Origin of the sequence: Burkholderia sp. R-40 (assembly GCF_049942845.1) — a bacterium.
GTDB lineage: Bacteria > Pseudomonadota > Gammaproteobacteria > Burkholderiales > Burkholderiaceae > Burkholderia > Burkholderia ambifaria.
In genome coordinates this window covers 2,225,852-2,684,279 of record NZ_CP187967.1, presented here as the reverse complement: position 1 = coordinate 2,684,279, position 458,428 = coordinate 2,225,852, and the positions used below count along the sequence as shown (strand labels likewise).

Annotated in this window: 403 protein-coding genes, 16 tRNA genes, 3 rRNA genes and 4 pseudogenes (2 of these 426 cut by a window edge); 243 read left to right on the top strand and 183 right to left on the bottom strand. The window is 66.8% G+C overall.

The genetic code is table 11. The annotated features are described in order from the left end of the window. From ACP26O_RS12420 to ACP26O_RS12410, 3 genes are all read right to left on the bottom strand, one after another. A protein-coding gene (locus ACP26O_RS12420) for a fimbria/pilus outer membrane usher protein (protein ID WP_244099017.1) crosses the window boundary here: on the bottom strand, nt 1–42 show its 5' portion. Its footprint begins 2,205 nt before the window's first position; only the first 42 of its 2,247 coding nucleotides appear in the window; its start codon is at nt 40–42; its stop codon lies beyond the left edge, outside the window. Nucleotides 43–337: 295 nt separating this feature from the next. Next, nucleotides 338–1,051, bottom strand: coding sequence for a fimbrial biogenesis chaperone (locus ACP26O_RS12415; RefSeq protein WP_175665042.1), 714 nt, complete (start codon nt 1,049–1,051; stop codon nt 338–340). A gap of 6 nt (nt 1,052–1,057) precedes the next feature. Beyond that, nucleotides 1,058–1,594 (bottom strand): Csu type fimbrial protein, encoded by a 537-nt coding sequence (locus ACP26O_RS12410; RefSeq protein ID WP_105833058.1) that lies wholly within the window; start codon nt 1,592–1,594, stop codon nt 1,058–1,060. 297 nt (nt 1,595–1,891) lie between these two features. On the opposite strand from ACP26O_RS12410, the gene ACP26O_RS12405 reads away from it, so the two are divergent. Continuing rightward, nucleotides 1,892–2,887 carry a Csu type fimbrial protein gene (locus ACP26O_RS12405; RefSeq protein WP_175665041.1) on the top strand — a complete coding sequence of 332 codons (996 nt, stop codon included), beginning with the start codon at nt 1,892–1,894 and terminating at the stop codon, nt 2,885–2,887. Nucleotides 2,888–2,893: 6 nt separating this feature from the next. Here the strand turns inward: ACP26O_RS12405 and ACP26O_RS12400 are convergent, their stop codons facing one another. Further along, the gene (locus tag ACP26O_RS12400; protein ID WP_011657642.1) at nt 2,894–3,703 is read right to left on the bottom strand and encodes a helix-turn-helix transcriptional regulator; all 810 of its coding nucleotides are present in this window, start codon (nt 3,701–3,703) and stop codon (nt 2,894–2,896) included. Between the two features lie 182 nt (nt 3,704–3,885). Between ACP26O_RS12400 and ACP26O_RS12395 the strand changes: the two genes are divergently transcribed. Continuing rightward, on the top strand, nt 3,886–4,638 hold the full coding sequence (locus ACP26O_RS12395; protein WP_165751854.1) for a class I SAM-dependent methyltransferase: 753 nt from the start codon (nt 3,886–3,888) through the stop codon (nt 4,636–4,638). Nucleotides 4,639–4,775: 137 nt separating this feature from the next. Here the strand turns inward: ACP26O_RS12395 and ppc are convergent, their stop codons facing one another. Then, nucleotides 4,776–7,772, bottom strand: coding sequence for a phosphoenolpyruvate carboxylase (ppc, locus tag ACP26O_RS12390; protein WP_175665040.1), 2,997 nt, complete (start codon nt 7,770–7,772; stop codon nt 4,776–4,778). Between the two features lie 217 nt (nt 7,773–7,989). Between ppc and hemC the strand changes: the two genes are divergently transcribed. From hemC to ACP26O_RS12375, 3 genes are read left to right on the top strand one after another with little or no spacing between them, the layout of a single operon-like run. Further along, nucleotides 7,990–8,976, top strand: a complete 987-nt coding sequence (gene hemC / locus ACP26O_RS12385) for a hydroxymethylbilane synthase (RefSeq protein WP_175665039.1) — start codon at nt 7,990–7,992, stop codon at nt 8,974–8,976. After that, nucleotides 8,976–10,943 carry a fused uroporphyrinogen-III synthase HemD/membrane protein HemX gene (gene hemDX, locus ACP26O_RS12380; protein ID WP_175665038.1) on the top strand — a complete coding sequence of 656 codons (1,968 nt, stop codon included), beginning with the start codon at nt 8,976–8,978 and terminating at the stop codon, nt 10,941–10,943. The genes hemC and hemDX overlap by 1 nt, the downstream gene beginning before the upstream one ends. A gap of 2 nt (nt 10,944–10,945) precedes the next feature. Further along, a complete protein-coding gene (locus ACP26O_RS12375; RefSeq protein ID WP_175665037.1) occupies nt 10,946–12,133 on the top strand; it encodes a heme biosynthesis protein HemY in 1,188 nt (395 codons plus the stop codon). Nucleotides 12,134–12,393: 260 nt separating this feature from the next. Here the strand turns inward: ACP26O_RS12375 and ACP26O_RS12370 are convergent, their stop codons facing one another. The 3 genes from ACP26O_RS12370 to ACP26O_RS12360 all read right to left on the bottom strand — a co-directional run bounded on the left by ACP26O_RS12370 (nt 12,394) and on the right by ACP26O_RS12360 (nt 16,116). Then, nucleotides 12,394–13,698 (bottom strand): MFS transporter, encoded by a 1,305-nt coding sequence (locus ACP26O_RS12370; RefSeq protein ID WP_175665036.1) that lies wholly within the window; start codon nt 13,696–13,698, stop codon nt 12,394–12,396. A 145-nt stretch (nt 13,699–13,843) separates the two neighbouring features. Further along, a complete protein-coding gene (locus tag ACP26O_RS12365) occupies nt 13,844–14,602 on the bottom strand; it encodes an SDR family oxidoreductase (RefSeq protein WP_165751848.1) in 759 nt (252 codons plus the stop codon). Between the two features lie 74 nt (nt 14,603–14,676). Further along, nucleotides 14,677–16,116, bottom strand: coding sequence for an aldehyde dehydrogenase family protein (locus tag ACP26O_RS12360; protein ID WP_175656464.1), 1,440 nt, complete (start codon nt 16,114–16,116; stop codon nt 14,677–14,679). A gap of 207 nt (nt 16,117–16,323) precedes the next feature. Here ACP26O_RS12360 and ppa point away from each other — a divergent pair, with 207 nt between their 5' ends. Beyond that, nucleotides 16,324–16,851, top strand: a complete 528-nt coding sequence (ppa, locus tag ACP26O_RS12355) for an inorganic diphosphatase (protein WP_006753432.1) — start codon at nt 16,324–16,326, stop codon at nt 16,849–16,851. Nucleotides 16,852–16,906: 55 nt separating this feature from the next. On the opposite strand, the gene ACP26O_RS12350 is transcribed toward ppa, so the two are convergent. Beyond that, nucleotides 16,907–17,791 carry a GIY-YIG nuclease family protein gene (locus ACP26O_RS12350; RefSeq protein ID WP_175665035.1) on the bottom strand — a complete coding sequence of 295 codons (885 nt, stop codon included), beginning with the start codon at nt 17,789–17,791 and terminating at the stop codon, nt 16,907–16,909. Nucleotides 17,792–17,840: 49 nt separating this feature from the next. After that, nucleotides 17,841–18,875, bottom strand: a complete 1,035-nt coding sequence (locus ACP26O_RS12345) for a helix-turn-helix transcriptional regulator (protein WP_175665034.1) — start codon at nt 18,873–18,875, stop codon at nt 17,841–17,843. 149 nt (nt 18,876–19,024) lie between these two features. Here ACP26O_RS12345 and ACP26O_RS12340 point away from each other — a divergent pair, with 149 nt between their 5' ends. Next, nucleotides 19,025–21,271, top strand: a complete 2,247-nt coding sequence (locus ACP26O_RS12340; protein WP_175701255.1) for a glycoside hydrolase family 3 C-terminal domain-containing protein — start codon at nt 19,025–19,027, stop codon at nt 21,269–21,271. Between the two features lie 71 nt (nt 21,272–21,342). Here ACP26O_RS12340 and ACP26O_RS12335 read toward each other — a convergent pair whose 3' ends face one another. Beyond that, nucleotides 21,343–22,521, bottom strand: a complete 1,179-nt coding sequence (locus ACP26O_RS12335) for a GNAT family N-acetyltransferase (protein WP_105787510.1) — start codon at nt 22,519–22,521, stop codon at nt 21,343–21,345. A 109-nt stretch (nt 22,522–22,630) separates the two neighbouring features. Here ACP26O_RS12335 and ACP26O_RS12330 point away from each other — a divergent pair, with 109 nt between their 5' ends. Both ACP26O_RS12330 and ACP26O_RS12325 read left to right on the top strand, forming a co-directional pair. Then, the gene (locus tag ACP26O_RS12330) at nt 22,631–24,373 is read left to right on the top strand and encodes an NAD+ synthase (protein WP_175665032.1); all 1,743 of its coding nucleotides are present in this window, start codon (nt 22,631–22,633) and stop codon (nt 24,371–24,373) included. An 83-nt stretch (nt 24,374–24,456) separates the two neighbouring features. Next, nucleotides 24,457–24,795 carry a P-II family nitrogen regulator gene (locus tag ACP26O_RS12325; protein WP_006398637.1) on the top strand — a complete coding sequence of 113 codons (339 nt, stop codon included), beginning with the start codon at nt 24,457–24,459 and terminating at the stop codon, nt 24,793–24,795. Between the two features lie 175 nt (nt 24,796–24,970). Here ACP26O_RS12325 and ACP26O_RS12320 read toward each other — a convergent pair whose 3' ends face one another. Further along, complete coding sequence (locus ACP26O_RS12320; protein WP_043174467.1) at nt 24,971–26,056, bottom strand: porin; 1,086 nt, start codon at nt 26,054–26,056, stop codon at nt 24,971–24,973. A 570-nt stretch (nt 26,057–26,626) separates the two neighbouring features. Next, entirely contained in the window at nt 26,627–27,553 is a 927-nt protein-coding gene (locus ACP26O_RS12315; protein ID WP_175660239.1) for a LysR family transcriptional regulator, read from the bottom strand. Nucleotides 27,554–27,692: 139 nt separating this feature from the next. Between ACP26O_RS12315 and ACP26O_RS12310 the strand changes: the two genes are divergently transcribed. Then, on the top strand, nt 27,693–28,190 hold the full coding sequence (locus tag ACP26O_RS12310) for a GNAT family N-acetyltransferase (RefSeq protein WP_011657625.1): 498 nt from the start codon (nt 27,693–27,695) through the stop codon (nt 28,188–28,190). Nucleotides 28,191–28,245: 55 nt separating this feature from the next. Here ACP26O_RS12310 and ACP26O_RS12305 read toward each other — a convergent pair whose 3' ends face one another. The 4 genes from ACP26O_RS12305 to ACP26O_RS12290 all read right to left on the bottom strand — a co-directional run bounded on the left by ACP26O_RS12305 (nt 28,246) and on the right by ACP26O_RS12290 (nt 31,447). Then, nucleotides 28,246–29,025, bottom strand: coding sequence for an ABC transporter ATP-binding protein (locus ACP26O_RS12305; protein WP_426356242.1), 780 nt, complete (start codon nt 29,023–29,025; stop codon nt 28,246–28,248). Nucleotides 29,026–29,041: 16 nt separating this feature from the next. Then, nucleotides 29,042–29,755: an ABC transporter permease gene (locus ACP26O_RS12300; RefSeq protein ID WP_426356241.1), complete on the bottom strand. Its 714-nt coding sequence runs from the start codon at nt 29,753–29,755 to the stop codon at nt 29,042–29,044. Next, a complete protein-coding gene (locus ACP26O_RS12295; protein ID WP_006755688.1) occupies nt 29,752–30,441 on the bottom strand; it encodes an ABC transporter permease in 690 nt (229 codons plus the stop codon). Before ACP26O_RS12295 ends, ACP26O_RS12300 begins: the two co-directional genes overlap by 4 nt. A 229-nt stretch (nt 30,442–30,670) precedes the next feature. After that, nucleotides 30,671–31,447, bottom strand: a complete 777-nt coding sequence (locus ACP26O_RS12290) for an ABC transporter substrate-binding protein (protein WP_146125729.1) — start codon at nt 31,445–31,447, stop codon at nt 30,671–30,673. Nucleotides 31,448–31,811: 364 nt separating this feature from the next. On the opposite strand from ACP26O_RS12290, the gene ACP26O_RS12285 reads away from it, so the two are divergent. Next, nucleotides 31,812–32,510, top strand: coding sequence for a pirin family protein (locus tag ACP26O_RS12285; protein WP_175665031.1), 699 nt, complete (start codon nt 31,812–31,814; stop codon nt 32,508–32,510). 70 nt (nt 32,511–32,580) lie between these two features. On the opposite strand, the gene ACP26O_RS12280 is transcribed toward ACP26O_RS12285, so the two are convergent. Beyond that, nucleotides 32,581–33,132: a periplasmic heavy metal sensor gene (locus ACP26O_RS12280; protein WP_105833043.1), complete on the bottom strand. Its 552-nt coding sequence runs from the start codon at nt 33,130–33,132 to the stop codon at nt 32,581–32,583. A gap of 222 nt (nt 33,133–33,354) precedes the next feature. Between ACP26O_RS12280 and ACP26O_RS12275 the strand changes: the two genes are divergently transcribed. Beyond that, nucleotides 33,355–34,080, top strand: a complete 726-nt coding sequence (locus tag ACP26O_RS12275) for a response regulator (RefSeq protein WP_012364426.1) — start codon at nt 33,355–33,357, stop codon at nt 34,078–34,080. Further along, nucleotides 34,064–35,380 carry an ATP-binding protein gene (locus ACP26O_RS12270; protein ID WP_175656474.1) on the top strand — a complete coding sequence of 439 codons (1,317 nt, stop codon included), beginning with the start codon at nt 34,064–34,066 and terminating at the stop codon, nt 35,378–35,380. Before ACP26O_RS12275 ends, ACP26O_RS12270 begins: the two co-directional genes overlap by 17 nt. A 34-nt stretch (nt 35,381–35,414) precedes the next feature. Here the strand turns inward: ACP26O_RS12270 and ACP26O_RS12265 are convergent, their stop codons facing one another. Further along, nucleotides 35,415–35,681 (bottom strand): hypothetical protein, encoded by a 267-nt coding sequence (locus ACP26O_RS12265; protein ID WP_011657619.1) that lies wholly within the window; start codon nt 35,679–35,681, stop codon nt 35,415–35,417. 500 nt (nt 35,682–36,181) lie between these two features. Here ACP26O_RS12265 and ACP26O_RS12260 point away from each other — a divergent pair, with 500 nt between their 5' ends. Further along, complete coding sequence (locus tag ACP26O_RS12260) at nt 36,182–37,939, top strand: ABC transporter permease (protein ID WP_011657618.1); 1,758 nt, start codon at nt 36,182–36,184, stop codon at nt 37,937–37,939. Nucleotides 37,940–37,961: 22 nt separating this feature from the next. Beyond that, nucleotides 37,962–39,299: an AAA-associated domain-containing protein gene (locus ACP26O_RS12255; protein WP_006755837.1), complete on the top strand. Its 1,338-nt coding sequence runs from the start codon at nt 37,962–37,964 to the stop codon at nt 39,297–39,299. A gap of 73 nt (nt 39,300–39,372) precedes the next feature. Here ACP26O_RS12255 and ACP26O_RS12250 read toward each other — a convergent pair whose 3' ends face one another. Next, nucleotides 39,373–39,867 carry a hypothetical protein gene (locus tag ACP26O_RS12250; protein WP_011657617.1) on the bottom strand — a complete coding sequence of 165 codons (495 nt, stop codon included), beginning with the start codon at nt 39,865–39,867 and terminating at the stop codon, nt 39,373–39,375. Continuing rightward, the gene (locus tag ACP26O_RS12245) at nt 39,864–40,415 is read right to left on the bottom strand and encodes a hypothetical protein (protein WP_041489845.1); all 552 of its coding nucleotides are present in this window, start codon (nt 40,413–40,415) and stop codon (nt 39,864–39,866) included. The genes ACP26O_RS12250 and ACP26O_RS12245 overlap by 4 nt, the downstream gene beginning before the upstream one ends. A gap of 287 nt (nt 40,416–40,702) precedes the next feature. Here ACP26O_RS12245 and ACP26O_RS12240 point away from each other — a divergent pair, with 287 nt between their 5' ends. From ACP26O_RS12240 to ACP26O_RS12230, 3 genes are all read left to right on the top strand, one after another. Beyond that, complete coding sequence (locus ACP26O_RS12240) at nt 40,703–40,900, top strand: hypothetical protein (protein ID WP_175660235.1); 198 nt, start codon at nt 40,703–40,705, stop codon at nt 40,898–40,900. 150 nt (nt 40,901–41,050) lie between these two features. Further along, nucleotides 41,051–42,472, top strand: a complete 1,422-nt coding sequence (gene otsA, locus ACP26O_RS12235; RefSeq protein WP_175665030.1) for an alpha,alpha-trehalose-phosphate synthase (UDP-forming) — start codon at nt 41,051–41,053, stop codon at nt 42,470–42,472. Next, the gene (locus tag ACP26O_RS12230) at nt 42,465–43,046 is read left to right on the top strand and encodes an AAA family ATPase (protein WP_175665029.1); all 582 of its coding nucleotides are present in this window, start codon (nt 42,465–42,467) and stop codon (nt 43,044–43,046) included. Before otsA ends, ACP26O_RS12230 begins: the two co-directional genes overlap by 8 nt. A 25-nt stretch (nt 43,047–43,071) precedes the next feature. On the opposite strand, the gene ACP26O_RS12225 is transcribed toward ACP26O_RS12230, so the two are convergent. Together ACP26O_RS12225 and ACP26O_RS12220 are read right to left on the bottom strand one after the other, a co-directional pair. Next, nucleotides 43,072–44,439: an MFS transporter gene (locus tag ACP26O_RS12225; RefSeq protein ID WP_175665028.1), complete on the bottom strand. Its 1,368-nt coding sequence runs from the start codon at nt 44,437–44,439 to the stop codon at nt 43,072–43,074. A 194-nt stretch (nt 44,440–44,633) separates the two neighbouring features. Then, nucleotides 44,634–45,014: a DUF5594 family protein gene (locus tag ACP26O_RS12220; RefSeq protein WP_006755286.1), complete on the bottom strand. Its 381-nt coding sequence runs from the start codon at nt 45,012–45,014 to the stop codon at nt 44,634–44,636. A 117-nt stretch (nt 45,015–45,131) separates the two neighbouring features. Here ACP26O_RS12220 and ACP26O_RS12215 point away from each other — a divergent pair, with 117 nt between their 5' ends. Then, nucleotides 45,132–45,533, top strand: coding sequence for a hypothetical protein (locus ACP26O_RS12215; protein WP_012364418.1), 402 nt, complete (start codon nt 45,132–45,134; stop codon nt 45,531–45,533). 214 nt (nt 45,534–45,747) lie between these two features. On the opposite strand, the gene ACP26O_RS12210 is transcribed toward ACP26O_RS12215, so the two are convergent. Next, a complete protein-coding gene (locus ACP26O_RS12210; protein ID WP_011657610.1) occupies nt 45,748–46,080 on the bottom strand; it encodes a hypothetical protein in 333 nt (110 codons plus the stop codon). A 144-nt stretch (nt 46,081–46,224) separates the two neighbouring features. Between ACP26O_RS12210 and eco the strand changes: the two genes are divergently transcribed. Next, nucleotides 46,225–46,725 carry a serine protease inhibitor ecotin gene (eco, locus tag ACP26O_RS12205; protein WP_011657609.1) on the top strand — a complete coding sequence of 167 codons (501 nt, stop codon included), beginning with the start codon at nt 46,225–46,227 and terminating at the stop codon, nt 46,723–46,725. A gap of 78 nt (nt 46,726–46,803) precedes the next feature. Here eco and ACP26O_RS12200 read toward each other — a convergent pair whose 3' ends face one another. Beyond that, entirely contained in the window at nt 46,804–47,418 is a 615-nt protein-coding gene (locus tag ACP26O_RS12200; protein ID WP_165751833.1) for a TetR/AcrR family transcriptional regulator, read from the bottom strand. A gap of 115 nt (nt 47,419–47,533) precedes the next feature. On the opposite strand from ACP26O_RS12200, the gene ACP26O_RS12195 reads away from it, so the two are divergent. Further along, nucleotides 47,534–48,274 carry an SDR family NAD(P)-dependent oxidoreductase gene (locus ACP26O_RS12195; protein WP_175665027.1) on the top strand — a complete coding sequence of 247 codons (741 nt, stop codon included), beginning with the start codon at nt 47,534–47,536 and terminating at the stop codon, nt 48,272–48,274. A gap of 546 nt (nt 48,275–48,820) precedes the next feature. Continuing rightward, nucleotides 48,821–49,945: pseudogene (locus ACP26O_RS12190) on the top strand (right-handed parallel beta-helix repeat-containing protein); the annotation flags it as partial. A 75-nt stretch (nt 49,946–50,020) separates the two neighbouring features. Here the strand turns inward: ACP26O_RS12190 and ACP26O_RS12185 are convergent. Further along, nucleotides 50,021–50,097 (bottom strand) — tRNA-Met (locus tag ACP26O_RS12185). A gap of 605 nt (nt 50,098–50,702) precedes the next feature. On the opposite strand from ACP26O_RS12185, the gene ACP26O_RS12180 reads away from it, so the two are divergent. Then, nucleotides 50,703–51,773 (top strand): beta family protein, encoded by a 1,071-nt coding sequence (locus tag ACP26O_RS12180; protein WP_175665025.1) that lies wholly within the window; start codon nt 50,703–50,705, stop codon nt 51,771–51,773. Here ACP26O_RS12180 and ACP26O_RS12175 read toward each other — a convergent pair. The 4 genes from ACP26O_RS12175 to ACP26O_RS12160 all read right to left on the bottom strand — a co-directional run bounded on the left by ACP26O_RS12175 (nt 51,768) and on the right by ACP26O_RS12160 (nt 53,645). Then, nucleotides 51,768–52,322: a sce7726 family protein gene (locus tag ACP26O_RS12175; RefSeq protein ID WP_175665024.1), complete on the bottom strand. Its 555-nt coding sequence runs from the start codon at nt 52,320–52,322 to the stop codon at nt 51,768–51,770. The genes ACP26O_RS12180 and ACP26O_RS12175 overlap by 6 nt on opposite strands. Before the next feature lie 32 nt (nt 52,323–52,354). Continuing rightward, nucleotides 52,355–52,624 (bottom strand): Arc family DNA-binding protein, encoded by a 270-nt coding sequence (locus tag ACP26O_RS12170; protein ID WP_175665023.1) that lies wholly within the window; start codon nt 52,622–52,624, stop codon nt 52,355–52,357. Between the two features lie 589 nt (nt 52,625–53,213). After that, nucleotides 53,214–53,288, bottom strand: a tRNA-Arg gene (locus ACP26O_RS12165). A 174-nt stretch (nt 53,289–53,462) separates the two neighbouring features. Further along, on the bottom strand, nt 53,463–53,645 hold the full coding sequence (locus tag ACP26O_RS12160) for a rubredoxin (protein WP_041491231.1): 183 nt from the start codon (nt 53,643–53,645) through the stop codon (nt 53,463–53,465). 197 nt (nt 53,646–53,842) lie between these two features. On the opposite strand from ACP26O_RS12160, the gene ACP26O_RS12155 reads away from it, so the two are divergent. The 5 genes from ACP26O_RS12155 (at nt 53,843) to ACP26O_RS12135 (ending at nt 61,764) form a co-directional block, all read left to right on the top strand. Beyond that, complete coding sequence (locus tag ACP26O_RS12155; protein WP_041491385.1) at nt 53,843–54,247, top strand: DUF4399 domain-containing protein; 405 nt, start codon at nt 53,843–53,845, stop codon at nt 54,245–54,247. A gap of 223 nt (nt 54,248–54,470) precedes the next feature. Further along, nucleotides 54,471–56,420, top strand: coding sequence for an ATP-binding cassette domain-containing protein (locus ACP26O_RS12150; RefSeq protein ID WP_425100826.1), 1,950 nt, complete (start codon nt 54,471–54,473; stop codon nt 56,418–56,420). 272 nt (nt 56,421–56,692) lie between these two features. After that, entirely contained in the window at nt 56,693–58,675 is a 1,983-nt protein-coding gene (locus ACP26O_RS12145; RefSeq protein ID WP_105833031.1) for a DNA topoisomerase IV subunit B, read from the top strand. A gap of 61 nt (nt 58,676–58,736) precedes the next feature. Next, nucleotides 58,737–61,058, top strand: a complete 2,322-nt coding sequence (gene parC / locus ACP26O_RS12140; protein WP_175665021.1) for a DNA topoisomerase IV subunit A — start codon at nt 58,737–58,739, stop codon at nt 61,056–61,058. Between the two features lie 247 nt (nt 61,059–61,305). Further along, nucleotides 61,306–61,764 carry a CopD family protein gene (locus ACP26O_RS12135; protein ID WP_012364396.1) on the top strand — a complete coding sequence of 153 codons (459 nt, stop codon included), beginning with the start codon at nt 61,306–61,308 and terminating at the stop codon, nt 61,762–61,764. Nucleotides 61,765–61,819: 55 nt separating this feature from the next. Here the strand turns inward: ACP26O_RS12135 and ACP26O_RS12130 are convergent, their stop codons facing one another. After that, nucleotides 61,820–62,704 (bottom strand): LysR family transcriptional regulator, encoded by an 885-nt coding sequence (locus ACP26O_RS12130; protein WP_175665020.1) that lies wholly within the window; start codon nt 62,702–62,704, stop codon nt 61,820–61,822. Between the two features lie 113 nt (nt 62,705–62,817). Here ACP26O_RS12130 and ACP26O_RS12125 point away from each other — a divergent pair, with 113 nt between their 5' ends. After that, nucleotides 62,818–63,264, top strand: a complete 447-nt coding sequence (locus ACP26O_RS12125) for a multidrug/biocide efflux PACE transporter (protein WP_175660217.1) — start codon at nt 62,818–62,820, stop codon at nt 63,262–63,264. Nucleotides 63,265–63,309: 45 nt separating this feature from the next. Here the strand turns inward: ACP26O_RS12125 and ACP26O_RS12120 are convergent, their stop codons facing one another. The 7 genes from ACP26O_RS12120 to ACP26O_RS12090 all read right to left on the bottom strand — a co-directional run bounded on the left by ACP26O_RS12120 (nt 63,310) and on the right by ACP26O_RS12090 (nt 71,694). Further along, complete coding sequence (locus ACP26O_RS12120; protein ID WP_175665019.1) at nt 63,310–64,518, bottom strand: chromate transporter; 1,209 nt, start codon at nt 64,516–64,518, stop codon at nt 63,310–63,312. A gap of 208 nt (nt 64,519–64,726) precedes the next feature. Then, nucleotides 64,727–67,066, bottom strand: coding sequence for a bifunctional diguanylate cyclase/phosphodiesterase (locus ACP26O_RS12115; protein ID WP_165751821.1), 2,340 nt, complete (start codon nt 67,064–67,066; stop codon nt 64,727–64,729). A gap of 221 nt (nt 67,067–67,287) precedes the next feature. Then, nucleotides 67,288–68,169: a PhzF family phenazine biosynthesis protein gene (locus ACP26O_RS12110; protein ID WP_175665018.1), complete on the bottom strand. Its 882-nt coding sequence runs from the start codon at nt 68,167–68,169 to the stop codon at nt 67,288–67,290. Between the two features lie 22 nt (nt 68,170–68,191). Next, entirely contained in the window at nt 68,192–68,650 is a 459-nt protein-coding gene (locus ACP26O_RS12105) for a RidA family protein (protein WP_006478174.1), read from the bottom strand. A 45-nt stretch (nt 68,651–68,695) separates the two neighbouring features. Then, nucleotides 68,696–69,877 carry a PLP-dependent aminotransferase family protein gene (locus tag ACP26O_RS12100; RefSeq protein ID WP_011657566.1) on the bottom strand — a complete coding sequence of 394 codons (1,182 nt, stop codon included), beginning with the start codon at nt 69,875–69,877 and terminating at the stop codon, nt 68,696–68,698. Nucleotides 69,878–70,028: 151 nt separating this feature from the next. After that, nucleotides 70,029–70,937 carry a DMT family transporter gene (locus tag ACP26O_RS12095; RefSeq protein WP_124626763.1) on the bottom strand — a complete coding sequence of 303 codons (909 nt, stop codon included), beginning with the start codon at nt 70,935–70,937 and terminating at the stop codon, nt 70,029–70,031. A 64-nt stretch (nt 70,938–71,001) separates the two neighbouring features. Continuing rightward, nucleotides 71,002–71,694, bottom strand: a complete 693-nt coding sequence (locus ACP26O_RS12090) for a VOC family protein (RefSeq protein WP_175660214.1) — start codon at nt 71,692–71,694, stop codon at nt 71,002–71,004. Nucleotides 71,695–71,924: 230 nt separating this feature from the next. Between ACP26O_RS12090 and ACP26O_RS12085 the strand changes: the two genes are divergently transcribed. The 4 genes from ACP26O_RS12085 (at nt 71,925) to ACP26O_RS12070 (ending at nt 76,506) form a co-directional block, all read left to right on the top strand. Beyond that, a complete protein-coding gene (locus ACP26O_RS12085) occupies nt 71,925–73,385 on the top strand; it encodes a PLP-dependent aminotransferase family protein (RefSeq protein WP_006752869.1) in 1,461 nt (486 codons plus the stop codon). A gap of 156 nt (nt 73,386–73,541) precedes the next feature. Further along, entirely contained in the window at nt 73,542–75,440 is a 1,899-nt protein-coding gene (gene htpG / locus ACP26O_RS12080) for a molecular chaperone HtpG (protein WP_175665017.1), read from the top strand. 8 nt (nt 75,441–75,448) lie between these two features. Next, entirely contained in the window at nt 75,449–76,030 is a 582-nt protein-coding gene (locus tag ACP26O_RS12075) for a chorismate--pyruvate lyase family protein (protein WP_175665091.1), read from the top strand. Continuing rightward, nucleotides 76,030–76,506, top strand: coding sequence for a DNA-deoxyinosine glycosylase (locus ACP26O_RS12070; protein ID WP_175660212.1), 477 nt, complete (start codon nt 76,030–76,032; stop codon nt 76,504–76,506). The genes ACP26O_RS12075 and ACP26O_RS12070 overlap by 1 nt, the downstream gene beginning before the upstream one ends. A gap of 64 nt (nt 76,507–76,570) precedes the next feature. Here ACP26O_RS12070 and ACP26O_RS12065 read toward each other — a convergent pair whose 3' ends face one another. Then, on the bottom strand, nt 76,571–76,894 hold the full coding sequence (locus tag ACP26O_RS12065; RefSeq protein ID WP_138847374.1) for a helix-turn-helix domain-containing protein: 324 nt from the start codon (nt 76,892–76,894) through the stop codon (nt 76,571–76,573). A 247-nt stretch (nt 76,895–77,141) separates the two neighbouring features. Next, nucleotides 77,142–77,396, bottom strand: coding sequence for a hypothetical protein (locus ACP26O_RS12060; RefSeq protein ID WP_175660211.1), 255 nt, complete (start codon nt 77,394–77,396; stop codon nt 77,142–77,144). Nucleotides 77,397–77,614: 218 nt separating this feature from the next. Between ACP26O_RS12060 and ACP26O_RS12055 the strand changes: the two genes are divergently transcribed. The 3 genes from ACP26O_RS12055 (at nt 77,615) to mctP (ending at nt 80,520) form a co-directional block, all read left to right on the top strand. Continuing rightward, nucleotides 77,615–78,532 (top strand): spermidine synthase, encoded by a 918-nt coding sequence (locus tag ACP26O_RS12055; RefSeq protein WP_105833018.1) that lies wholly within the window; start codon nt 77,615–77,617, stop codon nt 78,530–78,532. A gap of 198 nt (nt 78,533–78,730) precedes the next feature. Beyond that, nucleotides 78,731–78,973, top strand: coding sequence for a DUF3311 domain-containing protein (locus ACP26O_RS12050; protein ID WP_006754439.1), 243 nt, complete (start codon nt 78,731–78,733; stop codon nt 78,971–78,973). Further along, nucleotides 78,970–80,520, top strand: coding sequence for a monocarboxylate uptake permease MctP (gene mctP / locus ACP26O_RS12045; RefSeq protein WP_175665016.1), 1,551 nt, complete (start codon nt 78,970–78,972; stop codon nt 80,518–80,520). Before ACP26O_RS12050 ends, mctP begins: the two co-directional genes overlap by 4 nt. Before the next feature lie 83 nt (nt 80,521–80,603). On the opposite strand, the gene ACP26O_RS12040 is transcribed toward mctP, so the two are convergent. The 5 genes from ACP26O_RS12040 to ACP26O_RS12020 form a co-directional block, all read right to left on the bottom strand. Further along, the gene (locus ACP26O_RS12040; RefSeq protein WP_012364380.1) at nt 80,604–81,059 is read right to left on the bottom strand and encodes a VOC family protein; all 456 of its coding nucleotides are present in this window, start codon (nt 81,057–81,059) and stop codon (nt 80,604–80,606) included. 245 nt (nt 81,060–81,304) lie between these two features. Beyond that, nucleotides 81,305–82,258 carry a transaldolase gene (gene tal, locus ACP26O_RS12035; protein ID WP_175665015.1) on the bottom strand — a complete coding sequence of 318 codons (954 nt, stop codon included), beginning with the start codon at nt 82,256–82,258 and terminating at the stop codon, nt 81,305–81,307. A 172-nt stretch (nt 82,259–82,430) separates the two neighbouring features. Then, entirely contained in the window at nt 82,431–83,642 is a 1,212-nt protein-coding gene (locus ACP26O_RS12030) for a benzoate/H(+) symporter BenE family transporter (RefSeq protein ID WP_175665014.1), read from the bottom strand. A gap of 59 nt (nt 83,643–83,701) precedes the next feature. Then, nucleotides 83,702–84,877 (bottom strand): vWA domain-containing protein, encoded by a 1,176-nt coding sequence (locus tag ACP26O_RS12025; protein ID WP_175665013.1) that lies wholly within the window; start codon nt 84,875–84,877, stop codon nt 83,702–83,704. A 21-nt stretch (nt 84,878–84,898) separates the two neighbouring features. Beyond that, nucleotides 84,899–85,741 (bottom strand): AAA family ATPase, encoded by an 843-nt coding sequence (locus ACP26O_RS12020; protein WP_012364377.1) that lies wholly within the window; start codon nt 85,739–85,741, stop codon nt 84,899–84,901. A gap of 244 nt (nt 85,742–85,985) precedes the next feature. On the opposite strand from ACP26O_RS12020, the gene ACP26O_RS12015 reads away from it, so the two are divergent. Next, nucleotides 85,986–86,345 carry a c-type cytochrome gene (locus ACP26O_RS12015; RefSeq protein ID WP_006754446.1) on the top strand — a complete coding sequence of 120 codons (360 nt, stop codon included), beginning with the start codon at nt 85,986–85,988 and terminating at the stop codon, nt 86,343–86,345. A 40-nt stretch (nt 86,346–86,385) separates the two neighbouring features. Next, a complete protein-coding gene (locus ACP26O_RS12010) occupies nt 86,386–86,745 on the top strand; it encodes a c-type cytochrome (protein ID WP_126228269.1) in 360 nt (119 codons plus the stop codon). Between the two features lie 81 nt (nt 86,746–86,826). On the opposite strand, the gene ACP26O_RS12005 is transcribed toward ACP26O_RS12010, so the two are convergent. Then, the gene (locus tag ACP26O_RS12005; protein ID WP_373421674.1) at nt 86,827–87,294 is read right to left on the bottom strand and encodes a DUF1841 family protein; all 468 of its coding nucleotides are present in this window, start codon (nt 87,292–87,294) and stop codon (nt 86,827–86,829) included. A gap of 266 nt (nt 87,295–87,560) precedes the next feature. On the opposite strand from ACP26O_RS12005, the gene ACP26O_RS12000 reads away from it, so the two are divergent. Next, nucleotides 87,561–88,490: a DMT family transporter gene (locus tag ACP26O_RS12000; RefSeq protein WP_175665012.1), complete on the top strand. Its 930-nt coding sequence runs from the start codon at nt 87,561–87,563 to the stop codon at nt 88,488–88,490. A 77-nt stretch (nt 88,491–88,567) separates the two neighbouring features. On the opposite strand, the gene nth is transcribed toward ACP26O_RS12000, so the two are convergent. Next, entirely contained in the window at nt 88,568–89,212 is a 645-nt protein-coding gene (nth, locus tag ACP26O_RS11995; RefSeq protein ID WP_175656566.1) for an endonuclease III, read from the bottom strand. Then, entirely contained in the window at nt 89,209–90,234 is a 1,026-nt protein-coding gene (gene rsxB, locus ACP26O_RS11990; protein ID WP_175665011.1) for an electron transport complex subunit RsxB, read from the bottom strand. The genes nth and rsxB overlap by 4 nt, the downstream gene beginning before the upstream one ends. 155 nt (nt 90,235–90,389) lie before the next feature. Between rsxB and ACP26O_RS11985 the strand changes: the two genes are divergently transcribed. Beyond that, on the top strand, nt 90,390–91,022 hold the full coding sequence (locus ACP26O_RS11985) for a TetR family transcriptional regulator (RefSeq protein ID WP_011657546.1): 633 nt from the start codon (nt 90,390–90,392) through the stop codon (nt 91,020–91,022). Nucleotides 91,023–91,124: 102 nt separating this feature from the next. Here the strand turns inward: ACP26O_RS11985 and ACP26O_RS11980 are convergent, their stop codons facing one another. Both ACP26O_RS11980 and ACP26O_RS11975 read right to left on the bottom strand, forming a co-directional pair. Beyond that, a complete protein-coding gene (locus ACP26O_RS11980) occupies nt 91,125–92,606 on the bottom strand; it encodes a polyhydroxyalkanoate depolymerase (protein WP_175665010.1) in 1,482 nt (493 codons plus the stop codon). A gap of 211 nt (nt 92,607–92,817) precedes the next feature. Further along, on the bottom strand, nt 92,818–94,653 hold the full coding sequence (locus ACP26O_RS11975) for a glycoside hydrolase family 15 protein (protein WP_011657544.1): 1,836 nt from the start codon (nt 94,651–94,653) through the stop codon (nt 92,818–92,820). 166 nt (nt 94,654–94,819) lie between these two features. On the opposite strand from ACP26O_RS11975, the gene ACP26O_RS11970 reads away from it, so the two are divergent. Then, nucleotides 94,820–96,067, top strand: a complete 1,248-nt coding sequence (locus ACP26O_RS11970) for a lactonase family protein (protein ID WP_175665009.1) — start codon at nt 94,820–94,822, stop codon at nt 96,065–96,067. Nucleotides 96,068–96,167: 100 nt separating this feature from the next. On the opposite strand, the gene ACP26O_RS11965 is transcribed toward ACP26O_RS11970, so the two are convergent. Together ACP26O_RS11965 and ACP26O_RS11960 are read right to left on the bottom strand one after the other, a co-directional pair. Then, on the bottom strand, nt 96,168–101,075 hold the full coding sequence (locus ACP26O_RS11965) for a DNA translocase FtsK (RefSeq protein ID WP_426356240.1): 4,908 nt from the start codon (nt 101,073–101,075) through the stop codon (nt 96,168–96,170). Nucleotides 101,076–101,255: 180 nt separating this feature from the next. Next, nucleotides 101,256–101,801 (bottom strand): META domain-containing protein, encoded by a 546-nt coding sequence (locus tag ACP26O_RS11960; RefSeq protein ID WP_011657541.1) that lies wholly within the window; start codon nt 101,799–101,801, stop codon nt 101,256–101,258. A 224-nt stretch (nt 101,802–102,025) separates the two neighbouring features. Here ACP26O_RS11960 and purT point away from each other — a divergent pair, with 224 nt between their 5' ends. From purT to ACP26O_RS11940, 4 genes are all read left to right on the top strand, one after another. Beyond that, entirely contained in the window at nt 102,026–103,240 is a 1,215-nt protein-coding gene (purT, locus tag ACP26O_RS11955; protein WP_126228264.1) for a formate-dependent phosphoribosylglycinamide formyltransferase, read from the top strand. An 18-nt stretch (nt 103,241–103,258) separates the two neighbouring features. Next, nucleotides 103,259–103,453 (top strand): DUF6726 family protein, encoded by a 195-nt coding sequence (locus ACP26O_RS11950; RefSeq protein WP_175665007.1) that lies wholly within the window; start codon nt 103,259–103,261, stop codon nt 103,451–103,453. Between the two features lie 90 nt (nt 103,454–103,543). Then, entirely contained in the window at nt 103,544–103,927 is a 384-nt protein-coding gene (locus ACP26O_RS11945; RefSeq protein WP_175665006.1) for an MliC family protein, read from the top strand. 444 nt (nt 103,928–104,371) lie between these two features. Next, entirely contained in the window at nt 104,372–105,931 is a 1,560-nt protein-coding gene (locus ACP26O_RS11940) for a DEAD/DEAH box helicase (RefSeq protein WP_175701257.1), read from the top strand. 264 nt (nt 105,932–106,195) lie between these two features. Here ACP26O_RS11940 and gluQRS read toward each other — a convergent pair whose 3' ends face one another. After that, nucleotides 106,196–107,089: a tRNA glutamyl-Q(34) synthetase GluQRS gene (gene gluQRS, locus ACP26O_RS11935; protein ID WP_175665004.1), complete on the bottom strand. Its 894-nt coding sequence runs from the start codon at nt 107,087–107,089 to the stop codon at nt 106,196–106,198. 22 nt (nt 107,090–107,111) lie between these two features. Further along, complete coding sequence (locus tag ACP26O_RS11930) at nt 107,112–107,966, bottom strand: sulfurtransferase (protein ID WP_011657537.1); 855 nt, start codon at nt 107,964–107,966, stop codon at nt 107,112–107,114. A 221-nt stretch (nt 107,967–108,187) separates the two neighbouring features. Between ACP26O_RS11930 and dnaE the strand changes: the two genes are divergently transcribed. The 3 genes from dnaE to ACP26O_RS11915 all read left to right on the top strand — a co-directional run bounded on the left by dnaE (nt 108,188) and on the right by ACP26O_RS11915 (nt 114,678). Continuing rightward, complete coding sequence (dnaE, locus tag ACP26O_RS11925; protein WP_175665003.1) at nt 108,188–111,721, top strand: DNA polymerase III subunit alpha; 3,534 nt, start codon at nt 108,188–108,190, stop codon at nt 111,719–111,721. A 322-nt stretch (nt 111,722–112,043) separates the two neighbouring features. Beyond that, the gene (locus tag ACP26O_RS11920) at nt 112,044–113,138 is read left to right on the top strand and encodes a glycosyltransferase family 9 protein (RefSeq protein ID WP_175665002.1); all 1,095 of its coding nucleotides are present in this window, start codon (nt 112,044–112,046) and stop codon (nt 113,136–113,138) included. Nucleotides 113,139–113,499: 361 nt separating this feature from the next. Further along, nucleotides 113,500–114,678, top strand: coding sequence for a glycosyltransferase family 9 protein (locus tag ACP26O_RS11915; RefSeq protein WP_175660196.1), 1,179 nt, complete (start codon nt 113,500–113,502; stop codon nt 114,676–114,678). A 169-nt stretch (nt 114,679–114,847) separates the two neighbouring features. Here the strand turns inward: ACP26O_RS11915 and ACP26O_RS11910 are convergent, their stop codons facing one another. From ACP26O_RS11910 to ACP26O_RS11900, 3 genes are all read right to left on the bottom strand, one after another. After that, nucleotides 114,848–116,128 carry an O-antigen ligase family protein gene (locus ACP26O_RS11910; RefSeq protein ID WP_165751802.1) on the bottom strand — a complete coding sequence of 427 codons (1,281 nt, stop codon included), beginning with the start codon at nt 116,126–116,128 and terminating at the stop codon, nt 114,848–114,850. Nucleotides 116,129–116,264: 136 nt separating this feature from the next. Continuing rightward, nucleotides 116,265–117,107, bottom strand: a complete 843-nt coding sequence (locus ACP26O_RS11905) for a glycosyltransferase family 2 protein (protein WP_175656579.1) — start codon at nt 117,105–117,107, stop codon at nt 116,265–116,267. 145 nt (nt 117,108–117,252) lie between these two features. Then, a complete protein-coding gene (locus ACP26O_RS11900) occupies nt 117,253–118,005 on the bottom strand; it encodes a glycosyltransferase family 2 protein (protein WP_175665001.1) in 753 nt (250 codons plus the stop codon). 224 nt (nt 118,006–118,229) lie between these two features. Between ACP26O_RS11900 and msbA the strand changes: the two genes are divergently transcribed. Both msbA and ACP26O_RS11890 read left to right on the top strand, forming a co-directional pair. Next, nucleotides 118,230–119,981, top strand: coding sequence for a lipid A export permease/ATP-binding protein MsbA (gene msbA / locus ACP26O_RS11895; protein ID WP_011657530.1), 1,752 nt, complete (start codon nt 118,230–118,232; stop codon nt 119,979–119,981). A gap of 95 nt (nt 119,982–120,076) precedes the next feature. Continuing rightward, the gene (locus ACP26O_RS11890) at nt 120,077–120,457 is read left to right on the top strand and encodes an RcnB family protein (protein WP_006752228.1); all 381 of its coding nucleotides are present in this window, start codon (nt 120,077–120,079) and stop codon (nt 120,455–120,457) included. A gap of 53 nt (nt 120,458–120,510) precedes the next feature. On the opposite strand, the gene ACP26O_RS11885 is transcribed toward ACP26O_RS11890, so the two are convergent. From ACP26O_RS11885 to upp, 14 genes are all read right to left on the bottom strand, one after another. Next, nucleotides 120,511–121,077, bottom strand: a complete 567-nt coding sequence (locus ACP26O_RS11885; RefSeq protein ID WP_011657529.1) for an FUSC family protein — start codon at nt 121,075–121,077, stop codon at nt 120,511–120,513. 24 nt (nt 121,078–121,101) lie between these two features. Next, complete coding sequence (locus tag ACP26O_RS11880; RefSeq protein ID WP_175665000.1) at nt 121,102–122,361, bottom strand: MFS transporter; 1,260 nt, start codon at nt 122,359–122,361, stop codon at nt 121,102–121,104. Further along, entirely contained in the window at nt 122,358–123,326 is a 969-nt protein-coding gene (locus ACP26O_RS11875) for a PRC-barrel domain-containing protein (protein WP_175664999.1), read from the bottom strand. Before ACP26O_RS11875 ends, ACP26O_RS11880 begins: the two co-directional genes overlap by 4 nt. Nucleotides 123,327–123,594: 268 nt before the next feature. Further along, nucleotides 123,595–124,764 (bottom strand): collagen-like triple helix repeat-containing protein, encoded by a 1,170-nt coding sequence (locus tag ACP26O_RS11870; RefSeq protein ID WP_175664998.1) that lies wholly within the window; start codon nt 124,762–124,764, stop codon nt 123,595–123,597. Nucleotides 124,765–125,219: 455 nt separating this feature from the next. After that, the gene (locus ACP26O_RS11865; protein ID WP_006752222.1) at nt 125,220–125,555 is read right to left on the bottom strand and encodes a YggL family protein; all 336 of its coding nucleotides are present in this window, start codon (nt 125,553–125,555) and stop codon (nt 125,220–125,222) included. Nucleotides 125,556–125,676: 121 nt separating this feature from the next. Then, nucleotides 125,677–127,146 (bottom strand): ribonuclease G, encoded by a 1,470-nt coding sequence (gene rng, locus ACP26O_RS11860; RefSeq protein ID WP_011657524.1) that lies wholly within the window; start codon nt 127,144–127,146, stop codon nt 125,677–125,679. Between the two features lie 8 nt (nt 127,147–127,154). After that, nucleotides 127,155–127,787 (bottom strand): Maf family protein, encoded by a 633-nt coding sequence (locus ACP26O_RS11855; protein ID WP_165751798.1) that lies wholly within the window; start codon nt 127,785–127,787, stop codon nt 127,155–127,157. Between the two features lie 50 nt (nt 127,788–127,837). After that, nucleotides 127,838–128,308 (bottom strand): 23S rRNA (pseudouridine(1915)-N(3))-methyltransferase RlmH, encoded by a 471-nt coding sequence (gene rlmH / locus ACP26O_RS11850; RefSeq protein ID WP_175664997.1) that lies wholly within the window; start codon nt 128,306–128,308, stop codon nt 127,838–127,840. A gap of 19 nt (nt 128,309–128,327) precedes the next feature. Beyond that, complete coding sequence (gene rsfS / locus ACP26O_RS11845) at nt 128,328–128,768, bottom strand: ribosome silencing factor (protein WP_006752218.1); 441 nt, start codon at nt 128,766–128,768, stop codon at nt 128,328–128,330. Between the two features lie 4 nt (nt 128,769–128,772). Continuing rightward, nucleotides 128,773–129,531 (bottom strand): nicotinate-nucleotide adenylyltransferase, encoded by a 759-nt coding sequence (locus ACP26O_RS11840; protein ID WP_175664996.1) that lies wholly within the window; start codon nt 129,529–129,531, stop codon nt 128,773–128,775. Next, the gene (gene hemF, locus ACP26O_RS11835; RefSeq protein ID WP_011657520.1) at nt 129,528–130,448 is read right to left on the bottom strand and encodes an oxygen-dependent coproporphyrinogen oxidase; all 921 of its coding nucleotides are present in this window, start codon (nt 130,446–130,448) and stop codon (nt 129,528–129,530) included. The genes ACP26O_RS11840 and hemF overlap by 4 nt, the downstream gene beginning before the upstream one ends. Nucleotides 130,449–130,555: 107 nt before the next feature. Beyond that, the gene (purD, locus tag ACP26O_RS11830; RefSeq protein WP_006752215.1) at nt 130,556–131,836 is read right to left on the bottom strand and encodes a phosphoribosylamine--glycine ligase; all 1,281 of its coding nucleotides are present in this window, start codon (nt 131,834–131,836) and stop codon (nt 130,556–130,558) included. 105 nt (nt 131,837–131,941) lie between these two features. After that, complete coding sequence (locus ACP26O_RS11825; protein ID WP_011657518.1) at nt 131,942–132,670, bottom strand: YebC/PmpR family DNA-binding transcriptional regulator; 729 nt, start codon at nt 132,668–132,670, stop codon at nt 131,942–131,944. A gap of 215 nt (nt 132,671–132,885) precedes the next feature. Next, the gene (gene upp / locus ACP26O_RS11820; RefSeq protein ID WP_006478229.1) at nt 132,886–133,536 is read right to left on the bottom strand and encodes a uracil phosphoribosyltransferase; all 651 of its coding nucleotides are present in this window, start codon (nt 133,534–133,536) and stop codon (nt 132,886–132,888) included. Nucleotides 133,537–133,760: 224 nt separating this feature from the next. On the opposite strand from upp, the gene ACP26O_RS11815 reads away from it, so the two are divergent. The 16 genes from ACP26O_RS11815 (at nt 133,761) to ACP26O_RS11740 (ending at nt 151,076) form a co-directional block, all read left to right on the top strand. Then, nucleotides 133,761–134,540, top strand: coding sequence for an SDR family oxidoreductase (locus ACP26O_RS11815; protein WP_105786948.1), 780 nt, complete (start codon nt 133,761–133,763; stop codon nt 134,538–134,540). A gap of 54 nt (nt 134,541–134,594) precedes the next feature. Further along, complete coding sequence (locus tag ACP26O_RS11810) at nt 134,595–134,987, top strand: methylglyoxal synthase (protein ID WP_006752212.1); 393 nt, start codon at nt 134,595–134,597, stop codon at nt 134,985–134,987. A gap of 181 nt (nt 134,988–135,168) precedes the next feature. Then, on the top strand, nt 135,169–136,143 hold the full coding sequence (locus ACP26O_RS11805; RefSeq protein WP_175664995.1) for a quinone oxidoreductase family protein: 975 nt from the start codon (nt 135,169–135,171) through the stop codon (nt 136,141–136,143). A 308-nt stretch (nt 136,144–136,451) separates the two neighbouring features. After that, a complete protein-coding gene (gene kdpF / locus ACP26O_RS11800; protein ID WP_006752209.1) occupies nt 136,452–136,544 on the top strand; it encodes a K(+)-transporting ATPase subunit F in 93 nt (30 codons plus the stop codon). Further along, nucleotides 136,541–138,346 carry a potassium-transporting ATPase subunit KdpA gene (kdpA, locus tag ACP26O_RS11795; protein ID WP_175660188.1) on the top strand — a complete coding sequence of 602 codons (1,806 nt, stop codon included), beginning with the start codon at nt 136,541–136,543 and terminating at the stop codon, nt 138,344–138,346. Before kdpF ends, kdpA begins: the two co-directional genes overlap by 4 nt. Before the next feature lie 54 nt (nt 138,347–138,400). After that, on the top strand, nt 138,401–140,512 hold the full coding sequence (gene kdpB, locus ACP26O_RS11790) for a potassium-transporting ATPase subunit KdpB (protein WP_105830718.1): 2,112 nt from the start codon (nt 138,401–138,403) through the stop codon (nt 140,510–140,512). Nucleotides 140,513–140,536: 24 nt separating this feature from the next. Then, entirely contained in the window at nt 140,537–141,118 is a 582-nt protein-coding gene (kdpC, locus tag ACP26O_RS11785) for a potassium-transporting ATPase subunit KdpC (protein WP_175664994.1), read from the top strand. 145 nt (nt 141,119–141,263) lie between these two features. Next, nucleotides 141,264–144,101 (top strand): DUF4118 domain-containing protein, encoded by a 2,838-nt coding sequence (locus ACP26O_RS11780; protein ID WP_175664993.1) that lies wholly within the window; start codon nt 141,264–141,266, stop codon nt 144,099–144,101. Next, nucleotides 144,094–144,792, top strand: a complete 699-nt coding sequence (gene kdpE, locus ACP26O_RS11775) for a two-component system response regulator KdpE (RefSeq protein WP_012364338.1) — start codon at nt 144,094–144,096, stop codon at nt 144,790–144,792. Before ACP26O_RS11780 ends, kdpE begins: the two co-directional genes overlap by 8 nt. A 161-nt stretch (nt 144,793–144,953) precedes the next feature. After that, nucleotides 144,954–145,238, top strand: a complete 285-nt coding sequence (locus ACP26O_RS11770; protein ID WP_175664992.1) for a putative hemolysin — start codon at nt 144,954–144,956, stop codon at nt 145,236–145,238. A gap of 161 nt (nt 145,239–145,399) precedes the next feature. Next, the gene (sugE, locus tag ACP26O_RS11765; RefSeq protein ID WP_011657508.1) at nt 145,400–145,720 is read left to right on the top strand and encodes a quaternary ammonium compound efflux SMR transporter SugE; all 321 of its coding nucleotides are present in this window, start codon (nt 145,400–145,402) and stop codon (nt 145,718–145,720) included. Nucleotides 145,721–145,942: 222 nt separating this feature from the next. Beyond that, nucleotides 145,943–146,560, top strand: coding sequence for a DUF4126 domain-containing protein (locus tag ACP26O_RS11760; RefSeq protein WP_012364337.1), 618 nt, complete (start codon nt 145,943–145,945; stop codon nt 146,558–146,560). A 107-nt stretch (nt 146,561–146,667) separates the two neighbouring features. After that, nucleotides 146,668–149,172 (top strand): ABC transporter permease, encoded by a 2,505-nt coding sequence (locus ACP26O_RS11755; protein WP_175665090.1) that lies wholly within the window; start codon nt 146,668–146,670, stop codon nt 149,170–149,172. A 43-nt stretch (nt 149,173–149,215) separates the two neighbouring features. Then, complete coding sequence (locus ACP26O_RS11750) at nt 149,216–149,626, top strand: group II truncated hemoglobin (RefSeq protein WP_105830715.1); 411 nt, start codon at nt 149,216–149,218, stop codon at nt 149,624–149,626. 104 nt (nt 149,627–149,730) lie between these two features. Next, nucleotides 149,731–150,462 carry an alanyl-tRNA editing protein gene (locus ACP26O_RS11745; RefSeq protein WP_175656585.1) on the top strand — a complete coding sequence of 244 codons (732 nt, stop codon included), beginning with the start codon at nt 149,731–149,733 and terminating at the stop codon, nt 150,460–150,462. After that, complete coding sequence (locus ACP26O_RS11740; protein ID WP_011657504.1) at nt 150,459–151,076, top strand: DUF924 family protein; 618 nt, start codon at nt 150,459–150,461, stop codon at nt 151,074–151,076. The genes ACP26O_RS11745 and ACP26O_RS11740 overlap by 4 nt, the downstream gene beginning before the upstream one ends. A gap of 79 nt (nt 151,077–151,155) precedes the next feature. On the opposite strand, the gene ACP26O_RS11735 is transcribed toward ACP26O_RS11740, so the two are convergent. The 11 genes from ACP26O_RS11735 to ACP26O_RS11685 form a co-directional block, all read right to left on the bottom strand. Next, nucleotides 151,156–153,054: an ArnT family glycosyltransferase gene (locus ACP26O_RS11735; protein ID WP_175664991.1), complete on the bottom strand. Its 1,899-nt coding sequence runs from the start codon at nt 153,052–153,054 to the stop codon at nt 151,156–151,158. A 228-nt stretch (nt 153,055–153,282) separates the two neighbouring features. Continuing rightward, nucleotides 153,283–154,044 carry an SDR family oxidoreductase gene (locus ACP26O_RS11730; protein ID WP_175664990.1) on the bottom strand — a complete coding sequence of 254 codons (762 nt, stop codon included), beginning with the start codon at nt 154,042–154,044 and terminating at the stop codon, nt 153,283–153,285. 22 nt (nt 154,045–154,066) lie between these two features. Further along, entirely contained in the window at nt 154,067–154,651 is a 585-nt protein-coding gene (locus tag ACP26O_RS11725) for a TIGR00730 family Rossman fold protein (protein ID WP_011657501.1), read from the bottom strand. Next, nucleotides 154,648–155,403, bottom strand: a complete 756-nt coding sequence (locus ACP26O_RS11720) for a TetR/AcrR family transcriptional regulator (protein WP_011657500.1) — start codon at nt 155,401–155,403, stop codon at nt 154,648–154,650. Before ACP26O_RS11720 ends, ACP26O_RS11725 begins: the two co-directional genes overlap by 4 nt. A 193-nt stretch (nt 155,404–155,596) precedes the next feature. Then, the gene (locus tag ACP26O_RS11715) at nt 155,597–156,133 is read right to left on the bottom strand and encodes a diacylglycerol kinase (RefSeq protein WP_011657499.1); all 537 of its coding nucleotides are present in this window, start codon (nt 156,131–156,133) and stop codon (nt 155,597–155,599) included. Beyond that, nucleotides 156,130–157,164 carry a glycosyltransferase family 4 protein gene (locus ACP26O_RS11710; protein ID WP_126228234.1) on the bottom strand — a complete coding sequence of 345 codons (1,035 nt, stop codon included), beginning with the start codon at nt 157,162–157,164 and terminating at the stop codon, nt 156,130–156,132. Before ACP26O_RS11710 ends, ACP26O_RS11715 begins: the two co-directional genes overlap by 4 nt. Nucleotides 157,165–157,193: 29 nt before the next feature. After that, a complete protein-coding gene (locus ACP26O_RS11705; protein WP_175664989.1) occupies nt 157,194–158,132 on the bottom strand; it encodes a UDP-2,3-diacylglucosamine diphosphatase in 939 nt (312 codons plus the stop codon). Between the two features lie 242 nt (nt 158,133–158,374). Next, the gene (locus ACP26O_RS11700) at nt 158,375–158,884 is read right to left on the bottom strand and encodes an RDD family protein (protein WP_175664988.1); all 510 of its coding nucleotides are present in this window, start codon (nt 158,882–158,884) and stop codon (nt 158,375–158,377) included. A gap of 6 nt (nt 158,885–158,890) precedes the next feature. Continuing rightward, nucleotides 158,891–159,655, bottom strand: coding sequence for a DUF3106 domain-containing protein (locus tag ACP26O_RS11695; RefSeq protein ID WP_105830706.1), 765 nt, complete (start codon nt 159,653–159,655; stop codon nt 158,891–158,893). Between the two features lie 26 nt (nt 159,656–159,681). Next, a complete protein-coding gene (locus tag ACP26O_RS11690) occupies nt 159,682–160,122 on the bottom strand; it encodes a DUF3619 family protein (RefSeq protein ID WP_126228231.1) in 441 nt (146 codons plus the stop codon). After that, the gene (locus ACP26O_RS11685) at nt 160,119–160,682 is read right to left on the bottom strand and encodes an RNA polymerase sigma factor (RefSeq protein ID WP_011657493.1); all 564 of its coding nucleotides are present in this window, start codon (nt 160,680–160,682) and stop codon (nt 160,119–160,121) included. Before ACP26O_RS11685 ends, ACP26O_RS11690 begins: the two co-directional genes overlap by 4 nt. Nucleotides 160,683–161,036: 354 nt before the next feature. Here ACP26O_RS11685 and ACP26O_RS11680 point away from each other — a divergent pair, with 354 nt between their 5' ends. The 6 genes from ACP26O_RS11680 to ACP26O_RS11655 all read left to right on the top strand — a co-directional run bounded on the left by ACP26O_RS11680 (nt 161,037) and on the right by ACP26O_RS11655 (nt 168,038). Continuing rightward, entirely contained in the window at nt 161,037–162,800 is a 1,764-nt protein-coding gene (locus tag ACP26O_RS11680) for an acetolactate synthase 3 catalytic subunit (protein WP_175664987.1), read from the top strand. A 112-nt stretch (nt 162,801–162,912) separates the two neighbouring features. Beyond that, the gene (ilvN, locus tag ACP26O_RS11675; protein WP_006750445.1) at nt 162,913–163,404 is read left to right on the top strand and encodes an acetolactate synthase small subunit; all 492 of its coding nucleotides are present in this window, start codon (nt 162,913–162,915) and stop codon (nt 163,402–163,404) included. A gap of 96 nt (nt 163,405–163,500) precedes the next feature. After that, nucleotides 163,501–164,517: a ketol-acid reductoisomerase gene (ilvC, locus tag ACP26O_RS11670; RefSeq protein WP_006750446.1), complete on the top strand. Its 1,017-nt coding sequence runs from the start codon at nt 163,501–163,503 to the stop codon at nt 164,515–164,517. Nucleotides 164,518–164,644: 127 nt separating this feature from the next. Beyond that, on the top strand, nt 164,645–165,289 hold the full coding sequence (locus ACP26O_RS11665; protein WP_006750447.1) for a phosphatidylserine decarboxylase: 645 nt from the start codon (nt 164,645–164,647) through the stop codon (nt 165,287–165,289). Between the two features lie 15 nt (nt 165,290–165,304). Further along, on the top strand, nt 165,305–166,174 hold the full coding sequence (pssA, locus tag ACP26O_RS11660) for a CDP-diacylglycerol--serine O-phosphatidyltransferase (protein WP_006750448.1): 870 nt from the start codon (nt 165,305–165,307) through the stop codon (nt 166,172–166,174). 319 nt (nt 166,175–166,493) lie between these two features. Further along, nucleotides 166,494–168,038 carry a 2-isopropylmalate synthase gene (locus ACP26O_RS11655; RefSeq protein WP_105830704.1) on the top strand — a complete coding sequence of 515 codons (1,545 nt, stop codon included), beginning with the start codon at nt 166,494–166,496 and terminating at the stop codon, nt 168,036–168,038. A 71-nt stretch (nt 168,039–168,109) separates the two neighbouring features. Here the strand turns inward: ACP26O_RS11655 and ACP26O_RS11650 are convergent, their stop codons facing one another. From ACP26O_RS11650 to ACP26O_RS11640, 3 genes are all read right to left on the bottom strand, one after another. Further along, nucleotides 168,110–169,660, bottom strand: a complete 1,551-nt coding sequence (locus ACP26O_RS11650) for a SulP family inorganic anion transporter (RefSeq protein ID WP_175660178.1) — start codon at nt 169,658–169,660, stop codon at nt 168,110–168,112. 37 nt (nt 169,661–169,697) lie between these two features. Further along, nucleotides 169,698–170,339 carry a carbonic anhydrase gene (locus ACP26O_RS11645; protein WP_175664986.1) on the bottom strand — a complete coding sequence of 214 codons (642 nt, stop codon included), beginning with the start codon at nt 170,337–170,339 and terminating at the stop codon, nt 169,698–169,700. 393 nt (nt 170,340–170,732) lie between these two features. Then, nucleotides 170,733–171,245, bottom strand: a complete 513-nt coding sequence (locus ACP26O_RS11640) for a hypothetical protein (RefSeq protein WP_011657488.1) — start codon at nt 171,243–171,245, stop codon at nt 170,733–170,735. 190 nt (nt 171,246–171,435) lie between these two features. On the opposite strand from ACP26O_RS11640, the gene ACP26O_RS11635 reads away from it, so the two are divergent. From ACP26O_RS11635 to ACP26O_RS11500, 28 genes are all read left to right on the top strand, one after another. Next, nucleotides 171,436–172,695: a branched-chain amino acid ABC transporter substrate-binding protein gene (locus ACP26O_RS11635; protein ID WP_175664985.1), complete on the top strand. Its 1,260-nt coding sequence runs from the start codon at nt 171,436–171,438 to the stop codon at nt 172,693–172,695. Nucleotides 172,696–172,811: 116 nt separating this feature from the next. Continuing rightward, on the top strand, nt 172,812–173,081 hold the full coding sequence (rpsO, locus tag ACP26O_RS11630; protein ID WP_006398792.1) for a 30S ribosomal protein S15: 270 nt from the start codon (nt 172,812–172,814) through the stop codon (nt 173,079–173,081). 291 nt (nt 173,082–173,372) lie between these two features. Then, nucleotides 173,373–175,517: a polyribonucleotide nucleotidyltransferase gene (pnp, locus tag ACP26O_RS11625; RefSeq protein WP_011657486.1), complete on the top strand. Its 2,145-nt coding sequence runs from the start codon at nt 173,373–173,375 to the stop codon at nt 175,515–175,517. Nucleotides 175,518–175,660: 143 nt separating this feature from the next. Further along, nucleotides 175,661–176,680 (top strand): NAD(P)H-quinone oxidoreductase, encoded by a 1,020-nt coding sequence (locus tag ACP26O_RS11620; RefSeq protein WP_011657485.1) that lies wholly within the window; start codon nt 175,661–175,663, stop codon nt 176,678–176,680. Nucleotides 176,681–176,821: 141 nt separating this feature from the next. Then, the gene (tpiA, locus tag ACP26O_RS11615) at nt 176,822–177,577 is read left to right on the top strand and encodes a triose-phosphate isomerase (RefSeq protein WP_011657484.1); all 756 of its coding nucleotides are present in this window, start codon (nt 176,822–176,824) and stop codon (nt 177,575–177,577) included. Nucleotides 177,578–177,649: 72 nt separating this feature from the next. Further along, entirely contained in the window at nt 177,650–178,027 is a 378-nt protein-coding gene (secG, locus tag ACP26O_RS11610) for a preprotein translocase subunit SecG (protein WP_105830698.1), read from the top strand. 110 nt (nt 178,028–178,137) lie between these two features. Continuing rightward, nucleotides 178,138–178,222: transfer RNA gene (locus ACP26O_RS11605), tRNA-Leu, on the top strand. A gap of 154 nt (nt 178,223–178,376) precedes the next feature. Further along, nucleotides 178,377–178,736 (top strand): NADH-quinone oxidoreductase subunit A, encoded by a 360-nt coding sequence (locus tag ACP26O_RS11600; RefSeq protein WP_006398798.1) that lies wholly within the window; start codon nt 178,377–178,379, stop codon nt 178,734–178,736. A 63-nt stretch (nt 178,737–178,799) separates the two neighbouring features. Beyond that, on the top strand, nt 178,800–179,279 hold the full coding sequence (locus tag ACP26O_RS11595; RefSeq protein ID WP_006398799.1) for a NuoB/complex I 20 kDa subunit family protein: 480 nt from the start codon (nt 178,800–178,802) through the stop codon (nt 179,277–179,279). 21 nt (nt 179,280–179,300) lie between these two features. After that, nucleotides 179,301–179,903, top strand: coding sequence for an NADH-quinone oxidoreductase subunit C (locus ACP26O_RS11590; protein ID WP_006750458.1), 603 nt, complete (start codon nt 179,301–179,303; stop codon nt 179,901–179,903). Nucleotides 179,904–179,912: 9 nt separating this feature from the next. Next, nucleotides 179,913–181,166, top strand: coding sequence for an NADH-quinone oxidoreductase subunit D (locus tag ACP26O_RS11585; protein WP_011657482.1), 1,254 nt, complete (start codon nt 179,913–179,915; stop codon nt 181,164–181,166). 168 nt (nt 181,167–181,334) lie between these two features. Further along, nucleotides 181,335–181,820, top strand: coding sequence for an NADH-quinone oxidoreductase subunit NuoE (nuoE, locus tag ACP26O_RS11580; RefSeq protein ID WP_006756903.1), 486 nt, complete (start codon nt 181,335–181,337; stop codon nt 181,818–181,820). Beyond that, nucleotides 181,817–183,127, top strand: a complete 1,311-nt coding sequence (nuoF, locus tag ACP26O_RS11575; protein WP_006756904.1) for an NADH-quinone oxidoreductase subunit NuoF — start codon at nt 181,817–181,819, stop codon at nt 183,125–183,127. The genes nuoE and nuoF overlap by 4 nt, the downstream gene beginning before the upstream one ends. Before the next feature lie 84 nt (nt 183,128–183,211). After that, nucleotides 183,212–185,542 carry an NADH-quinone oxidoreductase subunit NuoG gene (gene nuoG, locus ACP26O_RS11570; RefSeq protein WP_175656594.1) on the top strand — a complete coding sequence of 777 codons (2,331 nt, stop codon included), beginning with the start codon at nt 183,212–183,214 and terminating at the stop codon, nt 185,540–185,542. Beyond that, the gene (gene nuoH, locus ACP26O_RS11565) at nt 185,543–186,610 is read left to right on the top strand and encodes an NADH-quinone oxidoreductase subunit NuoH (RefSeq protein WP_105830696.1); all 1,068 of its coding nucleotides are present in this window, start codon (nt 185,543–185,545) and stop codon (nt 186,608–186,610) included. 15 nt (nt 186,611–186,625) lie between these two features. Further along, the gene (gene nuoI / locus ACP26O_RS11560) at nt 186,626–187,114 is read left to right on the top strand and encodes an NADH-quinone oxidoreductase subunit NuoI (RefSeq protein WP_006398806.1); all 489 of its coding nucleotides are present in this window, start codon (nt 186,626–186,628) and stop codon (nt 187,112–187,114) included. Between the two features lie 114 nt (nt 187,115–187,228). After that, nucleotides 187,229–187,879, top strand: a complete 651-nt coding sequence (locus tag ACP26O_RS11555; protein WP_006750464.1) for an NADH-quinone oxidoreductase subunit J — start codon at nt 187,229–187,231, stop codon at nt 187,877–187,879. A gap of 17 nt (nt 187,880–187,896) precedes the next feature. Continuing rightward, a complete protein-coding gene (gene nuoK, locus ACP26O_RS11550; RefSeq protein WP_004185739.1) occupies nt 187,897–188,202 on the top strand; it encodes an NADH-quinone oxidoreductase subunit NuoK in 306 nt (101 codons plus the stop codon). 17 nt (nt 188,203–188,219) lie between these two features. Then, nucleotides 188,220–190,274: an NADH-quinone oxidoreductase subunit L gene (nuoL, locus tag ACP26O_RS11545; protein WP_175664984.1), complete on the top strand. Its 2,055-nt coding sequence runs from the start codon at nt 188,220–188,222 to the stop codon at nt 190,272–190,274. 18 nt (nt 190,275–190,292) lie between these two features. Next, a complete protein-coding gene (locus ACP26O_RS11540; RefSeq protein ID WP_175660173.1) occupies nt 190,293–191,783 on the top strand; it encodes an NADH-quinone oxidoreductase subunit M in 1,491 nt (496 codons plus the stop codon). 36 nt (nt 191,784–191,819) lie between these two features. Continuing rightward, entirely contained in the window at nt 191,820–193,274 is a 1,455-nt protein-coding gene (gene nuoN, locus ACP26O_RS11535; RefSeq protein WP_175660429.1) for an NADH-quinone oxidoreductase subunit NuoN, read from the top strand. Continuing rightward, nucleotides 193,274–193,570, top strand: a complete 297-nt coding sequence (locus ACP26O_RS11530; RefSeq protein ID WP_006756909.1) for a DUF2818 family protein — start codon at nt 193,274–193,276, stop codon at nt 193,568–193,570. Before nuoN ends, ACP26O_RS11530 begins: the two co-directional genes overlap by 1 nt. A 36-nt stretch (nt 193,571–193,606) precedes the next feature. After that, a complete protein-coding gene (locus ACP26O_RS11525) occupies nt 193,607–194,197 on the top strand; it encodes an NUDIX domain-containing protein (protein WP_012364314.1) in 591 nt (196 codons plus the stop codon). A gap of 137 nt (nt 194,198–194,334) precedes the next feature. Beyond that, entirely contained in the window at nt 194,335–194,757 is a 423-nt protein-coding gene (locus tag ACP26O_RS11520) for a DUF1178 family protein (protein WP_059499251.1), read from the top strand. Between the two features lie 54 nt (nt 194,758–194,811). After that, nucleotides 194,812–196,008, top strand: a complete 1,197-nt coding sequence (locus ACP26O_RS11515) for an acyl-CoA dehydrogenase family protein (protein ID WP_105830693.1) — start codon at nt 194,812–194,814, stop codon at nt 196,006–196,008. 19 nt (nt 196,009–196,027) lie between these two features. Beyond that, the gene (locus ACP26O_RS11510; protein WP_175664983.1) at nt 196,028–197,161 is read left to right on the top strand and encodes an acyl-CoA dehydrogenase family protein; all 1,134 of its coding nucleotides are present in this window, start codon (nt 196,028–196,030) and stop codon (nt 197,159–197,161) included. A gap of 34 nt (nt 197,162–197,195) precedes the next feature. Then, a complete protein-coding gene (locus tag ACP26O_RS11505) occupies nt 197,196–197,657 on the top strand; it encodes a MaoC family dehydratase (protein ID WP_011657473.1) in 462 nt (153 codons plus the stop codon). Further along, entirely contained in the window at nt 197,654–198,130 is a 477-nt protein-coding gene (locus ACP26O_RS11500; protein ID WP_175664982.1) for a MaoC family dehydratase, read from the top strand. The genes ACP26O_RS11505 and ACP26O_RS11500 overlap by 4 nt, the downstream gene beginning before the upstream one ends. Nucleotides 198,131–198,181: 51 nt before the next feature. Here the strand turns inward: ACP26O_RS11500 and ACP26O_RS11495 are convergent, their stop codons facing one another. Both ACP26O_RS11495 and ACP26O_RS11490 read right to left on the bottom strand, forming a co-directional pair. After that, nucleotides 198,182–198,874 (bottom strand): glutathione binding-like protein, encoded by a 693-nt coding sequence (locus ACP26O_RS11495; protein ID WP_175660170.1) that lies wholly within the window; start codon nt 198,872–198,874, stop codon nt 198,182–198,184. 172 nt (nt 198,875–199,046) lie between these two features. Next, entirely contained in the window at nt 199,047–199,838 is a 792-nt protein-coding gene (locus tag ACP26O_RS11490; RefSeq protein ID WP_126228218.1) for an oxepin-CoA hydrolase, alternative type, read from the bottom strand. A gap of 208 nt (nt 199,839–200,046) precedes the next feature. Here ACP26O_RS11490 and ACP26O_RS11485 point away from each other — a divergent pair, with 208 nt between their 5' ends. After that, on the top strand, nt 200,047–200,703 hold the full coding sequence (locus ACP26O_RS11485) for a glutathione S-transferase (protein WP_175664981.1): 657 nt from the start codon (nt 200,047–200,049) through the stop codon (nt 200,701–200,703). 48 nt (nt 200,704–200,751) lie between these two features. Here ACP26O_RS11485 and ACP26O_RS11480 read toward each other — a convergent pair whose 3' ends face one another. Together ACP26O_RS11480 and ACP26O_RS11475 are read right to left on the bottom strand one after the other, a co-directional pair. Beyond that, complete coding sequence (locus tag ACP26O_RS11480) at nt 200,752–201,924, bottom strand: pyridoxal phosphate-dependent aminotransferase (RefSeq protein WP_175664980.1); 1,173 nt, start codon at nt 201,922–201,924, stop codon at nt 200,752–200,754. 31 nt (nt 201,925–201,955) lie between these two features. Next, a complete protein-coding gene (locus ACP26O_RS11475) occupies nt 201,956–202,453 on the bottom strand; it encodes a putative toxin-antitoxin system toxin component, PIN family (RefSeq protein WP_105830687.1) in 498 nt (165 codons plus the stop codon). A 57-nt stretch (nt 202,454–202,510) separates the two neighbouring features. On the opposite strand from ACP26O_RS11475, the gene yaaA reads away from it, so the two are divergent. Continuing rightward, nucleotides 202,511–203,293 carry a peroxide stress protein YaaA gene (yaaA, locus tag ACP26O_RS11470; protein WP_175660166.1) on the top strand — a complete coding sequence of 261 codons (783 nt, stop codon included), beginning with the start codon at nt 202,511–202,513 and terminating at the stop codon, nt 203,291–203,293. Nucleotides 203,294–203,430: 137 nt separating this feature from the next. Continuing rightward, nucleotides 203,431–204,585 (top strand): M14 family metallopeptidase, encoded by a 1,155-nt coding sequence (locus ACP26O_RS11465; RefSeq protein WP_175664978.1) that lies wholly within the window; start codon nt 203,431–203,433, stop codon nt 204,583–204,585. 84 nt (nt 204,586–204,669) lie between these two features. Here the strand turns inward: ACP26O_RS11465 and ACP26O_RS11460 are convergent, their stop codons facing one another. The 4 genes from ACP26O_RS11460 to ACP26O_RS11445 form a co-directional block, all read right to left on the bottom strand. Beyond that, nucleotides 204,670–205,317 (bottom strand): BspC domain-containing protein, encoded by a 648-nt coding sequence (locus tag ACP26O_RS11460; RefSeq protein ID WP_041491223.1) that lies wholly within the window; start codon nt 205,315–205,317, stop codon nt 204,670–204,672. A 136-nt stretch (nt 205,318–205,453) separates the two neighbouring features. Then, entirely contained in the window at nt 205,454–206,128 is a 675-nt protein-coding gene (locus ACP26O_RS11455; RefSeq protein WP_126228213.1) for an energy-coupling factor ABC transporter permease, read from the bottom strand. A 76-nt stretch (nt 206,129–206,204) separates the two neighbouring features. Next, nucleotides 206,205–207,035, bottom strand: a complete 831-nt coding sequence (locus tag ACP26O_RS11450) for a LuxR C-terminal-related transcriptional regulator (protein WP_105830683.1) — start codon at nt 207,033–207,035, stop codon at nt 206,205–206,207. 216 nt (nt 207,036–207,251) lie between these two features. After that, a complete protein-coding gene (locus ACP26O_RS11445) occupies nt 207,252–208,469 on the bottom strand; it encodes a DUF2863 family protein (RefSeq protein ID WP_105830682.1) in 1,218 nt (405 codons plus the stop codon). A gap of 564 nt (nt 208,470–209,033) precedes the next feature. Between ACP26O_RS11445 and ACP26O_RS11440 the strand changes: the two genes are divergently transcribed. The 8 genes from ACP26O_RS11440 to ACP26O_RS11405 all read left to right on the top strand — a co-directional run bounded on the left by ACP26O_RS11440 (nt 209,034) and on the right by ACP26O_RS11405 (nt 215,692). Continuing rightward, a 16S ribosomal RNA gene (locus ACP26O_RS11440) occupies nt 209,034–210,566 on the top strand. A gap of 62 nt (nt 210,567–210,628) precedes the next feature. After that, a tRNA-Ile gene (locus ACP26O_RS11435) sits at nt 210,629–210,705 on the top strand. Between the two features lie 39 nt (nt 210,706–210,744). Beyond that, nucleotides 210,745–210,820, top strand: a tRNA-Ala gene (locus ACP26O_RS11430). Nucleotides 210,821–211,100: 280 nt separating this feature from the next. Beyond that, a 23S ribosomal RNA gene (locus ACP26O_RS11425) occupies nt 211,101–213,982 on the top strand. Between the two features lie 130 nt (nt 213,983–214,112). Further along, a 5S ribosomal RNA gene (rrf, locus tag ACP26O_RS11420) occupies nt 214,113–214,225 on the top strand. The 16S, 23S and 5S rRNA genes sit together here with 2 tRNA genes alongside, the layout of an rRNA operon. A gap of 217 nt (nt 214,226–214,442) precedes the next feature. Further along, entirely contained in the window at nt 214,443–214,847 is a 405-nt protein-coding gene (gene cueR, locus ACP26O_RS11415; RefSeq protein WP_105832843.1) for a Cu(I)-responsive transcriptional regulator, read from the top strand. A 215-nt stretch (nt 214,848–215,062) separates the two neighbouring features. Further along, the gene (locus tag ACP26O_RS11410) at nt 215,063–215,209 is read left to right on the top strand and encodes a DUF3563 family protein (RefSeq protein WP_006478295.1); all 147 of its coding nucleotides are present in this window, start codon (nt 215,063–215,065) and stop codon (nt 215,207–215,209) included. A gap of 114 nt (nt 215,210–215,323) precedes the next feature. Then, a complete protein-coding gene (locus ACP26O_RS11405; protein WP_175656185.1) occupies nt 215,324–215,692 on the top strand; it encodes a hypothetical protein in 369 nt (122 codons plus the stop codon). Nucleotides 215,693–215,707: 15 nt separating this feature from the next. On the opposite strand, the gene ACP26O_RS11400 is transcribed toward ACP26O_RS11405, so the two are convergent. Both ACP26O_RS11400 and ACP26O_RS11395 read right to left on the bottom strand, forming a co-directional pair. Further along, a complete protein-coding gene (locus ACP26O_RS11400; protein ID WP_175666700.1) occupies nt 215,708–216,553 on the bottom strand; it encodes a 23S rRNA (adenine(2030)-N(6))-methyltransferase RlmJ in 846 nt (281 codons plus the stop codon). A 111-nt stretch (nt 216,554–216,664) separates the two neighbouring features. Then, a complete protein-coding gene (locus ACP26O_RS11395) occupies nt 216,665–217,636 on the bottom strand; it encodes a potassium channel beta subunit family protein (RefSeq protein WP_175666701.1) in 972 nt (323 codons plus the stop codon). Nucleotides 217,637–217,800: 164 nt separating this feature from the next. Here ACP26O_RS11395 and ACP26O_RS11390 point away from each other — a divergent pair, with 164 nt between their 5' ends. Further along, nucleotides 217,801–218,589 (top strand): 3-hydroxybutyrate dehydrogenase, encoded by a 789-nt coding sequence (locus ACP26O_RS11390; RefSeq protein ID WP_126228211.1) that lies wholly within the window; start codon nt 217,801–217,803, stop codon nt 218,587–218,589. 148 nt (nt 218,590–218,737) lie between these two features. On the opposite strand, the gene ACP26O_RS11385 is transcribed toward ACP26O_RS11390, so the two are convergent. Further along, nucleotides 218,738–219,937, bottom strand: a complete 1,200-nt coding sequence (locus ACP26O_RS11385) for an amino acid aminotransferase (RefSeq protein ID WP_011657455.1) — start codon at nt 219,935–219,937, stop codon at nt 218,738–218,740. Nucleotides 219,938–220,185: 248 nt separating this feature from the next. On the opposite strand from ACP26O_RS11385, the gene uvrB reads away from it, so the two are divergent. The 5 genes from uvrB to ACP26O_RS11360 all read left to right on the top strand — a co-directional run bounded on the left by uvrB (nt 220,186) and on the right by ACP26O_RS11360 (nt 225,731). Then, complete coding sequence (uvrB, locus tag ACP26O_RS11380) at nt 220,186–222,276, top strand: excinuclease ABC subunit UvrB (RefSeq protein WP_126228210.1); 2,091 nt, start codon at nt 220,186–220,188, stop codon at nt 222,274–222,276. 220 nt (nt 222,277–222,496) lie between these two features. Beyond that, entirely contained in the window at nt 222,497–223,048 is a 552-nt protein-coding gene (locus ACP26O_RS11375) for an iron transporter (RefSeq protein ID WP_006754465.1), read from the top strand. A gap of 55 nt (nt 223,049–223,103) precedes the next feature. Continuing rightward, nucleotides 223,104–223,436: a cupredoxin domain-containing protein gene (locus ACP26O_RS11370; RefSeq protein ID WP_006760846.1), complete on the top strand. Its 333-nt coding sequence runs from the start codon at nt 223,104–223,106 to the stop codon at nt 223,434–223,436. 58 nt (nt 223,437–223,494) lie between these two features. Next, nucleotides 223,495–224,337, top strand: a complete 843-nt coding sequence (locus tag ACP26O_RS11365; RefSeq protein WP_006760847.1) for an FTR1 family iron permease — start codon at nt 223,495–223,497, stop codon at nt 224,335–224,337. Next, complete coding sequence (locus tag ACP26O_RS11360; RefSeq protein WP_175666703.1) at nt 224,334–225,731, top strand: 4Fe-4S binding protein; 1,398 nt, start codon at nt 224,334–224,336, stop codon at nt 225,729–225,731. Before ACP26O_RS11365 ends, ACP26O_RS11360 begins: the two co-directional genes overlap by 4 nt. A gap of 320 nt (nt 225,732–226,051) precedes the next feature. On the opposite strand, the gene hemP is transcribed toward ACP26O_RS11360, so the two are convergent. The 3 genes from hemP to ACP26O_RS11345 form a co-directional block, all read right to left on the bottom strand. Continuing rightward, on the bottom strand, nt 226,052–226,297 hold the full coding sequence (hemP, locus tag ACP26O_RS11355) for a hemin uptake protein HemP (protein WP_006760849.1): 246 nt from the start codon (nt 226,295–226,297) through the stop codon (nt 226,052–226,054). A gap of 138 nt (nt 226,298–226,435) precedes the next feature. Further along, nucleotides 226,436–226,918, bottom strand: coding sequence for an SRPBCC family protein (locus tag ACP26O_RS11350; protein ID WP_138847426.1), 483 nt, complete (start codon nt 226,916–226,918; stop codon nt 226,436–226,438). Nucleotides 226,919–227,016: 98 nt separating this feature from the next. Continuing rightward, nucleotides 227,017–227,889 (bottom strand): pirin family protein, encoded by an 873-nt coding sequence (locus ACP26O_RS11345; RefSeq protein ID WP_175666704.1) that lies wholly within the window; start codon nt 227,887–227,889, stop codon nt 227,017–227,019. Nucleotides 227,890–228,011: 122 nt separating this feature from the next. Here ACP26O_RS11345 and ACP26O_RS11340 point away from each other — a divergent pair, with 122 nt between their 5' ends. After that, the gene (locus ACP26O_RS11340) at nt 228,012–228,989 is read left to right on the top strand and encodes a LysR family transcriptional regulator (protein WP_105832435.1); all 978 of its coding nucleotides are present in this window, start codon (nt 228,012–228,014) and stop codon (nt 228,987–228,989) included. A 365-nt stretch (nt 228,990–229,354) separates the two neighbouring features. Here the strand turns inward: ACP26O_RS11340 and ACP26O_RS11335 are convergent, their stop codons facing one another. The 9 genes from ACP26O_RS11335 to ACP26O_RS11295 form a co-directional block, all read right to left on the bottom strand. Further along, the gene (locus tag ACP26O_RS11335) at nt 229,355–229,783 is read right to left on the bottom strand and encodes an ExbD/TolR family protein (RefSeq protein WP_006754473.1); all 429 of its coding nucleotides are present in this window, start codon (nt 229,781–229,783) and stop codon (nt 229,355–229,357) included. A 13-nt stretch (nt 229,784–229,796) separates the two neighbouring features. Next, complete coding sequence (locus ACP26O_RS11330; protein WP_011657446.1) at nt 229,797–230,528, bottom strand: MotA/TolQ/ExbB proton channel family protein; 732 nt, start codon at nt 230,526–230,528, stop codon at nt 229,797–229,799. Nucleotides 230,529–230,562: 34 nt separating this feature from the next. Next, on the bottom strand, nt 230,563–231,294 hold the full coding sequence (locus ACP26O_RS11325) for an energy transducer TonB (RefSeq protein ID WP_175666705.1): 732 nt from the start codon (nt 231,292–231,294) through the stop codon (nt 230,563–230,565). A gap of 217 nt (nt 231,295–231,511) precedes the next feature. Continuing rightward, nucleotides 231,512–231,748 carry a (2Fe-2S)-binding protein gene (locus ACP26O_RS11320; protein WP_006755389.1) on the bottom strand — a complete coding sequence of 79 codons (237 nt, stop codon included), beginning with the start codon at nt 231,746–231,748 and terminating at the stop codon, nt 231,512–231,514. Between the two features lie 149 nt (nt 231,749–231,897). Continuing rightward, complete coding sequence (murI, locus tag ACP26O_RS11315; RefSeq protein WP_012364284.1) at nt 231,898–232,761, bottom strand: glutamate racemase; 864 nt, start codon at nt 232,759–232,761, stop codon at nt 231,898–231,900. Nucleotides 232,762–232,807: 46 nt separating this feature from the next. Next, entirely contained in the window at nt 232,808–233,284 is a 477-nt protein-coding gene (gene bfr, locus ACP26O_RS11310; RefSeq protein WP_012364283.1) for a bacterioferritin, read from the bottom strand. 193 nt (nt 233,285–233,477) lie between these two features. Then, on the bottom strand, nt 233,478–235,001 hold the full coding sequence (locus ACP26O_RS11305; RefSeq protein WP_011657442.1) for a fumarate hydratase: 1,524 nt from the start codon (nt 234,999–235,001) through the stop codon (nt 233,478–233,480). 34 nt (nt 235,002–235,035) lie between these two features. Further along, on the bottom strand, nt 235,036–235,641 hold the full coding sequence (locus ACP26O_RS11300; protein WP_011657441.1) for a TIGR00645 family protein: 606 nt from the start codon (nt 235,639–235,641) through the stop codon (nt 235,036–235,038). Between the two features lie 115 nt (nt 235,642–235,756). After that, entirely contained in the window at nt 235,757–236,665 is a 909-nt protein-coding gene (locus ACP26O_RS11295; RefSeq protein WP_175666706.1) for a DMT family transporter, read from the bottom strand. A gap of 326 nt (nt 236,666–236,991) precedes the next feature. Between ACP26O_RS11295 and acs the strand changes: the two genes are divergently transcribed. The 3 genes from acs to ACP26O_RS11280 all read left to right on the top strand — a co-directional run bounded on the left by acs (nt 236,992) and on the right by ACP26O_RS11280 (nt 241,423). Beyond that, the gene (gene acs / locus ACP26O_RS11290; RefSeq protein WP_426356239.1) at nt 236,992–238,974 is read left to right on the top strand and encodes an acetate--CoA ligase; all 1,983 of its coding nucleotides are present in this window, start codon (nt 236,992–236,994) and stop codon (nt 238,972–238,974) included. An 85-nt stretch (nt 238,975–239,059) separates the two neighbouring features. Then, nucleotides 239,060–239,404 (top strand): DUF4212 domain-containing protein, encoded by a 345-nt coding sequence (locus ACP26O_RS11285; protein WP_175666680.1) that lies wholly within the window; start codon nt 239,060–239,062, stop codon nt 239,402–239,404. A gap of 3 nt (nt 239,405–239,407) precedes the next feature. Beyond that, entirely contained in the window at nt 239,408–241,423 is a 2,016-nt protein-coding gene (locus ACP26O_RS11280) for a sodium:solute symporter family protein (protein ID WP_175666681.1), read from the top strand. 142 nt (nt 241,424–241,565) lie between these two features. Here ACP26O_RS11280 and ACP26O_RS11275 read toward each other — a convergent pair whose 3' ends face one another. The 11 genes and pseudogenes from ACP26O_RS11275 to ACP26O_RS11225 form a co-directional block, all read right to left on the bottom strand. Continuing rightward, entirely contained in the window at nt 241,566–242,477 is a 912-nt protein-coding gene (locus tag ACP26O_RS11275; RefSeq protein ID WP_175666682.1) for a hypothetical protein, read from the bottom strand. A gap of 53 nt (nt 242,478–242,530) precedes the next feature. After that, nucleotides 242,531–243,183: pseudogene (locus tag ACP26O_RS11270) on the bottom strand (transposase); the annotation flags it as partial. A gap of 153 nt (nt 243,184–243,336) precedes the next feature. Beyond that, a complete protein-coding gene (locus tag ACP26O_RS11265) occupies nt 243,337–243,588 on the bottom strand; it encodes a PAAR domain-containing protein (protein WP_105833509.1) in 252 nt (83 codons plus the stop codon). Between the two features lie 9 nt (nt 243,589–243,597). Then, nucleotides 243,598–243,873, bottom strand: a complete 276-nt coding sequence (locus tag ACP26O_RS11260) for a lysozyme inhibitor LprI family protein (protein ID WP_244099095.1) — start codon at nt 243,871–243,873, stop codon at nt 243,598–243,600. Nucleotides 243,874–244,648: 775 nt separating this feature from the next. After that, nucleotides 244,649–244,918, bottom strand: a complete 270-nt coding sequence (locus ACP26O_RS11255) for a hypothetical protein (protein ID WP_105833507.1) — start codon at nt 244,916–244,918, stop codon at nt 244,649–244,651. 123 nt (nt 244,919–245,041) lie between these two features. Beyond that, the gene (locus tag ACP26O_RS11250) at nt 245,042–245,293 is read right to left on the bottom strand and encodes a PAAR domain-containing protein (RefSeq protein ID WP_105833506.1); all 252 of its coding nucleotides are present in this window, start codon (nt 245,291–245,293) and stop codon (nt 245,042–245,044) included. Then, the gene (locus ACP26O_RS11245; RefSeq protein WP_244099096.1) at nt 245,290–245,865 is read right to left on the bottom strand and encodes a hypothetical protein; all 576 of its coding nucleotides are present in this window, start codon (nt 245,863–245,865) and stop codon (nt 245,290–245,292) included. Before ACP26O_RS11245 ends, ACP26O_RS11250 begins: the two co-directional genes overlap by 4 nt. A gap of 135 nt (nt 245,866–246,000) precedes the next feature. Beyond that, a complete protein-coding gene (locus tag ACP26O_RS11240; RefSeq protein WP_244100359.1) occupies nt 246,001–248,748 on the bottom strand; it encodes an SH3 domain-containing protein in 2,748 nt (915 codons plus the stop codon). 60 nt (nt 248,749–248,808) lie between these two features. Further along, nucleotides 248,809–250,077, bottom strand: coding sequence for a type VI secretion system Vgr family protein (locus ACP26O_RS11235; protein WP_244103707.1), 1,269 nt, complete (start codon nt 250,075–250,077; stop codon nt 248,809–248,811). A 200-nt stretch (nt 250,078–250,277) separates the two neighbouring features. Continuing rightward, nucleotides 250,278–251,288, bottom strand: coding sequence for a phage late control D family protein (locus ACP26O_RS11230; protein ID WP_244099099.1), 1,011 nt, complete (start codon nt 251,286–251,288; stop codon nt 250,278–250,280). An 831-nt stretch (nt 251,289–252,119) separates the two neighbouring features. Further along, nucleotides 252,120–252,210: transfer RNA gene (locus ACP26O_RS11225), tRNA-Ser, on the bottom strand. Nucleotides 252,211–252,434: 224 nt separating this feature from the next. Between ACP26O_RS11225 and ACP26O_RS11220 the strand changes: the two genes are divergently transcribed. Then, entirely contained in the window at nt 252,435–253,055 is a 621-nt protein-coding gene (locus tag ACP26O_RS11220; RefSeq protein WP_175666683.1) for an HAD family hydrolase, read from the top strand. Between the two features lie 40 nt (nt 253,056–253,095). Here the strand turns inward: ACP26O_RS11220 and ACP26O_RS11215 are convergent, their stop codons facing one another. Next, complete coding sequence (locus tag ACP26O_RS11215; RefSeq protein ID WP_175666684.1) at nt 253,096–254,208, bottom strand: fatty acid desaturase; 1,113 nt, start codon at nt 254,206–254,208, stop codon at nt 253,096–253,098. 227 nt (nt 254,209–254,435) lie between these two features. Here ACP26O_RS11215 and ACP26O_RS11210 point away from each other — a divergent pair, with 227 nt between their 5' ends. Next, nucleotides 254,436–255,473, top strand: a complete 1,038-nt coding sequence (locus ACP26O_RS11210; protein ID WP_175666685.1) for an AraC family transcriptional regulator — start codon at nt 254,436–254,438, stop codon at nt 255,471–255,473. An 84-nt stretch (nt 255,474–255,557) separates the two neighbouring features. Here the strand turns inward: ACP26O_RS11210 and ACP26O_RS11205 are convergent, their stop codons facing one another. Together ACP26O_RS11205 and ACP26O_RS11200 are read right to left on the bottom strand one after the other, a co-directional pair. Beyond that, on the bottom strand, nt 255,558–256,607 hold the full coding sequence (locus ACP26O_RS11205) for a lactonase family protein (protein ID WP_175666686.1): 1,050 nt from the start codon (nt 256,605–256,607) through the stop codon (nt 255,558–255,560). After that, nucleotides 256,594–257,955, bottom strand: a complete 1,362-nt coding sequence (locus tag ACP26O_RS11200; RefSeq protein WP_175662643.1) for an MFS transporter — start codon at nt 257,953–257,955, stop codon at nt 256,594–256,596. Before ACP26O_RS11200 ends, ACP26O_RS11205 begins: the two co-directional genes overlap by 14 nt. A gap of 416 nt (nt 257,956–258,371) precedes the next feature. On the opposite strand from ACP26O_RS11200, the gene ACP26O_RS11195 reads away from it, so the two are divergent. The 3 genes from ACP26O_RS11195 (at nt 258,372) to ACP26O_RS11185 (ending at nt 261,578) form a co-directional block, all read left to right on the top strand. Continuing rightward, on the top strand, nt 258,372–258,662 hold the full coding sequence (locus ACP26O_RS11195) for an SDR family NAD(P)-dependent oxidoreductase (RefSeq protein WP_244103706.1): 291 nt from the start codon (nt 258,372–258,374) through the stop codon (nt 258,660–258,662). A gap of 174 nt (nt 258,663–258,836) precedes the next feature. Beyond that, nucleotides 258,837–259,817 carry an acetyltransferase gene (locus tag ACP26O_RS11190; protein ID WP_175666687.1) on the top strand — a complete coding sequence of 327 codons (981 nt, stop codon included), beginning with the start codon at nt 258,837–258,839 and terminating at the stop codon, nt 259,815–259,817. Nucleotides 259,818–260,075: 258 nt separating this feature from the next. Next, nucleotides 260,076–261,578: a cryptochrome/photolyase family protein gene (locus ACP26O_RS11185; RefSeq protein WP_175666688.1), complete on the top strand. Its 1,503-nt coding sequence runs from the start codon at nt 260,076–260,078 to the stop codon at nt 261,576–261,578. Between the two features lie 9 nt (nt 261,579–261,587). On the opposite strand, the gene ACP26O_RS11180 is transcribed toward ACP26O_RS11185, so the two are convergent. The 3 genes from ACP26O_RS11180 to ACP26O_RS11170 form a co-directional block, all read right to left on the bottom strand. Continuing rightward, on the bottom strand, nt 261,588–261,710 hold the full coding sequence (locus ACP26O_RS11180) for a hypothetical protein (protein ID WP_279607351.1): 123 nt from the start codon (nt 261,708–261,710) through the stop codon (nt 261,588–261,590). Beyond that, nucleotides 261,701–262,933, bottom strand: coding sequence for an MFS transporter (locus ACP26O_RS11175; protein WP_175666689.1), 1,233 nt, complete (start codon nt 262,931–262,933; stop codon nt 261,701–261,703). Before ACP26O_RS11175 ends, ACP26O_RS11180 begins: the two co-directional genes overlap by 10 nt. A 331-nt stretch (nt 262,934–263,264) precedes the next feature. Next, nucleotides 263,265–264,206, bottom strand: coding sequence for a LysR substrate-binding domain-containing protein (locus ACP26O_RS11170; protein ID WP_175666690.1), 942 nt, complete (start codon nt 264,204–264,206; stop codon nt 263,265–263,267). Nucleotides 264,207–264,324: 118 nt separating this feature from the next. Between ACP26O_RS11170 and ACP26O_RS11165 the strand changes: the two genes are divergently transcribed. Further along, a complete protein-coding gene (locus ACP26O_RS11165; RefSeq protein ID WP_175666691.1) occupies nt 264,325–265,398 on the top strand; it encodes an alpha/beta hydrolase family protein in 1,074 nt (357 codons plus the stop codon). A gap of 142 nt (nt 265,399–265,540) precedes the next feature. Next, nucleotides 265,541–266,296, top strand: coding sequence for a 4'-phosphopantetheinyl transferase family protein (locus tag ACP26O_RS11160; protein ID WP_175666692.1), 756 nt, complete (start codon nt 265,541–265,543; stop codon nt 266,294–266,296). A gap of 21 nt (nt 266,297–266,317) precedes the next feature. Here the strand turns inward: ACP26O_RS11160 and ACP26O_RS11155 are convergent, their stop codons facing one another. Then, on the bottom strand, nt 266,318–267,238 hold the full coding sequence (locus ACP26O_RS11155) for a glutamate/aspartate ABC transporter substrate-binding protein (protein WP_175666693.1): 921 nt from the start codon (nt 267,236–267,238) through the stop codon (nt 266,318–266,320). A 226-nt stretch (nt 267,239–267,464) separates the two neighbouring features. Between ACP26O_RS11155 and hutH the strand changes: the two genes are divergently transcribed. From hutH to ACP26O_RS11105, 10 genes are all read left to right on the top strand, one after another. Beyond that, entirely contained in the window at nt 267,465–268,988 is a 1,524-nt protein-coding gene (gene hutH / locus ACP26O_RS11150; RefSeq protein ID WP_105833491.1) for a histidine ammonia-lyase, read from the top strand. 4 nt (nt 268,989–268,992) lie between these two features. After that, nucleotides 268,993–269,688: a histidine utilization repressor gene (gene hutC, locus ACP26O_RS11145; RefSeq protein WP_011657419.1), complete on the top strand. Its 696-nt coding sequence runs from the start codon at nt 268,993–268,995 to the stop codon at nt 269,686–269,688. Between the two features lie 38 nt (nt 269,689–269,726). Further along, nucleotides 269,727–271,415 carry a urocanate hydratase gene (gene hutU, locus ACP26O_RS11140; protein WP_175666694.1) on the top strand — a complete coding sequence of 563 codons (1,689 nt, stop codon included), beginning with the start codon at nt 269,727–269,729 and terminating at the stop codon, nt 271,413–271,415. A gap of 2 nt (nt 271,416–271,417) precedes the next feature. Next, a complete protein-coding gene (locus ACP26O_RS11135) occupies nt 271,418–272,068 on the top strand; it encodes a HutD/Ves family protein (RefSeq protein ID WP_175666695.1) in 651 nt (216 codons plus the stop codon). A 4-nt stretch (nt 272,069–272,072) separates the two neighbouring features. Then, the gene (gene hutI / locus ACP26O_RS11130; RefSeq protein ID WP_175666696.1) at nt 272,073–273,296 is read left to right on the top strand and encodes an imidazolonepropionase; all 1,224 of its coding nucleotides are present in this window, start codon (nt 272,073–272,075) and stop codon (nt 273,294–273,296) included. Nucleotides 273,297–273,319: 23 nt separating this feature from the next. Then, nucleotides 273,320–274,696 carry a formimidoylglutamate deiminase gene (locus tag ACP26O_RS11125; RefSeq protein WP_175666697.1) on the top strand — a complete coding sequence of 459 codons (1,377 nt, stop codon included), beginning with the start codon at nt 273,320–273,322 and terminating at the stop codon, nt 274,694–274,696. Between the two features lie 59 nt (nt 274,697–274,755). Continuing rightward, nucleotides 274,756–275,553 carry an N-formylglutamate deformylase gene (gene hutG / locus ACP26O_RS11120; protein ID WP_012364256.1) on the top strand — a complete coding sequence of 266 codons (798 nt, stop codon included), beginning with the start codon at nt 274,756–274,758 and terminating at the stop codon, nt 275,551–275,553. Between the two features lie 729 nt (nt 275,554–276,282). After that, nucleotides 276,283–277,089, top strand: coding sequence for a gamma-glutamyl-gamma-aminobutyrate hydrolase family protein (locus tag ACP26O_RS11115; RefSeq protein WP_175666698.1), 807 nt, complete (start codon nt 276,283–276,285; stop codon nt 277,087–277,089). 12 nt (nt 277,090–277,101) lie between these two features. Beyond that, nucleotides 277,102–278,439, top strand: a complete 1,338-nt coding sequence (locus ACP26O_RS11110; protein ID WP_175666699.1) for a glutamine synthetase family protein — start codon at nt 277,102–277,104, stop codon at nt 278,437–278,439. Between the two features lie 28 nt (nt 278,440–278,467). Beyond that, on the top strand, nt 278,468–279,853 hold the full coding sequence (locus ACP26O_RS11105) for an aspartate aminotransferase family protein (protein WP_175701337.1): 1,386 nt from the start codon (nt 278,468–278,470) through the stop codon (nt 279,851–279,853). 149 nt (nt 279,854–280,002) lie between these two features. Here ACP26O_RS11105 and ACP26O_RS11100 read toward each other — a convergent pair. Together ACP26O_RS11100 and ACP26O_RS11095 are read right to left on the bottom strand one after the other, a co-directional pair. Then, nucleotides 280,003–280,077 (bottom strand) — tRNA-Val (locus ACP26O_RS11100). 82 nt (nt 280,078–280,159) lie between these two features. Continuing rightward, a complete protein-coding gene (locus ACP26O_RS11095; protein ID WP_175664975.1) occupies nt 280,160–280,642 on the bottom strand; it encodes an Lrp/AsnC family transcriptional regulator in 483 nt (160 codons plus the stop codon). 191 nt (nt 280,643–280,833) lie between these two features. Here ACP26O_RS11095 and ACP26O_RS11090 point away from each other — a divergent pair, with 191 nt between their 5' ends. From ACP26O_RS11090 to ACP26O_RS11075, 4 genes are all read left to right on the top strand, one after another. Next, nucleotides 280,834–282,048 (top strand): amino acid aminotransferase, encoded by a 1,215-nt coding sequence (locus tag ACP26O_RS11090; protein WP_175664974.1) that lies wholly within the window; start codon nt 280,834–280,836, stop codon nt 282,046–282,048. Nucleotides 282,049–282,078: 30 nt separating this feature from the next. Then, complete coding sequence (locus tag ACP26O_RS11085; protein WP_175664973.1) at nt 282,079–282,465, top strand: RidA family protein; 387 nt, start codon at nt 282,079–282,081, stop codon at nt 282,463–282,465. Nucleotides 282,466–282,565: 100 nt separating this feature from the next. Further along, a complete protein-coding gene (locus ACP26O_RS11080) occupies nt 282,566–283,627 on the top strand; it encodes a porin (RefSeq protein ID WP_175664972.1) in 1,062 nt (353 codons plus the stop codon). Between the two features lie 90 nt (nt 283,628–283,717). Continuing rightward, complete coding sequence (locus tag ACP26O_RS11075; RefSeq protein WP_175664971.1) at nt 283,718–285,136, top strand: amino acid permease; 1,419 nt, start codon at nt 283,718–283,720, stop codon at nt 285,134–285,136. A gap of 10 nt (nt 285,137–285,146) precedes the next feature. Here ACP26O_RS11075 and ACP26O_RS11070 read toward each other — a convergent pair whose 3' ends face one another. Further along, entirely contained in the window at nt 285,147–286,049 is a 903-nt protein-coding gene (locus ACP26O_RS11070) for a LysR family transcriptional regulator (protein ID WP_165751692.1), read from the bottom strand. A gap of 171 nt (nt 286,050–286,220) precedes the next feature. Here ACP26O_RS11070 and ACP26O_RS11065 point away from each other — a divergent pair, with 171 nt between their 5' ends. The 3 genes from ACP26O_RS11065 to ACP26O_RS11055 all read left to right on the top strand — a co-directional run bounded on the left by ACP26O_RS11065 (nt 286,221) and on the right by ACP26O_RS11055 (nt 290,785). Continuing rightward, nucleotides 286,221–287,975 (top strand): acyl-CoA dehydrogenase family protein, encoded by a 1,755-nt coding sequence (locus ACP26O_RS11065; RefSeq protein ID WP_175664970.1) that lies wholly within the window; start codon nt 286,221–286,223, stop codon nt 287,973–287,975. After that, on the top strand, nt 287,972–289,192 hold the full coding sequence (locus tag ACP26O_RS11060; RefSeq protein ID WP_175664969.1) for a CaiB/BaiF CoA transferase family protein: 1,221 nt from the start codon (nt 287,972–287,974) through the stop codon (nt 289,190–289,192). The genes ACP26O_RS11065 and ACP26O_RS11060 overlap by 4 nt, the downstream gene beginning before the upstream one ends. 168 nt (nt 289,193–289,360) lie before the next feature. Further along, nucleotides 289,361–290,785 carry an MFS transporter gene (locus tag ACP26O_RS11055; RefSeq protein WP_175664968.1) on the top strand — a complete coding sequence of 475 codons (1,425 nt, stop codon included), beginning with the start codon at nt 289,361–289,363 and terminating at the stop codon, nt 290,783–290,785. 143 nt (nt 290,786–290,928) lie between these two features. Here the strand turns inward: ACP26O_RS11055 and ACP26O_RS11050 are convergent, their stop codons facing one another. Together ACP26O_RS11050 and argA are read right to left on the bottom strand one after the other, a co-directional pair. Beyond that, a complete protein-coding gene (locus ACP26O_RS11050) occupies nt 290,929–291,204 on the bottom strand; it encodes an oxidative damage protection protein (RefSeq protein ID WP_006755553.1) in 276 nt (91 codons plus the stop codon). 49 nt (nt 291,205–291,253) lie between these two features. Beyond that, nucleotides 291,254–292,633 (bottom strand): amino-acid N-acetyltransferase, encoded by a 1,380-nt coding sequence (gene argA / locus ACP26O_RS11045; protein ID WP_011657403.1) that lies wholly within the window; start codon nt 292,631–292,633, stop codon nt 291,254–291,256. A 23-nt stretch (nt 292,634–292,656) separates the two neighbouring features. Here argA and hrpA point away from each other — a divergent pair, with 23 nt between their 5' ends. The 5 genes from hrpA (at nt 292,657) to ACP26O_RS11020 (ending at nt 300,774) form a co-directional block, all read left to right on the top strand. Next, complete coding sequence (gene hrpA, locus ACP26O_RS11040) at nt 292,657–296,862, top strand: ATP-dependent RNA helicase HrpA (RefSeq protein WP_175664967.1); 4,206 nt, start codon at nt 292,657–292,659, stop codon at nt 296,860–296,862. Between the two features lie 180 nt (nt 296,863–297,042). Continuing rightward, on the top strand, nt 297,043–298,032 hold the full coding sequence (locus tag ACP26O_RS11035) for a beta-propeller fold lactonase family protein (RefSeq protein WP_012364241.1): 990 nt from the start codon (nt 297,043–297,045) through the stop codon (nt 298,030–298,032). Between the two features lie 16 nt (nt 298,033–298,048). Then, complete coding sequence (locus tag ACP26O_RS11030; protein ID WP_175660461.1) at nt 298,049–299,023, top strand: sterol desaturase family protein; 975 nt, start codon at nt 298,049–298,051, stop codon at nt 299,021–299,023. Between the two features lie 111 nt (nt 299,024–299,134). Further along, entirely contained in the window at nt 299,135–299,962 is an 828-nt protein-coding gene (locus ACP26O_RS11025; protein ID WP_011657400.1) for an EI24 domain-containing protein, read from the top strand. Then, nucleotides 299,959–300,774: a competence/damage-inducible protein A gene (locus tag ACP26O_RS11020; RefSeq protein ID WP_175664966.1), complete on the top strand. Its 816-nt coding sequence runs from the start codon at nt 299,959–299,961 to the stop codon at nt 300,772–300,774. The genes ACP26O_RS11025 and ACP26O_RS11020 overlap by 4 nt, the downstream gene beginning before the upstream one ends. A gap of 127 nt (nt 300,775–300,901) precedes the next feature. Here ACP26O_RS11020 and ACP26O_RS11015 read toward each other — a convergent pair whose 3' ends face one another. Further along, entirely contained in the window at nt 300,902–301,366 is a 465-nt protein-coding gene (locus ACP26O_RS11015) for a rhodanese-like domain-containing protein (RefSeq protein WP_175664965.1), read from the bottom strand. A 410-nt stretch (nt 301,367–301,776) separates the two neighbouring features. Here ACP26O_RS11015 and glnA point away from each other — a divergent pair, with 410 nt between their 5' ends. The 4 genes from glnA to ACP26O_RS10995 all read left to right on the top strand — a co-directional run bounded on the left by glnA (nt 301,777) and on the right by ACP26O_RS10995 (nt 308,271). Further along, complete coding sequence (gene glnA / locus ACP26O_RS11010; RefSeq protein WP_006758924.1) at nt 301,777–303,192, top strand: type I glutamate--ammonia ligase; 1,416 nt, start codon at nt 301,777–301,779, stop codon at nt 303,190–303,192. A 161-nt stretch (nt 303,193–303,353) separates the two neighbouring features. Further along, on the top strand, nt 303,354–304,496 hold the full coding sequence (gene glnL, locus ACP26O_RS11005) for a nitrogen regulation protein NR(II) (RefSeq protein ID WP_164714828.1): 1,143 nt from the start codon (nt 303,354–303,356) through the stop codon (nt 304,494–304,496). A 45-nt stretch (nt 304,497–304,541) separates the two neighbouring features. Continuing rightward, nucleotides 304,542–306,068 carry a nitrogen regulation protein NR(I) gene (gene ntrC / locus ACP26O_RS11000; RefSeq protein ID WP_175664964.1) on the top strand — a complete coding sequence of 509 codons (1,527 nt, stop codon included), beginning with the start codon at nt 304,542–304,544 and terminating at the stop codon, nt 306,066–306,068. 79 nt (nt 306,069–306,147) lie between these two features. Further along, nucleotides 306,148–308,271, top strand: coding sequence for a prolyl oligopeptidase family serine peptidase (locus ACP26O_RS10995; RefSeq protein WP_175664963.1), 2,124 nt, complete (start codon nt 306,148–306,150; stop codon nt 308,269–308,271). A gap of 25 nt (nt 308,272–308,296) precedes the next feature. Here the strand turns inward: ACP26O_RS10995 and xth are convergent, their stop codons facing one another. Further along, nucleotides 308,297–309,073 carry an exodeoxyribonuclease III gene (gene xth / locus ACP26O_RS10990; protein WP_193759171.1) on the bottom strand — a complete coding sequence of 259 codons (777 nt, stop codon included), beginning with the start codon at nt 309,071–309,073 and terminating at the stop codon, nt 308,297–308,299. A gap of 181 nt (nt 309,074–309,254) precedes the next feature. Here xth and ACP26O_RS10985 point away from each other — a divergent pair. Beyond that, nucleotides 309,255–309,331: transfer RNA gene (locus ACP26O_RS10985), tRNA-Met, on the top strand. A gap of 96 nt (nt 309,332–309,427) precedes the next feature. Here ACP26O_RS10985 and ACP26O_RS10980 read toward each other — a convergent pair. Both ACP26O_RS10980 and ACP26O_RS10975 read right to left on the bottom strand, forming a co-directional pair. Continuing rightward, entirely contained in the window at nt 309,428–310,231 is an 804-nt protein-coding gene (locus tag ACP26O_RS10980; RefSeq protein ID WP_175664962.1) for a DUF3472 domain-containing protein, read from the bottom strand. 327 nt (nt 310,232–310,558) lie between these two features. Continuing rightward, nucleotides 310,559–311,251 (bottom strand): aspartate/glutamate racemase family protein, encoded by a 693-nt coding sequence (locus ACP26O_RS10975; protein WP_175664961.1) that lies wholly within the window; start codon nt 311,249–311,251, stop codon nt 310,559–310,561. A gap of 137 nt (nt 311,252–311,388) precedes the next feature. On the opposite strand from ACP26O_RS10975, the gene dinB reads away from it, so the two are divergent. Then, nucleotides 311,389–312,726 (top strand): DNA polymerase IV, encoded by a 1,338-nt coding sequence (dinB, locus tag ACP26O_RS10970; protein WP_175701335.1) that lies wholly within the window; start codon nt 311,389–311,391, stop codon nt 312,724–312,726. A gap of 60 nt (nt 312,727–312,786) precedes the next feature. On the opposite strand, the gene ACP26O_RS10965 is transcribed toward dinB, so the two are convergent. The 4 genes from ACP26O_RS10965 to fixL all read right to left on the bottom strand — a co-directional run bounded on the left by ACP26O_RS10965 (nt 312,787) and on the right by fixL (nt 319,381). After that, on the bottom strand, nt 312,787–314,874 hold the full coding sequence (locus tag ACP26O_RS10965) for a M3 family metallopeptidase (protein ID WP_175664959.1): 2,088 nt from the start codon (nt 314,872–314,874) through the stop codon (nt 312,787–312,789). Nucleotides 314,875–315,129: 255 nt separating this feature from the next. Continuing rightward, nucleotides 315,130–315,987 (bottom strand): bifunctional methylenetetrahydrofolate dehydrogenase/methenyltetrahydrofolate cyclohydrolase FolD, encoded by an 858-nt coding sequence (gene folD, locus ACP26O_RS10960; RefSeq protein ID WP_138847464.1) that lies wholly within the window; start codon nt 315,985–315,987, stop codon nt 315,130–315,132. A gap of 242 nt (nt 315,988–316,229) precedes the next feature. Further along, nucleotides 316,230–316,868 (bottom strand): oxygen response regulator transcription factor FixJ, encoded by a 639-nt coding sequence (gene fixJ, locus ACP26O_RS10955; protein ID WP_006493245.1) that lies wholly within the window; start codon nt 316,866–316,868, stop codon nt 316,230–316,232. Beyond that, entirely contained in the window at nt 316,865–319,381 is a 2,517-nt protein-coding gene (gene fixL, locus ACP26O_RS10950) for an oxygen sensor histidine kinase FixL (protein ID WP_011657389.1), read from the bottom strand. Before fixL ends, fixJ begins: the two co-directional genes overlap by 4 nt. On the opposite strand from fixL, the pseudogene ACP26O_RS10945 reads away from it, so the two are divergent. The 4 genes and pseudogenes from ACP26O_RS10945 to lpdA form a co-directional block, all read left to right on the top strand. Beyond that, nucleotides 319,301–319,518, top strand: a pseudogene (locus ACP26O_RS10945) (hypothetical protein); the annotation flags it as partial. The gene fixL and the pseudogene ACP26O_RS10945 overlap by 81 nt on opposite strands. A gap of 136 nt (nt 319,519–319,654) precedes the next feature. After that, nucleotides 319,655–322,351 carry a pyruvate dehydrogenase (acetyl-transferring), homodimeric type gene (gene aceE / locus ACP26O_RS10940; RefSeq protein WP_175664958.1) on the top strand — a complete coding sequence of 899 codons (2,697 nt, stop codon included), beginning with the start codon at nt 319,655–319,657 and terminating at the stop codon, nt 322,349–322,351. A gap of 70 nt (nt 322,352–322,421) precedes the next feature. Further along, complete coding sequence (gene aceF, locus ACP26O_RS10935) at nt 322,422–324,080, top strand: dihydrolipoyllysine-residue acetyltransferase (protein ID WP_175701334.1); 1,659 nt, start codon at nt 322,422–322,424, stop codon at nt 324,078–324,080. A 270-nt stretch (nt 324,081–324,350) separates the two neighbouring features. Then, a complete protein-coding gene (lpdA, locus tag ACP26O_RS10930) occupies nt 324,351–326,117 on the top strand; it encodes a dihydrolipoyl dehydrogenase (protein ID WP_175664957.1) in 1,767 nt (588 codons plus the stop codon). A gap of 214 nt (nt 326,118–326,331) precedes the next feature. On the opposite strand, the gene ACP26O_RS10925 is transcribed toward lpdA, so the two are convergent. Continuing rightward, complete coding sequence (locus ACP26O_RS10925) at nt 326,332–326,898, bottom strand: phasin family protein (protein ID WP_006755449.1); 567 nt, start codon at nt 326,896–326,898, stop codon at nt 326,332–326,334. A gap of 658 nt (nt 326,899–327,556) precedes the next feature. Here ACP26O_RS10925 and pbpG point away from each other — a divergent pair. Then, on the top strand, nt 327,557–328,711 hold the full coding sequence (pbpG, locus tag ACP26O_RS10920) for a D-alanyl-D-alanine endopeptidase (RefSeq protein WP_011657385.1): 1,155 nt from the start codon (nt 327,557–327,559) through the stop codon (nt 328,709–328,711). Nucleotides 328,712–328,813: 102 nt separating this feature from the next. Here pbpG and ACP26O_RS10915 read toward each other — a convergent pair whose 3' ends face one another. After that, nucleotides 328,814–329,623, bottom strand: a complete 810-nt coding sequence (locus tag ACP26O_RS10915) for an IclR family transcriptional regulator (RefSeq protein WP_011657384.1) — start codon at nt 329,621–329,623, stop codon at nt 328,814–328,816. Nucleotides 329,624–329,805: 182 nt separating this feature from the next. On the opposite strand from ACP26O_RS10915, the gene ACP26O_RS10910 reads away from it, so the two are divergent. The 12 genes from ACP26O_RS10910 (at nt 329,806) to iscX (ending at nt 338,983) form a co-directional block, all read left to right on the top strand. Further along, a complete protein-coding gene (locus ACP26O_RS10910) occupies nt 329,806–330,528 on the top strand; it encodes a (Fe-S)-binding protein (RefSeq protein WP_105834255.1) in 723 nt (240 codons plus the stop codon). 34 nt (nt 330,529–330,562) lie between these two features. Beyond that, the gene (locus tag ACP26O_RS10905) at nt 330,563–331,975 is read left to right on the top strand and encodes a lactate utilization protein B (RefSeq protein ID WP_175664956.1); all 1,413 of its coding nucleotides are present in this window, start codon (nt 330,563–330,565) and stop codon (nt 331,973–331,975) included. 127 nt (nt 331,976–332,102) lie between these two features. After that, nucleotides 332,103–332,330: a hypothetical protein gene (locus tag ACP26O_RS10900; RefSeq protein ID WP_105834253.1), complete on the top strand. Its 228-nt coding sequence runs from the start codon at nt 332,103–332,105 to the stop codon at nt 332,328–332,330. Nucleotides 332,331–332,431: 101 nt separating this feature from the next. Beyond that, nucleotides 332,432–332,914: a low molecular weight protein-tyrosine-phosphatase gene (locus tag ACP26O_RS10895; protein WP_175660476.1), complete on the top strand. Its 483-nt coding sequence runs from the start codon at nt 332,432–332,434 to the stop codon at nt 332,912–332,914. A gap of 117 nt (nt 332,915–333,031) precedes the next feature. Continuing rightward, nucleotides 333,032–333,571, top strand: coding sequence for a Fe-S cluster assembly transcriptional regulator IscR (gene iscR / locus ACP26O_RS10890; protein WP_009691731.1), 540 nt, complete (start codon nt 333,032–333,034; stop codon nt 333,569–333,571). Between the two features lie 63 nt (nt 333,572–333,634). Continuing rightward, on the top strand, nt 333,635–334,858 hold the full coding sequence (locus ACP26O_RS10885; RefSeq protein WP_105834251.1) for an IscS subfamily cysteine desulfurase: 1,224 nt from the start codon (nt 333,635–333,637) through the stop codon (nt 334,856–334,858). A gap of 68 nt (nt 334,859–334,926) precedes the next feature. Next, nucleotides 334,927–335,334 (top strand): Fe-S cluster assembly scaffold IscU, encoded by a 408-nt coding sequence (gene iscU, locus ACP26O_RS10880; protein ID WP_006754131.1) that lies wholly within the window; start codon nt 334,927–334,929, stop codon nt 335,332–335,334. Between the two features lie 62 nt (nt 335,335–335,396). Continuing rightward, complete coding sequence (gene iscA / locus ACP26O_RS10875) at nt 335,397–335,720, top strand: iron-sulfur cluster assembly protein IscA (protein WP_006754132.1); 324 nt, start codon at nt 335,397–335,399, stop codon at nt 335,718–335,720. A gap of 96 nt (nt 335,721–335,816) precedes the next feature. Beyond that, nucleotides 335,817–336,344 (top strand): Fe-S protein assembly co-chaperone HscB, encoded by a 528-nt coding sequence (gene hscB, locus ACP26O_RS10870; RefSeq protein ID WP_043174956.1) that lies wholly within the window; start codon nt 335,817–335,819, stop codon nt 336,342–336,344. Between the two features lie 54 nt (nt 336,345–336,398). Next, nucleotides 336,399–338,267: a Fe-S protein assembly chaperone HscA gene (gene hscA / locus ACP26O_RS10865; protein ID WP_175664955.1), complete on the top strand. Its 1,869-nt coding sequence runs from the start codon at nt 336,399–336,401 to the stop codon at nt 338,265–338,267. 88 nt (nt 338,268–338,355) lie between these two features. Continuing rightward, nucleotides 338,356–338,697 (top strand): ISC system 2Fe-2S type ferredoxin, encoded by a 342-nt coding sequence (fdx, locus tag ACP26O_RS10860; protein WP_006754135.1) that lies wholly within the window; start codon nt 338,356–338,358, stop codon nt 338,695–338,697. 76 nt (nt 338,698–338,773) lie between these two features. Beyond that, nucleotides 338,774–338,983, top strand: coding sequence for a Fe-S cluster assembly protein IscX (gene iscX, locus ACP26O_RS10855; protein ID WP_006754136.1), 210 nt, complete (start codon nt 338,774–338,776; stop codon nt 338,981–338,983). A gap of 134 nt (nt 338,984–339,117) precedes the next feature. On the opposite strand, the gene ACP26O_RS10850 is transcribed toward iscX, so the two are convergent. The 5 genes from ACP26O_RS10850 to ACP26O_RS10830 form a co-directional block, all read right to left on the bottom strand. Then, nucleotides 339,118–339,888 carry a glycine zipper 2TM domain-containing protein gene (locus ACP26O_RS10850; RefSeq protein WP_175664954.1) on the bottom strand — a complete coding sequence of 257 codons (771 nt, stop codon included), beginning with the start codon at nt 339,886–339,888 and terminating at the stop codon, nt 339,118–339,120. 343 nt (nt 339,889–340,231) lie between these two features. Continuing rightward, nucleotides 340,232–341,758: a lysine--tRNA ligase gene (gene lysS / locus ACP26O_RS10845; RefSeq protein ID WP_175664953.1), complete on the bottom strand. Its 1,527-nt coding sequence runs from the start codon at nt 341,756–341,758 to the stop codon at nt 340,232–340,234. Nucleotides 341,759–341,834: 76 nt separating this feature from the next. Next, nucleotides 341,835–342,939, bottom strand: a protein-coding gene (gene prfB, locus ACP26O_RS10840) for a peptide chain release factor 2 (protein WP_098143590.1) whose coding sequence is annotated in 2 segments (ribosomal slippage) — nt 341,835–342,857 and nt 342,859–342,939 — 1,104 coding nt in all. Because the reading frame shifts where the segments join, the coding sequence is not laid out codon by codon here. A gap of 152 nt (nt 342,940–343,091) precedes the next feature. Beyond that, on the bottom strand, nt 343,092–344,789 hold the full coding sequence (gene recJ / locus ACP26O_RS10835) for a single-stranded-DNA-specific exonuclease RecJ (protein WP_175664952.1): 1,698 nt from the start codon (nt 344,787–344,789) through the stop codon (nt 343,092–343,094). A 10-nt stretch (nt 344,790–344,799) separates the two neighbouring features. After that, nucleotides 344,800–345,876 carry a regulator gene (locus ACP26O_RS10830; protein ID WP_175664951.1) on the bottom strand — a complete coding sequence of 359 codons (1,077 nt, stop codon included), beginning with the start codon at nt 345,874–345,876 and terminating at the stop codon, nt 344,800–344,802. A gap of 152 nt (nt 345,877–346,028) precedes the next feature. On the opposite strand from ACP26O_RS10830, the gene ACP26O_RS10825 reads away from it, so the two are divergent. From ACP26O_RS10825 to ftsB, 9 genes are all read left to right on the top strand, one after another. Then, nucleotides 346,029–347,282, top strand: a complete 1,254-nt coding sequence (locus ACP26O_RS10825; protein ID WP_105787636.1) for a lipoprotein-releasing ABC transporter permease subunit — start codon at nt 346,029–346,031, stop codon at nt 347,280–347,282. After that, nucleotides 347,275–348,033, top strand: a complete 759-nt coding sequence (gene lolD, locus ACP26O_RS10820) for a lipoprotein-releasing ABC transporter ATP-binding protein LolD (RefSeq protein ID WP_392840290.1) — start codon at nt 347,275–347,277, stop codon at nt 348,031–348,033. The genes ACP26O_RS10825 and lolD overlap by 8 nt, the downstream gene beginning before the upstream one ends. 65 nt (nt 348,034–348,098) lie before the next feature. Then, entirely contained in the window at nt 348,099–348,887 is a 789-nt protein-coding gene (locus ACP26O_RS10815) for a TatD family hydrolase (RefSeq protein ID WP_175664950.1), read from the top strand. Between the two features lie 57 nt (nt 348,888–348,944). After that, the gene (locus ACP26O_RS10810) at nt 348,945–351,446 is read left to right on the top strand and encodes a DNA internalization-related competence protein ComEC/Rec2 (RefSeq protein ID WP_175664949.1); all 2,502 of its coding nucleotides are present in this window, start codon (nt 348,945–348,947) and stop codon (nt 351,444–351,446) included. A 22-nt stretch (nt 351,447–351,468) separates the two neighbouring features. Then, on the top strand, nt 351,469–352,314 hold the full coding sequence (locus tag ACP26O_RS10805) for an alpha/beta fold hydrolase (RefSeq protein ID WP_011657364.1): 846 nt from the start codon (nt 351,469–351,471) through the stop codon (nt 352,312–352,314). 171 nt (nt 352,315–352,485) lie between these two features. Continuing rightward, nucleotides 352,486–354,144, top strand: a complete 1,659-nt coding sequence (locus tag ACP26O_RS10800; protein WP_011657363.1) for a CTP synthase — start codon at nt 352,486–352,488, stop codon at nt 354,142–354,144. Continuing rightward, the gene (gene kdsA, locus ACP26O_RS10795) at nt 354,141–354,995 is read left to right on the top strand and encodes a 3-deoxy-8-phosphooctulonate synthase (protein ID WP_175664948.1); all 855 of its coding nucleotides are present in this window, start codon (nt 354,141–354,143) and stop codon (nt 354,993–354,995) included. The genes ACP26O_RS10800 and kdsA overlap by 4 nt, the downstream gene beginning before the upstream one ends. Before the next feature lie 106 nt (nt 354,996–355,101). Then, nucleotides 355,102–356,385, top strand: a complete 1,284-nt coding sequence (eno, locus tag ACP26O_RS10790) for a phosphopyruvate hydratase (protein ID WP_006751590.1) — start codon at nt 355,102–355,104, stop codon at nt 356,383–356,385. A gap of 81 nt (nt 356,386–356,466) precedes the next feature. Further along, nucleotides 356,467–356,892 (top strand): cell division protein FtsB, encoded by a 426-nt coding sequence (ftsB, locus tag ACP26O_RS10785; protein WP_006751591.1) that lies wholly within the window; start codon nt 356,467–356,469, stop codon nt 356,890–356,892. 106 nt (nt 356,893–356,998) lie between these two features. Here ftsB and ACP26O_RS10780 read toward each other — a convergent pair whose 3' ends face one another. The 3 genes from ACP26O_RS10780 to ACP26O_RS10770 all read right to left on the bottom strand — a co-directional run bounded on the left by ACP26O_RS10780 (nt 356,999) and on the right by ACP26O_RS10770 (nt 358,993). After that, nucleotides 356,999–357,358 (bottom strand): hypothetical protein, encoded by a 360-nt coding sequence (locus ACP26O_RS10780; RefSeq protein ID WP_175664947.1) that lies wholly within the window; start codon nt 357,356–357,358, stop codon nt 356,999–357,001. A 135-nt stretch (nt 357,359–357,493) separates the two neighbouring features. Continuing rightward, nucleotides 357,494–358,444, bottom strand: a complete 951-nt coding sequence (gene hslO, locus ACP26O_RS10775) for an Hsp33 family molecular chaperone HslO (protein WP_175664946.1) — start codon at nt 358,442–358,444, stop codon at nt 357,494–357,496. A gap of 24 nt (nt 358,445–358,468) precedes the next feature. After that, nucleotides 358,469–358,993 (bottom strand): gamma carbonic anhydrase family protein, encoded by a 525-nt coding sequence (locus tag ACP26O_RS10770; RefSeq protein ID WP_006761906.1) that lies wholly within the window; start codon nt 358,991–358,993, stop codon nt 358,469–358,471. Between the two features lie 154 nt (nt 358,994–359,147). Between ACP26O_RS10770 and ACP26O_RS10765 the strand changes: the two genes are divergently transcribed. The 11 genes from ACP26O_RS10765 to ACP26O_RS10715 all read left to right on the top strand — a co-directional run bounded on the left by ACP26O_RS10765 (nt 359,148) and on the right by ACP26O_RS10715 (nt 368,540). After that, entirely contained in the window at nt 359,148–360,005 is an 858-nt protein-coding gene (locus tag ACP26O_RS10765) for a ferritin-like domain-containing protein (RefSeq protein WP_175664945.1), read from the top strand. Nucleotides 360,006–360,207: 202 nt separating this feature from the next. After that, nucleotides 360,208–361,098, top strand: a complete 891-nt coding sequence (locus ACP26O_RS10760) for an alpha/beta fold hydrolase (protein WP_175664944.1) — start codon at nt 360,208–360,210, stop codon at nt 361,096–361,098. Nucleotides 361,099–361,180: 82 nt separating this feature from the next. Next, nucleotides 361,181–362,011, top strand: coding sequence for a 3',5'-nucleoside bisphosphate phosphatase (locus tag ACP26O_RS10755; protein ID WP_012364203.1), 831 nt, complete (start codon nt 361,181–361,183; stop codon nt 362,009–362,011). A gap of 73 nt (nt 362,012–362,084) precedes the next feature. Then, nucleotides 362,085–362,717, top strand: a complete 633-nt coding sequence (locus ACP26O_RS10750) for an L-threonylcarbamoyladenylate synthase (RefSeq protein WP_006762218.1) — start codon at nt 362,085–362,087, stop codon at nt 362,715–362,717. Nucleotides 362,718–362,766: 49 nt separating this feature from the next. After that, the gene (locus ACP26O_RS10745; protein ID WP_175664943.1) at nt 362,767–363,429 is read left to right on the top strand and encodes a site-2 protease family protein; all 663 of its coding nucleotides are present in this window, start codon (nt 362,767–362,769) and stop codon (nt 363,427–363,429) included. 8 nt (nt 363,430–363,437) lie between these two features. Beyond that, nucleotides 363,438–364,640 (top strand): tryptophan--tRNA ligase, encoded by a 1,203-nt coding sequence (locus ACP26O_RS10740; RefSeq protein WP_011657355.1) that lies wholly within the window; start codon nt 363,438–363,440, stop codon nt 364,638–364,640. 9 nt (nt 364,641–364,649) lie between these two features. Then, nucleotides 364,650–365,252 carry a class I SAM-dependent methyltransferase gene (locus tag ACP26O_RS10735; RefSeq protein ID WP_175664942.1) on the top strand — a complete coding sequence of 201 codons (603 nt, stop codon included), beginning with the start codon at nt 364,650–364,652 and terminating at the stop codon, nt 365,250–365,252. A 46-nt stretch (nt 365,253–365,298) separates the two neighbouring features. Beyond that, nucleotides 365,299–366,204: a 4-hydroxy-tetrahydrodipicolinate synthase gene (dapA, locus tag ACP26O_RS10730; protein ID WP_006751602.1), complete on the top strand. Its 906-nt coding sequence runs from the start codon at nt 365,299–365,301 to the stop codon at nt 366,202–366,204. A gap of 108 nt (nt 366,205–366,312) precedes the next feature. Next, entirely contained in the window at nt 366,313–367,455 is a 1,143-nt protein-coding gene (gene bamC, locus ACP26O_RS10725) for an outer membrane protein assembly factor BamC (RefSeq protein ID WP_006751603.1), read from the top strand. Between the two features lie 4 nt (nt 367,456–367,459). Then, entirely contained in the window at nt 367,460–368,236 is a 777-nt protein-coding gene (locus tag ACP26O_RS10720) for an MBL fold metallo-hydrolase (RefSeq protein ID WP_126228144.1), read from the top strand. 121 nt (nt 368,237–368,357) lie between these two features. Beyond that, nucleotides 368,358–368,540, top strand: coding sequence for a hypothetical protein (locus ACP26O_RS10715; RefSeq protein WP_011657351.1), 183 nt, complete (start codon nt 368,358–368,360; stop codon nt 368,538–368,540). A gap of 20 nt (nt 368,541–368,560) precedes the next feature. Here the strand turns inward: ACP26O_RS10715 and ACP26O_RS10710 are convergent, their stop codons facing one another. Further along, nucleotides 368,561–368,806, bottom strand: coding sequence for a hypothetical protein (locus ACP26O_RS10710; RefSeq protein ID WP_011657350.1), 246 nt, complete (start codon nt 368,804–368,806; stop codon nt 368,561–368,563). 54 nt (nt 368,807–368,860) lie between these two features. Beyond that, entirely contained in the window at nt 368,861–370,081 is a 1,221-nt protein-coding gene (locus ACP26O_RS10705; protein ID WP_175664941.1) for a cupin domain-containing protein, read from the bottom strand. Nucleotides 370,082–370,113: 32 nt separating this feature from the next. Between ACP26O_RS10705 and ACP26O_RS10700 the strand changes: the two genes are divergently transcribed. Continuing rightward, a complete protein-coding gene (locus ACP26O_RS10700; RefSeq protein ID WP_105834238.1) occupies nt 370,114–370,656 on the top strand; it encodes an FKBP-type peptidyl-prolyl cis-trans isomerase in 543 nt (180 codons plus the stop codon). On the opposite strand, the gene ACP26O_RS10695 is transcribed toward ACP26O_RS10700, so the two are convergent. Both ACP26O_RS10695 and mutS read right to left on the bottom strand, forming a co-directional pair. Continuing rightward, nucleotides 370,636–371,892, bottom strand: coding sequence for a hypothetical protein (locus ACP26O_RS10695; protein WP_175664940.1), 1,257 nt, complete (start codon nt 371,890–371,892; stop codon nt 370,636–370,638). The genes ACP26O_RS10700 and ACP26O_RS10695 overlap by 21 nt on opposite strands. After that, nucleotides 371,873–374,530, bottom strand: coding sequence for a DNA mismatch repair protein MutS (mutS, locus tag ACP26O_RS10690; RefSeq protein ID WP_175664939.1), 2,658 nt, complete (start codon nt 374,528–374,530; stop codon nt 371,873–371,875). The genes ACP26O_RS10695 and mutS overlap by 20 nt, the downstream gene beginning before the upstream one ends. 748 nt (nt 374,531–375,278) lie before the next feature. Here mutS and ACP26O_RS10685 point away from each other — a divergent pair. Beyond that, nucleotides 375,279–376,400 (top strand): sensor histidine kinase, encoded by a 1,122-nt coding sequence (locus ACP26O_RS10685; RefSeq protein ID WP_175655503.1) that lies wholly within the window; start codon nt 375,279–375,281, stop codon nt 376,398–376,400. A 71-nt stretch (nt 376,401–376,471) separates the two neighbouring features. Beyond that, the gene (locus ACP26O_RS10680) at nt 376,472–376,873 is read left to right on the top strand and encodes a hypothetical protein (RefSeq protein WP_175664937.1); all 402 of its coding nucleotides are present in this window, start codon (nt 376,472–376,474) and stop codon (nt 376,871–376,873) included. Between the two features lie 379 nt (nt 376,874–377,252). Here the strand turns inward: ACP26O_RS10680 and ACP26O_RS10675 are convergent, their stop codons facing one another. Both ACP26O_RS10675 and ACP26O_RS10670 read right to left on the bottom strand, forming a co-directional pair. Further along, nucleotides 377,253–378,875 (bottom strand): NAD(P)/FAD-dependent oxidoreductase, encoded by a 1,623-nt coding sequence (locus ACP26O_RS10675; protein WP_175664936.1) that lies wholly within the window; start codon nt 378,873–378,875, stop codon nt 377,253–377,255. A 299-nt stretch (nt 378,876–379,174) separates the two neighbouring features. Further along, nucleotides 379,175–379,978 carry an inositol monophosphatase family protein gene (locus ACP26O_RS10670; protein WP_006751612.1) on the bottom strand — a complete coding sequence of 268 codons (804 nt, stop codon included), beginning with the start codon at nt 379,976–379,978 and terminating at the stop codon, nt 379,175–379,177. Between the two features lie 280 nt (nt 379,979–380,258). On the opposite strand from ACP26O_RS10670, the gene ACP26O_RS10665 reads away from it, so the two are divergent. Both ACP26O_RS10665 and cysE read left to right on the top strand, forming a co-directional pair. After that, complete coding sequence (locus ACP26O_RS10665) at nt 380,259–381,080, top strand: RNA methyltransferase (protein ID WP_175664935.1); 822 nt, start codon at nt 380,259–380,261, stop codon at nt 381,078–381,080. Between the two features lie 291 nt (nt 381,081–381,371). Beyond that, on the top strand, nt 381,372–382,145 hold the full coding sequence (gene cysE, locus ACP26O_RS10660) for a serine O-acetyltransferase (RefSeq protein WP_006751614.1): 774 nt from the start codon (nt 381,372–381,374) through the stop codon (nt 382,143–382,145). Between the two features lie 57 nt (nt 382,146–382,202). Here cysE and ACP26O_RS10655 read toward each other — a convergent pair whose 3' ends face one another. The 4 genes from ACP26O_RS10655 to ACP26O_RS10640 form a co-directional block, all read right to left on the bottom strand. Next, nucleotides 382,203–383,003, bottom strand: a complete 801-nt coding sequence (locus tag ACP26O_RS10655; RefSeq protein WP_011657341.1) for a UDP-2,3-diacylglucosamine diphosphatase — start codon at nt 383,001–383,003, stop codon at nt 382,203–382,205. Nucleotides 383,004–383,029: 26 nt separating this feature from the next. Continuing rightward, nucleotides 383,030–383,521, bottom strand: a complete 492-nt coding sequence (locus tag ACP26O_RS10650; RefSeq protein ID WP_006478428.1) for a peptidylprolyl isomerase — start codon at nt 383,519–383,521, stop codon at nt 383,030–383,032. 87 nt (nt 383,522–383,608) lie between these two features. Continuing rightward, nucleotides 383,609–384,184, bottom strand: a complete 576-nt coding sequence (locus ACP26O_RS10645; protein ID WP_006760912.1) for a peptidylprolyl isomerase — start codon at nt 384,182–384,184, stop codon at nt 383,609–383,611. Between the two features lie 39 nt (nt 384,185–384,223). Continuing rightward, entirely contained in the window at nt 384,224–384,946 is a 723-nt protein-coding gene (locus ACP26O_RS10640) for a tetratricopeptide repeat protein (RefSeq protein ID WP_041491212.1), read from the bottom strand. 234 nt (nt 384,947–385,180) lie between these two features. Between ACP26O_RS10640 and cysS the strand changes: the two genes are divergently transcribed. The 4 genes from cysS to tilS all read left to right on the top strand — a co-directional run bounded on the left by cysS (nt 385,181) and on the right by tilS (nt 390,006). Continuing rightward, nucleotides 385,181–386,578: a cysteine--tRNA ligase gene (gene cysS, locus ACP26O_RS10635; protein WP_175664934.1), complete on the top strand. Its 1,398-nt coding sequence runs from the start codon at nt 385,181–385,183 to the stop codon at nt 386,576–386,578. 43 nt (nt 386,579–386,621) lie between these two features. Further along, on the top strand, nt 386,622–387,485 hold the full coding sequence (locus tag ACP26O_RS10630; RefSeq protein ID WP_175664933.1) for a DNA-3-methyladenine glycosylase family protein: 864 nt from the start codon (nt 386,622–386,624) through the stop codon (nt 387,483–387,485). Between the two features lie 99 nt (nt 387,486–387,584). Beyond that, nucleotides 387,585–388,556, top strand: coding sequence for an acetyl-CoA carboxylase carboxyltransferase subunit alpha (locus tag ACP26O_RS10625; RefSeq protein WP_006478433.1), 972 nt, complete (start codon nt 387,585–387,587; stop codon nt 388,554–388,556). A 43-nt stretch (nt 388,557–388,599) separates the two neighbouring features. Next, on the top strand, nt 388,600–390,006 hold the full coding sequence (gene tilS, locus ACP26O_RS10620; protein WP_175664932.1) for a tRNA lysidine(34) synthetase TilS: 1,407 nt from the start codon (nt 388,600–388,602) through the stop codon (nt 390,004–390,006). Between the two features lie 122 nt (nt 390,007–390,128). Here the strand turns inward: tilS and ACP26O_RS10615 are convergent. Further along, nucleotides 390,129–390,366, bottom strand: a pseudogene (locus ACP26O_RS10615) (hypothetical protein); the annotation flags it as partial. On the opposite strand from ACP26O_RS10615, the gene ACP26O_RS10610 reads away from it, so the two are divergent. The 7 genes from ACP26O_RS10610 to cyoD all read left to right on the top strand — a co-directional run bounded on the left by ACP26O_RS10610 (nt 390,349) and on the right by cyoD (nt 398,042). Next, entirely contained in the window at nt 390,349–391,602 is a 1,254-nt protein-coding gene (locus tag ACP26O_RS10610) for an aspartate kinase (protein ID WP_006753708.1), read from the top strand. The pseudogene ACP26O_RS10615 and the gene ACP26O_RS10610 overlap by 18 nt on opposite strands. A 110-nt stretch (nt 391,603–391,712) precedes the next feature. Continuing rightward, a tRNA-Ser gene (locus ACP26O_RS10605) sits at nt 391,713–391,806 on the top strand. Between the two features lie 580 nt (nt 391,807–392,386). Further along, nucleotides 392,387–393,916, top strand: a complete 1,530-nt coding sequence (locus ACP26O_RS10600) for a complex I subunit 4 family protein (RefSeq protein WP_175664931.1) — start codon at nt 392,387–392,389, stop codon at nt 393,914–393,916. Nucleotides 393,917–394,203: 287 nt separating this feature from the next. Next, on the top strand, nt 394,204–395,091 hold the full coding sequence (gene cyoA / locus ACP26O_RS10595) for a ubiquinol oxidase subunit II (RefSeq protein WP_011657333.1): 888 nt from the start codon (nt 394,204–394,206) through the stop codon (nt 395,089–395,091). A 3-nt stretch (nt 395,092–395,094) separates the two neighbouring features. Further along, entirely contained in the window at nt 395,095–397,101 is a 2,007-nt protein-coding gene (gene cyoB, locus ACP26O_RS10590) for a cytochrome o ubiquinol oxidase subunit I (RefSeq protein WP_175664930.1), read from the top strand. Further along, on the top strand, nt 397,101–397,709 hold the full coding sequence (gene cyoC, locus ACP26O_RS10585) for a cytochrome o ubiquinol oxidase subunit III (RefSeq protein WP_059599484.1): 609 nt from the start codon (nt 397,101–397,103) through the stop codon (nt 397,707–397,709). The genes cyoB and cyoC overlap by 1 nt, the downstream gene beginning before the upstream one ends. Continuing rightward, nucleotides 397,710–398,042, top strand: a complete 333-nt coding sequence (cyoD, locus tag ACP26O_RS10580) for a cytochrome o ubiquinol oxidase subunit IV (RefSeq protein ID WP_006759069.1) — start codon at nt 397,710–397,712, stop codon at nt 398,040–398,042. It abuts the gene before it with no gap. Nucleotides 398,043–398,142: 100 nt separating this feature from the next. Here cyoD and ACP26O_RS10575 read toward each other — a convergent pair whose 3' ends face one another. Next, a complete protein-coding gene (locus ACP26O_RS10575; protein ID WP_175660496.1) occupies nt 398,143–398,445 on the bottom strand; it encodes a DUF4148 domain-containing protein in 303 nt (100 codons plus the stop codon). Between the two features lie 216 nt (nt 398,446–398,661). Here ACP26O_RS10575 and ACP26O_RS10570 point away from each other — a divergent pair, with 216 nt between their 5' ends. From ACP26O_RS10570 to ACP26O_RS10560, 3 genes are read left to right on the top strand one after another with little or no spacing between them, the layout of a single operon-like run. Further along, nucleotides 398,662–399,336 carry a response regulator transcription factor gene (locus ACP26O_RS10570; protein ID WP_175701331.1) on the top strand — a complete coding sequence of 225 codons (675 nt, stop codon included), beginning with the start codon at nt 398,662–398,664 and terminating at the stop codon, nt 399,334–399,336. A gap of 11 nt (nt 399,337–399,347) precedes the next feature. Then, nucleotides 399,348–400,739 (top strand): sensor histidine kinase, encoded by a 1,392-nt coding sequence (locus ACP26O_RS10565; protein ID WP_175655512.1) that lies wholly within the window; start codon nt 399,348–399,350, stop codon nt 400,737–400,739. A gap of 19 nt (nt 400,740–400,758) precedes the next feature. Further along, nucleotides 400,759–401,424, top strand: a complete 666-nt coding sequence (locus ACP26O_RS10560; protein ID WP_012364174.1) for a response regulator transcription factor — start codon at nt 400,759–400,761, stop codon at nt 401,422–401,424. An 85-nt stretch (nt 401,425–401,509) separates the two neighbouring features. Here ACP26O_RS10560 and ACP26O_RS10555 read toward each other — a convergent pair whose 3' ends face one another. The 4 genes from ACP26O_RS10555 to ACP26O_RS10540 all read right to left on the bottom strand — a co-directional run bounded on the left by ACP26O_RS10555 (nt 401,510) and on the right by ACP26O_RS10540 (nt 407,669). Next, nucleotides 401,510–401,767 carry a DUF4148 domain-containing protein gene (locus tag ACP26O_RS10555; protein WP_175660498.1) on the bottom strand — a complete coding sequence of 86 codons (258 nt, stop codon included), beginning with the start codon at nt 401,765–401,767 and terminating at the stop codon, nt 401,510–401,512. A 110-nt stretch (nt 401,768–401,877) separates the two neighbouring features. Then, nucleotides 401,878–403,293 (bottom strand): efflux transporter outer membrane subunit, encoded by a 1,416-nt coding sequence (locus ACP26O_RS10550; protein ID WP_175664928.1) that lies wholly within the window; start codon nt 403,291–403,293, stop codon nt 401,878–401,880. Then, a complete protein-coding gene (locus ACP26O_RS10545; RefSeq protein ID WP_175664927.1) occupies nt 403,286–404,461 on the bottom strand; it encodes an efflux RND transporter periplasmic adaptor subunit in 1,176 nt (391 codons plus the stop codon). The genes ACP26O_RS10550 and ACP26O_RS10545 overlap by 8 nt, the downstream gene beginning before the upstream one ends. Beyond that, entirely contained in the window at nt 404,451–407,669 is a 3,219-nt protein-coding gene (locus ACP26O_RS10540) for an efflux RND transporter permease subunit (RefSeq protein ID WP_175664926.1), read from the bottom strand. Before ACP26O_RS10540 ends, ACP26O_RS10545 begins: the two co-directional genes overlap by 11 nt. Nucleotides 407,670–408,015: 346 nt before the next feature. Here ACP26O_RS10540 and ACP26O_RS10535 point away from each other — a divergent pair, with 346 nt between their 5' ends. The 6 genes from ACP26O_RS10535 to ACP26O_RS10510 all read left to right on the top strand — a co-directional run bounded on the left by ACP26O_RS10535 (nt 408,016) and on the right by ACP26O_RS10510 (nt 415,152). Further along, a complete protein-coding gene (locus ACP26O_RS10535; protein WP_011657322.1) occupies nt 408,016–408,396 on the top strand; it encodes a hypothetical protein in 381 nt (126 codons plus the stop codon). Between the two features lie 211 nt (nt 408,397–408,607). Then, a complete protein-coding gene (locus ACP26O_RS10530; protein WP_175664925.1) occupies nt 408,608–410,491 on the top strand; it encodes an extracellular solute-binding protein in 1,884 nt (627 codons plus the stop codon). Nucleotides 410,492–410,543: 52 nt separating this feature from the next. Then, entirely contained in the window at nt 410,544–411,587 is a 1,044-nt protein-coding gene (locus ACP26O_RS10525) for a microcin C ABC transporter permease YejB (protein WP_006760699.1), read from the top strand. 48 nt (nt 411,588–411,635) lie between these two features. Next, nucleotides 411,636–412,733 (top strand): ABC transporter permease, encoded by a 1,098-nt coding sequence (locus ACP26O_RS10520; protein ID WP_011657319.1) that lies wholly within the window; start codon nt 411,636–411,638, stop codon nt 412,731–412,733. After that, a complete protein-coding gene (locus tag ACP26O_RS10515; protein ID WP_175664924.1) occupies nt 412,730–414,352 on the top strand; it encodes an ABC transporter ATP-binding protein in 1,623 nt (540 codons plus the stop codon). The genes ACP26O_RS10520 and ACP26O_RS10515 overlap by 4 nt, the downstream gene beginning before the upstream one ends. Nucleotides 414,353–414,480: 128 nt before the next feature. Further along, nucleotides 414,481–415,152, top strand: a complete 672-nt coding sequence (locus ACP26O_RS10510) for a C40 family peptidase (protein WP_006754535.1) — start codon at nt 414,481–414,483, stop codon at nt 415,150–415,152. A gap of 148 nt (nt 415,153–415,300) precedes the next feature. Here ACP26O_RS10510 and ACP26O_RS10505 read toward each other — a convergent pair whose 3' ends face one another. Next, on the bottom strand, nt 415,301–416,209 hold the full coding sequence (locus ACP26O_RS10505) for a patatin-like phospholipase family protein (RefSeq protein ID WP_175664922.1): 909 nt from the start codon (nt 416,207–416,209) through the stop codon (nt 415,301–415,303). A gap of 280 nt (nt 416,210–416,489) precedes the next feature. On the opposite strand from ACP26O_RS10505, the gene gltX reads away from it, so the two are divergent. The 9 genes from gltX (at nt 416,490) to ACP26O_RS10460 (ending at nt 419,668) form a co-directional block, all read left to right on the top strand. Beyond that, on the top strand, nt 416,490–417,899 hold the full coding sequence (gene gltX, locus ACP26O_RS10500; RefSeq protein WP_175664921.1) for a glutamate--tRNA ligase: 1,410 nt from the start codon (nt 416,490–416,492) through the stop codon (nt 417,897–417,899). A 128-nt stretch (nt 417,900–418,027) separates the two neighbouring features. After that, nucleotides 418,028–418,103 (top strand) — tRNA-Ala (locus tag ACP26O_RS10495). Nucleotides 418,104–418,242: 139 nt separating this feature from the next. Next, nucleotides 418,243–418,318, top strand: a tRNA-Glu gene (locus ACP26O_RS10490). A 79-nt stretch (nt 418,319–418,397) separates the two neighbouring features. Continuing rightward, nucleotides 418,398–418,474 (top strand) — tRNA-Asp (locus ACP26O_RS10485). 63 nt (nt 418,475–418,537) lie between these two features. Then, a tRNA-Glu gene (locus ACP26O_RS10480) sits at nt 418,538–418,613 on the top strand. A gap of 80 nt (nt 418,614–418,693) precedes the next feature. Further along, nucleotides 418,694–418,770 (top strand) — tRNA-Asp (locus ACP26O_RS10475). 64 nt (nt 418,771–418,834) lie between these two features. Continuing rightward, nucleotides 418,835–418,910 (top strand) — tRNA-Glu (locus tag ACP26O_RS10470). 73 nt (nt 418,911–418,983) lie between these two features. Continuing rightward, nucleotides 418,984–419,060 (top strand) — tRNA-Asp (locus ACP26O_RS10465). A gap of 143 nt (nt 419,061–419,203) precedes the next feature. After that, entirely contained in the window at nt 419,204–419,668 is a 465-nt protein-coding gene (locus tag ACP26O_RS10460) for a GNAT family N-acetyltransferase (protein WP_006762691.1), read from the top strand. Between the two features lie 27 nt (nt 419,669–419,695). Here the strand turns inward: ACP26O_RS10460 and ACP26O_RS10455 are convergent, their stop codons facing one another. Then, the gene (locus ACP26O_RS10455; RefSeq protein ID WP_011657315.1) at nt 419,696–420,577 is read right to left on the bottom strand and encodes an AraC family transcriptional regulator; all 882 of its coding nucleotides are present in this window, start codon (nt 420,575–420,577) and stop codon (nt 419,696–419,698) included. Nucleotides 420,578–420,885: 308 nt separating this feature from the next. Here ACP26O_RS10455 and ACP26O_RS10450 point away from each other — a divergent pair, with 308 nt between their 5' ends. Beyond that, the gene (locus ACP26O_RS10450) at nt 420,886–421,299 is read left to right on the top strand and encodes a gamma-glutamylcyclotransferase family protein (RefSeq protein ID WP_175664920.1); all 414 of its coding nucleotides are present in this window, start codon (nt 420,886–420,888) and stop codon (nt 421,297–421,299) included. 129 nt (nt 421,300–421,428) lie between these two features. Here the strand turns inward: ACP26O_RS10450 and aceB are convergent, their stop codons facing one another. Continuing rightward, on the bottom strand, nt 421,429–423,021 hold the full coding sequence (aceB, locus tag ACP26O_RS10445) for a malate synthase A (RefSeq protein ID WP_011657313.1): 1,593 nt from the start codon (nt 423,019–423,021) through the stop codon (nt 421,429–421,431). 67 nt (nt 423,022–423,088) lie between these two features. Beyond that, nucleotides 423,089–423,850, bottom strand: coding sequence for a haloacid dehalogenase type II (locus ACP26O_RS10440; protein ID WP_426356238.1), 762 nt, complete (start codon nt 423,848–423,850; stop codon nt 423,089–423,091). 154 nt (nt 423,851–424,004) lie between these two features. On the opposite strand from ACP26O_RS10440, the gene ACP26O_RS10435 reads away from it, so the two are divergent. Beyond that, complete coding sequence (locus ACP26O_RS10435; protein ID WP_175664919.1) at nt 424,005–424,910, top strand: LysR family transcriptional regulator; 906 nt, start codon at nt 424,005–424,007, stop codon at nt 424,908–424,910. Between the two features lie 159 nt (nt 424,911–425,069). After that, the gene (locus ACP26O_RS10430; RefSeq protein WP_006755353.1) at nt 425,070–425,504 is read left to right on the top strand and encodes a universal stress protein; all 435 of its coding nucleotides are present in this window, start codon (nt 425,070–425,072) and stop codon (nt 425,502–425,504) included. 222 nt (nt 425,505–425,726) lie between these two features. On the opposite strand, the gene aceA is transcribed toward ACP26O_RS10430, so the two are convergent. From aceA to ACP26O_RS10415, 3 genes are all read right to left on the bottom strand, one after another. After that, on the bottom strand, nt 425,727–427,034 hold the full coding sequence (gene aceA, locus ACP26O_RS10425; protein WP_175664918.1) for an isocitrate lyase: 1,308 nt from the start codon (nt 427,032–427,034) through the stop codon (nt 425,727–425,729). Nucleotides 427,035–427,422: 388 nt separating this feature from the next. Further along, nucleotides 427,423–428,961 (bottom strand): DEAD/DEAH box helicase, encoded by a 1,539-nt coding sequence (locus ACP26O_RS10420; RefSeq protein ID WP_175664917.1) that lies wholly within the window; start codon nt 428,959–428,961, stop codon nt 427,423–427,425. 360 nt (nt 428,962–429,321) lie between these two features. Next, a complete protein-coding gene (locus ACP26O_RS10415; RefSeq protein WP_011657309.1) occupies nt 429,322–429,591 on the bottom strand; it encodes an acyl-CoA-binding protein in 270 nt (89 codons plus the stop codon). Nucleotides 429,592–429,738: 147 nt separating this feature from the next. Between ACP26O_RS10415 and tsaB the strand changes: the two genes are divergently transcribed. From tsaB to ACP26O_RS10395, 4 genes are read left to right on the top strand one after another with little or no spacing between them, the layout of a single operon-like run. After that, nucleotides 429,739–430,506 (top strand): tRNA (adenosine(37)-N6)-threonylcarbamoyltransferase complex dimerization subunit type 1 TsaB, encoded by a 768-nt coding sequence (gene tsaB / locus ACP26O_RS10410; RefSeq protein WP_175664916.1) that lies wholly within the window; start codon nt 429,739–429,741, stop codon nt 430,504–430,506. Continuing rightward, nucleotides 430,503–431,003, top strand: a complete 501-nt coding sequence (rimI, locus tag ACP26O_RS10405) for a ribosomal protein S18-alanine N-acetyltransferase (protein WP_175664915.1) — start codon at nt 430,503–430,505, stop codon at nt 431,001–431,003. Before tsaB ends, rimI begins: the two co-directional genes overlap by 4 nt. Then, complete coding sequence (locus ACP26O_RS10400) at nt 430,990–432,045, top strand: uracil-DNA glycosylase (RefSeq protein ID WP_175664914.1); 1,056 nt, start codon at nt 430,990–430,992, stop codon at nt 432,043–432,045. Before rimI ends, ACP26O_RS10400 begins: the two co-directional genes overlap by 14 nt. Continuing rightward, nucleotides 432,042–433,001 carry a DUF1853 family protein gene (locus ACP26O_RS10395; RefSeq protein ID WP_175664913.1) on the top strand — a complete coding sequence of 320 codons (960 nt, stop codon included), beginning with the start codon at nt 432,042–432,044 and terminating at the stop codon, nt 432,999–433,001. The genes ACP26O_RS10400 and ACP26O_RS10395 overlap by 4 nt, the downstream gene beginning before the upstream one ends. An 18-nt stretch (nt 433,002–433,019) precedes the next feature. Here the strand turns inward: ACP26O_RS10395 and thiD are convergent, their stop codons facing one another. Further along, on the bottom strand, nt 433,020–433,829 hold the full coding sequence (thiD, locus tag ACP26O_RS10390; protein ID WP_175701330.1) for a bifunctional hydroxymethylpyrimidine kinase/phosphomethylpyrimidine kinase: 810 nt from the start codon (nt 433,827–433,829) through the stop codon (nt 433,020–433,022). 58 nt (nt 433,830–433,887) lie between these two features. After that, nucleotides 433,888–435,195: a lysophospholipid transporter LplT gene (gene lplT, locus ACP26O_RS10385; protein ID WP_011657303.1), complete on the bottom strand. Its 1,308-nt coding sequence runs from the start codon at nt 435,193–435,195 to the stop codon at nt 433,888–433,890. Between the two features lie 218 nt (nt 435,196–435,413). Here lplT and alr point away from each other — a divergent pair, with 218 nt between their 5' ends. The 3 genes from alr to ACP26O_RS10370 all read left to right on the top strand — a co-directional run bounded on the left by alr (nt 435,414) and on the right by ACP26O_RS10370 (nt 438,285). Then, nucleotides 435,414–436,484: an alanine racemase gene (gene alr / locus ACP26O_RS10380; RefSeq protein WP_105832931.1), complete on the top strand. Its 1,071-nt coding sequence runs from the start codon at nt 435,414–435,416 to the stop codon at nt 436,482–436,484. 11 nt (nt 436,485–436,495) lie between these two features. Continuing rightward, entirely contained in the window at nt 436,496–437,872 is a 1,377-nt protein-coding gene (gene radA / locus ACP26O_RS10375; protein WP_011657301.1) for a DNA repair protein RadA, read from the top strand. Nucleotides 437,873–438,018: 146 nt separating this feature from the next. After that, entirely contained in the window at nt 438,019–438,285 is a 267-nt protein-coding gene (locus ACP26O_RS10370) for a DUF2866 domain-containing protein (RefSeq protein WP_011657300.1), read from the top strand. A 174-nt stretch (nt 438,286–438,459) separates the two neighbouring features. On the opposite strand, the gene ACP26O_RS10365 is transcribed toward ACP26O_RS10370, so the two are convergent. After that, the gene (locus tag ACP26O_RS10365; protein WP_175664911.1) at nt 438,460–440,391 is read right to left on the bottom strand and encodes an ATP-binding cassette domain-containing protein; all 1,932 of its coding nucleotides are present in this window, start codon (nt 440,389–440,391) and stop codon (nt 438,460–438,462) included. A 136-nt stretch (nt 440,392–440,527) separates the two neighbouring features. On the opposite strand from ACP26O_RS10365, the gene ACP26O_RS10360 reads away from it, so the two are divergent. Then, entirely contained in the window at nt 440,528–441,007 is a 480-nt protein-coding gene (locus ACP26O_RS10360) for a glutathione peroxidase (protein WP_175664910.1), read from the top strand. A 120-nt stretch (nt 441,008–441,127) separates the two neighbouring features. Here the strand turns inward: ACP26O_RS10360 and cls are convergent, their stop codons facing one another. The 6 genes from cls to dapC all read right to left on the bottom strand — a co-directional run bounded on the left by cls (nt 441,128) and on the right by dapC (nt 447,290). Next, on the bottom strand, nt 441,128–442,567 hold the full coding sequence (gene cls, locus ACP26O_RS10355) for a cardiolipin synthase (RefSeq protein WP_175655532.1): 1,440 nt from the start codon (nt 442,565–442,567) through the stop codon (nt 441,128–441,130). Nucleotides 442,568–442,681: 114 nt separating this feature from the next. Continuing rightward, on the bottom strand, nt 442,682–443,590 hold the full coding sequence (prmB, locus tag ACP26O_RS10350; protein ID WP_012364144.1) for a 50S ribosomal protein L3 N(5)-glutamine methyltransferase: 909 nt from the start codon (nt 443,588–443,590) through the stop codon (nt 442,682–442,684). Between the two features lie 11 nt (nt 443,591–443,601). After that, nucleotides 443,602–444,741, bottom strand: a complete 1,140-nt coding sequence (gene dapE / locus ACP26O_RS10345) for a succinyl-diaminopimelate desuccinylase (protein WP_105832933.1) — start codon at nt 444,739–444,741, stop codon at nt 443,602–443,604. 90 nt (nt 444,742–444,831) lie between these two features. Further along, the gene (locus ACP26O_RS10340) at nt 444,832–445,200 is read right to left on the bottom strand and encodes an ArsC family reductase (protein WP_006755454.1); all 369 of its coding nucleotides are present in this window, start codon (nt 445,198–445,200) and stop codon (nt 444,832–444,834) included. Continuing rightward, nucleotides 445,200–446,027, bottom strand: coding sequence for a 2,3,4,5-tetrahydropyridine-2,6-dicarboxylate N-succinyltransferase (dapD, locus tag ACP26O_RS10335; protein WP_011657294.1), 828 nt, complete (start codon nt 446,025–446,027; stop codon nt 445,200–445,202). The genes ACP26O_RS10340 and dapD overlap by 1 nt, the downstream gene beginning before the upstream one ends. Nucleotides 446,028–446,072: 45 nt before the next feature. Next, nucleotides 446,073–447,290: a succinyldiaminopimelate transaminase gene (gene dapC, locus ACP26O_RS10330; protein WP_175664909.1), complete on the bottom strand. Its 1,218-nt coding sequence runs from the start codon at nt 447,288–447,290 to the stop codon at nt 446,073–446,075. A 176-nt stretch (nt 447,291–447,466) separates the two neighbouring features. Between dapC and ACP26O_RS10325 the strand changes: the two genes are divergently transcribed. The 5 genes from ACP26O_RS10325 to def all read left to right on the top strand — a co-directional run bounded on the left by ACP26O_RS10325 (nt 447,467) and on the right by def (nt 456,210). Beyond that, entirely contained in the window at nt 447,467–448,408 is a 942-nt protein-coding gene (locus ACP26O_RS10325; RefSeq protein WP_175664908.1) for a DMT family transporter, read from the top strand. A gap of 139 nt (nt 448,409–448,547) precedes the next feature. Next, the gene (gene smc, locus ACP26O_RS10320; protein ID WP_175660520.1) at nt 448,548–452,060 is read left to right on the top strand and encodes a chromosome segregation protein SMC; all 3,513 of its coding nucleotides are present in this window, start codon (nt 448,548–448,550) and stop codon (nt 452,058–452,060) included. 85 nt (nt 452,061–452,145) lie between these two features. Continuing rightward, nucleotides 452,146–453,435, top strand: a complete 1,290-nt coding sequence (locus ACP26O_RS10315; RefSeq protein ID WP_175664907.1) for a cell division protein ZipA C-terminal FtsZ-binding domain-containing protein — start codon at nt 452,146–452,148, stop codon at nt 453,433–453,435. A gap of 169 nt (nt 453,436–453,604) precedes the next feature. Then, nucleotides 453,605–455,680 carry an NAD-dependent DNA ligase LigA gene (ligA, locus tag ACP26O_RS10310; protein WP_175664906.1) on the top strand — a complete coding sequence of 692 codons (2,076 nt, stop codon included), beginning with the start codon at nt 453,605–453,607 and terminating at the stop codon, nt 455,678–455,680. Beyond that, complete coding sequence (gene def, locus ACP26O_RS10305) at nt 455,677–456,210, top strand: peptide deformylase (RefSeq protein WP_011657288.1); 534 nt, start codon at nt 455,677–455,679, stop codon at nt 456,208–456,210. Before ligA ends, def begins: the two co-directional genes overlap by 4 nt. Before the next feature lie 113 nt (nt 456,211–456,323). Here the strand turns inward: def and ACP26O_RS10300 are convergent, their stop codons facing one another. Continuing rightward, nucleotides 456,324–458,393, bottom strand: a complete 2,070-nt coding sequence (locus ACP26O_RS10300; protein ID WP_175664905.1) for a pseudouridine synthase — start codon at nt 458,391–458,393, stop codon at nt 456,324–456,326. Nucleotides 458,394–458,409: 16 nt separating this feature from the next. Continuing rightward, nucleotides 458,410–458,428 carry the 3' end of a [protein-PII] uridylyltransferase gene (locus ACP26O_RS10295; RefSeq protein WP_012364136.1) on the bottom strand. The gene runs 2,558 nt beyond the window's last position, so the window shows 19 of its 2,577 coding nt (coding positions 2,559–2,577); the start codon falls outside the window, past its right edge; it ends in the stop codon at nt 458,410–458,412.

The window sequence follows — 458,428 nt, the reverse complement described above, 5'->3', positions numbered from 1 at the left end:
AAACAGTGCGTCGGATGCGGGCGCGGGCGCCGGCGTGGGCATGGGCGCAGGCACCGGCATTGGCATTGGCACCGGCGCCGGCACGGGCACGGGCACGGGCACAGGCGCCGGCACGGACGCAGGCACGGAAGTAGGCACGGACGCAGGCACGGGCACCAGCGCCGGCGCAGCTGCAACCTGCACCGGCGCCGTTTGCGCGCAGCCGGTGCCTGCATGCAGTGCCAGCGCCAGTGCAAGCACCGCTGCGGCGGGCCGCGCGTATCGTGCGGGGCCGGCAGCGGGGAGGGCCATGCGCGTCGTCGGAACGGGCAACGTCGTGCGATCCTGCCGAGCCGGATCAGGGCGGTGTCAGCCGCGCTTCGACCGGCTGCGCGTTGACGGTCGCCTGGATCCTGACGAATGTCGCCGGGCCCGCATCCAGCTTGAGCGGCCAGCGCCGCGTGCTGCCCGCGAGCGCATAGCCGAGCAGGCCGCGCGTGACGTCGTGCACGGTGCCGCGCGCGTCGATGAGCCGAACCGCGGAAATCTGCGCGCGTCGTCCACCGAGGTTGTCGACCGCAAGCCGTGTGCCCGCGCCGTCACGCTCGACGCGCCAGTCGAGTTTTGGCGACGCCGGCGCGCCATCGGGCTCGACGAATACGGGCACGGAATAGCGCAGCCGGATCGTGACGCCGTTCGCGACCGGCGTGCCGGGCGCGGGCAGTTCATCGATCAGCACGCGATAGCTTTCCTCGGCGGGCGGCGCACCGCGGCCCGTGCGCACGAGCCGGATCAGCTGCTCGGCGTTCGCGCCGATCTGCAGCAGCGGCGGCGACGCGGCGAGCATGTCGGTCGGCGTCATCACGTCGTCGCCGTTTTGCTGCGTCCAGCGATAGGTGCGGACCTGGCCGTAGATCGGCTGTCCGCCGGGATTGCTGAGCGTCATGCTCGCGGCGGCCGCCGACGGCGCCAGCTCGATCGTCACGGGCGTGATCTGCAGCGTGGCGGCGGATGCGGCCGCGCACGCGGACGCGACGCAGAGCGCGGCCAATGCGCGCGGGAACCATGCCATGGCGCGTCAGAAATAGACGGTGGCGGTGACGGAGGCCTGGTAGGTGTCGGGCTTCGGCGTCGCTTGCGCGGGCACCTGGCCGTACACATTCAGCACTTGCGCGGAGCCGGTGCCGGTGCCGCCGACCGTGTCGGTGCCCTGCGTGTTGCCCCAGATCGTCGAGTGGCCCGAGTCCTGGTAGAGCTGATAGCCGACCGTCGTGCTGGTATTGCCGGTCGTCGTGCCGCCCATCAGCCGGCTGGCGACCGTCGAGCCGCTTACCGTGCCGCCGTCGAGTCCGACGTTGTAGGGCGTCGAGTTCGTGCAGGTGACGGAGACCGTGGTCTGCTGGTTGACTGCCGACGCGAGCACGCCGGCCGTGCCGAACGCGAGCGGGTTCGCGGCGATCGTGCAGTTGGCCTGGATCGTGAGCGTGACGGTGAATTGGGCGGTGGCGGTGCCGTTCGAATAGACTGCCGCAATGGCGACGGGCTGCAGCGCGGGTGCGAATGCGACGCTGGCCGCGAGCATGGCCGAAAGAACACGACGTCGGGAATCGTTCATTATGATTGTCTCCTGCCGTTCAAGGGGTCGCCCGGACGCGGAGTGCCTGCCGCGTGGTCTGTTGCCGGTCGCCGTAACCGCTCTGTCGTTGTTGGAAGACTACTCCACGGATTCAGGCGCGCGCAATCGAGAAAACGCCGACCCGGAACGCATGTTTGGGGTTGCGAACCGATTGGCAGCGGCCGATTTGACATGGATCAAGTAACAGTGCGAACGATTGATGCGCAGCCGGATACGATGGGGCGCCGCACGGGCCGGAAGCACGGTCGAGCGGACGAGCATGTTCGGGGGGAACGCATGGCGGATGACGAATTCGACACGGCGCGCCGCTGGATGCGCGCGCTAGCGTGCGTGCTGCTGGCCGCGCTGCTCGGCATGCCGTGGATGCCGGCTCGAGCGGACACGTGTTCCGTGACGCCGCCGGTGCCGAGCTTCGGCTCGGTCAGTCCGATCACGCTGCAGGCTTATACGACGAACAGCACGATGACGGTCAGTTGCACGTGGGACGCACTGAGCGTGAACACCGGCGTGCTCGTTTGCGTGAACCTCGGCGGCACGAGCCCGCGCTACCTGACCAACGGGACGAACCAGATGCAGTACGACCTGTATCAGGACGCAGGCTATTCGCAGCCCTGGGGCGCGGTCAGTGCCGGCACGACGCCGATCTCCGTCTCGTTGACGAAACCTGTGCTCGGCACCACCGCGAGTACCAACGTGACCATCTATGGCCGCATCGCGTCGAACCAGCCGACCGTGCCGACGGTGAACAACGCCAGCACGGACTATACGCAAAGTTTCGCCGGCAACCAGGCCGCCTACAGCTTCAGTTTTTCGCTGCTCGGCGTGCAGCCCACGCCGTGCGTGTCGCAGTCGACGGCCGGCACGATGAGCTTTGCCGCCACCGCCACCGTCATCAACAACTGCATCATCAGCGCGACCGGCGTTGCGTTTCCGCCGGCGGGCGTGCTGACGTCGGCGCTGAGCGCGAGCGGCTCGATCAGTGCGCGCTGCACGAACGGCGATGCCTTCCAGATTGCGTTGAACGGCGGGGTCAGCGGCAGTGTCGTCGCACGCACGATGCAGCGCACGGGCGGCGGCTCGGTCAGCTATCAGCTCTATCAGGACAGCGGCCACACGCAGCCGTGGGGTGATGGCACCGGCGGCACGTCGATGGCGACGGGCACCGGCAGCGGGTTCGCGCAGGCGATCACCGTGTATGGCCGCGTCCCCGCGCAGGCGACGCCGGCGCCCGGCAACTACAGCGACACCATTACCGCGACGATCAGCTTCTGAGTCGCGTCAATCGCGCACCAGCACGACGAGCTTCAGATCCTCGCGGTGCGCGGGTTTCAGCGTGATCTGCTGGTACACGAGCCGGCCGTCGGCCGGATGGTCGAACTCGCGCAGGCCGCCTTCGCGCTCGAACACGTCCTGCGACGCCCAGTACTGCGCGAACGCGTCGCTGCCGGCCATCAGCGCGTCGATCAGCGCGCGGGTCGGCGCGTCGGCGAGGTGGCGGATCGAGTCGGCGCGGAATTCGGCCGCGAGCCGGCGCGCGCGGGTTTCCCAGTCGACGATCAGCGTGCGCGCGGCCGGCGCCATGAACGTGAAGCGCAGCAGGTTGCGGTCGTGCTCGCCGTCGAGCCAGCCCGTGAACAGCGCGGCGGCCGGCGCGTTCCACGCGAGGGCGTTCCATTGCCGGTCGAGCACGTAGGCAGGCGTGGCGATCGCGGCGACGGTCGCCGCGAGCGTCGGCGGCAGGTCGCCGGCCGCGACGTCGGGCTCGGCCGGATCGCGCTGCGCGGCCAGCTCGAACAGGTACGCGCGTTCGGCCTTCGACAACTGCAGCGCGACGGCGATCCGCGCGAGCGCGTCGGCCGACGCCGATACCGGGCGGCCCTGCTCGATCCACGTGTACCAGGTCGGGCTGACGCCGCACAGCTGCGCGACTTCCTCGCGCCGCAGCCCCGGCGTGCGGCGGCGCGGGCCGGGCGGCAGGCCGACGGCCTGCGGCGACAGCCGTTCGCGATGCGCGCGGATGAATTCGCCGAGCGCGCGGGCGGGCGTGGCGTCGAGCGGCGGGGTGGGGGCGGAGGACGGCTGGTTCATGCGGAAAACGGCTGAAACGACAAAAAAGGAGCGGGATGCGCGGCGAAGATCGGGCCTGAAATCAGGCAGGTGTAACAAATACCAGAATAACCGCTTAACTTGTACTGGTACAAGCGCGGCCCTATTGTAGCGATTCGCGCGCTGACAGGCAGCGGGCGCCCCACCCAACGAAGGAGCGAACGATGAAACACCACGACCAGGTCGCCGACGCATTCGGCACGACGGCCGCCGCCTACCTGACGAGCACGGTCCACGCGACGGGCGCCGATCTGCAGGCACTGGCGGATGCCGTGCGCGCGACGCCCGACGGCGCGGTGCTCGATCTCGGCTGCGGCGCGGGCCACGCGAGCTTCGCGGTCGCGCCGCACGTGCGCGACGTGGTCGCCTACGATCTCGCCGCGCCGATGCTCGCGACCGTCGACGCCGCCGCGCGCGAGCGCGGACTCGCGAACATCCGCACGCAGCAGGGGCCGGCCGAGCGGCTGCCGTTCGACGCGGGCACCTTCGACTGGGTGGTCAGCCGGATGAGTGCGCACCACTGGCACGACGTGCGCGCGGCACTCGCCGAGGTGCGTCGTGTGCTGAAGCCGGGCGGCCGCGTGCTGATGATCGACATCGCGGGCAACGACCATCCGCTGCTCGACACGTATCTGCAGGCCGCGGAAGTGCTGCGAGACGCGTCCCACGTGCGCGACTACCGTGCCGACGAATGGCTCGCGATGTTCCGCGGCGCCGGTTTCGATGCACAGGTGCAGAGCCGCTGGCGCCTGCCGATCGATTTCGAGACGTGGGTCGAGCGGATCCGCACGCCGGCCGACAGCGTCGCGGGCATCCGCGCGCTGTGGGCGCATGCGCCCGACGAGGTGCGCGGCTACTACGCGGTGCAGCCGGACGGATCGTTCGAGCACGATGCGTTGCTGATCGACGCGCGATGAATCGGCGGCACGGCGGCCGCGTGGTCGCCATCGTGCCGTAGCGCCGTCCGATGAAAAAAGCCGCGATACGCGTGACGCGCGTATCGCGGCTTTCGTATCGCGATGCCGGCGCGGGGTGGACCCGCGCCGCGCGCGGATCAGCCCGTGTTGCGCAGGCCGGCCGCGATCCCGTTGATGGTCAGGTGAATCCCGCGGCGCAGCCGCGCGTTCGTGTCGCCCGCGCGGTGACGCTTGATCAGCTCGACCTGCAGGTGGTTCAGCGGATCGAGATACGGGAAGCGGTTCTTGATCGAGCGCGCGAGCAGCGGATTGGTTGCAAGGCGGCCTTCGTGCCCGGTGATTTCCGCGAGCGCCTGCGACGTGCGCTCCCATTCCGCGACGATCCGCTCGAACACGTGCTTGCGCAGCTTGCGGTCGGCGACCAGCTGCGCATAGCGCGACGCGACCGCGAGATCGGTCTTCGCGAGCACCATGTCCATGTTCGACAGCAGGTTCGCGAAGAACGGCCAGGTCTTGTTCATCTTCTTGAGCAGCGTCAGGCGCTTCGTGCGTTCGGCCGCGTCCGGTGCGCCGTCGAGGTACGCGCTCACCGCGCTGCCGAAGCCGTACCAGCCCGTCAGCAGCAGCCGGCACTGCCCCCACGAGAAGCCCCACGGAATCGCGCGGAGGTCTTCGATCTTGCGGTTCTTCGGATCCTGCAGCTTGCGCGAGGCCGGGCGGCTGCCGATGTTCAACTCCGCGATCTCGGTGATCGGCGTCGACGAGAAGAAGTAGTCGGTGAAGCCGGGCGTTTCATAGACGAGCGCGCGATACGACGCCATCGCGGCGTCCGACAGCGTCTGCATCGCGGCTTCGAACGCGGGCAGTTGTGCGGGCGCGTTCGACTGCGGCAGCAGCGACGCCTCGAGCGTCGCGGCGACCACCGTCTCGAGGTTGCGCCGGCCGATTTCGGGGTTCGCGAACTTGCTCGCGATCACCTCGCCCTGCTCGGTCAGGCGGATCTGGCCGTTCACGGTACCCGGCGGCTGCGACAGGATCGCCTGGTAGGTCGGGCCGCCCCCGCGGCCGACCGTGCCGCCGCGGCCGTGGAACAGCCGCAGCGTGATCTTGCGTTCGCGGAACACGTCGACGAGCGCGAGTTCGGCGCGATACAGCTCCCAGTTCGACGTCAGGAAGCCGCCATCCTTGTTGCTGTCAGAGTAGCCGAGCATCACCTCCTGCTCGGCGCCCTGGTGCGCGATCAGCGCGTCGATGCCCGGCAGCGCGAAGTATTCGCGCATGATGCGCGCGGCGTCGCGCAGGTCGGGGATCGTCTCGAACAGCGGGATCACCATCAGGCCGTTCTTCGCATGGCTGCCGAGCGGGCCTTCGAGCAGGCCCGTTTCCTTCTGCAGCAGCAGCACCTCGACGAGGTCGCTGACGGTTTCGGTATGCGAGATGATGTAGTTGCGCACCGCGCGCGCGCCGAACTGCGCGCGCACCTCGCGGGCCTTCTCGAACACGCCGAGCTCGCTCTGCGCGAGCGCCGAGTATTCGAGGTACGGCGAGCGCAGCGGGCGCGGATCGGCGAGTGCGGCGAGCAGCACGCGCAGCTTGTCTTCCTCGGCGAGCGCCGCGTAGTCGGCTTCGACGCCGGCACGCGCGAACAGCTCGGCGACCACGGCTTCGTGGATGTCGGAGCTCTGGCGCAGGTCGATGCTCGCGAGATGGAAGCCGAACACTTCGGCCGCGCGCACCAGCGGCGCCAGGCGCGGCGCGGCGAGCGACGCGCCGTGGTGTTCGTCGAGCGAGGCGGTCAGCACCTTCAGGTCGGCAACGAACGCTTCGGAATCCGCATACGGAATCGCGCGCACCGGCGGCGCGCCGCGGCCCGCGCTGCGCACCGGCACCGTGCCTTCGCCAAGGCGCACGCGCGCGCTGGCGGCGAGCCGCGTGTAGATGCCGATCAGCGCACGGCGATACGGTTCGTCGACGCGGTGCGGCGACTGGTCGGGCGAAGCTGCCGCGAGCGCCTTCACCGCGTCGTTCGCGCCGACCAGCAGGTTCGACACCGACAGCTCGGCGCCGAGCTTGTGCACCTGCTCCAGATAATGTTCGAGGATCACCGCGGCCTGGCGGTTGATCGCTTCGTCGAGCGTCGGGCCGGTGACGTTCGGGTTGCCGTCGCGATCGCCGCCGATCCAGCTGCCCATCTGGAAGAACGCGGGCACGCGCGCCGGCAGGCCGTGCTCGGCGAGCGCGGCCTCGATGTCGCCGTACAGCGCGGGCAGCTCGTCGAGGAACGTCGCGCGGTAGTACGACAGCGCGTTCTCGATCTCGTCGCCGACCGTCAGGCGCGAGTCGCGCAGCATGCGGGTCTGCCACAGCGCGGTGACGCGCGCGCGCAGCATCGATTCGTTGTACGAGCGTTCGCGCGCGGTGAGCGGCTGGTCGCGCTCGGCGAGCAGCCGCGCGATGTCGTGCTGCGCGTCGAGGATGCTCTTGCGCTGCACTTCCGTCGGGTGCGCGGTCAGCACCGGCACGATCAGCGCATCGTCGAAGAAGCGCTGCAGCAGGCGCTTCGACGCGTTGCCGGTCGTTTTCAGCTGTTCGAGCGCGTATGCGACGGTGCCGGGCTGCGGCGCGGAGCCGGCCAGCGCGTGGATGCGGCGGCGGCGGTTGTGGTGGCGGTCTTCCGCGATGTTCGCGAGGTGCGAGAAATAGCTGAACGCGCGCACGACGCTCACCGTCTGCTCCGGCGTCAGCTTGCGCAGCTTCCTCTCCAAAGTCTGTGCGGCTTCGCTGTCGTCTTCGCGACGGAACTTCACCGCGGTCTGGCGGATCGTTTCGACGACGTCGAACACGGTGTCGCCTTCCTGTTCGCGCACCACATCGCCGAGCAGGCGGCCGAGGAAGCGGATGTCCTCGAACAGCGGGCCGTCCTTGTCCTCGCGCGTGCGCACGCCGGGCTTCGCCGTGCGGGCGGTCGGGCCGGAAGCCTTGATTGCGCGTTTTGTCCGAGGTATCGGGTCTTTCGGTTTCGTTGCCGTTTTCGCACGGCCGTTCGCGGCGGTGGCGATGGTGCCCGTCTGGGCGTCGGAGGAGGGCAAGGCAGCATTGCGGCGCGTCGTACGCGCCGATCCGGAAGACTTCACGATGGGTTTCCTTGGGAAAGCTCGAGTCAAAAGGGACTGCGGGGACTGCGGAAACTACGGGAACTGCGGTCAAGCAACCAGCTACGTGCGGCACATCCGCGCATCGGTGTCGCCGCCCGCGCCGAAGCGCGGCGGGCGTGGGCTCCGGGCCCGGGCGGGCCGAAGCGTGCGTGCTACCATTGTTCGATCTTCCATCCCGTCCTTCGATGTTCCAGCAATGAATTCCGAGACTATTTCGGCACAAGCCCCTGCGACGCTGACGATTGCTTCGCGCGAGAGCCGCCTGGCGATGTGGCAAGCCGAACATGTGCGTGATGCGCTGCGCAAATTATATCCAGCTTGCGACGTGAAAATCCTCGGGATGACGACCCGTGGCGACCAGATTCTCGATCGTACGCTGTCGAAGGTCGGCGGCAAGGGCCTGTTCGTGAAGGAGCTGGAGAATGCGCTCGCCGACGGTCGCGCCGATCTGGCCGTGCATTCGCTGAAGGACGTGCCGATGGCGCTGCCCGACGGCTTCGCGCTCACCGCGATCATGGAGCGCGAGGATCCGCGCGATGCGTTCGTGTCGAACGACTACGCGTCGCTCGACGCGCTGCCGGCCGGCGCCGTCGTCGGCACGTCGAGCCTGCGCCGCGAGGCGATGCTGCGCGCGCGCTATCCGCACCTCGACGTGCTGCCGCTGCGCGGCAACCTCGACACGCGCCTGGCGAAGCTCGATCGCGGCGACTATGCGGCGATCATTCTCGCGGCCGCCGGCCTGAAGCGCCTCGGCCTCGAAGCGCGAATCCGTACACTGATCGACGTCGAGGACAGCCCGCCCGCCGCCGGTCAGGGCGCGCTCGGCATCGAAATCGCCGCGCACCGCACGGACGTCGCCGCATGGCTCGCGCCGCTGCACGACCCGCAGACCGCGCTCGCGGTCGAGGCCGAGCGGATGGTGTCGCGCGCACTCGGCGGCAGCTGCGAGGTGCCGCTCGCCGCGCACGCGGTGTGGCGCGCCGGCGAGCTGTACCTGACGGGCCGCGTGTCGACGACCGACGGCCAGCGCGTGCTGACGGCCGAGGAGTGCGGCGCGGTCATGACCGTCGCCGATGCGCTCGCGCTCGGCCGCGCGGTGTCCGACGAGCTCGAGGCGCAGGGCGCGCTCGACATCGTCAACGCACTGCTGGCCGCGTCGCAGGCCGGCAAGGGCGACGCCTGATGGCGGGCGGCGCGCGCGCGTTCACCGCCGTCCTGACGCGTCCGGACGGCCAGTCGGCCGGACTCTCGGCCCAGCTGGCCGAGGCCGGCTGCGACGTGCTCGAATTCCCGCTGATCGACATCGCGCCAGTGGACGATCCTGCGCCACTCGACGCCGCGTTCGCGGCGCTCGACCGTTTCGCGCTGGTGATCTTCGTGTCGCCGAACGCGATCGACCGCGCGCTCGCGCAGTACGGCGCGATCTGGCCGAATGCACTGCCGGTCGGCGTCGTCGGCCCGGGCAGCGTCGCGGCGCTCGAGCGCCACGGGATCGCCGCGCCCGCGCATCGCGTGATCGCGCCGCAGGCGCCCGCCGACGGCGGCGTGCCGCATTACGATTCGGAAAACCTGTTCGCGAGCATCGAGGCCGCGTTCGGCGGCGCGCAGGCGCTCGCCGGCAAGCACGTGCTGATCGTGCGCGGCGACGGCGGGCGCGAATGGCTCGCCGAGCGGCTGCGCGAAGCCGGCGCGGACGTCACGCTGGTCGCCGCGTACCGGCGCGTCGTGCCCGAGCCGCGCGTCGGCGCGTGGGAGCGCGTGCATGCGCTGCTCGCCGGCGCGCCGCACGCATGGCTCGTCACGAGCTCGGAAGGGGTGCGCAACCTGCACGAACTCGCGCGCACCCACCTGAACGACGCCGAGATCGAGGCGCTGAAGCATGCGCCGCTCGTGACGCCGCACCCGCGCATCGAGCAGACCGCCCGCGCACTGGGTTTTGATAGGATTACGCTGACCGGCGCGGGCGATGAGCGCATCGTCCGCGCGTTTCGAACGATGGCCGACGAGGCCGTCCAACCGGCGACAGCCGCACCGGTGACTAAACGCATGACAGATACCAACGATTCCAAAAGCGTCGCTTCCCAGCCGGCCGCTGCATCCGCGCCGCCGTCCAGCCCCCCTTATCTCGCGCAATCGCCTGCGCGCCGCGGCAGCAGCGCGGCGCTGTGGTTCGTCGTCGTCGTGCTCGGCTGCGCCGCGGGCGTGGGCGCCTACGCGCTGAACCGCAAGGTCGACCGGCTCGACGCGACGTTCGTCGCGCGCCAGAAGGCGCTCGACGCGCAAACGGCCGAGACGCGCATGAAGACCGAGCAGGCGCTCGCGGGCACGCACCAGGTCGACACGCAGCTCGCGCAGCTCGACGGCAAGCTCGCCGACGCGCAGAGCGCACAGCAGGCGCTGCAGCAGCAGTACCAGGACCTGTCGCGCAACCGCGACGCATGGATGCTGGAAGAAGTCGACCAGATGCTGTCGAGCGCGAGCCAGCAGCTGCAGCTCACCGGTAACACGCAGCTTGCGCTGATCGCGCTGCAGAATGCCGACGCGCGCCTCGCGACGTCGCAGAGCGCGCAGGCCGTCACGGTGCGCAAGGCGCTCGCGCAGGACATCGAGAAGCTGAAGGCCGCACCGTCGGCCGACCTCACGGGCCTCGCGATCAAGCTCGACGACGCGATCGCGAAGATCGACGCGCTGCCGTTGTCGGGCGAGGCGATCGTTCCGCACGCGGCGCCGAAGGCCGCGCCGGCCGATGCCGCGTCGTCGGTCGCGGCCGACACGCCGCGCTGGAAGGTGTGGTGGCATGACTTCTCGGCGGGCCTCGGCGAGCAACTGAAGGGCCTCGTGCAGGTGCGCCGGATCGACAATGCGGACGCGATGCTCGCGTCGCCCGACCAGGGCTACTTCGTGCGCGAGAACGTGAAGCTGCGCCTGCTCACCGCGCGGCTGTCGCTGCTCTCGCGCAACGACACCGCGATGAAGGCCGACCTGCATGCGGCGCAGGCGTCGCTCGGCAAGTATTTCGACCAGGCATCGAAGGACACGCAAACCGTCCAGGATCTGCTCCGGCAGGTCGACGGCGCATCGCTGACGGTCGCGGTGCCGAACCTGAACACGAGTCTGAACGCCGTTCAGCAGTTCAAGAGCCGGGGGTAACGATGACGCTTCGAGGAATCGTCTGGCTCGCGATCCTGTTCGGGATCGCCGCGGCACTCGCCACCGTCGGCCGTTTCGACGCGGGGCAGGTGCTGCTCGTCTATCCGCCGTACCGGATCGACGTGTCGCTGAACCTGTTCGTGATCGGCATCGTCGTGCTGTTCATCGTCGTGTACGCGCTGCTGCGCATCGTGCGCAACATCTGGCGCATGCCGCAGCGGGTCGCCGCGTATCGTGCGCGTTCGCGCAACGAGAAGGCGCAGGCGTCGCTGCGCGATGCTATCGCGAACCTGTATGCGGGCCGCTTCTCGCGCGCGGAGAAGGCCGCGCGCGACGCGCTCGCGGTCGATGCGAACCAGGGCGCCGCGAGTCTCGTCGCGGCCACCGCCGCGCACCGGATGCACGAGTACACGCGCCGCGACGACTGGCTGTCGAAGGTCGACGCGCCCGAATGGCAGGACGCGAGGCTCCTCGCCGCGGCCGACATGCGCGCGGATGCACGCGATGCCGACGGCGCGCTCGCCGCGCTGGCCGACCTGCAGGCGGGCGGCAAGCGCATCCATGCGCAGCAGGTCGCCCTGCGCGCGCAGCAGCAGTTGAAGAACTGGGCCGAGGTGCTGAAGCTCGCGAAGGCGCTCGAGAAGCGCGAGGCGCTGCATCCGGCCGCGGCCGTGCGGCTGCGCCAGCAGGCGGCGGAGAACCTGCTGCGCGAACGCCGGCACGATCCGGACGCGCTGCTCGAGGTGTGGCAGTCGCTGTCGCCGCTCGAGCGTGAGTCGCCGCGCCTCGCCGATCTCGCGGCCGAACTGCTGGTGCCGCTCGAGCGTCGCCCGGAAGCGCGCCGCATCGTCGAGGAAGCGCTCGCGCACAACTGGGATGCGCGGCTGCTGCGCCGCTATCCGGACACGGCCGGCGCCGATGCGCTGCCGCTGATCCAGAAGGCCGAAGGGTGGAAGAAGGAGCACCCGGACGATGCCGACCTGCTGTTCGCGCTCGGCCGTCTCTGCCAACAGCAGCAGCTGTGGGGCAAGGCGCAGTCGTTCCTCGAGGCCGCGCTGAAGCAGGCCGACAACGAGGCGCTGAAAGTGCGTGCGCACCGTGCGCTCGCACGCCTGTTCGAGCATCTCGGCGAAACCGACAAGGCGGCGAAGCACTACCGCGAAAGCGCGCTCGCGATCACCGTGGTCTGACGCGGCGGCGGTCTTCTGCCGCGCGTGAAAATGCCCCGAACGCCGATTGGCCTTCGGGGCATTTTTTATTCGGCGTCGCGTTGCAGGCCGGCCCGGACGCCGTGGTTCACGCGCTTTTGCGGCACGGCGGCCGCGAGCCGGCTGTCGAGCCCGCCGTTGAGCCGGTAGACGTCGTCGTGCGGCGTAGCGGCAGCGGGCGCGACCCGGTCGGCTTCATGCTCGCGTGCGAATGCGAGTGCGACGAGGTCACGCCCACCGCATCACTTGTCGACGAGTCGCTTCGGCACCGACAGCGCGAGCAACCCGCCGAGCACGAGGAACCCGGCGAGCATGTACATGCCCGCGTCGTTGGCGCCCGTCGCCTGCTTGAGCCAGCCCATCAGGTACGGACTCAGGAAACCCGCGAGGTTGCCGATCGAGTTGATCATCGCGATGCCGGCCGCGGCCGCCGCACCGCCGAGGAATGCGGTCGGCAGGCTCCAGAACAGCGGCAGCGTCGTCAGGATGCCCATCGTCGCGAGCGTGAGGCCGAGCATCGCGAGCGCCGTCTGGTGCGCCCAGATCACCGACAACACGAGCCCCAGTGCGCCGAACGCGGCCGGAATCGCCAGGTGCCAGCGTCGTTCGCGTCGCTTGTCCGCGCTGTGCGCGATCAGGATCATCGCGACCACCGCCGCCGCATACGGAATCGCCGACAGCAGGCCGATCATCACCGTGTCGACCACGCCGGTCGCCTTGATGATCGTCGGCAGCCAGAAGCCGACGCCGTACAGGCCCATCACGAACGAGAAGTAGATGAACGCCATCAGCCACACGCGCGGGCTCGACATCACCGCGCCGAGCGGCAGGTCTTCCTTGGTCGCTTCCTCCGCGTCGACGTTGCGCGCGAGCAGCGCCTTTTCCTCGTCGGTGAGCCATTTGGCCTTCGCGATCCGGTCGTCGAGCGCGAAGAACACGAGCACGCCGGCCAGCACCGACGGGATCCCTTCGAGCAGGAACAGCCATTGCCAGCCGTGCCAGCCGCTCACGCCGTTGAACGCCTTCAGGATGAAGCCGGAGATCGGTCCGCCGATCACGCCGGACAGTGCGACGGCGGTCATGAAGAAGGTCGTCATCCGGCCGCGCCGGTGCGCGGGATACCAGTAGGTGAGATACAGGATCACGCCGGGGAAGAAGCCGGCTTCGGCGACGCCGAGCAGGAAGCGCATCACGTAGAACATCGCGGGCGTCGTGACGAACATCGTCAGGATCGAGATCACGCCCCACGTTGCCATGATGCGCGCGATCCAGACACGCGCGCCGACCTTGTGCAGGATGATGTTGCTCGGGACTTCGAACAGGAAGTAGCCGAAGAAGAAGATCCCGGCGCCGAGCCCGTAGACGGTGTCGCTGAGATTCAGGTCGCTCGCCATCTGCAGCTTCGCGAAGCCGACGTTCACGCGGTCGAGATACGCGACCACGTAGCACAGCAGCAGCAGCGGCGTGAGCCGCCACGACACCTTGCGATAGGTTGCTTCCTCGAATGCGCCGGACGAGCCCGGCAGCGACTGCATCGATGTAGCCATGTTGTCTCCTGTCCTTGTTTTGTCATGTGCCGGAGCCGGCGCGTCGGCGCCCGATCCGGTGTCTTGCGAAGCAATGCCGATGCGTGGATGCACCCTGCGCGGATGCGCGCGCCGATGCCGGCGCGGCGCAATCACGGTCGTGCGGCTAGATGCAGCGCCCGCCGTCGACTTCGAGACAGACGCCGGTGATGAACTCGGCTTCGTCGGATGCGAGGTACAGGGCCGCGTTCGCGATGTCCTGCGGCGTCGAGAAGCGGCCGAGCGGAATCGTCGCGAGGAACCGGCGGCGATTCTCCGGCGTGTCCTCGCAGCCCATGAACTCGGTCATCAGGCCCGTCTCGCCGAGCACCGGGTTGATGCAGTTCACGCGGATGCGGTCGGCGCCGAGCTCGGCCGCGAGCGACTTGCTCGCGGTGATCATCGCGCCCTTCGTGCTGTTGTACCAGACGAGGCCCGGGCGCGGCCGCACGCCGGCCGTCGACGCGACGTTCACGAACACGCCGCCGCCCTGCGCGCGGAAATACGGCACCAGGGTCTGGACGCTCCAGAACAGGCTCTTCATGTTGACGGCGTACACGCGATCGAACTCGGCTTCCGTCACGTCGAGCACCGGCTTGTTGCGGTGCGTGGTGCCCGCGTTGTTCACGACGATCTGCACCGAATGGAAATCGTCGAGCGCGGCCTGCAGCAGCGCGCGCCAGTCGGCGTCTTTGGACACGTCGCCCGCGACCGCGATCGCCTTGCCGCCCGCCAGCGCGATCTCGCTCGCGACGCGCTCGGCCGCCGCGCCGTTCAGGTCGTTGACGACGACGTTCGCGCCTTCGCGCGCATAGGTCTTCGCGATGCCCTCGCCGAAGCCCGAGCCGCCGCCGGTGACGATGGCCGTCTTGCCGCTCAACCGCATGGTGTGTCTCCTCTGTTGGATGCGTGCGTGGTGTGTCGGTGCGCGGCCGGTCGTTGCCGGCCGGGTTCAACGGGTCAGCCGTGCCGGATCGCGATCGTCTTCAGTGCGGTGAAGCCATACAGCGCCTCGAAGCCTTTCTCGCGGCCGTGGCCCGAATGGCCGACGCCGCCGAACGGCAGTTCGACGCCGCCGCCCGCACCGTAGTTGTTGATGAACACCTGACCGGCGCGCAGGCGCCGCGCGAGGCGCAGCTGGCGCGCGCCGTCGCGGGTCCAGATGCCTGCGACGAGGCCGTACGGCGTGCCGTTCGCGAGTGCGACCGCTTCTTCCTCGTCGACGAAACGCATCGCCGCGAGCACCGGGCCGAACACTTCCTCCTGCGCGAGCCGGTGCGACGCGGGCACGTCGCGCAGCAGCGCGGGAGCCTGGTAGAAGCCGCTTTCGGGCGCGTCGGCGACGACCTGGCCGTGCCCTGCCATCGGAATGCCGTCGTGCTGCGCGTCGGACAGGAAATCCCACACGCGTTGCTGCTGCTTCGCGTTGATCAGCGGGCCGCAGTCGAGATCCGCGCGGCTCGGGCCGACCCGCAGCGCGTTGAATGCGGTGGCGAGCCGATCGACGAGCGGCTCGTAGACCGCGTGCTCGATCAGCACGCGGCTGCCGGCCGAGCAGGTCTGCCCGCCGTTCTGCACGATCGCCGACACGAGCACGGGCAGCGCCGCTTCGAGATCGGCGTCGGCGAACACGATCTGCGGCGACTTGCCGCCGAGCTCGAGCGTGACGGGCACGTGGTTCTCGGCGGCCATCTGCGTGACCAGCTTGCCGGTCGTGGGCGAGCCCGTAAACGAGATGTGGTCGATGCCCGGGTGGCGCGCGAGCGCGGCGCCCGCTTCATGGCCGTAGCCGGTGACGATGTTGAGCGCACCGGCCGGCAGCCCGGCTTCGGCGGCCAGCTCGGCGACGCGCAGCACCGACAGGCACGCATCCTCGGCCGGCTTCACGACGCACGCGTTGCCGGCCGCGAGCGCCGCGCCGACGCTGCGCCCGAAGATCTGCATCGGGTAGTTCCACGGCACGATGTGGCCGGTGACGCCGTGCGGCTCGCGCACGGTCAGCACCGTATAGCCGGCCTGATAGGGGAGGGTCTCGCCGTGCAGCTTGTCGGCGGCGCCCGCGTAGAACTCGAAATAGCGCACGAGCGCGGCGGCATCGGCACGCGCCTGCTTCAGCGGCTTGCCGGTGTCGCGCGCTTCGATCGTCGCGAGTTCCTCGAGATGGTCGGCGACGCGCGCCGACAGCCGCATCAGCACGCGGCCGCGCTCGGCGGCGCTCGCCGCGCCCCACGGGCCCACGAACGCTTCGCGGGCCGCGGCGACCGCGCGCTCGATGTCGGGTGCGGTGCCGCGCGCGATCGTCGCGAACGGCTGGCCGTCGGAGGGATCGACGACCGGGATTGTCTCCAGCTGCGCGGGCAACGTCCATTCGCCCGCGATGAAGTGCTTCGCTTCTTCCATGCCTGCTCCTCGGGTCCGATGCTTCGCGGCGACGGACGACGTCGCCCGTGGTTCGGTGGCCGGACATCCGGAACGATTATCGCGCCGATCGTCATCCGGACGCCACCGGTCGATTGGCTATAATGGCGCATTCCCTGCGGGGACGCCCGCGGCGGTGCAGCGCCCGCGGCGCCCTGTCCCGAATTCCATCGACCAACAGAGAGCGCTATGAGCTTTAATCATGTTCCGGCCGGCAAGGACCTGCCGCACGATTTCAACGTGATCATCGAGATCCCCGCGCAAAGCGATCCGGTGAAGTACGAGGCGGACAAGGAACTGGGTCTCCTCGTCGTCGACCGCTTCATCGGTACCGGCATGCGTTACCCGGTGAACTACGGCTACATCCCGCAGACGCTGTCGGGCGACGGCGATCCGGTCGACGTGCTGGTGATCACGCCGTTCCCGCTGCTGGCCGGCTCGATCGTGCGTTCGCGCGTGCTCGGCATGCTGCAGATGACCGACGAGTCGGGCGTCGACGCGAAGCTGGTCGCCGTCCCGCACGACAAGGTCTGCCCGATGACGGCGAACCTGAAGTCGATCGACGACGTGCCCGAATACCTGAAGGATCAGATCAAGCACTTCTTCGAGCAGTACAAGGCGCTCGAGAAGGGCAAGTGGGTGAAGGTCGAAGGCTGGGCCGGCATCGACGCCGCGCACAAGGAAATCACCGACGGCGCCGCGAACTACAAGAAGTAAGTCCGTTGGCCGGCTTCGCGCCGGTTCGTTCGGAACGCAAACCGCGCGTGTCTCCTCAGGAGGCCGCGCGGTTTTGTTTTGTGCGCACGGCTTTCCGGCGGGCGGGCGCGGACGCGGACGCCTGCGGGCGTGGGGTAGCCGGTGCCTGCTTCGTGCGTTTCGCGCGGGGCGGGGCAGCGGGTGACGTAGCCGCCTGGGTCGCTTCGGCGGGTCGCGTGGTCGGACGGCGCCGCGTCGGTGGGGAAGCGGCGTCTTCGCGTGCGTTCGCTGCCGGTTTGCCGACGGCGGCCGATGCCGTCCTTTTTGGCGACGCGGCTGGAGGCGGGCCGGCCTTCTTTACCGGCGTACCACGCAACGACGTCTTTTTTGCGGCGGCGTCGCCGTCGGCTTTCGCCCGTTTCGCGTCCGGTGCGGCCGGGTTCGATTGCGTCGACTTCGACGCTTGCTTGCCTTTCGCAGGCTTCGCCGTCTCCAGCGTCTTCACCGCCTTCACCGTCTTCGTGGCCGTTGCAGGCCCGGCGACTGTCCCCGCCTTCGCCTTTTTCCCGGCAACCGGTTCGGTATCAGCCGCGTTGGCCGCATCGTCGAGGTCTTCCGCGCGCCCCTTCTTCGGCCCGCGCGCCATCGCCTTCGGCCCGGCCGCATCGTTGCGCTCGTCGAGCGCAACCACCGCCGGCAACACCGATTCGAGCGTGCGCAAGCCGGCCGCCAACTCGCGCTTTTTCGCGGGCGTGAGCCGCTTCACCCAGTATTCGGCGCGCGACGCGCTGGACCGGTCGGGCAGAGGAAACGCCGCGAGCACCGCGCGCGGCTTGCGCGAGCGTGTATAGCGCGCGCCCTTGCCGGACGCGTGTTCGTCGAAGCGCGCGGCGACATCGGTCGTAATGCCCGTGTAGACGCTGTCGTCCGCGCATTCGATCAGATACAGAAACCAGGGCATGGCAGGGCGGCGGGATGCGAAGCCGCCAGTGTCTCAGAAAAAGCGTGCGTCAACGCCACCGGTCGCCGTGCCCGTCGCGAAAGCGGCTCGGCGCCGCGCCGAGTTCGCGCGTGAAGAAGCGCGTGAATGCGCTCGTCGAACGGAAGCCGACGCGCACGCCGATCTCGCCGATCGGCAACTGCGTATTCAGCAGCAGGTCGCGCGCCTCGCCGAGCCGCGCCTGCGCGACGAGCGCATGGAAACCGACCGCTTCGCGATTGAGCCGCCGGCGCAGCGTCCAGCGCGACATCGCGAAGCGCGTGCACACGTGCTGCATCAGCGTATCGGTCGGCACGTCGGTATCGTCGGAGGTGCGCAGCCAGTCGCGCACGCATTGTTCGACCGACGCGCCGAACGTCGAGCATGCGCGCACGCGCTCGCGCGCGGCATCGGCCGCATGACGCTGGATGCCGGCGAGCGGCGCGTTGTAGCGCTCGAACGGCGTGTCGAAGTGCGCGGAGCGCAGCACGATGCGGTTGTGCGCGGCCTCGAACGCCACCGGTGCGCCGAGCATGTCGCGCAGCGCGGCAACGGGCGCGAACGCGCGGCCGGCGAATTCGGCGTCGTCGATGCACACGTGCGGATCGTACAGGCGCGCAAGCGCCGCGAGGATCGCGAGATTGACGAACGCGCTGCCCGCGTGCCGGCCGTCTCCTTCGTTCACGTATTCGAGCGCGATCGCGTTGCCTCTCTCGTGTGCGAAGACCCAGTCGACGTTGCCGATCAGCTCGCGATAGCGCAGGTAGCCGTGCAGCGCGCCGCGCAGCGTCGCCGCGTTGCACGTGATGCCCGCGAGCTCGGGAAACGGCACGAGCCAGGGCACGACCTGCGGTGGCGGGCGATGCCACGACAGCGGCCAGCCGCTCGTCAGCTGCATCGCGGCCACGTGCCGGTCGCCGGCGATGCGGCGCGTGTCGTCGGCGAGCTCGGCCGGCCCGATGCCGAGCGTCTCGTAAAGCGCGGCGGGATCGATGCCGTTTGTGCGCGCGTCCTCGCACAGCCAGCGGTAGATCCGCACGGATACCGATTTCTGTCTCAACTCCATGTCTGCCCCCTGTCGTCATGCCGTTCGGGTTTGTCCCCGCTGCGAGAGGTCAACGCATGCTCCTGCCGGTCAAGCGTGGTGACCGGTCGATTTTTAGACTCGACGCTGGAGTTTGGCGACCAGTACAACAGATCGATTCTGGAGGATCAATGAAAACTTCGCTGTTCCGGTGTTCGACGATTGCGTCCGCATGTGCGCTCACGATGCTGCTCGCGTCGTGCGGCGGCGACGACGTCCATGCGCCGGCCGACCCCGACGCGGCGGCCGACCAGCGCGCGGCCGCACTCGTCGCGCAACTGACGACCGACGAGAAACTGCAGCTCGTGCACGGTACCGGCATGCCCGCGCTCAACTTCGGCGGCCCGTTTCCGGCCGACGCGCTGAACGGCGCAAGCTACATCCCGGGCGTGCCGCGGCTCGGCATTCCGGCGCTCAGCAGCGCCGATTCGGCGGGCGGCGTGAACGTGAAGAATGCGCGCGTGACCGCGCTGCCCGCGCCGGTCGCGCTCGCGGCGACGTGGGATCCGGCGCTCGCGGGCACCTACGGCACGCGCATCGCGCTCGAATTGCGCGCGCTCGGGTTCGCGGAAGGGCTCGGCGGCGGCGTGAACCTCGCGCGCGAGCCGCGCAACGGCCGCACCTTCGAATACATGGGCGAGGATCCGGTGCTCGCGGGCACGCTGAGCGCCGCGCGCACGCAGGCCACGCAGGCGCAGAAGGTGATCGCGACGATCAAGCATTTCGCGTTCAACGACCAGGAAACCAACCGGATGACGGTCGATTCGGTCGTCGACGAGCGGACCATGCGCGAGGCCGAACTGCTCGCGTTCGAGATCGGCGTGAAGGACGGCCAGCCGGGCAACGTGATGTGCTCGTACAACAAGCTGAACGGCGTGTATGCGTGCGAGAACCCGCATCTGCTGACGACCGTGCTGAAGAACGAGTGGGGCTTCAAGGGCGTCGTGCAGTCGGACTGGGGCGCGACGCATTCGACGGTCGCAGCCGTGCAGGCCGGGCTCGACGAGGAGCAGCCCGGCGCGGCCGACGACGGCAACGCGCCGCTCGGCTCGTACTTCAATTCGAAGCTGCGCGCGGCGCTGCAGGCCGGCAGCGTGTCGGCCGCGCGGCTGAACGACATGGTGCAGCGCAAGCTGCGCACGCTGATCCGCATCGGCGTGATGGACGCGCCGCCGAAGCCGGGCGGCGCGATCGACGAAGCCGCCGGCAATGCCGACGCGCTCGCGATCGCCCGGCAAGCGGCGGTGCTGCTGAAGAACGCGGCCGCGCCGGGCGACACGCAGCCGGTGCTGCCGCTGGCCGCCGGCACGCTCAAGTCGGTCGTCGTGATCGGCGGGCACGCGGATGCGGGCGTGCTGTCGGGCGGCGGCTCGGGTGCGGTGCCGGCGATCGACGGCAACGCGGTGACGTCCTGTCAGCAACCGGCCGACATGCTGTTCGGCGGGTGCGCGACCTGGTACAAGTCCGCGCCGCTCGCGGCGATCCGCGCGAAGGCGCCGAACGCGTCGGTCAGCTATCTCGACGGGACCGACGCGAACGCGGCGGCCACCGCGGCCGCGCAGGCCGATGTCGCGATCGTGTTCGCCACGCAGTGGCAGACCGAAGGCCTCGACCTCGCGAGCCTGTCGCTGCCCGATGCGAAGGCCGACCCGTACAACCAGCAATACGACCAGAACGCGCTGATCGCTGCGGTCGCCGCGAAGGCGAAGCGTGTGATCGTCGTGCTCGAGAACGGCAGCCCCGTGCTGATGCCGTGGCTTGCCAACGTGCACGGCGTGCTCGACGCATGGTATCCGGGCGCACAGGGCGGCCAGGCGATCGCCGACCTGCTGTTCGGCGACGCGAATCCGTCGGGCCGGCTGCCGTTGACGTTCCCGAAGCAGGAGGCCGACCTGCCGCAGCCGACGATCGACCCGTCGAATACGCAGAACGTCTATGCGGAAGGGCTCGCGTACGGCTATCGCTGGTTCGACGCGAAGGCGATCGAGCCGCTGTTTCCGTTCGGCTACGGGCTGTCGTACACGACGTATGCGTTGTCGGCGATGTCGGCGCGGGCGGACGCAGCGGGCAACGTGACGGTCGGCGTGACGGTGACGAACACGGGCACGCGGGCCGGTACGCACACGGTGCAAATCTACGCGGCGCTGCCCGCGTCGCTCGGCGAGCCGCCGAAGCGGCTCGTCGGCTGGACCCGGGTCGCGCTGCAGCCGGGCGAGGCGCGTACGGTCAGTGTCGCGGTGCCGGCGCAGCGCTTCGCGGTGTGGGATGCGAATGCGCACGCATGGCGGATCGGCGCGGGCAGCTACGGGCTGTCGGCGGCCGCGTCGTCGCGTGACCCGCAGGCGCTGTCGCAGACGGTGACGCTCGCCGCGCACTGAGCCGGCTGCGGTCGTGCGGCATGCGGCGAGGCCATGCGCGGCCTCGCCGCATGCCGGTATGCCGGATGACGCTAGCCGGTGCTGCGCCGGAACGGATCGTGTTCGCGAAGTTCGTCGACGTACGCGTGGATATGCTCGGTCTCGCGTGCGAGAAAGTGCGCGACCGCATCGGAGAACGCCGGATGCGCGAGCCAGTGCGCGGAATGCGTGACGGTCGGCAGGAAGCCGCGCGCGAGCTTGTGCTCGCCCTGCGCGCCGCCCTCGAACGTATCGAGCCCGGCCTCGATGCAGAATTCGAGCAGCTGGTAGTACGCCGTTTCGAAATGCAGGCAGGGCACGTGCTCGAGCGCGCCCCAGTAGCGGCCGTACAGCGTGCCGCCGCCGTTCGCGCCGCGCCGGTAGACGGCGAGCGAGCTCGCGATCGGGCGGCCGTCGGCTTCGGCGATCACGAGCAGCAGGTTCTCCGGCATCGTCGCGCCGATCGCGCGGAAGAAGTCGAGATTCAGGTACGGGCTCGAGTAGTGTTCGCGGTAGGTCTGCCGGTAGCAGCGCGAGAAGAAGCGCCAGTCGGCATCGGTGATCCGGTCGCCGGTCAGCCGCCGGAACGTGACACCGGCATCGCGCACCTTGCGCCGTTCGGCGCGGATGTTCTTGCGCTTCTTCTGCTCGAGCGTGCCGAGGAAGTCGTCGAAGTCGCGGTAGCCGTCGTTGAGCCAGTGGAACTGCACGCCTTCGCGCAGCATCATCCCCAGCGATTCGAGCAGCCGCGCTTCGTCGCCGGTCGGGAACAGCACGTGCAGCGACGACACGTCGCTCTGCTCGGCGAACGCGAGCAGCGTGGCCGCGAGCCGGCGGCGTGCGTCGTCGTCGGCCGCGAGCAGGCGCGTGCCCTGCACGGGCGTGAACGGCACTGCGCACAGCAGCTTCGGGTAGTAGGACAGGCCGTTGCGCTGGTACGCGTCGGCCCATGCCCAGTCGAACACGTATTCGCCGTACGAATGCTGCTTCGCGTAGACGGGCGCGGCGGCCGCGAGCCGGCCCGTGCGCGGATCGGTCAGCGTGACGAAGTGCGGCGACCAGCCGGTGTCGTCGACCGCGCAGCGCGCGACGTGCAGCGCGTCGAGGAATTCGTGGCGCAGGAACGGCGTGGGCTGCGCGTCGCGTTCGAGCAGCGCGTTCCATTCGTCGGCCGGCACTTCCGCGGGGGACGACAGGATGCCCGTGCGATAATCGATGCGTTCGTGTTTCAAGCGTGAATCCGTACTGTTGGATGCCGCCGGATGCGTGCCGCGATGGCCCGCGTCCGGGACGTTTTCGTCAGCCGTTCAGGGCGCGCCGCCGGGCTGCGCCGATCCCGTCATGAAGACCCGACTCGCTCTCGCCCAGATCAACGTCACCGTCGGCGATTTCGCCGGCAACGTCGCGCGGATCGTCGCGGCCGCCCGCGCCGCGCACAACGATGGTGCGCAACTGATGGTCGCACCCGAACTCGCGCTGTCCGGCTATCCGCCGGAAGACCTGCTGCTGCGGCCCGCGTTCTACGCGGCGGCCGCTGCCGCGCTCGACACGCTCGCCGACGCGCTGCGTCCGTTCGACGGGCTCGCGGTGCTGGTCGGTCATCCGTTGCGGGGTCCGGGCAGGGGACCGGGCAGCGGTGCGGGCAGCGACCCGGGCGACGATGCACGCGCGCCAGCCGTCGATGGTAATGCAAACCGCCCGATCGAGCGCGGCGTGCCGCCGGCCGATACCTACAACGCGGTGTCGCTGATCGTCGGCGGCGAGATCGCCGGCACCTACCGCAAGCAGGATCTGCCGAACGCCGACGTGTTCGACGAGAAGCGCTATTTCGCGACCGACGCCGAGCCGCTCGTGTTCGAGCTGAACGGCGTCAAGTTCGGCGTGGTCATCTGCGAGGACGCATGGCATGCGTCGGCCGCGCAGATCGCGAAGGCCGCCGGCGCGCAGGTGCTGCTGATCCCGAACGGGTCGCCGTACCACATGAACAAGGACGCGCTGCGCATCGACATCCTGCGCGCGCGCATTCGCGAGACCGGGTTGCCGATGGTGTACGTGAACCTCGTCGGCGGCCAGGACGAGCTCGTGTTCGACGGCGGCTCGTTCGTGCTCGACGCGCAGGGCGCGCTCGTCGCGAAGATGGCGCAGTTCGACGAAGGGCACGCGATCGTCGAATTCGACGGCGCCCACCCGCTGCCCGGCGCGATCGCCCCAGCGCTGCCGGTCGACGCGCAGGTCTATCGCGCGCTCGTGACCGGCGTGCGCGACTACATCGGCAAGAACGGCTTTCCCGGCGTGCTGATCGGGCTGTCGGGCGGCGTCGATTCCGCGCTGGTGCTCGCGGTCGCATGCGACGCGCTCGGCCCCGAGCGCGTGCGCGCGGTGATGATGCCGTCGCGCTACACGGCCGACATCTCGACCACCGACGCGGCGGAGATGGCGCGGCGCGTCGGCGTGCGCTACGACGAGATCGCGATCGCGCCGATGTTCGACGCGTTCCGGGCGGCGCTCGCGGACGAATTCGCGGGCCGCGCGGAGGACGCGACGGAAGAGAACATCCAGGCGCGCATCCGCGGCACGCTGCTGATGGCGCTGTCGAACAAGTTCGGCTCGATCGTGCTGACGACCGGCAACAAGAGCGAGATGGCGGTCGGCTACTGCACGCTGTACGGCGACATGGCCGGCGGCTTCGCGGTGATCAAGGACATCGCGAAAACGCTGGTCTACCGGCTGTGCCGCTATCGCAACGCGAGCGCCGACTACGGGCAGCGCGACGTGATCCCCGAGCGGATCCTCACGCGCGCGCCGTCGGCCGAGTTGCGCGAGAACCAGACGGACCAGGACAGCCTGCCGCCGTACGACGTGCTCGACGCGATCATGCGGATGTACATGGAAGAGGACCGTCCGCTCGCGGAGATCGTCGCGGCCGGTTATGCGGAGGCCGACGTCGCACGCGTGACGCGGCTCATCAAGATCAACGAATACAAGCGCCGCCAGGCGCCGATCGGCATTCGCGTCACGCATCGCGCGTTCGGGCGCGACTGGCGCTATCCGATCACGTCACGCTTTACCGAACGTCTCGACTGAGCGGTGCTGGGCCGTACGCGGCCGGCCGGCTTACAATCGGGATCGCGATTGTGCATCCAAACGAGCATTGAGGGACAACCATCATGAAACGCATCACCGCCATCATCAAGCCGTTCAAGCTGGACGAAGTCCGCGAAGCGCTCGCCGAAGTCGGTCTCACGGGGCTGACCGTGACGGAAGTGAAGGGCTTCGGCCGCCAGAAGGGGCACACCGAGCTGTATCGGGGCGCCGAATACGTCGTCGACTTCCTGCCGAAGATGAAGATCGAGGTGGTCGTCGCGGAAGCGCAGGTCGATCAGGTGATCGACGCGGTGATCGGCGCGGCGCGCACGGGCAAGATCGGCGACGGCAAGATCTTCGTGTCGGACGTCGAGCGCGTGATCCGCATTCGCACCGGCGAAGAGAACGAAGCGGCGGTCTGAGCGCCGCACTCGGCCGATCGGGCCATCCCGCCGATCCGATCGAGCGGGCCGCGGATCGCGCGATTCCGGCCCGCCAATAAAAAACGGTGCGATACCCGGGTGGGTACCGCACCGATACGCGCCTCTCGCAGCAGCGTGGAAAGTGTTGTCGAATCGTTCTCTGGACGGCGCCTGATCAGAACAGGTGCTGGATGCCGGCGTAGACGCCGGTCTGGCTGCCGCCCGGATGCGGGTTGCCCGTCGATACCGCGGTGCCCGCACCGTTCGCGTTCAGGCCGAAGTTGGCCGTCGAGCTGTTGCGCACCGTCGCGACCTGCACGTCGAACAGCGTGCGCTTCGAGATGTTGTACGAGCCGCCGACCGTGTAGATGTTCGCGTTGCCGCCGCCGTGGTTCGCATTCACGTGGTACACGGCTGCGATCAGCGCGGCTGCCGGCGTGGCCTGCCACGTCACGCCGCCCCAGACCTGCTGGGTGCCGGTGATGCCGTTGTTGACGGCCGGGCCGCCGCTGCCGTCCGCGTGCGACGACTGATAAGCCGCTTGCAGCTTGAACTGGCCGAGGAACACGTTCAGGCCCGCGAAGTATTCACGCGAGTAGTTGAACACGTCGGAGAAGCGGCCGTTGCTGTCGCGCGTTTCGTCGTAGATGCCGCGCAACTGGAACAGCGAGTTCGTGTACGTGACCTGCGCACCGGCCGCACGGCCCGGCTGGCCGGCCGTCGTGTTGCCGTTGAAGCTGGTCGAGTTCGAGAACGCGAACTGGCCGTAGAAGTCGAGGCCGTAGAACTGCGGCGACTGGTACGACACGTTGTTGCTGGTCTTGTTCCAGTTGCGGCCGCGCACGAGCGATGCCGACGACCAGCTCGACTGGCCCAGCGGATCGAAGTCCCACACGCCGTTCGCGATCGCGAGTTCGCGACCCAGCAGCAGCGTACCGTAGCGGTCGTTGGAGATGCCGACGGTCGCGAAACGATCCCAGATCGAGCCGCTCGTGCCGAGCCCGCCGTTCATCGTGTTGAACGCGCCTTCGAGGTGGAACAGGACCTTGTTGCCGCCGCCGATGTCCTCGCTGCCCTTCAAGCCCCACAGGCTCGTGCCCCAGTCGCCGCTTTCCGCGCGCACTTGGTGGCCGTTCTGCAGGCCGTTCAGGTACTCAAGGCCGGCATCCAGGCGACCGTACAGCGTGACGCTGCTCTGCGCGTGCGCCGTAACCACCCCAGCAGCCATCAGCGCGGCCGCGACCAAAGCTTTCTTCATCATCTCCTCCATACCCTGTCAAAAAGTCAACCCAGACTGCACGAGATGCCCGGCGCGGCGAGCGTCGGGCAAAAGCGAAAAGCGGGATAACCAGGGAGACCTCGTGCAGGCCGGTAAGCGCGGCACGCGGGCAAGCGGACGGAAAAACCGTTGAGCGGTCCCGCGCGGCCGGGTCGGCTTGCGGGGTCTCCTTGTTGTGTCGTGAAGCTAAACTACATTTCACGAACTTCGTTTTGCTACTTTGGTTACTAATTTAGCAAAAATACAATTTTGTGGCGACCGAAATCGTTGTTTGACTAACACGTGTCGCCAATTTGCCATGCAACAGAGTGCGCGGCGGTCGCGCGGACGCGCGCCGGTTGCCGTAAACCCTTGTCCGGCAAGGAAGACACGGATTCGGCGGCGTGGGGTCAAGGATTGCCACTATTGACGTTGCAGAGGCGCGGGCGTAAGCGTCGGAGCGGCGAAATTGGTAAGTATTTCGTAATAAATTCGGCATGGCCAAACGGCGCCGGGCCGCGTCTGCAACGGCTCTGAAACTGGGGCCTCGACCGCCGGACAAGCGCGCTCGGCTCAACCCTGCGCGGGTCGTGCATCGAGCAATTGCGCGCGGATCCATCGGTGCGCGTCGGTGCGTGCGTGCTTCGCGTGCGAGTAGACCTTCACCGTATAGCGCGGGATCTCGAACGGCGCGGGGAAGATGCGGATCGGCGCCGCGTGGCGCAGCGCTTGCGCGGCGCGGTTCGGCACCGTCATCAGCAGCGTCGATTCCGCGATCGCGAACGGTGCGGCCAGCACACTCGGCAGCTGCACGGCGACCTTCCGTGCGAGGCCGAGCCGGTCGAGCACGTAGTCGACGACGCCGCGCGACTCGTTCCACGGCGTGACGACCACGTGGCGTGCCGCGAGATACTGGTCCAGCGTCAGCCGCCGACGGATGTCCGGATGCGCGGCGCTCGCGATCACCACGTAGTCGTCCGAGAACCAGTCGAAATCCTCGATGCCCGGCGAGTCGGCGGCCGACTCCTCGTGATAGCCGAGCGCGAAATCGATGCGGCCGGCCGCGAGCTCGTCGATCGAAATCTTGCGCTCGGAATGGACGACGCGGATCCGCAGCCGCGGCGCGACCCGCTCGATGCGCGCGAGCAAGGCCGGCAGCACGGCGAACGCCGTGTAGTCGCTTGCGGCGAACACGAACGTGCGGTCGCTTTGCGCGGGATCGAAGCGGCGCGCGCGGGCGAGCCCTTTCGACATCGTGTCGAGCGCGTCGCCGGCCCAGGTGGCGATGTCGTCGGCGCGCACGGTCGGCTGCATCTCGTTGCCGAGCCGCACGAACAGCGCGTCGCCGATCGCGTCGCGCAGCCGCGAGAGCGCGTGACTGAGCGCGGACGGGCTCATCGCCAGTTCGTGCGCGGCCGCCGCCACCGACCGGTGGCGGTACAGCGCGTCGAACGCGAGCAGCAGGTTCAGGTCGAGACGGCGCAGATCGGGATGCATCATGTTCATGTCCGGATGAAGAAACTGCACTTCCTGCAGTTGAGACGGGAACGTAGCATGTGGATCCGACCGCCGCCACGCGCATGTGCGCGGGCGGCGCCGCATTCCGTTTCCCGTCCGGGCCGAAGGAGGGCTCCCCGCCGTGCAAATCGACATCCGCTGTGCCACCGTCGCCGACGTCCCGCAAATCCTGCGCTTCATCACCGAGCTGGCCGTCTACGAGAAGGCGGAGCATGAAGTGGTCGCGACGCCCGCGTCGCTCGAGCGCAGCCTGTTCGGCGAAGGCTCGCCCGCGCGCGCGCTGATCTGCGAGGTCGACGGCGAGCCGGCCGGCTTCGCCGTGTATTTCTTCTCGTATTCGACGTGGCTCGGCCGCCAGGGGCTGTATCTCGAGGATCTGTACGTATCGCCGCGCTTTCGCGGCGCGGGCGCCGGGCTGCGGCTGCTGAAGGCGCTCGCGCGCATCGCCGTGGACACCGGCTGCGGGCGGTTCGAATGGAGCGTGCTCGACTGGAACGAGCCGGCGATCCGCTTCTACGAAAGCGTCGGCGCGGCGCCGCAGAGCGAATGGGTGCGCTACCGGCTCGCGGGCGATGCGCTGCGCGCGTTCGCGGACGGCGCGCCGGTGGACGCCGCGTAAACGCGAAACGGGCGCCGCCCGGCGCCCGCTCGTGTGTCGTACCGCGCAGTGCGCGTTACTTGAGGCTGCCCGACAGGAACCCGCGCAGGCGCTCGCTCTTCGGATTCGCGAACACCTCGGACGGCACGCCTTCTTCCTCGACGCGCCCCTGGTGCAGGAACATCACGTGATTCGACACGTTGCGCGCGAAGCCCATCTCGTGCGTGACGACGATCATCGTGCGGCCTTCCTCGGCGAGCTTCTGCATCACCTTCAGCACTTCGCCGACGAGTTCCGGGTCGAGCGCCGACGTCGGCTCGTCGAACAGCATCACCTCCGGATGCATCGCGAGCGCGCGCGCGATCGCGACGCGCTGCTGCTGGCCGCCCGACAGGTGCGACGGATACTGCTTCTCGACGCGCGGCGCGAGGCCGACCTTCTCGAGATACGTGCGGGCGCGATCCTCGGCTTCCTTCTTCGGGATGCCGAGCACGTTGACGGGCGCTTCCATCACGTTCTCGATCACGTTCATGTGCGACCAGAGATTGAAGTGCTGGAACACCATCGACAGCTTGGTGCGCACGCGTTGCAGCTGCTTCGAATCGGCCGCGCGCAGCGCGCCCGTCTTGTCGGCGGTGGTGCGCACTTCCTCGCCGTCGACGACGATGCGGCCCGCGTTCGGCTGTTCGAGGAAGTTGATACAGCGCAGCATCGTGCTCTTGCCGGAACCGGACGAGCCGATCACGCTGATCACGTCGCCCGAGTTCGCCTTCAGCGACACGCCCTTGAGCACCTCGTTGTCGCCGTACCGCTTGTGCAGATCGTCGACGAAAAGCTTCTGAGTCTGGGAATTCATATAGTCCTGCGAAAACTTACTTGCCTTGCGGGCGCAGATACGCGAGCCAGCGACGCTCGGCCTGGCGGAACAGCCATACGAGCATGAACGAGATCACGAGATAGAGCAGGGCGGCGATGCCGAATGCGTGGAACGACATGTAGGTCGCCGAGTTCACGTCGCGGGCGATTTTCAGGATGTCCGGCACGGTCGCGGTGAACGCGACGGTGGTCGCGTGCAGCATCAGGATCACTTCGTTGCTGTAGAGCGGCAGCGCGCGGCGCAGCGCGGACGGCAGGATCACGCGGCGATACATCGTGAAGGTGGACATCCCGTATGCGCGCGCGGCTTCGATCTCGCCGTACGAGGTCGCCTTGATCGCGCCCGCGAAGATCTCGGTCGTATACGCGCAGGTGTTCAGCATGAACGCGAGCAGCGTGCAGCGCATCCCGTCGCGGAAGAACGAGTCGAGCAGCGGCGTGCCGCGTATGAACTGCAGGCTGTAGAGGCCGGTGTAGCAGAGCAGCAGCTGCACGTAGAGCGGCGTGCCGCGGAACACGTACGTGTAGAGCCACACGGCGCCCGACAGCCACTTCTTCTTCGACACGCGGGCCACGGCGAGCGGCACCGACAGGCAGAAGCCGAGGCCGATCGACACGACGAGCAGCCACAGCGTGATCGCGACGCCGGTGATCCGGAAGCCGTCGGTATAGAGGTAGTTGCGCCAGTATTCTTGGATGAGTTCGATCATAGGTCAGCCTTGCGGACACCGGTCGAGTAGCGCTTTTCGAGCCACATCAGCACGAAGTTCGAGATCGTCGTGATGGCGAGGTAGACCGCACCGGCGATCAGCGTGAAGAAGAAGAACCGCAGCGTGCCCTTGCCGGCGTCCTGCGACGCCTTGACGACGTCCGCGAGGCCGATGATCGACACCAGCGCGGTCGACTTCACGAGCACCTGCCAGTTGTTGCCGATGCCGGGCAGCGCGAAGCGCATCATCTGCGGGAACATGATTCGCGCGAACACCTGCCAGCTGGTCATCCCGTATGCGCTGCCGGCCTCGAGCTGGCCGCGCGGCACCGACAGGAAGGCGCCGCGGAAGGTCTCGGTGAAGTACGCGCCGTAGATGAAGCCGAGCACGAGCACGCCGGCGAGGAACGGGTCGATGTCGATCTGGTCCCAGCCGAGCGCGTCGGTCGCGGAGTTCAGCCAGATCTGCAGGCTGTAGAACAGCAGCAGCATCAGCACGAGGTCGGGTACGCCGCGGATCAGCGTCGTGTAGACGGTGCCGATGCCGTTCGTCACGCGGTTGCGCGACAGTTTCGCGCCCGCGCCGAGCAGGCCCAGCAGGAACGACAACGCGAGCGACAGCACCGCCAGTTTGACGGTTTGCCAGGTGCCTGCGAGGATCAGCGGGCCGTAACCTTGTAGAAACATAGAGTGGTCCCTGGTGTGGTCCCTGAGGGCGCATGCGGTGCGCCGCGAAATACGCGCCCGCCAAGCTGCGCGGAACGCCCCGTGCGTATCATGACCGTCCGCCCCGGCAACGGTGCCGGGCCCGCCCGTCGCGCGAGCGGCGGGCAAGGGGGCGGGCGGCGCGTGGTTGACTGCCTGTACCGCCGGACGCGGGGCCGCCCCCGCATCCGCTTCCCGTCATTGTCGGCGCTCAGCGAGCCGAGTAGACGCTGAACGAGAAATACTTGTGCGACAGCCGGTCGTACGTGCCGTCCTTGTGCATGTCGGCCAGCGCCTTGTTGATCCTGAGCTTCAGGTCCGTGTCTTCCTTGCGCAGGCCGATCGCGGTGCCGTCGCCGATCGTCTTCGGATCCTTCACTTCCGGCCCGGCGAACGCGAAGCCCTTGCCGCGCGGCGTGCGCAGGAAGCCGTAGTCGGCCTGCAGTTCATCCTGCAGCGTCGCGTCGAGGCGGCCCGAGCCGAGATCGGCATAGACCTGGTCCTGGTTCTGGTAAGGAATGACCGTCACGCCCTGCGGTTCCCAGTACGCCTTCGCGTAGGTTTCCTGCGTCGAGCCCTGCTCGACGCCGACGTGCTTGCCCTTGAGCGACGCGACCGTCGGCAGCAGCGGCGAGCCGGCCTTCGCGATCATGCGTGCCGGTGCGTCGTACACCTTGTCGGAGAAGTCGATCTGCTCGCGGCGCTTGTCCGTGACGGTCAGCGACGACACGATGACGTCGTACTTCTTCGCCTTCAGCGCGGGGATGATCCCGTCGAGATCCTGCGCGACCCACACGCACTTCACGTTGATCCGCTTGCAGATTTCCTTGGTGAGATCGACGTCGAAACCGACGATCTCGCCGCTCGGCGCGGTCGACTCGAACGGCGGGTAGCTGGCATCGACACCGATCCGCACGGTCTTCCACTCTTTCGCGAAGGCGCCGCTCGCCACGAGGGCGAGGGCGGCGCACAGGGCGGCCTTCTTCATTTCCATCCTTTTGTCGCTCACTTCCGGGGGGGCGCTCGCGGCCGGTCGGGCCGGGCGCCGCGGCGTATTCTAGACGGCCAAAATTCGTGTTTCGGCGCGCTGGCAACGGCGCTCGCCGGACGGGCGAACGCCAAAAGGGCGGTATTTTACCCGAACGCGATATCCGGAAAACGGCAATCCGGCGCGACCGATCGATTCTTCGAATCGGCTGTTGCGACAATCGTGGTATTCGCAACGAGTATTGCGCCCATTGGATTCGTGAGCGCAACGATGCGGTGCGCGGGCGGCGGATTGTGGCCGGATGGGGGCGCGCCTACAGTACAGGTAAACCCGCAAAAGAATCGCCGCCTGCCGGAGTACCCCCATGTTCCAGATCCGCCGCGCCGCCGACCGTTGCCACACGCGTCAAGGCTGGCTCGAATCGAGCAGCAGCTTCCCGCTCGCCGGCCACGCCGGGGCCACGCATCCGCCGTTCGGCGCGCTGCGCTTGCTGAGCGAGGACCGGATCGCCCCCACGCGCGGCTTCGGAATGCAGCCGCGCCGTGACCTCGAGATCGTCACCTACGTGCTGGACGGCGCGCTCGCGCATCGCGACAGCCTCGGCAATGGCGCGATCGTGCGCGCCGGCGGCATCCAGCGGATGAGCGCCGGCACGGGACTCATGCACAGCGAAACCAATGCGTGGTGCGACCGGCCGCTGCATCTGCTGCAGATCTGGCTGCAGCCGGCCGAGCGGGGCGGACGGCCCGCCTATGCGCAGCGGCGTTTTGCCGACGACGAGAAGCGCGGCCGGCTGCGGCTCGTCGCGTCGCCCGACGGCGACGACGGCGCATTGTCGGTCCGTGCGGACGCGCGGATCTTCGCGGGGTTGATCGACGGCGACGAGGAGACGGCCTTCGGCGTGCCGGCCGGGCGCAGCACGTACGTGCACGTGGCGCGCGGCGACGTGGAGGTCAACGGCCACGCGCTGGCCGAGGGCGACGGCGCGCGGATCGCCGGCGTGGACACGGTCGCGTTCGCCCGTGGCCGGGCGGCCGAGGTGCTGCTGTTCGACGTCGCCTGAAAAGCAACGGGGGACGGGGCGCTGAGCGCCCGCGTCCCCCGCGGTGCCGCCCGGGAGGCGGCCTGCCGGCTTACTGCGCCGGCGCCGACGCGCCCTTGGCCGCGCGGTGCTGCTGCCAGCGTTCCTTCATCGTCTCGTGGCGCTGCTCCATCCGTGCGAACTGCTGCTTGAGCGCCGTGCTGACGGTGGTCTTCTGCTGGTCGTTCAGCCCGTTGTAGAACGCGAGCCACGCGGCCGAGCTCTGCTCGCGCAGTTGCGCATTCTGCTGCTCGGCCTGCTGGCGGGCGGCGTGCATCGCGTTCAGGTCGAGGATCGGCTGATTCTGCTGCGCCTTGAATTGCTCGCGCATCTGCTCGTGGCTCTTGCGCATCGCCTCATGGTTCTGCTTCATCGTGTTGACGGCCGTCTGCCACTGCTGTTCCTGCGACGCGTTGAGCTTCAGCTGGTCGTGCAGCTTCATGATCACGCCGAACGGGCCGCCGTCATGGCCGCCGTGCATCTGATGCATGCCGGGGCCGCCCGGCGGCGGCATGTCGTTGGGTTGAGCCGCATGCGCGGCGCCGAATGCGAGAGCGAGCACGGTGGCGGCCGCGATGGCCACGCGGGAAGTCTTCTTATACATTTCAGAAACTCCTTGTATCAAAGGGTCCGGCGATGCGGGTCGCGGTGATTCGTGTCCGCATCCGGTAAGACGCAGGTTAGCGGCGCGGGTCCCGGCCGGTGTTACGCGGGGTGGCCGGCGGGTTACGGCGCATTACAGTTCCCTTGCGCCGTAACCCGCAGTAACCCTTTCGTCCCTTTGTTTCGTTCTTCGATGCCGCACTCGCGCGGTAAACTTCAAGCCATGACTACCCAGATCCTCATCGTCGACGACGACCAAGAACTCCGAGACCTGCTGCGCGACTATCTCGTGCGCCAGGGGATGGAAGTGTCCGTGCTGCACGACGCGGCGACGCTCGAGAAGCGCCTCGAGCGCGAGCGGCCCGACCTGATCGTGCTGGACCTGATGATGCCGGGCGTGGACGGCCTGACCGCGCTGCGCCAGTTGCGCGCGGCCGGCGACGACATCCCCGTCATCATGCTGACCGCGCGCGCGGACGACGTCGACCGCATCGTCGGGCTCGAACTCGGCGCGGACGACTATCTCGGCAAGCCGTTCAACCCGCGCGAGCTGCTCGCGCGCGTGCAGGCCGTGCTGCGCCGCCGTCGCGCGACGCCGTCGGCGGCGGCGCCCGAGCAGCGCGAGCCGTTCGCGTTCGGCCGCTTCGTGCTCGACTTCCAGGCGCGCACGCTGTCGGTCGACGGCAAGCCGGCGACGCTGTCGAGCAGCGAATTCGCGCTGCTGAAGATCTTCGTGAACCATGCGCTGCGCACGCTCACGCGCGAGCGGCTACTCGAGCTGCTGCACGGGCCCGAGTACGACGGCACCGACCGCGGCATCGACGTCCAGGTATGGCGCCTGCGCCGCATCCTGGAAACGGATCCGTCCGCGCCGCGCTTCATCCAGACGGTCCGCGGGCGCGGCTACGTGTTCGTGCCCGACGGCGAGGCCCATGCGCAAGCCCATTGATTCACTGTTCGGGCGGCTCGCGCTGCTGGTCATCGGCGTGCTGCTCCTGTCGCACTTCGCGTGGTTCTTCGCGATGCGCATCGAGCGCAACCAGATGCAGACGCGCTACGCGGTCGAGGAGGCCGCGTTCCTCGTCGACGCGGTGCGCCAGCACGTCGAGCGCACGCCCGATCAGCCGCTGCCGTCGCGCGTGCGGCTCGTGGCGCCGGACAGTCCCGACGTGCCGAAGGTGGCCGACACGAACCTGCCGGCGCCGCTCAAGCGCTTTCGCGACGACGTGAGCGAGCGGATGCCGCACGGCACCCAGGTCGAGGTCGGCGCGCCCGGTCATCCGCCGGTGCTGTGGGTCAAGGAGCCGACCGACCCTAACTGGATCGTGGTGCCGGTGCAGCCGCTGCGGCCGCCGCGCTCGCTCGACCGGATGCTGCTGTGGCTCGGCACGATCTTCTCGGCCGGGGTGATCGCCGCGCTGTTCGCGGCCTGGCAGCTGCAGCAGCCGCTGCGCTCGCTGGCGCGCGCGGTCGCGCGCTTCGGCCGCGGCCAGCCGGTGCCGCCGCTGCGCGAGCGCGGCCCGCGCGAGCTGCGCCAGCTCACGCGCGGCTTCAACCAGATGGTGGAACAGGTGTCGCAGGCCGACAGCGACCGCGCGGTGATGCTGGCCGGCGTCGCGCACGACCTGCGCACGCCGCTCGCGCGGATGCGCCTGCGCGCCGAAATGATGGACGACGCGCGGCTGCGCGACGGCGTCGTGCGCGATGTCGACTCGATGTCGCACATCGTTGATCAGTTCCTCGCGTTCGCGCACGGCGGGGCGGACCGCAGCGAGCCCGTGCCGGTCGACCAGACCTGCGAGCGGATCGCGCGCAGCTATCGCGCGGTCGCACCGAACGCGCCGCCGGTCCAGACGCGTCTCACGGCCGACGCGGGCTTCCGCCTGCCGACCGCGACGCTCGACCGGATCCTGTCGAACCTGCTGGACAATGCACATGCGTACGGTGCGCCGCCGGTGCTGGTCGAGACGGCGCGCACGCCGACCGGTTATGTGCTGTCGGTCAGCGACAGCGGCGGCGGGATTGCGCCGCGCGACCTGGCGGCGGCGACGCGGCCGTTCGTGCGGCTCGACCCCGCGCGCGGCGGGAACGGCCACAGCGGGCTGGGGCTCGCGATCGTCGAGCGGCTCGTGCTGAGGCTGGGCGGGACGTGCGAGATCGGCAACCGTCCCGAGGGCGGCCTGCGCGTGGCGATGACGTTCCCGTTCGACGCGGTGCCGAAGGACGAACTTCACGCACAGGCTGCGTAAGAAGCGGCGCCTGCCGGGCAGGCGCCGCGCGGCATCATTCGCCGAACAGCGAGCCGAGCGTCTCGGCGGCGTTGCTGTCGATGGTGTTGTAGGTCACGCTCGTGGCCTCGAAGATATAGACGGTCGTATAGCGGCCGAGGCGCTCCAGGATTTCCTCCTGCAGTGATTCGGGCACGACGTTCATGTTCAGGTACCACGCCGTCGACGACAGCCGGGTCTGGAACGACCCGTATTCCTGCATCAGCTCGTAGAACGCCTCGGCGTCCTGATCGCGGCAGACGATCACCAAATTTCCTGCCATTCCCTTCCTCCAGCTGGTCGGTCAATCCCCGGGGCCGCGGGTCGGCACACCCCGGGGGCTAGCCCCGATCATACCTGCTTCGCCGCGATCGTCCGATGACGTCCGGCATGGTTTGCGCCCGTGTGCGGCTGGCGGGTTCCCGGCCGGCCCGGATCACGGCATAATTCGGGGCCTGCACGCCGGCCGCACGACTGCGGCCGGGCTGCACCGCCCCGCGCGCCCGCCGTCCGCCCGCGCGCCGGGCACGATCCACGCACCGCCCACGCGTCGCGCGGCGCCACACTGGCCCCGGACGGTTGTACCTGAAATACAGGTTGGTGTAGTGTCGTGCCGTCGCGGCCGCTCGCCGCGCCGGGGCGCAGCTTGCACGCACGGCGCGTCGCGCCGGCGTGAGATCGTGAATCCATCGAATTACCGCGTCGAATTACCGCGCCCGTGCGCTTTGCCATGAATCAACATCGTCTGCCGGCTTCGTTCGGCCTTACCGGGGAGGGCGCCTGATGGACGTCGGATTCTTCAATCCGAACCGGACCGCCAACGCGTCCGCGTGGCGCGTTCTGCCGAACCGGTGGGACTTCATCGCATTCCCGCTGATCATCTGCCTGATCGCGATGGCGGTCGTCGGCTTTCATGAAACGATGGCGCCGATCGGGACCCTTCAGACCCAGAAGATCTCGCTCGATCCATCGAACCTGCCCGAATACGCGCTGCGCACCACGCTGCGGATGCTCGCCGCGATGGTCGCGTCGCTCGCGTTCACGCTGATCTACGGCACGCTCGCCGCGAAAAGCCGCCGCGCGGGGATGGTGCTGATCCCGATCCTCGACATCCTGCAGTCGGTGCCGGTGCTCGGCTTCATCTCGTTTACGGTCACGTTCTTCCTCGCGCTGTTCCCGAGCCGCGTGCTCGGCGCGGAGCTCGCGGCGATCTTCGCGATCTTCACGAGCCAGGCGTGGAACATGACGTTCAGCTTCTACCAGTCGCTGCGCACGGTCCCGCGCGATCTCGACGAAGTGTCGCGCGGCTTCCACCTGACGTCGTGGCAGCGCTTCTGGAAGCTCGAGGTGCCGTTCTCGATGCCCGGGCTGATCTGGAACATGATGATGTCGATGTCGGGCGGCTGGTTCTTCGTCGTCGCATCGGAGGCGATCACCGTCGGCAACCAGACGATCACGCTGCCGGGCATCGGCGCGTATCTCGCGCAGGCGATCTCGGACAAGAACTTCGGCGCGATCGGCTGGGTCATCCTCACGATGACCGTCGTGATCCTCGCGTACGACCAGTTCCTGTTCCGCCCGCTGATCGCGTGGGCCGACAAGTTCCGGATGGAGAACACCGCGTCGGGCGATGCGCCGCAATCGTGGCTGCTCGACCTCGTGCGCCGCACGCGCCTGATCCATCAACTGCTGGTGCCGGCCGGCTGGTTCTTCGCGAAGGCCGCGCGGATTCCGCTGCGCCTGCCGCTGTCGGGCGCGATGCGCTTCACGCTGCCGAAAGTCGAGAAGAAGGCGTCGCGCACGGTCGACATCGCATGGTCGGGCTTCGTGCTGATCTGCACGGCCTATATCGTGTGGCGCGTCGTCAGCTTCGTCGCGACCGGCGTGACGATGGCCGACGTCGGCCACGTGCTGGTGCTCGGGCTCATCACGCTGCTGCGCGTGGTCGTGCTGATCACGATCGCGTCCGTGATCTGGGTGCCGATCGGCGTGCTGATCGGGCTGCGTCCGCGGCTCGCGGAGAAGCTGCAGCCGCTCGCGCAGTTCCTCGCCGCGTTCCCGGCCAACCTGCTGTTCCCGGTGTTCGTGATCGTGATCGCGCGCTTCCACCTGAACCCCGACATCTGGCTGTCGCCGCTGATCGTGCTCGGTACGCAGTGGTATATCCTGTTCAACGTGATTGCCGGCGCGACGTCCTATCCGAACGACTATCGCGAAGCGGCGACGAACTTCCGGATCCGCGGCTGGCAGTGGTGGCGCCAGGCGATCCTGCCCGGCATCTTCCCGTACTACGTGACCGGCGCGATCACCGCGTCGGGCGGCGCGTGGAACGCGAGCATCGTGTCGGAAGCGGTGCAGTGGGGCACGACCAAGATCGAGGCGCACGGCCTCGGCGCGTATATCGCGCAGACCACCGCCGCCGGCGACTTTCCGAAGATCATCCTGGGCATCGCCGTGATGTCCCTGTTCGTTACCCTGTTCAACCGCCTGCTGTGGCGCCCGCTGTATGCCTTCGCCGAAGCGAAGCTGCGGCTCGACTGAGACCGATTGAGAGCGAAACGCGATGCACAATCCGAATGCTGTAAACGCCCCCGTCCAGACGTCCCAGCCGCCGCGCCTCGGCGAGGAAATCCTGCGTGTCGATCACGTCTGCCGCGGCTTCAACAAGACGCAGGGCGAATTGCTCGTGCTCGACGACGCGAACCTGTCGCTGCGCGAAGGCGAGATCGTCGGGCTGCTCGGCCGTTCAGGGTCGGGCAAGTCGACGCTGCTGCGAATCATCGCCGGGCTGATCGAGCCGACCGGCGGTGAAGTGACGTATCTCGGCAAGCCGCTGCGCGGCCCGGCGGAAGGCGTCGCGATGGTGTTCCAGACCTTCGCGCTGTTCCCGTGGCTGACCGTGTTGCAGAACGTGGAAGCCGGGCTGGAAGCGCTCGGCGTCGGCGCACGCGAGCGGCGCGAACGCGCGCTCGCCGCGATCGACCTGATCGGTCTCGACGGCTTCGAGAACGCGTATCCGCGCGAGTTGTCGGGCGGCATGCGCCAGCGCGTCGGTTTCGCGCGTGCGCTCGTCGTCGATCCGACGATCCTGCTGATGGACGAGCCGTTCTCGGCGCTCGACGTGCTGACGGCCGAAACGCTGCGTACCGACCTGCTGGATCTGTGGACGCAAGGCCGGATGCCGATCAAGTCGGTGCTGATCGTCACGCACAACATCGAGGAAGCGGTGTTCATGTGCGACCGGATCCTCGTGCTGTCGTCGAACCCGGGCCGCGTGATCGCCGAGATCAAGGTGCCGTTCAAGCATCCGCGCAATCGGCTCGACCCGGCCTTCCGCAAGCTGGTCGACGACATCTACGCGAAGATGACCGCGCGCCAGACCGGCGAGGCGACGAAAAAGGGGCTGGAGCTCGGCAGCTGGCTGCCGCAGGTGTCGACCAACCTGATGGCCGGCCTGATCGAGACGCTCGCGATGGCGCCGTACCACGGCCGCGCGGACATGCCGGAAATCGCGCGCACGCTGCATCTGGAAGTGGACGACCTGTTCCCGATCGCCGAAGTGCTGCAGTACCTCGGTTTCGCTGACGTGCGGGAAGGGGACGTGTTCCTGACGCCGCCGGGGCGCGTGTTCGCGGAGTTCGGCACGCAGGAGCGCAAGCTGATGTTCGCGGATCACCTGCTCAAGCACGTGCCGCTCGCCGCGCGCATCAAGAAGGTGCTGAACGAGCGCCCGGGCCATCGCGCGCCGCGCGTGCGCTTCGAGCAGGAGCTGGAGGATTTTCTGTCGGACGGCGCGGCCGAGGAAACGCTCGACGCGGTGATCGACTGGGGCCGTTACGGCGAGATCTTCTCGTACAACGACCAGACCGAAATCTTCAGTCTCGAGGACGTCGAGTCCTGAAGCCAACGGGCCGGGCCGTGCGGCCCGGCATCCGCCTGCGCGGCGCTGGGGTCACGCGCCGCGCATCGCATCGTTACTGCAAATTGCCCCACCGGTCGACGGCCGGTTCGGCCGACGCCCACTTCCAGTGCGTACCTTGCTGGCACGCATTCGCGAAATACCAGTCGGCCTTGTCGCCATCCTTCACCGAGAACGCGAATTCCTTGCACAACGCCAGCGCCGTCGAGTACGCACGCGTGACGCGCACCTCGCCTTCGCCGTTTTCCAGCGGCAGCGTGTTCTTCACCTTCCACGGCTTGACTTCACCGACGGCCAGGCTGCCGGCCGCCTTCGCGATCGCGTCCTGCTGATTCTGATGGAGCTGCTTCATCGTGCGATTGACGGCTTCGTCCGTCGCCGCCTGCACGGCGATGCCGACACCGACGCCCACGGCCGGATTCGCGGTGACGAGGCCCGTCGCCGCGCCGGCCAGTGCGCCGCTGGCCGCGCCGACCGACCCGCAGCCCGACAGCGCGGCGCTGGCCGCGCACAGCGCGCCGATCGTCGCGATACGGATCGCGATGCTCATTGCAGCGCGCCCCAGCGCTCGGTCGCCGGCTCCGCCGACGCCCATTTCCACACCGGACCGTCGCGGCAGATCGTGGCGACGTAGAACGCCGACTGCGCGGCCTTGTCGGCCTTCGCGGGCGTGTCGACCGCGAACACGATTTCCTTGCAGTCGAGCGGACCGACGCTGATCATCCGGCTGACCGTCACGCGGCCCTGTTCGTCGTCCTCGATCGGGAACGAATGGTGGGTCGACCACGGCGCGACGCCGCCGACGTCGAGCGGAGCCGCCGCCTTCGCGATCTGTTCCTGCGTGTAACGGTGTGCAACGCGCTGCGAGTACTGGACGCCTGCCCGCGCGCCGGCCACGGCGCCGAGGCCGATGCCCGTCGCGACGGCGGCGTTGTTGGTGACCTTGGAGGCAATCGCGGCGCCCGCGATACCGGCGCCGGCGGTCGCGCCTTCGCTGTACAGCGAGTTGCAGCCGGACAGCAGCGTGGCCGTCGCGAGCGCGGCCAGCGCGATGCGCGCCGTCATGGCCCGGCGCGGCGGTTCGAAACGTGTGTTCATCCCTGAGTGCAAGTCCTGTCTGGGTGAGCGGCGACGCATGCGCGCCCCCTTGCCGCGTCATTGTTTCGCAATTGTCATAGGAAAACTGCAAAGCTTTGACAAATCGCGGCGGGCGGCACGCGCGCGTACGCGCCGCGTTATTGTCGGACAGACGATTGGAGAGGGGTCGAAACGTTACAAATTGAAGGTAATTGTTACCTTCGCGTGCGAGGAAGCGACCTAGACTGTTTTGTTATGGAATGTTTCTACGACGGCTCCGAGCCGCGCTGCCTATGAGACACCCAGCCATGCGCCGTTCGAAACGATCATCTCCCCGGCCGCCCGATGCGGGCGCTGAGCGTCAGCGTCCGCAGACCGACGCGCCGGCCGCACCGCCTGCCGGCGCGCCCGGCGAGACGCCGGTCGACGGCGATCACAACCAGGGCGGCGCACGCCCGGAAGGGCTCGACTATCAACGCGACCTCGGCCAGGAGCAGGACGCTTGATCCTGTCGCCGTTGCATTCCGCCGCCGCATTTCACTGCGCTCTTTGTTGCATCGCTCACATCTGAATCGCCGCGCGACTGCCTCCGGGTCGTCGCGTCCGCCTTGGCGCGCGCCGCGCGCCAGCCAATCGAATCGAGGAGGGGAAGCCGCATGAGCAGATTGATCGTGGTATCGAACCGTGTCGCCGCCGGCGAGGACACACGCCCGAGTGCAGGGGGGCTCGCGGTTGGCGTGATGGACGCATTGAAGGACACCGGCGGTGTCTGGTTCGGCTGGAACGGCGAGATCGTCGGTACGCCCGACGCTGCACCCGCGATCCAGCGGGACGGCAACGTCACGTATGCGACGGTCGGGCTGACCCGGCGCGACTACGATCAGTACTACCGCGGCTTCTCGAACGCGACGCTGTGGCCGGTGTTCCACTACCGCAGCGATCTCACGCGCTTCGACCGGCAGGAGTACGCGGGCTATCTGCGCGTGAACGCGATGCTGGCGAAGCAGCTCGCCGCGCTGCTGCAGCCAGACGACCTGATCTGGGTGCACGACTATCACCTGCTGCCGTTCGCGCATTGCCTGCGCGAGCTCGGCGTGAAGAACCCGATCGGCTTCTTCCTGCACATTCCGTTTCCGTCGCCCGACATGCTGCGCGTCGTGCCGCCGCACGAGGAGCTCGTGAAGTTCATGTGCGCGTACGACATCGCGGGTTTCCAGACCGATGCCGACAAGCAGGCGTTCACCGACTACATCGAGCGGCGCGGCATCGGCGCGGCGAGCGACGACGGGATGCTGCATGCGCACGGCCGCGTCGTGAAGGTTGCCGCCTATCCGATCGGCGTGCATCCGGATGCGATCGCCGAGGCCGCCGTCCAGTACGGCTCGCGCAAGCCGGTGAAGATGCTGCGCGACGCGCTCGACGGCCGCAAGCTCGTGATGAGCGTCGACCGGCTCGACTATTCGAAGGGGCTCGTCGAGCGCTTCCAGTCGTTCGAGCGGATGCTCGCCAACGCGCCGGGCTGGCAGGGGCGCGTATCGCTCGTGCAGATCGCGCCGCCGACGCGCTCCGACGTGAAGACCTATCAGAACATTCGCGAAACGCTCGAAGGCGAGGCCGGCCGCATCAACGGCCGCTTCTCGCAACTCGACTGGACGCCGATCCAGTACCTGAACCGCAAATACGAGCGCAATCTGCTGATGGCGTTCTTCCGGATGTCGCAGGTCGGCTATGTGACGCCGCTGCGCGACGGGATGAATCTGGTCGCGAAGGAATACGTCGCGTCGCAGGACCCGGCCGATCCGGGCGTGCTCGTGCTGTCGGAGTTCGCCGGCGCGGCGGCCGAGCTGACCGGCGCGCTGCTCGTCAATCCGTACGACCTGTCGCAGATGGCCGACGCGCTCGAGCGCGCGCTGTCGATGCCGCTCGCGGAGCGCCAGGCGCGACATGAAGAGAACCTTGCGCGGCTGCGCGAGAACAACCTGTCGGTCTGGCGCGACACGTTCGTCGCCGACCTGCGCAGCGTCGCGGCGGCCGCGTCGGTCACGCAGCGCGCGGGCCGGCGGGCCGCGCATGTCTGAGCGGGTGGAGGAGGGCAGCGCGGCGGACGAAGCGTCGGCTCGCTTCTTCGTCGTCACGGGCGGCCCGGGCTCGGGCAAGAGCACGTTGCTCGATGCGCTCGAACGCACCGGTTTCACGCGCTCGCACGAGGCCGGGCGCGGCGTGATCCGCGACCAGATGGCGATCGACGGCCCGGCGCTGCCGTGGCGCGACCGGGCAGCGTTCGCCGAGCAGATGCTGAACTGGGAGATGCGTTCGTACCGTCTCGCACACGATGCGCGCGGGCCCGTGTTTTTCGACCGCGGCGTGCCGGACGTGATCGGCTACCTGCGACTGACGGGCCTCGCCGTGCCCGCGCATGCGGAGGCCGCGGCGCGGCGCTTTCGCTATCACCGGCGCGTGTTCATCGCGCCGCCGTGGCCCGAGATCTACACGCAGGACACCGAACGGCGGCAGGATTTCGACGAGGCGGTGCGGACCTACGACGCGATGGTCGACTGCTATACGGCGTACGGGTATCGGCTGATCGAACTGCCGCGGGTAAGCGTGAAGGCGCGCGTGCGCTTCGTGATGGACGCGCTCGACGCCGCATGACGTGCGCACGCGGCGCGCGGCGGCGTCAGGTCGCCGCGTCCGGGCGTGGCGACGTGATGCGCAGCATGCTGACCACCGCGGCGATCGCTGCGAACCCCGTGGCGACATAGAGCGCGATCGTCGGACCGTGGTCGGGCGCGAGCCCGAAAATCAGCGCGACGAGCGCGGCGCCGAGGGTCTGGCCGGTCAGGCGCGCCGTGCTCAGCATCCCGCCCGCGCCGCCGCTGCGCTCGCGCGGCGCCGACGACAGCATCGCGCGATTGTTCGGCGACTGGAACAGCCCGAAGCCCGCGCCGCACAGCGCCATCCGCCACACGATGTCGACGGTGCCCGGGTGCGCGCCGATCGTCGCGAGCGACAGCAGGCCGGCCGCGAACAGCGCGAGCCCGATTCCGCCGAGGATGCCGGCCGAGTAGCGGTCCGACAGCACGCCCGCGAGCGGCGCGGCGAACACGATCACGAGCGGCCACGGCGTCATGTAGAGGCCGGTTTCGACCTGCGAGAAGCCGAGCGAATTCTGCAGCCAGAACGGTAGCGCGACGAATGCAAGCATCTGCGACGTGAACGACGCCATCGACGTATAGATCGACAAAGCGAACATCGGGATGCGCATCAGGTCGACCGGCAGCAGCGGCGCCGGCTGCGACAACTGGCGCTTCACGAAGAAGTAGCCGACGACGAACGCGACGGCCAGCTCCGCCGCGACGTAAGCGTGGCGTTCGCCGTGGCCGAGCCCGTCGACGGCCGTGATCAGCAGCCCGAATACGCAGGCGTTCATCAGCGCGCTCGCGAAATCGTACGGCGCGTCGTGCAGCGGGTTGGCCGGCAGCGCGCGCACGCTGCCGAGTACCGCGGCGATGCCGATCGGCACGTTGACCGCGAACAGCCACGGCCACGACGCAAACGACAGGATCGCCGACGCGACCGTCGGCCCGATCGCCGACGACAGCGCGACCACCATCGCGTTGATCGACAGCCCGCGCCCGAGCATCGACGACGGGTAGATCATCCGCACCAGCGCCGCATTGACGCTCATGATGCCGGCCGCGCCGAACCCCTGGATCACACGCATCACGGCCAGCATCGGCAGCGAGCCGGAGAGCGCGCAGCCGAGCGACGCCGCGGTGAAGAGCGCCAGCCCCGCGATATAGATGCGGCGATAGCCGACGCGCTCGCCGAGCGATGCGAGCGGCAGCAGCGTGATCGTGACCGCGAGCTGATACGCGTTGACGATCCAGATCGATGCGGCATCGGACGCGTGCAGGTCGCGCGCGATCGTCGGCAGCGCGACGTTCGCGATGGCGCCGTCGAGCACGGCGAGCGTGATGCCCAGTGCGACGCAGACGATCGCCCAGTAGCGTTGCGGAAGCGGCAGGCCGGTATCGGCGTTCATGACGGGAGCGAAAGCGGGGTTGACCGCGCGCCCGGACGCCGGTTGTGTGCGCAACCATGCTCGCGGGTGGAGGCGGCGGTGAGTGGCCCGGCCGGCCTGGCGGCGCCGGCGCGGGACCGGTCGAGTGTATCACCGGGCCGCATCGCGCGACGCCGACGCACGCGGGGCCGCCGGCCGCCGGCCGGCGCGCGCATTCAGCCTTCGAAATCGAGGCCGCCGAGCCGCACGAGCGGGTCGGCCTGCGTGCGCGACGCGAGATCGATGTCGCGCGCGCCCTGCCACGCGCCCAGTTTCTTCGGCAGCGCGGCCAGGTAGTGCTCGAAGCGCTGCGGACCGTCCGGCTCCATCAGCCGCTCGATCTCGTCGGTGTCCCAGGTCAGCTCGAGGTTCAGCGGATGCACGAAGCCGCTCACGTGCTCGTGCGGCGCGCTGCGGATCCGCACGCGCGTCGGTTGCCCGTGCCCGCCGTACGGGGCGACGTCGGCCTGGACGTGATCGGCGAAGAAGGCGGCGATCGCCCGCGCAATGCGCGGCGCGAATTCGGTATCGAAACGGCGGGCGGTTTCGGGCTGCATAAACGCGTCTCCTGTGGGCCGAAAATCGTAGCACGGCCGTACCGCGTTTCGGTGTGCGTGATACCCGTAATGGCGCGTTACCACTTGCTGCATCTATTACGACCGCGTGCCGCCACAATGCATCGCATCCAGTACCACTTCGCGTGGGAGTCCATCATGAAAAAAATTGCCGCTGTATGTGTCCTCGCCGGTTCGCTCGCCGTGGCGGGCCCGGCGTCCGCGCATGGCCGCGACGGGGGCGCCGTCATCGGCGCGCTGATCGGCGGCGCGGTGCTCGGCGCGATCGTGACGTCCGCGATGAATCCGCCCGTCGCGTACCAGGCGCCCGTGTATCAGGCACCGGCCTATCAGCCGCCGACGTACTACCAGGCGCCGGCCTACCAGCAGCCGGCTTATCCGAGCTACCAGCAGGCGCAGTACCAGGACGGCGGCCCGAACTATTGCTACGACCGCTATCAGCGCGCGTATGTGTGCGGGGCGCCCGTGTCGGGCGGCTATGCGCAGCCGGCCGGCTGGTGAGCGGGTGCGTGACCGGGCTCGGCGCCGCATGATCGGTGTCGACTGAGAGTTGCCGATACGCAGGATGACAAAAGGAAAGGCCCTCGCATGATGCGAGGGCCTTTGTCATGTCGGGGGAGCCGGTTTCGGCAGCTTTTTTATCCGTCACCCAGCGCCCGTGCGGAACCGTGTGCGGATACAAACGGTTGCAATTGCATCCGCTGGATCGGCTGAATCAGTGGCGATGGCCACCCTCACCGCGCCCGCCGCCGCCTCCGCCTTCGTTCCAGTCGCCGCGGCGTCCGCCGCCGCGTCCCCAGCCGCCATGGTCACCGCGATCGCGATCCCAGCGGCGGTAGTCGCGATGGCCGCGATCCCAGTCGCGCCCGCCACCGCCGCCGCCCCATATATTGACCGTGCCATAGACCGGCGCCGCGCCGTAGGCCGGCCCGTACGCGTAGCCGGGATCGGAATAGTAGGGCTGGCCGTAGCCGTATCCGGCGTCCGGGCCGACGACGCAACCGGCCAGCAGCGTGGCGACGCCGGCGGCAGCAATGAGCTTCAGCATGATGTTCTCCGTGGGTTCTCCTATAAGTACCGCGCGCGGGGATTGCCGGCTGTTTGCAATTGTGTCGTCAAATTACAGCGCCGTAAGGTCTTGCGACGAAAGTGTTAGCATCCGGGGCCTATTTTGTTTATCAGGAGCACATCGATGAAATTCGCGATCCGGGCCGTCCTGGCCGCCTTTTGCGTGACGACCGCCGCCGCCTGCGCGGCCGGGCCCGCATCGGCGCCCGCCGTGCCGGCCGAGTCGATCAAGATGTTCCCGCAGCCGGCGGCCGGCCAGCAGCGCGCGGTGATCGCACTGCCCGCGCTCGAGAACGAAGGCGATGCGCGCGTCGAACTGATGATCGGCAAGACGCTGCAGACCGACTGCAACCAGCAATGGTTCGGCGGCGAGTTGACCGCCGAGGACGTGAAGGGCTGGGGCTATACGTACTATCGGCTGACCGACGTGAAGGGCCCGGCGTCGACGCTGATGGCGTGCCCGGGCCAGGCGCCGCAACAGCGGTTCGTGCAGGTGCGTAGCGACGGCCAACTGCTGCGCTACAACAGCCGCCTGCCGCTCGTCGTGTACGTGCCGGACGGTTTCGACGTGCGCTACCGCGTGTGGCATGCGTCGAAGGACGTGCAGCACGCCGTGACACAGTAAGTACCCGCGCGGCCATGCCGGGCGCTTGTCGCCGGCCGGCCGCGCGCGGTTTTGCGGGTTGCTTTCCGGGGCCCGCCGTTAGCCGGCGCGCGCGCCCGCGAGCGCCGGCCATGCGGCCAGCGCGGCTTGCGCGACCGCTTCCAGATCGCGACGGCTCGCGCCGTCGCGCGCCTGAATCGACATCCCCTGTTGCACCGTCACGTAGTAGCGTGCGATCGCGTCGAGATCCGCGTGCGCGGAGATCTCGCCCGCTGCAACGCCTTCGCCGAGCCGCGCGCGTAATGCGGCGACCGTCTGCTCGCGCATGGCGATCAGCATTTGCCGGACCGTGTCCGATCGCTCGGCCGGATGCAGCGCCGACAAGACGATCAGGCAGCCGGCCGGCTTCGACCGGCGCGTGAACACGCGCGCGGTCTGCATCAGATAGTTCTCGATCGCGTCGTGTGCGCTGCCGGCCTGTTCGACGCCGTCCCAGATCTCACGGCCCTCCGTTTCCCGATAGTGCTCGATCGCTTGCCGGAACAACGCCTCCTTGCTGCCGAACGCCGCGTACAGGCTCGGTGACGCAATGCCCATCGCGGCCGTCAGGTCCGTCATCGACGCACCCTCGTAGCCGAGGCGCCAGAACACCTCCATCGCGCGATCCAGCGCCGCTTCCTTGTCGAAGCTTCTCGGTCGGCCCCGTTCAGCCATGACATTCGTTCCTTCGTCGATATCTGTATCGATCGATAAAATAATTCAATTGACAGCGCCGCGCAACCTGCCACATTCTGTGTCGGTCGTTACATAAATGACCACAGGAGTTTTCATGAGTCGACTTCAAGGCAAGCGTGCACTCGTCACGGGCGGCAGTCGCGGCATCGGTGCGGCCATTGTGAAACGGCTGGCGGCCGACGGTGCGGACGTCGCGATCACTTACGAGAAATCGGCGGAGCGGGCGCGGGCCGTCGTTGCCGACATCGAGGCGCTCGGCCGCCGGGCCGTCGCGATCCAGGCCGACAGCGCCGATCCGGTTGCCGTGCGTGGCGCGGTCGATCATGCCGCGCAGACGCTCGGCGGCCTCGACATCCTCGTCAACAACGCGGGCATCTTCCGTGGCGGTGCGCTGGACGACCTTACGCTCGACGACATCGACGCGACGCTGAACGTGAACGTGCGCGCGGTGATCGTCGCGTCGCAGGCGGCTGCGCGGCATCTCGGAGAGGGCGGGCGCATCGTGTCGACCGGCAGTTGCCTCGCGACGCGCGTTCCCGATGCGGGGATGAGCCTCTATGCGGCGAGCAAGGCCGCGCTGATCGGCTGGACGCAGGGGCTCGCGCGCGATCTCGGTGCGCGCGGCATCACGGTCAATATCGTGCATCCGGGGTCGACCGATACGGACATGAATCCGGCCGACGGTGAGCATGCCGGCGCGCAACGTTCGCGGATGGCGATTCCGCAGTACGGCAAGGCGGAGGACGTCGCGGCACTCGTCGCGTTCGTCGTCGGGCCGGAAGGGCGGTCGATTAACGGTACCGGGTTGACAATCGATGGTGGCGCGAATGCATAAGCGTAGAAGTGCGATTTAATTTGCTCGTGTGCTGCCGGTAATTGCTGCACCGATGCCGCGCGCGATTTCGAGGTCGCGCGCGGCCGAATCAGCACCGACTTTCCCGTGATGGAAGAAGGTTCGGGATTCTATGCAATGTCGGATACGTGTCAGTTGCGTTGAATCACGGAGGATTGCGAACGGTGGCCTCCGCACGGAATTCATTTACAAAGTGCGCTGGCGTACTTACGATGACGCCAATCTGGGCTAGCGGAACATCGTATGCGTACAGTCGATCAAGCGATGCTTGCCGCGCTCTGCCTTTGTCTTGCCGCATGCGGCGGTGGCGATGACAACAATGCGGCGGCATCGCAAACCGTTGCGGGTACATCGACATCGTCCGGCGCGTCTGCCGGCGCCGCATCCGCCGCATCCGGTCCGTCCAGCGCATCGGGCGCATCGACTTCATCGACGGATTCCGGCCGCTCTGGCCCGACCTCAGGGGCGACCGGCGCCACTCCCGGCGCGCCGCTTCAGCCGTCCAGCGGCTCCAAACCGGTTCTCGTCGCCGATGTGACGGTCTCGCCGGCCGCCGACGGCAGCGATCAAGCCGACGCGTTGCAGAAAGCATTCGACAGCCTGCAGGCCGGCCAGCGCCTGGTGATCGCGCCGGGCCGCTACGTCGTCGGGCATTCGCTTGCCGTGAACGTGCCGCAGGCGGTGATCTCCGGATATGGCGCGACGCTCGCCGCCACGAATCCGGCCGACCAGACCATCGTGATGCGCGGCGCCGGTTCGACCCTCGTCGGCGTGACGCTCGCCGGCACCGGCACGACGCGGCTCACGACGCCCGAGTCGACCAAGGTCGAGGTGACGGGCGCGGACGTTCAGGTGCTCGGCGTGACGATCCAAGGAGGCGCGAGCGCGGGGATTTTCGTGTTCGGCGGCAGCGGTATCGCGATCGTGGGCAACACCGTGCGCGCGACGCTGGCCGACGGCATCCATACGACCTACGGGTCGATCAACGTGCTGGTGCAGAACAATACGGTGACGGGCACCGGCGACGATCTGATCGCCGTGGTCAGTTATCTCGGCGACGGCCGGCTCAGCAGCAACGTGCTCATCGACCACAATTCAGTGTCGGGTAACGCGTGGGGGCGCGGCATTACCGTTGTCGGCGGGCAGGGCGTGACGATCTCGAACAATACGGTCGACGGCGTCGAGAAGGCGGCGGGTATCCTGGTCGCGCAGGAAGACAGCTGGAAGACTTATGGGTCGTCGAACGTCGTCATCACCGGCAATACCGTGACCAACATCCAGAACTCGAACGTGAACAATGGCTTGCAGCCGACGCAACAGGGCGCGATCGAGCTGGATACATGGACGGGAACGGTGTCGGGCGTCGCGGTGACGGATAACCGCGTGTCGGGATCCGGCTATGCGGGGTTCCGGGCGTATGGGAACGTGTGTTCGTTCAGCGTGACGGGCAATACGTTTTCGTCGATCGCCGGGTTGCCCGTCGGGCTGTTGACGAACGGGTGCGCGGTGAGCCAGATCGTCGTCGACGCGAATCGGCTCGGGGATGGCAGTGTGCTGGCGCTGCCGGCCGGGGCGTCGTCGACGGGGACGTTTGCCGTGACCGGGGTGAATGCGAGTTTGATGCCGAAGGTCAGGGCGGGGTTGATGCGGTGAGGCTGGGGGCCGGCCGTACTGGTACAACATGCAAATCAAAAAGCCCGCTTGCTTTCGCATAGCGGGCTTCGATGTTGGTTGCGGGGATAGGATTTGAACCTATGACCTTCGGGTTATGAGCCCGACGAGCTGCCAGACTGCTCCACCCCGCGGCGCGAAGTGTACCCCGGACTGTTGCGGTGCGTCAAACGATCAATGATATGGCCCGTCCGGGGCGATCGCGCGTCGCCGATCAGAATGCGCTCGCTTGCATTGCCTGGGTTCTCTCGGATACCCGAGCGTTACCTTGGTTTCGATCAAGTAACCGATCCATGTTTGTTACCCTCCGGCGGTTGGATAACACTTTGGGTAACAGCCGGAACACCTTGTCGAAAAACGCGGCGCGCAGTGCCCGTGCATTCGGAAGGGCGCCGGAAGGACCCGCGGGAAATCGGCAGTTATTTCCACTGGTGGCCGCTGGTGGAAGTCCGCAACAAAAAACCCCGCACAGCCAAGCGTGACGGGGTTCTTGTGGCGAAGCTGGTGAAACTTTGGAGACTCTTTGGTCCCCCTGACAGAATTCATAAAACAATGATGTGCGTGGCTTTGCCGCATTATCGTTAAGAATATGCCCCAAAAATTTCCTAAAGATTATTCGCCATCCGGCGACGGTTGCGGTATGTGGTTTCGGGTCGGATAAAATAGCTACATCAAAAGAATACGCTCAGGGTGAGCGTCGGTAAGTTCCGCCGAATCGGGACATTCGAGGGAAGGCCACATGAACTACGTTGCAGCATTGAGGGTGGGGCAGAACGACATAAAGGCGCTTGTCAATTTGGAGTCGGCTCGACGAGAGCAGGTTGCTCCTTTGCTAAGTATGCGAGGAAATGACGAGCGTCATCTCGATACGTTTGCGAACAACTGGGGCGGTACTTCGTTTTATCTGGACGTTTCGCGTTTTCCAACAGACGCAAATGATCGGTACTTGATCGAGAATGCGCTGAACTCACCGAACAACGCATACGCTACAAAGCGTGCCTTTTATGTAGCAACCAGAGCCAAGAACAACGCACTGGTACCAGTTATCGGTTGGGCCGATGGCGATTCATCCCGCGATGTGGTGCAGTGCGCACTTCAATTGGCAGCGGAGTTTCCGAGGATCGCACTCCGGGTGGAGGTGGGGCGAGATGTAGCTCGGCAATGGCCGACAGCCCAGAACGTACTGAACTCGGTAACAGATCCTTCAGCAGTTGATGTGATCATCGATTTTCGGAAACTTGCCGATATTCCCCTGTTAACTCCTGGGGGATGGCTCGACCGCCTTGTACGAGACATTCATGCCTATCGAGTCGCGCGGGTAGTCATCGTTAGTACGTCGTTTCCTGATGACAAACCTGCTTCCGGCACATCTCGAACTGTTGCGTGTCTCGATCTTACATGGCAGCTGGCGCTTCAGGCGGCTTTGGGAGATCTGCCGCTGATCTACGGTGACTACGCTGCAACAAATCCCACCGGGGTAATGGACTTTATCCCCGGTATGCCAGTTATCCCTTTTGCAAATTACCTGGTCCCTACAGAGTGGTGGCAAATCCGACAGGGAGGCGATAAGGAATTCCATCACTATACGGGGATCGCCGCCGCAATTAGAACAATCCCGGGTTATCACGGAGATGAATTTTGCTGGGCGACTCGCGAAATCGGCCGTATTGCGGCATCAGGGACGAACTACGGCAACAATGGGACGTGGAATGGATTTCGTGTCAACCAACACATTTGCGCAGTTCTGCAGTACCTGGCCTCACGTGGTGAGCCTCCTGTCGGGGCTGAGTCCGATGATGAGGATCTATGAAGCAGCCGCGTAGCGCACTTTGAGCCTGCTGAGTACTTGAGCCTTTAGTACGTCGAGCGGCACCGCCTTGGAAACGCGGTGCCGAGCTTCTCGAATTCGCTCGCGGCGTAGAATTGGTAACCCTTGGCTGGCGCACAGTTCATCCAGTTCTTCTCGCCACAACAGACCACTGAGGTCATACGGGACGACGCACTTGTTCGGGCGTGCTGGGCGCAATACGGCGATCGATGAGTACTCGTCCACGATCAAGATGCCAATCGATGGATGCGACTCCTCTAGGGCGCGAACTGCATGTTTGCGATGGCAGCAAAGCCATACCTCGTCGAATACTCTGAGATACGCTTCCATCTGCTGTGGCCAACGCTTAAACGTGTCTGCCTCGGACTTAACCTCGAACCCGCAAAGTTGTCCGTTTGCGTGAACCAGGTCCGCTCTACAAGTCTTGTCGACAATGCACAGCTCATCGATAAGGACGTCGCCGGGTAGGTGCTGCTTGGCACCCTGTACCCATGAACGTAATAGGTGACGAATCGTCTCTGGTGTTTGCATAGCAGCCGGATTATTACGGCATAGTCAAGAGATCAACGCTGTCGGTCAGGTCGCGGCCGGGTTGACTTTTCGCGTTTGTCCAACGCTTCGACGACCTTCTCCACGATGTGTCTGGCGAACAGATTCAGCATTCGATCATCGATGTGCACGTTCCCGCTTTCATCGTCGCTCAAAAAACTCGCTTCCAGTCGGGCGACCACCTCAGCGGTCAACGATCGTCTTTTTCGCGCTGACGCTGCGTCGAGCCGCTCTTTCAATTCGAGCGGGATGCGGAGGTTGATTTGTGGATCGTCTCGGGCCATGGAGTGATTGTAGTGTAGCGCGGTGCTTGAATTCAATAAAGCACCGTGCTGCATTTGGATCGACGCGATTCAACCAGAGGCGGCTCCGCGCTTCAGGCGACCATGCAAGAAGAACAATTCCTCATCCGCAATCGAGCCTACAGTGTGTGGCATCGGACGCGTTCGATTAGCCGGTTTATCGGCACAGATGAGGCCAAGGCGTTGACGGTGGCTGATCTGAATAGCATGCTTTTTGTCGAGTTCGGTTGCTCCAGCAAGCTACCTCTGGCACTGGCAAAGGCAGCACAAGACATCGAAGGCAACCGGTGTGATCCGGGATCTATTTGGCATCACCTCCAAATACAGCCCCTTGCCGTCTGCCAGGCGGTAGGTTTTCTCGGCCGGCTTGGCCTTGCGGATCTGCATCTCGGTCAGCGGGGTAGCGCGCTTCGGCATGGCGTTGGGGGCGTGGAGGCATGTCCCAAAACGATGTCCCCAAGCTAGGTTGCTTGTACTAGGCAACCTTGGGCAAGGATGGCAGCAAAAGTCCAAGCGACACAAGGCTGCGCGCGACTGTTTGGGCAAACCTAGGAAGTATTGGGAACTAAGATGGTCCCCCCGACAGGAATCGAACCTGTATCTAGCGCTTAGGAGGCGCTTGTTCTATCCATTGAACTACGGGGAGAGCCGGGTCCGCGATATCGCGTGCAGAAAACGCGACCGGGACGGCGATGTGGACAGCGCGCAGAGTATAGCAAACGCGCGGCGCATCGGCGGACGGAATGCGTGCCGATGCGCCGCGCGCGTGCTTAGTGCGTCCGGAAACCGAAAACCGAAAACCGGATACACGAAACCGAAATCAGAAATCCACGACGACGAAATCTTCCTTGCCCACGTCGCACAGCGGGCACCGCCAGTCGGCGGGAATGTCGGCGAAACGGGTGCCGGCGGGGATCCCCTCGTCGGGCAGCCCTTCCGCTTCGTTATAGACCCACCCGCAAATCAGGCAGACCCAGCTCTGGTATTCGATTACATCGCTCATAGGGCGTTCGGGATGAAGAAAGTCGGTCATGCCGTCCGCGGCGCGGCCAACGGACGAAAGGCGCAATAGTACCGTAATTTCGCCGAACACCTGCGCAACGTCCTTTTAAACGTACGCATCGCGAACAACGCCCGACATCGCACGGGCCGGGCACGCAGTGTATGCTTCGTGAGCCTTTCAATCTGAAGGAGGAAACGATGCTCAACAAGAAATGGATCGCAGGTGCGGTATGTGTCGCGGCACTGGCCGTGTCGACGCTCGCGCGTGCCGAGGCGCGCGTGTTTTTCGTCGAGCCGAAGGATGGCGCGACGGTGTCGAGCCCCGTGCACGTGCAGTTCGGCCTCGAAGGGATGGCGCTCAAGCCGGCCGGCGACATGACGCCGGACACGGGCCACCACCACCTGCTGATCGACGGCAAGCCGGTGCCCAAGGGCGACGTGATTCCCGCCTCCGAACATTCGCTGCACTTCGGCAAGGCCCAGACCGAAACCGACGTGAAGCTGCCGCCCGGCAAGCACACGCTGACGCTGCAGCTCGGCGACGGCGCACACCGCTCGTATGGTCCCGAGCTGAGCTCGACGATCACGGTCAACGTGAAGTAATCGCACCTCCCGCGTGCGGGCGCCCGGCCGGGAAGCTACGGCGGGATGCCCGCCGCGCGGCGCCGAAGCGCGCCATGCCGGCGCCGTCCGCCGAGCGCACGCCTTGCATGCAGTCACAGCACGAAAAGCACCACGCACCGGCATAGTCCGTCAGGCCATCCCGGCGCAGGCCTCCGCCACCGGTACAATGGGCGCTTCCGATTTCTCTCTTCGCCGTCTCCCCATGTCGCTTTATTCCATTACCGGCGCGCAACTCGCGTTCGGTCACGTCGCGTTGCTCGATCACGCGGACTTCTCGCTGGAAGCCGGCGAGCGCGTCGGCCTGATCGGCCGCAACGGCGCGGGCAAGTCGTCGCTGCTGAAGATCGTCGCCGGGCTCGCGAAGCCCGATGACGGGCTGATCACGCGCCAGCAGGAGCTCGTGACCGTCTACGTGCCGCAGGAGCCCGAATTCGAACCCGGCGCGACGGTGTTCGAGGCCGTGGCATCGGGGCTCACGCACACGCGCGAAGTGCTCGAAGAATACGATTCGATCGCGCACCGCCTCGCCGACACACCCGAAGGCGCCGAGCACGATGCGCTGCTCGCGCGGATGAACACGCTGCAGTCGTCGCTCGACATGCACGACGCGTGGAACTGGCGCACGCGCGTGTCGATGACGCTCGCGCAGATCGGCCTGACGGACGGCGATGCCAGCGTCGACGCGCTGTCGGGCGGGATGCAGAAGCGCGTCGCGCTGGCGCGCGCGCTGGTGCTGCAACCCGACGTGCTGCTGCTCGACGAGCCGACCAACCACCTCGACTTCGACGGCATCCGCTGGCTGGAAGAATTGCTGGTCTCGCAGCGCGCGGGCCTGCTGTTCATCACCCACGATCGCGCATTCCTCGACCGCGTCGCGACACGCATCGTCGAGCTCGATCGCGGCGGGCTGCTGTCGTATCCGGGCAATTTCTCCGCGTACCAGACGCGCAAGGCGCAGCAGCTCGAAGTCGAGCGCGTGGAAAACGAGAAATTCGACAAGCTGCTCGCGCAGGAAGAAGTGTGGATCCGCAAGGGCGTCGAGGCGCGCCGTACGCGCAGCGTCGGGCGCATCGCGCGGCTCGTGCAGATGCGCAACGAGCGCGCGGAGCGCCGCAATTCGCAGGGCAACGTGAGGCTCGACGTCGCGCAGGGCGAGAAGTCGGGCAAGATCGTCGCGGAGCTGACGGACGTGACGAAGCGCTACGGCGATCGAACGGTGGTCGACACGTTCTCGACGTCGGTCATGCGCGGCGACAAGATCGGTTTCGTCGGCCCGAACGGCGCGGGCAAGACCACGCTGCTCAAGCTGATCCTCGGCGAGCTGAAGCCCGACTCGGGCACGGTGCGCACGGGCACGAATCTGCAGGTCGCGTATTTCGACCAGATGCGCGCGCAGCTCGACCAGGACAAGAGCCTGGCCGATACGATCAGCCCCGGTAGCGAATGGGTCGAGATCGGCGGCGTGCGCAAGCACGTGATGAGCTATCTCGGCGACTTCCTGTTCGCGCCGGAACGCGCGCGCTCGCCGGTGAAGTCGCTGTCGGGCGGCGAGCGCAACCGGCTCCTGCTCGCGCGCCTGTTCGCGCGTCCGGCCAACGTGCTGGTGCTCGACGAGCCGACCAACGACCTCGACATCCCGACGCTCGAACTGCTCGAAGAGCTGCTGGCCGACTATGACGGCACGGTGCTGCTCGTCAGCCACGATCGCGCGTTCCTCGACAACGTCGTGACGTCGGTGATCGCGGCGGAGGGCGACGGCAAGTGGCGCGAATACGTCGGCGGCTTCACCGACTGGCAGATCCAGAGCGAGCGTTCGCAGCAGCTCGCGCAGCAGGAAGCGGCGAAGCGCGCGGTGAAGGAAGCGGCGCCGGTCAAGGAAGACCCGGCGAAAAGCGCGGCCGGCCGCAACGCGCAGCGCACGGTCAAGCTGTCGTTCAACGAGCAACGCGAACTCGATGCGCTGCCGCAGAAGATCGCGGCGCTCGAGGAAGAACAGAAGACGATCAACGCGCAACTCGAGGACGGCGCGATCTTCGCGAAGGATCCGCAGGAAGGCACGCGCCTGACCGAGCGGTTCGCGGCGATCGACGACGAACTGCTCGCCGCGCTCGAGCGGTGGGAAACGCTCGAAGCGAAGCGCAAACCGGTCTGACGCACCACGCGCGGCGCGTCGCTGGCCGGCGCGTCGTACGCCCGCCGTATGGCCGGCCGCGCCGCGCGACGATCTTGCGATGGCGCGCCACGCGGAACCAGTAAAATACCGCGCGTCCCGGGTCGCGCAGCGCATGCCGCGCGCCCGCTTTCGAAGCAGTCCAAGCACAGCGTTGTTTCGATTCGCTTTTTTACGGAACTCAACGTTTTGTCCACGACGTTATCCACACCAGGTGTGGACAACGTCCCGATGAATGACGAAATTCAGCGCCTATGTCAACGAAGAAGCCCAGCGCGGCCTATAGCGAAGCATCGATCAAGGTGCTCAAGGGTCTCGAGCCGGTCAAGCAGCGGCCCGGCATGTACACCCGTACCGAAAATCCGCTGCACATCATTCAGGAAGTCATCGACAACGCGTCCGACGAGGCGCTCGGCGGCTACGGCAAGCAGATCATCGTCACGCTGCACACCGACCAGTCGGTATCAGTCGAGGACGACGGCCGCGGCATCCCGTTCGGCATGCACCCCGAGGAAGGCGTGCCGGTCGTCGAGATCGTGTTCACGCGCCTGCACGCGGGCGGCAAGTTCGACAAGGCCGCCGGCGGCGCGTACACGTTCTCGGGCGGTCTGCACGGCGTCGGCGTGTCGGTGACGAACGCACTCGCGACGCGCCTCGACGTGACGGTCTGGCGCGACGGCAAGATCGCCGAACTCGGCTTCGCCGACGGCGATGTCGTGAAGCCGCTCACGACGCAAGGCGCGGGCCGCGGCGAGAAGAAATCCGGCACGCGCGTGCAGGTATGGCCGAATCCGAAGTACTTCGATTCGCCGAACCTGCCGCTCGGCGAGCTGCAGCGCCTGCTGCGCTCGAAGGCCGTGCTGCTGCCGGGCGTCGAGGTCGTGCTCGTCAACGAGAAGACCGGCGAACGCCAGACCTGGAAATACGAGGACGGCCTGCGCGGCTACCTGCTCGACGAGATGAATGGCAGCGAGCTGCTGATCCCGCTGTTCGAGGGCGAGCGCTTCGCCGATGCGCGTTCGACCGACGAAACCTTCGCCGAAGGCGAGGGCGCGTCGTGGGTCGTCGCATGGAGCGAGGAAGGTTCGCTGGTGCGCGAGTCGTACGTGAACCTGATCCCGACGCCGGCCGGCGGCACGCACGAGTCGGGCCTGCGCGACGGTCTCTACCAGGCGGTGAAAAGCTTCGTCGAACTGCACAACCTGCAGCCGAAGGGCGTGAAGCTGCTCGCGGAAGACGTGTTCGCACGCGTGTCGTTCGTGCTGTCCGCGAAGGTGCTCGACCCGCAGTTTCAAGGGCAGATCAAGGAGCGCCTGAACAGCCGCGACGCGGTGAAGCTCGTGTCGTCGTTCTCGCGGCCGGCGCTCGAGCTGTGGCTGAACCAGCACGTCGAGCACGGCAAGAAGCTCGCCGAACTCGTGATCAAGCAGGCGCAGGCGCGCACGCGCGCGGGCCAGAAGGTCGAGAAGCGCAAGAGCTCGGGCGTCGCGGTGCTGCCCGGCAAGCTGACCGATTGCGAGACGGAAGATATCGCGCGCAACGAACTGTTCCTCGTCGAGGGCGACTCGGCGGGCGGTTCCGCGAAGATGGGCCGCGACAAGGAATACCAGGCGATCCTGCCGCTGCGCGGCAAGGTGCTGAATACGTGGGAAACCGAGCGCGACCGGCTGTTCGCGAACAACGAGGTGCATGACATCTCGGTCGCGATCGGCGTCGATCCGCACAGCCCGGACGAAACCGTCGACCTGTCGAACCTGCGCTACGGCAAGATCTGCATCCTGTCGGACGCGGACGTCGACGGCTCGCACATCCAGGTGCTGCTGCTCACGCTGTTCTTCAAGCACTTCCCGCAGCTGATCGAACGCGGCCACGTGCATGTCGCGCGGCCGCCGCTGTTCCGCGTCGATGCACCCGCGCGCGGCAAGAAGCCCGCGCAGAAGCTCTATGCGCTCGACGAAGGCGAACTCGAGGCGACGCTCGACAAGCTGCGCAAGGACGGCGTGCGTGAAACCCAATGGAGCATCAGCCGCTTCAAGGGTCTCGGCGAAATGAGCGCCGAGCAGCTGTGGGACACCACGATGAACCCCGACACGCGCCGCCTGATGCCGGTGAAGCTCGGCGAGCTCGACTACGAGTCGACCGTCGCGCGGATGACGATGCTGATGGGCAAGGGCGAGGCAGCCGCGCGGCGCGGCTGGCTCGAGGAAAAGGGCAACGACGTCGAAGCGGACATCTAACCCGCGCGGCCGGGCATGACGCCCGGCCCGGCCTCACGCCATTTACGAATACGGAATTCAGATGGACGACAATACTTCCGATCTCTTCGCCGGGTCCGACGCACCGGATGCCGATGCGCTGACGCTCGGCAATTACGCGGAGCAGGCGTACCTGAGCTACGCGGTCAGCGTCGTGAAGAGCCGCGCGCTGCCCGACGTGTGCGACGGCCAGAAGCCGGTGCAGCGCCGGATCCTGTTCGCGATGAACGAAATGGGCCTCGGCCCCGACGCGAAGCCGGTGAAGTCGGCACGCGTGGTCGGCGACGTGCTCGGTAAATACCACCCGCATGGCGACCAGTCTGCATACGACGCGCTCGTGCGTCTCGCGCAGGATTTCTCGCTGCGCTATCCGCTGATCGACGGGCAGGGCAACTTCGGCTCGCGCGACGGCGACGGCGCGGCGGCGATGCGATACACCGAAGCGCGGCTCACGCCGATCTCGAAGCTGCTGCTCGACGAGATCGACCAGGGCACGGTCGACTTCATGCCGAACTACGACGGCTCGTTCGAGGAACCGAAGACGCTGCCGAGCCGCATGCCGTTCGTGCTGCTGAACGGCGCATCGGGCATCGCGGTCGGCCTCGCCACCGAAATCCCGTCGCACAACCTGCGCGAGGTCGCGGCGGCGGCGGTCGCATTGATCCGCAATCCGAAGCTCACGCACGCGGAGCTGATGAACCTGATCCCCGGCCCGGACTTCCCGGGCGGCGGCCAGATCATCTCGAGCGACACCGAGATCGCGGCGGCCTATGAAACCGGCCGCGGCAGCCTGAAGGTGCGCGCGCGCTGGAAGATCGAGGATCTCGCGCGCGGCCAGTGGCAACTCGTTGTCACCGAGCTGCCGCCGAGCACGTCGGGCCAGAAGGTGCTCGAGGAAATCGAGGAGCTGACCAACCCGAAGCTCAAGCTCGGCAAGAAGACGCTCACGCCCGAACAGCTCAACACGAAGAAGGCGATGCTCGACCTGCTCGACGCGGTGCGCGACGAGTCGGGCAAGGAAGCGGCGGTGCGGCTCGTGTTCGAGCCGAAGTCGCGCACGATCGACCAGACGGAATTCGTGAACACGCTGCTCGCGTACACGAGCCTCGAGTCGAACGCGACGCTGAACCTCGTGATGATCGGCGCCGACGGCCGGCCGGGTCAGAAGGGGCTGCTGACGATCCTCGACGAATGGGTGAAGTTCCGCCAGTTGACGATGACGCGCCGGTGCCGCCATCGTCTCGCGAAGGTCGACGACCGCATCCATATCCTCGAAGGGCGGATGATCGTCTTCCTGAACATCGACGAGGTGATTCGCATCATCCGCGAGGCGGACGAGCCGAAGGCCGCGCTGATGAGCGCGTTCGGCCTGACCGACCGCCAGGCGGAAGACATTCTCGAAATCCGGCTGCGCCAGCTCGCGCGGCTCGAGAAGATCAAGATCGAGAAGGAACTCGAGACGCTGCGCGACGAGAAGGCGAAGCTCGAGGAGCTGCTCGCGAACGAAAGCGCGATGAAGCGGCTGATGATCAAGGAAATCGAGACCGACGCGAAGCAGTACGGCGACGATCGCCGCACGCTGATCCAGCAGGAAAAGCGCGCGACGTTCGAGGCGAAGGTCGTCGACGAGCCGGTGACGGTCGTCGTGTCGCAGAAGGGCTGGGTGCGCGCGCTGAAGGGTCACGGGCTCGACCCGGCCGGCTTCACGTTCAAGGCCGGCGACCACCTGTACGCGGCGTTCCAGTGCCGCACGCCCGACCGCCTGATCGCGTGGGGCAGCAGCGGCCGCGTGTACTCGGTCGACGTGTCGGTGCTGCCGGGCGGCCGCGGCGACGGCGTGCCGGTGACGTCGCTGATCGAGCTCGAATCGGGCTCGCACCTGATGCACTACTTCGCGGCGCCGGCTGACCAGCAACTGCTGCTCGCGTCGAGCAACGGGTTCGGCTTCCTCGCGAAGGTCGGCGACATGGTGAGCCGCGTGAAGGCCGGCAAGGCGTTCATGACGATCGATGCGGGCGCGGTGCCGCTCGCGCCGATGCCCGTGCTGCCGAACGCGACGCAGGTCGCGTGCCTGTCGAGCGGCGGCCGGCTGCTGGTGTTCGGGATGGACGAGATGAAGACGCTGTCCGGCGGCGGCCGCGGCGTGATCCTGATGGCGCTCGACGACAAGGAAACGCTCGTGCAGGCGCTCGCGATCGACCCGGCCGGCGTCGTGCTGATCGGCACCGGTCGCGGCGGCAAGGCGCAGGACGAAACGCTGTCGTACGCGGGGCTCGCGCCGCACATCGGCAAGCGCGCACGCAAGGGCCGCGCGCCCGAGACGAAGCTCAAGGTCGTCAACGAGCTGCGTCCGCTGCTCGGCTGACGCCGCATCCGCGCGCCGGTTCGACCGGCATCGCAGGCCGCACCTCCGCTTCGGCGGGCGTGCGGCCTGTTCTTTTTTGGGCGGCGTATTCAGGTAAGCGACAGTGGCGGCGTCACGCGGAATTTGCAAAATAGTGTGAAATGCCGCCCGGGGTCCGAACCGAGCGGCGGGCCGCCGGTCGAACGTCGCTCGAGACCGCGCGTGACGCGGCTATTAGTTGCACCCAACCCCTATCAGGATTGTCGCCATGTCCCACGCTGTTGCCGTCGCGCTGTTTCTTCACCTGCTGGCCGTCGCCGTGTGGGTGGGCGGGATGGTCTTCGCGAATTTCTGCCTGCGCCCGGCGCTGTCCGACCTGACGCCGCAGCTCCGGCTGCCGCTGATCGAAGGCGTGTTCGGCCGCTTCTTCAACTGGGTGTCGGGCTCGGTGATCGTGATCCTGCTGTCCGGCGGGTTCCTGCTGATGGCATTCGGCGGCGCGCACGCGACGTGGACGCTGCATGCGATGGCGGGGCTGGGCGTCGTGATGATGCTGATCTTCGGCCACATCCGCTTCGCGCTGTTCCCGCGTATCCGCCGCGCGGTGCAGGCGCAGAACTGGCCCGATGGTGCGCGCGCGGTGAACGCGGTGCGCCTGCTCGTCATCGTCAATCTCGTGCTCGGCGTCGTGACGATCGGCGCCGCCGTGCTGTCGCGCGGCTTCTGACCTGCGATTTCGCGGCGCCGTTCGGCGCGCGCCGCCGGCGCGGTGCCGCGCGCCGCTACGCGGCCAGCATCGCGTCGAGCAGCCACGCGCCGGCCGGGCCGAGCGGCCGGTTGCGCGACCAGACCGCATCGACCCGCACGCGGCGCGGCCAGCCGCGCGCGCGCAGCTCGCACAGCCGGTCGCGCGCGAAGTGCTCGACCATCCAGCGCGGCAGCTCGGCCCAGCCGAACCCCAGCACCGCCATCTCCAGCAGCATCAGATAGCTCGGCGCGAGCCAGCGCTGCGTGCCGACGACGATCCGGTCGTCGGCGCCGCGATCCTCCGGTTTCACGTAGGTGTTCAGCCGCAGCTCGCGCGCGTCGCGCAGCGCCGCATGCGGCACGTCGGCGTCGCCGTGGGCGGCCAGCGCGTGCGTGCGCCCGACGAACAGGCCGATCTCGGATTCCTCCGCCACCGTCGCCGCGCCGATATCGGGCGGGTAGACGGCGCGCGCGGCCATCAGCCCGAGCTGCGCGCGACCCTGCTGGATCAGGTCGAGCACGTCCTCGTGCTCGGCGATCTGGCATTCGAGCTCGAGCGCCGGAAAGCGCCGCTCGAGCGCCATCAAGGTTTCCTCGTAACGCTTCGACTGGTACGTATCGGACACGACGAGCGTGAGCCGCGCTTCCTCGCCCTGCGCGAGCCGCGCGGCGGTGCGGTCGATCGCCGCGCCGGCTTCCAGCGTGCGCTGCACCTGCGGCAGCAGCGCGCGGCCGGCATCGGTCAGCGTCGGCGTGCGCGTCGAGCGGTCGAACAGCTGCACGCCGAGATCGATCTCGAGGTTCGCGATCGCTTCGGACACCGTCGACTGGCGCTTGCCGAGCTTGCGCGCGGCGGCCGTGAACGAGCCGAGCAGCGCGGCTTCGGCGAAGGCGAGCAGGGCTTCGGGTGCGTGACGCATGTGGCGGATCTCATCGGGTTGTATCGGTAAAACCGATGATATCAAACTGGATTCATACGGTCGTGCCGATCAGAATGCCACATATGATCTGAGCAAACGAATCGGAGGGAAGCATGAAACAGATGAATAAAACGGTGACGGAACGCCTCGTTCACGCGCTGACGTTCGAACTGGTGGCGATCGCGCTATGCGCGCCGATCGGCGCATGGCTGCTCGACATGCCGGTGTCGCACGTCGGCGTGCTGACGGTGATGGTGTCGCTGATCGCGATGGCCTGGAACATGACGTTCAACACGCTGTTCGACCGCTTCGAGCGGCGCGCCGGCCTCACGCGCACGGTTGGGATGCGGGTCGCGCATGCGGTCGCGTTCGAGTTCGGCCTCGTCGCGATGGTGGTGCCGGTCGCCGCGTGGTGGCTGGATGTGAGCCTCGTCGAGGCGCTGCTGCTCGACCTCGGCATCGTGCTGTTCTTCCTGCCTTACACGTTCTGCTTCAACCTCGCATATGACGCGCTGCGTGCGCGCTGGGTCGCACGCCGCGTCGCGGTGCAGGCAGGCTGAGCGGCAAGCGGCGGGGCGGGCGGTGGCGGCAATCGCAGCCGGCCGTCAATGCGCGACGGCCCACAGCCAAGCGCCGCACGCGATCGCGACCGCGCCGTAGACGGCATACACGGGCAGCTTGAAGCGCGCGAAGCACAGCATCGCAAAGGCGCCCGTGAGCCAGTAGACGGGATCGGCCGGTTCGCGATGCAGGATCTTCACGACGGCGACGACCAGAAAGCCCGTCGTCGCCGCGCGCATCAGGTGCATCCCGTGCTCGAAGCGCGAGTGGCGCTTGAGCCGGAACAGATGGTTCTGCGCGAACACGACGAGGCATCCCGACGGAATGAACAGCGCGGCGGTCGCGAGCAGCGCGCCGGTCCAGCCGTCGGTCAGGTAGCCGAGAAACGGCACGACGTTCAGCAGCGGGCCGGGCGACACGGGCGACAGCGCGAACGCGAGCGTGAAGTCGTGGTCGGAGATGCCGGTCGCCGGCGACACGAACAGCGTCTTGAGCACGGGCAGCGCGGAGAAGCCGCCGCCGAACAGCGTCATCCCGGCGCCGGCGAGCCGCGGCCACAGCAGCGTCATCTGGTAGTCGCCGGACAGCGGCAGCGCGAACAGCGCGACGAGGATGGCGAGCAGCACGAGCAGGTTGCGGTCGCGCTTCGATAGCGTGAAGTCGACCGCGTCGTCTTGCGGCGGCCCGGTCAGCCAGCCGGCTGCAAACGCCGCGAAAAGAATCCCGACGAACGCGGCCGGACTATGCGCGAAAGCGAGCAGAATCGTCGAGAGCGCGGCAATCAACTGTTCGAGCCGCGTGCGCGCGAGCGTACGCAATTGCTTGATCCACGTGACGCCGATCAGCGCGGCGAGCACCATCCCGAAGTGATTGATCAGCATCGGCGCGGCGAGCGAGCGCACGATCGGCGTGCGGTAGAAGATCGCGAACAGCGTCATCAGCAGGAAGAACGGCAGCACGCTCGCGATGCCGGCGATCCACGCGCCGATGCGCCCGTGCAGCGTCTGGCCGACCTGCACCGCGACATTGCAGCCGACCGGGCCCGGCACGAGCCACGCGAGGGCGATGAAATCGGCGAACACGTGCGGCTCGATGCGCTGCAACCGGTCGACGTAGTGGCGTTCGAGCTGGGCCATCATCGACAGCCCGCCCCACGACACGGCGGAAATGCCGGCGATGACCTTGAACAAGGTCCATAGGGAGGCCTGTGCCGGTTCGACACGTTCGGCCGCTTCGACTTCGACGGTTGTCATGACTATGCTGTTGGCGCTGGGCCTGGTCTCGCGCTTGAAATCGTGCCGGCGGCCCGCCGACACGGTGGCCCTCCCGATTGTCCGCCGCGCATCGTGACACTGCCATGCGCGAAAACGCTAGTAAATGGACTAAACAATCGGATCGGAAAACGAAACGATCGGTGGTCCGCGCAACCGGTGCCGCGCAGGTGCCGCGCGCGTGGCGGGCTCAGGCGCCCGTGCTGCCGGTCGCGCGGTGGGTGAGGACGTCCGGCCGGGCGCCGCGCACGCCGAAGCGTGCGATCAGCGCCGGAATCGCGTCGGCCGGCACGGGGCGCGAGAACAGGAAGCCCTGCGCCTCGATCTCGCCGAGCGCGGACAGCCACGCGATCTGCTCCTCGGTCTCGGTACCCTCGACGACGACCGTCAGGCCGAGCGAGCGCGCGAGATGCACGATCGACGACACCATCACGCACACGCTGCGATCGTTCGGGATGGCCTGCACGAACGAGCGGTCGACCTTCAGCGTGTCGACGGAGAAGCGGTGCAGGTAGGACAGCGACGAATAGCCGGTGCCGAAATCGTCGAGCGCGATCCGGATGCCGAGCTTCTTCAGCGCGACGATCTTCTCGGACACGAGCTCCGGGTATTCCATCATCGCGGTCTCGGTAATCTCGATCTCGAGCCGGTTCGCGTCGATGCCGGTGTCCTGCAGCGCCTGGGAAATCGTCTCGATCAGGTCGCCGCGCCAGAACTGCACCGGCGAGATGTTGATCGCGAGCGTCAGCGTGTCGTGGCCGTCGTCGCGCCAGCGCGCGATCTGCTCGCACGCGGTGCGGATCACGAAGTCGCCGATCGGCACGATCAGGCCCGTCGATTCGGCGATCGAAATGAATTCGTTCGCGGAGATGATCCCGTGCTCGGGGTGGTCCCAGCGCGCGAGCGCCTCGAAACCAGTGATCGTGCGGTGCGTCAGGTCGATCTTCGGCTGGTAGGCGAGGAACAGCTGCCCTTCGGCGAGCGCGACGCGCAACTGCTGTTCCCAGCGCATCAGGTGGTCCGCGCGGTGCGACAGGTGCGGCGCGTAGAACTGATAGCAGTTCTTGCCGGCGTCCTTCGCGCTGTACATCGCGAGGTCGGCCTTCTTCAGCAGGTCGATCTCGCTTTCGTTCGCGACGCTGTGCAGCGCGATGCCGATGCTGGCGTGCAGCACGAACGAACTGCCGCGCACGTCGAACGGCTCGCCGAACATCCGGATGATCGCCTCCGCGAGCCGCACCGCGCGCCGTTCGATGTCGTCGCCCTTCATCACGACCACGAACTCGTCGCCGCCGATCCGCGCGAGCGAGCCTTCGTCGCCGACCGCATCCGACAGGCGCGACGCGGTCATCTGCAGCACGATGTCGCCGGCGTTGTGGCCGAGCGTGTCGTTGACGGTCTTGAAGTTGTCGAGGTCGATGAACAGCAGGCCGAGCCGCGACAGGCTGGCCGGCATCGACACGTCGTTGCGCAGCCCGCGCAGCGTCGCGTAGCGGTTCGCGAGGCCGGTGAGCAGGTCGTATTCGGCGAGCTGGGTCATCTCGCGCTCGCGCCCCAGCAGCTTGCCGATCAGCCCCGTCGCGACGCTGAAGAACGCGAGCATCGCGAGCGTGATGAAGCTCGTCATCAACAGGTAGACGTTGCGCGTGTGGGAGTAGTCCGCGAATTCCTCGGTCTGCGACAGCCCGACCATCACCGCGAGCGGGTAGCCGTCGAGGTGGCGGTACGACACGATGCGCGTCACGCCGTCGATCGGGTCGATGATCGTGCCCGTCACGCGCTCGGCGATCGGGTACACGCCCGACGCGGAGAACGCACCCGGTGCGTTGCTGACCGAGCCGGTGCGCCGCGCGAGCACGGCGCCCGTGTCGGACACCACGGCGATCACGCCTTCCTTGCCGATCGCCGCGTTGTTGTAGAAATCGTTGGTGAAGTAGCTCGGGTCTTCCGACACCACGACGATGCCCGCGAAGCTGCCGTCCGGGTTGTTCAGGCGCCGCGTCATCTGCAGCGTCCAGTGGCTCGACACGCGGCCGAACACCGGCTTGCTGATGTACAGGCGGTCGTCGTTGTGCGCGAGATGGACCTTGAAGTGTTCGCGATCCGACAGGTTGATCGGCTGCGGATGGATGTCGGCCGTGTTCGCGAACAGGATACCCTTCGCGTTCACGAGCGAGACCTGGATCAGCGTGTCGCTCGGCACGACGCCTTTTTCGACCGCGCTCGCGAGATTGAAGTGCGCGGGCGATTTCTCGAACTCGAACTTGACGAAGCGGGTGATCTGGTCGACCTGGTGGATCGCCTTGACGGTGTGCTGCTCGAGCGCGGACGACAGGATCGCCGCGGATGCCGCCGCTTCCTTGTACGCGCTGTCCTTTTCGACCGACAGTCGCGCGATGATCACCGCCCACAGCAGCGCAAGCGCCAGCATCCCGAGCAACGGGATCGCGAACAGCGCACGCCGGCGCGATTTGCGCGGCGCGCGCAGCGGCCGGGTCGGCGGCGTGTGGTTGGACCGGGCGGAGCTCATTGAAGAAGGGCGGCGTCCTGCTCGCTTGCGCCATCCTCGTGGGGATGGCCGGCTATGGTTGGGGTCGCCCCGGCGTCTGTTCGTTCGCGGGATGCGCAACCATGGACAGACCCGCCGAAGCGACGGATTAGGCCCGATATTACTGGCTGGAACGTTTTTGCGATAGACGGGCAACCTCAGGGCGTCGGCCGGGCCATCGCACGTGGCGAAACGACGAAACGTCAGGCGGGCATCTGGAACGTGCCGTCCACGACCGTCACGACGTTGCCGCCGATCCAGATCGTGCCGTCGTCGTCATAGCGAACGGCAATGCGGCCGTCGCGGCCGATCGCCGTGCCCTGGCGGGCCGTATACGACGTGCCGGGGCGGCGCTGCTGGCGGCTCAGCAGCTCGGCCAGCGCGGCGTTCGCGCTGCCGGTGGCGGGATCCTCGCCGGTGCCGAAACCGTCGCCCGTCATCAGGCAGCGGATTTCGAACGTCGCGGGGCCGTCGTCGGGGTGGGGCGCGTAGGCCGCGAGGCCGTGCGTGCCGTAGCGATGGGTGAGGGCCTCGAGCGCGGCCGGATCGGGCGCGAGGCCGATGCAGGCCTCGACCGACGTGAGCCGCACGACGAGCCACGGCGCGCCGTTGTCGACCGCGCACGGTTCGGCGTCCGGATCGATCGCATTGCTGCGCAACGCGGCCGCCAGCACTGGGTAGTCGGCCCGATCGAGCGGCGTGAACCGTGCCGGCGGTGCGGCAAATGCCCAGCCGTCGGCCTGCTCGCGCAGTTCGACCTGCCCGACGCCGCATTGCTGGATCAGCACGCCCGGCGTGCGCGGTCGCGCGCCGCTTTCCAGGAACGCATGCGCGGTGCCGAGCGTCGGGTGGCCGGCGAACGGCAGTTCGCCGCCCGGCGTGAAGATCCGGACGCGGTAATCGGCCTCCGGTTCGGTCGGCGTGCACACGAACGCCGTTTCCGACAGGTTCGTCCAGCGGGCGATCGCGAGCATGTCGTCGTCGCCGAGCGAATCGGCGTCGAACACGACCGCGAGCGGGTTGCCCTTGAACGGCACCGACGTGAAGACGTCGACCTGCTTGAAACGGACGCCGTGGCTAGTCATCGTGACGATCGCGTGACGTAAGTTACGCGACTTCGGCGATCAGCTCGATCTCGACGCATGCGCCGAGCGGAATCTGCGCGACGCCGAACGCCGAACGCGCATGCTTGCCCGCATCGCCGAACACTTCCGCGATCAGTTCCGACGCACCGTTCGTGACGACGTGCTGTTCGGTGAAGTCGAGCGTCGAGTTGACGAGGCTCATCAGCTTCACGATGCGCGTGACCTTGTTCAGGTCGCCGGTGTGCGCGTGCAGCGTCGCGAGCAGGTCGATCGCGATCGAGCGGGCGGCCGCCTTGCCGTCTTCCGTCTGCAGATCCGCGCCGAGCTTGCCGGCCCAGACCTTGCCGTCCTTTTTCGCGATGTGGCCCGACAGGTAGACCGTGTTGCCGCTTTGCGCGCTCATCACGTAGGCGGCGGCCGGTGCGCCGGCGGTCGGGAGCTCGATGCCGAGCGACTTCAGTTTGTCGTAGACGTTAGCCATGCGTTCGATTCCTCGTAGAGAGTCGTGACAGGAAAAAGCGGGCGATCAGAGGCGCTCGCGCAGCAGCTTGCCGAGCCGCGCGACGCCTTCCTCGATCTTCTCGGGCGGCACCGTCACGAACGACAGGCGCAGCGTGTTCTGTTGGGCATCGTCCGCGAAGAACGGCGCGCCCGGCACGAAGGCGACGTGGTTGTCCACGGCCGTGGCGAGCAGCTTCATGCTGTCGATCTGCGCGGGCAGGTTCACCCAGATGAACATCCCGCCTTCCGGACGGTTCCACGTGACGCCTTCCGGCATGTGGCGTGCCAGCGACGCGAGCATCGCTTCGCATTGCGCGCCGTACAGCTGGCGGATCGTCGGGATGTGCTCGTCGAGGAAGCCGTCCTTGATCACTTCGTGCGCGATGCGCTGCGTGAGCGTCGGCGTGTGCAGGTCGGTGGCCTGCTTGGCCTGCACGAGCTTGAAGTGGAGTTCTTCGGGGGCAATGATGTAGCCGATCCGCAGGCCCGGCGCGAGCACCTTCGAGAACGTGCCGAGGTGCACGATGTGGTCGGGCGCCATCGACAGCATCGTCGGCAGCGGCTCGCCCTGGTAGTTCAGCGCGCCGTACGGGTCGTCTTCCAGCACCGGGAACGGGCTCGACTGCGCGAACGCGGCGAGCGCGCGGCGGCGCTCGACGGGCAGGCGGCGGCCGGTCGGGTTCTGGAAGTTCGGCTGCGCGTACAGCAGGCGCGCGCCTTGGGTTAGTTCGGGCGTGAGGCCTTCGGGCAACAGGCCCTGCTCGTCGGTCGGCACCTGCACGTAGCGCGGCTCGTACAGCGAGAACGATTGCAGCGCGCCGAGGTAGGTCGGGGTTTCGACGAGGATCGGGCTGTTCGGATCGATCAGCGCCTTGCCGAGCAGGTCGAGCGCCTGCTGCGAGCCAGTCGTGATCAGCACCTGCGACACGCGCACGCTGTAGCGCTCGGCGATCCATTCGCGCAGCGGCAGGTAGCCTTCGGTCGCGCTGTACTGGAGTGCGGCGGCCGGCGCGTCGCGCAGCACGCGGTCGGCCGCGGCGCGCATGCGTTCGGCCGGGAACGTCGCCGGAGCCGGCAGGCCGCCTGCGAACGAGATGACCTCGGGGCGTTCCGTGACCTTCAGGATCTCGCGGATCGCAGAGCTCGTCAGCTTGCGGGCGCGTTCGGAAAGCTGCCAGTGCGGCGGATGCAGGTCGGTCGGATTCATAGTCTCCTCGTTCGGATATCGGGTCAGTCAAGAAAGGTCGATCAGGCAGATTGCGTCGACGCGGCCGGGTAGGCATGCGGGAGCGCAAGCGGGCCGTCGCGGCCGGGTGGGCAAAACCGTTCTGGCAAAACAAACATTATGGCGCACCTCATCAACCGGCGCGAGCAGCACGCGGCGCCGTGGCCACGGCCGAGCGCCGGCCGAGCATCACGGTCGCGATCACGGCGGCCGCGAACAGCCAGGTGGACGGCGTTACCGTCTCGCCGAACAGCAGTGCGGAGAAGGCGATCGTGAAGAAAATCTGCAGCAGCTGCACCTGGCCGACGCGCGCGATGCCGCCCATCGCGAGGCCCGCGTACCACGCGAAAAAGCCGATAAATTGCGAAAAAAGGGTCACGTAGCCGAACGCGAGCCACGTGCGCAACGCAAGCGGGGCCGGATGCGCGACGTGCTGCGTCCACGCGAGCCAGCCGACCGGCAGCACGAGGAACGGCGCGGACACGACGAGCGCCCAGCAGATCACCTGCCAGCCGCCGATCTGACGCGCGAGCCGCGCGCCTTCCGCATAGCCGAGCGCGCCGATGCCCACCGCGACGAGCATCAGCGCGTCGCCCGCCTGCACGGTGCCGCCGCCGTCGCGCAGCGCGAACGCGATCACGAGCGCGCTGCCCGCCAGCGCGCTGGCCCAGAACGCCTTCGACGGGCGCTCGTGCGACAGCCACGCCGCGTACAGCGCGACGAACAGCGGCTGCAGGCCGTTGACGACCGCGCCGTGCGACGCGGGCACGGTTTTCATCGCCCACGCGGAGAACACCGGATACGCGATGATCACGCCGGCCGAGACGACGGCTAGGCTTTTCAGCTGCGCGCGGGTCGGCAGCCGTTCGCGGCGCCACCACAGCAGCAGGCCGGCCGGCACCGATGCGGCGAGCGCGCGGCCGAGCCCGTTGAGCAGCGGATTGAGTTCGGAGACGACGATACGCGTCATCGGCAGCGTCAGGCTGAAGATCATCACGCCGATGAGGCCGAGCAGCATGCCCCGGGTTTCGCGCGAATTCATTACTGGGTGTCTCCGTATTGCCGGGTTTGGCTGGGTTCGTGTAATCGAAGGGGCGGCCGCGCGATCAGCGCAGCGTGCGAGCGCCTTGCGGCGTGTCGAATTCCGCGACGAGCGCGGGCGGGCCGTCGCCGGTTTCGACGTCGAGCAGATGGCCGGCGCCGAGCCAGTCGAGCTGCTCGCGAATCGTGTCCGCACGCGGGTGGACGCCCTTGAGCGCCTTCAGCGCGACGCCGTTGTCCGGCAGCGATTCGGACGGATGACGCGGGCTGTCCCACTGGATCAGCGACGGCGCGAGGCCGTCGCCGGCGCCTTGCCACGCGGGGAACGCGCCGTCGTCGGGCACCGTGAGGCCCCAGCTCAGGTCGCCGCGCCGCATCGCGACGACCGGCGCGATGCGCGCCGGGTACTGGCTCTGCCACAGCGCGAGCTGGCGCGGGCGGTCGACGCGCGCGACCCAGTGCGCGAGGAATGGGCCCTGCGCGAGCCGTGCGTGCATCGCCGGATCGTCGAGGCCGAACAGCCGCGCGCGCGGCGGCGTGGTGTCGTCGCCGGTGGCCGGTGCGTCGGGATCGATCGCGATCACTTCGAGGTACAGCCCGCCCCACGCGCCGAACAGCGCGTTATGGGTGCGCATCAGCGGGTGGCGGCCGCCGCCGGCCGGTTCGATGCCGAGCGTGTTAGTGACGTGGCGCACGCCTTCGTCGAGCGTGCGCGCGGCGATCACGAGATGGTCGAGGGTCAGGGAACGGGCTGGCATGAACGTCGGTCGGGAAGCGAAAGTGTCATGGTGGGCGGACGGGGGCGCCACCGGCCGGTGCCCCGGGCCGCGCTGCGCCGCGCCGCGTGCCGGGCGGTGCGGCACCGCGTGCGGCCGGGCCGGAACGGCGGCCGCACGTCGCCATTCGAGGTCAACTGTAATCGTCCGCACCGGCACAGTAACGGTACAATCGGCGCGATAGCCTTCGGTACAGTTGGAGTTGCCCGCCCGTGTCCACCGTCCCTCTCGCCCAGATCCCCGCGCCGCACGATACGGCCACGCTCACGCTCGTCGACCAGCTTGTCCAGTGGGCGCGGCGCCGCATCGACGAGCGCGTGTTCCGGCCCGGCATGCGCATGCCGTCGATCCGCAAGCTCGCGCTCGACAAGAGCGTGTCGCGTTTCACCGTCGTCGAGGCGTACGAGCGGCTCGTCGCGCAGGGGTATCTCGATTCGCGGCGCGGCTCCGGTTTCTACGTGCGCGAGCGCACGGCCGTCGGTCCGCAGCCGGTCGACAACGTGGCGCGCGTGGCGGAGGCCGCGCCCGTGCACAACACGATCGACGTCGTCTGGCTGCTGCGCAACATGCTGCACACCGCCAGCCCGGAAAAAGGGCCGGGTCTCGGCTACCTGCCGGGCCGCTGGCTCGACGGCGAGCTGATCACCGGCTCGCTGCGCGCGCTCGGGCGCCAGTCCGGCGCGCAGATGCTCGGCTTCGGCACGCCGCAGGGCTTTCTGCCGCTGCGCCAGCAATTGCAGACGCGGCTCGCGGAAGTCGAGATCGGCGCGAAGCCCGAGCAGCTCGTGATGGTGTCGGGCATCACGCAGGCGATCGACCTGATCTCGCGCATCTACGTGCAGCCGGGCGACGCGGTGATCGTCGGCGATCCCGCATGGTTCCAGATGTTCGGCCGCTTCGCGTCGCAGGGTGCGCAACTCGTCGGCATGCCGTATACGCCCGACGGCCCCGATCTCGACGCGCTGGAAACGCTCGTGCAGATGTGGCGGCCGAAGATGCTCGTGATCAATTCGGTGCTGCAGAACCCGACCGGCACGTCGCTGTCGGCCGCGCAGGCGTTCCGGATCCTGAAGCTCGCGGAGGCGTACGACTTTCTCGTCGTCGAGGACGACGTGTACGGCGACCTGTGCCCGCCGAGCTACCCGGCGACGCGACTCGCGAGCCTCGATCAGTTGAAGCGCGTGATCTACCTCGGCAGCTATTCGAAGACGCTCGCGGCGAATTTGCGGGTCGGCTATGTCGCCTGCGCGCCGGAGATCGCGAAGGCGATCACCGACCAGAAGATGCTGGTCGGGATGACGACGCCGGAGCTCAACGAGCGCGTGCTCTACAAGATCCTGACCGAAGGGCATTACCGGCGCCACGTCGAGCGCCTGCGCGCGCGGCTCGACGGCGTGCGCGACAAGACCGCGCGGATGCTCGAGCGCACCGGGCTGCGGCTGTTCGCGATGCCGGCGGCCGGGATGTTCCTGTGGGCCGACACGGGTGTCGATTCGGACGCGCTCGCGGCCGCCGCGCACGAGGAAGGATTCCTGCTGACGCCGGGCAGCCTGTTCTCGCCGCAGCAGTCGTCGTCGACGTGGACGCGCTTCAACGTCGCGAACTGCGGCGATCCGGCGCTGCCGGGCTTTCTCGCGCGCTATATCGAGTCGGCGGCACGGCGCGCGTCGTGACGGGGCGGCACGCCGCCCCTTGAAATCCGGCAGCCCGGCCCCAGATACCCGCGCAAACCGCTTGCGCCAGGCGGTCGTCCTTGACGGGCCCACCGGCATCGCGCGCCGGGCGCCCGCGTCACACCATTCAAGTTCAAGTAAGAGGAAACAGCATCCATGGCACACGAAACGATGAGCTTTCAGGCAGAGGTCAAGCAACTCCTCCACCTGATGATTCATTCGCTCTACAGCAACAAGGAAATCTTCCTGCGCGAACTGGTGTCGAACGCGTCCGACGCGGCCGACAAGCTGCGTTTCGAAGGACTCGCGGACAACGCGCTGTACGAGAACGATCCGAACCTGCGCATCCGCATCGGCTTCGACAAGGCCGCCCGCACGATCACGATCGACGACAACGGCATCGGCATGAGCCGCGACGAGGCGATCGCGAACCTCGGCACGATCGCGCGCTCGGGCACCAAGGAATTCTTCACGAAGCTGTCCGGCGACCAGCAGAAGGACGCGGCACTGATCGGCCAGTTCGGCGTCGGCTTCTACTCGGGCTTCATCGTCGCGGACAAGATCACCGTCGAGACGCGCCGCGCCGGCCTGCCGGCGAGCGAAGCCGTGCGCTGGGAAAGCGCGGGTGAGGGCGACTTCACGATCGACGCGATCGAGCGCGCGCAGCGCGGCACGACGATCACGCTGCACCTGCGCGAAGGCGAGGACGAGCTGCTGTCGTCGCACCGCCTGAAGTCGATCATCCAGAAGTATTCCGATCATATCGCGCTGCCGATCCTGATGCAGAAGGAAGAGTGGGATCAGGAAAAGGGCGAGATGGTCCTGAAGGACGAGGACGAGACCGTCAACCAGGCGAGCGCGCTGTGGACGCGTTCGAAGAGCGACATCACCGACGAGCAGTACACGCAGTTCTACCAGCACGTCGCGCACGACCACCAGGATCCGCTCACGTGGACGCACAACCGCGTCGAGGGCCGCAGCGAATACACGCAGCTGCTGTTCGTGCCGGCGCACGCGCCGTTCGATCTGTGGAACCGCGACTACCGCGGCGGCCTGAAGCTGTACGTGAAGCGCGTGTTCATCATGGACGACGCCGAGCAGTTGCTGCCGCAATACCTGCGCTTCGTGAAGGGCGTGGTCGATTCGGCCGACCTGCCGCTGAACGTGTCGCGCGAAATCCTGCAGGAAAGCCGCGACGTGAAGGCGATCCGCGAAGGCGTGACGAAGCGCGCGCTGTCTATGCTCGAGGAACTCGCGAACGCGGAAGAGGATGCCGGCAAGGAGAAGTACAAGACGTTCTGGAGCGCGTTCGGCCAGGTGCTGAAGGAAGGCCTCGGCGAGGATCACGCGAATCGCGAGCGCATCGCGAAGCTGCTGCGCTTTGCATCGACGCACGGCGACACCGACGCCCAGGACGTGTCGCTCGCCGACTACGTGTCGCGCATGAAGCCGGAGCAGAGCAAGATCTACTACGTGACCGCCGATACGTGGCAGGCCGCGAAGAACAGCCCGCATCTGGAAGTGTTCCGCAAGAAGGGCGTCGAGGTGCTGCTGCTGACCGATCGCGTCGACGAATGGATGCTGTCGTTCCTGCATGAATTCGACGGCAAGCCGCTCGCGAGCGTTGCCCGCGGCGATCTCGACCTCGGCGAGCTGAACGACGAGGAAAAGAAGGCGCAGGAGCAGGCGGGCGAGGCGATCAAGCCGGTCGTCGAGAAGATGAAGGAAGCGCTCGGCGACAAGGTGAAGGAAGTGCGCGTCACGTTCCGCCTGACCGATTCGCCGTCGTGCCTCGTCGCGGACGACAACGACATGAGCGGCTACCTGCAGCGGATGCTGAAGGCGGCCGGTCAGAACGCGCCGGCGATGCAGCCGATCCTCGAGATCAACCCGGAGCACGCGCTCGTGAAGCAGTTGAACGCCGAGAGCGCCAGTTTCGGTGACTGGTGCCATCTGCTGTTCGACCAGGCATTGCTGGCCGAAGGCGGGATGCTCGACGATCCGGCGAGCTTCGTGAAGCGAACCAACGCGCTGCTGCTGTCGCGCGCTGCGTGAGCAAGCGGATTCGATTCGACGGCGCACAGGCGGGCTGGCGCGCAACGCCCCGGCCCGGCTGCACGCTCGACCAGCGCGACTGGCTGACGCGCGGCGGTTCGCTGACCGCGCATCTCGCGCGGCTCGGCAGCGTGAGCGTGCGCGTGACGCGCGAGGCCGTCGACTGTCCGTGGTTCGACGAACCTGACGCGCTCGACAGCGCGCCGCGCGCGCCGATGTGGGTGCGCGAGGTGATCCTGTCGGTCGACGGCACGCCGTACGTCGCCGCGCACAGCATCGCGCCGCTCGCGGCCAGCAAGGGTGTATGGCAGGCAATGCGGCGGTTGCGCACGCGGCCGCTCGCGGAGCTGCTGTACAGCGATCCGCAGGTCGAGCGCTCGGCGCTCGTCAGCCGGCGCGTGATCGCCGGTCATCCGCTGTATGCGCTCGCAAGCCATGCGTTGCAGGGGGCGCGGGCGCCGCACGCGTTCGTCGCGCGGCGCTCGGTGTTCCAGCGGCACGGCAAGCCGTTGATGGTCACCGAGTGCATGCTGCCCGCGCTGTGGCGCCATCTCGATGCGCATGGCGACGGGCCGCGCGAGGTCGCGTGATGCTGCAAGGTTTTGCACCGGTCGTCGGGCCGAATACGCACACGATGATTCTCGGCAGTTTTCCGGGCGAGGCGTCGCTCGATGCCGCGCAGTACTACGCGCATCCGCGCAATCAGTTCTGGCGGTTGCTCGGTGCGGTGCTCGGCGAGCCGGGGCTGCACGAGCTTGTGTACGACGCGCGGCTCGAACGCGTGCTTTTGCACGGTATCGGCATCTGGGATGTCCTCGATGCATGCCATCGGCAAGGCAGTCTCGATTCTGCGATCCGGAATGCGAAGCCGAACGACTTTGCGTCGTTGCGCGAGCATGCGCCGTTGCTGAAGAAGGTCTGTTTCAACGGGAAGACGGCGGGGCGCTTTGCCGACGTGATCGGGCAGGCCGGGTATGAAACGCTGGTGCTGCCGTCGTCGAGCCCGGCGAATGCGATGCTGTCGTTCGAGCAGAAGCTGGAGCAGTGGCGGCACATTGCGCGCTGAGCGGCCGAGCGTTGCCGCCGCACTTCACGGCCAGCACTGCAAAGTCGTTGGCGTGGCGTGATCGTCAGGCGGCGAATACGACCTCGATATGCCCTTCGACGTCCGACTGACGATCCGGTCCGACGACAATTTGCACGTCGCGTCCGAGCTTCGCCAGACATTCGAGCATCTTCGTTTCGCTGACGCCGCGAAACTGCCCGCGCAGCATGTTCGACAGTTTCGGCTGCGTCATGCCGAGCAGCCGGGCCGCGTGCTGCTGCGTCCATTTGCGCGCCTTGATGATCTCCGCGATCTTCGCGGCGAGTTGAGCCTTCACTCGCATTTCGTCTGCATCGCGCATGCCCAGGTCAGCGTAGACGTTCGTGCTGCCCTGTTCGATTTCGATCATCGCCTTTCTCCTTTTGCGTGAGCCTCGGCCGCTTTCAGACGTTCGCGGACCAGATCGCCGTCCGGCTTGGGTGTCGCGATGCCGCTCGATGATTTCTTCTGTCCGGATCCGTCGGTGAATTTATCCCTATTTGGGTATATTTTCAAGGTGCGCGCGGGAACACCAAGCGGCCGTTCCATAGAGCGCGGTCGCGGCGTATCGATGGTGGAGAGGGGCGGTTATTCCGGATGCGTATCGCGCCTAGTGATCACTCGTCCTTCCCCCATCTCCACCGGGGCTTTTCTCCCGTGATCCAGCAAACGGCGGTCAGCAGCGCGACCAACGCCACGATGCACGCACCGTATGCGAATGGCGCTCGTTTCGGCGGCAGAAGCCATGCAGTGACGCCAATCCCGATCGCGAACACCAGCAACACGACCCAACCTTGCCACGCGACCGGCAAACCCCATCCCCATCCGTAGCGCTTGGCCGGAAACCAGATCTTTTTGTCGTTCGAGGTCATATGACTCCCTGTCGTCAGTAGTCTTCGCGTTCTCGCGGATGGCGAACTGCAAGGATCGTCACCGTTCGGCACATCCTGCATGCCCGAAGCGCATGCAAGTCGCCCGCATGGCCGGGCGACCCGTCCTGCGCTTGCCTGGCGGCCGCCCCCCTCCCACCAATGCTATCCTCTCGTCCGCTCATCCGGCATCACCCAGCATCACCCTGCGAGATTCAATCATGTCCCGACTCATCAAGCGCGCGTCCGCCGAGGCGCGCGCGTTCAAGCAACGCAAGGCGTCCGCCTACAACGGCTCCGACAAGCTCCAGCCGCCGCGCATGAAGCGCCGCCCGGAAATCGACGAACACGACGACGTGCCCGTGCTCGAAGCGCCGCGCAAGCCGCGCTTCGCGCCCGTCACGTTCTCGGAAGAGCGCGGCGTGCGCTTCCTGCACTTCGGCACCGAATGGGTGCAGGGCGCGATGCGGATCTCGAAGCCGCTGCACATCGAGCTCGAATACGCGCAGCAAATGATGGCGTGGCTGCTGTTCCTCGAAACGCCCGAGCGGATCGTCCAGCTCGGGCTCGGCACCGGCGCGCTGACCAAGTTCTCGCACCGCTTCCTGTCGCACGCGAAGGTCGAAGCCGTCGAACTGAACCCGGCCGTGATCGTCGCGGCCCGCACGATGTTCGCGCTGCCGCCCGACGACGAACGCCTCGTCGTGCACGAAGCCGACGCATGGGACTTCGTCAACGATCCGGCCAACCGCGGCACGACGGGCGCGCTGCAGATCGACCTGTACGACGCGACCGCGCGCGGCCCGGTGCTCGACAGCGTCGCGTTCTACCGCGCGGTGCGCGGCTGCCTCGCCGACGCGGGCATCGCGACGATCAACCTGTTCGGCGACCATCCGAGCTTCGTGCGCAACATGAAGCACCTGAACGCGGCGTTCGACCATCGCGTGATCGCGCTGCCGGAAGTGCACGACGGCAACCGGATCGCGATCGCGTTCTCGGGCCCCGTGCTCGACGTGTCGTTCGCGCAGCTGGAAGCACGCGCGAAGCTGATCGAGGACACGCTGAAGCTGCCCGCGCGCAAGTGGGTGAAAGCTTTGAAAGAAACGACCGGCGCACGCGAATCCTCGTTCGCGATCTGACGCTCGTGCGCCGGCTACATGCCGGTGCAACCCCCCGACTGGGGGCGGATCACCTCGGGTTCGCCCCTGCTTGACCGCGTGCCCGCGGCTCCTATACTGGCGCGAAGCCAGGGGAGCCGCAGCCTACCCGTTTCGCCGCTCCTCCCGGCGCCGTACCCGCTCAACAAGATCGATAACCGGGAAACAAGAGGAGACGTCATGGCTCACGATGCCGACGCCAATCGGGCCGCGAAGCGCTGGCTCTGGCTGCTGGTGCTGCCGCTGATCGCGATGGTCTGGGTACCGTCGTACAGCAAGATCGAACCGCAATGGTTCGGCTTTCCGTTTTTCTACTGGTACCAGCTGCTGTGGGTCTTCATTAGCGCGGTGATTACCGCGTTCGTCTATTTCAAGACCAAGAACGCGTGGAAGGCGAGCGGCCCGCAGGGAGGTGCGCAATGAACCTCGGCGCAACCTTCGTCTTCGTGCTGCTGTTCATCGGCGTCACGATCATCGGTTTCCTGGCCGCGAACTGGCGGCGCGGCGATCTCGCCCATCTCGACGAATGGGGCCTGGGCGGCCGCCGCTTCGGCACGATCGTCACGTGGTTCCTGCTCGGCGGCGACCTCTACACGGCCTATACGTTCGTCGCGGTGCCCGCGCTGGTGTTCGGCGCCGGTGCGATGGGCTTCTTCGCGCTGCCCTATACGATCCTGATCTATCCGTTCGCGTTCGTCGTGTTCCCGAAGCTGTGGAGCATCGCGAAGCGCCACGGCTACGTGACGGCCGCCGACTTCGTGAACGCACGCTACGGCAGCCGGATGCTCGCGCTCGCGATCGCGGTGACGGGCATCCTCGCGACGATGCCGTACATCGCGCTGCAGCTCGTCGGCATCGAAGTCGTGATCGGCGCGCTCGGTTTCGACACGACCGGCTTCGTCGGCGACCTGCCGCTCATCATCGCGTTCGCGATCCTCGCCGCGTACACGTACACGTCGGGGCTGCGCGCGCCCGCGATGATCGCGATCGTGAAGGACGTCCTGATCTACGTCACGATCGCAGCAGCAGTCATCGTGATTCCCGCGAAGCTCGGTGGCTTCGGGCACATCTTCGCGTCGGTTCCGCCGGCCAAGCTGCTGCTGAAGGCGCCCGACGCGATGAGCCTGAACGGCTACAGCGCGTACGCGACACTCGCGATCGGTTCCGCGCTCGCGCTGTTCCTGTATCCGCACTCGGTCACGGCGATCCTGTCGTCGTCGTCGGGCAACTCGATCCGCCGCAACATGGCGATGCTGCCCGCGTACTCGTTCGTGCTCGGCCTGCTCGCGCTGCTCGGCTACATGGCGCTCGCCGCGGGCGTGAAGGACATGCCGCAGTACGCGCCGTACTTCAAGGCGTTCGGCCCGAACTTCGCGGTGCCCGCGCTGTTCCTCGAGTATTTCCCGTCGTGGTTCGTCGGCGTTGCGTTCGCGGCGATCGGCATCGGCGCGCTGGTGCCGGCGGCGATCATGTCGATCGCGGCCGCGAACCTGTACACGCGCAACATCCACCGCGAGTTCGTGAACCGCAACATGACGCACGCGCAGGAGACGCACGTCGCGAAGCTCGTGTCGCTGATCGTGAAGGTCGGCGCGGTTGCGTTCATCCTCGGCTTGCCGCTGACGTATGCGATCCAGCTGCAGCTGCTCGGCGGGATCTGGATCATCCAGACGCTGCCGGCGATCGTGCTCGGCCTCTACACGCGCATGCTCGACCATCGCGGCCTGCTGGCCGGCTGGGCGGCAGGCATCGTGTGCGGCACGTGGATGGCGATCTCGCTGAAGCTGGCCGGATCGATCTTCACGATCCATCTGTTCGGTCTCGCGATTCCCGGCTACGCGGCCGTGTGGTCGCTGATCGTGAACCTGGTGGTGTCGGTGGCGGTGAGCGTGCTGGTGCGCGTGATGGGCATGACGCACGCGGAGGACCGCACGCGGCCGGAGGATTATCTCGACGTCGTCGAGAGCTGATACGGGCGGCGCGGCCGCGCGCCGCGCATCGCGCCGCAACAACGACGCCCGTCACTGCGAAGTGGCGGGCGTTTTCGCTGGCGTCAGCCCTGCGCGCGTTTCGCGAGATCCTCGCGCTGCGACAGATCCTCGACGTTGACCATCCAGTGCACGCCGAAACGATCCTTCGCCATCCCGAAGCCGAGCGCCCAGAACGTCTTGCCGAACGGCATCGTCACTTCGCCGCCGTCGGCGAGCGCATTGAACAGCTTCTGGCCTTCCTCGACCGTCGCCGGGTTCAGCGACAACGAATAACCGGCGTGCGTGCCGCCGCCCGGCTGGCTGCAGTCGCCGTCCGAGCACATGATCATCGAGTCGCCGATCGTGAAGCTCGCATGCATCACCTTGTCGGCCATCTCCGGCGTCATCGGGTAATCGGGATTGGGCGGCGCATCCTTGAAATGCATCTTGAACATCGTCTTCGCGCCGAGCGCCTTTTCGTAGAACTGAAGGGCTTCTTCCGCGCGGCCATAGAACGTCAGGTACGGTTGGACTTGCATCGTTGTCTCCTGTTGACCGGGCTGGCGTGTCGGGGCCGGCCCGGGTACTTCGACGATTGACCGGGAAGAGCGCGTCGGGATGCGGCCGGCGCACTCGTGACGTGGATTGTAGTGCGCGCGCTTGACGATGGAATGAAAAATAAAACGGCCGCGAACACGAGGTTCGCGGCCGTTCGCGGCGCGTGCTGACGGCTGTTGTCAGCGTTGCTGACAGTTCAACTGACAGCAGTGATGCGCGGTGCGGATCAGCGCAGCGAGTCGATCAGCTTTTCGAGCTTCACCGCGTCGGCGGCGAACACGCGGATGCCTTCGGCGAGCTTTTCCGTCGCCATCGCTTCGTCGTTCAGCTGGAAGCGGAACGACGCCTCGTCGATCGCGACGCGCTCGGTCGGCTTGTCGGGCAGCGCGTCCGGCGACAGCTTGCGCTCGACCGTGTCGTTGCTGTCCTGCAGCTTCTGCAGCAAGTCGGGGCTGATCGTCAGCAGGTCGCAGCCCGCGAGCTCGGTGATCTGGCTCGTCGTGCGGAAGCTCGCGCCCATCACTTCGGTGTTGTAGCCGAACGTCTTGTAGTACGTGTAGATGCGGCGCACCGACTGCACGCCCGGATCGTTCGCGCCGCCGTTCTTCGCTTCATCCCAGTCGGCGCCGGCCTGCTTCTTGTACCAGTCGTAGATACGGCCGACGAACGGCGAGATCAGCTGCGCGCCGGCTTCCGCGCTCGCGGCGGCCTGCACGAGCGAGAAAAGCAGGGTCATGTTGCACTTGATCCCTTCCTTCTGCAGCACTTCGGCCGCGCGGATGCCTTCCCACGTCGACGCGAGCTTGATCAGGATGCGCTCGCGGCCGATGCCGGCGTCTTCGTACAGCTTGATGAGTTCGCGACCCTTGTCGATCGAGCGCGGCGTGTCGAACGACAGGCGCGCGTCGACCTCGGTCGACACGCGGCCCGGGATCAGCTTCAGGATCTCGGTGCCGAATGCGATCAGCAGGCGGTCGATGATGAAATCGGCGGATTCGTCGCGGTGATCGCGGACGGTTTTCTCGAGGATCGGCTTGTACGCGTCCTTCTGGACGGCCTTCAGGATCAGCGACGGGTTCGTGGTCGCATCCTGCGGCTTGTATTGCGCAAGCTGCTGGAAATCGCCCGTGTCGGCGACGACGGTCGTGTACTGCTTCAGCTGGTCGAGTGCGGTAGTCATGGCGATTCGGGAGGAGGGCGCGGGGCGCCGGGGTTCTCACGGGCCGCGCGAGCGCGGCGGCGAAGCGAAGCGGCGCCGGGCGCCGCCTCCGATTCATCATTTTAGGCCCGATTCGTGTCGCGCACGTTTTGGCGTGCCGTTTGCAGGGCGGGCCCGCGCGTGGGGCGCGGCGCTACGCGGGGCGCCGCGCGTTCAGGATCACCTGCGTGACGATTCCCGCGACGAGCCCCCAGAACGCCGAGCCGATCGACAGCAGCGTGAGTCCCGACGCGGTGACCATGAACGTGACGAGCGCGGCCTCGCGCTGCTTCACGTCCTGCATCGCGTTCGCGAGCCCGCTCATGATCGAGCCGAACAGCGCGAGCGCGGCGACCGACACGACGAGCGCTTTCGGCAGCGCCGCGAACAGCGCGGCGATCGTCGCGCCGAAGATCCCGGCGATCAGGTAGAACGTGCCGCACCACACGGCGGCCGTGTAGCGCTTCGCGTGGTCCTCGTGCGCTTCGGGGCCGGTGCAGATCGCCGCGGTGATCGCCGCGAGGTTCACGCCGTGCGAGCCGAACGGCGCGAGCAGCAGCGAGGCGAGGCCGGTGGTCGCGATCAGCGGCGACGACGGTGTCGCGTAGCCGTCCGCGCGCAGCACCGCGATGCCCGGCACGTTCTGCGACGCCATCGCGACGACGAACAGCGGAATGCCGATGCTGACGATCGACGCGAGCGAGAACGCGGGCATCGTGAACACGGGCTGCGCGAGCGCGATGTGAAAGCGGCTGAAGTCGAGCAGGCCGAGGCCGCCGGCCACCGCGGTGCCGACGACCAGCGTCGTGACGATCGCGTAGCGCGGCGCGAGCCGCTTGACGATCAGGTACGTGAAGAACATCGCGAGCACGAGCGCGGTCTGGAACTGCGCGGCGCGGAAGATCTCGATGCCGATCTCGAACAGGATGCCCGCGAGCAACGCGGCCGCGATGCCGGCCGGAATGCGCCGCATCAGCGTATCGAACAGCCCGCTCACGCCGACTGCGGTCAGCAGCAGCGCGCACACGACGAACGCGCCGATCGCCTCGGGATACGGCACGCCGGGCAGCGACGCGATCAGCAGCGCGGCGCCGGGCGTCGACCAGGCGACCACGACGGGCGCGCGAAAGCGCAGCGACAGCCCGATCGTCGTCAGCGCCATGCCGATCGACAGCGCCCAGATCCACGACGAGATCTGCGCGTCGCTCAGGTGCGCGGCGCGACCGGCCTGGAACATCAGCACGAGCGAGCTCGTGTAGCCCGTCATCATCGCGACGAAGCCGGCGACGAGCGCGGAGACGGACGTATCGGTGAAAAAGCGGCGGCCGCCGGCGCGCGCTGCGCTCGCGGTGGGCGAAGGATTCATGCTATCTCCGGGGGGGAGGGCCGCTCGGACGCGGCCTTCGTGTCTGCGGGTTGGGTTCGTTACTTGCTGAGCGCGCGCATCGCGGTTTCGAGGCCCGCGAGCGTGAGCGGATACATGCGCTGGCCGAGCAGGTCGCGGATCACCGCGACCGATTGCCGGTATTCCCATAGCCGCTCGGGCTCGGGGTTCAGCCATGCATGGTGGGGGAACTGGTCGGCGAGGCGGCGCAGCCAGACGGCGCCGGCTTCCGCGTTGTTGTATTCGACCGAGCCGCCGGGCTGCAGCACCTCGTACGGGCTCATCGTCGCGTCGCCGACGAAGATCAGCTTGTAGTCGGGCGTGAACTTGTGCAGCACGTCCCACGTCGCGGTGCGCTCCGAATGACGGCGGCGGTTGTTCTTCCACAGGTGGTCGTACACGCAGTTGTGGAAGTAGTAGAACTCCAGGTGCTTGAACTCGGCTTTCGCGGCCGAGAACAGCTCCTCGGTGCGCTTGATGTGGTCGTCCATCGAGCCGCCGACGTCGAGCAGCATCAGCACCTTCACGTTGTTGTGGCGCTCGGGCACCATCCGCAGGTCGAGCCAGCCCGCGTTCGCGGCCGTGCTGCGGATCGTGCCGGGCAGGTCGAGCTCCTCGGCCGCGCCTTCGCGTGCAAAGCGGCGCAGGCGCCGCAGCGCGACCTTGATGTTGCGCGTGCCGATCTCGACCGAATCGTCGTAGTCGCGGTACGCGCGCGCCTCCCATACCTTGACCGCCGTGCGGTTGCCGTTCGACGGGCCGCCGATGCGCATGCCCTCGGGATTGTAGCCGCCGTGCCCGAACGGCGACGTGCCGCCCGTGCCGATCCACTTGTTGCCGCCTTCGTGGCGTTCCTTCTGCTCGTCGAGCAGCTCCTTCAGGCGTTCCATCAGCTTGTCGAGCCCGCCCATCGCGTCGATCTGCGCCTTTTCCTCCGGCGACAGCTCGCGTTCGAGGCGCTTCTCGAGCCAGTCGAGCGGGAGATCGAACGCGTCGGACGGCAATGCGGACACGCCGTGGAAATACGCGCCGAACGCCTGGTCGAACTTGTCGAAGTACTGCTCGTCCTTGACGAGCGTCATGCGCGCGAGGAAGTAGAACGCGTCGATCGACGGCGAGATCAGCCCGGCCTTCAGCGATTCGAGCAGCGTCAGGTATTCCTTCACCGAGACGGGCAGCTTGGCTGCGCGCAGCGCGTAGAAGAAATTGAGCAGCATGGCCGGGCCTTCGCGGGTGGGTTACCGGTTGTGCCGGTTCATGTAGACGAGCCGCTCGAGCAGGCTCAGATCCTGCTCGTTCTTCAGCAGCGCGCCCGCGAGCGGCGGCACGATCTGCTTCGCGTCGACGCCGCGCAGCGCGTCGGCCGGGATGTTCTCGGCGAGCAGCAGCTTCAGCCAGTCGAGCAGCTCGGACGTCGACGGCTTCTTCTTCAGCCCCGAGACGGTGCGCAATTCGAAGAAGCTCTCGAGCGCCGCGCGCAGCAGTTCCTCGCGGATGTTCGGGAAGTGGACCGCGACGATCTTCTGCATCGTCGACGCGTCGGGAAACTGGATGTAGTGGAAGAAGCAGCGGCGCAGGAACGCGTCGGGCAGCTCCTTCTCGTTGTTCGACGTGATGATCACCAGCGGGCGGTGCTTCGCGCGCACGGTCTCGCGCGTCTCGTACACGTGGAATTCCATCCGGTCGAGCTCGCGCAGCAGATCGTTCGGGAATTCGATGTCGGCCTTGTCGATCTCGTCGATCAGCAGCACGCTCGGGCGCTCGGCGTCGAACGCCTGCCACAGCACGCCCTTCACGATGTAGTTCGAGATGTCCTTCACGCGCTCGTCGCCGAGCTGCGAGTCGCGCAGCCGCGATACCGCGTCGTATTCGTACAGGCCCTGCTGCGCTTTGGTCGTCGACTTGATGTGCCACTGCAGCAGCGGCATGTCGAGCGCGGCCGCCACTTCCTCGGCGAGCATCGTCTTGCCGGTGCCGGGCTCGCCCTTGATCAGCAGCGGGCGTTGCAGCGTCAGCGCGGCGTTGACCGCGAGTTTCAGGTCGTCGGTGGCGACGTAGTGCGAGGATCCTTCGAAACGCATGGTGGCGCTCTTCTTAATCGCAAAAAAACCCAGTATAAGTCAGAAGGGCTGTCCAGTCGGGCCGGGGGCGCGTATCGTTGCGGAGCTGCGGCGGGGCGGACCGGGCCGCCTGGTGGACGCGTTCCCCGCCGACGCGGTACAATCTGGCCGTTTTTTTTGGCCTGCGTGGCGATCCGATAAGCAAAACGGCGCGGGCCGTTGCCGCTTCGGCGCCAGTTTCCCCTCAAGCTAGGTTACAAGAGCTATGAACAAATTCGTCGGCAAACACGTCGTTGTCGCGGCGCTCGTGGCGCTCGCGGGCAGCGCGCAGGCGGCCGGTGTGGTCGGCAACCCGAAGGACGGGGCGGGCAAGGCCGCCATGTGCATCGGTTGCCACGGCATCCAGGATTACCGCGCGGCGTACCCGGAGGTCTACCGGGTGCCCGTCCTTGGCGGCCAGAACCAGCAATACCTCGAGAACGCGCTGAAGGCGTACCGCAAGAAGGATCGTCATTTCCCGTCGATGAACGCAATCGCCGGTTCGCTGACGGACCAGGACATCGCGGATCTGGCGGCCTACTACGCCGCCCAGAAGGCCGACACGAAGGACAATCCCTACAAGTAAAGCGCGCGCCGCCGATCTGACCGGCGGGACAGGAGCATTCATGAACAACGCATTCAAGACGGCGGCGGTTGCACTGGTGGCCGGCCTCGCGATCGGTACCGCGCACGCGGCGGACATCGCGAAGGGCAAGGAACTGGTCGAGTCGCACAACTGCGCGGCCTGCCACGGCGCGCAACTGAACAAGCCGATCAACGCCGAGTATCCGCGCCTCGCGGGCCAGCACGCCGATTACCTCGTGTGGTCGATGCGCCAGTACCAGATGGGGCTGACGAACCCGCTGCTCGGTCGCAACAACGCGATCATGCAGGCGCAGGTCCAGAACCTGTCGGTCAGCGACATGAAGGACATCGCGGCCTACATCGAGTCGCTGAAAGAGACCGATCTGGTCTTCAAGAAGTAAGAGAAGTAAGCGCGCCGGGCCTTGCCGGTCCGTGCAGCAGAAATACCCCGCCATGGCGGGGTATTTTTTTGTCCGCGGCGCTCAGTCGCGCGACGCGCGGCGCAGGATGCGCTGCAGGTACGCGTCCGTATCGGGCGGCGTGCCGGTGCGCTGCGCTTCCCAGATCGTCTCGCCGAGACATTCCATGATCATGTGCTGCGCTTCGTGCGTCGAGTCGAGCTTCGCGGCCAGCTTGTCGTGCGCGGCGCGGATGCCGGGCGGCTGGTCGATCGACAGCTGCTCGCTGATCGCGAGGTGCATCGACAGGTGCAGGAACGGGTTCGTGCGGCCTTCCTCGGGCGTGTAGTCGCGCGCGGTGGCGCCGTCGGCGTCCGCCAGGTCGGCGTGGTATTCGGGGTGCTCGACGATCCAGTCGGCTGCCATCGCTTCCAGCGGCGTCAGGATCTCGCCGGCGCGCTGCTTGCGCCAGGTCTCGGTGAAAAAGCGACGGACTTCGTCGCGACTCGGATTGAACATGGTGGGGAAACGTCGTGATTCGGGCGGCGTCATGCCGCGTCGCGCATTGTACGCCGGGTCGGCGTGCGGTGCTGGCGGCGATGGCGGGTAGGCGGGGCGCGCATCGTGGCGGTCCGTGGGTGGCGTGGGCGGCATGGGCGGGCGTAGGCGGCGTACGCGGGAGCCAGCCTGCGCGGCCGCCGCGCCGCGCAACGGGTAAGCGCGGGCTAGGCTGCCGGCTGCCGCGCCGCTACACTCCGACGATTCCCGTCGTCGCGCTTGCCCCGCTCAACCCGCTCAACCCGCTCAACCCGCTCAACATGTCCGCCGCCGCCCGCTCATCGTCCCCCGCGCTGCAGGGCGCACTTTATGTCGCGCTGTCCGCCGCCGCATTCGGCGCGATGGCGATCTTCGGCCGCTATGCGTATGCGGCCGGCGTCGACGTGCTCGGGCTGCTGATCGTGCGTTTCGCGATCGGCGGCGCGATTCTCGCCGCGATCGCCCGGCATCGCCGCGTCGCATGGCCGCGCGGCCGCACGCTGGTGCCGCTCGTGGCGATGGGCGCGCTCGGCTACGTCGGACAGTCGTTCTGCTATTTCAGCGCGCTCCAGCATGCGCAGGCGAGCCTCGTCGCCTTGCTGCTGTACCTGTATCCGGCCTTCGTCACGCTGCTCGCCGCGTGGTGGCTCGGCGAGCGCTTGACGCGCGCGAAGGCGGTCGCGCTCGTGCTCTGTGTCGCGGGCTCCGCGCTGATGGTCGGCGGCGGCCACGGCGAGCCGCTCGGCATCGCGCTCGCGCTGGCCTCCGCGGTGATCTATTCGCTGTACATCGTCGGCGGCACGAAGGCGACGCGCGGCGTCGATCCGCTCGCGACCACCGCGATCATCTGCCTGTCGGCAACCGCGACGCTCGTCGCGATCGCGATCGTGCGGACCGCGGCGTTCGGCGTGCCGCCGCGCTGGCCGGCGACGGCCGTCGGCTGGGCGTCGATGCTCGCGATTGCGCTGGTATCGACGGTCGCCGCGATGCTCGCGTTCTTCGCCGGGCTCGAGCGGCTGGGCGCCGCGCGTACGTCGATGCTGTCGACGCTCGAACCGGTCGTGACGGTCGCGCTCGCGGCGCTGCTGTTCGGCGAGGCGCTGTCGCCGCTGCAGTGGGCCGGCGGCGTCGCGATCCTCGCGGCCGTGCTGGCGCTGGTGCGCGCGGGCGGCGCGGCGGCTGACGACGCAACGGCGACGTCCAACGCATAGCAGGGAAGGAAGGCCGCCGGCGCGGCAATGGGGCCGGCGGGTTGCAACACGCGCGGCCCGTCAGCCGCGGTTCGCGCTCAGTCGTTCGGCGGCGGCGTCTTCGGCCGGAATTCGCACAGCGGCTCGATCGCGCAGTGCCAGCATTCGGGCTTGCGTGCCTTGCACACATAGCGCCCGTGCAGGATCAGCCAGTGATGCGCGTCCTGCAGGAATTCCTTCGGCGTGAACTTCTCGAGCGCGGCCTCGACGGCCCGCACGTCCTTGCCGGGCGCGAGCCCCGTGCGGTTTGCGACGCGGAAGATATGCGTGTCGACCGCGATCGTCGGCTGCCCGAACGCGGTGTTCAGTACGACGTTCGCGGTCTTGCGGCCGACGCCCGGCAGGCTCTCGAGCGCTTCGCGATCGGCCGGCACCTCGCCGTCGTAGCGCTCGAGCAGGATGTTGCACGCGGCGACCACGTTCTTCGCCTTGGTGCGGTACAGGCCGATCGTCTTGATGTAGTCGGCGACGCCTTCTTCACCGAGCGCGACGATTTGTCGCGGGGTGTTCGCGACCGGAAACATCTTGCGCATCGCCTTGTTGACCGACACGTCGGTCGCCTGCGCGGACAGCATCACCGCGATCAGCAACTCGAACGGCGTCGTGTATTCGAGCTCGGTGGTCGGATGCGGATTGAGGCTTTGCAGCGTTTCGTAGATCGCGCGTCGTTTGGTGGCGTTCATGGACGGTTCTTGGGCGGCGCGGACGGGCTGGCCCGGTCGTCGTTGTTGTCTGGATCGTCGTTGTCGCTTTCGTTGCCGTTTTCGTCGCCGGCTGCCGCGGCGTGCTCGTCGCGCTGCGCCTGCTGCTCGGCGAGCCGCTTGCGGCGGGCTTCGGCCGCGTCGATCTGCGCCTGCACGGCCGCGCTCACGCCTTCGGTGTTCCTGGGCCCGGTGCCTTGCTCGGACAGCTCTTCCTTCTTCTTGCGCGCGCGTTCGAGCGCGGCGGCGATGATCGCGCGTTTCTTCGCGTCGGCGTCGTCGGCCGGGGCGGCGCTCGGTGCGTCGGGCTGTTTGCCGGGCTCTGCCGCCTCCGGCGCCGCCTTGGCCGCACCGGCGCTGGCCGCGCGCCGGGCGGCGGCGCGCGCTTCGGCGGCCTCGCGTTCGCGGCGCTGGCGGGCGAGCCGGCGGTCGTGGCGCTCGCGCGCGGCGTCCGCCTGCTGCTGCGACCACGCGTCCCAGCCGGTGCGCTCGCCGGTCACGGGGACCATCGCGATGCAGTCGACCGGGCAGGGCGGCACGCAGAGGTCGCAGCCCGTGCACAGCGATTCGACGATCGTGTGCATCTGTTTCGGTGCGCCGACGATCGCGTCGACCGGGCACGCCTGCATGCACAGCGTGCAGCCGATGCACAGGCTTTCGTCGATGAACGCGACCGCGCGCGGATGCTCGGTGCCGTTGACGGGGTTCAGCGGGATCACGGGCTTGCCGAGCAGGCTCGCGAGGCGCGCGATGCCTTCGGCGCCGCCGGGCGGGCACTGGTTGTAGTTCGCGTCGCCGGCGGCGATCGCGTCGGCGTACGGACGGCAGCCGTTATAGCCGCACTTCGTGCATTGCGTCTGGGGAAGCAGATCTTCGATGCGATCCGCGAGGGTCTTGGAATCAGTCACGGTGACAACGGGCGCTGTGGCGCCGAATGGCTCTCGGCCGCGTGTGGCGCGGCCGGAAAGGTTTGCCAAACCTTGATTATCGCCGATTTCCCGCATTGCGCTGGACGCCGTCTGTGCGCATAATCGAACCGCTTTTTTGCAGGGGCTCAGCAGGAGGGCGGCCGCACGTGGTGCGCCCGTTCCAGGGCGGCCGGCGCCGAGGCGGTGGGGGTGCCGGTCCGGATCACGCGGCTCACATAGCAAAACGCCACATGAATCAGCCAAAAATCAAAAGAGATCCTGAAGGTACGCGCCGTCGCATCCTGATGGCGGCAGCCGAAGAGTTCGCGAGTGGAGGGCTGTTCGGCGCACGCGTCGATCAGATCGCACGCCGGGCCGAAACCAACGAGCGCATGCTCTATTACTACTTCGGCAGCAAGGAGCAGCTGTTTACGGCCGTGCTCGAGCACGCGTTCTCCGCGCTGACCGAGGCGGAGCGCGTGCTGGATCTCGATGGCGTCGCACCCGTCGAAGCCGTCACGCGGCTCGCGCATTTCATCTGGGATTACTACCGCGATCATCCTGAGCTGCTGCGGCTCATCAACAACGAGAACCTGCACGAAGCGCGCTACCTGCACAAGTCGACGCGGATCCGCGAGATGATGTCGCCGATCGTCGCGAAGCTCGGCAACGTGCTGATGCGCGGCCAGAAGGCCGGGCTGTTCCGCGGCGACGTCGATCCGCTGCACTTCTACGTGACGCTGTCGGGGCTCGGCTACTACATCGTGTCGAACCGCTTCACGCTCGCGGCGACGCTCGGGCGCGACTTCAGCGACGCCGACGAACGTGCGGAGATGGTCAGGATGAACACCGAGGTGCTGCTCGCGTATCTGCTGCGACGCTGAGCCGTGCGCCGATGCGCGGCCCGCTCGCGGCCGCCCGCTGCATAAGAAAACGCCGCCGTGCATACCAGCAACGGCGGCGTTTTTGCGTCGGAATGCGGCGTGTCAGGCGGCCTTGCGCGCGCGAAGTGATTTCGCCCGTGTGCTGCCCGCGCTTTTCGCGGCGGGCGCGGCCTTCGCGGCTGCCGTCCTGGCGGGGGCGACCGTCGCGGCCGGTGCCTTCGCGCGCACGCGTTTCGCGACGGTGGCGCGCGTCGTTTCGGGCTGCTTGCTGGACGGCACCGCGGCAAGCGTCGTCGTGACCGGTGCCTCGGCGGGCGTCTTCGCCATGCCGTTCTTCGGTTCCGGCGCATGCTCGCGGATGAAGTCGCGCAGTTGCGGGTAGATGATCGTGCGCCAGCGGCGGCCCGAGAAGATCCCGTAGTGACCGCACTTCTCCGCGGTCAGGCTGCGGCGATCGTCCTGCGGGATGCCCGTGCACAGCTCGTGCGCGACGTGCGTCTGGCCGCTGCCCGAGATGTCGTCGAGCTCACCCTCGATCGTCATCAGCGCGGTGTGCTTGATGTCCTGCGGGCGCACGCGCTCGCCTTCGACATCCCACGTGCCTTCCGCGAGCCGGAATTCCTGGAACACGACGCGGATCGTCTCGAGGTAGTACTCGGCGGCCATGTCGAGCACCGCGTTGTATTCGTCGTAGAACTGGCGGTGCGCTTCGGCGTCTTCCTCGTCGCCGCGCAGCAGGCTCTGATAAAAATCCCAGTGCGATTGCGCGTGGCGTTCCGGGTTCATCGCGACGAAGCCCGTGTGCTGCAGGAAGCCCGGATACACGTGACGGCCTTCGCCCGGATAATTCGCGGGGACCGTGTGGATCACGTTGTTTTCGAACCACGAGGTCGAGTGCTGCGTCGCGAGCGAGTTCACCGAGGTCGGGCTGCGGCGCGCGTCGATCGGGCCGCCCATCATCGTCATCGTGAGCGGGGTGTCCTCGCCGCGGCTCGCCATCAGCGAGATCGCCGCGAGCACCGGCACCGTCGGCTGGCACACGGAGATCACGTGCAGGTTGCGCGCGCCGATGTGACGAATGAATTCCTGGATGTACGCGACGTAGTCGTGCAGGTGGAACGGGCCGACCTCGACCGGCACCATCCGCGCGTCGATCCAGTCGGTGATGTACACCTTGTGATCCTGCAGCAGCGTGCGCACGGTATCGCGCAGCAGCGTCGAATGGTGGCCCGACAGCGGCGCGCAGACCAGCACGACCGGCTCGTCCTTCAGTTGCGTGACGGCGTCGGCGTCGTCCGAATAGCGCTTGAAGCGCAGCAGCCGGCAGAACGGCTTCTCGACGATCGTCTGCTCGACGATCGGGATGTTGTGGCCGTCCTTGACGATCTGGTGCAGGTTGAACTCGGGCTTTTCGTAATCCTTGCCGAGCCGGTACATCAGCTCGTAAGCGGCCGCCATCCGCGTCGCGCCGGGCATCAGCGAGAACGGGCTGGACGGATTGGCGAACGACTTGGAGGCGGCCTGGGCCCAGGCCGTAAGCGGGCTCAACATGGCCCGCTGGAATTCGTGCAGTTGGTAAAGCATGCAGACTACTCCCGCTTGGGGGACGGTGCGCAGGGGCGGTGTGGTGCGTCGCGGCGTGCCGTGTGGGTCAGCGACCGGCCATATTGCAGTGCGGCCGGACAATCGAGTTGATCATATCGGACAACGATGAATGTTGCAATGCAACATTTCCCCGATTTTTCATCAAACTTTTGCGAATTGACGATCTCTGAAGAAGCCGCGCCGCCGCCGTTCAGCGCCCCGTCGCCATGGCCGGGGCCGGGGCCGGCTGGCCTGCCGCGCGCGCCATTGCATCTTCGTGGTGCATGAGGTTCATCGCGGTATGCACCAGCGCTACGTGCGAAAACGCCTGCGGGAAATTGCCGACGAGCCGGCCTTCGACCGGATCGTATTCCTCGGCAAGCAGCCCGAGGTCGTTGGACAGCGCGAGCAGCCGGCTGAACAGCCGGTGCGCGTCGTCGATCCGGCCGAGCAGCGCGTAATTGTCGACCAGCCAGAAGCTGCATGCGAGAAACGTGCCTTCGCCGGGCGGCAGGCCGTCGTCGTATTCGGTCGTGCGGTAGCGCATCACGAGCCCGTCGTGCAGCAATTCCCGCTCGATCGCCTCGACCGTACCGACGATGCGCGGGTCTTCCGGCGGCAAGAAGCCGAGCAGCGGCATCAGCAGCACGCTCGCGTCGAGCTCGTCGCTGCCGTAGCTTTGTGCAAACGACTGTTTGCCTTCATGCCATGCGTTGTCGCATACATCAGCGTGGATCCGGTCGCGCAGCGCGCGCCAGCGGTCGAGCGAGCCGGGCAGCCGGAACATCTCCGCCGACTTGATCGCGCGGTCGAACGCGACCCACGCCATCACCTTCGAGAACGTGAAATGGCGGCGGCCGCCGCGCGTTTCCCAGATGCCTTCATCCGGCTCCTGCCAGATCTTCTCGAGATGATCGAGCAGCGCGCATTGCACGGACCAGACCGTGTCGTCGGCCTGCAGGCCGCCCACGCGCGCGAGATGCAGCGCGGCCATGATCTCGCCGAACACGTCGAGCTGCAGCTGGTTGGCGGCGCCGTTGCCGACGCGCACCGGCTTCGAATCCTGGTAGCCGGGCAGCCAGTCGAGCTCCATTTCCGGCAGCCGGCGCTCGCCGGCGATCCCGTACATGATCTGGATCTGCTCGGGCGAGCCGGCCATCACGCGGCCGAGCCACGTGCGCCACGCGCGCGCCTCGTCGTAGTAGCCGCCGCGCATCAGCGCGAGCAGCGTGATCGTCGCATCGCGCAGCCAGCAGTAGCGATAGTCCCAGTTGCGGTTGCCGCCGATCTTCTCGGGCAGCGACGTGGTGGGCGCCGCGACGATGCCGCCGGTTGGCTCGTACGCGAGCGCCTTCAGCGTGATCAGCGAGCGGCGCACGGCGGCCGCGTAGCGGCCCTGCACCTGGCAGCGCCCCGACCATTCGAGCCAGTAGTTCTCGGTGCGCGCGAGCATCGACAGCGGGTCGCGCGCGGGCGGCAGCCGCAGGTGGGACGCCGCGTAGCCGAGCGAGAACGGGATGCGCTCGTCGGCGCTCACCGTGAATTCGGCGAGCGTGTGCAGGTTCTTGCCGGTGAGTTCGACCGGCGTGCGCAGCACGACCGTATCGGGTCCGGCGATTGCTTTCACCCCGTTCTCGCGTGACAGCTGCGTGACCCACGGGATCGAGAAACCGTAGTCGAAGCGCAACACCAGCTCCATGCGCATCTTCATCGTGCCGTGCCGGCCGACGACGATCCGCACGAGTTCCGACCAGCCGTTGCCGGGCGGCATGAAGTCGATCACGGTCACGGCGCCGTCGGCGCTTTCGTAGTCGGTTTCGAGAATCAGCGTGTCGCCGCGGTAGCGGCGTGACGTGTGCGTGATCGCGGCGTCGGCGGCCGGCGCGAGCAGCCAGCGGCCGTGCTCGGGGGTGCCGACCAGCGCCGCGAAACAGGCGCCCGAATCGAAGCGGGGCCAGCACAGCCAGTCGACGGAGCCTTCTTTCGAAATCAGCGCGGCGGTGTGTCCGTCGCCGACGAGGGCGTAGTCTTCGATCAAGGCGGGCATGGGCAAGCGGTCCTTGGGTTATTCGAGTTCACAATGCAGGCTGCGGCGCCCGGGCTTCACGTGTCGGCGTCGCGCCCCGTATACTCGGCCGGGCGGCGGAGCGCAGGAACGGCCGGCGTTTCGTCCTATCTCAACACTTGAAGCGACTCGATGCAAGGAGGATTCAATGCCCAACCGTTTACGCGAGCATGACGCACGCGCTTCGACACGAGCGTTCCCGCTTAGGCTCGCTCACTGGATGAAAGGTTTCGCGCTCGTGCTTTCCTTGTCCGCGACCTCCAGCTTTGCACAACAATCGCCGGCAGCGGCCGACGGCGCCTTCCACCTGCTCGTCGGCACCTATACGGGGCGCGGCAGCGACGGCATCTATGTGTACCGCTTCGATACGAAAACGGGCAGCGTCGCGCCCGTATCGTCGGCGAAGACGGTAAATCCGTCCTATCTGTTGCCAAGCCGCGACGGTCGCACCGTCTACGCGGTCAACGAACTGCCCGGCGACAACGGACCGGCCACTCAGCGCGGCGGCATCAGCGCGTTCGGCTTCGATCCGAAAACGGGTGCGCTCACATTCATCGACCGCGTGTCGTCGGAAGGGAACGACCCGTGCTATCTCGCGCTGTCGCCGGACGGCAAGTACCTCGTCACGGCGAACTACTCGGTCGCGGCCGATCCGGGCGGCAGCTTCGCGGTGTTCCCGACCCGCGACGGCGGCTCGGTCGGTCCGGCCGTGCTGACCGTGCACCACGAAGGCACGGGGCCCGTGAAGGGCCGCCAGGACGGCGCGCACGTGCACTCGACGGTGTTCTCGCCCGATGGCCGCTACCTGTTCGTGCAGGATCTCGGCGCGGACAAGCTCTACGGCTACCGCTACACGGTGGACGGCAGCCGCGGGCTGATCAGCCCGACCGACACGCGCTACACGCCCGTGAAGACCGGCTCCGGCCCGCGTCACATGGTGTTCGGCGCCGACGGGCGGTTCGCGTACGTGACGAGCGAACTCAACGCTTCGGTCGAGGTGTTCGGCTACCACGACGGCAAGCTGACGCCGGTCCAGACGCTGCCGATGACGGTGCCGGGCTTCAAGGGCAAGGTCGGCGGCGGCGCGATCCATCTGTCTCCGGACGGCCGCTTCCTGTACGTGACCAACCGCGGCGACGTGAACGAGATCGTGATCTACGCGGTGAATCAGGCCGACGGCCGGCTGAAAACTGTCGGCCGCCAGTCGAGCCTCGGCAAGACGCCGCGTGAATTCCTGATCGATCCGACCGGCAAGTGGCTGATCGTCGGCAACCAGGACAGCGACACGTTCTACGTGTTCAGCCGCGATGTCGAAACGGGGCAGCTCGGCGCGAATCCGCAGAAGGTGGCGCTCGGCAGCCCGGTCGACTTCAAGCTGGTGCCGGTGGCGCAGTAAATGCACGAAGGGCGCTGCCGAGGCAGCGCCCTTTCCGTGTCGGGCGGCCGCTTGCGCGGGGCGCCCGGATCGATCGTCGGCGGCCTTCCGGCCGCGATGCTCAGTCGGCCGCGGCCGGCACGAGCACCTCGCGGCTGCCGTTGATGCCCATCGCCGACACGAGTCCGGCCGCTTCCATCTGCTCGACGAGGCGCGCGGCACGGTTGTAGCCGATGCGCAGCTGACGCTGCACCGACGAGATCGACGCACGCCGCGTGCGCACGACGAACGCGACCGCTTCGTCGTACAGCGGATCGGCTTCCGCATCGGGCGCGTCGCCGAACAGGTCCTGCGTCGCACCGTCGGCGGCGGGGCCGTCGAGAATCCCTTCCTCGTACTGCGGCTCGCCGAACTGCTTCAGGTATTCGACGATCCGGTGCACTTCCTCGTCGGCGACGAACGCGCCGTGCACGCGCTGCGGGTAGCCGGTGCCCGGCGGCAGGAACAGCATGTCGCCCTGGCCGAGCAGCGATTCGGCGCCCATCTGGTCGAGGATCGTGCGCGAGTCGATCTTCGACGACACCTGGAACGCGACGCGCGTCGGAATGTTGGCCTTGATGAGGCCGGTGATCACGTCGACGGACGGGCGCTGCGTCGCGAGGATCAGGTGGATGCCGGCCGCGCGCGCCTTTTGCGCGAGACGGGCGATCAGCTCCTCGATCTTCTTGCCGGCGACCATCATCAGGTCGGCCAGCTCGTCGATCACGACGACGATCAGCGGCAGCTTCGACAGCGGCTCTGGATCTTCGGGCGTCAGCGAGAACGGGTTGCCGATCTTCTTTTCCTTCGCTTCCGCGTCGCGGATCTTCTGGTTGAAGCCCGCGAGGTTGCGCACGCCGACGGCCGACATCAGCCGGTAGCGCTTCTCCATTTCGCCGACGCACCAGTTCAGCGCGTTCGCCGCGAGCTTCATGTCCGTGACGACCGGCGCGAGCAGGTGCGGGATGCCTTCGTAGACCGACAGCTCGAGCATCTTCGGGTCGATCATGATCAGCCGCACGTCCTCGGGCGTCGCCTTGTACAGCAGCGACAGGATCATCGCGTTGATCGCGACCGACTTGCCGGAGCCCGTCGTGCCGGCGACCAGCATGTGCGGCGCCTTCGCGAGATCGGTGACGACCGGGTGGCCGGTGATGTCCTTGCCCATCGCGATCGTCAGCTGCGACGTCGAGTGCTGGTACTGGCGCGATTCGAGGATCTCCGACAGGCGGATCATCTGGCGTTTCGCGTTCGGCAGCTCGAGGCCCATGCAGGTCTTGCCGGGAATCGTCTCGACGACGCGGATCGACGTGAGGCCGAGGCCGCGCGACAGGTCCTTCATCAGGCCGACGATCTGGCTGCCGCGCACGCCGAGCGCGGGTTCGATCTCGAAGCGGGTGATCACCGGGCCCGCCGATGCGCCGACCACCGTCACCGGCACCTTGAATTCCTGCAGGCGCTGTTCGATCACCTGGGCCGTCTGCGCGAGATGTTCCTCGGTGATCGGTTCGACGTCGAAGGACGCGGGCTCAAGAAGATCGAGCGTCGGCAGTTCGACATTGAACGACGCGGGCGCGTGGAATTCGAATGCGTTCGGACGCGGCGGGCGTTCGGGTGCGGCGGGCGCGTCGGGGGCCGGGGCGCTCGGTTCTGCGAGTGCAGCGGGTTCGGCTGCAGGCTGCAGGGTGGCCGCGGGAAGCGTTGCGGCCGGGAGCGGCGCGGTCGTGGCGGTCGGGATCGCGGTGCCGGTCGTTGTGGGCGTTGCGCCGGCGCTGGGCATCGCCCAGCTCGATGGCGCGGCAGCAGGAGCCGGCGCGGCGGTGAACGGCTGGGCCTGCGGCGCCGGGGTGGGCGCGATCGGTGGGGTCGGTGGCGCCGCGTCGATGGAGGCGGCGCCCGGAACGGAGACGATCGGCGATGCCGACGCCGACGGGTTCGCGGAAGTCGGGGGCGTGGCCGGTGCCGTCGCGGTGGGAGTTGTTGCGGCGACGGAGGCAAGCGCGCCGCTCGTCGAAACTGGCGTGCCGCCGAATGCGGCGGGCGAAGCGGCCGCGATCGGGCTCGTCGGAGCGAGCGCGCCGGAAGACGATGCCGGGGAGGTGGTAACGGCAGCGGCAGCGGCGGGCGCGGTGCCGCCGGTTGCCGTCTGCGCTGCGGCAGTCGACATGGACGGTTGACCGATCGCCGAAGCGTCAGGCACGCGGCTCGACAGTGCTGCCGAAGGCGTGGCCGACGCGCCAGGCGTTGCGGTAAATGCGCTACCCGACGCGGCTGACGACACGGCGGCAGGCGACACCGGCGTGCTTGGTGCCGGTTGCGAGGCGGCTGCGTTGAAGGACGCGCCGATCGATGCAGGTGCCAAGGAGGCCGTCACGGTCGGCGCCGTCGCAGCAGGTTGCGCGGCGAGCATGCCCGACGCGCCCGTCGCGGAGGTCGCGGGGGGCGCCGAGGTTGCAGAGGTTGCAGAGGTTGCAGAGGTTGCAGAGGTTGCAGAGGGCGCAGAGGTTGCAGACGTCGCAGAGGGCGCGGCCGCTGCGAACGGTGCGGATACCGAAGACGGCGCCGTGGTCGGGCTGGAAGCGCCCACTGCGGACGTCGGGACGGACGCCGCGACCGATGCGGCCGGTTGCGACAGCGAACCGGAGGCCGTGTTCGTCATGCCGGCAAACGAAGGCGTGGCGGCGAGCGGCGTGCTGTTCGACGTGTTCGCCGGTGTCGGCGCTGCGGAACCGGACGTGGTGCCGATGTGCGACGGCGTGCCAGCTACCGGGGCTGTCTGCACGGCAGCGAAGGGTTCAGCGGACAGCGGTTTCGACCACGACGCGGGCGCAGCAGATTCGACGGACGCGGGTTCAGCGCTTGCAAAGGTCGACGCAGAAGACGCAGATGCAGACGCAGGTGTTGCGCGTTGCGCGTCTGCGGGCAACGGCGCGGTTTCGCCAGCGTGCTTTTCCGGAGCCTTCCAGACCGTTCCCGTAACGGTGTCGGCCAGCGTGGTATTCGACGCGGCAAAGGGCGCCGCCGTCGCTGCCGCGACGGGCATTGCGTCGGCGGTCTGACGCGTTGGCGTTGCCGCGATCGACGAAGCGGGGAGGGGAGTGCCCGGCGCGACCTGCTGGACGGGCTTCACGTCGTCCAAGGTTGCGTGTGCGTGTTGTTTCGCGTCGACCGATACGCCGGTATCGGCAGGAGGCGCGGATTGCGGCTGGAAGTGGCCGACGATCCCGGCGGCCATGGCCGTGTCCTTCGCATCGACGGTGCGACTCGTATCGCTTGCCGTCGGTGTAACGGCAGCAGCAGGCGCTTCGACAGCCGCATGTGCCGCCAACGGCTCACGCGTGGCCGACAACGGCGCAGCAATCGGACTCTGCTGTGATTCGCCGAGTCCGGAAACCGGTGAGCTGACGATGTCTTCCCACGGCGCAAAGTCGATCGGCGCATCGAATGCCGGCGCGGCAGGGACATCGACACCGTGCGGATGCTCGCTGTCCGCATGACGCGTCGGCGCGTCGGTCTCGACGGCGGAATCCGACATGGCATATCGCGCGGCGTCACTGAACGTCGAGGTGCCGGTATCAATAACATCAACTGCATCAACAGCAGGCGCGCGCACGGTTGGCTCGGCCGGCATGAACGCATCCAGCACGATCGGTGCGTTATCGTCGTATGCCGACGCAGCTTCGTGCGCATCCGGACGGCCTGCGTCGTGAGGTGCGAACTGACGCGCATCCTGAACGACGCCAGCCGGTACGGCCATCGATGCGGTCGATGCAGCCGATGCCGAGGATGCCGAGGATGCCGAGGATGCCACCGCGGCCGCACTGCCCGCAGCAGCAACCGTGCCGACCACGGTCGCTACGGTCGCTCCGGCGGCCGTCGCCGGCGACGCATCGGTCGGACTCACGCCATCCAGCGCCGCCCACTGCGCGGTGCTGGCTTCGATGGAGCGCAGCGTGTCGTGAACGCTCGGCGCGGGCGTGATCGGCTCCGCGGGCTGCTGCACCCATGCATAGAGCGGCGCGCGTGCCGGCGCCGGTGGCGCGGGGCGGCGGCGCGCAGCATCCTGCGACTGGCCGCCGGCACCGGCGCCGATTCCCGTCACCGGGCGCGCCGGCGTGCGCGGCGGCGGCGCGCCAACCGGACGCGGCGTGACCGCGGTGCGTGGCGCGGCCGGCTGCTTCAGCGCGGCCGTGGCCGGTCGCGCGGCGGTCGGTTGCGGCCGAACGGGCTCGAACCCGGCCGGCAGCGGGGCCGGACTGGGGCGCGGGACTTGTGCGTTCGCGGCGGCGCGCGCGAGGCTGGCGGTGCTGCCGGTCGTCGGGGGCGGCATTGCGCTCGCCGTGCCCGGTGCGGGCGGTGCCGGCATCCGGCTGGCCGGCGTCGGCTTCAGCCAGCCCGACGGCGCGACCGGCTCCGCGAGCGGGCGCGGCGCTGGCTTGCTGCGCGGCTTCGGCCGGGCCTGCGGATCGGGTTTCCACACCGTCGGGCGCGAATACCGGCCGTTCTGCCGCGGCGCCATCGAGTTGACGGTATGGGCGGTCGTCGGCTGCACGAGGTCGTCGTCGCGGTGCAGCGCGCTGCGCGGCAGATCGGCGACGCCGCGCACATCGTCGTCGTCGACGTCGCGCGCGAGCTTGACGCCGAACGACGTGTCGACCCACGCGGCGAACTGCCGCCAGCCGATGCCGGACAGCCACGGCAGGCCCGCGAAGAACAGCACGACCATCGCGACCGGCGTGCCGATCGGGCCGAGCACGTGCGCGAAGCCGTTCGAGAACGCGTGGCCGAGCGCATTCGTGTCGGGGCCCGACAACGGGCTCGTCAGTGCGCAGCTCGCGACGAACACGGCCGCGAAGCCCAGCCACAGGCGAATCGAGCCGCGGCCGGCGAGGCCGCCGCCACCGGGCAGCATCGCCTGAACGAGACGCCAGAACAGAAGGAGGAACCAGACGGCGGAGATGCCGAACCAGCCGAAGACAACCGTGTGCATGCTTTGATGAAACAGGAAGAGGGCGGGGAGCGCGGTGCGCGACCCGCCGAGTTTAACCGGCCGACGAACAGGACTCTAATGCAGCATGAAGGCAGCGGTGCGCTTCCACGCTGCGGGACGGATGCGTCCGGGTTCCGCGCGTGGTGAAGGCGGCCGGCCGGCCCTCGCCCGCGCGCTGCATCAGGGGCTCCGGCGCGTGAAGGTCAGCGTCGCGCCGGCTTCGGTCACGATCTGCAGTTGCTGCGGCTCGCGCATCTGCACGCCGGTCTTTGCGATGTGCGCGAGCGCATCGAGGTACGCGTGCTCGAGCTGGCCGCCGAGCGCGTTCGGGCACGCCATGCGCGTGCCGGCAAGCGGTCCGAAGCTCAGCAGGCCGTTCTTCAGCGCATAGGTGCCCATGTAACGGTTGCAGCCGGAAAAGCCGCTGGCGCGCCGGATGCCCGATTCGGTGGACAGCGCGAGCTTGATCGGCTCGCCGTTGTCGCCGTGCGGAATCGTGCGCGACGTGCCGTCGGCGTTCAGCCAGCTCGTGAGCTCCCAGCTCGTGTCGTCGAGCAGCTGGACGGCGGCCGGGTTGTACGGATCGGGTGCGGGGGCGGCGGAATCGGGGTGGGTCGGCATCGCGCAGGCGGCGAGAAGCGTGGCAAGCGTCAACGCGCAGAGCGGCGCGCGCAACGGGCGAAGCAGACCGGTGCGTGCGCGTGCGGCGGCGGACAAGTGGGACATGAGCCTCGTTCCTCATCGGATTCTGAACAAGGCGTAAGAGTAACGCACCCGCCCCGCACGAGGCGAGCCGACACTTCGCGCATGAAAACGTTCGCATCCCGCCTGAGGGCCGCGCGCGGCGGGGCAGCGGCGCGACGGCGCGACGAAAGCGGCCAAACCGGCGCCGGTGCGCGTGTTAACATCGAAGCCGTTTTCGTCCTCCAACAGAACCAGCGGGAAATCACATGCAGATCGGTCAGCGGCTCGGTACGCCGCTTTCTCCCTCGGCCACGCGCGTCATGCTGCTCGGCGCGGGCGAACTCGGCAAGGAAGTCATCATCGCGTTGCAGCGGCTCGGCGTCGAAGTCGTCGCGGTCGACCGCTACCCGGACGCGCCGGGCCACCAGGTCGCGCATCGTGCGCACGTGATCGACATGACCGACGCCGCCGCACTGCGCGCGGTCGTCGAGGCCGAGCGTCCGCACCTGATCGTGCCGGAGATCGAGGCGATCGCGACCGACGCGCTCGCCGCCATCGAGGCAGCCGGCCTGGCCGAGGTGATCCCCACCGCGCGCGCGACGCAGCTCACGATGAACCGCGAAGGCATCCGCCGGCTCGCGGCCGAGGAGCTCGGGCTCGCGACGTCGCCGTACGCGTTCGCGGATTCGTTCGACGCATTCAGCGCGGCCGTCGCGAAGATCGGCATGCCGTGCGTCGTGAAGCCCGTGATGTCGTCGTCGGGCAAGGGGCAGTCGGTCGTGCGGAGCGAAGCCGACGTGAAGCCCGCGTGGGACTACGCGATGGCGGGCGGCCGCGTGAACCACGGCCGCGTGATCGTCGAAGGCTTCATCGATTTCGAATACGAGATCACGCAGCTGACCGTGCGCGCGATCGACCCGGCGACGCTCGAGACGCGCACCTACTTCTGCGAGCCGGTCGGCCACGTGCAGGTGGCGGGCGACTACGTCGAATCGTGGCAGCCGCAGCCGATGAGCGCGCTCGCGCTGGAAAAGTCGCGCGAAATCGCGCACAAGGTGACCGAGGCGCTCGGCGGGCGCGGATTGTTCGGCGTCGAGCTGTTCGTGCGCGGCGACGACGTCTGGTTCTCCGAGGTGAGCCCGCGGCCGCACGACACCGGCCTCGTCACGCTCGCGTCGCAGCGCCAGTCGGAGTTCGAGCTGCATGCGCGCGCGATTCTCGGGCTGCCGGTCGATCCGACGCTCGGTTCGCCGGCCGCGTCGGCGGTGATCTACGGCGGGCTCGACGAGCGCGGCATCGCGTTCGAGGGCGTGCGCGACGCGCTGGCCGTGCCTGGCGCCGACCTGCGCCTGTTCGGCAAACCGGAAAGCTTTGCGAAGCGGCGCATGGGCGTCGCACTCGCGACCGGCGCGAGCGTCGACGAAGCCCGCGAACGCGCGAAGCGTGCCGCGGCGGCCGTGCGGCCCGTGTCGGCGCGCTGACGAGACGAGGCGCGCGCGATGACATCGACATGGCGGTGGATCGGACGAATCGGCAGGCTGGGCGCCGCGCTGGCGCTGGTCGTCAGTCTCACGGGGTGCGGCGTCGCGGCCGCACCGTGCCGGATCGCATCGGCCGGGCTGAAGATCGTGCCGCTCGTTGGCCATGTCGCGGCCGCGCCGACCGACGCGTGCGCCGACGTCATCGATCCCTGAGCGCCGAACCCTCGTCCCCTCGGGCCATCGCCAACGATAACCGCGCGTTCCGCTAGGGCGCGCTTCCACCCGTCTCGTGAAAGGATCTGCATGATTCGCCAAACCTTCGTCGCGCTCGCGCTGGTCGGCTCCGCCGTCTCCGTCGCGCATGCCGCGCAACTGACCGTCGAGGAAATCGACGCCGATGCGCGCGAGCAGACCATCTATCAGTGCGCGAACGTGAAGCAGCCGGTACGCGTGTCGTACTGGCGCGCGGCCAACGGCCAGAGCTTCGCGCTGGTGCCGGTCAACGGACAGCAGTTGCTGTTCGTCGATACCGTATCGGCGTCGGGCGCGCGCTACCAGGCCGGACGCTATACATGGTGGACGAAGGGCAGGGAAGGGACGCTGCGCGACGAGATCGCCGACCAGAATGCTGCGCCGCTGCTGGGCGACTGCATGCAGGTCGAGAAGAAGAAAAAGAAGAAGGGCTGAGTGCCGCGCGCGATCGGATACGCGATGCGGTTGAACCGATCTCGCTGCGACCGGCTCGCCCGGCTCGGCCGCCCGGGGCGCGTCCTGAACCGGACGGCAGCTCGGGCGGCCCCCGGGCCTCGCCGGCTGCCCACTGATTTTCCCGATCAACACGACCACGATCCGGCCCCGAATGGCAGCCATCGGCCGATCGGGCTAGCCCGATCGACCGCCACATCGCCGCGCCCGGCCTCCCGGCGCACGCCGCGAACCGCCGCCCAGGGCCGTTCACGGTGTTGTCACGGACAGATGGCCGCGCAGTGCTACAATACGGCCCTTTCCGCCGGCATTCGCGCCGAACGGAGTCCGCACGGCCTGTGGTGCCCGTTGTTCGAATCGAACCGGTCCCGAGCGCCAGAGCGGCGCCGCGCGGCGCGCCGCGGCTCCGTCTACTTCCGAATTGTGATGAGCGCAGGCCCGGCGGGCCTGACGCACGATGTCCCCGCCGCGCCTTTTGAGCGAAACGCCACCATGTCCGATTCTGTCGCCAAGCCAGTCGACGCAACCTTCGATCAATTCGGCCTTGCCGCCGATATCCTGAAAGCCATTGCGGAGCAGGGTTATACGACGCCGACGCCGATCCAGGCGCAGGCCATTCCCGTCGTGCTCGCCGGGCGCGACGTCATGGGCGCCGCGCAAACCGGTACCGGCAAGACCGCGAGCTTCTCGCTGCCGATCATCCAGCGGCTGCTGCCGCAGGCCAGCACGAGCGCATCTCCGGCGCGTCACCCGGTGCGCGCGCTGATCCTCACGCCGACCCGCGAGCTCGCCGACCAGGTCGCCGCGAACGTGCACGCGTATGCGAAGCACACGTCGCTGCGCAGCGCGGTCGTGTTCGGCGGCGTCGACATGAATCCGCAGATGGCCGAGCTGCGCCGCGGCGTCGAGATCCTGATCGCGACGCCGGGCCGCCTGCTCGACCACGTGCAGCAAAAGACGGCGAACCTCGGTCAGGTCCAGATCCTCGTGCTCGACGAAGCCGACCGGATGCTCGACATGGGCTTCCTGCCCGACCTGCAGCGCATCCTGAACCTGCTGCCGAAGGAACGCCAGACGCTGCTGTTCTCGGCCACCTTCTCGCCGGAAATCAAGAAGCTCGCATCGACTTACCTGCGCAACCCGCAGACGATCGAGGTCGCGCGCAGCAACTCGACCAACGCGAACGTCACGCAGATCGTCTACGACGTCGCCGAAGGCGACAAGCACGGGGCCGTCGTGCAACTGTTGCGCGATCGCGGGCTCAAGCAGGTGCTCGTGTTCTGCAACAGCAAGATCGGCGCGAGCCGGCTGGCGCGCAATCTCGAGCGCGACGGCGTGGTCGCGTCGGCGATCCACGGCGACAAGTCGCAGCTCGAGCGGATGCAGGCGCTCGACGCGTTCAAGCGCGGCGAGATCGAGGCGCTGGTCGCGACCGACGTGGCCGCGCGCGGTCTCGACATCGCCGAACTGCCGGCCGTGATCAACTTCGACCTGCCGTTCAACGCGGAAGACTACGTGCACCGGATCGGCCGCACGGGCCGCGCGGGCGCGACGGGCGATGCGCTGTCGCTGTGCAGCCCGAACGAGCGCAAGCAGCTGGCCGATATCGAAAAGCTGATCAAGCGTCCGCTCGAGGTGCAGACGCTCGCGCTCGACAAGCCGTCGCGTCATCGTCACGACGAGCGCGGCGGCGAGCGTGCCGGGGAGCGCAGCGGCGAACGCGGTGGTGAACGCGGCGGCCGTCGCGAGCGCGACGAGCATCGCGGTGCGTCGGCGCGTCGTTCAGGTGGGTCCGAGCGTAGCGGCCATCATCGTCGCCACGAGGCGCCGGTCGACGATTTCTTCCTGAAGCCGTACGAACCGTCGGTGCCGGCGACGCAGCCGGACGAGACGCAGTCCGCGCAGCAGCACGAGAAGAAGGGGCCGAAGCGTCAGGTCGCCGCGCTGCTCGGCGGCTTCGGGATGCCGCGCAAGCCGTCGGCGTAAGCGGGCGGTTCAAGAGGTTGGTGCGGCGCGCGAGCGCTGCCCGCTGAAACGGGTACATGCGATGAGCATGTGCCCGTTTTTCATTGGGCGAGTGGATTGCGAGTAGGTCGGTGAGCGGGGGCCATGACGTGCCGCGTGGGGAGGGCGTAGTCCGGGTGACGCTCCGGTGCCTTGTGGTCAGCGCGCGTGCTGCCTCGTGCAACCGGATTCGGCGCTGACGGATGCAGGAACACGGTCGGCACGGACCGGCGTCCCGCGCGCGATTCAATCGGCGCGCTGTCCGAAGCGGCGCGCCCACACGTCGGTCGCGGCCGCGTAGAACGCATCCATCGTATCGCCCGACGGATCGCCATCGACCGCCAGGCCGAGATGCGCGGCGGCGGCCCGCAGCGCCGGCAGCGGATCGTCGCGTTCGAGCGCGATCGCGCCCGTCTGCTTGCTGAGCTTTTCGCCATTCGCGTCGACGACGACGGGTACGTGCAGATAGGTGGGTGTCGGCACGCCGAGACAGCGCTGCAGGTAGATTTGGCGCGCGGTCGAATCGAGCAGGTCGGCGCCCCGCACGACGTGCGTGATGCCCGCGTCGGCATCGTCGACCACGACCGCGAGCTGATACGCCCATTGGCCGTCCGCGCGCTTCAGCACGAAATCGCCGACTTCGGTCGCGAGGTTCTGCGTTTGCGTGTGCTGCCAGAGGTCGTCGAACGTGACGATCGCATCGTCGCCGTCCGGCACGCGCAGCCGCCACGCGCGCGCGGGCTTGCCGTGCAGGCCGGTGCGGCAGGTGCCCGGGTACGCGAGCGTCGTGTGGCGCTCGTGCGCGGCACGCAGCGAATCGGCGATTTCCTTGCGCGTGCAGCCGCACGGATAGACGCGCCCCGCGGCGACGAGCCGTTCGAGCGCGGCCGCATACTCGGCGTCGCGCGTGCTTTGCCACACGGGCGGCTCGTCGGGCGTCATGCCGAAATGCGCGAGCGTCGCGAGGATGTCGTCGGCGGCACCGGGCACCGTGCGCGGGCCATCGATGTCCTCGATGCGCACGAGCCACGCGCCGCCGTGCGCGCGCGCGTCGAGCCAGCTCGCGAGCGCACCGACCAGCGAGCCGAAATGCAGCGGGCCGGTGGGCGACGGCGCGAAGCGGCCGCGATAGCCGTTCATCGGGGCACGGCGCAACGCGCGCTTACGCGGCGCTGGCTGCCTGCGCGCAGGCCGGGCACGACTTGCCGGGCACGTAGCTCGGCGATTGTTGCGCTTCCGGCGTGACGACCGCGCGGCACGCGAAGCACGTGACGTTCTCGGTCGGCTGCAGTTGCGGGTTCAGCGCGGTGCGGTAGTCGAACACGAAGCAGTCGCCGTGATAGTGCGCGCCGCCGACTTCCTCGAAATACTTCAGGATCCCGCCCTCGAGCTGGTACACGTTGTCGATGCCGATTTCCTTCATGTGGATCGCCGCCTTCTCGCAACGGATCCCGCCGGTGCAGAACGACACGACCGTCCGGCCCTCGAGATCGGCGCGGTTCGCGTCGATCACTTCCGGGAACTCGCTGAACTTGTCGATCCGGTAGTCGAGCGCGCCGTCGAACGTGCCGACGTCCACTTCGAACGCATTGCGCGTGTCGAGCATCACGACCGGGCGGCCGGCGTCGTCGTGGCCACGGTCGAGCCACGCCTTCAGCGTGCGTGCATCGACCGACGGCGCGCGGCCGAGCTCGGGCTTGATCGCGGGCTTCTTCATCGTGATGATCTCGCGCTTCAGGCGCACGAGCATCCGGCGGAACGGCTGCGAGTCGGACAGGCTCTCCTTGAACTGCAGCGTCGCGAACTTGCCTTCGAACAGCGGATCGTGGCGGATGTAGTCGATGAACGCGTCGGTCGCTTCGCGCGGGCCGGCGATGAACAGGTTGATGCCTTCCGGCGCGAGCAGGATCGTGCCGCGCAGGCCGAGTTCGTTGCAGCGGGCGGTGACGAGGGGGCGCCATTGCTCGGTCGCGTCGATCGACACGAAGTGGTAGGCGGCGAGGTTGACGATGGTCATGATGGTCCGACGGGAAACGGCCGCGGCCGTGCGGCGGGCGCACGGCGGCCCCGCAAAAAAGGGTGCGAAGCCGGGGCGAAGATTCGAAAACCCGTATTATCCCGCAAACTGCGCATGCGCCGGCACCCGACCGTTCGGCCAGCATCGCGTGCATCGGCCGAACGGCCGGGCGCGGGGATTTTTTGGGCAGCCTGCGCGACGACGCGGCTACAATAACGCCCATGTCAGATCCTCGCTTCGTCCATCTTCGCGTTCACTCCGAATTCTCGATTGCCGACGGCATCGTGCGTCTCGACGACATCGTCAAGGCGGCGGCCGCGGACGGCCAGGGCGCGCTCGCCCTCACCGATCTCGGCAACGCATTCGGCCTCGTCCGTTTCTACCAGGAAGCCCGCGGCAAGGGCATCAAGCCGATCGCCGGCTGCGACGTCTGGATCACCAATCCGGACGATCGCGACAAACCGTCGCGCCTGCTGCTGCTGGTGAAGGACAAGGTCGGCTACCTGAACCTGTGCGAGCTGCTGTCGAAGGCATGGCTCACGAACCAGTACCGCGGCCGTGCGGAGCTCGACGCGAGCTGGCTCGACGGCGAGCTGTCGCAAGGGCTGCTCGCGCTGTCGGGCGCGCAGCAGGGCGATATCGGGCTCGCGTTCGCGGCCGGTAACGAGGAAGCCGCGCGCCGTCATGCCGAGCGCTGGGCGAAGGTGTTCCCGGGCGGCTTCTACATCGAGCTGCAGCGTTACGGCCAGCCGGGCGCCGAGGCGTACATCCAGCAGGCCGCGACGCTTGCCGCGTCGCTCGGTCTGCCGGTCGTCGCGACGCATCCGACGCAGTTCATGACCGACGACGATTTCACCGCGCACGAAGCGCGCGTGTGCATCTCGGAAGGCGACATGCTCGCGAATCCGCGGCGCCAGAAACGCTTCACGACCGATCAGTACTTCCGCACGCAGGACGAGATGGTCGCGCTGTTCGCCGATCTGCCGTCGGCGGTCGCGAACACGGTCGAGATCGCGAAGCGCTGCAACCTGAAGCTCGAGCTCGGCAAGCCGAAGCTGCCGCTGTTCCCGACGCCGGACGGCATGTCGCTCGACGACTACCTGGTCCAGCTGTCGAAGGAGGGGCTCGAGAAGCGCCTCGAACAGCTGTTTCCGGATACGGCCGAGCGTGACGCGCAGCGCGACACGTACTACAAGCGGCTCGAATTCGAGTGCGGGACCATCACGAAGATGGGCTTCCCGGGCTACTTCCTGATCGTTGCCGACTTCATCAACTGGGCGAAGAACAACGGCGTGCCGGTCGGCCCGGGCCGCGGCTCGGGCGCCGGCTCGCTGGTCGCGTACGCGCTCGGCATCACCGATCTGGATCCGCTGCGCTACAACCTGCTGTTCGAGCGATTCCTGAATCCGGAACGCGTGTCGATGCCCGACTTCGACATCGACTTCTGCCAGCACGGCCGCGATCGCGTGATCCAGTACGTGAAGGAAAAATACGGCGCGGACGCCGTGTCGCAGATCGCCACCTTCGGCACGATGGCCGCGAAGGCGGCCGTGCGCGACATCGGCCGCGTGCTCGATCTCGGCTACATGTTCACCGATGGCATCGCGAAGCTGATCCCGTTCAAGCCGGGCAAGCACGTGACGATCGCCGACGCGATGAAGGAAGAGCCGCAACTGCAGGAGCGCTACGACCACGAGGACGAAGTGCACCAGCTGCTCGACCTCGCGCAGCGCGTCGAGGGGCTGACGCGTAACGTCGGGATGCACGCGGGCGGCGTGCTGATCGCACCCGGCAAGCTGACCGATTTCTGCCCGCTGTACACGCAGGGCGACGACGGCGGCGTCGTCAGCCAGTACGACAAGGACGACGTCGAAGCCGTCGGCCTCGTGAAGTTCGACTTTCTGGGTCTCACGACACTGACGATCCTCGACTGGGCCGAGCGCTACATCCGCCGCCTCGATGCGTCGAAGGCCGACTGGTCGCTCGCGCAGGTGCCGCTCGACGATCCCGCGTCGTTCCAGATCCTGAAGAAGGCCAACACGGTCGCCGTGTTCCAGCTGGAAAGCCGCGGGATGCAGGGCATGCTGAAGGATGCGCAGCCCGACCGTTTCGAGGACATCATCGCGCTCGTGTCGTTGTACCGTCCGGGCCCGATGGACCTGATCCCGAGCTTTTGCGCACGCAAGCACGGCCGCGAGAAGGTCGAGTATCCGGATCCGCGCGTCGAACCCGTCCTGAAAGAGACCTACGGCATCATGGTCTATCAGGAGCAGGTGATGCAGATGGCGCAGATCATCGGCGGCTACTCGCTCGGCGGTGCCGACTTGCTGCGTCGCGCGATGGGCAAGAAGAAGCCCGAGGAGATGGTCAAGCATCGCGAGATCTTCGCCGAGGGTGCGGCGAAGAACGGCCTCACGCGCGAGAAGTCCGACGAGATCTTCGACTTGATGGAGAAGTTCGCGGGCTACGGCTTCAACAAGTCGCACGCGGCGGCCTACGCGTTGCTCGCGTATTACACCGCGTGGCTGAAGGCGCACCATCCGGCCGAATTCATGGCGGCCAACATGACGCTCGCGATGGACGACACCGACAAGGTGAAGATCCTGTTCGACGATTGCGTCGTGAACAACCTCGTCGTGCTGCCGCCGGACATCAACCAGTCGCATTACCGCTTCGAGCCGGTCGGCGAAGCCGACGGCAAGCGCTCGCGCACGATCCGCTACGGCCTCGGCGCGGTGAAGGGCAGCGGCCAGAACGCGATCGAGGAAATCCTGCGCGCGCGCGAGGAAAAGCCGTTCACCGACCTGTTCGACTTCTGCGAGCGGATCGACCGGCGCGTCGTCAATCGCCGCACGGTCGAGGCGCTGATCCGCGCCGGTGCATTCGATTCGCTGAACGCGAACCGCGCGCAGATGCTCGCGTCGGTGCCGCTCGCGATGGAAGCGGCCGAGCAGGCCGCGGCGAACGCGATGCAGGCCGGCCTGTTCGACATGGGCGCCGAGTCGCCGCACGCGCATGCGCTCGTCGACGAACCCGCGTGGGACGACAAACGCCGCCTGCAGGAAGAGAAGGGCGCGCTCGGCTTCTACCTGTCCGGCCACCTGTTCGACGCGTATCGCGACGAAGTGCGCCGGTTCGTGAGGCAGAAGATCGGCGATCTGAAGGAGGGGCGCGACAAGCTCGTCGCGGGCATCATCGCGTCGCTGCGCACGCAGATGACCCAGCGCGGCAAGATGCTGATCGCGTTGCTCGACGACGGTTCGGGCCAGTGCGAGATCACGATCTTCAACGAGCAGTTCGAGGCGAACAAGGCGCTGTTCAAGGAAGACGAACTGCTGATCGTGCAAGGGCAGGCGCGCAACGACGCGTTCACCGGCGGTCTGCGCTTCACGGCCGATACGGTGATGGATCTCGAGCGTGCGCGCAGCCGCTACGCGCAGGCGGTGCGGCTCACGATGAACGGCAACGCGGATGCGGCGGCGCTGCGCCGCGTGCTCGAACCGCACGTGTCGAAGGACGATTCGGCGGCCGCGCCCGCATTCGAGGCGCCCGTGCCGCGTGGCGGCGGGCGCGACGGCGGCCGTCGCCCGCAGGCGCCGTTGCCGAACGGGCTCGCGGTGCAGGTTCACTACAGCAACGCGCGCGCGCAGGGCGAAATGCGTCTTGGCGACGCGTGGCGCGTGAAGCCGAGCGACACGCTGCTCGCGGAGCTGCGCGCGACGTTCGACGGCAGCGTCGTCGAAATCACGTACTGAACGCGGCCCGCCGGACGGTCGGTGCTTGCGCGGCCCGTCGCATCGCCTTCGTGCGGTGCGACGGGCCGTTTCCATTTTGGCAGGTGCTTGGGGCTGTCATCAGGACGCTATACAATCCGTCGCGCGCGATGCAGATCCGCCGCCGGCCGTGGTCCGTCCACCGGCTGGCATGCTGCCACGCGCTTGAAAACGGGGGCGGTTGCGCGCCGCACACGATGCGGCGCGGTGCCGTGAGCGACCACGCGAGAAGGCCGGCACGGCACTGGACGTCAGGATGCCGGTCGGTGCGCGACGATAAGAAATCGACAGTTACGCGATAACAATGGCCAACGAGACATCGAAGCGGCGGATCCTCGTGATCCGGATTGATTTCCTGGGCGACATGCTGTGCACGACCGCTTTCCTCGGCGCGCTGAAACGCCGCTGGCCGGACGCGGAACTGCACGTGGTCGCGAACCGCTACAACGCGAGCGCGCTGGACGGCAACCCGGACGTGCATGCGGTCCATACCTATGTGTACAGCCGTCAGTGCGAGCGCAACGACCGCCCCGGACGGATGCGCGCGTTCTTCGACCGGCTGCGGCTCGTGCGCCGGCTGCGCCGCCTGCGGTTCGACCTCGTGGTCGTGCCGAACGGCGGCATGCATCGCAGCAGCATCCAGTTGGCACGGCAGCTCGGCGTGAAGGATTGCCGCTGGCACGATGCCGATTCCGAATTCGACGATCGCAAGCCCGCACACGTCGCGACGCGGCCGATGTGCCATGAAGCGCTGTCGGGATTCCGGCTCGTGCCCGAACTCGGTCGTACCGATCTCGACGGTCTCGCGCTGTCCGTCCATCCGGATCGCGCGCTGCAGGACACCTGGTATCGGCTGCTCGGGGCCCGCACGAAGCCGCGCGTCGGGCTGTTCGTCTCGAACAAGGCGGTGGAGCGGCGCTGGCCGGCCGATCGATGGTGCGATCTCGGCCGGCGGCTCGCGCCGTTCGCCGACGTGATCGTGTTCCGCGATCCCGCGGTGTTGGCCGGCGCCGGCCCCGACGGCGACGCGTGGCGGGATGTGAACGCGCGGCATGTCGCGCCGTCGTCGGTGGCCGAACTAATGGCCGCCGCGAGCCTGCTCGACGCGATCGTGTCGGCCGACAGCGCGCCCGTGCATCTCGCGTCGGCGCTCGGCGTGCCGGTGGCCGCGCTGTTCGAGGACCGTCCCGAGAAATACCGGCGCTGGCATCCGCTCGGCGTGCCGCACATGATCCTGCGGGCCGGCGCGACGGTCGACGCGATCGGCGTCGACGCGGTTGAGCGTGCGGTGCTGCATCTGTTGGAGAAGGCGGGGCAGGCCGACGACGCGACGGGCTGCGTGCTGCCGCATCCGGACGTCACGCTAGTCGTGCCCGAGGTCGGTGCGATCGTTTCGTAGCGCGCCCGGCCGGCGCTGACAAGGGGCAGGCTAGCGGCAGGAAACGGGGAGCAAAGGGCGAGCAAACGGGAGCAAACGGGCGAAACGGGACGCGGTAGTCGCAGGTCCCGCTGCCCGCCGCCCGCCGTTGCCGCGTTGCCAGAAACGGCAGCGCCGGCTACCGGCCGCCGCCGGGACGTGCCGCCCACGCTCGACGCCCGCCACCCGCCGTTACCGCATCGCCAGAAACGGCAGCACCGGCTACCACCCGCCGCCTGAACGTGCCGCCCACACTCGAAGCCCGCCACCCGACGCCACGCCTGCCGCCGCAAAATCCTGTACATTGCGAGCCTTGTCCAGCCTGCTAGACGGAACGATCGTCGTGTCCCTGTTTTCTTCCGCCCGCCCGCCCAGAACCATCCTCGTCGCCGCACCGCGCCGCATCGGCGACGTGCTGCTGACGACGCCCCTCGTGCGTTCGCTGAAGGCGCGCTGGCCCGACGCGCAGATCGACATGCTGGTGTTTCGCGGCACCGAGGGCGTGCTGGAGCACAACCCCGACGTGCGACGCGTGATCGTCGTCGCGCAGCGCGCCGGCTTCCGGGAGCGGCTGCGCGACGCGCTGTCGATGTGGCGCCGCTACGATCTCGCGTGCGCGGCACTGAGCTCCGACCGGCCGCGCTTCTATAGCTGGTTCGCCGGCCGCAAGCGCGTCGGCCTCGTCGATCCGAACCGCGTCACGTGGCTCACGCGGATGATGCTGAACGGCATCGCGATCAATCACCACGAGTCCGCGCATACGGTCGTCAGCACGCTCGCGCTGGCGCCGGTGATCGGCATCGAGCCGGTGTCCGAGGTCGTCGCGCCGGGGATCGGCGACGATCCCGCGCGGCGCGCGCGTTTCGACGCGTGGCTCGCGGAGTCGCCGGCTATCCGCGACGGCAAGCCGCTCGTCGTGCTGCATCCGTATCCGATGTTTCGCTACAAGCAATGGCGGCTCGAAGGCTGGATCGAGATGATCGAATGGCTGCGCGGGCAGGGGTTCGCGATCGCGCTGTCGGGCGGCCCGGCCGATCGCGAGCGCGAGTACGCGGAGCAGGTCGCGGCCGGGGCCGGCGGCGACGTGCTGAACCTGGTGGGCCGCCTCACGTTCGGCGAAAGCGCGGAACTCGTGCGGCGCGCGCGGCTGTTCATCGGGCCCGATACGGGCGCGACGCACGTTGCGGCCGCGACGGGTGTCGACACGATCGCGCTGTTCGGTCCGTCCGACCCGGTGCGCTGGGGGCCATGGCCGCAGCATTGGCCGCCGACCGAAAACCCGTGGGCGCTGCGCGGCTCCGCGCGGCACGGCAACGTATGGCTGCTGCAGGGTGAGGGCGATTGCGTGCCGTGCCGGCAGGAGGGCTGCGAGCGCCATGTGGACAGCCACAGTGACTGCCTCGTCAATCTCGGCACGCAGCGTGTGAAGATGGCGGCGGCCGAGATGCTCGGGCTGAATCCGCCGGACGCCGCCGATGCGGTCATCGACACGTCGCGGCTGCATCGCGCGCGCTCGGACTGACGCGCGAACCCCGGACGTTTCCTGATTTGAAGGGCAGAGCGTGGCACCGCGGCGCCACGCATCGAAGGCTTGCGGCCGCGCATCCGGCAGCGGCGCGCGGCGCCATCATTGAAGACGAGCCGAGGTGAGCGGCAACATGCGCCGCTCGCCAGTCCGCTACCCCCGCGCGTTACGCGCTGCGCCGGATCGCCGACGTCTCGCGCGGCAACGCTTCGCCGCGCTCGGCGCAGCCGAGCAGGATGCCGGCGAGCAGCACCAGCAGGTGGCCTTCGGCGAAATCGAGCAGCAGCGAATTCGCGAGGCTGCCGATCGCGAAGATCGCGAGCCATCCGAGCAGCAGGTGCTGCGAACGCGGGTCGAGCGCGCGGCTGCCGCGCGCGATCTGCACGATCAGGTTCACGAACAGCAGGACCCCGAGCGTGCCGAGCTGCACGGCCATCAGCAGGTATTCGTTATGCGGGTTCGACGTGAGCTGGCCTTCGGCGGCCGTCTTGCCCGCCGTGAGCTTCTCGAACTCGAATTCGAGACCGCCCGCGCCGTAGCCGATCACGGGGCGCATGCGATACAGCTCGAGCCCCTTCTTGTACCACTCGAGACGCAGCCCGGTCGACGTGGCCGCATCGGTCTGCCGATACTGCTGCACTTCCGTCACGACCTTCACGAGGCGGCCGTTGTGCATCGTGCACGCGGCAGCGACCAGCGCGACGCCGGCCAGGACCAGCGTTCCGGCGGCGAGGGTGGCGCGCAGCGCCGACTGGCGGCGCAGCAGCAACACGAAACGCACCGCGACGACGAGGATCAGCAGCAGCGCAATGACCTGCCCGGTGCGCCCTTGCAGCATCACGAACACGTTGATCAACGACCACGCGGCGACGGCGCCATACGCGGCGCGCGACAGCGCGGTGCGGGCCGACAGCGCGAGGTCGGCGGCCTGATAGAACAGCAGCGCGCCGAACATGCCGGCCGCGATGTGGTTCTTGAACACCCACGCGCGCGACAGCGGCAGATCGCTCGCATGCGCGGGCCCGATCGCGGTCAGGCCGAGATAGTTGGTGGTCGACAGCAACAGGATCACGCACAGCGTGCCGAACCACGCGCGCCGCACGATCGGCGCCCAGTTCGAATGGCGGAACGCGAGCACCGCAAACGGCAGCAGCAGCAGCTTGTCGTACTTGCCGATCCAGTTCCACGCCTTCGGGTGCGGCGCGACGGTATAGGTGATGCTCGCGGTGAGCGCCGCGAGGATCAGCAGCGCGGCGAGCGACGCCGGGTCGGTGACGAACGAGCGCAGCTCGCGCCAGAATTCGGGGGAGATCACGAGCGCGGCCGCGAACAGCCCGCAGAACACGTTGGTCAGCGCGGTCGAGACGGGCACCATGCAGAGCGCGATGACGGCGAAGGCGCGGGCGGCGGTCAGGCGCCGCGTGGCGGGAGCGGAAAACGAAAGCATCGGAACCTGTCGAATGGACGAATGCGGCATGCGGGCACCGTGCTGCGCGCCGCGCGCCCCGCGGCGGCAGTGCCCGGGACGAAGCGCGCAGTATACGCGAAGCGGCGCGCGTTTCCGCGAGGTTTCCGGGGTCGGATCAGCTGAATGCGCGCTTGATCCGCGAGCGCAGCAGCGCGCGCTTGAGGCGCCCGTCGACGGCCGGCGTGTCGAGCACGATCCGCGAGCCGGCCGGCTCGCCGCGATGCAGGTAATAGCGGTCGAACGTGGCCTGCGTCATGCCCCATTTGTTGAGGAACTGGCGGCGGCCGTCGTTCTTGACGATCTTGCCGGTGCTCTTCTGCTGGAAGTGATAGACGAGGCTGTCGCCGACGCCGAGGAAGATCCGGCAGCCGGCGTCCCAGAATTTCATCGAGAAGTCGTTGTCGCTGCTCATGCCCGGCGACAGCTCGCTGCTGTAGCCGCCGATGCGGTTCCACCAGTCGCGGTGCACGAGCGTCGGCGGCCAGGTCGAGCCGAGCCAGTCCGCACGCGCGAGCCGCGGCGTGGCCGCGACGAGGCCGGCCGCGTCGAACTGCTCGGCGTCGCGGCCGAAATTACTGACGACGACGCACGGGTTGCGCGTGTCGACCGGCTCGACCATCGTGCCGGACAGCATGAACAGGTCGGTCGGCATCTGCTCGATGCGCCGCACGAGCGCCGCATCCCAGCCGGGGCAGCAGTACATGTCGTCGTTCATGTAGACGACGTAGTCGCGCGTCGCGCGCGCGGCGGCCAGGTTCACCGCGTGGCAGATGCCGATGTTGGTCGGCGACGCGGTGTGCTCGATGCCTTCGCCGCGCACCCAGTCGAGCGTGCCGTCCGAGCCGTCGTTCACGTGCACGATGATCTGGTGGTCGTACGCCGAATGACGGCGCAGGCTGTCGACGACGAGCTTGAGGTACGGCAGGTTGTTCCAGGTCGGGATGATGATGGAGAACATGGCGGTCGGAGTCGGTGGTCGTCGTGTCGGCGGCGCGTGGCGCGGCGCCGCGCTTGGGGCGCGCATCGCATGCGGGCAGCCCGGCATTGTAACGCCGGGCCGGCCGCATGCCGGCGGCGTCGGGGTGGGGCGGGGCGGCCCGCGCTCAGCGGGCCGGCTCGTGGCCGAGCTTCAGGAACCGGTAGTACACCGTTTCCGCGTTGAACACGGCGATCATGAAGCCCGCGCGTCCGTCGAGAAACCCGCGCCGCAGCACGTAGGTCCGCACGAACGCCCATGCGCCGCGCGCGAGCGCCTTGCCGAAGCCGCCGCGCTGGCCGGCCGCGCGGCGCTGGCGCGCGCCGGCCGTCGAATACGCATCGAGCTTGCGCACGACGGTTTCGAAATCCTCGTACGAATAGTGCATCAGCTTGCCCGCCAGCCGCTGCGCGGGCGTGTCGAACACGAGCCGTTCGTGCACCAGGTCGTCGGAGAAGCGTGCGGCGCCACGCCGGAACAGGCGCGGCACCCAGTCCGGATACCAGCCGCTGTGGTGGATCCACTGGCCGCAGAAGCTCGACAGCCGGTCGAGCGCGTAGACTTGCGCGGCCGGCGCGCGGATGGCCGCACGGATCGACTGCGCGAGTTCGGGGCTGACCACCTCGTCGGTGTCGAGCGACAGGATCCAGTCGGTGTCGAGCGCGGCGAGCGCGCGGTTCTTCTGCGGGCCGAAGCCCGGCCAGTCGCGCTCGACGATCACGCGGGCGCCATGTGCACGGGCGATCGCGACGGTATCGTCGGTGCTGCCGCCGTCGATCACGACGACGTCGTCGGCGAAGGCCAGCGCGTCGAGGCACTGCGCGAGCCGCGCGGCCGCGTTGAGGGCGATGAGGGCGACGCCGAGGGTGGGTTCTGCCATGAAATCGTCGAAAAAGGCGGAGAAAACGGTGAGCGGCAGTATACCCGCGCACCGGCCGGCGGCCGCTTCGGCAACGGCCGTGCCGGCGCGGGCGGTACAGCTATAATGTTGGGCCTTTTTCGGCAACCGCCGGACTGGGCGAATCCCGGGCAGCCATGCCCCGGGCGCCGCGTCGCGGCTCAAGAAGGATTGCCTTGGAAACCCAGAACACTCTTCGCAAACCGATGGACGGCACGGGCACGTCGCCGTTCACGGTTCTCAAGCGCCTGTGGCCGTACATCCGGCCGCTGATCGGCATCGTGGTGCTCGCCGTCGTCACGATGGGCGTCGTCGCGGCCACCGAAGCCGGGATTCCGGCGCTGCTCAAGCCGCTGCTCGACCACGGCTTCGGCTCGCACGGCAGCGATCGCGCGAAATGGTACGTGCCGATGGCCGTGATCGGCCTCGCGCTCGTGCGCGGCGTGTCGCAGTACACATCGAATTACCTGCTCAACTACGTATCGAACCGCATCCTGCTGCAGCTGCGGCTCGAAATGTTCCAGCGGATGCTGCACACGGGCGCGTCGTTCTTCCAGCGCGAGACGGCGAGCACGGTGATCAACGCGATCGTGTTCGAGGTCAACCAGATCCTCGCGGTGCTGACCGGCGTGATGGTCACGCTCGTGCGCGACTCGCTGACGGTGATGTTCCTGCTCGGCTACCTGTTCTACCTGAACTGGCGGCTCACGCTGATCGTCGCGGTGATCCTGCCGGGCATCGGCTGGCTCGTCAGCAAGATCAACCGCCGCCTGCGCCGCCTGAACCGCGAGCACCAGACGCTGACCAACGAGCTGTCGTACATCGTCGAGGAGACGGTCGGCGGCTACAAGGTCGTCAAGGTGCACAACGGCGAGACGTACGAGATGGACCGCTTCACGGCGATGAGCAAGCGCCTGCGCGGCTACGCGATGCGCATGACGATCTCGGGCGGCCTCGCGCAGCCGCTGACCCAGTTCCTCGCGTCGATCGCGCTCGCGGTCGTGATCACGATCGCGGTCGTGCAGTCGACCAACGATCAGACGACGGTCGGCGGCTTCGTCGCGTTCGTCACGTCGATGCTGCTGGTGATTTCGCCGCTCAAGCACCTGATCGACGTGAACCAGCCGCTGCAGCGGGGGATGACAGCCGCCGAGCTGATCTTCGGGCTGATCGACGAGCCGGGCGAGCCGCAGGGCGGCGGCCGTGCGCTGCCGCACGCGCGCGGCGAGATCGAATTCCGCGGCGTGTCGTTCGACTACGGCGCATCCGAGCGGCCGACGCTCGACCGCATTTCGTTCAAGGTCGCGCCGGGCGAGATGATCGCGCTCGCGGGGCCGTCGGGCAGCGGCAAGACGACCCTCGTGAACCTGCTGCCGCGCTTCTTCGATCCCACGGGCGGCGCGATCCTGGTGGACGGCGTGCCGGTGGCCGACTACGACCTCCACGCGCTGCGCGGCCAGATGGCGATGGTCAGCCAGGACGTCGTGCTGTTCAACGACACGATCGCCGCGAACGTCGCGTACGGCCAGACGCCCGACCGCGCACGCGTGCAGGCGGCCCTCGAGGCCGCGAACCTGGCCGACGCGGTCGCCGCGATGCCCGACGGGCTCGACACGCTCGTCGGCGGCAACGGGATGCGTCTGTCGGGCGGCCAGCGGCAGCGGCTCGCGATCGCGCGCGCGATCTACAAGGACGCGCCGATCCTGATCCTCGACGAGGCGACTTCCGCGCTCGATTCGGAGTCCGAGCGCCACGTGCAGGCCGCGCTCGAGCGGCTGATGGAAGGGCGCACGACGCTCGTGATCGCGCACCGGTTGTCGACGATCGAGCGTGCGGACCGGATCCTCGTGCTCGAAGCCGGCAAGATCGTCGAAGAGGGCAGCCACGAAGAACTGCTGCGCCACGGCGGGCTGTACGCGCACCTCCACCGGATCCAGTACCAGCAGCAGGCGGCGTGACGCCGGGGCATGCCGCCGGGTCATGCCGGTGTGCTAGTCTTGATCGGCAGGCACCGTTGTTTCCGGTTCGACGTGACAACTCGGAGGGAAGAACAATGAAGAAGATGCACGGGACGATGCTGGCCGCGCTGATCGTGGCGGGTTTCGCGGCACCCGCGGCCATGGCGCAAGGTCATGGCAACGACGACAACCACGGCAATCATGGCATGCACCGCGGGCATGGCCCGAAGCACATGCCGCCCGGCCAGATGCGCCACGAGGACGACGTGCCGCCGCGCTGGGCCGACCAGCCGCATCGCGAGTGGCACAAGGGCGACCGGCTTCCCGGCGAATTCCGCGATCGCCAGTACGTGGTCGAGGACTGGCGCGGCTATCACCTGAGCGCGCCGCCGCGCGGCTATCAGTGGGTCGGCGTGGGCGGCGACTACCTGCTCGTGCAGATCGGTTCGGGCATCGTGCTGCGGGTCGGTCCGTAACGTTTCTTTCCCGATCGTTCATCCGGCTGCCGGGCGCGTTGCCCGGCGCCGCGTCACTTTGCCGCCGCCCGGCGGAACCAGCGTCGCTCGATCAGCGACATCGCCCAGCACACGGCCAGCGCGCACACGGTGCCGAGCGCCACTTCCCCGAGCCGCATCAGCGGAATGTCCCATAGCGGGCCGTTGCCCGGAAACAGCAGCACGATCGTCGCGGTCACGCCGCCGAGCCGCGCGGCGCTGCCGACGTTCAGGCACCAGCAACTGACGATCGTGAGCGCGACCGCGAGCGCATAGGCGACGAGGCGGTCTCCGCCGAGCGCCGCGCCCGCGAAGCCGAGCAGGCCGCCGATCATCGCGCCGATGAACTGGTCGCGCGACAGCGACATCGTGTCCGAGTAGTTGTGCTGCGTGACGGCGATCGCGGTGACCGCCGCCCACACGGCTTGTTCGGTGTGCAGCGCGCGGCCGATCGTGTACGCGAGGCACGCGCCGCACACCGCCTGCAGCGCCATCAGCGCGCCCTGCGTGAGCCGTTCGCCGAAGGTCAGCCCCTTGAACAGATCGAAGATCGACTGCTGGATCTGCTGGCGGGCTTCGTTGAGTGTCCTGATCGTATCCATCGTGTCGTGCCGGGAAGCGGGGCGTCAGTGCGCCTGTTCGGGCGACGCGTCGGCCGGCTCGCCGGCGGTCACGTCGCCGTTGTCGACGCGCGTTTCGGGCATCGCGAGCCACACCAGCAGCGCCGCGAGCGCGCCGGCCGCGGCGAGCCCGAAGAAGCTGGTCGTGTTGCCGAAGTGATCGGCGACATAGCCGGCCACGGCCGTGCTGAGCGTCGCGCCGATCCCGGCCGCAAGTCCGAACAGCCCGATGCACAGGTTGTAGCGGCCCTTGCCGCCCGCGACGTCGGCCGCGATCAGCGGCAGCATCACGCCGAACACGGCCGCGCTGATGCCGTCGAGCATCTGCACCGGCACGAGCAGATACGGGCTGCTCACGCCGGCGAACAGCAGCGCGCGCACCGGCAGCGCGGAGAAGCCGAGCAGCAGGATCGGCCTTCGACCCCAGCGTTGCGACGAGCGGCCGACCCACGGCGACAGCATCGCGACGATCGCCTGCGGCACGATGATGCACGCGGCGATCACGAGCTGCACGTTCTCGCCCATCCCGGCCGTGACTTCGCCGGCCGCGAGGTTGAGCATCGCCGCGTTCGACAGGTGGAACAGCACGACGCACGACGCGAAGATCAGCATCCGGCGATCGCGCAGCAGCTCGAGCAGCGTCTCGCGATGCTCGCCTTCGTCGTCATCGTCGGGTTGCGACGACTGCGGAATCACTTCGTGCGTCGGCTGGATCATCGCGAGCGCGAACAGCGCGGGCAACGCCAGCACCGCGGTCAGCCAGAACACCGCGCGCGCGGAGAAATACTCGCCGGTGAGCCCCATCAGGCCCGCCGCGACCGCGCTGCCGATCGACGCCCAGCGCGCGTTGCGGCCGAGCCGGTCGCCGAGATCGGCGCGGCCGACCAGCGAGAACGAGATCGCGGCCATCGCCGGCACGAGCATGCAGCTCGCGAAGCCGTGGAACACTTCGGCCGCGATCACCGGCACGATCGTCGGGCTCGACGCGAGCAGCACCGCGGACAGGATGATGGCCACGATCGCCCAGGCGGCCGCGCCTTTCTTGTTCTTCAGCGCGTCGACGGCGGCGCCGCCCGGCACCTGGCTGACCATCGCGCTGATCGTGCCGATCGACAGCACCATGCCGATCTCGCCCTGCGTCCACTTGTGCGACGCGAGGTAGGACGCGATGAACGGACCGAACCCGGTTTGAACGTTTGCAACGAAAAAGTTGAGCCAGTCGAGGGACCGCAGACTACGTACGGTGACGGAATGCTTGATCGTCATCGGGTCGCACTCGCAGAGGAAGCCTGCGCCGGTGCCGGGGCAACGGGCGGGTAGATCGCGACGATCGGCTTGTCGGCCGCGTAGGGCGGCGCCGCCTTGATCTGTGCGTCGTTCAGGTCGAGCTGCGGGCGCAGCGCCTTGTCACGCGTGACGAAGCGCAGCGCACCCCAGCTCGCGGCGATCGAACGGCGGTCGGTATTGACGAGGCCGCCGAGGTCGAGCACGACGGCCTGCGGCTGCGCGGCGCGGTCGATCAGCACGTCGACGACGCGGCCGATCTTCGTGCCGTTCGGGCGCTCGACGTCGCTGTCGAGCAGTGGCAACCGCGTGGCGGGCGACGCCGCGGCCGAACCCGACAGCGGCACGGCCTTGGGCCTCGCGGCAGGCGGCAGGTCGCCCGACGGCACGTCGAGCACGATCGGCTCCTGCTTGCCGCCCGGCGTGAAGCGGAACACGTTCCACGGGAAGATGACCTTGCGGTCGCCGATGCCCATGAAGCCCTGCAGGTTGACGATCATCTCGCGCGGCTTGCCGCTCGCATCGATCACCATGTCGACCGCGCGGCCGATCACCTTGCCGTTGCGGCGCGCGACTTCGCTGTCGAGCAGCGCATGGATCTGGGTGCGGTCGAGCGGGCGGGTCGCGACGAGCGGGGGCGGCGGCGGAGGCGGCGGGGCCGGCGGTTCGGCACGTTGCACCGGCTTCGGCCGCGGCACCTCGCGGTGCGGCTTTTTCGGCGCTTCCGGTTCCTCCGGGTGCGTCGGCGCGGGCACGGGCGGCATCGTCAGCGGCTCGCCGGCGGTTTCCCGGACGGGCTCGATGAGCGCCTCGCTGATCGGCGCGGGCGGATTCTGGGTCGGCAGCAAGCTGCAGCCGGACAGCAGCGCGGCGGCGGCGAGCACCAGGAAGACCGTCGAGGACGGGAACGACATTCGGGATGCGGGAAACGGGAGTCCGCCGCTCATTGACACTCACTCCATGGGTCGGGGGCCGGGCCTGCAGGCGCGCGGCTGGCGATGGATGGCGGGTGCGGGCGGCGCACCTCGCGAGGTGAGAGTTTAACGTGTCTTCCTTTCAGGACCGATTTCTGCGCAGGATCGGGCGCGCAATGGCGGGGGAAAGGGTAGCGATCGATTGCCGGGCGGGCGGCATCGGACGCATAAGGGGCCATAACGCACGCGGCGCCCGACCGTCGACGACGGTACGGGCGCCGCAGGGGCTGCCGGCGTGACGTTACTTTTTGACCAGCGTGCCCAGCGTCGTCGTGACCGGGGCGAGCAGGCCGCCGCCGGTATTCGACAGCACGCCGGTGCCGCTGCCGCCCGTCAGGCCGCCGACCGCCGACGTGAGCGTGCCGGCCGGTTTGCTGCCGCCCGTCGTGCCGCCGAGTGCGCCGGTCGACAGGAGCCCCGTCACCGGGGCGAGCGGATTCGTCGCGGCCGCGCCGCCGCCGAGCAGCGCGGTGCCTGCGGTGGCGACCGTGTTGCCGGTCGCGGTCACGACGTTGCCGACGCCGGTCGTGACCGGATTGTTGCCCGTCTTCGCGATCGTCGTGCCGGCGTTCGCGACACCGTTGCCGACGGTCGTGACGAGGTTCGTCAGCGGCGCGCCGAGCGGCGTGCTGGCGGCGGCCGTCTGCGTGAGCGAGCCGACCGTCGTCGTGATCGGCGTGATCGCCGAGCTGGCCGCGCCCGTCACTTGTGCTACCGGGCCGGTCGACAACTGCGTGCCGAGCGTCGCGCCGCCGCCCGCGATCGTGTTGCCGAGCATCGTCACCGCACCGCCGACAGGCGACGTGACGGGCGCAAGCGGCGCCAGTGCGGAACCGCTGGCCCCCAGGCTCGACACGACCCCGCCCGTCGCGGCGACGGCCAGGCCGAGATCCGTGACCACGCCGCCCGTGCTCGCGACCGTCGTGCCGACCGGATTCGACGACGCGCCGAGCTGGCCGAGGCCCGAGCCGAGGCCGGTGCCGAGCGTCGTGACGGCCGCGCCGACATCCTGCACGACCGCGCCGAGCCCCTGCGTGGTGGCGGGGTTCGTGCCGGGCAGCGTTTGGGCCCCGATCGCCGTGCCGACGCCCGAGATGGCGCCGCCGCCGGCCGTGACGATGTTGCTCGACGCCGCGAGCGTCTGGCCGACGCCGTTGGCCGACGAGCCGCTCGCGCCGTTGCCGGTGCTGCCGGTGTTGCCGGTACCGCCGGTCGATGCCGACGTGCCGCTCGTACCGTTGGCGGTACCGCCGGTCGACGCCGTCGTGTCGCCGGACCCCGACCCGGAACCGCCAGTGCCCTTGCTCAGCGAGCCGGAGCCGCCGCACGCGGCCAGCGACATCAGCGCCGCAACGCCTGCCGCGATCATGATCATTCGGAGTCCTGCTTGATGGGTGGTGGGCGCGTTCATGTCTTCCTCGTCTCGATTATGGAAATGGATCAGGCGGCCTTCGTGTGCGCCGGCGTGCGGTCGCTGCGGAAGTGAAGCGGCGCGCGCGTCGTTGTTGTCTCCCTGATTGACCTGTCGCCGTGTCGCGTCTTCGCCTGAGTCGGAATCCGGAGCGCTTGCAGGACGAGTCGTTTGCATTCTTTCGTCTTGCTTGCCGATCGTGCCGGAAATCACCGGATTCGTACGATCAGAGTAGGACCGTCTGCGCGAGCCGTCTTTTAATGATCGTTAAATTGAAGTAAGCGTCCGATTCACTGCCGGAATCGGGCTAATCACGATCGACACGGGGCGCGTCGTGTGATGGGCGAGAGGAGAAGAGAGGAAGGAGAGACGTGCGGGTAAGCGGCGGCGCCGGCCCGGTCCGCCCTGACGGGGGCAGGCGCGGGCGCCGCGTGACGGGTGAAGCAAGCGGCGCGTCAGGCGTCCGGATACCACGCGTCGCTGAATTCGCTGACCTGGACGTCGGTCAGCTCCGGCCGTGCGGCCAGCCATGCACGCACGCTCTCGCGATCGGCGTCGGTCGTCGTGCCGCGCGGCGCGCCGGAGATCACGTAGGCGCCGATCCCTTCGTCGGCGGACGCGACGGTGAGCAGCCCGTTCGCTTCGACGAAATCGATGAACGAATCGATCAGTTGGCCGCGCTCGAGGTCGGACAGCTCGTTGCGGTATTGCGCGGTCGCGTTGAACGCGAGTTCCTGGAATTCGGCGATGTGGAGTTTCTTGCGCTGGCGGCGGTTGTGGCGTTGGCTCATGGTGTGTGATGTACGTGAAAAGAAAAAGGGCGGCGGCGGGCGCTGGCGCGACATGCGCAAGCGGCCCGGGCGGCCGCATCGGGGCGCCGCGCGGCAAAGCCGGCGGCGGGCAGGCAGGAGGTTACATCAGCACGATATCGTACTGCTCCTGGCTCAGGTTCGATTCGACCTGCAGCGACACCGGCTTGCCGATGAAGTCGATCAGCATCGCGAGATGCTGCGACTCCTCGTCGAGGAACAGGTCGATCACCTGCTGCGCGGCGATCACGCGGAATTCGCGCGGATTGAACTGGCGCGACTCGCGCAGGATCTCGCGCAGGATGTCGTAGCACACGGTGCGCGACGTCTTCACCTGGCCCTTGCCCTGGCAGGTCGGGCACGGTTCGCACAGCACGTGCGCGAGCGATTCGCGCGTGCGCTTGCGCGTCATCTCGACGAGCCCGAGCTGCGAGAAGCCGTTGACCGTCACGCGCGTGCGATCGCGCGACAGCGCCTTCTTCAGCTCCGACAGCACCGCGTCGCGATGCTCGGCGTTCTCCATGTCGATGAAGTCGATGATGATGATCCCGCCGAGATTGCGCAGCCGCAATTGCCGCGCGATCGTGTGCGCGGCCTCGAGGTTGGTCTTGAAGATCGTGTCGTCGAAGTTGCGTGCGCCGACGTAGCCGCCGGTGTTCACGTCGATCGTCGTCATCGCCTCGGTCTGGTCGATCATCAGGTAGCCGCCCGACTTCAGGTCGACGCGGCGCGACAGCGCGCGCTGGATCTCCGTCTCGATGTTGTACAGGTCGAACAGCGGCCGCTCGCCGGTGTAGTGATGCAGCTTCGGACTCACGGCCGGCGTGAACTCGTCCGCGAATTCCGCGAGGCGCTGGTACGTCTCGCGCGAATCGACCTGGATACGCGTCGTGTCGTCGTTCGAGAAATCGCGCAGCACGCGCTGCGCGAGGTCGAGATCCTGGTACAGCAGGCTCGTCGCCGGCAGCCGCTGCGCCTGCGCGACGATCGTCGCCCAGGTCTTGCGCAGGTACGTGACGTCGCCGGCCAGCTCCTCGGAGGTCGCATCCTCGGCGATCGTGCGCACGATGTAGCCGCCTTTCTCGTCCGGCGGGATCACGGCGGTCAGGCGCGCGCGCACGGCCTCGCGCTCGGCCTCGCTCTCGATTTTCTGCGAGATGCCGATGTGCGGCTCCTGCGGCAGGTACACGAGCGTGCGGCCCGCGATGCTGACTTGCGTCGACAGTCGCGCGCCCTTCGTGCCGATCGGATCCTTGATCACCTGGACCATCAGCGTCTGGCCTTCGAACACGATCTTCTCGATCGGCTGGTGCGGCGTGCCCGACTGCGGCTCGCCGGCGAGGCGCGGATGCCAGATGTCCGCGACGTGCAGGAACGCCGCGCGCTCCAGGCCGATGTCGATGAACGCCGACTGCATGCCGGGCAGCACGCGCACGACCTTGCCGAGGTAGATGTTGCCGACCCGCCCGCGCGACAGCGTGCGCTCGACGTGAAGCTCCTGCACCGCGCCTTGCTGGACGAGTGCGACCCGTGTTTCCTGGGGCGTGAGGTTGATCAGGATTTCTTCGTTCATGGTGGGATTCAGAAGGCGACGCGCGCGGTGCGGAGCAACGCGGCAGTCTCAAAAAGGGGCAGACCCATGATACCCGAATGGGAACCGTCGATTCGCTCGATGAATTCGGCGGCGCGCCCCTGGATCGCATACGCGCCCGCCTTGCCGAACGGCTCGCCGGTTTCGACGTAGCGCGCAAAGGCATCGCGCGGTGCGGCCGAAAAGCGCACCGACGAGCGCGACAGCGCGGGCGGCAGCAGTTCGCCGTCGGCGCCGATCACGGCAACCGCGGTCAGCACCTCGTGTTCGCGGCCCGCGAGGCGGGTGAGCATCGCGAGCGCGTCGTCGGCATCGGCCGGCTTGCCGAGGATCGCGCCGTCGATCGTCACCGTGGTATCGGCGACGAGCACCGGCGCGGCCGGCTTGCCGCTCGCAACCAGGCGCGCACGCGCGGCTTCGGCCTTCGCGACGGTGACGCGCCGCACGTACGCGTCGGGGGCTTCGCCGGGCAGTTCGGCTTCGAGCGCCTCGGCGTCCTCGTCGGCGCGCGGCAGCAGCAGCTCGAAGCGCACGCCGATCTGCTGCAGCAATTCCTGGCGGCGTGGGCTTTGTGAAGCGAGGTAAAGGAGCGGGAAAAGGGCGGAGGACGTGCTGGACGGCATGGTGTCGTTATCTCGGTGAGCGCGCGCGGCGCGCGTCCGAGGACGGCACGTCATGCGCGATGATAGGGATGATTCTGCGTGATGCTCCACGCCCGGTAAAGCTGTTCGGCAAGCAGCACGCGTACCATCCCGTGCGGCAGCGTCATGCTGGAGATGCGCAGCAGCACGTCGGCGCGCGCTTTCAGTTCCGGATCGAGCCCGTCGGCGCCGCCGATCACGAACGCGACGTCACGGCCGTCCTGCTGCCAGCCGGGCAGTGCCTGCGCGAGCTGCATGGTGGTCCAGTCGCGGCCGCGCTCGTCGAGCGCGACGATGCGCGCGCCCTTCGGCAGCGCGGCCTCGATCTTCTGCCGCTCGGCCGCCATCATGCTGTCCGCGCTGCGGCCACCCGAACGCAGTTCGGGCTTGATCTCGCGCAGCTCGATGCGCAGCTCGGGCGGCATCCGCTTCGTGTATTCGTCGAAGCCGGACGCGATCCAGCCGGGCATCTTGTGGCCGACCGCGAGGATGAAAAGCTTCATCGGGACGACTCGCTGCGACTCAGCGGCGGCGGGCCGCCGTCTTGCGCGCCGGGCGTGCGGGCGCTTCTTCCTCGTCGTCCTCGCCTTCGCTGGCCGTCGCGAAACCGTCCTTGCCGCCGCCGAGCTTCATCCGCACGGGCTTGTCGCCCCAGATTTCCTCGAGGTTGTAATACTGGCGCAGCGCCGGTTGCAGGATGTGCACGACGGCGTCGCCGCAGTCGACCAGCACCCATTCGCCGGTGTCTTCGCCCTCGGAGCTGACGATGTCGCCGCCGGCTTCCTTGACCTTGTCGCGCACGCTCGACGCGAGTGCCTTGGTCTGGCGGTTCGACGTGCCCGACGCGACGATCACGCGGTCGAACAGTTCGGTCAGGTGGCTGGTGTTGAACACCTTGATGTCTTGCGCCTTGATGTCTTCGAGTGCGTCGACGATCACGCGCTGCAGTTTGCGGATATCCATGGAATCAGGAATGGTAGAGACGATGTTGAAGAATATAGGCCCAGACGGCGGCCGGCACATGCTCGGCCGACGCATCGGGCATTTGCGCGTGACGCGCGATGCATTCGCGCAGATGCGCGCGGATGTCGGTTGCGGCGATATCGAACGCCAGCGTCGTGTCGATCAGCAGGTGGCCGGCCGGCGTCGCTTTCAGCACGTCGGCGCCGGCCTGCCGCCGCGCGATTTCCTGCGTGACGGCCGGTGACGCCGCGCCAAGGTCGAAACCCGGGCGCGTCGACGCGCACACGTGCGCGTAGTCGAACAGCTTGCGCCAGTCGCGCCAGGTGTCGAGCCGAACCAGTTGGTCGGCGCCGATCAGCAGCGACAGCGACGCGTCGGGGCCGATCCGCTCGCGCCAGCGCGCGAGCGTCTCGACCGTATAGGTCGGGCCGGCGTGCTCGATCTCGTCGGTTGCGACGGTGACCGTCACGCCGGGCAGGGACAGCGAACCGGCAGCGGCGCGCGTCATCGCGAGCCGATGCTCGGCGGCCGACACGTCGCGCTTCTGGTACGGCTGCCCGGCCGGCAGCAGCGCGAGCTCGGTCAGGCCGAGCACGTCGGCGAACCGGCGCGCGAGCGCGAGGTGACCGTCGTGGATCGGGTCGAACGTGCCGCCCAGCAGGCCGATGCGACGTAACGGCGGGTGCGGCTGCGGGGCGGGGCGGGCGGTGGTGTCCAGAAAAACGTGTCCTGTTCTTGGGGCGGCGGGGCGAGGCGGGCTCACACCCAGTCGCGCGGCACGAGAAACTCGCTCAGGCGCGCTTCCGGCGAGCCCGGCTCGGGCTGCCAGTTGTAGCGCCAGTTCGCGACCGGCGGCATCGACATCAGGATCGATTCGGTCCGGCCGCCGCTTTGCAGGCCGAACAGCGTGCCGCGGTCGAACACGAGGTTGAATTCGACGTAGCGGCCGCGCCGGTAAGCCTGGAAGTCGCGCTCGCGCTCGCCGTACGGCAGCGCGGCACGGCGCTCGACGATCGGCAGGTACGCGTTCAGGAACGCGTCGCCGACGCTTTGCATCATCTCAAACGAGCGTTCGAATCCGGGCTCGGAGAAATCGTCGAAGAAGATCCCGCCGATGCCGCGCGTCTCGTTGCGGTGTTTCAGGAAGAAATATTCGTCGCACCAGGTCTTGAAGCGCGGGTAGAGCTCGGCGCCGAACGGATCGAGCGCGTCCTTGCAGACCTGATGGAAATGCCGCGCGTCGTCCTCGAACGGATAAACCGGTGTCAGATCCATGCCGCCGCCGAACCAGAAGATCGGCGCCTCGCCCGGCTTCGTCGCGATCAGCATCCGCACGTTCATGTGCACGGTGGGGCAGTACGGGTTGCGCGGGTGCAGCACGAGCGACACACCGAGCGCCTCGAAGCCGCGGCCGGCCAGCTGCGGGCGCGCGGCGCTCGCCGACGGCGGCAGCGCGTCGCCCGCGACGTCGGAGAAACCGATTCCCGCGCGCTCGAACACGCGGCCGCCTTCGAGAATCCGCGTACAGCCGCCGCCGCGCAGCCGCTCTTCAGGGCCGCGCTGCCATGCGTCGGTTGCAAGCGGCGTGCCGTCGAGCGCGCCGAGCGCGTCGGCGATGCGAGCTTGCAGGCCCTGGAGGTACGTGCGCACGCGGGGCACGTCGTAGGTGGAATCGGTCATGTCTGGACTGGGTGCCCCCGCGCGAAGCGGGGGCCGTAAAAAAGGCCACTGCCGGGCATTCTATCGAACCCCGGCAGAGGGGCCTGCGCGGGCAGGCGGTCAGTGCGTCACGCGCTCTTGCGGTTCAGTGCACGGAAGCCGATGTCGCGCCGGTACTGCATGCCTTCGAAATTGATCTGGTTGATCGTGTCGTATGCATGCTGCTGCGCTTCGCGCACCGAATCGGCGAGGCCGACCACGCACAGCACGCGGCCGCCCGACGTGACGAGCTTGTCGCCTTCGGCGAGCGTCGTGCCCGCATGGAACGTCACGGCCTGGGCCGTCTCGGCCGGGATCCCGTTGATGCGGTCGCCCTTGCGCGGCGCGTCCGGATAGCCGTGCGCGGCCAGCACGACGCCGAGCGCGGTGCGGCGATCCCAGTCGAGCTCGACCGAATCGAGCGTGCCCGCGATCGCCTGTTCGACGACCTTCGAGAAATCGCTCTTCAGGCGCGCCATGATCGGCTGCGTCTCGGGGTCGCCCATCCGGCAGTTGAACTCGAGCGTGCGCGGATTGCCTTCCTTGTCGATCATCAGGCCCGCATACAGGAAGCCCGTGAAGCGGATGCCGTCCTTCTCCATCCCGCGTACCGTCGGCATGATGATTTCGCGCATCACGCGTGCATGCATCTGCGGCGTGACGATCGGCGCGGGCGAATAGGCGCCCATGCCGCCCGTGTTCGGGCCGCGGTCCTCGTCGAGCAGGCGCTTGTGGTCCTGGCTCGACGCCAGTGCCAGCGCGTGCTTGCCGTCGACCATCACGATGAAGCTCGCTTCCTCGCCATCGAGGAATTCCTCGATCACGACGCGCGCGCCGGCGTCGCCCAGCTTGTTGCCCGACAGCATCATGTCGACCGCGGCATGCGCTTCTTCCAGCGTCATCGCGACGACGACACCCTTGCCGGCCGCGAGGCCGTCGGCCTTCACGACGATCGGCGCACCCTTCGCGTCGATGTACGCGTGCGCGGCGGCGGCGTCGGAGAAGGTTTCGTAGTCGGCGGTCGGAATGCCGTGACGCTTCATGAACGCCTTCGCGAAATCCTTCGAGCTTTCGAGCTGCGCGGCTTCGCGGGTCGGGCCGAACACCTTCAGGCCGCGGGCGCGGAACAGGTTGACGATGCCGGCCGCGAGCGGCGCTTCCGGCCCGACGAGCGTGAACGCGACGCCTTCGCTTTCCGCGAAATCGGCCAGCGCGTCGAGCGACGTGATGTCGACGTTTTTCAGACGCTCGTCTTGCGCCGTGCCGCCATTGCCCGGCGCGACGTAGACCATCTGGACGCGCGGCGATTGCGCGAGCTTCCACGCGAGCGCATGTTCGCGGCCGCCTGAACCGACGACGAGTAGTTTCATGGGATTCCCCGCAGACTAGAAAACAGGGCGGCCGGCACGCTCAGGCGCGCCGGCCGCGAAATCGGTCGAGCCGCCGCCGTGATCGTGTGCACGGCGGCCGGCATCTCATTCCTCGACGATGACGGCGTTCGTATACACCTCCTGCACGTCGTCGAGGTTCTCGAGCGCGTCCAGGAGCTTCTGCATCTTCGCCGCATCGTCGCCGGTGAATTCGACTTCGTTCTGCGGCTTCATCGTCACTTCGGCGAGTTCGGCCTTGAAGCCCGCGGCTTCGAGCGCGTCCTTCACCGCCGAGAACGCCTGCCAGTCGCACAGCACCTCGATCGAGCCGTCGTCGTTCGTGCTGACGTCGTCCGCGCCGGCTTCGAGCGCCGCTTCCATCAGCGCGTCTTCCGACGTGCCGGGCGCGAACAGGAACTGGCCGACGTGATCGAACATGAACGCGACCGAACCGTCGGTGCCCATGTTGCCGCCGAACTTCGAGAACGCGTGGCGGACTTCCGCGACCGTGCGGATGCGGTTGTCGGTCAGCGTGTCGACGATGATGGCCGCGCCGCTGATGCCGTAGCCTTCGTAGCGGATTTCTTCGTAGTTCGCGCCGTCCGCGCCGCCGACGCCGCGGTCGATCGCGCGCTTGACGTTGTCCTTCGGCATGTTCGCGTCGGCCGCCTTGTCGACCGCGAGACGCAGACGCGGGTTCGAGTTCGCGTCACCGCCGCCGAGGCGCGCCGCGACCTGGATTTCCTTGATCAGGCGAGTCCAGATCTTGCCGCGCTTCGCGTCGGCCGCTGCCTTCTTGTGCTTGATGTTGGCCCATTTCGAATGACCAGCCATACCTTTCTCCGTGCCCGGGCGCGCTGCGCGGGCGATTGTGCCAATGTGTCGTTGAATCGGCGGCCGTGTCGGCGGGCGTGATGCCGCGGGCCGCGCGTGTCGAGTAGAACGTGATTTTATCACGCGGCGACCGTCGCTTCGGGGCCGCCGCGCATGGCCGAACGGCCGGTGCGGGCCGTCGCCGCGCCCCGGCCGCTCAGCCCGGCCGCGGCGCGTCAGTTCTTGGTGCCGAACAGGCGGTCGCCCGCGTCGCCCAGGCCCGGCACGATGTACGCGTGCTCGTTCAGGTGCGAGTCGAGCGACGCGACGAACAGCTTCACGTCCGGGTGGGCGTCCTGGAACACCTGCACGCCTTCGGGCGCGGCGACCAGCGCGACGAACATGATGTTCGCGGCCGGCACGTTGCGGCGCTTGAGCACGTCGACCGCGTGCACGGCCGAGTAGCCGGTCGCGACCATCGGGTCGCACAGGATGAAGATGCGGTCTTCGAGGTCCGGCAGGCGCACCAGGTATTCGACCGGGCGGTGATCTTCCGCGCGGTACACGCCGATGTGGCCGACCCGCGCGGACGGGACCAGATCGAGCAGGCCGTCCGACATCCCGATGCCCGCGCGCAGCACGGGCACGATCGCCAGCTTCTTGCCCGCGATCACCGGTGCGTCGACCGCGACGAGCGGGGTTTCGACCCGCTTGGTCGTGATCGGCAGGTTGCGGGTGATCTCGTAGCCCATCAGCAGCGTGATTTCGCGCAGCAGCTCGCGGAACGTGCGCGTCGACGTGTCCTTGTCGCGCATGTGCGTGAGCTTGTGCTGGATCAGCGGGTGATCGGTGATGAAGAGATTCGGGAAACGGCTGTCCTGTTTCATGACGGGGGCGCCTTGACGGCAAAAGGGGATCGGGGGCGGCGGCGGGCGCAAGCCGGCTGCCGCTTATGGCCGCAATTTTACCAAGGCGCGCCGCGCGATCCGGATATTATCGACGTCTCACGACAATCCGCGCGTCGTGCCAGCCCGTTCGCGACCGTTCGCCCGTCCGGCGATGCGGCCGGGGCCGGGCCGCGCCGGCGCGCGTCGCCATAAAGGAATCGACGATGGATCTCGGCATCGCAGGAAAGACCGCCCTCGTGTGCGCGGCGAGCAAGGGCCTCGGGCGCGGCTGCGCGGAAGCGCTGGCCGCCGAGGGCGTGAATCTCGTGATCGTCGCGCGCACGCGCGACACGCTGGAGGAAACCGCCGAGGAGATCCGCGCCGGGGCGAACGTGTCGGTCACCGCCGTCGCGTGCGACATCACGACGCCCGACGGGCGCGCGGCCGCGCTCGCCGCCTGCCCGCAGCCGGACATTCTCGTGAACAATGCGGGCGGCCCGCCGCCCGGCGACTTCCGCGATTTCTCGCACGACGACTGGATCCGCGCGCTCGAGGCGAACATGCTGACGCCGATCGAGCTGATCCGCGCGACCGTCGACGGGATGATCGGGCGCGGCTTCGGCCGGATCGTCAATATCACGAGTTCGGCCGTGAAGGCGCCGATCGACGTGCTCGCGCTGTCGAACGGCGCGCGCTCGGGGCTGACCGGCTTCGTCGCGGGGCTGTCGCGCAAGGTCGCCGGCCAGGGCGTGACCATCAACAACCTGCTGCCGGGGCTGTTCGACACCGACCGGATCGCGACGACGCTCGCCGCGTCGGCGAAGGCGCAGGGCGTGACGGTCGACGAGCTGCGCGCGCGGCGCGCGAAGGAGATCCCGGCCGGGCGCCTTGGCACGCGTGCCGAATTCGGCGCCGCGTGCGCGTTCCTCTGCAGCGTGCATGCCGGCTATATCACCGGGCAGAACTGGCTGCTCGACGGCGGCGCGTATCCGGGCACGTTCTGACGCACGCACCGCCATTCAAAAGACGACAACCATCGAACCACGAAGGAACCGGAGATGAGCAAACCCCGCATCGCATTGATTGCGCACGACGCGAAGAAGGACGACATCGTCGCGCTCACGGGCCAGTTCCGCGAGACGCTCGCGCAATGCCGGCTGGTCGCGACGGGCACGACGGGCGGCCGCATCGCCGCCGCGCACGGGCTCGAGGTCGAGCGCAAGCTGTCGGGGCCGCTCGGCGGCGACCTGCAGATCGGTGCGGAGCTGGCCGACGGCCGCGTCGACATCGTCGTGTTCCTGCGCGACCCGATGACCGCGCAGCCGCACGATCCGGACATCACCGCGCTGGTGCGCGCGTGCGACGTGCACGACGTGCCGGTCGCGACCAACGTCGCGACCGCGCGGATGCTGCTCGACGATCTGGCGCGCAACATGCAGGACGTCTGCTAGCCGCCTGCCGGCCCGATTGCCCCTGCTTGCGTCAGGGCCATGCCCACGCCCGGCGGTTGCGCGCGAGAATCGGGCATCGCGACGCGCAGCTGCCGCCGGCGCCCGTCTGCACGGTGGGCGACGGCCCGCGCGTCGGCGAGCCGAATATCCCCTGACCGATTCAGAAACGAGGAGCGAAACGATGCCGAAAGCAATCCGATACGACCAGCCGGGCGGCCCGGACGTGATGAAGTGGGTCGATGTCGAGGTCGGCGCGCCGAAGGCCGGCGAAGTCCGCATCCGGCAGCAGGCGGTCGGGCTCAATTACATCGACGTGTATTTCCGCACGGGCCTCTATCCGCAGCCGCTGCCCGGCGGTCTCGGGATGGAGGCGGCGGGCGAGGTGACGGCCGTCGGCGACGGCGTGACCGCCTTCAAGGCGGGCGATCGCGTCGCATACGTCGGGCAGCCGCCGGGCGCGTATGCGCAGGAGCGCGTGATGCCGGCCGAGCGGCTCGTGAAGCTGCCGGACGGCATCAGCGATGACGACGCGGCCTCGGTGATGCTGCAGGGGCTGACCGCGCACTACCTGCTGCGCCGCACGTACCCGGTGAAGGCCGGCGACACGATCCTGATCCATGCGGCGGCCGGCGGCGTCGGCCTGCTCGTGTGCCAGTGGGCGAAGGCGCTCGGCGCGACCGTGATCGGGACGGTCGGCTCCGACGAGAAGGCCGCGCTCGCGAAGGCGCACGGCTGCGATCATCCGATCGTCTATACGCGCGAGAACTTCACGCAGCGCGTGAAGGAGATCACGAACGGCGCGGGCGTGCCGGTCGTCTACGATTCGATCGGCAAGGACACCTACATCGGTTCGCTCGACTGCCTCGCGCCGCTCGGCTACTTCGTCAGCTTCGGCAACGCATCGGGCCCGCTGCCGGCGATCGACTCGAAGGAGTTCTCGTCGCGCGGCTCGCTGTTCTTCACGCGGCCGACGCTGTTCTCGTACATCGCGAAGCGCGCCGATCTCGAAGCCGCGGCCGCCGAGCTGTTCGACGTGATCCTGACGGGCAAGGTGAAGACGAGCATCAACCAGCGCTATCCGCTCGCGGAAGTCGGCCGCGCGCATGCCGACCTCGAGGCCCGCAAGACGACCGGCTCGACGATCCTCATTCCCTGACCCTTCCGTCGTGCCGACACCCCGCCGGCACGCGCCCTTGCGGGCGGCGCCGGCCGTCGCCCGTCCTGTCTGCCCTCCCGCCCGCCGTCCTCCGCTGCACGCGTTTACGCGTTTTTTACACCCGCCCGATCACCTTTGACCCGTCCTTTACGCGCGTTCCCATAAGGTTCGAGTCGTCAGATTTCGACGACGGAGAACACAAAAATGGATGGGGTTTTCATCGGTGCACTGGTGCTGTTCACCGCGCTGATCCTCGGTTTGCTTGCCGGTTGCGAGAAGCTCGTGCAATACGGTCGCGGGGGGCGGGCATGACCTGGATGCTTTGGCTGGCGGGCGCGTCGACGGCCCTGCTGTTCGCGTACCTCGTTTTTGCGCTGCTGCGCGCGGAGGACATCGAATGAACGCGAACAACCTGTTGCAGATACTGCTGTTCATCGTCGTGCTGCTCGCGGCGGCCGTACCCGTCGCGCGCTACCTGAGCGGCGTGATGGACGGCAGCTCGCGCGTCGTGCGCGTGTTCGGGCCGCTCGAGCGGGTGCTGTACCGCATCGCCGGCGTCGACGCCGGCACCGAAATGAACTGGAAGCAATACGCGATCGCGACGATCGCGTTCAACGCGCTCGGCGTGCTGTTCCTTTACGGGCTGCTGCGCCTGCAGGGCTTGCTGCCCGGCAACCCGCAGCAGTTCGGCGCGATGACGCCCGACGGTGCGTTCAACACGGCCGTCAGCTTCGTCACCAACACGAACTGGCAGGACTACACGCCCGAGCAGACGGTCGGCTACCTGACGCAGATGCTCGGCCTGACCGTGCAGAACTTCCTGTCCGCGGCGACCGGCATCGTCGTCGTGATCGCGCTGATCCGCGGCTTTGCGCGCCACACCGCGCAGACGATCGGCAACTTCTGGGTCGACCTCACGCGCGTGACGCTGTACGTGCTCGTGCCGATGGCGGCGCTCGTCGCCGCGCTGCTGATGAGCCAGGGCGTGATCCAGAACATGAAGGCGTACCAGGACGTGCCGGTGCTGCAGGCGAGCACGTACGCGGCGCCGAAGCTCGACGCGCAGGGCAGCCCGGTGAAGGACGACAAGGGCAACCCGGTGACGGTGCCGACCCCGCTCGTGAAGCAGACGCTCGCGATGGGCCCGGTCGCGTCGCAGGAAGCGATCAAGATGCTCGGCACCAATGGCGGCGGCTTCTTCAATGCGAACTCCGCCCATCCGTACGAGAACCCGACGCCGTTCGCGAACTTCCTGCAGATCTTCTCGATCCTGATCATCCCGGCCGCGCTGTGCCTGGTGTTCGGCCGCATGATCGGCGACCGCCGGCAGGGCATCGCGGTGCTCGCGGCGATGACGGTCGCGTTCGCGGTCGCGGTCGGCGTCGAGGTGAGCGCCGAGCAGGGCGGCAACCCGACGTTCGCCGCGCTTCACGTCGACCAGTCGGCCGGCGCGCTGCAGCCGGGCGGCAACATGGAAGGCAAGGAAACGCGCTTCGGGATCGCGCAGACCGGCATCTTCACGGTCGCGACGACGGCCGCGTCGTGCGGCGCGGTCGACACGATGCACGATTCGCTGACGCCGCTCGGCGGCCTCGTGCCGATGCTGCTGATGCAGCTCGGCGAGGTGGTCTACGGCGGTGTCGGTTCGGGCCTCTACGGGATGCTCGTGTTCGCGCTGCTCGCGGTGTTCGTCGCCGGCCTGATGATCGGCCGCACGCCCGAATACGTCGGCAAGAAGATCGAGTCGTACGAGATGAAGATGGTGTCGATCGTCGTGCTGCTCACGCCGCTGCTCGTGCTGGTCGGCACGTCGATCGCGGTGCTGGCCGACGCAGGCAAGGCCGGCATCGCAAACCCGGGCCCGCACGGCTTCTCGGAAATCCTGTACGCGTTCAGCTCGGCCGCGAACAACAACGGCAGCGCGTTCGCGGGCCTGACGGTCGGCACGCCTTTCTACAACTGGATGACCGCGATCGCGATGTGGTTCGGCCGTTTCGGCACGATCGTGCCGGTGCTGGCGATCGCCGGCTCGCTCGCCGCGAAGAAGCGCATCGCGGTGACGAGCGGCACGCTGCCGACGCACGGCCCGCTGTTCGTCGTGCTGCTGCTCGGCACCGTGCTGCTGGTGGGCGCGCTGACCTACGTGCCGGCGCTCGCGCTCGGCCCGGGCGTCGAGCATCTGATGATGTGGCTGGGCGCGTAACGCGCGAGCGCATCGCGACACGTTGAAACGACTGAAGAGATTGAAGAGATCGCAATGACTCAACATTCCGCAACACGGTCCATGTTCGATCCGGCGCTGCTGCGTCCGGCGATCGTGGACTCGTTCAAGAAACTCACGCCGCGCACGCAGTTCCGCAACCCGGTGATGTTCTGCGTGTACGTCGGCAGCATCCTGACCACGATCCTGTGGATCGCGGCGCTCGCCGGCCAGGCCGAGGCGCCGGCCGGCTTCATCCTCGCGATCGCGCTGTGGCTGTGGTTCACCGTGCTGTTCGCGAACTTCGCCGAAGCGCTCGCCGAAGGGCGTTCGAAGGCGCAGGCCGCGTCGCTGCGCAGCGCGAAGAAGGATGTGCTGGCGAAGAAGCTGAACGAGCCGCATCCGAAGTCGCCGATCCGCATCACGACCGCGTCCGACCTGCGTCGCGGCGACGTCGTGCTGGTCGAGGCCGGCGACGTGATCCCGGCCGACGGCGAGGTGATCGACGGCGTCGCCTCGGTCGACGAATCGGCGATCACCGGCGAATCCGCACCGGTGATCCGCGAGTCGGGCGGCGACTTCTCGTCGGTGACGGGCGGCACGCGCGTGCTGTCCGACTGGATCGTCGTGACGGTCACCGCGAACCCCGGCGAGGCGTTCCTCGACCGGATGATCGCGATGGTCGAAGGCGCGAAGCGCAAGAAGACGCCGAACGAGGTCGCACTGACGATCCTGCTCGTCGCGCTGACGATCGTGATGCTGCTCGCGACCGCGACGCTTCTGCCGTTCTCGATGTTCTCGGTCGAAGCGATGAAGGCCGGCCACGTGGTGACGATCACCGCGCTCGTCGCGCTGCTGGTGTGCCTGATCCCGACGACGATCGGCGGTCTGCTGTCCGCGATCGGCGTGGCGGGAATGAGCCGGATGATGCAGGCGAACGTGATCGCGACGTCGGGCCGCGCGGTGGAAGCGGCCGGCGACGTCGACGTGCTGCTGCTCGACAAGACCGGCACGATTACGCTGGGCAACCGCCAGGCGTCGATGTTCGTGCCCGCGCCGGGCGTGACCGAGGAAGCGCTGGCCGACGCCGCGCAGCTGTCGTCGCTCGCCGACGAAACGCCGGAAGGGCGCAGCATCGTCGTGCTGGCCAAGGAGCGCTTCAACATCCGCCAGCGCGACATGGCGCAATTGCACGCGACGTTCCTCGGCTTTTCCGCGCAGACGCGCATGAGCGGCGTCGATCTGTTCCCCGAGGGGACGCCCGCCGGCGCGCCCGGTCGCGAGATCCGCAAGGGCGCGGCCGACGCGATTCGCCGCTACGTCGAGACGCACGGCGGCCGCTTCCCGGAAGAAGTGCGCCGCGCGGTCGACGACGTCGCGCGCCGCGGCAGCACGCCGCTCGTCGTGGCCGACCTGCATGACGGCGTGGCGCGCGTGCTCGGCGTGATCGAGCTGAAGGACATCGTGAAGGGCGGCATCAAGGAGCGCTTCGCGGAACTGCGCAAGATGGGCATCAAGACCGTGATGGTGACGGGCGACAACCGGTTGACGGCCGCGGCGATCGCGGCGGAGGCGGGCGTCGACGATTTCCTCGCGGAAGCGACGCCGGAAACCAAGCTCGCGACGATCCGCGAGCACCAGACGGCCGGCCGGCTCGTCGCGATGACGGGCGACGGCACCAACGACGCGCCGGCGCTCGCGCAGGCCGACGTGGCCGTGGCGATGAACACCGGCACGCAGGCGGCGAAGGAAGCCGGCAACATGGTCGACCTCGATTCGAACCCGACGAAGCTGATCGAGATCGTCGAGATCGGCAAGCAGATGCTGATGACGCGCGGCTCGCTGACGACCTTCTCGATCGCGAACGACATCGCGAAGTACTTCGCGATCATCCCGGCCGCGTTCGTGACGACGTACCCGCAGCTGCGCGTGCTCGACATCATGCACCTGAGCTCGCCGGCGTCCGCGATCCTGTCGGCGGTGATCTTCAACGCGCTGATCATCGTCGCGCTGATCCCGCTCGCGCTGAAGGGCGTCCCATACCGGCCGCTCGGCGCCGCGTCGCTGCTGCGCCGCAACCTGCTGGTGTACGGCCTCGGCGGCCTGCTGCTGCCGTTCCCGTTCATCAAGCTGATCGACATGACGCTCGCCGCGCTCGGCTGGGCCTGATGCGCCGTACCTGAAGGAACCATCATGAAAACGTTGATTCGCCCGCTCGTCGTGATCTTTGTCGTACTGACCGTCGTGACGGGGCTCGCTTACCCGGCCGTGATGACCGTGTTCGGCCAGGCCGTGTTCCCGTCGCAGGCGAACGGCAGCCTGATCGAGAAGGACGGCCGTGCAGTCGGCTCCGCGCTGATCGGCCAGCCGTTCGATGCGCCGAAATACTTCTGGGGCCGGCTGTCGGCCACCTCGCCGATGCCGTACAACGCGAGCGGCTCCGGCGGCTCGAACCTCGGCCCGCTGAATCCGTCGCTCGCCGAGCAGGTGAAGGCGCGCATCGCCGCGCTGCGCGACGCGGGCACCGATATGTCGAAGCCCGTGCCGGTCGATCTCGTGACGGCGTCGGCGAGCGGCCTCGATCCGGAAATCACGCCGGCCGCCGCCGCGTACCAGGTCGAGCGCGTCGCGAAGGCGCGCAACCTGAGCGCCGACGCGGTCGCGCAGCTCGTCGCCGCGAACACGGCGGGCCGCCAGTTCGGCGTGCTCGGCGAGCCGCGCGTGAACGTGCTGAAGCTGAACCTCGCGCTCGACGCGGCGCAGGCCGCGCACTGAAAGTGGACGCGGGCTTCCCGGCGCGGCTTGCGGCGCGCCGGGTTCGATTTTTCCGACGGCGCTTGCGCCGTCTTTGCCTTTTGCGGCGATTTGGAACAACAATGCCGATACTCGCGCGCCATCCGGCGCTTCGCCTTCGTCACGCATGAACCGCCCCGATCCCGACCAACTCCTCGACAAGCTGCAGCGCGACGAAGAAAAGCAGCGGCGCGGCCAGCTGAAGATCTTCTTCGGCGCGTCCGCGGGCGTCGGCAAGACCTACGCGATGCTGCAGGCCGCGCGCCAGCGGCTGCAGGACGGCGTCGACGTCGTCGTCGGCATCGTCGAGACCCACGGCCGCGGCGAGACCGCCGCGCTGCTCGACGGCCTCGACGTGCTGCCGCTCGCGCGCATCGAGTATCGCGGCCGCACGCTTGCCGAATTCGATCTCGACGGCGCGCTCGCGCGCGCGCCGCAGCTGATCCTCGTCGACGAGCTCGCGCATTCGAACGTGCAGGGCGCGCGTCACCTGAAGCGCTGGCAGGACGTGTACGAACTGCTCGATGCGGGCATCGACGTGTACACCACCGTCAACGTCCAGCACCTCGAAAGCCTGAACGACGTGGTCGGCGCGATCACCGGCATTCGCGTGTGGGAGACCGTGCCCGACCGCGTGTTCGACGCGGCCGACGAGGTCACGCTGGTCGACCTGCCGGCCGAGGAGCTGCTCGAGCGGATGCGCGACGGCAAGGTGTATCTCGCGCAGCAGGCCGAGCGCGCGGTGCGCAACTTCTTCCGCAAGGGCAACCTGATCGCGCTGCGCGAACTGGCGCTGCGGCGCACGGCCGACCGCGTCGACGCGCAGATGCGCGAGTACCGCGCCGACCGTTCGATCCAGCGCATCTGGCAGGCGCGCGAGCGGTTGCTCGTGTGCGTCGGGCCCGGCCCCGAGGCGCCGACGCTGGTGCGCGCGGCCGCGCGGCTCGCCGCGAGCGTGAGGGCCGACTGGATCGCCGTGTACGTCGAGACGCCGAGGCTGCAGCGGCTGCCCGACGCGCGGCGGCAGCGCACGCTCGATGCGCTGAAGCTCGCGGCCGAGCTCGGCGCGGAGACGGCCACGCTCGCCGGCGACGACGCGGTTGCCGCGCTGATCGGCTATGCGAAGGTGCGCAACGTGTCGAAGATCGTCGCGGGCGGCTCGTCGAAGGTCGGGCTCGTGCGCCGCTTCGCGCGGCCGTTCGGCGAAAAGCTCGCCGAACGCGCGGGCGACGTCGACCTGATGCTGATCCGTGCGTCGGCGAGCGACGAAGTGCGCGCGGTGCCGCTCGACGCGGGCGCACGCGACTGGCGCGATGCGTTTGCGCACCTCGGCACGCGGCGTTCGCCGCTGCAACACTACCTGTACGCCGCCGCGATCTGCGCGGCGATCACCGGTGTCGCGAGCGTCGTGTCCGCACGGCTCGACCTGACGAACCTCGTGATGCTGTACCTGCTCGGCGTCGTGTTCTCGGCCGTGCGGCTCGGGCGCGGCCCGGGCGTGCTGCAGTCGTTCCTGTCGGTCGCGGCGTTCGACTTCTTCTTCGTGCCGCCGCGCATGTCGTTCTCGGTCAGCGACACGCAATATCTGCTGACCTTCTTCGGGATGCTGCTCACGTCGCTCGTGATCAGCCACCTGACGTCGACGCTGACGCGCCAGGCGAGCATCGCGCAGCGCCGCGAGCGCCGGACCGGCGCGATCTACGCGATGGCGCGCGAACTCGGCGCGGCGCTGACGACCGAGCAGATCGTCGAGATCGGCAGCCGCCACGTGGGCGAGGTGTTCCGCGCGCGCGTCGCGTTCCTGCTGCCCGACAGCGCGGACCAGGTGCGGCAGAAGATCGAGGAACCCGACGCGGTCGTCACGCTGACGGGCGCGGATCTCGACTGCGACGTCGGCCAGTGGGTGTACGACCAGCAGAAGCCGGCCGGGCGCGGCACCGACACGCTGCCCGCGACCACCGCGCTGTACCTGCCGCTGAAGGCGCCGATGCGCACGCGCGGCGTGCTCGCGGTGGCGTCGCGCGATCCGCGCGAGCTCGAGGTGCCCGAACAGCTGCGCATGCTCGATGCGTTCGCCGCGCAGATCGCGCTTGCGCTCGAACGCGTGCACTACGTCGAGATCGCGCGCGATGCGCTCGTCAACATGGAGTCCGAGCGGCTGCGCAACTCGCTGCTGTCGGCGATCTCGCACGACCTGCGCACGCCGCTCACGACGATCGTCGGCTTTTCGTCGATGCTCGCGAACGCGCGCGCGGCCGCGCCGCACACGCCGGCGGCCGAACGCTCCGCGCAGCGCGAAGGCGAACTCGTCGACGCGATCCACGACGAGGCGCTGCGGATGACGGGCATCGTCACGAACCTGCTCGACATGGCGCGGCTGCAGGCCGGCAGCGTGCAGCTCAAGCGCGAGTGGTCGCTGCTCGAGGAAACCGTCGGCGCCGCGCTCGCCGCGTGCAAGCGCGTGCTCGCGCAGCATCCCGCGCGCGTGTCGCTGCCGGCCGACCTGCCGCTCCTGCAGATGGACGCGGTGCTGATGGAGCGGCTCTTCACCAACCTGTTCGAGAACGCGGCGAAGTACACGCCGGCCGACACGCCGATCGACATCGGCGCGGAGCGCGTGACCGACGATGGCCACCCGTTCGTGCGCGTGCACGTCGACGATCACGGCCCGGGCTTGCCGAGCGGGATGGAAACGCGCATCTTCGACAAGTTCACGCGCGGCGAGAAAGAATCGGCGACGCCGGGCATCGGGCTCGGCCTCGCGATCTGCCGCGCGATCGTCGAGGCGCACGGCGGTAGAATCGGCGCGCTCAACCGGACCGGGCCCGACGGCCGCGTGACGGGCGCGCGCTTCTGGTTCACGCTGCCGGTCGACACGCCGCCGGCCGTGCCTGCCGTACCCGACGACGACCTCGACGTGCCCGGCGCATCGTCACCCTCCGAGCCCTTGCCAGACCATGAGTGAACCGAGCCTGACCGTCGTCCTGATCGAGGACGAAAAACAGATCCGCCGTTTCGTGCGCGCCGCGCTCGAAGAGGAGGACATCGCCGTGTTCGAGGCGGAGACGGGCAAGCAGGGGCTGATCGACGCGGCGACCCGCAAGCCCGATCTCGTGATCGTCGACCTCGGCCTGCCCGATACCGACGGCCTCGACGTGATCCGCGAGCTGCGCGGCTGGTCGGAAGTGCCGGTGATCGTGCTGTCCGCGCGCACGCAGGAAGACGAGAAGGTCGCCGCGCTCGACGCGGGCGCCGACGACTACCTGACCAAGCCGTTCGGCGTGTCCGAACTGCGCGCTCGGATCCGTGCGCAACTGCGCCGGCGCAACCAGGGCGGCGCGAACGAATCGCCGAAGGTCAGCTTCGGCGGCGTGAGCGTCGATCTCGCGATGCGCCAGGTGTGGCGCGACGGCGAGATCGTGCACCTGACGCCGCTCGAGTACCGGCTCCTCGCGACGCTCGTGCGGCACGCGGGACGCGTGCTCACGCATCGCCAGCTGCTGCGCGACGTATGGGGCCCGTCGCATGTCGAGAGCCACCACTATCTGCGCATCTACATGGCGCACCTGCGCCAGAAACTCGAGCGCGATCCCGCTCAGCCCGAGCACATCGTCACCGAGACGGGCGTCGGCTACCGGCTCGTCGGCGCTGCGTGATTGCGGCGTGATGCCCGCCGCGTGATGCGGCCGGAATGCAAGGCCGCGCGCCGGTGAAGTTGCGTCGGCGCGACATCGTCGCCGCACGCGCCGGCCGCGCACACCGGCCACGCGTTCCCCGCTATGCTGACCGTTACGCGAACGAAACCGAGGAGGGTGCAATGTCCGTCCGTCTGGTCGTCATGTGTGTGCTGGCGCTTGCCGCATCGGGCGCGTTCGCGCAGCCGCTGCCCCCGGGGCAGCAGCCTTCGGCGCCGCAAGCGGCGCTTGCCAATCCCGCGTCGGTCAACTGCGTGAAGCTCGGCGGCCGCCACATGATCCGCAACCTGCCGAGCGGTCAGGTCGGGATGTGCGTGTTCAAGGACGGCCGCGTGTGCGACGAATGGGCGCTGTACCGTGACGACCGCTGCGTCGGCGGCGGCGGCGCCAAGCGCGCGGCGAACTGAACGCGGCGCGGCCGCCGCGGCCGGACCCTGCTCCGGCCCGATTCTCAATGTGGGCATCCTGCATACCTGTAAGCCTCTTGTTATACTCGGCGCCGCCCGGGGACGACCCCGGGTCATTCGATTCAACGGGGACGGCCCCATCCGAGACGGAGTAGGTCGAGATGGCGTGGGTATTGTTGTTGATCGCCGGTTTGCTGGAAGTGGCCTGGGCGGCCGGCATGAAATCGTCAGAGGGTTTCACGAAACTCTGGCCGTCGGTGTTTACGATCGTCACGTCGCTCGCCAGCTTCGGGCTGCTCGCGGTCGCGATGCGCCAGCTGCCGCTCGGCACCGCGTATGCGGTGTGGACGGGGATCGGCGCGGTCGGCGCGTTCATATTCGGGATTGTCATGATGGGCGAGGCGCTGACCGTCGCCCGCGTCGCGAGCGCGTCGCTGATCGTGCTCGGGCTGGTCGGCCTGAAACTGTCGTCGTCCGCCTGATACCGGCCTGCCGGGCGCCGGCCGGCGCCCGCGCCCGGCCGTGACGCAGCGCGGAATTGCGTCGGCCCTCCTGGCAGCCTGTCTATAATGGAACGCATTCGGGCCTGAATGCCGTTGCGCCGTTCGCGGCAGGCGGGGCCGGTCGCCACGCGCCGCGCGGCCGGTCATACCGACTCGATCCGATCAATCGGCAAATCGCACGGCACGTGCAAGGAGAGGGCCATGATCGAAGCCATTTCGCTCGGCGCGGGGCTCGCGTGGGCGAGCGGGCTGCGCCTTTACCTGACGGTTCTGATCGCCGGCGTGCTCGCGCGGGTCGGCTGGCTTCATCTGCCCGATACGCTCGCGGTCCTCACGTCGCCGTGGGTCATCGGCGCCGCCGCCGTGCTCGCCGTCACCGAATTCCTTGCCGACAAGATTCCCGCGTTCGACTCCCTGTGGGACGCCGTGCACACGTTCATCCGCATTCCGGCCGGCGCGGTGCTGGCCGCCGGTGCGCTCGGCCATGCCGACCCGACCGTGCTCGCGGTCGCCGGGCTGGCCGGCGGTTCGCTCGCCGGCGCCGCGCACGTCGCGAAGGCCGGCACGCGCGCGCTGATCAATCTCTCTCCGGAACCGATCTCCAACTGGGTCGCGTCGTCCACCGAGGACGGGCTCGTGTTCGGCGGCCTCGCGCTCGCTTTCTTCGTTCCGCTCGCGTTCCTCGTGCTGCTCGCCGCGTTCATCGCCGCGTCGGCGTGGGCGCTGCCGCGTCTGTGGCGCGGCGTGTCCGGCGGGTTCCGCGGGATGGCGAACCACATGGTGACGCGGCTCAACTCGATCGGGGGCAAGCGCGATTGAAGGCGCCGTCACCCGCCGAGCGGCAGCACGCTGACCCTTCGCCGGCCGGGCGGCCCGGCCATGCCGGCCGCTTCGGCTGGCACGACCTGATCCATCAGGCCGCGCGGATGACCGCGCGCGACTGGCGCGCCGGCGAGCTGACGCTGCTCGTGCTCGCGCTGGTGCTGGCAGTCGCGGCGCTCACGAGCGTCGGTTTTCTCGCCGATCGGCTGCGCCAGGGGCTCGAGCGCGATGCGCGCCAGATGCTCGGCGCCGATTTCGTCGTGCGCGCCGACCATCCCGTCGATCCGTCGTTCGATCGCGAGGCGCGCGCGCTCGGGCTGCGCACCGCGACGACCGCCATCTTCCCGAGCATGATCGCGTCGGCCGCCGGCGGTCACGCGAGCGGCGCGGCACCCGCGCGCCTCGCGGCCGTGAAGGCCGTGTCGCCCGGCTATCCGCTGCGCGGCGCGGTCGAGATCGTGCCGGCCGGCGCGAGCGCCGCGCACAAGGCGACCACGATTCCCGCGCCCGGCACCGTGTGGGCCGATCCCGCGCTGCTCGATGCGTTGCATCTGAAGGCGGGCGACACCGTGCGCGTCGGGCTGCGCACGTTCACGGTCGCCGCGTCGATCTCCCGCGAGCTCGATCGCGGCTTCTCGTTCGTCAATTTCTCGCCGCGGCTGATGATGCGCGCGGACGAACTCGCCGCGACCGGACTCACGGGCTACGGCAGCCGCGTCACGTACCGGCTGTTGATTGCCGGCGACACGCCGGCCGTCGCGCGCTTCGAAGCCTACGCGCACGGGCGCGTCGACGGCGGCAAGCTGCGCGGCGTCGGCCTCGAATCGCTGCAGGAAGGTCAGCCGCAGGTGCGCCAGACGCTCGATCGCGCGCGCCATTTCCTGACGCTCGTCGCGCTGCTGACCGCGCTGCTCGCCGCGGTCGCGATCGCGATGGCCGCGCAGCGCTACATGCGGCGCCATCTGGACGGTTGCGCGACGATGCGCTGCCTCGGCGTGAGCCGGCGCACGCTCGGCGCGTTGTTCGCGCTCGAATTCGCCGGCATCGGCATCGTCGCGGGCATCGCGGGCGCGGTGCTCGGCTACGTCGGCCACTGGGCGCTGCTGGCCGCGCTCGGCGGCCTGATCGAGGTCGCGTTGCCGGCGCCGACCCTCTGGCCCGCGCTCGTCGGGGTCGGCGCCGCACTCGTGCTGCTGCTCGGCTTCGCGCTGCCGCCGCTCGCGCCGCTCACGCGCGTGCCGCCGGTGCGCGTGCTGCGGCGGGATTGGGGCGACGCGTCGCGTATCGCGTGGGCCGCGTATGCGATCGGCGTCGTGCTGTTCGCGGGGCTGCTGATCGTCGCGGCGGGCAACCTGAAGCTCGGGCTGATCGTCGCGGGCGGGTTCGCCGGCGCGCTGGTCGGTTTCTCGCTGATCGCGCGGCTCGTGCTGTACGCGGCGGCGCGCGCGGTGCGCAATGCGCGCGTGGCCGCGGGCATCGGCTGGCGCTACGCGCTCGCGTCGCTGCACCGGCGCGGCACGGCGAGCGCGCTGCAGATCACCGCGCTCGCGCTGGGCCTGATGTGCCTGCTGCTGATCGCGATTACGCGCAACGACCTCGTCGCCGGCTGGCGGCAGTCGACACCGCCCGATGCGCCGAACCAGTTCCTGATCGACATCCAGCCCGACCAGCGCGACGACGTCGCGGCGTGGCTGGCCGCGCACGGCGTGCGCGACGCGGTGCCCGCGCCGATGGTGCGCGGCCGGCTCGTCGCGATCAACGGCAAGCCGGTGAACCCGGACGCGTATCCATCGGACGAGGCGCGCCGGCTCGTCGACCGCGAATTCAACCTGTCGTATACGACCGAGCTCCCGTCCGACAACCGGATCGTCGCGGGCCACTGGTTCGGCCACTCGGCGAGGCCCGAGATCTCGATCGAGGACGGGCTCGCGAAGATCCTGAACGTGAAGCCGGGCGACACGCTGCGCTTCGACGTGACGGGGCTGACGGTCGATGCGCCGATCACCAGCGTGCGCAAGCTCGACTGGGGCTCGTTCCGCGTCAATTTCTTCGTGCTGATGCCGCCGCCGGTGCTGAAGGATTTTCCGGCCGTCTACCTGACGAGCTTCCACCTGCCGGCCGAGCAAGCCGCGCTGCTCGATCCGCTGATCGCGCGCTACCCGAACCTCACCGCGATCGACGTCGCGCCGATCCTCGCGCAGTTGCAGCGGATGATGCTGCAGGTGGTCGGCGCCGTGCAGTTCCTGTTCGGGTTCACGCTCGCGGCGGGCGTGCTCGTGCTGTACACGGCGCTCGCCGGCTCGCGCGACGAGCGTGTGCACGAGGCCGCGCTGCTGCGCGCGCTCGGTGCGTCGCGCGCGCAGGTCAACGCGGTGCAGCGCGCGGAATTCATCGTCGTCGGCGCGCTCGCCGGCGCGCTGGCGTCGGCGGGCGCGATCGCGGTCGGCTGGGTGCTCGCATCGCGCGTGTTCGACTTCCAGCTCGCCGTCGATCCGTGGCTCGTGCCGGCCGGCATCGCGGCCGGTGTCGCATGCGCCGGTGCGGCCGGCTGGCTGAGCCTGCATAATGTGTTGCGGCGCCCCGCGCTGCAGTCGCTGCGCGACGCCTGAGCGTCGCCGGCGGCCCCGAATATCCCGTTTCCGATTATCCGTAATGACCGATGTGAATGATGATGCGCCGTCGCAGCCGACGGCGTTCGAGCTCGTGGGCGGCGAAGGCCGCGTGCGCGAGATGGTGGACCGTTTCTACGACCTGATGGACCTCGAGCCCGAGTTCGCGGAGATTCGCGCGTTGCATCCGGCGTCGCTCGACGGCTCGCGCGACAAGCTGTTCTGGTTCCTGTGCGGCTGGCTCGGCGGCCCCGACCACTACATCAGCCGGTTCGGCCACCCGCGGTTGCGCGCACGGCACCTGCCGTTCCCGATCGCGTCGGTCGAGCGCGACCAGTGGCTGCGCTGCATGGCGTGGGCGATGGAGGACACCGGCTTGCCCGAGCCGCTGCGCGAGCGGCTCATGCATTCGTTCTACGACACGGCCGACTGGATGCGCAACCGGCCCGGTTGATCGACCGGTACGCCACTGTCCGGACGCCGGACGATCTGCGTCTGGGCGCCGCGCCGGTGCGGCGCGACACTGACCGTTTCCCCGATCGATGCGAGGTTCCCCCGATGACGACCCAGGCCCTGTTTCGCGAGGATGCCTATCTGACGCAATGCGACGCCGTCGTCGCGGCCGTCGGCGATGACGGCATCCGGCTCGATCGCACGGTGTTCTATCCGCTCGGCGGCGGGCAGGCCGGCGACACCGGCATGCTGACGCTGCCCGACGGCGGCACGATCGCGATCGCCGACACGCGCAAGGCGAAGTTCGACGGCGCAACGCCCGACGACGCCGTGCACGTGCCCGCGCCGGGCCAGGAAGCACGTGTCGCGGCGCTCGCGCCCGGCGCGCGCGTGGTCGCGGGCATCGACTGGCAGCGCCGCTACCGGCACATGCGGCTGCATACGGCCGCGCACCTGATGTGCGCGGTGCTGCCGTACCCGGTCGACGGCTGCAGCGTGACGGCCGACTACGTGCGGCTCGATTTCGCGACGTCCGACGCGATCGACCGCGCCGACGTCGAGCGCCGTCTCGCGGAGCTGGTCGGCGGCGCGCATGCGGTCACGACCGAATGGATCACCGACGCGGAGATGACCGAGCGGCCCGAGCTCGTGCGCACGATGAGCGTGAAGCCGCCGATGGGGCTGGGCCGCGTGCGGCTGCTGCGCATCGCCGGCGTCGACCTGCAGCCGTGCGGCGGCACGCACGTGCGCAACACGTCGGAAATCGGCGATCTGCGGGTCGCCAAACTTGAAAAGAAGAGCGCGCGCACACGCCGCGTCGTACTGGAGTTTGCATGACGATCGACAACCTGACCGACACCGCCGCGGCGCTCGATCCGCAAGCACGCGAGATTCTCGATTTCTGGTTCGGCGAGCCGGGTTCGGCCGAGTTCGGCCACGCGCGCAAGGTGTGGTTCAACGGCGGCGCCGCGTTCGACGACGTGCTGCGCACACGCTACGGCGCGTTGCTCGACGCCGCATGCGACGGCGCGTGCGATCACTGGGCCGCCACGCCGCTTGGTGCGCTCGCGCTGATCGTGGTCCTCGACCAGTTCTCGCGCAACATTCACCGTGGCACGCCGCGCGCATTCGCCGCCGATTCGAAGGCATTGGCGCTCGCACGGCGCGTCGTCGCGGCCGGATGGGACGCGCAACTGCCGAGCGGCCATCACCGCGCGTTTGCGTACCTGCCGTTCGAACATGACGAGTCGCATGAGAGCCAGCGCGAGGCCGTGCGGCTGTGCGCGGGCATTCGCGACGAAGCCGGGTGCGAGAGCTATCACGACTTCGCGCTGCGCCATGCGGCGGTGGTCGAGCGCTTCGGGCGGTTCCCGCACCGGAACGCGATTCTCGGTCGCGCGTCGACCGACGAAGAGGCGGCCTTCCTGCGCGAGCCCGGTTCGTCGTTTTGACGTGCGCAGCGGTGGCGCGCGGGGCGTGACGCCGGGCCGGGAATCATGACTGCGGCGCCGTTGCGGCGCCGCGTTACCATCACGGCGTGTCGTGTGCTTCAGGCGTGCGCACGTAGACGCGCAGCAGTTCCGCGTTGTCGCCCGGGCGCGCGCCGCTCCAGAACAGTTTCCATTCGCTGCCCGGCGCCGGATCGACGGCCCGCACGCCCTGGACGATCATCCACGTGCAGCGCGTCGTCTTCGCGTCGTCGATCGGCGTGTGCTGGATCCCGGAGAAGTAGTACAGCATCGGCGCTTCCGACTCGCCGAGCCCGTGCAGGCTTGCCATGCAGTCGTCGTCGCGCCATTCGAGCGCGAGATGCGCGTCCAGGTCGTCGAATACCGACCGGTAGCTCTTCGCGACGTCGAGCCACGGCAGCAGCAGCGTATACACGAGGCCCCACGCCACCAGTGCGCCCGCGCCCCACGACAGCGCGCCGCGCCACGGGCCGGTCGTGCGCAGCTTCGGCAGCAGCGACAGCCAGCCGACGGTCAGCACCAGCGCGCCGATCACGAACCCCGGCACGATCGGCATCGTCCAGTCGAGCGGCAGCCAGCGGCCGAGCGGGGCGAGGCTGGCCCGCGATGCGCGCGGATCGGCCATCACCGCCCAGATCACCCACGCGAGCGCGACGGCGCTCCCGAACAGCAGGCGGCTCAGGTAATCCCACGCGAGATGCAGCCCGCGCGGCAGGCGTTCGATCGCCTGCGCGGCGATCAGCGCGAGCGGCGCGAAGAACGGCAGGATGTAGAGCTGGCGTGAGGTCGCGGACACTTGCAGCACCGCGAGGCCGATGCCGGCGAACAGCACGGGCAGCGCGACGCGCGGCGCGTGCCAGTCACGCCATGCGCCGCGCGCCAGCGCGACGATCGCGAGCGGCGCGACCGGGAAGCCGACGAGCAGGAACGCACGCAGGATGAAGAACGGCTTGTCGTTTTCCGCGCCGAGCTCCGGCACCGAGAAGCCGAAGAAGCGGCCGACGTTGTTGTCCCAGAACCAGGTCATGAACAGCGTCTCGGAGCGCAGGAACAGCGCGATCGGCCAGATCAGCGCGAACGGCGCGAACACGAGCGCGGCGACCGCGAGCGAGCGCGCGAACGCGCGCGTGCGGCAGGCCGGGTAGAGCACCAGCGCGCCCATGAGCGTGGCGGCGAACACGAGCGGCACGAACAGCCCCTTCGCCATCAGCGCGATGCCGACGCCCGCGCCGAACATCGGCGCGGCCCAGCGGCCCGACGGCTGCATCGGCAGCGCATGCCGCATCTGCTGCGCGCGCGCGACGTGCTGCATCACGAGCTCGAGCAGGCCGCAGAAGGCCATCGCGGTGCCGGCGAACAGCGCGACGTCCGTCATCATGTCGTGCACGTGCTTGATGACGACGAGCGTGCCCGCGCTCAGCACGACAGGGCCGATCACGCGCAGGTCGAGCCAGCCTTGGGCGCGGCTGGCACTGCGTGCCGCGCGTGCGATGAAGCCGAAGGCAAGCGCGGCGAACAGCGCGCTCGCGAGCCGTGCTGCGTCGTGCAGCGGCATCACCCGCTGCAGCAGCCACGCGAGGCTCGTCGCGACCCACGCGTAGAGCGGCGGCTTTTCCATGAAGGGCAGGCCGGCGTTGGTCGGCACGACGAAGTCGCCCGTCTCGAGCATGTGCTCGATGATGCCGAACGTATAGGTTTCGTCCTGCTTCCACGGATCGTGGCCGAGCACGCCCGGCAGCGTATACGCGCAGACCAGCGCGGCGACCAGCAGCCAAACGCGCCAGCCGAGCCGCAGCACGCGATCGCCGGGGCCCTTCGTCGCGGTGGCGCCTGCCACGGCGGGCGTGCCGGCGGCACTGAGCGTCGCGTTGGGAGCGGGATCGGCGGCTGATCGGGCGTGCGTGGCCGAAGCGGGCACGGAGGACGTGCGTCGCCGGCCGGGTGCTGCGGTTCCGGGCATGGAAAAGATCTCGGTCGGGTCAAGCCGGTCCGGCGACATGGGCCGGAACCAATAAGGGGCGCATCAAGGCGAGAAAGACAGCCGGATGACCGACCGTTTTCAGGCTTGGCGCTAGTAGAGCATGGAAGTGTTACGAATGTTTACTGAAATGGTCACGATATTGTGGAGATTTGTGGTGTCGTGACCAGAAGAATGTTCAGTCGGCGCGTTGGGGCGCCTGCGGGGCGATTATCGTCCGCCGCCGATGTCGAGCAGCGCGCCCGTCGTGTATGACGCCGCGTCGCCGAGCAGCCAGACAATCGCCTCGGCGATCTCCTGCGCTTCGCCCGCACGGCCGAGCGGGGTCTGCGCGCCGAGGCGCGCGGCGCGCCCCGGCTGGCCGCCGCTTGCATGGATTTCGGTCTCGATCAGCCCCGGGCGCACTGCGTTGACGCGCACGCCGTGCGGGCCGAGTTCCTTCGCCAGGCCGATCGTCAGCGAATCGACCGCGCCTTTCGAGCCCGCGTAGTCGACGTATTCGTTCGGTGAACCGAGCCGGGACGCGATCGACGACACGTTGACGATCGCGCCGCCGCGCCCGCCGCGGTCGGTGGACAGCCGGCGCGCGGCTTCGCGTGCGCATAGATAAGCGCCGAGCACGTTGGTGTCGAACATCCGCCGCAGCCGGTCGGCCGGCATGTCGGCGAGCGGCATCGACGGCGCGACGATCCCCGCATTGTTGACGAGCGCGTCGAGGCGGCCGAACGCCGCCGTGACTGCGTCGAACATCGCGATGACGTCCGCCTCGTTCGCGACGTCGCCGGCGACGACGCACGCGCGTGCGCCGGCGTCGCGAACCGCTTGCGCGGTGAGTTCGGCGGCGGCCGCGTCGCGCGCGTAGTTGATGCCGACGTCCCAGCCGCGCTTGGCCGCGAGCACGGCGGTCGCGCGGCCGATGCCGCGGCTCGCGCCGGTGATCAGGACGGCCTTGCGATCGGACAGTGCAGGCATCGCGCGTGGCTCTCCGTAAGCGTTACTTGGCCGCGTCGTCGGACGCCCACTTGTCGCGGACGGGCGGCTGGTAGCGGCGCAGCTGATCGATCAGCGCGACCGGTTCGGCATCGATGCACAGCGCGTCGAAGTAGGTCGGACGCATGAAGCCTTCGTCGACCGTATGACGCAGCAGCGCGATCAGCGGATCGTAGAACGAATCGATGTTGTACAGCGCGACGGGCTTGCGGTGATAGCCGAGCTGCGCCCACGTATAGACCTCGAACAATTCCTCGAGCGTGCCGGCGCCGCCGGGCATCGCGACGAACGCGTCGGCCAGGTCGGCCATCATCTTCTTGCGGTGGTGCATGTCGGGCACGACGTGCAGCTCCGACAGCCCGGTATGACCGACTTCCTTGTCGACGAGCAGCTCGGGGATCACGCCGACCGCACGGCCGCCGGCGGCCATCACCTCATCGGCGATCACGCCCATCAGGCCGACCCGGCCGCCGCCGTAGACGAGCGTCAGGTCCGCATCGACGAGCGCGCGGCCGAACGCGCGCGCGGCGTCCGCATAGACGGGCCGCACGCCGGACGACGAGCCGCAGTAAACGCACACTGCCTTCATTGTTTCGTATCCTTCGCGGCGGGTCTGGCGGTGACCGGGCTGCCGGCGGGGCGCGGCGAACCGTCGCGCGGCGGCAGGTAGTCGGTGAACTGGCGCTTGGGCAGCTTGCCGGAGACGAGATCGTCGAACAGCTGGCGCGAACGGCCACGCAGGTACGGAGCCATCACCGAGATCACGTGCATGCTCACCTGGTGCAGCTCTTCGCGGATCGCGTCCTGATCGTTGTACTTGCGCGGATGCATCACGTATTGATACGACAGCCAGTACGTCGAGATCACGGCCATGTTGGTGGCGATGACTTCGATCTCGGCCGGCGTCGCGACCATTTCGGCGTCCGACACGAGCAGTTCGCACATGTCGTGCGCGAAGCGCACCTTGTGGCTGATGATCTGCTTGAAGTGCGTCTCGAGCGTGCGGTTGCGCGCGAGCAGGTCGTTGAGGTCGCGATACAGGAACCGGTAGGTCCACATGAAGTCGGCCATGTACTGCAGGTACGACCAGGTCTCGTCGATCGTCGGACGGTGATCTTCGGGGAAGCGCAGCCGCCGTTCGATCTGCTGCTCGAACTGCGCGAAGATGCTGTTGATGATGTCGTCCTTGTTGCGGAAATGGTAGTACAGGTTGCCTGGACTGATTTCCATTTCCTCGGCGATCGTCGTGGTCGTGACGTTCGGCTCGCCGATCTCGTTGAAGAGTTTCAACGACAACTCGAGAATCCGTTCGCGGGTGCGGCGGGGAGGTTTCGCTTCCATGTCGTCCGGCCCTGTGTGTGCCGGACTGGCGGGCGCTGCAATCGATGCTGCGAGATTCGTCCGGCGCGGGTTGCTGTTCTAAGTCTAGCGGACGATTATAAACCGCTGTTTCCTGCCAACGGCGCATTTCGTGATCGCCGCGCGTTCCCGCCGCATGGTGCACCGCCGCACGGCGGTGCTGCCGCGGATGCCGCTAGAAGCCCAGCCAGCGCGCGACGACCGGGCCGAGCACGAAGCCCCACGTCGTCACGCACGCGAACAGCGCGACCGTGACCGCCGCGCTGCCGAGGTCCTTCGCGCGCTTCGACAGTTCGTGGCGCTCGAGCGAGATGCGATCGATCGCGGCCTCGACGCTCGAGTTCAGCAGCTCGACGATCAGCACGAGCAGCACCGACGCGATCAGCAGCGCGCGCGACGCGGCCGGGACCGGTGAGAACGCACCGATCGGCAGCATCAGCGCGGCGAGCGTGAGTTCCTGGCGAAATGCGCTCTCCTCGCGGATCGCGACGCGAAACCCGTTCAGCGAATGCTTGAGCGCGTACCACGCGCGCGTGATGCCGCGGTGGCGCTTGTACGGGTTCGGCGGCAGCGGCGCCAGGCGATCGTCGGGGCCGAGCGGTTCGTGCGTGTGCACGTCCGCGTCGGCATGCGGCTCTTCTTCGTCGAACGGATGATGCAGTTGCGCTGTCGCGGCAGCGTCGGGGGTCTTGTCGTTCAGGTCTCGTTTCAAACGGCGGCACCTTCGGCGGGCGAGTACGCGGTCTTCGGCAGCGGCTTCAGATGCGACGCGAACTGCTCGGACGCCGCGCGCCACGAGAAGCGCTCGGCCCACGCGCGGGCAGTGTCGCGTTCGATCTTCAGCGCCTCGAGGCAGGCTTCCTGCAGGTCTTCGTGCATCGCGCCGGCAGCGCCCCCGCCGAGCACGTCGATCGGGCCCGTCACTGGGTAAGCGGCGACCGGCGTGCCGCACGCGAGCGCCTCCAGCAGCACGAGGCCGAACGTGTCGGTGCGACTCGGGAATACGAACACGTCGGCCGCAGCATACACCTTGGCGAGCTCGGCTTGCGACAGTACGCCGAGATAGTTCGCTTCCGGATAGCGCGATTTCAGCTCGGCGAGTGCCGGGCCTTCGCCCGCAACCCACTTCGAGCCGGGCAGGTCGAGACGCAGGAACGCCTCCACATTCTTTTCGATCGCGACGCGGCCCACGTACAGGAAGATCGGCCGCGCGGTGTTGAGCACCTTCGACTCCATCGGCCGGAAGATGTCGAGATCGACGCCGCGCGTCCACAGCACGACGTTCGTGAATCCGAACTTCTCGAGATCCTGCTTCACGACCGGGGTCGGCGCCATCACCGCGAGCGACGGCCCGTGGAACCAGTGCAGGAACTTGTAGGTCGCCGACAGCGGAATGCCGAAGCGCGCCTGCACGTATTCCGGAAAGCGCGTGTGATACGCGGTCGTGTACGGCAGCTTGCGCGAGCGTGCATAGCGTCGCGCGGCGAGGCCGAGCGGGCCTTCGGTCGCGATGTGCAGCGCGTCGGGTGCGAACGCATCGATGCGCGCGCGCAGCTTGCGGTACGGCAGGATCGACAGGCGGATCTCGGGGTAGGTCGGGCAGGGCACCGTGCGGAATTCCAGCGGCGTCAGCATTTCGACCCGGTGGCCGAGCGCGGTGAGTTCGCGGGAGGTGCTCTTGAGCGTGCGCACGACGCCGTTGACCTGCGGTTCCCATGCATCGGTGACGATCATGATCTTCATCGCGGCTGTGTCCTGTAAGTGGAGTTGTGTCAGGCGGTGGCCTTGGCCTTGCGCGACGGGGCTGCGGACGGCGCGGTGCGCATCGCCGTCCAGTAGACGATCTTCAGTTCGCCTTCCATCGTTTCGACGAGCGCGGACAGGCTCTCGACCCAGTCGCCGTCGTTGCAGTACAGCACGCCGTCGATGTCGCGGATCTCGGCCTTGTGGATGTGCCCGCACACGACGCCGTCGCAGCCGCGGCGGCGCGCTTCGTCGGTCATCACGGTCTCGAACTGCGAGATGAAGTTCACCGCGTTCTTCACCTGGTGCTTCAGATACTGCGACAGCGACCAGTACTGGAAGCCGAGCCGGCTGCGGATCCGGTTGAACCAGCGGTTCAGCACGAGGATCAGCGTGTAGAGCGTGTCGCCGAGATATGCGAGCCATTTCGCGTGCTGGATCACGCCGTCGAACAGGTCGCCGTGCACGATCCACAGACGCTTGCCCGCGAGCGTCGTGTGAAACGCTTCGCCGCGCACCTGGATGTCGCCGAACGCGAGGTCGCAGAACTGCCGCGCGCCTTCGTCGTGGTTGCCCGGGATGTACACCACCTGCGTGCCCTTGCGCGCCTTGCGCAGGACCTTCTGCACCACGTCGTTGTGCGCCTGCGGCCAGTACCAGCCCTTCTTCAGCTGCCAGCCGTCGATGATGTCGCCGACGAGGTACAGGTACTCCGAATCGTTGTGGCGCAGGAAGTCGAGCAGGTACGGCGCCTGGCAGCCGCTGGAGCCGAGATGGATGTCGGACAGCCAGATCGTGCGGTAACGATGCGCGGACGGTTCGGGATCGTCGTGCTGCGTCGCGTGCGCGGTCGGCGGCTCGTGCGCCGACAGGACATCGGTCGCGGCCGCGCCGGACACGAAGGCGGTGACGGCGCGGGCGCCGAGCGGTTGACGGAACAGGGAGGTCGCGGACGTTTTCTGGCCCATGCATGACTCGCGCCGATTGACATTACCGGCATTGCGCCATGTGGGCGTGACCATGCCGTGACAGTCACGAGACGTTCTTATTACTGTCGTCGCGGCGTGTTTAGCAGTGAATGGGGTGGGGTTGGGTAATCTGCCGAACCGACGGGCCGGTCGCTATCGGGCAAGCCGCGCGGGGTGGTGCTGTGGGCGGTTTCGACGGGTTTCGTCTGACGGATGCGCGAACCGCGCGGGGCGTCAGTTCGTCAGCGCGGAATCGCGACGACGCGCGTGCGCGCGAGGCGGTCGTGCGGAAACTGGCGATCGGCGTGCAGGCGGGCGGCGCCGGCCCACGCGACGATCCATGCGGCGGCGAGCGCGAGCGTGACGGGTACCGACAGGCCGAGCAGCGGATGCAGCGCGAGCGGCGGCAGGAACCACAGCCAGCCGAGCGCATAGCGAATGAGTGCATGCGCGGCGCTCAGCGGCCGGCCGCTCGACGATTCGAGCCGCAGCCGCCAGGTCTTCATCGGCAGCGTCTGGCCGCCGTGGGTCCAGAACCAGACGAAATACGCGCCGGCGACGAGCGCGATCCACGCGGCGAGGAGGTCGTGATGGACGAGCCCGTTGCGCTGCTGCATCGCGAGACTGAATGCGAGGCCCGCGAAGAACACGACGCCGAACAGCAGCACGGCTTCGTACAGCATCGCCGCGAGGCGCCGCCGCACGGACGGCGCGGCGATGGCCGGGGCCTGGGATGCGGGGGCGCTCGCCACGGTCGTTCAGGAACCCTTGAACATCGACGGCGCGTCGGCCGGCGACACCGGCGTGACGACGGCCGGTGCGGGGGCAGGCGCGGTACCGGACGTGGAGGACGCCGCGGGCGGCAAGCCGGCACTGGCCGAGGCGGGCACCGGCACGGCGGCGACGTTGCTCGCCGGATGGTCGTGCGAATTGACGAGGCGGCGCACATCGCGGTCGGCGACGGTCGGCGGCGCGCTGACGACGCTCGGCCGGCGGCGACGCTCGGTCGCCGCGAGCCGTTGCTTCTGTTCTTCAGGCAATTGCTGGTAGGCCTTCCACGCGCGTTCGCGCGCCTGCGCGGACAGCTCCTTCGCGCTCTGGTAATTCTCGCGTGCGACGCGCCGCTGCTCGGGCGTCATCCGCGCCCATTCGGACATTCGGTCCTGCAGGTGTTTTTGCTCATCCGGCGTCAACTTCGCGAAACGCGACGCGATCTTCAGCCATTTCCGCTTGCGCGCATCGCTGAAGCCGTCCCACTGATCGGCGAACGGCGCGAGCGCCGCATGTTGTGCGGGCGTCAGCCGCGCCCACGACAGCGGGCCGTTGGCGGCCGGCAGCGGCAGGGGCAGCGGGGCGAGTTCGGTGGACAGCGAGGCGGCGGCCGAGGTCGGCGCGGGTGCGCTGCTGGCCGCGGCGGAGACCGTCGCGGGGGGCGGGTTGAATCGGGAGTAGGTGGCGACGTAGGAAACGGCGATCGCGATCACGCATCCGAAAAATACGGCCAGGCCGCGTTTCTGATTCACCCGTGCGATCCCCTCGTTATTGTCTGTTAGCGTGCGTGCGAAAGATACGCGTTGAACCCGTGATCGAGATACGCGTTGAGCGGCAGGTCGTCGCTGAGCATCGCCGCGTCGATGTCGGCGAGCTCGGCGGTGCGCTGCATGTCTTCCCAGTAGGCGATGCCGACGAGCCCCGCCAGCAGCAGCGCGAGCGGCCACGCGCGCAGCAGGCGGCGCGCGAGCGACGCGGACGGGCGGCCGGCCTGCGGATGGCTCGCGGGCGGCATGCCGTATGCGCCGGCCGCACCGGCGAAGGCGGGCACGAACACCGGCGCGCTCGCGGGTTCCGGCTTCTTGCGCGCGAGCGCGGCCCGGCGCGCGACGGCCAGACGGTCGGTGGTCGCGGCAGGCAGCGCCGCGGCACGTTCGTCCAGCGCGCGGCGGACCTTCAGCGCGAATTCGTATTCTCGATTTACGGGAGCGGAGCTCATAGCGTGATTCCTTTGGCCTTGAGCGCGTGTGCCAGGGTATGAGTGGCTCGCGAGCAGTGCGTCTTGACGCTGCCTTCGGAGCACCCCATTGCGGCGGCAGTCTCGGCGACATCCATATCTTCCCAATAACGCATCAGGAACGCTTCCCGTTGACGCGCCGGAAGTTTCTGGATTTCTTCGTCGATCAGGGCCAGAACCTGTTCCCGCTCGAGGCGGTGCTCTGTGCTCTCGACACCCGCATTGTCGTCCGCGGATTCGAGTGTTTCCAGCGGATCGAAGTCGTCGTCGTCCGTATTGTTGAGCGACGAGAAGAGCGTGACCCACGTATTGCGGACCTTCTGCCGGCGGAACCAATCGTGGATGGCGTTCTGCAGGATCCGCTGGAACAGCAGCGGCAGCTCGGCCGCCGGCCGGTCGCCGTATTTCTCCGCCAGCTTGATCATCGCGTCCTGCACGATGTCGAGCGACGCATCGTCGTCGCGCACGGCGTAGGCAGCCTGCTTGAACGCGCGCCTTTCGACGCCCGCCAGAAAGTCGGCGAGTTCCTTGTCTGATGCCATTCCGTAAAGGTATGCGCTGCGGACTGCGGCGTGTGAAAAGGGTCGAAAAATTTCGTAAAACCCGCGGATGCTAACAAATTTTCGCGCGACTTGGCACCGGTTGCGGCGCGCCACGTTGCGCGCGAGCCGCGTCCGCGGGGCGCCGGACGGCGGCCATGATGCGCTGCGGGATATTTTGCTTGACGGCCCAATCGTGACCGGCTATCGTCAGCGATTCGCAACATGAAGTGATGGTCTCATTTGAGGCTGGCCCAAGAAGCCCGCCCTTCAAACTGGACGCGCCGCTTGAACCCGAGCCACAAGCCCGGCAGAGAGCACCCGATCAATTTTTTGCCGAAAATTCGAAAGGTCAAAATGAACATGCCCAGCGCGGAATTCTCCACGTCGGAACCCCTTTCCCCTCCCGATAGCGACTCCATCGGCGCCACCGTGCTCATGAAGGCACTGGCCGACGAGAACGTCGAATTCGTCTGGGGCTACCCCGGCGGCTCGGTACTCTACATCTACGACGAGCTTTACAAGCAGGACAAGATTCAGCACGTGCTGGTGCGCCACGAACAGGCGGCCGTGCACGCAGCCGATGCGTATGCGCGTTCCACCGGCAACGTCGGCGTCTGTCTCGTGACGTCCGGCCCCGGTGTCACCAATGCGGTGACCGGCATCGCGACGGCCTACATGGATTCGATCCCGATGGTCGTGATCAGCGGCCAGGTGCCGACTGCCGCGATCGGCCAGGATGCGTTCCAGGAGTGCGACACCGTCGGCATCACGCGTCCGTGCGTGAAGCACAACTTCCTCGTGAAGGACGTGCGCGACCTCGCGGAAACCGTCAAGAAGGCGTTCTACATCGCCCGCACCGGCCGTCCGGGCCCGGTGCTGATCGACATCCCGAAAGACATCTCCAAGACGCCGTGCCAGTACGAGCCGGTCAAGAGTGTCTCGTTGCGCTCGTACAACCCCGTCACGAAAGGCCATTCGGGCCAGATCCGCAAGGCCGTGTCGTTGCTGCTGTCCGCGAAGCGTCCGTACATCTACACGGGCGGCGGCATCATCCTCGCCGACGCGGCGCGCGAACTGAACCAGTTCGCCGACCTGCTCGGCTACCCGGTCACGAACACGCTGATGGGCCTTGGCGGCTATCGCGCGTCGGACAAGAAATTCCTCGGCATGCTCGGCATGCACGGCACCTACGAAGCGAACATGGCGATGCAGCACTGTGACGTGCTGATCGCGATCGGCGCGCGCTTCGACGACCGCGTGATCGGCGACCCGGCGCACTTCGCGTCGCGTCCGCGCAAGATCATCCACATCGACATCGACCCGTCGTCGATCTCGAAGCGCGTGAAGGTCGACATCCCGATCGTCGGCGACGTGAAGGAAGTGCTGAAGGAGCTGATCGAGCAGCTGCAGACGGCCGAGCATGGCCCCGATACCGACGCGCTCGCGCAATGGTGGAAGGACATCGAGGGCTGGCGCTCGAAGGATTGCCTGAAGTTCGACCGCGAAAGCGAGATCATCAAGCCCCAGTACGTGGTCGAGAAGGCGTGGGAGCTGACGGACGGCAACGCGTTCGTGTGCTCGGACGTCGGCCAGCACCAGATGTGGGCCGCGCAGTTCTACCGTTTCAACAAGCCGCGTCGCTGGATCAACTCCGGCGGCCTCGGCACGATGGGCTTCGGCCTGCCGGCAGCGATGGGCGTCAAGATGGCGCACCCGGACGACGACGTGCTGTGCATCACGGGCGAAGGCTCGATCCAGATGTGCATCCAGGAACTGTCGACCTGCCTGCAGTACGACACGCCCGTGAAGATCATTTCGCTGAACAACCGCTATCTCGGCATGGTCCGCCAGTGGCAGCAGATCGAATACAGCAAGCGCTATTCGCATTCGTACATGGATGCGCTGCCCGATTTCGTGAAGCTCGCCGAAGCGTACGGCCATGTCGGCATGCGGATCGAAAAGACCTCGGATGTGGAGCCGGCGCTGAAGGAAGCGCTGCGCCTGAAGGACCGCACCGTGTTTCTCGATTTCCAGACCGATCCAACCGAAAACGTCTGGCCGATGGTACAGGCCGGCAAGGGCATCACCGAGATGCTGCTCGGATCGGAAGATCTGTAACGGCGCGACGCGCGCTTGGCGCCGGAGCGGCCGCCTTCACGAAGGGCGGTGCGGCACCGGGCGGCGCGCGGCGCGAGTGAATCGACACGGACACATTCTGGAAGAAGCGAACATGAGACACATCATTTCCGTCCTGCTGGAGAACGAACCGGGCGCGCTGTCGCGCGTGGTCGGTCTGTTTTCCGCACGCGGCTACAACATCGAAACCTTGACGGTGGCGCCGACCGAAGACCAATCGCTGTCGCGGCTGACCATCGTTTCCATTGGCTCGGACGACGTGATCGAACAGATCACGAAGCATCTGAACCGCCTGATCGAGGTGGTGAAAGTGGTGGACCTGACCGACGGTGCACACATCGAACGCGAGCTGATGCTGATCAAGGTACGTGCAGTGGGCAAGGAGCGCGAAGAAATGAAGCGGATGTCGGACATTTTCCGCGGCCGCATCATCGACGTGACCGAAAAGACCTACACGATCGAATTGACGGGCGCGAGCGACAAGCTCGACGCATTCATCCAGGGGCTGGACGCCAGCGCGATCCTAGAGACCGTGCGTACCGGCAGCTCCGGCATCGGACGCGGCGAGCGCATCCTGAAGGTGTAATGCCGAAGAGGCACGCCGGGTGCGCCGTCATGTCCCGGCCCGCAGTACCCAATCCGAACGAATTGTTGAATTTTTGAATTAGCGAAGGAACCCATCATGAACGTTTTCTACGACAAAGACGCCGACCTCTCCCTCATCAAGGGCAAGCAAGTCACGATCATCGGCTACGGCTCGCAAGGCCATGCGCACGCACTGAACCTGAAGGACAGCGGCGTGAACGTGACGGTCGGCCTTCGCAAGGACGGCGCGTCGTGGAGCAAGGCCGAAAACGCAGGCCTGTCGGTCAAGGAAGTCGCTGAAGCGGTGAAGGGCGCGGACGTCGTCATGATGCTGCTGCCGGACGAGCAGATCGCCGACGTGTACGCGAAGGAAGTGCACGCGAACATCAAGCAGGGCGCGGCGCTGGCATTCGCGCACGGCTTCAACGTCCACTACGGCCAGGTGATCCCGCGTGCCGACCTCGACGTGATCATGATCGCGCCGAAGGCACCGGGCCACACCGTGCGCGGCACGTACTCGCAAGGTGGCGGCGTGCCGCACCTGATCGCGGTTGCGCAGAACAAGTCGGGCGCGGCACGCGACATCGCGCTGTCGTACGCGGCAGCGAACGGCGGCGGCCGTGCCGGCATCATCGAGACGAACTTCCGTGAAGAGACCGAAACCGACCTGTTCGGCGAGCAGGCCGTGCTGTGCGGCGGTACCGTCGAGCTGATCAAGGCAGGTTTCGAGACGCTGGTCGAAGCCGGCTATGCGCCGGAAATGGCGTACTTCGAGTGCCTGCACGAGCTGAAGCTGATCGTCGACCTGATCTACGAAGGCGGCATCGCGAACATGAACTACTCGATCTCGAACAACGCCGAGTACGGCGAGTACGTGACGGGCCCGCGCGTCGTCACGGAAGAGACGAAGAAGGCGATGAAGCAGTGCCTGACCGACATCCAGACGGGCGAGTACGCGAAGAGCTTCATCCTCGAGAACAAGGCAGGCGCCCCGACGCTGCAGTCGCGTCGCCGCCTGACGGCCGAGCACCAGATCGAGCAGGTCGGCGCGAAGCTGCGTGCGATGATGCCGTGGATCGCGAAGAACAAGCTCGTCGACCAGACGAAGAACTAAGCATTGCGTGCCGTTCCGGCCCTTCGAGTGGAGGGTCGGCATCAAAAAGCCGCCCGAAGGCAGTAGTGCCCCGGGCGGCTTTTGCTATCCTACGGGCTTTGCAATTCACCGAACACAGAACGAATCCATGAACTATCCTCATCCGATCATCGCGCGCGAAGGCTGGCCGTTCATCGCGATTGCTGCCGTCATCGCGCTGTTGATCCACGCCGTCGGGGGCTTCGGCTTCGCGTGGCCGTTCTGGCTGCTGCTCGTCTTCGTCGTCCAGTTCTTCCGCGATCCGCAGCGCCCGATTCCGGCGCAGCCGAACGCGGTGCTGTGTCCGGCGGACGGCCGCATCGTCGCGGTCGAGACCACGCAGGATCCGTACGCGAACCGCGAAGCGCTGAAGATCAGCGTGTTCATGAATGTCTTCAACGTCCATTCGCAGCGTTCGCCGGTCGACGGCGCGGTCACCAAGGTCGAGTATTTCCCGGGCGCGTTCCTGAACGCGGCGATCGACAAGGCGTCGACCGAAAACGAGCGCAATGCGCTCGTGATCCAGACGGCGAGCGGCAAGACCGTCACCGCCGTGCAGATCGCCGGCCTCGTCGCCCGCCGGATCCTCTGCTACGTGCGCGCCGGCGAGCCGCTGTCGCGCGGCCAGCGCTACGGTTTCATCCGCTTCGGTTCGCGCGTCGACGTGTACCTGCCGCTCGGCAGCCGCGCGAAGGTCTCGATCGGCGAGAAGGTCTACGCGTCGTCGACGATCCTCGCCGAGCTCGAACAGTAACCGGCGGAGCCCACGATGGCCGCATTCAAACCGCGCCGGCCGCGCAACGGGTCCAGCCAGACGCCACGCCCGTTCCGCCGCAACAAGATAATGGCGCCCGATCCGGTGCCCGAAAGCCGCCGCGCCGCGCGCCAGCGGTTCCTGAAGACGCGCGGCATCTACCTGCTGCCGAACGCGTTCACGACCGCCGCGCTGTTCTGCGGTTTCTTCGCGGTCGTGCAGGCGATGAACGTGCGCTTCGAGATCGCCGCGATCGCGATCTTCGTCGCGATGGTGCTCGACGGGATGGACGGGCGCGTCGCACGGATGACGCATACGCAAAGCGCGTTCGGTGAACAGTTCGACAGCCTGTCGGACATGGTGTCGTTCGGTGTCGCGCCCGCGCTCGTGATGTACGAATGGGTGCTGAAGGATCTCGGCCGCTGGGGCTGGCTCGCCGCGTTCGTCTACTGCTCGGGCGCCGCGCTGCGCCTCGCGCGCTTCAACACCAACATCGGTGTCGTCGACAAGCGCTTCTTCCAGGGGCTGCCGAGCCCGGCCGCCGCCGCGCTGATCGCCGGATTCGTGTGGCTCGCGACCGACAACCGCGTGCCGATGAAGCTCGGCTGGCTGCCGTGGGTCGCGTTCGTGCTGACGATCTACGCGGGCGTGACGATGGTATCGAACGCGCCGTTCTACAGCGGCAAGGCGCTCGACGTGCGGCACCGCGTGCCGTTCGCGGCGATCCTGCTGGTGGTCGTCGCGTTCGTGCTCGTGTCGTCTGATCCGCCGCTGATGCTGTTCTGCCTGTTCGTGCTGTACGGGCTGTCCGGCTACGTGTTCTGGGCCTACATGGCCATCCGCGGGCGGGCGAATCCCGCACGCTCGTCGCAGCGCGATCACTGACGAACAACCTGCGCGGAAACGGAAACGGCGGCCTCGGGGCCGCCGTTTTCATGTGCCCCTCTTTCGCGTCGCGCCGCCCGGCTTCACGGGTGCCGTCCGATTGCGCGCCTTGCGGAATGTCGCTATAGTCTTTGGCATGACTGCATTTTCCCGCCTCTCTCTCCTTCTAGCCGGTGCGCCGCTACGCGCGCTAGCTTTGGCGCGCCTGCCGCGCTGACCGTTCTCGCCCCCCGTCAAGCCTCGTCTGTTGTTGAGCGTCGCCAGCGGTGGCGCGATCTCATTACGTTTGATTCCCGTATAAAGAGCCCTGGAGCCCCCCATGACAGACAAGCTGATCATTTTCGATACGACGTTGCGTGACGGTGAACAATCGCCCGGCGCGTCGATGACGAAGGAAGAGAAAATCCGCATCGCGAAGCATCTCGAGCGGATGAAGGTCGACGTGATCGAGGCCGGCTTCGCGGCCAGCTCGAACGGCGACTTCGACGCGATCCACACGATCGCCGGTCTCGTGAAGGACAGCACGATCTGTTCGCTGGCGCGCGCCAACGACAAGGACATCCAGCGCGCGGCCGACGCGTTGAAGCCGGCCAACAGCGCGCGGATCCACACGTTCATCGCGACGTCGCCGCTGCACATGGAGAAGAAGCTGCGGATGACGCCGGACCAGGTGTTCGAGCAGGCGCGCCTCGCGGTGCGCTTCGCGCGCAAGTTCACCGACAACGTCGAATTCTCGCCGGAAGACGGCAGCCGCTCGGATCTCGACTTCCTGTGCCGCGTGCTGGAAGCCGTGATCGCCGAAGGGGCGACGACGATCAACATCGCCGACACGGTCGGCTACGGCGTGCCGGAACTCTACGGCAACCTCGTGAAGACGCTGCGCGAACGCATTCCGAACTCGGACAAGGCGATCTTCTCCGTGCATTGCCACAACGATCTCGGCATGGCGGTGGCGAACTCGCTCGCCGGCGTGAAGATCGGCGGCGCGCGGCAGGTGGAGTGCACGATCAACGGTCTCGGCGAGCGCGCGGGCAACACGTCGCTCGAGGAAATCGTGATGGCCGTGAAGACCCGCAAGGACTACTTCGGCCTCGATGTCGGCCTCGACACCACGCAGATCGTCCCGACGTCGAAGCTCGTGTCGCAGATCACCGGTTTCGTCGTGCAGCCGAACAAGGCCGTGGTCGGCGCGAACGCATTCGCGCACGCGTCGGGCATCCATCAGGACGGCGTGCTGAAGGCGCGCGACACGTACGAGATCATGCGTGCGGAAGACGTGGGCTGGACCGCGAACAAGATCGTGCTCGGCAAGCTGTCGGGCCGCAATGCGTTCAAGCAGCGCCTGCAGGAGCTCGGCGTGTCGCTCGACAGCGAAACCGAACTGAACGCCGCGTTCATGCGCTTCAAGGACCTCGCCGACCGCAAGTCGGAGATTTTCGACGAAGACATCATCGCGATCGTCTCCGAGGAGTCGGCGTTCGCGCAGGAGCAGGAGCACTACAAGTTCGTGTCGCTGTCGCAGCGCTCGGAAACCGGTGAGCAGCCGCAGGCCAAGGTCGTGTTCGCACTCGATGGCAAGGAAGTGACCGGCGAGGCACGTGGCAACGGCCCGGTCGACGCGACGTTCAACGCGATCGAGGGCGAAGTCGGCAGTGGTTCGGAACTGCTGCTGTACTCGGTCAACGCGATCACGACCGGTACGCAGGCGCAGGGCGAAGTGACGGTGCGGCTGTCGAAGAGCGGCCGGATCGTCAACGGCGTCGGCACCGACCCCGATATCGTCGCGGCTTCCGCGAAGGCGTACATCGCCGCGCTGAACAAGCTGCACTCGAAGGACGACAAGCTCAACCCGCAGCGCTCGTAAGCGCTGCGCGCCGAGCGCCCTAAACGCCCCGTGCGGCCCTGCGCCGCCCGGGGCGTTTTTTCATGCGCCGCTCATTCGGCGGCCGGTGCGCGGAACAGCCAGCGGCGCGTGGCCGGGCGGGGCGCCGGATTGCGGCGGCGGAATTCCACCGTGATCCCGCGCCGCGGCGCATCGGCGACGAATGCATCGAGCAGTTCGAGCACGTCGTGATCGATGTAGTCGGCGCGCGTCGCGTCGATGATCACGGCCGCGCGGTCCGGGATGTGCCGCAGGTGATGCTTGACCTGCACCTTGCCGAGGAACGACACGTCCTTGCGGAACGACAGCAGGAAGTGATCGTCGTGCTGCGCGAGCGTGACGGGGCTCTTCAGGTTCGCCACCGCGACCGCCAGCACGCTGCACGCGAGGCCGACCGCGATGCCGAACAGCAGGTCGACCGCCAGCACACCCGCGATCGTCGCGGCGAACGGCACGAACGCGGCCGGACCCTGTTTCAGCACCGAGCGGAACAGCGCCGGTTTCGCGAGCTTGAAGCCGGTGTGGATCAGGATGGCCGCGAGGCTCGCGAGCGGGATCAGGTTGATCAGCCCGGTGAGCGCGAACACGCTCGCGAGCAGCAGGATCCCGTGCACGATCGCCGACATCCGGCTCTGCGCGCCCGCGTTCACGTTGACCGAGCTGCGCACGATCACCGACGTGATCGGCAGCCCGCCGACCGCGCCCGCGACGAGATTGCCGACGCCCTGCGCCTTCAGTTCGCGGTCCGGCTGGGTCGGACGGCGCTTCGGATCGATCTGTTCGACCGCCTCCAGGCTCAGCAGCGTTTCGAGGCTCGCGACGACCGCGAGCGTGATCGCGACGCGCCATACGTCCGGATTGACGAGCTGCGCGAAGTTCGGGCCGAGCTCGGCGTGCTTCAGCGATGCCGCGAGCGCCGCGAACGATTCGAGCTCGGGCAACGTGACGCGATGCGCGGCACCCAGCGCGACCGACGGCACGAACGCGCCGAGCAGCAGCGTGGCGCCGATGCCGAACACGACGACCGCGAGCGGCGCGGGCACCGAGCGCACCCACGCAAAACGCTTGAGCGCCGGCGTATCCCACGCGACCAGCAACCCGAGCGACGCGAGCGCGATGGCCGTGGCGGCCCAGGCGGTCGGCAGGCTCGCCCATGATGCAAACGATTGCGCGGCCGAGCCGCCAAGGCCGAATGCGAACGGAATCTGCTTCAGGATCAGCAGCAGGCCGATCGCCGCGAGCATGCCCTTGATGACCGGCGACGGCACATAGGCGGCGAAGCGGCCGGCACGCAGCATGCCGAAGCCGAACTGCAGCACGCCGGACAGCAGCACCGCGAGCAGGAACGCGGAGAAGCTGCCGAGTTGCGCGATCCCTTCGACGACGATCACGACGAGGCCGGCGGCAGGCCCGCTGACCGACAGCGACGAGCCGCTCAGCAGCGCGACGACGAGGCCGCCGACGATGCCGGACACGAGCCCGGCGAACGGTTCGACACCGGATGCATTGGCGATGCCGAGACACAGTGGCAGCGCGACGAGGAAAACGACGATGCCGGCGACGATGTCGCGCGGCAGGGTGGACAGGCGCTCGTTCAGTTTCATGGTTGGGCGATTTCGTAGCGTTGGGGAAGGGCGCGGGTCAGGCGGCTGCGGCAGCCGTGGCGGCATGCTCCGGTTCGGCTTCGGCCGGCGGCGCCGCATAGCCGGAGTCGAGTTCCTTCAGCAGGCCGTCGGCGAGCGAGAAGATCCAGCCATGCACGAGCGGCGGCCGCTTCCGGCCTTGCACGATCGGCGACGCGCGCAGCAGCCGCACCTGTTCGAGCACGTTCAGCTCGGCCAGGCGGTCGGCGGCGGCCGTGTCGTCGAGTCCGTCGAGCGCGTCGCGATGGCGTCGCGCGAGCGCGCAAAGCGGCGCGATGCGGCGCGCGACGTGCGGCAGGTCGGCGGGCGGCGGCAGCAGCGATGCGCGCACGCCGCCGCACCCGTAGTGGCCGCACACGATCACGTGGTCGACTTCGAGCACGCGCACCGCGTATTCGAGCACGCTGGCGGAATTGTCATCGTCGGGATGGAACAGGTTGGCGATGTTGCGATGGACGAACAGCTCGCCCGGCACGCTGTGCGTGATGGTTTCAGCCGGCACCCGGCTGTCGGCGCAGCCGATCCACAGCACGCGCGGGTTCTGGCCGCGTGCAAGCGCGTCGAAGAAGCCGGGCGTGTGATCGCGCGTCTCGCGGGCCCAGGCGATGTTGGCAACCAGCATGCTCTTGGGGCGGTTCATAAGGACTCCTTTCCGATAAAGGAAAACAAATGACAAACAAAGACGGGACGATGTGGAGCAATAGGATCCTTTCTGAACTGAAAGGTTCAATTTCGACTGATATTAGGGGTATGCCCTAACGCCGGGTGCCACTGATACAAATTGTTTCAACTCGATCGGGCAAGGTGCATTGAATGCACCACTGCGACGCATCAGATGCATCGTATATACCTGTTTCCGGCCGGCGCCCCTGTGGGGCGGCGTTGCGCGGGATTGCTTGCCGAATGCCGTCAATCGGAAAGGATTGCCGCGCGATTGGGGAGTTAATCGAATATAGCGGAAAAAATGAAATGGCCATTCACGCAATAATGCGTGAATGGCCATTGCGAAAATTGCAGATAAATGCGTAATCGGTCAGAACAGATTGCGGCGATCGGGATCGTGGAGTGGATCCGGTGTTTTCTGCGTCGTGCGCAGGATGCCCTGCGGATCGAAGTAGAAGCTGTACATCATGTACCAGACGTTGTCTTCGAGATAGCGGTAGGTCCACACCTCGCGCTTCATCAGCGGGAAGTAAGATGTCTCGACCGGGCGGCCGAAATTCACGAGCACGTCGGTCTTGGTCCACTTGCCGATTTCCGCGCGATAGAACTCGCTCGGCTGCAACACCTGGCGCACGTTGATGATGCGGTGGGCCGCGTCGACATCGGCCGCGACGGTGATCTCGCCCATCGGCTGGGTCGGCCACATCAGGCGCTTGCCGCCGCCCGGCAGGTCGTAGATTTCGCGCGGCGGGCCCATGCGCGCCACGATCGCCGACTCGTCCTGGCCGGCCTGGTATTGCTGCCACGGTTGCGCGCAGCCGGCGAGCAGTGCCGCCGCGCAGGCGACCAGTACCGGCAGGCGCACGGGAATGCGAATGCGCATCGGATTCTCCAGAACACTCTGACCGTTCAGTTGTATCACGGACGGCGCGCGCCGGCGCGTCGGGCCGAAAAAATCGGTGCGGATCGCCGGCGGTGTGCGCTCGGGGCGCGGTGTCGCACCGCGCTTGCGGCCGGCAGCGCCCGCGGCCTATGATCCGCGCTTCTCGGACAGATTGAAGGGCAGGTAGCCGATGCAGCAGTGGAAACGGTGCGCGCTCGCATTGAGCGCGGGGTGGATGCTGGCGTCGTCCGCGTTCGCGGCAGGCGAGCCGGTGCGGATCGCGCTGATCGAAGGAATGTCGGGCCCGTTCGCGAATGCGGGCGCGGCGGTCGAGCGTAACCTCCGCTTCGGCGTCGAGCAGGTCAATGCGGCGGGCGGCGTGAAGCTGCGCGATGGCGCGCATCCGCTCCAACTCGTCGTGCTCGACAGCAAGGGCAGCCCGGAAGAGGCGCTCGTGCAGTTGCGCGCGGCGGCGGACCGGCACATCGGCTTCGTCGCGCAGGGCAACAGTTCGGCGGTCGCGGCCGCGCTCGTCGCGGCGCTCGACAAGCTGAACGCGCGCAATCCGGACAGCCGGATGCTGTTCGTCAACTATTCGGCCGACGATCCGGCGCTGACCGGCGCGCACTGCAGCTTCTGGCATTTCCGTTTCGATGCGCACGCGGGGATGCGCATGGCGGCGCTGGCGGACGTGATGGCGCGCGACCGCGCACTGCGCAAGGTCTATCTGCTGAACCAGGACTACAGCTTCGGTCACGACGTCAGCACGCTCGCGCGGCAGGCGCTGGCCGAACGACGCCCCGACGTGACGATCGCCGGCGACGAATTCCACCCGATCGGCCGCATCAAGGATTTCTCGCCGTACATCGCGAAGATCCGCGCGAGCGGCGCGGACGCCGTCGTGACCGGCAACTGGGGCAACGATCTCACGCTGCTCGTGAAGGCGGCGCGCGAGCAGGGGCTGAACGCGAAGTTCTATACGTTCTACGGCAACAGCCTCGGCGCGCCGGCCGCGCTCGGCGACGCCGGCGTCGGGCGGGTGATCGCCGTCGCGGACTGGCATCCGAACGCCGGCGGCGCGAAGTCGGACGCGTTCTACCGCGCGTTCCGGGCCCGTTTCCCCGCGGCGCAGGACGACTATCCGGTGCGGCGCATGAGCCTGATGATCGAAATGCTCGCGGCGGCGATGACTCGGGCCGGCTCGGGCGACCCGGTCGCGGTGGCGCGCGCGCTGGAGGGGCTGTCGTTCGACGACGGCTTTCACGCGTCGACGATGCGCGCGCAGGATCACCAGTTGATCCAGCCCCTTTACGTGATGGAAATGGACAAGGCGGGTACGCCGGGCGTGCGCTTCGACAACGAGGGCTCGGGCTACGGCTTCCGGACGGTCCTCGCGGTGCCCGCCCAGCGTACGGCGATGCCGTCGACCTGCTCGATGACGCGCCCGTGACAGGAGGCGATGGAACGGCGTGCAGTTGTGTTACAATGCCCGCCGGTTGTAAGTCACGGCACGGCCATTCTTCCGTGTCCGCCTGTTCAGTTAGCAAGTAGGAAAAAGGAAATCACATGTCTGTTGCAGATATCAAGAAGTCGGAAGTCGTTGCTCAGTTCGCCCGTGGTACCAACGACACGGGCTCGCCCGAAGTCCAGGTCGCACTGCTGACCGCACGTATCGTCGAACTGACGGGTCACTTCAAGACCCACGCGAAGGATCACCACAGCCGTCGCGGCCTGCTGCGCATGGTGAGCCGCCGCCGCAAGCTGCTCGACTACCTCAAGGGCAAGGATGCCGACCGTTACCGCGCGCTGATCGAGAAGCTGGGTCTGCGTAAGTAATCGAGGCGATTGCCGCCAGCAAGATGCCTGTGTCAGTCCGCTGATGCAGGCATTTTGTTTTTGCACGGTGCGTAGCGTCACGCGCACCGCAGGTCGTTCGGCACGCGCTTGCCGGACTGCCGGAACGGCTGATACCGGGGTCGGGATTTGTGTCATTCCATCGCGTTGCTCGTCGAGCGTTGCGCTGGAATGGCATAAAAAACACACCTTGCTCCGGGTGATTCGGTCGGGACGCCGCCGCGCGGGATGGCCCGCACGGCGAATGAAATGAATGAATTCAAAGGAGCAACCATGTCCATGTTCAACAAGGTCGTGAAGGAATTCCAGTGGGGCCAGCACAAGGTGCGCCTCGAAACCGGTGAAGTCGCCCGTCAGGCGAGCGGTGCCGTGATCGTCGACGTGGAAGACACCGTCGTGCTGGCAACCGTCGTCGGCGCGAAGTCGGCGAAGCCGGGCCAGGATTTCTTCCCGCTGACCGTCGACTACCTCGAAAAGACCTACTCGGCCGGCAAGATCCCGGGCGGCTTCTTCCGTCGCGAAGGCCGTCCGTCGGAACACGAGACGCTGACGTCGCGCCTGATCGACCGTCCGCTGCGTCCGCTGTTCCCGGAAGGCTTCTACAACGAAGTGCAGGTCGTGATCCACGTGCTGTCCGTGAACCCGGAAATCCCGGCGGACATCCCCGCGCTGATCGGCGCGTCGGCCGCGCTCGCCGTGTCGGGCCTGCCGTTCAACGGTCCGGTCGGTGCCGCGCGCGTGGCATACATCGACAACGCATACGTGCTGAACCCGACGCGTGACCAGCTCAAGGCATCGAGCCTCGACCTCGTCGTCGCCGGTACGGAGCGCGCGGTGCTGATGGTCGAATCGGAAGCCGACCAGCTGCCGGAAGACGTGATGCTGGGCGCGGTCGTGTTCGGCCACGAGCAGATGCAGACGGCGATCGACGCGATCCACGAACTCGTGCGCGAAGGCGGCAAGCCCGAGTGGGACTGGCAGCCGGCACCGAAGAACGAGGCGCTGATCGCGCGCGTGACGGAACTGGCGCACGGCGACCTGCTCGCCGCTTACCAGCTGCGCGACAAGCAAGCGCGTTCGACGAAGCTGAAGGAAGTCTACGCGGCGACCTCGGCGAAGCTCGAGGAAGACGCACAGGCGGCCGGCACGGTCGCGGCCGACAAGGCCACCGTCGGCAACGTCCTGTTCGACATCGAAGCAAAGATCGTCCGTTCGCAGATCCTGAACGGCGAGCCGCGCATCGACGGTCGCGACACGCGCACCGTGCGTCCGATCGAGATCCGCACCGGCGTGCTGCCGCGCACCCACGGTTCGGCGCTGTTCACGCGTGGCGAAACGCAGGCGCTCGTCGTCGCGACGCTCGGCACGAAGGGTGACGAGCAGATCATCGACGCGCTCGAAGGCGAATACCGCGAGCGCTTCATGCTCCACTACAACATGCCCCCGTTCGCGACCGGCGAAACGGGCCGCGTCGGCTCGCCGAAGCGCCGCGAAATCGGCCACGGCCGTCTCGCGAAGCGCGCGCTGGTCAAGTGCCTGCCGAGCGCCGACGAATTCGGCTACTCGATCCGCGTCGTGTCGGAAATCACCGAGTCGAACGGTTCGTCGTCGATGGCGTCGGTGTGCGGCGGCTGCCTCGCGCTGATGGACGCCGGCGTGCCGATGAAGGCGCACGTCGCGGGTATCGCGATGGGCCTGATCCTCGAAGGCAACAAGTTCGCGGTGCTGACCGACATCCTCGGCGACGAAGATCACCTCGGCGACATGGACTTCAAGGTGGCCGGCACGGAGCAAGGCGTGACGGCGCTGCAGATGGACATCAAGATCCAGGGCATCACGAAGGAAATCATGCAGGTCGCGCTCGCGCAGGCGAAGGAAGGCCGCATGCACATCCTCGGCAAGATGACGTCGGCGGTCTCGGGTGCGAACACGCAGCTGTCGGAATTCGCGCCGCGCATGATCACGATCAAGATCAACCCGGAAAAGATCCGCGACGTGATCGGCAAGGGTGGTTCGGTGATCCGCGCGCTGACGGAAGAAACGGGCACGACCATCGACATCTCGGATGACGGCGTCGTGACGATCGCGAGCACGAGCAGCGAAGGCATGGCCGAAGCGAAGAAGCGCATCGAGAACATCACGGTCGAGATCGAAGTCGGCCAGGTGTACGAAGGCACGGTGCTCAAGCTGCTCGATTTCGGTGCGATCGTGAACCTGCTGCCGGGCAAGGATGGCCTGCTGCACATCTCGGAAATCGTCAACGAGCGCGTGAAGGACATCAACGACTACCTGAAGGAAGGCCAGCAGGTTAAGGTCAAGGTGATCCAGACGGACGAGAAGGGTCGCGTGCGTCTGTCGGCGAAGGCGCTGCTGAACGAAGCAGCGGCGTCGCAGTCGGATACGCCGCCGCAGCAGTAAGCGCAAAGGCGTGAGAACGGCCGGCCGTGCGAAAGCGCGCCGGCCGTTTTTTCTGTAGCATCGTTGCGCGGCGCAGCAGCGCCGGCGACGCGCCCGTGCCGCGCACGGATGCGCCCCCGATTCCGATCCTGGAGCGACCACCCATGAAAGCCATCGAAATCACCGAATTCGGCGCCCCCGACGTGCTGAAGCTCGCGGAGCGTCCGCGCCCCGAACCGAAGCGCGGCGAAGTGCTGATCAAGGTGGCGGCTTCCGGCGTGAATCGGCCGGACGTCTTCCAGCGCAAGGGCGCCTATGCGCCGCCGCCGGGCGCCTCCGATCTGCCGGGGCTCGAGGTCGCGGGCGAGATCGTTGGCGGCGACCTGTCGGATGCCGCGCTGAACCCGTTCGGCCTGAAGCTTGGTGACCGCGTCTGCGCGCTGCTCGCGGGCGGCGGCTACGCCGAATATGCGGTCGCGCCGTTGCCGCAATGTCTGCCGGTGCCTGACGGGCTGACCGACATCGAAGCCGCGTCGTTGCCCGAAACGTTCTTCACCGTGTGGAGCAATGTGTTCGACCGTGCGTTGCTGGGCGCGGGCGAGGGCGGCGAGCAGGAAACGCTGCTCGTGCAGGGCGGCTCGAGCGGGATCGGCGTGACGGCGATCCAGATCGCGCACGCGCTCGGCTTTCGCGTGTTCGCGACGGCCGGCAATGCCGACAAGTGCCGTGCGTGCGAGGCGCTGGGGGCGGAACGCGCGATCAACTACAAGACCGAGGACTTCGTCGAAGTCGTGAAGTCGCTGACGCACGATCGCGGTGTCGACGTGATTCTCGACATGGTGGCCGGTTCGTATGTGCCGCGCGAGCTGTCTGCGCTCGCGGACGGCGGCCGCCTCGTGCTGATCGCGCTGCTCGGCGGCGCGAAGGCCGAGGTCAACCTGAACGAGATCCTGCGTCGCCGGCTGACGGTGACGGGTTCGACGCTGCGTCCGCGTCCGGTCGAGTTCAAGGCGCGCATCGCCGCCCAGCTGAAGGCGCGTGTCTGGCCGCTGCTCGCGGACGGTCGCATCAAGCCCGTCATCTACCGTGTGCTGCCGGCCGGCGAGGCCGCGCAGGCGCATGCGCTGATGGAGAGCGGCGAGCATATCGGCAAGATCGTGCTCGATTGGGGTACGACCGCCTGAAGCCTTCGGCGGCCGCACTTGACATACGCGGTTTGACCGGTTCAAGCCGCGCGCAGTAAAATCGCGGGTTTGCTTCGCCAGATCCAGCCTGACGGCCGGTTTCCGGTACGTTAATGACACGATAGTGACGAGACAGACACGATGTCGAAACAACGAACAAAGCGAGTGATCGGCAACTGGAAGATGCACGGCCGGCTGGCCGGCAACCAGGCGTTGCTGAATGAAGTGGTGCAGGGCGCGGGCGCGGTGGCGGCTGAAACGTCGATCGGCGTGTGCGTGCCGTTCCCGTACCTCGCGCAGGTTCAGGCGCAGCTCGGCGCTGGCCGTGTCGTGTTCGGCGCGCAGGACGTGTCCGCGCACGAGCAGGGCGCGTTCACCGGCGAAGTCGCTGCGGCGATGGTGGCGGAGTTCGGTGCGCATTATGCGATCGTCGGTCACTCGGAGCGTCGCGCGTATCACGGCGAGCGCAACGAGACCGTCGCGGCGAAGACGCAGCGCGCGCTCGCGGCGGGCCTCACGCCCGTCGTGTGCGTCGGCGAAACGCTCGACGAGCGTGAAGCGGGCGCGACCGAGCAGGTGGTCGGTGCGCAGCTCGACGCGGTGCTGGCCGTGCTGACGGCTGACGAAGCAGCCCGCATCGTCGTCGCGTACGAGCCGGTGTGGGCAATCGGCACCGGCAAGAGCGCGACGTCGGCGCAGGCGCAGGATGTGCACGCGTTCCTGCGTGCGCGTCTCGCGGCGAAGGGTGCGGCGCACGTGTCGGTGCTGTACGGCGGCAGCGTGAAGCCGGACAACGCGGAAGAGCTGTTCGCGCAGCCGGACATCGACGGCGGCCTGATCGGCGGCGCGTCGCTGAAGGCGCAAGATTTCCTGGCGATCTGCCGGGCCGCACGTTGAGCGGTCCGGGGTCGAATTGAAACATGATGGCGGCCGGTTGGTCCGGTCGCCTGATCCAATCGGGTGGGTGTGATGCTGTTATTCAAGACGCTGATTATTGTCGTGCAGGTGCTGTCTGCACTCGGTGTGATTGGGCTCGTGCTGCTGCAGCACGGCAAGGGTGCCGACATGGGCGCCGCATTCGGCAGCGGCGCGTCGGGCAGCCTGTTCGGTGCGACGGGCTCGGCGAACTTCCTGTCGCGCACGACGGGCGTGCTGGCTACGATCTTCTTTGTCGCGACGCTCGCGCTGACGTACCTCGGCTCGTACAAGTCGACGCCGTCGGCAGGCGTGCTGGGCGCGGCTGCGACCGCACCGGCATCGGTGCCCGCAGCGTCGGCACCGGCCGTCGCGGCGTCCGCTGCAGCGGCTTCGGCCGCGAGCGCGCCGGGCCAGGATGTCCCGAAATAAAAAGCCAAATTTTTTGCGGTTGTGCGTTGAACAAATCTGGAACTCGGGTTAGAATTTAATTCTTGAAGCGATTCGCGGGAACAAGCAGCACAACCCGAGTTGCATGCAGTGCCGACGTGGTGAAATTGGTAGACACGCTATCTTGAGGGGGTAGTGGCGAAAGCTGTGCGAGTTCGAGTCTCGCCGTCGGCACCAAAGTTACTCAATGCCAGCCGCTTCTAGTGGCTGGCATTTTTCATTTGTGGGGTATGTCTTGCGATTGTCTTGTGATCGCACGCACTCCGAAATGATTCCTTCCGCCGGAAGTGGTATTCTCCGGACGCTCAGAACCAACCGATAGAGGATTGCCTTGAACCTCGCAGCCTATTACCCCGTCTTGTTGTTCCTCCTCGTGGGCACTGGTTTAGGTATAGCGCTGGTCAGCATCGGCAAGCTCCTTGGTCCCAACAAGCCGGACGTCGAGAAGAACGCACCATACGAGTGCGGCTTCGAAGCCTTTGAAGACGCCCGGATGAAATTCGACGTCCGGTACTACCTCGTCGCCATCCTGTTCATCATCTTCGATCTCGAAACCGCGTTCCTGTTTCCGTGGGGCGTCGCGCTGCGGGACATCGGCTGGCCCGGTTTCATCGCAATGATGATTTTTCTGCTCGAATTCCTGCTGGGCTTTGCCTATATCTGGAAGAAAGGCGGTCTCGACTGGGAGTGATGGGGTTAATCGCCGGTTTGCATGGGCGGCCACGCTGGGTCGCTCGTCTGGAGTGGAAAGCAAATGAGTATCGAAGGGGTCTTGAAGGAAGGGTTTGTCACCACGACGGCTGACAAGCTGATCAACTGGACGCGTACCGGCTCGCTGTGGCCGATGACGTTCGGGCTCGCATGTTGCGCCGTCGAGATGATGCATGCGGGCGCGGCCCGTTACGATCTGGACCGGTTCGGGGTCGTGTTCCGTCCGAGCCCGCGTCAGTCGGACGTGATGATCGTCGCCGGCACGCTGTGCAACAAGATGGCGCCCGCACTGCGCCGCGTGTACGACCAGATGGCCGAGCCGCGCTGGGTGATCTCGATGGGGTCGTGCGCGAACGGCGGTGGCTACTACCACTACTCGTACTCGGTGGTCCGCGGTTGCGACCGGATCGTGCCGGTCGACGTCTACGTGCCGGGCTGCCCGCCCACGGCCGAGGCGCTGGTCTACGGCGTGATCCAGCTTCAGGCGAAGATCCGCCGCACCAACACCATCGCCCGTCAATAAAGCCCCGAGCGTCCCCTCAATATGGCAAGCAAAATCGAGATCCTGAAGGCAAACCTCGAAGCCGCGCTCGGCGCGCGCGTGGTGAGCCTCACCGAAGCGATCGGTGAACTGACGCTCGTCGTGAAGGCGAGCGATTACCTCGAAGTCGCAAAGACGCTGCGCGACGATCCGAAGCTCCGTTTCGAGCAGCTGATCGACCTCTGCGGCGTCGACTACCAGACTTACGGCGACGGTGCGTACGACGGCCCGCGTTTCGCGGCCGTGTCGCAGCTGCTGTCGGTCACGAACAACTGGCGCCTGCGCCTGCGCGTGTTCGCGCCGGACGACGATCTGCCGATCGTCGCGTCGCTCGTCGACATCTGGACCTCCGCAAACTGGTACGAGCGCGAAGCGTTCGACCTGTACGGCCTCGTGTTCGAGGGACACCCCGACCTGCGCCGCATCCTCACCGACTACGGCTTCATCGGCCACCCGTTCCGCAAGGACTTCCCGGTGTCGGGCTATGTCGAAATGCGTTACGACCCGGAAGAGAAGCGGGTCGTGTACCAGCCGGTGACGATCGAGCCGCGCGAAATCACGCCGCGCGTGATCCGCGAGGATCGCTATGGCGGTCTGAAACATTAAGGGGGCGTCATGGCAGAAATCAAGAACTACACCCTCAACTTCGGCCCGCAGCACCCGGCAGCGCACGGCGTGTTGCGCCTGGTGCTCGAGCTCGACGGCGAAGTCATCCAGCGCGCCGATCCGCACATCGGCCTGCTGCATCGCGCGACCGAAAAGCTCGCGGAAAGCAAGACCTTCATCCAGTCCGTGCCGTACATGGACCGTCTCGACTACGTGTCGATGATGGTCAACGAGCACGGCTACGTGCTCGCGATCGAGCGTCTGCTCGGCATCGACGTGCCGGAGCGCGCGCAGTACATCCGCGTGCTGTTCGACGAAATCACGCGCGTGCTGAACCACCTGATGTGGATCGGCGCGCACGCACTCGACGTCGGCGCGATGGCGGTGTTCCTGTACGCATTCCGCGAGCGCGAAGACCTGATGGACGTGTACGAAGCGGTGTCCGGTGCACGGATGCACGCGGCGTACTACCGTCCGGGCGGTGTCTATCGCGACCTGCCTGACGCAATGCCGCAATACAAGGCGTCGAAGATTCGCAACGAGAAGGCGCTCGCGAGGATGAACGAAGCGCGCAGCGGCTCGGTGCTCGACTTCATCGACGACTTCTTCACGCGCTTCCCGAAGTGCGTCGACGAATACGAAACGCTGCTGACCGACAACCGGATCTGGAAACAGCGCCTGGTCGGGATCGGTGTCGTCAGCCCGGAGCGTGCGCTGCAGATGGGCCTGACGGGCCCGATGCTGCGCGGTTCGGGTATCGCATGGGATCTGCGCAAGAAGCAGCCGTACGAAGTGTACGACCGCATGGATTTCGACGTGCCGGTCGGCGTGAACGGCGATTGCTACGACCGCTATCTGGTGCGCGTCGAAGAAATGCGCCAATCGATCCGCATCGCGAAACAGTGTATTGAGTGGCTCCGCAAGAATCCGGGCCCGGTGATGACGGACAATCACAAGGTTGCACCGCCGTCGCGCGTCGGCATGAAGACCAACATGGAAGACTTGATTCACCACTTCAAGCTCTTCACCGAAGGTTTTCACGTGCCGGAAGGCGAGGCGTACGCAGCAGTCGAGCATCCGAAGGGCGAATTCGGCATCTATCTCGTGTCGGACGGTGCCAACAAGCCGTATCGCCTCAAGATTCGCGCCCCGGGCTTCGCGCATCTCGCGTCGCTCGACGAAATGGCGCGCGGCCACATGATTGCCGACGCCGTCACGATCATCGGTACGCAGGACATCGTGTTCGGCGAAATCGATCGCTAATGGTTGCGCCGCCTGCGCGTGCGGGCGGCGAGCAGTAAGTCACACGCGATGCGCGCTGAGCCGGCGCGGCTTCGCAAGCTGTCAACAGTGAGCGCCAGGTCTGCCGTCCATGCACAGCAGTGCGGCAGGTTGTTCGTTCGGTAGGAATTGAAAGAGTCGTGTCTGAAAATGATCTCAGCTGAAGGCCTGAAGGAAATCGATCGAGCGTTGACGAAGTATCCCGCCGATCAGAAACAGTCCGCCGTGATGTCGGCGTTGGCCGTTGCTCAGGAAGAGCACGGCTGGCTGTCGCCCGAACTGATGCAGTTCGTCGCGGACTATCTCGGCATGCCGGCAGTCGCCGTGCAGGAAGTCGCGACGTTCTACACGATGTACGAGCTCAACCCGGTCGGCAAGCACAAGATCACGCTCTGCACGAACCTCCCGTGCCAGCTTGGTCCGCACGGCGGCGCCGAGGCGACGGCCGACTACCTGAAACAGAAGCTGGGCATCGGCTTCGGCGAGACCACGCCCGACGGCAAGTTCACGCTGAAGGAAGGCGAATGCATGGGCTCGTGCGGCGATGCGCCGGTGCTGCTGGTGAACAATCACAGAATGTGCAGCTTCATGAGCCGCGAGAAGATCGACCAGCTGCTTGAGGAGCTTTCGAAATGACGTCCCTTCACGACCGTCACATCAAACCGCTGATCCTCGCTGGTCTGAACGGCGAGAACTGGCATCTCGAAGATTACGTTGCGCGCGGCGGCTACAAGCAGCTGCGCCGCATTCTCGAAGAAAAGATTCCGCCGGAGCAGGTGATCGCCGACGTGAAGGCGTCGGGCCTGCGTGGCCGTGGCGGTGCGGGCTTCCCGACCGGCCTGAAGTGGAGCTTCATGCCGCGCCAGTTCCCGGGGCAGAAGTACCTCGTCTGCAACTCGGACGAAGGCGAGCCGGGCACGTTCAAGGATCGCGACATCCTGCGGTGGAACCCGCATGCGCTGATCGAAGGCATGGCCATCGGCGCGTACGCGATGGGCATCACCGTCGGCTACAACTACATCCACGGCGAAATCTTCGAAGTGTATCGACGCTTCGAGGCCGCGCTCGATGAAGCGCGTGCCGCGGGTTTCCTCGGCGACAACATCATGGGCTCGGAATTCTCGTTCCAGCTGCACGCGCACCACGGTTACGGCGCGTACATCTGCGGCGAGGAAACGGCGCTGCTCGAGTCGCTCGAAGGCAAGAAGGGCCAGCCGCGCTTCAAGCCGCCGTTCCCGGCGAGCTTCGGCGTGTACGGCAAGCCGACCACGATCAACAACACCGAGACGTTCGCCGCGGTGCCGTTCCTGCTGTCGATCGGGCCGCAGAATTACCTCGAGATCGGCAAGCCGAACAACGGCGGCACGAAGATTTTCTCGGTGTCGGGCGACGTCGAGCGTCCGGGCAACTACGAAGTGCCGCTCGGCACGCCGTTCGCGACGCTGATGGAGCTCGCCGGCGGGATGCGCGGCGGTCGCAAGATCAAGGCCGTGATTCCGGGCGGTTCGTCGGCGCCGGTGATCCCGGGCGACATCATGATGCAGACCGATCTCGATTACGACTCGATCGCGAAGGCGGGCTCGATGCTCGGCTCCGGCGCGGTGATCGTGATGGACGAGACGCGCTGCATGGTGCGTTCGCTGCTGCGCCTGTCGTACTTCTACTACGAGGAATCGTGCGGCCAGTGCACGCCGTGCCGTGAGGGCACCGGCTGGCTGTATCGCGTCGTGAATCGTATCGAGCACGGCGAAGGCCGCCAGGAAGATCTGGACCTGCTGAACTCGGTTGCCGAGAACATCATGGGCCGCACGATCTGCGCGCTCGGCGATGCGGCGGCGATGCCGGTGCGCGGGATGCTCAAGCATTACTGGGACGAATTCGCGTACCACGTCGAGCACAAGCACTGCATGGTCGGCGGTCACGCGCACGCTGCGGCAGCCTGAAGCGAAGCACCGGTTGCGGAATTTGAGCGCACGGTCGGGCGAAGGCGCGAACGGGCGGAAATAGGTTAAGGACCATTCACCATCATGGTTGAACTTGAAATAGACGGCAAGAAGGTCGAGGTGCCCGAAGGCAGCATGGTGATCCAGGCTGCGCACAAGGCGGATACGTACATTCCTCACTTCTGCTATCACAAGAAACTGTCGGTTGCGGCCAACTGCCGGATGTGTCTCGTCGAAGTCGAGAAGATGCCGAAGGCCGTGCCTGCCTGCGCGACGCCCGTGTCGGCCGGCATGATCGTGCGCACGCAGTCCGACAAGGCCGTGAAGGCGCAGCAGTCGGTGATGGAATTCCTCCTCATCAATCACCCGCTCGATTGCCCGATCTGCGATCAGGGCGGCGAATGCCAGCTGCAGGATCTGGCGGTCGGCTACGGCAAGTCGTCGTCGCGCTACTCGGAAGAAAAGCGCGTGGTGTTCCACAAGAACGTGGGCCCGCTGATCTCGATGGAAGAGATGTCGCGCTGCATCCACTGCACGCGCTGCGTGCGCTTCGGCCAGGAAATCGCCGGCGTGATGGAGCTCGGCATGCTGGGTCGCGGCGAGCACTCGGAAATCACGACGTTCGTCGGCAAGACGGTCGACTCCGAGCTGTCGGGCAACATGATCGACCTGTGCCCGGTCGGCGCGCTGACCAGCAAGCCGTTCCGCTACAGCGCCCGTACGTGGGAACTGTCGCGCCGCAAGTCGGTGAGCCCGCACGATTCCGTCGGCGCGAACCTCGTCGTGCAGGTGAAGAACAACCGCGTGATGCGTGTGCTGCCGTTCGAGAACGAAGCGATCAACGAATGCTGGATCTCGGACAAGGATCGTTTCTCGTACGAAGGCCTGAACAGCGAAGAGCGCCTGACGAAGCCGATGCTGAAGCAGGGCGGCCAGTGGATCGAAACCGACTGGCAGACCGCGCTCGAATATGTCGCGAAGGGCCTGAAGGGCATCGCGGCGGATCACGGCGCGAACGCGCTGGCGATGCTCGCGAGCGCGCACAGCACCGCTGAAGAGCTGTTCCTCGTGAAGCAGCTCGCCAACGAACTGAAGACGCCGAACGTCGACTTCCGTCTGCGTCAGCAGGATTTCTCGGCGCCGGTCCAGGGCGCACCGTGGCTCGGCATGCCGATCGCCGACCTGTCGAACGTGGACGCCGCGTTCGTCGTCGGTTCGTTCCTGCGCCGCGACCACCCGCTGTTCGCCGCACGCCTGCGTCAGGCCGCGAAGAACGGCGCGAAGCTGCACTTCCTGAACGCGACCGCCGACGATTCCCTGATCCCGACCGCGAAGCGCATCGTCGCCGCGCCGTCGGCATGGCTCGACGAACTGGCCGGCGTCGCCGCGGCCGTCGCGCAACTGCGCGGCGTCGCGCTGCCGGACACGCTCGCGGGCGTCACCGCGTCGCCGGCCGCGCAAGCGGTCGCCCAGTCGCTCGCGAACGGCGAGCGCCGTGCGGTGCTGCTCGGCAACGTGGCCGTCCGTCATCCGCAATTCGCGCAGCTGCACGCCGTCGCACAGTGGATCGCCGACAACACCGGCGCCACGTTCGGCTTCCTGACCGAAGCGGCGAACACGGTCGGCGCGCACGTCGTCGGTGCGCTGCCGGGCGAAGGCGGCCTGAACGCACGCGAAGCGTTCGCGCAGCCACGCAAGGGCTACGTGCTGCTGAACGTCGAACCGGAATTCGACACCGCCGATCCGGCGCAGGCGCTTGCCGCGCTGAACCAGGCCGAAATGGTCGTCGTGATGTCGCCGTTCAAGCACGGCCTCGATTACGCCGACGTGCTGCTGCCGGTCGCGCCGTTCACGGAAACGGCCGGTACGTACGTGAACGCGGAAGGCTCGGTGCAGAGCTTCAACGGCGTCGTGCGTCCGCTCGGCGACACGCGTCCGGCGTGGAAGGTGCTGCGCGTGCTCGGCAGCCTGCTCGGCCTGCCGAACTTCGAATACGAGACCGCCGAAGAAGTGCGTCTCGCGGCGCTCGGCGACGCAGGTGTCGCGAGCCGTCTGTCGAACCAGGCGTCGGTCGCGCCGGCACGCGTCGCGGCGACTGCCGCGAACGGCGGTTTCGAGCGCCTCGCCGATGTGCCGATCTATCACGCCGACGCACTCGTGCGCCGCGCAGGTGCGCTGCACCTGACGGCCGCCGCGAAGGTGGCGAACGCCGCAGCCCTGCCGGCCGCGCTGTTCGACAAGCTGGGCTTGAAGGAAGGCGACGCGGTGCGCGTGCGCCAGGGCGAGCGTGCGGTGCAGTTGCCGGCCGTGCGCGACGCGAATCTTGCGGAGACGGTCGTTCGCGTGTCGGCGGCGACGCCTGCCGGCGCAGCGCTCGGCAGCCTGTCCGGTGAACTGGTGGTGGAGAAGGCGTAAATGAGCTTGTTCGATACGATCAACGCGGGCGGAGCCCAGCTTCTCGGCATCGCATGGCCGACGGTGTGGGCTGTCGTGCGCATCCTCGTCGTCGCCGTCGTGATCCTGCTGTGCGTCGCGTACCTGATTCTGTGGGAACGCAAGCTGATCGGCTGGATGCACGTGCGTCTCGGCCCGAACCGCGTCGGCCCCGCCGGCCTGCTGCAGCCGATCGCCGACGTGCTGAAGCTGCTGCTGAAGGAAGTCATTCAGCCGAGCGCCGCCAGCCGCTGGCTGTACCTGATCGCGCCGGTCATGACCGTCGTGCCGGCGTTCGCCGTCTGGGCAGTGATCCCGTTCCAGGCCGAAGCCGTGCTCGCGAACGTGAACGCCGGCCTGCTGTATGCGATGGCGATCTCGTCGATCGGCGTGTACGCGGTGATTCTCGCGGGCTGGGCGTCGAACTCGAAGTACGCGTTCCTCGGCGCGATGCGCGCGGCCGCGCAGATGGTGTCGTATGAAATCTCGATGGGCTTCGCGCTGGTGCTCGTGCTGATGACGGCCGGCAGCCTGAACCTGTCGGAAATCGTCGGCTCGCAGCAGCATGGCTTCTTCGCCGGCCACGGCGTGAATTTCCTGTCGTGGAACTGGCTGCCGCTCCTGCCGGCGTTCGTCGTCTACTTCGTGTCCGGCATCGCCGAAACGAACCGTCACCCGTTCGACGTGGTGGAAGGGGAGTCGGAGATCGTCGCGGGTCACATGATCGACTACTCGGGCATGGCGTTCGCGCTGTTCTTCCTCGCCGAGTACATCAACATGATCGTGATCTCGGCGCTCGCCGCGACGCTGTTCCTCGGCGGCTGGGATGCACCGTTCGAATTCCTGTCGTTCATTCCGGGCGTCTTCTGGCTGGTGCTGAAGGTGTTCGCGCTGCTGTCGGTGTTCATCTGGGTTCGCGCGACGTTCCCGCGCTACCGTTACGACCAGATCATGCGTCTGGGCTGGAAGGTGTTCCTGCCCGTCACGGTGATCTGGGTGGTCGTGGTCGGCTTCTGGATGATGTCGCCGCTCAACATCTGGGTGAAGTAAAGATCGGACGAAATCATGACGGCAATCCAACACTTCTTTAAGACCTTCTTCCTGACGGAGCTGCTGAAAGGGCTCGCGCTGACCGGTCGCTATACGTTCCGGCGCAAGTTCACCGTGCAGTTCCCGGAAGAGAAGACTCCGATTTCGCCGCGCTTTCGCGGGCTGCATGCGCTGCGCCGCTACGAGAACGGCGAAGAGCGCTGCATCGCGTGCAAGCTCTGCGAGGCCGTGTGCCCCGCGCTGGCGATCACGATCGAATCGGAAACGCGTGCGGACAACACGCGCCGCACGACGCGCTATGACATCGACCTGACGAAGTGCATCTTCTGCGGTTTCTGCGAAGAGAGCTGCCCGGTCGATTCGATCGTCGAGACGCAGATTCTCGAGTATCACGGCGAAAAGCGCGGCGACCTGTATTTCACGAAGGAAATGCTGCTCGCGGTGGGCGATCGCTACGAGAAGGACATCGCTGCGGCCAAGGCCGCCGACGCGCCGTATCGTTGATTGTGTTTGCAGTGCCGGCCCGGCATGAACGGGTCGAGCCGCCGCGACGGGTGCGGCACGCGAGAGCGTCCCGCAAGCCGCGCCTGACTATGGCCTAACGATGAACCGGTAATCATGGAATTCACGACCGTACTGTTCTACATCTTCGCGCTGCTCCTGGTGGTATCAGGGCTGAAGGTGATCACTTCGCGCAACCCGGTGGCGTCTGCGCTTTTCCTTGTGCTGGCGTTCTTCAACGCCGCCGCGATCTGGATGCTGCTGGAAGCGGAGTTCCTCGCGATCCTGCTGGTGCTGGTGTACGTGGGCGCCGTGATGGTGCTGTTCCTGTTCGTCGTGATGATGCTGGACATCAACATCGATTACCTGCGCCGCGACTTCAAGCGCTTCGTGCCGATGGCAACGGTGGTCGGCGCGATCATCGTGGTCGAGACCGCGCTGATCCTGTGGCGCGGCTATGGCGACACGCACACGGTGCACGCGATGGCGACGGGCGCGATGGCCGACTGGTCGAACACGCGACTGATCGGCAAGGTGATCTACACCGACTACATCTTCGCGTTTGAAATCGCCGGCCTGGTGCTGCTGGTCGCGATCATCGCCGCGATCGGGCTGACCGAGCGCAAGGGCAAGGACAGCAAGCGCCAGCGCGTGTCGGATCAGGTCAAGGTGCGCCGCAACGACCGCGTGCGCCTCGTGAAGATGGAAGCGGAAAAGCCGCAGCCGGAAACGGCGCAGAGCGAAGCCGGTACGAGCACCAACGGCTAAGCGGAGGAAAAGAAACCATGCTGACTCTTGCTCACTACCTCGTACTCGGCGCGATCCTCTTTGCGATCGCGATCGTCGGGATTTTCCTGAACCGCCGCAACATCATCATCATCCTGATGGCGATCGAATTGATGCTGCTGGCGGTGAACACCAACTTCGTCGCGTTCTCGCACTACCTCGGCGATGTGCACGGCCAGATCTTCGTGTTCTTCGTGCTGACCGTCGCCGCAGCGGAAGCCGCGATCGGTCTCGCGATTCTGGTGACCCTGTTCCGTAAGCTCGACACGATCAATGTCGAGGATCTCGATCAGCTCAAAGGTTAATTTCAGGCAACGCTGTTATGTCAATGACACTCAATGAAAACCTGCTGCTGGCGATTCCGCTCGCTCCGCTGGCCGGCTCGCTGATTGCGGGGCTGTTCGGGAACGCAGTGGGGCGCAAGGGCGCACACCGGATCACGATCCTCGGCGTATTGATCGCGTTCCTCCTGTCGGCGAAAGTCTTCCTCGACGTGATGGGCGGCGCGAGCTTCAACGCGACCGTCTACGAATGGATGAACGTCGGCTCGCTGAAACTCGAAGTCGGCTTCCTCGTCGATTCGCTGACCGCGATGATGATGGTCGTCGTGACCTTCGTCTCGCTGATGGTGCACGTGTACACGATCGGCTACATGTCGGAGGAAGACGGCTACCAGCGCTTCTTCTCGTACATCTCGCTGTTCACGTTCTCGATGCTGATGCTCGTGATGAGCAACAACTTCCTGCAGCTGTTCTTCGGCTGGGAAGCGGTGGGTCTGGTGTCGTACCTGCTGATCGGCTTCTACTTCACGCGTGAGAGCGCGATCTACGCGAACATGAAGGCGTTCCTCGTGAACCGCGTGGGCGACTTCGGCTTCCTGCTGGGCATCGGCCTGCTGCTCGCGTTCGCGGGTTCGATGAACTACGGCGAAGTGTTCGCGAAGCGTGCCGAGCTCGCAAGCCTGCACTTCCCGGGCACCGACTGGGGCCTGCTGACCGTCGCCTGTATCTGCCTGTTCATCGGCGCGATGGGCAAGTCGGCACAGTTCCCGCTGCACGTGTGGCTGCCTGACTCGATGGAAGGCCCGACCCCGATCTCCGCGCTGATTCACGCGGCGACGATGGTGACGGCCGGCATCTTCATGGTGTCGCGCATGTCGCCGCTGTTCGAACTGTCGGATACCGCGCTGTCGTTCATCACGGTGATCGGCGCGATCACGGCACTGTTCATGGGCTTCCTCGGCATCATCCAGAACGACATCAAGCGCGTCGTCGCGTATTCGACGCTGTCGCAGCTCGGCTACATGACGGTCGCGCTCGGCGTGTCCGCGTACCCGGTCGCGCTGTTCCACCTGATGACGCACGCGTTCTTCAAGGCGCTGCTGTTCCTCGGCGCGGGCTCGGTCATTATGGGCATGCACCACGACCAGGACATCCGCAACATGGGCGGCCTGCGCAAGTACATGCCGATCACGTGGATTACGTCGCTGATCGGCTCGCTCGCGCTGATCGGCACGCCGTTCTTCTCGGGCTTCTACTCGAAGGACTCGATCATCGACGCGGTGAAGCTGTCGCACCTGCCGGGCTCGGGCTTCGCGTACTTCGCGGTCGTCGCGAGCGTGTTCGTCACGGCGCTGTACTCGTTCCGCATGTACTTCCTGGTGTTCCACGGCGAAGAGCGCTTCCGCAAGCCGAAGCATCCGGAATCGCCGATGGGCATGGCGGCCGCGCACGGCCACGACGATCACGGCCATGGCCACGGTCATGACGACCATGCGCACGAGCCGCACGAGACCCCGTGGGTCGTGTGGGTGCCGCTGGTCCTGCTGGCGATTCCGTCGGTGATCATCGGCGCGATCGCGATCGGCCCGATGCTGTTCGGCGACTTCTTCCAGCACGGCGTCGCATTCGACAAGGTGATCTTCATCGGCGCGAACCATCCGGCTCTGGCCGAGATGGCCGAAGAGTTCCACGGCTGGGTCGGCATGGGCCTGCACTCGGTGTCGGGCCTGCCGGTGTGGCTGGCGCTCGCCGGTGTCGTCGTCGCATGGTTCCTGTACCTGAAGCGTCCGGAGCTGCCGGCGTCGATCCGCCGCGCGTTCGGCCCGATCTACACGCTGCTGGACAACAAGTACTACATGGACAAGATCAACGAAGTGGTGTTCGCCCGTGGTTCGGTGGCGATCGGCCGCGGCCTCTGGAAGGAAGGTGACGTCGTCGTGATCGACGGCCTCGTCAACGGCAGCGCCCGGTTCATCGGCTGGTTCGCCGGCGTGATCCGCTTCCTCCAATCCGGTTACATCTATCACTACGCGTTCGCCATGATCATCGGCATGCTGGGGCTCCTGACCCTGTTTGTAACGCTCGGCGGCAAATAAGGCGGGGGGACAACACTAATGCACGCTTTTCCGATTCTCAGTACCGCGATCTGGCTGCCGATCGTTTTCGGCCTCCTCGTGCTCGCGGTGGGTAACGACAAAAATCCGGGGACGGCCCGCTGGGTCGCGCTGATCGGTTCGCTGCTCGGTCTCGCGGTCACGATCCCGCTGATCACAGGCTTCGACTCGAGCACGGCCGCGCTGCAGTTCGTCGAGAAGTCGACCTGGATCGAACGCTTCGACATCGCGTACCACCTCGGCGTCGACGGCATTTCGATGTGGTTCGTCGTGCTGACCGCGCTGATCACGGTGATCGTCGTGATCGCCGCGTGGGAAGTGATCACCGAGAACGTCGCGCAGTACCTCGCGGCCTTCCTGATCCTGTCCGGGATCATGATCGGCGTGTTCTCTGCGGCCGACGGCCTGCTGTTCTACGTGTTCTTCGAGGCGACCCTGATCCCGATGTACATCATCATCGGCGTGTGGGGCGGCCCGAACCGCGTGTATGCGGCATTCAAGTTCTTCCTGTACACGCTGGCCGGCTCGCTGCTGATGCTGGTCGCGCTGATCTACCTGTACACGCAGACGCATTCGTTCGACCTCGCGACGTGGCAGAACGCCAAGATCGCGATGACGCCGCAGATCCTGCTGTTCATTGCATTCTTCCTCGCGTTCGCGGTGAAGGTGCCGATGTGGCCGGTGCACACCTGGCTGCCGGACGCGCACGTGGAAGCGCCGACGGGCGGCTCGGTCGTGCTGGCGGCGATCATGCTGAAGCTCGGCGCGTACGGTTTCCTGCGTTTCTCGCTGCCGATCACGCCTGACGCAAGCCACTTCCTGGCACCGGTCGTGATCACGCTGTCGCTGATCGCGGTGATCTACATCGGCCTCGTCGCGATGGTGCAGGCCGACATGAAGAAGCTGGTCGCGTATTCGTCGATCGCGCACATGGGCTTCGTGACGCTCGGCTTCTTCATCTTCAACCAGCTCGGCGTCGAAGGCGCGATCATCCAGATGATCTCGCACGGCTTCGTGTCGGGTGCGATGTTCCTGTGCATCGGCGTGCTGTACGACCGCGTGCACTCGCGCCAGATCGCCGACTACGGCGGCGTCGTGAACGTGATGCCGAAGTTCGCGGCATTCGCGATGCTGTTCTCGATGGCCAACTGCGGCCTGCCGGGCACGTCGGGTTTCGTCGGCGAGTTCATGGTGATTCTCGCCGCCGTCCAGTACAACTTCTGGATCGCATTCGGCGCGGCATTCACGCTGATCCTCGGCGCCGCCTACACGCTGTGGATGTACAAGCGCGTGTACTTCGGCGCGGTCGCGAACGATCACGTCGCCAAGCTGAAGGACATCGGCCGTCGCGAATTCCTGATGCTGGCCGTGCTGGCCGCGTTCACGATGCTGATGGGCCTGTATCCGAAGCCTTTCACCGACGTGATGCACGTTTCCGTGGAAAACCTCCTCTCCCATGTCGGGCAGTCCAAACTGCCGCTGGCCCAGTAATCGCGAGCGGAGGAAATCAAGATCATGAACGCACCTATGAATGTCCTGTTGCCTGACGCGCTGGTGATGGTCGCCGTCGTCGTCGCATGGCTGAACGACACCTTTACCGGTGCCGCTGGCCGCCGCCTGACCTATCTGATCGCGGTGGTTTCGTCGGTCGTCGCCGGCGTGTGGTTCGCGGTGCAGGCGCTCGACCCGCACCAGTACTACTTCTTCTCGCGGATGGTCGTCGTCGACTCGTTCGCGAGCATGATGAAGGCCGTCGTGTCGATCGGCTTCGCGGTCTCGCTCGTCTATTCGCGCAAGTACCTCGAAGACCGCGACATGTTCCGCGGCGACGTCTTCCTGCTGGGCATGTTCTCGCTGCTCGGTCAATTGGTGATGGTGTCGGGCAACAACTTCCTGACGCTGTACCTCGGCCTCGAACTGATGTCGCTGTCGCTGTACGCGGTCATCGCGCTGCGCCGCGATGCGCCGCAGTCGAGCGAAGCCGCGATGAAGTACTACGTGCTGGGCGCGCTCGCGTCGGGCTTCGTGCTGTACGGCATCTCGATGCTCTATGGCGCGACCGGCTCGCTCGAGCTGGGCGAGGTGTACAAGGCGGTCGGCGGCAACACCGACGCAGCCGTGCTGATGTTCGGCGTGGTGTTCATCGTCGCCGGTATCGCGTTCAAGCTCGGCGCCGTGCCGTTCCACATGTGGGTGCCGGACGTCTACCAGGGCGCACCGACCGCGATGACGCTGTTCGTCGGCGGCGGCCCGAAGGTTGCCGCGTTCGCGTGGGGTCTGCGCTTCCTGGTGATGGGCCTGCTGCCGCTCGCCCAGAACTGGCAGACCGCGCTCGTGATCCTCGCCGCGCTGTCGCTGATCGTCGGTAACATCACCGGTATCGTCCAGCGCAACATCAAGCGGATGCTCGCGTACTCGGCGATCTCGAACATGGGCTTCGTGCTGCTCGGCCTGCTGGCCGGCATCGTGAAGGGCGACGCGGCCGCACCGGCGAACGCGTACAGCTCGGCGATGTTCTACGCGATCGTCTACCTGATCACGACGCTCGGCTCGTTCGGCGTGGTGATGCTGCTCGCGCGCCGCGATTTCGAAGCGGAGACGATCGACGACTTCAAGGGCCTCAACAAGCGCAGCCCGGTGTTCGCGTTCGTGATGATGGTCATGATGTTCTCGCTGGCCGGTATCCCGCCGACCGTCGGCTTCTACGCGAAGCTCGCGGTGCTCGAGGCGACCGTCAACGCGGGTCTCACGTGGCTCGCCGTGCTGGCGGTGATCACGTCGCTGTTCGGCGCGTTCTACTACCTGCGCATCGTCAAGCTGATGTACTTCGATGCGCCGCAGGACACGGCCCCGATCACCGGCGATTTCTGCAAGCGCACGATTCTCGCGCTGAATGGCGTCGCGGTCGTCGTGCTCGGCCTGTTCCCGAGCCACCTTCTGACGGCCTGCCTGCAGGCGATCCGTCATACGCTGCCGCTGTAATGTCGGCAGCCGGCTGGTTCATCGTGCTGTTGGCGCTCGTCTGCGCCAACGTGCCGTTCCTGAACCAACGCCTCTTCGCCGTCGTGCCGTTCGGCGCGACGAAGAAGAACGCGTGGGTTCGGATCGGCGAGCTGATCGTGCTGTATTTCGTCGTCGGCGCACTCGGCTTCTGGCTCGAGTCGCGCGCCGGCAACCGCTTCGAACAGGGCTGGCAGTTTTACGCGATCACCTTCAGTCTCTTTGTCGTGTTCGCGTTTCCCGGCTTCACGTTCCAGTATCTCGTCAAACGACGCTGACGGCTTCGGCCGTCGTGCTCATCCACGGAGCCGCCGATGGCCGAACTACCCAATCACGACGCCGCACTGACCGAAACCTGCCTCGAGAGCGAGGCGATTTTCGAAGGCTCGTTCCTCAAGCTCAAGCGCGATACCGTCCGTTTGCCGGACGGCAAGCGGGCCACGCGCGAATACGTTCAGCACCCGGGCGCGGTGATGGTGATCCCGCTGTTCGACGACGGCCGCGTGCTGATGGAAAGCCAGTATCGCTATCCGATCGGCAAGGTCATGGCCGAATTCCCGGCCGGCAAGCTCGATCCGGACGAAGGCGCGCTCGCCTGCGCGGTGCGCGAGCTGCGCGAGGAAACCGGCTACACGGCACGCGAATACGTGTTCCTGGCCCGGATTCATCCGATCATTTCCTACTCGACCGAATTCATCGACCTGTATCTCGCGCGCGGGCTGACGGCCGGCGAGCGCAAGCTCGACGAAGGCGAATTCCTTGAAACCTTCACGGCGACGCAGGCCGACCTGCAGGAATGGGTGCGCACGGGCCAGATCACCGACGTGAAGACGATCATCGGCATGATGTGGCTCGACAAGGTACTGTCCGGCACCTGGCCGCTCGGCCCGGTCGTGAAGCCCTGACCGCGCGTCAGCGGCGGGTGGGGCGCCGCGTTACAATCCGGTGACGCGGCCGCTTTCCGGCCGCGCGATCCGATTTAGCACGATCGTTCACAAAAGCGCGTTTTGCGCTACACTCGTCACACGCCCTGATTCACAGCATGAAGGTCCTCGATTTACAGTGCCCGCACGGTCATCGGTTCGAAGGCTGGTTCGCTTCCGCCGATGAGTTCGAAGCGCAGTTGTCCCGCAAGCTGGTCGAATGTCCGGTGTGCGGGACGACCGAGATCAACCGGATGCCGTCGGCGCCGCGCCTGAACCTGTCGGGTGCGACGCAGGCGCAGCCGGTCGATCCGCGTGCGCTGCAGGCGCAGGTGATGCGCGCGCTGCGCGAGGTGCTGGAGAAGACCGAGAATGTGGGCGAGCGCTTCGCCGAGGAAGCGCGGCGCATCCATTACAACGAGGCGCCGGCACGCAGCATTCGCGGCGTCACGACGCCGGAGGATGCGCAATCCTTGGTTGAAGAAGGCATCGACGTGATGCCGCTGCCGATTCCCGCCGCGCTGAAAGAACCGCTGCAATGACGTACGCAGTGGGTCCTGGCCGGGCCGGATGGCCGCGGTCAGGAGACACTGCGCATGGATCTGGATTATTCCCCCGCCGACGACGCGTTCCGCGTTGACGTCCGCGCCTGGCTCGAGGCCAATCTGCCTCACGCTCTGCGCGCCAAGGTACTCGATCACAAACGACTCGACCGCGAGGATTACGCGAGCTGGCACCGGATTCTCGGCCAGCGCGGCTGGTCCGCGCCCGCGTGGCCGGCTGAATACGGCGGCCCGGGCTGGAACGCGACGCAGCGGCACATCTGGGACGAGGAGTGCGCCCGCATCGGCGCGCCGACCGTGCTGCCGTTCGGCGTGTCGATGGTCGCGCCGGTGCTGATGAAATACGGCAGCGAAGCGCAGAAGCGCCACTATCTGCCGCGCATCCTCGACGGCACCGACTGGTGGTGTCAGGGCTATTCGGAGCCGGGCTCCGGGTCGGACCTCGCGTCGTTGCGCACCCGCGCCGAACGGCACGGCGATCACTACATCGTCAACGGCCAGAAGACCTGGACCACGCTCGGCCAGTTCGCGGACATGATGTTCTGCCTCGTGCGCACGGATCCGGCGGCGAAGAAGCAGGAGGGCATCTCGTTCCTGCTGATCGACATGGCGACGCCCGGCATCACGGTGCGTCCGATCATCACGCTCGACGAGGATCACGAGGTCAACGAGGTGTTCTTCGAGGACGTGAAGGTGCCGGTCGAGAACCTCGTCGGCGACGAAAACCGCGGCTGGACCTACGCGAAATACCTGCTGGGCCACGAGCGCACCGGTATCGCGCGCGTCGGCGCGTCGAAGCGCGAGCTCGTGTTCCTGAAGCGCGTGGCGTCGCACCAGCAGAAGAACGGCAAGCCGTTGCTCGCGGATCCCGTGTTTGCCGCGAAGGTCGCGGCGCTCGAGGTCGAGCTGATGGCGCTCGAGGTGACGGTGCTGCGCGTCGTGAGCCGCGAGACGAGCGGCAAGGGGCCGGGCCCCGAGGCGTCGATGCTGAAGATCAAGGGTACCGAGGTGCAGCAGGCGCTCACCGAGCTGATGTTCGAGGCGATCGGGCCGCTCGCGGCGCCGTTCGACGTGCCGTTCCTCGAGGGCGAGCGCGAACACAGCATCGCGGGCGACGACGATGCCGCGCCGCTCGCCGCGTACTACTTCAATTATCGGAAGACGTCGATCTACGGCGGCTCGAACGAGATTCAGAAGAACATCATCGCGCAGATGATTCTCGGGCTGTGATCAGGGAACGGAGACAACCATGGATTTCAGCTTTACCGATGAGCAGCAACAGTTCGCCGACGCGCTGCGCCGCTATCTCGGCGAGCAGTACGGTTTCGACGCGCGCCAGGCGATCGTGCGCAGCGATGCGGGCGTGTCGGACGCGCAATGGAGCGCATTCGCGGAGCTGGGCCTGACCGCGCTGCCCGTGCCGGAGGCTCAGGGCGGATTCGGCGGCGGCCCCGTCGACATGCTGGTCGCGATGCAGGAGCTCGGCCGCGCACTCGTGGTCGAGCCGTACTGGGCGACGGCGGTCGGCATCGAGGCGCTGCGGATCGCCGGGTCCGGCACGGGCGACGATGCCGCGCTGCTGGAAGCGGTCGCACAGGGGCAGAAGCGCCTGGCGGTCGCGTTTCACGAACCGCGGGCGCGCTACGACCTGTACGAACTCGGCACGCAGGCGCGCGAGCAGGGCGGCGCTTGCCGGCTGACCGGCACCAAGTCGGTCGTGCAGCACGGCGCACAGGCGCACGCGTGGATCGTGCCCGCGCGGGTCGACGGCGGCGGCATCGGCCTGTTCGTCGTCGAGCGCGACGCCGCGGGAGTGAAGCTCGTCGACTATCGGACGATCGACGGCCAGCGCGCCGCAACCATCGAGCTGCATGAAACGCCCGCGCGGCAACTGACCGGCGGCGCACGCGATGCAGCCGCGCTCGAGCAGATTGCCGATTACGCGACCTTCCTGCTCTGCGCGGAAGCGGTCGGCGCACTCGACGAACTGAACCGCGCGACGGTCGAATACACGAAGACGCGCGAACAGTTCGGCGTGCCGATCGCGCGTTTTCAGGCGCTGCAGCACCGGATGGTCGACATGCTGATTCACGCGGAGCAGGCGCGTTCGCTGACCTACCTGGCCGCGGTGCGTTACGCGGGCGGCGATGCCGATGCGCGGCGCAAGGCGGTGTCGGCCGCGAAGGCGCGGGTCGGCGCGGCAGCCCGCTTCGTCGGCCAGCAGGCCGTGCAACTGCACGGCGGCATGGGCGTGACCAACGAGGTCGCCGCCGCGCACTTGTTCAAGCGGCTGTCGATCATCGAGACGACCCTCGGCGACACCGATCACCACCTTGCGCGCATCGCGGCCCTGCCGGATTTCGCGCAGGCCGACGCGGCATGACGGCGACGCGCGAGCGCGCCACAGGAGACACACAGTGGGTATCAGTTACGAAGACCTTGAAGTCGGCAGTACGACCGAAATCGGCCGCTACACGTTCGAACCGGACGACATCAAGGCGTTCGCGCAACGCTACGATCCGCAGCCGTTCCATCTGGACGAGGAAGCCGGCAAGGCATCGCCGTTCGGCGGACTGGTCGCGAGCGGCTGGCATACGTGTTCGGTGTTCATGAGCCTCCTCGTCAAGAAGCTCGGGCCGGATTCGACCAGCATGGGCTCGCCCGGCATCGATTCGATCCGCTGGCTCAAGCCCGTGCGTGCCGGCGATACGATCACGATGCTCCAGAAGATCCACGACAAGCGCGTGTCGGCGAGCAAGCCTGACCGCGGCATCGTGTCGTCGGAGTGGATCGGCATCAACGGCGCCGGCGACACGGTGATCTCCGTGCATACCAAGGTGATCTTCGGGCTGCGCCATCCGCAAGGAGCGGGCGCATGACGGACGTGACATTGCCGCTGATCGCGTCGCCGCAGGCGCTCCATGCACAGGTCGGCGCGGAACCGCTGGCAAGCGGCTGGGTCGAGATCGACCAGCGTCGGGTCGACGGTTTCGCCGACGCGACGGGCGATCGCCAGTGGATCCACGTCGATCCCGAGCGCGCGCGGCGCGAGTCGCCGTTCGGCGGTCCGATCGCGCACGGATTCCTCACGCTGTCGCTGATTCCCGCGCTGATGGCCGAGGCGATGCGCTTCGAGCAGAAGATGGGCGTGAACTACGGACTGAATCGCGTGCGGTTCCTGAAGCCGGTGCCGGTCGGCACGCGTGTGCGCGCGCTGTTCGCGGTGAAGGAAACCGCGGAGGCCGCGCGGGGCGGCGTGCAGGTCACATGGTCGGTATCGATGCAGGCCGAGCGTCCCGACACGCCGTTGCTTGTTTGCGCGGCGGAATTCATTACGCTGCACTACTTCTGATGCGCGCGGCGGCATCGACGGATGCCGCCCGCGTTGCCCGCGCGTGCTGCTTCAGTGCTTCGCGTATTGCGTCGCGCCGAACAGCATCTCGCGCGCCTTGTCGTCCTGCAGTGCCTTGCGCATCGACGCGAGGACTTCGACGCCGCGCTGCACGGCCGGACGCGCGGCAATCGCTTCCTGCCAGCGCTTCACGTTCGGCAGTTCATCGAGCACGATGCCCTGGTTCTGCCACGAACGCGTCCACGGGAACGTCGCGATGTCCGCGATCGTGTACGTGTCGCCCGCGAGATATTCGGATTCGCCGAGGCGTTTTTCCATCACGTTGTACAGGCGCTTCGCTTCGTTCGTGTAGCGATTGACCGCGTATTCGATCTGCTCCGGCGCGTATAGGCGGAAGTGGTGCGCCTGCCCGAGCATCGGGCCGATGCCGCCCATCTGGAACATCAGCCATTCGAGCGTCGCGTACCGCCCGGCCGGGTCGGTCGGCAGGAACTTGCCGGTCTTTTCCGCAAGGTACACGAGGATCGCGCCCGATTCGAACAGCGAGATCGGCTTGCCGCCTGGGCCGTCCGCGTCGACGATCGCGGGGATCTTGTTGTTCGGGCTGATCTTCAGGAATTCAGGCTTGAACTGGTCGCCCGCACCGATATCGACCGGATGCACGCGATACGCGAGGCCCGTTTCCTCGAGCATGATGTGTACCTTGTGGCCGTTCGGGGTCGCCCAGCTGTAGACGTCGATCATCGTCAACTCCTTCGGTGCATGCACGAAAACGGCGCCGGCAGGACGCCGCGACAGGCGGTCATTAGAGCATGGATCGACGTGCGCTGCAGGCTGCGGGAAGGCGCGGCCGCGCGCCGGCGCACGCGTGTCGATGCGGCGCGGCGACGCCGTGCGAACAGCGGGATTGCGCGGATCAGCGCTTGTAGCGCGGCTGCCGTTTCTCGAGAAACGCGGTAATGCCTTCGAACGCGTCCGCATGATGCAGCGATGCGACGAAGTGATCGCGCTCGGTGCCGAGATGGGTTTCGAGCGGCTGCGCGGGCGCATCGTCGAGCAGCGACTTGATGCGCGTGAGTGCGTTCGGCGAGATGCCGGCAAGCGAGTCGGCCCACGCGAGCGCATCGGACAATGCGGCGCCGGGCACGGCGAGCCGATTGACGACGCCGAGCGCGTGCAGGCGTTCGGCCGCGACGGGCTTGCCTTCGAACAGGATTTCGGCGGCCAGCGCGCGCGGCAGCGCGCGGGCGAGGAACCACGAGCCGCCGCCGTCGGGCGTGAGGCCGACGCGCGCATACGACATCACGAACTTCGCGTCGTGTGCGGCGACGATCAGGTCGCACGCGAGCGCGAGCGAGAAGCCCGCGCCGGCCGCCGCCCCTTCGACCGCCGCGATCACGGGTTTCGTCGATGCGCGGATCGCCGTGATCCACGCGCCGAGCTGATCGATGCTGTCGGCCTGGTAGGACGGATCCTTCGAGCGGTTCTCGAGCAGCCGGTTCAGGTTGCCGCCCGCGCAAAAGAAACGATCGGCGCCCGTGAGCACGACCGCGCGAATCGCGGGATCGCGCTCGGCGGTGGCGAGCGCTTCGACGCCGGCCGCATACATGTCGGGATGCAGCGCATTTCGCGCGCCGGGATTGGACAGCGTGAGGACGAGCGTCGATTCGCTCTCGGGCGGACGCGAGGCCAGCAGTTCAGCACTCATGCGGGGGTGTCTCCATCGGATGGCGAGGCTGCGGCGCCGCGTTGCGCGGGCTCGTGCGCATACCCGCGAGGGCGCTGCCGCAGCGGATGCATTGTTGTCGTGACGGACATCAAACTGCTTTAGACTAGCACGAACGTGCTTTTCAGCGCGACGAATCTGGTGCGGCCGGCGTCGCTGCGGCCGCGCTCCCGCAACGAAGGAGACTCCGATGCTACAGCTGTGCGGTATTCCGTTGTCCAACTATTACAACAAGGTGAAGTTCGTCCTGCTCGAACATGACATCCCGTTCGAGGAAGCGACATGCACGTTGCCGGTCAGCGATCCTGCATTGCTCGCCGATTCGCCGCTCGGCAAGATTCCGTTCCTGAAGACGGAAGAGGGTGCGCTGTTCGAGTCGCAGGTGATCATCGAGTATCTGGCCGCGCGTTATCCCGACAAGGCCATTTTTCCGGCGGGGCCGTTCGCGGCCGCGAAGGTGCGCGAACTCGTCGAGACGCTCGAGCTGTATCTCGAATGGCCCGCGCGCGAGGTCTATACGGAAGCGTTTTTCGGCGGCAAGGTCAGCGACGGGACCAAGGCGCATGTCGAGAAGCGGCTGCCGCGTGCGATCGATGCATTCAAGCGGATGACGCAATTCTCGCCCTACGTGCTCGGCGACACATTTGGTCTGGCGGACATCGCCGCATCGGTCCACCTGCCGGTGATCGGGATGGCGACGAAGGCCATCTTCGGCCGCGATTTCCTGCTCGACGCCGGCATCGACTGGAAGGCGCACGCGAAGCTGGTGGGTGAGCGGCCGGCCGCGCAGCGCGTGGCGGCCGATCGCAAGGCCTATGTCGAGGCGACGGCCGCCGCGCGTCAGTAAGCGCGACGCGCACACGGCACGGGCCGCGCGTGGCCGCCCGTGCCGGACTTACAGGCGCGCGAGCCGTTCGAGTGCGGACGCGAGCGTGCTTTCCTGTTTCGCGAAGCAGAAGCGCACGACGCCCGATTCGTGCGGCTCGTGATAGAACGCCGACACCGGAATCGCCGCCACGCCGATTTCCGACGTGAGCCACTTCGAGAATTCCGCTTCGGGCAGGTCGCTGATCGCCGAATAGTCGACGCACTGGAAGTACGTGCCCGTGCACGGCAGCAGCTTGAAGCGCGTGCGTTCGAGGCCGGCGCGGAAGAAGTCGCGCTTCTTCTGGTAGAAGCCGGGCAGTGTCAGGTACGGTGCCGGGTCGCGCAGGTAGTCGGCGAGCCCGATCTGCGTCGGCGTGTTCACCGTGAACACGTTGAACTGATGGACCTTGCGGAACTCCGCCATCAGTGCGGCAGGCGCTGCGACATAGCCGACCTTCCAGCCCGTCACGTGGTAAGTCTTCCCGAAGCTCGACACGATGAAACTGCGCTCGGCCAATTCCGGGTAGCGCGCGACGCTCTCGTGCCGGGCGCCGTCGTAGACCATGTGCTCGTACACTTCATCGGACAGGATCAACACGTTGGTGCCGCGCACGATCTCCTCGAGCTTGCGCATGTCGGCCTCGCGCCACACGGTGCCGGTCGGATTGTGCGGCGTGTTGATCATGATCATCCGCGTCTTCGGCGTGATCGCGGCGGCGAGACGATCGAACGGGATCGCGTAGTCGGGCGCCTCCAGCGTGACGAACACCGGCTTGCCGCCGGCGAGTTCGATCGACGGCAGGTAGCTGTCGTAGGTCGGCTCGACGACGATCACTTCGTCGCCCGGATGCACCGCGCACAGGATCGCCGTCAGCAGTGCCTGCGTCGCGCCGGCCGTCACCGTGATCTCGGTAGCCGGATCGTAGCGCCGGCCGTAGACCTGCGCGATCTTGTCGGCGATCGCGTCACGCAGCGGCGCGACGCCCGCCATCGGCGGATACTGGTTGTGGCCGTTGCGCATCGCGGCCGCGACCGCGTCGACGATGCGCGGATCACAGTCGAAATCCGGGAAGCCCTGGCCGAGATTCACGGCGCCTTTCTCGGCGGCGAGCGCGCTCATGACCGTGAAGATCGTGGTGCCGACGTTCGGCAGGCGCGATGGGAAAACGGGATTCGTAGGCATGTCGGAAGGAGCGTTCATCGATACGGTCGCAGCGTGTTGCGTCGGCCCGTCAGGCCGGCGTGGTGGGGAGGGCCGACGCGGCATCGAGCGCGCAGGCTTCGGTAAACGGCGCGGGCTGCGCGATCCGGAAGCCGAAGTCGCGTGCGGTGCGCTTCGCGAGCTTGAGCAGCGCACGGTCCTTCGACACGAGCCAGTCGGCCTGCGCGGCGCGCGCGAGCTCGAGAAACTTCTGATCGTCGCGGTCCTTGCACTTCGGCAGCGGCGGCGCGTCGGCGTCGACGGGCGGCGGCTCGACGCGGCTCGTCAGGCGTGCGACGGTCGCGAGCGCTTCGGCCTTGTCGATCGCGCGCTCGCGGAACTGCGGGTAGTCGAGCACGAGCTCGAGTTCGTTCAGGCAGCGGCCGTCGATCACGGCGGCCAGCGTGCCGCGTTCGAGCGCAGCCCGGATCGGGCGTGTGGCAGGGTCGTCGAATACGAGTATGTCGATCCAGACGTTCGAGTCGAGCACGACGCGATGTGCGGCATGCGGGGCGGAGGAGCGGGTCATTCGTTACAATCGGTGGTTTTCGTCTGACCGCAAGGCACGGCGTGCCAGCGAGCCTCTATGATAATCGTTCTCTCTCCTGCCAAATCCCTCGACTACGATACGCCCGCCCACGTCCCGTCTTACACGAAGCCTGCATTCGTCGACGATGCGTCGGAACTGATCGACGGCCTGCGCAAGCTGTCGCCGCAGGACATCGCGACGCTGATGGACATTTCCGACCCGCTCGCGCGCCTGAACTTCCAGCGCTACGCGGACTGGTCGCCGACCTTCTCGCCGGCGAATGCGAAGCAGGCGGTGCTCGCGTTCAACGGTGACGTGTACGAAGGGTTCGATGCCAAATCGCTGTCGGCTGCCGATCTCGACTACGCGCAGCACCACGTGCGCGTGCTGTCGGGCCTGTACGGACTGCTGCGTCCGCTCGACCTGCTGCAGCCGTACCGGCTCGAGATGGGCACCCGTTTCGCGAACGCGCGCGGCAAGGATCTGTATGCGTTCTGGGGCGACCGGATCACGCGTGCGCTGAACGAGCAGCTCGAGACGCGCAGCGGCGCGGCGCGCGTGCTGGTCAACTGCGCGTCGACCGAGTACTTCAAGTCGGTCAAGCCGAAACTGCTGGCCGCACCGGTCGTCACGCCGGTGTTCGAGGACTGGAAGGGCGGCCGCTACAAGATCATCAGCTTCCACGCGAAGCGCGCCCGTGGCCTGATGGCGCGCTATATCGTCGAGAACCGCATCGCCGAACCGGCGGCGCTGAAGGATTTCGCGATGGAAGACTACGCGTTCGACGCTGCTGCATCGAACGATTCGACTTACGTATATCGCCGGCGCATCGGCGAGTGACCCTGGCGGCCGTTCACGAGACGGCCGGCGCATGCATGCGGCCGGGCAGGCGGCACACCGCCCGTTGCGCTCGACAGCTTTGCATGGGCCCGGAGTAAGTGCTGAAGCACTAACTCCGGTCGACAGTGGAGAGACAGATGACCCTTTCGATCACCAGCAATTTCGACGCGGGCGCCATCGACGTCGTATCGTGCGACAGCCCGGACGCGATCCGGCTGCGCGTGCGCGGCGACAACCGCTCGGAATTCGCCCAATGGTTCTACTACCGCCTCACGGGCGCACGCGGCGAGCGTTGCGTGATGTCGTTCGAGAATGCGGCCGAATGCGCGTATCCGTCGGGATGGCGCAACTACAGCGCGGTCGCGAGCTACGATCGCGTCGACTGGTTCCGCGTGCCGACGACCTTCGACGGCAAGACGATGACCATCGACCATACGCCCGAGTTCGACAGCATCTACTACGCGTATTTCGAGCCGTATTCGGAAGAGCGCCACGCGGCGTTCCTCGGCGCGATCCAGCAATTGCCGCAGGCGCGCGTCGTCGAGCTTGGCCGCACGGTCGAAGGTCGTCCGATGTCGTTGCTGACGCTCGGTACGCCGGAAGTCGACGGCGCACCGAAGAAGAAGGTGTGGGTCATCGCGCGTCAGCACCCCGGCGAGACGATGGCCGAATGGTTCATCGAAGGGCTCGTCAAGCGGCTGGCCGGCTGGGGCGATTGGGCGGGCGATCCGGTCGCGCGCAAGCTTTACGATCGCGCGACGTTCTACATCGTCCCGAACATGAATCCGGACGGCAGCGTGCACGGCAACCTGCGCACCAACGCGGCGGGCGCGAACCTGAACCGCGAGTGGATGGAGCCCGATGCCGAGCGCAGCCCCGAAGTGCTGGCCGTGCGCGATGCGATCCACGCGATCGGCTGCGACATGTTCTTCGACATTCACGGCGACGAGGATCTGCCGTACGTGTTCGTCGCGGGTTCGGAGATGCTGCCGAGCTTCACCGAGCAGCAGCGCAAGGAGCAGACCGCGTTCATCGATGCGTTCAAGGTCGCGAGCCCGGATTTCCAGACCGAGCACGGCTACGCGGCGAGCAAGTACAAGGAAGACGCGCTCAAGCTCGCATCGAAGTACATCGGCCACCAGTTCGGGTGCCTGTCGCTGACGCTCGAGATGCCGTTCAAGGACAACGCGAACCTGCCCGACGAGCGGGTCGGCTGGAACGGCGAACGCAGTGCGGCGCTGGGTGCCGCGATGCTGGCGGCGATCCTGGTGCACGTCGACACGTTCGCGTAAGCGCATCGCCGTCGACATGAAGAAAGCCGGCGCATCGTGCGATGCGCCGGCTTTTTCGCTTCTGTCGTTGCTGCTGCCGTCCGATCAGGACTTCTTCGCGGTTTTCTTCTTCACGACTTTCTTCTGGCCGCTTGATTTCTTCGTTGCGGCGGCTTTCTTGCCGGTGCGGCTCGTTGCCTTGACCTTGCCGCGGTGCGACTTGCCCGTGAACTTCTTCGTCGACGACGACGGACGCTCGACGCGCGGTTTCAACGGCGGCACCGGATCGTTCCAGCTGAACGCAAGCATTTGCTGACCGACATAGCCGCAGCGAAATTTCAGCGGTGTCGGGTCGCTGCCGTCGCTGTGGATGCCGAGGCCGTCGACGGTGACGATGTTGTCCACCTTTACGCGCTGTTTGCCCTGATCGAACGAATCGTTCCACGGCGTGATCGCCGCGTTGCCGCTTTCGAACGCCTTCGGCGCGAAGTCGACGCGATCGAAGGCCGACGACGTGCTGGCGATGAAGCTACCGTGCGCCGCACAATCGGCGACGATCGGATCGGCATGCATCTCGTTGACGAATTTGTTGATCAGTTCGGAGCGCTGGTCGAGGAGGTCGGCGAATACCGGTGCCGGAAGCGCAAGCGACAGGCCGGCGACACAGGCTGCCAGCTTGCCGAGCGCCCGGAAAATCCGGAGCGAGGCAGGAGAGCTGTCCATCTGGTTATTGGTGAGGAGCGAATGAGGCATCGGGCAGGTATAGATGCCCGATGAAGAACAGGAGTTCAATCTTAGCGTAAAAAAGTTGGGCGGCAGTAGGTGCCGCACTCTCCCGCGCTGCGCAAGCGGATCGGTGCGTGTGCCGATCGCATCGGAACCGGCGCCCTCAGGCGCGTGGGCCGCCGAGACGATAGCGCCGCACGTCGAACGTGGTGACCCACGCCGGACGATAGACGGCGATGAGCGCGGTGGCCATGCCGGTGAACCACGCTTCGCCGAGCGCGAGCAGCGCGGTGTTGAGCAGATAGCCGGCGGGAATCACGACGGGCACGCCGTCCGCGAGCGCGAGCTGGACGCCGGCCGCGGCCGCGGCAACCGCGACGATCGCGATAGCCGGAGAAAGGAATCCCTGGCCGGTGATGAACGATGTGAGGTTATGCGGGAGCCACGCGATCACGGCGCGCTGCAGCAACGCGGACACGGCCACCGGTAGCGCGCCGTAGATCAGATAGGTGAGGCCGATGCCGTGCCACGGCGCATCGAAGACGATCGCGGCGATGCCCGTGACGGCACCCATCGCGATCAGCGCAAGCGTCCAGTCGAACAGCGTGACGAGCAGCGTCGCGCCGAGCAGGTGCATGACGATGCCGTCCTCGAGCCATGCATTCGAGGCCCACAGAACCGTGATCGCGGTGACGAGCGCGAGCCACACGTGCTGGAGCGTTGCGTCCTGCAGGCGGACGAAGGGACGATTCCAGAGCGCGAGCGCGAGCAGAGCCACGGCGCCGATCCAGCCGCCGATGCCAACCCAGAGCGGAAGCGGTGTGAAAAGAAAACCCATGCGTCCATATTACTCGTTGAGCATCAAAGGTGGGAATCCGCACTTGCTGACCGTCGCAATATCGATACTAGTCCGACTAGCGTTCGCGCCGAAAACGCGCCGGCGGTTCGGCCGCGAGCGGCAGGTCCGCGGTGTTTGCGTCCGGCAGCGGATACGGACGGTTCTTCCGTTGCATGCGCAGCGGAACCGGGCCCCGTTCGCCGATGGTCGGCTTGTCCGCACGCTCACGGTTTGCCAGCAGCACCTCGAGATGCGGCGACAGCCAGCCGTTGTAGATCGCGACGGCCGCGGCCCGGTTTGCCGCGCCAAGCTGCTGGAAGATGCTGGCGAGGTGGATCTTTACGGTGCCTTCGCTGATGCCGAGCGTGCGGGCGATCATCTTGTTGGTGTTGCCCATGTGGACGAAGCGCATGATCTGCGCCTGTCTCGGCGACAGGAGGCGGCTTGCCGGGCGGCGCGGCAGCGATCCGGCGAGCGTCTGGAAATGGGCGTCGTGGCGGGCCGCGGCGGCGGACGGCAGCAGGCTCAGCGCAATGGGCGGAATGTAGTGCCCGCCCAGCAGCACCATTTCGAGAGCTCGCACGATCAGGTGCGGCCGCATGGAGTGCGGAATCACGCCCGCGACGCCATAGTTGTAGAAGCGCTGGATGGCTTCCGGCGTGGATTCGTCGATCAATACCGCGGCGGGCGTCGGCGAGCAGGCGCTGCAGAGTGCCTGCAGTTCGCTGAGCCGGCCGACGTCCGGCCAGTTGATTGCAACGAGGTCGAAACGCTGGGCGCGCAGCAATCGGCGCGCCTGGAAACCGTCGGGCGCATCGTTGATGCTGGCGTGACGGTCGATCTGCCGCAGCAGGGCCTTCAGTCCGTCACGCCGTTCGGCGTCTGAGTTCAACACCAGGAATCGCATATTCAAGCTCCATAAGGTGAGTCATTGATCTATCGTCGGCATGTCTTGGCTTGGATCCGATCATGACAAAGACCTTACACGATGTCTGCTTGGCTGAAAGGCTTAGGAAAAGTCCGAAATTTTGAATGGAGGGAAATGCGGGCGAGAAAAAAGCCGCTCCGGCAGGAACCGGGAGCGGCTTGGTCGGGCAGGCTCGACGAGCCTGCGGTGCGCGGATCAGTGAAAGTGCGGCTGGGCCGGCGATGCGTCTTCCGGCATTTCGGCGTGGACGATCTCGCCGAGTGGGTCCGCATAGAGCGGCACGCCGCAGTCGTCGCAATACTCGGGCTCGAAGCGGCCTGCGTGCCGCCGGACGTCGGTTACGCCGCATTCCTTCAGCAGACTCACGATTTCCTCCATCGGCCCTTCCATCGGCGCTTCGCCTTCGAGCGTCGCGTTGTCGGTCGACACGTCGCCGTTCTCGCGGCCGTAGAGCGGCCACACGACGCCATAGATCACGTCGTTGCTGGCGCGTCGCGTGAAGCCGACGCGATACTCGTCGATCCGGCGCTCGCCGAAGCCCGCGACCACGGCGCGAAGTTCCTGCGGTGCCGCACCAAGTGTGTCGAAAAGATAACGGATGGCCGTTCGGACCGTGTGCGGACGGATCCTCTCGTCCGCATCGCGGCAGGCCGAGTAGTACGCGTCCGGAAGCAGGCATTCGAACTCGCAGCCGGGGAGGGCGACCGACAGGCTCGGGCCGCCCTGGGCGGTCCACTGCTCGAGACACTGGCCGCGTTCGATCCGGTTGCCGTGCTCTTCTTCCTGCCAGCGGAACAGCGGTGCACCGGCCGGCGCGGCCACCACGGCGAGCAGGAAGCGCGGGTCGGCGAGGATCGGCGAAGTTTCGGGCAGGTCGCCGAAGCTCAGCTTGGCGGCGTGCTGGCCGATTGCCGCATGCGCGAGTTGCTGGGCGAGCCGGTAGGTCTCGACGTGGTGGCGCGGCAGCTGGTCGATGCTGTACAGGAACGGGGCCAGTCCGACGAGCGTGCCGCTCGCGAGCACGTGCGCCTGCAGTTGCGTGCGCAGTGCGTCGGCGACATCGCCTTTCAGCGGGCCTGACGGAATCATGTAGCGCGTCCACGCGAGAACGGGAACGGCCACCAGCAGTGCATCGTACGGCTGGCCGTCGTGCTCGATCACCATCGATTCACTGTGCGTCTCGGCCATGTCGGCGAGCGCGCCGTAGGCATCGGGGTGGTTCTGCTGCAGATGGTCGAGTGCCGCGTCGAGCGTGGTCTGGTTGCCGTTGCGAACGATCTTGGCGAGCAGTGCGTCGAGCTTCGCTTCCCAGAAGCGATCCTCGATGCGGCTGCCCGAGGCGAAGAGCGCAAGCGACAGGCCGACCAGTTTGTCGGCGTCGGGGGGGAGGCGTTTGGCGATTCGCTGGCGCATATTAAATACGTATAGAAAGGGGCGAAGAGCCTCACATTCTAGTCCGTTCTTTGCACCATAAGCGGCCTTGTGCTTCGGCATGGCCGGAAGGCCGTCTCGACGGGGGTGAAGAAAAATCCATCAAACCCCTTGCGCGGTTCGAGGCGGATGCCTACAATCACGCCTCTTTCGCGCTAACGGAAACGCGGCGCGGGAGGAAGGGAAGCGGTGCTGACGAGGAAGGTTGTAGAAGCCCTGGCGCACACGAAGTTGAACCCCTCGCCGTCGCAACGAAGCAGTTCAGAAAGTTGTTGACGAGCGAAGAAAGACGGTTCATAATCTCGCTTCTCTGCTGCTGAAAACGCAGCGCTGCTGAGAAACAGAAGGTTTCTCGCAGAATGCTCTTTAAAAATTAACAGCCGATAAGTGTGGGCGCTTGATGGAAGCGAGCTGATCCTCGGATCAGATAGCGAAAGTATCAAGAGTCTCACACTAAAGTAAGTCAGGTTTATGAAGTGATTCATATTCCTGTCAGCTTTGAGTGAGCGACCGGTTCTTAACCGAACCGAAAACAGTAACAGGTTTAAACTGAAGAGTTTGATCCTGGCTCAGATTGAACGCTGGCGGCATGCCTTACACATGCAAGTCGAACGGCAGCACGGGTGCTTGCACCTGGTGGCGAGTGGCGAACGGGTGAGTAATACATCGGAACATGTCCTGTAGTGGGGGATAGCCCGGCGAAAGCCGGATTAATACCGCATACGATCTACGGATGAAAGCGGGGGACCTTCGGGCCTCGCGCTATAGGGTTGGCCGATGGCTGATTAGCTAGTTGGTGGGGTAAAGGCCTACCAAGGCGACGATCAGTAGCTGGTCTGAGAGGACGACCAGCCACACTGGGACTGAGACACGGCCCAGACTCCTACGGGAGGCAGCAGTGGGGAATTTTGGACAATGGGCGAAAGCCTGATCCAGCAATGCCGCGTGTGTGAAGAAGGCCTTCGGGTTGTAAAGCACTTTTGTCCGGAAAGAAATCCTTGGTTCTAATATAGCCGGGGGATGACGGTACCGGAAGAATAAGCACCGGCTAACTACGTGCCAGCAGCCGCGGTAATACGTAGGGTGCGAGCGTTAATCGGAATTACTGGGCGTAAAGCGTGCGCAGGCGGTTTGCTAAGACCGATGTGAAATCCCCGGGCTCAACCTGGGAACTGCATTGGTGACTGGCAGGCTAGAGTATGGCAGAGGGGGGTAGAATTCCACGTGTAGCAGTGAAATGCGTAGAGATGTGGAGGAATACCGATGGCGAAGGCAGCCCCCTGGGCCAATACTGACGCTCATGCACGAAAGCGTGGGGAGCAAACAGGATTAGATACCCTGGTAGTCCACGCCCTAAACGATGTCAACTAGTTGTTGGGGATTCATTTCCTTAGTAACGTAGCTAACGCGTGAAGTTGACCGCCTGGGGAGTACGGTCGCAAGATTAAAACTCAAAGGAATTGACGGGGACCCGCACAAGCGGTGGATGATGTGGATTAATTCGATGCAACGCGAAAAACCTTACCTACCCTTGACATGGTCGGAATCCTGCTGAGAGGTGGGAGTGCTCGAAAGAGAACCGGCGCACAGGTGCTGCATGGCTGTCGTCAGCTCGTGTCGTGAGATGTTGGGTTAAGTCCCGCAACGAGCGCAACCCTTGTCCTTAGTTGCTACGCAAGAGCACTCTAAGGAGACTGCCGGTGACAAACCGGAGGAAGGTGGGGATGACGTCAAGTCCTCATGGCCCTTATGGGTAGGGCTTCACACGTCATACAATGGTCGGAACAGAGGGTTGCCAACCCGCGAGGGGGAGCTAATCCCAGAAAACCGATCGTAGTCCGGATTGCACTCTGCAACTCGAGTGCATGAAGCTGGAATCGCTAGTAATCGCGGATCAGCATGCCGCGGTGAATACGTTCCCGGGTCTTGTACACACCGCCCGTCACACCATGGGAGTGGGTTTTACCAGAAGTGGCTAGTCTAACCGCAAGGAGGACGGTCACCACGGTAGGATTCATGACTGGGGTGAAGTCGTAACAAGGTAGCCGTATCGGAAGGTGCGGCTGGATCACCTCCTTTCCAGAGCTTCTCGCAAAGTTGAGCGCTCACGCTTATCGGCTGTAAATTAAAGACAGACTCAGGGGTCTGTAGCTCAGTCGGTTAGAGCACCGTCTTGATAAGGCGGGGGTCGTTGGTTCGAATCCAACCAGACCCACCATTGTCTGGCGGTAGGTACATCCTGAGGTCATCTGTACATGGGGGCATAGCTCAGCTGGGAGAGCACCTGCTTTGCAAGCAGGGGGTCGTCGGTTCGATCCCGTCTGCCTCCACCAATCCTCAATGACAAGCGTTCGACGTAGTCGAATTTTTGTCATTGGCGATTGAGCCAGTCAGAGTGATATCAACAGATATCGGCTGTCGTTCTTTAACAATCTGGAAGAAGTAAGTAATTTGGATAGCGGAAGCGTCTTGAGATGGACGTGAAAGCTATCCGGGTTGTGATTGTATCGATGTATCTCAAGATGATTCGAACTCTATGTTTGACTCAATTGGAATACGGCACAACGCGAGAACTCAACCTGTAGCGACTGTCGCGAGACAGACTCGTTATAGGGTCAAGCGAACAAGTGCATGTGGTGGATGCCTTGGCGATCACAGGCGATGAAGGACGCGGTAGCCTGCGAAAAGCTACGGGGAGCTGGCAAACGAGCTTTGATCCGTAGATGTCCGAATGGGGAAACCCACTCCTTTTGGAGTATCCATGGCTGAATACATAGGCCATGCGAAGCGAACGCGGTGAACTGAAACATCTAAGTAACCGCAGGAAAAGAAATCAACCGAGATTCCCAAAGTAGTGGCGAGCGAAATGGGATGAGCCTTGTACTCTTTATTTGTATTGTTAGCCGAACGCTCTGGAAAGTGCGGCCATAGCGGGTGATAGCCCCGTAGGCGAAAACAGTATGAAAGAACTAAGTGTACGACAAGTAGGGCGGGACACGTGAAATCCTGTCTGAAGATGGGGGGACCATCCTCCAAGGCTAAATACTCGTGATCGACCGATAGTGAACCAGTACCGTGAGGGAAAGGCGAAAAGAACCCCGGGAGGGGAGTGAAATAGATCCTGAAACCGCATGCATACAAACAGTCGGAGCCTCGCAAGGGGTGACGGCGTACCTTTTGTATAATGGGTCAGCGACTTACGTTCAGTAGCAAGCTTAACCGTATAGGGCAGGCGTAGCGAAAGCGAGTCCGAATAGGGCGTTCAGTTGCTGGGCGTAGACCCGAAACCAAGTGATCTATCCATGGCCAGGATGAAGGTGCGGTAACACGTACTGGAGGTCCGAACCCACTAACGTTGAAAAGTTAGGGGATGAGCTGTGGATAGGGGTGAAAGGCTAAACAAACTTGGAAATAGCTGGTTCTCTCCGAAAACTATTTAGGTAGTGCCTCGTGTCTCACCTTCGGGGGTAGAGCACTGTCATGGTTGGGGGGTCTATTGCAGATTACCCCGCCATAGCAAACTCCGAATACCGAAGAGTGCAATCACGGGAGACAGACATCGGGTGCTAACGTCCGGTGTCAAGAGGGAAACAACCCAGACCGCCAGCTAAGGTCCCCAAATATAGCTAAGTGGGAAACGAAGTGGGAAGGCTAAAACAGTCAGGAGGTTGGCTTAGAAGCAGCCACCCTTTAAAGAAAGCGTAATAGCTCACTGATCGAGTCGTCCTGCGCGGAAGATGTAACGGGGCTAAGCTATATACCGAAGCTGCGGATGCGTGCTATGCACGCATGGTAGGAGAGCGTTCCGTAAGCCTGCGAAGGTGCGTTGAAAAGCGTGCTGGAGGTATCGGAAGTGCGAATGCTGACATGAGTAGCGATAAAGGGGGTGAAAGGCCCCCTCGCCGTAAGCCCAAGGTTTCCTACGCAACGTTCATCGGCGTAGGGTGAGTCGGCCCCTAAGGCGAGGCAGAAATGCGTAGCTGATGGGAAGCAGGTCAATATTCCTGCACCATTGTTAGATGCGATGGGGGGACGGATCGCGGAAGGTTGTCCGGGTGTTGGAAGTCCCGGTCGCTGCATTGGAGAAGGCACTTAGGCAAATCCGGGTGCGTAATTCAAGGGTGTGGCGCGAGCTCCTTAGGGAGCGAAGCAATTGGAAGTGGTTCCAAGAAAAGCCTCTAAGCTTCAGTCTAATGATGACCGTACCGCAAACCGACACAGGTGGGCGAGATGAGTATTCTAAGGCGCTTGAGAGAACTCGGGAGAAGGAACTCGGCAAATTGGTACCGTAACTTCGGGATAAGGTACGCCCTTGTAGCTTGATGCGCCTGCGCGCAGAGGGTGAAGGGGTTGCAATAAACTGGTGGCTGCGACTGTTTAATAAAAACACAGCACTCTGCAAACACGAAAGTGGACGTATAGGGTGTGACGCCTGCCCGGTGCCGGAAGATTAAATGATGGGGTGCAAGCTCTTGATTGAAGTCCCGGTAAACGGCGGCCGTAACTATAACGGTCCTAAGGTAGCGAAATTCCTTGTCGGGTAAGTTCCGACCTGCACGAATGGCGTAACGATGGCCACACTGTCTCCTCCCGAGACTCAGCGAAGTTGAAGTGTTTGTGATGATGCAATCTACCCGCGGCTAGACGGAAAGACCCCATGAACCTTTACTGTAGCTTTGCATTGGACTTTGAACCGATCTGTGTAGGATAGGTGGGAGGCTATGAAACCGGAACGCTAGTTTCGGTGGAGCCGTCCTTGAAATACCACCCTGGTTTGTTTGAGGTTCTAACCTTGGCCCGTGATCCGGGTCGGGGACAGTGCATGGTAGGCAGTTTGACTGGGGCGGTCTCCTCCCAAAGCGTAACGGAGGAGTACGAAGGTACGCTAGGTACGGTCGGAAATCGTGCTGATAGTGCAATGGCATAAGCGTGCTTAACTGCGAGACCGACAAGTCGAGCAGGTGCGAAAGCAGGTCATAGTGATCCGGTGGTTCTGTATGGAAGGGCCATCGCTCAACGGATAAAAGGTACTCTGGGGATAACAGGCTGATACCGCCCAAGAGTTCATATCGACGGCGGTGTTTGGCACCTCGATGTCGGCTCATCTCATCCTGGGGCTGTAGCCGGTCCCAAGGGTATGGCTGTTCGCCATTTAAAGAGGTACGTGAGCTGGGTTTAAAACGTCGTGAGACAGTTTGGTCCCTATCTGCCGTGGGCGTTGGATATTTGAAGGGGGCTGCTCCTAGTACGAGAGGACCGGAGTGGACGAACCTCTGGTGTACCGGTTGTCACGCCAGTGGCATCGCCGGGTAGCTATGTTCGGAAGAGATAACCGCTGAAAGCATCTAAGCGGGAAACTCGCCTTAAGATGAGATATCCCTGGGGACTAGATCCCCTTGAAGGGTCGTTCGAGACCAGGACGTTGATAGGTCAGGTGTGTAAGCGCAGTAATGCGTTCAGCTAACTGATACTAATTGCCCGTAAGGCTTGATCCTATAACAAGTCTGTTTCGCGCTGACAGAGCGCGTCGGACAAGTTGGATTCTCGTGTGTGATACACACAACTCAAAATTACTGCTTCTTCCCAGATTGGTCGCGTTGCGAAGCAACGTGACAACCCTCTTTGCCTGATGACCATAGCGAGTCGGTCCCACCCCTTCCCATCCCGAACAGGACCGTGAAACGACTCTACGCCGATGATAGTGCGGATTCCCGTGTGAAAGTAGGTAATCGTCAGGCTCCCTAAGCCAAGAACCCCCGCCCGAAAGGCGGGGGTTTTTGCATTGGCGCGACGGAAATGGCCAACGCAGCCCGACAAGGATCTCATCGCCGTTGATCTTGCCCTCATGGCCCACGCGGGAACGAAATCACGCGATTTGATACGATCGAAGTGTCGTCGACCGCTTCGTGCGTCGACGTTCGTGTTCGACTAGAGCTTGATGGAGGGAGGGCAGGAATGAATATCGGCGACGCGTCGCGCGAATCCGGCGTCAGCGCAAAAATGATCCGGTACTACGAACAGGTCGGCCTCCTTGCGCCGAGCAAGCGTAGCGACGCCGGATACCGGATCTACGGTTCGGACGAAATCCATATCCTGCGTTTCATCCGCCAGGCGCGGCGGCTCGGCTTTCTCGTCGAGGACATCCGCAAGTTGCTGATGCTCTGGCAAGACCGCTCCCGCGCCAGTGCCGAAGTGAAGTCGATCGCCCTCGAACACGTGGCCGAACTCGACAAGCGGATCGCGGAATTGAGCGACATGCGCAATACCCTGGCCGATCTCGCCGCGCACTGCCATGGTGACGGGCGCCCGGAATGCCCGATCTTGGCGCGTCTCGCCGATCCCGTCGGTGAACCAGATTAGTGCATACCCTCGAGGTCGAAGAGGGGCCTCAATTCAATCTCCTTATAATTCAATGAGTTGACGGAGATGGTTCACAAACCATTCCGTATTGGAATGGTTGCGATGCAAGCATTTCATTAGCATCTTGGTGCGACATCGCTATAATTCGGGATAACCCTATACGGGAAATCCCTGAATCTCGAATTCGCCAGGGTTCCCCTTCCTTGGAGAAAGTCATGATCGCCTACATCGTCGAAAAGCTGAGCAACTGGTTCGAATCCGCAGAGCGCGAGCGCCGTGAGGCTTACCTCGCTACGTCGTCGGATATCGTCCAGCTCGAGAGCCGCATCCGTTCGCTCGAAACCAACGGCTACTCGCTGTAAGCGGAGTACCGTCAGGTGCCGTGTGGCACCGAGCGAAAAAGCAAGCCCCGTATTGACGGGGCTTTGTTTTTTTGTGCGCCGGATCTGGCGAAATCGTCAGCGTGGCGCTATGGTATGCACCTGCTTTTCCATAGGAAGATTACGACCATGCGCTTGCGTCTCGATGTGCGTCACGCTTCCCGTGCGCGTCTCGTTCTGGGCGCTGCGGTGCTCGTTCACGGCATCGCGGCCGGTGCGGCGACTTCGTCCAAGCCGTTGATTCTCGATACGCAACGGGGGATCCAGGATGGCCAGGGCGGCCTTGTGTTGCAAACGGCGCCGTTATCGTCCGAGCCGATTGTCGAACCCGCGGGCATGCGAATGCCGGCCGGGCAGGGGCCGAATTCGTCGGTCCCGTTGTTCGTCGCGCCGTATATCAATGTGCCGGGCTGGGGTGCGTCGCGTGCGAATCAGGCAAGACCCGCCCCGAGACTGCAACCGTAACGGCCCGCCGCCCGCTCAGTTCCCGCGGTGCTCGATCTCGCATCGGGCGCCGCTGTCCTGTCCCAGACGTTCGACGAGGTAGGGCAGCGCTTCGTTCATGCTCTGTGCGAGCGTGTACGGCGGATTCAGGATGAACATTCCGCTGCCGTAAAGTCCCAGGCCATCTGCCGGCGGATTCGATACAGTCAACGTCAGGTGCAGCCAGTTGTTCGGCTGCAGGCGCTTGAGCTGTTCAGGAAAACGCTGCGACTCCACCCGCGCAACCTGCGGATACCAGATCGCATAACACCCGGTGGCGAAACGCTTCAGGCATTCCGTTACGCAGGTCACCGTGCGCGTGTAATCTTTCTTGTCCTCATAGGACGGATCGATCAGCACGAGCGCGCGTCGCGGCGGCGGCGGCAGCAGCGCCTTGATGCCCTCGAAGCCGTCACCGGCGTAAATCATCGCGCGTCGCCCGGCGTCGCGGAAGTTGTGACGCAGCACGTCGATTTCCGTCGTGTGCATCTCGAACAGGCGCATCCGGTCCTGCTCGCGCATCGCGCGCCATGCGAGATACGGCGAGCCCGGATAGTAGTGCAGCTCGCCGTCGTCGTTCAGCGCGCGCACCTCGTCGATGTAATCGCCGAGCGCCTCCGGCAGGTTCTTATCGTTCCACAGCGGGCCGATGCCGGTGTCGAATTCCCCCGTTTTGGCCGCATAACCCTCGCGCAGCGAATACACGCCGGCGCCGGCGTGCGTGTCGATGTACCAGTACGACTTGTCTTTCTTGTTCAGGTAGCGCAGCAGCTGAACGACGACGGCGTGCTTGAGCACGTCCGCGTGGTTGCCTGCGTGAAAACCGTGACGATAACTGAGCATGGCTGGCTGCCTGAAACGAAGGATGAATCGATGAAAACGGACGATCGCGCGCGGCCGTCAGGCCGCACGCCAATGCGGCCGCGTATTGTACGCGAGTGGACGTGAGTCGCCTTACTCGTATGCGTCGCCGACGGCCTCCTCGATGCGTTGCCTGACCTCCGGCGTCAGCTTGGCGGCGACGTCGAGCGCGCGCATGTTGTCGCCGATCTGCTCGATCCGGGAGGCGCCCGTAATGACCGAACTCACGCGCGGATTCGCGAGCACCCACGCGATCGCGAGCTGGGCGGTGCTGCAACCGAGTTCGGCCGCGATCCCGCCGAGCCGTTCGACCGCATCGTTGCTGGTCGGGTCCGTCAGCCGATCGCGGAGCCAGTCGTAGCCCTGCAGTTCCGCGCGGCTGCCCGGCGGTACGCCATTGCGGTACTTGCCGGTGAGCAGCCCCGATGCAAGCGGGCTCCAGGTCGTCAGGCCGAGGCCGTAGTCGTCGTAGAGCCGCGCGTATTCGCGTTCGACCCGGGTACGGTGGAACAGGTTGTACTGCGGCTGCTCGACGACCGGTTTGTGCAGATGGTGCCGCTCGGCAATCTCATACGCCGCGCGGATCTCGTCGGCGCTCCATTCGGAGGTGCCCCAGTACAGCGCCTTGCCGCGCACGATCATGTCGCTCATCGCCCACACCGTTTCCTCGATCGGCGTGTTCGGATCCGGGCGATGGCAGTAGACGAGGTCGACATAGTCGAGCTGCAGCCGGCGCAGCGAGCCGTCGATCGCGTTCAGCAGATATTTCCGGTTCAGCGTGTGGTACTGATTCGGGGCTTCCGCGAGCCCCCAGAAGAACTTCGTCGACACGAGGTAGCTGATGCGCGGCCAGCCGAGCGACTTGAGCGCCTGGCCCATGATTTCCTCGGATTTGCCGCCCGCATAGACCTCGGCGTTGTCGAAGAAATTGACGCCCGCATCGCGGGCCGCCGCGAGGCATTCGCGGGCGGCCCGCTGATCGACCTGGTTGCCGTAGGTGACCCACGAGCCGAGCGAAAGCTCGCTGATCTGGAGGCCGGAGCGGCCTAGCCGTCGATAGTGCATGAAAATCTCCCGCGACTCGGAACCGACCTTAAGCTTAGACGTTTTGCGCGCGAACGGCGGGGCCGATCGTGCACAATAGCGGCTGGCCCGCCGGCACGAGCCCGCGACGAAAGCGGATGCGGCGGGGGCGCGCTTTTTCGATCCGATAACGGAAGGAGACGGACATGGCAGCAGATCTGAGCGGCAAGACCGCAGTCGTCACGGGCGCCGCAAGCGGCATCGGCAAGGAAATCGCACTGGAGCTCGCCAAGGCGGGTGCGGCCGTCGCGATCGCCGACCTGAACCAGGACGGCGCGAACGCGGTTGCCGACGAGATCAACAAGGCAGGCGGCAAGGCGATCGGCGTCGCGATGGACGTGACCAACGAGGATGCCGTGAACAGCGGCATCGACAAGGTCGCCGAAGCGTTCGGCTCGGTCGACATCCTCGTGTCGAACGCCGGCATCCAGATCGTCAATCCGATCGAGAACTATTCGTTCTCCGACTGGAAGAAGATGCAGGCTATCCACGTCGACGGCGCGTTCCTGACGACGAAGGCCGCGCTCAAGCACATGTACAAGGATGATCGCGGCGGCGTCGTGATCTACATGGGTTCGGTGCACTCGCACGAAGCGTCGCCGCTGAAGTCGGCCTACGTGACGGCCAAGCACGGCCTGCTCGGCCTCGCGCGCGTGCTGGCGAAGGAAGGCGCGAAGCACAACGTGCGCTCGCACGTCGTGTGTCCGGGCTTCGTGCGCACGCCGCTGGTCGACAAGCAGATTCCGGAGCAGGCGAAGGAGCTCGGCATCAGCGAAGAGGAAGTGATCAAGAAGGTGATGCTCGGCAATACGGTCGACGGCGTGTTCACGACGGTGCAGGACGTCGCGCAGACGGTACTGTTCCTGTCGGCGTTCCCGAGCGCCGCGCTCACGGGGCAGTCGGTCGTCGTCAGCCACGGCTGGTTCATGAAGTAACGGAGTCCGGCACGGGCGGTCGCCACGCGTACCGTTCGTGCCGAGCCGTCGCCGGCAATGCACGAAGCCATAAAAAACGCGCTCCGGGGAGCGCGTTTTTTGTTTCGGCGGGGCGGGCCGGTGACGGCTGCCGCCCGCGGATGCCGACTTACTTCAGGACTGCTGCGACCGCGTTTGCGACCGCGTCGAGGTTGCGCGTGTTCAGCGCTGCCACGCAGATGCGGCCCGTGCCGACTGCGTAGATGCCGAACTCTTCGCGCAGACGATCGACTTGCGCCGAAGTCAGGCCCGAATACGAGAACATCCCGCGCTGCGCGTTGATGAAGCTGAAGTCGCGATCCACGCCGCTCGCCTTCAGGCGCTCGACGAGGCCATTGCGCATCGCACGGATGCGGTCGCGCATTTCGCCGAGTTCCTGCACCCATGCAGCATGCAGTTCCGGCGACGCGAGCACGGCCGCGACGACGGCGCCGCCATGGGTCGGCGGATTCGAGTAGTTCGTGCGGATCACGCGCTTCAGTTGCGACAGCACACGCGTCGCTTCTTCCTTGCTCGACGTGATGATCGACAGCGCGCCGACGCGCTCGCCGTACAGCGAGAACGACTTCGAGAACGACGACGACACGAATGCGTTCAGGTCGGCCGCGGCAAACAGGCGCACCGCCGCTGCATCTGCCTCGATGTTCTCGCCGAAGCCCTGGTAGGCCATGTCGAGGAACGGCACGAGGTTGCGCGCCTTGACGACGTCGACGACCTGCTGCCATTGCGCTTCGGTCAGGTCCACGCCGGTCGGGTTGTGGCAGCACGCGTGCAGCACGACGATCGTGCCTGCCGCATAGCCGTTCAGCGCCGACAGCATGCCGTCGAAGTTCACGCCGTTGGTGGCGGCGTCGTAGTACGGATACGCGACGACTTCGAAGCCGGCGGCTTCGAACAGCGCGCGGTGGTTTTCCCAGCTCGGATCGCTGATCGCGACCTTCGCGTTCGGGTTCACGGTGCGGAGGAAATCGGCGCCGATCTTCAGCGCGCCCGTGCCGCCCAGTGCCTGCGCGGTGACCACGCGGCCTGCGGCGATCAGCGGCGAATCGTTGCCGAGCAGCAGCTTCTGCACCGCTGCGTCGTAGGCGGCGATCCCGTCGATCGGCAGGTAGCCGCGCGGCAGGCCGGCGTCGACACGCGCCTTTTCCGCTTCGCGAACGGCGCGCAGCAGCGGAATCTTGCCTTCTTCGTTCGTGTACACACCGACGCCGAGGTTGACCTTGGTCGGACGCGCATCGGCGTTGAAGGCTTCGTTCAGGCCCAGGATCGGGTCGCGGGGAGCAAGCTGGACAGCGGAGAAGAGCGACATGATGATTCGGCAGTTGTGAAAAGAGGGTCAGGCTTTCAGCCGGCGGGGCGGGCGCAGCGGACCGCGCGCCAACGGGCACGGCGCCGGAAAGCGCAGCAGCCTGACATTGTAGCGAATTCACGCTGCCGGAGGCGGCGATCGCGCGGCGAATTGCGATTTCGGCCGGTGCCGCGCGTCAGGAGCCGTCAGCGGTCCGCAACGCCGCGAAGCGCTAGAATAGTCTTTTGCCCTCGCTCCGGCCGCACTCCATGTCCGAACATCACGCCGAAGTCGGCGACGCGCTCGACGAATCGAAATTCGTGACCTTCGAAGGGTCGCCATTTCAGCTATACCAGCCGTATCCGCCCGCAGGCGACCAGCCGACCGCGATCGAAACGCTCGTCGAAGGTGTCGGCGACGGCCTCGCGTTCCAGACGCTGCTCGGCGTGACGGGTTCGGGCAAGACCTTCACGATGGCGAACACGATCGCGCGGCTCGGCCGCCCGGCAATCGTATTCGCACCGAACAAGACGCTCGCGGCGCAGCTGTACGCGGAGTTCCGCGAGTTCTTCCCGCGCAACGCGGTCGAGTACTTCGTCTCGTACTACGACTATTACCAGCCGGAAGCGTACGTGCCGCAGCGCGACCTGTTCATCGAGAAGGACTCGTCGATCAACGAGCACATCGAGCAGATGCGGCTGTCGGCGACGAAGAGCCTGATGGAGCGCCGCGACGTGGTGATCGTCGCGACGGTGTCGGCGATCTACGGTATCGGCAACCCGTCCGAGTACCACAAGATGATCCTGACGCTGCGCGCCGGTGACAAGCTCGGCCAGCGCGACGTGATCGCGCGGTTGATCGCGATGCAGTACTCGCGCAACGATCAGGACTTCCAGCGCGGCACGTTCCGCGTGCGCGGCGACACGATCGACATCTTCCCGGCCGAGCATGCGGAGATGGCCGTGCGCGTCGAGCTGTTCGACGACGAGGTCGAGACGCTGCAGCTGTTCGACCCGCTGACCGGCCGCGTGCGGCAGAAGATTCCGCGCTTCACGGTGTATCCGTCGTCGCACTACGTGACGCCGCGCGACACCGTCATGCGTGCGGTCGAGACGATCAAGGACGAATTGCGCGAGCGCCTCGAGTTCTTTCACCGCGATGGCAAGCTCGTCGAGGCGCAGCGCCTCGAGCAGCGCACGCGCTTCGATCTCGAGATGCTGCAGGAGCTCGGCTTCTGCAAGGGCATCGAGAACTACTCGCGGCACTTCTCGGGCGCCGCGCCCGGCGAGCCGCCGCCGACACTCGTCGACTACCTGCCGCCCGACGCGCTGATGCTGCTCGACGAATCGCACGTGCTGATCGGCCAGCTGAACGGCATGTACAACGGCGACCGCGCGCGCAAGGAGAACCTCGTCAACTACGGATTCCGGCTGCCGTCGGCGCTGGACAACCGACCGCTCAAGTTCCCGGAGTTCGAACGCAAGATGCGTCAGGTGGTGTTCGTGTCGGCCACGCCTGCCGACTACGAGAAGCGCGTGACGGGGCAGATCGCCGAGCAGGTGGTGCGACCGACGGGCCTCGTCGATCCGGAAATCGAAGTGCGCCCGGCCAGCTCGCAGGTCGACGACGTGCTGACCGAGATCAACGCGCGCGTGAATGCCGGCGAGCGCGTGCTGATCACCGTGCTGACGAAGCGGATGGCCGAGCAGCTCACCGAGTTCCTCGCCGACCACGGCGTCAAGGTGCGCTACCTGCACAGCGACATCGACACGGTGGAGCGGGTCGAGATCATCCGCGACCTGCGACTCGGCACGTTCGACGTGCTGGTCGGGATCAACCTGCTGCGCGAAGGCCTGGACATTCCGGAAGTGTCGCTCGTCGCGATTCTGGACGCGGACAAGGAAGGCTTCCTGCGCGCCGAGCGCTCGCTGATCCAGACGATCGGCCGCGCGGCGCGCAACGTGAACGGCAAGGCGATCCTCTACGCCGACACGATGACCGAATCGATGAAGCGCGCGATCGGCGAGACCGAGCGGCGCCGTGCGAAGCAGATCGCGCACAACGAGAAGATGGGCATCACGCCGCGCGGCGTCGTGAAGCGCATCAAGGACATCATCGACGGCGTCTACAACGCCGACGACGCACGCGCCGAGCTGAAGGAAGCGCAGCAACGCGCGAAGTTCGAGGACATGTCGGAAAAGCAGATCGCGAAAGAAATCAAGCGACTCGAAAAGCAGATGGCCGACTACGCGAAGAACCTCGAGTTCGAAAAGGCCGCGGCCACCCGCGACCAGCTGGCGCTGCTGCGCGAACGCGTGTTCGGTGCGAACGTGGGCGACCACATCAGCGGCGGCCGGTAAACCTTTCCAAAACGTCACTGAAACCTCCCGGTAACTCGGCTGTAAGCCTTGTCGCATCAGGGGTTTAGCGGGGGTCTCGTTTGTTCCAGCGCCGGTTCGGTGCTACACTTCGCAAGTATTGAGAATAGTTCGCATTAACGTTCTTCATTGCGTTAGTGTTTCCGGCGAGCCGTCCAGGAGGGCGGTTGGCAGCGTGTCAGACAAATAACAAGGAGTGTCCATGTTGGGTTCTTCGTTCATCCGCACGTCGGTTGCGGTAGCGGCGGCGCTTGCCGCGATGTCGGCCTCGGCGGCCGAATATCCGATCGGCAAGCAGCAGATCCAGGGCGGCATGGAAATCGGCGCGGTGTACCTGCAGCCGATCACGATGGATCCGGAAGGGATGATGCGCAAGGCGTCGGATTCGGACATCCACCTCGAAGCCGACATCCACGCGGTCAAGAACAACCCGACGGGTTTCGCGGAAGGCGACTGGATGCCGTACCTGCAGGTCACGTACAAGCTGACGAAGCAGGGCGACACGAAGTGGAAGGCCGAAGGCGACCTGATGGGCATGGTCGCGAGCGACGGCCCGCACTACGGCGACAACGTGAAGCTGGCCGGCCCGGGCAAGTACCACCTGACGATGATCGTCAAGCCGCCGATGCAGTCGGGCCACATGGCGTTCGGCCGTCACGTCGACAAGGAAACCGGCGTAGGTGCGTGGTTCAAGCCCGTCACCCTCGAATACGACTTCCCGTTCGCCGGCATCGGCAAGAAGGGCGGGTACTGATCGGTGGCATCACGGACGGCGCGCTTCGGCGCGCCGTCAGCGTAGAGAACCCAGAATGAAATTTCCCCAGAAAATCGTCGCCGCAGCCGCCGCGCTGTGGCTCGCCGGCGCGGCACATGCCGCCGATCTGCCGACGTTCAAGCTCGAGATGACGGACGGCAAGCTGAACCCCGCGCGCATCGAAGTGCCGGCCGGTCAGCGCTTCAAGATCGAGATCAGGAATACCGGCAAGGGCGCCGCCGAATTCGAGAGCGTGCAGTTGCGCAAGGAGAAGGTGCTCGCGCCGGGCGCCGATTCGTTCGTGGTCGTCGCCCCGCTGTCGCCGGGCGAGTACAAGTTTTTCGACGATTTCCACCAGCAGGCACAGGGCGTGATCGTCGCGAAGTAATGCGTTTTATCTGCGTACGGGTGCACGAATGCCGCGCCCCGCACGTCAGGAGGATTCAATGGGTCAGATCTTGTTCATCGTCTGGCGGGAGAGCGTCGAAGCGCTGCTCGTCGTCGGCATCCTCTATGCATGGCTGAAGAACGGCGACGACGACGCACGCCGCGGCCTGCCCTTTCTGTGGACGGGCGTGGCAGTCGGCCTGCTGATGGCCGTCGGTCTCGGCGCCGCACTCGTCGGCTTCACCGAAGTGCTGTCCGGCGACGCACAGGACTATTTCCAGACCGCGATGGTGCTGATCGCCTGCGTGCTGATCGTGCAGATGGTGCTGTGGATGCGCCGGCACGGCCGCACGCTGAAGCGCGACATGGAGCAGTCGCTGCAGCAGAGCACGCGCGATTCGAACTGGTGGGGCGTTGCCGTGCTGGTCGCGCTCGCGATCGCCCGCGAAGGCAGCGAGACGGTGATCTTCCTGTACGGCCTCGGTTTCGGCCAGTCGGGGCATGTGGACGCGAGCCAGATGCTCGCGGTCGTGATCGGCCTCGGCCTCGCGTTCCTCACGTTCTATCTGCTGCAGCTCGGCGGCAAGTACTTCTCGTGGCGCCATTTCTTCCGCGTCACCGAAGTGATGCTGCTGTTCCTCGGCGCGGGCCTGTTCCAGACCGGCGTCGACAAGCTGATCGACAAGGAAATCCTGCCGCTCGGCATCTCGCAGCTGTGGGACACGTCCGCGATTCTCGATGATTCCGGCACGTTCGGTTCGCTCGTCGCGACGCTGACCGGTTATCGCGCGCATCCGGCGCTGACCAACCTGGTCGCCTATGCGGTGTACTGGGCGGTCGTCTGGTTGCTGATGAAGCGCGCGAGCCGCCGTCCGGCCGTCACAGCGGGCCGCACGGCATGAGCGTTGCCGCCGCAGCCAAGCCGGGCTGGCTCGCACTGGCCGGCCAGTGGATGCAGCGCCACGGCGCGGTGATCCGCGGTATCCAGTGGATCGTCGTCGCCGTCTATGCATTCCTGATCATCGTGCCGGCGGTGTTACCGCTGCCGGACGATTCCGCGCACCTGTGGAACAACCTCACGCTGATCGCACAGTTCGTGTTCTGGGGCATCTGGTGGCCGTTCGTGCTGCTGTCGATGGTGATGCTCGGCCGCGTCTGGTGCGGCGTGCTGTGCCCGGAAGGCGCGCTCACCGAATACGCGAGCCGGTTCGGCCGCGGCGGCGCGATTCCGCGCTGGATGCGGTGGGGCGGCTGGCCGTTCGTCGCGTTCGGGCTCACGACGATCTACGGGCAGATGGTCAGCGTGTACCAGTACCCGCTCGCCGTGCTGTTCGTGCTCGGCGGCTCGACCGTCGGCGCGATCGTGATCGGCCTGCTGTACGGCCGCGAGAAGCGCGTGTGGTGCAAGTACCTGTGCCCGGTCAACGGCGTGTTCGGATTGCTGTCGCGGCTCGCGCCGATGCGCTACAAGGTCGACGAGGATGCGTGGCGCCGCTCGTACAAGAACGGCGAGCACGGGCATCGCGTGATTCCGATCAACTGCGCGCCGCTCGTGCCGTTGCGCAACATGAAGGGCGCCGCCGCATGCCACATGTGCGGCCGCTGCAGCGGGCATCGCGATGCGATCGAACTGTCGTGGCGCTCGCCGTCCGACGAGGTCGTGAATCTCGGCGCGCAACAGGCGAACCCGTGGGACACGGCGCTGATCCTGTACGGCCTGCTCGGCGTCGCGATCGGTGCGTTCCACTGGACCGTCAGCCCGTGGTTCGTGCAGATCAAGCAATTCCTCGCGGGCTGGCTGATCGACCGCGACATCACGTGGCCGCTCGAGACCAATGCACCGTGGTTTCTGCTCACGCATTACCCGGATCGCAACGATGTGTTCTCGTGGCTCGACGGCGGTCTGGTCGTCGGCTATATCGTCGGCACGGGGCTCGTGTACGGTACCGCGCTGCTCGTGCTGCTGGCCGGCGCGACGCTGATGCTCGGCCGTTTCGATCGCGTGCGTCTTCATCATCTCGCGCAGGCGCTGATCCCGATCGCGGGTGCGGGCGTGTTTCTCGGGCTGTCGGCGACGACGTTGTCGCTGCTGCGGGCCGAGCATGTGCCGCTCGGCTGGGCGACGGATGTGCGCATCGCGATTCTCGTTTGCGCCAACGCGTGGAGCGCGTGGCTCGCTTGGAAGGTGACGGGGCGCTATGCCGCGTGGCCGCGCCGACTGGCTGCATTCGTGTGGTTCGCGGCTGGCCTGGCCGTGATCGACAGCGCGTGGTGGTTGATGTTCTGGGGTTTCTGATGCGGGATTGAAGGCCTGGCGGCCACGCGCCGGAGTAGCAGGCGAGGTGTTCCGCCGCCGGGCTCAGGAGTGCGCTGAAACAGCCGCGCCGATAGCCGCGATGCCTTTTCCGTTGTCTGCGGACGCCCAAATAAAAAGCGACACGTCTTTCGACGTGTCGCTTTTTTTCTGCCTTGTGCGAGAACCAAAAAAGTGGCTTGGCTTGCTGCAACGGCTGCTTGAGTGTATTTGCACGAAGGGGTCTAGATCTCGCGTGCAAGCCGTTACGCTGGCTACTGCCCAACACCTCTCAGGGAGGTGGTCCCCACAATACTCTGTCGTTACTTCGTCAGGATCAGTTTGCCGAGCCGCGTGGCACGCAACTGATAGGTCTCTCCGTTATGCGCGATGCTGATGTGGCTGTGACCTTGCAGCAGCGCATCGCTGCTGAGGGTCCGTGTGCCGGCATCGCGGCTTCCGGCGGGTTTCGCCGGCGTCGTGACCGCTGCCGTCTTCTGACGGTTGCCGCTTGCGGTGCCGGTCGTGCGGCGCAAGGTCAGCGTGGTCGGGCGCGTGGTGTCGGTCATTCGGTTGATCGGTAACAGTCGATGCGATGGAATGAATTCTAAATGATAACTATTCCCATTTACAAAAACTCTTTATCGATCGATGCAACAAACCCGATAGCGTGAGTCAAAGAGGCGGCCCGCAGGCCGCCGTCGACGTCAGTGGAGCGGATCCGGGTCCTTGCGCCCTTGTGCGTATTCGCGGATCAGGCGCACCGTGTCGATGTCCGACGTGCGATACGCTTCCTTCACGATACCGTGCGTGTGACGCGCTTCCTCGCTGTCGTCCGTGACGGTCAGCGTCGTGCGGTATTCGAAACGCAGGAACAGCTCGTGATCGTCGCGCTCCTCGATCGTCATCGTCAGCGAGCCGCCGATTTCACCACCGGCCGCATGGATGTCGTAGCGCACTTGCTGGTTCGGGATGAACGTCACGCGGTCGCGCACGATCGCATGCCCGTAGTGCAGCTCGCGTTCGAGCGTGGTGTCCGTTCGTTCGTGGACGACACAGCTGTCGAGACCGATCACGAACAGCTGCGGCTGTTCGGCGCGCAGCACGAGGCCTTCCCAGAGCTGGTCGCGGGTAAGGGACGGCACGGCCGGATCGTCGGAGTTGATCTGGATCAGATGTTCGAAGTTCAAGGGGACGGGTTCCTTCTGGTGGCGGCAGCCACATGGCTCAAGAAGTTATTGTGACGCAAAACAAGCCGTTTCGCGGCAGCTGCGGCCCCGATTGCGCGTCACGCTTCGATGCGGCCCATGCGGCCCGTCTGGTAGTCGACGACGGCCTGCCGGATCTCTTCCTCGGTATTCATCACGAACGGGCCATAGCGGACGATCGGCTCGTTGAGCGGGACGCCGCCGATCAGCAGCAGGTCGAGCGGCGTATCGCCGGCTTCGAACGTCACCGCGTCGCCATCGTCACCGTAGACGACCATCTGCCGTGCGTCGACGGGTTGCCTGTCGGGCCCGTAGCGGCCCGCTCCGTCGAGCGGGTAGGCGAACACGCGATAACCTGGCGGCACCGGCTGCGTGACCATTGCGCCCGGTTGCAGCGTGAAATGCTGGTAGAGGATCGGCGTGCGCGTCTCGATCGCGGCACGCACACCGAACGCTTCGCCGGCGATCACGCGGACCTGCGCACGGCCGTCCGGCGACGTCGCGGTCGGGATGCGGTCGGCCGGGATTTCCTGGTAGCGCGGTGCGATCAGCTTGTCGCGGCGCGGCAGGTTCACCCACAGCTGGAAGCCGTGCGAGCGGCCGCCCGCCTGCGCGAATTCGGGGTCCGGCATTTCGCTGTGCACGACGCCCGCACCGGCCGTCATCCACTGCACGTCGCCGGGCCCGAGCGTGCCGGCATGGCCGGCCGAGTCGCGATGGCGAAAGCGCCCGTCGAGCACGTAGGTCACCGTCTCGAAGCCGCGATGCGGATGGTCGGGCGCGCCCTTGGCTTCGCCGGGCGCATAGTCGACAGGGCCCATTTCATCGAGCAGCAGGAACGGATCGAAATCCATCAGCAGCCGGGTCGGGAACGGGCGGTGAACCACGAAGCCGCCGCCTTCGGTCGTGCGAAGCGCGGGGTAGGTTCGGTCAAGCGAGCGAGCGGTCGTCATGCAGAAGCCCTCGAAATCATCGGAATAGCGTTATTTTTGAAACATAGCGCTATTATATTGGGCGTTTTGCGGTCCGATTTGCGGCGGTTCGCAATGGATTGTTCTGAAATTGGAACGATGAAATGAACATCGATGCACACAACCTGAACGACCTGATGTACTTTTCGCAGGTCGTCGAACACGGCGGGTTCTCGGCTGCGGAGCGCGTGCTGGGTATCTCGAAATCGCGCCTGTCGCGGCGCCTGACCGAACTTGAAGCGGCGCTCGGCGTGCGGCTGCTGCAGCGTTCGACGCGCAAGCTCGCGTTGACCGAGGCGGGGGAGCTGTTCTACCAGCATTGCCAGGCGATGCTCGCCGAAGCCCAGGCCGCGATGAACGCCGTGCAGCAGCTGCGCTCGTCGCCGCGCGGTTCGGTGCGCGTGAGCGTCCCTGTCACGCTGTCGCAGACGATGCTGTCGCGCATCCTGCCCGAATTCCTGCACCGCTATCCCGAGGTGAAGGTGCACATCCGCGTGACGAACCGCGTGATCGACCTGTTCGAGGATTCGGTCGATGTCGCGTTGCGCGTGCGTTCGGAGCCACCGCAGAACGCGAACATCGTCGTGCGGCCATTGTGGCGGACCGAGCAGATGCTGGTCGGCGCGCCGAGCCTGCTGAGCCAGAATGCGCCGCCGCTCGTGCCGGACGATCTGGCGCGCTTCGAGACGCTCGATACGCCGAGCGTCGATGGACGGCACGTGTTCAACCTGATCGCGCCGGACGGCACGCGTCACTTGCACGAGCACGATCCGAGGCTCGTGACGGCGGACCTGATGACGATCCGCGAGGCCGTGCTCGACGGCCTCGGCATCGCGGCGCTGCCGGAGATGATGTACGGCAATGCATTGCGCGCCGGACAGTTGTCACCGGTGATGCCGGGCTGGACGCTGCCGGTGCCGCAACTCTATGCGGTGTTCGTTTCGCGGCAGGGGATGCCGCCAGCGGTCCGCGCGTTCGTCGACTATTTGGTCGAGAAGCTCGATCACGGCGATTACAAGCAGCCGAGCTGCCCGGAGCGCGACAAGAAGGAAGCCGCGGCGGCCGATGCTTCGTCCACCTGAATGCAAACCGCGCGTCGTGGCAAATTTGTTTTGTCATTGAAGTGCCGCCGGCAATCGCAAGTTTCAATCGCGGGGGCCTTGAATGCGTTCGCGCCCGGGCCTATATTGAAATCCCATTTCGCGAAGGAAGTTCTGAGCGGAATCAGGTGGCCGCATATATTGCGAGCCAGATAGGGCAGAACGCGCAGTCCGTGCAGACCACGGTAGCCGCATTGCGTTGCTCGAGGCGCAACCGATACCGCCGAAGAGCCCGCCGCCCGAAGGCGCCCGCGTGCGCATGAAAAAAGGCCTTCATCTGGCGATGAAGGCCTTTTACTTTGTGGGGCCGGCCAGGTGCCGCCGCCGACCCGCCAAACGCGCGTGCGTTACTTCGCCTTCGCGGTCGGCTCGGTCACGAAGCCGAGCTTCGTGAGGCCGCCGGCCTGCGCATCGGACATCACTTCCGCCACACGCTCATAGGCAACCTTGCGATCGGCGCGCAGGTGCAACTCCGGTTGCGGCTGATGCTGTGCCGCTTCCGCGATGTGTGCCTGCAGCTGCTCGCGCGTGACCGTCTGGTCGTTCCACAGGATCGTGCCGTTGCCCTGGATCGCGACGTCGACCGTTTGCGGCTTTTCGTCGACGGGCTGGCTGCTCGCGTGCGGCAGGTCGATCTTCACCGCGTGCTGCATCGCCGGGATCGTCACGAGGAAGATGATCAGGAGTACGAGCATGACGTCGACGAGCGGCGTCATGTTGATCTCGCTCATCACGCCATCGTCGTCGTCATCGCTGAAGCCGGTGTTCATTGCCATGATTCACCTCGTCTCAGCTGGCGCGCGTCGCGAGACGCAGGCCGTCGCGGGGCGACGACGACGCGAGGCGCGCGCCGGTCACGAAGTAGGCGTGCAGACCGTGTGCGAAGCGGCGCAGCTTGCTGACGACACCCTTGTTCGCGCGCGTCAGTGCGTTGTAGCCGAGCACGGCCGGAATCGCGACGAACAGGCCGAAGGCCGTCATGATCAGCGATTCGCCGACCGGGCCCGCGACCTGGTCGATCGACGTCTGGCCGGTTGCGCCGATCACGAGCAGTGCGTGATAGATGCCCCAGACCGTGCCGAACAGGCCGACGAACGGCGCCGTGCTGCCGATCGACGCGAGAATCGCGAGGCCGGCCTGCATGCGCGAGATGCCTTCGTCCATCGTGTCCTTCAGGCAGCGCGTGACCCAGTCGGACACGTCCATGCGGTCGTGCAGGTGCGGCTGCGTCTGATGGTGGTGATCGGCGGCTTCCTTGCCCGACAGCGCGAGCGCGAGGAACGGGTTGTCGCTCGGCGTCGATGCGGTGAGACCGAGCTTCTTGATGCCGTCGTCGAAGTCGTCCGAATGCCAGAACGCCTGTTCCGCGTTCTTCGTGAGGCGGTTCAGGCGAATCACGTTCCAGCCCTTGACGATGATCACGATCCACGACAGGACCGACATCACGAGCAGCGTGATCGCAATGGCGCGCGTGACGAAATCACCTTGCGCCCAGACGTGCGCGATACCGTAGCTTTGCATTTTTGTTTCCTTTGAATCTTCCGGATGAGGCAGGTTAGTCGGTGAGCCCGAAGTTGTAGGGCTGTGTGCGGGCGGCGCGGATCGCCTGGCCGTTCTCGATATACGGACGGCAGGTGGTCGAGCGCATCGCGTCGAGTGCGGCATCGTCGAGGCGCGGATAACCGCTGCTCTTCTGCAGCTCGACGCTTTCGATCTTGCCGGTCACGCCGACGACGAAGTGAACATAGGCGGTGCCCGATTCGCCGCGGCGACGCGACATCGACGGGTAGTCGGGTTTCACGAAGTTGCATTGAAGTGTCGGCACGTTCTTGGGCGCGCTGACCTGCATCGTTTCGCGAGCCGTGGTGGGCGTTGCGGCCGGCGCTGCAGCGGCGGGCGCGGCGGGAGCCGGCGTCGGATCGGCAGCCGGCGCGGGCGTCGGCGACGGAGCAGGCGATTGCGCCACCGGCTGAGGCGCGGGCTTCGCCGCCTTCTGCACCGGCTTCGGCTCGACCTTCGGTTTGACGCGCGGGGTGGGCTTCGGCGGCGCGGGTTGCGGGATCGATTCGGCCGCGACCTGCTGGGCGATCGGCGCAGGCGTGATGAGCTGCGCGGTGATCGACTGGACTTCGACCGATTTCGGCGGCGGCGCGTTGCGATGGAGCCACGCGGCTGTCAGCATGATCGCGTGTGCGGCAAGCACACCGACCGCGACCGTGATGACCCGGGGATTCATACGTGGAGCAGCCGGCAGGATGCCGGCAGGAGCGGATTGCGAAGCCTGCATGTTAGCTTGAAAGAACGACGTCGCACCCGGGGCGCGGCGGGTGAATCGGCACTACTTGCGGAAGATCAGCAGCGAGATGCAAACGGTGGTCACAAATCCGATCAGCAATTCCATGACAGGCTCCTTGGCAGGTAAGCCGCTGGCTCGCGCGGAAAATGGCTTGCTGACGGTCGGACATAAAACGCGGCGGCGGCCGCATGCGCACGCTCGGCGCCGCTCAGGCGGCCTTGCGGTCGTAGAACGTGACCGGGATCGGATGAGCGTGGTGCTCGACGCCGCACCGGCTCGCGCAGACGCCTTGCTCGGCCATGAGGTCGCGTACGGACTCCTCGCACTTGCCGCAGCACGTGGCCACGCCGAGCTCGAACTGGAGTTCGTCGAAGGAACCCACGCCCTCGGCGAGGGACGCGCGAATCTTGCGATCCGAAACTGACTTGCACACGCAGACGATCATGATGAGTTGCGATAGCTAACGGTAATGCGAATTATTATCATTAAATTTGCGGAGGTTGACAAGCCTGGGTTCGGCTTTTTTTAAGGTCATCGGACCCTTGAAACGGCGGGATAGCAGGAGAGGGCGTGCCGGCGGTGTGCCGGCGCGCGTCAGGCGGTCGCGCAGGCGCGCGCGTTCGGCGAGGAAATGGTGACGGATTCGACGGGCGCGTCGAGGCCAAGCAGCGTCGACGCGAGTGCGTGCAATTGCCGGCCGTCGCCCGTCGAGCAAAAGCGCGGCGGCGCGGCACGCGTGCCGGCCGGCGCGCGCAGGCCGCGTTCGTCGAGCACCCGCGCGAGCTGGCGGGCGATGGCATCGCTCGTGTCGACAATCGTCAGGCGGTCGCCAACAATGTCACGAATCGTTTCTGTGAAGAACGGATAGTGCGTGCAGCCGAGCACCAGCGTATCGGCACCGTCGTCGAGCATTGGCTGCAGATAACGCTCGAGCAACGTGCGCAATGCGGGGGAGTTCGTGTCGCCGCGTTCGATCGCTTCGACGAGCCCGTGGCCCGGCTGGCAGATGAAGCGGCGGCCGGCGCCGTAGCGGTCGAGCAGCGCCTGGAAGCGCGGACTGTTCAGCGTCGATTGCGTCGCGAGGACGCCCGCGACGCCGGTCGTGGACAGCGCGGCCGCCGGTTTGATGCCCGGTTCGACACCGACGAGCGGTATCGACAGGCGTTCGCGGATGGCTGCGATCGCTCGCGCCGTCGCCGTGTTGCACGCGATCACGAGCGCTTTCGCCCCTTCGCGGGCGAGCCACTCGCCGATGGCCAGCGTGCGTTCCGTAATGAACGCCTCGTCGCGCGGCCCGTACGGCGCGTGCTGCGAATCGGCGACGTAGACGAACGACTCGCCGGGCAGGTGCGCGCGCACGGCGCGCAGCACCGACAGGCCGCCGAGCCCCGAATCGAAGATCCCGACGGGGGCGGCGGGGCGGACCCCGGAAGCGGCTGGCTGGTGCGTCATCGTCATGCGGACGGCGAGGTGGCGGGCGTGGCGGCGGTGGCCGTGATGGCGCTTACTCGGGCGAACCCATCATCGTCTGCTGGTAGTTCTGCAGGCCGACCTTGCCAATCAGGTCGATCTGCGTTTCCAGCCAGTCGATGTGCTCTTCGGTGTCGTCGAGAATCTTTTCGAAGATCTCGCGCGACACGTAGTCACGCACCGATTCGCAGTAGGCGATCGCTTCCTTGCAGGTGTTCTGCGAGATCTGCTCGAGCTTCAGGTCGCACTTCAGGATCTCCTCGGTTTCCTCGCCGATGAGCAGCTTGTGCAGGTCCTGCAGGTTCGGCAGGCCGTCGAGCATGAATACGCGCTCGATCAGCCAGTCGGCGTGCTTCATTTCGCCGATCGATTCGTCGTATTCATGCTTGCCGAGCTTGTCGAGGCCCCAGTGCTTGTACATGCGCGCATGCAGGAAGTACTGGTTGATTGCCGTGAGTTCGTTCTTCAGTTGGGCGTTCAGGTATTCGATGACTTTCTTGTCGCCTTGCATGGCTGTTCCTTGTTCAGTGGGGCTTCAGAAACCGAACGATAATCGCTCGACCGAGAAAAGCCAAGCCTCGAAGCCTTGCCGGGCCTGCCTTTTGCGTGTAATGAGAATCAGCCTTGCGTAACCGGCCGCGCGCGAGAATGAGAATGGGAAGTAAAAAGGCCGGACGCTTGTCCGGCCTTTCGTTCGATCGCGCTTAAGCGGTTGCGACCGGGATCTTGCCGATCTTCGCCTGCCATTCCTTCGGACCGGTCTGGTGCACCGACGTGCCCGACGAATCGACGGCCACCGTCACCGGCATGTCCTGCACGTCGAACTCGTAGATCGCTTCCATGCCGAGGTCTTCGAATGCGAGCACCTTCGCGCCGCGGATCGCCTTCGACACGAGGTACGCCGCACCGCCGACCGCCATCAGGTAGGCCGCCTTGTGCTTCTTGATCGCGTCGATCGCGACCGGGCCGCGTTCGGCCTTGCCGACCATCGAGATCAGACCCGTCTGAGCGAGCATCGTCTCGGTGAACTTGTCCATCCGCGTGGCCGTCGTCGGGCCTGCCGGGCCGACCACTTCGTCACGCACCGGATCGACCGGGCCCACGTAGTAGATCACGCGGTTCGTGAAGTCGACCGGCAGCTTCTCGCCCTTCGCGAGCATGTCGGCGATGCGCTTGTGCGCGGCGTCGCGGCCCGTGAGCATCTTGCCCGACAGCAGCAGCGTCTGGCCCGGCGCCCAGCTCGCGACTTCTTCCGGCGTCAGCGTGTTCAGGTCGACGCGCTTGCTGGTTTCCGTGTTCGGTTCCCACTGGACCTTCGGCCACGCGTCGAGCGACGGCGCTTCGAGCTTGGCCGGGCCGGAGCCGTCGAGCACGAAGTGCGCGTGGCGCGTGGCCGCGCAGTTCGGGATCAGCGCGACCGGCTTCGACGCCGCGTGCGTCGGAGCAGCCATGATCTTCACGTCGAGCACGGTCGCGAGGCCGCCGAGGCCCTGTGCGCCGATGCCGAGCGCGTTGACTTTCTCGTGCAGCTCGACGCGCAGTTCCTCGACCCAGTCCTTCGGACCGCGCGCGATGATTTCCTGAATGTCGATCGGCTCCATCAGCGATTCCTTCGCCATCAGCATCGCCTTTTCAGCGGTGCCGCCGATGCCGATCCCGAGCATGCCCGGCGGGCACCAGCCGGCGCCCATCGTCGGGACCGTCTTCAGCACCCAGTCGACGATCGAATCCGACGGGTTCAGCATCACGAACTTCGACTTGTTCTCCGAGCCGCCGCCCTTCGCCGCGACCTGCACGTCGACCTTGTCGCCCGGCACGATCTCGTAGTGGATCACGGCCGGCGTATTGTCCTTCGTGTTCTTGCGGGCGCCTTCCGGCGGGTTGACGATCGATGCGCGCAGCACGTTGTCCGGGTGCGTGTAACCGCGGCGCACGCCTTCGTTGATCATGTCGGTGAGGCCCATCGTCGCGCCGTCCCAGCGCACGTCCATGCCGACCTTCACGAAGATCGTGACGATGCCGGTGTCCTGGCAGATCGGGCGGCGGCCTTCCGCGCACATGCGGCTGTTCGTGAGGATCTGCGCGATCGCGTCCTTCGCGGCCGGGCTCTCTTCCAGCTCGTACGCGCGGCCGAGGGCCTGGATGTAGTCGAGCGGGTGGTAGTAGCTGATGTACTGCAGCGAATCCGCGATGCTCTGGATCAGGTCTTCCTGTTTGATGACGGTCATGGCTGAGACTCTGTGGGGACAGTGGGGAATGCGTTTATGCGTTGACGGCTGCTTCGGCCGGCTTGCGGGACTCGTTCGCTGCCGGCGCGTGCGTCTCGTGGAAATGGGCCGGGTGCGTATGGGTCGTCAGGCGGTCGACCCACGCCATCACGAGCGCCGATACGAGGAACGACACGTGGATGATCACCTGCCACATGATCGCGTGCGTCGTGTGCTGGTCCGGGTTGATGAAGGTCTTCAGCAGGTGAATCGACGAAATGCTGATCAGCGCCATCGACAGCTTGACCTTCAGCACGCCCGCGTTCACGTGGTCGAGCCACTCGGGCTCGTCGGGATGGCCTTCGATGCCGAGGCGCGACACGAACGTTTCGTAGCCGCCAACGATCACCATGATCAGCAGGTTCGAGATCATCACGACGTCGATCAGGCCGAGCACCGCGAGCATCACGCTGATCTCGTCGAGGCTGGTCGCGTGCGACAGCAGGTGCCAGACTTCTTTCAGGAACAGGAATACATAGACGGCCTGCGCGACGATCAGGCCCAGATAAAGCGGCACCTGGAGCCAGCGGCTCATGAAGATCAGCGCGGGAAGGGGGCGTAGCGAGCGACGGGTGTGGCCGGGCGAATGCGAGGCAGACATGATGGAGGTACGGGGGCGCTGTGCGCAGGTATCGGGGGTAATCTTGAAAAGGCGCGCTATTGTAACGCGTCGGCCGGCGCGACTGCAGCGACGCGCCGGGAGAGCCGGGGACGGATCAGGCAGCCGCGGCCGGCGCGCGTTTGACGCGCAGGCTCGCGAGCACGATGCCGGTGACGACGCACGCGAGCGCGATGCCGTGCGCGAGCGTCGGGCGTTCGCCGAGGAACGCGATGCCGTACGCGGCGGCCGCGACCGGCAGCACCGCGCTGAACACGCCGGCGAGGCTGCCCGGCACGTGCCGGATGCCCTTCATCCATAGCCAGAACGAGAAGATGCTGGCCGACAGCCCGTACCAGACGACGAGCGCCCACGTACCGGCCGGCACGCTCGCGTAATCGAACTGCCACAGCGCCGTCGCGCCGAGCGGCAGCATCAGGCACAGGCCGAACAGGTGGGTGTACGCGCAGATGTCGATCGGCGCGAGCGTCTGCGTGAGCCGGCGCGACAGGATCACGTAGATCGATTCGCAGCAGACGGCGCCGAGGATCAGCAGGTTGCCGGTCAGCGAGCCGGACGAGGCGCCGCCAGCGCCGTGCGCGGACGCGCCGCCGTTCGCGAGATTGATCGTCACGACGCCGGCGATCGCGAGCGCGATCGACACGAGCGCACGGCCGTTCGGTTTTTCACGCAGGATCAGCCACGCGAACAGCGCGACGATGGCGGGGATCGTGCTGGTGATCACGCCGGCCGCGACCGCGCTCGTGCGCTGCACGCCGTTGAGCATCAGCAACGTGAACATGAAGGTGCCGAAGAACGCCTGCAGGAACAGGTTCAGCCATTCCGCGCGCCGGACCGCCCGCATCTTCACCGGGCTGAACAGCGGCCACAGGACGGCGATCGCGATCACGAAGCGCAGCGTGGCGAGGATGGCGACCGGGACGAAGACGACGATGGATTTACCGATACCGACGTTGCTGCCGACAAACAGCATCGACAGGATGAGGAAGAGGGCGTAGCGATTCAAGCTGGAGTCCGGGGGGCGAGTTCAGTTACGATTGTAGGGTCGCAGTTGTAACAGCGTAAAGCCGACGGTCAAGCGCCGACCGAGCGTGGCGGCGTGCGAAACGGCGAGGCCGCGTAAGTGACGGGTAAGTTCGAGCGCTTATCGTGGAAATCGCCGGGCCGTACGTTCACCGTCGCGTGACGTGGTGCGGCGCAGCATCGTGCGTGCCTTCGGGGCGCGCGCAGGTGGTGGTGGGAGACAGCGGCGCACGCGTGCGCCGGCCAAGACGCGCGGTGCGCACGATCGCGCCGCCATGCAGAGGATTCATGTTCACCAAGGGGTAGTCGATGTCTGCGATTGAATCGGTTCTTCACGAAACCCGTCAGTTTGCGCCGCCCGCGGCGCTCGCGAAGGCGGCAACCATTTCCGGCATGCCGGCCTACGAGGCACTCGCCGCCGAAGCCGAGCGCGATTACGAGGGCTTCTGGGCGCGTCTCGCCCGTGAAGGCCTCAGCTGGCACAAGCCGTTCACGAAGGTGCTCGACGAGAGCGACGCACCGTTCTACAAATGGTTCGACGACGGCGAACTCAACGCGTCGTACAACTGCCTCGACCGTCACGTCGAAGCCGGCAACGGCGAGCGCGTCGCGGTGATCTTCGAGGCCGACGACGGCACCGTCACGCGCGTCACCTACGCCGATCTCCTCGCACGCGTGTCGCGCTTCGCGAATGCGCTGAAGAAACGCGGAATCGCGAAGGGCGACCGCGTCGTCATCTACATGCCGATGTCGATCGAAGGCATCGTCGCGATGCAGGCCTGCGCACGCATCGGCGCGACGCACTCGGTCGTGTTCGGCGGCTTCTCCGCGAAATCGCTGAACGAGCGGCTCGTCGACGTCGGCGCGGTCGCGCTGATCACCGCCGACGAGCAGGCCCGCGGCGGCAAGACCCTGCCGCTCAAGAGCATCGCCGATGAAGCGATCGCGATGGGCGGCTGCGAAGCGGTGAAGAGCGTGATCGTCTATCGACGCACCGGCGGCAAGGTCGACTGGCACGCCGGGCGCGACCTGTGGATGCACGAACTCGCCCACGCCGAGTCCGACACGTGTGCGCCGGAATGGGTCGGCGCCGAGCATCCGCTGTTCATCCTGTATACGTCCGGCTCGACCGGCAAGCCGAAAGGCGTGCAGCACAGCACCGGCGGCTACCTGCTGTGGGCCGCGCAGACGATGAAGTGGACCTTCGACTGGAAGCCCACCGACGTCTTCTGGTGCACGGCCGACATCGGCTGGGTCACGGGCCACACGTACATCACGTACGGGCCGCTTGCGTGCGGCGGCACGCAGGTCGTGTTCGAGGGCGTGCCGACCTATCCGGACGCCGGGCGCTTCTGGAAGATGATCGGCGATCACAAGGTCACCGTGTTCTACACCGCGCCGACCGCGATCCGCTCGCTGATCAAGGCCGCCGAAGCCGACGACAAGGTCCACCCGAAGAGCTACGACCTGTCGAGCCTGCGCATCATCGGCACGGTCGGCGAGCCGATCAATCCGGAAGCGTGGATGTGGTACCACAAGCACGTCGGCCAGGAGCGCTGCCCGATCGTCGATACGTGGTGGCAGACCGAAACCGGCGGCCACATGATCACGCCGCTGCCGGGCGCGACGCCGACGGTGCCGGGTTCGTGCACGCTGCCGCTGCCGGGCATCATGGCCGCGGTGGTCGACGAGACCGGCCAGGACGTGCCGAACGGGCAAGGCGGGATCCTGGTCGTCAAGCGGCCGTGGCCGGCGATGATCCGCACGATCTGGGGCGACCCGGAGCGGTTCAAGAAGAGCTATTACCCGGAGGAACTCGGCGGCCGGCTGTATCTCGCCGGCGACGGCACGGTGCGCGACAAGGACACCGGTTATTTCACGATCATGGGCCGCATCGACGACGTGCTGAACGTGTCGGGCCACCGGCTCGGCACGATGGAGATCGAGTCGGCGCTGGTCTCGCATGAGCTGGTGGCGGAAGCGGCGGTGGTCGGCCGTCCGGACGACACGACGGGCGAGGCGGTGGTCGCGTTCGTGGTGCTGAAGCGTTCGCGTCCGGAGGGCGAGGAAGCGGCGGCGCTCGCGAAGACTTTGCGCGACTGGGTCGGCAAGCAGATCGGGCCGATCGCGAAGCCGAAGGACATCCGCTTCGGCGACAACCTGCCGAAGACGCGCTCGGGGAAGATCATGCGACGCCTGCTGCGCTCGCTCGCGAAGGGCGAGGCGATCACGCAGGACACGTCCACGCTCGAGAACCCGGCGATCCTCGATCAGCTCGCCGAAGTGCGCTGATCGAACCCGTTGCGCACGTCGTGCGCACGAGCCCCCGCGCGGCAATCCCGATTGTCCGCGCAGGGGCTTTTTGCTAAATAACGGCATGACCGTTCCGTCCCGTCCGGCGCGTGCCGCGCCGCCGCCCGTTCCCGAGCCGCTCGCGCGCGCTCATGCCCGCTATTGGCGCTTCAACGTCGCGCTGATCCTGGTGCTGATGGCGATTGGTTTCTCGGTGTCGTTCGTCGTGCCGTTCTTCGCGCCCGCGCTCGCGGGCATCCGCTTCGCCGGTTTCAGCCTGCCGTTCTATGTCGGCGCGCAGGGCGCGATTCTCGTGTATCTCGTGTTGATCGTCGTCTATATCGGCCTGATGCAGCGCGCGGACCGCGCGCTGCGGCGTGCGCACGACGAGCATGCCGCGCACGCGGGCAATCCGCACCATGCCCGCTGATCCATGCTGACGCATCGACTGATTCGCGCGTACGCGCTCTACACGCTCGGCTTTCTGGGCTTCGTGCTGCTGCTGTGGCGGATCGAGCGCGCGGCCGGCTCCGGCGTCTGGATCGGCTATGTATTCCTGTTCGTGCCGATCGCCGTGTATGCGGTGATCGGGCTGCTGTCGCGGACGTCCGATCTCGTCGAATACTACGTGGCCGGGCGGCGCGTGCCGTCCGCGTTCAACGGGATGGCGACCGCGGCCGACTGGCTGTCGGCGGCGTCGTTCATCGGTCTCGCCGGCTCGCTTTACGCAACTGGCTACGATGCGCTCGCCTACGTGATGGGGTGGACGGGCGGGTTCTGCCTCGTCGCGTTCCTGCTTGCGCCGTACGTGCGCAAGCTCGCGCGCTACACGATTCCCGATTTTCTCGGCACGCGCTTTTCGAGTACGGCCGTGCGCGCGCTGGCGGCCGGTGCGGCGATCCTGTGCTCGTTCGTTTATCTGGTCGCGCAGATCCAGGGGATCGGGCTGATCGCGACGCGCTTCATCGGCGTCGACTTCGCGATCGGCATCTTCTGCGGGCTCGCGGGCATTCTCGTGTGCTCGTTTCTCGGCGGCATGCGCGCGGTCACGTGGACGCAGGTCGCGCAGTACATCATCCTGATCAGCGCGATCCTGATCCCCGTGTCGCTGATCGCGATGAAGAACGGGCTCGGGCCGGTGCCCCAGTTCAATTACGGCAAGCTGATGGAGCGTGTGGCGGCGCGCGAGGCGCAGGTGCGCGACGCGGCCGAGGAGCAGCAGGTGCGCGATGCGTATCGCGGGCAGGCCGCGCTCGTCCAGGCGCAGCTCGATCGCTTGCCCGGATCGTATGCGGACGCACGCCGGCAACTCGTCGACCAGCTTGCGGACCTGCGGCGCCACAACGGGCCGCTGCGCGAGATCAACCAGCGCGAGCGCGAACTGGCCGACTTCCCGCGCGACCCGACGGGCGCGCGCGTGATCTGGACCCAGGCGCGCGACGACCTGCTGGCGCGCGCCGAGCCGCCCGTGCCGATGCACGAGCCGTTTCCTGCCGCGAGCGACGACGAGCGCAAGCCGCGCGAGCGGAATTTCCTGGCGCTGCTGCTGTGCCTGTCGCTCGGCACCGCGAGCCTGCCGCACATCCTCACGCGCTACAACACGACGACCTCGGTGGCCTCCGCGCGGCGCTCGGTCGGCTGGACGCTGTTCTTCATCGCGCTGTTCTACCTGAGCGTGCCGGTGCTGGCGGTGATGATCAAGTACGAGATTCTCACCAGCCTTGTCGGGCGGCCGATCGCCGAGCTGCCTGCGTGGGTGACGCAGTGGCATCACTTCGAACCGGACCTGATCAGCGTCGTCGAGGTGATTCGCGACGGCGTCGTCCACTGGTCGGAAATCCAGATGCAGCCCGACATGGTCGTGCTGGCCGCGCCGGAGATCGCGGGGCTGCCGTATGTCGTGTCGGGGTTGATCGCGGCCGGTGCGCTGGCCGCTGCGCTGTCGACCGCGGACGGATTGCTGCTGACGATCGCGAATGCGTTGTCGCACGACGTCTATTACTGCATGGTCGCGCCCGACGCATCGAGCCAGCGGCGCGTGACGGTCTCGAAGGTGCTGCTGCTCGGCGTTGCGCTGTTCGCGTCGTATGTCGCGTCGCTCAATACGGGGAAGATTCTGTTTCTCGTCGGTGCGGCGTTTTCGCTCGCGGCGTCCAGTTTCTTTCCGGTGCTCGTGCTGGGGGTGTTCTGGAAACGGACGACGACGCGCGGCGCGATCGCCGGGATGGTGACGGGGCTTGCGGTGTGCGTGTACTACATCGTGTCGACGTATCCCTATTTCACGCAGTTGACGGGATTTGCGGGGCGGACGTGGTTCGGGATCGAGCCGATCAGTTCAGGCGTGTTCGGGGTGCCGGCGGGGTTTGTGGTGGCGATCGTGGTCAGTCTGGTCGATCGGGAGCCGGATGAATATACAAGGGCGTTGGTGGATTATATTCGGCATCCGTGAGGGGGCGAGTGTGCCGGCGGATCAACGGAAAAGCCGCTTGATTTCGGGAGAATCAAGCGGCTTCACGTTTTCGTCTGTGACCCAAGACAATCTCAACGCGGCGAGCGTGCGTCCAGATGGCCTAATCAGGCAAGTGAGCGGATCAAATACCATCCGGGACTGCGAAGAAGTGAAGTTGCCGACCCTGAGGCTGAGCAATCCAGACTCCGCCAAGTTGATTCCCTTGCCTTGTTGCCGAAAATCTCCCGGTTATCCTTTTTTGTGAAGATTCCGTGTATTCATTCAGGCTAATTTTTCCTTCAGTATTATTGCCAATCAAATTGAGGTCGCCGCCTTTGTTCTGATATCGATATGTCCCGAGAATCGATGTTCCACTCTCGGTAATCGACATCTCAATTGGGTAGCTCCCTAAGCCGCCCCGAAATTCCATTGTAGAGCCAGGCAGCTTGGGAGCGCATGATTTGTAACAAACCAAACTTTCTGGTGTGGCTCCCTGCTTGTTGGGGTAAATATAGGTGCGATTTCCAATTGCTCTGCCGTCGAGGTTGTGAATGGTAAGTTCTGCAAGTCGAAATCCCTCTTGAATCTTGCTCTTGGAGTCGGCTGACCTTGCTGGTTTGAAGTTGTTCTGCCATTGTGATGTGGCGCTCCATGAGAACTTCGATAATTCTCTCGGCTCGCTTAAGGAAATTTCGTCGCCGGACCAGACTGCGTATCCGCGCTTGGACGATTCCTGTGCCTCGATCGAGAAATATATGACTCGATCAAATGATGCGCCGTTTTTTGATTTTATAATTGGCGCAATTACAAACGACTTGTCGGTGGAATCGCTCTCCTTTGCCAGATAATATTCCCCGCTGCGCAACATGATATATGTGCCTTGCATGACTTCTTTTCCTGCGAGGCTAATTTTTTTGCCGTCACTTGTGTGTATTAGATTCCATTGATCATCGATGCGAAACTCGCATGACGTTTCGCTTGAACATTCTTTGGCTGCCACAATTGATGTTGGAATCAACAGCGAAATTAGAGCGATGCGGGCTATCTTCATCATGATTTTGATTCCTTCAGGATTTCCTCGAATTTCTTGGCGTATCCGGCAATCGTTGCGCAAGCGTCGAACACAAAGTCATACGCCCAGACATGCTGAGCCGCCGTCGCTGGCTGGGCCGCGGACGACGGCCCGACACACGTCTGCGCGGACGCTTGCGAGGCAGCAGCAGCCCCGCAAGACGCCAAAGCCGCCATGTGTGATTCGCGCTCATCGGTTGGCCTTGGCGCTCCAGAAAGATCTGAATTCGTCGGTACCCGGAGCGAGGTTATTGCGCCGATAGAATGCCCGTCGCCACCACCACCGGCACATCGCGCACAGCGAGCTTCGATTCGTAATGCAACGCCGATCGCGCAACCGCGCAACCATCATTAGCGCGCACGCACGTCTCTCCAAGATGCCCCGCGGTTTCGCGTAAGCGACTTGCTGGTGTCAAGCGGGCGCGCTCTCACTTTTTTGCGTTGATCTCTTTCATCACGTGCAGCTCAAGATCGCGTTCCGCGAGCATCTTCTTCAGTCGTGCGTTCTCGTGCTCGGGTTACTTGAGCCGCTTGACGATGGCCGTCTCCAGGCCACCGAAATGCCGGCGCCAGTTGTAGGTCGTGTGCTCGCTGATTCCGTACTTCTTCGCGACCTCGGTGACTGGCACCTTATCGGCATCGCCCCGGATCATCACCATCTGTTCGTCGGTAACCCGGCTCTTCTTCATGACTTCCGTCTCTCCGGTGGAAGCCATTCTCTCAAGGTTCAGTTGGTCCGAATATTCGAGGGCAGGTCATGGGCCGAGGTTGTTACACACCTGCAAGCCCAACCGAAGATAGGCGATAGGCGGTGCCACGGTGTCGCTTGTTCGATCTGAAGATCAAAGGAGACTTGAGATCAGGTGACAGCCGCACGTGGCGCGATGGTCGTGCCGTGCGATCGGGATGCCATCGTCCGTCATCGACGGATCGCCTTCCTCGATGAGGTTAGGTGAGACATCGGGATGCTGGGGGCACGACACGCGATCGCCTTTGCGAGCGACGTAGCGGCCGTCGAAGCGCATTGTCGTAGAACCTGTTTCGACTTTGCCTCCGTGGTCGGTGCCATCTCCGACGCGAATTAAATTCATCATGTCAGTCCACTATTTTATGAGAAGTGTTTTTAAATAATCGACTCGTTGTTTGGTTATCGTGACTAGGCAATCTTTCGTAATTAGACCGGAGCCGGCGCCTTGGGATTGCGATGCCTCGGCTGCGATATATCCGTTACACTGCTTGTCCCGATAGTTGAGCCAAGCCTTCTGGGATTGCTCAAACTCGTTTTTATACTGTGTGGAAGAATACAATTTTTGATAAATCGTATTGAGTTCTTTTTTTTGATTTATCCAGGGTTTGGTTGGTGCACGACAAGTCGTCATATACGTTTCCGCTATTGACGCATGCATCGGCAAAAGAGGTGAGGGGTAAGAGAAAAATTACAAGCGGGATGATTTTTTTCATGGCTCTATTAAAAATTACTGATTGTATGATTCCGGCAGTACTATGGTGAAAGGGTCCGGTCTAAAAGGCATTAGACCTTGGGTTGTTCCATGCACGTGAACCGCGCGTCCCTTTCCGTACCTATATCCAGTGATGCTTGCTTGACGAACAACATCTTCAACCCATGCTCTCGTTGCGTCCGTTGCCTCGTCTAAGACATAGGGATTTGCATAGCTGAGATTGTTGCCAACGAGGGAGGGGCCGCCGTTTGCCCTATCTTGCAAATGAGCGATAACCATGGTCCTTACCCTTGCAGGGACTCTACTCTCGGGAACGTTTTGTACGCATCCGTAAGCGCCTACCCTTGGGGCGTTAATGTCTGAAAACTGCCATCTATCATTAATTATGCCCCTAAAGGTGCTCCAGTTTTTGATGCCCGACATCACTCGGTTTACCACATACGCATATCCGATCTTCGAATCGCTCGCTGGCTCCGCTATTGATACGGATTTGGTCATAAAGGTGGGCTGGAGCCGATCTGGACGACGAAAACCGAGACGGCGTCTCGCGAGCGCCATCGCCGTCGCATGCAGCGCACATCCACCGTCCCAGCAGCCCTGAAAAGAAAATGCCGGGGCGTTAGAGTTCGCAAGTGTGAGACGTCTGCCTGGCTGAAGAGCCGGATGGAGTTTTTGCACGGTGAACTCCATCGCATCAGTATTCGCAAGGCAACAAGAGGGTTGTTGCTCGGCGATCGGCTTCAGTGATGATCCACAACCTCTCTCGACGGTCGCCCAACTCATATGCAGACAGCAGGCGAGTTCGATTCGTCACGGCGAGATCGTTCGAGCGAGCATCGGCCGCGCAGACCACACCCCAATCGCCTCTGCCGTGCCGTCGAAGTAGCCCATTGGCGTTGGTGCCGGTTCGGTCGAGAAGATCGAGCGCACCGGGTGTAGCGACAATCAAGCCAAGAGGGAACAGGGGACCACAACGAAGCTCGTCCCCAAAACGGGTTCATTCATTTTTTGAGAAAAACAAGCTGTTTCAGGTATTTTGCAGCGCGAATTATAGGCTGATGCCTCGCCGCCTTGTTCGATCTCAGGATCAAACGAGACTTGAGATCAGGTGACAGCCGCACGTGGCGCGATGGCCGTGCCGCGCGATCGGGATGGCATCATCCGTCATCGACGGATCGCCTTCCTCGATGAGGTTAGGCGACACGTCAGGATGCTGCGGGCACGACACGCGATCGCCCTTGCGGGCAACATAGCGGCCGTCGAAACGCATCGTATTTGAGCCGGTTTCAACCTTGCCGCCGTGATCGGTGTCGTCACCGATGCGGATGAGATTCATCATTTGGTGGTCTCGCTAACAGCCGGTTGCCGCGGGGCAGTGCCAAGGCTGTTGGATCGCAGTCGATTACTTCTTACCCAGCCGCGAACTGGGCTGGTCTTCTTCGAATTTTGGTAAGCCACAAACGTGAATCCATGATAGCTAGTGTACGCATCGACGGATTCTCCAGTCAAAATAAAAACTCCTGGCGTTTTACACGCGTAATCTGGTGCTGAATAGAACTGAAGGCGACCGCTTCCAATGACTGCCATCCCGCTTTCCGATTGAGGTATGTCAATAGCAAGCTTCGAGGCATGCTTATTGAGTTCGTCGCAGTTCGAAGCTGCCTTCGATGGCTTGTGAATACAATCCGAAATGAATTTTCGGTATTTGGCCTCATTCACCTTCAGTACGTCTGGATGTTCAGGGTCTCGTGTCACATCCAACGCTTTCATCGAATTCGTATCCAAATTCACCCAGCCGATGGACACTTGCTTGTCAAGATTGTCGGGGCTATCCGCAGCGACATACAGTCTGACGCTATAGATCCCATCAGACACATCCTCAATATCAGCTTGGATGTCCTTCTTGTTCATTGCGACGTGCTCAAGAGGAGGTACAACCAACTCTCTTAATTCGCTTCTGCAGATATCGGCTGAGGCGTGGACGCCGCATGAAATCAACAGAAGGAGGGTGAGTGTTACGATTTTATCAACGATTCTCATGTCGGATCACTGAAATGAATTCACGATTCGTGGTGTTATGGATTCGAGTGTTTTTCTGTAAACTGCTTGTGCATTTGCGTCGGTTGAAAACCATCGGGCGTAATTTCCGTTGTAGTGCACAATATACTTGGCCTTGAACTCCATGCCTACGCGCACCGACGAAACCACGACGAACACTTTCTTTCGATTCGTAACTTGCGCATTTCCACCTACGCCGCTGAGGCCGGCACCTTCAAAGGCTGCCCATGTCCCAATCGGAGGTTCGCTGTAAAAATCGGGAGTCCATCCATAGTACGGCGCTGGACCATGTACTTCCATGCCGCCCGTTCCGCATCGACGATATTGACTCGATTGGAAGTGTCTCGTTTCCGTCCGATACATACGCTCAACCGTCTCGGCGATGGTACGTCCATACTTGTCGAAAATGTACTTTAGTGCGTCCCTAGCGTCTTCTTCGGTGAAGTTGTTTTCGCCAGTGACAGGCTTTGCGATGAAATTGCCGACAATCCCGATCGGATGGAAGTGCCAAGGACTGGGCTCCTTTGGGAAGCCGTCGACACTGGTGACCTGCTCCCACCACTGCAATTTTCCGATCCGCTCGATTTCGGTCTTCCACAGCCAAAGCAGCTTCTTCATTAGCGGCGACAAGGCCTCCCACTTACCCAGGCCCCCGCCCCATTCGCTTTCACACCGCACGACGAGGTGGGAGAGGGCTTCTGCCATCCACGGCGTTTCTTGTGCACGCTTCAGCTCTTGCGCAGTCACCTTTCCATCGTGATTGGTATCAATCGCCTTCTCGAGCTTTGTGATGAGCGGACTCGCGTTGACCGTTGCGGCGCTCGCTTCGAATTCGGTTTTGCTTTCATCGGCCAGAAATTGCTCGGCGACATGGATGTAGCGCTTGAGCATGTCGATCGGCATGATGCTGCTGTTGTCAACCAGTTCGAAACCCGGCCAATCCCACGGACCGCACATGCGCACGAGAGGATGGTCCTGCTCGCACACCCATCCGTTGCGAGCACTTCCGTCCTTGGTGCCGATTGTCACGTAATACCAGCGACGCCCCTTGTCATCTTTAGCGCTGCTTTCCACACCGTTCTTCTCGAGGTCGACGCTCCGGAATACGTCGCGGAAATCTGCGCCGGGCCCCTTCGCGTTTGAGAAACTCAACGGAAAATCTTTCCAGCAGGGCACGATTGCGGTGGTCGTCGTATTGGCGAGGTTGCCATCGACCCAAACGGGCGCACCGGCGTCGTTGAATACCGGCTTCGTGTGTCGGCCACCATGTACTGGTGCGGCTGTTTTCGGTTGCACCTTGACCCATTTGCCCTTTGCGTCGGCGGCGAAAGGTACAAGTTTGGTACCGGGCTGCAGTTTCTGGTCCGGTTCTGGTAGGTCGGTTACGAGCCGCGCACCCGGCGAGATTTCTAGAAATGCTTTGGATGCGGGTAACTGCTTTGCCCGCTCGCGGCTCTTCTGGATGAATGCTTCGAGTTCGGGGCCTGCGAACACTTCCAGGTGCAGCAGTGGCCGGGTTGGCTTCGCTGGCAATAGCTTCGCGTCCGGGTACCGCAGATAGTGGCCGAACTGGCCGATGACGTCGCCAGCCTTCACAGCATAAGGCTGCTTTAGCACGACGACTGTGTCCAGCGGCTTCGGATCGACGATCGGATCAAGTTCCCCGAGGAAGACGTACCCGTATGGCGCATGCGGCGATACGGACTGGCCGACAACCGCCGCAGCCGGAGTCCCGGACTTGATTGCCTTGATTTTCGCCCAGCCCGGGTTCGCTTTTGTTTGGTCGTCAGTGTCTGAGAGGGTCAACTCTGTACCTTGCGGCAAGATGCCGAGGATTTTGCTCTTGCTGTTCGGCAGCTCACGGATGCGCAGGCCCGTGACCGGGGGCGGGAGCGGTGTTGTGTCTTTCGTGTCTTCTTCCGGTTCGGGCACCTTCTTGAAATCGCTCTGGATGAACTCTCCGAGTACATCGCGATTGATCGTGTCACGCAATGATGGCACGGGCACCTTTGGCAGCGGGACCTCTTGCTTGTCTTTCGCCTTGTCGCCGACCCGATAGTAACGATCGCCTTCCCAATACGGCATTGGCCCCATGTTCAGCTTGAAGCGGTCGACCTGAGCGACTTTCGCCTGTTCTGCCGCCGACTGGTAGCTATTGTGGTCCATCGTGTGCATGTACAGGCTGAAGAACGTGAGCGTTTCGTTCTTGCCGGGTGGTGTAGTGCTCGACGTTGGAGCTGGCGTCGCCGTTGCTGGCGCTGTGGATGACGTTGCCGGTTGGGTTGCAGCATTCTTGGCTGGCTCCGGCTTTGCGGGCGGAGGTGGGGGCGGAGGCAGTTTCAGCCGATGACGGATGAGCACGAAGCCCGTCGAATACAACGCGTGGCGGCCGTCTTGGTAGTCCTGTTCGGGATACTTGCTGTCGAGCCGGTACGCGACGACTTCCCCATCGGCGATTGCGCGGATGCCGTCGCCTTGCTTCAACTGCGCAGCCGTGTTCTGGTCGAAGTGGATGCCGCCATGCCACATGCCATTCGCACCCAGTGGATAGAACCCGTCTTCGGCGGCTGCCAGCGCCTTCATATAGGTCATCGGGTTGGCCGGGTCATCTTTGCCGACCGGTGAGAACGGAAAGGCCCAGTTTAGCGGCGTGTACGGTGCTGTCGCAGGTGCACTCGGGGCGGTCGCCGGCTTGGCCGGCGCGGCTGGCTTCGTGGTAGGGTGGCTATTGCTCATGTTTCTCGGAATCTCTCGTTTCTCGTTTTTCTTGCTGCTCGGATGCTGTCCGGCTTGGCATCAGCCGGAGAAAAGCGAGCCGCGGCCGCGGTCGGTCGATACCGGCGTCGCCTTCAATGGATCGCGAATCGTCCCGCTCGCGCCGCTCGACTTGTCCCAATTCCCGCATTTTTCCAGAATCTGTCCGGTCGTCACGTTCTCGATCAGACCGCCCTTGATACTGATGTATGAGCCGCCCGCGCCGATCCACACTTCCTTCGCGGCCGTCAGAATCAGCCGTCCGTCCGCGCTTTCGATTTTCACGTCCTGCAGCCCCACCAGCGAGGCCGAGCCGTTTTGCGCCTGAATGTCTACCGATCCCTTTGCCGCGAAAATCTTGATGCCGAGGTTTTGCGCGAACAGGCTGATCTTGTCGAGCACACTGACCAGTAACGCTTTACCGGCGGCCAAGTTGACGTTCTTGCCTGCAACGACGTTCGCGTGCTGGTTCGCCGTGACATGCACCGACTGCTGCGTCGACGCGGCGATGCCTTCAGGACTCGACAGCAGCATCACCGGCTTCGCAAAACCGTTCGCATTGCCCGTGCCGCCGCCCGCTGTACGGCCGCCGCTGGCAGAACCGGCGACCGTGCGCTGCGTTGCGTCGGTGAACGACTTCAGCGCGGCCTGACCGTCCTGGAGGCCTTCGGCGCGGTTCGTTTCACTAGCCTTCGACACGGTCTCGAGCACGGCTTCCGCGCCGGCAAGCGGATCGGTGGCGGCCGTTACGTTCAGCGGCTGGGCGGTGGCTGGCTGCGTCGATACATAGAGCCCCTGCTCGGCGCGTACCGCGCCGTACGCGCCAGACTTCAAGTCGAATCCGTTGCCGAGGAACGAGCCGCGCGTGTTATCGGATTGTTCGATCAGGTAGCCCAAATGCAGGTGAGAACTGTAGCTCGACGAGTAAAGGTGAACCCGGTTCTGACCGCTCGAATCGTCCATGACAAGCTGGTTGAAGCCGTCACCGCCGTATTCCCGAGACCGGAAGCCGGACAGCAGGCCGTGCGTGTGCCACACCGGCATCGTTGCGCCACCGTGCAGTCGCGAGATGATTACCGGCCGGTCGCAGTCGCCATTGACGAACCCGAGGAGCACCTGATCATCTTTGCGCAACGGGAAATAGCCGCCGCGCCTAGAGCCGGCGTCCGGCATCGCCGCGCGAATCCACGACGTGGACTTCGTATTGCGATCGTTTCGACTGTTCGATGTCCGGACCCGCACACGGTTGCCGTCGTCCGTAAGGATCTCTTCGTCGCTGTCCGTCACGACGATTGCCGTCTGCAGATGCATCTCCGGCTTCTCGTGCTCGAACGGGCTGCGGAACGGCGTCTTGCGGCGTTGCGCCTCGATCTCGACGTGGAAAAAACCGACGCCGCCATCGCGGTGACTCACGGTCGCACCCGTCCCAGCCGCCTGGACCTGTTCGATCTCGCTGCGCAGGCTGCGCGGAAACCGCGTCAGCGCATCCAGGCCGGGCAGATTGTTTTGAATCAGCCAGTCGCTCGCGATGATCGACAATTCGCGCTCTTCCTCCGGCAGGGCATCGAGAACCGGATGCCCCGACACCTTGAACCAGTAGCCGGGTAGTGCATAGCGCGGGCTGCCGATCGCGAAATAGCGCTTTGCTCGCGACGCCCATTCCTCGGTGCGGATTCGGCCCACGTCTGTGAGCCGGTATAGAGGTAGTCTTCACCTTGCCCGGGCAGATCCTCCAGATCGGCCGCGGGCGTACTGACCTGTTTGTCCAGGTCCGGACGCTTGTAGTCGGCGGTGCCGAGCGTCAGCGTCGCGCTTTGTGCGTCCTGCTGTTCGCTTAACTGGGTGAGTCCGTCGAAATCCTCGTCGGTACCTGCGTGGCTGAACTTCATCTCCGAGTTCGGTAGCGACGGCCCGAAATACAGGTCGTCCATCATGACGACCTTGTGCGACTTGCCGTCCTTTGCGAAATCGAAGCGCGGAAACACGCCGACTTCCTCCAGACTCCGATGCACGAAATTCCAGTCGGTTTCCCACTGCACGCGGTGCGAATACGAGCGCATCGCCGCGCGCAGTTCCTGTCCGTAGTTGCCGGAAGCCTGCGGATGCTTGTCGAATACGTCGGTGAGAATCTGCCAGCCGCTGGCTTCCTGCCAGTCGCGCCGATCGCTGCTGAGCTTCAAAAAGCTCAGCCACGAAGAGAACTGAAGCTGAAAATACGAGACGGTTCCATCATTTCCAAGGCGGCGAGCCCGCTGCACATAGCCATGGATCGGCAGATAACCGCCGTCGGTCTGGCGAATCCAGAGTGTGACGGGTTGCAGCATGAGAGCGCTAAGCTTGATCTTGTCGCCGACGACCGACGAGGCATCGACGGTCACCTCGAAATTGCGCCCGAGCCGCGCGTTGATCTTGACGTACAGCGGCGTGAGCCAATCGTCGCCGAGCGGCGTGTCAAGTTTCACGATGCGATCGAACTGCGCGTAACCTCCGCGCAGCACCTTCAGCAAGACTTCCCCGCTCATGCGATTACCCCGTTTCGTGCAGAACGCGTCCCACTATCACTCGACATCCAAATGCCGGAATGCGTACGCGTTGCAATCAAATCTTTCAAATAAATAACAATATATTTCAATAATATTTCGACTGAACATCACAATTCGCCAGAACGGAGTCTGGATTGATTGCGCGAAAGATCATACCAAAGGCAGTTCGGTACGATAACTCTGCGGTAACGATCTTTGAAGGTTTACTCCAAGCTGTCGCTAGCATCTTTTTATGAATTTTCGTCGCTTATCGAAATGCGTTTGGTTTCAATTCGAAAATGACTGGGATATGGAAAGCCGGATCATCGTTTTTTCAGGGAGCGCGCCATGTATTGGCGACTCGGCTAGGACACGTCCTGATGTTCATCCGGGCGCCAGGAATAGCCGGAGGGTGGATGTCCCGAGGCGATGAAGGTCGCACACCACTAAGGCTAGAGAGCGATCAATTTCCGGGATCTGCCGAATTGATACGCGAATTGCTTTCGATCGAGACAGCAGTGGTTGGGGGCCTGGCGTCCGATTTGCCGGAAGGTACGCGATGGGTCTCGGAGAGCGACGCCACGGATATGGAGAATGTGTCGCCGACGAGACAAGGCAGTCGGACTAAGACGTACAAGTGTGGGCGACTCTAGGCGCCTTCGAGCACGAAGCACGCGCGACGGCCGGGCCAGACAACTTTATGACGAGTGGACCATTCCCGCGGCGCTCGCGACAGCATCGGCGGGGGCGCCGACACGATTTGACGTCACGTCGCATGTTGCAAAAAAGCCCCGCAAATCGTTTGATCTTGCGGGGCTTTCGCACTGATTCTGGCGGAGAGAGGGGGATTCGAACCCCCGATAGGCGATTAACCTATACACGCTTTCCAGGCGTGCGACTTAAACCACTCATCCATCTCTCCGGAAGACCGAGAGTATAGCAAACTCCCGCGGCCTCCCGCCAGCCCCTTCGACGAGCGGCTGTAAGCTGCCGGAAATTCGGTTTCCGTGGCCCGCGCGTCCGTGCCGCCGTGCGCGATCGTTGCGGCGATCGACGCGCTCGCCGCGTTCGACATGATCCGGGATGACCGCCCCCGCCCCCAAGTCTGCTATCTTCCCCCGCATCTCATCGCTTCCCCGCCTCTCCATGACTGACCGCATCGTCGCCGCGTTCGATTTCGACGGCACCATCACGACCACCGACAGCTTCCGCCATTTCGTCCGTTACGCGGTCGGCACGCCGCGCTTCGCGTGGGCCGGGCTGCGCGCGCTGCCGTGGATCGTCGCGATGAAAGCCGGGCTGCTGTCGCGCGGCGACGCGAAGGCGAAGTTCGCGTGGTTTGCATTCGGCCCGATTGGCGACGACGCGCTCGATGCGCTCGCGCGCCGGTTCGTCGACGGCTATCTGCCGAACCTCGTGCGTCCGGACATGCTGGAACGGGTGCGCGAGCATCGCGCGCGCGGGCATGAAGTGGTGCTGGTCAGCGCGTCGCCGTCGCTGTATCTGGAGAAGTGGGCGAAGACGGCGGGCATCGACACGGTGCTCGCGACGCACCTCGCGTTCGAGCGCGGCAGGTTCACCGGGCGGCTGAACGGCGAGAACTGCTGGGGCCCGCAGAAAGTCGTGCGCTTGCGCGGCTGGTGGGGAAATCGGACGCCCGCGAAACTGTTCGCCTACGGCGACAGCCGCGGCGACAAGGAAATGGCCGAACTCGCGAACTGGGCATGGATCCGCGGGCACGGACCGATGCCGCCGATCGGCGATTGATGAACTGACGCGTGCGCCGAGCCGCGCCAGCACGCCGCCGTTACGCGTCGGCCCGCTGCGCGCTGCGCATCCCGCGATCCGGACGATACGCGCCCCAGCGATTCGCCCGCCTGAACGTGCCGACATCGTTGAACCGCACGCCGACTTCACGCAGCGCCGCATGCGCGGTGCGCGCGGTCAACTGCCGGATGTAGAACGGATCGCGCACCACGAAGTGATGGATCGCATGCGTGCTGCCGAAGTTGAAGCAGAACAGCTGGAACGGCAGCATCCACCACGGGTTGAGCACCTGAGTCTGCTGGATCACGTTGCGCGAATCGATGTCGCCGAAGTAATGCATGTTCGAGCTGACGAAGTTGATGCAGAAGCTGCGCACGAAGTTCGGCCCGAGCCACACGACCGCAAGGAAATCGACGACGTGCATCACGCGCTCGACGGCGGCCGGCACGGTGATCGCATGGCCGAACGCATGCAGTGCGAACAGCCCGACGTGATAGACGATGAACGCATGCCACAGCGCGTAGTACGCGTGACCGATCGGCATGTAGGACGACACCTGCTCGACACGCAATTGCATACGTTCGGACGCATCCTGAACCGACTGCGCGGCGACGTACTGCCTGACCTTGCGGCGCATCGCATTCGGCCGCAACACGACGGCGAGCATCCCGTCCGCGATCATCAGCAGCCGCTTCACGCCCCAGCGTTCACCGTTGGTGATACCGAATTCCTCGAGATCCGATTCGCCGCCCGATACCTTGTGGTGATGCAGGTGCATGCGTCGGCGCGTCCACGGGTTGATCGTGCCCGGCCGCGTGAGCCAGCACAGCGCCATCATCAGGTGATAGGCCCACGGCGTCTTCTTGAAGTACATCAGGTGGATCAGGTCGTGCTCGAGTTCGTGGATCAGCGACGTGACGAACGCGGCGAGCGGCAGCGCGACGTACCACGCGATTGCGCCGTGCGCATACAGCCACGCGATCGCGAGCATCGCGCTGACCGACACGGCCATCACGCTCGCGCCGACGAGGTTCTGGTTGTCGAGCAGCGGAAAGCGCGCGCGGATCGCGTCGCTCGCGGCGTTCACCTCGCGGCGGACATACGCGACCTTGTCGGCGTCGTGTCGAAAGACGGTTCGTGCGGGTTGGCTCATCGACCGGAATCCGTGCGGAAAGGAGTGGGGCGCAATGCCGATGTGACAAGCATAGGCGCGCCTCATCCCGCACACGAGGGCCGCCGGTGCCAATCATGGTGTCATTTCGGGCCACCGTTGCCGGCGCGACGGCGACCGATGCGGCCCCGCGCGGCTAGAGTGCGGCCGTGGTGTCATTGCGGGCCAGCGACGCTACAATCCGCCGAAACCGCACCGGAGTCCGCCGCATGGCCCTGTCCGCCCCGGATGCCGCGCGCCAGCTGAACAAGGCGACGGTATCGTCCGCGTATGCGCTGTTCATGCTGATGCTCGCCGAGGAGCGCGGCATCGACGGCGAGCGCATTCTCGCCGGCTCCGGCGTCGCGCGCGATCGGCTCGCGCAGCCCGACGCGCGCATCACGCCGCTGCAGCAAGCGGCGGTCGTGTTCAACCTGCTCGACGCGACGAACGATCCGTCGATCGCGATCGAGATCGGCCTGCGCAGCAGCCTGACGAAATCCGGGCTGATCGGCTTCGGGCTGATGAGTTGCGCGACGCTCGGCGAAGCGATCGCGCTCGGCATCCGCTACCTGCCGACGCGCGTGCCGTTCTTTTCGGTGCGGCTCACGCAGCTCGACGGGATCGTCGACATCGACGTGCTCGAGGCGTTTGCGCTCGGCCGGCTGCGCCAGTTCGCAGTGGAAAACTTCCTGGTCGAGACGGCGATCCTGTTCAACTCGCTGCTCGATCCCGTGCCGGGGCGCACGCTGCAGTCGCGTGCGGAGCTGCATTTCGAATGGCCGGAGCCGCCGTGGTTCGAGCGCTATCGCGCGCGGCTGCCGCGCTGTCATTTCGACGCGAGCGCGAACCGCATCCGTTGCGACGCCGCGCTGCTCGACGAGCCGATCGGCACCGCGAACGCGCAGACCGCGCAGATGATCGTCCAGCAATGCGAGGCCGAGCTCGCACGGCTCGGCTATGCGGAAAGCATCGTCGAGCGCGTGCGCAACCTGCTGATCTGCGGTGACGCCGGCTATCCGTCGGTGGACGACGTCGCGCGCGAACTGCACGTATCGGCGCGTACGTTGAAACGCAAGCTCGCGGAATTCGGCGCGACCTATTCGGCGTTGCTCGACGAGATCCGGCTGCGCGATGCGCTCCGGTTACTGGAGGGCACGCGCCTACCGGTCGACGAGATCGCGGCGCGGGTCGGCTACACCGATCGCGCGAATTTCACGCGCGCGTTCAAGCGCTGGACCGGCGTCGCGCCGAGCGAGCGGCGCTGACGGCGCGCCGGGCGGCGCGATCCGGTGGCGGCCGATGCCGGCCATGCGCACGGCTTCGATCCATCGGTCATTCGACAATCAGAGTCAGACGATCGCAACCCAGTTCGCGCCGCGCCCACCGGGCACGCGCGCGTGCAACGCCAGCGTGCCGTCGTCCGGCGCGATCGCGTAGACCGACACGTGTTCCGACTGTTCGCCGCACGCGACGAGCCAGCGTCCCGACGGATCGATCGCGAAGCCGCGTGGCTGCGTTTCGGTGAGCGTCGCGTGCGCGGGTTCGAAGCTGCCGTTCGCGGCGCGGCGATAGCAGAGCAACTGGCTCGACGTGCGTTCGCTGACATACGCGAAGCGCTCGTCGGGCGTGAGATGAAGATCGGCGGCCCACACGGCGGGCCCGGTCGGCGCGGGCGGGCGCGCATGGCCTGGCGGCAAGTCGGCGACGGCCGGGTGCCGCGCGCTGACCTGCGCGTCGCCGAGGCGGCCGCTGTCGGTGTCGCGTGTGAAGGTCGCGACCGTCGCCTGGAATTCGCTGACCGCGACGAGCGCGCGGCCGTCGCGCGCGAAGCGCAGGTGACGCGGCCCGAAGCCGCCCGGCACGCGCGTTTCGCCGTGTTCGAGCGCACGCAGGCCGCCGGCATCCTCGATCAGCGCGAACGTGAAGATCCGGTCCGAGCCGAGCGAACTCACATACGCGAAGCGGTTGTCGGGCGACACGACGACGGCATGCGCGTTCGCGATGCCGTGCACGACCTGCAGCGGCGCGCCGTCGCCGTCACGCACGCGTGCGGCGTCGTAGAGGCTCAGCGAATTGCCGCCGTACGACGCGCCGAGCAGCCAGCGGCCGCTGCGGTCGAGCGACAGGTACGCAAGGCTCGCGTCGATCGCGGTCGCGCCGATGCGGGCAAACGCGCCGGTGCCGGTCGCGACGCGGAACGCGACGATCGTCGGCTGCTCGCCGCGCGTCGCGACGTACAGCCGCGCGCGATCGGGCTGCACGGCGATGGGCATCGCGGCGTCGCCGGCCGGGTAACGGGCGAGCGGCGCGAGCGCGCCGTCGGACGTGAGCGAGAACGTGGCGAGGTCGCCGTCGACGGCATTCGAGACGACGACGGTCAGGCGATCAGTGTTCGGCATGGCGGAGCATCGCGGTATTCGTGAAGGACTCGTCGGCCGGCAGGCCGCGCGGCGGATCGCTGCGCCGGTGCGTGCGCGCGAACAGCGCGGCGACCGCCGCGACGAGGGACGCGATCGCGAGCGCATACAGGCCGCCCGTGATCGAACCCGTATGTTGCTTCAGATAGCCGAATGCCGTCGGCGCGACGAAGCCGCCAAGGTTGCCGATCGAGTTGATCAGTGCGATCACGGCCGCGGCCACGCGCGTGTCGAGGTAGCCCTGCGGGATCGGCCAGAACAGCGCCGACGCGGCCTTGAAGCCGAGCGCGGCGAAGCAGATCGACGCGAATGACCAGACGGGATCGTGCGACGTCGACGCGAACAGCCCGCACGCGGCCAGCACCAGCGCGAACGACAGCCAGCGCTGCGGATGCTTCCACTTCGCGGACAGCACCGCGAAGCCGTACATCGCACCGATCGCGATCATCCACGGAATCGTGTTGTAGAGGCCGACCTGGAAATCGGTGAGGCCGCCCATCTTGCGGATGATCGTCGGCAGCCAGAAGGTGGCCGCGTAGATCGTCAGCTGGATCGCGAAATACAGGAAGCAGAACAGCATGATCTGCGGGTCGCGCAGCAGCGTGGTGGCCGACACGTGCACCTTCGAGCGCACGTCGCGGGTCGCGCGCTCTTCATCGAGGGCGTTCTGCAGCGCCGCACGTTCGTCGGCGGTGAGCCACGTCGCGTCGCGGATGTGCGATTTCAGCAGCAGCCAGCTCGCGCCGCACAGCGCGACCGAGAACATCCCTTCGATCAGGAACATCCACTGCCAGCCCTGCAGGCCGAAGCCGTGGATCGACAGCAGCGCGCCGGTGACGGGCCCGGACAGGACCGACGCGAACGCGGAACCGCCGAGGAAGATCGCCATCGCCTTGCCGCGCTCCTGCGGCGGCAGCCATTGCGACAGGTACAGCACGACGCCGGGGAAGAAGCCGGCCTCGGCCGCGCCGAGCAGGAAGCGCAGCGCATAGAACGACGTGTCGTTCCACACGAACGCCATCGCGGCCGCGACGACGCCCCACGTCGCCATGATCCGCGCAAGCCAGATGCGTGCGCCGTAGCGCTGCATCAGCAGGTTCGACGGCACTTCGAACAGCGCGTAGCCGACGAAGAACAGGCCGGCGCCGAGCCCGTAAGCGGCCGCGCCGATTCCGATCGACGCTTCGAGGTGGCGGTCGACGAAGCCGACGTTCACGCGGTCGATGTAGTTCGCGATGAACATGATCAGCACGAGCGGCAGCACGTGCCACTTCACTTTCGAAACGGCGGACGCGAGCGGGTCGCGGCCGGGCAGGGCGGGTGAGGTCAAGGGTGTGTCTCCGGTCGGGCGGCGAACGGGGCGGCGGCCCGCGTTGGCGTCGAGATGGTGATTTAAGTAGTATGTCGTCGTATGACATGGTACGCCTGAGCTTTAGGCATGGCGTCGCGGGTTTACCCGGAATATGCCCAAATATTGGGGAATATCAGGAGGGTGGCGCGCCGTTCGATCACATCCGATGACGTATGACGTGGGATCGCGAGCGAGCGCCGGCTGTCCACTGGCGGCGTCGCATGCGACGTGCTGAAGGTGGCGTACCGCCATCGCCGAGCGCGCGTAATGCCGGCAGCTCGCGACGCAGGCGATCGAGCGCTTCGGCCGAATCGACGCACTCGTGAACAGCGCGTTCGTGCACGGCACGTTTCCGGAGGCCGTCGAGGACGCCGATCTCCGACGGCTGGCGCGCGGTGTTCGACACCAACGTGTTCGGCACGATGACGCTCACGCAGGAAATCGTGCCGCACATGAAGCTGCAGAAGCGCGGCACGATCGTGATGATCAACACGCAGGTGACGCGCAAGCCATTTGCAGGGGAATCGGGCTACGCTGTATCGAAGGGGGCGCTCGCGGTTGCGGCAAAATATCTGGCGCGCGAGCTCGGCGTGCACGGGATCGCGCGAACAGCATCCACATGGGGTGGATGTGGAGCGTGCCGACGCAGACGTATTTCCGGCAGGCGGCAGCGGAGTACGGGATGACGGAGGCGGAGATCATCGCGCCGATCGCGTCGAACATCGCGCTCGCGAAGCTGCCGACCGACGAGGACTGCGCGCGCGGCGCTGTTCCTTGCGTCGGATTACGCGAACGCAGACCGGCGCGATGCTGGATGCGAACGGCGGCGATTTCATGCCCTGAGGAGGGAGCGGCGAATCATGCAGGAAACTCGGCAGGCACGGCACTTCTTCGCGTTCAACGGCGATGCTGATGGCCTCTGCGCGCTGCAACAGCTACGGCTCGCGGAGGGCGCGGGCGGCACGCTCGTGACCGGCGTGAAGCGCGACATCAAGCTGCTCGAGCGAATCGATGCGCGGGCCGGCGATCGCGTGACCGTCCTCGACGTGTCGCACGACCAGAACCGCGACGCATGCGCGCGGCTGCTGCGCGACGGCGCGGCGGTTCGCTACTTCGATCATCACTTCGCGGGCGCGTTGCCGGGCGATCCGCGTTTCGATGCGTATATCGACACGGCCGCCGACATCTGCACGAGCGCACTCGTGAACCGCTATCTCGGCGGGCGGCACGTGCGCTGGGCGATCGTCGCGGCGTTCGGCGACGAACTGCCGGCGCTCGGCGACGCGCTCGCCCGCGAATACGGAATCGATGAAGCCGAGCGCTGCACGCTGGCCGAGCTCGGGCTCTACCTGAACTACAACGCATACGGCGACTGCGTCGGCGACCTGCATTTCGATCCGGCGGTGCTGGCCGATGCGATGCTGCCGTGCGCCGATCCGCTCGACTTCGTGCGCGACACGCCGGTGTTCGCCGCGCTGCGCGACGGCTATCGCGACGACATGGCGCGGGCATGCGCGCTCGTGCCGCTGCGTGACGTGCCGGGCGCGACGCTGATCAGGATGCCGGATCAACCGTGGGCGCGGCGCGTGTCGGGGATGCTTGCGAACGAGCGGATGCGCAATGCGCCGCATGCGGCGCTCGCGGTGCTGTCACCGCGTGCGCAAGGCGGGTTCGTGGTCAGCGTGCGCGTGCCCGACGGCAGGCCGCTTTGCGCCGACGAGTTCTGCCGCGGTTTCCCGACCGGTGGCGGACGCAAGCGCGCGGGCGGCATCAATCATCTGCCGGAAGCCGAGTTCGACGCGTTCGCCGAGCGGTTCGAAGCGGCGTTCCGGCTGGACTGAGCCGCGGCCCGTGCGCCGCGCGCGTGGCGCCGCTCCGGCCGGTTGCGTCGGCGAGCCCGGCACGCGCGAGTCGATCGCTGCGTCACGCGTGAACCTCGACGAAGAATCGTCGGAATGGAGTAAGGCGTTTCACCGGGCCGGCGATCCGACGTCGGCACCCGATGCGCGCGCACGCGCCGCTGCGTGGCGAGCATCGACATCGCACGAGCCTGCCGCGACAATACGGGTCACTTTTCCGTTTCCTGTCGCGAGGTGCCCGTGTCAGCCAAGTCGTCCGTTGCTCCTGCCGTCGTGTGGTTCCGCGACGATCTGCGCGTGACCGACCAGCCCGCGCTGACGCGCGCAGTCGCGTCGGGCCGGCCGCTCGTGTGCGTGTATGTCGACGATACGGGCGAGGGTGCGGGGCGGGCGCTCGGCGGCGCGGCGCGCTGGTGGCTGCACGGCTCGCTCGCCGCACTCGACGCGGCGCTCGCGCGTCATGGCGGGCGCCTGCTGCTGTTGCGCGGCGATGCACAGCGCGAGATCGAGCGCATCGTGCGCGACACGGGCGCGGCGGCCGTGTACTGGAACCGCCGCTATGCGCAGCCGCAGCGCGATGCCGATGCGGCGTTGAAGGCGACGCTGAAGGCGCATGGCCTGGAAGTCGAGAGCAGCAACGGCAGCCTGCTGAACGAACCGTGGGAAGTGATGACGGGCGCCGGTACGCCGTTCCAGGTGTTCACCGCATACTGGCGCGCGGTGCGGCGCGATCGCACGGTGACGGCGCCGCTGCCCGAACCGGAGCAGATCGCGTTTCATCCGTGGCCGGCCGCCGTGCGCGAACGCGCGCTGGCGCTCGACGCGCTCGCGTTGCGCCCGCACGCGCCGGACTGGGCGGGCGGTCTGCGCGACGCGTGGCCGGCGCCCGACGAAGCCGGCGCGCATACGCGGCTCGACGCGTTCGTGCACGCGTCGCTCGCCGGCTACGCCGACACACGCGATCGACCCGGCGAGCCCGCGACGAGCCGGCTGTCGCCGTTCCTGCGCTTCGGCAACGTGTCGCCGCGACAGGTGTGGCATGCGGTGCAGGGTGCGGCACAGGCGGGCGGCGTGGCGTGCGCGGCCGGTGCGGAGAAATTCCTGAGCGAGCTCGGCTGGCGCGAATTCAGCCACGTGCTGCTGTATCACTTCCCGGCGCTCGCGACCGACAACTTCCGCGCGCAGTTCGACGCGATGCCGTGGCGCGACGATCCCGCCGCGCTGCGCGCATGGCAGCGCGGTCTGACCGGCTATCCGCTCGTCGATGCGGGAATGCGCGAGCTGTGGACGACCGGCTGGATGCACAATCGCGTGCGGATGGTAGTCGCGTCGTTCCTCGTCAAGCATCTGCTGATCGACTGGCGGGCGGGCGAGCGCTGGTTCCACGATACGCTCGTCGATGCGGACGCCGCGAACAACCCGGCGAACTGGCAATGGGTGGCTGGCTGCGGGGCCGACGCCGCGCCGTATTTCCGCATCTTCAATCCGGTGACGCAGGGCCGGAAGTTCGACCCGCAGGGTGAGTACGTGCGCCGCTGGGTGCCGGAACTCGCGGGCCTCGACGCGGCGGCGATCCACGCGCCGTGGGAGGCATCCGCGGCGCAGCTGGCGGCGGCCGGCGTGCGGCTCGGGCTCGACTATCCGGCGCCGATCGTCGATCACGACGGCGCGCGCCGTCGTGCGCTCGATGCGCTTGCCACGTTGCCGAAGCCGGGCGCCGCCGGCCGTTCGCGCGCGGTGTAACTTGCCGCGTCAGTTGCAGTACGCCGCGTGCTCGAGCAGCGCGAGCGCGATGTCCGAATCGAAGTAGCTCGCGCCGCACCACGCGACGAACGCAAGCACGCCGGCGGCCAGCGCCGCACGGATCATGCCCATGCGGCCTTGGCCGAGCCGGGGCGCGCGATGCGCGCGTCGTCGATCGGCAGGTGCAGCAGCGCGGCCAGCACGCCGAGCGCGATCGAGCCGATCCACAGCGGCAGATACGAATGCGTCGCGTCGTACACGAGCGCGCCGAGCCATACGCCGAAGAAGCTGCCGAGCTGGTGCCCGAAGAAGACGAAGCCGAACAGTGTCGCGATGTAGCGCACGCCGAACACCTGCGAAATCACGCCATTGCTCAGCGGCACCGTGCCGAGCCACGTGAAGCCCATCACGGCCGCGAACACGTAGACGCTCGCGGGCGACAAAGGCGCGGCAACGAACGCGGCCATCGCGAGCGCGCGCACGACGTACAGCACGGACAGCACGTACTTGCGCCGCAGCACGCCGCCGAGATGGCCGCATGCGTAGGTGCCGGCCACGTTGGTCAGCGCGATCAGCGCGAGCGCGACGCTGGCATGGCGCGCGGGCAGCCCATGATCGAGCAGGTAGGCCGGCAGGTGGGTCGCGATGAACGCGAGCTGGAACCCGCATGCGAAGAACCCGGCGTTCAGCAGCCAGAAGCCGCGGTGCGCGAACGCTTCGCGCACGGCCGCCGCGATCGACTGGTCGGTGCCGTCGGCACGGCTCGCGGCCTGCGCGGGCCGGTCGCGCACCAACGCGGCGAGCGGCGCGAGCAGCGCGGCGACGAGCGCGAGCGCGACGAATGCATGCTGCCAGCCGATGCCGCCGATCAGGACCTGCGCGACCGGCACCATGCAGAACTGGCCGAGCCCGCCGATCGCGCCGGCGACGCCGAGCGCCCAGCCGCGCCGGTCGGGCGGAAACAGCCGGCTCAACGCGCCGTAGATCGACGCGAACGCCGACCCCGACAGCGCGATGCCGATCACGAGCCCCGCACCGGCCGTGAACACGCCGATCGACGCCGCCAGCGCCATCGTGACGAGCCCGGCCGCGTACAGCAGCATGCCGGCGACGATCACACGCACCGACCCGAAGCGGTCGGCGATCATCCCGGTCAACGGCTGCGCGATGCCCCACACCAGGTTCTGCAGCGCGAGCGCGAGACCGAACGCTTCGCGCGACCAGCCGTGGTCGAGCGTGACCGGCGCGAGGAACAAGCCCTGCACGTGGCGGATGCCGAGTGCGGCGCCCATGATCAGGCCGCCTGCGAGTACCGGCAGCCAGCGCCGCCGGGCGTCTCGTTCGATCGGGGTCATGCATGTCTCCGGATGAATGCGTGCGGCGCGACGGCCGCGTTCGATCCGATTAGACGATCCGGTCGCGGTGTCGCTCAAGCGATCATTCGGTCGGGTTCGCATGCGCGTCGGGAATGCGACGTGAGGTCGGACGCGATGTCGGCGAGAAGTGCGAGGACGGCGGCGCGGGCCGGGTGCGTGGAGCCGCTGCCGCGCAGGCGGCCGGCGTGGCACGTGGCCGATGCGCTGTTACGTCGTCGGTCCATCGTCTGCAGTGGCGCGATCCGTCGCGCAACGATCGCCGCAGCGCTCAGGCATCGGCATCGACTCGACGCGGAAAATCGCGCGCGGGCTACCGCTGCGCCACGTCGTACGCGCGCATCGCCGCGTCGCACTCGGCTGCTTCGGCGAGTATCCAGTCGCGCACGTCGGCGACTTCGCGGCGCGGTGCCGGATCGTGCCGGAACAGCCAGTAGCCATAGGCATCCGACGCCGTCTGCGAGCGCGGGCCGAGCACCGCGAGCCGGCCGTCGGCGAGCATCGGCGCGACGAGCGCGAGCCGTCCGAGCGCGACGCCCTGGCCGGCAATCGCGGCGTGGATCACCTGATCGTACTGGTTGAAGCGCAGCACGCCCTTGGGGCGCGCGTCGCCGAGGCCGGCTGCGTGCAGGTGCGCACGCCATTGCAGCTGTGTTTGCGGCGGCCCGTCGAATTCGAGCAGCACGTGGTCCGCGATCGCGGCCGCGTCGGTGACGGGCCGGGCGGCCAGCGCGGGGTGCGCGACCGGCACGACGATCTCGTCGAACAGGCGCGCCGCGCCGGCCGGCGCGCGCTCGCGCGGGCAGTAGCGGATCCCGAGGTCGATGCCTTCCGCGCGCAAATCGAGTACCTTGTCGTTCGCGGCGACACGCAAGTCGACCTCGGGCAGGCGCGCCTGCAGGCGCCCGAGTCGCGGCAGCAGCCACAAGGCGGTCACGCCGATGCTCGCGGTAATCGTGACGGGCTGGCGCTCGCGCGCGGCGGCGAGCGACGCGACGGTGTCCTGCAGGCTGAGCAGCGCCGCATCCGCGGCGCGGAACAGCCGCTCGCCTTCGGGCGTGAACGCGATCTTCCGATAGCCGCGCTGCAGCAGCGCGACGCCGAGATGCGCTTCGAGCGCATGCACCTGGCGGCTGACGGCCGACTGCGTGACGCACAAGTCCTGCGCGGCGAGCGTGATGCTCATGCGCCGGCCGACGGCGACGAAGCCGCGCACGAGATCCAGCGACGGGAGACGGACGAGCGGCGTTGACATGCGTCGGGCTCATGCGAACGGAGCAGCAAGATTGGTTGAGAACGCCGGACGCGTCAAGTTCAATGGAGGCTGGCCGACGGGCGGGCGCCGGATCAGGTGGCGCCGCACAGGAGACAGGATGACGATTTCGAACGAAGCGGGCGGGACGGCTCGCGCGGCCGAGCAAGCGGCCGAGTACGCGCCCGGGCGAGCGGCGGACGCATTGCCGCCGCAGCCCGTGACGCTGACCGCGGCCGACGGCTACGCGTTGCGCGGCTACGTGTGGCGCCATCGCGGCGGCGGCGGGGGTGCAATGCGGCCCGTGACGGTCATCAATTGCGCGACGTCCGTGCGCTGCGACTATTACTTCCGCTTCGCCGCGTGGCTGTTCGCGCAGGGGCGCGACGTGCTCGTCTACGACTATCGCGGCATCGGCGGATCGCGCCCCGCGCGGCTCGCGACGCTGCGCGCGAACTGGCTCGACTGGGGGCGGCTCGATTGCGAGGCCGCACTGCAGTACGCGCGCGACGCGTTTGCGGGCCAGCCGCTCGACGTCGTCGCGCACAGCATCGGCGGCTGCGTGCTCGGGCTCGCGGCGTCGAACGCGTACGTGCGTCATGTGGTGACCGTCGGCGCGCAGTATGCGTACTGGCGCGACTATCGGCCGCAAGAGCGGCGGCGCATGTGGTTGAAGTGGCACGTCGCGATGCCGGCGCTCGCGGCCGTGTTCGGCTATGTGCCCGCGAAACGGCTCGGCTGGATGGAAGATACGCCGCGCGGCGTCGCGCTGTCGTGGGTGCGCGCGCAACCGCGCTTCGAGGATGCGTACACGCACGGCCTGCTCGCCGAACCCGAGGCGAGCCGCGCCGCGTTGCCGGGCCGCTTCGCGCGGCTGTCGGCGCCGATGCTCGCGATCGGCCTCGAAGACGACGGCTTCGGCACGGTCGACGCGATCGAACGGCTGGCCGGCTACTACACGGGCAGCGACGTCACGCATCTGCGGATCGCGCCGCGCGACATCGGCGTCGATGCGATCGGTCATTTCGCGTTCTTCCACAGCCGCTTCACCGACACGCTGTGGCCCGTCGCGTTGTACTGGCTGCAACACGGCGCGCTGCCGGCCGATGCGCCGGGCCATGTCCACGCGCGCCATCCGGCGCAGCGTGCGGGGCAGGCGGAAAGCGGCGTCCCGGGTGCCGTCGCGCAAGGCTGACCGCGCCCGCAAGCGGGTAGTCGCGTCGATCAGGCGGCCGCGCCGGCTGCCGCTGCCGACGATCCCGGTCGCGACGCATCGTTCCACGTCCGGCGCGATCGATTAACATCGGACGTTTGATTCGACTGCCTGCTGCGTGCCGATGTCCGTTCCGCCCGATTCCGAGATTTCCGCCGACCTGTCGCGCGCATGGCGCGTGCACTTGCTCGACTTGCCGCCTGCCGCGTCGCGTGCCGGCGTGCAGGTCGCGCGCATCGATTTCGACTGGCGCGTGCCGCTCGCGTCGCCGGCCTATGCGGCATTGAGCGATGCCGAGCGCGCGCGTGCCGGGCGCTATCTTCGACACGAGGATGCGGTGCGCAGCGCCGCGACGCGCGCCGCGCTGCGCGACGTGCTCGGCGCGGCGCTCGACATCGCGCCGAACGATATCGCGATCGTCGTCGATGCATCGGGGCGGCCGTCGCTGGATCCCGCGCATCGCGCATCGCTCGATTTCAACGTGTCGCACGCGGGCGATCACGCGCTCATCGCATGGGCAGAGACGGGCCGCGTCGGCGTCGATATCGAAAGCTGCAACCGCACGACCGACTGGCGCGCGCTCACGGCCGAAGTGTGCGCGACTGCCGAAGCCGCTTATCTCGACGGCCTGCCGCCCGACGCGCGTGCCGACGCGTTCATGCGCGTATGGTCCGCGAAGGAGGCGCTGCTCAAGGCGCTCGGCATCGGCATCGGCGGTGGGCTGCGCGCGTTCGCCGTCGTGCCGCCGCGCGATGCGGCGACGCCTGCGACGACGATCATCGAGCCGGCCGCGCCGGCGGCCGGCGTGGCCGCGTTCGACGCGCGCTGGCTCGACGCGGCGCCCGGCTACGCGGCGTGCGTCGCGTGGACGCGCGCGTGAGCCGATGTCACCGCGCGGCGTTCACTCGAGCGGCGCATCGTTCGGCGCCGCGTAGCGCGTCCTGATCACGTCGCTCATCGGGAAGTCGAACGCGAGCCCCTTCGGCGGCACCGGCTTCATGAACCACTTGTCGTACAGCGCATTGATCTCGCCGCTCTTCATCAGTTGCACGAGCACGCCGTCGACGAGCGCCTTGAACTGCGGATCGTCCTTGCGCAGCATGAATCCGTACGCTTCCGACGACTGCGGCGTGCCGACGATCGCCCAGTCGGCCGGTTTCGCCGCGAGCTGGCGCACGCCGGCGAGCAGCACGTCGTCCATCATGTAGGCGGCCGCGCGGCCCGATTCGAGCGTGAGGCGTCCTTCGCCGTAGTCCTTCGCGCTGATGATCTGCATGTTCAGCTTCTTTTCCTCGTTCATCTTGCGCAGCAGGCGTTCGGACGTCGTGCCCTGGTTCGTCACGACCGTCTTGCCGGCGAGATCGGGGAAGTCGCGGATGCCCGCGCTCGTGCGCGTGAGCAGGCGCGTCGTCGCGACGAAGAAGGTGGTCGAGAACGCGACCTGCGCGTGGCGCGCGGCGAGATTGGTGGTCACCCCGCATTCGAGATCGACGGTGCCGTTCTGCACGAGCGGGATCCGGTTCTGCGACGTGACCGGGATGAAGCGCACCTGCAGGTCGGGCTTGCCGGTGCGCACCTTCACGGCGGCGATCACGCGATCGCACAGGTCCTGCGAGAAGCCGATCACCTTGCCGCTCGCGTCGACGTAGGAGAACGGCACCGACGTTTCGCGGTGGCCGATCGAGATCAGGCCGGCCTGCCGGATCTTCTCGAGCGTGCCGGACAGCGGCTCCGCGGCGAGCGACGCGCCGCACGCGAGCGCGCAGGCGGCGACGAGCAGGCTGCGGCCGAAAAGGGCGGTCAACCGGGGCGGGATGGTCATGGCAGGTCTCCGAATGCGGATGGCAGGAAGGTGCGGATTCGTATGTTGCCAAAGACAAAATAATTGCAACATATGTTAATTCCCGGGCCTGGCCGGCTACTCCGGCGGGGCGGACCCGGCATCAGGGAAACTCCCGAGTCGAAATCATTAAAAACGGGGTTGTCTAGACAAGTTGCGATGGCTACACTGCAATCCATCCCGAACTTGTCTAGACAGGATTGCTCACATGATTACGTTGACCCCCGGCCACCTGACCCTCCCGCAACTGCGCAAGATCGCTCGCGAATCCGTGCAGCTCACGCTCGACCCGGCGAGCTTCGCGAAGATCGACGCCGGCGCGAAGGCCGTCGCCGACATCGCGGCGAAGGGCGAGCCGGCATACGGTATCAACACGGGATTCGGCCGCCTGGCCAGCACGCACATCCCGCACGACCAGCTCGAGCTGCTGCAGAAGAACCTGGTGCTGTCGCACGCGGTCGGCGTGGGCGAGCCGATGGCGCGCTCGTCGGTGCGTCTGCTGATGGCGCTGAAGCTGTCGAGCCTCGGCCGCGGCCATTCGGGCATCCGCCGCGAGGTGATGGACGCGCTGATCACGCTGTTCAACGCCGACGTGCTGCCGCTGATCCCGGTGAAAGGCTCGGTCGGCGCATCGGGCGACCTCGCGCCGCTCGCGCACATGTCGGCCGTGCTGCTCGGCGTCGGTGAAGTGTTCATCCGCGGCGAGCGCGCGAGCGCGCTCGACGGTCTGCGCGTCGCGGGCCTCGCGCCGCTGACGCTGCAGGCGAAGGAAGGCCTCGCGCTGCTGAACGGCACGCAGGCCTCGACGGCGCTGGCGCTCGACAACATGTTCTCGATCGAAGACCTGTACCGCACCGCGCTCGTCGCCGGTGCGCTGTCGGTCGACGCGGCAGCCGGCTCGGTGAAGCCGTTCGACGCACGCATCCACGAGCTGCGCGGCCATCGCGGCCAGATCGACGCGGCCGCGGCGTACCGCGACCTGCTCGACGGCTCGCCGATCAACCAGTCGCACCGCGACTGCGACAAGGTGCAGGATCCGTACAGCCTGCGCTGCCAGCCGCAGGTGATGGGCGCGTGCCTGGACCAGATGCGCCACGCGGCCGACGTGCTGCTGATCGAAGCGAACGCCGTGTCGGACAACCCGCTGATCTTCCCGGATACCGGCGAAGTGCTGTCGGGCGGCAACTTCCACGCTGAACCCGTCGCATTCGCGGCCGACAACCTCGCGCTCGCCGCAGCGGAAATCGGCGCGCTGGCCGAGCGCCGCATCGCGCTGCTGATCGACGCGACGCTGTCGGGCCTGCCCCCGTTCCTCGTGAAGGACGGCGGCGTGAACTCGGGCTTCATGATCGCCCACGTGACGGCTGCCGCGCTGGCGTCGGAAAACAAGACGCTCGCGCACCCGGCATCGGTCGACTCGCTGCCGACCTCGGCGAACCAGGAAGACCACGTGTCGATGGCGACGTTCGCCGCGCGCAAGCTCGCCGACATCGCGGACAACACGAAGTACATCCTCGCGATCGAACTGCTGGCCGCCGCGCAGGGCGTCGACCTGCGCGCGCCTTACCACACGAGCCCGAAGCTCGCGCCGGTGATGGAAACGATCCGCGGCCATGTGGCGCACTACGAGCTCGACCACTACTTCGCACCGGACATCGCGGTGATCGCGAAGCTCGTGAGCGAGCGCGCGTTCGCGAAGGCCGCGCCGTTCTCGTTCGCATCGGAACAGTAAGCCCATGAGCGCGCCGGTCTACCAGGAGATCAAGGATTTCATCCTGGGCCGCATTCACGCCGGCGAGTGGGCGGAGGGCGACCAGGTGCCCTCCGAGAACGAACTGGCCCGCGAGTTCAAGGTCGCGCGCATGACCGTCAACCGCGCGTTGCGCGAGTTGACGGCCGAGCAGGTGCTCACGCGCATGAAGGGCGCGGGCACCTACGTCGCGCGGCCGAAGTACGAGTCGACGCTCGTCGCGATCCGCAGCATTTCGGAAGAGGTCGACGCGCGCGGGCATGCGTACCGCGCGAGCGTGCTCGGCCTCGACACGATCCGCGCCGACGAGGCGCTCGCCGACGAGATGCAGATGGCCGTGCGCGCCACGCTGTTTTATTCGCAGGTGTTGCACTTCGAGAATGACGAACCCGTCCAGCTCGAAGAACGATGGGTGAATCCGGCGGTCGCGCCGGATTATGCCGAGCAGGATTTCACGAACACGACGCCGAACCTGTACCTGATGCGCGCGGCCCCGCTGCAGCGCGTCGAGTACCGGATCGAAGCGGCGGCTCCGGCGCCCGAGCGGCGCGAGCAGTTGCGGATGGACGACGTCGAGCCGTGTCTGGTTTTACATCGGCGTACCTGGTCGCAGGGCGTCGTCGCCTCGGTGGCGAATCTGTGGCACCCGGGCAGTCGTTATCGCTTCACCGGGCATTTCTGATTCCAATTGATCTTCACTTTCCTTCGGGAGCAGTTGTCATGAACCATCCGAAACACATCGATCCCCGTCTCGATCCGACGCGCACGATCCGCGCACCGCGCGGCAGCGAGAAGGTCTGCAAGACCTGGCTGGCCGAAGCGGCCTACCGGATGATCCAGAACAACCTGGATCCGGAAGTCGCCGAGCATCCGCATGCGCTCGTCGTGTACGGCGGCATCGGCCGCGCGGCGCGCAACTGGGAATGCTACGACCAGATCCTCGCCTCGCTGAAGGATCTCGAGGACAACGAAACGCTGCTGATCCAGTCGGGCAAGCCGGTCGGCGTGTTCCGCACGCACCCGGATGCGCCGCGCGTGCTGCTCGCGAACTCGAACCTCGTGCCGCACTGGGCGAACTGGGATCACTTCCACGAGCTCGACCGCAAGGGCCTGATGATGTACGGCCAGATGACGGCCGGCAGCTGGATCTACATCGGCAGCCAGGGGATCGTGCAGGGCACCTATGAAACGTTCTTCTCGGTCGCGAACCAGCACTTCAACGGCGACCCGTCGGGCCGCTGGATCCTGACGGGCGGCCTGGGCGGCATGGGCGGCGCACAGCCGCTGGCCGCGACGATGGCGGGTTTCTCGATGATCGCGGTCGAATGCGACGAGACGCGCATCGACTTCCGCCTGAAGACCCGCTACGTCGACAAGAAGGCGACGACGCTCGACGAAGCGCTCGGCATGATCGACGAAGCGAAGCGCGCCGGCAAGCCGGTCTCGATCGGCCTGCTCGGCAACGCGGCCGACGTGTTCGCGGAACTCGTCAAGCGCGGCGTCACGCCGGATTGCGTGACCGACCAGACGAGCGCGCACGACCCGATCAACGGCTACCTGCCGCAAGGCTGGACCGTCGCGCAATGGCGCGAGGCGCAGAAGGTCGATCCGCAAAGCATCGTGAAGGTCGCGAAGCAGTCGATGGCCGAGCAGGTGCGCGCGATGCTGACGCTGCAGGAACGCGGCGCGGCCACGCTCGACTACGGCAACAACATCCGCCAGATGGCGCTGGAAATGGGCGTCGAGAACGCATTCGACTTCCCGGGCTTCGTGCCGGCTTATATCCGCCCGCTGTTCTGCGAAGGCAAGGGTCCGTTCCGCTGGGTCGCGCTGTCGGGCGATCCGGAAGACATCTACAAGACCGACCAGAAGGTGAAGGAGCTGATTCCCGACGACGCGCACCTGCACAACTGGCTCGACATGGCACGTGAGCGCATCGCGTTCCAGGGCCTGCCGGCACGGATCTGCTGGGTCGGCGTGAAGGATCGCTATCGCCTCGGCCAGGCGTTCAACGAGATGGTGAAGAACGGCGAACTGAAGGCCCCGATCGTGATCGGCCGCGACCACCTCGACACCGGTTCGGTCGCGAGCCCGAACCGCGAGACGGAATCGATGAAGGACGGTTCGGACGCCGTGAGCGACTGGCCGCTGCTGAACGCACTGCTGAACACCGCGGGCGGCGCATCGTGGGTGTCGCTGCACCATGGCGGTGGCGTCGGGATGGGCTTCTCGCAGCACTCGGGCGTCGTGATCGTCGCCGACGGTACCGCCGAAGCGCACGAGCGTCTCGGTCGCGTGCTGCTGAACGATCCGGCGACGGGCGTGATGCGCCATGCGGATGCCGGCTACGAACTCGCGCAGCAGACGGCCCGCGAAGTCGGCCTGAAGCTGCCGATGCTCGGCCGCTGAGCATGACGGCGCTCGACCAGGCGCCGGTGCACGCAACGCTGGCCGCCGCGATGATTCGCGCAGCGGATCTCGTTGCGTCGCCGTGGAAGAACGGCGGCGGCGTGACGCGCGAAATCGCGGCATTTTCGTCGCGCGGAACGTCTGTCGGTGCGGCGCCGGGCGCCGCGCTCGATGCGTTCGCGTGGCGCGTGAGCGTCGCGGACGTCGACGCGGCCGGGCCGTTCTCGCGTTTCGACGGCGTCGATCGCACGCTCGTGCTGCTGTCCGGCGCGGGCATGACGCTCACGGAAGCCGGCGGCGCGCGCCATGTGCTCGACGCGCCGCTCGCCCGTGCGGATTTCGCCGGCGAAACGGCGATCGACGCGACGCTGCACGACGGCCCGACCCGCGACTTCAACCTGATGACGCGCCGCTCGGCCGCGCGCGGGACCGTCGACGTGTGGCGCGCAGGCACGCACCGCGTCGAGCGCGCCGATACCGTGCTGCTGTTCTGCGCGAGCGGCACGGTCGGCGTCGAGATCGACGGCGCGCATTACGCGCTGCAGGAAATGGACACGCTGCGGCTCGACGGGCCGCGGCGTGCGTTTGACGTCGTCGTGAGCGGAGGCGGCGCGCTGCTCGCCGTGTCGCTCGCCGTCGGCGCACGAGACTGAACGCATGAAACCGACTGTCTGGCATCACCTGAGGCTGTGTCCGCACGGCCACCCCGACGAAACCCTCGACGACGCGGCGATCGCCGTCGACGAAACCGGCACGATCGTGTGGCTCGGCGCATTCTCCGCGCTGCCGCACGGTTACGCGCACTGGCAGCGGGAAGACCTGCACGGCGCGTGGGTGACGCCGGGCCTCGTCGACTGCCACACGCACCTCGTGTACGGCGGCACGCGCGCCGACGAGTTCGCGCAGCGCCTCGCCGGCGTCAGCTACGAGGAGATCGCGCGGCAGGGTGGCGGGATCGTGTCGACGGTGCGCGCGACGCGCGCGGCCGACGAGACGACGCTGTTCGTGCAGGCCGCCGCACGTCTGCAGCCGCTGCTCGCGGAAGGCGTGAGCGCGATCGAGATCAAGTCGGGCTACGGGCTCGACCTCGCGAGCGAGCGCAAGATGCTGCGCGTCGCGCGCCAGCTCGGCGAGCGCTTCCCGGTCAGCGTCTACACGACGTTCCTCGGCGCGCATGCGCTGCCGCCGGAATACGCGGGCCGCGCGGACGAATACATCGACGAGGTGTGCGAACGGATGCTGCCGACGCTGGCCGACGAAGGCCTCGTCGACGCGGTCGACGTGTTCTGCGAGCGCATCGGCTTTTCGCTCGCGCAGACCGAGCGCGTGTTCGAGGCCGCGACGCGGCGCGGCCTGCCGGTGAAGCTGCACGCGGAGCAGCTGTCGAACGCGGGCGGCACCGCGCTCGCCGCGCGTTATCGCGCGCTGTCCGCCGACCACCTGGAATTTCTCGACGAAGCCGGCATCGAGGCGATGAAGGCGGCCGGCACGGTTGCCGTGCTGTTGCCCGGCGCGTACTACTTCATCCGCGAAACGCAATTGCCGCCGATCGAGCTGCTGCGCAAGCACGGCGTGCCGATCGCGCTCGCGACCGATCACAACCCCGGCACGTCGCCGCTCGAATCGCTGCTGCTGACGCTGAACATGGGCTGCACGCTGTTCCGGATGACGGTGCCCGAGGTGCTGCAGGGCGTGACGCGCCATGCGGCCGCGGCGCTCGGCCATGCTGATCGTCACGGTGCGCTCGAGATCGGTCGTCAGGCCGATTTCGCGGTCTGGTCGGTCGGTTCGCTGGCGGAGCTCGCTTACTGGATCGGCCGCCCGCTGTGCGAGCAGGTCGTGCGCGGCGGTGCGACGGTGTTTCGCCGGATGAACGGCTAGCCTTGCAGGAGACGAAACTGACCATGACCGAAATGACGTTGTTCGCGGACCATGCCTACCTGCCCGACGGCTGGCGCCGCAACGTGCTGCTGCGCTGGGACGCGGCCGGCACGCTGACCGACGTGACGCCCGACACCGATGCGCCGGCAGGCGTCGCGCGCGCGGCCGGGCCCGTGCTGCCCGGCATGCCGAACCTGCATTCGCACGCGTTTCAGCGTGCGATGGCGGGGCTCACCGAATACCGTGCGAATCCCGCCGACAGCTTCTGGAGCTGGCGCGACCTGATGTACCGCTTCGCGCTGAAGATCACCCCCGACGCGCTCGCGGCGATCGCGCGCTGGCTGTACGTCGAGATGCTCAAGTGCGGCTATACGTCGGTGTGCGAATTTCACTACGTGCATCACGCGCAGGACGGCTCGCGCTATCCGCAGCTCGCGGAGCTCGGCACGCGCGTGATCGACGCGGCGCGCTCGGCCGGCATCGGCATCACGATGCTGCCCGTGTCGTACCAGTTCGCCGGCTTCGGCAACAAGCCGCCGCGCGACGACCAGCGCCGCTTCATCAACACGCCGGACGGCCTGCTCGAACTGCTCGACGCGATGCGCCGCGTCGCGCCCGAGCACGGCGGGCTGCGCTACGGCGTCGCGCCGCACTCGCTGCGCGCTGTGTCCGAGAACGGGCTGCGCGTGCTGCTCGACGGCCTGCCCGACGACGCGCCGGTGCATATCCACATCGCCGAGCAAACAGCCGAAGTCGACGACTGCGTGCGTGCGTACGGCGCGCGGCCCGTGCAATGGCTGCTCGATCGCTTCGACGTCGACGCGCGCTGGTGCCTCGTGCACGCGACGCACGTCGATGCGGCCGAAACGGCGGCGCTCGCGAAGCGTCGTGCGGTGGCGGGCCTCTGCCTGACCACCGAAGCGAACCTCGGCGACGGCGTGTTCCCGGCCGTCGACTATCTCGCGCAGGGCGGCGTGATCGGTGTCGGCTCGGACAGCCATGCGTCGGTCGACTGGCGCTCGGAGTTGCGCCTGCTCGAATACGGGCAGCGGCTCGTGCATCGTGCGCGCAACGTACTCGCGAGCGACACACAGGCGCATGTCGCCGACCGGCTGTTCGACGCGTCGCTCGCGGGCGGCGCGCAGGCAAGCGGGCGGCGCATCGGTGCGCTGCGTGAAGGCTGCCGCGCCGACTGGCTCGTGCTCGATCCCGATCATCCCGCGATCGCCGAACACGGCAGCGCGGCGTGGCTGTCGGGCGCGGTGTTCGCCGAGCATGGCGACACGCCGGTGCTCGACGTCTACACCGGCGGCGAACGCGTCGTGAGCGGCCGCCGCCATCGCGACGAAACCGCTGCTTATGCCGACTACCGCGCCGCGCTGGCGCAACTGCTGCGCTGACGCGCGGCGTCCGGCGCACGCCGCGCGCGTGCGCCGGCAGACTTTTACGGTGATGCGACATGACTGAACAACCGGCTGTATTCACGCTGAAGCAGGGCACGCTGCCGCTGCTGATCTCGATCCCGCACGCAGGCACCCACATCCCCGATGACATCGCCGCGACGATGACGCCCGACGCGCGCTTCGTCGACGATTGCGACTGGCATCTCGAGCGGCTGTACGGGTTTGCGGCGACGCTCGGCGCATCGATCCTCGTGCCGTCGCACGCGCGTTACGTCGTCGACCTGAACCGTCCGCCCGACAACGAGAACCTGTACCCGGGGCAGGATACGACCGGGCTCGTGCCGGTCGACACGTTCGACAAGGCGCCGCTGTATCCGCCGAACGCGCTGCCCGGCAACGACGAGATCATGCGCCGCCGCGACCGCTACTGGCGCCCGTATCACGACGCGCTGCAGGGCGAGATCGCGCGCCTGAAGCGCGAGCATGGCCGCGTGCTCGTGTGGGAAGCGCATTCGATCCGCTCGCACGTGCCGCGTTTCTTCGAAGGCCGCCTGCCGGACTTCAACTTCGGCACGTCGAGCGGCGCGAGCGCCGCGCCCGGCCTCGCCGAGGCGCTGGCCGCATGCGTGAACGCGCACGGCGGTTATACGGCGGTCGCGAACGGGCGGTTCAAGGGCGGCTACATCACGCGTCACTACGGCGTGCCCGCCACCGGCGTCGAAGCCGTGCAGCTCGAACTGTCGCAGATCACCTACATGGAAGAGACGCGTCCGTACGCATACGACGAAGCGCGCGCCGCGCGGATCGTGCCGCTGCTGCAGACGCTCGTCGAAACCGCGCTCGCGCATCGTTGATCCGTTGGCATGCTGCATGCGGCGGTGCGGTGATACTTTCCGCGCCGGCTTGCCAGCACGCGGCGCGGGCAAGCTGACGCAGCGCACAAAAACGGCATCGATTCGAATGGTCGATGCCGTTTTTTTTGTCTGATCGATGTCGGGGATCGGCACCTGGAAATTTGACGCAATTTTTAGGTGATATAAGCTGAATGTCAGGAAGTCGTCACGCGCGCACCGGCGACGACGGCGTCGATTGGCGCTGTACCAAGCCGGAATCCGTCGCGAGACACCTTCCCGACGTGTCGCCGCACGGCCTCGTCGCCTGCGCTTCACCGCGACACGTGTCCTGTCTTCATCAGTCAGTCGAGTACGATCGTGAAAGCCGCCAGCCCTTCGATACGCCGGACCCGAAGTCCGTCGGCGGGCGCGCCGCCTCAGGCCGGGCCGATCCGGCATGCTGATCGCGGCACGCGCGCCGCCCTCATACGCGAGCCTGGTTTCTTCGCTGTGTCCCATCGCGGCCTGCGCCGCTTCAACCTCGTGACCGCGCACCTGTTCAGCGCGGTGCAGCGCGACGGCAGCGCTTCATTGTTGCCCTAGTGTCGTTTTCCATTTTCGCATCGGGTCACACTGCCGGTTGCCGCATCGTGCGCGCGGCATGATCGCGCACGCGCGCAATCCACGCCACGGCGGGCTTCCATCGTCCTGCGCGTCCGCACGCGTCGCGCGCTTATCGCGGAGGCGATCATGCGAGCGCGCCCGATCGTAGCCGTCACCGCCGACCGCATCCTGCGCGGCGCCCATCCGAACCACACGGCCGGCGAGAAGTACCTCGTCGCGCTGGTCGACGGCGCCGGCGCGCTGGCGTTCGTGCTGCCCGCGCTGGGTGAGCGGCAGCCGGTCGATGCGATCGTTGCGTCCGTCGACGGGCTGCTGCTGACCGGCAGCTATTCGAACGTCGAGCCGCATCACTACGGCGGCCCGGCGAGTGCGCCCGACACGCTGCACGACCCCGCGCGCGATGCGACCGCGCTGCCGCTGATCCGCGCGGCGATCGATGCCGGCGTGCCGGTGCTCGCGATCTGCCGCGGCATGCAGGAACTGAACGTCGCGTACGGCGGCACGCTGCATCAGCGGCTGCATGCGAGCGCCGGTTTCCACGACCATCGCGAGCGCGACGGCGATCCGCTCGAGCGGCAGTACGGCCCCGCCCATCGCATCCAGCTTGCGCCGGGCGGTCTGCTGCAACGGATCGCGCGCGGCGCGCACGACGCAATGGTCAATTCGCTGCACGACCAGGGCATCGCGCGGCTCGGCGCCGGGCTCGCGGTCGAAGCGAGCGCGCCCGACGGGCTGATCGAGGCCGTCAGCGTGCGCGGCGCGCGCGCGTTCGCGCTCGGCGTGCAGTGGCATCCCGAATGGCGTTTCGCGGAACAGCCGCTGTCGCGCGACATCTTCGCGGCATTCGGCGCGGCATGCCGCGCGCGCATGACCCACCGCATTCGTGCGACCGGCGGCACCATGCCGTCGCCGGCCGCATCCGACATCGACTGAACGAGGCCGATCATGCAACCCGAACTGAGCGAATTCCTGCGTCAGCACCGCATCACCGAAGTCGAGGCGATCATTCCCGACATGGCCGGCATCGCGCGCGGCAAGATCATTCCGCGCAACAAATTCGAATCCGGCGAATCGATGCGCCTCCCTCAGGCCGTGATGGTGCAGACCGTCACCGGCGACTATCCGGAGGACGGCACGCTGACCGGCGTGACCGATCCCGACATGGTGTGCGTGCCCGATCCATCGACCATCTGCCTGGTTCCGTGGGCCGTCGATCCGACCGCGCAGGTGATCCACGATTGCGTGCATTTCGATGGCTCGCCGGTCGAGATCTCGCCGCGCTACGTGCTGCGCCGCGTGCTCGACCTGTACAAGGCGAAGGGCTGGAATCCCGTCGTCGCGCCCGAGCTCGAGTTCTACCTGGTCGACATGAACGCGGATCCCGACCTGCCGTTGCGTCCGCCGATCGGGCGCACCGGCCGCGCCGAAACCGGCCGGCAGTCGTATTCGATCGAGGCCGTCAACGAGTTCGATCCGTTGTTCGAGGACATCTATGAATACTGCGAGATGCAGGGGCTCGACATCGAGACGCTGATCCACGAAGTCGGCGCCGCGCAGATGGAGATCAACTTCGTGCACGGCGACGCGCTGTCGCTGGCCGATCAGGTGTTCCTGTTCAAGCGCACGGTGCGCGAGGCGGCGCTGCGGCACAACATGTACGCGACGTTCATGGCCAAGCCGATGGAAGGCGAGCCGGGCTCCGCGATGCACATCCACCAGAGCCTCGCCGATGTGCACACCGGCCGTAACTTGTTCGCCGAAGAAGACGGGGTCGTATCGCCGATGTTCCACAGCTATCTCGCGGGGCTGCAGAAGTACACGCCGGCGCTGATGCCGATCTTCGCGCCGTACATCAACTCGTATCGCCGGCTGTCGCGCTTCATGGCCGCGCCGATCAACGTGCAGTGGGGCTACGACAACCGCACGGTCGGCTTCCGCATCCCGCAGTCGACGCCGGTCGCGCGGCGCATCGAGAACCGGATTCCGGGCGTCGACTGCAACCCGTACCTCGCGTTCGCAGCGACGCTCGCGGCCGGCTATCTCGGCCTCACGCAGCAGCTCGCGCCGACGGAGCCGATCGCGTCCGACGGCTACGACCTGCCGTACCAGCTGCCGCGCAATCTCGAGGAGGGCATCTCGCTGATGGCCGCGTGCGAGCCGCTCGCCGGCATTCTCGGCGACAAGTTCGTGAAGGCGTACCTGGCGCTGAAGGAAACCGAATACGAAGCGTTCTTCCGCGTGATCAGTTCGTGGGAACGTCGCCATCTGCTGCTGCACGTGTGAGTGTGCGGCGCTGTTTTACGGAGGAAACATGACCGATCGAAACGAAGCCTTCCCGCCGCACTCGACCGCGGAATACCGCGCGCTCGACGCCGCGCACCATATCCACCCGTTCTCGGACATGGGCGCGCTCAATCGCGCGGGCAGCCGCGTGATCGTGAAGGCCGACGGCGTCTACCTGTGGGACTCCGACGGCAACAAGGTGATCGACGGGATGGCCGGCCTCTGGTGCGTGAACGTCGGCTACGGCCGCAAGGAACTCGCCGACGCCGCGTATCGCCAGCTGCAGGAACTGCCGTTCTACAACACGTTCTTCAAGACCACGCACCCGCCGATCATCGAACTGTCGGCGCTGCTCGCCGAAGTCACGCCCGCGGGCTTCAACCACTTCTTCTATTGCAACAGCGGCTCCGAAGGCAACGACACCGTGCTGCGCGTCGTGCATCAGTACTGGCGCGTGCAGGGCAAGCCGCAGAAGAAGTTCGTGATCTCGCGCAAGAACGGCTACCACGGCTCGACGATCGCGGGCGGCACGCTCGGCGGGATGGGCTACATGCACGAACAGATGCCGTCGAAGGTCGAGCACATCGTGCACATCGACCAGCCGTATTTCTTCGGCGAGGCGCAAGCCGGCGAGACGCCCGAAGCGTTCGGCCTCGCACGCGCGCAGCAGCTCGAGGCGAAGATCCTCGAACTGGGCGCGGAGAACGTCGCCGCGTTCATCGGCGAACCGTTCCAGGGCGCGGGCGGCGTGATCTTCCCGCCGTCGACGTACTGGCCGGAAATCCAGCGGATTTGCCGCAAGTACGACATCCTGCTCGTCGCCGACGAAGTGATCGGCGGCTTCGGGCGCACCGGCGAATGGTTCGCGCACCAGCACTTCGGCTTCGAGCCGGATCTGATCACGATGGCCAAGGGCCTGACGTCGGGTTACGTGCCGATGGGCGCGGTGGGCATTCACGAGCGCGTCGCGCGCCCGATCATCGACAACGGTGAATTCAATCACGGCCTCACGTACTCGGGGCATCCGGTGGCGGCGGCCGTGGCGGTCGCGAACCTGAAGTTGCTGCGCGACAAAGGAATCGTCGAGCGCGTGAAGCGCGACATCGGGCCGTATTTCCAGCGTCGGCTGCGGGAAGCGCTCGGAGATCATCCGATCGTCGGCGAGATCGCGGGAGCGGGGCTGGTCGCGGGCGTTCAGCTGGCGCGCGATCGGAGCCGGCGCGAGCGATTCGGCGCCGATGTCGATATCGGCACGATCTGCCGCGACTTCTGCTTCAACGGCAACCTGATCATGCGCGCGACCGGCGACCGGATGTTGCTGTCGCCGCCGCTCGTGATCCGGGAAGCGGAAGTCGACGAGATCGTCGACAAGGCGCGGCGTGCGTTTGATGCGACGGCGGAGCGGGTGAAGTGAGCGGTCGCGGCGCTTCGATCAGATGCCGTCGAAGCGCCTCTTGAAGGGGGCGGGCGAGCCCGACGCATGCAGCAGCGGAGGAGGGGTGCAGAAAAGCAGCCGCAAAACGAAAAGGGCCTGCGTCGTGAGACGCAGGCCCTTGAATTCTTTGGTGGGCGGTACTGGGATCGAACCAGTGACCCCTGCCGTGTGAAGGCAGTGCTCTACCGCTGAGCTAACCGCCCAAAGAAGCTGAAATTATGTCAGAGCTTTTGGGGTTCGTAAAGCCCTTTCTGCAAATTTTTTTCAGGTTCGCGCAGCAATCCATCAGCCAGCCGTCGACGGCTCGACGAGATCGAGGATCGAGCCGTCGCGCTTGAGCGTCGCGAGCACGATGCTCGAATTGATCGACATCACGCCCGCCGCGCGGTGCAGCCGGTTGATCACGAAGTCCGAGTAGTGGTCGAGGTCGCGCGCCCGCACCGTCAGCACGTAGTTCGAGCCGCCCGTCACGATCTGCGCGGCGATCACTTCCGGCCACACCTGGATCGCTTCCACGAACCGGTCGTGCCACTCGGGCACGTCCGGCCGCATCGACACATGCACGAGCGCCTCGAACGCGACGCCGACCTTCTTCGGCTCGATCGTGCAGCGATACCCCGCAATGGCGCCGCGTTCCTCGAGCAGCTTCACGCGCCGCAGGCACGCCGACGGCGACAGCGCGACCGCGTTCGCGAGGTCCTGATTGCTGATGCGTCCGTCCCGCTCGAGGTGCCGGAGGATCCGCATGTCGGTTCGATCCAGAGTCATTTCGCAGAATCCAGTGAATTTTGAGTTACAAGACGCAGACTCTACGGCAATCGACGCGATTCGTCATCGAAAAGTGAAGCTCATTCTATTTCGTCCTCGATAACATGCGCCCCATGCCTCGACCGCACGGCCTGACGCGCTGTCACGCCGCCGGCCGTATCGCCGCCTTCAACTCCTACCGTCATTCCGCCATGTACGAACATGTTCCCGCCTATCCGGGCGACCCGATCCTGTCGCTGTTCCAGGCGTTCCAGCAGGATGCGCATCCGCACAAGGTCAACCTCAGCATCGGCCTCTACTATGACGACGCGGGCCGCATCCCGGTGCTGGAGAGCACGCGTCTCGCGGCCGAGCGCCTGCGCGAAGCCGGCGCGCCGCACACGTATCTGCCGATGGAAGGGCTCGCCGCGTACCGGCAGGGCGTGCAGCGCCTCGTGTTCGGCGCCGGCTGCGCGGCGCTCGCGCAAGGGCGCATCGCGACCCTGCAGACGCTCGGCGGCTCGGGCGCGCTGCGGCTCGGCGCCGAGTTCGTGAAGCGCTATTTCCCCGACAGCGCGATCTGGATCAGCGATCCGACGTGGGACAACCATCGCGTGATCTTCTCGGCGGCCGGCCTCGACGTGCACACGTATCCGTACTACGACGAAGCGCGCAACGATCTTCGCGTCGACGCGATGCTCGCGGCGCTCGATGCGCTGCCCGCGCGCAGCATCGTGCTGCTGCAGCCGTGCTGTCACAACCCGACGGGCCTTGACCTCGACCGTGACGCGTGGCGCGCGGTGATCGACGTGCTCGCGCGCCGCGGGCTGATTCCGTTCCTCGACATGGCGTACCAGGGCTTCGGCGACGGGCTCGACGACGACGCGTGGGCTGTGCGCGCGATCGTCGAAGCGGGGCTGCCGGCGATCGTCAGCAACTCGCTGTCGAAGAATTTCTCGCTGTACGGCGAGCGCGTTGGCGGGCTGTCGATCGTCTGCACGAGCGCCGGCGAAGCGGCGACGGTGCTGAGCCAGTTGCAAGCCGGCGTGCGCCGCACCTATTCGAGCCCGCCGCTGTTCGGCGCGCAGCTCGTGTCGACCGTGCTGAACGACGACGTGCTGCGCGCGTGTTGGGAGGACGAAGTCGCGGAGGTGCGCGCGCGCATCAAGCGCATGCGCGGCGCGCTGAAGGCGCGGCTCGACGCGCGCCTGCCCGCGCCCGCGTTCGATGCACTCGTCACGCAGCGCGGGATGTTCAGCTATACGGGCATCGCCGCGACCGACGTGGACCGCCTGCGTGCGTCGCACGGCGTCTACCTGCTGCGCTCGGGCCGCATGTGCATCGCCGGCCTGAACGACGCGAACGTCGACCATGTCGCGAACGCGATCGCCGACGTGCTCGGCGGCACGTCGCGCCAGGCCGCCTGAGCGGCCGATCCCGAACCGAAGGAGGACACGATGGCAGACATGATCGCGGTCGACTTGCCGCAGCTGGCCCAGCCGTTCTCGTGGGCGACCCGCGCGGGCGGGCTGATGTTTACCGGCCACGGGCCGGTCGATGCATCCGGCGCGATCGTCGGCGACACGATGACCGCGCAGGCGCGCATCACGCTCGGCAATCTCGCGAAGGCCGTTGCGGCAGCCGGCGCGACGATGGACGACGTCGCGCAGGTGCTCGTCTATCTGTCCGACGTGAAGGCGATGCCGGAATTCGACGCCGAATACCGGCGCCACTTCCGCGAACCGTATCCGAACCGCACGTGCGTGGGCGTGCGGGGCTTCGCGCATCCGGCGATGCGCGTCGAACTCGTCGCGTACGTCGCGCTGCCGGCGGCGCGCAATTAGCACCCTGCCGCGTGGCGCGGCTTGCAATACCCGTAATCACCAGCAAACCCCGAGAAGCACAACAAGGATAAAGACAAGGATGGAGACGAACGTGACGAGAATGATTCGATTCGCAGTACCAACGATGGCGGGCCTGCTCGCCGCGAGCGGCGCGATGGCGCAGGGCAGCGTGACGCTGTACGGCATCGTCGACCAGAGCATCCGCTACACGACGCATGCGAATGCGTCGAACGACGCGAGCGTGCAGCTGACCAACGGCGCGATCACCAACAGCCGCTGGGGCCTGAAGGGCAGCGAAGCGCTCGGCGGCGGGCTGAAGGCGATCTTCCAGCTCGAGAGCGGCTTCGAGCCGCAGAACGGGCAGCTCGACGGCGCGCTGTTCGGCCGCTACGCGTATGTCGGCCTCGCGAGCGACTGGGGCACCGTGAAGCTCGGCCGGCAGGCGACCGAGGCGTTCAACCTGTTCGGCGATCTCGATCCGCTGACGGTCGGCAACTACACGGCCAACATGTGGCCGTACTTCCTCACGCAGGGCCGCGCAAGCAACACCGTCAGCTACGACGGCACGTTCGGCGGGCTAGACGTCGGCGCGAGCTACGGTTTCGGCGGCGTCGCCGGCAGTCTCGGCGCGAATGCGTACTGGGGCACGCACGTGTCGTACACGCTCGGCGGACTGATGATCGGTGCGACCTACCAGCAGGTGCGTGACCTGAACAGCCGCGCACAGCAGGCATGGGGCGCGGGCGCACGCTATGCGTTCGGCGCGGCGACGCTGTACGCCGGCTATCTCGGCGGCATCGACCGCACGGGCATGCTCGATCGGCAGCTGCTGAACGCGCCGGGCCGCGACGTGAGCTACGGCTCGTTCGCCGACAACCCGCGCCGCGACGCGATCTTCTACACCGGCGTGAGCGTGAAGGTCACGCCGGCGGTATCGGTGACGGGCGTCGGTTACTACGACGACATCCGCAACGTGAACGGCGTGGCAGGTAACGGCGGCAAGCGCTATACGGGCGTGCTCGAGGCCGAGTACGCGCTGTCGAAGGCGACGCAGGTCTACGCGACGCTCGACTACAACCGGGTGACCGGGGGCGCGTTCACCGAAATGCCCGGACGCGGCAACCAGACGGGCATCGCGGCCGGCCTGCGCCATCTATTCTGAGCACGCGGCGCACGGGCCGGTGCGGTCCGGCACCGGCCCGTGCGCCGTCGACGTTTCGACCGGACTGACGCTTTAGAACGAGGTCATTCGATGCAACCAGAAGGGCAATTCCAGCACATCGCGGCGCGCGAGCACGGTCTGCGCCGCACGCTTTCCGCACGGCAGATGGCGATGATCGCGATCGGCGGTGCGATCGGCACCGGTCTGTTTCTCGGCAGCGGGTTCGCGATCGGCTTCGCGGGTCCGAGCGTGCTCGTCAGCTACGCGATCGGCGCGTTCATCTCGCTGTTGCTGATGGGCTGTCTCGCGGAGATGACGGTCGCGCACCCGACCTCCGGATCGTTCGGCGCCTACGCCGAACATTATGTGAGCCCGTGGGCCGGGTTTCTCGTGCGCTATGCGTACTGGGCGTGCATCGTGCTCGCGGTCGGCACCGAAGTCACCGCGATCGCGCTGTACATGAAGTACTGGTTCCCGGGCGTGCCGGGCTGGCTGTGGATTGTCGGCTTCTCGGCGCTGCTCGTGTTCGTCAACGCGCGCAGCGTCGACGTGTTCGGTGCGGTCGAGTATGGTTTCTCGGTCGTGAAGATCGCGGCGATCGTCGGCTTCATCGTGCTCGGCGCGTATGTCGTCTTCGGCAATCCGGCGCTGGTCGGCGACGGCGCGGCGCGCGCGGGTTTCCATCATTATACCGATCACGGCGGCTTCTTTCCGAAGGGCATGTGGGGGATGTGGGTCGCGGTGATCGTGTCGATCTTCAGCTACCTGAGCATCGAGATGATCGCGGTCGCGGCGGGCGAGGCGGAAGATCCCGAGCGCGCGGTGACGCGCGCGTTCCGCTCGACGATCGTGCGGCTCGTGCTGTTCTACCTCGTCACGCTCGCGCTGATGCTCGCGATCGTGCCGTGGACGGCGGCGGGGCGCGACGAGAGCCCGTTCGTGAAGGTGATGGAGGCGATCCACCTGCCGGGCGCGGCCGGGCTGATCAACTTCGTGGTGCTGATCGCCGCGCTGTCCGCGATGAACAGCCAGCTCTATATCACGACGCGGATGATGTTCAGCCTGTCGCGCGCGGGCCATGCGCCGAAGGCGCTCGGCGAGGTGAACGCGCGCGGCGTGCCGTTCGGCGCGCTGATGCTGTCGACGCTCGGCATCGCGCTCGCGACGGTGCTGAGCGTGCTGTATCCGGATGCATCGTTCACGATCATGATGTCGGTGTCGATGTTCGGCGCGCTGTTCACGTGGATGATGATCTTCGTCACGCACTACTGCTTCCGGCGGCGTCGCGCGGCGCTCGGCATGCCGGCGCCGGCGTTCCGGATGCGCGGCTTTCCGCTGCTGACGCTGCTCGGCGCGGCGCTGATGCTCGCGGTGATGGTGACGACCTACTTCACCGCCGAATTCCACATGACGCTGATCTTCGGCGTTCCGTTCCTGATCGCGCTGTCGGTCGTGTACGCGGTGTGGTACCGGCGCGCGCAGCCGGTGCTGCAGCCGGACGCGAAGTAGCGGCGGCGGCTCACCCCGCGAGCGCGGGCAGCGCGTCGATCGACGCGCGCACGTAGTCGGCGAAGCGCAGCGCGACCGGTTCGGCGGTGCCGCTGCGCTTCAGTTCCAGCGTGCGCGATTCGAGCGACGCATCCTTCAGCGGCCGGAACGCGAGCCGGTCGCTCTTTACCTGCTGCAGCACGCGCGGCACCAGCGCGATGCCCATCCCGAACTCGATCATCGACAGGATCGTCTGCCACAGCCGCGCCTCGTGACGGATCAGCGGGCTGAAGCCGGCGTTTACGCATTGCGCGATGATCAGGTCGTGATAGTGCGGCGCCGCGTCGCGCGGAAACAGGATGAACGGTTCCGCGGCCAGCGCGGCGAGCGCGACCTGCCGGCGCCGCGCGAGCGGATGCGCGGCCGGCAGGCAGCACACGAACGGTTCCGCGTAGACGGGCGTCGATTCGACCTCGGGCGGGCAGTGGCCCCAGTGCGCGTAACCGAGATCGATCTGGCCGCGCTGGACCGCCTGCACCTGCGCGTGCGTGTTCATCTCGCTCAGCACGATTTCCACGCCCGGATAGTCGGCCTCGAAGCGCTGCACCGCATCGGGCAGCCCGCGATACAGCATCGAATGGACGAAGCCGATCCTCAGCCGACCCGCGAGGCCGGACGCCGAGCGCACCGTGAGACGCTCGGCCTCGCTCGCCTGCAGCAGCAGCCGGCGTGCTTCGCCGAGCAGCACCGCACCCGCGTTGGTCAGCGCGACCGTCTTGTTGGTGCGTGAAAAGAGCTGCACGCCGAGCGCTTCCTCGAACTTGCGGATGTCGAAGCTCAGCGCCGGCTGCGAGATGAACAGGCGCTTCGCCGCGCGCCCGAAATGCAGTTCCTCGGCGACCGCCACGAAGTAGCGCAACTGCCGCAGTTCCATGTTGTCTCCTCCCGGCTCCGGCATCGATAAGTGCCGTCTATCGTACCGGATAAATCCTGTATTGGACGCTTATCGATCGCGCGCCTAGGCTCTGCGTAACGCCTGGCATCGGTCGGCCGCGCCGCCACGATGCGTGCCGCCCGGCAGCCGGGCCACCATGGAGACGCATGCATGAACGACACCGCTCGCACGCGCGACGCCGGCGCATCCGGCAACATCCCCGACAGCCGGGGCATCAATTTCTTCACGGCCGATCCCGATCTCGGCGCATTGCTGAAGCTGCATCTCGGCGCCACCCAATACGCACGACTCGAACCGCAATTGCACGCGCTCGGCGCGCGCGTGTCGGGCGAACTCGACGAATGGGCGTCGCGCGCGGACAAGCATCCGCCCGTGCTCGAACATCGCAATCGGCGCGGCGAGGCCGTGCAGCGGATCGACAAGGACCCCGCGTATGTCGCGCTGGAACGCGTCGCGTATTCGGAACTCGGGCTCGCGGCGCTGAGCCACCAGCCCGACGCAGTGGCGCCGCTCGTCAAGTACGCGCTGACGTTCCTGTTCGTGCAGGCGGAATTCGGGCTGTGCTGCCCGGTCAGCATGACCGACTCGCTCACGCGCACGCTGCGCCGTTTCGGCGAACCGGCGCTCGTCGAGCACTACCTGCCGATGCTCGCGTCACGCGATTTCGACACGCTGTTCCAGGGCGCGATGTTCATGACCGAGCAGGCGGCCGGCTCCGACGTCGGCCGCATCGCGACGCGCGCGGTGCGCGAAACGCACGCGCCGGGCGAAGCGGCGTGGCGCCTGTACGGCGACAAGTGGTTCTGCTCGAACGCCGACGCCGATCTGGCGATGGTGCTCGCGCGGCCCGACGGCGCGCCGGACGGCATCAAGGGGCTCGCGCTGTTCCTGCTGCCGAAGACGCTGCCGGACGGCACGCGCAACCACTACCGGATCGTGCGGCTGAAGGACAAGCTCGGCAGCCGTTCGATGGCGAGCGGCGAGATCGCGCTCGAAGGCGCGCAGGCCTACCTGATCGGCGAGATCGGCCGCGGTTTTCACCAGATGGCCGACATGATCAACATGTCGCGGCTGTCGAACGGCGTGCGCGCGGCCGGGCTGATGCGGCGCGCGCTGAACGAGTCGCTGCACGTGGCCGCGCACCGCACGGCATTCGGCCGGACGCTGATCGAGATGCCGTTGATGCAGCGCCAGTTGATGAAGATGCTGCTGCCCGCCGAGGCCGCGCGAGCGATGTTCATGCAGATCGCGCTGCTGCTGCCGCAGGCGGATGCGGGCGACGAGCAGGCCGCGCGCTGCGTGCGCATCCTGACGCCGCTGATCAAGTTCCGCGCGTGCCGCGATGCGCGCCGCGTGACGGGCGACGCGATGGAGGTGCGCGGCGGCATCGGCTACATCGAGGAATGGAGCGATGCGCGCCTCGTGCGCGACGCGCATCTCGGCTCGATCTGGGAAGGCACCAGCAACATCGTCGCGCTCGACGTCGCGCGCGCCGCGCAGCGCGAGCAGGCGCTGGACGCGCTGCGTACGTTCCTCTCCGATCGGCTCGGCGCGGCGCCGCTGCCCGACGCAAGTCGCGCGGCGCTGCGGCGCATTCTCGCGCGCGCGTGCGATGCGCTCGCCCGGGTTGCGGCGGCAGGCGACGACGCATGCGTGCGGCAGGCCGCGTCGTCGCTGTACTACGCGAGCGCGGCCGTGCTGATGGCGTGCGAGGGCGTGCGGCTCGCACCCGACTACCGGCGCCTCGCGCTCGCGCACCTGATCGTGCGTCACAAGCTGCTGCCGGTCGATCCGTTCGCGCCGGCGTCGCGCGACGACGAAGCGATGGCGTTCGACGCGCTGGTGCGCGGTACGCCGGTGCCGCTCGACATGGCGCTCGACCTGCTGCCGGAGGTCGAACGATGAACGCGACGAACGCGACGAACGCGACACGCGGCGCACTGGACGGCCTGAAGGTCGTCGACCTGAGCCGTGTGCTCGGCGGCCCGTACTGCACGCAGGCGCTCGCCGACCACGGTGCGACGGTGATCAAGATCGAGCCGCCGGACGGCGACGAGACGCGTGGTTGGGGGCCGCCGTTCCTCGGCGACACCGCGTGGTATTTCATGGGCGTGAACCGCAACAAGGAAGGGCTCGCGCTCGATCTGTCCCGCGACGAAGGGCGCGCGATCCTGTCGCGCCTGCTCGCCGACGCCGACGTGCTCGTCGAGAACTTCAAGCCCGGCACGCTCGCGCGCTGGGGGATGGACTACGCGCGCGATCTGCGGCCGCGCTTCCCGCGCCTGATCCACTGCGCGGTGACCGGCTTCGGCGCAGACGGTCCGCTCGGCGGGCTGCCTGGCTACGACGCGGTGATCCAGGCGATGGCCGGGCTGATGAGCGTCAACGGCGAGCGCGACGGCGACGCGATGCGCATCGGCTTGCCGATCGTCGACATGGTCACGGGGCTCAACGCGCTGGCCGGCATCCTGCTCGCGCTCGCGGAGCGCGAGAAGAGCGGGCAGGGCCAGTCGATCGACATCGCGCTGTACGACTGCGGCGTGTCGCTGCTGCATCCGCACCTGCCGAACTTCTTCGGCTCCGGGCGCGTGCCCGAGCGCAGCGGCAACGCGCATCCGAACATCGCGCCGTACGACAGCTACCGCACGGCGACGGTGCCGATCTTCCTCGCGGTCGGCAACGACCGGCAGTTCGCACGGCTCGTTGCGCATCTCGGCGCACCGGCGCTCGCCGGCGATCCGCGCTTCGTCGACAACCGCAGCCGCTGCGCGCACCGGCCCGAGCTGAAGGCCGAACTCGAGGCACGGCTGGCCGCCCATCCGTGCGAGCCGCTCGCTCGCGACCTGATGGCGGCGGGCGTGCCGTGCGGGCCGGTGCGCACGGTCGCCGATGTCGCGCGCGACCCGCATGCGCTGCACCGCGAGCTGTTCGTCGAGATCGGCGCATATCGCGGCACCGCATCGCCGGTGAAGCTGTCGCGCACGCCGGCGACCTATCGCTCGCCGCCACCGGCGCTCGGCCGCGACACGCGCGCGGTGCTCGATCGCCTCGGCGTCGATCCCGCGCTCCGGCAGCAACTGCTCGACGCCGGCGTGCTGAAGGCCGCGCCCGATGAGACGTAACGTGATTGGCCGACGGGGTCCGCGGGTGAGCATCCCCGGCCGAGGAAGCAGCAGGCAAAGCACCAGAACGTAAAGCCGTAAAGCAACCCCGCCAGCCGGCGGCGCAAGGCCGGCCATCCGGCAAGGCGCGCGACAGTCGCGCCGCCGATCACAAACATGGAGACATCGATGAGCCGTCCGCAATCCCCGTCCGCCGCGCCGAGGCCCGGCCGCGCCGCTCTCGCGGCCTTCGTCGGCACCACGATCGAGTGGTACGACTTCTACATCTACGGCACCGCCGCCGCGCTCGTGTTCGGCAAGGTGTTCTTTTCCGGCACGATGGATCCCGGCGTCGCGACGTTGCTCGCGTTCGTCACGTTCTGGGCCGGTTTCGCCGCGCGGCCGCTCGGCGGGATCGTGTTCGGGCATCTCGGCGATCGCGTCGGCCGCAAGACCGCGCTCGTGATCACGCTGATCATGATGGGCCTTGCCACGACCGGCATCGGCCTGTTGCCCGGCTATGCGTCGATCGGCGTGTGGGCGCCCGCGGGCCTCGTCGTGCTGCGCGTGCTGCAGGGCATCGCGGTGGGCGGCGAGTGGGGCGGTGCGGTGCTGATCGCGAGCGAGAACGCGCCGAAGCATCGCAGCATCCTGTATGCGGCCTTCGCTCAGCAGGGCTCGCCCACCGGCAACCTGCTCGCGACGATCGCCTTCTTCGCGTTGAGCGCGTTGCCGACGCCGTCGTTCCTGATGTGGGGCTGGCGCATTCCGTTCCTGCTGTCGGCGGTGCTCGTGATCATCGGGATGGTGATCCGGCTGCGGCTCGAGGAATCGCTCGACATGCAGCGCGTGCTCGCGCGCAAGCGGACGGTGAAGCTGCCGCTGCGCGACGTCGTGCGCGACCACTGGCCCGTCGTGCTGCTCGCGGCCGGCACGCTGCCGGTGATCAACGTCACGTATTTCCGCAGCACGTTCGCGTTGTCGTGGGCGACCAAGGAGCTTGGCTACGCGCAGGGCACGTTCCTCGGCATCCTGTCGATCTCGCTCGTCGTGCAGTTCCTGATGCAGCCGATCGGCGCGTGGTTCGTGTCGAAGATCGACATGCGCCGCGCGATGTGCTGGATCCTGATTCCCGAGATCGTGCTGATGCCGGTGATGTTCCATGCGCTCGCGACCCGCTCGTACTGGGTCGCCGTCGCGGGGATGTGCATCTCGACGATCCCGTCGGCGATGTTCTACGGTGCGGTCGGCGGCGTGCTCGCGCGCGTGTTTCCGGCCAACATCCGCTATACGGGCCTGTCGCTCGCGTATCAGTTGAGCGCGCTCGTCGTCGGCGGCGGCACGCCGGTGCTCGCGCAGGCGATCCTGAACGCGACCGGCAGCATCGTCGGCGTCGCGATCGCGTCGGGGCTGTATGCGCTCGTGTCGCTCGGCTGCATGCTCGCGCTGCTCAATCGCACCGGCTACCGTGCGGATGAGCTGTCGAGCGCCGAGCGCAGCGATGCGGCCGAATGGGGCGCCGCAAGCGCGAGTGCCGACGCCGCGGCCGGCGAGTCCGCGCAGCCGGACGAGCGCGGCACGTTGAAACCGGCGGGACAGGCCGGCGCGACCTGACCTGGCGGCATCGCATGCACCGGGCCGCCTCGCATCGGCTCGATCGCGCGCCCCCCAAAAGCAAACGGCACCGGGCGATGCACGGTGCCGTTTGCGTTGCTTCGCGCGAGGCCGGTACGACCGGCCCGCGCGATCCGCGATGCTCAGCCTTCCGTCGGCGGCACGAAGCCGGACGCCTGGTCCGCGCCGTCGCCGAAGAAGTACTTCTCGGTCTGCTTCATCAGGTACTGGCGCGCGCGCGGATCGGCCATGTTCAGGCGGTTCTCGTTGATCAGCATCGTCTGCTGCTTGAGCCAGCCTTGCCACGCTTCCTTCGACACGCTTTCGTAAATGCGCTTGCCGAGTTCGCCCGGCAGCGGCGGGAAATCGAGAGCCTCGGCTTCCTTGCCGAGCTTCGCGCATTGAATCATTCGAGCCATCGTGTACTTCTCCTGTAATCGGACTGGGGGAGGGCAGTCGTGCCTGCGCTCAGAGCTGCTTCATCAGCACGAGCGACTTGCGCTGCCAGTTATAGAGTTTGCGGCGGTCTTCCGGCAGGTCGTCGACGCTGACCTTGACGAAACCGCGCTTGAGGAACCAGTGCTCGGTGCGCGTCGTGAGCACGAAGATATGCGTGAGGCCGCGCGCGCGGGCGCGCTGCTCGATGCGCTTGAGCAGGCGTTCGCCGTCGCCCGAGCCCTGCGCTTCCGGCGCGACCGTCAGGCACGCCATCTCGCCGATCTTTTCCTGCTGGTACGGATACAGCGCCGCGCAGCCGAACAGCACGCCATCGTGCTCGATCACCGAGAAGTGGTCGATGTCGCGTTCGATCTGGTGGCGGCCGCGCCGCACCAGCGTGCCGTCCGACTCGAGCGGCTCGATCAGCGACAGGATGCCGCCGACGTCGTCCGGCGTCGCTTCGCGCAGGCTTTCGAGATTCTCGTACGAGATCATCGTGCCGACGCCGTCGTGCAGGAACAGTTCGAGCAGCATGCTGCCGTCGAGCGACTGCGGGATCAGGTGGGCACGGGTCACGCCGCCGCGGCACGCGCGGATCGAGTGCTTCAGGAAGAACGCGTCGTCGCCCTGGACGTTGCCGGAATCGAGCAGCTCGGCGGCCGCATCCAGCGACATTTCACGGACCAGCTCGCCTTCGTCGCCGACGATGCCGGGCGCTTCGGTCAGGAAGATGATCTTGTCGGCGCGCAGCGCGATCGCGGCCGCCGACGCGACGTCTTCCATCGACAGGTTGAACGCTTCGCCGGTCGGCGAGAAACCGAGCGGCGACAGCAGCACGAGCTTGCGGCTCGCGAGCGAATGACGGATCGATTCGGCGTCGATCTTGCGCACGATGCCCGTGTGCGCGAAATCGACCCCGTCGAGAATCCCCACTGGCCGTGCGGTCACGAAGTTGCCGGACACGACGCTGATGTGCGCGTGCGCCATCGGCGAGTTCGGCAGACCCTGGCTGATCGCGGCCTCGATGTCGAGACGCACTTCGCCGGCCGCTTCCTTCGCGGATTCGAGCGCGCGCGCGTCGGTGATGCGCAGCCCGTGCGAAAACTCGGATTCGACACCATGCAGGCTCAGCTGCTCCTCGACCTGCGGGCGCGAGCCGTGCACCAGCACGATCTGGATGCCCATCGCCTGCAGCAGCGCGATGTCGGACACCAGCGCGTTCAGGAGTCCCTGCTGCACCACCTCGCCGCCGAACCCCACGACGAACGTGCTGTTGCGGAACTTGTGGATATAGGGCGCGACGGAGCGCATCCAGTCGACGAACTGCGCGTGGCTGGCGGCCGAATCGTCGGCGGCCGGCGGCGTCGCGGCGCCGGTCTGGGCGGGAGGGAGGTCGGTTTGGGAATTCATGGGCGGGATTATAATGCGCCCCCATGTCGAATGTACCTAAAAGTCCCGCGCCGACGCGGGCCAAAGCGCCGTCGGCCAGGCACCCGGATGGTGCGGCCGATGCGCGTGAGCAGCAAGGCCAGCCGCCGCGCCAGCCGCAGCAACAGCAGGCAGGCAAGCCGCCGCGCGGGCCGCGCGGTGACGAACGGCGCGGCGACGCGCACCCGCCGGCCGCGGCGACGGACGCACCGCGGGCGGATGCGCGCCCCCCGCGCCGCGAGCGTGCGCCGCGCGCGGCCGTCGCACCGAATCCCGTTCCGCCGATCACGTATCCCGAAAGCCTGCCCGTATCGGGCAAGCGCGACGAAATCGCGCGCGCGATCGCCGATCATCAGGTTGTCATCGTCTGCGGCGAAACGGGGTCGGGCAAGACCACCCAGCTGCCGAAGATCTGTCTCGATCTCGGCCGCGGCCTCGGCGCCGGCGGCACGGGCCTGATCGGCCATACGCAGCCGCGGCGCCTGGCCGCGTCGTCGACCGGCCGGCGGATCGCCGAGGAACTCGGCACGCCGTTCGGCGAGGTGGTCGGCTACAAGGTGCGCTTCACCGACAATCTCGCACCGGGCGCGTCCGTGAAGCTGATGACGGACGGCATCCTGCTCGCCGAGACGCAGACCGACCCGCTGCTGAAGGCGTACGACACGCTGATCATCGACGAGGCGCACGAGCGCAGCCTGAACATCGACTTCCTGCTCGGCTACCTGAAGGAGATCCTGCCGAGGCGGCCGGACCTGAAGCTGATCGTCACGTCCGCGACGATCGACGCCGACCGCTTCGCGCGCCATTTCGGCAGCGACGCGCGCCCGGCGCCGGTGATCGAGGTGAGCGGGCGGCTGTATCCGGTCGAGATGCGCTACCGCCCGGTGGCCGAGGATCGCCCGGCCGTGAAGAACGCCGAGGGCACGGGCGGCCGCGACCGCGTGAAGACCGCGCGCGAGGCCGAACGCGACCTGATGGACGCGATCGTCGACGCGGTCGACGAACTGTGCCGCGAAGGCCCCGGCGACGTGCTGGTGTTCCTGCCCGGCGAGCGCGAGATTCGCGAGGCGGCCGAGGCGCTGCGCAAGCACCATCCGCCGCATACCGAGATCCTGCCGCTGTTCGCGCGACTCTCGGCGGCCGACCAGGACAAGGTGTTCAAGGCGTCGAACGCGCGCCGCATCGTGCTCGCCACCAACGTGGCCGAAACGTCGCTGACGGTGCCGGGCATCCGCTACGTCGTCGATACCGGTCTCGCGCGCGTGAAGCGCTATTCGTACCGGAACAAGGTCGAGCAGCTGCAGGTCGAGTCGATCTCGCAGGCCGCCGCGAATCAGCGCGCGGGTCGCTGCGGCCGGGTGGCCGATGGCGTGTGCATCCGCTTGTACGAGGAAAGCGACTACCAGGCGCGCGCACGCTTCACCGATCCGGAAATCCTGCGCTCGTCGCTCGCGTCGGTGATTCTGCGGATGAAGTCGCTGCACCTGACCGAGATCGAATCGTTTCCGTTCCTCGAGCCGCCGCCCGGCCGCGCGATCGCGGACGGCTACCAGTTGCTCAACGAACTCGGCGCGGTCGACGACGACAACGCGCTGACGCCGCTCGGCCGCGAACTCGCGCGGCTGCCGCTCGATCCGCGCGTCGGCCGGATGATCCTCGCCGCGCGCGACCAGCAGTCGCTGCGCGAGGTGCTGATCATCGCCAGCGCGCTGTCCGTGCAGGACCCGCGCGACCGTCCGATCGAAGCGCAGGAGCAGGCCGACCAGGCACACCGCCGGTTCGCCGACGAGCGCTCCGAATTCCTGCAGTGGCTGAAGATCTGGGCGTGGTTCGAAGAGGCCGTCGCGCACAAGAAATCGAACCGTCAGCTGATTGACGCGTGCCGGCAGAACTTCCTGTCGCACCTGCGGCTGCGCGAATGGCGCGACGTCCATTCGCAACTGCTGACGGTCGTGCGCGAGCATGGCTGGCGGCTCAACGAAGTCGAGGCGACCCACGAGCAGATTCATCTGGCCCTGTTGACGGGCCTGCTCGGCAACCTCGGCATGAAGGCCGACGACGATCCGCACTATCTCGGCGCGCGCGGGATCAAGTTCTACCTGTGGCCGGGCTCCGCGCTCGCGAAGAAGGCCGGCCGCTGGGTGATGGCGGCCGAACTCGTCGAGACGAGCCGGCTGTACGCGCGCTGCCTCGCGAAGATCGAGCCGGAGTGGATCGAAAAGGTAGGCGCACACCTGCTGAAGAAGTCGCTGTCGGAGCCACACTGGGAAAAGCGCCCCGCGCAGGTCAGCGCGTTCGAGCGCGCGACGCTGTACGGGCTGCCGATCTACCACCGCCGGCGCGTCGCGTTCGGCCGGCAGGATCCGGCGCGCGCGCGCGAGCTGTTCATCCGCGGCGCGCTGGTCGAGGGCGAGTTCGACACGAAACTGCCGTTCTTCGCGCACAACCGCAAGCTGCTCGCCGACATCGAGCAGCTCGAGCACAAGTCGCGCCGGCAGGACGTGCTGGTCGACGACGAGCTGATCTACGCGTACTACGACCAGGCGATTCCGGAGGGCATCCACACGGGCGCCGCGTTCGAGCGCTGGTATCGCGACGAGGTGAGCAAGGGCGGCCGGGCGGAGGACAAGCAGCGGCTGCTGTACCTGTCGCGCGACGACCTGATGCGCCACGAGGCGGCCGGCGTGACGACCGAGCTGTTCCCGAAGCGCGCGACGATGGCCGGCGTCGAGATGGCGCTCACGTACCACTTCGAGCCCGGCACGCCGCGCGACGGCGTGACGCTCGCGGTGCCGCTGTATGCGCTGAACCAGGTCGACGCGCGCCGCTGCGAATGGCTCGTGCCGGGGATGCTGAAGGAGAAGGTGCAGCTGCTCCTGAAGTCGCTGCCGCAGAAGCTGCGCCGGCACTGCGTGCCGCTGCCCGAGTACGCGGCCGGCTTCGTCGAGCGCATGGGGCGCGAGCGCTTCGGCGCGGGCGGCCTCGTCGAGGCGCTGATCGCCGACGTGCGCGGCGAGACGCAGGTCGCGATGAAGACGGCCGACTTCAAGCTCGAGACGCTGCCCGCGCACCTGTTCATGAACTTCAAGGTGATCGACGAGCACGGCCGCCAGCTCGCGATGGGGCGCAATCTCGCGCAGCTTCGACAGGAGCTGGGCGCGCAGGCGCAGCAGCAGTTCCAGAAGATCGCGGCGGCGTCGACGATCGCGCCCGGCGGCGAGGCTGGCGCGGGCGACGCGGGCAATGCTGGCGACACGCCGGCGCCCGCTGCCGCGCAGGGTTCGGCGGCGAAGGGCGGCAAGGCCGGCAAGGGCGCGGCGCCGCACACGGGCGCCGCGGCGGAAGCCGGCGCGACCGCGCTGTACGAGAACCTGACGACGTGGAACTTCGGCAAGCTCCCCGAGCTGCTGGAGATCCGCCGGCGCGGCCAGACGCTGTACGGCTATCCGGCGCTCGTCGATCGCGGCACGCATTGCGACGTCGAGGTGTTCGACTCGCCGGAGGAGGCCGCGCGGATTCACCGGGCCGGCCTGCGGCGGCTGTTCGCGCTGCAACTGAAGGAGCCGATCAAGTTCCTCGAGAAGAACCTGCCGGGGCTGCGCGAGATGGCGATGCAGTACATGTCGCTCGGCACGCAGGACGAGCTGCGCGACCAGCTGATCGACACGGCGCTCGACCGCGCGTGCCTGCAGGATCCGCTGCCCGACGACGACGCGAGCTTCCATGCGCGCCGCGACGAGGGCCGCAGCCGCCTGAACCTGCTCGCGCAGGAGATCGCGCGGCTGGTCGGGCAGATCCTCGCCGAATACGCCGGGCTCGTGAAGAAGCTCGCGCAGGCGAAGCCGTTCGCGCAGGCCCACGCGGATCTCCAGCAGCAGCTCGCGGCGCTGGTCGGCAAGCGCTTCGTGATCGACACGCCTTACACGCAGCTTGCGCACTTCCCGCGCTATCTGAAGGGCATCGCGTTGCGGATCGACAAGCTGAAGGCCGACCCGGCGCGCGACGCGAAGCAGTCCGGCGAGCTGCTGCCGCTCGTGCAGCAGTACCAGCGCGCGGTGTCGCAGCGCGGCGGCGTCGCCGATCCGCGGCTCGCGGAATTCCGCTGGCTGCTGGAAGAATTGCGAATTTCGCTGTTCGCGCAGGAACTGCGCACGCCGATGCCTGTCTCTGTCAAGCGTCTGCACAAGGTGTGGGAGTCGATGCAGCGCTAGCGCCACGGCGGCCCGCCGGCCCCCGCGCCGGCGGTCGGCCGCTGCCGCCCCGCGACGCCTGCCGCAGTCGGCCGCCCGGCCGCCGCGGCGTGCGTCAATGTGGCGCAACCCGGGCTTGCGTCAACCGGCGGGGCCGGTCGAACGTTCTACAATGACTGCTGTTCCACGACGTGAGTCTTCATGCGCACTTTCCTTTCCCTCGGCCGCGCACTCGCGCTGGCCGCCGCCGTGCTGGCGCCGGCCGCACACGCGAATAACGTGATCATCCTCAACTCGGCCGAAGCGACGCTTTCCCTGATCGACCAGCAGACTCGCGAGGTCGTCTCCACGCTGCCGACCGGCAAGGAGCCGCACCATCTGATGGCGACGCCCGACAATTCGTCGCTGATCGTCGCAAATTCGATCTCGAACAGCCTGATGTTCCTCGATCCGAAGACGGGCAAGCTGCAGCGCACCGTCGAGGGGATCGACGATCCGTACCAGCTCGGCTTCTCGCCCGACCGCAAGTGGTTCGCGGCGGCGGGGCTGCGGCTCGACCGCGTCGACATCTACAGCTACGACGGCCACGACGTGCACCTCGCGAAGCGCGTGCCGCTCGCGGTGATGCCGAGCCACCTCGCGTTCACGAAGGACAGCAAGACGCTGCTCGTGTCGCTGCAGGTGTCCGGCGAGATCGCGGCGATCGACCTGCCGACGCAGACGGTCAAGTGGAAGATGAAGGTCGGCAAGGTGCCGGCCGGCCTGTGGCTCACGCCGGACGACAAGTTCCTGCTGGTCGGCATGACCGGCGCGGATTATGTCGCGGTCGTCGACTGGCGCAACCAGAAGGTCGTCAAGCAGATCTACACGGGCAAGGGCGCGCACAACTTCCGCTCGCTCGCCGACGGCTCGCACGTCGCCGTCACGAACCGGGTCGCGAACACGATCAGCATCCTCGACGAGAACACGCTCACCAACGTCGGCGACATCACCGGCCTGCTGCCGGGGCCGGACGACATGGAGCTGTCGGCCGACAAGAAGACGCTGTGGGTGACGTTCCGCTTCGCGAAGAAGGTCGGTATCATCGATCTGGCATCGCGCAAGCTGGTGCAGACGATCGCCGTCGGCCGTTCGCCGCACGGCATCTACTTCTACGACCGCGCGCCGTGGAAGGCCGCGAACGGCGCGTGACGGGCGGAGGCGAACGATGCTGCACCTGATCGATGCGTTCGTGTCGGACATCCAGACCTGGCTGTACGTCGACGTCGTGCAGCCGCTCCTCTTCAAGTTCAACCTGATGGACTATGACGAGGACACCTACGACGCACTGTACTGGGTGATCATCGGCGCGCTCCAGATGGTGCTGATGTTCGCGCTGCTGCGCCCGCTCGAGGCGCTCGCGCCCGTCGAGCGCTGGAAGAACCGCCGCGCGGTGCGGGTCGACGTGATCTACACGGCGATCTCGAAGCTCGGCATCTATGCGCTGTTCTTCTTCTTCGCGCTGCAGCCGGTGTTCGACCAGTTCCAGTCGTGGCTGCGCCTGCACGGCATCGCGAACTTCAACCTCGACTATCTGTGGCCCGGCGTGACCTCGCAGCCGATCGTCGCGTTCGCGATCTACCTCGTCGTGCTCGACTTCGCCGGCTACTGGTATCACCGCTGGCAGCACAAGTTCGGCATCTGGTGGGAGCTGCACGCGGTCCATCACAGCCAGCGGCAGATGTCGCTGTGGTGTGACGACCGCAACCATCTGCTCGACGACGTGCTCCAGTCGTGCTTCTTCGCGGCGATCGCGCTCGTGATCGGCGTGACGCCGTCGCAGTTCGTCGTGCTGACCGCGGTCACCAACTTCCTGCAGAGCATCCAGCATACGAATGCGCGGCTGTCGTTCGGCCGGCTTGGCGAGCGCCTGCTCGTGAGCCCGACCTTCCACCGCCGCCATCACGCGGTCGGCTACGGCCATGAAGGCACCAAGTACGGCTGCAACTTCGGCGTGCTGTTCCCGTGGTGGGACGTCATGTTCGGCACCGCGTCGTGGAACCGCACGGTCGAGCCGACCGGCATCCGCGAGCAGATCGACGGCGTGTCCTACGGCGACGGCTTCTGGGCGCAGCACGGCCTCGCGTTCGTGCGGATCTTCCGGCGCCTCGTTCCCGCGAAACGCGGCGCGGCGTCGGCCTGAGCTCGTCACCGTCCCGTTGAACCGCTTCCCCACACGGCCCGCATGCGCTTTGGCGCATGCGGGCCGTGTGGTTTATCCTTTCCCCGTTTTTCTCCGTCGATACAGGTTCGCATGAACGACTTGCTGCGCTCCTTCATCCGGGCGCTCGCCAGCGCGCTGCACCCGCGCATGCTGTGGCTTACCCTGATGCCGTTCGTCGTCTCGGCGCTGCTGTGGGGCGTGTTGCTGTGGTTCTCGTGGCAGACGCTGATCGATGCCGCGCGCGGCGCGCTCGACGGCTTCGTGCTGACCGCCGCGCTGTACCGCGCGTTCGACGCGATCGGGATGTCGCAGCTGCATGCGGTCGTCGCGCCGTTCGTCGTCGTGTCGCTCGCGATCCCGCTGATCGTGCTGACCGTGCTGCTGCTGATCGCGACGATCTCGATGCCGGTCGTGATCAAGCACCTGTCGAACCGCCAGTTCGCCGCGCTCGAGGCGAAGCGGGGCGGCACCTTCGTCGGCAGCGTGGTCAATTCGCTCGGCGCGGCGCTCGTCGGCGTCGTGCTGCTCGTCGTCACGATCCCGCTGTGGCTGATCCCGCCGTTCTTCGCGCTGCTGCCGCCGGTGATCTGGGGCTGGCTCACGTACCGCGTGATGACCTACGACGCGCTCGCCCAGCACGCGAGCCGCGACGAGCGCCGCGCGCTCGTGCGCCAGCATCGCTGGCCGCTGATCGGCATTGGCGTCGCGACCGGGTTGCTCGGCACCGTGCCGACCTTCGTGTGGGTGTCGTCGGTCTGGATGATGGTGCTGTTTCCGTTCGTGGCGGCGGCCATGATCTGGGTTTACGCTTTCATCCTGGTCTTCTCGGCGCTGTGGTTCGGGCACTATTGCCTGCGCGCGCTGGACGACCTGCGCGCGAGCTCGCGCGCCACCGCAATCGACATGGGGCAGGCATGAGCATCGGCATCATCATCATCGGCGACGAAATCCTTTCGGGTCGCCGACAAGACAAGCATCTGGCGAAGGTCATCGAGCTGCTCGGCGCGCGCGGCCTCGCGCTCGACTGGGCCGAATACGTCGGCGACGATCCGGCGCGGATCACCGCGACGCTCGCCCGCGCGATCGCGTCCGGCGACATCGTGTTTTGCACGGGCGGGATCGGCGCGACGCCGGACGACCATACGCGCCAGTGCGCCGCCGCCGCCCTCGGCGTGCCGCTCGCGCTGCATCCGGAAGCGAAGGCGCTGATTTCGGAGCGCATCCGCGAGACGCACACCGATCCGGCCACGCCGGTCGATTTCGATTCGCCGGAAAACCGGCACCGCTTCAACATGGGCGTGTTTCCGGTGGGCGCGACGATCATCCCGAACGGCTATAACCGGATTCCCGGTTTCTCGGTCGGCGAGCTCCATTTCGTGCCCGGCTTCCCGGTGATGGCATGGCCGATGATCGAATGGGTGCTCGATACGAAGTACCAGCATCTCCATCATGTGACGCCGCACGCGGAGCGTTCGCTGTTCGTGTTCGAACTGCCCGAATCGACGTTGACGCCGCTGATGGAGAACATCGAGCGCGACTTTCCCGGCGTGCGCGTCTTCAGCCTGCCGAGCGTGGGCGACGCGGAGCGCGGCGGCATCTACGCGCGCCGGCATATCGATCTCGGCGTGAAGGGCGAGCCGGAAGCGGTGGCGGCCGCGTTCGTGAAGCTGCGCGAAGGCGTGCACCTGCTCGGCGGCGACGTCGTCGAGCCGGATGCGCCGCGCGCCTGAGCGGCCCGAGATCCGTCACGCAAACGGGCCGCGCAAAAACCACGGGCCGCGCAACGCGGCCCGTCATCGGGATGTCATCGCCCGGCTCGACGATGTGGCAGTCGGGCGTGCGTGAACGGATGCGCGCTCAGGCGCCGATCCACGGCAGTTTCCGGAAGCACCAGCCGTCGACCGTCTTGCGGTGGCCTTCGCCGTCCTTGCCGCCTTCGAAGCCTTCGAGCAGGTCGAACGCCTTCATGAAGCCGGCCTGCGCCGACGCGACCGCGGCGAGCTTCGAGCGCGCGGCGCTGCGGCACAGGAACAGGATGGGCGTATCGGCCGGAAGGGCCGCCTTCAGTTCGTTGACGAATTCGGCGTTCGGCACGCCGCCCGGGTAGCGCGTCCATTCGAGGTGCAGGTACTGGCCGTCGCCGACGAGCGGGCGGCCGACCCAGTCGAGCTCGGCGCGGGTGCGCACGTCGACGAGGCGTGCCGACGGGTCGAGCTGCAGCAGTTCGAATGCCTCGACCGGCAGCAGCGCGCCGGCATAGTTGAGCGCGCCTTGGGTGCGGCGTTCTTCGGCCTTCGCGTAAAGCTGATCGAGCGTACTCATGGCAGGAGGTCTCCGTATGGTTCGGTCAAACGAACATTCTAGCGCGCCGCCGCCGCGCGGATGTGCGCGTAGCCTGCCGCGCATGCACCGCCCCGTGCTCACCAAAAGAGTGCAGAATGGTGCGCATGCACCACAATGATTCAGCCGCGCATGTGCCCTCCGGAGATTGCACCATTTCAGTGCGATCGTCCGGCCCCCGGGTGCGGCGCCCGGCCCCGGAATCGCGCAGCAGGGCCCCGTGGTGGCGCGGGCTGGCGCGATTCATGTCGCATCTGTGCATGGCTGGCACGGTTGCTGCTATATAGAATTCGGTCGACCCGGGGCGCGCTGCGCCAAAGCCAGACTCCGGGCAGCTCGGTAAACGAGGCGGTTCCCAGTCCGCCGGAATTGTTCAATCAGGAGAAGAGGTTATGAGTAAAACCGTCGCCGACGTCATGCAGCTCGTGAAGGACGAGGACGTCAAGTTTGTCGATTTCCGCTTCACGGATACGCGCGGCAAGGAACAGCACGTGTCGGTGCCGGTTTCGGCGTTTGACGAAGACAAGTTCGAAAGCGGCCATGCATTCGACGGCTCGTCGATCGCGGGCTGGAAGGGCATCGAGGCGTCGGACATGCTGCTCATGCCGGACCCGAGCGCTGCCTTCGTCGACCCGTTCTATGAAGAGTCGACCCTCGTGCTGACCTGCGACGTGGTCGAACCGGCCGATGGCAAGGGCTACGAGCGCGATCCGCGTTCGCTCGCGAAGCGCGGCGAAGCGTACCTGAAGAGCACGGGCATCGGCGACACGGCCTACTTCGGTCCGGAACCGGAATTCTTCATTTTCGACTCGGTCCAGTGGAACACGGACATGTCGGGCTGCTTCGTGAAGATCAACTCCGAAGAAGCACCGTGGTCGGCAGGCAAGGAATTCGAAGGCGGCAACACGGGCCACCGTCCCGGCACGAAGGGCGGCTACTTCCCGGTCGCGCCGGTCGACACGTTCCAGGACATGCGTTCGGAAATGTGCCTGCTGCTCGAACAGCTCGGCATCCCGGTCGAAGTGCACCACCACGAAGTGGCGGGCCAGGGCCAGAACGAAATCGGCACGAAGTTCTCGACGCTGGTTCAGCGCGCCGACTGGACGCAATGGTCGAAGTACATCATCCACAACGTCGCGCACTCGTACGGCAAGACGGCGACGTTCATGCCGAAGCCGGTCGTCGGCGACAACGGTTCGGGCATGCACGTTCACCAGTCGATCTGGAAGGACGGCCAGAACCTGTTCGCGGGCAACGGCTATGCCGGCCTGTCGGAACTGGCGCTGTTCTACATCGGCGGCATCATCAAGCACGCCCGTGCACTGAACGCGATCACGAACCCTACGACGAACTCGTACAAGCGTCTGGTCCCGCACTTCGAAGCACCGGTCAAGCTCGCTTACTCGGCGCGTAACCGTTCGGCATCGATCCGCATTCCGCACGTGTCGAACCCGAAGGGTCGCCGTATCGAAACGCGCTTCCCGGATCCGATGGCGAACCCGTACCTGTGCTTCACGGCGCTGATGATGGCCGGCCTCGACGGGATCCAGAACAAGATCCATCCGGGCGAAGCCGCGGACAAGAACCTGTACGACCTGCCGCCGGAAGAGGATGCAAAGATCCCGACCGTCTGCGCGGGCCTCGACCAGGCACTGGAAGCGCTCGACAAGGATCGCGAGTTCCTGACGCGTGGTGGCGTGTTCACCGACAGCATGCTCGATGCGTACCTCGCGCTGAAGGAGCAGGAGCTGGCGAAGTTCCGCATGACGACGCATCCGATCGAGTTCGAGATGTACTACTCGCTGTAATCGGCGATGGCGCTTCGAGTGAGCGCCGTCATGCCGGTTCGTTCCCGTCGCGCAGCCTGCGGCGGGAACCGCGGAGTCTGAAAGGGGACGGCGTCCAGCCGTCCCTTTTTTGTTCCGCCAATTTTCATGTTCCCACCCGGTGAGGCGCGACGATACGCAAGATGGCTCTGAAAAATCTGATCAAGGCGAAGACGGGGCAGCCCGAGCGACTGACGGAAGACGAGCGGCTCGCGCGCTCGGGCCTGCTTGCGGGGCTGGAAGCACTGCCGACGGTCGTGATCGTGCTCGACCGCAAGACGCTCAGGGTTGCGTTCGCGAACCCGTCCGCGGAGGCGATGCTCGACATCTCGCGGCGGCAGCTCGCGCAGCGGCCGTGGGGCGAGATTTTTCCGAACGCGAACGAACTCGCGGCGACGATCACCGCGATCGGCCAGCAGCGCTTTCACGCGACGCATCTCGACACGGTGCTCGACCGGCCCGGCCACGAGGCGCTGCACGTGCATGCGATCGTCGGCTTCCTCGAGACCGCGCCCGATTTCGTGCTCGTCGAACTGTTCGAGAACGAACGGCAGTCGCGCACCGATCGCGAGGAACGGATCCACGACCTGACCGCGGTCAACAAGCAACTGATCCGCAATCTCGCGCACGAGATCAAGAACCCGCTCGGCGGCATTCGCGGCGCAGCCCAGCTGCTCGAATTCGAGCTGAGCGAGCGCGAGCGCGGCGAGCTGCGCGAATACACGCAGGTGATCATCAAGGAGTCCGACCGCCTGCAGACGCTCGTCGACCGCTTGCTGGAGCCGCACCGGCATCCGCATATCGTCGGCGACGTGAACATTCATGAAGTGTGCGAACGCGTGCGCGCGGTGATGCTCGCAGAATTTCCGCGCGGCCTCACGATCGAGCGCGACTACGACGTCAGCGTGCCCGACCTGCGCGGCGACAAGGAGCAGCTGATCCAGGCGCTGCTGAACATCGTGCGCAACGCGGCGCAGGCGCTGCGCGAACGGATCGCGCAGGGCGACGCGAAGATCGAGCTGCGCACGCGCGTCGCGCGCAAGGTGACGGTCGCGAAGCGCCTGTACAAACTGGCACTGGACTTGCATGTAGTCGACAACGGGCCCGGCATTCCGGAAGAGATCCGCGACCGGATCTTCTATCCGCTCGTGTCCGGGCGCGACGACGGCAGCGGCCTTGGCCTCACGCTCGCGCAGACTTTCGTGCAGCAGCACGACGGGATGATCGAGGTTGAGAGCCGGCCCGGACGTACCGAATTTCAGATCCTGCTGCCGCTCGACCATTGAGCGGCGGTATGGCGATTCACCGGATTCACCAATACTGACCGACCTATGAAGCCGATCTGGATAGTAGACGACGACCAATCGATCCGCTGGGTGCTCGAAAAGGCACTCGCCCGGGACAGCTTCGCGACGAAGAGCTTCGCGAACGTGCGCGACGCGCTGGCCGCGCTCGACCACGAGACGCCGCAGGTGCTCGTATCCGACATCCGGATGCCGGGCGGCTCCGGCCTCGAGTTGTTGCAGGCGGTGCACGAGCGTCTGCCGGACCTGCCCGTCATCATCATGACGGCGTTCTCCGATCTCGACAGCGCCGTCGCGGCGTTCCAGGGCGGCGCGTTCGAATATCTCGCGAAGCCGTTCGACGTCGACAAGGCGGTGGAGCTGATCCGCCGCGCGGTCGAGGAAAGCCTGCGCGGCGGCGCGCCGCAGGACGAGCGCGTGGCCGAGGCGCCCGAGATGCTGGGCCAGGCGCCCGCGATGCAGGACATGTTCCGCGCGATCGGCCGCCTGTCGCATTCGGCCGCGACCGTGCTGATCACCGGCGAGTCGGGCACCGGCAAGGAACTCGTCGCGCGGGCGCTGCACCGGCACAGCCCGCGGGCGAACGGACCGTTCATCGCGCTGAACACCGCGGCGATCCCGAAGGATCTGCTCGAATCCGAACTGTTCGGTCATGAGCGCGGCGCGTTCACCGGCGCGCAGACGACGCGCCAGGGCCGCTTCGAACAGGCCGAGAACGGCACGCTGTTCCTCGACGAAATCGGCGACATGCCGTTCGACCTGCAGACGCGCCTGTTGCGCGTGCTGTCGGACGGGCAGTTCTACCGCGTCGGCGGCCACAACCCGCTGCGCGCGAACGTGCGCGTGATCGCCGCGACGCACCAGAATCTCGAGTCGCGCGTGCGCCAGGGGCTGTTCCGCGAGGACCTTTACCACCGGCTCAACGTGATCCGGCTGCGGCTGCCGCCGCTGCGCGAACGCAGTGAGGACATCGCGCTGCTCACGCGCCACTTCCTGCAGAAGAGCGCGCGCGATCTCGGCGTCGAGCCCAAGCGCGTGTCCGACGACGCGCTGGCGTACCTGACGTCGTTGTCGTTCCCCGGCAACGTGCGGCAGCTCGAGAATCTCGCGAACTGGCTGACCGTGATGGCGCCCGCGCAGACGGTCGAGATCAAGGATCTGCCGCCCGACCTCGTGCCGGCAGGCGCGCCGGTGACTGCGACGGCCGATGGCATCGATGCGCACGGCGGCGCGAGCCTCGGCGGTGGCGACGGGCTGCGCGTACAGCCGGCGGCCGGTGCGGCGCCGTTGACGGCGGCGCCCGTCGCGGCCGCGCCGAACGGCGCGCCGGCCGGCTATCCGATGTGGGAAAACGGGCTGCGCACCGAAGTCGCACGGCTGTTGCGCGAGAACTCGGCCGACGTGATGGACGAGCTCGCGCGCCGCTTCGAAGCGGCCGTGATCCGCGAGGCGCTCGACTTCACGCGCGGCCGCAAGGTCGAGGCGGCGGAGCGGCTCGGCATCGGCCGCAACACGATCACGCGCAAGATCCAGGAACTGCACCTGGAGCCTTGAGCCGCCGTCGCGGCATGCGCGGGCATCGCGCATGCCGCGATCGGACATAATCTCGGTTTGCCGTCACGTGCGATCCGTCATGTCCGATTCCTTCCGCTGGCCCGCCGGGGCCGATCCCTTCCGTTTTCTCGAATCGCTCGACAGCAAGCGCGCCCGCGCGTGGGTCGACGAGCAGAATGCGCGCACGCGTGTCGCGCTGCGCGACGACGATGCGTATCGCGCGCTCACCGCGCGGCTCGCACAGGCGTATCTGCCGCGCGAACGCCCGGTGATTCCGACCCGCTGGCGCGAGTGGGCGTACGACTTGTGGCAGGACGATCTCCACCCGAAGGGACTGTGGCGCCGCGCGCGCTGGGACGACTGGCGCGCGGGCCGGCCCGAGTGGGAAACGCTGCTCGACGTCGACGCGCTCGGCGCGCAAGAGGGCGAGTCGTGGGTGTTCGAGCAAGACGCGATCCTGTATCCGGACGGCGACCGCGCGCTGCTGTCGCTGTCTCCGGGCGGCGCCGACGCGGTCGTCGTGCGCGAGTTCGATCTCGTGCAGCGCCGTTTCGTCGACGACGGGTTCACGATCGACGAGCCCGGGCATCACACGGTCGGTTGGATCGACCGCGATACCGTCTACGTGAGCTGGGATCGCGGCGAAGCGCATGCGACCGCGGCCGGCTATCCGTACGACGCGCGCCGCTGGGTACGCGGCACGCCGCTCGCCGATGCGCCGGTCGTGTTTCGCGGCGAACCCGACGACATTAGCGCGGGCGCGGCGTTCGATCCGATCGACGGCCGCCATGTCGCGTGGCGCAGCGTCGATTTCTTCGACGCACACGCGTACTGGCTGAACGACGCGGGCGAGTGGGTGCGCTACGACGTGCCGACGCATGTCGAGGTCGGCTTCTGGGAGGGCTGGCTCGTGCTGGAGCCGCGACTCGACTGGGACTGCGGCGGCGTGCGTCACGCGGGCGGCTCGCTGCTCGCGATCCGCGAGCAGGCGTTCCTCGCCGGCGCGCGTGAGCTCACGACGCTGTTCGAGCCGCGGCCGTCGACGTCCGCGTGCACGTGGACGCATACGCGCACGATGCTGATCGCGAGCTGGCTCGACGACGTGCAGAACCGCACGATGCTGTGGCAGCCGCGCCAGGGCGAGGACGGCGCATGGACGTGGCACGCGCGGCCGTTCGAGTGGCCGGGCGATGCGCAAGTCGACCTCGAGCCGGTCGAGTCGACGCTGAACGACGACGTGTACGTGGACGTCGACACCTATCTCGATCCGCCCGAATGCTGGCTTGCCGATCTGGCCGATCGCGCGGACGATGCCGCGTCGCGCCGCGTGCTGCTCGACCGGCCGCCGGTGCGCTTCGATGCGGCCGGGCTCGTCGTGCGTCGCGCCAATGCCCGCTCGCGCGACGGCACGGTGGTGCCGTACACGCTGATCGGGCCGCGTGACGCACTCGATGGGATGGATCGCCCCGATGGCGTCAACCGCGTCGCGCGACCCTGCCTGCTGTCAGGCTATGGCGGCTTCGCGATTCCGAACCTGCCGGGCTATAGCGATGCGTTGGGCATCGCATGGCTCGAGCGCGGCGGCGTCGCGGTGTTCGCGCACATCCGCGGCGGCGGCGAATTCGGGCCGGGCTGGCACGTCGACGCGCAGCGCGAGCATCGGCAGCGAGCGTTCGACGACTTCATCGCGGTGGCCGAGGATCTGATCCGCAGCGGCGTGACCACGGCCACGCAGCTCGGCATCGAGGGCGGCAGCAACGGCGGGCTGCTGGTCGCTGCGTGCATGGTGCAGCGTCCGGAGCTGTTCGGTGCGGTGCTGTGCCGCGTGCCGCTGCTCGACATGCGGCGCTATCCGAAGCTGCATGCAGGCGCCGCATGGCTCGACGAATACGGCGATCCGGACGATTCGCGCGAGGGTGCGGCGCTGGCTGCCTATTCGCCGTATCACCGCGTGCGCGAAGGTGTCGCGTATCCGCCGCTGTTGCTGACGACGTCGACGCGCGACGACCGCGTGCATCCCGCGCATGCGCGCAAGATGGCCGCGCGCATGCATGCGCTCGGACACGAACGGGTGTGGTACTGGGAGAACACGGACGGCGGCCATGGCAGCGCCGACGATCTGGAGCGTGCCGAAGCGGACGCGGCGGAATTCGGCTTCCTGTGGGCCCATCTCGGGCCCGCGCCCGCACCCGCGCGCGATTGAGCGCGGGCATGAGCGGGAAGGGGGCTCAGCAGACGACCGCGACGACGGGCGTGTGGTCGGACGGCTGTTCCCACGTGCGCGGCAGGCGGTCGACTTCGCACGACGTGCAGTTGGCGGCGAGCGCCGGCGACAGCAGGATGTGGTCGATGCGCAGCCCCGCGTTGCGGCGGAACGCGAGCATCCGGTAGTCCCACCACGTGAAGGTCTTCTCGGGCTGCTCGAAACGGCGGAACGCGTCGACGAAGCCGAGCTCGAGCAGCTTCGCGAAGTGCGCGCGCTCCTGCGGCGACACGAGGTTCTGGCCTTCCCATTTCGCGGGATCGTGCACGTCGCGGTCTTCCGGCGCGATGTTGTAGTCGCCGAGCAGCGCGAGCTTCGGATAGCGCTGCATCTCGGCGCTCAGCCACGCATGCAGCGCGTCGAGCCACTGCATCTTGTAGACGAACTTGTCGGACTCGGGCGACTGGCCGTTCGGGAAATAGGCGGACACGATGCGCACGCCTTCGACCGTCACGGCGATCACGCGCTGCTGCGGATCGTCGAAGCCGGGGATGTTGCGCACGATGTCCGATTCGTCGACGGCGAGCGTGTCGCGCGCGAGAATCGCGACGCCGTTGTAGGTCCGCTGGCCCGTGAACCAGCTGCGGTAGCCGATGGCCTCGAGATCGGCGCGCGGATACTTCTCGTCCGGCAGCTTCAGTTCCTGCAGGCACAGCACGTCGGTTCCGCTGTGCGCGATCCAGTCGAGCACGTGCTGCTTGCGGACGTTGAGCGAGTTGACGTTCCAGGTGGCGATTTTCATGAACGGGAATGCGTGCGGGGTGAATGCGAAGGCCGCCATCTTACCGCGAGCACGGGGCGCGAACGCGCGCGACACGCGATGCGAAGCACGCACCGCGCATCGCGATATCGACGGCCCGCGAAGAAATTGTGACAAAGGTATTGACGTGAGTACTTCCTCACCCTATAATTTATTTCTCTGACGCGGGGTGGAGCAGTCTGGCAGCTCGTCGGGCTCATAACCCGAAGGTCGTAGGTTCAAATCCTACCCCCGCAACCAAGCACACCAGACGATGTGCAGCGCATATGACCGATGCGCGCTTCGTCGACAGGAACCCGGCCTCGCGCCGGGTTTTTTGTTTTCAGCGTCCGAATGTCATTTCGGCGCGCCGGGGCTCCCCGGCAGGAAGCCGTTCTCGATCAGGTAAGTCGACGTGTTGACGAGCGTGGCCCGCGCATTCGGCGTGCCGGCCACCGCCGCGCATTTGTCCTTGCTCGTATTCAGCCGGATCGACCGTTCGGTCGTCGGGTAGTCGACGTCCTTCAGATAGAAATGCGGCAGCGACGTCGTGTGCCGTGCGTACGGCACGCACGGCCGCTGCATCGGGTCGCTCGACGCGCTGTTGAACGGGAGGAACTCGTCGAACACGGAAGCGCTGTTCGACAGTCCGCCCCAGTCTGCCGGCACCGCGATGCTGCCGGTCGGCGTCGTGACGCCGGTTGCGACGTCCGTGATGAAGCCTTCGATGGTCGAGCGTCCGTCGGCGCGATTGCCCTGCGCATGGACCATTTGCAGCCGGTAGGCATGGCCCGTTCTCCACGCATAGCCGATCGAGCACGAGGTGCCCGAGCCGCCGTCGGCACCGCCGCGGCAATTCGCCGACAGCGGCGTCGTGCCGGTGCCGAACGCGCTGAAGATCACGACGTTGGTGCTTTTGGTGCGCGGCTGGATGCCGGTATAGATCGGGTGGCCGCCATGTTCGGACCACACTTGATTGGCCCAGTAGTAACTGGCGTTGATATTGGTCGGCACGACCTCCGGTGTAATGTCCCACGTCATGCGATCGAAACCGCCGTTGGGCGTCGTCGAGGCTGAGGCGTTGATGGTGGGGTCGGCGTGTGCGCCGAGCATGGTCGACATGGCGAGCATCGCAGCGACCGTGGACTTGAGTCGTTTCATGTTCCGGTTTCCCGTTGGTGGAAAAGAGAGCGCACGAGCAGCACCGATTGAAACGATGCGGCCCGAATACCAATTTGCGCCCACTTTATTGCCAATAGATAACCAGTTGAAGCGGCGAGACCGTGTGCCGCGCGCCGCCCGATTCGCGGACCATTCCCCTCGGCCCCCATGGCGCGGGGGAGAGCGGGGCGTCGGGCGCGACGCGATGTGACGGGCAAGATAACGATTCCTGCCGGGTGGAATAATCCGGCCTTCAAATCGCGGTGAGGGCGGCCGGAGAGCGCACCGGCCTCGGGCCAATGTCCACCTCGCGGCGGCGCGCGATGGTCAGCCCGCCGCCCACTCGACCGCCGCCTTCGCATGCAGCGCGGTCGTATCGAATACGGGCAGCGGCGAATCGTCCGCGCCGATCAGCAGCGTGATTTCCGTGCAGCCGAGAATCGCCGCTTGCGCGCCGCGTTTCGCCAGTTCGTCGATGATCGCCACGTAGGCTGCGCGCGACGCCGCATCGATCACGCCGTGACACAGCTCGTCGTAGATGATCCGGTGCACGTCGCCGCGCGCGGCTTCGTCCGGCACCAGCACGTCGAGGCCGAACTTGTCGCGCAGGCGCTCCGCATAGAACGGCAACTCCATCGTGTAGCGCGTGCCGAGCAGCGCGACGCGCTCGACGCCCGCGGCGCGCAGCGCGGCGCCGGTCGGATCGGCGATGTGCAGGAACGGCAGCGCGACCGCCGCTTCGATCGCGTCGTGCACGCGGTGCATCGTGTTGGTCGTCAGCACGACGAGATCGGCGCCGGCCGCTTCGAGCTGACGCGCGGCGTCGGCCATCCGTTCGCCGAGCGCGACCCAGTCCTGCGCGCGCTGCAGCGCTTCGATCTCGGCGAAATCCACCGTGACCAGCACGCTCTTCGCGTTGTGATGGCCGCCGTGCAGCGCCTTCGAATGGCGATTGATCATCCGGTAGTACTCGGCCGACGATTCCCAGCTCATCCCGCCGATCAGTCCGATCGTCTTCATCCGTCACCTGTGCGTTACGTATGTCGTGGCAGACGAGTATAGGGGCCGCCCCGTGCGCGCGGGCGGTACGATCCGTGCGAAGCGCGCCGGTACGGGGCGACCGAACGCGGCAGTACGCGACAGTTGAAACCGGCACTGTGTTTTTGTACAGTATCGGCACCGTGAATCCGACCATCATCCCGCCTGCCGATTCTCCGCGCGAGCCGCCGCCCGGCGATGCGCCGCCGCGCGTGCGCAAGATCATCCATTGCGACTGCGACTGCTTTTACGCGTCGGTGGAGATGCGCGACGACCCGTCGCTGCGCAACCGGCCGCTCGCGGTCGGCGGCCGGCCCGACCAGCGCGGCGTGATCGCGACCTGCAACTACGAGGCGCGGCGCTACGGCGTGCATTCGGCGATGTCGTCGGCGCTGGCGATGCGCAAGTGTCCGGACCTGCTGATCCTGCCGTCCGCGATGGACAAGTACCGCGCCGCATCGCGGCAGATCATGGCGATCTATCGCGACTACACGCACGACGTCGAGCCGCTGTCGCTCGACGAGGCTTATCTCGACGTCAGCGGCTCCGAACTGTGCCAGGGCAGCGCGACGCTGATCGCGCGGGAGATCCGCCAGCGTGTGTACGACACGGTGGGCGTGACGGTGTCGGCGGGCGTCGCGCCGAACAAGTTCATCGCGAAGATCGCGTCCGACTGGAACAAGCCCGACGGCCTGTTCGTCGTGCGCCCGCATGAAGTCGATGCGTTCGTCGCGGCGCTGCCGGTGCGCAAGCTGCACGGCGTCGGCAAGGTGACGGCCGCGCGGCTCGAGCGGCTGGGTATCCAGACCTGCGCGCAGTTGCGCGACTGGTCGCTGATCGATCTGCATCGCGATTTCGGCGCGTTCGGTCGACGGCTGTACCAGCTGGCGCGCGGGATCGACGAGCGGCCGGTGCAGGCCGACCAGGAGCGCAAGTCGGTCAGCGTCGAGACGACCTATGTGACCGACCTGACGACGCTCGAACAATGCGCGGACGAGATCCGCCGCCTCGTCGTGCAGCTCGACGCGCGGATCGCGCGTGCGGGGGCGGCGCGCGCGATCCGCAAGCTGTACGTGAAGATCCGCTTCGCCGATTTCCAGCGCACGACGGTCGAATGCGTGGCCGACGCGACGAATGCGCAGACGGCGGTCACGCTGCTCGCGAAGGGGCTGCAGCGGCGCGCGCAGGCCGTGCGGCTGCTTGGTGTCGGCGTGCGCATCGACGAGGACACGGCCGAGCGGCGCGGGCAGTTCTCGTTGTTCGACGATGAAGTCGACCGTGCTGACGCCGCCGGTAACGCTACCGACGCCGCTGCCGACGTCGACGCCGCTGCCGCTGCCGACGTCGACGCCGCTGCCGCTGCCGCTGCCGCTGCCGCTGCCGACGCCGACGCCGACGCCGACGCCGACGCCAACGCCAACGCCAACGCCACCAACGACGAACCCCCCGCGCCATGAAAAAAGGCACCGCCGAAGCGGTGCCTTCCGATGCAGCGGGCCGAACCGGCCAGCGCGTGCTCAGTTCGCGGCGGAGGTCATCCCGTTGTGGCGCAGCAGCGCGTCGATTTCCGGTTCGCGGCCGCGGAACGCCTTGAACGAATCCATCGCCGGGCGGCTGCCGCCGACTTCGAGGATCTCGCGGCGATAGCGCGTGCCGGTCGCCGCGTCGAGCACGCTGCCGCTGGTGGCGGCCGCTTCCTCGAACGCCGCGTACGCGTCGGCCGACAGCACCTCGGCCCACTTGTAGCTGTAGTAGCCGGCCGCATAGCCGCCCGCGAAGATGTGGCTGAACGTGTTCGGCCAGCGCGAGAACGCTGCCTGCGGGATCACGTGGTAGCGCTCGTTGATCTCGCGCGCGAACGCATTCACGCCGGTCGCGCCGGCCGGGTCGAAGTCGACGTGCAGCAGCATGTCGAACATCGAGAACACGATCTGGCGCAGCGTGCCGAGGCCGCTCTGGAAGTTCTTCGCGGCGATCATCTTGTCGAACAGCTCGCGCGGCAGCGACGCGCCGGTATCGATGTGCGACGACATCGACGACAGCACGTCCCATTCCCAGCAGAAGTTTTCCATGAACTGCGACGGCAGCTCGACCGCATCCCATTCGACGCCGTTGATGCCCGACACGCCGAGCTCGTCGACGCGCGTGAGCATGTGATGCAGCCCGTGGCCGAATTCATGGAACAGCGTGATGACTTCGTCGTGCGTGAAGCACGCGGGCTTGCCGCCGACCGGCGCCGAGAAGTTGCAGGTCAGGTACGCGACCGGCGTCTGCACGGTGCCGCCGCGCTTCGCGCGCGCCCGCGCATCGTCCATCCACGCGCCGCCGCGCTTGCCTTCGCGGGCATACAGGTCGAGATAGAACTGCGCGACGAGCGAACCGTCACGGTTCTCGACGCGGAAAAAGCGCACGTCCCGGTGCCAGACCGGCGCGTCGTCCGGCTTGATCCGCACGCCGAACAGCGTTTCGGTGACGGTGAAGAGGCCCTTCAGCACGGCCGGTTCCGGGAAGTACTGCTTGACCTCGTTTTCCGAGAACGCGTAGCGCTGCTGGCGCAGCCGCTCGGCCGCGAACGCGACGTCCCACGGCGCGAGTTCGGTCAGGCCGAGTTCCTTCGCGGCGAACGCGCGCAGTTCGTCCCAGTCCTTGTCGGCGTGCGGGCGCGCGCGCGTCGCGAGATCCTCGAGGAACGCGACGACCTGCTGCGGCGACTCGGCCATCTTCGGCGCGAGCGACACTTCGGCGAAGTTGCGGTAGCCGAGCATCTGCGCCTCTTCACGGCGCAGCTTCAGCTCGTCGGCGACGATCGCCGTGTTGTCCCATTCGGCCTTGCCGCCGCCGTACTGCGGCCCGAGTTCGGATGCGCGCGTCGCATACGCGCGATACAGCGTCTCGCGCATCGCGCGGTTCTCGGCGTATTGCAGCACCGGGAAGTAGGACGGAAAGTGCAGCGTGAATTTCCAGCCTTCCTTGCCTTCCTTCTGCGCGGCTTCGCGGGCGGCTTCGATCGCGTCGCCCGGCAGGCCGGCGAGTTCGCCCTCGTCCTGCGCGAAGTACGCATACGCGTTGGTCGCGTCGAGCACGTGGTCGGAGAACGCCTTCGACAGCGCGGCCTGCTGCTCCTGCAGTTCCGCGAAGCGCGGCTTCTGGTCTTCCGGCAGCTCGGCGCCCGACAGGCGGAAATCGCGCAGCGCGTTGTCGAGGATCTTCTTGCGCTCGGCGGACAGCGTCGCGTATTCGGCGCTCGCGGCGATCGCCTTGTACTTCTCGTACAGCGCGAGGTTCTGGCCGACGCTCGACCAGAATTCGGTCACGCGCGGCAGGTTTTCGCCGTAGGCGGCCCGCAGTTCCGGCGTATCGGCGACCGCGTTCAGGTGGCCGACGACGCCCCATGCGCGCCCGAGCGGCTCCGTCGCCTGCTCGACCGTCTCGACGATCGTGGCCCAGGTCGCCGGCGTCGCGGGTGCGCTCGCGGTGTCGACCGCGCGGTTGGCGGTGTCGAGCAGCGTGTCGAGCGCGGGCGTCACATGTTCCGGACGAATCTCGCCGAAGCGGGGCAGGCCGGAGAAATCGAGGAGCGGATTGGTATTGGCGCTGGCGGACATTAAGACTCCCTGTCTGTTGCCGGATGAACCGGGGTGAAAAGGGTGAGGCGCGAAGCAGCGGCGCCCGATACCGACATTATTGGGGCGCATCGCGCGCTTTCCAATCGTTAGTTTCTAACGACGCGATTGGATACACGCGACGCGGGGTCGGATTCGGGCGAAACGCGGCGGGGTGTAGCGGTATGACGCGCGGCCGCAATGGCGACCGGCGAGATGCCGGCGCACGAATGCGCGCCGGCTGGGCGAACAGCGCGATCAGGCGGCCGCGGCGGCGCGCTCGGCGGCTTCGATCGTATTGATCAGCAGCATCGTGATCGTCATCGGGCCGACGCCGCCCGGCACCGGCGTGATGTGGCCGGCGACTTCCTTCACGCCGGCGAAGTCGACGTCGCCGCACAGCTTGCCCGCGTCGTCGCGGTTCATGCCGACGTCGATCACCGTCGCGCCGGGCTTGACCATGTCGGCCGTCAGGATGTTGCGCTTGCCGACCGCGGCGACCACGATGTCGGCCTGGCGCGTGTGCGCGGCGAGGTCGCGCGTCTTGCTGTGACAGATCGTCACGGTCGCGCCGGCTTCGAGCAGCAGCATCGCCATCGGCTTGCCGACGATGTTCGAGCGGCCGATCACGACCGCGTTCGCGCCTTGCAGCGGGATGTCATGCGCTTCGAACATCTTCATCACGCCGTACGGCGTGCACGGACGGAACAGCGGCTTGCCCGTCATCAGCGCGCCGGCGTTCGCGACGTGGAAGCCGTCGACGTCCTTCTCGGGCGCGATCGCCTCGAGCACCTTGTGGCTGTCGATGTGCGCGGGCAGCGGCAGCTGGACCAGGATGCCGTGGATCTTCGGATCGCGGTTCAGTTCGTCGATGCGCGCGAGCAGGTCGGCTTCCGACAGCGTGTCCGGGTACGCATCCTTCTGCGAGAAGAAGCCGTTGTCCTCGCACGCCTTGATCTTGTTGCGCACATAGACTTCGCTCGCCGGGTTGGCGCCGACGAGGACCACCGCGAGACCGGGCTGGTGGCCGCGGGCGGTGAGGGCGGCGGCGCGTTGGGCGGCCTGCGTGCGCAAGGTCTTCGAGAGGGCGTTGCCGTCGATGAGGAGGGCTGTCATGGTGGTGGTCCTGCCGGGAAGTTGGAATGCGGGTGTGCGGCGCACGAAACGCCGCAGCAAAGCACGCAATTATACCGGTCGCCTGCTGTCGTCCGACAGCGAATGCAAGGAAAGCGTCATGGCGGCGATGCCGGCGCCCGGGAGCAAGCGCCGGGCCGCGCCGCGCGAGTGGGCCGCATTGCGCGGCCCGCGGGTGCGTGGGTGCGGCCGGCCGGGCAGGTGCCCGCGGCCGCACGCGACGTTCAGGCCTGCTTCTTCGACAGCGCGAGGCGCAGCAGGTCGGCCACCGTGTTGACGTTGAGCTTTTCCATGATGTTCGCGCGGTGCGCTTCGACCGTCTTGATGCTGATCCCGAGATCGTCGGCGATCTGCTTGTTCAGCCGGCCTGCGATGATCCGCTCGAGCACCTGCTGCTCGCGCGCGGTCAGCTTCGACAGACGCTCGCTCGCGGCGCGCTGTTCCTGGACGCTCTTGCTTTCGCTTCGGGCCTTGTCGAGCATCCGCTCGACGAGTTTGCGCAGCTCGGCCTCGTCGAACGGTTTCTCGATAAAGTCCATCGCACCCTTTTTCATCGTCGACACCGCCATCGGCACGTCGCCGTGGCCCGTGACGAAGATGATCGGCAGCGCGGCGTTGTCGGCGATCAGGCGCTCCTGCAGCTCGAGGCCGCTCATGCCCGACATCCGGACATCGAGGATCAGGCAGGCGATCTGGCCGGCCTGCTGCGCCGGCTGGTAGGCATCGAGGAACTGCTCCGCGCTCGAGAAGCATTGCACGCGATAGCCGTTCGCCTCCAGCAGCCAGCGCAGCGAGTCCCGTACGGCCTCGTCGTCGTCGACGACGAAGACGGTTTCCTGAGTGGTGGTGACAGGGCTATTCATAGTTCTCCCGTAACGGTATGTGATGCCGATGCCTCGCGCCCCCCTTGGCCGAGATCAGCGGGTTCCCCAATGGGCAGGCTGCAGTGGAATGTCGCGCCGGAAATGCGGCCATCCGGTTCGACATTGTTGACCACCCACAGACGCCCCCGATGCGATTCGATGATCGAACGGCAGATGTTCAGCCCCATGCCCATGCCGTCGGACTTGGTGCTGTAAAACGGTTCGAACAGGCGTTCGGCGGTTGCCTCGTCGACGCCCGGACCCTGGTCGATCACGCGGATGTCGACGAAACCCGCGTCGATGTCGGCGACGACGCGGATCACGCCGTCCACCGTCGCCGGCTTCACGTCGGCCATCGCCTCGGCCGCGTTCTTCATCAGGTTCATCAGCACCTGCTCGATCAACACGGGGTCGACATAAATAATAGGCATTCTTGCGAGGATTTCCGTGACGATCCGGATCCTGCGCTTCCTGGCCTCGATTTCGGCGAGCCCGACGGCGTCGGCGACGATGTCCGCGACCCGCGCCGGCTGGCGCTTCGGCTCGCTGCGCTTCACGAATTCGCGGATCCGCTTGACGATCATCCCCGCGCGCAGCGCCTGCTGCGCGGTCTTTTCCAGCGCGGGCTGCAGCGTCTCGGGCGTGCCGCGGCCGCTCTTCACGAGCGCGAGCGTGCCCGAGCAGTAGTTGTTGATCGCGGCGAGCGGCTGATTCAATTCGTGAGCAATCGACGACGCCATTTCACCCATCGTCATCAATCGGCTCGTGAACTGCAGCTTCTCTTCCTGCTGGTGCGCGAGTTCCTGCGCCTTCTTGCGGGTCGTGATGTCGGTCGCGATCTGCATCTGCGCGAGGTGGCCGTCCACCCACTGGATGTACTGGCGGCGCACCTCGAACCACTTCTGGATGCTCTCGACGTACACCTCCTGCGCGTCGGCCGTGCTGCTCGTCAGCGCGGCGGCCGGCAGGCCCGCGAACGTGTCGACCATGTCGATCGAGTCGGACGACGCCTGCGCGCGGTCGAAGCCGCCGCCCGACAGCTCGAGGTGGCCGTCCGGCCGGATCCCGAACAGGTGGCGGTAGTAGCGGTTCGCGAACAGCAGCTCGGCTTCGTCGGCGGCGAGCACCGACACCGCGGCGTCGAGGCTTTCGAGCACCGTCGTGAAGCGCTCGTGCGCGGCCGCCAGTTCCTCGCGGGCGCGCTTCGGCTCGGTGATGTCGGTCATCGACGACATCCAGCCGGTCTGGCGGCCCGAGCTGTCGATCAGCGGCGACACGTAGAGGCGCGCATGGAACAGCGTGCCGTTCTTGCGCCGCACGCGCAGCTCGAAGCCCGAGCTCGGCGCCTTGCCGCGCAGCGTCATGTCGAGCTGGCGCTGCATTTCCGGATACGCGTCGCGCGGCCAGTACGGGAACGGCGCGACCTTGCCGACCAGGTCGGTTTCATCCCAGCCCGTCATCCGGCAGAACGCGGGGTTCACGTGCGTGATGCGGCCGTGCATGTCGAGCACGCGCATGCCGATCAGCACCGAATTTTCCATCGCGCGGCGGAAGAATGCCTCCGCGTACAGTGCCTGCTGCGCCTCGAAGCGCTGGCGTGTGTGCTTCCACAGGCTCCAGAGGCTCCACAGCACGAAGCACGACAGCCCGGCGACGAGCCAGACGAGCGTGTTGTTGGTCAGGTTCGTGAGCTGCGGGAACGCGTACACGCGCACCGTCAGCCCCTGGCCGGGCGGATCGAGCGGCAGGTCGTAATGGGAGTCGCGCGGCAGGCGCGGGCGCGTCGACGTGGACGACAGCTCGCGGTTGTTCGAGTCGGTGATCGAGATCTTGTACTTCGACGACAACTCCTGCGGGATGTCGTGCTTCAGGATGCCTTCGACCGAGAACACCGCGGCGATCGAGCCGAGATATTCGCGGTCGCCGCGCATCACGGGCGTCTGCAGCGTGATGAAGCCGTTGCCGAAGTCGTCGTAGATCAGCGGCGAATAGGCCTGGCGGCGCGTGCTGCGCGCTTCGTCGTACGCGCCGCGCACGGCGTCCTGCATCTGCGCGTCGCCGGGCTTCGCGAGCCGCTGGCCGAGCAGCGGCGGGTGCACGGCCGGCCAGCGCTGCACGCCGGGCGCGGTGTACCAGTTCAGATAGAGGATTTCCGGATGCGTCTGCATCACGTCCGCGACGGCCATCTGGAACGCGTTCTGGTCGAGGCGGCCCGACGCGAGATCGCGCGACAGCGCTTGCAACTGCTCCTGCGCACCCGTCATCGACAGGCGGATCTGCTGCTGCGCCCACGCGACGTTACGGAAGAGGGTGTCTTCCTGCTGCTGCTGTTCGCGGCGATTGAGGCTCCACAGAATCAGGCTCATCACCACGAGAAACACGAGGATCGACAGCAGCGGCGTCAGCAAATAGGAATTGGACCACCACGGTCCGTGGTGCCAACGGGACGGCTGCGACTCCGCCGGCGGGCCCGACGGTCGCGCCGAGCGTGCGAAAAGCCGATCGGTCAACATGGCAGGATTGTAGCGCAGCGCAATACATGGAAAACCGATACCGGATATGTTGAACGGAAACGGATTTGTGCCCGCGGCGCGCGCCGCGGAGCCCCAGCCGATGGGTGCAGCGCAGCAATATTTCGCATTACGAGAAAAGATCTCATAATTCGAAAATTCAGTTGCGCGGGCCCGTCCACGCTCATTACAATCCGTCGGAGCTTGCCCGCAGCCGGTCGCGTCGCGTCGTCTGCATGAGAGCGATCCTCACATTCCAGGACCCAGGAGACGAGAATGTCCGCTGTACCGAACGAAGTGATGAAGTATGTCGCCGCCGAACGTGACGACGACCCGCAAGAAACCGTCGAGTGGCTCGAGTCGCTCGATGGCGTGATCTCCTCCGTGGGCACCGGCCGCGCGCACTATCTGATCGAAAAGCAGATCGAGTTCGCCCGCATGCACGGCGAACACCTGCCGTTCTCCGCCAACACCCCGTACATCAACACGATTCCCGTCGCCGCGCAGGCGAAGATCCCGGGCGACCAGGACATCGAGCACCGCATTCGTTCGTACACGCGCTGGAACGCGCTGGCGATGGTGCTGCGCGCGGGCAAGGACACGAACGTCGGCGGCCACATCGCGTCGTTCGCGTCGGCTGCGACGCTCTATGACGTCGGCTACAACCACTTCTGGCACGCGGCGTCCGACCAGCACGGCGGCGATCTCGTGTTCGTGCAGGGCCACTCGTCGCCGGGCGTGTACTCGCGCGCGTTCCTGCTCGGCCGCCTGTCGGAAGAGCAGCTCGACAACTTCCGCCAGGAAGTCGACGGCAAGGGCATCTCGTCGTACCCGCACCCGTGGCTGATGCCGGACTTCTGGCAGTTCCCGACGGTGTCGATGGGTCTCGGCCCGATCATGGCGATCTACCAGGCCCGCTTCATGAAGTACCTGGAATCGCGCGGCATCGCGAAGACGGCCGGCCGCAAGGTCTGGGCGTTCCTGGGCGACGGCGAGACCGACGAACCGGAATCGCTCGGCGCGATCGGCATGGCGAGCCGCGAGAAGCTCGACAACCTGGTGTTCGTGATCAACTGCAACCTGCAGCGTCTCGACGGTCCGGTGCGCGGCAACGGCAAGATCATCCAGGAACTGGAATCGGAATTCCGCGGTGCCGGCTGGAACGTGATCAAGGTCATCTGGGGCAGCCGCTGGGATGCGCTGTTCGCACGCGACCAGACGGGCGCGCTGATGCGCCGCATGATGGAAGTCGTCGACGGCGAATACCAGACGTACAAGTCGGAGTCGGGCGCGTTCGTTCGCGAACACTTCTTCAACACGCCTGAACTGAAGGCGCTCGTCGCCGACTGGTCGGACGACGACATCTGGGCGCTGAACCGTGGCGGCCACGATCCGCACAAGATCTACGCGGCATTCCACGAAGCGACCAACACGAAGGGCGCGCCGACCGTCATCCTCGCGAAGACCATCAAGGGCTACGGGATGGGCGAGTCGGGCCAGGCGATGAACATCACGCACCAGCAGAAGAAGCTGCCGGTCGAGCAACTGAAGAAGTTCCGTGACCAGTTCCGCCTGCCGATCGCCGACGAGCAGATCGCCGACGTGCCGTACCTGAAGTTCGAGGAAGGCTCGAAGGAACTCGAATACATGCGCCAGAAGCGCATGGACCTCGGCGGCTACCTGCCGCATCGCCGCGAAAAGGCGACCTCGCTGCCGGTGCCGGCGCTCGACGCATTCGAGCCGCTGCTGAAGGGCACGGGCGAAGGCCGCGAGATCTCGACGACGATGGCGTTCGTGCGGGTCCTGAACATCCTGTTGAAGGACAAGGCGCTCGGCAAGCGCGTCGTGCCGATCGTCCCGGACGAATCGCGTACGTTCGGCATGGAAGGCCTGTTCCGCCAGATCGGTATCTGGAACCAGGAAGGCCAGAAGTACGTGCCGGAAGATTCCGACCAGCTGATGTTCTACAAGGAATCGGAAACCGGCCAGATCCTGCAGGAAGGCATCAACGAAGCGGGCGGCATGTGCGACTGGATCGCGGCGGCGACGTCGTATTCGACGCACGGCGAGATCATGGTGCCGTTCTACATCTTCTATTCGATGTTCGGCTTCCAGCGGATCGGCGACCTCGCATGGGCGGCGGGCGACATGCGCTCGCGCGGCTTCCTGCTCGGCGGCACCGCGGGCCGCACGACGCTGAACGGCGAAGGCCTGCAGCATGAAGACGGTCACTCGCTCCTGTGGGCGGCATCGGTGCCGAACTGCGTGAGCTACGACCCGACGTTCGGCTACGAACTCGCGGTGATCATCCAGGACGGTCTGCGCCGCATGGTGCAGGACCAGGAAGACGTGTACTACTACATCACGGTGATGAACGAGAACTACGAGCACCCGGCGATTCCGCAGGGCGAGCACGTGGCGGCCGACATCATCAAGGGCATGTACGCGTTCAAGAAGGCCGACGCCGACAAGAAGGCGCCGCGCGTGCAGCTGCTCGGCGCGGGCACGATCTTCAACGAAGTGATCGCCGCCGCCGACCTGCTGAAGAACGACTGGGGCGTCGCGGCCGACCTGTGGAGCGTGCCGAGCTTCACCGAACTCGCGCGTGAAGGCCACGATGTCGAGCGCTGGAACCTGCTCCATCCGACCGAGGAGCGTCGCCTGTCGCACGTGCAGAAGTGCCTGAAGGACACGCAGGGTCCGGTCATTGCATCGACCGACTACGTGCGCGCGCTGGTCGACCAGATCCGTGGTCAGATCGATCGCCGCTTCGTCGTGCTGGGCACGGACGGCTTCGGTCGTTCGGACACCCGCGAAAAGCTGCGTCACTTCTTCGAAGTCGACCGTCACTGGGTCACCGTCGCCGCGCTCAACGCGCTGGCCGACGAAGGCACGATCGAGCGCAAGGTGGTCGCGGACGCGATCGCCAAGTACAACCTCGATCCGTCCAAGCCCAACCCGATGACCGTTTAACGCACACGCGCCGTGTGATGCCGCGCGCCGCTTCCGGGAGGGGCGCGCGCGGCCATGGAGACACAAAAAGATGAGTCAAGCGATCGAAGTGAAGGTGCCGGATATCGGCGATTACAAGGACGTGCCCGTCATCGAGGTGCTCGTGAAGGCGGGTGACACGGTCGAGCCCGAGCAGTCGCTCGTCACGCTCGAGTCGGACAAGGCGACGATGGACGTGCCGAGCCCGGCAGGCGGCACGGTCAAGGAAGTGAAGGTCAAGGTGGGCGATTCCGTGTCGGAAGGCTCGCTGATCATCCTGCTCGAAGGCGGCGCCGCGGCGCAGGTGAACGGCGCGGCAGCGCCGGCGGCGGCCCCGGCTCCGGCGGCAGCGCCCGCACCGGCGGCAGCGGCCGCAGCTCCGGCACCGGCCGCCGCGCCGGCAGCGTCGGGCGGCACGCTCGAGGTGAAGGTGCCCGACATCGGCGACTACAAGGATGTCCCGGTGATCGAGATCGGCGTGAAGGTCGGCGACACGGTCGAGAAGGAGCAGTCGCTCGTCACGCTCGAGTCGGACAAGGCGACGATGGACGTGCCGAGCCCGGCCGCCGGCGTCGTGAAGGAAATCAAGGTCAAGGTCGGCGATTCGGTGTCGGAAGGCACGCTGATCGTGCTGCTCGACGCCGCCGGCGCACCGGCTGCCGCCGCGCCGCAGGCGAGCGCACCGGCGCCGGCCGCGGCCGCGCCGGCACCTGCCGCCGCACCGGCACCCGCGAAGGCCGCGCCGGCACCGGCCGCAGCTGCACCGGCCGCCGCATCGTCGGGCGAGTATCGCGCAAGCCACGCGTCGCCGTCGGTGCGCAAGTTCGCGCGCGAACTCGGCGTCGAAGTCGCACGCGTGCAGGGTAGCGGTCCGAAGGGCCGCATCACGAAGGAAGACATCACGGGCTTCGTGAAGGGCGTGATGACGGGTCAGCGCGCGGCACCGGCTGCTGCAGCCGCGCCGGCAGGCGGCGGCGAGCTGAACCTGCTGCCGTGGCCGAAGGTCGACTTCTCGAAGTTCGGCCCGTTCGAAGCGAAGCCGCTGTCGCGCATCAAGAAGATCTCGGGCGCGAACCTGCATCGCAACTGGGTGATGATCCCGCACGTCACGAACAACGACGAAGCCGACATCACCGAGCTCGAAGCGCTGCGCGTGCAGCTGAACAAGGAGCACGAGAAGGCGGGCGTGAAGTTCACGATGCTCGCGTTCGTGATCAAGGCGGTCGTCGCCGCGCTGAAGAAGTTCCCGACCTTCAACGCGAGCCTCGACGGCGACAACCTGGTGTTCAAGCAGTACTACCACGTCGGTTTCGCTGCCGATACGCCGAACGGCCTCGTCGTGCCGGTGATCCGCGATGCGGATAAGAAGGGGCTCGTCGACATCGCGAAGGAAATGGCCGAGCTGTCGAAGGCCGCGCGCGACGGCAAGCTGAAGCCGGACCAGATGCAAGGCGGCTGCTTCTCGATCTCGTCGCTCGGCGGGATCGGCGGCACCAACTTCACGCCGATCATCAACGCGCCGGAAGTCGCGATCCTCGGGTTGTCGCGCGGGCAGATGAAGCCGGTGTGGGACGGCAAGCAGTTCGTGCCGCGTCTGACGCTGCCGCTGTCGCTGTCGTATGACCATCGCGTGATCGATGGCGCGGAAGCCGCGCGGTTCAATGCGTATCTCGGAGCGTTGCTCGGGGATTTCCGTCGCATCATTCTTTGATGAGTGGAGGGGCTCGCGGGGGCGTGGGGTTTATGTCGGTCATCCATGCCTCGTCGTTGAACCTGTTTCGCTAACGGTCTGCTGGCGTCGCCCCTGCGCGAGGCGGCGGTCACTTTTCTTTGTCTTCCAAAGAAAAGTAACCAAAAGAAAGGCGCGTCCTTGGGCGGACGGCAAAGGTGGTCCTGCCCAGCATCGCGTTCTCCAGTCAGGCCGTCGTTCAGCGGTTGAGCCCTCTGCCTCTGTCAGCAGCTAATCAAGAAGGGGACAGTAATGAGTCTCATCGAAGTCAAAGTTCCGGATATCGGCGATTTCAGCGGCGTCGATGTCATCGAAGTCAACGTCAAGCCGGGCGACGTGATCGAAAAAGAACAAACGCTCATCACGCTCGAATCCGATAAAGCCTCCATGGAAGTGCCCAGCGACGTCGCCGGCACAGTCAAGGAAGTCAAGGTCAAAGCCGGCGAGAAAGTCTCGCAAGGCACCATCATCGCCATCGTCGAAGCAGCAGCAGGCGACGCCGCACCCGCGAAAGCGCCTGAGGCAGCGAAACCCGCGGCGGCTGCGCCCGCTCCGGCAGCAGCCGCTCCAGCAGCCGCGCCGCAAGCCGGCAGCTATGCCGGCGCGGTGGACATCGAGTGCGACATGCTCGTGCTCGGCGCCGGCCCCGGCGGCTATTCGGCCGCGTTCCGCTCAGCCGACCTCGGCATGAAGACGGTGCTGGTCGAACGCTACTCGACGCTCGGCGGCGTATGCCTGAACGTCGGTTGCATCCCGTCGAAGGCGCTGCTGCACACGGCACTCGTCATCGACGAAGCCGCGGCGCTCGCGTCGCACGGCATCACGTTCGGTAAGCCGGAGGTCGATCTCGACAAGCTGCGCGACTTCAAGGGCGGCGTCGTCAAGAAACTGACGACGGGCCTCGCCGGCATGGCGAAGGCGCGCAAGGTCGAAGTCGTCACGGGCGTTGGCGCATTCGTCGATCCATACCACATGGAAGTGCAGGGCGAAAACGGCAAGAAGGTCGTCAAGTTCAAGCAGGCAATCATCGCCGCAGGCTCGCAAGCGGTGAAGCTGCCGTTCATGCCGGAAGACCCGCGCGTCGTCGATTCGACGGGCGCACTCGAACTGCGCCAACTGCCGAAGCGGATGCTCGTGATCGGCGGCGGCATCATCGGCCTCGAAATGGCCACGGTGTACGCAACGCTCGGCGCCGAGATCGACGTGGTCGAAATGATGGACGGCCTGATGATGGGCGCGGACCGCGATCTCGTGAAGGTCTGGGAAAAGTACAACGCGAAGCGCTTCGGCAACGTGATGCTGAAGACCAAGACGGTCGGCGCGGAAGCGAAGGAAGACGGCATCTACGTGAAGTTCGAGGGCGAAAAGGCGCCGGCGGAAGCGCAGCGCTACGACCTCGTGCTCGTCGCGGTAGGCCGCAGCCCGAACGGCAAGCAGATCGGCGCCGACAAGGCGGGCGTCGCCGTCACCGACCGCGGCTTCATCGACGTCGACAAGCAGATGCGCACGAACGTCCCGCACATCTTCGCGATCGGCGACGTCGTCGGCCAGCCGATGCTCGCGCACAAGGCCGTGCATGAAGGCCACGTCGCAGCGGAAGCCGCGCACGGCGAGAAGGCGTACTTCGACGCGCTGCAGATCCCGTCGGTGGCCTACACCGATCCGGAAGTGGCGTGGGCCGGCAAGACGGAAGACCAGTGCAAGGCCGAAGGCATCAAGTACGGCAAGGCGGTGTTCCCGTGGGCCGCATCGGGCCGCGCGATCGCGAACGGCCGTGACGAAGGCTTCACGAAGCTGATCTTCGACGAGGAAACCCATCGCGTGATCGGCGGCGGCATCGTCGGCCTGAACGCAGGCGACCTGATCAGCGAAGTGTGCCTCGCCGTCGAGATGGGCGCGGACGCAGAAGACATCGGCAAGACGATCCATCCGCACCCGACGCTCGGCGAATCGGTCGGCATGGCCGCCGAGCTGTACGAAGGCGTCTGTACGGACCTGCCGCCGCAACGCAAGAAGTAACTCGACCGGCATGGTCGGCCGCGCGCCGGCCATGAAAAACGCCGCCGCCCGGGACATCCGGACGGCGGCGTTTTCTTTTGCCCGAGGCCGACGGCAGAGCGCCGCCCGTGTCACGTCGACGCATCGACGCCCCGACGACGACCGGCCGACCGGTGCGTCGGCGCCAGAAACGAAAAAGCCGCGCATTGCGCGGCTTTTTCAGCAGCAGGGACGCTTACGCGGCCGGCTTGGTCGAGCGGCGCGATGCAGCAGCGCTTGCAGCCTTCGTCGCGACAGCGGCAGCCGCGTTGAAGTTCGTTTCGGCGATCTCGACGGCTTGCTTCGCAGCCTTCTGAACCGTTTCGTACGTGGTGTTCGCTGCGTTCAGCGCCGACTTCAGTGCGGCGACAGCCGTTTCCGAACCGGCCGGTGCGTTCTTCGCGACGTTGTCGACGAGCGCCTGGACCTTCTTGTTCTGCTCTTCGAATTGCGCTTCCGCAACCTTCGCGAACTCGGCTTGCGTCGACGACGCGATTTCATACAGGTGACGGGTGTACGACAGCACCTTTTCCGCGACCGGCTGCGACAGGCTCGCTTGCAGTGCGATCAGCTCTTGCGCGTCCTTCACCGACAGCAGGCGCTGTGCGTTTTCCTGGCTTTCCGTCAGCGTCGACTTCACGACCTGCAGGTTGAGTTCGATCAGCTTTTCGACGCCTTCGAACGCCTTGGTCGTCAGACCGAACAGGCTTTCGAGGTTGGCTTTCTGTGCGGCGGCGATTTGCTCGGGGGTCAGCAAGGACATGTCAAGCTCCTGAAAAGCGATCGCGTCGATCGCAGGGATATAAAGGGCACTACGCTGGGGAACCTCGGCGCCGCGTTGCTTTGTGCATCGCAGCAATGAGTCATATTTTAGGGCACAGAAAAGTCTTGTCAAGCATTTTTTGTGCGTTGCACAATCGCGACAAATTATCGATAAAACAATGAGTTATCGCCTGCGTTCGGAATCGGTTTCAGCCGTTTTTTCCCACATGGTGCGCACCCGGGCAGGGCAAGCGCGGCGCACCATGATCATGCACAGGTAAACCTGACAGGCATGTGGAACGTTATGCTTCTGTTCCTGTCGAAAAGCGCGCCGTTTCAATGCGCGTGCCGTGATGACGTGCCGCCCGCGGCCGAGAGCCGTGCTGGAGGCCCATCAAGCGCCGGATACGTACTTTCCCCGCTTTAATTTCCCGTCAAAGTGACGTTATCTCAATTAACCGCGTGGTAATCGGGAGGCGGGTAGTGGCGGGCAGCGCATCTCATGAATTTTTTTGATGGGAGCGGGAGGGTCGATCGATGGATCGTCGGGCGACCCTTACATTCCGGTTTAACGACGATCGGTAAGTGCCTAATATTGCTCTTTTTTTAAGCTTTAACTACACTTGCGGAAACCTCCCGCCCGCTTTGTCCAGACCCCAATGAAAGCCGAATCGTTTTCACCCCGCAGATTGTTGCAGAGCATGACGCTCGGCACGGCTGTGTCGGTCGCTGTCGCCTTGCTGGCGACCACCGCGTCCGTCACGCCGGTTGACGCCTTTGCCGCCACTGCGAAGACTCACCAGGCCGCCAAGAAAGCCGCTTCCTCTTCGTCCGCGAAGAAGTCGGTGAAGGCCGCCTCCGCCAAATCCGCCGACGTCGCGTCGGCCGACGCGCCGCGCGCGAAGGCATCGCGCAAGCGCATGACGCTCGCGGCGAACGTGCACGGCCACCGCGGCGCGGTGCGCAAGGTCGCGTTCCAGCCGCGCCGCCCGACGGTCGGCCAGGCGTTCGGCCTGCACGACACGCCGGACGCGCTCGCGCTGCGCTCGAGTGTCGCGTACGTCGTCGACCAGAACACCGGCGAGCCGCTGTTCGACAAGAATTCGCACGCCGTCGTGCCGATCGCGTCGATCTCGAAGCTGATGACGGCGATGGTCGTGCTCGACGCGAAGTCGCCGATGACCGACCAGCTCGAAGTCACCGACGAAGATCGCGACTACGAAAAGGGCACGGGCTCGCGCCTGTCGGTCGGCTCGGTCCTGTCGCGCGAAGACATGCTGCACATCGCGCTGATGGCATCGGAAAACCGCGCGGCCGCCGCGCTGTCGCGCTACTACCCGGGCGGCCGTCCGGCCTTCATCGCCGCGATGAACGCGAAGGCGAAGTCGCTCGGCATGAACGACACGCACTTCGAGAATTCGACTGGCCTGTCGAGCTCGAACGTGTCGAGCGCGCGCGACCTCGTGAAGATGGTCAATGCGGCATACCAATACCCGATGATTCGCCAGTTCTCGACCGATCGGACGTATGACGTCTATACGGGCAAGCGCAACCTGGTCTACAACAGCACGAACGCGCTGATCCGCGGCAACGGCTCGTGGGACATCGGCCTGCAGAAGACGGGCTTCATCAACGAGGCGGGCGAATGTCTGGTAATGCAGGCGACGATCCATGGCCGGCCGATGGTGATGGTGCTGCTCGATTCGTTCGGCAAGTATTCGCGCTTCGCCGATGCCTCGCGCCTGCGCAACTGGCTCGACGCCGGTGGCGGCGAGCGCCTGACGGCGGCCAACACGGCGAACGGCGGCACCTGATCGCGTCGCGGCGGTTTGCCGCCGCACCGGTTGCCGCAAACAAAAAGCCCCGCAATCGCGGGGCTTTTTTTCGTCCGGCCGCCGTGCGGCGGGTGGCGCGGCTCATGCGTGCCGCTGCAGTCCTTCCGTCTCCTTCGCGGGCGCGGGGCGGTAGCCGAGCGATTCCGAGATGGTCAGCGCGGTGCGGCTCAACTGGCCGAGCCACGCGTCCTGCAGGCGGTCGGCCGGTGCCGACAGCGACAGGCCCGCGACGAGCTTGCCCGAGTCATCGTAGATGCCGGCCGCGATGCAGCGCACGCCCAACTCCAGTTCCTCGTTGTCGCGCGCGCACGATTGCTGGCGCACGAGCGTCAGCTCGCGCTCGAGCTTCGCGATGTCGGTAATGCTGTTCTGCGTATGGCCGGACAGCCCGGTGCGTGTCGCATAGGCACGCACGCGCGACGTTTCATCGACCGCGAGGAACAGCTTGCCGACCGACGTCAGGTGCAGCGGCGCACGGCCGCCGATCGCGCGGACGACCTGCATCCCCGAGCGTTCCGAATACGCGCGCTCGATATAGACGATTTCGTCGCCCTGGCGTACCGACAGGTTCACGGTCTGGCCCGTCAGGCGGTGCAGCTCGCGCATCGGCATCAGCGCCGCGTCACGGACCGACAGGCGCGCCTTCACGAGGTTACCGAGCTCGAGCAGCCGCATGCCGAGCCGGTACGTGCCGGGATCGGAGCGGTCGACGAGGCGACAGGTCACCATGTCGTTGAGGATGCGGTGCGCGGTCGACGGATGCAACTCCGTGCGCTGCGCAAGCTCCTTCAGGCTGACGGGGTCGCTGTGCGCGGCGAGCGCGTCCAGCAGCCGCATCATGCGTTCGATCACTTGGATCGACGTTTTGGAATCCGGGGTGGGTTGGCTCATGTCGGGGGAGAATCGGTTGACGCGTCAAGCGGTATTGCGTCGATTGTATCTCGTATTGTGAAAAAAGCGAACGCCGTTCGAGGAAGTCCTCGTTTCCTGACACGCATGCTTGCGCATGCGACGGCGTTGGTCTTGCCGGCCAAACGGCGGATAATGAGAGCCGTTTTCTCGAAGGAGCGCGTATGCGAGTCGGTTTGTTCGTGACCTGCCTGGTCGACCTGATGCGTCCGGAAATCGGCTTTTCCGCGCTGAAACTGATTCGCGACGCCGGCTACGAGGTGTTCGTGCCGCCCGCGCAAACCTGCTGCGGCCAGCCGGCCTACAACTCGGGCGACCGCGCGCTCGCGCGCGACCTCGCGGAAAAGACGCTGCGCGAGTTCGAGCAGTTCGACTACGTCGTCGCGCCGTCGGGCTCGTGCGGCGGCATGATCCGCGCGCACTACGGCGACCTGTTCCGCGACGACCCCGAACTGATGGGGCGCTTCGCGCGGTTCCAGCAGAAAGTCTACGAACTGACCGATTTCCTCGCGAACGTCGCGAAGGTCACGCTCGCGCCCGGCGAATTCGCGGGGCCCGTCACCTACCACGATTCCTGCTCCGGCCTGCGCGAACTCGGTGTGAAGGCGCAACCGCGCGCGCTGCTCGCGCAGCGCGGCGTGGCCGTTACCGAGATGAAGGACTGCGAGCACTGCTGCGGCTTCGGTGGCACGTTCGCGGTCAAGTACGGCGACATTTCGGCAGCCATCGCGGACGAGAAATGCGCGAACGTGCGCGCGTCCGGCGCGGGCGCCGTCGTGTTGGGCGATCTCGGCTGCATGCTGAACATCGAAGGGCGGTTGCGCCGCACCGGCGACCGCGACACGCGCGTGCTGCACGTCGCGCAGGTGCTGGCGGGCGACGTCTGACGCCCGGTTCCGCTCACTTTTCCCCGATACCGCGATGCAAGTCCAATCGATGCATTTCAAGGCGCGTGCCGGCCAGAAGCTGGCTGATCAGCGCCTGCAGCAGAACCTGAAGAAGCTGTCGACGAAGTTCGTGTCCGCGCGCGCCGACGCGATGACCGCGATCGACTTCCCGGCGACGCGCGCCGCGCTGAAGGCGCGCCGCAATCGTGCGCTGGAGAACCTCGACGTGTGGCTCGAGGCGTTCGAGCGCGAGGCGACGCGGCGCGGCACGACGGTGCTGTTCGCGGAAACGACCGAGGACGCCGCGCGGCTCGTCGCCGACATCGCGCGGCGCCACGACGTGAAGAAGGTCATCAAGACGAAGTCGATGGTGTCCGAGGAAATGCGCCTGAACGCGGTACTCGCCGAGATGGGCGTGCAGTCGATCGAGACGGACCTCGGCGAATACATCCTGCAGATCAACGACAACGAGCCGCCGAGCCACATCATTGCGCCCGTCGTGCACAAGGACAAGGACGAGATCGCCGACCTGTTCGCGCGCACGCACCACCGCGAGCGGCTGACCGAGATTCCCGACATGACGCGCGAGGCGCGCGAGGTGCTGCGCCCGCATTTCCTGTCGGCCGACATGGGCGTAACGGGCGGCAACTTCGTGATCGCCGAGACGGGCTCGGTCGCGATCGTCACGAACGAGGGCAACGAAGGCATGTGCACGGTGATGCCGCGCGTGCATGTCGCGGTGACGGGCATCGAGAAGGTGCTGCCGACGCTCGAGGATCTCGCGACCGCGATGCGTCTGCTGCCGCGTTCGGCGACCGGGCAGAAGACGTCGAACTACTTCTCCCTGCTCACCGGGCCGCGCGGCCCGGCAGACGAGGACGGCCCGGAGCACAACTACGTGGTGCTCGTCGACGGCGGCCGCACGGGCCTGCTCGGCGGCGAATTCCAGGAGATGCTGCGCTGCATCCGCTGCGGCGCGTGCATGAACCATTGCCCGGTGTACCAGAAGGTCGGCGGGCACGCGTACGGATGGGTCTATCCGGGCCCGATGGGGTCGGTGCTGACGCCGAGCTACGTCGGGATCGACCGTGCGCTCGACCTGCCGCAGGCCGCGACGCTGTGCGGCGAATGCGACAGCGTCTGCCCGGTGGGGATCCCGCTGTCGCACCTGCTGCGCACGCTGCGCGAGAAACAGGTCGAGCGGCATCTGCGGCCGTGGCGCGAGCGTGCCGGACTCGCCGTGTGGGGCTTTTTCGCGCGCCGGCCGTTGCTTTACGCGTTGACGACCAAGCTCGCGGTGCGCGTGCTCGAGCGGCTCGGCGGCAGCGGCGGCATGCTGCGGCGCCTGCCGATGATGGGCGGCTGGATGGACACGCGCGACATGCCGACCCCGACCGGCCGTACGTTCCGCGAACTGTACGCGGCATCGCAAAGCCACCTCGGCTGACGACTGTTCATCGGGCGACAACAGTGCGTTCGCTATTTATGTATTTATCTCGATAGATGCGGTCTATAGAATCTCGTCTGTAGTCCCCGGAATTGGGTTTCGGGGAATGAGGTCAAGGAGCCGCATCATGAAAAAGACAATATCGATGTACTGGCCGCTGGCAATCGTCATCCCGCTCGCCGCGCTCGCCTATCTGCACGCGATGGCCGACGCGCCGTCGCGTGGGCCGCTCGCCGTGCATCAGGCATCGGCCGAACTGGCGCGCGCGGTATCGTTCGGGCTCGTCGACGACGCGGCGCAACCGTTGCCGGCCGCGTCCGGCAACGTCGGGCTCGCCGCACCCAAGGCGCTGTAAGGCACGCCGCCGTCGCTTTGTGCGGCGGCGCGATTTCGGGCGCCTTTGTATAATGGCGCGTTCTTCTCCGACGCGGTTCGCCGCGGCTTTCCAATAGTGCGATGACCCGCGTTGCGATCTGTTTCGTCTGTCTCGGCAATATCTGCCGTTCGCCCACCGCGGAAGGCGTGATGCGCCACCAGGTGGACGCGGCCGGGCTGGCCGAGCACATCGCGATCGATTCGGCCGGCACCGGCGACTGGCACGTCGGCGAACCGCCCGACACGCGCGCGCAGGCGGCGGCCCGTATCCGCGGCTACGACCTGTCGGCGCTGCGCGCGCGGCAGGTGAGCGCGGCGGATTTCGAGCGGTTCGACCTGCTGCTGGCGATGGACGAAGCCAATCTCGCGGAATTGCGCCGGCGCTGTCCGCCCGAGCATCGCGACAAGGTGCGCCTCCTGATGGAATTCGCGTCGGGCGCGGCCGAGACCGAAGTGGCCGATCCTTATTTCGGCGGCGCGCAGGGTTTCGACCAAGTGCTCGATCAAGTTGAACGCGCGTGCGCGGGCCTGCTGGATACCCTCCGGAGCCGTACCGGACGCTGATCGCGGCCAGGTATTCAGCGTGCTGCGAATACCCTGTCGCAGACATGGATACTTGACTAAAATCGTCAAATATTTATACTTGACCAAAATCGTCAAGATTGCAGTCCCCTAGACATCATGAGACTCACCACCAAAGGCCGTTTCGCCGTCACGGCGATGATTGACTTGGCACTGCGCCAGGAGCAGGGCCCGGTGACGCTTGCAGGCATCAGCCAGCGCCAGCGGATTTCGCTCTCGTATCTCGAACAGCTGTTCGGGAAGCTGCGCAGGCATGAAATCGTCGAATCCGTGCGCGGCCCGGGCGGCGGCTACAACCTCGCGCGCCGCGCGCAGGACGTCACCGTCGCCGACATCATCATCGCGGTCGATGAACCGCTCGACGCCACGCAGTGCGGCGGCAAAGGCACGTGCGACGGCTCGAAGCAGCCCGACGGCCATTGCATGACGCACGAGCTGTGGTCGACCCTGAACCAGAAAATGGTCGAATACCTCGATTCGGTGTCGCTGCAGGATCTCGTCGATCAGCAGCGGGCACGCGAGGGCGCACCCGCGGTGCTGCGCGATCGACGCACGCCGGAGCCCGTCGCGGCGCCGGCCGAACCGGTACGCACGATGCCGCTCGGTCCCAATTCGGTGTTCAACATCGCGAGTTCGTGAGCGCCTACGCGCCGCACACCCCATAACGCACATAGTCCCTGCACAGAATACCCGGAGCGACAGATGACCCAAGAGACTCTCCACCTGCCCATCTACATGGATTACAGCGCGACGACGCCGGTCGACCCGCGCGTGGTCGACAAGATGGTGCCGTACCTGCGCGAGCAGTTCGGCAACCCGGCATCGCGCAGCCACGCATACGGCTGGGATGCGGAGCGCGCGGTCGAGGAAGCGCGCGAGCAGGTGGCCGCGCTGGTGAACGCGGATCCGCGCGAGATCATCTGGACGTCCGGCGCCACGGAGTCGGACAACCTCGCGATCAAGGGTGCCGCGAACTTCTACAAGGGCAAGGGCAAGCACATCATCACGGTGAAGACCGAGCACAAGGCCGTGCTCGACACCTGCCGCGAGCTCGAGCGCGACGGCTTCGAAGTCACCTATCTCGACGTGAAGGAAGACGGCCTGATCGACCTCGACGTGTTCAAGGCCGCGCTGCGCCCGGACACGATCCTCGTGTCGGTGATGCACGTGAACAACGAGATCGGCGTGATCCAGGATATCGAGACGATCGGTGAAATCTGTCGCGAGAAGGGCATCGTGTTCCACGTCGACGCCGCGCAGTCGACAGGCAAGGTCGGGATCGATCTCGCGAAGCTGAAGGTCGACCTGATGTCGTTCTCGGCGCACAAGACGTACGGCCCGAAGGGCATCGGCGCGCTGTACGTGCGCCGCAAGCCGCGCGTGCGCATCGAAGCCCAGATGCACGGCGGCGGTCACGAGCGCGGCATGCGTTCGGGCACGCTGGCGACGCACCAGATCGTCGGCATGGGCGAAGCGTTCCGCATCGCGCGCGAAGAGATGGCGACCGAGAACGAGCGCGTCCGCATGCTGCGCGACAAGCTGCTGCGCGGCCTGTCGCAGATCGAGGAAACCTACGTGAACGGCGACATGGAGCACCGTGTCCCGCACAACCTGAACATCAGTTTCAACTTCGTCGAAGGCGAGTCGCTGATCATGGCGATCAAGGATGTCGCGGTGTCGTCGGGTTCCGCTTGCACGTCGGCGTCGCTGGAGCCTTCGTATGTGCTGCGCGCGCTCGGCCGCAACGACGAACTCGCGCACAGCTCGATCCGCTTCACGGTCGGCCGCTTCACGACGGAGCAGGACGTCGACTTCGTGATCAACCTGCTGAACAGCAAGATCGCGAAGCTGCGCGAACTGTCGCCGCTCTGGGAAATGCACCAGGAAGGCATCGATCTGTCGACGATCGAATGGGCTGCGCACTGAACATCGCATTGAGTACATTCGCGGGCGAATTTGCGCACGCAGACGTAACGAGTCAAGGAGTCTGAGTCATGTCATACAGCAACAAGGTTCTGGATCACTACGAAAACCCGCGTAACGTCGGTTCGTTCGCGAAGGACGACGACGCGGTCGGTACGGGCATGGTCGGCGCGCCGGCCTGCGGCGACGTGATGAAGCTGCAGATCCGCGTCGGCGCAGACGGCGTGATCGAAGACGCGAAGTTCAAGACGTACGGCTGCGGTTCGGCCATCGCGTCGAGCTCGCTCGTGACCGAATGGGTGAAGGGCAAGACGCTCGACGAGGCACTGTCGATCAAGAACACGCAGATCGCCGAAGAACTTGCACTGCCCCCGGTGAAGATTCACTGCTCGATTCTCGCGGAAGACGCGATCAAGGCAGCCGTGGCCGACTACAAGAAGCGCCACGACACCACGGAAGGCGATCAGGCAGCAGCCTGAGCGGCATCGAGCGGCTTGTGAAGGATCGCGGCGCACCCCAGGCGTGCCGCGGCAAGGACATCATGGCAATTACACTGACCGAAAAAGCAGCACAGCACGTCCAGAAATACCTCGTCCGTCGCGGCAAGGGTGTGGGCCTGCGGCTTGGCGTTCGCACGACCGGGTGCTCGGGGCTCGCGTACAAGCTTGAGTATGTCGACGAGCTCGCTCCCGAGGATCAGGTATTCGAGAGCCATGGCGTGAAGGTCATCGTCGACCCGAAGAGCCTCGCGTACATCGACGGCACCCAACTCGACTTCGCGCGCGAGGGCCTGAACGAAGGGTTCAAGTTCAACAACCCGAACGTGAAGGACGAGTGCGGCTGCGGGGAATCGTTCCGCGTCTGACGCGCGGTCTTCCGCGCGATGCGGGCAAGAGGCGGCACGGGCCGCCTTTTTAATGTGCGGCGTTTGCCGCGCGACGAACCGGAATTGAACGCGACGATGGTTTCGCTGAAAGACAGCCACTTCGATCTGTTTCACCTGCCGGCGCAATTCGCGCTCGACGAGGCGGCGCTCGACAGCGCGTATCGCACGGTGCAGACGCAGGTGCACCCAGACCGCTTCGCGGCGGCCGGCGATGCGCAAAAACGCATCGCGATGCAATGGGCGACGCGCGCGAACGAGGCCTACCGCACGCTGCGCGATCCGCTGAAGCGTGCGACCTATCTGCTGTTGCTGCGCGGCGTCGACATCGGTGCTGAAAACAACACCGCGATGGAGCCCGCGTTCCTGATGCAGCAGATGGAGTGGCGCGAAGGCATCGAGGATGCCGCGGCCGCCCGCAACGTCGACGCGCTCGATGCGCTGCTCGCCGAACTGCGCGACGAGAAGCGAGTGCGCCTCGAGCGCCTCGGCACGTTGCTCGACAGCGCGGCCGACCAGGCCGCCGCCGAGGCCGTGCGCCAGCTGATGTTCATCGAACGCGTCGCGTCGGAAGTGGGCGCGCAGATCGAGCGCCTCGAAACTTAACCGCGTGCCTCGCGGCACGCGCAGCAAACGGGCCGAGCGCCCGAACGAACCAAGATGGCTTTACTGCAAATTTCCGAACCGGGCATGGCGCCGGCGCCGCACCAGCGGCGACTCGCTGTCGGGATCGATCTCGGCACGACGAACTCGCTCGTCGCGGCCGTGCGCAACAGCGTGCCCGAAGTGCTGCCGGACGAGGCGGGCCGCGCGCTGCTGCCGTCGGTGGTCCGTTATCTGGAGAAGGGCGGCCGCCGCATCGGCCATGAAGCGAAGGAGCAGGCCGCGACCGATCCGCGCAACACGATCGTGTCGGTCAAGCGCTTCATGGGCCGCGGCAAGGCCGAGGTCGAAGGCGCGGCGAACGCACCTTACGAATTCATCGATGCGCCGGGCATGGTGCAGATCCGCACGATCGACGGCGTGAAGAGCCCGGTCGAGGTGTCGGCCGAGATTCTCGCGACGCTGCGTTACCGCGCGGAAGACACGCTCGGCGACGAGCTGGTCGGCGCGGTGATCACGGTGCCCGCGTATTTCGACGAGGCGCAGCGCCAGGCGACGAAGGACGCCGCGCGTCTCGCGGGCCTTAACGTGCTGCGCCTGCTGAACGAACCGACCGCGGCTGCGATCGCCTACGGTCTCGACAACGCGGCTGAAGGCCTCTACGCGGTGTACGACCTCGGCGGCGGCACGTTCGACCTGTCGATCCTGAAGCTGACGAAGGGCGTGTTCGAAGTGCTGGCCGCGGGCGGCGATTCCGCACTCGGTGGCGACGATTTCGATCACGTGCTGTTCGGTCACGTGCTCGCACAGGCCGGCATCGACGCGAAGGCGCTCGCGCCCGAGGACGTGCGCCTGCTGCTCGATCGCGTGCGCGTGCTGAAGGAAGCGCTGTCGTCCGCGCCGCAGGCGTCGCTCGACGTGACGCTGTCGAGCGGTGCGCAGCTCGTGCAGACGATCTCGCACGACACGTTCGCGTCGCTCGTCGAGCCGCTCGTGCAGCGTACGCTGACGCCGACCCGCAAGGCATTGCGCGACGCGCAGGTGACCCCGGCCGACATCAAGGGTGTCGTGCTGGTCGGCGGCGCGACGCGCATGCCGGTGATCCGCGATGCGGTCGCGAAGTATTTCGGCCAGCCGCCGCTCGTCAATCTCGATCCGGACCAGGTCGTGGCGCTCGGCGCGGCGATCCAGGCCGACCTGCTCGCCGGCAATCGCGGCGGCGGCGATGACTGGCTGCTGCTCGACGTGATTCCGCTGTCGCTCGGTGTCGAGACGATGGGCGGTCTCGTCGAGAAGATCATTCCGCGCAATTCGACGATTCCGATCGCGCGTGCGCAGGAGTTCACGACCTTCAAGGACGGTCAGACCGCGATGGCGATCCACGTCGTGCAGGGCGAGCGCGAGCTCGTCGCCGACTGCCGGTCGCTCGCACGCTTCGAGCTGCGCGGCATCCCGCCGATGACGGCCGGTGCGGCGCGCATCCGCGTGACCTACCAGGTCGATGCGGACGGGCTGCTGTCGGTGTTCGCACGCGAGCAGCATTCGGGCGTCGAGGCGTCGGTCGTCGTGAAGCCGTCGTACGGCCTCGCCGACGACGACATCGCGAAGATGCTCGAGGACAGCTTCAAGACCGCCGAGATCGACATGCGCGCACGCGCGCTGCGCGAAGCTCAGGTCGAAGCCCAGCGGATGATCGAGGCGACGCAGGCGGCGCTTGCGGCCGACGGCGAATTGCTCGATGACGCCGAACGCACGCAGGTCGACGTGCTCGTCGCGGCGCTGCGCACGATCGCTCAGGGCGACGACGCGGACGCGATCGAAACCGCGACCAAGGCATTGGCCGACGGCACCGACGAATTCGCGGCGCGCCGGATGGACAAGAGCATCAAGCGCGCACTGTCGGGCCGACGGCTCGACGAGATCTGAACGAACGACCTGCACGCGGGCCGGCGACGGCCCGCGCGATATTGAACCGTGCGGCGCCAGCCGCCGCACCCTGACTGACGGAACGGACATGCCTCAACTGGTAGTGCTGCCTCACGTCGAACTGTGTCCGGACGGCGCAGTGATCGACGCGACGCCCGGCAAGAGTATTTGCGACAACCTGCTCGACAACGGGATCGAGATCGAGCATGCATGTGAGAAGTCGTGCGCATGCACGACCTGCCACGTGGTGATCCGCGAGGGCTTCAACGATCTCGAGCCGTCCGAAGAGGACGAAGACGACCTGCTCGACAAGGCGTGGGGCCTCGAGCCGACGTCGCGCCTGTCGTGCCAGGCGATCGTGCAGGAAGATTCGGACCTGGTGGTCGAGATTCCGAAGTACTCGATCAACCACGCGAAGGAAAATCACTGACGGTTCGGCGGGGCGGGCGGCGCGCATCATGTGCGTTCCGCCTAGCGAACTCGCTACGTACACGGGAGAGCAGGCCATGAAATGGACCGATTCGCGCGAAATCGCCATCGCGCTGGCAGACAAGCATCCGGACGTCGATCCGCAGCGGATCAATTTCGTCGACCTGCGCCAATGGGTCATCGAGCTCGATGGCTTCTCCGACGATCCCAGCCACTCGGGCGAGAAGATCCTCGAAGCGATCCAGGCGCACTGGATCGACGAATCCGACTTCGACGACGAAGACTGAGGTTCGCGCCCGGCGCCCGGCACTCGCTCGGCGCCGCTCCCGCAAAAAGAAAAGGCTCGTGATGCTGTCACGAGCCTTTTTCATTTCCGGCGCGGCACAACGGCCGCCCGGCGATTCTTCATGCGTTACGCCCATTACGCGCCGACCAGCGTGCCGTTCTCGATCCGCACGCGCTGACCTTGGCCGAACGGCGGGGGGCTGTGGTACGTGAACGTGCGCGTCGCGCCGCTTTCCATCTGGACCTGCACCTGGTAATCGGTTTCCGCGCGCACCTGCTTCTCGACCTGATTGCCGGCAAGACCGCCGCCGAGCGCGCCGATGATGGTCATCGCCGTGCGGCCGTTGCCGTGACCGAACTGGTTGCCGAGCAGGCCGCCAGCTGCTGCGCCGCCGACCGCGCCGATCCCCGAGCTCTGGCCCGGCGTGCGCGATTGCGTGATCGACACGATCGTGCCGCAGGTCTGGCAATAGGCCGCTTGAGCGGGCGCGGACTGCTGTTGCGCATATTGCGGCGGTTGCGGTGCCGGCGTATGGCGGCGGTGCGTGGCTGCCGGGCGCGGCGCGGGCTTCGGTTCGGCTTGTGCCGCCGCCGCCTTCTCGGCCGCCGCCTTCTCGGCCGCGGCCTTTTGCTCAGCCTTCTGCTGCGCGGCCAGTTCGGCTGCCTGCTGCTGCGCTTGCGCGGCCAGCGCTGCACTGGCTGCCGCGGCCGTATCGACGGCCGGCTGCGACGCGATCAGCGCGGCCTGGGTCTGGCCGTTCTGCGCGTTGTTGCTGCTGGCCTTCGGGAAGATGCCCGTGATCGCGGCGGTGGCGGCGAGGCTGGCGACGATGACGGCGCCTGCCGCGGTCGCGATCAGCGGGTGGAGGCGTTGCTTTTGCGGCGTGGTCTGATTCTGGTTGTCCATGTTTTTCTCCGGTGTCGATCCGGCTCCGCACATTGGCGCTGGCCGGATCCCACGCTTCGGGAGCGAGCAGACTTGGCGTTCCGGCGCCGCGTTCTGGTCCCGTGGTCATGCGTGGTGACGCAACAGGAGTGTCGTCTACCGGCGAGCGGCGCACCGTATCAAGGTGTAACGAATTGCAGCGGGGGACCGGCGCGCGCAACAGGGAAAACCCGGAGAAGGCCGTCGCGACGAGGGGATAAAACGGGGGAGGATCGGAAGCCGGCGGACGCCGGGAGGCGGGATTTACGCGTGGTTACAAACCGCACGCGTGCGCGCCGCGGGGTGCGGCGCACACGCAGGCACGTCAGTCTTCGCGGCGCAGGTGCGGGAACAGCAGCACGTCGCGGATCGTCGGGCTGTCGGTCAGCAGCATCACGAGACGGTCGATGCCGATCCCGCAGCCACCCGTCGGCGGCATCCCGTGTTCGAGCGCGCGGATGTAGTCGGCGTCGAAGAACATCGCTTCCTCGTCGCCGGCATCCTTCTGCTCGACCTGCTTCTTGAAGCGCGCGGCCTGGTCTTCCGGATCGTTCAGCTCCGAGAAGCCGTTCGCGATCTCGCGGCCCGTCATGAACAGCTCGAAACGCTCGGTGATGCCCGGCGTCGTGTCCGACGCGCGTGCGAGCGGCGACACTTCGACCGGGTAGTCGATGATGTAGGTCGGCTCCCACAGCTGCGATTCGGCGGTTTCCTCGAACAGCGCGAGCTGCAGCGCGCCGATGCCGGCGTTCAGGAAGGCCGGCTGCGACACGTCGACGCCGAAGCGCTTCAGTTCGGTCCGCAGGAACGCGTCGTCCGACAGCTGGCCGTCGGTGTATTGCGGCGCGTACTTCTGGATCGCCTGCGTGATCGTCAGGCGGTGGAACGGCTTTGCGAGGTCGAGTTCGCGGCCCTGGTACTGGATCGTCGCGGTGCCGAGCGCATCGATCGCCGCCTGGCGGATCAGCTGCTCGGTGAAGTCCATCAGCCAGCGGTAATCGGTGTACGCGGCGTAGAACTCCATCATCGTGAATTCCGGGTTGTGGCGCGGCGACACGCCTTCATTCCGGAAGTTGCGGTTGATCTCGAACACACGCTCGAAGCCGCCGACGATCAGGCGCTTCAGGTACAGCTCCGGCGCGATGCGCAGGAACATCTGCATGTCGAGCGCGTTGTGATGCGTGACGAACGGCTTGGCCGCGGCGCCGCCCGGGATCGGGTGCAGCATCGGCGTTTCGACTTCCATGAAGTCGGCGTTGTCCATGAACTTGCGGATCGACGCGATGGTGCGGGTGCGCGCGCGGAACGTGTCACGCGTTTCCGGCGTGACGATCAGGTCGACGTAGCGCTGGCGATAGCGCATTTCCTGGTCGGCGAGGCCGTGGAACTTGTCCGGCAGCGGGCGCAGCGCCTTCGACAGCAGGCGCAGTTCCTTGCACTGGACCGACAGCTCGCCCTTGTTGGTGCGGAACAGCACGCCGCGGGCGGCGACGATGTCGCCGAGGTCCCACTTCTTGAATGCGTCGTAGGTTTCCGCGCCGACGTCGTTCGGCGTCACGAAGAACTGGATCTGGCCCGAACCGTCCTGCACCGTCGCGAAGCTCGCCTTGCCCATCACGCGCTTGAGCATCATGCGGCCGGCGACCGACACCTCGACCGGGTTCGCTTCGAGCGTGGCCTTGTCCGAGTCGGCGAAGGTGGCCTGGAGATCGGCGGCGTGATGCGTCGGCCGGAAATCGTTCGGATAGGCGACGCCTTGCTCGCGCAATGCGCGCAGCTTCTCGCGGCGCTCGGAGATGATCTGGTTTTCGTCCGCCGCGACGGCGGGCTGCGTTTGGGTCGGTTCGGTCATGATGGTCGGAATTCGGAGTGGGTGCGGCAACGCAACGGGAAGGGCGGGCGCGACCGGAGAGGCCGCGCCGCGGCGCTTACACGCCCTGTTTGAGGCTCGCGCTGATGAAGTCGTCGAGATCGCCGTCGAGCACGGCTCGCGTGTTGCTCATTTCGACGTTCGTGCGCAGGTCCTTCACGCGGCTCTGGTCGAGCACGTACGAACGGATCTGGTGGCCCCAGCCCACATCGGTCTTGCTCGATTCGAGCTTGTCCTGCTCGGCCTGGCGCTTGCGCATCTCGGCTTCGTACAGGCGCGACTTCAGCATCGCCATTGCTTCGGCACGGTTGCGGTGCTGCGAGCGGTCGTTCTGGCACTGCACGACGATGCCGGTCGGCATGTGCGTGATCCGCACGGCCGAGTCGGTCTTGTTGATGTGCTGGCCGCCCGCGCCCGACGCGCGGTACGTGTCGATGCGCAGGTCGGCCGGATTGACCTCGACTTCGATCGAGTCGTCGATTTCCGGATACACGAACACCGACGAGAACGACGTGTGGCGGCCGCCGGACGAGTCGAACGGCGACTTGCGCACGAGGCGGTGGATGCCCGTTTCGGTGCGCAGGAAGCCGTATGCGTATTCGCCCGTGACCTTGACCGTCGCGTTCTTGATGCCGGCGACGTCGCCGTCCGACTCTTCGAGCACTTCGGCCTTGAAGCCCTTGCGCTCGCAGTAGCGCAGGTATTGGCGCAGCAGCATCGACGCCCAGTCGCACGCCTCGGTGCCGCCGGCGCCGGCCTGGATGTCGATGAAGCAGTTGTTCGGGTCGGCCGGGTTCGAGAACATCCGGCGGAATTCGATGTCGCCGACGCGCGCTTCGAGCTTCTTCGCGTCGTCTTCGGATGCGACGAGGGTGTCTTCGTCGCCTTCCTCGCGGGCGAGCTCGAACAGGTCGAGCGCATCGCGCAGGTCGCTATCGAGCGCGGTGAGCGTCGTGACGACACCTTCGAGCAGCTTCTTCTCGCGGCCGAGTGCCTGGGCGTTCTTCGAATCGTTCCAGACGTTCGGGTCTTCGAGTTCCTTGTTGACTTCGGTCAGACGCGCAGATTTGGCGTCGTAGTCAAAGATACCCCCGAAGCTCGCCCGCGCGGGTGCGCAGGTCGAGCAGGGAGCTTTCGATCGCGTTGAGACGTTCCGCTTCCATGATCGTTCGCTGTTCTTGCTTCGTAAAAAAGCGGAATTATAGCCGATCGGCGGGGTTTCCCGGTGACGCGGAGTGTGCTTGCATGCGCGCCGTGGCCCCGTTCGGCGCGGCGCGCATGCGGCCCGCGAGCGCGCGGGCCGGGTGGCCGGGGCTCAGCCGGCCGCGTGCTCGACGATCAGCTGGACGCGCGTCACGCCGTTCCACGTGTCCGCGACGAGCCGATACGCGATCAGCGCGCTCGCCGGCAGCGGCTCGGTGTGGTTGAACCAGATCGCGTTGAAGCGCTGGCGGCCGCGCGCCAGCTGCAGCTTCAGGTGCTTTTCCTTCACGAGCGACTGCGACACGACGTCGAATTCGCCGGAGAAAAGCGGGGCCGGAAAGCCCTGGCCCCAGACGGCTTCGTCGAGCAGCCCGACGAACTGCGGCGTGAAATACGCGTCCTCCAGTTCGCCGTCGGTCTCGATCACGCGCGCGAGCGCGTCGTCGGACAGCCACTCGCGCGCGACGGCCTCGAACGCGGCCGCGAAGCGCGGCACGTCGTCGGTGCCGAGCGTGAGGCCGGCCGCCATCGCGTGGCCGCCGAACGCGACGATCAGGTCGGGCTCGCGCTTCGACACCAGGTCGAGCGCGTCGCGCAGGTGGAAGCCGGGAATCGAGCGGCCCGAACCCTTGACCCGCGTGCCGGCTTCGTCCGCATGCGCGAACGTGAACGACGGGCGGTGGAATTTCTCCTTGAGCCGCCCGGCGACGATGCCGATCACGCCCTGGTGCCATTCGGGATTGAACAGCGTGATCGTGCACGCGTCGGCCGGATCGACGTCGGCGAGGTCGGCGAGCGCCTGCTGCTGCATGCCGGCCTCGATCTCGCGGCGCTCGCGGTTCATCACGTCGAGTTGCTGCGCGAGGTCCCACGCGCGGCCGATGTCGTCGGTGATCAGGCATTCGATGCCGAGCGACATGTCGGAGAGCCGTCCGGCGGCATTCAGGCGCGGGCCGAGGCCGAAGCCGAGGTCGAACCCCGATGCGGTGCGCGCCTCGCGGCCGGCGGCGCGGAACAGTGCGGCGATGCCCGGCTGCATGCGGCCGTTGCGGATGCGCTGCAGCCCCTGCGCGACGAGCACGCGGTTGTTGCCGTCGAGCCGCACCACGTCGGCGACGGTGCCGAGCGCGACGAGGTCGAGCAGGCCGTCGAGGCGCGGCTCGGCTTCCTTGCTCGCGAACGCGCCGCGGCGGCGCAGCTCGGCGCGCAGCGCGAGCAACACGTAGAACATCACGCCGACACCGGCGATGTGCTTGCTCGGGAACGCGCAGCCGGGCTGGTTCGGGTTGACGATCGCGCGCGCGGCGGGCAGTGCGTCGCCGGGCAGGTGGTGGTCGGTCACGAGCACGTCGATGCCGCGTGCATTCGCGGCTTCGACGCCGGCCACGCTCGCGATCCCGTTGTCGACGGTGATCAGCAGGTCGGGCTTGCGGGCGGCCGCGAGTTCGACGATCTCGGGCGTGAGCCCGTAGCCGTATTCGAAGCGGTTCGGCACCAGGTAATCGATCTGCGCGCCGAACATCCGCAGGCCGCGCACCGCGATCGCACAGGCGGTCGCGCCGTCGCAATCGTAGTCGGCGACGACCAGCAGGCGCCGCTTGTCGGCGATCGCGTCGGCGAGCAGCGCCGCGGCGTCCGCGCAGCCTTTCAGTTCGGTGGGTGGCACGAGGCGCGCGAGCGCGGTCTCGATGTCGGTCGGAGACTGCACGCCGCGCGACGCATACAGGCGCGCGAGGACGGGGTGCAGGCCGTGGCGCGCGAGCGCTTCGGCGTCGGCGGGCGCGACGGGGCGGGTAACGATCCGGGTCATACGAGTGGGGTCATTCGAACAGGGACGCCAGCGCGCGGCGGCGCCAGAACTTGCGCAGGTCGCCGCGCGTCGCGTGCAGCGTCACGGAGCTGGTATCCCCGCACAGCGTGAAATCGACGCTGGCCAGCTCGCCGTTCTGCAGCGCGGCGAGGGTCGGCGCGAACCAGTCGCGCTCGAGCATGGCGAGCGCGTCGTGCCAGCGTGCCCAGTCCTGTTCGATGAACGGAGCGGACAGCGCCGGCAGCTCGACGAGCGTCGCGCCGGCGGCGGCGGGCAGCGCACCGAAGGCGGCCGGCGCGGCACCGGCCTCGGCCTGCGCGGCGCGCGCGAGGCCGAGCGCCGCGGGGGAAGCAGACAGCACGCGCTCGAACGGCTTGCCGACCGGCTTCAGCGTGCCTTGCGCATGGAACCAGATCGAATTGACGGCGGGCAACCCGCGCGCTTCGCGCGCTTCGTTGACCGGGTGCTGGAACCACGCCATCTGCACTTCGTTCTGCAGCTTCATCCACATCCGTGAACGTTCGCCGGTGTGCGCCTCGTGCGGCAGCCAGATTTCGATATTGCGGCCGCTCGCGCGCAGCGGCGCGGCGCCGGCGAGGCGGGCGAGCTGTTCGCTGGACAAGTACCAGCGGGTCGGCTGCGGCGCTTCCAGCCGCACGCCGAGCTCCTCGATCAGCGGGCGCGCGACCGCCAGCAGCGCGGCCGCGTCGCCGTCGTCGAGCGCGAGGCTGGCCGGGTCGACGAGCACGAGGTGATCGTGCGCGATCTGGACGTGCACCGGCTCGACGCACGCCCAGGCGTGCGTGCCCGGGTCGCCGCCGTCCGCCAGCAGCATGTAGGGCGCGAGCGGCGCCTCGTCGGCGGCGTTGCCCCGGCTCGCGCCGAACTGGCGGGCCAGCCAGCGCTCGTGCGGCAGCGTGCGCTGGAAGTCCTCGCCGGCCACGCGCTCGACGAGGCTCGCGCGGGCCAGCAACTTTTCGAGCGCGGGGCTGTCCAGCGTGTGCAGGGACGAGGCCGCATCGGCTGCGGACGGCAGCGCGAACGGAACGAGGAAATGGAGGCGTCGGTCGTGCATGATGGTGCGCATTGTATGGCAAACTGCGCGCGTGATCGGGCCGGCGGACGGCCCGATTGCGTCCGGCGACCGTTTTTCGACCGCGCCCGGGCGGCCGGCCTCCGCCGGATGGCGCTCCCGGGCGCGGGCCGTCATCCCCGCCGTAACCAGCAGAAAGGATTCGCTTGAAACTTCCGTACGAATGGCAGATCGGCTGGCGCTACACGCGCGCCGGCAAACGCACGACCGGCAACGGCTTCATTTCCTTCATCGCGCTCGTGTCGATGCTCGGCATCGCGCTCGGCGTCGCGGCGCTGATCGTCGTGCTGTCCGTGATGAACGGCTTCCAGAAGGAAGTGCGCGACCGCATGCTGTCGGTGCTCGCGCACGTCGAGGTGTTCTCGCCGACCGGCTCGATGCCCAACTGGCAACTGACCGCGCAAGAGGCGCGCCGCAATCCGTCGGTGACGGGCGCGGCGCCTTACGTCGACGCGCAGGCGCTGCTCACGCGCCAGGACGCGGTGAGCGGCGTGATGCTGCGCGGCATCGAGCCGTCGCTCGAACCGCAGGTGTCGGACATCGGCAAGGACATGAAGGCGGGCCAGCTGACCGCGCTCGTGCCCGGCCAGTTCGGCATCGTGCTCGGCGACGCGCTCGCCGGCAACCTCGGCGTGACGGTCGGCGACAAGATCACGCTGGTCGCGCCCGAAGGCACGATCACGCCGGCCGGGATGATGCCGCGGCTCAAGCAGTTCACGGTCGTCGGCGTATTCGAATCGGGCCACTACGAATACGACAGCACGCTCGCGATGGTCGACATCCGCGACGCGGAGGCGCTGTTCCGGATGTCCGCGCCGACCGGCGTGCGGCTGCGGCTCACCGACATGCAGAAGGCGCCGCAGGTCGCGGTCGAACTGTCGCACACGCTGTCGGGCAGCCTGTACATCCGCGACTGGACCCAGCAGAACAAGACCTGGTTCTCGGCCGTGCAGATCGAGAAGCGGATGATGTTCATCATTCTCACGCTGATCATCGCGGTCGCGGCGTTCAACCTCGTGTCGTCGCTCGTGATGACGGTGACCAACAAGCAGGCCGACATCGCGATCCTGCGCACGCTCGGCGCGCAGCCCGGTTCGATCATGAAGATCTTCGTCGTGCAGGGCGTGACGATCGGCTTCGTCGGCACCGCGTCGGGCGTCGCGCTCGGCTGCCTGATCGCATGGAGCATTCCGTGGCTGATCCCGATGATCGAGCATCTGTTCGGCGTGCAGTTTCTGCCGCCGTCGGTGTACTTCATCAGCGAGCTGCCGTCCGAGCTCGTCGCGGGCGACGTGATCAAGATCGGCCTGATCGCGTTCGTGCTGTCGGCCGTCGCGACGCTCTATCCGAGCTGGCGCGGCGCGAAGGTGAAGCCGGCGGAGGCGCTGCGCTATGAATGATCGCGCGACCGCATTCGCGGATTCACGACAACCCATCAGACAGGATTCGGCAGGTATGCAGGAATACGTGCTTCAGGCGCGCGGGATCACGAAGGCGTTCGTGCAGGGCGGCTTCAATGTGCAGGTGCTCAACAACACCGAGCTGACGGTGCGGCGCGGCGAGAAGCTCGCGGTCGTCGGCGCGTCGGGCTCCGGCAAGAGCACGCTGCTGCACGTGCTGGGCGGCCTCGACGAACCGAGCGCGGGCGAAGTGTCGCTGCTCGGCAAGCCGTTCACGCAGCTTGCCGAGCGCGAGCGCAACGAGTTGCGCAACCGCGCGCTCGGGTTCGTCTATCAGTTCCATCACCTGCTGCCGGAATTCACCGCGCTCGACAACGTCGCGATGCCGCTGCGCATTCGCCGGATGACGACCGAGGATGCGCGCGAGCAGGCACAGGCGATGCTCGAGCGGGTCGGTCTCGGTCCGCGTGCGAAGCATCGGCCGGGCGAGTTGTCGGGCGGCGAGCGGCAGCGCGTCGCGATCGCGCGCGCGCTGGTGACGAAGCCGGCCTGCGTGCTCGCCGACGAGCCGACCGGCAACCTCGACGGCACGACGGCCGATACGGTGTTCAACCTGATGCTCGAATTGTCCGAGACGCTCGAAACGAGCTTCGTGATCGTCACGCACGACCCCGAGCTCGCCGCGCGCTGCGACCGCATCATGCGCCTGCGCGACGGCGTATTGCACGAGGAGCCGGCGCTGCCGGTGTGAACGAGCGCTCCCGCTGCGCTGCCGGGTGAGCCCCGGCGCCGCGGCGAGGGCGCAGGAAAGCCGCCATGTGGATCGATACGCACTGCCATCTCGACGCCGGCGAATTCGATGCCGACCGCGACGCGGTCGCCCAGGCGGCGCGCGCGGCCGGCGTGTCGCGCATCGTGATCCCGAGCGTCGGGCGCGACAATTTCACGACCGTGCGCGAACTCGCGCAGCGCACGCCGGGCGCGGTCTATGCGCTCGGCATCCATCCGATGTTTACGCCGCAGGCGCACGACGCGGATCTCGACCGGCTGCGCATGGAGATCGAGGCGAGTCTCGACGATCCGCGCTTCGTCGCGATCGGCGAGATCGGCCTCGACTACTTCGTGCCGGGGCTCGACGAAGAGCGGCAGCAATTCTTCTACCAGGGGCAGCTCAAGCTCGCGCGCGAATTCGACCTGCCGGTGCTGTGCCACGTGCGCAAGTCGCAGGACCGCGTGCTCGCCGGGTTGCGCCGCTTCGGCGTGCGGCGCGGCATCGCGCATGCGTTCAACGGCAGCTTTCAGCAGGCCGATGCGTATCTCGCGCAGGGGCTGCACCTCGGCTTCGGCGGCAACGTGACGTTCGGACGCGCGTTGCAGATCCGCCGGCTCGCCGCGCAGTTGCCGCTCGACGCGGTCGTCGTCGAGACGGACGCGCCCGACATCGCGCCCGAGTGGGCGTACAAATCCCGCAACGCGCCCGACCAGGTGCCGCGCATCGGCGCCGTGCTCGCCGAACTGCGCGGCGTCGACGCGCACTCCTTGTGCCTATCCACAACGGCTAACGCGCTCGCCGCGCTGCCGCGCCTCGCACTTTCGTCCGCATAATCGTTGCCGGAAGGCGCCGCATCGATATCGGCGGCGCCGGGTCGACGAGGAGGCGCGATGCGGGTGGGGTGGATCGCGTTCGCGCTCGGCGTCGTCGTGCTGCAACGGCAGGCGGCGTTGCCGGGCGCGAGCGGCTGGGTAATCGGGGCGGCGGTGCTGGCCGGTTGCGGCGCGCTACTCGCATGGTGTGCACGGTGCCGTCGAACCCGTGCGATCGTCGCGCTCCGGTGGATGCTGTGCGCAAGCGCCGCCTGTGCGGTCGGATTCGGCTATGCGGCCGCGCGCGCCGAATGGCGGCTGCGTGACAGTCTGCCCGTCGAATGGGAAGGGCGCGACATCGCCGTCACGGGTGTGATCCGCGGGTTGCCGGTGATCGACGATACCGGCGCGCGACTGCTGTTGGCCGTCGAATCCAACGACGCGGGCCTCGCCCGTTTCCCGCCGGTAATCCGGTTGTCATGGCGCACGTACGGCGCGCCCGCCGCGCGCGATGCGATTCCCGATCTGCGCGCGGCGCAGCGCTGGCGTCTCGTCGTGCGGCTGAAGCGCCCGCATGCCGAGGCGAACCCCGGCGTGCGCGACAGCGAGGCGGCGTGGCTCGCCGCGGGCATTCGTGCGATCGGCTATGTCGTCGCGCCCGGGCGCGCGGAATTGCTCGATGCGCGCGCAGCGGGATGGCGCGCATCGATCGATCGGCTGCGCGACGCGCTGCGCACGCGTATCGGCGACGCGCTCGGCGGCGGGCCCGACAACGCGCGCCATCGCGGCATCGTCACCGCGCTCGCGGTCGGTGATCAATCCGGTATCGGCGACGACGACTGGCGCGTGCTGCGCAATACGGGCACGAGCCATCTGGTCGCGATTTCGGGCCTGCACGTCGGGCTCGTCGGCGCGATCGCGGGCGGGATCGTATCGATGGTCTGGCGGCGTCTGCGCTGGCGCGGACGTGCCGCGGCGCTCGTGATGCCCGCGCCATACGTCGCTTCGCTGGCGGCGCTGACGGCTGCCGCCGGCTATGCGGCGCTTGCCGGCTTCAACGTGCCGGCGCAGCGCGCGTGGTGGATGATCGCGGCCGGCGCGGCTGCCTATCTGGCCGGACGCAGCGTGCCGACTTCCGCGGTGTTGTGCGCGGCGCTCGGCGGCGTGCTGATCGCCGATCCGTGGGCGGTGCTGTCGGCCGGGTTCTGGCTGTCGTTCGGGGCGGTCGCCGTGATCCTGATGGCGGTGGCGGGCTGGCGCGCGGTGCGTGAATTCGACGGCGGCGACGACAGTGCGCCCGACGGCGCCCCCGCGGTCGATCGCCGGCGCCGGCTGCGCGCATGGTGCACGCGTGCCGGGCGCCGGATCGCGGAGGCGACGCGCGTGCAGTACGCGGTGACGCTCGGCCTCGCGCCGCTCACGGCCGCGTGGTTCGCGCAGATCTCGGTATCGGGCCCGCTCGGCAATGCGTTCGCGATTCCGTGGGTCAGTTCCGTCGTGACGCCGATCGTGCTCGCCGGTATCGGATTGCCCGCGCCGTTGGACGCATATGCATTCCGGCTCGCGCATGCGGCGCTCGAACCGATGATGGCGCTGCTCCGGCACCTCGCCGACTGGCCGGCCGGCGTGTTCTGGCTGCGCATGCCGGACTGGCCGGTGCTGGTGCTGGCATGCTTGGGTGTCGGGTGGGCATTGATGCCGCGCGGCTGGCCGCTGCGCTGGGCGGCGCCGCTCACATGGCTGCCGCTGGTCGCACCGGCGCCCGATGCGCCGCCGCCGGGCGGCTTCCGGCTGACCGTGCTCGACGTCGGGCAGGGCGCGTCGGTGCTGGTCGAGACCGCGCGCCGGACCCTGCTGTTCGACGCGGGGCCGGGAGCGGAGTCGACCCATGCCGGCACGCGGATCGTGGCGCCGGCGTTGCGCGCACGCGGAATCCGGACCCTCGATTCGCTGGTGCTCAGCCATGCGGACGCCGATCACGCGGGCGGCGCGGCGGCCGTCTATGCGGCGGCCGAGGTCCGCCAGCTGCTCGCCGGCATTGCGCCGCGCCACCGGCTGTGGCGCAACGCGCAGGCGGCCGGCGTGGCCGATCGGCTGCCGTGCGCGGCCGGGCAGCGGTGGACCTGGGACGGTATCGTCTTCACGATGCTGTGGCCGCCCGGCGTGGCGGGCGCCGGCCCGTCGAACGAGCAATCGTGTGTGTTGCGCATCGACGCGGGCGGCACGTCGGCACTGCTGACGGGCGACATCGAGGCGCGCACCGAACGGCGATTGGTGGCCGACGCGCGCGACGCACTGGCCGCGCAGATCCTCGTCGTTCCGCATCACGGCAGCCGCACGTCGTCCGTCGAGCCTTTCCTCGATTCGGTCGAGCCGCGCGTCGCGGTATTTCCTGTAGGCTATCGCAATCGCTTCGGGCATCCGCACCGGACGGTCCTCGCGCGCTACGAGGCGCGCGGGATTCCGCTGCCGCGCACCGATCGCGACGGGGCCGTGCGGTTCGACGTCGCGCCGGCGGGCGGCGCTTTCGCTTTCGAGCGTTATCGCGATGCGCAGCGACGGTACTGGATGGACCGGTGACCGACACAGGAGACATTGGCGTTTGAAGGACATCATCCACTTCTCGCATGCGAACGGGTTTCCGGCGTCGACGTACCGGACGATCTTCGCCGAGCTGGCAGACGACTACGAGCTGCGCTACATCGAACGCATCGGTCACGATCGCCGCTACCCGGTGACGCGCGACTGGCCGCATCTCGTCGAACAGCTGCTCGACGACATCGGCGGTCGCTACGAGCGCCCGGTCTGGCTCGTCGGCCATTCGCTCGGCGGCTACCTGTCGCTGATGGCCGCGCTGAAAAAGCCGCACTGGGTGCGCGGCGTGGTGATGATCGATTCGCCGATCATCGCGGGCTGGCGCGCCGGCGCGCTGCGCGCGAGCCAGTGGGCCGGGCTCGACGAGCGGCTGTCGCCGGCGGCCGCGACCCGCAACCGGCGCACGCGCTGGACGAGCCGCGACGAAGTGTGGCGCCACTTCCACGAGAAACCGGCGTTCGCCCGCTGGGACGAACGGATGTTGTCCGACTACATCGACTACGGCATCCCGCAGGCGGGCGCCGACGGCGAACGCGCGCTCGCGTTCGACCGGCAGGTCGAATACCTGATCTACCGGACCTTGCCGCACACGCTCGGCCCGCGGCTCGCGCACGGCGCGCCGGTGCCGCTCGGCTTTCTCGCCGGCACGCGCTCGCGCGAAGTGCGGCAGGTCGGGCTCGATGCGACGCGCCGCGCGGCGCGCGGGCGCATCGAATGGCTCGAAGGCAGCCACCTGTTCCCGATGGAGCGGCCGATCGAAACGGCCCGCGCATTGCAGCGGATGCTGAATTCGCTGAAGGCGGCGGAGGGCGGCGTGCCGCGCGACAGCGTGGCGCTCGCGAAGCGCGCCTGACGCAGTCCGGTGCACTGCGTTGCACATGCGCGGTGCACCGACCGGCCGGTCGGTTCGCGTCGGCCCGCACGGCCGGTGCGGCAATGCGCGAAGGGGCGCGATCATCGCGCCAATTGCTGAGAGAAGGGCGGGCTTTACGGTATAATCCGTTTTTCCCGCGAGCATCCAGCGATGACCAAATATGTTTTCGTCACCGGCGGCGTAGTTTCTTCCCTCGGCAAGGGTATTGCCGCCGCCTCTCTCGCCGCGATCCTTGAATCGCGCGGTCTGAAAGTCACCCTCCTCAAACTCGATCCCTACATCAACGTCGACCCCGGCACGATGAGCCCGTTCCAGCACGGCGAAGTGTTCGTGACGGAAGACGGAGCGGAGACCGACCTCGACCTCGGCCACTATGAGCGCTTCATCAGCACGAAGATGCGCAAGGCCAACAACTTCACGACCGGCCAGATCTACGAATCGGTGATCCGCAAGGAACGCCGCGGCGACTATCTCGGCAAGACCGTGCAGGTGATCCCGCACATCACGAACGAAATCCAGGCGTTCATCGAGCGCGGGGCGGCATCGGCCACCTGCGGCGAGCCGGACGTCGCGATCGTCGAGATCGGCGGCACCGTCGGCGACATCGAGTCGCTGCCGTTCCTGGAAGCCGCGCGCCAGATGAGCCTGCGCCTCGGCCGCAACAGCGCGTGCTTCGTGCACCTGACGCTCGTGCCGTACGTCGCGACGGCCGGCGAGCTCAAGACGAAGCCGACCCAGCACAGCGTGCAGAAGCTGCGCGAGATCGGCATCCTGCCGCACGTGCTGCTGTGCCGTGCGGATCGCCGCATCCCCGACGACGAATCGAAGAAGATCTCGATGTTCTCGAACGTGCCGGAAGACGCCGTGATTTCGGTGTGGGACGCCGACAGCATCTACAAGATTCCGCAGATGCTGCACGACCAGGGCCTCGACCGGATCATCTGCGAGGAGCTGAAGCTGTCGCCGAAGGACGCCGACCTGAGCATGTGGTCGGAGCTCGTCGAGAAGCTGGAAAACCCGAAGCACGAAGTCACGATCGGCATGGTCGGCAAGTATGTCGATCTGACCGAGTCGTACAAGTCGCTGATCGAGGCGCTGCGCCACGCATCGCTGCATACGTCGACCAGGGTCAACATCGAGTACATCGACTCGGAAGAAATCGAGGCGAACGGTGTCGACAGCCTGAAGCACCTGGATGCGGTGCTCGTTCCGGGCGGTTTCGGCCGTCGCGGCACGGAAGGCAAGATCGCGGCGATCCGCTATGCGCGCGAGTCGAAGGTGCCGTACCTCGGCATCTGTCTCGGCATGCAGCTCGCGGTGATCGAATTCGCACGCGACGTCGTCGGCCTGAAACAGGCGAACAGCACGGAATTCGATTCGGAAACGCCGGAACGCGTGGTCGCACTGATCACCGAGTGGTACGACCGCGACGGCAAGGTCGAGACGCGCACCGAAGAGTCGGATCTCGGCGGCACGATGCGCCTCGGCTCGCAGCGCTGCCCGATCAAGCCGGGCACGATGGCCGAAGAGATCTACGGCAAGGACGTGAACGAGCGCCATCGCCACCGTTATGAAGTCAATAACCGCTTCGTGCCCCAGCTCGAAGCCGGCGGCCTTATCATCAGCGCCCGTACCCCGAGCGAGGATCTGCCGGAAATGATGGAGCTGCCGCGTTCGATGCACCCGTGGTTCGTCGGCGTCCAGTTCCACCCGGAATTCACGTCGACGCCGCGTGATGGCCATCCGCTGTTCAAATCGTTCGTCGAAGCCGCGTTTGCCAACAAGCAAGCGCGCGGAGTGAAAGCATGAAGCTGTGCGATTTCGAGGTCGGTCTCGACCAGCCTTTCTTCCTGATCGCGGGTACCTGCGTCGTCGAATCGGAGCAAATGACGATCGACACGGCGGGCCGCCTGAAGGAAATCTGCGCGAAGCTGAACGTGCCGTTCATCTACAAGTCGTCCTATGACAAGGCGAACCGCAGCTCGGGCAAGTCGTTTCGCGGCCTCGGAATGGACGAGGGCCTGCGGATCCTCGGCGAAGTGAAGCGCCAGCTCGGCCTGCCGGTGCTGACCGACGTGCATTCGATCGACGAGATCGAGCAGGTCGCGTCGGTCGTCGACGTCCTGCAGACGCCCGCGTTCCTGTGCCGCCAGACCGATTTCATCCATGCGTGCGCGCGCTCGGGCAAGCCCGTCAACATCAAGAAGGGCCAGTTCCTCGCGCCGCACGACATGAAGAACGTGATCGACAAGGCGCGCGAAGCGGCGCGTGAAGCCGGTCTGTCGGAAGACCGCTTCATGGCGTGCGAGCGCGGCGTCTCGTTCGGCTACAACAACCTCGTGTCCGACATGCGTTCGCTCGCGATCATGCGCGAGACGAGCGCGCCGGTCGTGTTCGACGCGACCCACTCGGTGCAGCTGCCGGGCGGGCAGGGCACGAGCTCGGGCGGCCAGCGCGAATTCGTACCGGTGCTCGCGCGTGCCGCGGTCGCGACGGGCGTCGCGGGCCTGTTCATGGAAACGCACCCGAATCCGGCCGAAGCGAAGTCGGACGGCCCGAACGCGGTGCCGCTGAACCGGATGAGCGCGTTGCTGGAGACCCTCGTCACGCTCGACCAGGCGGTGAAGCGCCATCCGTTCCTGGAAAACGATTTCAACTAAAGATCGAATGAACCTTGCGGCGGCTTCGCGCGTCTGTAGCGAAAGCGGTTTCGGCACGCGTGTCGTCGCAGTTTGAAGAATCCATCGTCATTCTCAGAGGAAACCCATGAGTGCAATCGTAGATATCATCGGCCGCGAGATTCTGGATTCGCGCGGCAACCCCACCGTCGAATGCGACGTGCTGCTCGAATCGGGCACGATGGGCCGCGCGGCGGTACCGTCGGGCGCGTCCACCGGCTCGCGTGAAGCGATCGAACTGCGTGACGGCGAAGCCGGCCGCTACAACGGCAAGGGCGTGCTGAAGGCGGTCGAGCACATCAACACCGAAATCTCCGAAGCCATCATGGGCCTCGACGCGTCGGAACAGGCGTTCCTCGACAAGACCCTGCTCGAGCTGGACGGCACCGACAACAAGTCGCGCCTCGGCGCGAACGCGATGCTGGCCGTGTCGATGGCCGTCGCGAAGGCAGCGGCCGAAGAAGCCGGCCTGCCGCTGTACCGCTACTTCGGCGGCTCGGGCGCGATGCAGCTGCCGGTCCCGATGATGAACATCGTCAACGGCGGCGCGCACGCGAACAACAGCCTCGACATCCAGGAATTCATGATCGTCCCGGTCAGCCAGCCGACGTTCCGTGAAGCCCTGCGTTGCGGCGCGGAAGTGTTCCACGCGCTGAAGAAGATCCTGAGCGACCGCGGCATGAGCACGGCAGTTGGCGACGAAGGCGGCTTCGCACCGAACTTCGGCAGCAACGACGAGTGCCTGTCGACGATCCTGCAGGCGATCGAGAAGGCCGGCTACCGTGCGGGCGAAGACGTCCTCCTCGCGCTCGACTGCGCGGCATCCGAGTTCTATCACGACGGCAAGTACCAGCTCGCCGGCGAAGGGCTGCAACTGTCGTCGGCCGAATTCACCGACTACCTCGCGACGCTCGCCGACAAGTTCCCGATCGTGTCGATCGAGGACGGCATGCACGAAAGCGACTGGGAAGGCTGGAAGCTGCTGACCGAGCGCCTCGGCAAGAAGGTGCAGCTCGTCGGCGACGACCTGTTCGTCACGAACACGCGCATCCTGAAGGAAGGCATCGAGAAGGGCATCGCGAACTCGATCCTGATCAAGATCAACCAGATCGGTACGCTGACCGAAACGTTCGCGGCGATCGAAATGGCGAAGCGCGCGGGCTACACGGCCGTGATCTCGCACCGCTCGGGCGAAACGGAAGATTCGACGATCGCGGACATCGCGGTCGGCCTGAACGCCGGTCAGATCAAGACGGGTTCGCTGTCGCGCAGCGACCGCATCTCGAAGTACAACCAGCTGCTGCGTATCGAGGAAGATCTCGGCGATATCGCAAGCTACCCGGGCAAATCGGCTTTCTATAACCTGCGCTAACGCGTTACTATCGGGTTCGTCACCTCGACGCCGCTCCGTGCATTCGCGCGAAGCGGCGCTTCTTATATCTGCGTCTCTTACATGCGGCTTGTCACTGTCGTCCTGATTGCCTTGCTGGCGCTCATTCAGTACCCCCTATGGTGGGGACACGGCGGCTGGTTGCGGGTGCACGAATTGCGTCAGCAACTCGGCGATCAGCTGCAGAAGAACGCGGACGAGAAGCTGCGCAATGAACGGATCGCGGGGGAAGTGCAGGATCTGCAAAGCGGCACCGCGGCCATCGAGGAGCGTGGGCGCTACGAGATGGGCATGGTGAAGGACGGCGAAGTATTCGTGCAGTTCGTGTCGCCGAACACGCCGGCCGGGCCGCTGAACACCACGCCGTCGAACACGTCGACGCGCGGCGCCGTGTCCGCGGCGCCCGTGCGTGTCGTGCCGAACCCGCAGTCGATTGCAAAGCCGTCGCGGCATCACGGCGGCGAGAAGGGCAAGCCCGCGCATCATTGAGCACATCACTGAGCACGGCAGTCCGAACCATTGAAAAAGCGCGGGAAATGCCGCGCTTTTTTATTTCCTGCCGGTTTTCAATCGGGTCGATCGGCGCGTTCGCGCATCACCACCACCAGCCCGGATAGCCATAGCTGATGCCGGTGCCCCAGCGGTTTCCCCAACCGCCGTAACCGCCGTAATAGCCGCCGTAGACGGTCACGGGCGGCGGCGCGTAATACGCCCACGCGCGCGCGGCTGCCTCGGCTGCCATGGCATCGTTCTGCTCGCGCAGCACCTGCCGGTCGATTTCGTCGTAGCGTTTGCGTTCCGCACTCGACAGCGCGGGCGGCTGGCCGCCCGATGCGCCCGGTTCGGGCAGGCGGCTGAGGATCGTCGACGAAGGCGGCTGTACCGCGCAGCCGGCGAGGGTCAGCGTGCCGGCGGCGACGCTGGTCAGGACGAGGATGCGGAACGGGCGATTCATGTGTCTCTCCAGCAGCGCGCCGACAGCGAAAAGCGGCTTGCACCGAAGGCCGGGCCTGCGGCGACCGAGCCGCGCATGCGACGCTCATGCGTTCATTATGCGCCCGCGCCCGCAGCGCGGGCACGGGCGCGCGGCTCAGTGACGCTGGCCGGCCGCGGGCGTGATGCCGGTTGCGAGTTCCGGCGCGGCGAACAACTGCGCGACGTCGACGGGGTCGAATTCGTAGCGCTGGTTGCAGAACTCACAGTGAATCTCGACGTGACCGCGCTCGACGATCACGCTGTCGACTTCATCGCGACCGAGCATGCGCAGCATCGCGCCGACCTTCTCGCGCGAGCACGAGCACTGGAAGCGCGTACCGGCCGGTTCGAAGTGCTGCACGTTTTCCTGCCAGAAGAGCCGGCGGAACACGACTTCCGGTTCGACCTCGAGCAGTTCCTTCGCGGACAGCGTGCCGCCGAGCGTGCACACACGCTCCCAGGTATCGATGTCCGTCTCGGCGTTGCGCGGCACGATGCCGCCGTCGCCCGGCAGCTTCTGCAGCAGCATGCCGACCGCGCGGTCGCGATCGGCCGCGAGCCACAGCCGCGTGTCGAGCTGCTCCGAGTGATGCATGTAGTGCTCGAGCACCTGCGACACCGATTCGAGCGGACCGTCGACGCCGTTCAGCGGCACGATGCCCTGGTACGGCTGCTGGCCCGGCAGCTTCTCGGCCGGGTCGAGCGTGATCACGCAACGGCCGTGGCCGCTCGCGTTGACGAGCGACGGAAAGCGCGTGTCGTCGCCGATCGTCTGCGCCGCGTCGCCGGCGAACTTGGCCGTGGCGCGCATCGACAGGTCCGAGCTGCACTGGACGACCAGCATCTGGACCGGCCCGTCGCCGAAGATCTGCATGATCAGGGTGCCGTGAAATTTCAGGTTCGCGGACAGCAGCGCACACGCGGCCATCATCTCGCCGAGCACCGTGCGCACCGGGGCAGGGTAGTCACGGCGGGAAAGCACCTCTTGCCACGTGTTGCGCAGCGACACGATTTCGCCGCGCACGGGTGCCGAATTGAACATGAATTTCTGTAACTGGTCGCTCACTCTTCTTCCTTGAAATCGCGCGAATCACCCGATCCGCACGAGTTGCTCCTTGAAATGCGCACGTCGCTCGACGTACGTCTTCGCATTGGCGCGCAGTCGCGCGATATCGTCCGCCGACAGCTCGCGCACGACTTTCGCCGGGGCGCCGAGAATCAGCGAATTGTCCGGGAACACCTTGCCTTCCGTCACGACGGCGCCTGCACCAACCAGACAGTTGCGGCCGATGACCGCACCATTCAAGACCACCGCCTGAATCCCGATCAGCGAACCTTCACCGATCGTGCAGCCGTGCAGCATCGCCTGGTGCCCGATCGTCACGTTTTCCGCGATCGTCAGCGGAAAACCGGGGTCGGTGTGCAGGACCGCGCCTTCCTGGACATTGCTGCCGGTGCCGACCGTGATCGTCTCGTTGTCGCCGCGAATCGTCGCGCCGAACCAGACGCTCGCGTTTTCCTCCAGCACGACCTTGCCGATGATGGCCGCCGTATCGGCGACGAATACGCTTTCGTGGATCGTCGGGGCCGTCTCGCCCAGTTTGTAGATCGTCACGGAGTCTCCTGGTCTCTTCGATGATGGGCGCCGGTAGAATGGCGCGTCTGGCGTGCCGGGCGCATTGCATTGCACTGCGTCGTGGCACAAACGCATATTGTAAACCGTCGTGTGCTTGCGCTCCCGCGACGCGCACGGATGGTGCCCCCGTTTGATGAGCATGGTGCCTTCTTCTTTCAACGCCGCGCCGCGCTGTGTGCGCCGCGCCGCGCTCGACGCGCTGCGAATGTCCGAGCCGGCCGCGAAGGCCGCGCAGGTCCGCGCGCTGTACGATGCCCTGCTGGCCGGGCAGGCCGCGATCGCGCCGGCGCTCGAGCTGGACGAACCGGCCGACCTGCCGGGCCGCCCGGCGCGCCCGCCGCTCGTCGAGCCGCGCCAGCTCGAGCGTCGCAGCATGCGCTCGCCCGCGGGGCGCGCGGTGCTGCTGCACGCGCTCGCGCATATCGAATTCAATGCGATCAACCTCGCGCTCGACGCCGTGTGGCGCTTCGCCCGGATGCCGGACGCGTTCTATGCGGACTGGCTGAAGGTCGCGGCCGAGGAGGCTTATCACTTCACGCTGCTGTCCGAGCGGCTGGCCGGGTTCGGGCATGCGTACGGCGATTTTCCCGCACACAACGGGCTGTGGGAGATGTGCGAGCGGACCAAGGCCGACGTGCTCGCGCGGATGGCGCTCGTGCCGCGTACGCTCGAGGCGCGCGGGCTCGACGCGTCGCCGCCGATCCGCGCGCGGCTCGTGCAAGCGGGCGACGACGCCTCCGCGGCGATCCTCGACGTGATCCTGCGCGACGAGATCGGCCATGTCGCGATCGGGAACCGCTGGTTCCGGCACTTGTGCGACGCGGCCGGCCGCGATCCGGTGTCTGCCTACCGTGAGCTCGCCGAGCAGTACCATGCGCCGCGGCTGCGCGGTCCGTTCAATTTCGACGCGCGCCGCACCGCGGGATTCGAGCAGGCGGAGCTGGACGAGCTCGCCGCGCAGGACGAGGCGGACGGCAAGGCGGCGGGTTAAGGCGGCTGCGGGCGGCGGGCGGCCGGCTGCCGCGGTGCGAAAGCTGCCGCAGGCCGGCCGTAACGTCATGCCCCGGGCCTCCAGTGCAGCGGAGGCGCGCGCCTCGTCTCCCTGTCGCTAGAGAGCCGCCTCGACTGCCGGCCGCCGGAACGCAAGCGCCACCGCTATAATCGAACGATCATTCTTTTTTCTGGCGGCTGCAATGAGTGCGTCGAGTTCTGTTTCCGATTTCGTCACGGTGCGCGGCGTCAAGCTGCATGTGCGGCGCTGGGGCCGGCCCGATGCGCCGACGCTGTTCATGCTGCACGGCTGGATGGACGTCGCGGCGTCGTTCCAGTTCGTCGTTGACGCGCTCGCGGGCGACTGGCAGGTGATCGCGCCGGATGCGCGCGGCTTCGGCCTGTCCGACTGGCCGGTCGCGCGGCACGGCGGCGGTCATTACTGGTTCCACGAATATCTGGGCGATCTCGATGCGCTCGTCGATCACTATGCGCCTACCGGCGAAGTCAACCTGGTCGGGCACAGCATGGGCGCGAACGTCGTGTGCTTGTACGCGGGCGCGCGGCCGGAGCGCGTGCGGCGCGTGGTCGATCTCGAAGGGTTCGGGCTCGCCCCCGCGCGGGCCGAGCAGGCGCCGCGCCGGCTGCGCGGCTGGCTCGACGAGCTGCGCGAGCCGCCGGTGCTGCGCCCGTACGCGTCGCTCGACGACGTGGCGGCCCGGCTGATCAAGACCAATCCGCGGCTCGAGCCGCGCCGCGCCGCGTTCCTTGCCGCACACTGGTCGAAGCGCGGCGACGACGGCCTGTACCACGTGCTGGCCGACCCCGCGCACAAGATGGCGGGCCCGATGCTGTACCGGCTCGACGAGGTGATGGCCGTCTGGAAGCAGGTGCGCGCGAAGGTGCTGCACGTCGAGGCCGTCGCTTCGCCGACGCTCGCGTACCTCGCGGGCGACATCCCGCTGCCGGAGTTCAAGGCGCGCTTCGGCGCGTTCCCCGACTGGCGCGAAAAGCTCGTCGAGGATGCCGGCCACATGGTCCACCACGACCAGCCGGAGCAGATCGCGGCACTGATCGAGGCCTTCTGCGCGTAGGGCGGCAGCGGTATCGGCAGGGCAGGCGGGCGGCGGAATTGCCGCATTGCAGTAGAATGAAGCTTCACCTGCCATACCGACAATGAACGCCGATCTCCACTGCCATTCGAATGTTTCCGACGGGTTGCTGTCGCCTGCCGACGTCGCGCGCCGCGCCCATGCCGGCGGCGTGACCCTGTGGGCGCTGACCGACCACGACGAGATCGGCGGCCAGGCGGCGGCGCGCAGCGAGGCGGAGGCGCTCGGCATGCGCTACCTGAGCGGCGTCGAGATTTCGGTCACGTGGGCATCGCGCACCGTGCACATCGTCGGGCTGCACATCGATCCGTCGAACCCGACGCTCGTCGACGGCCTCCATCGCACGCGCCACGGCCGTGCCGCCCGCGCGCAGGCGATCGCCGCGCAGCTCGAGACGCTCGGCATCCCCGGCGCGTACGAAGGCGCGCTGAAGTACGTATCGAATCCCGACCTGATCTCCCGTACCCACTTCGCGCGCTTTCTGGTCGAGCACGGCCACGCCGAATCCACGTCCGACGTGTTCGACCGCCTGCTCGGCGACGGCAAGCCCGGATTTGTGCCGCACCGCTGGGCGACGTTGTCCGATGCGGTTTCGTGGATTCGCGCGGCGGGCGGCGAGGCCGTGGTCGCGCACCCGGGCCGCTACCGCTATACGCCGGTCGAATTCGATGCGTTCTTCGGCGAATTCATCGATCTCGGCGGCCGCGCGATCGAGGTCATCACGGGCAGCCACACGCCCGATCAGTACCGCGAATACGCGGACGTCGCCCGCCGTTTCGGCTTCGAAGTGTCGCGCGGTTCGGATTTCCACGCGCCGGGCGAGGGCCGCGTCGAGCTCGGCGGCCTGCCGCCGTTGCCGCCCGACCTGAAACCGGTCTGGGAACGCTGGCTCTGACGCGCGGCGGCCGCTTGCCGCACGCGGCGCCCGTCGCGCCCGCATCCGACTTTTCCCCCCTTTACGTGCCTCCATGTCCCAGTTCTTCAGGATTCACCCGGATAATCCGCAGCCGCGCCTGATCAAGCAGGCCGCGGACATCGTCAGCAAGGGCGGCGTGATCGCGATGCCGACCGATTCGAGCTACGCGCTCGCGTGCCACCTCGACGACAAGGACGCGGTCGAGCGCGTGCGCCGCATCCGCGGCCTCGACGACAAGCAGCACCTGTCGCTGCTCGTGCGCGACCTGTCGGAGCTGGCCAACTTCGCGATGGTGGACAACCGCCAGTACCGGCAGATCAAGTCGGTGACGCCGGGCCCGTACGTGTTCATCCTGCAGGCGACGAAGGAAGTGCCGCGCCGGCTGTCGCACCCGTCGCGCAAGACGATCGGGTTGCGCGTGCCCGATCACGCGATCACGCTCGCGCTGCTCGAATCGCTCGGGCAGCCGCTGCTCGGCACGACGCTGATCCTGCCGCCGGACGACGAACCGCTCAACGATCCGGAGGATATTCGCGCGCGGCTCGAGAAGCAGGTCGATCTCGTGATCGACGGCGGTGCGTGTCCGCGCGAGCCGTCGACGGTGATCGACCTGACGGGCGACGAGCCGCAGCTCGTGCGCGCGGGGCGCGGCGCGCTCGAACCGTTCGGGCTCGTGGCCGCGTAAGCGCACGCCGTTCATTTTTGCGCGAGTGCGCTTGTTACAATAACGCGATATGGATGCTTCCCTGATACAGACCATCGCCGTCTACGCGCTGCCCGTGATCTTCGCGATCACGCTGCACGAGGCCGCGCATGGCTATGCCGCGCGCCTGCTTGGCGACAACACCGCCTACATGATGGGGCGCGTGTCCTTCAATCCGATGCGCCACATCGATCCGCTCGGCACGATCGCGATCCCGCTCGCGATGTATTTCCTGACCGGCGGCGCGTTCCTGTTCGGCTATGCGAAGCCGGTGCCGGTTTCGTTCGGCAACCTGCGCGATCCGCGCTGGGGCAGCCTGTGGGTCGCGCTCGCGGGCCCGGCCTGCAACTTCGTGCAGGCGTTGATCTGGGGCGTGCTGACCATCGTGCTGCCCGCGGCCGGCGTCGACGAGCCGTTCTTCACGCGGATGGCCTACGCGGGCGTCAGCGCGAACCTGGTGCTCGGCGTGCTGAACCTGTTTCCGCTGCCGCCGCTCGACGGCGGCCGTATCCTGGCGGCGCTGCTGCCGCCGAAGCAATCGATCGCGCTGTCGCGCATCGAGCCGTACGGTTTCATCATCGTCCTCGCGCTGGTCGCGACGGGCGTGCTGACGAATTTCTGGCTGCGTCCGCTCGTGAACGCCGCGGCCGGCGTGCTGAGCGCCATCCTGTCTCCCTTCGCCTCGCTTTTCTAACGACAATCATGTTCCCAGATCGTATTTTCTCCGGCATGCGACCCACCGGGTCGCTGCACCTCGGCCACTACCACGGCGTGCTGAAAAACTGGGTGAAGCTGCAGTCCGAGTACCCGTGTTTCTTCTGCGTGGTCGACTGGCATGCGCTGACGACGCACTACGAGACGCCCGAGGTCATCGAGAAGAACGTGTGGGACGTGCTGATCGACTGGCTCGCATCCGGCATCGATCCGGCGCAGGCGACGCTGTTCATCCAGAGCAAGGTGCCCGAGCATGCGGAACTCGCGCTGCTGCTGGGCATGAGCACGCCGCTCGGCTGGCTCGAGCGCGTGCCGACCTACAAGGAGCAGATGGAGAAGCTGAAGGACAAGGATCTGTCGACCTACGGCTTCCTCGGCTATCCGGTGCTGATGGCGGCCGACATTCTGCTGTATCGCGGCTCGCTCGTGCCGGTCGGCGAAGACCAGGTGCCGCACGTCGAGATGACGCGCGAGATCGCGCGCCGCTTCAACTACCTGTACGGCCGCGAGCCGGGCTTCGAGGAGAAGGCGCTCGAAGCCGCGAAGAAGCTCGGCGGCAAGCGCGCGAAGCTCTATCACGAGCTGCGCAATGCATACCAGCAGGAGGGCGACGACGAGGCGCTCGAACAGGCGCGCGCGATGCTGCAGGAATCGCAGAGCCTGTCGATGAGCGACCGCGAGCGCCTGTTCGGCTATCTCGAAGGCGCGCGCAAGATCATCCTGGTCGAGCCGCAGGCGCTGCTGACCGAAGCGTCGCGGATGCCGGGCCTCGACGGCCAGAAGATGTCGAAGTCGTACGGCAATACGATCGGCCTGCGCGAAGACGCGGAGACGATCACGAAGAAGGTCCGCACGATGCCGACCGATCCGGCGCGCGTGCGCCGCACCGATCCGGGCGATCCCGACAAGTGCCCGGTGTGGCAGCTGCACCAGGTCTATACGGACGCCACGACGCACGAATGGGTGCAGCACGGCTGCCGTTCGGCGGGCATCGGCTGCCTCGACTGCAAGCAGCCGGTCGTCGAAGGGATCCTGCGCGAACAGCAGCCGATGCTCGAGCGCGCGCAGAAGTACATGGATGATCCGTCGCTGCTGCGCGCGATCGTCGCGGACGGCTGCGACAAGGCGCGCAAGCACGCGGTCGAGACGATGCGCGACGTGCGCGAGGCGATGGGCCTGTCGTACACCTGAGCTGACGGCATGCGCGAATCCGTCATTGTCGCCGCGGGCGGCCACATCGCCCAGACCGAGCCGTCGCGCTGGGTCGCCCGGTGGTCGCGGCTCGTCCCGGCGGGCGGTGCGGTGCTCGACGTCGCCGCGGGCGGCGGCCGCCATGCGCGCTGGTTCGCGTCGCACGGGCATCCGGTCGTCGCGCTCGATCGCGATCCGGCCGCGCTGGCCGCATTGCGGGCGATCGCAGGCGTCGACGCGCGCGACGCCGATCTCGAGGGCGCGCCCTGGCCGCTACCGGCCGGAGCGTCGTTCGCGGCCGTGATCGTTACCCATTATCTGCATCGTCCGCTCTGGCCCCATCTGCTCGATGCGGTGGCGCCGGGCGGGGTGCTCATCTACGAAACCTTCGCGCAAGGAAACGAAACGGTCGGCAAACCGTCCAACCCCGCGTTCCTGCTCGCTCCGGGCGAGTTGCTGGACGCGGTGCGCGGCCGCCTGCGGGTGGTCGCCTACGAGGACGGATTCGTCGCCGGCCCGCGCGAGGCGTTCGTGCAGCGTATCTGCGCGGTACGTGAGGGCGCGACCCCGAAGGCGGGGGCGGGAATTCCACGTTACGAACTGCCCGGCTAATCCGCTACAATCCAACGTTTACCGGTACATCAATCAATCGCGTTTCATGGCTAACGGCACCCAAGACGGCATTCAAATCCGCGGCAGCATCCCCGCGATCGTCACCCCGATGCTCGAAGACGGCAGTCTCGATCTGCCGGCGTTTCGCAAACTGATCGACTGGCACATCGCGGAAGGCACCGACGCCATCGTCGTGGTCGGCACGAGTGGCGAGTCGGCAACGCTCAACGTCGAAGAGCACATCCTGATGATCCGCACGGCGGTCGAGCATGCGGCGAAGCGCATCCCGATCATCGCGGGCGCGGGCGGCAATTCGACCGCGGAGGCGATCGAACTGACGAAGCACGCGAAGGCCGTCGGCGCCGACGCGACGCTGCAGGTCGTGCCGTACTACAACAAGCCCACGCAGGAAGGGATGTACCGGCACTTCAAGTCGATCGCCGAAGCGGTCGACCTGCCGGTGATCCTGTACAACGTGCCGGGCCGCACGGTCGCGGACATGGCGCACGAGACGACGCTGCGCCTCGCACAGGTGCCGGGCATCATCGGCGTGAAGGAAGCGACGGGCAACATCGATCGCGCCGCGCACCTGATCAAGGCCGCGCCGAAGCATTTCGCGATCTACAGCGGCGACGATCCGACCGCGATCGCGCTGATGCTGCTCGGCGGCCACGGCAACATCTCGGTGACGGCGAACGTCGCACCGCGCGCGATGAGCGACCTGTGCCGTGCGGCGCTGGCCGGCGACGTCGCCACGGCGCGCGCGCTGCACATGAAGCTGCTGTCGCTGCACAAGAACCTGTTCATCGAGGCGAACCCGATTCCGGTGAAGTGGGCGCTGCAGGCGATGGGCAAGATGCAGGGCGGCATCCGCCTGCCGCTTACGCCGCTCGACGAGCGCTGTCACGATGTCGTGCGTTCGGCTCTCGTCGAGGCCGGCGTCCTCGCCTGATGCACAGGCGGCCGCGTCCTGCGGCCGCCGGCACTCCTCATCAACCCGCACCGGCCGGCTCCGTCCGGCGCCGCTCCTGACGAGCGTTCTAGCAAGACGAAGGATTTCATGAAACGTTTCGCCTTTTCATCTCGCGCCATCCAGGTTTCGGTGGTGGCGCTGGCGCTGGGCGCGCTCGCCGGCTGCGATACGCTGAACGACTATCTGGCTCCTGACCGCGTCAACTACAAGAACACGGGTTCGGCGCCGCCGCTCGCCGTGCCGAGCGACCTGAAGCCGGTGCCGACGACCCAGCAGTTCGTCGCGCCGCCGAGCAACGCAGGTCTCGGCACGCTGCCGCCGCGGGCGACGACGGCCGCCGGCAACGCGACCGACGGCGTCCCGAGCGCGCAGGACCCGCTCGGCATGCATATCGAGCGCGACGGCGATCGCCGCTGGCTCGTCGTCGACGGGCGCACGCCCGAGCAGCTGTGGCCGATCCTGAAGGAATTCTGGCAGGAGAACGGCTTCTCGCTGAAGACCGACGCACCGTCGACCGGCATCATGGCCACCGACTGGGCCGAGAACCGCGCGAACATTCCCGACGACTGGTTCCGCCGCACGATCGGCAAGGTCATCGATTTCGCATACTCGTCCGGCACGCGTGACCGTTTCCGTACGCTCGTGAACCGCACGTCGAACGGCAACACCGACATCTCGATCACGCACAGCGCGATGGAGGAAATGATGGTCGGTCCGCAGGGCGGCACGTCGTCGCGCTGGGAAGAGCGTCCGCGCAACCCGGTGCTCGAGGCCGTGTTCCTGTCGAAGCTGATGCAGAAGTTCGGCCTGAGCGACGCGCAGGCGAAGCAGCTGCTGACGGATGCGCGTCCGGCGACGGCGCCGGCGCAGGTCGGCGACGCGAGCAGCGGCGCCGCGACGCTGCAGCTGGCTGAATCGTTCGACCGCGCATGGCTGCGCGTCGGTCTCGCGCTCGACCGCACCAATTTCGCGGTCGACAATCGCGATCGCGAGAAGGGCCTGTACACGGTCCGCTACGCGAACACGATGGAAGAGCTCAAGCGCGACGGCCTGTTCGGCAAGCTGTTCTACGGCGGCCCGGCGGCGGCCAAGCCCGGCAAGGAATACCTGGTCAACGTGCGCGCCCAGGGCAGCGGCACGCAGGTCGCGGTGGTCGACGCCAGCGGCAAGGTCGACAACTCGTCGGACGCGCAGCGGATCATTTCGCTGCTGCACGCCGAACTGAACTGAACGCGTGCGCTTCGCCAGCCTCGGTAGCGGCAGCGAAGGCAACGCACTGGTCGTCGAGGTCGCGAGCGGCACGACGACCACCCGCGTGCTGCTCGACTGCGGTTTTTCAGCGAAGGAGGTCGAGCGCCGCCTCGGCCGCCTGAATCTCGGCATCGACGATCTCGATGCAATCCTCGTTACCCATGAACACAGCGACCACGTCGGTAGCGCGCTGACGCTCGCGCGGCGCGGGTCGCTGCCGCTCTACATGAGCTGGGGCACCGCGCGCGCGGTGGGCGCGGACGAGGCCGATGTCGATCTCCACGTGTTGTGGGGCGACGAGACGGCCTCGATACGCGATCTGGCCGTGATGCCCTATACGGTGCCCCACGACGCGCGGGAGCCGCTCCAGTTCGTCTTTATGGACGGTTGCCGCCGGCTCGGCGTGCTGACCGACGTCGGCATGGCCACGCCGCACATCACGTCCGTCCTGAGCGGCTGTGACGCGCTGGTGCTCGAATCCAACCACGATACCGCGATGCTGGCCGGCAGCCGCTATCCGCAGTCGCTGAAGGCGCGGATCGGCGGCAATCACGGCCACCTGAGCAACGACGCCGCCGCCGGCATCCTCGCGTCGCTCGAACGCAGCCGTCTCCAGCATCTGGTCGCCGCGCACCTGAGCCAGCAGAACAATCGGCCCGAGCTGGCCCGCCAGGCGTTTGCCGGCGTGCTGGGGACGGACGGGGAAGAGGTGGTTGTCGCCACGCAGGACGCGGGCTTCGACTGGCTGACGCTCGGCTAAGGGCCGCGCACGGGCGCAAGAGGGGCGGGGCGGCGTCTTGGCCGTCCTGGCTGCCGGGCGCGCGATGCGGAACCGACAGACATAAAAAAACCGGCCCAGAGGGCCGGTTTTTTTTCAGCTGATGCTGAGGCTTACTGGCTTGCGCCCGAAGCCGGAGCAGCCGTCGCTGCCGAAGCAGCCGACGCCACAGCAGCAGCTGCATCGCTCGCAGCAGCCGAAGCCGACGAAGCAGCAGCCGAAGCGTCGCTCGCAGCACCAGCAACTGCCGAAGCAGCCGACGAAGCAGCAGCCGATGCGTCGCTAGCAGCCGACGAAGCAGCTTGATCAGCGCTCTTGTTGCAAGCAGCCAGTGCAACAGCAGCCAACAGGGAAGCTACGAGGAGGGATTTCTTCATGATCACGTCCTTTTATGGTTAAAGGTAAGCAACAGCGCGAAACAATACCGGTAATGTGCTCCAACACCGACCTGGGCCGCTGGTGGAGACGCACTTCTAGAGCGTGAATCTTCCCTACGGCTTGGGCGGAAATTATATGCACTTTCCTATCGACCGTCGACAAATGCGGGGTCAATACGTTGTCTTTCCCATACAGAATTTGATCTGCATGGGCATACGGGGCAACTCACTAAATCCGGTTTCCGACCCGTATCCAGCCCGCACAATACCACTCGTGCAGCAAGGCTGTCATGGAGGGAGCCCGGGAGAGTGTTACAAACCGTTTCGCCTCCATATAGCGCAGATTGGCCAGTTCGGGCAGCCATTCGCCGGCTTGCTCGAGCGGTTCTTCTTCACCATTAATGAAGTACGATCGCGCGTTATACATCAATGCGGCCCTTCTGTCGAGATATACGCCTCGGCGAGAAGCCTGCGTGACGAATGCGGCCTCGGACAGCGGGCGTGCCGGCGGCTCGAATACCACGCTCGATTTCGGCTCGCTCAGGTAGCAGCCCAGGAATTCGGCGACGTCGCGCTTGCGCCAGCGGATCGCATCGACGATCTCGGCGACGCGCTCGACCATCGCTGGCGGCAGTTGTGCCGGCGTGTCGACCGCCGGCTGCTTCGGGTCGCGGTAGAGCGCGTCGCCGCGCCCATCACGCAGGCCGCCGCGTTCCGCGAGGTAGTACAGGAATTGCGCGCCCAGCTCGCCCGCGGACGGTGCCCGAAAGCCGATCGAGCAGGTCATGCATTCGCCTTCGGCCACGCCGTCGTGCGCGATGTGCGGCGGCAGGTACAACATGTCGCCCGGCTCCAGCACCCACTCGTCGCTCGGTTCGAAATGCTCGAGGATCTTCAGCGGCACGTCCGGCTGCAGCGACAGATCCTTCTGCGCGCCGATGCGCCAGCGGCGCCGGCCCTCGACCTGCAGCAGGAACACGTCATACGAGTCGAAGTGCGGGCCGACGCCGCCGCCGTCCGTCGCGTACGAAATCATCAGGTCGTCGAGGCGCGCGTCCGGGATGAAGCGGAAGCGGTCGAGCAGCGCGCGGGCCGCGTCGACGTGCAGGTCGAGCCCCTGCACGAGCAGGGACCAGGACTTGCGCGACACGGCGGGCAGCGCGCCCGGCTCGAATGGGCCGTGCGCGAGTTGCCACTTGTTACGAAAATGGGTGATCAGTCGCGATTCGGCGTCATAGTCGGCTGCCAGTTCGAACAGCGCGTCGCGCGTGACCGGCGGCTTCACGCCAGGGATCGCCTGACGGATCAGCAGCGGCTTTTTCTGCCAGTAGCGGCGCATGAATTGCGCCGGCGAGAGACCGCCGAGCAGCGGTGTGGGAAGATCGGAAGGAGGCGCGCCGAGCGGGGCGGCAGCGGCATCCCGCGGTTCGGCTTGAGACCGGTTGCGCATCGTATAATGAGACTTGTATTTGGGAGAATTGGATGAAAATCGCAAAAAACACCGTCGTGTCTGTCACTTACAAGTTGTCGGATGCACAAGGCAACCTGATCGAGGAAAGCGACGAGCCGATGGTCTATCTGCACGGCGGCTATGATGGCACGTTCCCCAAGATCGAGGAACAGCTCGACGGCCACGAGCCCGGTTACCAGGCGCAGGTTCAGCTCGAGCCGCAGGATGCGTTCGGCGACTACGATCCCGAACTCGTGAAGATCGAGCCGCGCGATCGTTTTCCCGAGCCGCTCGAAGTGGGCATGCAGTTCGAAGGCACGCCGGAAGACGGCGACGAGGAAGTGGATTCGCTGATCTACACGGTCACCGACGTCGCCGAAGACAAGGTCGTGCTCGACGGCAATCACCCGCTCGCGGGCATGGCGCTGCGTTTCGCGCTCACGGTCAAGGACGTTCGCGAAGCGACCGAGGACGAGATCGAGCATGAGCACGCGCACGGCGCGGAAGGCCTCGAAATCGTCGACGAGGACGAAGACGAGGACGGCGACACGCCGTCAGGGCGGACTCTGCACTGAGCTGGCGGGCAGGCCGGGCGCCGGCCCTGAAGGAGAGGGCGGCGCACCCGGCGTCGTGCCGTCGCCTTGCAGCGGCGGCGCGACCGACGATGAGTCGGGCAATGCCGGCAACGCCGGAATTTCCGGCATTTGCGGCAGCGGCACATCGTCGCGCGGCGCAGCCGGCAGCGCGGGCGGGATCGGCAGGTTCTTCGGCACGTCCTGCAGGCTCACGTTGAAGATCGTCTGCCGTGCCGGCGACACGCTCACCTTCACCCACTGATTCGCCGGATGACGCGGTCCGATCGCGACGCGCGTCACATTTCCCACCAGCACACCGTCGTCCGCATGTAGCGGGCGGTCGATCAGGAAGCCATTCGCAAGCGGCTCGCTGCTCGCGTGCATCACCAGGATCGGCCCGCGGAACGTCGCCGCCGCCTTCACCAGCGTTCGTTTCAACTCGCGGAAGCCATCACGGACGCGCGGCCGGTTGAAGCGCAACCACGCAAAGCGTTCGGCTCGCTCATAGCGATCGAACTGCGGATCGCCTTCGAAAATCACCACCATCGCGCGCGCTTCGCGCCGCTTCGCATATTCGGCCGCATGGTCGATCCAGAAGCCGTTCGCGATGATGCGGTCCTCGAATTCACCGTTGCGGCCGCCGGCCGTCAGGTAATGGTTGTTCGGCGCCGGTGCGTTCACCGCGACGTAGACGACGTCGTCATGCATCCAGCGCGCGTTTTCGCGATATGGCCGGAACCGGGCGACTTCGCTTTCGCGCGTGATCTGCAGCGCGCCGGGGTCGGGCAGCGCCGCGTCGGCAAGCAGCGTCTGCCGCAGGAAGTCCAGACGTTCGACCGGATCGTAGCCGCCGCCGGCCGCGGTGTTGCACGTCACCCAGTCGTCGTGGCCGGGAATGAACACGAGCGGCACGCGCGACGCGTCGAGGATCGCGCCGCGCTGCGTATACAGCGCGTCGCGGCACGCTTCCTTTGTGCCCTTGATGTCGCCTGCATAGACGACGAAAGCCAGATTGCGCTCGCGCGCGATCGATTCGAATAGTCGCTGCGCGGCCGGTTCGTCGGCCGGCGCGGCGATCACGCCCGATACGATCGCGAACGAGTAGGGTGCGGCGGCACGCTTGGGTGGCGCGGCCAGCGCACCGGCCTGCGCCAGGGCGAGCACCGCCGCGATCAGCGCGGCGGCGGCGCGGGCCGGCCGGCCCGACGGGAGGCGTTTATGCGTGCCCGTCGGCATCGTGCGAGCGGACGAGCGTGCGCAGTTCGTACAGCAGGTCGAGCGCGTCGCGCGGCTTGAGGTCGTCGGGATCGATGTCGCGCAGCTTTTCGAGCGCCGGGTGCGGGATGGCGGACACCGCCGGCGCATCCGCGCATTCGAGTTCGTCGGCCGCGGCGGGCGGCGCGCTGAAGAGATCGAGCTGCGGCGTGTTCTGCGTGGCCGACTGCTGCTCGAGATACGCGAGATGCTTGCGTGCGGCACGGATCACCGGCGCCGGTACGCCCGCGAGCTGCGCAACCTGCAGCCCGTAGCTCTGGTTCGCCGGACCTTCGTTGACCGCGTGCAGGAACACGATGCCGTGGCCGTGCTCGACGGCCGACAGGTGGACGTTCGCCGCTTGCGGGAATTCGGACGGCAGTTGCGTCAACTCGAAGTAGTGCGTCGCGAACAGCGTGTAGCAGCCGTTTTGCGCGAGCAGGTGACGCGCGATGGCCCATGCAAGCGCGAGGCCGTCGAACGTCGACGTGCCGCGGCCGATTTCATCCATCAGCACGAGGCTTTGGGGCGTCGCGTCGTTGAGGATCGCGGCGGCTTCGGTCATCTCGACCATGAAGGTCGAGCGGCCGCCGGCGAGGTCGTCGGCTGCGCCGATCCGCGTGAAGATGCGGTCGATCGGGCCGAAGCAGGCCGACTTCGCGGGCACGTAGCTGCCGACATACGCCATCAGTGCGATCAGCGCCGTCTGGCGCATGAACGTCGACTTACCGCCCATGTTCGGGCCGGTGATCAGCAACAGCTTGCGCTCGGCGCCGAACCGGCAATCGTTCGCGATGAACTGCTCGACCTGCGCTTCGACGACCGGATGGCGACCCTGTTCGATCTCGATGCCAATTTCGTCGGTGAAGGTCGGTGCGACCCAGTCGAGCGTGCGCGCACGCTCGGCGAACGCGGCGAGCACGTCGAGCTCCGCGAGCGCCGACGCGACGCGCTGGCATTCGGGAATGAACGGCAGCAGCGCCTGCAGCACGCCGTCGTACAGCGCGCGCTCGCGGGCCAATGCGCGCTCCTGCGCGGACAACGCCTTGTCCTCGAAGGTCTTCAGTTCGGGCGTGATGTAGCGCTCGGCATTCTTCAGCGTCTGGCGGCGGCGATAGTCGTCGGGCACCTTGTCGGTCTGGCCGCGCGTGACCTCGATGTAGAAGCCGTGCACCTTGTTGTATTCGACGCGCAGGTTCGCGATGCCGGTGCGGGTGCGCTCGCGCGCTTCGAGATCGATCAGGAACTGGCCGCAGTTCTCGGAGATGTCGCGCAGCTCGTCGAGCTCCGCGTCGTAGCCGCGCGCGATCACGCCGCCGTCGCGCACCATCGCGGCCGGCTCGGGCGCGATCGCGCTCGTCAGCAGGTCGAGGCATTCGGCGGGCGGTGCGAGCGCCGCGTCGACGCGCGTGAGCGCATCCGCGTTCGCGACGATCGCGCTGATGCGCTCACGCAGCGCCGGCAGCGCGGCGAACGTATCGCGCAGACTCGACAGGTCGCGCGGCCGCGCGGACAGCAGCGCGAGACGCCCGGTGATCCGTTCGACGTCGGCGATCTGGCGCAGCGCGCTGCGCAGTGCGTCGAGGCTCGCGTCCGCGGGCGCATCGAGCAGTGCGCCGATGGCTTGCTGGCGCGATTGCGCGGCGACCGACGCGCGCGGCGGGTGATGCAGCCAGTGACGCAGCAGGCGGCTGCCCATCGTCGTGCAGCACGTGTCGAGCAGCGAGTACAGCGTCGGCGATTCCGTGCCGCGCAGCGTTTCGGTCAGCTCGAGATTGCGGCGTGTCGCCGGATCGAGCCCGATGTACTCCGTTTCGTTCTCGACCTTCAGGCTGCGCACGTGACGCAGTTGCTGGCCCTGCGTGGCCGCCGCGTACAGCAGCAGCGCGCCCGCGGCGCCGCATGCGCTCGTCAGCGAATGCGCGCCGAAGCCGTCGAGGCCGGCGACGTCGAGCTGGTCGCACAGGCGCTGGGTGCCCGAGGCGATGTCGAAGTGCCATGCCGGCACGCGCTTGATCGCGCCGGCGCCGGCGGGCACCGCGTCGGTTACGCCGTCCGCCGTCAGGATTTCGGCCGGCCGGATGCGTTCGAGCGCGGCGCCGAGCTGGTCGGGTTCGATTTCGGCGAGCCGCAGTGCGCCGCTCGCGAGGTTCAGCCATGCGAGGCCGATGTTGACCGCGACGCCACGCTTGTTGTGGCCCGTGCACATCGCGAGCAGGTAGACGTCGTTCTTGTCGGACAGCAGCGCGGCATCGGTCAGCGTGCCGGGCGTGACGACGCGCACGACCTTGCGCTCGACCGGCCCCTTCGACGTGGCCGGGTCGCCGATCTGCTCGCAGATCGCGACCGATTCGCCCATCTTCACGAGCTTCGCCAGATACTGTTCGACCGCGTGGTGCGGGACGCCGGCCATCTTGATCGGCGTGCCGGCCGACGCGCCGCGTTGCGTGAGGGTCAGGTCGAGCAGGCGCGCGGCTTTCTCCGCGTCTTCGAAGAACAGCTCGTAGAAGTCGCCCATCCGGTAGAAGACGAGCGTGTCGGGGTGATCGGCCTTGATGCGCAGGTACTGCTGCATCATCGGGGTGTGGCCAGCAAAGGCCTCGGGCGACAGCGTGGTCATAGATCCGGCGTAAAGTTGTTGCTTGAGTTGCCCGAGTTTACCAGTGGCCCGGACGGGGACGCGGGAAGTTCGCCGTTTGGCCAGTTGCGGGTTGGGGGAATCGGCAGCGACGACGGGCCTGCCATCAGATATCAGTCAACCCGTTTCCTTCTGTCGGCGATCGATCCGGATTCGCTGTACCCGTGCCTCGCGGTTCGATTGCGCCGATAAACCGTCATCTCTTGCGCGCGGTCAGGGTTTTGATTCGTCGAAGCGATTGCTCGAAGCCGTCTTTGTAAGGAAGAATCACGCCGGATAAACTTGAAAGCCGATTCAATCAAAAGGGAAGTGACGGCAAAGGGTAACTGTCAGGAATGTGGCGTAAGTTACCGCGTAGCTTTTGAGTTAAAGCCTTAACTATTAAGGCGCAGGTACTCCAGCATCATTGGGGGTGACGTTGGCACGACGGTGGTGGGTCTTGTGCCCATGCAACCGCGAAAAATTGCTTCGGTGGGCGAGTTTATCCCTGCATTGACGGGTAACCACGAAGTTCGCTTTGACATTGGTTCCGGCACATTGGCAGTAGCAGCTTCGCGCGCGTCCGCCCGTCCGCTGGAGAGACAAAGTTCTGCTGAGTTCACAGGATAGCGGGCATTCGACGGCCGGATTATGCGTCGCTTTCGATGTAATTGCGCCGGTCCCCGGTATTCACTTAATATCGCGCAAGTACGACAGAAGCACCCGTCGGTCATTCTGTTATGAGGGCGACATGCGTCTAGCTGATTTCATTGTTAGGAACATAGAGCCGATCCTGGTGCAGTGGGAAGCGTTTGCCGCCACGCTGCTACCAGCCGCCAGGAGCATGGACTCGCTCGCGCTGCGCGACCACGCCCGCCAGATCCTGGAGGCCGTAGCGAAGGACATAACGACCCCGCAAACACGGGAAGAGCAACATGACAAATCGTTGGGGCGCGCGCCCCAGCCGGTGAAGGCCACGGAGACGGCCGCGCAGACGCATGCCGTTCTGCGCGCCCGGCGGGGCTTTAACATCAATCAGTTGGCGGCCGAGTATCGGGCGCTGCGTGCCAGTGTGCTGCGCTTATGGATCGACGGGTGCAAGCCGAGCCCGCCTGATCTGGACGACATGATTCGCTTCAATGAAGCGATAGATCAGGCGCTGGCGGAATCGCTTGCTTTCTTCGCCGAACAGGTCGAGCAGTCTCGCAACTTGTTGCTCGGTATGCTGGGTCACGACATGCGGACGCCGCTGCAGACCATTCACGTCACAGCGTCCTATCTGGCCGCGCTCAATGCGGGAGAGGCGGTATCGGACGCTGCCGCCAGGCTGATCAGAAGCGGCAGCCGCATGCAGGGTCTCCTTGACGATCTCTGCGATTACAACCGGACCCAGCTCGGGGTAGGCATCAACGTCGTTCCACGCAATATTGATCTCGCCCGTGTGCTCGCCAATGTGGTCGATGAATTGCAGGTGGCTCATCCCGATCGCGAGATCAATCTCGATGTAAGCGGCGATCTCCGAGGGGACTGGGACGATCAGCGAATGCAGCGGTTGCTGAGCAATCTCGTGGGCAACGCCGTCAAGTACGGAACGCCCGAGACACCGGTATGGGTGATGGCAGCATCGGCTGATGCGGAAGTGCTCATCGAGATCAGGAACAGTGGGCCGGCCATGGATCGGTGCACGCTGGACCGCATCTTCGACCCGCTTCAGCGCGGCGCGCATCAACCAGACGTGCCCAGTGACGATGTTGGCTTGGGGCTTGGCTTGTTCATCGCCAGCGAAATCGCAAAGGCGCACCACGGCAGTATTGACGCGCGGTCCGATCAGACGGAAACGATATTCGCGGTACGCCTGCCGAAAGGCGTGTGAGGGCGGGGTGCTGCCGACCGAAGGCGAGTGCGGGGCGTAGGCCGTGGCGACGGCATTGATGGGAATGCATCATGTCAATCGAGTGGAAGCACCGCGTCGGACTGTTTATCCAGCGTTTCTGGCAGCCCACCAGTGCGTGCATGACCTGCATGCCGGGGAGCTGGGGCAATATCGCGAGCGTTACCCACTGGACTATTGCATTTCATACAGGTCTGCTTACGGGACTCCTGGCGGTACTTTTGACGTTCACGCCCGCCGCGAAACTCTATGGGCATCGATACGGCAATGCGCTGATCGTTGGCGTCCTGACAACGTTGGGCGACGCCTACTCGCACACGAGTCACTACCGTATTCCCTATGTCGAGCACATCGTGACGGGTGCAATTTCAGGTCTGTTGACGCTGGCAGCCTCATATCTCTTCGAAGATCGCGCGCGACGCCTTCGGGTGGTATGGGCTCGGGTGTTCGGATAGCTTATCGCTGACCTTTCGAACTCACCGGGTCAAACGTAAAGACGCTCCCGGGTGTAGGTGCGCCTCATGATTGGGCGGCTGCGCATGGACAACGGGGACTCGCGACCGTTACATGCGCCAGCGTCAACCAGCGCCGCGCTGGACCGCTCGAAGCTCGCCATCCGGCCAGTGGTCGGCGATGGCGCGCGGCGGCGATCGGCCGGCACCGGCCGTGTGGCTCCCGCGCATAAGCGCGACGTTCCCCGTTCAGCCAGTAGCCGCCGATCGCGATCGGTAGTCGCTGGCCCAACCCAGCGATTCGATGTGCTTCCCCGACAGGAATTGAAACCCGCCTTCACCCGGCGCACGCGACCCGCATGCGCCGAGTCTCTCCACCCAATCAGGACCCGTGCGCCGACACCAGATCGAGCGCCACCGCCTGCGCGACTTCGATCCCGTCGATCGCTGCCGAGTAGATGCCACCCGCATACCCCGCGCCTTCGCCGGCCGGATACAGCCCTTCGACGTTCACGCTCTGGTAATCGTCCTTGCGACGGATCCGGATCGGCGACGACGTGCGCGTCTCCACGCCGGTGAGCACCGCATCGTGCATCGCGAAGCCGGCGATCTTCTTGTCGATCTGCGGCAGCGCTTCTCGAATGGCTTCGATCACGTAGTCGGGCAGCGCGGTGCTGAGATCGGTCGGGCGCACGCCAGGCTTGTACGACGGCACCACGGAGCCCAGCGACGTCGACGGCCGGCCCGCGATGAAGTCGCCGACCAGCTGGCCCGGCGCGCTGTAATCGCCGCCGCCGAGTTCGAACGCACGCTCTTCCCACTTGCGCTGGAACGCGATGCCCGCGAGCGGGCCGCCCGGATAGTCTTCCGGCGTGATGCCGACGACGATGCCCGCGTTCGCGTTGCGCTCGGCGCGCGAATACTGGCTCATGCCGTTGGTGACCACGCGGCCGGGCTCGGAAGTCGCCGCGACCACCGTGCCGCCCGGGCACATGCAGAAGCTGTAGACCGCGCGGCCGTTGCTGCAGTGGTGGACCACCTTGTAGTCGGCCGCGCCGAGTTGCTTGTGGCCCGCGAACTTGCCGAAGCGGCTGCGATCGATCAGCCCCTGCGGATGTTCGATCCGGAAGCCCAGCGAGAACGGCTTCGCTTCGACGTAGACGCCGCGATCGTGCAGCATCTGGAACGTGTCGCGCGCGCTGTGGCCCACGGCCAGCACGACGTGGTCGCAGCGCAGCGTTTCGCCGTTCGACAGCTTCAGCGAGCGCACCTTGCCCTGATCGATCTCGATGTCCTCGACCCGGCTTTCGAAGCGCACTTCGCCGCCCAGTTCGTGGATGGTCGCGCGCATCTTTTCCACCATGCTGACGAGGCGGAACGTGCCGATGTGCGGCCGGCTCAGATACAGGATGTCCTCCGGCGCGCCGGCCTTGACGAATTCGTCGAGCACCTTGCGGCCGTAGTGGTGCGGATCCTTGATCTGGCTGTACAGCTTGCCGTCGGAGAACGTCCCGGCCCCGCCTTCGCCGAACTGCACATTGGACTCGGGATTGAGGACGCTCTTGCGCCACAGGCCGAAGGTGTCCTTGGTGCGCTCGCGCACGGCCTTGCCGCGCTCGAGGATGATCGGACGGAACCCCATCTGCGCGAGGATCAGCCCGGCAAACAGGCCGCACGGCCCCATGCCGATGACGACGGGGCGCAGGAAGTTGCCGTGCTCGGGCGCCTTCGCGACGAAGTGGTACGCCATGTCGGGCGTCACGCCGCAATGCGGCGTGGCGGCGAGGCGCGGAAGCACGGACGCTTCGTCCTTGACCTCGACATCGACGATATACGTGAGCTTGATGTCGGAGCGCTTGCGCGCATCGTGCGCACGGCGGAACACCGTGTAACGAAGGAGCCCGTCAGCCGCCACCCCAAGCTCCTCGAGGCGCGCGCGAATCGCGGCTTCGAGGGCGCTCTCGGGGTGATCGAGCGGGAGTTTCAGTTCGCTTAGCCGTAACATGAGTATTCGGATACGGTCGCCACGCAGTCGTGGCGGTGTTGAGACAGGCGGGGGCCGGCGCGCCGGCGGCGGCGTGCGCTGCCGGGCATTCCCGAAGCCGATCATCCGGCATCGGAAAGCGCGGCACGCGCGGCGGTACACCGGGCCACTCGAGCAATGTCGGGACGGCCGCTCGAAGCGTCCGCTCCGTGAAGAAGATTACTTCGCTCCCCGGACAACGGAAAGGCAACGAGCGCTCCATCGTGACGCTGCCAGCGCGTGGTGATGCGCAAGCCGTGCCGCGCGGGCGCGGCCCGGGCTTATTCCGCTGCCGGATGCACGCGGCTGTAGCGGTTCAGGATCGGGATCATCTGCGCATAGATCTTCGGGTTCGCCGCGACGATCTCATGGCGATGCAGGAAGTCGGCGTCGCCCGTGTAGTTGCCGACGAGGCCGCCGGCTTCGGTGATCAGCAGGCTGCCTGCCGCCATGTCCCACACGTTGATGCCTTGCTCGAAGAATGCGTCGAGACGGCCGGCCGCGACGTTCGCGAGGTCGAGGGCGGCCGCACCCGGACGACGCAGGCCCGTGCAGGCCTGGGTCATTTCGGTGAACAGGCGCGCGTAGGCGTCGAGGCCGTCCTTCTCGCGGAACGGGAAGCCGGTGCCGACCAGCGCGTCCGCCAGGCGGTCGCGACGGCCCACGCGGATGCGGCGGTCGTTCAGGTACGCGCCGCGGCCGCGGGTTGCCGTGAACAGGTCGTTCTTGTTCGGATCGTAGACGACGGCCTGCGTGACGACGCCCTTGTGCTCGAGCGCGATCGACACGCAGTAGTACGGGAAGCCGTGGATGAAGTTGGTCGTGCCGTCGAGCGGATCGATGATCCACTTGAATTCGGATTCGTTCTCGGATTCGCCCGATTCTTCCGCGAGGATCGCGTGGTCGGGGTAGGCGGTCTTCAGCGTCTCGATGATCGCCTCTTCGGCGGCCTTGTCCACTTCGGTGACGAAGTCGTTCTGCTGCTTCTTGCGGATCTCGATCAGGTCGAGGTCGAGGGAGGCGCGGTTGATGATCTGTCCGGCGCGGCGCGCAGCCTTGACAGCAATATTGAGCATGGGATGCATGAGCTGGATCCTGTAGCCGGCGGCACGGGCCGCCACGAAGTGGAACACACCGCCTGGAACGGCGCAAAACGTGCCGGGCGAGATGAGACGCGAATTGACAAAGAGCGGGGTACGACCCGCGTCGCACGAGGTGCGGACGCGTAAGCGCATGATTTTACCCGATTTTCGAGCGTTTCAGGTGACCGGGATGCGGGGAAACCCCACTGGCCGTCCGGACGGGTGGGTTTGCCGGGGCGATGGCGCTACCATACGGCCATTCCGATGAACCGAGTCACATGTAGTGGAAACTCCGCTGAACCCTGCCGCACCGTCCGAATCCGGCGCGGTCTCGTCCCCGCCGCCGTCCGGCGGCTTCACGTCCACCCGTTTCGTGCTCGTCGAGCCGAGCCATCCCGGCAATGTCGGGGCGGCCGCCCGCGCGTTGAAGACGATGGGTTTCTCCAGGCTCGTGCTGGTCGCGCCGCGCGTGCCGCACGTGCAGGACGACCCCGAGGCGATCGCGATGGCGAGCGGCGCCGACGACGTCCTGGCATCCGCGCATGTCGTGCCCACGCTTGGCGACGCGCTGTCCGGCGTCCACTGGTCGATCGCGCTGACCGCCCGCACACGCGAATACGGGCCGCCGCGGCTGGCTCCCCGTGCAGCCGCCGAGCAGGCGTGCATGCAAGTCGGCGCCGGCGACATCGCGCTCGTGTTCGGCAACGAGCGCACGGGCCTCGCGAACGAGCACGTCGAGCAATGCAGCGCGCTCGCGCACATCCCGGCGAATCCGGCCTACAGCTCGCTGAATCTCGCGCAGGCCATACAGGTGCTCGCGTACGAACTGCGCGTCGCGTTCCTGGAGCAGGGGAGCGAGCTGCGCCAGGCGCAGGCCGAGGTCGGCACGCTCGCGCAGAGCGACGAGATCGAGCGGATGTACGCGCACCTCGAGAACGCGCTGGTCGCACTGGATTTCCTCGACCCGCGCAACCCGAAGAAGCTGATGCCGCGGCTGCGGCGCCTGTTCGCGCGCACAGGCCTCGAGCGCGAAGAAGTGAACATCCTGCGCGGCATCGCGAAGCACATCCTGCTGAAGTCCGGTACGCCTGCCGGCGACGCGTAAGCGGCCGGTAGGCCGGCGGTCGGTCGCTCAGGCGTTCGGTGGGTGCGTTGCGTCTGAAAAAGGCCGCGCTGCGTTGGCCGTCCGCCCGACCTGCGTCCCGGCCCGCGCGAATCCACCGGCGGGTCGTGTCGCTCGGCGACAACAGGCGCCCCGCGTAAATACCCGCGCCGGCGGCGGGGTGAACGCGCGACGTTGTGCGGCCTTACCCGACTGGCCCTACAATCGCCGGACATCATAAGCAAATGACCCGGCGCGATAACGCCCGGCCTTTTCCCCAGCCCAGACCAGATCATGTTCACTAGACTGCGCGAAGACGTTGCGACGATTCGCGAGCGGGATCCCGCCGCTCGCAGTGCCTGGGAAGTGCTGACCTGTTATCCGGGGCTGCACGCGCTCGTGCTGCATCGGTTCGCCCATGCGTGCTGGCGCGCGAAACGCTACTGGCTCGCACGCTTCGCGTCGCAGGCCGGGCGCTTCCTGACGGGGATCGAGATTCACCCGGGCGCGACGATCGGCCGGCGCGTATTCATCGATCACGGGATGGGTGTGGTGATCGGCGAAACCGCGATCATCGGCGACGACTGCACGATCTATCAGGGCGTGACGCTCGGCGGCACGTCGCTCACGCGCGGCGCGAAGCGCCATCCGACGCTCGAGGCCGGCGTGATCGTCGGCGCGGGCGCGAAGGTGCTCGGCGGTTTCACGGTCGGCGCGGGTGCGAAGATCGGCTCGAACGCGGTCGTCGTGAAGCCGGTGCCGGCAGGCGGCACCGCGGTCGGCAATCCGGCGCGCATCGTGATGCCGGCGCAACCGAAGCCGCAGCCCGAGCGCGCCGCGTTCTGCGCATACGGGATCACGCCGAACGCGGACGACCCGATGTCGCTCGCGATTCACGGGCTGATCGATCACGCCGCGAAGGAAAGCCGGCGCGTCGACGAGATCGTCGCGGCGCTCGAGCAACTCGGCACGCATCTGGAAACGCTGCAGGGCGCGGACGCGGCGCGTCTTGATTTGCGCAGGCTGTCGGCGGTGCTGGAAGGCAAGGCGGTCGAGCGCCAGTCGTAACGCGGCGCGTGCCGGCGCCTGCCGGCAGCGACACTCGCGCCGATCGTACCGATCGCGTCAGTCGAGCGGCATCGCGTGGATGCCCTCGGCGTCGACGCGCAGATAGCCGCCGCGCCGCGGGCCGTGGTCGAGATCCCAGTCGGGCAGTACCCAGCGAATCCCGCCCGGTTCGAGGTGGCGCGCGGGGCGATGCGTGTGGCCGTGAATGATCACACTCGCGCGGCTCTTCTTGAACAGCGCGGCCACGCCTTCACGCGTGACATCGTAGATCGCCGAAACGGGGCGCATCCGGCCCGCTTCGCTGTTCGAGCGCATCCGCTGGGCGAGCGCGCGGCGCCAACGGAACGGCCATACGAGAAACAGCGCCTGCGCGACGCGATTGCGCGCGAACCGCCGGAACACCTGATAGCCGCGATCGGCGGTGCATTGCGCGTCGCCGTGCGCAAGCACGATGCGCTGGCCAAACGCCATGATCAGCGCCGGGTCGGGCAGCAGCATTGCGCCGGCCGCCTTCATGAAGCGCCGGCCCAGCAGGAAATCGCGATTGCCGTGCATCACGTAGAGCGCGATGCCGCGCTCCGAGAACGTATGCATCAGCGCGGCCATGCGTGCCGCGAACGGATCGTCGTCGAGCACGTCGTCGCCGATCCAGTATTCGAACAGGTCGCCGAGGATGAACACCGAGTCGGCGCTGTCGGCCGTGTATTTCACGAAATGCTCGAACGCGGCGACCGTCTTCGGAATCGCCTCGCTCAGGTGCAGATCGGACAGAAACAGGAACGGGCGTGCGGCTTGCGCGTATTCGCGCTCGCCCGGCACGCCCGCGGAGACGCTTCGCGGCGGACTCTCCTGCAACATCGAAGTGCCTCCGTAACAACCGTGCGTCAGACCACCACGGCCTTTTCGATCACGACGTCGTCGGTCGGCACGTCCTGGTGGAAGCCCGCGTTGCCCGTCTTGACGCCCTTGATCTTGTCGACCACGTCCTGGCCTTCGACGACCTTGCCGAACACCGCGTAGCCCCAGCCCTGCGGCGTCGGCGACGAGTGGTTCAGGAAGTCGTTGTCGTTCACGTTGATGAAGAATTGTGCGGTCGCCGAGTGCGGATCGTTCGTGCGCGCCATCGCGACCGTGTAGTTGTCGTTCTTCAGGCCGTTGTTCGCTTCGTTGTCGATCGGCGCGTCGGTCGGCTTCTGCTTCAGGCCCGGCTCGAAGCCGCCGCCTTGAATCATGAAGCCGTTGATCACGCGGTGGAACACCGTACCGTCATAGTGGCCCTTCTTCACGTAGTTGAGGAAGTTCTCGACCGTCTTCGGTGCCTTCGCGGCGTCCAGTTCGAGCTTGATCACGCCGTGGTTCGTGTGCAGTTCAACCATGATGAATTCCTTGGTAAGGCGGTTTAAATGGCACGCGGCCGGTCGTGCGACGCGGCCGCGTGTGGCGCCGGACGTGCCGGCACGTGCTTATTTCGAGACGATGCTGGCCGATTCGATCAAGACCGGCTGGGCCGGCACGTCCTGCATCGGGCCGCGCGAGGTCGTCGCCACGCCTTCGATCTTCTTCACGACGTCGAGGCCCGACACGACCTTGCCGAACACCGCATAGCCGTTGCCGTCCGGGTTCGGGTAGTCGAGGCCGCCGTTGTCGACCGTGTTGATGAAGAACTGCGCGGTGGCCGAGTTCGGATCGCTGGTACGCGCCATCGCGATCGTGCCCGTCAGGTTCTTCAGACCATTGCGGCTTTCCAGCGGGATCGGCGCGCGGGTCGGCTTCTCCTCGAAGTTGGTCTTGTAGCCGCCGCCCTGGATCATGAAGCCCTTGATCACGCGATGGAAGATCGTGCCGTTGTACTGGCCGGCCTTCACGTAATCGAGGAAGTTGGCGACCGTCTTCGGCGCCTTTTCCGGGTAGAGCTCGACGCGGATGTCGCCCTGCGAGGTCTTCAGCTGCACGACGGGGTGCGCGGTAGCCGATTGCGCGAAAGCAGGCGCGGTCGCGAGAAGGGCGGCGCCGCCAAGCGCCAGCAACAGACGTTTCATTGCGATCCTCAGGTTGGGAGGGAAAGAAGGCCGCGCCGCTTATTTCGACGGCGCGACGTACGGCGCCGCCAGTGCGCCCGACGGACCGCTGAACTGGAACGTCGGCGACATAGGCAGCGTGGTGGTGCTCACGTTCGCGGCGGCGCGATCGGTGTACTCGCGCGTGGCGGGCTTCTCCGCGCGGGCGTTCGGCGCGGCTTTCGGCGGAGACACGATCTTCTGCAGATCGGCGAGGCGCTGCGCGGTCGCGCCGCTCGTGCGGCCGAGCGATTGCGCACGCTTGTACGATTCGGCCGCGAGGCGCAGGTAGAGATCGCCGAGGTTCTCGTATGCAAGCGAGTAGCTCGGGTTCGATTGCGTCGCGGTGACGAGCGCGCTGCGCGCTTCGTCGTAGCGGCCGTGCTTCGCGTAGAGCGCCGCGAGGTTGTTGTACGGCTCGGGCAGTTCGGGGTAGGCCTGCGTGATCGCGACGAACTGCTGGATCGCGTCGTCGTCGCGGTTCAGGCGGGCGAGCACGGTGCCGCGCTTGAACTGCGCCTGCACGTCGTGCGGATTCGCCGCGATGCGCGCGTCGAGTTGCGCGAGCGCCTGCTTCCACTGCTTGCCGGTGATCGACGCGTCGATTTCGGGCGTGCCGTCGGCGGTGGCCGGGGCCTTCTGCGCATGTGCCGCGGGGGCCGCGAAAAGCGTCAGTGCGACGCCCATGACGGCGGTCGCAACGAGGGTCGCAGCGCTCGGCGCGCGGCCGCGATGAGGTTTCATAGGCGTAAATCGGAATGTTATACTCCGAGCCATTCTAACAAAACGTCTGCGCGTTCCGGCGAGCCGTAGACAGTCTTTCTTTGCCTCTCGTGGCCGTCACCGCTGTGCTTGCAGCCTGACCGCCCCATGTGATACCGAGGACACCCGGCGTCGTGCCGCAGCAGGTGGTGCTTCCGTTTCGCATGCTGGGCGAGCTTCGCCAGGGCGGTTTCCTTCGGCTCACGGTTCATCTCTATGGAATCACTGCGCATCTACAACACGCTCGCGCGTGACAAGCAAGTCTTCGTGCCGCGCCAGTCCGGCGAAGTGCGGATGTACGTATGCGGGATCACCGTCTACGACTATTGTCACGTGGGCCACGCGCGCATGCTGGTCGTGTTCGACCTCGTCCAGCGCTGGCTGCGTGCGATCGGCTATCGGGTCACGTACGTGCGCAACATCACCGACATCGAGGACAAGATCATCCGCCGCGCAGTCGAGAACGGCGAGACGATCAAGTCGCTGACCGATCGTTTCATCGGCGCGATGCACGAGGATGAAGCCGCGCTCGGCATCCAGCGGCCCGACCTCGAGCCGCGCGCGACGCAGTTCATTCCGCAGATGCTCGGGATGATCGAGAAGCTCGAGACGAACGGCTACGCGTACCAGGCGGCCGACGGCGACGTCAATTATTCGGTGCGCAAGTTCGCGAACTACGGGAAGCTCTCGGGCAAGTCGCTCGACGACCTGCGCGCGGGCGAGCGTGTCGCCGCGAACGACGCGAAGGAAGATCCGCTCGATTTCGTGTTGTGGAAGCGCGCGAAGGCGGACGATCCGCCAGGCGCGACGTGGGCATCGAAGTACGGGATGGGCCGGCCGGGCTGGCACATCGAGTGCTCCGCGATGGGCTGCACGCTGCTCGGCGAGCATTTCGACATCCACGGCGGCGGGCAGGATCTGCAATTCCCGCACCACGAGAACGAAATCGCGCAGAGCGAAGGCGCGACCGGCCAGACGTTCGTCAATTACTGGATGCACAACGGCTTCGTGCAGGTCGACAACGAGAAGATGTCGAAATCGCTCGGCAACTTCTTCACGATCCGCGAAGTGCTCGAGCGGTACGACGCCGAGGTCATGCGCTTCTTCATCGTGCGCACGCACTACCGGTCGCCGCTCAATTACAGCGACGTGCATCTCGACGATGCGCGCGCGTCGCTCACGCGCCTGTACACGGCGCTGAAGGATGTCGAGCCCGACGCGCTCGCGCTCGACTGGAACGAGCCGCACGCGCAGCGTTTCGCGGCTGCGATGAACGACGACATCAACACGCCGGTCGCGGTGGCGACGCTGTTCGAACTGGCGGGCGAGGTCAACCGCACGCGCGATGCGTCGCTCGTGCGGCAGCTGAAACAACTGGCGGGCCTGCTGGGCCTGCTCGGCCGCGAACCGCGCGCGTTCCTGCAGCAGGCCACCGGTGCCGCGCAGGCCGGCGGGCTCGCAGCCGACGAGATCGAAGCGAAGATCGCCGCGCGTGTCGCGGCGAAACAAGCGAAGGACTATGCCGAAGCGGACCGGATTCGGGCGGAACTGCTCGACGCCGGCATCGCTCTTGAAGACAAACCGGGCGGATCGACCGAATGGCGTCGCGTATGAGCGCGGCGCGTTCCACTGACCGATCCGTCAGGTAGGAGGCAAGATGGCAACGGCAAGAAAAGCGCCGGTCAGGCGCGCGACCCCGGTCGCCGCGCGTCCGGCAGCCAGGCGCGCGCCGGCGGCGAAGACGGACGCGACGCGCGCCGTGCCGAACGGCGCGCTCAACGGTCATGCGAGGCCCGCGCGCGCGAAGGGCGCGGACGCGGGGCAGCCGGAGGCCGCGATGGCGGCCGCCGACGCGGTGCGCAAGGTGCGAGCATCCGAGGCGGCAGCCGACGGCGCCGATGGCGTCGTGCGTCCTGCCTACTGGGACAAGGCATGCGCCGATCTCGTCAAGCGCGACCGCATCCTGAAGAAACTGATCCCGAAGTTCGGTCCCGCGCATCTCGTGAAGCGCGGCGACCCGTTCGTCACGCTCGCGCGTTCGGTCGTCGGCCAGCAGATCTCGGTGCCGTCCGCGCAGGCGCTGTGGGCGCGCATCGAGGATGCGTGTCCGAAACTCGCGCCGCAGCCGGTCATCCGGCTCGGCGCGGACAAGCTGATCGCATGCGGGCTGTCGAAGCGCAAGACGGAATACATTCTCGATCTCGCGCAACACTTCGTGTCCGGCGCGCTGCACGTCGACAAATGGACGTCGATGGACGACGAGGACGTGATCGCGGAACTCACGCAGATCCGCGGCATCAGTCGCTGGACGGCCGAGATGTTCCTGATCTTCAACCTGTCGCGGCCGGACGTGCTGCCGCTCGACGATCCGGGCCTGATCCGCGCGATCAGCGTCAATTACTTCAGCGGGGAGCCCGTCACGCGCAGCGAGGCGCGCGAGGTGGCCGCCAACTGGGAGCCGTGGCGTACCGTCGCGACCTGGTACATGTGGCGCAGCCTCGACGCGCCCGACGCCGATTGATGGCTATCGGGTTTTAAACATCAATAGTTGAGAGCCGGTTTTGCACATCGCCCGCGCGGGTAGAATACGCGCTGCCGCAAGACCCAAGGATTCGAACACATGAAGACCACGTTTCTGGATTTCGAACAGCCGATCGCCGAACTCGAGGCCAAGATCGAGGAGTTGCGATTCGTGCAGGACGACTCGGCTGTCGATATTTCGGAAGAAATCGAGCGGCTGTCGAAGAAGAGCCAGCAACTGACGAAGGACCTCTACGCGAACCTGTCGCCGTGGCAGGTCTCGCAGATCGCGCGTCATCCGCAGCGTCCGTACACGCTCGATTACGTTGCGGAACTGTTTACCGATTTTCACGAGCTGCATGGCGACCGCGCATTCGCGGACGACCTGTCGATCGTCGGCGGTCTCGCGCGCTTCGGCGGCCATCCGTGCATGGTGATCGGCCATCAGAAGGGCCGCGACACGAAGGAGCGCGCGGCGCGTAACTTCGGGATGCCGCGTCCGGAAGGCTATCGCAAGGCCGAGCGCCTGATGCGTCTCGCCGAGAAGTTCGGGCTGCCGATCTTCACGTTCGTCGACACGCCGGGTGCCTATCCGGGCATCGGCGCGGAAGAGCGCGGCCAGTCGGAAGCGATCGGCCGCAATCTGTACGTGATGGCCGAACTGAAGACGCCGATCATCACGACCGTGATCGGCGAGGGCGGTTCGGGCGGCGCGCTCGCGATCGCCGTGGCCGACACCGTGATGATGCTGCAGTTCTCGACCTACTCGGTGATCTCGCCGGAAGGCTGCGCGTCGATCCTGTGGAAGAGTGCCGCAAAGGCGCCCGAGGCCGCGGAAGCACTGGGCCTGACCGCCCATCGCCTGAAGGCGCTCGGCCTGATCGACAAGATCATCAACGAGCCGCTCGGCGGCGCGCACCGTGATCCGAAGGGCATGGCCGCGCTGTTGCGCCGCGCGCTTGCCGATTCGCTGCGCCAGTTCCAGGGCATGAGCATCGATGCGCTGCGCGAGCGCCGCTTCGAACGCCTGATGGCCTACGGCAAGTTCAAGGAAACCACGCCCGGCGCATGACCGGCGTGTTCACATCGCGCGCCGTCCGGCGCGCGTCCGTCTCGTGATCCCCCCGACCGAACTCTTCGCCGACCGCGTCGTACTCGATGCGGTCGGCGTTGCGCTTGCCGATCTGCCGGCCGATGCGCGCATCGCGATCGCGTACAGCGGCGGCCTCGACTCGACCGTGCTGCTCGATGCGGCCGTGCGCGTGGCCGGCGCGTCGCGCTGCGTCGCGCTGCACGTGCATCACGGCCTGAGCGCGAACGCCGACGCGTGGGTCGCGCATGCGCAAGCGACGGCCGAGCGACTCGGTGTCACGTTCGAATCGGAGCGTGTCGACGTGCCGCGCGACAGCGGCCTCGGCATCGAGGCGAGCGCCCGCGAGCGTCGCTATGCAGCGCTCGATGCGATGTGCGAGCGTCACGGCGTGGCGGCGCTCTGGGTCGCGCAGCACGCGGACGACCAGGCCGAGACCGTGCTGCTGCAACTGTTGCGCGGGGCGGGGATCGCGGGCCTGGCCGCGATGGCGCCGCGCTATCGTCCCGACGGCGCGAGCGTCGAGCGCGTGCGGCCGTTCCTGCGATTGTTGCGTGCCCAACTGGAGCGCTACGCGGCGCAACGTGAGCTCGCGTGGATCGACGACGAATCGAATGCCGACACGCGCTACGCGCGCAACGCGTTGCGCATCGACGTGCTGCCGACGCTCGCCATGCACTTCCCGGGCTTTCGCGATGCGCTGGGCCGTGCGGCCCAGCATGCGGCTGCCGCGCAGCGGCTGCTCGACGACCTGGCCGAACTGGATTTCGCCGGCGCCGCGCGCGACGACGGCCGCGCGCTGTCGCGCGAAGCGCTGGTCGCGTTCGACGACACACGCGGCGCGAACCTGCTGCGTTTCTGGATGCGCCGGCTCGGCTTGCCCGGTGCGTCGGCAGGCCGGCTCGCGAACATGATGCGGCAACTGCGCGATGCGCACGACGCGCATGCGCTGCGGGTCGATCACGCGGGGCAGTGCCTGCGGCTCTATCGCGATGTCGTGTACTGGGAGGCGGGCGACAGTGCCGACCCGGCCGACGACGGCACCGGGATGCCGCGTCCGGAGGCCTCGTTCGCATGGGACGGACAGGAAGTCTGGCACGTGCCGGCGTGGCGCGGCACGTTCGTGTTCGCGCCGGCCGAGGCCGGCAGCGACGGGGCGGTGCCGGAGGCGCTGCTGCGCGGTGCGACGCTCGTCGTGCGCGCCCGGGCGGGCGGCGAGCGGCTGCGTACGTCGCCCGGCGGCCCGGGACGCACGCTGAAGAACCTGTTCCAGGAGCGCGGCGTGCCGGCCTGGCAGCGCGACGTGCCGCTGCTGTTCGCGGGCGACCGGCTCGTCTACGTGCCGCGGCTTGGCGTGAATCACGGGGACGGGCTCTCCGGCGAAGGCGGGTGGCGCCGGATCGAGTGGCGTCCCGACTTGCTGATCGCGTAGCGGCGGCGTGCTTGCGGCTGCGCGATCGCGCGCCGGTTTTCACCATTTGGTAAACAGCGCCGGAACGCCTGCCAAACGGGCGAGCGGCTTGTCAAGCGGGCCTCTATCGGGTACGCTCGGACGTTTGCTCGGCTCGATTTTTGAGCGTTTTGTGCAGGTTTTCCGCGTGACGTACCCGGTTTGCGCGGCCTGATCGGCCTTCCGGGCAAAATCCGTCACGCTTGCGTGTTGCGTCCCAGCCGTCCCCCTCGTCGTCCGTCCACAGCCACAAGCCGCGTGACCGAACGGCAACGCGGCCTGCCCAGCGCGCCCGTGCGGCTTCTCCTCCAGTTCAGAACGACAATGGCACTCATCGTACACAAATACGGCGGCACTTCGATGGGCTCGGTCGAGCGCATCAAGAACGTCGCGAAACGCGTCGCAAAATGGCATCAGGCCGGGCACCAGATGGTGGTCGTGCCGTCCGCGATGTCCGGCGAAACCAACCGTCTGCTCGGTCTCGCGAAAGAGATTTCGAGCCAGCCGAGCCCGCGTGAGCTCGACATGATCGCGTCGACCGGCGAGCAGGTCAGCGTCGGCCTGCTGTCGATCGCGCTGCAGGAAATCGGCGTCGAAGCCGTGAGCTACGCCGGCTGGCAAGTGCCGATCAAGACGGACAACGCGTACACGAAGGCGCGTATCCACTCGATCGACGACGAGCGGGTGAAGGCCGATCTGAACGCCGGCAAGGTCGTGATCATCACGGGTTTCCAGGGCGTCGATCCGGACGGCCACATCACGACGCTGGGCCGCGGCGGCTCGGACACGTCGGCGGTGGCGGTCGCGGCCGCGCTGGATGCCGAAGAGTGCCTGATCTACACGGACGTCGACGGCGTCTACACGACCGACCCGCGCGTGGTCGAAGAGGCGCGACGCCTCGACCGCGTGACGTTCGAGGAAATGCTGGAAATGGCCAGCCTCGGCTCGAAGGTCCTGCAGATCCGCTCGGTCGAATTCGCCGGCAAATACCAGGTGAAGACGCGTGTGCTGTCGAGCCTGACCGATCCGCTGATTGCGCTCGACGAAGAAATGCGCTCGGGCACCCTGATTACTTTTGAAGAAGACGAGACCATGGAAAAGGCAGTCATTTCCGGCATCGCGTTCCAGCGCGACGAAGCACGCATTGCGGTGATGGGCGTGCCCGACAAGCCGGGCATCGCGTATCAGATCCTCGGCCCGGTCGCCGACGCGAACGTCGACGTCGACATGATCATCCAGAACCAGAGCGTCGAAGGCAAGACCGACTTCACGTTCACGGTCGGTCGCGGCGACTACCAGAAGGCGATGGACATCCTCACCAATCAGGTGAAGGGCCATGTGAGCGCGGAGCGCGTGCAGGGCGACCCGAAGGTGTCGAAGGTGTCGGTGGTCGGCGTCGGCATGCGTTCGCACGTGGGCGTCGCGAGCAAGATGTTCCGCACGCTGTCGGAAGAGGGCATCAACATCCAGATGATCTCGACGTCCGAAATCAAGATTTCGGTGCTGATCGACGAGAAGTACATGGAGCTGGCCGTCCGTGCGCTGCACAAGGCATTCGAACTCGAGCAGGCGGCGTGAATTATTTGTGATGCATTGAAGAAAATGCATCACGGAAATTGACGAGCGGTTCGAAACCCTATATTATTTCGTTCTCGTCGCACTGCCTCCCTGGTGCGAGCGAAAGTTTGGGAGACGTGGCCGAGAGGTCGAAGGCACTCCCCTGCTAAGGGAGCATCTGGGCCAAAACCTGGATCGAGGGTTCGAATCCCTCCGTCTCCGCCAAAAGCGGTGACAAAGCCCCGCAAGTTCTCGGACTTGCGGGGCTTTTTCTTTTCCCGCTTCCTTTTCGAACGTGCCGCTTGGGCAGTCCGTGCTGACCGTCCTTTCGCCTCGACCTCCGGCGACCGGCTCGCCGACGTACGCGGCGACCTCCGAGGTCGCGAATCATTGCGACCGGCGCTCATTGAAATAAAAATGAAAGTGACCGTGTAAGGATCGAGTCGCTCCCATCCATCGCTCCCCACATTCTGGCCTTGCACCCCGGCGCGTAGCGTGTGCGAAAAAAATGCGGCGTCGCACCCATTCGGGCCGTCGACACTCCTCCGCACTACAAAAAATTACTCATAAAAATCAAAAACCTACCTGCTGAACGCAAAACGCTGCTCTGTTGCGCTGCAAAAAATAATCAATCGCCTTATGCTGGTTAACCCGATAGCGTTTGAGCGGCATCAAGCTTTGCCCTGATTCCGCTTTACATTTTGCCAACATTGGCGATTCACGAAATCTAGCTGTCGATTTGATTTCGTTCCCATCGTCACGTCTGTTCCCACTACAGCGCGCGACCCTCTCAAGGCCTGTTGACATGCATGATTTCCCCTTTCTGAGCCTGGCGATCTGGGTTCCGATCCTGTTCGGCGCGTGCCTGCTGCGCGCCGGCTCCGACCGTCATCCGCAGCGCACGAGACTGATCGCGCTCGTCGGCGCACTCGCGGGGCTGGCCGCCGTCGTGCCGCTCGTCACCGGTTTCGATTCGCACTCGGCCGCGATGCAGTTCGCCGAAACCCGCGACTGGCTCGCGGCCTTCAACGCCGGCTGGCGCGTCGGGATCGACGGCGCGTCGCTGTGGCTCGTCGTGCTGACCGCCTTCACGACGCTCGTCGTCGTGATCGCGTCGTGGGAATCCGTCACGGTGCGCGTCGCGCAGTACTACGCGTCGTTCCTGATCCTGTCGGGGCTAATGGTCGGCGTGTTCGTCGCGCAGGACGGGCTGCTGTTCTTCATCTTCTTCGAGGCGACGCTGATTCCGCTGTACCTGCTGATCGGCACGTGGGGCAGGGAGCATCGCGTCTACGCGGCCGTGAAATTCTTCTTCATCTCGTTCGCGGGTTCGCTGCTGCTGTTGATGGCGATGCTGTACCTGTTCGCGAAGTCGCACACGTTCGACATGAACGCATGGCGCACGCTGCAGCTCGGCTTCGCGCCGCAATTGCTGGTGTTTCTCGGCTTCTTCGCCGCGTTCGCGGTCAAGGTGCCGATGTGGCCGGTGCATACGTGGCTGCGCGACGTCTACACGGACGGCCCGACCGGCGCCGCGCTGATGCTCGCGATGCTCAAGCTCGGCGGTTACGGCTTCCTGCGCTTCGCGCTGCCGATCACGCCGGACGCCAGCCACTTCTTCGCGCCGGCCGTGATCGCGCTGTCGCTGTTCGCGATCGTCTACGCGAGCCTGATCGCGCTCGCGCAGACCGACCTCGGCAAGCTGCTCGCGTATTCGACGGTCGCGCACATGGGGATCGTCACGCTCGGGCTGTTTCTGTTCAACCAGATCGGCGTCGAAGGCGCGATCGTGCAGCTCGTGTCGTACGGCTTCGTCGCGGGCGCGATGCTGCTCTGCGTGAGCGTGCTGGTCGATCGCACGAAGCAGCGCGAGATCGGCGCATACGGCGGCGTGGCGGGCGTGATGCCGCGCTTCGCGACGTTCGCGCTGCTGTTCGCGATGGCCAACGTCGGCCTGCCGGGCACGTCGGGTTTCGTCGGCGAGTTCATGGTCATCATGGGCGCGATTCGCGTCAACTTCTGGATCGGCGCAATCGCGGCACTCACGCTGATTCTCAGCGCGTCGTACACGCTCTGGATGGTCAAGCGCGTCGTGTTCGGCAAGATCGCCAGCCCGCGCATCGCGAAGCTCGCCGACTTGAGCCGCCGCGAGATCGTGATGTTCGCATCACTCGCGCTGATCGTGCTGATGGTCGGCGTCGATCCGAAGCCGTTCACCGACGCGATCGATCCGACCGTCGCACGGCTGATCGAAGACGCCAGCCGTTCGAAGCTGCCGGCCGGGGACGGCGTCGCGCCGGCGCAGCCGGCGTTCATGGCATCGGCGCACGGCTGAATCGCGTGACATCGCGCACGACGGCTGCATCGCACGACGATGCGGTCGTTGTGCGCGCATCCATCTGGGCGGGCGCGAACGCGCGAACGTTGTCGCCCGGTCTTCGGCCGGCTTCCGGCTGCGTGAAATTGCCCCGCGACAATCTGTCTCACAACAGATTCTGCAATGATGATTTGCCGCATCCACCGGTTTTTCATCGCACTCGCGCGACGTATGATTCGGCCACTTTCGTGGATCGAATGCGCATCGGGCATACGCAACGGATTCAATGACCCTCGGGCTGTGTGATGAAAAGAAGAGCTTCAAAAGGCTGGACGGCGCTGATATCGATCGGCGCGGCGCTGAGCCTGTCAGGTTGTAATTTAGATGTACTAAATCCGAAAGGTAGCGTCGGCGCCGCCGAAAAGGCGCTGATCGCCACCTCGACATGGGCGATGCTGGTCGTCGTCGTGCCGGTGATCCTGCTCACGCTGTGGTTCGCGTGGCGTTACCGCGCATCGAACCGCAACGCCACCTACGCGCCGAACTGGTCGCACTCGACCGCGATCGAGGTCGTGATCTGGACGGTGCCGACGCTGATCATCCTGTTCCTCGGCGTGCTCACGTGGAAAACCACGCACGAGCTCGATCCGTACAAGCCGCTCGAGTCGTCGGTGAAGCCGATCGACGTCGAGGTCGTCGCGCTCGACTGGAAGTGGCTGTTCATCTATCCGGAACTCGGCATCGCGTCGGTGAACCAGCTCGCGATTCCGGTCGGCACGCCGGTGAACTTCCGCATCACGTCGGATTCGGTGATGAACTCGTTCTTCATTCCGCAGCTCGGCGGCCAGGTGTACGCGATGGCCGGCATGCAGACGCGCCTGCACCTGATCGCCGACGAAGCCGGCGACTACGCGGGCACGTCCGCCAACTTCAGCGGCCGCGGCTTCTCCGACATGAAGTTCCGCACGCTCGCCGAGCCGCGCGAGCAGTTCGACGCATGGGTGCAGAAGGTGAAGGCCTCGCCCGAGCGGCTCGACGCGACCGTGTACGGCACCGTCGCGCAGCCGAGCGAGAAGGCGCCCGTGCGCTACTTCTCGTCGGTCGATCCGCGGCTCTTCCACAACATCATCGCGAAGTACAACGATGGCCACGTTCTCGACCTGAAGGACGCCGCCTGCGGCACGAAGGGGTAACGCATGTTCGGAAAACTCACACTATCGGCGATCCCGTTCGATCAGCCCATCATCATGGTGGCCGGCGCCTTCATGGGGCTGGTCGTGCTGGGCATCCTCGCTGCGCTGACGATCACCGGCCGCTGGAAGTGGCTGTGGACGGAATGGCTGACGACGGTCGACCACAAGAGACTCGGCGTGATGTACATCATCGTCGCGCTGATCATGCTGCTGCGCGGCTTCGCCGACGCGATCATGATGCGCATGCAGCTCGCGCTCGCGTACAACGCGCCCGGCTACCTGCCGCCGCACCACTATGACCAGATCTTCACGGCACACGGCGTGATCATGATCTTCTTCATGGCGATGGTGTTCATGGTCGGCCTGATGAACCTGATCGTGCCGCTGCAGATCGGCGCACGCGACGTCGCGTTCCCGTTCATCAACTCGCTGTCGTTCTGGATGACGGCGGTCAGCGCGATCCTGATCAACGTGTCGCTCGTGATCGGCGAATTCGCGCAGACGGGCTGGCTCGCGTATCCGCCGCTGTCGGAGCTGCAGTACAGCCCGGGGGTAGGGGTCGACTACTACCTGTGGGCGCTGCAGATCTCGGGCGTCGGCACGCTGCTGACCGGCGTGAACTTCTTCGTGACGATCATCAAGATGCGCGCGCCCGGCATGACGCTGATGAAGATGCCGGTGTTCACGTGGACGGCCCTCTGCACGAACGTGCTGATCATGGCGTCGTTCCCGATCCTGACCGCGACGCTCGCGCTACTCGGCCTGGACCGTTACCTCGGCATGCACTTCTTCACGAACGAAGCCGGCGGCAACGCGATGCTGTACCTGAACCTGATCTGGGCGTGGGGCCATCCGGAGGTGTACATCCTGATCCTGCCGGCGTTCGGCATCTTCTCGGAAGTCATCGCGACGTTCTCGAAGAAGCCGCTGTTCGGCTACAAGACGATGGTGTACGCAACCTGCGCGATCATGGTGCTGTCGTTCCTCGTGTGGCTGCATCACTTCTTCACGATGGGGTCCGGCGCGAACGTGAACGCGTTCTTCGGCATCATGACGATGATCATCGCGATCCCGACCGGCGTGAAGGTGTTCAACTGGCTGTTCACGATGTACCGCGGCCGGATCGAATTCACGACGCCCGTGCTGTGGACGATCGGCTTCATGGTCACGTTCACGCTCGGCGGCATGACCGGCGTGATGATGGCGATCCCGGGCGCGGACTTCGTGCTGCACAACAGCCTGTTCCTGATCGCGCACTTCCACAACGTGATCATCGGCGGCGTGCTGTTCGGTTATCTCGCGGGCTTCAACTACTGGTTCCCGAAGGCGTTCGGCTTCAAGCTGAACGAGAAGCTCGGCAAGGCCGCGTTCTGGTTCTGGCAGGTCGGCTTCTACGTCGCGTTCGTGCCGCTCTACGTGCTCGGCTTCATGGGCATGACGCGTCGTCTGAACCACTACGACAACCCGGCGTGGCATCCGTGGCTGCTGGTCGCCGCGTTCGGCGCGGTGCTGATCGCGATCGGCATCGCATGCCAGCTGCTGCAACTGGTCGTCAGCATCCGCAACCGCAACCTGCCCGCGTATCGCGACACCACGGGCGACCCGTGGGGCGGCCGCACGCTGGAATGGGCGACCTCGTCGCCGCCGGCCGACTACAACTTCGCGGTGCTGCCGCACGTGCGCACGCTGGACGCGTACGCCGACATGAAGGCACGCGGCGACGGCCGGCCGAACCCGGCGACGATCCGCGACATCCACATGCCGTCGAACACGTGTGCGGGTCTCGTCATCGCGGTCTTCAGCCTGGTGCTCGGCTTCGCGCTGGTATGGCACATCTGGTGGATGGCGATCGGCGGACTGGTCGGCATCATCGCGACGCTCGTGGTCTACAGCTCGCGTGACAACGACGGCTACTACATCCCGGCGTCGAAAGTGCGCAAGATCGAAGAGAAGCAACCGGCGGCGCGCGTGGCCACGCGTGTCGACGACGTGGAACTGGAGGCCAACTGATGCTGCAGAAAACCTTGAGCGCAACCCTGCTCGAGCACGACGACCATCCGCCGTCGCACTCGGTGTTCGGTTTCTGGCTGTACTTGATGACCGACTGCGTGATCTTCGCGGCGCTGTTCGCGACGTTCGCGGTGCTCGGCAACCAGTACGCGGGCGGTCCGACCGCGAAGGACCTGTTCGACATTCCGGGCGTCGCGGTCGAAACCGCCGCGCTGCTGCTGTCGAGCATCACCTACGGCTTCGCGATGCTGGCCGCGTACAAGCAGCGGCGCGGCGCGCTGCTCGCGTGGCTCGCGGTGACGTTCGTGCTCGGCGCGGCCTTCCTCGCGATGGAGCTGCGCGAGTTCTCGCACCTGATCGCGGACGGCGCAGGCCCGCAGCGCAGTGCGTTCCTGTCCGCGTTCTTCACGCTGGTGGGCACGCACGGGCTGCACGTGACGGCCGGCCTGCTGTGGATGATCGTGCTCGCGGGGCAGATCGTATTGCGCGGCGGTGACCTGACCGACCGCGACCTGCGGCGCCTGACGTGCCTGAGCCTCTTCTGGCACTTCCTCGACATCGTGTGGATCTGCGTGTTTTCCTTTGTCTATCTTGCGAGCGTGATCTAAATGGCCCATTCGCATTCGTCTCAACTCGAAGAAGGGCACGGCAGCGTCGGCGGCTATGTCGCCGGGTTCATCCTGTCGGTGCTGCTCACGGCTGCGTCGTTCGGCCTCGTGATGGGCGGCGTGCTGTCGCCGCATGCATCGCTGATCGCGCTGGCCGCGCTCGCGTTCGTGCAGATCGTCGTGCACCTCGTGTACTTCCTGCACATGAACGGCTCGTCCGGCCAGCGCTGGAACGTGATGGCGTTCAGCTATACCGTGCTGACCGCGGCGATCCTGATCGTCGGCACGCTGTGGGTGATGCACAACGTCAGCATGAACATGATGTCGCGCTGAGCGGTGTCGCGGCGCAGCGGACGATCTCCATGCGCATTCATGCAGGAAAGGCGGCACGCGAGTGCCGCCTTTTTTCATTTCGGCGCGCCGCGCACGCCGGTCAGTGCGTGTCCGTGCGCGCGTCCGCCGTCAGTGCATGCGTGCAGTCCGAGCGATATTCGGCGGCGAGCCGCTGCTGCGCGCCGTCGAGATCGTCGGGATAGTAGGGGCTGTTGTGCGACGGATCGTAGCCGACCTGCTCGAGTTCGGTCAGCTCGCGCACGAGATCCGCATGCGTGACTTCGTGCCGCGTGTGAACGAACGGGTAGGCGTTGCATTCCTGCGGCGTCAGGTGAGGCGCCGCGAACGCGGTGGTGCTGACGCATGCGCTCAGCATGCAGGCGACGGTAATCGACAGTTTCATCCGGTGGCTCCTGAATTCGCGGCCCGATGCCGCATGACGTCAGCGTAGGCGGCGCGCGGAGCCAGGCGGGCGACGCACGGATGAAACATGTTTCACCCGTATCCGCCCGATGCCGAATGAAGCTATTTTCATCTAACGCCGGACGGCGATCGACATCGCTAAGATAGTTGCGCGCGCATCGATGCGCGCGTCGTGACAGCCATTGCGAGGACGGACATGCGAGTACTGACGGTCGAAGACGATGCGGTGACCGCGAACGAGATCGTTTGCGAGCTGACCGCGCGCGGATTCGAGGTCGACTGGATCGACAACGGCCGCGAAGGCATGATGCGCGCGATGAGCGCGTCCTACGATGCGATCACGCTCGACCGGATGCTGCCCGGCGCTGACGGGCTCGCTATCCTGACCGCGATGCGCACGGTCGGCATCGACACGCCGGTGCTGATGCTGAGCGCGCTTGGCGACGTCGACGAGCGCATCCGCGGGCTGCGCGCGGGCGGCGACGACTACCTGACCAAGCCGTTCGATTCCGGCGAACTGAGCGCGCGCATCGAAGTGCTGTTGCGCCGCCGGCAGGCCTCGGGCGTGCCGCAGCAGACGCTGTTGACGGTCGGCGCACTCGAACTCGACCTCATTTCGCGCTGCGCGCGCCGCGGCGTCGACGAGATTCCGTTGCTGCCCACCGAATTTCGCGTCCTCGAATTCATGATGCGCAACGCGGGGCAGACGATTACGCGCACGATGCTGTTCGAGGCCGTGTGGGGCTATCACTTCGACCCGGGCACCAACCTGATCGATGTCCACATGGGGCGGCTGCGCAAGAAGATCGACCCGCCGGGCGCGGTGCCGATGATCCAGACCGTGCGCGGCTCGGGCTACATGCTCCGATGACGGAGGCACGGATGGATGCGGACCGTGCGGCGAACTTCACGCGTCGCTGGCATACGACGACGTTTCGCTGGCTGTGCGCGTACGCGGCGATCTTCTCGGTTTCGCTGCTGCTGCTCGCGGGCGTGATCAACGTCGCCGCGACGCACACGATGGCGCGCGACACCGACGAGGTGCTCGCGTGGCAACTGATCTACTTCGATTCGATCCCCGACGCCGAGCTGCCGCTTGCGATTCACCGCCGGCTCGAGCACGAGCACATGCATACGAATTTCTACGGGCTGTTCGACGCGAACGGGCGCCGCGTGGCCGGCGACATCGCGACGCCGCCCGTGCTGCGCACGGATCGCCGCGGACGCACGCTCGACCGTACGCTCGTGCCGCTCGACGGCCAGCCCGCGCCGATCACGCGCGCGATGGCCGTGCACCGCGACGACGGGATGACGCTGGTGGTTGCGCGCGACCTGTCGCATTTCATCCAGATTCGCGAAGTCGCGATCCGCGGACTCGTGATCGGCGGCGTGCTGATCCTGATCGCGGGCATCGCGGGCGGCAGCATGCTCGGCATGCGGCAGATCCGCCGCGTCGCCGCGATCCGGCGCGTCACGCGACAGATCGCCGAGGGCGATCTCGGCAAGCGGTTGCCGGTGGGCCGCTACGACGAGCTCGACTTGCTCGCGCATCTCGTGAACCACATGCTCGACGAAGTCGAGCGGCTGATGGGCGAGGTGCGTCACACCTGCGACGGCATCGCGCACGATCTGCGCACGCCGCTCGCACGCGTGCATACGATGCTGGCGCGGCTCGCCGAACAGCCGCATTGCGCGCACGATCCGGCGTCGGCGCAACTGCTGGCGTCGGCGCGGGACGAAACCGACCGGCTGCTCGAGCGCTTTCGCGCGATGCTGCGCATCTCCGAGATCGGGACGTTGAGCCGGCGCGGCGGGTTCGCCGCGGTGGACGTCGCGGCATTGCTGCGCGACGTGTGCGAACTGTACGAGCCGCTCGCCGAAGCGGGCGGCGTCGCATTCGGGCTCGACGCGATGCCGGTCGACGGGATTCATGGCGACCGCGCGTTGCTGTTCGAGGCGTTCAGCAATCTCGCGGACAACGCGATCAAGTTCACGCCGCCCGGCGGTCGCGTGCGCGTCGCGCTCCACGCGACGCCGAACGGCCCGCTCGTGCGGTTCGAGGACACCGGGCCCGGGATCGCGCCGGGTGAGCGCGACGCGGTGCTCGAGCGCTTCTATCGCGGCGAGCGCACGCGTCACGTGAACGGTTCGGGACTCGGGCTGAGCATCGTGTCGGCGGTGATGCGCGTGCACGGCTTCGCGCTGCGGATCGGCGATGCGCAGCCGGCCGGTGCGGCGATCACGGTCGAATGCTGGCCGCGCTCGCTCGGATGAGCGCGCAGGAAAACGGTCGATGCGCATCCTGCTGATTTCACCCCCGACGCCCGAGGCGGCGCGGCTCGACAAGGCGTTCCGCGAAAGCACGCACGGTGTGGAGCGCGTCGACGAGTGGCGAGACGGCTGCTTCGCGGCCACGCAGGACCGCTTCGACGCGATCGTGCTGGTCGAACCCGATGCGGCTGCCGGGGCCGTGCTGCTCGACATGTTGCCGCGGCTTGCCGCGTCGGCCGGCGGCGCGACGATCGCAGTACTCGTCGTCGGTGCGACGCCCGCACGGCGGGCGCGGATGCTGCAGGCCGGCTGCGACGTGTGCCTTGCCCAGCCGTGTTCGTTCGTGGAACTGCACGAACGCCTGCGCGCGCTGTGGCGTCGCGCGGGCGTCATCGCGTTGCGCGAGTCGGTGCGGCTCGACGCGGCCACGCGCGCGCTCGAGGAGCGCGGCCGCAGGCTCGCACTCAGCGCACGCGAATTCCGTGTCGTCGAATGCCTGCTGCGCGAAGCGGGGCGACCGGTCGGGCGCGATGCCGTGCTGCGTTACGCATGGGGTGAAGCCGACATCGAACCGGAAACCGTCAATGCGCTGGTCGTGCGGCTGCGGCGCAAGCTCGTCGCGCACGCGTTTTCCGCGCGCATCGAGACGGTTGCGCGATTCGGATTCAGGTTCGATGCCGGCGGGTGACGATGCGGTATCGGTCGGGCTTGAGAACGGCGAACGCCGAACGGACGCCGGCGGCATCGCGCGCGGCGTCGCCGTTGCGGCGCAATCAGTGCGAATAAAGCTCGCGGTTGAGCTGCGCGAGCTGGCCGTCGCGTTGGGCGCGAACGAGCTCGCGATAGACCTGGGCGCGCGTGAGCGGCGTCACCGGCGGTGCATTCCACGCATCGCGCGATGACGCCCGCGCGGGGGCGGTCGACGCAAGCGTTTGCGGCGCGCTCGCCGCGGCGGATTGCGATGCGGCGGCACGGCCGGGCAGCGCGACACAGAGGGCGCAGAGCAGGGTGGCGAACAGCAGTGTCTTCATGGCGTGATCCTTTGCGAAGGGCGGACACCGGCGTCGCGAATGCGAAGCCGGCAGGCCACACGTTATCGAGCGCGCTGCGTCGGGCACCGGGCGCGCCGATGAAGAAACGTTCATGAACGCGCGTCGCGCCAGCCGCCGCCGAGCGCGCGTACCAGCGCGACGGACGCCTGCAGGCGTCGGGCATCGACGTCGAGGGCCGCGATCTGCGTATCGAGCTCGGTCGTCTGCGCGGTGACCACGTCGAGATAGCTGACGGCGCCGTCGCGATAGCGCGACATCGCAAGCGCGAGCGACTGCCGCGCCGCGACGAGCGCGGCGTCGTCCTGGGCCGATTCGTCTCCGAGCCGGTGCAGCAGCGCGAGATCGTCCTCGACTTCGCGGAACGCCGCCAGTACGACGCTTCGGTAACGTGCGCCCTGTTCGGCGAACTGCGCGCGCGCGTGGCGTACACCCGCCGCACGCAGGCCGCCGTCGAACAGTGTCGTCGCGAGCCGCGGCCCAATCGACCAGATTTCGTTCGGTGCGGCGAGCCACGGCGAGAACGTGTCGCTCTGGAAGCCCGCGTCGAGGCCGAGCGACAGGTCCGGGAAGTACGCGGCGCGCGCAACGCCGATCCGTGCGTTCGCGGCCGCGACGCGGCGTTCCGCGGCGGCGATGTCCGGGCGGCGTTCGAGCAGCGTCGACGCGAGCCCGGTCGGAATCGACGGCACGGCGGGCAGCGCGGCGGCGGCCGGCAGCGAGAACGTCGACGCGGATACGCCGACCAGCACGGCGATCGCATGCTCGTCGAGCGCACGGCGCGCGGCGATGTCGGATGCGCGCGCCTGCGCGAGCGCGAGCTGCGTTTGCGCGCGCGACACGTCGAGCCCCGATGCGAGGCCGCCGTGATGGCGGCTGACCGTCAGTTGCCATGCACGGCGATATGCATCGATCGTCTGCGCGAGCGAGTCCGCTTCGCGATCGAGTCCCGCGAGATCGAAGTAGGTGCTGGCGACGCGGGCCTGCAGGCTGAGCTGGACGGACGCGAGATCATCGGCCGCGGCTTGCGCGTTGTCGCGGCCGGCGGCGACCGTGTTGCGGACCTTGCCCCACAGATCGATGTCGTAACCGAGCCCGGCGGCGAGCGTGTTCGATTCGTAGACGTCGGGCTGCCCGCTGCCGCGCAGCGGCCGGCGCGCGGACTGCCGGTCGCGGTCGGTCTCGGCGCCGATGCCGAGGGTCGGCAGCAACGCGGCATGCGCCTCGTCGAACAAGGCGGCCGCTTCGTCGTGCCGTGCGACGGCGGCGGCGAGGTCCGGATTCGCGCGTGCGACGAGCGGCTCGAGCCGGTCGAGTGTCGCGTCGCCGTACACGCGCCACCAGCCGTCGCGCGGCAGGCGATCGGCCGGGGCGGCATCGACCCACGGGCCGGTTTCGCGAAACGCGGCCGGCACCGGCACGGCCGGCGCGTGATACGTCGGCGCGAACGAACAGCCGGCGAGCAGCGCGACGCTGCCGAGCCATGCAGCGAGCGTACGGTCAGCCATGCGCAGGCTCCTTCGTCGCGGTGGCGGCGATGCGTACCGGGTCCCCGTCCGCGAGCGAATCGGGCGGATTGTCGATCACGCGGTCACTCACTGCGAGCCCGGACGCGATCTCGACGCGCGTGCCGAGATCGGTCGCGATCGATACGTGGCGCAAGCGCGCATGCCCGGTCGCGTCGAGCACGGCGACCTGCAACCCGTCGTGACGGAAGATCAGCGTGCTCGCCGGAATCGTCAGCGCGTGCGCGGCGTTGGCCACCGCGATCCGCACCTGCGCGTATTCGCCCGGGAATAGCGTGCCTGCCGGGTTCGCGATCGAGAACTGCGCGAGCAGCGTGCCGGAAGCCGGATCGATCGCCTGGGCGGAATCGGCGAGCGTCGCATCGAACGTCGTGCCGGGACGCTCGGGGACGGTCAGCGCGACATGCATGCCCGCACGGATCGCGCCCGCGTCGTCCTGCGGAATATGGACGTAGAGCCGCAGCCGCCGTGCATCCGAGACGGTGAAGAGTTCGGCGCCGTTGCCGCTGCCCGCGTCGATCAGCGCGCCGACATCGGTCTTGCGCGCGGTCACGACGCCGTCGAACGGCGCGGTGAGGCGCTTGAACGATTCGAGCGCCTCGAGCCGCCGCACGTTCGCCGTGCTGGCGGCCACGGCCGCGCGTTTCGCATCGAGATCGCTGCGCTTCTCATCGGCCTCCTGCCGCGACACCGAATCCTGCACGAGCATCTCGGACCAGCGCGCGGCGGTGACGGCCGCGAGCCGTTCGTTCGCGGTCGCGCTTTGCAGGTCGGCGCGCGCCTGCTGCAGCTGCTGGTCGAGGTCGGGCGTGTCGATCGACGCGAGCAACTGGCCGGCCTTCACGTGCGCGCCGATGTCGACGTACCACGCGTGCAGGTAGCCGGGCACGCGCGCGTAGATCGGCGCGTCGACATACGCGTCGAGGCGGCCTGGCAGCACCAGCGCATCGGCCGCGGCCGGCTGCGGCGTGATCGTCGCGACGGTCGGGATCGCCTGGCTGGCGGTCCACGCGGCGACTTCACGCGCATCGTGCGCGCGTTCGACGATGCCGGCTGCTGCGGCGGCGAGTGCCGCGATCACGCCGGCGATCGCGAGCGGTTTCAGGTAACGCGGTGTGGCGGGGGGACGGACGTCGAATTCAGTGGACATGCTGTTCTCCCGGAGTGAGGGACGGGGATTCGGAGTGGGGCGCGCGGTCGCGCCGATGGACGAGGCTGAACACGACGGGCACGAACACGAGCGTCGCGACGGTCGCGCAGAGCAGGCCGCCGATCACCGCGCGGCCGAGCGGCGCGTTCTGTTCGCCGCCGTCGCCGAGGCCGAGTGCCATCGGCGCCATGCCGATGATCATCGCGAGCGCGGTCATCATCACGGGCCGGAAGCGCGTGAAGCCGGCCTCGAGCGCGGCGACGGTCGCGTCGGCCGTATGCGCGAGCCGCTCGCGCGCGAACGTGACGACCAGGATGCTGTTCGCGGTCGCGACGCCCATGCACAGGATCGCGCCCGTCAGCGCCGGCACCGACAGCGGCGTGCGCGTGACGAACAGCATCCACACGATGCCGGCGAGCGCCGCGGGCAGCGCGCTCACGATCACGAACGCGTCGCGCCACGAATGGAAGTTCACGACGATCAGCAGATAGATCAGCAGCACCGCGCCGGCAAGGCCCGCGAGCAGCCCGCCGAACGCGCTGCTCATCGTCTGCACCTGGCCGCGCACGGTCACGCGCGACCCTTTCGGCAGGTCGGCCGCGCTTGCGTGGAGCACGCGCGCGATGTCGGCGCTGACCGCGCCGAGATCGCGGTCCTGGGTCGTCGCGAAGATGTCGTCCAGCGGCGCGATGTCGTAGTGCGACACGACCGCGTCGGTCTGGCCGCGTACGATCGTCGCGAGGCCGCCGAGCAATTGCGGCGCGCCCGAGCGGCCCGTGACGGGCAGCGCGCGCAGGTCCGACAGCGACGTCATCCGGTATTGGGGTGTCTGCGCGACGATCGGGTAGGACACGCCGTTGTGCGGATCGAGCCAGTAGGTCGGCGATACCTGGCTCGTGCCGGACAGGCTCGCGACGACGGCATTGGTGACGTCCTGCTCGGTGATGCCGAGCTGCGCGGCGAGCGCGCGGTCGACCGACACCGTGAACTGCGGATAGGTCGACGCCTGCTGCACGCGCGCGTCGGCGACGCCCGGCACCGTGCGGATGCGCCGCAGCAGCTCGGTCGCATACGCGCGGTTCGCCGCCAGATTGGGGCCCGTCACCTGCACGTCGATCGGCGCGGGCGCGCCGAAGTTGAGGATCTGGCTGACGACGTCGGCAGGCAGGAACGAGAACGTGACGCCGGGGAACGCGCGCGGCAGCACGGTGCGCAGCTGCTTCACGTAGTCGGCGGTCGGCGCGTGCTCGCCGGTGAGCGACACGAGGATGTCGCCGTCCTGCGGGCCGATCGTGCCGCTGTTGCTGTACGTTAGGTTGATCCCGCTGTTCGGCAGCCCCATGTTGTCGACGATGCTCGCGAGCGCGCGCGGCGGCACTACGCCGCGCACCGTGCGCTCGACGCGATCGAACAGCGCGGCCGTTTCCTCGATGCGCGTACCGATCGGCGCGCGCACGTGCAGCGCGATTTCGCCCGCATCGACCGACGGGAAGAAGTTGCGGCCGAGCCCCGGCACCAGGACGAACGACAGCGCGACCGCCGTGAGGAACAGCACGACGAAGCGCGCGCGGTGCGCGAGCGCGAGGCCGAGCACCGCACGGTAGCCGGTGCGCAAGGCCGCGAAGCGGCGCTCGAAGCCCTGCTGGAACGCGACGAGCGGATTGCGCGATCGCGGTGTCGGGAATGGTGCGCCGTGCGGCGCGAGCACGGCCGCCGGATGGGCGGCATGCGGGCGCAGCAGGTAGCGCGCCATCATCGGCACGAACGTGCGCGACAGCACGAACGACGCGATCATCGCGAAGATCACGGCTTCGGCCATCGGCACGAACAGGAAGCGCGCGACGCCGTCGAGCAGCAGCATCGGCACGAACACGATGCAGATGCACAGCAGCGACACGAACGCGGGCGCGACGATCTGCGACGCGCCGTCGAGGATCGCGCTGCGCACGTCCTTGCCTTGTTCGAGATGCCAGTTCACGTTCTCGATCGTGACGGTCGCATCGTCGACGAGAATGCCGACCGCGAGCGCGAGCCCGCCGAGCGTCATCACGTTGAGCGTCTCGCCCGCGGCGGCGAGCGCGGCGATCGCCGCCAGCACCGCGAGCGGAATGGACGCGGCGATGATCAGCGTCGAGCGCCAGCTGCCGAGGAACAGCAGGATCATCGCGGACGTGAGCGCGGCGGCGATCAGCCCTTCGCGCGCGACGCCGCTCACCGCGCCCTTGACGAACACCGACTGGTCGCCCATCACGACGAGCCTGAGCGACGGCGGCAGCGTCGCCTCGATGCGCGGCAACTGCGCCTTCACGCCGGCGATGATGTCGAGCGTCGACGCCGAGCCGCTTTTCAGTATGCTCATCAGCACCGCGCGGCGGCCGTCGACGCGCACGATGTTGCCTTGCGGCGGAAAGCCGTCGCGCACGTGCGCGACGTCGCGCATGAAGATCACCGCGCCGTTGACGGTCCGGATCGGCAGCGCGTTGAGCTGGTCGATGGTCAGCGGGCTGTCGTTGAGGCGGATGTTGTACTCGAAGCGGCCGATCTTCTGCGTGCCGGCCGGGATGATCTGGTTCTGCTGCGCGAGGGCGGTCGCGACGTCCTGCGCGGACAGCCCCTTCGCCTGCAGCGCTTGCGGATCGAGGTCGATCTGCACCTGGCGCACCTTGCCGCCATACGGCGACGGAATCGCGACGCCGGCGACCGACAGCAGTTGCGGCCGGATCACGTTGGTCGCGTAGTCGCCGAGTTGCTGCTCGTTGAGCGTGTCGCTCGTCAGCGCCAGCTGCAGCACGGGCACGGTCGACGCGTTGTAGTTGAGGATCTGCGGCGGCGTGGTGCCGGGCGGCATCTGCTTGAGCACCGTCTGCGAGATCGACGTGACCTGCGCGGTCGCGGTGCGGATGTCGACGCTCGGCTGGAAGAAGATCTTGACGATCCCGAAGCTGCGGAACGACTGCGACTCGATGTGCGCGACGTCGTTGACCGTCGTGCCGAGCGTGCGTTCGTAGTACGTGACGATGCGCCCGGCCATGTCGGCCGGCTGCAGGCCCGCGTAATTCCACACGACGCTGATGACCGGAATCCGGATGTCGGGGAAAATGTCGGTCGGCGTGCGCAGCGCCGCGAGCGGTCCCGCGATCAGGATCAGCAGCGCAAGGACGATGAACGTATAGGGGCGCGCGAGCGCGAGTCGGACGAGTTTCAGCATCGGCGAGGTCTCCGCCGGCGCGGGGCGCCGGCCTGTCAGCGAGGTGCCGAAGCGCGGCGTGAACCCGCATCGGCTCGCGCAGTGTGCGTGGCGCTGCTTAACGCCGGGCGCGGGCCAGAATGAAAGATGTTTTAGGAACGGGCGGAAGGGGCGAAGAGGGCGGGCGGCCGACTCGGCAAGCCGGCCCCGGGCAAGCGGGTACGGCGGCGCGCCGCCAATTGTTACAAGACGTTAGCTGCGCTTCCGGTTGCCATCCCGCGCATCAGTTCTTACAAACTTGAAATATGCGGGCACGGCGCTTGCCGCTATAGTCGAATCACACATGAAACAACTCGAAGAGGAATCCATGAAGACTTTGCGTGTTGCCTCGCTCTTGACCGGTATGACGGCCTTGCTCGTGTCGGGCGCAGCAATGGCGGGAGTCAATGTCGGGATCAACGTCGGCGTGCCGGCTCCGGTCTACGTCGCACCTGCGCCCGTGTATGCGCCGCCGCCTCCGCCGGTCGTCTACCAGCCGGCGCCCGTGTATGCACCGGCGCCTGTCTATGCACCGGCGCCTGTCTATGCGCCGGCCCCGGCGATCGTGATCGGCTGGCACGGCGATCGCTACTGGGACGGCCGCCGCTACTGGGGGCGCGACGAGTGGTATCGCCATCACGGCCGGGGCTGGGGCGACGAGCGTCGTCACGGTCACTGGGACAACGGCCGCCACAACGGCTGGCGCTGATCGACAAACAGTGCACATGGCGCAGGCCTGACGCGTGCGCCGCATCAAAAGAAAACCGCCCGCGTGGCGGTTTTCTTTTGCCCGCGCCGCCCCCGCGCGGAGGCCGCGGCGCGGTGACGTCACGCACGCGCGCGAGCAAGTTGGCTCGGCGTCGAATTGAATGGGTAGAATCGACCTACATTCCATCCCCCAATCGACCGACAGGGCCTCTATGACGAAGGGTTCGCCCCGGACCACCGCCGCGCGCATCCGTTCCGGTGCCGCGCAGGCGGTCCGCGCCGCCGGCCGCACCGCGGCGGTATGGACAATACAGGCGGTACTGGCCGCGACGGCCGCGCATGCGGCATATGCGATCGCGCAGTACGGGGAGCCGAAATATCCGCCGGGCTTCAAGCATTTCGACTACGTGAACCCGGATGCGCCGAAGGGCGGCACGCTCGTGCTAGCTAATCCGAGCCGGCTGACGTCGTTCGACAAGTTCAATCCGTTCACGATGCGCGGCAACACCGCGCCGGGCATCGACATGCTGTTCGAGAGCCTCACGACCGGCAGCTCGGACGAGCCGGCGTCCGCCTACGGGCTGCTCGCCGACGACATCGAGATCGCACCGGACCGCCGCTCGGTCACGTTCCACCTGAACCCGCGCGCGCGCTTCTCGAACGGCGACCCGGTCACGGCCGACGACGTCAGGTTTTCGTTCGACACGCTCAAGAGCAAGCAGGCCGCGCCGCAGTTCGGCGCGTATTTCGCTGAAATCGCGAAGGCCGTCGTGATCGACCGCGCGACCGTGCGGTTCGAATTCCGCAGCCCGAACCGCGAGCTGCCGCTGATCGCCGGCGGCGTGCCGGTGTTCTCGCGCAAGTGGGGGCTGCGCGCGGACGGTTCGCGGATTCCGTTCGACCAGCTCGCGTTCGAGCAGCCGATCGGCAGCGGCCCGTATCTGATCGAGCGCCACGACAACGGCCGCACCATTACGTACCGGCGCAATCCCGCGTACTGGGGCGCCGACCTGCCGGTGCGGGTCGGCACCCACAACTTCGAGCGGATCGTCTACAAGCTGTACGGCGACGGCGTCGCGCGGCTCGAGGCGTTCAAGGCCGGCGAGTACGACGTGCTGGTCGAATACATCGCGCGCAACTGGGCGCGGCGCGACGTCGGCAAGCGCTTCGACAGCGGCGAGCTCGTCAAGCGCGAATTCCGCCAGCACAACGGCGCGGGCATGCAGGGTTTCTTCATGAACCAGCGCCGGCCGCTGTTTCGCGACGTGCGCGTGCGCCAGGCGCTCGATCTCGCGTTCGACTTCGAATGGCTGAACCGCCAGTTGTTCTATGGCGCGTACACGCGCCTCGACAGCTATTTCGCCGACACCGACCTGCAGGCGACCGGCACGCCGGGCCCCGGCGAGCTGAAGCTGCTGGAGCCGCTGCGCGCGCAGCTCGATCCGGCGGTGTTCGGCCCGATGGTCTCGCAACCGAGCACGAACCCGCCGGGCTCGCTGCGCGCGAACCTGCTGAAGGCGCGCGCGCTGCTCGCGCAGGCCGGCTGGACCTACCGTGACGGCGCGCTGCGCAACGCGCAGGGCGAGCCGTTCGAGTTCGAGATCCTCGACGATTCGGGCGCGGCGATGGAAGGCATCGTGACGGCCTTTCGGCGCAATCTCGCGAAGCTCGGCATCGACGCGCGCTTTCGTACGGCCGATTACGCGCTGCTGCAAAAGCGGCTCGACGCGTTCGACTACGACATGACGACGGTCCGCCTGCCGGGCGTGCAGGTGCCGGGTGCCGAGCAGTTCTCGCGCTACGCCAGCAAGTTCGCCGACGAGCCGGGCTCCGACAACCTCATCGGCCTGAAGTCGCCGGCCGTCGACGCGCTGCTGCATGCACTCGGCACCGCGCAGACGCGCGACGAGCTGCTCGACGCGACGCATGCGCTCGACCGCGTGCTGATGCACGGCTATTACGCGGTGCCTCAGTGGTACAGCACGACGCACCGGATCGCCTACAAGCGCACGCTCGGCTATCCGCAAACGCTGCCGCTGTACTATTCGGCCGAGGGCTGGGTCGTGTCGACCTGGTGGGCCAAGCCCGGCCACTGAAGCACGCCGGCCCTTCGTTCAACCCAGCCTATCGATCGCGAGTCGCCACCCTATGTGGAGCTACATCCTCAAACGCCTGCTGCTGATGATCCCGACGCTCGTCGGCGTGCTCACGCTCACGTTCGCCGTGATCCAGTTCGTGCCGGGCGGCCCGGTCGAACAGGCCGTGCAGGAACTGCGCAAGGGCGCGACGGAGCAGGGCGCGACGCCGTTCGGGATGCGTGCGCATACGGGCGTCGACGCGCAGCAGCTCGCGCAGCTCAAGGCGCTGTACGGCTTCGACAAGCCGCCGCTCGAGCGCTACTGGCTGATGCTCGAGCGCTTCGCGCGCTTCGATCTCGGCGACAGCTACTTCCGCCACCAGAGCGTGTGGTCGCTGATCGTGCAGAAGCTGCCGGTGTCGATCAGCATCGGGTTGTGGACGTTCTTCGTCACCTACCTGATCTCCGTGCCGCTCGGCATCGCGAAGGCCGTGCGCAACGGCTCGCCGTTCGACGTCGCGACGAGCCTCGTCGTGCTGGTCGGCTATGCGATCCCGGGCTTCGTGCTCGGCGTGCTGCTGCTCGTGCTGTTCGGCGGCGGCTCGTTCTGGCAGCTGTTCCCGCTGCGCGGGCTCACGTCGGACAACTTTGCGCAGCTGTCGGTCGCCGGCAAGGTGCTCGACTATCTGTGGCACATCGCGCTGCCGATCACGGCGTCGGTCGTCGGCAGCTTCGCGGTCATCACGATGCTCACGAAGAACGCGTTCCTCGACGAGATCCGCAAGCAGTACGTGCTGACCGCGCGCGCGAAAGGCCTCGCCGAGCGCACCGTGCTGTGGAAGCACGTGTTCCGCAACGCGATGCTGCCGCTGATCGTCGGCTTCCCGGCCGCGTTCATCGGCGCGTTCTTCACGGGTAGCCTGCTGATCGAGACGCTGTTCTCGCTCGACGGCCTCGGGCTGCTGTCGTACGAGTCGGTCGTGCGGCGCGACTACCCGGTCGTGCTCGGCACGCTGTACCTGTTCACGCTGATCGGGCTCGCGACCAAGCTGGTCTCCGATCTCTGCTACGTGTGGGTCGACCCGCGCATTCAATTCGACAACCTGGAGCGCTGACATGAAACGAGCCATCCGCATGCCCGGCGTGATCGGGCGAGGATCGCGATGAACCGGGCCGTCGTGTCGTCCCGCGTCGACGCCGCGCGTGCGCGCGTGTCGCCGTCGCCCGCGCGCCGCGTCTGGCAGCGCTTTCGCCAGCAGCGCCTCGGCTACTGGAGCTTCGTGATCTTCTTCGTCGCGTTCGCCGCGAGCCTCGCGGCGCCGCTGTGGTCGAACGACAAGCCGCTCGTCGTGCGCTACGACGATCACTACTATTTCCCGATGTTCCATGCGTACCCCGAGACGACCTTCGGCGGCGACTTCCCGGCGCAGGCCGACTATCTCGATCCGTACGTGCGCAAGCGGCTCGAGGCGCCGGGCAACTTCGTCGTCTATCCGCCGAACCGCTATTACTACGACACGCTGAACTACTTCTCGAGCGTGCCGAACCCGGCGCCGCCGTCGCGCGAGAACTGGCTCGGTACCGATGCGCAGGGGCGCGACCTGCTCGCGCGGCTCGTGTACGGGTTCCGCGTATCGGTCGAGTTCGGGCTGATCCTGACCGTGATCGGCACGCTGCTCGGGATCGCCGCGGGCGCGGTGCAGGGTTTCTTCGGCGGGCGCATCGACATCGTCGGACAGCGGCTGATCGAGATCTGGAGTTCGCTGCCGGAGCTGTACCTGCTGATCATCTTCGCGTCGATCTTCGAGCCGAGCTTCCTGCTGCTGATCGTGCTGCTGTCGCTGTTCGGCTGGATCGGCCTGGCCGACTACGTGCGCGCCGAATTCCTGCGCAACCGTACCCAGGACTACGTGCGCGCGGCCCGCGCGATGGGGCTCACGAACTGGCAGATCATCTGGCGCCACGTGCTGCCGAACAGCCTGACGCCCGTGATCACGTTCCTGCCGTTCCGGATGAGCGGCGCGATCCTCGCGCTCACGAGCCTCGACTTCCTCGGGCTCGGCGTGCCGCCGCCGACGCCGAGCCTCGGCGAACTGCTCGCGCAGGGCAAGGGCAACCTCGACGCGTGGTGGATCTCGCTGTCGACGTTCGGCGTGCTGGTCACGACGCTGCTGCTGCTGACCTTCATGGGCGACGCGCTGCGCAACGCGCTCGACACGCGGATCGCCGACTCGGTGCGCGCGGCGGGAGGCCAGCGATGAGCGACACGGTCGTAGCGAAATCGGGCGAGCCGCTGCTGTCGCTCGAGCATCTGCATGTGCGCTTCGGCGACACGGTGGCCGTCGACGACGTGACGCTCGCGATCGGTCGCGGCGAGCGCGTCGCGCTCGTCGGCGAGTCGGGGTCCGGCAAGAGCGTGACCGCGCTGGCGATCCTGCGGCTGCTGCGCGATGCCGACGTGAGCGGCACGATCCGCCTGGCCGGACAAGACCTCGCAGCCAAGAGCGAGCGCGAGATGCGCGGGCTGCGCGGCTCGGACATCGCGATGATCTTCCAGGAGCCGATGACGGCGCTCAACCCGCTGTATACGATCGGCGCGCAGATCGGCGAGACGATCGTGCTGCACGACGGCGTGACGGCGGCCGAGGCGCGCAAGCGCGCGATCGCGCTGCTGGCGCGCACGGGCATCGCGGAGCCGGAGAAACGCGTGGACAGCTACCCGCACCAGCTGTCGGGCGGCCAGCGGCAGCGCGCGATGATCGCGATGGCGCTCGCGTGCCGGCCGCGCCTGCTGCTCGCGGACGAGCCGACCACCGCGCTCGACGTGACGATCCGCGCGCAGATCGTCGACCTGCTGCTCGAACTGCAGCGCGAGGAGGCGGAAAAGCGCGGGATGGCGATCCTGCTGATCACGCACGACCTGAACCTCGTGCGGCACTTCGCCGATCGGGTCGCGGTGATGGAGCGCGGCAAGCTGGTCGAAAGCGGGCCGGTCGAGCGGATCTTCGCGCAGCCGGAACATCCGTATACACAGCGGCTGCTGAACAGCCGCCCGCAGCGCGCGGTCGTGCCGGTGATGCCGATTGCGCCCGTGGTGCTCGACGCGCGCCACGTCAGCGTGCAGTTCGCGCGCAAGCGGCCGGGCTTCGCGGGCTGGTTCGGCACGGTGCCCGTGACGGCGGTCGCGGATGTATCAGTGTCGGTGCGGCAGGGCGAGACGCTCGGCATCGTCGGCGAATCGGGGTCCGGCAAGTCGACGCTCGCGATGGCGCTGCTCGGGCTGCAGAAGACGGCGCACGGCGAAATCGAATTCCAGGGGCGCGCGCTGTCGACCTATCGCGGCCGGGAACAGACCGCGCTGCGCTCGAACATGCAGGTCGTCTTTCAGGATCCCTTCAGTTCACTTTCTCCGCGTCACACGATCGAGCGGATCGTCGGCGAGGGGCTCGAACTGCATCGACCGGAACTGACGCCGGACGCGCGCCGCGCGAAGTCGCTGGCCGTGCTGCGCGAAGTGGGGCTCGACCGCACGGTGCTGCATCGTTATCCGCATGAATTCTCGGGCGGCCAGCGCCAGCGGATCGCGATCGCGCGCGCGCTCGTGCTGGAGCCGCGCATCCTGATCCTCGACGAACCGACGTCCGCGCTCGACGTGTCGATCCAGCAGCAGGTGCTGAAACTGCTCGCGAATTTGCAACAGAAATACAACCTGGGCTATGTGTTCATCAGCCACGACCTGGAGGTGATCGGCGCGATGGCGCACCGCGTCGCGGTGATGCAGGAGGGGGTCGTCGTGGAGTCGGGAGAGGTCGCCGAGATCTTCGCCAGACCGTCACATCCTTACACACAAAAGCTGTTGAAAGCGGTCTGGAAAGCGTGATAGGCCGCCAATGGTCTGATCATCTCGATTGTATTTATTAATTTGTTTTGACAAACGATTACGCGCTGGCTAGTATCGACCGAAATTTTCCGCCAATCAGCTGATTTTTAAGCAAATTCCATCGCCCAATGCAGCATCGATCCTTGACCCAGGCATGCGCGCGCACCATCGCCGGGCTCTTCATCGGCGCCCTGTTCGCAGCAGCTCCCGGCGCGTTCGCCGACGAAGTCAGCAGTTTTAGCCAGAATGCCAGCAATTCGACTCAGATCGGGTCGGGTTCCTCCCTCCAGCAGACCAGCGCGCAGCCGTCCAGCGGCGGTGCGAAGTCGTTCCTCGCCGGCATGGCGGGCAAGGCAGGCGACGTGGTCGTCGGCGCGCTCAACATGATCGGCGTGCGCTATCGCTGGGGCGGCAACTCGCCGGATTCGGGCCTCGACTGCAGCGGCTTCGTGCGCTACGTGTTCCAGGACACGCTCGGCATGTCGCTGCCGCGCCGTGCGGAAGAAATGAGCCGCGTGGGCGAGAAGGTCAGCATGAGCAACCTCAAGCCGGGCGACCTCGTGTTCTTCAACACGATGCGCCGTACGTTCTCGCACGTCGGCATCTATATCGGCGACAACAAGTTCGTGCATTCGCCGTCGACGGGCAGCACCATTCGCGTCGACGATCTCGACAACGGCTACTGGGAAAAGCGGTTCACCGGCGCACGCCGGCTCGAATCGGAGTTTCCGATGAAGGCCGACGACCTGCGCCAGCGCGTGCGCGCGACGATCGGCGACGACGCGAACGGCAGCAACTGACGCTCGCCGGCGCTCCGCCGAATCGAAAAAACCCTGTCACCGAAAGGCGGCAGGGTTTTTTGTTTTGGGGCACGTGGAACCGGCGGGCGGAAGTGTCACCGCGGGCGGTGCGTGCGCCGTCATGCGCCGCGCACCGCGTTGCGTCCGATTACACCGCCGCGACGCCGCGGGCCGCCGCGAGCTTGCGCTGCAGTTCGGGCATGATGCGCGCGACGGCTTCCTCGCCCGCGAGGATGGCCGCGTTGCGCTGGTTGAAGTCGCTGCCGCCCATCGCCGCGAGGTTCGGGCGGATCACGACGTCTGCGTACTTGTCGAGCTCGTAGGACTTGATCGTCTGGCCCATGATCGTGAAGGTCTGCAGCAGCATCTCGATCGGGTTGTTGGTCGCCGCGCCGTCCGGCCGCGCCGAGATGTCGACCGCGATCACGAAGCTCGCGCCCATCTTGCGCGCGAACGACGCGGGCACCGGGCTCACGAGGCCGCCGTCGACGTACTCGCGGTTGCCGATCCTCACCGGTTCGAACACCGACGGCACGCTGCACGACGCGCGCACCGCGAGGCCCGTATTGCCCTGCTGGAACAGGATCGGCTGGCCGCTCTGCAGATCCGTCGCGACGATGCCGAGCGGCTTCGCCATCTTCTCGATCGGCCGGTTGTTGAGCGTCTTGTTCAGGAAGTTCTGCAGCGCGACGCCCTGCAGCAAGCCGCGCGAGCGGAACGGCAGCGCCCAGTCGCTGATCGCCGCCTGATCCATGTCGAGCGCGATCTTGTTGATCTGCAGCGCGGTCATCCCGGACGCGTAGAGCGCGCCGACCACCGAGCCGGCGCTTGTGCCCGCGACGAGCTCGACCGGGATGCCGCGTGCCTCGAGCGCCTTCAGCACGCCGATGTGCGAGAAGCCGCGGGCGGCGCCGCCGCCGAGCGCGATGCCGATCTTCACGGGTTTTTCCTGCGACTGCGCGGGACGGGATTTGTCGCCGAACGACGTACAGGCGGCGAGGCTGGCGGACGCGCACGCGATCGTGAAGTGACGGCGCGACAGGCGAGGGGACGACATCGATTGATTCTCCGGCGGCTTGGCGGCGGGCCGTGCGGCCCGCGGCGGCGATAGGTTCCGAGCGGCCGTGCGGCGGAATCCGGGCGGCCGGCGCGGCGCCGGCTGGCGGCCGCGGCGCGCACATCATAAAGCAAGCGGCGCGCTTGGCGCGAAGACCGGCGCGAGTATAATTCCGGCTTCTTTCCCGTTCCGGGCGCGGCCGGCCCCATTGCTGTCCGGGCTGCCGCCGTCGATCCCGCGTCGAATCATTCATGCGCCCCAGGCGTTCGAGTTACCGTTTATGACCCGTCCTGTCCGTACCCGCTTCGCGCCGAGTCCCACCGGCTTCATCCACCTCGGCAACATCCGCTCCGCGCTCTATCCGTGGGCGTTCGCCCGCAAGATGAAGGGCACGTTCGTGCTGCGTATCGAGGATACCGACGTCGAGCGTTCGTCGCAGGAAGCCGTCGACGCGATCCTCGAAGGGATGCAGTGGCTCGGCCTCGATTTCGACGAAGGCCCGATCTACCAGATGCAGCGGATGGACCGCTATCGCGAGGTGCTCGCGCAGATGCTCGAGCAGGGCCTCGCGTACCCGTGCTACATGTCGGCCGAGGAGCTCGACGCACTGCGCGAACGCCAGCGCGAGGCCGGCCTGAAGCCGCGCTACGACGGCACGTGGCGTCCGGAGCCGGGCAAGGTGCTGCCCGAGCCGCCGGCCGGCGTGAAGCCGGTGCTGCGTTTCCGCAACCCGCTGACCGGCACGGTCGTGTGGGAAGACGCGGTGAAGGGCCGTGTCGAGATCTCGAACGAGGAACTCGACGACCTCGTGATCGCGCGCCCGGACGGCACGCCGATCTACAACTTCTGCGTGGTCGTGGACGACATGGACATGAACATCACGCACGTGATCCGTGGCGACGACCACGTGAACAACACGCCGCGCCAGATCAACATCCTGCGCGCGCTCGGCGGCGAGCCGCCCGTCTATGCGCACCTGCCGACCGTGCTGAACGAGCAGGGCGAGAAGATGAGCAAGCGGCATGGCGCGATGAGCGTGACGGCTTACCGTGACGCCGGCTTCCTGCCGGAGGCCGTCGTCAACTATCTCGCGCGTCTCGGCTGGTCGCACGGCGACGCTGAAATCTTCACGCGCGAACAGTTCGTCGAATGGTTCGACCTCGAGCATCTCGGCAAGTCGCCCGCGCAGTACGACCACAGCAAGCTGAGCTGGCTGAACGCCCACTACATCAAGGAAGCCGACAACGCGCGCCTCGCCGCGCTGGCCAAGCCGTTCCTCGACGCGCTCGGCATCGAGGACGCGGCGATCGCGACGGGCCCGGCGCTCGACGCGGTGGTCGGCCTGATGAAGGATCGCGCGACGACGGTCAAGGAGATCGCCGAAGGCGCCGCGATGTTCTACCGTGTGCCGGCGCCGGACGCCGACGCACTCGCGCAGCACGTGACCGATGCGGTGCGTCCGGCGCTGGCCGACCTCGCCGCAGCACTGAAGGCGGCCGACTGGACGAAGGAAGCCGTGTCCGCGGCGCTGAAGGCGACGCTCGGCACGCACAAGCTGAAGATGCCGCAGCTCGCGATGCCGGTGCGCCTGCTGGTGGCGGGCACGACGCATACGCCGTCGATCGACGCGGTGCTCGTGCTGTTCGGTCGCGATGTCGTGGTGTCGCGTATCGAGGCCGCGCTGGCCTGAGGTTGGGGCGGGAGCGAGGCCGTCCGCGCGTGAAGGCGGCGCGGCTTCGCAAAAAATTTCGCTCCAATCGCAAAAAGGGTATTTACAAGTTCAAAATCGGTCCATATAATCTCATTTCTGTTCTGCAAGGGGGTATAGCTCAGCTGGGAGAGCGCTTGCATGGCATGCAAGAGGTCAGCGGTTCGATCCCGCTTACCTCCACCATCAGAGCAGAATGGATTGATTTGTGAAGCAGTGGCAGTAGTAATAAATGCTTCACAAAATGATTTAAAGCAGTTAGAATTTCGGCCTTCGCTGTTGCGGTGAATGAATAGCGAAAGTCAGACAGATCTGAAAAGATTATGTCCCCTTCGTCTAGAGGCCTAGGACATCACCCTTTCACGGTGAGTACAGGGGTTCGAATCCCCTAGGGGACGCCAGATTCAGCGGCGTTTCGTAGAAGTGTCGCGAGGCTTGCAGGTCGTAACCGACGTCCTGCAGGTAACGGTGCAGAAAGTTGGAGCGGTAGTTCAGTCGGTTAGAATACCGGCCTGTCACGCCGGGGGTCGCGGGTTCGAGTCCCGTCCGCTCCGCCAGAACGAAGCCCGTTCAAGACGTTTTTGAGCGGGCTTTTGTATTAAAGATGTAAGCAGTACGCTGTCCCCTTCGTCTAGAGGCCTAGGACATCACCCTTTCACGGTGAGTACAGGGGTTCGAATCCCCTAGGGGACGCCAGGATTCAGCGGCGTTTCGTAGAAGTGTCGCAACGCTTGCAGGACGTGAACGTGGTCCTGCGGGTGGTGGTGCAGAAAGCTGGAGCGGTAGTTCAGTTGGTTAGAATACCGGCCTGTCACGCCGGGGGTCGCGGGTTCGAGCCCCGTCCGCTCCGCCAGAACAAGCCCGTTCAAATGAACGCTTTGAACGGGCTTTTGTATTAAAGATGTAAGCAGTACGTTGTCCCCTTCGTCTAGAGGCCTAGGACATCACCCTTTCACGGTGAGTACAGGGGTTCGAATCCCCTAGGGGACGCCAGATTTCGGCGTCGTTCGAACAAACGATGCGCCGGCAGGAAGTAACCGACGCCTGCCAGGCAAAAAGCAAAACTGGAGCGGTAGTTCAGTTGGTTAGAATACCGGCCTGTCACGCCGGGGGTCGCGGGTTCGAGTCCCGTCCGCTCCGCCAGAAAATGAAGAAGCCCGCCTTGTGCGGGCTTTTTCATTTGTGTTTCCGTTCGCGCCCGCTGCGGGCACCGCTACGAGAAATTCGCGATTGCATCCGCCCGCGACTGCGCTATCGTGGCGGGATGCGTTCTTGACCCCCGCGCGATGCTCGATCCGACCGACCTGCGATTGCTGTATCAGCTCCGGCCCGCGGAGCCTGGCGATTTTCCGTTTGCCGAGGCGCTCACGCACGGCAACATGGGCGGCTATTACAAGCGCCATGGACTCGTCTGGCGCAGCGACCTGTTCTATGCGAGCTGGCGCGAATCCGAAAACTTCATCCTGGAAGCCGACGGCGAACGCATCGGCGTGCTGCGCGTGACCGAGGAGGGCGATTCGCTGCACATCCGTGACGTGCAGATTGCAGCCGGTCATCGCGGCCAGGGCGCCGGCACCTACATGCTCGACATGTCGCTGCGCTGGGCGCGCGCCCGCGGGCTGCACGAACTGCAGTTGCGCGTGTTCGTCGACAATCCGGCCGCGCGGCTCTACCAGCGCATGGGCTACCGCGTCACCGGGCCGAGGCTCGCGCAGCTCGGCTCGATCCGCCACATGGTGCGTACGGTCTGAGCGAATAACGGTGCAGCGCGGAGAGCGTCAGCGGGCGGTGCCGAACGCGTCGTCGTCGTCGAGGGCGTCGTCCGTCGCGATGCCGTCTTCCGCGCCGCGGTGCTCGTAGCCGCGCAGCATGAACGCGCGCGGGCTTTCGCCGAACGCGCGCCGGAACATCGCCGAAAACGCACTCTGGCTCTGGTAGCCGAGTTCGCGCGCGATATGCGACAGCGGACGCCCCTGGTTCAACAGCGGGATCGCGCGCGCGAGCAGCGCCTGCTGCCGCCACTGCGAAAAGCTCACGCCCAGTTCCTGCTTGAAGAGCCGCGAAATCGTGCGCGTGCTCGCGCCGACCTCGCTTGCCCAGTGCTCGAGCGATTCCGCATGCGCCGGTTGCGCGAGCACCGACTCGCACAGCATGCGCAGCCGTTTCTCGTCGGGCATCGGGACCGCGAGCGGCAGCGGTTCGGCGCGGCTCAGCTCGTCGAGCACGAGCCCGCACAGCAGCCGCTCGCGCGCATCGCTCAGGTCGCGCGCATCGAGCGCGACGATCAGTTCGCGCAGCAAGCCCGTCACCTCGACCACCCGGCATGCATCGAGCCCGTCCGGCACGATCGACTCGTCGATATACAGCGTGCGCAGATAAGCGTCCTCGACGATCACGACTTCATGCGTGACGTGCGGCGGCACCCAGATCGCGCGGGACGGCGGCACCATCCACGTCGTCCCGGTCGTCGCGACGCGCAGCACGCCGCGCGACGCGTACGCGAGCTGCGCCCACGCATGCGTGTGCAGCGGGATCCGGCGGCCGGCATCCACCTGCCGCGCCCGCACGCGCATCGGATGGACGCGGGTCGGCGCGAACTCGGGCGGGATGTCGATGACGTCGTAGGGGTTCGATGTGTCGGCTTGGGCAGGCGGATTCATGGACGACTCGGTCGGCGCGGCGGCGATGCCGTTATTTTAGAAGGCGCCGCGCAGGCGCATGCGGCGGTTTTTCGGCCGATAATGCACCGTTCAAATGAACTTTGTATGGGGCCGCGCGCATTCCGGCCACGCGCAAGTTTGGGCCTGCACGACGCGTCGGGCCAAAAACATCGGGCCGCGAGCGCGGTCTACCGATGCGGGCGCGTTGTCGCGCGAGCGGCGCCCCGAACGCCCTGAAGACGCCGGTGCCCGCGGCGCGACCGCGACGGCCCGGCATGGCAACACCTGAATCGAAGAGGAGAACCACGATGCGCTACGTATTCGTCTACGGCACGTTGAGAGCGGGAGAAGCCAACGACATCGGCCATGCGGCCGCGCGGCACGGGATCGCCGCGCCGACGCTGCTCGGTGCGGCCGCGCTGCCGGGCGAACTGTACGATTTCGGCACGTACCCGGGCATGATCGCCGGGCCGGCCGGAAAGTCGCTCGTATGGGGCGACGTCTACGAGATCGACGAGCAGTTGATGCCCGTGCTCGACGAGATCGAGCGCGTCTATCCGGGCGTCGACACGCTGTTCCGGCAGGAGCCGGTGACCGTCCAGCTCGGCGGCCGTACGTACGCGTGCGTCTACTATCCGGTCGCCGCGCATGCGGCAGCCGACCGTCCGCGCATCGCATCGGGCGACTGGGTGCAGCACCGGCGCGAGCGGGAAGCCGCCTGAACGCCTGCGCAGACCGCGGCACCGCAAAGAAAAAGCGCCCAGCCGGGCGCTTTTTTCATGCCACCGGCCGGTGCGACCGGCGGCGGGCAGGTTGGGCACGACCGGGCCGGCAGGACCCGGCCCGCGTCGTCAGATTTCCTCGTACAGCGGCAGCGTCAGGAATTCGGTGAAGCCTTCCGACGTCGACATCTGTTCGAAGATCGCCGCCGCACGCTCGTAGGGCTGCGTGTTGCCGCCGACGGAGCGCTTCACGTTGTCGAGCTCGGCCTTCGCGAATTCGCGCACGAGTTCCGCCGTGACCTTGCGGCCATCGTCGAGCACGCCCTTCGGCGAGCGGATCCACTGCCATACCTGCGAGCGGGAGATTTCGGCTGTGGCCGCGTCTTCCATCAGGTTGTGGATCGGCACGCAGCCGTTGCCGTCGAGCCACGCGCCGAGATAGTGAATGCCGACGTTGATGTTGTTGCGCAGGCCGGCCTCGGTGATCGGCGCTTCAGGCTGGAAGTCGAGCAGGTTCTTGCCCTCGATCTGCACGTCGTCGCGCTGCTTGGCGATCTGGTTCGGCTTGTCGCCGAGCACCTTGACGAATTCCTCCATCGCGATCGGCACGAGGCCCGGGTGCGCGACCCAGCCGCCATCGTAGCCGTCGGTCGCGTCGCGCTGCTTGTCCGAGCGCACGCCGCCCATTGCCTTCTCGTTCGCTTGCGGATCGTTCTTGATCGGAATCAGCGCGCTCATCCCGCCGATGGCCGGCGCGTTGCGCTTGTGGCAGGTCTTCAGCAGCAGCAGCGCGTACGCGCGCATGAACGGCACCGTCATCGTGATCTTCGCGCGGTCGGCCAGGCAGAAGTCGCGGTCGTTCTTGAACTTCTTGATCGCCGAGAAGATGTAGTCCCAGCGGCCGGCGTTCAGGCCCGAGCTATGTTCGCGCAGCTCGTACAGGATCTCGTCCATCTCGAACGCGGCGAGGATCGTCTCGATCAGCACCGTCGCGCGGATCGTGCCGCGCGGCACGCCGACCGCTTCCTGTGCCGCGACGAAGATGTCGTTCCACAGGCGCGCCTCGAGATGGCTTTCCATCTTCGGCAGGTAGAAGTACGGGCCCGAGCCGCGCGCGATCAGTTCCTTCGCGTTGTGGAACAGGAACAGCGCGAAATCGAAGATGCCGCCGGACACGCGCTGGCCGTCCACCGTCACGTGCTTCTCGTCGAGATGCCAGCCGCGCGGACGCACGATCAGCGTCGCGACCTTGTCGTTCAGCCGGTACGACTTGCCGTTCTGCTCGAGCGAGATCGTGCGGCGCACCGCGTCCTTCAGGTTGATCTGGCCGTCGATCTGGTTCGTCCAGCTCGGCGCGTTCGAATCCTCGAAGTCCGTCATGTACGAGTCGGCGCCGGAGTTCAGCGCGTTGATGATCATCTTGCGCTCGACGGGGCCCGTGATCTCGACACGGCGGCATTGCAGGTCGGCCGGCAGCGGCGCGACCTTCCAGTCGCCTTCGCGGATCGCCTTCGTGTCGGCCAGGAAATCGGGGCGTTCGCCGGCGTCGAGGCGCTTGGTGCGTTCGACGCGGGCCTGCAGCAGCGCCTGGCGACGCGGCTCGAACGTGCGGTGCAGCGCCGCGACGAGTGCGAGCGCGTCAGGCGTCAGGATTGCTTCGTAACCCGGCTTGATTTCGCCGGTGATCGCCATGCCTTGCGGCAGCGTGATCGGGGTGCTCATGAGTCTCATCTCCTTGGTCGGTCAGTTGCGGTTTCGGTGAAGGGGGAAGGCGGCAGCGCCGCGACCGTCATGCGCCCGGGCCGGGGCGCGCGCGGTTCGCGGGTCTGCCGGACGGAGCCGGGGTGGCGAGGAAGGCGAGCAGATCGGCCATGCCGCTGCCGGTGCCGTCGGGGGGCGCGCCGAGTTCCTCGGCGGGCGCGCCCGTGCGATTGAGCCAGAACGTCGTGTAGCCGAACCAGGCGGCCCCGGCGACGTCCCACGCGTTCGACGACACGAACACGATGTCGCGCGCGTTCGCGCCGAACGCCGCGGTGCCGAGTGGGTAGACGGCCGGGCTCGGCTTGTACGCGCGCACGGTGTCGGCCGACAGCACGCGATCGAACAACCCGGTCATGCCGGCGCTCTTGATCGCGATGTCGAGCATTTCCGGGTTGCCGTTGGACAGGATCGCGAGCGGCGGGCGTGGGTCGAGCGCGCGCAGCTTGCGCAGCGCGGGCAGCGTGTCGGGGTAGGTGGACAGGCACGCGTATTCGTCCATCAGCCGTTTCTCGGCCGCGCTGTTCAGCGTGAGGCCGAGCACGCGCGCGGCGAAGCGCAGCGCGTCGAGCGTGATGTCGCGAAACGGGCGATAGCGGGCGCCGGCCGGATCGGCGAGCGTGCGCAACTGCGAGTATTCGATTTGCTTGCGTCGCCACAGCTGCGACAACCGCTCCCCGTGGCCGGGAAACATCTGCTCCGCCGCGGCCACGACCGCATGCACGTCGAACAACGTGCCGAATGCGTCGAAGAGGATTGCGTCGGGAGAGGAGAGTGTCGTTGTGGCCGACATAGCCTTGCGCTCCAGTTTCAGAGGTCGGGTCGATTCTATTCGTGATCACATGTACTAAAAAAGACGCTAATCATCACTTGATCTTTTACTTTCATATACATAATCTGGAGCGGCTTAAGTTAATTGAAGGGCGGGATGGCCGTCCTTTACAGTTATGGACCGGTTCAAACAGATCGAAACGTTCGCCGCGGTCGCGGCGAAGGGCAGCCTGTCGGCGGCCGCGCACGCGGAAGGCGTCGCGCCGGCGATCATCGGCCGCCGCCTCGACGCGCTCGAGGAGCGGCTCGGCGTCAAGCTGCTGGTGCGTACGACCCGCAAGCTCACGCTGACCTTCGAGGGTTCGGCCTTCCTCGAGGATTGCCAGCGGATCATCAACGACATGCAGAACGCGGAAGCGAGCGTGTCCGCCGGCGGCGTGAAGGCGAGCGGCCACCTGCGCATTTCCGCGCCGGCGGGCTTCGGGCGGCGTCACGTCGCGCCGCTCGTGCCCGAATTCAGCGGCGCGCATCCGGACGTGTCGGTCACGCTCGACCTGTCCGACCGGATGGTCGACCTCGTCAACGAAGGGTTCGATTGCGCGGTACGGCTCGGCGAGCTGCCCGATTCGTCGCTGGTGTCGCTGAAGCTTGGCGAGAACCGGCGCGTGTGCGTCGCGTCTCCGGCGTATCTCGCGCGGCGCGGCACGCCCGCCACGCTCGCCGAACTCGCGCGCCACAACTGCCTCGCGCTGGCCGCGAACGCGAACCAGCAGCGCGGCTGGGCGTTCCAGGAAGGCGACAAGGTCGTGTTGATCCGCGTGAACGGTACGATGGAATGCTCGGACGGCGCGGTGCTGCACGAGTGGTGCCTCGCCGGCTACGGCCTGGCATGGCGATCGTGGTGGGAGGTCGGCGGCGACATCGCGGCCGGCCGGCTCGTCAGCGTGCTCGATGCGTTCGCGGCGCCGCCGATCGGTATCCACGCGGTGTTTCCGCAGCGCCGCCACCTGCCGCTGCGCGTGCGGCTGTTTCTCGATTACCTGAAACATACGTACGAGCGGCCCGGATATTGGGGCGAGTAGCGCGCGGCCGCCCGCGCGTTTCCGATATGAGGGCGAACCCGCTGACGGCGCCGGCCGCCCGGTTTCGCGCACTACAATCGAAACTGGCATGCGCGACACGCCGGGGCCGGCTCGCATGGGTTCGCGGCGCGCGCGGTGCGTCTGACGAAGGAGGGCGCGATGTTCCGGCACATCCTCGTTCCAACCGACGGTTCCGAACTGTCGCAGAAGGCGATCGACGGCGCGATCGACCTGGCGCGCGCGGTCGGCGCGCAGGTCACGGCCTACGCGTGTCTGCCGCAGTATCCGTACTCGCCGTTTTCCGAAGTGATCATCGAGCCGCCCGCCGATTTCCGGGCGCGCAGCGAGCGCGAGGCGCGCGCGCACCTCGACGAGGTGCAGGCGGCCGCGAAGGCGGCCGGCGTCGTCTGCGACAGCTGGACGAGCGTGCATCCGTCGCCGTATCTCGGCATCATCGAGGCGGCCGAACGCGGCGGCTGCGACGTGATCTTCATGGCGTCCCACGGACGCCGCGGGCTCGGCAGCCTGCTGATCGGCAGCGAGACGCAGCGCGTGCTGACCCATACGAAAATTCCGGTGATCGTCTATCGGTAGCGGTGACGTCGTCCGTGGCCGCGCGGGCGGCGGCACGGCAGCGCCGCTGAAAAAGGGCGCGCCGGACGAAGCCGGCGCGCGTCGTTGCAGGCGGCCGAGGGCCGCGCGCGGCGGGTCGCGCGGGTCACCGCGCGCCTGCCGTCTCCTCCCTGATTTTTGTTCGGTGCAGCCGATGCCGCGCCGTCGCGTGACGGGCGGGCATCGGCGTGACGCTTGCGCGCGTTACGCGACCTTCTTGCCGTCGAAGAACTGTTCGTCCTCGGTCGAGCCGTGCAGCGCGGTCGTCGAGGCCTCGCGCTCGACCGTCTGCGTCACCGCGTCGAAGTAGCCGGTGCCGACTTCGCGCTGGTGCTTGACGGCCGTGAAGCCCTTGTCGGCCGCCGCGAACTCGGCCTGCTGCAGTTCGACGAACGCACTCATCTGCGTGCGGGCATAGCCGTGCGCGAGGTTGAACATCGAGTAGTTCAGCGCATGGAAGCCGGCCAGCGTGATGAACTGGAACTTGTAGCCCATCGCGCCCAGTTCCTTCTGGAACTTCGCGATCGTGGCGTCGTCGAGGTTCTTCTTCCAGTTGAACGACGGCGAGCAGTTGTACGACAGCATCTTGCCCGGGAACTGCTTGTGGATCGCTTCCGCGAACTTCTTCGCGTACTCGAGATCCGGCTTGCCGGTTTCGCACCAGACCAGATCGGCGTACGGCGCATACGCGAGGCCGCGCGAGATCGCCTGATCGATGCCCGGCTTCGTGCGGAAGAAGCCTTCGACCGTACGCTCGCCCGTCAGGAACGGCTTGTCGTTGTCGTCGATGTCGGACGTGATCAGGTCCGCTGCTTCCGCGTCGGTGCGTGCAACCAGCACGGTCGGCGTGCCCATCACGTCCGCGGCCAGACGCGCCGCCGACAACTTCGCGACGGCCTCGCGCGTCGGCACGAGCACCTTGCCGCCCATGTGACCGCACTTCTTCACCGATGCAAGCTGGTCCTCGAAGTGGACGCCCGACGCGCCTGCCTCGATCATCGCCTTCATCAGTTCGAACGCGTTCAGCACGCCGCCGAAGCCGGCTTCCGCATCCGCGACGATCGGCGCGAAGTAGTCGACGTAACCTTCGTCGCCCGGGTTCTTGCCTTCGGACCACTGGATCTGGTCGGCGCGCGTCAGCGTGTTGTTGATGCGCTTGACGACGAGCGGCACCGAGTTCGCCGGGTACAGCGACTGGTCCGGGTACATTTCGCCCGCGACGTTCGCGTCGCCGGCCACTTGCCAGCCCGACAGGTAGATCGCCTTGAGGCCGGCCTTCACCTGCTGCATCGCCTGGTTGCCGGTCAGCGCGCCGAGCGCGTTGACGAACGGCTCTTCGTTCATGAGGCTCCACAGCTTTTGCGCGCCGCGCTTGGCCAGCGTGTGCTCGACGGCGATCGAGCCGCGCAGGCGAACCACGTCGTCAGCGGTGTAGCTGCGCTTGATGCCTTTCCAGCGCGGATCGGTTTCCCATTGCTGTTGCAGTTCCTGCGCCTGTTGGTGTCGCGACATGATGAGCTCCTTGATACGGTGCGTTGCCTGATGAGTCGAATCGGACGGTGAGGATGCTGTTTGCGAAGCGGAGCGGTGTGCTGCCGTTTCGCGAAGTCTTGTATAAGAGTCTAGGCAAACCGACCGACATGAAACAGGGGCTATCTCAGGAAGCTCGAAATTTTTTAATCTTTATGAATCAAATGGTTGCCAATCACGTTTCGCAATGAGAAACGATTTTTCCCATCTCGCAATCGTAAGGTTGTGCCGCGCAGCATGACTTTTTACGACGCAAAAAAATTTTCCGCATCGTGAAATGTGGGGCGGGACGAAAAAAAACCGGCGCGGGTGCGCCGGTCTGCCGGATGGGATGGCCCTCCGTCGGGCGGCCGGAGCCGCCCGGGCGTGCTTACGACGCCGAGTTGCTGCGACGCGGGCCGCTGCTGCGCTGGCCGTCGCGACGCGGGCCGCCGTCACGGCTGCCGCTCGGCTTGCCGCTCCAGCCGCCGCCATTGCCGCCGCCGTAGCTGCGGCCGGCGCCGGCATGACCGCCGCCCGGCTTGCCGCCGAAACGACGACCGCCGTTACCGCCGCCCGGACGGCCGCGGCCGCCGGTGCTGCCGTTGCGCGGGGGGGCCTTGCGCGGCTCGAAGCCTTCGATCACGTTGACCGGCAGCGGCGAGCGCACGAAGCGCTCGATGCGCTTGAGCGCGCCCTGTTCGGCGTGGTGCACGAGGCTCACCGCGGTGCCCGAACGGCCGGCGCGGCCCGTACGGCCGATACGGTGCACGTAGTCTTCCGCGAACTTCGGCAGGTCGTAGTTGAACACGTGCGTGATGCCCGGGATGTCGATGCCGCGGGCCGCGACGTCAGTCGCGACCAGCACGCGCACACGACGCTCGCGCAGCGCACGGATCGTGCGGTTACGTGCGCCCTGCGGCAGGTCGCCGTGCAGTGCGGCCGATTCGAAGCCTGCGTCGGCGAGACGGCCGGCGAGCTGGTCGGCGTCGATCTTGGTCGCCGTGAAGATGATCGCCTGGTCGAGCGCGTCGTCGCGCAGCAGGTGATCGAGCAGGCGATCCTTGTGATCGCGGTCGTCGACGTAGTGCACGGTCTGCGCGATGTTCGTGCGCGACTCGAGGCGCTGCTGGATCTCGATGCGCTCAGGATCCTTCAGCAGGCGGCCCGTCAGCGAACCGATCTTGCCGTCGAGCGTGGCCGAGAACAGCATCGTCTGGCGCGACGCGGGCGTTGCCGCGACGATCGTCTCGATGTCGTCGATGAAGCCCATGTCGAGCATGCGGTCGGCTTCGTCGAGCACGAGCATCTTCAGTTCCGACAGGTCGATACGGCCGCGCTCGAGGTGATCGAGCAGGCGGCCCGGCGTGGCAACCAGGATTTCCGGGTTCTTCGCGAGCAGCATCAGCTGTTGGCCATAGGCGACGCCGCCGAGGATGCTGACGGTGCGCAGGCGCTTCAGGTGCTTGCCGTAGGTCGATGCGGCCGTCGTGACCTGCATCGCGAGTTCGCGGGTCGGCGTCAGCACGAGCAGGCCCGGGCGCGCGACGGGTTGCGGGCGGCGCACGCGGCGGTCGCCCTGGCTCGGTTCGCGCGGCGTGCGCGGTTGCTGCGCCAGCGTCTTCTGAAGCTGCGCGAAACGTTCGATCGCGGGCAGCATGAAGGCGGCCGTCTTGCCCGAACCGGTCGGGCTCGACACCAGCAGGTCACGGCCGGCGATGCCGGCCGGAATCGCGCGCTGTTGGACCGGCGTCGGCTTCACATAGCCGGCGGCCTCCAGCGCGGAGACGATCTCCGGCGACAGCCCGAGCGACGCGAAGCTGGGCTCGTCCGACGCCGGTTCGATCGCGGCCGGTACGGCGGCGTCGTCGAGACCGAGCGCCTGGTCGGCGATCGCGTTGAGCGGGCTGGAGTTAATGCTCGAAGTCATAACAATCCTTGAAACACAGTGGGTGAAACGTCGGCGCCAATCGCGCATACCCAAGTCGTCGGATTCAGCGAGCAAATCAGGAAACGGGGGTGCAATCCGCCGAACCTTCGGCGGATGAGGCATTAGAAGCTGTTTTGGGTGCGGCGCGCTTCAGGAGCGGGGCCGCCAGCCTGAGAGTGACGACCGCGAGGGTCGAAGCAGGAGGGGACAGGTTCTAAACCGGATTGGAGCATAACGCAACGAGGCGTCTGGCCGGAACGGCTTTCGAGCCGAGCGCGGGGGTGACGCAGGCCGCATTATAAAGAAATTTGCTGCGCTGCGCCACTGATTTGATTGCCGATTGCGGCGGGGGCGATCCGGTCAGGATGCCGTGCCGTTCTTCAGCGATTCGACGAGTTCCACATACTGTTGCTTGGCGGCGTCCTGCGACGTGCCTTTCAGCGCTTCCCACGCGTCGTACTTGTACTTGCCGACGATATCGGTGAAACCCGGCTTGTCGCCGTGCGCGTCGCCGTCGGTCGCTTGCTTGAAGAGCGCGTACAGGCGCAGCAGCGTGAGGTTGCCCGGTCGCTCGGGCAGTTGCTTGACGTCGACCTGGGCCTGGTCGAATTGGGCGGTGAGATCGCTCATCGTGTGTCTCCGTAAGGGTTTCGAGTCGGCCGATCTTAACAAGCGCCGCGCCGCGCGGGGTCGAGCGATCCTTCCAAACCGCCGGCCGCGCGGCGCACGCATCTGGATCGGGTCCGATCGCCCGTGGGAGCGGGGCGCCGCATTACAATGTCGCCCATGACGCAAACAGTGCTCCTCGCCATCGATACGTCGACCGAATTCTGCTCGGTCGCGCTGCTGCGCTCGGCTTCGGCCGATGACGCCGTTTCCACCCCGCAAACCTGGGTCCGCCACGAGCCGACGGGCGCCGTGTCGAGCACGCGCGTGCTGCCGGCCATCCAGGAACTCTTCGCCGAATCGGGCCTGTCGTTCGCCGACTGCGACGCGATCGCGTTCGGCGCGGGCCCCGGCTCGTTCACCGGCCTGCGTACCGCGACCGGCATTACCCAGGGGCTCGCGTTCGGGCGCGGGCTGCCGGTCGTGCCGGTCAGCACGCTGCTCACATGCGCCGAGCACGCGCGGCTGCGCGCGCCCGGCACGACGCGCGTGCTGGCCGCGCTCGATGCGCGGATGGACGAAGCGTACTGGGCCGATTTCGGATGGGACGACCAGGCGGGCGACTGGCGCACGCTGCATCCGGCGTCGCTCGATGCACCGGGCGCCGTCGGCGTGCCCGACGTGCCGTTCACGCTCGCGGGCAACGCGGCGGCCGCGTTCGGCGCGCAGTTGCCGGCTGCCGCCGCGGCAGCGGTGATCGACGGCGACGCGCTGCCGCATGCGCTGGCGGTCGCGCATGCCGCGCTGCGGGCGTTTCGCGCCGGCCGCACGGTGCCGGCCGACCAGGCCGCGCCGGAATACGTGCGCGACAAGGTCGCGCAGACCACCGCCGAGCGCCTCGCGGCGCGCGCCGCGCAGACGGGCGGAGCGAAAGGATGACGGGTGTACTGCTGAGCGACCGCTATTTGTCGCCGATGACCGATGCCGATCTCGACGAGGTCGTCGCGATCGAGCAGGTCGCGTACGAATTCCCGTGGAGCCGCGGCAACTTCGAGGATTCGCTGCGCAACGGCTATTTCGGCGTGTGCCTGCGGCACGTGACGGGCGCGCTCGTCGGCTATTGCGTGCTGATGCCGGTGATCGACGAGATGCACCTGCTGAACCTGTGCGTCGCCCCGGCCGCCCAGCATTCGGGCGCGGGCCTCGCGCTGCTGCGCGAAGCGGTGCGCATCTCGCGCGCGGAGCGGCTCGACGGCGTGCTGCTCGAGGTGCGGCCGTCGAATCTGCGCGCGATCCATCTGTACGAGCGCTTCGGCTTCGTGACGATCGGCCGGCGCAAGAACTACTATCCGGCGCGGCATCGCGGCCGGGAGGACGCGATCGTGATGCGTCTGACGCTGAACAAGGACGAAGGGGACACGCATGGCGTGGGCTGAAGCAGCGCTCGAGGAAATGGGTCTCGCGCAGATCTGGGTGCGGCGCGGGCAGCGCGCGCAAAGCGCTGAAGCGGGCGAAACACCGGCTGCGGCATCCGGCGGAGGGGGCGACGCGTCCGCCGTTGCGGCCGCAACCGACGCGGCCAAGCCGCGCTCGGCGGCGCAGCCGCCACATGACGCGCAGCGGCCTGCGCGTGCGGTCCCGCGCGACGATATGCCGTCGGTGGGCGGCGCGGCTCGCAATGCGGCACCGAGCGACGAAGCGGTTATGCGTACGGCGACGGCCGCGCGCGCCGCGCTCGATGACGACCGTGCGTCCGTCGAGCCCGCACCGTCTGCCGCCGCGGACGACATGCCGCCGGCCACCGAAGACGACTTCGCGTGGTTCGACGCGACACCGCCCGGCGATCCGCTGCCGCCGGGCGAAGCGCGTCCTGCCGCAACGCCGGTGGCGATGCTCGACTGGGACACGCTCGCCGCACGCGTCGCCGACTGCACGAGCTGCCGCCTGTGCGAGAAGCGCACCAATACCGTGTTCGGTGTCGGCGATCGGGAAGCGGACTGGATGCTGATCGGCGAAGCGCCGGGCGAGAACGAGGACAAGCAGGGCGAGCCGTTCGTCGGCCAGGCCGGCAAGCTGCTCGACAACATGCTGCAGTCGCTGGCGCTCAAGCGCGGCGAGAACGTCTACATCGCGAACGTGATCAAGTGCCGGCCGCCCGGCAATCGCAACCCCGAACCCGACGAGGTCGCGCGCTGCGAGCCGTACCTGCAGCGCCAGGTCGCGCTCGTGAAGCCGAAGCTGATCGTCGCGCTCGGCCGCTTCGCCGCGCAGACGCTGCTGAAGACGGACGCGAGCATCGCGTCGCTGCGCGGCCGCGTGCACACGTACGAAGGCGTGCCGGTGATCGTCACCTACCACCCGGCGTACTTGCTGCGCAGCCTGCAGGACAAGTCGAAGGCGTGGGCCGACTTGTGCCTTGCGCGCGATACCTTCCAGCAGGCGGGGGACGCCGACGCGACCGGGCCGGTCGCCCAATGACGCACGACGCGGCGTTCGCGTTCGTCGATACGCTGCGCGATGTCGCGGTCCGCGATCTGGGCTGGCTCCTCGCGAGCCCGAGCCTGCTCACCGCGGCGCCCGGCGCGCCGCTCGCGCATCCGTGGTCGGATGCGCCCGAACGGGTGGCCGTCGAAGCGTGGCTCGTCGCGCTCGACGCCGCGCCCGAGCCGCTGCACCGTGCGCTCGACGGGCTGCGGCCGGTGCGGCTCGGACGCTATGCCGAATGCCTGCTCGAATATTTCCTCACGCACGGGCCGTCGCTGCGGCTCGTCGCCGCCAATCTGCCGCTGCGCAGCAACGGCAAGACGCTCGGTGAGGTCGATTTCCTCGTCGATGCGCCGGGCGGGCAGCGCCTGCACTGGGAGCTCGCCGTGAAGTGCTACCTGTGCGCGCCGGTGGCGAGCGACGCATCGCTCGCGGATTTCGTCGGTCCGAATCTCGTCGACCGTCTGGACCGCAAGCGCAGCCGGCTGCTCGAGCATCAGTTGCGGTTGAGCGATCGTCACGGATTTGCGCTGCTCGGCTACGGCGCGCCGTCCGATGCGCAGATGTTCATCAAGGGCTGGCTGTTCTATCCGCACGGCGTGCCGCTGCCGCCGGTCTGCGCGGAAATCGCGGCCGATCATCCGCGCGGCTTCTGGCTGACGCACGCGCAGTGGCCGGCCTGGGCGGCCGCGCAACCCGACGGTGCGGCGTGGAACGTGCTGGCGCGGCTGGCCTGGCTCGCGCCGCGGCGGGTGGCGGCCGAGGCCGCGCCCGAACCGCTGGCGAATTCGCTCGCGTTGCCATCCGTATTGACGGCGCGTCAGGCGCCCGCGCTGATCGGCGTCCATCGACAGGACGGCGACGGTGTGTGGCGGGAGACGGCGCGCGGCTTCATCGTGCCGGACGACTGGCCGGCACGCGCGCAGGCGTTCGCCGCGCAGGACGACTGACGCCGCGTCAGCCGGCGCTTACCACCAGCGATGGAAGTGATGGACCGGGCCGACGCCGTGGCCGACGTCGAGCTGGCCGCTCGCGGCGATCGCGCCGGTCAGGTAGACCTTCGCGTCGCGCACCGCACTCTCGAGATCGGGCCGCTGCGGCAGCAGCGCGGCAATCGCCGACGACAGCGTGCAGCCCGTGCCGTGCGTGTTGCTGACCGGCACCCGCGTGCCGCCGAGCCGCACGGCATGCGCCGCATCGACGAGCCAGTCGGGGCTCGCGGCCGCGTCGGGCAGGTGGCCGCCTTTCATCAGCACGGCGTTCGCGCCTGTCTGCAGCAGCGCGTGGCCCTGCCGGACCATGTCGTCTTCGGTCGTCGCGGGCGTGTCGCCGAGCAGGTCGGCCGCTTCGGGCAGGTTCGGCGTGACGACGGTCGCGAGCGGCAGCAGCGCGTCGCGCAACGCGTCGACCGCGTCGGGTGCGAGCAGCGCGTGCGAACTCTTCGAAATCATCACCGTATCGAGCACGACGAAGCGCGGCGCGTAGCGCCGCAGCGCGTCGGCCACCGCGTGCACGATCGCCGCGTTCGCGAGCATGCCGATCTTGACCGCGTCGATGCGGATGTCGTCGAACACCGCGTCGAGCTGCGCGGTCACGAACGCCGCGTCCGGCGCGTGCACGCCGCTCACGCCGCGCGTGTTCTGCGCGGTCAGCGCGGTGATCACGCTCGCGCCGTATGCGCCAAGGGCGGAGAAGGTCTTGAGATCGGCCTGGATGCCTGCGCCGCCGCCCGAGTCGGAGCCGGCGATCGTCAGGACGTTGGGTATCGGGTGCGTCATGATGGCAAGACGCCGGTGCGAAGACCGGCGCCGACGGACGGAAACGGACAGTGTAGCGTCAGTGCCGCGATTCGCCGATCAGCGCGACCGAGTCGAACTGGCGCTGGTTCGCCTGGTGGCGGCGCATCACGAGCCACATCGTCAGGCAGACGAACGTGCCGAACAGCACGATCACGACGCCGACCGGCACGTCGAGCCAGACCAGCACCGCATACAGGCACAGCATCACGAGCACCGACAGGTTCTCGTTGAAGTTCTGCACCGCGATCGAGTGGCCGGCCGACAGCAGCACGTGGCCGCGATGCTGCAGCAGCGCGTTCATCGGAACCACGAAATAGCCGGACAGCGCGCCGACGCCGATCAGGAAGATGTACGCGACGATCAGGTACACCGGCAGGCGCAGGTGGCCGAAATGCACGGCCCAGTGCGCGGGGAACAGGTCGCGCGTGTAGAACGCCATCAGCATGACCGCGATGCCCATCATGATGCCGACGGGCAGCACGGACAGCGACTTCTTCAACGGGATGCGCGCGGCGGCGGCAATCGCGCCGCCCGCGACGCCCACCGCGACCACGGCCTGCAGGAGCGCGCCTTCGGACAGCGACATGTTGAGCGAGACTTCGGCCCACTTCAGCACGATGAACTGCAGCGTCGCGCCCGCGCCCCAGAACAGCGTCGTGACCGCGAGCGAGATCTGGCCGAGCTTGTCGCGCCAGAGCACCGTGAAACAGTCGGCGAAATCGGTGAGGAGCTTGACCGGGCCGCGCTCCTGCTTCGGGTAGCGCGCACCGGTATCGGGGATCCGCAGGTTGAACATCGCGGCGATCACGTAGATCGCCATGATGATCGCCATCGCCGCTTCGGCGGGTGTGCTGATCCAGGCGGGCGTGTGCGCGATCACGTGCGATGCGATGTGCGGACTGATCAGCGCGCCGCCGAGCACCGTGCCGAGAATGATCGAACTGACGGTCGTGCCTTCGATCCAGCCGTTCGCGGCGACGAGCCGGTCGGCCGGCAGCAGCTCGGTCAGGATCCCGTATTTGGCGGGCGAGTAGGCCGCGGCGCCGAACCCGACGATCCCGTACGCGATCAGCGGGTGGGCACCGAACAGCATGATCAGGCAGCCGACCACCTTGATCGAGTTGGTGATGAACATCACGCGCCCCTTCGGACGCGAATCGGCGAACGCACCAACATAAGCCGCCAGCACCACATAGGACAACACGAAGAACAGCTTGAGCAGCGGTGTCATCCAGTTGGGAGCGTGAAGGTCTTTCAGCAGGGCGATGGCGGCGATGAGAAGCGCATTGTCGGCCAACGACGAGAAAAACTGCGCGGCCATGATGGTGTAAAAACCTTTTTTCATCTGATGCGATGCTTTCGTCGCTGCGGCAGGGCCGCGTAGGCCGCCTGGTATGCGATCGGCTTATTCCGTTCGAAATGGGTTGTGCGCACGGCTTTATAACACGAAAATACGGCAATTCGGACTAGCAAGATTCCCCGATCGTTCCGCAAATTGTCGGCTTCGGTGCTCAAAAGGCGCGGTAAGCTGATGATTCGCAAGCGTCTTTACGTAAATTTCCCATGCCGCGCCCGATCTCCGCCACCATCCATACCGCCGCTCTCGCGAACAATCTCTCCGTCGTCCGCCGCTTTGCCGGCCCGTCCAAGGTCTGGACGGTCGTCAAGGCCAACGCGTACGGCCACGGTCTCGCGCGCGTGTTTCCCGGCCTGCGCGGCACCGACGGCTTCGGCCTGCTCGACCTCGACGAGGCCGTGAAGCTGCGCGAGCTCGGGTGGGCCGGCCCGATCCTGCTGCTCGAGGGGTTCTTCCGCTCGACCGACATCGACGTGATCGACCGCTACAGCCTGACGACCACCGTCCACAACGACGAGCAGATGCGGATGCTGGAGACGGCGCGGCTGTCGAAGCCCGTCAACGTGCAGCTCAAGATGAACAGCGGCATGAACCGGCTCGGCTACGCGCCGGAGAAATACCGCGCCGCGTGGGAGCGCGCCCGTGCGTGCCCCGGCATCGGCCAGATCACGTTGATGACCCATTTTTCGGATGCCGACAACGAGCGCGGCGTCGCCGAGCAGCTCGCGACGTTCGAGCGCGGCGCGGAAAACATCGCCGGCGCGCGCAGCCTCGCGAATTCGGCGGCCGTGCTGTGGCATCCGGATACGCACTTCGACTGGGTGCGGCCGGGGATCATGCTGTACGGCGCGTCGCCGTCGGGACTGTCGGCCGACATCGCCGACACGGGGCTGAAGCCCGCGATGACGCTCGCGTCCGAGCTGATCGCGGTGCAGACGATCGCGAAGGGGCAGGCGATCGGCTATGGCTCGACGTTCTCCGCGCCGGCCCAGATGCGCATCGGCGTCGTCGCGTGCGGCTACGCGGACGGCTATCCGCGCGTCGCGCCCGAAGGCACGCCGGTGATCGTCGACGGCATCCGCACGCGGATCGTCGGCCGCGTGTCGATGGACATGATCACCGTCGACCTCACGCCGTGCCCGCAGGCCGGAGTCGGCGCGCGCGTCGAGCTGTGGGGCAACACGCTGCCGATCGACGACGTCGCGCGCCATTGCGGGACCATCGGCTATGAACTGATGTGCGCGGTCGCCGGCCGCGTACCGGTACGCGCGGAATAAGGGCGACACGCGTGGCGAAACAGAAAACCGTCTATGTCTGCAGCGAGTGCGGTGGACAAACCCCGAAGTGGCAGGGGCAATGCCCGTCGTGCCAGGCCTGGAACACCCTCGTCGAATCGGTCGCCGAGTCGCCGGCCGCCCATCGCTTCCAGTCGCTCGCGAAGCGGGCGCCGGTGCAGCGGCTCGTCGACATCGAGGCGGCCGACGTGCCGCGCTTCTCCACCGGCATCGGCGAATTCGACCGTGTGCTGGGCGGCGGGCTGGTGCCGGGCGGCGTCGTGCTGATTGGCGGCGATCCGGGCATCGGCAAGTCGACGCTGCTGCTGCAGTCGCTCGCGGACATCGCGAACGAGCGGCGCGCGCTCTATATCAGCGGTGAGGAATCGGCCGCGCAGATCGCGTTGCGCGCGCAACGGCTCGCGCTGCTCGACGGCGGCGCGCCGGCGGCCGAGCTGAAGCTGCTCGCCGAGATCCAGCTCGAGAAGATCCAGGCCGCGATCGACGCGGAACGGCCGGACGTCGCCGTCATCGACTCGATCCAGACCGTCTATTCGGAAGCGCTGACGTCGGCGCCCGGCTCGGTCGCGCAGGTGCGCGAATGCGCGGCGCAGCTTACGCGCATCGCGAAGCAGTCGGGCACCGCGATCATCATGGTCGGGCACGTGACAAAGGAGGGCAACCTCGCCGGCCCGCGCGTGCTCGAGCACATCGTCGACACGGTGCTGTACTTCGAGGGCGACACCCATTCGTCGTTCCGGCTCGTGCGCGCGTTCAAGAACCGCTTCGGCGCGGTCAACGAGCTCGGCGTGTTCGCGATGACCGAGCGCGGGCTGCGCGGCGTCGCGAACCCGTCCGCGCTGTTCCTGTCGCAGCACGAGCAGGTCGTGCCGGGTTCGTGCGTGCTCGTCACGCAGGAGGGCACGCGCCCGCTGCTCGTCGAAGTCCAGGCGCTCGTCGATACGGCGCACGTGCCGAATCCGCGCCGGCTCGCGGTCGGCCTCGAGCAGAACCGGCTCGCGATGCTGCTCGCGGTGCTGCATCGGCACGCGGGCATCGCGTGTTTCGACCAGGACGTGTTCCTGAACGCGGTGGGCGGCGTGAAGATCACCGAACCGGCCGCTGACGTCGCCGTGCTGCTCGCCATCCATTCGTCGATGCGCAACAAGGCGCTGCCGAAGGGCCTGATCGTATTCGGCGAGGTGGGGCTGGCGGGCGAGATCCGGCCGTCCCCGCGGGGCCAGGAACGGCTGCGCGAGGCCGCGAAGCTCGGCTTCACGTCTGCGCTGATCCCGAAGGCGAATGCGCCGAAGCAGCCGATCGAAGGGCTGAACGTGATGGCCGTCGAGCGGATCGAGCAGGCGATCGACCGCGTGCGCGATCTCGAATGACCGCGCGTGGCCGGCACCCGCGCGGGGCGGCCGGCCACGATCTGTCGCGTAATTGGTTGTAAAGAATATGTAGGCTCCTGTAACCCGGCGGACATCGCTTTTCCCTATCCTTTGGCGGATTGTCGAACCGCAATGGAAGGGAACCTATGTTCAAACAGTATGGGGATGCGGCCAGCGGACGCCTTTACAACCTGCGCGGCTGCCGCGTATCGGAGCCCATCGTTCACCCGTGGGGCGGCGGATGCCGGATCGTCGAGTGGATCGACGAAGAAGGGCGCCTCGCACGCCGGGTCGTGTCCGAGGACGTGACCGAAGCGGAAGTCGCCGCGGCGATCCGCCAGCCGACCGAAGGGCGGCGTTACCTGATGGACGATGACGAGCAACTGCCGCGCGATACGTTGCCGCGGCGTTGAGCGGGCGGCGTACGGCCCACCCGACAACGACAGCCGTAGTCACGAGGCCGGGCCAGCGCGCCCGGCCTTGTCGTTTTCGGGCCGGATGCAGCCGGCCCGGTTCGTCGGGTATTGACGCCGCCGTGGATGCCGCGCCACCGGTCAAGCGACCGCCGGACGGCACCCGGGCCGCGTTCAGCCTATCTGCTCGAGCTCTTCGTGCACGGCGAGCCAGTCGGCCTCGACCGTCTCGAGCCGGGTATTGACCTCGCCGAGCTTGCGGATCGCCTCGGTCAGCTCCGTCTTGCGCGCGGCCTCGTAGCTCGCCGGATCGGCGACGAACGTGTCGAGGCGTGCCTTTTCCGCGTGCAGCGTTTCCATTTCCTTTTCGAGCTTCGTGATGCGGTTCTGCAGCGGCTTTTTCAGCTGCGACAGGCGCTGGCGCTCCTCGGCCGCCTGGCGCTTCTGATCCTTGCGGTTGACGCCCGGATCGGCGCCCGTCGCCGCCGCGCCGTCGGCCTTCGCGGCCGCGCGCTGCTCGGCCGCGTGCTGCAGCAGCCAGTCGCGGTAATCGTCGAGGTCGCCGTCGAACGGCTGCAGGCGATGCTTCGCGACGAGCATGAACTGGTCGGTGGTCGCGCGCAGCAGGTGGCGGTCGTGCGAGACGAGGATCAGCGTGCCTTCGAACTGCGCGAGCGCCATCGTCAGCGCGTGACGCGTTTCGAGGTCGAGGTGGTTGGTCGGCTCGTCGAGCAGCAGCAGATTCGGCTTCTGCCAGATGATCAGCGCAAGCGCGAGCCGCGCTTTCTCGCCGCCGGAGAACGGGCCGACCGGGCTCGTCGCCATGTCGCCGGAGAAATTGAAGCCGCCGAGAAAGTCGCGCAGTTCCTGCTCGCGCGTGTCGGGCGCGAGCCGCGCGAGATGCGCGAGCGGCGAATCGTCCTCGCGCAGCGTTTCGAGCTGGTGCTGCGCGAAATAGCCGATCGTCAGGCCTTTGCCGTCGCGCACGTGGCCCGACAGCGGCGCGAGTGTGCCGGCCAGCGTCTTGATCAGCGTCGATTTCCCCTGGCCGTTCGCACCGAGCAGGCCGATGCGCTGGCCGTTCTGGATCGACAGCGCCACGCGTTCGACGATCGGGATGTCCGTGCCGTCGTCGGCATGGTAGCCGCAGCGGACGTCTTCCATCACCATCATCGGGTTCGGCGCGGCGTCGGGCGTGCGGAACTCGAACGTGAACGGCGACGCGATGTGCGCGGGCGCGATCAGCTCCATCTTCTCGAGCGCCTTCATCCGGCTCTGCGCCTGCTTGGCCTTGGTCGCCTTGGCCTTGAAGCGGTCGACGAAGCTCTGCAGGTGCTCGATCGTCTTCTGCTGCTTTTCGTATGCGTTTTGCTGCAGCGCAAGCTGCTGTGCACGCAGCACTTCGAATTGCGAGTAGTTGCCGCCGTAGCGCTTCACCTGGCGATTTTCCAGATGCAGCGTGACGTTGCAGATCGAATCGAGGAATTCGCGGTCGTGCGAGATCACGACGAGCGTGCCGGCGTAGCGGTGCAGCCAGTCTTCGAGCCAGACGATCGCGTCGAGGTCGAGGTGGTTGGTCGGTTCGTCGAGCAGCAGCAGGTCGGAGCGGCACATCAGCGCCTGCGCGAGATTCAGGCGCATGCGCCAGCCGCCGGAGAAGCTGGCGACCGACTCGCGCGTCTGCGCGAGCGTGAAGCCGAGGCCGAGCAGCAGCGCTTCGGCGCGCGCCGGCGCGGTATAGCCGTCGGCATCGGCGAATGCCGCGTGCGCGTCGGCTTCGGCCGCGCCGTCATGCGCGGCCGATGCGGCGGCGATGCGCGCCTCGATCTCGCGCAGCGCGGTGTCGCCGTCGAGCGTGTAGTCGAGCGCCGAGCGGTCGACCGCGGGCGTTTCCTGCGACACATGGGCGATCCGCCACGACGGCGGCATCGAGAAATCGCCGGCGTCGGAATGCAGCTCGCCGCGCAGGACCGAGAACAGCGTCGACTTGCCGGCGCCGTTCGCGCCGATCAGGCCGGCCTTTTCACCGGGATTGAGCACGAACGAGGCCGACTCGAACAGCGGTTTGGTGCCTCGAGCAAGGCTGAACTGATTGAAACGGATCACGGCGGGAATGACTGACGAAAACCGCTATTCTAGACTGCGCGCGCGTCGCTCCGGATATCGGCCGAACGGCAGATGCCGCAACGGCGCGATTTCGCCTAGACTCCACGTCGTTCCGGTCTCATCAAAGGAGTGCCCGATGTCCACCCTCTATTCGTTCAGCGCGGAGACGCTCGCCGGCGAACCGGCGTCGCTCGACGCGTATCGCGGCAAGGTGCTGCTGATCGTCAATACTGCGAGCGAGTGCGGTTTCACGCCGCAGTATGCGGGCCTGCAGAAACTGTATGAGCAGTACGCGGCGCGCGGCTTCTTCGTGCTCGGTTTTCCGTGCAACCAGTTCGGCAAGCAGGAGCCGGGCGACGCCGCGCAGATCGGCGCGTTCTGCGAGCGCAACTACGGCGTCACGTTCCCGATGTTCGCGAAGGTCGACGTGAAGGGCGACCATGCGCATCCGCTGTATCGCTATCTGACCGACGAGGCGCCCGGTATTCTCGGCCTGAAGGCGATCAAGTGGAATTTCACGAAATTCCTGGTCGACCGCGACGGGCGGATCGTCAAGCGCTATGCGCCGTCGATGAAGCCCGAGGAAATCGCCGCGGATATCGACAAGCTGCTGTAACGCCGTGGAGCCGCGAGCGGGGCGTCTGGCCCGCGACCGCGGTGTCGGGCCGGATGGGGCGAAAGCGGGCGGCGCCATCCGGGCGACGGCGGCCCGGCGCTCGCGCGGGCGCCACGGACGCTACAGGATGGGTGCGAACAGGCGCGCGACGTGCATGGCGATGCGCCGCCACGCGGGCGAGTGCCGATACTCGTTCGCATCGACCTCGTAGGACTGCGCGAAATCGGCGTCGAGCATGGCCCCGACTTCTTCGGCGAACGCGTGATCGACGGTCAGCACCATGATTTCGAAGTTCAGCCGGAACGAGCGGTTGTCGAGATTCGCGCTGCCGACCGCGGCCGCGATGCGGTCGATCAGCACGACTTTCTGGTGCAGGAAGCCCGGGCGGTAGCGGAACACCTTGACGCCCGCGTCGATGAGATCGCGTGCATAGAGCTTCGACGCCTCGAACACGACGTAGTGGTCGCGCCGGCACGGGATCAGGATACGCACGTCGACGCCGCGCATCACCGCGAGCTTCAGCGCGGCGATCACCGCTTCGTCGGGTATGAGATACGGCGTCGTGATCCACACCCGTTCGTGCGCGGCGTTGATCGCGCCGACGAAGAACAGCGAGCCGGTTTCCTGCTTGTCGGCCGGGCCCATCGGTACGGCGAGGCAATGCATCGCGTCGCCGGGCAGCGCCTCCGGCGGCGCGGCGAGCGGCGGAAGCGTCTGCGTGGCCCAGTGCCAGTCTTCGGCGAACACGTACTGAATGCTGGCGACCACCGGGCCGCGGATTTCGATATGGGTGTCGCGCCACGGCGACAGACGCCGGTTCGCGCCGAGATATTCGACGCCGACGTTGTGTCCGCCGACGAACGCGCGATTGCCGTCGACGACGACGATCTTGCGATGGTTGCGGAAGTTGAGCTGGAAGCGGTTGACGAACTTGCGGTGGGTCGCGAACGGGTGGACCTCGACGCCGCCGCGGCGCAGCGTGTCGACGTAGCTGTGCGGCAGGTCGAAGCAGCCGATGCTGTCGTACAGCAGGTAGCAGCGCACGCCGGCTGCCGCGCGTGCGAGCAGCGCGTCGCGCAGCATCAGGCCGAGCGCGTCGACGCGCACGATGAAGAACTGGACGAACACGTATTCGCGCGCCGAGTCGATCGCCGACAGGATCGCCTCGAAGGTCGCATCGCCGTTGACGAGCGTGCGCACCGAATTGCCGCCGACGAACGGCATCCCGCCGAGCCGGGTGAGCGCGAGCACCGCAGCGCGGCCGATCGCGTCGGCCGCCGGCCCGTTGGTTGCGTCCGCATCGAGCCACGGCACGCGCGGCGTATGCGTGCGCAACGCTTCCATCTCGTGGCGCCGCGCGTCGACGTAGCCGGAGAACTTGCTGCGACCGAGGAACAGGTAGGGGACGAGCGTCAGGTACGGCATCGCGGCGAGCGACACGGCCCACGCGATCGCGCCTTGCGACGTGCGCGTGTTCATGAGCGCGTGACACGCCGCGACGATCCCGAGCACGTGGACGGCCAGGATCAGGGTGCCGAGATGTAGCCAGTCGAGGGTCATGGGCGCGTGACGGACTCCTGAAGTCGTGCGGCGCGACGGCCGCTTACGCGCATCTTACCCAACCGTGCGGGACAGCGGTTTGCCGTGCCGCGCGGTTGGGGCCGCGGCGTGCCGTCAGGCCTTGCGCGGCAGGTCCGACGCCTGGATCAGAAACACCGTGTCGTCGCCCGCGCTGGTGGGCAGCCACGTGAGTTCGAGGCCGCCGAACGCGGCTTCGACGTGCTCGCGCTCGTTGCCGATCTCGACGACGAGCACGCCGTCGTCGTGCAGCCACTTGTGCGCTTCCGAGATGATGCGCCGCACGATGTCCATGCCGTCCTCGCCGCCCGCGAGCGCCATCTCCGGCTCGTGCCGGTACTCGGGCGGCAGGGCGGCCATCGACGTCGCGTTCACGTACGGCGGGTTCGTCAGGATCACGTCGTAGCGCGCGTCGGGTTCCGCGCGGAACGCGGGCAGCGGCGCATAGAGGTCGCCACGATGCAGCGTGATGCGATCGTCGAGGCCATAGTCGCTCACGTTGATCCGGGCGACTTCGAGTGCCTTGTCGGACAGGTCGACCGCGTCGATCTCGGCGTTCGGGAACGCACTGGCGGCGAGGATAGCGAGGCAGCCGGAGCCGGTGCACAGCTCGAGCACCGCGCCGACCTGCTCGGGGTCGGCGACATACGGCTGCAGCCCGTCGTCGAGCAGCTCGCCGATGAACGAGCGCGGCACGATCACGCGCTCGTCGACGTAGAAGCGGTGGCCGTGCATCCACGCTTCATGCGTGAGGTACGCGGCCGGCACGCGTTCGGTCGCGCGCCGTTCGATCACCGCGAGCACGGCCGCGATTTCATCGGGCAGCAGCCGCGCATCGAGGAACGGCTCGAGCGTGTCGAGCGGGAGGTCGAGCGTATGCAGCACGAGGTACGCGGCTTCGTCGTACGCATTGTCCGAGCCGTGGCCGAATGCGAGCTTGGCCTTCGAGAAGCGCGTGACCGCGTAGCGCAGCAGGTCGCGAATAGTTGCAAATGGTGTCGTCATGCGAGGCTCCGTCAGGCGATCAGTTGTTCGAGCACGCGTCGGTACACGTTCTTCAGCGGGTCGACGAAGCGCACGTCGATGTGCTCGTCGATCTTGTGGATGCTGCCGTTGGGCGGGCCGAACTCGATCACCTGCGGGCAGATGCGCGCGATGAAGCGTCCGTCGGACGTGCCGCCCGTCGTCGACAGCTCGGTCGTGAGGCCGGTCTCGGCGCGGATCGCGTTCTCCAGCGCGTTCGACAGGTCGCCGCGCGGCGTGAGGAACGGCAGGCCGCTCACCGACCACTTCAGCGTGTATTCGAGGCCGTGCTTGTCGAGGATCGCATGCACGCGTGCCTGCAGGCCCTCGACGGTGCTCGCCGTCGAAAAGCGGAAGTTGAACATCAGGTCCGCATGGCCGGGGATCACGTTGGTCGCGCCGGTGCCGGCATGCAGGTTCGACACCTGCCAGGTGGTCGGCGGGAAGTATTCGTTGCCTGCGTCCCACTGTTCGGCGGCGAGCTCGGCGAGCGCCGGCGCGAGCAGGTGGATCGGGTTCTTCGCGAGGTGCGGGTACGCGATGTGGCCCTGCACGCCCTTGACGACCAGCTCGCCCGACATCGAGCCGCGGCGGCCGTTCTTCACGACGTCGCCGAGCTCCGCGCTCGAGGTCGGCTCGCCGACGATGCAGTAGTCGACGCGCTCGCCGCGCGTTTCGAGCAGTTCGACGACCTTCACGGTGCCGTCGGTGGCCGGGCCTTCCTCGTCGCTCGTGATCAGGAACGCGATCGCGCCGCGGTGGCCGGGGTGGGCCGCGACGAATTCCTCGGACGCGACGACGAACGCCGCGAGCGACGTCTTCATGTCGGCCGCGCCGCGGCCGTATAGCTTGCCGTCGCGATGCGTGGGGACGAACGGCGGCGAGGTCCACTGTTCGAGCGGGCCGGTCGGCACGACGTCGGTGTGGCCCGCGAACGCGAGCAGCTTGCCGTCGCGGCCGTCGGCGCCGCGCTTGACGGCCCACAGGTTGGTCACGCCGTGCGACGCGATGGTCTCGCATTCGAAGCCGAGCGCGGCGAGGCGCTCGGTCATGAGCTGCTGGCAATGCTGGTCGTCGGGCGTGACGGACGCGCGGGCGATCAGCTGTTCGGTAAGGGCTAGGGTGGCGGACATGGTTCGGACCACTTTCGATAAAAAATGCCGGCGCGGTGGCCGGCAGTGACGAGACGTCGGGCTGCACCCGGGGGTGCAGCGCGGGCGGCCCTAGGCGGCAAACAGCGCCGCGTACTGATCGGCCACGAAGCCGAGCGATTTCACGCGACCGTTGACGACGAGCACGGGACGCTTGATGACCGACGGCTTGTGGATCATTAGCGCGACCGCGCCGGAGCGCGTTTCCGCGGCCGCCTTCATCGCATCGTCCAGGCCGCGCCACGTCGTGCCGCGCTTGTTCACGAGCGCGTCGAGCGACACGTCCTTCAGCCAGTCTTCGACGAGCGGCGCGCTGACGCCGAGCTTCTTGAAGTCGTGGAATTCGAACTCGACGCCGTGATCGTCGAGCCACACGCGGGCCTTCTTCACGGTGTCGCAGTTCGGAATGCCGTAGACGACCACGGTGTGCGGCTTGGCCATCAGTCGCCTCGCAGCAGCTCGTTCAGGCCGACCTTCGCGCGGGTCTTCGCGTCGACCTTCTTCACGATCACCGCGCAGTACAGGCTGTGCGAGCCGTCCTTCGACGGCAGGTTGCCGGCCACGACGACCGAGCCGGCCGGGATGCGGCCGTAGCTGACTTCGCCCGTTTCGCGATCGTAGATCTTGGTGCTCTGGCCGAGGTACACGCCCATCGAGATCACCGAGTTCTCCTCGACGATCACGCCTTCGACGACTTCCGAGCGCGCGCCGATGAAGCAGTTGTCCTCGATGATGACGGGGTTCGCCTGCAGCGGTTCGAGCACGCCGCCGATGCCGACGCCGCCCGACAGGTGCACGTTCTTGCCGATCTGTGCGCACGAACCGACCGTGGCCCACGTGTCGACCATCGTGCCTTCGTCGACGTACGCGCCGATGTTGGTGTACGACGGCATCAGCACGACGTTCTTCGCGATGAACGAGCCGCGGCGCGCGATGGCCGGCGGCACGACGCGGAAGCCGCCCGCGGCGAAGTCTTCGGCGGTGTAGTTCGCGAACTTCGACGGCACCTTGTCGTAGAACTGCGAGTAGCCGCCGGCCGGCATCGGCGCGTTGTCCTCCAGGCGGAACGACAGCAGCACGGCCTTCTTCAGCCACTGGTGCACGGTCCAGTTGCCGTCGATCTTCTCGGCGACGCGCAGTGCGCCTTTATCGAGTTGCTCGAGCGCATGAGCGACGGCTTCGCGGACGTCGGCGGGCGCGGCCTTCGGCGACAGCTCGGCGCGGTTTTCCCAGGCGGTATCGATGATTTGCTGAAGTTGTTGCGACATGTTCGTTTTCGCAGGAGATGAATGGAATTGATCGGGATGGACGTCTTACCGCGCGAGAGCCCGGCAGAAATCGACGATGCGTTGCGCGCCCTCGACGCATTCGGGGGTGCCCGCGACGAGCGCGATCCGGATGAAATCGCGGCCCGGATTCGTGCCGTGCGCGTCGCGCGCCAGATACGAGCCGGGCAGAACCGTCACATTATAGTCGGCGTACAGGCGGCGGGCGAACTCGGTGTCCGACAGCCCGGTGCGCGCGACGTTGGCCCACAGGTAGAACGCGGCGTCGGGCAGCTTCACGTCGATCACGTCGGCGAGCATCGGCGTGACCGTGTTGAACTTCTGCAGGTACAGCGCGCGGTTCTCGCGCACGTGCGCCTCGTCGTTCCACGCGGCGATGCTCGCGTGCTGCCAGACCGGCGACAGCGCGGCACCATGGTACGTGCGGTACAGCAGGAATTTCTTGAGCAGCGCGGCGTCGCCGCCGACGAAACCCGAGCGCATGCCCGGCACGTTCGAGCGCTTGGACAGGCTCGACAGCATCACGAGGCGTTCGAAGCCGCGGCCGAGGCGGTGCGCGGCTTCGAGGCCGCCGAGCGGCGGCGCCGCTTCGTCGAAATAGATTTCCGAATAGCACTCGTCGGACGCGATCACGAAACCGTGGCGGTCGGACAGCGCGAACAACTCGCGCCAGTCGTCGAGCGTCAGCACGGCGCCCGTCGGGTTGCCCGGCGAGCACACGTACAGCAGCTGGGTGCGCGCCCAGACCTCGTCGGGCACGGCCGCATAGTCACACGCGAAGTTGCGCGTCGGGTCGCTGTTCGCGAAATAGGGTTCGGCACCGGCCAGCAGCGCTGCGCCTTCGTAAATTTGATAGAACGGATTCGGACAGAGTACGATCGCCTTCTCGCCGTCCGCGCTCGCGCGCGAGTCGATCACCGTCTGCGCGAGCGAGAACAGCGCCTCGCGCGACCCCGACACGGGCAGCACTTGCGTGGCCGGATCGATCGCCGGCAGCCCGTAGCGGCGTTCGAGCCAGTGTGCGATCGACGTGCGCAGCGCGTCCGAGCCGGCCGTGGCCGGGTACGACGCGAGGCCGTCGAGCGCGGCCACCACGGCGTCGCGGATCAGCGCCGGCGTCGGGTGCTTGGGCTCGCCGATGCCGAAGCTGATCGGTTTGAGGCTGGCCGCGGGGGTCACGTCCTTGAACAGGGCGCGCAGCTTTTCGAAGGGATAGGGCTGGAGCGAGTCGAGTCGAGGGTTCACGGGCGAAGCGGCCGTCGGGGCCGGTTTTGGAGCGAAAGGGGCGGCGCAGGTGCCGCACGGCTGAGAACGGGCGCCGACGGCGCGCGGCTCGCAGCGGACGATTATAGCGTGACGCAATGCGGTCGCGGCCCGCCGGAACGGCGGCCGGGCCGGTCGAATAAAGGGTATCGAACCAAATGAATAACGCGGTACGCGGCAGCCTGCCGACGCTGGCCATCCTGATCGGCGCTTCGGTATGGGGCCTGATCTGGTATCCGCTGCGCATCCTTGCGTCGCTCGGCCTCACCGGAACGCTGGCGAGCGCGCTGACGAGCCTCGTCGCGTTCCTGTTCGTGATCGTCGTGCGCCACCGCACGATCGCGACGCTGCGCTGGCACTGGGTGCTGCCGGGCATCGCGATCACGGCCGGCGTGACCAACCTCGGCTTCGTGTGGGGCACGATCCACGGCGAAGTGCTGCGCGTGATGCTGCTGTTCTACCTGACCCCGGCGTGGACCGCGATCTACGCGCATTTCCTGCTGCGCGAGCGCCTGACCTGGGCCGGCGCGGGGCTCGCGGCGCTGTCGATCGGCGGCGCGATGCTGATGCTGTGGTCGCCGACGCTCGGCGTGCCGCTGCCGGCCAACCCGGCCGAATGGGCGGGGCTCGCGGCCGGCCTGAGTTTTGCGATGAGCAACGTGCTCGTGATCAAGGCGAGCCGCGAGCTGCCGGAGATGCGCGCCGAGATGCGCACCGCGACGCTGTTCGGCGGCGCGGCGGTGTTCGGCGCGATCGCGTCGCTGTTCGAGGGGCTGCCGGCCGCGCCGGCCGGCGCTCAGCTCGGCACCGCCGCGCTGATCATCGTCGCGATCGGCGTGACGGTCGCGGTGAACAACCTGCTCGTGCAGTACGGGCTTGCGCGCGTGCCGGCCAACCGCGCGTCGATCATCATGCTGTTCGAGATCGTGATCACCGCGCTGTCCGCATGGGTGTTCGCGAGCGAACTGCCGAGCGCGCGCGAGTGGGCGGGCGGCGTGTGCATCGTGCTGGCGACGCTGCTGTCGAGCCGGGTCCATCGTGCCGCGCCGGCACGGGGCAAACCCGGCGACGGGCGGGACGGCGCACGCGCGATGGTATGATGGAAGCCGTTTGCGGGGCCCAACGCTGGATGCGCGCGGCCCCGCTTTTGAATTCCGGGGCGCATCGCGCACACGGGCCGTCCGGCCCCGCGCGTCGCGGCCCGTTCCGTTTCACACCTTCTTCACATCCGATACCGCCGTGCGTCTGAGCTCGATCAAACTCGCTGGCTTCAAATCCTTTGTCGATCCCACGCATTTCCAGGTTCCGGGCCAGCTAGTCGGCGTGGTGGGCCCGAACGGGTGCGGCAAGTCCAACATCATCGATGCCGTGCGCTGGGTGCTCGGCGAGTCGCGCGCGTCCGAGCTGCGCGGCGAGTCGATGCAGGACGTGATCTTCAACGGCTCGACCGCCCGCAAGCCCGGCAGCCGGGCAAGCGTGGAGCTGATCTTCGACAACTCCGACGGCCGCGCGGCCGGGCAGTGGGGCCAGTACGGCGAGATCGCCGTGAAGCGCGTGCTGACGCGCGACGGCACGTCGAGCTACTACATCAACAACCTGCCGGCACGCCGCCGCGACATTCAGGACATCTTCCTCGGCACGGGCCTCGGCCCGCGTGCGTACGCGATCATCGGCCAGGGCATGATCGCGCGGATCATCGAGGCGAAGCCGGAAGAGCTGCGCGTGTTCCTCGAGGAAGCCGCGGGCGTGTCCAAGTACAAGGAACGCCGCCGCGAGACCGAGAACCGCCTGCACGACACGCGCGAGAACCTGACGCGCGTCGAGGACATCGTCCGCGAGCTCGGCGCGAACCTCGAGAAGCTCGAGGCGCAGGCCGTCGTCGCCAACAAGTACAAGGAACTCGTCGCCGACGGCGAGGAGAAGCAGCGCCTGTTGTGGCTGCTGCGCAAGAACGAGGCCGCGGGCGAGCAGCAGAAGCAGCTGCGCGCGATCGAGCAGGCGCAGATCGACCTCGAGGCGCAGACGGCCCGGCTGCGCGAGGTCGAGTCGCAGCTCGAGACGCTGCGGGTCGCGCATTACTCGGCGAGCGACGCGATGCAGGGCGCGCAGGGCGCGCTCTACGAGGCGAACGCCGAAGTGAGCCGCCTCGAGGCCGAGATCAAGTTCATCGTCGAATCGCGCAACCGTGTGCAGGCGCAGATCGCCGCGTTGAACGCGCAGCGCGAGCAATGGCGCGCGCAGGCCGAGAAGGCGCAGGACGAGCTCGAGGAAGCCGAGGAAGCGCGCGCGATGGCCGACGAGAAGGCCGCGCTCGCCGAAGACAACGCGGCCGCGAAGCACGACGCGCTGCCGGCGCTCGAAGCGAAGTGGCGCGATGCGCAGGCGCAGCTCAACGACGAGCGCGCGCGCATTGCGCAGACTGAGCAGTCGCTGAAGCTCGAGGCCGCGCACCAGCGCAATGCCGACCAGCAGCTCCAGCAGCTTCAGCAGCGCCACGAGCGCCTGAAGTCCGAGGCGGGCGGGCTTGATGCGCCGGACGAAACGCAGCTCGAAGAGCTGCGCATGCAGCTCGCCGAGCAGGAAGAGATCCTCGCCGAGGCGCAGGCGCGCTTGGCCGATGCGCAGGAAGCGCTGCCGCGTCTCGACGGCGAACGCCGTGCCGCGCAGGAGCGCGTGCAGGCCGAAAGTACGCAGATCCACCAGCTCGAGGCGCGGCTCGCCGCACTCAAGCAGCTGCAGGAGAACGTGCAGACCGAAGGCAAGATCCAGCCGTGGCTCGACAAGCACGAACTCGGCGCGCTGCCGCGCCTGTGGAAGAAGCTGCACGTCGAAGCGGGCTGGGAAGCCGCGCTCGAGGCCGTGCTGCGCGAGCGTCTCGCCGCGCTCGAAGTGTCGAATCTCGACTGGGTGAAGGCATTTGCGACCGATGCGCCGCCCGCGAAGCTCGCGTTCTACGCGCCGCCGGCCGCCGGTGAACCGCCGGCCGCCGCGGCCGGGCTGCGCCCGGTGCTGTCGCTCGTGCGCATCGACGATGCGGGCATTCGTGCGGTGCTGAACGACTGGCTCGGCAACGTGTACGTCGCCGACGACATCACACAGGCGCTCGCGACGCGCACGCAGCTGCCGGCAGGCGGCGCGTTCGTCGTCAAGGCCGGCCACATTGTCACGCGCGTCGGCGTGCAGCTGTACGCGGCCGACTCGGAGCAGGCCGGGATGCTGGCCCGCCAGCAGGAAATCGAGAACCTGGGCCGCCAGGTGCGGGCACAGGCGCTGCTCGCCGACGAGGCCCGCACGGCCGCGGTGCGGGCGGAAGCCGCGCACACGCAGGCCGCGCAGGCGCTCGGCGACGTGCGCGCGCAGGCCGAACGCGCGACGCAGCGCGTGCACGCGCTGCAGATGGACGTGCTGAAGCTCGCGCAGGCGCATGAACGCTACACGCAGCGCAGCACGCAGATCCGCGAGGAACTCGAGGAAATCGGCGCGCAGATCGACGAGCAGCGCGCATTGCGTGCCGAATCGGAAGCGAACTTCGAGCGTTTCGACGGCGAACTCGCGGAGCTGCAGGCGCGCTTCGAGGACAACCAGCTCGCGTTCGAAGCGCTCGACGAATCGCTGACGCACGCGCGCCAGGAAGCGCGCGACCTCGAGCGCGGCGCGAACGACGCGCGCTTCGCCGCGCGCAACGCGGTCACGCGGATCGACGAGCTCAAGCGCAGCATCCAGGTCGCGCACGAGCAGAGCGAGCGCGTCGCCGCGTCGCTGGAAGACGCGCGCGCCGAACTCGAAACGATCAACGAGCAGACCGCGCACACGGGCCTGCAGGACGCGCTCGAAATTCGCGCGGTGAAGGAAGAAGCGCTGCAGGCCGCGCGGATCGAACTCGACGACCTGACCGCGAAGCTGCGCGCGTTGGACGAGCAGCGCCTCGTCGCCGAGCGTTCGCTGCAGCCGCTGCGCGACCGCATCACCGAGCTGCAGCTGAAGGAGCAGGCCGCGCGCCTGTCCGTCGAGCAGTTTGCCGAGCAGCTCACGACGGCCGAGGTCGACGAGGAAGCGCTGCGCGAGAAGCTGACGCCGGACCTGAAACCGTCGTACCTGCAGGGCGAGGTCACGCGCCTGAACAACGCGATCAACGCGCTCGGCCCGGTGAACATGGCCGCGCTCGACGAGCTGAAGGCCGCGAGCGAGCGCAAGGTGTTCCTCGATGCGCAGTCGGCCGACCTGACCGATGCGATCACGACGCTCGAGGACGCGATCCACAAGATCGATCAGGAAACCCGCACGCTGCTGCAGGGCACCTTCGACGAGGTCAATCGTCACTTCAGCGACCTGTTCCCGCGCCTGTTCGGCGGCGGCCAGGCGAAGCTGATCATGACGGGCGACGAAATCCTCGACGCGGGCGTGCAGGTGATGGCGCAGCCGCCGGGCAAGAAGAACGCGACCATCCACCTGCTGTCGGGCGGCGAGAAGGCGCTGACCGCCACTGCACTGGTGTTCGCGATGTTCCAGCTGAACCCGGCGCCGTTCTGTCTGCTCGACGAGGTCGACGCGCCGCTCGACGACGCGAACACCGAGCGTTTCGCGAATCTCGTGCGCGCGATGTCGGACAAGACGCAGTTCCTCTTCATCTCGCACAACAAGATCGCGATGGAGATGGCGCAGCAACTGATCGGCGTGACGATGCAGGAGCAGGGCGTGTCGCGGATCGTCGCGGTGGACATGGAAACCGCCGCGGGTTTTGCCCAGAATTGACGTTTGACGAAACCGGACCGCGTTCGCGCGGCGCATGGGCGCCCGTTCGCGGGTCCGACGAAAAAGAATCGCTGATGGAGCATGCATGGACGAGTTGACACTCGGTTTGATCGGCGCCGGCGCCGTCGTGGTGGGCGGCGTCGTGGTCTACAACGCGTGGCAGGGCGCGAAGGTGCGGCGCAGGATGCCGCGCCCGATGCCGGAAGAGGCGGCCGAGGCGATGAATCGCCCCGAGCGCGACGAGGAGCTTCCGTTCATCGAGCCGGTGCGCCAGCCCGCGCGCCGCGAACCCGCGGCGCCGGCGGCTGCCGCCGCGAGCACGCCGGCTGAAGCAGCGCGCGTCGAGCCGACCTTCGGCGGCGCGGCGCCTGCCGACATGCCGGCCGATCTGCAGGCCGAGGCCACCGGGGGCGACACGCCGCCGGAATCGGCCGAGCCGGCCAAGCAGCCGGTCGACGCAGGTTCGGTCGCCGCCGCAACGGAAGCGCCGGCCGGCGACGCATCGAACGAGGCGGCCGAACCCGTGCTGCCGGCCGCGACGACGATCTCGTCGGCACCGCCCGCGATCGTCGACCGCCGGATCGACTGCATCGTGCCGATTCGCTTGAGCGGCCCGCTGCCGGGCGACAAGATTCTGCCGGCCGCGCAGCGGCTGCGCCGCGCGGGCAGCAAGCCCGTGCATATCGAAGGCAAGCCGGAAGGCGGCCAGTGGGAGCTGCTGCAGAACGGCGTGCGCTATGAAGAACTGCGCGCGGCCGCGCAGCTCGCGAACCGCAGCGGCGCGCTGAACGAGCTCGAATTCTCCGAGTTCGTGACGGGCGTCCAGCAGTTCGCCGATGCGATCGACGGCGCACCGGAATTCCCGGACATGATGGAGACGGTCGCGATGGCGCGCGAGCTCGACGGCTTTGCCGCGCAGTGCGACGCGCAGTTGTCGATCAACGTGATGTCGGACGGCGCGCCGTGGTCGGCGAACTACGTGCAGGCCGTCGCATCGCAGGACGGGCTGCTGCTGTCGCGCGACGGCACGCGTTTCGTGAAGCTCGACGCGAAGCAGAACCCCGTGTTCATGCTGCAGTTCGGCGACACGAACTTCCTGCGCGACGACCTGACGTACAAGGGCGGCAACATGATCACGCTGGTGCTCGACGTGCCGGTCGCCGAAGAGGACATCCTGCCGTTCCGGCTGATGTGCGACTACGCGAAGTCGCTGTCCGAGCGGATCGGTGCGCGGGTCGTCGACGATTCGCGCCGGCCGCTGCCGGAATCGACGCTCGTCGCGATCGACCAGCAACTGATGAAGCTGTACGCGAAGCTCGAGGAAGCGGGTATCCCGGCCGGTTCGCCGGTCACGCGACGCCTGTTCAGCCAGTAACGCGTCTCGCGGGCGGTGGCCATTCGTGCCGCCGTCCGTCGCTGCACTGCCGCACACACGCCGCCTGTGCGCTGCAGCCGGCTCGCGCGGCACGCATCGCGTGCCCCCGTCGCGGCGTCAAACTGAGATAATCGAACATCCGATTTTTCAGAACGAAACTGCCGCCAGCATGGCCCGAACCCAAGCCGAACCGCCAGCCAGCCAGCCCGACGCGCGTGCCGCGTGGCTGCGCGACCAACTCGAGCGGGCGAATTACGCCTACTACGTGCTCGACCAGCCGGATCTGCCCGATGCCGAATACGATCGACTGTTCGGCGAGCTGCAGCAACTCGAAACCGATCATCCCGACCTCGTGACGCCCGACTCGCCGACGCAGCGCGTCGGCGGCGAAGTGGCCGGCGGTTTCACGCCGGTCGTCCATGATGCGCCGATGCTGTCGCTGAACAACGGCTTCGCCGACGAGGACATCGCCGCGTTCGACAAGCGCGTCGCCGATGCGCTCGGCAAGACGACCGATCTCGCCGGCTCGGTGACGGACCCGGTCGAATATGCGTGCGAGCTGAAGTTCGACGGGCTCGCGATCTCGCTGCGCTACGAGCACGGCGTGTTCGTGCAGGCGTCGACGCGCGGCGACGGCACGACCGGCGAGGACGTGACGGAGAACGTCCGCACGATCCGCTCGATCCCGCTGAAGCTGAAGGGCGCGCACGTGCCGGCCCTGCTCGACGTGCGCGGCGAGGTGCTGATGTTCAAGCGCGATTTCGCACGCCTGAACGAACGCCAGCGCGCGGCCGAGCAGCGTGAATTCGCGAACCCGCGCAACGCGGCGGCCGGCAGCCTGCGCCAGCTCGATCCGAAGATCACCGCGCAGCGTCCGCTGTCGTTCTTCGCGTACGGGATCGGTGTGCTCGACGGGATGCCGATGCCGGACACGCACAGCGCGCTGCTCGACTGGTACGAGTCGTTCGGCCTGCCGGTGAACCGCGAGCGCGCGGTCGTGTACGGCGCCGACGGCCTGCTCGGCTTCTTCCGCAAGGTCGGCGAGAAGCGCGAATCGCTGCCGTACGACATCGACGGCGTCGTCTACAAGGTGAACCGGCGCGACGAACAGGATCGCCTCGGCTTCGTGTCGCGCGCACCGCGCTTCGCGCTCGCGCACAAATTCCCCGCACAGGAAGCGCTGACGAAGCTCGTCGCGATCGACGTGCAGGTCGGCCGCACGGGTGCGATCACGCCGGTCGCGCGGCTCGAACCCGTGTTCGTCGGCGGCGCGACGGTGACCAACGCGACGCTGCACAACGAGGACGAAGTGCGGCGCAAGGACATCCGGATCGGCGACACCGTGATCGTGCGGCGCGCGGGCGACGTGATCCCCGAGGTCGTCGGCGCGCTGCTCGATCGCCGTCCGGACGGCGCGGCCGAATTCGTGATGCCGACCGAGTGCCCAGTGTGCGGCTCGAAGATCGAGCGGCTGCCGGACGAGGCGATCGCGCGCTGCACGGGCGGCCTGTTCTGCCCGGCACAGCGCAAGCAGGCGCTGTGGCACTTCGCGCAGCGTCGCGCGCTCGACATCGACGGGCTCGGCGAAAAGATCATCGATCAGCTCGTCGAACTGAATCTCGTGCGCACGCCGGCCGACCTGTTCAATCTCGGTTTCGCGACGCTCGCGGAACTCGACCGGTTCGCCGAGAAGTCCGCACAGAATTTGCTCGACTCGCTCGAGAAGGCGAAGCACACGACGCTCGCGCGCTTCATCTACGGGCTGGGGATCCGCCATGTCGGCGAATCGACCGCGAAGGATCTCGCAAAGCACTTCGGGTCGCTGACCCCGATCATGGACGCGTCGATCGAGGAACTGCTCGAAGTCAACGACGTCGGGCCGATCGTCGCCGAGTCGATCCACCAGTTCTTCGCGGAAGAACACAACCGCACCGTGATCGAGCAGCTGCGCGCGCCCGGCAAGGTCACGTGGGCCGAAGGCCCGCCCGCGCCGAAGGCGCCGCAGGGCGTGCTGGCCGGCAAGACGGTCGTGCTGACGGGCACGCTGCCGAATCTCACCCGCGACGCGGCGAAGGAGATGCTCGAAGCGGCGGGCGCGAAAGTCGCGGGCTCGGTATCGAAGAAGACGGATTACGTGGTCGCGGGCGCCGACGCCGGCAGCAAGCTCGCGAAGGCCGAGGAACTCGGCATCCCCGTACTGGACGAAGACGGACTGCACCAACTCCTGGAGGGCAACACCCCATGATTCGCGAGATCCTGAAGATGGGCGATCCGCGCCTGCTCGAAGTCGCCAAGCCGGTCGCGCAGTTCGACACGCCGGAACTGCACGAGATCGTCGCGGACATGTTCGAGACGATGCATCACGCGAACGGCGCGGGCCTCGCCGCGCCGCAGATCGGCATCGGGCTGCAGCTCATCATCTTCGGCTTCGGCAGCAACAACCGCTATCCGGACGCGCCGCCCGTGCCCGAGACCGTGCTGATCAACCCGAAGCTCGAGTACATGCCGCCGGACATGGAAGAGGGATGGGAAGGCTGCCTGTCGGTGCCGGGCATGCGCGGCGTCGTCAGCCGCTATGCGAAGGTGCGCTACAGCGGTTACGACCAGTTCGGCGCGAAGATCGACCGCGTCGCCGAAGGCTTCCACGCGCGGGTCGTCCAGCACGAATACGACCACCTGATCGGCAAGCTGTATCCGATGCGGATCACCGACTTCACGCGCTTCGGCTTCACCGAGGTGCTGTTCCCGGGGCTCGATCCGACTGACGACGACTGATGCCGGCAAGCGGCGGTGCGTGATGTTGCGCGCCGTCGTCGTACCTGAAACGAAAAAGCCCGCATTGCGCGGGCTTTTTCATTGCAGGGCACGCCGTGCGTGCCTGCCTGCCGTCAGAACGACTCGTCGGGCGACAGGTAGCGCCATTGCCCTTGCGGCAGCGCGCCGAGCATCACGCGGCCCATCCGCACACGCTTCAGGCCGATCACTTCGAGACCGACCAGTTCGCACATCCGGCGGATCTGGCGCTTCTTGCCTTCACGCAGCACGAAACGCAGCTGTTCGCCGTTCTGCCAGCTCACCATCGCGGGCTTCAGGGCGACACCGTCGAGTTCGAGGCCGTGGCGCAGCTTCGCGAGCGATTCGGCGGGGAAGTGCTGGTCGATGTCGAGCAGCCGTTCGCCGAAGCGCACGCGCACCAGGTACTCCTTGTCGATGTCCGACTGCTCGCCGATCAACTGCTTCGCGATCCGGCCGTTCTGCGTCAGCACGAGCATGCCGGTCGAATCGATGTCGAGCCGGCCCGCCGGTGCGAGCGCGTGCAGATGCTGCGGCGAGAAGCGCAGCGGCGAGCGGTCGCCGCTCCACTGGTTCGCGCGCGTGATCAGCACCGACGCGGGCTCGTAGCCGTCTTCCGCCTGGCCGGACACATAGCCGACCGGCTTGTGCAGCAGGATCGTCACCTGTGCGGCCTGCGCGGCGCTCGCGCGTTCGTCGATCTCGATCTTCTGGTCGGGACGGACCTTGGTGCCGAGCGTGTCGATGCGCTCGCCGTCGACGAGCACCCAGCCCTTTTCGATCCATTCGTCGGCTTCGCGGCGCGAGCACAGGCCGAGCTCGGACATGCGCTTCGACAGGCGCATCAGGCCGGTTTCGTCGCCGTGATCGATGTCGGGGGCGCGGCGCTTGACCGGTTGTGCGGCCTTCGGTGCGGTGGCCGTCGAGCGGCGCTCGGTGTTGCTGCGCTCGCCGAAGCTGCGCTTTTCGCCGTAGCCGGTTGCCTTGTCGCGATAGGGGGTGCGTGCGCCGCCTTCTGCGCCTGCGCGGCGCGGGCGTGCATCGTCGTCGCGGCGTGCCGGGCGGTCGGTCGATGCACTGCGTTCACCGAAGCTGCGCTTCGGTGCATCGCCGGTTGCCTTGTCGCGATACGGTGCGCGTGCGCCGCCTTCGGCGCCTGCGCGGCGCGGCCGTGCATCGTCGTCGCTGCGGCGTGCCGGACGGTCGGTCGACGTACGGCGTTCACCGAAGCTGCGTTTCGGCGCATCGCCGGTTGCCTTGTCGCGATACGGTGCGCGTGCGCCGCCTTCGGCGCCTGTGCGGCGCGGGCGCGTATCGTCGTCGCGGCGAGCCGGGCGGTCGGACGATGTACTGCGTTCACCGAAGCTGCGCTTCGGCGCATCGCCGGTTGCCTTGTCGCGATACGGTGCGCGTGCACCGCCTTCGGCACCTGCGCGGCGCGGCCGTGCATCGTCGTCGCGGCGTGCCGGGCGGTCGGACGACGTACGGCGTTCACCGAAGCTGCGCTTCGGCGCATCGCCGGTTGCCTTGTCGCGATACGGCGCGCGTGCACCGCCTTCGGCGCCTGCGCGGCGCGGCCGCGTATCGTCATCGCTGCGGCGAGCCGGGCGGTCGGACGACGTACGGCGATCGTCGAAACTGCGCTTCGCGCCTTCGCCGGTTGCCTTGTCACGATACGGTGCGCGTGCACCGCCTTCCGCGCCTGCACGGCGCGGCCGCGTATCGTCGTCGCTGCGGCGAGCCGGGCGGTCGGACGGCGTACGGCGTTCGCCGAAGCTGCGCTTCTCGCCATAGCCGTCTGCCTTGTCGCGATAGGGGGCGCGTGCACCGCCTTCGGCGCCCGCGCGGCGCGGCCGCGCATCGGGCTGGCCTTCGGCGCTGCGATACGGACGCGCGGGACGCGCGTCGCCGCGCTCGGCACCGCCGTCACGCGGTGCGCGCTTCGCCGGCGCGCGATCCGCACCCGGGCGTTCCGCGCCGCGCGGCTTGAACGCGCGTTCGCCGGCGGCTGCCGGCGCGGCGGCCTTCTTCGGGCGCGGTGGCTTGTCGGCCGCGGGCGGCCCGGCGGGGCGCACCGCCTTGCGAGCGACGAGGCTGCCGGAGCGGACGGGTGCGCGGGTCGGCGACGCCGGACGCGGATTCTTGACGGTTAATTTGGTGCGCATAAACGCTGGGATTCATTCAGACTGCGATCGCGCGC

Coding starts and splice junctions, on each gene's coding strand:
- ACP26O_RS12415 (WP_175665042.1), bottom strand. CDS start 1,051: ATGGCATGGTTCCCGCGCGCATTGGCCGCGCTCTGCGTCGCGTCCGCG.
- ACP26O_RS12410 (WP_105833058.1), bottom strand. CDS start 1,594: ATGAACGATTCCCGACGTCGTGTTCTTTCGGCCATGCTCGCGGCCAGC.
- ACP26O_RS12405 (WP_175665041.1), top strand. CDS start 1,892: ATGGCGGATGACGAATTCGACACGGCGCGCCGCTGGATGCGCGCGCTA.
- ACP26O_RS12400 (WP_011657642.1), bottom strand. CDS start 3,703: ATGAACCAGCCGTCCTCCGCCCCCACCCCGCCGCTCGACGCCACGCCC.
- ACP26O_RS12395 (WP_165751854.1), top strand. CDS start 3,886: ATGAAACACCACGACCAGGTCGCCGACGCATTCGGCACGACGGCCGCC.
- hemC (WP_175665039.1), top strand. CDS start 7,990: ATGAATTCCGAGACTATTTCGGCACAAGCCCCTGCGACGCTGACGATT.
- hemDX (WP_175665038.1), top strand. CDS start 8,976: ATGGCGGGCGGCGCGCGCGCGTTCACCGCCGTCCTGACGCGTCCGGAC.
- ACP26O_RS12375 (WP_175665037.1), top strand. CDS start 10,946: ATGACGCTTCGAGGAATCGTCTGGCTCGCGATCCTGTTCGGGATCGCC.
- ACP26O_RS12370 (WP_175665036.1), bottom strand. CDS start 13,698: ATGGCTACATCGATGCAGTCGCTGCCGGGCTCGTCCGGCGCATTCGAG.
- ACP26O_RS12365 (WP_165751848.1), bottom strand. CDS start 14,602: ATGCGGTTGAGCGGCAAGACGGCCATCGTCACCGGCGGCGGCTCGGGC.
- ACP26O_RS12360 (WP_175656464.1), bottom strand. CDS start 16,116: ATGGAAGAAGCGAAGCACTTCATCGCGGGCGAATGGACGTTGCCCGCG.
- ppa (WP_006753432.1), top strand. CDS start 16,324: ATGAGCTTTAATCATGTTCCGGCCGGCAAGGACCTGCCGCACGATTTC.
- ACP26O_RS12350 (WP_175665035.1), bottom strand. CDS start 17,791: ATGCCCTGGTTTCTGTATCTGATCGAATGCGCGGACGACAGCGTCTAC.
- ACP26O_RS12345 (WP_175665034.1), bottom strand. CDS start 18,875: ATGGAGTTGAGACAGAAATCGGTATCCGTGCGGATCTACCGCTGGCTG.
- ACP26O_RS12340 (WP_175701255.1), top strand. CDS start 19,025: ATGAAAACTTCGCTGTTCCGGTGTTCGACGATTGCGTCCGCATGTGCG.
- ACP26O_RS12330 (WP_175665032.1), top strand. CDS start 22,631: ATGAAGACCCGACTCGCTCTCGCCCAGATCAACGTCACCGTCGGCGAT.
- ACP26O_RS12325 (WP_006398637.1), top strand. CDS start 24,457: ATGAAACGCATCACCGCCATCATCAAGCCGTTCAAGCTGGACGAAGTC.
- ACP26O_RS12320 (WP_043174467.1), bottom strand. CDS start 26,056: ATGATGAAGAAAGCTTTGGTCGCGGCCGCGCTGATGGCTGCTGGGGTG.
- ACP26O_RS12315 (WP_175660239.1), bottom strand. CDS start 27,553: ATGATGCATCCCGATCTGCGCCGTCTCGACCTGAACCTGCTGCTCGCG.
- ACP26O_RS12305 (WP_426356242.1), bottom strand. CDS start 29,025: ATGAATTCCCAGACTCAGAAGCTTTTCGTCGACGATCTGCACAAGCGG.
- ACP26O_RS12300 (WP_426356241.1), bottom strand. CDS start 29,755: ATGATCGAACTCATCCAAGAATACTGGCGCAACTACCTCTATACCGAC.
- ACP26O_RS12295 (WP_006755688.1), bottom strand. CDS start 30,441: ATGTTTCTACAAGGTTACGGCCCGCTGATCCTCGCAGGCACCTGGCAA.
- ACP26O_RS12290 (WP_146125729.1), bottom strand. CDS start 31,447: ATGAAGAAGGCCGCCCTGTGCGCCGCCCTCGCCCTCGTGGCGAGCGGC.
- ACP26O_RS12285 (WP_175665031.1), top strand. CDS start 31,812: ATGTTCCAGATCCGCCGCGCCGCCGACCGTTGCCACACGCGTCAAGGC.
- ACP26O_RS12280 (WP_105833043.1), bottom strand. CDS start 33,132: ATGTATAAGAAGACTTCCCGCGTGGCCATCGCGGCCGCCACCGTGCTC.
- ACP26O_RS12275 (WP_012364426.1), top strand. CDS start 33,355: ATGACTACCCAGATCCTCATCGTCGACGACGACCAAGAACTCCGAGAC.
- ACP26O_RS12270 (WP_175656474.1), top strand. CDS start 34,064: ATGCGCAAGCCCATTGATTCACTGTTCGGGCGGCTCGCGCTGCTGGTC.
- ACP26O_RS12265 (WP_011657619.1), bottom strand. CDS start 35,681: ATGGCAGGAAATTTGGTGATCGTCTGCCGCGATCAGGACGCCGAGGCG.
- ACP26O_RS12260 (WP_011657618.1), top strand. CDS start 36,182: ATGGACGTCGGATTCTTCAATCCGAACCGGACCGCCAACGCGTCCGCG.
- ACP26O_RS12255 (WP_006755837.1), top strand. CDS start 37,962: ATGCACAATCCGAATGCTGTAAACGCCCCCGTCCAGACGTCCCAGCCG.
- ACP26O_RS12250 (WP_011657617.1), bottom strand. CDS start 39,867: ATGAGCATCGCGATCCGTATCGCGACGATCGGCGCGCTGTGCGCGGCC.
- ACP26O_RS12245 (WP_041489845.1), bottom strand. CDS start 40,415: ATGAACACACGTTTCGAACCGCCGCGCCGGGCCATGACGGCGCGCATC.
- ACP26O_RS12240 (WP_175660235.1), top strand. CDS start 40,703: ATGCGCCGTTCGAAACGATCATCTCCCCGGCCGCCCGATGCGGGCGCT.
- otsA (WP_175665030.1), top strand. CDS start 41,051: ATGAGCAGATTGATCGTGGTATCGAACCGTGTCGCCGCCGGCGAGGAC.
- ACP26O_RS12230 (WP_175665029.1), top strand. CDS start 42,465: ATGTCTGAGCGGGTGGAGGAGGGCAGCGCGGCGGACGAAGCGTCGGCT.
- ACP26O_RS12225 (WP_175665028.1), bottom strand. CDS start 44,439: ATGAACGCCGATACCGGCCTGCCGCTTCCGCAACGCTACTGGGCGATC.
- ACP26O_RS12220 (WP_006755286.1), bottom strand. CDS start 45,014: ATGCAGCCCGAAACCGCCCGCCGTTTCGATACCGAATTCGCGCCGCGC.
- ACP26O_RS12215 (WP_012364418.1), top strand. CDS start 45,132: ATGCATCGCATCCAGTACCACTTCGCGTGGGAGTCCATCATGAAAAAA.
- ACP26O_RS12210 (WP_011657610.1), bottom strand. CDS start 46,080: ATGCTGAAGCTCATTGCTGCCGCCGGCGTCGCCACGCTGCTGGCCGGT.
- eco (WP_011657609.1), top strand. CDS start 46,225: ATGAAATTCGCGATCCGGGCCGTCCTGGCCGCCTTTTGCGTGACGACC.
- ACP26O_RS12200 (WP_165751833.1), bottom strand. CDS start 47,418: ATGGCTGAACGGGGCCGACCGAGAAGCTTCGACAAGGAAGCGGCGCTG.
- ACP26O_RS12195 (WP_175665027.1), top strand. CDS start 47,534: ATGAGTCGACTTCAAGGCAAGCGTGCACTCGTCACGGGCGGCAGTCGC.
- ACP26O_RS12180 (WP_175665025.1), top strand. CDS start 50,703: ATGAACTACGTTGCAGCATTGAGGGTGGGGCAGAACGACATAAAGGCG.
- ACP26O_RS12175 (WP_175665024.1), bottom strand. CDS start 52,322: ATGCAAACACCAGAGACGATTCGTCACCTATTACGTTCATGGGTACAG.
- ACP26O_RS12170 (WP_175665023.1), bottom strand. CDS start 52,624: ATGGCCCGAGACGATCCACAAATCAACCTCCGCATCCCGCTCGAATTG.
- ACP26O_RS12160 (WP_041491231.1), bottom strand. CDS start 53,645: ATGAGCGATGTAATCGAATACCAGAGCTGGGTCTGCCTGATTTGCGGG.
- ACP26O_RS12155 (WP_041491385.1), top strand. CDS start 53,843: ATGCTCAACAAGAAATGGATCGCAGGTGCGGTATGTGTCGCGGCACTG.
- ACP26O_RS12150 (WP_425100826.1), top strand. CDS start 54,471: ATGTCGCTTTATTCCATTACCGGCGCGCAACTCGCGTTCGGTCACGTC.
- ACP26O_RS12145 (WP_105833031.1), top strand. CDS start 56,693: ATGTCAACGAAGAAGCCCAGCGCGGCCTATAGCGAAGCATCGATCAAG.
- parC (WP_175665021.1), top strand. CDS start 58,737: ATGGACGACAATACTTCCGATCTCTTCGCCGGGTCCGACGCACCGGAT.
- ACP26O_RS12135 (WP_012364396.1), top strand. CDS start 61,306: ATGTCCCACGCTGTTGCCGTCGCGCTGTTTCTTCACCTGCTGGCCGTC.
- ACP26O_RS12130 (WP_175665020.1), bottom strand. CDS start 62,704: ATGCGTCACGCACCCGAAGCCCTGCTCGCCTTCGCCGAAGCCGCGCTG.
- ACP26O_RS12125 (WP_175660217.1), top strand. CDS start 62,818: ATGAAACAGATGAATAAAACGGTGACGGAACGCCTCGTTCACGCGCTG.
- ACP26O_RS12120 (WP_175665019.1), bottom strand. CDS start 64,518: ATGACAACCGTCGAAGTCGAAGCGGCCGAACGTGTCGAACCGGCACAG.
- ACP26O_RS12115 (WP_165751821.1), bottom strand. CDS start 67,066: ATGAGCTCCGCCCGGTCCAACCACACGCCGCCGACCCGGCCGCTGCGC.
- ACP26O_RS12110 (WP_175665018.1), bottom strand. CDS start 68,169: ATGACTAGCCACGGCGTCCGTTTCAAGCAGGTCGACGTCTTCACGTCG.
- ACP26O_RS12105 (WP_006478174.1), bottom strand. CDS start 68,650: ATGGCTAACGTCTACGACAAACTGAAGTCGCTCGGCATCGAGCTCCCG.
- ACP26O_RS12100 (WP_011657566.1), bottom strand. CDS start 69,877: ATGAATCCGACCGACCTGCATCCGCCGCACTGGCAGCTTTCCGAACGC.
- ACP26O_RS12095 (WP_124626763.1), bottom strand. CDS start 70,937: ATGAATTCGCGCGAAACCCGGGGCATGCTGCTCGGCCTCATCGGCGTG.
- ACP26O_RS12090 (WP_175660214.1), bottom strand. CDS start 71,694: ATGCCAGCCCGTTCCCTGACCCTCGACCATCTCGTGATCGCCGCGCGC.
- htpG (WP_175665017.1), top strand. CDS start 73,542: ATGGCACACGAAACGATGAGCTTTCAGGCAGAGGTCAAGCAACTCCTC.
- ACP26O_RS12070 (WP_175660212.1), top strand. CDS start 76,030: ATGCTGCAAGGTTTTGCACCGGTCGTCGGGCCGAATACGCACACGATG.
- ACP26O_RS12065 (WP_138847374.1), bottom strand. CDS start 76,894: ATGATCGAAATCGAACAGGGCAGCACGAACGTCTACGCTGACCTGGGC.
- ACP26O_RS12060 (WP_175660211.1), bottom strand. CDS start 77,396: ATGACCTCGAACGACAAAAAGATCTGGTTTCCGGCCAAGCGCTACGGA.
- ACP26O_RS12055 (WP_105833018.1), top strand. CDS start 77,615: ATGTCCCGACTCATCAAGCGCGCGTCCGCCGAGGCGCGCGCGTTCAAG.
- ACP26O_RS12050 (WP_006754439.1), top strand. CDS start 78,731: ATGGCTCACGATGCCGACGCCAATCGGGCCGCGAAGCGCTGGCTCTGG.
- mctP (WP_175665016.1), top strand. CDS start 78,970: ATGAACCTCGGCGCAACCTTCGTCTTCGTGCTGCTGTTCATCGGCGTC.
- ACP26O_RS12040 (WP_012364380.1), bottom strand. CDS start 81,059: ATGCAAGTCCAACCGTACCTGACGTTCTATGGCCGCGCGGAAGAAGCC.
- tal (WP_175665015.1), bottom strand. CDS start 82,258: ATGACTACCGCACTCGACCAGCTGAAGCAGTACACGACCGTCGTCGCC.
- ACP26O_RS12030 (WP_175665014.1), bottom strand. CDS start 83,642: ATGAATCCTTCGCCCACCGCGAGCGCAGCGCGCGCCGGCGGCCGCCGC.
- ACP26O_RS12025 (WP_175665013.1), bottom strand. CDS start 84,877: ATGCTGCTCAATTTCTTCTACGCGCTGCGCGCAGCCAAGCTGCCCGTC.
- ACP26O_RS12020 (WP_012364377.1), bottom strand. CDS start 85,741: ATGCGTTTCGAAGGATCCTCGCACTACGTCGCCACCGACGACCTGAAA.
- ACP26O_RS12015 (WP_006754446.1), top strand. CDS start 85,986: ATGAACAAATTCGTCGGCAAACACGTCGTTGTCGCGGCGCTCGTGGCG.
- ACP26O_RS12010 (WP_126228269.1), top strand. CDS start 86,386: ATGAACAACGCATTCAAGACGGCGGCGGTTGCACTGGTGGCCGGCCTC.
- ACP26O_RS12005 (WP_373421674.1), bottom strand. CDS start 87,294: ATGACGCCGCCCGAATCACGACGTTTCCCCACCATGTTCAATCCGAGT.
- ACP26O_RS12000 (WP_175665012.1), top strand. CDS start 87,561: ATGTCCGCCGCCGCCCGCTCATCGTCCCCCGCGCTGCAGGGCGCACTT.
- nth (WP_175656566.1), bottom strand. CDS start 89,212: ATGAACGCCACCAAACGACGCGCGATCTACGAAACGCTGCAAAGCCTC.
- rsxB (WP_175665011.1), bottom strand. CDS start 90,234: ATGCGGGAAATCGGCGATAATCAAGGTTTGGCAAACCTTTCCGGCCGC.
- ACP26O_RS11985 (WP_011657546.1), top strand. CDS start 90,390: ATGAATCAGCCAAAAATCAAAAGAGATCCTGAAGGTACGCGCCGTCGC.
- ACP26O_RS11980 (WP_175665010.1), bottom strand. CDS start 92,606: ATGCTTTACCAACTGCACGAATTCCAGCGGGCCATGTTGAGCCCGCTT.
- ACP26O_RS11975 (WP_011657544.1), bottom strand. CDS start 94,653: ATGCCCGCCTTGATCGAAGACTACGCCCTCGTCGGCGACGGACACACC.
- ACP26O_RS11970 (WP_175665009.1), top strand. CDS start 94,820: ATGCCCAACCGTTTACGCGAGCATGACGCACGCGCTTCGACACGAGCG.
- ACP26O_RS11965 (WP_426356240.1), bottom strand. CDS start 101,075: ATGCACACGGTTGTCTTCGGCTGGTTCGGCATCTCCGCCGTCTGGTTC.
- ACP26O_RS11960 (WP_011657541.1), bottom strand. CDS start 101,801: ATGTCCCACTTGTCCGCCGCCGCACGCGCACGCACCGGTCTGCTTCGC.
- purT (WP_126228264.1), top strand. CDS start 102,026: ATGCAGATCGGTCAGCGGCTCGGTACGCCGCTTTCTCCCTCGGCCACG.
- ACP26O_RS11950 (WP_175665007.1), top strand. CDS start 103,259: ATGACATCGACATGGCGGTGGATCGGACGAATCGGCAGGCTGGGCGCC.
- ACP26O_RS11945 (WP_175665006.1), top strand. CDS start 103,544: ATGATTCGCCAAACCTTCGTCGCGCTCGCGCTGGTCGGCTCCGCCGTC.
- ACP26O_RS11940 (WP_175701257.1), top strand. CDS start 104,372: ATGAGCGCAGGCCCGGCGGGCCTGACGCACGATGTCCCCGCCGCGCCT.
- gluQRS (WP_175665004.1), bottom strand. CDS start 107,089: ATGAACGGCTATCGCGGCCGCTTCGCGCCGTCGCCCACCGGCCCGCTG.
- ACP26O_RS11930 (WP_011657537.1), bottom strand. CDS start 107,966: ATGACCATCGTCAACCTCGCCGCCTACCACTTCGTGTCGATCGACGCG.
- dnaE (WP_175665003.1), top strand. CDS start 108,188: ATGTCAGATCCTCGCTTCGTCCATCTTCGCGTTCACTCCGAATTCTCG.
- ACP26O_RS11920 (WP_175665002.1), top strand. CDS start 112,044: ATGGCCAACGAGACATCGAAGCGGCGGATCCTCGTGATCCGGATTGAT.
- ACP26O_RS11910 (WP_165751802.1), bottom strand. CDS start 116,128: ATGCTTTCGTTTTCCGCTCCCGCCACGCGGCGCCTGACCGCCGCCCGC.
- ACP26O_RS11905 (WP_175656579.1), bottom strand. CDS start 117,107: ATGTTCTCCATCATCATCCCGACCTGGAACAACCTGCCGTACCTCAAG.
- ACP26O_RS11900 (WP_175665001.1), bottom strand. CDS start 118,005: ATGGCAGAACCCACCCTCGGCGTCGCCCTCATCGCCCTCAACGCGGCC.
- msbA (WP_011657530.1), top strand. CDS start 118,230: ATGGACGGCACGGGCACGTCGCCGTTCACGGTTCTCAAGCGCCTGTGG.
- ACP26O_RS11890 (WP_006752228.1), top strand. CDS start 120,077: ATGAAGAAGATGCACGGGACGATGCTGGCCGCGCTGATCGTGGCGGGT.
- ACP26O_RS11885 (WP_011657529.1), bottom strand. CDS start 121,077: ATGGATACGATCAGGACACTCAACGAAGCCCGCCAGCAGATCCAGCAG.
- ACP26O_RS11880 (WP_175665000.1), bottom strand. CDS start 122,361: ATGACGATCAAGCATTCCGTCACCGTACGTAGTCTGCGGTCCCTCGAC.
- ACP26O_RS11875 (WP_175664999.1), bottom strand. CDS start 123,326: ATGAGCGGCGGACTCCCGTTTCCCGCATCCCGAATGTCGTTCCCGTCC.
- ACP26O_RS11870 (WP_175664998.1), bottom strand. CDS start 124,764: ATGAACGCGCCCACCACCCATCAAGCAGGACTCCGAATGATCATGATC.
- ACP26O_RS11865 (WP_006752222.1), bottom strand. CDS start 125,555: ATGAGCCAACGCCACAACCGCCGCCAGCGCAAGAAACTCCACATCGCC.
- rng (WP_011657524.1), bottom strand. CDS start 127,146: ATGAACGAAGAAATCCTGATCAACCTCACGCCCCAGGAAACACGGGTC.
- ACP26O_RS11855 (WP_165751798.1), bottom strand. CDS start 127,787: ATGCCGTCCAGCACGTCCTCCGCCCTTTTCCCGCTCCTTTACCTCGCT.
- rlmH (WP_175664997.1), bottom strand. CDS start 128,308: ATGAAGCTTTTCATCCTCGCGGTCGGCCACAAGATGCCCGGCTGGATC.
- rsfS (WP_006752218.1), bottom strand. CDS start 128,768: ATGGATATCCGCAAACTGCAGCGCGTGATCGTCGACGCACTCGAAGAC.
- hemF (WP_011657520.1), bottom strand. CDS start 130,448: ATGACCGATTCCACCTACGACGTGCCCCGCGTGCGCACGTACCTCCAG.
- purD (WP_006752215.1), bottom strand. CDS start 131,836: ATGAAACTACTCGTCGTCGGTTCAGGCGGCCGCGAACATGCGCTCGCG.
- ACP26O_RS11825 (WP_011657518.1), bottom strand. CDS start 132,670: ATGGCTGGTCATTCGAAATGGGCCAACATCAAGCACAAGAAGGCAGCG.
- upp (WP_006478229.1), bottom strand. CDS start 133,536: ATGAAACAGGACAGCCGTTTCCCGAATCTCTTCATCACCGATCACCCG.
- ACP26O_RS11815 (WP_105786948.1), top strand. CDS start 133,761: ATGGATCTCGGCATCGCAGGAAAGACCGCCCTCGTGTGCGCGGCGAGC.
- ACP26O_RS11810 (WP_006752212.1), top strand. CDS start 134,595: ATGAGCAAACCCCGCATCGCATTGATTGCGCACGACGCGAAGAAGGAC.
- ACP26O_RS11805 (WP_175664995.1), top strand. CDS start 135,169: ATGCCGAAAGCAATCCGATACGACCAGCCGGGCGGCCCGGACGTGATG.
- kdpF (WP_006752209.1), top strand. CDS start 136,452: ATGACCTGGATGCTTTGGCTGGCGGGCGCGTCGACGGCCCTGCTGTTC.
- kdpA (WP_175660188.1), top strand. CDS start 136,541: ATGAACGCGAACAACCTGTTGCAGATACTGCTGTTCATCGTCGTGCTG.
- kdpB (WP_105830718.1), top strand. CDS start 138,401: ATGACTCAACATTCCGCAACACGGTCCATGTTCGATCCGGCGCTGCTG.
- kdpC (WP_175664994.1), top strand. CDS start 140,537: ATGAAAACGTTGATTCGCCCGCTCGTCGTGATCTTTGTCGTACTGACC.
- ACP26O_RS11780 (WP_175664993.1), top strand. CDS start 141,264: ATGAACCGCCCCGATCCCGACCAACTCCTCGACAAGCTGCAGCGCGAC.
- kdpE (WP_012364338.1), top strand. CDS start 144,094: ATGAGTGAACCGAGCCTGACCGTCGTCCTGATCGAGGACGAAAAACAG.
- ACP26O_RS11770 (WP_175664992.1), top strand. CDS start 144,954: ATGTCCGTCCGTCTGGTCGTCATGTGTGTGCTGGCGCTTGCCGCATCG.
- sugE (WP_011657508.1), top strand. CDS start 145,400: ATGGCGTGGGTATTGTTGTTGATCGCCGGTTTGCTGGAAGTGGCCTGG.
- ACP26O_RS11760 (WP_012364337.1), top strand. CDS start 145,943: ATGATCGAAGCCATTTCGCTCGGCGCGGGGCTCGCGTGGGCGAGCGGG.
- ACP26O_RS11755 (WP_175665090.1), top strand. CDS start 146,668: ATGACCGCGCGCGACTGGCGCGCCGGCGAGCTGACGCTGCTCGTGCTC.
- ACP26O_RS11750 (WP_105830715.1), top strand. CDS start 149,216: ATGACCGATGTGAATGATGATGCGCCGTCGCAGCCGACGGCGTTCGAG.
- ACP26O_RS11745 (WP_175656585.1), top strand. CDS start 149,731: ATGACGACCCAGGCCCTGTTTCGCGAGGATGCCTATCTGACGCAATGC.
- ACP26O_RS11740 (WP_011657504.1), top strand. CDS start 150,459: ATGACGATCGACAACCTGACCGACACCGCCGCGGCGCTCGATCCGCAA.
- ACP26O_RS11735 (WP_175664991.1), bottom strand. CDS start 153,054: ATGCCCGGAACCGCAGCACCCGGCCGGCGACGCACGTCCTCCGTGCCC.
- ACP26O_RS11730 (WP_175664990.1), bottom strand. CDS start 154,044: ATGCCTGCACTGTCCGATCGCAAGGCCGTCCTGATCACCGGCGCGAGC.
- ACP26O_RS11725 (WP_011657501.1), bottom strand. CDS start 154,651: ATGAAGGCAGTGTGCGTTTACTGCGGCTCGTCGTCCGGCGTGCGGCCC.
- ACP26O_RS11720 (WP_011657500.1), bottom strand. CDS start 155,403: ATGGAAGCGAAACCTCCCCGCCGCACCCGCGAACGGATTCTCGAGTTG.
- ACP26O_RS11710 (WP_126228234.1), bottom strand. CDS start 157,164: ATGAAGATCATGATCGTCACCGATGCATGGGAACCGCAGGTCAACGGC.
- ACP26O_RS11705 (WP_175664989.1), bottom strand. CDS start 158,132: ATGGGCCAGAAAACGTCCGCGACCTCCCTGTTCCGTCAACCGCTCGGC.
- ACP26O_RS11690 (WP_126228231.1), bottom strand. CDS start 160,122: ATGAGCTCCGCTCCCGTAAATCGAGAATACGAATTCGCGCTGAAGGTC.
- ACP26O_RS11685 (WP_011657493.1), bottom strand. CDS start 160,682: ATGGCATCAGACAAGGAACTCGCCGACTTTCTGGCGGGCGTCGAAAGG.
- ACP26O_RS11680 (WP_175664987.1), top strand. CDS start 161,037: ATGAACATGCCCAGCGCGGAATTCTCCACGTCGGAACCCCTTTCCCCT.
- ilvN (WP_006750445.1), top strand. CDS start 162,913: ATGAGACACATCATTTCCGTCCTGCTGGAGAACGAACCGGGCGCGCTG.
- ilvC (WP_006750446.1), top strand. CDS start 163,501: ATGAACGTTTTCTACGACAAAGACGCCGACCTCTCCCTCATCAAGGGC.
- ACP26O_RS11665 (WP_006750447.1), top strand. CDS start 164,645: ATGAACTATCCTCATCCGATCATCGCGCGCGAAGGCTGGCCGTTCATC.
- pssA (WP_006750448.1), top strand. CDS start 165,305: ATGGCCGCATTCAAACCGCGCCGGCCGCGCAACGGGTCCAGCCAGACG.
- ACP26O_RS11655 (WP_105830704.1), top strand. CDS start 166,494: ATGACAGACAAGCTGATCATTTTCGATACGACGTTGCGTGACGGTGAA.
- ACP26O_RS11650 (WP_175660178.1), bottom strand. CDS start 169,660: ATGAAACTGAACGAGCGCCTGTCCACCCTGCCGCGCGACATCGTCGCC.
- ACP26O_RS11645 (WP_175664986.1), bottom strand. CDS start 170,339: ATGAACCGCCCCAAGAGCATGCTGGTTGCCAACATCGCCTGGGCCCGC.
- ACP26O_RS11640 (WP_011657488.1), bottom strand. CDS start 171,245: ATGCGCATTCGCATTCCCGTGCGCCTGCCGGTACTGGTCGCCTGCGCG.
- ACP26O_RS11635 (WP_175664985.1), top strand. CDS start 171,436: ATGCAGCAGTGGAAACGGTGCGCGCTCGCATTGAGCGCGGGGTGGATG.
- rpsO (WP_006398792.1), top strand. CDS start 172,812: ATGTCTGTTGCAGATATCAAGAAGTCGGAAGTCGTTGCTCAGTTCGCC.
- pnp (WP_011657486.1), top strand. CDS start 173,373: ATGTCCATGTTCAACAAGGTCGTGAAGGAATTCCAGTGGGGCCAGCAC.
- ACP26O_RS11620 (WP_011657485.1), top strand. CDS start 175,661: ATGAAAGCCATCGAAATCACCGAATTCGGCGCCCCCGACGTGCTGAAG.
- tpiA (WP_011657484.1), top strand. CDS start 176,822: ATGTCGAAACAACGAACAAAGCGAGTGATCGGCAACTGGAAGATGCAC.
- secG (WP_105830698.1), top strand. CDS start 177,650: ATGCTGTTATTCAAGACGCTGATTATTGTCGTGCAGGTGCTGTCTGCA.
- ACP26O_RS11595 (WP_006398799.1), top strand. CDS start 178,800: ATGAGTATCGAAGGGGTCTTGAAGGAAGGGTTTGTCACCACGACGGCT.
- ACP26O_RS11590 (WP_006750458.1), top strand. CDS start 179,301: ATGGCAAGCAAAATCGAGATCCTGAAGGCAAACCTCGAAGCCGCGCTC.
- ACP26O_RS11585 (WP_011657482.1), top strand. CDS start 179,913: ATGGCAGAAATCAAGAACTACACCCTCAACTTCGGCCCGCAGCACCCG.
- nuoE (WP_006756903.1), top strand. CDS start 181,335: ATGATCTCAGCTGAAGGCCTGAAGGAAATCGATCGAGCGTTGACGAAG.
- nuoF (WP_006756904.1), top strand. CDS start 181,817: ATGACGTCCCTTCACGACCGTCACATCAAACCGCTGATCCTCGCTGGT.
- nuoG (WP_175656594.1), top strand. CDS start 183,212: ATGGTTGAACTTGAAATAGACGGCAAGAAGGTCGAGGTGCCCGAAGGC.
- nuoH (WP_105830696.1), top strand. CDS start 185,543: ATGAGCTTGTTCGATACGATCAACGCGGGCGGAGCCCAGCTTCTCGGC.
- nuoI (WP_006398806.1), top strand. CDS start 186,626: ATGACGGCAATCCAACACTTCTTTAAGACCTTCTTCCTGACGGAGCTG.
- ACP26O_RS11555 (WP_006750464.1), top strand. CDS start 187,229: ATGGAATTCACGACCGTACTGTTCTACATCTTCGCGCTGCTCCTGGTG.
- nuoK (WP_004185739.1), top strand. CDS start 187,897: ATGCTGACTCTTGCTCACTACCTCGTACTCGGCGCGATCCTCTTTGCG.
- nuoL (WP_175664984.1), top strand. CDS start 188,220: ATGTCAATGACACTCAATGAAAACCTGCTGCTGGCGATTCCGCTCGCT.
- ACP26O_RS11540 (WP_175660173.1), top strand. CDS start 190,293: ATGCACGCTTTTCCGATTCTCAGTACCGCGATCTGGCTGCCGATCGTT.
- nuoN (WP_175660429.1), top strand. CDS start 191,820: ATGAATGTCCTGTTGCCTGACGCGCTGGTGATGGTCGCCGTCGTCGTC.
- ACP26O_RS11530 (WP_006756909.1), top strand. CDS start 193,274: ATGTCGGCAGCCGGCTGGTTCATCGTGCTGTTGGCGCTCGTCTGCGCC.
- ACP26O_RS11525 (WP_012364314.1), top strand. CDS start 193,607: ATGGCCGAACTACCCAATCACGACGCCGCACTGACCGAAACCTGCCTC.
- ACP26O_RS11520 (WP_059499251.1), top strand. CDS start 194,335: ATGAAGGTCCTCGATTTACAGTGCCCGCACGGTCATCGGTTCGAAGGC.
- ACP26O_RS11515 (WP_105830693.1), top strand. CDS start 194,812: ATGGATCTGGATTATTCCCCCGCCGACGACGCGTTCCGCGTTGACGTC.
- ACP26O_RS11510 (WP_175664983.1), top strand. CDS start 196,028: ATGGATTTCAGCTTTACCGATGAGCAGCAACAGTTCGCCGACGCGCTG.
- ACP26O_RS11500 (WP_175664982.1), top strand. CDS start 197,654: ATGACGGACGTGACATTGCCGCTGATCGCGTCGCCGCAGGCGCTCCAT.
- ACP26O_RS11495 (WP_175660170.1), bottom strand. CDS start 198,874: ATGATCGACGTCTACAGCTGGGCGACCCCGAACGGCCACAAGGTACAC.
- ACP26O_RS11490 (WP_126228218.1), bottom strand. CDS start 199,838: ATGAGTGCTGAACTGCTGGCCTCGCGTCCGCCCGAGAGCGAATCGACG.
- ACP26O_RS11485 (WP_175664981.1), top strand. CDS start 200,047: ATGCTACAGCTGTGCGGTATTCCGTTGTCCAACTATTACAACAAGGTG.
- ACP26O_RS11480 (WP_175664980.1), bottom strand. CDS start 201,924: ATGAACGCTCCTTCCGACATGCCTACGAATCCCGTTTTCCCATCGCGC.
- ACP26O_RS11475 (WP_105830687.1), bottom strand. CDS start 202,453: ATGACCCGCTCCTCCGCCCCGCATGCCGCACATCGCGTCGTGCTCGAC.
- yaaA (WP_175660166.1), top strand. CDS start 202,511: ATGATAATCGTTCTCTCTCCTGCCAAATCCCTCGACTACGATACGCCC.
- ACP26O_RS11465 (WP_175664978.1), top strand. CDS start 203,431: ATGACCCTTTCGATCACCAGCAATTTCGACGCGGGCGCCATCGACGTC.
- ACP26O_RS11460 (WP_041491223.1), bottom strand. CDS start 205,317: ATGCCTCATTCGCTCCTCACCAATAACCAGATGGACAGCTCTCCTGCC.
- ACP26O_RS11455 (WP_126228213.1), bottom strand. CDS start 206,128: ATGGGTTTTCTTTTCACACCGCTTCCGCTCTGGGTTGGCATCGGCGGC.
- ACP26O_RS11450 (WP_105830683.1), bottom strand. CDS start 207,035: ATGCGATTCCTGGTGTTGAACTCAGACGCCGAACGGCGTGACGGACTG.
- ACP26O_RS11445 (WP_105830682.1), bottom strand. CDS start 208,469: ATGCGCCAGCGAATCGCCAAACGCCTCCCCCCCGACGCCGACAAACTG.
- cueR (WP_105832843.1), top strand. CDS start 214,443: ATGAATATCGGCGACGCGTCGCGCGAATCCGGCGTCAGCGCAAAAATG.
- ACP26O_RS11410 (WP_006478295.1), top strand. CDS start 215,063: ATGATCGCCTACATCGTCGAAAAGCTGAGCAACTGGTTCGAATCCGCA.
- ACP26O_RS11405 (WP_175656185.1), top strand. CDS start 215,324: ATGCACCTGCTTTTCCATAGGAAGATTACGACCATGCGCTTGCGTCTC.
- ACP26O_RS11400 (WP_175666700.1), bottom strand. CDS start 216,553: ATGCTCAGTTATCGTCACGGTTTTCACGCAGGCAACCACGCGGACGTG.
- ACP26O_RS11395 (WP_175666701.1), bottom strand. CDS start 217,636: ATGCACTATCGACGGCTAGGCCGCTCCGGCCTCCAGATCAGCGAGCTT.
- ACP26O_RS11390 (WP_126228211.1), top strand. CDS start 217,801: ATGGCAGCAGATCTGAGCGGCAAGACCGCAGTCGTCACGGGCGCCGCA.
- ACP26O_RS11385 (WP_011657455.1), bottom strand. CDS start 219,937: ATGTCGCTCTTCTCCGCTGTCCAGCTTGCTCCCCGCGACCCGATCCTG.
- uvrB (WP_126228210.1), top strand. CDS start 220,186: ATGTCCGAACATCACGCCGAAGTCGGCGACGCGCTCGACGAATCGAAA.
- ACP26O_RS11375 (WP_006754465.1), top strand. CDS start 222,497: ATGTTGGGTTCTTCGTTCATCCGCACGTCGGTTGCGGTAGCGGCGGCG.
- ACP26O_RS11370 (WP_006760846.1), top strand. CDS start 223,104: ATGAAATTTCCCCAGAAAATCGTCGCCGCAGCCGCCGCGCTGTGGCTC.
- ACP26O_RS11365 (WP_006760847.1), top strand. CDS start 223,495: ATGGGTCAGATCTTGTTCATCGTCTGGCGGGAGAGCGTCGAAGCGCTG.
- ACP26O_RS11360 (WP_175666703.1), top strand. CDS start 224,334: ATGAGCGTTGCCGCCGCAGCCAAGCCGGGCTGGCTCGCACTGGCCGGC.
- hemP (WP_006760849.1), bottom strand. CDS start 226,297: ATGACCGACACCACGCGCCCGACCACGCTGACCTTGCGCCGCACGACC.
- ACP26O_RS11345 (WP_175666704.1), bottom strand. CDS start 227,889: ATGACGACCGCTCGCTCGCTTGACCGAACCTACCCCGCGCTTCGCACG.
- ACP26O_RS11340 (WP_105832435.1), top strand. CDS start 228,012: ATGAACATCGATGCACACAACCTGAACGACCTGATGTACTTTTCGCAG.
- ACP26O_RS11335 (WP_006754473.1), bottom strand. CDS start 229,783: ATGGCAATGAACACCGGCTTCAGCGATGACGACGACGATGGCGTGATG.
- ACP26O_RS11330 (WP_011657446.1), bottom strand. CDS start 230,528: ATGCAAAGCTACGGTATCGCGCACGTCTGGGCGCAAGGTGATTTCGTC.
- ACP26O_RS11325 (WP_175666705.1), bottom strand. CDS start 231,294: ATGCAGGCTTCGCAATCCGCTCCTGCCGGCATCCTGCCGGCTGCTCCA.
- ACP26O_RS11320 (WP_006755389.1), bottom strand. CDS start 231,748: ATGATCGTCTGCGTGTGCAAGTCAGTTTCGGATCGCAAGATTCGCGCG.
- murI (WP_012364284.1), bottom strand. CDS start 232,761: ATGACGATGACGCACCAGCCAGCCGCTTCCGGGGTCCGCCCCGCCGCC.
- bfr (WP_012364283.1), bottom strand. CDS start 233,284: ATGCAAGGCGACAAGAAAGTCATCGAATACCTGAACGCCCAACTGAAG.
- ACP26O_RS11305 (WP_011657442.1), bottom strand. CDS start 235,001: ATGACCGTCATCAAACAGGAAGACCTGATCCAGAGCATCGCGGATTCG.
- ACP26O_RS11300 (WP_011657441.1), bottom strand. CDS start 235,641: ATGTCTGCCTCGCATTCGCCCGGCCACACCCGTCGCTCGCTACGCCCC.
- acs (WP_426356239.1), top strand. CDS start 236,992: ATGTCTGCGATTGAATCGGTTCTTCACGAAACCCGTCAGTTTGCGCCG.
- ACP26O_RS11285 (WP_175666680.1), top strand. CDS start 239,060: ATGACCGTTCCGTCCCGTCCGGCGCGTGCCGCGCCGCCGCCCGTTCCC.
- ACP26O_RS11280 (WP_175666681.1), top strand. CDS start 239,408: ATGCTGACGCATCGACTGATTCGCGCGTACGCGCTCTACACGCTCGGC.
- ACP26O_RS11275 (WP_175666682.1), bottom strand. CDS start 242,477: ATGATGAAGATAGCCCGCATCGCTCTAATTTCGCTGTTGATTCCAACA.
- ACP26O_RS11265 (WP_105833509.1), bottom strand. CDS start 243,588: ATGATGAATTTAATTCGCGTCGGAGATGGCACCGACCACGGAGGCAAA.
- ACP26O_RS11260 (WP_244099095.1), bottom strand. CDS start 243,873: ATGACGACTTGTCGTGCACCAACCAAACCCTGGATAAATCAAAAAAAA.
- ACP26O_RS11250 (WP_105833506.1), bottom strand. CDS start 245,293: ATGATGAATCTCATCCGCATCGGTGACGACACCGATCACGGCGGCAAG.
- ACP26O_RS11245 (WP_244099096.1), bottom strand. CDS start 245,865: ATGAACAAGAAGGACATCCAAGCTGATATTGAGGATGTGTCTGATGGG.
- ACP26O_RS11240 (WP_244100359.1), bottom strand. CDS start 248,748: ATGAGCAATAGCCACCCTACCACGAAGCCAGCCGCGCCGGCCAAGCCG.
- ACP26O_RS11235 (WP_244103707.1), bottom strand. CDS start 250,077: ATGCATCTGCAGACGGCAATCGTCGTGACGGACAGCGACGAAGAGATC.
- ACP26O_RS11230 (WP_244099099.1), bottom strand. CDS start 251,288: ATGAGCGGGGAAGTCTTGCTGAAGGTGCTGCGCGGAGGTTACGCGCAG.
- ACP26O_RS11220 (WP_175666683.1), top strand. CDS start 252,435: ATGACTGACCGCATCGTCGCCGCGTTCGATTTCGACGGCACCATCACG.
- ACP26O_RS11215 (WP_175666684.1), bottom strand. CDS start 254,208: ATGAGCCAACCCGCACGAACCGTCTTTCGACACGACGCCGACAAGGTC.
- ACP26O_RS11210 (WP_175666685.1), top strand. CDS start 254,436: ATGGCCCTGTCCGCCCCGGATGCCGCGCGCCAGCTGAACAAGGCGACG.
- ACP26O_RS11205 (WP_175666686.1), bottom strand. CDS start 256,607: ATGCCGAACACTGATCGCCTGACCGTCGTCGTCTCGAATGCCGTCGAC.
- ACP26O_RS11190 (WP_175666687.1), top strand. CDS start 258,837: ATGCAGGAAACTCGGCAGGCACGGCACTTCTTCGCGTTCAACGGCGAT.
- ACP26O_RS11180 (WP_279607351.1), bottom strand. CDS start 261,710: ATGGGCATGATCCGTGCGGCGCTGGCCGCCGGCGTGCTTGCGTTCGTC.
- ACP26O_RS11175 (WP_175666689.1), bottom strand. CDS start 262,933: ATGACCCCGATCGAACGAGACGCCCGGCGGCGCTGGCTGCCGGTACTC.
- ACP26O_RS11170 (WP_175666690.1), bottom strand. CDS start 264,206: ATGTCAACGCCGCTCGTCCGTCTCCCGTCGCTGGATCTCGTGCGCGGC.
- ACP26O_RS11165 (WP_175666691.1), top strand. CDS start 264,325: ATGACGATTTCGAACGAAGCGGGCGGGACGGCTCGCGCGGCCGAGCAA.
- ACP26O_RS11160 (WP_175666692.1), top strand. CDS start 265,541: ATGTCCGTTCCGCCCGATTCCGAGATTTCCGCCGACCTGTCGCGCGCA.
- ACP26O_RS11155 (WP_175666693.1), bottom strand. CDS start 267,238: ATGACCATCCCGCCCCGGTTGACCGCCCTTTTCGGCCGCAGCCTGCTC.
- hutH (WP_105833491.1), top strand. CDS start 267,465: ATGATTACGTTGACCCCCGGCCACCTGACCCTCCCGCAACTGCGCAAG.
- hutC (WP_011657419.1), top strand. CDS start 268,993: ATGAGCGCGCCGGTCTACCAGGAGATCAAGGATTTCATCCTGGGCCGC.
- hutU (WP_175666694.1), top strand. CDS start 269,727: ATGAACCATCCGAAACACATCGATCCCCGTCTCGATCCGACGCGCACG.
- ACP26O_RS11135 (WP_175666695.1), top strand. CDS start 271,418: ATGACGGCGCTCGACCAGGCGCCGGTGCACGCAACGCTGGCCGCCGCG.
- hutI (WP_175666696.1), top strand. CDS start 272,073: ATGAAACCGACTGTCTGGCATCACCTGAGGCTGTGTCCGCACGGCCAC.
- ACP26O_RS11125 (WP_175666697.1), top strand. CDS start 273,320: ATGACCGAAATGACGTTGTTCGCGGACCATGCCTACCTGCCCGACGGC.
- hutG (WP_012364256.1), top strand. CDS start 274,756: ATGACTGAACAACCGGCTGTATTCACGCTGAAGCAGGGCACGCTGCCG.
- ACP26O_RS11115 (WP_175666698.1), top strand. CDS start 276,283: ATGCGAGCGCGCCCGATCGTAGCCGTCACCGCCGACCGCATCCTGCGC.
- ACP26O_RS11110 (WP_175666699.1), top strand. CDS start 277,102: ATGCAACCCGAACTGAGCGAATTCCTGCGTCAGCACCGCATCACCGAA.
- ACP26O_RS11105 (WP_175701337.1), top strand. CDS start 278,468: ATGACCGATCGAAACGAAGCCTTCCCGCCGCACTCGACCGCGGAATAC.
- ACP26O_RS11095 (WP_175664975.1), bottom strand. CDS start 280,642: ATGACTCTGGATCGAACCGACATGCGGATCCTCCGGCACCTCGAGCGG.
- ACP26O_RS11090 (WP_175664974.1), top strand. CDS start 280,834: ATGTACGAACATGTTCCCGCCTATCCGGGCGACCCGATCCTGTCGCTG.
- ACP26O_RS11085 (WP_175664973.1), top strand. CDS start 282,079: ATGGCAGACATGATCGCGGTCGACTTGCCGCAGCTGGCCCAGCCGTTC.
- ACP26O_RS11080 (WP_175664972.1), top strand. CDS start 282,566: ATGATTCGATTCGCAGTACCAACGATGGCGGGCCTGCTCGCCGCGAGC.
- ACP26O_RS11075 (WP_175664971.1), top strand. CDS start 283,718: ATGCAACCAGAAGGGCAATTCCAGCACATCGCGGCGCGCGAGCACGGT.
- ACP26O_RS11070 (WP_165751692.1), bottom strand. CDS start 286,049: ATGGAACTGCGGCAGTTGCGCTACTTCGTGGCGGTCGCCGAGGAACTG.
- ACP26O_RS11065 (WP_175664970.1), top strand. CDS start 286,221: ATGAACGACACCGCTCGCACGCGCGACGCCGGCGCATCCGGCAACATC.
- ACP26O_RS11060 (WP_175664969.1), top strand. CDS start 287,972: ATGAACGCGACGAACGCGACGAACGCGACACGCGGCGCACTGGACGGC.
- ACP26O_RS11055 (WP_175664968.1), top strand. CDS start 289,361: ATGAGCCGTCCGCAATCCCCGTCCGCCGCGCCGAGGCCCGGCCGCGCC.
- ACP26O_RS11050 (WP_006755553.1), bottom strand. CDS start 291,204: ATGGCTCGAATGATTCAATGCGCGAAGCTCGGCAAGGAAGCCGAGGCT.
- argA (WP_011657403.1), bottom strand. CDS start 292,633: ATGAATTCCCAAACCGACCTCCCTCCCGCCCAGACCGGCGCCGCGACG.
- hrpA (WP_175664967.1), top strand. CDS start 292,657: ATGTCGAATGTACCTAAAAGTCCCGCGCCGACGCGGGCCAAAGCGCCG.
- ACP26O_RS11035 (WP_012364241.1), top strand. CDS start 297,043: ATGCGCACTTTCCTTTCCCTCGGCCGCGCACTCGCGCTGGCCGCCGCC.
- ACP26O_RS11030 (WP_175660461.1), top strand. CDS start 298,049: ATGCTGCACCTGATCGATGCGTTCGTGTCGGACATCCAGACCTGGCTG.
- ACP26O_RS11025 (WP_011657400.1), top strand. CDS start 299,135: ATGAACGACTTGCTGCGCTCCTTCATCCGGGCGCTCGCCAGCGCGCTG.
- ACP26O_RS11020 (WP_175664966.1), top strand. CDS start 299,959: ATGAGCATCGGCATCATCATCATCGGCGACGAAATCCTTTCGGGTCGC.
- ACP26O_RS11015 (WP_175664965.1), bottom strand. CDS start 301,366: ATGAGTACGCTCGATCAGCTTTACGCGAAGGCCGAAGAACGCCGCACC.
- glnA (WP_006758924.1), top strand. CDS start 301,777: ATGAGTAAAACCGTCGCCGACGTCATGCAGCTCGTGAAGGACGAGGAC.
- glnL (WP_164714828.1), top strand. CDS start 303,354: ATGGCTCTGAAAAATCTGATCAAGGCGAAGACGGGGCAGCCCGAGCGA.
- ntrC (WP_175664964.1), top strand. CDS start 304,542: ATGAAGCCGATCTGGATAGTAGACGACGACCAATCGATCCGCTGGGTG.
- ACP26O_RS10995 (WP_175664963.1), top strand. CDS start 306,148: ATGTCCGATTCCTTCCGCTGGCCCGCCGGGGCCGATCCCTTCCGTTTT.
- xth (WP_193759171.1), bottom strand. CDS start 309,073: ATGAAAATCGCCACCTGGAACGTCAACTCGCTCAACGTCCGCAAGCAG.
- ACP26O_RS10980 (WP_175664962.1), bottom strand. CDS start 310,231: ATGAAACGACTCAAGTCCACGGTCGCTGCGATGCTCGCCATGTCGACC.
- ACP26O_RS10975 (WP_175664961.1), bottom strand. CDS start 311,251: ATGAAGACGATCGGACTGATCGGCGGGATGAGCTGGGAATCGTCGGCC.
- ACP26O_RS10965 (WP_175664959.1), bottom strand. CDS start 314,874: ATGTCCGCCAGCGCCAATACCAATCCGCTCCTCGATTTCTCCGGCCTG.
- folD (WP_138847464.1), bottom strand. CDS start 315,987: ATGACAGCCCTCCTCATCGACGGCAACGCCCTCTCGAAGACCTTGCGC.
- fixJ (WP_006493245.1), bottom strand. CDS start 316,868: ATGAATAGCCCTGTCACCACCACTCAGGAAACCGTCTTCGTCGTCGAC.
- fixL (WP_011657389.1), bottom strand. CDS start 319,381: ATGTTGACCGATCGGCTTTTCGCACGCTCGGCGCGACCGTCGGGCCCG.
- aceE (WP_175664958.1), top strand. CDS start 319,655: ATGTCCGCTGTACCGAACGAAGTGATGAAGTATGTCGCCGCCGAACGT.
- aceF (WP_175701334.1), top strand. CDS start 322,422: ATGAGTCAAGCGATCGAAGTGAAGGTGCCGGATATCGGCGATTACAAG.
- lpdA (WP_175664957.1), top strand. CDS start 324,351: ATGAGTCTCATCGAAGTCAAAGTTCCGGATATCGGCGATTTCAGCGGC.
- ACP26O_RS10925 (WP_006755449.1), bottom strand. CDS start 326,898: ATGTCCTTGCTGACCCCCGAGCAAATCGCCGCCGCACAGAAAGCCAAC.
- pbpG (WP_011657385.1), top strand. CDS start 327,557: ATGAAAGCCGAATCGTTTTCACCCCGCAGATTGTTGCAGAGCATGACG.
- ACP26O_RS10915 (WP_011657384.1), bottom strand. CDS start 329,623: ATGAGCCAACCCACCCCGGATTCCAAAACGTCGATCCAAGTGATCGAA.
- ACP26O_RS10910 (WP_105834255.1), top strand. CDS start 329,806: ATGCGAGTCGGTTTGTTCGTGACCTGCCTGGTCGACCTGATGCGTCCG.
- ACP26O_RS10905 (WP_175664956.1), top strand. CDS start 330,563: ATGCAAGTCCAATCGATGCATTTCAAGGCGCGTGCCGGCCAGAAGCTG.
- ACP26O_RS10900 (WP_105834253.1), top strand. CDS start 332,103: ATGAAAAAGACAATATCGATGTACTGGCCGCTGGCAATCGTCATCCCG.
- ACP26O_RS10895 (WP_175660476.1), top strand. CDS start 332,432: ATGACCCGCGTTGCGATCTGTTTCGTCTGTCTCGGCAATATCTGCCGT.
- iscR (WP_009691731.1), top strand. CDS start 333,032: ATGAGACTCACCACCAAAGGCCGTTTCGCCGTCACGGCGATGATTGAC.
- ACP26O_RS10885 (WP_105834251.1), top strand. CDS start 333,635: ATGACCCAAGAGACTCTCCACCTGCCCATCTACATGGATTACAGCGCG.
- iscU (WP_006754131.1), top strand. CDS start 334,927: ATGTCATACAGCAACAAGGTTCTGGATCACTACGAAAACCCGCGTAAC.
- iscA (WP_006754132.1), top strand. CDS start 335,397: ATGGCAATTACACTGACCGAAAAAGCAGCACAGCACGTCCAGAAATAC.
- hscB (WP_043174956.1), top strand. CDS start 335,817: ATGGTTTCGCTGAAAGACAGCCACTTCGATCTGTTTCACCTGCCGGCG.
- hscA (WP_175664955.1), top strand. CDS start 336,399: ATGGCTTTACTGCAAATTTCCGAACCGGGCATGGCGCCGGCGCCGCAC.
- fdx (WP_006754135.1), top strand. CDS start 338,356: ATGCCTCAACTGGTAGTGCTGCCTCACGTCGAACTGTGTCCGGACGGC.
- iscX (WP_006754136.1), top strand. CDS start 338,774: ATGAAATGGACCGATTCGCGCGAAATCGCCATCGCGCTGGCAGACAAG.
- ACP26O_RS10850 (WP_175664954.1), bottom strand. CDS start 339,888: ATGGACAACCAGAATCAGACCACGCCGCAAAAGCAACGCCTCCACCCG.
- lysS (WP_175664953.1), bottom strand. CDS start 341,758: ATGACCGAACCGACCCAAACGCAGCCCGCCGTCGCGGCGGACGAAAAC.
- recJ (WP_175664952.1), bottom strand. CDS start 344,789: ATGACCCGGATCGTTACCCGCCCCGTCGCGCCCGCCGACGCCGAAGCG.
- ACP26O_RS10830 (WP_175664951.1), bottom strand. CDS start 345,876: ATGCGCACCATCATGCACGACCGACGCCTCCATTTCCTCGTTCCGTTC.
- lolD (WP_392840290.1), top strand. CDS start 347,275: ATGAATGATCGCGCGACCGCATTCGCGGATTCACGACAACCCATCAGA.
- ACP26O_RS10815 (WP_175664950.1), top strand. CDS start 348,099: ATGTGGATCGATACGCACTGCCATCTCGACGCCGGCGAATTCGATGCC.
- ACP26O_RS10810 (WP_175664949.1), top strand. CDS start 348,945: ATGCGGGTGGGGTGGATCGCGTTCGCGCTCGGCGTCGTCGTGCTGCAA.
- ACP26O_RS10800 (WP_011657363.1), top strand. CDS start 352,486: ATGACCAAATATGTTTTCGTCACCGGCGGCGTAGTTTCTTCCCTCGGC.
- kdsA (WP_175664948.1), top strand. CDS start 354,141: ATGAAGCTGTGCGATTTCGAGGTCGGTCTCGACCAGCCTTTCTTCCTG.
- eno (WP_006751590.1), top strand. CDS start 355,102: ATGAGTGCAATCGTAGATATCATCGGCCGCGAGATTCTGGATTCGCGC.
- ftsB (WP_006751591.1), top strand. CDS start 356,467: ATGCGGCTTGTCACTGTCGTCCTGATTGCCTTGCTGGCGCTCATTCAG.
- ACP26O_RS10780 (WP_175664947.1), bottom strand. CDS start 357,358: ATGAATCGCCCGTTCCGCATCCTCGTCCTGACCAGCGTCGCCGCCGGC.
- ACP26O_RS10765 (WP_175664945.1), top strand. CDS start 359,148: ATGAGCATGGTGCCTTCTTCTTTCAACGCCGCGCCGCGCTGTGTGCGC.
- ACP26O_RS10760 (WP_175664944.1), top strand. CDS start 360,208: ATGAGTGCGTCGAGTTCTGTTTCCGATTTCGTCACGGTGCGCGGCGTC.
- ACP26O_RS10755 (WP_012364203.1), top strand. CDS start 361,181: ATGAACGCCGATCTCCACTGCCATTCGAATGTTTCCGACGGGTTGCTG.
- ACP26O_RS10750 (WP_006762218.1), top strand. CDS start 362,085: ATGTCCCAGTTCTTCAGGATTCACCCGGATAATCCGCAGCCGCGCCTG.
- ACP26O_RS10745 (WP_175664943.1), top strand. CDS start 362,767: ATGGATGCTTCCCTGATACAGACCATCGCCGTCTACGCGCTGCCCGTG.
- ACP26O_RS10740 (WP_011657355.1), top strand. CDS start 363,438: ATGTTCCCAGATCGTATTTTCTCCGGCATGCGACCCACCGGGTCGCTG.
- ACP26O_RS10735 (WP_175664942.1), top strand. CDS start 364,650: ATGCGCGAATCCGTCATTGTCGCCGCGGGCGGCCACATCGCCCAGACC.
- dapA (WP_006751602.1), top strand. CDS start 365,299: ATGGCTAACGGCACCCAAGACGGCATTCAAATCCGCGGCAGCATCCCC.
- bamC (WP_006751603.1), top strand. CDS start 366,313: ATGAAACGTTTCGCCTTTTCATCTCGCGCCATCCAGGTTTCGGTGGTG.
- ACP26O_RS10715 (WP_011657351.1), top strand. CDS start 368,358: ATGCTGAGGCTTACTGGCTTGCGCCCGAAGCCGGAGCAGCCGTCGCTG.
- ACP26O_RS10705 (WP_175664941.1), bottom strand. CDS start 370,081: ATGCGCAACCGGTCTCAAGCCGAACCGCGGGATGCCGCTGCCGCCCCG.
- ACP26O_RS10700 (WP_105834238.1), top strand. CDS start 370,114: ATGAAAATCGCAAAAAACACCGTCGTGTCTGTCACTTACAAGTTGTCG.
- ACP26O_RS10695 (WP_175664940.1), bottom strand. CDS start 371,892: ATGCCGACGGGCACGCATAAACGCCTCCCGTCGGGCCGGCCGGCCCGC.
- mutS (WP_175664939.1), bottom strand. CDS start 374,530: ATGACCACGCTGTCGCCCGAGGCCTTTGCTGGCCACACCCCGATGATG.
- ACP26O_RS10685 (WP_175655503.1), top strand. CDS start 375,279: ATGCGTCTAGCTGATTTCATTGTTAGGAACATAGAGCCGATCCTGGTG.
- ACP26O_RS10680 (WP_175664937.1), top strand. CDS start 376,472: ATGTCAATCGAGTGGAAGCACCGCGTCGGACTGTTTATCCAGCGTTTC.
- ACP26O_RS10675 (WP_175664936.1), bottom strand. CDS start 378,875: ATGTTACGGCTAAGCGAACTGAAACTCCCGCTCGATCACCCCGAGAGC.
- ACP26O_RS10670 (WP_006751612.1), bottom strand. CDS start 379,978: ATGCATCCCATGCTCAATATTGCTGTCAAGGCTGCGCGCCGCGCCGGA.
- cysE (WP_006751614.1), top strand. CDS start 381,372: ATGTTCACTAGACTGCGCGAAGACGTTGCGACGATTCGCGAGCGGGAT.
- ACP26O_RS10655 (WP_011657341.1), bottom strand. CDS start 383,003: ATGTTGCAGGAGAGTCCGCCGCGAAGCGTCTCCGCGGGCGTGCCGGGC.
- ACP26O_RS10650 (WP_006478428.1), bottom strand. CDS start 383,521: ATGGTTGAACTGCACACGAACCACGGCGTGATCAAGCTCGAACTGGAC.
- ACP26O_RS10645 (WP_006760912.1), bottom strand. CDS start 384,184: ATGAAACGTCTGTTGCTGGCGCTTGGCGGCGCCGCCCTTCTCGCGACC.
- ACP26O_RS10640 (WP_041491212.1), bottom strand. CDS start 384,946: ATGAAACCTCATCGCGGCCGCGCGCCGAGCGCTGCGACCCTCGTTGCG.
- cysS (WP_175664934.1), top strand. CDS start 385,181: ATGGAATCACTGCGCATCTACAACACGCTCGCGCGTGACAAGCAAGTC.
- ACP26O_RS10630 (WP_175664933.1), top strand. CDS start 386,622: ATGGCAACGGCAAGAAAAGCGCCGGTCAGGCGCGCGACCCCGGTCGCC.
- ACP26O_RS10625 (WP_006478433.1), top strand. CDS start 387,585: ATGAAGACCACGTTTCTGGATTTCGAACAGCCGATCGCCGAACTCGAG.
- ACP26O_RS10610 (WP_006753708.1), top strand. CDS start 390,349: ATGGCACTCATCGTACACAAATACGGCGGCACTTCGATGGGCTCGGTC.
- ACP26O_RS10600 (WP_175664931.1), top strand. CDS start 392,387: ATGCATGATTTCCCCTTTCTGAGCCTGGCGATCTGGGTTCCGATCCTG.
- cyoA (WP_011657333.1), top strand. CDS start 394,204: ATGAAAAGAAGAGCTTCAAAAGGCTGGACGGCGCTGATATCGATCGGC.
- cyoB (WP_175664930.1), top strand. CDS start 395,095: ATGTTCGGAAAACTCACACTATCGGCGATCCCGTTCGATCAGCCCATC.
- cyoC (WP_059599484.1), top strand. CDS start 397,101: ATGCTGCAGAAAACCTTGAGCGCAACCCTGCTCGAGCACGACGACCAT.
- cyoD (WP_006759069.1), top strand. CDS start 397,710: ATGGCCCATTCGCATTCGTCTCAACTCGAAGAAGGGCACGGCAGCGTC.
- ACP26O_RS10575 (WP_175660496.1), bottom strand. CDS start 398,445: ATGAAACTGTCGATTACCGTCGCCTGCATGCTGAGCGCATGCGTCAGC.
- ACP26O_RS10570 (WP_175701331.1), top strand. CDS start 398,662: ATGCGAGTACTGACGGTCGAAGACGATGCGGTGACCGCGAACGAGATC.
- ACP26O_RS10565 (WP_175655512.1), top strand. CDS start 399,348: ATGGATGCGGACCGTGCGGCGAACTTCACGCGTCGCTGGCATACGACG.
- ACP26O_RS10560 (WP_012364174.1), top strand. CDS start 400,759: ATGCGCATCCTGCTGATTTCACCCCCGACGCCCGAGGCGGCGCGGCTC.
- ACP26O_RS10555 (WP_175660498.1), bottom strand. CDS start 401,767: ATGAAGACACTGCTGTTCGCCACCCTGCTCTGCGCCCTCTGTGTCGCG.
- ACP26O_RS10550 (WP_175664928.1), bottom strand. CDS start 403,293: ATGGCTGACCGTACGCTCGCTGCATGGCTCGGCAGCGTCGCGCTGCTC.
- ACP26O_RS10545 (WP_175664927.1), bottom strand. CDS start 404,461: ATGTCCACTGAATTCGACGTCCGTCCCCCCGCCACACCGCGTTACCTG.
- ACP26O_RS10540 (WP_175664926.1), bottom strand. CDS start 407,669: ATGCTGAAACTCGTCCGACTCGCGCTCGCGCGCCCCTATACGTTCATC.
- ACP26O_RS10535 (WP_011657322.1), top strand. CDS start 408,016: ATGAAGACTTTGCGTGTTGCCTCGCTCTTGACCGGTATGACGGCCTTG.
- ACP26O_RS10530 (WP_175664925.1), top strand. CDS start 408,608: ATGACGAAGGGTTCGCCCCGGACCACCGCCGCGCGCATCCGTTCCGGT.
- ACP26O_RS10525 (WP_006760699.1), top strand. CDS start 410,544: ATGTGGAGCTACATCCTCAAACGCCTGCTGCTGATGATCCCGACGCTC.
- ACP26O_RS10520 (WP_011657319.1), top strand. CDS start 411,636: ATGAACCGGGCCGTCGTGTCGTCCCGCGTCGACGCCGCGCGTGCGCGC.
- ACP26O_RS10515 (WP_175664924.1), top strand. CDS start 412,730: ATGAGCGACACGGTCGTAGCGAAATCGGGCGAGCCGCTGCTGTCGCTC.
- ACP26O_RS10510 (WP_006754535.1), top strand. CDS start 414,481: ATGCAGCATCGATCCTTGACCCAGGCATGCGCGCGCACCATCGCCGGG.
- ACP26O_RS10505 (WP_175664922.1), bottom strand. CDS start 416,209: ATGTCGTCCCCTCGCCTGTCGCGCCGTCACTTCACGATCGCGTGCGCG.
- gltX (WP_175664921.1), top strand. CDS start 416,490: ATGACCCGTCCTGTCCGTACCCGCTTCGCGCCGAGTCCCACCGGCTTC.
- ACP26O_RS10460 (WP_006762691.1), top strand. CDS start 419,204: ATGCTCGATCCGACCGACCTGCGATTGCTGTATCAGCTCCGGCCCGCG.
- ACP26O_RS10455 (WP_011657315.1), bottom strand. CDS start 420,577: ATGAATCCGCCTGCCCAAGCCGACACATCGAACCCCTACGACGTCATC.
- ACP26O_RS10450 (WP_175664920.1), top strand. CDS start 420,886: ATGCGCTACGTATTCGTCTACGGCACGTTGAGAGCGGGAGAAGCCAAC.
- aceB (WP_011657313.1), bottom strand. CDS start 423,021: ATGAGCACCCCGATCACGCTGCCGCAAGGCATGGCGATCACCGGCGAA.
- ACP26O_RS10440 (WP_426356238.1), bottom strand. CDS start 423,850: ATGTCGGCCACAACGACACTCTCCTCTCCCGACGCAATCCTCTTCGAC.
- ACP26O_RS10435 (WP_175664919.1), top strand. CDS start 424,005: ATGGACCGGTTCAAACAGATCGAAACGTTCGCCGCGGTCGCGGCGAAG.
- ACP26O_RS10430 (WP_006755353.1), top strand. CDS start 425,070: ATGTTCCGGCACATCCTCGTTCCAACCGACGGTTCCGAACTGTCGCAG.
- aceA (WP_175664918.1), bottom strand. CDS start 427,034: ATGTCGCGACACCAACAGGCGCAGGAACTGCAACAGCAATGGGAAACC.
- ACP26O_RS10420 (WP_175664917.1), bottom strand. CDS start 428,961: ATGACTTCGAGCATTAACTCCAGCCCGCTCAACGCGATCGCCGACCAG.
- ACP26O_RS10415 (WP_011657309.1), bottom strand. CDS start 429,591: ATGAGCGATCTCACCGCCCAATTCGACCAGGCCCAGGTCGACGTCAAG.
- tsaB (WP_175664916.1), top strand. CDS start 429,739: ATGTCGCCCATGACGCAAACAGTGCTCCTCGCCATCGATACGTCGACC.
- rimI (WP_175664915.1), top strand. CDS start 430,503: ATGACGGGTGTACTGCTGAGCGACCGCTATTTGTCGCCGATGACCGAT.
- ACP26O_RS10400 (WP_175664914.1), top strand. CDS start 430,990: ATGGCGTGGGCTGAAGCAGCGCTCGAGGAAATGGGTCTCGCGCAGATC.
- ACP26O_RS10395 (WP_175664913.1), top strand. CDS start 432,042: ATGACGCACGACGCGGCGTTCGCGTTCGTCGATACGCTGCGCGATGTC.
- thiD (WP_175701330.1), bottom strand. CDS start 433,829: ATGACGCACCCGATACCCAACGTCCTGACGATCGCCGGCTCCGACTCG.
- lplT (WP_011657303.1), bottom strand. CDS start 435,195: ATGAAAAAAGGTTTTTACACCATCATGGCCGCGCAGTTTTTCTCGTCG.
- alr (WP_105832931.1), top strand. CDS start 435,414: ATGCCGCGCCCGATCTCCGCCACCATCCATACCGCCGCTCTCGCGAAC.
- ACP26O_RS10370 (WP_011657300.1), top strand. CDS start 438,019: ATGTTCAAACAGTATGGGGATGCGGCCAGCGGACGCCTTTACAACCTG.
- ACP26O_RS10360 (WP_175664910.1), top strand. CDS start 440,528: ATGTCCACCCTCTATTCGTTCAGCGCGGAGACGCTCGCCGGCGAACCG.
- cls (WP_175655532.1), bottom strand. CDS start 442,567: ATGACCCTCGACTGGCTACATCTCGGCACCCTGATCCTGGCCGTCCAC.
- prmB (WP_012364144.1), bottom strand. CDS start 443,590: ATGACGACACCATTTGCAACTATTCGCGACCTGCTGCGCTACGCGGTC.
- dapE (WP_105832933.1), bottom strand. CDS start 444,741: ATGTCCGCCACCCTAGCCCTTACCGAACAGCTGATCGCCCGCGCGTCC.
- ACP26O_RS10340 (WP_006755454.1), bottom strand. CDS start 445,200: ATGGCCAAGCCGCACACCGTGGTCGTCTACGGCATTCCGAACTGCGAC.
- dapD (WP_011657294.1), bottom strand. CDS start 446,027: ATGTCGCAACAACTTCAGCAAATCATCGATACCGCCTGGGAAAACCGC.
- ACP26O_RS10325 (WP_175664908.1), top strand. CDS start 447,467: ATGAATAACGCGGTACGCGGCAGCCTGCCGACGCTGGCCATCCTGATC.
- ACP26O_RS10315 (WP_175664907.1), top strand. CDS start 452,146: ATGGACGAGTTGACACTCGGTTTGATCGGCGCCGGCGCCGTCGTGGTG.
- ligA (WP_175664906.1), top strand. CDS start 453,605: ATGGCCCGAACCCAAGCCGAACCGCCAGCCAGCCAGCCCGACGCGCGT.
- def (WP_011657288.1), top strand. CDS start 455,677: ATGATTCGCGAGATCCTGAAGATGGGCGATCCGCGCCTGCTCGAAGTC.
- ACP26O_RS10300 (WP_175664905.1), bottom strand. CDS start 458,393: ATGCGCACCAAATTAACCGTCAAGAATCCGCGTCCGGCGTCGCCGACC.